Source organism: Microbacterium sp. Root180 (assembly GCF_001428485.1).
Taxonomy (GTDB): domain Bacteria; phylum Actinomycetota; class Actinomycetes; order Actinomycetales; family Microbacteriaceae; genus Microbacterium.
Genome location: NZ_LMHS01000002.1, coordinates 225,993 through 674,656, shown reverse-complemented (window position 1 = coordinate 674,656; position 448,664 = coordinate 225,993). Strand labels below are relative to the sequence as shown.

Below are 448,664 nucleotides of genomic sequence, written 5' to 3'. Positions count from 1 at the left end.
AACCCTGCTCCTGACCGCGGTCAGGAGCAGGGTTTGCCCACCTCGACGGGACCGAAGAGCCAGTGTCGCTCGCCGTCGCACGCCACGTCGCGTGCAGCGGCACGATCCAGCGGGTCACCAGCGACTCGGCGGGACGGATCCGGGCGATCCACACGGTGGACCGGGTCTTCGGCCCCTACCAGCGCAAGGCGATCACCCTCCGAGACGGTGGATGCCTCATCCCCGGCTGTCACGTGCCGGCCGCTTGGTGCGAGATCCACCACGTCCAAGAGCACTCGCGTGGCGGACCGACCCATATCGACAACGGCGTGCTGCTGTGCTGGCACCACCATCGCACCCTCGACACCGGCGGCTGGACGATCCGGATGAGAAACGGCATCCCTGAAGTCCGCGGCCCGTACTGGTGGGACGCGACCATGCGCTGGCGACCCGTCACCTCATCACCCCTGCGCCTACGACAACGCCTCACCACGCGACTCGCAGCCGGCGACGGCTGAACGAGCGAGTGCCGGACCTGCCGTGCGGCTCCGAACCGACGGAGGGTGCGACACTGAGCATGCGTTCACCAGGGGTCGCCGCGGCTTGCCGCGTGACCGAATGAGAGCAGAGGAGCTCCAGTGACGTCCGACATCGATCTGGCCGGCCGGCGCGCACTCGTCACGGGCGGTGCCAGCGGCATCGGGCTCGCGTGCGTGCAGGAGTTCGCCAAGCGCGGCGCGCACGTGACCATCGCGGATCTGAATGCGGATGCCGCGACCGCCGCCGCTGAGGAGGTCGGCGGTGAGGCCTGGGTCGTCGACCTGTCCGACACCGCCGCGCTCGACGACCTGCGGCTCGACGTCGACATCCTCGTCAACAACGCCGGCATCCAGCGCGTGAGTCCCCTCACGGAGTTCGATCCCGATGCGTTTCGTCTCATGCTGCGGCTGATGCTCGAGTCGCCGTTCCTGCTCGTGCGCGCTGCGCTCCCGCGCATGTACGAACGCGGGTGGGGTCGCATCGTCAACATCTCGAGCGCCCACGGACTTCGCGCGAGCGCCTTCAAATCGGCCTACGTCGCCGCCAAGCACGGGCTCGAGGGACTGTCGAAGGTCACGGCGCTGGAGGGCGGTTCCCACGGTGTGACGAGCAACTGCATCAACCCCGCATATGTGCGCACGCCGTTGGTCGAGAAGCAGATCGTCCACCAGGCCAGGGTGCACGGCATCCCCGAAAGCGACGTGGTGGAGAAGATCATGCTCACCGAGACCGTCGTGAAGCGCCTCGTCGAGCCCGACGAGGTCGCATCGCTCGCCGGATGGCTTGTGTCCGACAAGGCCGGCATGGTCACAGGTGCGTCCTACACGATGGACGGCGGGTGGACGGCCCGATGACCAGCCGGACCGCGCGATGAGCCCGACGGACGCCGTGATGCCCCACCGCTACCGCACGATCGACGTGCCGGTCCTCGGCGGCGACCTCCGCGTCGGCGTGTGGGATCCTGATCCGCCGGTCGCCGCCGCCGCTGACGTCCTCCTGATCCACGGGGTGACGGCATCCCACCTCGCGTGGCCCTTCGTCGTCGACCGCCTGCCCGGAGTCCGCGCGATCGCCCCCGATCTGCGGGGGCGCGGCGCGAGCAACGGGGTCGCGGGACCCGCCGGCATGCGCGCCCACGCCGACGACATCGCGGCGGTGCTCGACGCGCTCGGAATCGAGCGCACGGTCGTCGTCGGTCACTCGATGGGCGGATTCGTCGCCGTCGTGTTCGCGCACCTGCACCCGGAACGCGTGTCGCGCCTCGTGCTCATCGACGGCGGACTGCCCCTGGACGTGCCCGCGGGCATCGACACCGACGCGCTCGTCGCAGGCATCCTCGGTCCGACCGCCGCCCGCCTGTCGATGCGATTCTCCGGCCCGGGGGAGTACCTCGACTTCTGGCGGGCGCACCCGGCATTCCGCGAGGACTGGACGCCCGAGCTCGAGGCGTACCTGTCGTACGACCTCGTCGCCGACGACGATGGCGGCTACCGCCCGGCGACGAGCTACCGGACGACGGCGGACGACACCGTCGACCTCACGACGGGGACTGCACTGCCCGACGCCCTCGCCGGTTTGCGGCATCCGACGCGCATGCTCACGGTGCCACGCGGCCTCCAGAACGAGGAGCCCGGCCTCTACGCGCCCGCCCACCTCGCGCGCGTGCTCGCGGCCAACCCGACGGTGTCGCACGAACGAGTCGAAGGCGTCAACCACTACACGATCGTCATGTCGCCGGCGGGAGCGGATGCCGTCGCCGGCGTGATCCACGAGGAACTCGCGGTGTCGCGAACCGCCTGAGTCGCCAAGACACGCCGATGTCGCCGCGAGCGAGCGGCGTGTCTTGGCGACTCGGGGACGGCCTACCTGCTCAGCGCGTCGCGGCGATGCGGGTCGTGAGCTGGTGGGCGTGAGCGAGCAGGGTGCGACCGAGCTCGGGCAGCCGGTCCGGCCCGAAGCGGAACTCCACGCCGGTGAGACTGAGCGCCCACTGCGGATGACCCTCGCGGCTGAACACCGCGGCACCCAGTCCGTACGACCCCTCGACGATCAGCCCCGGGTTGACCGCGTACCCGCGTTCCTGGGTGTCGCGAAGCCGCGCCCGCAGGCGGCCCTCGCCGTGAGGCGCGCCCCACTCGCCCGCGAGGCCCGGATGCCGCTCGAAGTACGCGTCCACATCGTGAGGCGGGAGGAAGGACAGGATGGCGAGCCCCGCCGACGCGACCCCGAGCGGGAAGCGCACGCCCTCTGACAGCACGAACGACCGGATCGGGAAGCTCCCCTCCTCACGAAGGAGGCACACCGTCTCGTCCCCACGCCGCACCGACAGGAACGCGCTCTCCTCGGTGCGCACGGCCAGAGACCGCACGATGTCGCGGGCGATGCCCGTGATGTCGTAGCGGGATGCCGCCACCGACCCCATGAGGTAGAGCTCAGGTCCCGGCATCCAGAGACCCGAGCGCTCGTCCTGGTCGACGAGCCCCTCGTGGCGGAGCGCCGTCAGAAGACGATGGGCGGTCGGCCGCGTGAGCTCGGCCCGCCGCGCGAGCTCGGCCACCGGCATCCCGTCATCGCCCGCCGAAGTCACGAGGCGCAGCAGGCGTGCGGCGCGCGCTACGGACTGCGCACCCGGCACACTCCGTCGGTTCGAGGTCGGTCCGTCCACGATGTGGACACTACGCGCGCACTCCTCCACATGGCAAACGTTACGGCGCGTCCTCGAGCGAACAGGCGCAGGATGGAGGCATCCGCCAGCGAAGGAGTACCGCGTGATCGACAAGACGTGGGGGTCGGCCGCGGAGGCCGTCGCCGACATCCCCGACGGGGCCTCGCTCGCCGTCGGCGGCTTCGGGCTCTCGGGCAATCCCATCGCCCTCATCGAGGCGCTGCTCGCGCAGGGAACCGGCGATCTGAGCATCGTGAGCAACAACTGCGGGGTGGACGACTGGGGCCTCGGCGTCCTGCTGAACGCGAAGCGCATCCGCAAGATGACGTCGTCATACGTCGGCGAGAACAAGGAGTTCGAGCGCCAGTTCCTCTCCGGCGAACTCGAACTGGAGCTCACGCCGCAGGGCACGCTCGCCGAGAAGCTGCGCGCCGGCGGGTCGGGCGTCGCCGCGTTCTACACGCAGACCGGCGTCGGCACCCAGGTGGCGGAGGGAGGCCTGCCGCGCCGCTACGACGGCGCGGGCGGGATCGCGGTGGCATCGCCCGTCAAGGACATCCGCACCTTCGACGTCTCGGGAGCGTCGCGCGAGTACGTGCTCGAGGAGGCCATCGTCACCGACTTCGCGCTCGTCCACGCGCTCAAGGGCGACCGCCACGGCAACCTGATCTTCAACAAGTCGGCGCGCAACTTCAACCCGCTCGCGGCGATGGCCGGGCGCGTCTGCATCGCCCAGGTCGAAGAGCTCGTCGAGCCGGGCGAGCTCGACCCGGATTGCATCCACCTTCCCGGCATCTACGTGCACCGCGTCGTCGAGGTCGGATCCGGCATCGAGAAGCGCATCGAACGCCGCACCGTCCGAGAGGCAGGCCACTGAGATGGCGCTCACCCGCAACGAGATGGCGGCCCGCGCCGCCCGAGAGCTCGCCGACGGCGCGTACGTCAACCTCGGCATCGGCCTGCCGACCCTGGTCCCCAACTTCGTTCCCGATGACGTCACGGTCGTGCTGCAGTCCGAGAACGGCATCCTCGGAGTCGGCCCGTACCCGGCCGACGAGCACGTGGATCCCGACCTCATCAACGCCGGCAAGGAGACGGTGACCACGCTTCCGGGCGCCGCGTTCTTCGACTCGGCGACGAGCTTCGGGATGATCCGCGGCGGCAAGATCGACGCGGCCATCCTCGGCGCGATGCAGGTGTCGGCCGCAGGAGACCTCGCGAACTGGATGATCCCGGGAAAGATGGTCAAGGGTCCCGGCGGCGCGATGGACCTCGTGCACGGCGCCGCCCGGGTGATCGTGCTGATGGAGCACGTCGCCAAGGACGGCTCGCCCAAGATCGTCCACCACTGCAGCCTGCCGCTCACCGGAAGGGGAGTGGTCGACCGCATCATCACCGACCTCGCCGTCATCGACATCACCGCCGACGGGCTCGTGCTCGTCGAGGTCGCCCCCGGTGTCACGGTCGAACAGGTCATCGCCGCGACCGAGCCCCCGCTCGCCGTCGCCCCCGCTCTTCAGGAGGAATCATGAACCACGACGACGTCGTCATCGTCGCCGCCGCCCGCACCCCGCAGGGGCGGCTCAAGGGCCAGCTCGCACCGCTCACCGCCGTGCAGCTGGGCAGCGCCGCGATCCGCGGTGCCCTCGCACAGGGCGGCATCCCCGCCGAGGCCGTCGATGCGGTGCTCGTCGGGCAGGTGCTTCCCGCGGGCGCGGGCCAGAACCCCGCACGTCAGGCGGCGGTGGGCGCGGGCATCGGCTGGGACGTGCACGCCGGCTCCGTCAACAAGGTCTGCCTGTCCGGTCTCACGGCGATCATCGACGGGGCGCGCATGCTCGCCGTGGGCGATGCGTCGGTGGTGGTCGCTGCGGGCATGGAGTCGATGACCCGCGCGCCGCACCTGCTCATGGGCTCGCGCGACGGCTGGACGTACGGCTCGATCGAGGTCCTCGACCACATGGCCGTCGACGGCCTGACCGACGCCTACGACCGCGAGAGCATGGGCGCCTCGACCGAGCGCCACAACGATCGCTTCGAGGTCACGCGCGAAGCGCAGGACGCGGTCGCGGCGCGCTCGCACCAGCGCGCCGCGCAGGCGCAGGCCGACGGCCGCTTCGACGCCGAGATCGTGCCCGTCGAGATCCCCCAGCGCAAGGGCGACCCCGTCGTCGTCACGAAAGACGAGGGCGTACGGCCCGAGACCACGGTCGACACTCTCGCCGGTCTGCGGCCCGCGTTCGCCCAGGGCGGCTCGATCACCGCCGGCAACTCGTCGCAGATCTCCGACGGCGCCTCGGCCGTCGTGCTCACGCGTCGCTCTCACGCCGACGAGAACGGCTGGCCGGTCCTCGCGGTCGTCGGCGCGTCGGGACAGGTCGCCGGCCCCGACAACTCGCTGCACGCGCAGCCCGCCCGTGCGATCGAGAAGGCCGTGGCCAAGCAGGGGATCGCCGTCTCCGACCTGGACCTGGTCGAGATCAACGAGGCGTTCGGCGCCGTCGTCGCCCGCTCGCAGGCCGAGCTCGGTCTCTCCGACGAGATCGTCAACCCGCACGGCGGCGGCATAGCGATCGGCCACCCGATCGGCGCCTCCGGCAACCGCCTGGTGGTGCACGCCGTGCACGAACTCGTCCGCCGCGGCGGCGGCACGGCCGCGGTCGCGCTGTGCGGCGGCGGCGGGCAGGGCGACGCGCTGATCCTCACCCGCTGAGCGGCGGCATCCGCTTCTCGCGCACCGGTGCGCGCGGCGTCTGCCACCGGTGCGCGCGGCGGGATACGGTCGCGGGATGACGACCATCACCCCGATCACGGCGGACGACCGACCGGCCTGGGACGCCCTGTGGCAGGCGTACCTCACGTTCTACGAGTCCGAGGTTCCCGCCGAGGTCACCGAGTCGACGTTCCGGCGGATCCTCGCCGACGAGCACCTCCACGGGGTGCTGGCGCGGGATGCCGACGGCCGGCCGATCGGGCTGGTCCACTGGCTCACCCACCCCGGCACGTGGACCACCGCGGTGTACTGCTACCTCGAAGACCTCTATGTCGATCCTGAGGCGCGCGGTGCGGGAGCGGGGACGGCGCTCATCGAGCACGTCCGCGGATGGGCGGTCCTGTTCGGTGCGGAGAAGGTGTACTGGCTCACGAAGGACGACAACGTCGTCGCGCGATCACTGTACGACCGGGTCGCCACCTCGACCGGCTTCGTGCACTACGAGATCGAGCTCTAGACGCGCTGCCGCCGGGCCCGCTCCTTCATGAGCTTCTTCTCCTGGCCGTGGACAGGGGAGTCGGGATCGATGGTGTGGCCGGTCGACGCACGGCGGATGTCGACGATCGCACCGACGACGAGGGCCACCGAGAGGGCCCAGCTGATCCACCCGAGAGCGCTTCGCCAGGTGAAGGGCGCGTCCTCGCGCATCCCGCGCAGCAGGGTGAGCCCTCCGGTGATCGCGGTCAGCAGGCCGGTGCCGAAGAGGTACTTTCGCATGCGCCCACGCTAGCGCGCGGCATCCGTCACCGTCTGCCCTTGACAGCCGAGACCGCTCGCGTCAAGCGGAAGGAATGCGCTCGCGTCCCGCGATAGCCTGAGGATGCCTCGTCCCCCCGCCACCCGTCAGGAGCCCGAGTGACCCAGGCGCAGCTCGTCGTCGTTGCGAACCGTCTTCCCGTGGACCGCGTGGTCGACGACTCCGGTGAGCCGTCATGGCGCCGGTCGCCCGGAGGTCTCGTGACGGCGCTCGAGCCCGTGATGCGCCGTGCCGACGGCGCGTGGGTCGGGTGGCCCGGCCAGGCCGACGTCGACGTCGACCCCTTCGAGTTCGAGGGCACGCACCTGGTTCCGGTGCGCCTCAGCTCCGACGACGTCGAGAAGTATTACGAGGGCATGTCCAACGACACGTTCTGGCCGCTGTACCACGACGTGATCGCCGAGCCGCGGTACCGGCGCGTGTGGTGGGACGCGTACGTCCGGGTCAATCGGCGTTTCGCCGAGGCCGCGGCAGCCGTCGCCGCCGACGGCGCCGAGGTCTGGGTGCAGGACTACCAGCTGCAGCTCGTGCCCCGGATGCTGCGCGAGATGCGTCCCGATCTCACCATCGGCTACTTCCACCACATTCCCTTCCCGGCATACGGGCTCTACTCGCAGCTTCCGTGGCGCCGTCAGGTGCTCGATGGCCTGCTCGGGGCCGACGTGATCGGCTTCCAACGGGTGGCGGATGCCGGAAACTTCGCTCGCGCGGTGCGCCGGGTGCTCCGCTTCGACACGAGGTCGACGGGAATCAGCGTCCCGAACCCCGACGGCACCACGCGCACCGCTCTCGCCAAGGCGTTCCCGATCTCGATCGACGCCGCGTCCTATGTCGAGCTGGCACAGCGCCCCGACATCCAGGCGCGCGCGGCCGAGATCAGGAGGGAGCTGGGCAACCCTCGGAAGATCCTGCTCGGCGTCGACCGACTCGACTACACGAAGGGCATCCGCCACCGGCTGAAGGCGTTCGGCGAGCTGCTGGCCGACGGCCGGGCCAATGTCGAGGACGTCACACTCGTGCAGGTCGCCAGCCCGAGCCGCGAGCGCGTCCAGGCGTATATGCAGCTGCGCGACGAGATCGAGCTCACGGTCGGCCGGATCAACGGCGACCGCGACACGATGGGGCACACGGCGATCCGATACCTGCATCAGGCGTATCCCCGCGAGGAGATGGTGGCGCTCTTCCTGGCGGCGGACGTCATGCTGGTGACGGCGCTCCGCGACGGCATGAACCTGGTCGCGAAGGAGTACGTGGCCGCACGCGTCGACAACCGCGGGGTGCTGGTGCTCAGCGAGTTCGCGGGCGCCGCCGACGAGCTGCCGAGCGCGGTGCGCATCAACCCCCACGACATCGACGGGATGAAGGACGCGATCATGCGCGCGATCGAGATGCCGCCGGCCGAGCAGGGGCGCCGCATGCGGGCGCTGCGAAAGCGCGTCATGGAGCACGATGTCGCGCGATGGTCCCGCTCGTTCCTGTCGGCGCTCGACGACGCCAAGGCGGCGAAGCGCCGCAGCGATGCGAGGAGGGCCAGCGCGTGACCACGCCATCCCCGGAGGAAGTCCGCACGGCGATCGCGCGGGTGGCGGCATCCGACCGCCTGCTCGTGGCGCTCGACTTCGACGGCACCCTGTCGCCGCTCGAGGACGAGCCCATGGACGCGCGGATGCTGCCTGCCGCACGCAATGCCGTCGACGCGCTCCTCGCGGCACCCGACACGCTGGTCGCTCTGGTGTCGGGTCGCAGCCTGTCCGATCTCCGCGTCATCGCCGAGCACGGCGACGACTCGCCGCTGCTGCTGGCGGGATCTCACGGCGCCGAGTTCTGGATCCCGGGCGAGGGCGCGGTGACCCACGACGAGGACCCGGCCGACGCCGCACTGCGCGATGAGCTGCGGGCACACGCCGAGCAGGCGACAGCGCAGATCGACGGCGTGTGGATCGAGCCCAAGCGCTTCGGCTTCGGCGTGCACACCCGCCGATCGACGGCGGCCGGCGCCGCCGAGGCGAACCGGCTGGTCGACGCGCTCGTCGCGGCCGAGGCGCCGCAGTGGCGCCGCCGCACCGGGCACAACATCATCGAGTACGCGTTCCGCCACGAGGGCAAGGACTCGGCGATCGCGGAACTGCGGGAGCGGACCGCCGCCTCCGCCGTGGTCTTCGCCGGCGACGATGTGACCGATGAGGACGCGCTCGCGAGCCTGGGAGAGGGCGACCTGGGGGTGCACGTGGGGAGCAAGCCGACCGCTGCGACGATCAGCGTGCCCGACATCCCCGCGATGGCCGAGCTGCTCGCCGTCATCGCGGCCGAGCGGTCGGCCGCTCGGGAATAGACTTCCCCCATGCCCCAGCCTGACAACTCCATCGACATCAAGCCGCGCAGCAGGGTCGTGACCGACGGCATCGAGGCCACGACATCGCGCGGCATGCTCCGTGCCGTCGGCATGGGCGACGAGGACTGGGACAAGCCGCAGATCGGCATCGCGTCGAGCTGGAACGAGATCACGCCGTGCAACCTGAGCCTGGACCGGCTCGCGCAGGGTGCGAAGGAGGGCGTGCACGCCGGCGGCGGCTACCCGCTGCAGTTCGGCACCATCTCGGTCTCGGACGGCATCTCGATGGGCCACGAGGGCATGCACTTCTCGCTCGTCTCGCGCGAGGTCATCGCCGACTCCGTCGAGACCGTCATCATGGCCGAGCGCCTCGACGGCTCGGTGCTCCTCGCCGGCTGCGACAAGTCGATCCCGGGCATGCTGATGGCATCCGCCCGCCTCGATCTCTCGAGCGTCTTCCTCTACGCCGGCTCGATCGCGCCCGGCTGGGTCAAGCTCTCGGACGGCACCGAGAAGGACGTCACGATCATCGACTCCTTCGAGGCGGTCGGCGCGTGCCTGGCCGGCAAGATGAGCGAGGCCGACCTGAAGCGCATCGAGTGCGCGATCGCCCCGGGCGAGGGTGCGTGCGGCGGCATGTACACCGCGAACACGATGGCGTCCGTCGCCGAGGCCCTCGGCCTCAGCCTGCCGGGCTCGGCCGCCCCGCCGTCGGCGGACCGTCGCCGCGACTACTTCGCCCACCGCTCGGGCGAGGCCGTCGTCAACCTGCTGCGCCAGGGGATCACGACGCGCGACATCCTCACGAAGGAGGCGTTCGAGAACGCGATCGCGCTGGCGATGGCGCTCGGCGGCTCGACCAACGTCGTGCTGCACCTCCTGGCGATCGCGCGCGAGGCCGATGTGGAGCTGAGCCTGCACGACTTCAACCGCATCGGCGACAAGGTGCCGCACGTGGCCGACATGAAGCCGTTCGGGAAGTACGTCATGAACGACGTCGATCGCCACGGCGGCATCCCGGTGATCATGAAGGCGATGCTCGACGAAGGCCTCCTGCACGGCGACGCCCTCACCGTGACCGGCAAGACGCTGGCCGAGAACCTCGCCGACCTGAACCCCGATCCGGTCGACGGCACCGTGATCCACTCCTTCGACGACCCCATCCACGCGAAGGGCGGCATCACGATCCTGCACGGCTCGATCGCCCCCGAGGGCGCGGTGGTCAAGTCGGCCGGATTCGACGCCGACGTGTTCGAGGGTCCTGCCCGCGTCTTCGAGCGCGAGCGCTCGGCGATGGACGCGCTCGAGGCCGGCGAGATCGCCGCGGGCGACGTCGTCGTGATCCGCTACGAAGGTCCCAAGGGCGGACCGGGCATGCGCGAGATGCTCGCGATCACCGCCGCCATCAAGGGCGCGGGGCTCGGAAAAGATGTACTACTCTTGACGGACGGCAGATTCTCAGGCGGCACAACCGGCCTGTGCATCGGCCACATAGCACCCGAAGCGGTGGACGCTGGTCCGATCGCCTTCGTGCGCGATGGTGATCTGATACGGGTCGATATCGCGGCTCGCACGCTCGACCTACTCGTCGATGATGCAGAGCTCGACTCCCGCCGCTCTGGCTGGGAGCCGCTTCCCCCGCGCTATACCCGTGGCGTCCTGGCCAAGTACTCCCGACTCGTGCGCTCCGCTGCGGAGGGCGCGACCACCGGTTGAGCCTGGCTTCCGACATCCCCTCCGACCGATCGAGGATCATCACCATGCCTGCCGAAACAGCTGCGGCCCTGCCACGGCCCCCCGCTCGCACCGCCACCGCGCCCGTGCTCACGGGCGCGCAGGCGGTCGTCCGCTCGCTCGAGCTGCTCGGCGTCACCGACGTCTTCGGGCTGCCGGGCGGCGCCATCCTCCCCGTCTACGACCCGCTCATGGACTCGAGCGAGCTGCGCCACATCCTCGTGCGGCACGAGCAGGGCGCCGGTCACGCGGCCGAAGGCTACGCCGCCGCATCCAACAAGGTGGGCGTCGCCATCGCGACGTCCGGCCCCGGCGCGACCAACCTCGTGACGGCGATCGCCGACGCGTACATGGACTCCGTGCCGATCGTCTGCATCACCGGCCAGGTCTTCTCGAACCTGATGGGGACGGATGCCTTCCAGGAGGCCGACATCGTGGGCATCACGATGCCGATCACGAAGCACTCCTTCCTCGTGAAGGACCCTTCCGACATCCCCGGAGCGATCGCCGCCGCGTTCGAGATCGCTGGCACCGGTCGTCCCGGCCCGGTACTGGTCGACATCACCAAGGACGCGCAGCAGGCCGAGGCGCCCTTCGTGTGGCCGCCGAAGATCGACCTGCCGGGCTACCGTCCGGTGACCAAGGCGCACGGCAAGCAGATCCAGGCGGCGGCACAGCTGATCGCCGAGGCGAAGAAGCCGGTGCTCTACGTCGGCGGCGGCGTCATCCGTGCGAAGGCATCGGAGGAGCTCCTCACCCTCGCCGAGTCGACCGGCGCTCCCGTCGTGACCACTCTGATGGCGCGCGGCGCGTTCCCCGACTCGCATCAGCAGCACCTGGGCATGCCCGGCATGCACGGCACCGTTCCCGCCGTGCTCGCGCTGCAGGAGGCCGACCTGCTCGTCTCCCTCGGTGCGCGGTTCGACGACCGCGTCACCGGCAAGGCCGCGCTGTTCGCCCCCCACGCGAAGGTCGTGCACGTCGACATCGATCCCGCCGAGATCTCGAAGATCCGCACCGCGGACGTGCCGATCGTGGGCGACCTCAAGGAGGTCCTCGTCGATCTCGACGTCGCCTTCCGTCAGACGGCGGCGGCGGCGGAGGCGAAGCCCGACATCGCCGAGTGGTGGTCGTTCCTCGACGGTCTGCGCGACGAGTTCCCGCTCGGCTACACCCAGCCCAGCGACGGCCTCATGTCGCCCCAGTACGTGATCCAGCGCATCGGCGCGCTGACCGGACCCGAGGGCATCTACGCCGCCGGCGTCGGACAGCACCAGATGTGGGCGGCGCAGTTCATCAAGTACGAGCGTCCGAACGCGTGGCTCAACTCCGGCGGGGCCGGCACGATGGGTTACTCGGTCCCCGCCGCGATGGGCGCGAAGGTCGCCGAGCCCGATCGCCACGTGTGGGCGATCGACGGTGACGGATGCTTCCAGATGACAAATCAGGAGCTCGCCACCTGCGCGATCAACAACATCCCGATCAAGGTCGCGATCATCAACAACTCCTCCCTGGGCATGGTGCGCCAGTGGCAGACGCTCTTCTACGACGGCCGCTACTCGCACACCAGCCTCAACACGGGTCACGGCACCGTGCGCATCCCCGACTTCGTGAAGCTCGCGGAGGCGTACGGCTGCCTCGCGATCCGCGTGGAGAAGGAGGAGGACGTGGATGCCGCGATCCAGACGGCGCTCGAGACCAACGACCGGCCGGTGGTCATCGACTTCGTGGTGAGCGCCGATGCGATGGTGTGGCCGATGGTGCCGCAGGGCGTGAGCAACAGCTACGTCCAGTACGCGCGCGACCACGCGCCTGCGTTCGAGCAGGAGGACTGAGCTCATGACCACTCACGTGCTGAGCCTCCTCGTCGAGGACAAGCCGGGCCTGCTGACCCGCGTCGCCGGCCTGTTCGCGCGCCGCGGCTTCAACATCGAATCGCTCGCGGTGGGCGTGACCGAGATTCCCGGACTTTCGCGCATCACCGTCGTCGTCGACGTCGACGAGCTCCCGCTCGAGCAGGTGACCAAGCAGCTCAACAAGCTGGTCAACGTCATCAAGATCGTCGAGCTCGACCCCGCGGCATCCGTGCAGCGCGAGCACATGCTCGTCAAGGTGCGCGCCGACAACCAGACCCGATCGAACGTGCTCGAGGTCGTGAACCTCTTCCGCGCGTCCGTCGTGGACTATGCCACCGACGCCCTCGTCGTCGAGGTCACCGGCGACAAGGGCAAGGTCGAGGCCTTCCTGCGTGCCATCGAGCCCTTCGGGATCAAGGAGCTCTCACAGTCGGGCCTGCTCGCGATCGGACGCGGCGGCAAGAGCATCACCGAACGCGTCCTGCGCGGCTGACCCTTCGACTCGCTTCGCTCGCTCAGGGCGGGCCACCACCCATCAAGGAGAAACACACACCATGGCTGAACTCTTCTACGACGACGACGCCGACCTGTCGCTCATCCAGGGCAAGAAGGTCGCGATCGTCGGCTACGGCTCGCAGGGCCACGCGCACGCGCAGAACCTGCGCGACTCGGGCGTCGAGGTCGTCATCGCCCTCAAGGAGGGCTCGAAGTCCACGCAGAAGGCCCAGGACGAGGGCTTCGAGGTGAAGACCGTCGCCGACGCCGCCGCATGGGCCGACGTGATCATGATCCTCGCGCCGGACCAGCACCAGCGCGGCATCTACAACAACGAGATCAAGCCGCACCTCGCGCCGGGCAAGACGCTCGCGTTCGCGCACGGCTTCAACATCCGCTTCGGCTACATCCAGGCGCCCGAGGGCGTCGACGTCATCCTCATCGCCCCGAAGGCGCCCGGTCACACCGTGCGTCGCGAGTACGTCGCCGGTCGCGGCATCCCCGACATCATCGCGGTCGAGCAGGATGCCTCGGGCACCGCGTGGGATCTCGCGAAGTCGTACGCGAAGGCGATCGGCGGCACGCGCGCCGGCGTCATCAAGACGACCTTCACCGAGGAGACCGAGACCGATCTCTTCGGTGAGCAGGCTGTCCTGTGCGGCGGCGTGTCGCAGCTCGTCCAGTACGGGTTCGAGACGCTCACCGAGGCGGGCTACCAGCCGCAGATCGCCTACTTCGAGGTGCTGCACGAGCTCAAGCTGATCGTCGACCTCATGTGGGAGGGCGGCATCGCCAAGCAGCGCTGGTCCGTCTCCGACACCGCCGAGTACGGCGACTACGTTTCGGGCCCGCGCGTCATCGACCCGCACGTGAAGGAGAACATGCAGGCCGTTCTCGCCGACATCCAGTCGGGGGCGTTCGCGGAGCGCTTCATCGGCGACCAGGACAACGGCGCGGTGGAGTTCCTCGAGCTGCGCGAGAAGGCCGCTGCCCACCCGATCGAGGAGGTCGGCCGCGACCTCCGCGGCCTGTTCGCGTGGAAGCAGCAGGACGCCGACTACACCGAGGGCAGCGCCGCGCGCTGACGCGGCGGTGCGCGAGGTAGTTCAGGTTGAGTAGCGGCGCAGCCGCGTATCGAAACCAGGGCAGCGCCGCGCGCTGACCTCTCGCTGAGCCAGTCGTACCCACCGGAACGGCTCCACAGGCCCGCAGCGGACCACCCTCGACCAGGGCCGTCCGCTGCGGGTCGCTTCTGTTTCCCCCGCTACGCTGAGGGAGTGCCGACCGGACGCGATGACGAGGCCCTGAGCTGGGGCGATGACGATCCGACGCTCGACGTCGGATCACGCGCCGAGGACACGGTCGCGCAGACGCCCTCGGAGCCCGCCGCACCCGCCGCAATCGTGCTTCCCGACGGTTACACAGCGGTCGGCAAGGGCAGCGAGCCCGTTGCAGACACCGACGTGCCGGACAGCGACGCCGATTCGGGCGACTCCCACGACGACGCCGGGGATTCGGGCGACGCCGGCGATTCCCGCGGCTCCGATGACGACGCCCCGGGGATGGGCAATGCCGAGCTGATCTCGCTCGGCGTGCTCGGCGGATTCTCGGTGCTCTACGCCCTCGGCTGGCTCATCGGCGGCCTGCGGCTGCAGGGCACCGCCGAGTTCCTCGTCGCCCCTCTCGCCTATCAGGTCAGCCTGTGGCTCGCCGTGCTGGCACCGCTCGTGTGGTTCGCCACGGTGCTCCTGCTCACGCGCGGCGGGCGCCGGTGGGTGCGCTTTGTCTGGCTCGTCGGGGGAGTCGTGCTCCTCGTGCCGTGGCCCTTCATCATGGTGGGGGCGATCGGACAATGAGCGACGCGATCACGGATGCCGCGGCATCCGGCCCCGTGCAGCGACGGGCCACGCCGACGTGGATCGTCGTGACGATCTCGGTGCTCTTCGGCCTGTTCTACGCGTACGCCCTGTGGAACGCGCTGGCGTTCCTCATCGCGCAGGCGACCGGGCCTCTCGGCCTCAACGGCTACGGGTGGTTCGTGCTGCTGCTGGCCGTCGTGTTCCCGCTCATCGCGTTCGCCGTCGCGTTCGCGATCGGGTGGCGTCGGGTGTGGTGGCAGTTCGCACTCGCGCTCTTCGCCGGGCTGTGCGTCGTGGCAGTCTTCTGGCTCAACGTGGTCGCGTACGCCGCCGTGTACGGCGCATCGCTCCTCGGCTGACGAGCAGCGTCACACGGTCAAGGACCGCCGGTCTGCCCGGGTAGGCTGAGAGCGGCCTCGCCCCCTATGGCGTGCGGCGTGGCATCCGCTCTGCACCGCGCCTTCGCGCACCGCCCCCGAAGGATAATCCCGTGACGAAGCCTGTCGTGCTGATCGCCGAAGAACTCTCTCCCGCCACGATCGATGCCCTCGGTCCCGACTTCGACGTGCGCAGCGTCGACGGCACCGATCGCCCGGCCTTGCTCTCGGCGATCGCCGAGGCGCATGCCGTGCTGATCCGCTCGGCGACGAAGATCGACGCGGAGGCGATCCAGGCCGCACCGCTCCTGAAGGTGGTCGCGCGCGCGGGCGTCGGACTCGACAACGTCGACATCAAGACCGCGACGACGGCGGGCGTCATGGTCGTCAACGCGCCGACGTCCAACATCATCTCGGCGGCCGAGCTGACGGTCGGGCACATTCTCAGCCTCGCGCGCCGCATCCCCGCCGCGCATGCCTCGCTCGCGCAGGGCCAGTGGAAGCGCAGCTCGTACACGGGCACCGAGCTCTTCGAGAAGACGGTCGGCATCATCGGCCTCGGCCGCATCGGCGCGCTCATCGCCGCGCGCCTGCAGGGCTTCGACATGCGCGTCGTGGCCTACGACCCGTACGTCACCAGCGCCCGGGCCCAGCAGCTCGGCGTGCAGCTGCTCAGCCTCGACGAGCTGCTCGAGCAGAGCGACTTCGTCACCATCCACATGCCCAAGACGCCCGAGACGACCGGCATGATCGGCGCCGAGCAGTTCAAGATCATGAAGCCCACCGCGTTCGTGGTGAACGTCGCACGCGGCGGCCTCATCGACGAGGTGGCCCTCCACGCCGCGCTCACCGCGGGCGAGATCGCCGGCGCCGGGCTCGACGTCTTCACCAGCGAGCCCCCTGCCGAGGGCGGCACGGCTCACGCGCTGCTCGACCTCCCCAACGTCGTCGTCACGCCGCACCTCGGCGCCTCGACCGAGGAGGCCCAGGAGAAGGCCGGCGTCTCCGTCGCCCGCTCCGTGCGCCTCGCGCTCGGCGGCGAGCTCGTCCCCGACGCCGTCAACGTCGCCGGCGGCGTCATCGACCCGTACGTGCGTCCGGGAATCCCGCTGGTCGAGAAGCTCGGCCAGATCTTCGCCGCACTCGCGCACTCGCCGCTCACGTCGCTCGACGTCGAGGTGCACGGCGAGCTCAACTCCTACGACGTGAGCGTGCTCAAGCTCGCCGCGCTCAAGGGCGTCTTCACGAACATCGTCAGCGAGACCGTGTCGTACGTGAACGCGCCGCTGCTCGCCGAGCAGCGCGGTGTCGAGGTGCGACTCCTCGTCGACGACGACAGCCCCGAGTACCGCAACCTCATCACGCTGCGCGGTGCGCTGTCCGACGGCTCGCAGCTGTCGGTCTCGGGAACCCTCACGGGCACGAAGCAGATCGAGAAGCTGGTCGGCATCAACGACTACGCCATCGAGCTGCCGATCGAGAAGCACCACGTCGTCATGGTCTACACCGATCGTCCCGGCATCGTGGCGGTCTACGGCCAGAAGTTCGGCGATGCCGGCATCAACATCGCGGGAATGCAGATCGCGCGGCGCGAGGCCGGCGGTCAGGCGCTGTCGGTGCTCACCGTCGACTCGCCGGTCGCCGACGAGCTCCTCGACGAGGTGCGCTCGGACATCCAGGCCGACCTGTTCCGCCAGATCGAGATCACCGAGTCCTGAGCCGCGGTCAGGGGCGCGTCGAGCGCTCCACGAGATCGACCAGCGCTGCGAGTGCGGCGCCGCGGGGGACCGGTCCGGGGATCGAGCCGCCCGACAGGGCGTTGTTGAAGTACAGGCCGTCGCTCACGAGCATGACGAGGTCGAGCGCCGTCGCATCCTTCGTGTGGGTGCGCAGCGCGTCGGCCCACTGATCGCGGATGTCGCGCAGTGCCTCGCCGGCGGCGGTGTTGCCTCCCTGCGCGAGACGTGAGGTGGCGAGGATCGCGCGGTCGATCGGGTCGTTGGAGTTCACCGACGTGTTCAGGAAGTAGGCGATCGGCCCTTCCGGCGCGGCGGTCATCGCGGCGACGTCCTCGGCGACGAGCCCCGTCAATCGCTCCAGGAGCCCGGCCTCGAGCGCTTCCTTCGAGCCGAAGTGGTAGAGCAGGCCGCCCTTCGACACGCCAGCGGCCCGGGCGGTGGCGTCCATCGTCGCCGCACGCTCGCCCTCGTCGTTGAGGATCGCCTCGAACGCGTCGAGCACCTTCTCTCGGGCGAGCGGAGGGCGACTCATGCGGTCGATCGTATCGACACGGGAGGCGGCATCCTGTTACTATACCGGCTGGACGGTAAAGAAACCGAGGAAGACCATGACCACCCAGACGATGCCCGCGATCCGCCCCGAGGTCGGCGAGCGCGTCGGCTGGCGCGGCTGGGCGGCGCTGATCGTGCTCATGCTGCCCGTGCTCCTCGTCTCGGTCGACAACACCGTGCTGAGCTTCGCGCTTCCGTCGATCGCGCTCGATCTCGCGCCGACGAGCGCGCAGCAGCTGTGGATCGTCGACGCCTATCCGCTCGTGCTCGCCAGCCTGCTGGTGACGATGGGCGTGCTCGGCGACCGGTTCGGGCGGCGGCGGATGCTGCTGATCGGCGCGACCGGATTCGGAATCGTCTCCGCTCTGGCGGCGTTCGCGCCCACCGCCGCTCTGCTCATCGTCGCCCGCGCGGGGATGGGCGTCTTCGGCGCGATGCTGATGCCGTCGACGCTCTCGCTGTTGCGCAGCGTCTTCAGGAACCGTGACCAGCGCCGCCTCGCGATCGCGATCTGGGCGGCGGGCTTCTCAGCCGGAGCCGCGCTCGGCCCGATCGTCGGCGGCGTGCTCCTCGAGCACTTCGCGTGGGGATCGGTGTTCCTCCTCGCGGTGCCGGTGCTGCTTCCTCTGCTCGTCCTCGTGCCGCTCCTCGTGCCCGAGAGCCGCGACCCGCACCCCGGCCGCATCGACCCCGTGAGCATCGGACTGTCACTCGCCGCCCTCGTCCCGATCGTCTACGCGGTGAAGGAACTCGCGGTGCACGGACTGTCGAGTCTGGCGGCGCCGCTGTTCGCCGTGGGACTGGTCTTCGCCGTGCTGTTCGTCCGCCGCCAGCTGCGGCTCGAGACGCCCATGCTCGATATGGCGCTCTTCCGCCGCGGCTCGTTCAGCGGCGCGATCCTCGTGAACCTGCTGAGTGTCGTCGCGCTCGTCGGGTTCCTGTACTTCGTGGCGCAGCACCTGCAGCTCGTCGTCGGGCTTTCGCCCCTGCAGGCGGGACTCGCGCTCGTTCCGGGTCTGCTCGCGATGATCGTCGCGGGGCTCCTCGTCGTCCCGCTGGCCAAGCGGTTCTCGCCGCGCGTGATCGTGCCGTCCGGGCTCGCGATGTCCGTGCTCGCGTACGTCATGATCGCGCTGACCGCGGGCAACGGCCAGGTGTGGCTGCTCGCGGTGGCGTTCAGCGCCCTGGGCATCGGCATCGGCATCGCCGAGACGGTGTCGAACGAGCTCATCCTCTCGAGCGCGCCGCCGGCGAAGGCCGGTGCCGCCAGCGCCGTATCCGAGACCGCGTACGAGCTCGGCGCCGTGCTGGGGACCGCGGTGCTCGGCGGCCTGCTGACCGCGCTGTACCGGGCGAGCCTCGTGCTCCCTGCCGGGATTCCCGCCGACGCCGCGGACGCCGCGCGGGAGACCCTGGCGGGCGCCGTCGCGGCCTCGGACGCTCTCGATCCGGCACTCGCCGAGCAGCTGCGGGATGCCGCGGCCCACGCGTTCGACTCGGGCGTCGGCGTCACGGCGCTCATCGGCGCCGGGCTCATCGTGATCGCGGCCGTCATCGCGGCCATGACCCTGGGACGCTCCGCGCCGCAGGGTCCCCGCTGACCCCGTGCCGAGTGGGACCTGGCCGCCCCACTACGCTGGAAGGATGTCGCGCGTGCAGGACTCAGGTGTCGTGAAGCTGGCCGTCATTCCCGGCGACGGGATCGGACCCGAGGTCATCGCCGAGGCCGAGAAGGTGCTCGACGCGGCGACGGCGGGAAGCGGCATCCGCTTCGAGAAGACCCGCTTCTCGCTCGGAGCCGGGCGGTTCCTCGAGACGGGCGACACGCTGACGGATGCCGACCTCCAGGCGATCGCCGCGCACGACGCGATCCTGCTCGGCGCCGTCGGGGGAGTGCCCGGCGACCCGCGTCTGAAGGACGCGAACATCGAGCGGGGCCTGCTCCTCAAGCTGCGGTTCGAGTTGGATCACTACGTCAACCTGCGTCCCTCGAAGCTCTACCCCGGAGTGCCGGGACCGCTGGCCGAGCCGGGCGACATCGACTTCGTCGTCGTGCGCGAGGGCACGGAGGGCCCGTACGTCGGCAACGGGGGGTCGATCCGGCGCGGAACGCCGCACGAGGTCGCGAACGAGACCTCCGTCAACACCGCCTTCGGCGTCGAGCGCGTCGTGCGCTACGCCTTCGATCTCGCCGAGCGCCGCGGCAAGAAGGTGACCCTCGTGCACAAGACCAACGTGCTCGTGCACGCGGGCGGCATCTGGAAGCGGATCGTCGACGCGGTGGCCACGGAGCACCCCGACGTGGCCGTAGACTACCTCCACGTCGACGCGGCAACCATCTTCCTGGTCACGAGCCCGGGCCGATTCGACGTGATCGTCACCGACAACCTCTTCGGCGACATCCTGACCGACCTGGCCGGCGCCGTCACCGGTGGCATCGGCCTCGCCGCATCGGGCAACATCAACCCCGACGGCGCGTTCCCCTCGATGTTCGAGCCCGTGCACGGATCGGCGCCCGACATCGCAGGCCAGCAGAAGGCCGACCCCACGGCCGCGATCCTCTCCACCGCCCTGCTGCTCGACCATCTCGGGCTGCGCGGCGAGTCCCTCGCCGTCACCCGCGCGGTCGAGGCCGACATCGCGGACCGGGGTGCGGCATCCCGCAGCACGGCGCAGATCGGCGACGCCATCGCCGACCGGCTCCGGGCGTAACCTGGAACCGGCAAGCGCCGCCACCCCAGGAGCACAGCGCTCCTCACGAAAGCACAGGCCCGTCATGACGCTCATCGACACCGATCCCGACACCGGACTCGCCCCCCTCGAGTTCGCCGTCAGTCGCAACCTGCAGGCGAAGTCCGCCGAGCAGCGCGCCGAGATCCTCGCCAACCCCGGCTTCGGCACCAGCTTCACCGACCACATGGTCGACATCTGCTGGTCGGTCGGCGGCGGGTGGCACCGCCCCCGCGTCCAGCCCTACGGTCCGCTCACGCTCGATCCGGCCGCCGCGGTGCTCCACTACGGTCAGGAGATCTTCGAGGGCATCAAGGCCTATCGTCACGCGGACGGCTCGATCCACACGTTCCGGCCCGACCAGAACGGCCGTCGGCTGCAGCGCTCCGCGCGGCGGCTGGCACTGCCGGAGCTGCCGGTGTCGTACTTCATCCAGTCGCTGCGCGAGCTGATCGCGGTCGACGCCGAGTGGGTGCCCTCGGGTGCCGATCAGAGCCTCTACCTGCGTCCCTTCATGTTCGCCAAGGAGGCGTTCCTGGGCGTGCGCCCCGCGCACAAGGTGGGGTACTACGTCATCGCCTCGCCGGCCGGTGCCTACTTCAAGGGCGGCGTGCGGCCGGTGTCGATCTGGCTCAGCGAGGACTACGCCCGAGCCGGCAAGGGCGGGACGGGCGCGGCGAAGACCGGGGGTAACTACGCCGCGAGCCTTCTGCCGCAGTCCGAGGCGTACGAGAACGAGTGCGACCAGGTGGTCTTCCTCGATCAGGATCGCAATGTCGAAGAGCTCGGCGGCATGAACATCGTGTTCGTCTACAAGGACGGCACCATCGTCACGCCCCAGTCCGAGTCCATCCTCGAGGGCATCACGCGCGACTCGATCCTGCAGCTCGCGCGCGACCGCGGCCACAAGATCGAGGGCCGCGCGGTCTCGTTCGACGAGTGGCGGCAGGGCGTGGCATCCGGCGACATCGTCGAGGTGTTCGCGTGCGGCACCGCCGCCGTCGTCACCCCGATCGGCCTGCTCAAGGGCACCGACTTCGTGGACGAGCAGCCCACCGGCGAGCTCGCGCTGTCGCTGCGCGAGGAGCTCACCGACATCCAATACGGACGCCGCGAGGACAAGCACGGCTGGCTCCTGCGCCTCGACGGCTGACTCCCGCGCCTCGATGGCTGACTCCGCGGGCCGTGTCCCGATCTCCCGCCTTCGTGTCCCAGAATCTGTCGCTCACGCACCGATGAACGGCAGATTCTGGGACATGGTCGCTGAGTAGGCTGGTCGGGTGAGGATCGCACGCTTCAGCCACAACGAGTCCATCCGGTTCGGAATCGTCGATGAGGGCGAACTCGTCGTCCTCTCCGGCGACCCGATGTTCGCCGGCTTCGACACCACGGGCGAGCGCGTGCCGCTCGCTGACGTCGCACTGCTGGCACCGGTGATCCCGCGGTCGAAGGTGGTGTGCGTCGGGCGCAACTACCGCGACCACGCCGCCGAGATGGGCAACGACGTGCCGACCGCGCCGATGCTCTTCTTCAAGCCGAACACCTCCGTGATCGGGCCGGGCGACGCCGTGGCGCTGCCGCGGCACTCGGAGTTCGTGAGCTATGAGGGCGAGCTGGCGGCGATCATCGGCCGCATCGCGAAGAACGTGCCCGCCTCGCGCGCGCTCGACCACGTCTTCGGCTACACGATCGCCAACGACCTCACCGCGCGCGACTGGCAGAAATCCGATGGCCAGTGGGCTCGCGCGAAGGGGTTCGACACGTCCTGCCCGCTCGGGCCGGCCATCGAGACCGAGTTCGACGTGAACGGATCCGCGGTCATCACGACCCGGCTCAACGGCGAAGTCCGCCAGCAGGGGCCGATCTCCGACATGATCTTCTCGCTCGCCGAGATCATCGAGTTCGCGTCGGCGGCGTTCACGCTCCTCCCCGGCGACGTGATCCTCACCGGGACTCCCGCAGGCGTCGGGCAGATCACCGCGGGCGACATCGTGGAGGTCGAGATCACCGGCCTCGGGCTGCTGCGCAACACCGCGCGCCCGGCCTAGCTCATGGCGATTCCGCCTTCCGACGCGCCGGGGGCGCGCACAGACGACTCGGATGCCGCGTCCCTCGCGCCCGCCGAGATCGCCCGCGTGCAGCGGCGCAGCGTGTGGGTGCTCTCGATCGGGCAGATCCTCGGCGGTCTCGCGTTCGGTGCGACGCTGTCGCTCGGGGCCGTGCTCGCCGCGGAGATCTCGGGCGACGAGGCGTTCTCCGGTCTGGCCGCCGCGGGTGTGACGCTGGGCACAGCCGCTCTCGCCGTGCCTCTCGCGTCGTTCGCACGCCGCCGCGGCCGGCGGGTGTCGCTCGCGACGGGGATGGCCATCGCACTGGTCGGGGTCGTGCTCGTCATGGTCGCGGTGGCGATGACGTCGTTCCCACTGCTGCTGGCCGCCTTCGCGCTCGTCGGAGCGGGGCAGGCCGCCAACCTGCAGACGCGGTTCGCCGCCGCCGATCTCGCGACGGATGCCACGCGCGGACGGGACCTCTCGATCGTCGTCTGGGCGACGACCATCGGCGCGGTGCTCGGGCCCAATCTCACGGGTCCGGGGGAGGCGCTCGGTCAGGCGGTCGGGATGCCGGCGCTCACCGGTCCGTACCTCATCACGGTGGTCGCACAGCTCCTCGGCATCGCGCTCTACCTCATCGCCCTGCGCCCCGATCCTCTCCTGCTCGCGCAGCGAGTCGTTGCCGCGGCGAAGACCGCGACCACCGCGATCGCGAAGCCCGACGACCCGATCGTCGCCCGCTACGCCATCTTCGCCGTCGCGGCGGCGCACGGCGTGATGGTGTCGGTGATGGCGATGACACCCGTGCACCTGCTGCATCACGGTGCGTCGCTGTCGATCATCGGGCTGACGATCAGCCTGCACATCGCCGGGATGTACGCGCTCTCGCCGGTCTTCGGCATCCTCGCCGACCGCGTCGGGCGTGTTCCGACGATCCTGGTCGGCCAGGCACTGCTCGTCGGCGCGCTCCTCACCGCGTCGTTCGGCGCGGAGTCCTCCGGTGTGGTGACCGTCGCGCTCGTGCTCCTCGGACTGGGGTGGAGCGCGACGACCGTCGCCGGCTCGACGCTGCTCACCGAGGCATCCTCCGAAGAGCAGCGCACGCGCCGCCAAGGTCTCAGCGACCTCATCATGAGTCTCGTCGGCGCGGCCGGGGCGATCCTCGCCGGCCTGGTGCTGGCTTGGATCGGCTACGGCGGGCTCGCGCTGGCCGTGGGGGTCCTCGTGATCGCGACCGTCGTGCTCGCGCCGTTCGGACGCCGCGGTCGGGTCGTGGCGGCCGCCACGCCGGGGTAGCCGCATCCGTCGGGCGGCAATATGCGCGCGGCGGCATGCGGATTTGTGCCGTGCCCACAATGTTCGGCGAGATGCCCCTTCGATGCTCTACCGTCGCCCCATGGGCACGACGGCATCCGCATACCTCACCGGCTTCGGCCGGTATCTGCCGGGGGATCCCGTCGACAACGACGGGATCGTCACGCGCCTCGGCGGCACCGACGCGGTCACCGAGCGCATCCGGCGCCGCATCCTCGAGTCCAACGGCATCCGGCAGCGCCATTACGCGCTCGACGAGAACGGCGAGCCGACCGAGCTGAACGAAGAGCTGGCGGTCAAGGCGCTGCGCGCCGCCCTCGATGATCGCGGCATCCCCGCGTCCGACATCCGGATGCTGGCCACGGCCACCACCATGGGCGACGCCCTGGTGCCGGGGTTCGCCTCGATGGTGCACGGCCGGCTCGGCGGCGGTCCGATGCAGCTGCTCTCGGTTGCGGGCGTGTGCGCGTCGAGCCTGTCCGCCCTCGACGCGGCCGTGAGCAAGGTCCGGCTCGGAGATCACCCGCGCGTGGCAGTGGTCGGCTCCGAGCTCCCGAGCCGCAGCCTGCGCCAGCTCCGCTTCGACGGGATCCGTGCGGGCATGGATTCCCACTTCCTTCGGTGGATGCTCTCCGACGGCGCCGGCGCGGTCGTGGTCGAGTTCCAGCCTCACCCGGACCGTCCGTCGCTGCGGGTCGACTGGGTGCGGCACGTGTCGCTGGCGCACGAGCACGACGTCTGCATGCGCGCCGGCATGGCCGGGACGGACCCCGTCGTCGGGAGCACCTGGCAGGATGTGTCGATCCCTGACGCCGAGGCCGCGGGCATGTTCCTGCTGCGGCAGGACGTGAGTGTGCTGGACGATCTCGCCGACGCCGGCCTTGCGCAGTTCGAGGAGCTCGTCGACATCGGACTCGTGGACGTGCACCATCTCGATCATGTGCTGTGCCACTACAGCACCAACATCTTCCGCGACCTGGCGTTCGAAGGACTGCGGCGTCGCGTCCCCGCGCTCGACACCGACCGCTGGTTCTCCAACCTCGAGACCTGCGGCAACACCGGCGCCGCGAGCATCTTCATCGCTCTCGAAGAGGCGTGGCGCACCGGACGCTTCTCGCCCGGTGAGACGATCCTGCTGGCCGTCCCGGAATCCGGGCGCTTCTCGTTCGCCTTCGCCCATCTCACGGTGGTCGCACCACCCGCTACGCAAGGAGCAACGCCATGACCGACAGCACGCTGACTGCGACGACCGACGCCTCGCTCGACGGGAAGGCGAGCCTCGCCGAGCGTCTCGCCGCTGTCTGGGCGGAGTTCGAGGAGATGCTCTCGCGTGTTCCCGTCCTGCGCCGGCTCGAAGAGGGCGCGGTGACCCTCGAGGACTACCAGCGACTGCTCTACAACCTGCGGCAGCAGGTCGTCGACGGGTCGCCGTGGATCTCGCGGGCCGCGGCGAGCTTCGACATCGATCACTTCGAGCTGCGGGCGGCCGCGATCCGCCACGCCGAGGAGGAGCATCGCGACTACCTCATGCTCGAGCGGGACTACGTCGCGGTGGGCGGTTCGCTCGACCATCTGCGCGCGGGGCGCAAGAACCTCGGCTCCGAGGCGCTGTCCGGCTACATGTTCCACTACGCCGATCAGCCCAATCCCGTCGGGCTCCTGGGGGCGATGTTCATCATCGAGGGTCTCGGCGCGCGGCGCGCGGCGGCATGGGCCGCACGGTTCCAGGAGGTCCTCGGACTCGCCGACAACCAGGTGCACTTCATGCGGTACCACGAGCAGGCCGATGCCGCTCACACCGGCGACATGGACGCGATCCTCTCCTCGGGCATCGTCGACGCCGCTGCCGCCGACCAGGTGGTGAGATGCGCACAGGTGGTCGCGCGCCTCTACGTGCTGCAGCTCGAGGAACTGGATCGCTGACATGCCCGAGTTCGTCAAATCCGATCCGAGCATGTGGGAGGCGGTGTACGCCGACCCCTCGGTGCCGCTCGACCGCGCCCTCGTGCGGCAGATCATCAACGATCAGCGGCGCCCGTCCCGGCGGTGGCTCTACCCGATCGCGCGCATCCTGTCGCGGCTCATCGTCGCGCTCGTCTCGATCGTGAAGCGGGTGCTGCCGTTCCGGTGGATGCCGCTGTCCACGATGGACTTCCTGTGCGTCTGGTTCCTGCGGCACTTCGTCTCGCCGGACGCGGTCGACCTGCTCATCCGCCACTTCGTCGTCGAGACGAACCTCGTGAACTTCATCGTCCGCAACACGGCGATCGACATGGAGCCGGTCACTCTCCGCCCCGAGACGCTCGCCGGCCTCGGCGACCACGCCGTGGTCGAGCACGACGTCAACGTCTACGACCTGCTCATCGCCCTCGACGACGTGCCGCTGACGCGCCCGGAGACGCTCGACTTCGCCCAGCTCGACATCCCGCCGCTCGATGCCGAACGCGGTCGCCGCCGGTTCCTCCGCCTCGACATCCAGACGGCCCTGTGCTTCATGAACATCCCGTTCTCGATGGCGCTGACGGTCGAGGAGTACCGGCGAGCCGTGCACTCGATCCGGTTCGACGATTCGTTCCTCGAGATCCTCGCGCTCGTGACCGACGACGACACCTTCCGCCACTGGAAGAACGCGGGCATGAGCCTGTGGATGGACTCCAACGTCGATGTGCCGCGAATGGTCTACCGGCACGCGCTCGTGTGCGAGTACGCGCACGCCCAGCTCGTGAAGCTCGCCGGCGGCGCCTACCCGCGTCAGACGGCGGCAGACTTCGACTGAGTCAGCGGCCGAGGGCGCTCGCGGCGAGCTCGACGTCTTCCTCGTCGTTGAAGACGTGGAAGGCGACGCGTGCCCGGCCCGCACGGCCGGACGCGACGATCCCTGCGTCGGCGAGACGTGACAGGGCGGCGCCGTCGGGATCGGCCCACGTGACGATCGCACTCGCGCGGTCCGGACGCCCGAGGCCCAGGCGCAGGCGGAAAGCCGCGGCGAGGCCCGTCGCATGCTCGTGCACGGCATGTCCGTCCAGCGAGGCGAACAGGGCGAGTGCGGGCGCGGCGCCGACGAACGCCTGCCACGCCGGCGATGCGTCGAACCGCGTCACGTCGGGGGCGAGCTCGACGTCGCCGCCGTAGCACGAGGACCACGGGTCGCCGCCGGCGTACCAGCCGGCGAAGAGCGGGGGCACCTCTCGTGCGAGGTCGTCCGAGAGGGTGAGGAACGAGACGCCCCGCGGGGCGCAGAGCCACTTGTACGTGTGGCAGACGAGGGCGTCGAAACGGGATGCCTCGACCGGCAGCCAGCCGACGGCCTGAGTGGCGTCGCACAGCGTCCGGGCGCCGTGTGCCGCCGCGGCGGAGACGATGGCATCGGCATCCGCCACTTCTCCGGTGGCCGACTGCACCAGGGAGAAGGCGACGAGTGCGGTCGTCGCCCCGACAGACCCGGCAAGGTCCGCGAGGGGCACGGCGCGCACGCGGAGCGATCGCCCGGCGTGGACGAAGGGCAGCACGACCGATGAGAAGTCGCCCTCGGCCACGAGCACCTCGGCTCCGTGGGGAAGGGATGCCGCCACCAGGGCGACGGCCACCGACACCTGCGATCCGATCGCGACGCTGCGCGATTCGACGCCGACGAGACGGGCGAAGAGCGCACGGGAGCGTTCGACCGCAGCGGAGGCGGCAGAAGGGTCCGGACGGCCGGCGGCCGCGGCATCCAGCTCGGCGATGACCGCCGCGCGTGTGGCCCGCGTCGGAAGGCCCACCGTGCACGCCGCGAGGTAGCCGCGCCCGCCCGTGAACTCTGAGCGCGCGGCGGCGAGGGCGGGGGAGGAAAGCGTCTGCAGGGCCATGCATCCAGACTCGACCTGTGCCATCCATTCGTCTACGGGCGGTGTCTCATGACATTCATCAACTGGAGTTATGTTTGCCGCCGTCCTATGCTGTGCGGTGTGACCGCCTTCGACGACCCCGACCTCGATGCGCATGCCCTCCGTGTGGTGAAGGCCATCGCCGACGAAGGCTCGATCACCGGCGCCGCCGCGGCGCTCGGTTACAGCCAGCCGGCAGTCAGTCAGCAGCTCAAGCGCCTCGAGCAGCGGCTCCAGCTTCCTCTCGTCGAGCGCGTGGGGCGCACCGTGCGCCTGACCGAGGCGGGCAGGGTTCTGGCGCGCCACGCCCCGGCGGTGACGACCGCGCTGGATGCCGCAGCCGGCGAACTCGCCGAGCTGCGGGGTCTTCGCACCGGCCGAGTGCGGCTCGTCGGCTTCCCGTCCGCGTCGCCGACGATCGTGCCCCGGCTGCTCGCCGATCTCGAGGAGCGTCACACCGGCGTCACCCTCACCTACCTCGAGGCCGAGCCGCCTGAGGCCGTCGAGGCCGTGCGGGACGATCGGGCCGACCTCGCCCTCACCTTCAGCTATCCCGGGGACCGTGACGATCCCCACGGTCCGAGCGCTCACGGCCTGTCCGTCCGCGCGATCGGGACCGACGACCTCCTCGTGGTCCTCCCGGAGGGTCACCCTGCCGCCGGCGACGGGTCCGTCGACCTCGCCGCCCTCGCGGACGAGCGCTGGATCGCCGGGTGCCCGCGCTGTCGCGGGCACCTCCTGGAGCTCGCCGCGCGCGCCGGATTCTCTCCGCACATCGCCTTCGAGACCGACAACTTCGTCGCCGTCGAGGGCCTCGTCGCGCGAGGGATCGGCGTGGCGACCCTGCCGCGGCTGGCCGTGGCATCCTTCCCGCGACTTCCGGGGGTCACGACCCTGCCGCTGCCGCCGTCGGAGGCCCGGACCATCCATGTCGTGACGGCACACGGCGCTGATCGGGTCCCCGCGGTCCGCGCGACACTCGACGCGATCGAGCGGCTGGTGGCCGAATGGACCGCCTCGGGCGCGGAGGCGGGCCGCGCCTAGACTGGAGGGCGATGTCTTCTTCACCCGATCCCCGCACCACGACCGCGACCGGCGCCGACGTGCGCGTGCGGTTCTGCCCCTCGCCGACCGGTCTGCCGCACGTCGGACTCATCCGCACCGTGCTCTTCAACTGGGCCTACGCGCGCCACAACGGCGGCACGCTCGTCTTCCGCATCGAGGACACCGACGCCGCGCGCGACAGCGAGGAGAGCTACCAGCAGCTGCTGGACGCTCTGCGCTGGCTCGAGATCGACTGGGACGAGGGCGTCGAGGTGGGCGGTCCCCACGCCCCGTACCGCCAGTCGCAGCGGCACGAGCTCTACCGCGAGGTGCTCGACAAGCTCATCGCGGCGGGCGCCGTGTACGAGAGCTACTCGACCGCCGAGGAGATCGATGCCCGCAACGAGGCGAACGGCCGCGCCAAGCAGCTGGGCTACGACAATCACGACCGCGACCTCTCCGACGAGCAGCGCGCGGCGTTCCGGGCCGAGGGACGCGAGCCCGCGTGGCGTCTGCGCGTGCCCGACGAAGACCTCACCTACGTCGACCTGATCCGCGGCGAAGTGACCTTCCCGGCCGGATCGTTCCCCGATTTCGTGCTCGTGCGCGCCGGCGGAGTGCCGCTCTACCCCTTCGTGAATCCGGTCGACGACGCCCTGATGGGCATCACCGACGTCATCCGCGGCGAGGACCTCATGCCCTCCACCGCCCGCCAGCTCGCGCTCTACCGCGCACTGGTCGACGCCGGCGTCACCACGTTCGTCCCGCGCTTCGCGCACATGCCGCTGGTGCTCGGCGAGGTCGGCAACAAGAAGCTGTCCAAGCGCGACCCGAAGGCCGACCTCTTCCTCCAGCGCGAGAAGGGCTTCATCCACGAGGGCCTGCTCAACTACCTCTCTCTGCTCGGCTGGTCGATCGGGCCCGACCGCGACGTGTTCTCGCTCGACGAGCTCGTCGCCGCCTTCGACATCGTCGACGTGAACCCCAACCCCGCCCGCTTCGACCAGAAGAAGGCCGAGTCGATCAACGGCGACCACATCCGGATGCTCCAGCCCGCTGACTTCGCCCAGCGGCTGGTTCCGTACCTCGCGGCCGCCGGGCTCGTGTCCGAGCCCCCGACGGCTCAGCAGCAGGCGACTCTCGCCGCCGCCGCACCGCTCGTGCAGGAGCGGATGCAGCTGCTCGGTGAGGCGCCGGGGCTGCTGGGTTTCCTGTTCCGTGACGAGGTCGCGTACGACGAGGACGCGCTCTCTTCCCTTCCCGCGAATGCAGGGGAGGTGCTGGTGGCCTCGGTCGGTGCGCTCGAGCTCGTTCCCGAGTCCGAGTTCACGACGGCTGCCGTGCAGGATGCCCTCTCGTCGGCACTGATCGAGGGACTCGGGCTGAAGCCGCGCGTCGCCTACGGCCCGCTGCGCGTCGCGCTCAGCGGTCGCCGGGTGTCGCCGCCCCTGTTCGAGTCGATCGAGCTGCTCGGCAAGGTCGAGACGATCCGCCGGCTCGGCGCTCTCGTCGAGCGCGTGGGCTGACACGCCTCGGTTTGGAGCATGTGCCGGGGTCGGCTAAGCTTGACCCTCGGCACGACTCCGGTCGAACGCCTTGGGGTATGGTGTAATTGGCAACACGGCGGTTTCTGGTACCGTTGTTCTTGGTTCGAGTCCAGGTACCCCAGCCAATGAGAAAACCCCCGCTGAGCGGGGGTTTTTCGTTTCTCGGCCGCCGAGCCGGGCGGGTGCCGAGCGGGGGTGGCGTGCTTCGCATCGCGCCGGTCCGATACCTGCGCGCAATATCCCACTGCGGTTGCGCGTTCTCTCGAGGAACGGCGGCGAGAGGGGACGGACGTGCGGATCGGTGAGCTTGCGGAGCGGTCCGGCGTGACCGAGCGATCCCTGCGCTACTACGAGCAGCAGGGACTCCTCGCGCCTCTCCGCAGCCCGGCGGGTCAGCGGCTCTACACACCTGCGGACGTGGATGCCGTCATCCAGATCCAGGAGCTGTTCGCTGCAGGATTCTGCAGCTCGGGAATCCGTGAACTCCTTCCTTCCCTGAACGGCGCCCGCGGCGGCTCGGCGAGTGATCTGTCGCGTCGGTTCGCCGATGCGGAGCTGCGGCTGGAGGACGAGAGGCGCTCGATCGAGCGAGAGCTGAGCGTCCTCGACGAACTGCGACGGCGCCTCGGACTTGCCCCTCACACGCGTGTCAGGGCGCACCGTAGGGGACATGACACCTCGACCCCGGCAACTTCGTTTGATCATCGAGACCGACGACTTCGATGAGGCTCTGCGGTTCTACCGCGATGTGCTCGGCATGACCGAGCAGCCGGCCTTCGGCTCCGGCGGCGACGACCGTGTCGCCATCCTCCACGCCGGGCTCGCGACGATCGAGCTCGCGAGTCCCACTCACACCCGCAACATCGATGCCATCGAGGGGGCGCCGCACGCGGCGGGATCGAAGCTGCGTCTCGCGCTCGAGGTGGACGACACGGAGGCGACCGTCGCGGCGACCGAGGGCGCCGGCGTGCCGACGATCGCGACGCCGACGATCACACCGTTCCGCTCCCTGAATGCGCGGGTCCAGGGACCGTCCGGGTGGCAGGTGACCTTCTTCGAGGAGCTGGAGCCCCTCGAAGAGCGCGTGCACAGCGAGGGCTTCGCGACCGACGACCAGCGCTGAGACCGCACACACCTTCGGACGGGCGCGGTCAGAGCGACACGATTCGCTCCGGCGCGGCGGCAGAGGGCGCGGACCGGATGCTTCCGCCCCGCGCCGTCCGTCACCTCAGGCGGTCGCGAGCGCGCCCTGCGTCCGCTGACGGTGGCTGATGCGGTGACCGACCCAGAACCCGATCGCCACGAGTCCGCCGAGGGCGGCGATGAGCAGCCACGGCAGGACCATCGGCGTCGCCCCGGCGGCCCCGGTCGCGAGCTGCGCGGAGCCGTCTGCGATCTGCGTGTTGCCGTCGCTCAGCGTCACCGCGCCAGCGGAGAGCTGGGCAGTGCCGTCGGCAAGCGTCTGCGATCCCTCGGCGAGGGTCGTCGTTCCCGCCGAGAGCTCGTCGAGTCCGCTCGACAGATCCTCGGCACCCGTGGAGAGCTTCGAGGTTCCGGCGGCGAGCGACGTGGCCCCGACCGACAGGGACCCTGCGCCCGAGGCCAGGCTCTGCGTGCCGCTGCTGAGGCTGGACGCACCGGCGGCGAGCGAGGCGGTGCCCGCCGCGATCTTGCCGGCTCCCGCGCTCACGTCGGCGACGCCGTCGCTCAGTTCCGCCGCGCCCGCAGCGAGCGCCGGAGCACCCGCCTTCTTGTCGGCCAGTCCGATGGTGCCCGGCCAGCCCTTGGACGGCACGCCCTGCACGAACGCGGTCGCACCGTCGCGCAGCTGCTTCGAGCCGTCGCGCGCAGCGACGAGCCCACCGGCGAGCCGCGGAGCATTCGTCGCGGCGGGTGTCAGGTACGCGACCTCGGTCTTCACGCCCGCCGCGAGTGCGGCGAGATTCGCCATGGTCGCATTGCCGGGATCGGCGGCGGAGAGCTGTGCGAGCGCGCCGGCGAGGGTCGTGGCGTGCGCGGTCGTGTCGGCAGCGAGCTGGTCGAGAGTGGACTGGGACTGCGAGAGCTGCACCACATCGGAGGTGACGCTCGCCGTGAGCTTGTCGTTCAGCGCGACGGTGCCGCTCAGCACGTTCTGCGACAGGTCGCGGTTGGCGACGACCCCGTCGGACAGTCGCTGCGTCTTCGCCGCGAGGGTGTCGGCTCCCGTTGAGGCACGACGGGCACCTGCGGCGAGATCCGCGGCGCCCGCGGCGGCCGTCTGGGCGCCGGTGCTGAGGCTGCTCGCGCCGCTCGCCGCCGAGCCCGCACCGAGGGCGAGCGACTGCGCACCCGTCGAGAGCTGTGCCGCGCCGTCCTCGGCCGACATCGCCCCGGTCGACAGCGTCTGTGCGCCTGCGGCGGCCTCGGATGCGCCCGCATCGAGCTGCGCGGCGCCGTCGTTGAGCTCGGCCGTCCCGTCCGCGACGGTCACCGCACCGGCGGCGAGTTCGGCGGATCCGGCATCGGCCTGCGACGCGCCGGACGCGAGCTCGTCCGCGCCCGCGGCGATCTTCGAGGTCGTGGCGAAGTAGAGGAAGATCATCGCCGCCAGCAGAACGCTGAGGACGATGACGGCGATGCGCATGCCGAGGCCGTGCGCGTGGGCAGTGGTGGTTCTCGTCATCGAGGACTCCTGTGGTGTCGCGCCTGCGCGGGGCAGGCGTGTGGAAGGGCACCGGCATGCTGTCGCCGGGTCGTCGCTCGATCCCTGTGTGGGATCGCCCTCCCGCGCACCATCGTCGGTGCGGCGGGCGTCGGGTGCGCTGGGGGAGCGGTGCGAATGTAACAGCGGCGCGGTCGGAGACGAAGCATCCGACGCCCAGTCTTCAAGGTGGAACCAAGTGTCACAGATGTTGAGACTGAATATCTGTAGAACGTCGACAAGAGACCCGGGCAGTACGGGGTCGCGACGGTCAGACGACGAATCCCGTCCGTTCGGGCCGATCCAGGAGAATAATGGCCACATGGACGCGCCGCCGCTGTCGCCCGAGCGATCGATCGAGCTCGCCGCGTTGCGACGGCGGGCGTATGGACCCGACGCCGACATCGGACTCGACCCGATCGCGCTGCAGCGGCTGAGCGAACTCGAAGAGCTCGCGCGTCCGCCCGTCGAGAGCCGCGGGGATCCGGCCGACCCCGTGGACCCGGCACCCGCGTCGTCGGCAGAAGACGACGCACTCGCTCCTCCTGCACGCCCGGCGCGCGACGCACCTGGGGCGCGGATCGTCGAGCCGGCGCCCGCCGCGGGCACGGAGGTCGCGTCGCCGGTCGTTCCCCCCGACCGACCCTGGTGGCGCCGCATTCCGCTGTGGGGTGCGACAGCGGTCGTCGGCATCGTCCTGGGGGCTGCGATCGGCTTCACCTGGCCGAACGGCGACGGCCCGCCGCCCGACGTCACCCTCGGCGTGGATCCGAACGGCGGCGAGCGAGGCGCCGGATTCACCGAGAATCTCGACTACTGGGGAGTGAACCCGGGAACGGTCGTGCCCCACGAGGGATACGACGTGATCCAGGTATGGACGGCCCTCGGGATCGACGAATCGCGCTGCCTGCTGCTCTCGCACGATGGATCGTTCCTCAGCGCCACCTGCACCGGTGCAGGCCTCGATCCGGTGCTCGACTTCACGATCTACGACGGACTGTCGCTGGACCTGGAGACCCCGCTGCCCGTAGGAACCGTGATCCGCTTCGTCGGCCACGAGGGGTCGGTGGACGTGTGGGTGCGCCCGCCGGGCGGTCAGGTGCCCGAGGCGATCTCGTCGAGCGCGGATCGGCCGAGCGCCTCGTAGTCGGGTTCGTCGTCGCTGTGCACGAGGAACACCGCGGCGACCGCTGCCGCCCAGGCGCGCGCCCTCGTCCAGGTCGAACGGTCGTACCGGTCGCCGGTCGCCTCGAGGAATCGATCCCTGCCCTCTCGATCGAAGGCGAGCCAGGCGACGGCGAGGTCGTAGGCCGGGTCGCCCCCGGTCACATCGCCGAAGTCGATGATCCCGACCAGGCGTGAGCGGTCGGCGACGAGGTTGCCCGGGTGCAGGTCGCCGTGGATCCAGACGGCGGGGCGGTTCCAGGCGGGAGCGGCGATCCCTTCTCTCCAGGCATCCGCGAGAGCCCGCGCCTGCGGAGCGGTCACGGTGCGCAGGGCGCTGAGCGTCTCGAGCCGTTCGGCGAAGACGGCCGCGCGGGTGGCGAGCGGTCGGCCGCGCACCGGATTGACCGGATGATCTGCCGGGGCGGCCGTGTGCAGAGCGGTGAGCGCCGCGGCGAGCTTCTCGGCCCAGCCGGAGCGTTCGCCTCGGGGCACGTCGATGCCGCGGTGGCCGGCGATCCACGGGACGATCGACCAGGCCCAGGGATAGCCGGCATCCGCAGTGCCGCGGACGGCCGGGATCGGCACGCGCACGCCGGTCGCCTCGATGAGCGTCCCGACGACGGCGAGGCTGCGGTGCTCGTGACTGATGAGAGGGGCAGCCAGCGCGCGCCGGGGGAGGCGCACGGCCCACTGCGCGCCGAGCCGCCACACCTCGCAGTCCCACCCCGCGGCGACCCGCGTGAGGGGTGATGTCTCGGCCCCCGCTAGTGCGGCGGCCTGCGAGACGACGAGACGACGCACGAGAGCTTCGTCGATCGCCACCTCGGCCGCGGGCTTGTCGGGCACCACACGAGCGTACCCAAAGAGCTCTGCGTCTTGTTATGTGTGGGAATCTGTTGTAGCGTGTGGGACTCCGATGGAGGATCCCACGTGTACGCAATGGAGCGCCAGGAGGCGATCGAGCGACAGCTCGCCACCGACGGCCGTGTGAGCGTCGTCGAACTCGCCGACAGGTTCGAGGTCACGACCGAGACCGTCCGGCGCGATCTCGCCCAGCTCGAGCTGAGCGGAGCCCTGCGCCGCGTGCACGGCGGAGCGGTGAAGACCGAGCGCGCGAGCACGTCCGAACGGCCGCTCACCGAGCGACTCCAGCGTCACAGCGCCGCGAAGTCGGCGATCGGCGACCGGGCGCTCGACGCCCTCGGTGACGACTTCCGCGGGTCGGTGTTCCTCGACGCCGGCACGACGACCGCCGCGGTCGCCACCGCGCTCTCGCCCCGCCTGGGCGCGGGCGGGATCGAGGTCGTCACGCATGCGCTCACCCTGGCTCACGCGCTCGCGTCCGTCCCCAACGCTGCGTTGACCCTCATCGGCGGACGAGTACGCGGGCTCACCGCCGCTGCCGTCGGAGCCGACACGGTCCGCGCCATCGAGGGAATGCGAGCGGATGTCGCGTTCGTCGGCACCAACGGCGTCTCGGCCGGCTTCGGGCTGAGCACCCCCGACCCCGACGAGGCCGCTGTGAAGCGCGCGATCGTGACCTCGGCGCGGCGGGTCGTGGTCGTCGCCGACGCCGAGAAGCACGACCGGGAGCTCCTCGTGGGCTTCGCTCCGCTGTCGGCGATCGACGTGCTGGTCACCGACGCCACCCCCGGTCCGGAACTCGCCGCGGCGCTTGCCGACGCCGACGTGGAGGTGTGGATCGCATGATCGTGACCCTGACAGCCCACCCGTCGCTCGACCGGACCATCACGCTCGAGGGACCCCTGCGCCCGGGGGACGTGCAGGCGGCGACGAGCGCCCGCGAGGATGCCGGTGGCAAGGGCATCAACGTCTCCCGCGTGGTCGCGACCGCGGGCGTCGAGACGGTGGCGGTGCTGCCGCTCGCCGCGGGCGATCCGTTCGAGTCCGCCCTCGCCACCGCCGGCATCGCCACGCGCGTGGTGCCGGTGCAGGGGCACGCGCGGGCCAACGTCACGATCACCGATCCGGCCGGTGTCACCACGAAGCTCAACCTCCCGGGAGCGCGGTTGACTCCGGCGGATGCCGCGGACGTCGTCGCCGCGGTCGTCGAGGCGGCCCGCGGCGCCCGGTGGCTCGTCCTGGCCGGCTCGCTTCCGCCGGGCGCCCCGGACGATTTCTACGTGCGCGTGATCGAAGCCGTCCGCTCGGCGTGCGGGGACGCGGCGCCGCTCATCGCGGTCGACACCTCCGGTGCGGCGCTGGCGGCGGTGGTGGCGCGCGGACGCCCCGACCTGATCAAGCCGAACGACGACGAGCTCGGCGAGCTCGCCGGCACCACGCTCGCCGAGGGAGATCTCGCCGAGGCCGTCACGGCGCTCGCGCGTTCGCTGGTCCCCGCACGGGTCGCCGCCGCGCTCGTCACACTCGGCGCCGAGGGAGCCGTGCTCGTCACCGCCGACGGAGCGTGGGCCGCGCTTCCGCCCGCGGTCCGCGTCGTCAGCACCGTCGGCGCGGGGGACAGCTCGCTCGCGGGCTACCTGCTCGCCGACGAGTCCGGCGCCGAGCCCGAGGAGCGACTGCGCGGCGCGGTCCGCTACGGGGCGGCTGCGGCATCCCTCCCCGGCACCCAGGCACCCGCCCCCGCCGACCTTCCCACGGGCGACGTGCCCGTCACGTTCCGCGCACCCACCCCCGCCTGATCCTGCTATCACCCTCGACCCTGGAGGTCACCGTGTCCGACACCATCACCCCAGACCTCGTCAGTCTCGACGTCGGTCTCGGCGCCGACAAGGCAGCCGTCATCCGCTCGCTCGCGTCACGCGTGGTCGCGCAGGGACGCGCGACCGACGCCGAGGCGCTCTTCGCCGACGCGTGGGCGCGCGAGGAGAAGGACGAGACCGGACTTCCGGGCGGCATCGCGATCCCGCACGCGAAGAGCGCGGCGGTGACCCAGCCGTCCCTCGCGTTCGCCCGCCTCTCTCCGGGCGTCGACTTCGGAGCGCCCGACGGCCCCGCAGACCTGGTGTTTCTGATCGCCGCGCCCGAGGGTGCGGCGGAGGCTCACCTCGCGGTCCTGTCCAAGCTCGCCCGCAGCCTCATGCAGGACGACTTCACGAGCGGTCTGCGCGCCGCGGCGACCGACGACGAGGTCGTCGCCATCGTGCGCGCGGCGATCGGCGAGGGGGATGCCTCGGCGACGCCGGCGCCCGCAGCCGCGGCAGCCGCCGCCGCCCCGACGGCCGCAGCTCCGGCTGCCGACGCGCCCCGCGTCGACGGCCACCCCGTGCGCATCGTCGCGGTCACCTCGTGCGCCACCGGCATCGCACACACCTTCATGGCAGCCGACGCGCTCACGGCGGCCGGTGTCGTCAGCGGGGTGGAGCTCACCGTCGAGCCCCAGGGATCGAGCGGCTACAAGCCCCTGCCCCCGGAGGTCATCGCGGCAGCCGACGCCGTCATCTTCGCCACGGACGTCGATGTGCGTGAACTCGGCCGATTCGCCGGCAAGCCCGTCGTGCGCTCCGGCGTCAAGCGCGGCATCGAGCAGCCCAAGGAGCTCATCGCCGAGGCCGTCGCCGCCGCGAGCAACCCGAACGCCGCCCGCGTGACCGCCACGGCGACGGCGGGTGCCGCAGCCTCGACCGACAACCTCTCGTGGGGCGCACGCATCCAGCGGATCCTCCTCACGGGCGTGAGCTACATGATTCCGTTCGTCGCGGGCGGCGGCCTGCTCATCGCGTTGAGCTTCCTGCCGTTCCTGGGCGGGGTGAACGTCAACGCCGACGACCAGGCGTTCGACGTCGTCGTGCAGAACGCGCTGTGGGATCTTCCCGCCGGCGGCCTCGGGCAGTACCTCGGCTCGGTCCTGTTCGTGATCGGCGTGACATCCATGGGCTTCCTGGTGTCCGCGCTGGCGGGCTACATCGCCTTCGCGATCGCCGATCGACCGGGCCTCGCTCCCGGCTTCGTCGCGGGTGCCGTGGCTGTGCTCATGAACGCCGGCTTCATCGGCGGCATCGTGGGCGGTCTGCTCGCGGGCTTCACCGCGCTCGCGATCGCACGCCTGAGCGCGCCGCGCTGGCTGCGCGGGCTCATGCCCGTCGTGATCATCCCGCTCCTGGCATCGATCGTCGCCTCGGGTCTCATGATCCTGTTCCTCGGACGCCCGATCGCCAGCCTCATGGAGTGGCTGAACACGTGGCTCACCGACATGTCCACCACCTCCGGCATCATCGTGGTCGGCGTGATCCTGGGCCTCATGATGTGCTTCGACCTGGGCGGCCCGGTCAACAAGGTGGCGTACGCCTTCGCGGTCGCGGGCCTCGCTGCGGCCTCCGCCGAGAACCCCACTCCGTACCTGATCATGGCGGCTGTGATGACCGCCGGCATGGTGCCCCCGCTCGCGATGGCGTTCGCCTCGACCGTGCTCGCACGCCGCCTGTTCACTCCCGTGGAGAGGGAGAACGGCGTCGCGGCGTGGCTGCTGGGCGCGGCGTTCATCAGCGAGGGCGCGATTCCGTTCGCCGCCGCTGACCCCCTCCGGGTCATCCCCGCCTCGATGATCGGCGGAGCTGTCACGGGAGGGCTCAGCATGCTGTTCGGCGTGCAGTCGCTCGCCCCGCACGGCGGCCTCTTCGTCCTGTTCGCGATCAGCCCCGTCTGGGGATTCCTCGTGGCGCTGATCGCGGGAGTGCTGGTCTCGGGCTTCCTGGTGGTCGCGTTCAAGCGGTTCATCGCACCGAAGGAGCTGCAGGTCGCCGAGAACATCCCCGCCGTCGCGGTTCCGGCGTGATCGCTGGCGTCCGCCTCGCTCTTGCGGGAAGCTGACTCTCAGTCCTACGAAAGGAACGATCCCATGGCAGAACGTCAGGCCACCATCGCGAGCAGCTCCGGGCTGCACGCCCGCCCCGCGAAGCTGTTCGTGCAGGCGGTGCAGGAGAAGAGCATCCCGGTGACCATCGCCGTCGAGGGAGGCCCCGACCTCAATGCCGGCAGCATCCTCTCGCTCATGGGCCTCGGCGCCTCACATGGTACGGTCGTGACACTCAAGGCCGAAGGGGACGGCGCTGAGCAGGCCCTCGACGAACTCGTCGAACTGCTCGAGACCGATCTCGACGCGCAGTAGCGCTCGGACAAGACGGACGACGGATGCCGCGGATCGAAGCCGCGCGGCATCCGTCGTCTGTCTGTCCGGCGGAGCGGGCGAGGCTCAGAGGTCGGTCGATTCGCCCGCCTCGAGCAGCAGGAATTCGCCGCCGTCCTGCTCGGTCGCCCACCGCAGGCGCGCGCGTCCCATGTCCTTGCCGATGCGAGAGAGCGTCATGTCGTGCGTGCCGAAGGCCTGACGCGGCGCGACGGCGAGCACGAAATCCATCGCGTCGCCGATCTTCAGCCACGGTGCACCCACCGGCGCCGCGAGGAGGCGCACCGCGCGTCCCTTCGGGACGGCGTACGAGTCGCCCGGGTAGTAGAAGTCGCCGTTGACGAGCACGCCCACGTTGTCGATCACGGGGATCGTCTCGTGGATCACGGCATGCTGTCCGCCGAAGAACTCCAGGTGGAACGGGTCGAGTTCGACGGTGTCGCCGGGACGGACCACGGTCACGTCGTAGCCGGCCGCCGCACGCGCGACGCCCTCCGGCGCGTAGATCGGAGTGCCGGGGAATGCCCTCAGCAGGCGGTCCAGATGCTCCGGCGTCCAGTGGTCGGGATGCTCGTGGGTGAGGACGATGCCCACGACGCCCTCGAGGTCGGCGAGCGGCGCGGTCAGGGATCCCGGATCGATGACGAGGGTGCGTCCGGCCTCGAGAAGGGTCAGGGTGGCGTGCTCGAATTTGGTCACTCGCATGCCCCGAGTCAACTCGTGCGCCGCCGCTCGGGCAAGCGTCGAGGCCGTTCCCGGGTCGATTTGGAGAGGGGGTCGGCGCGTGGCATAATCGAACGGTTGCGAAAACGGCCCCATCGTATAGCGGCCTAGTACGCCGCCCTCTCACGGCGGTAACGCGGGTTCGAATCCCGCTGGGGTCACAACACCGAAAGAGCCCGGTCTTCGACCGGGCTCTTGTCGTTTCGCGGGCGGACGGTTACGGGGAATCGACGGCGTCCTGCGGAGCCGCGGCCGCGGCATCCGCTCGCCGACGGTCGCGTCGCCCGCGCACCCAGCGCACGATCGCCCACACGATCAGCCCGGCGACGGCGGCGACCGCGAGCCAGGGGAGCAGGAAGCCGAGCGCGATCACGATGCCGTTGAGCGTGGCGACGAGTCCGTTCCAGCCGGCGAGCACGCCGTCCGCGAACCCCGCGGGATCGGCCTCGACCGTCTCGACGACGGGCGTCAGCGTCACGGTGAGCGACGACATCGCCACCTGGCCCTCGAGGCTCTCCAGCTGCTGCTGGTAGGACTCCAGGAGTGCCTGCCGCTCGGACAGGGCCGCCTCGGCGGCGAGGAGGTCCGCTGTGGTCGTGGCCTCCGCCATGAGCTCGAGCAGCCGGTCGACGGAGGCCTCAGCCGCCTCGATGCGCGCGCGCAGATCGACCGTCTGCTCGGTGACGTCCTGCCGGTTGATCGTCGACGAGGTGACCGCGCCGAGGTCGGAGAGCTCGTCGACCACGTCCGGGAGGTCCTCCGACGGCACGCGCACGGTGATCCACGCGCCGCCGGGGTACGGGTAGGGGGCGGTGTCGTACGCGATCCCGGTGTCCGCGTCGACGGGCATCGACTCGCCGTCGGTGCCGATGCTCATCGCCTCGACGTACCCGCCGTGCGCGATCGCGGAGTTGCCGACCGTACGGGCGGCGACCGTCACGTCCTCGACGACGACGGTGGCCGAGGCGGTCGTGATGATCTCGCGCTCGCCCTGGCCGGGTTCCGTGAAGGTCGCGCCGCCGCTCTCGTCGGCCTTGCCGCCGCCGAGGTCCTCCTCGGACGTCACGGCACCGTCGGCCCCGTCGACCGCGCCGGAGTCGACCGGGGCGTCCGGGGCGATGCCGGGTTCGATCGCGGAGTCGCTGGTTCCGCCGCCGGGAGTGACGAGCGGGACGATCTGGGGCGCGATGATCGCGGCGACGACGATGACGGCCGCCGCGGCGCCTCCGGCCAGCCACAGCCTTCCGCGTCGTGCGCTGCGCGTGCGGCTCGCCGTGCGCTCGCGCGCGATGTCGGCGAACAGCTCCTGCTCGATCTCGTCGATGCGCCGTGCGCTGAGCTCGGGAAGCTCCGGCGGCGCGCCCGTGGGCTGCTGGGTGCTCATGTGCTCTCCTTCACAACGGTCCGCAGTCGCGTGCGGATGCGGGAGAGACGATTGCGGACGACCCCGTGCGCGACGCCGAGCTCGTCGGCGGCGGCCTGGTAGGCGTACCCCTCGGCGGCGCAGAGCCGGAAGATGTCGCGGTCGAGGGGGCTGAGCCCCGCGACCTCCTGCAGGATGCGGTCGGCCAGGTCGGCTCCGATCACCTGCTCCTCGACATCGACCGTGGCGGGGAGGGTGTCGTCGGCGGCGGCCGCGGTGTGCTCGCGGTCGCGCTTCTGCCGGCGGATGCGGTTGGCCGCCTGGAACCGGCACACGGTCGCGAGCCACGGCAGCAGGGAGTCGCCTGCCAGCTCGAGCCCGGCAAGCTTCCGCCACGCGACCAGGAAGGTCTCCTGCGTCACGTCCTCGGCGTCCGCCGCGTTCCCCACCAGTCCGTGTGCGAGCCAGTAGACGGGGCGCACATAAGCGCGGTACAGCGTGCGGAAGGCATGTTCGCTCCCGCTCGCCGCCTGCGCCACGAGCGCGGCGTCGTCCCGCTCGGTCTCCTGCATTCCCGTCCTCCGGCCCGCGCCGGCGCCCCCGGTGAGGCGTCGTCGCGGAGCCCCATTGTCTCTCACGGTATGAGTGTCGCCGAGGGCCGGATCGTCTCAGTTCGGCGGCTGCGGCATCCGCCGGCCTGTATCCTGGTCGGGCGAGGGGGAGTATCCCGACAGCGCGCATCCGTCATCACGGGTCCCGACAGTGCGACCCCGGGTGCGCGACGCGGCCGGAAGGCCGTGGGGAGAGACTCTCGACGTCCGTCGACCCCCACCTGCATCTTCGAAAGGCCCTCCATGGACCTCGAGCTTCCCCTGTGGTTCGAAATCGGATCCCTCGTGATCCTGACGCTCATCCTCTTGGCCGACCTCCTGCTCATCCTGAAGCGTCCGCACATCCCGTCCACCCGGGAGTCGACTCTCTGGGTGGTCTTCTACGTCACCCTCGCCCTGATCTTCGCCGGGCTGATGTGGGTGTTCGCCGGCCCCGAGTACGCGGGCCAGTTCGTCGCGGGCTGGCTCACCGAGTACAGCCTGTCGATCGACAACCTCTTCGTCTTCGTCCTGATCATGAGCCAGTTCGCCGTGCCGCGCCGCTATCAGCAGGAGGTGCTGATGGTGGGCATCATCATCGCCCTCGTGCTGCGCGGGCTCTTCATCCTCGCCGGCGCCGCGATCATCGAGCAGTTCAGCTGGGTGTTCTACATCTTCGGTGCGTTCCTGGTGTGGACGGCGTGGCGGCAGGCGTTCCCCGGCGGCGACCACGACGAGGACGTCAAGCAGGAGAACTTCGTGGTGCGGATGCTGCGCCGCTTCATCGACATCAGCGACCACTACGACGGCGCGAAGCTTCGCACCGTCGTCGACGGCAAGAAGCTCTGGACGCCGATGATCATCGTCTTCGCGGCGATCGGCGTCACCGACCTGCTCTTCGCGATCGACTCGATCCCGGCCATCTTCGGCATCACCACGAGTCCGTTCATCGTGTTCACGGCGAACATCTTCGCCCTCATGGGACTGCGCCAGCTGTACTTCCTGCTCGGCGACCTGCTCGACCGGCTGCGCTACCTGCACTACGGCATCGCGTTCATCCTCGCCTTCATCGGCGTCAAGCTCGTCTTCCACGCGATGCACGTCAACGAGCTGCCGTTCATCAACGGCGGGGAGCCGATCGAGTGGGCGCCCGAGATCTCGACGTGGATGTCGCTCGGCGTCATCATCGTGTCGATGGCCGTCGCGACGATCGCGAGCCTCATCGCGTCCGCGAAGGACAAGCGCGCCGGAGAGACGGATGCCGCGGCCGCCGTCGCCGCCGTGGAGGCTCCTGCGGGCACCGAGGCGGCCGCCCGCGCGGCGACGATCGTCGCGGAGGAGAAGGGCACGCTCCCCACGGGCGACACCCCGCAGGGCGACGAACACCGCTGAGCGCACCTGGCACCTCGGGCCCCCGCCGGGTCGCACGACTCGAGCGGGGCCCGAGTCGCGTCCAGCCGGTGGTAGCCTGGCGACGTGCGGATCGCTCGCCTTCTCCTTAGCGGCCGCGACGAGTCCTAGTCTCAGGCCTCCCTCGTCGCGGAGTTCGTCGCGGGCCCCATCCCCCAGGGCAGAGTCCCCCCGAGGAGAACAGACACATGAGCACTTCCGACGCCTCCGTCATCCCCGATCGTCCGCGCACCCTCGCCGAGAAGGTGTGGGACGACCACCTCGTCGTCAAGGGCGAGGACGGCCAGCCCGACCTCATCTACATCGACCTCCACCTCCTGCACGAGGTGACCAGCCCGCAGGCGTTCGACGGCCTGCGCGCCGAGGGTCGCCCCGTCCGCCGTCTCGATCTCTCGATCGCCACGGAGGATCACAACACCCCCACGCTCGACATCGACAAGCCGATCGCCGACCTGACCAGCCGCACCCAGATCGAGACCCTGCGCCGCAACGCCGCGGAGTTCGGCGTTCGCCTGCACTCGCTCGGCGACAAGGAGCAGGGGATCGTCCATGTCGTCGGCCCGCAGCTGGGCCTCACGATGCCGGGCATCACCGTGGTGTGCGGCGACAGCCACACCTCGACTCATGGCGCCTTCGGGGCGATGGCCTTCGGGATCGGGACGAGCGAGGTCGAGCACGTGCTGGCCACGCAGACGCTTCCGCTGAAGCCGTTCAAGACCATGGCGATCACCGTCGAGGGCGACCTCAGGCCCGGTGTCACGGCCAAGGACATCGTGCTCGCGATCATCGCGAAGATCGGTGCCAACGGCGGGCAGGGCTACGTCCTGGAGTTCCGCGGAAGCGCCATCCGCGCCCTCTCGATGGAGGGTCGCATGACGATCTGCAACATGTCGATCGAGGCGGGCGCACGCGCCGGAATGGTCGCCCCCGACGAGACGACCTTCGCCTACGTCGAGGGCCGCGATCATGCCCCCACGGGCCAGGACTGGGAGGATGCCGTCGCCTACTGGCGCACCCTGCCCAGCGACGAGGGCGCGGTCTACGACGCCGAGGTCTTCCTCGACGCGAACGAGCTCGAGCCGTTCGTGACCTGGGGCACCAACCCCGGACAGGGCGTGTCGCTCTCGGGCGTCGTGCCCACGCCGTCCGAGATCGCCGACGCCAACGAGCGGGCCGCCGCCGAGCGCGCGATCGAGTACATGGATCTGCAGCCGGGCACGCCGCTCAAGGCCGTTCCCGTCGACGCGGTCTTCATGGGGTCGTGCACCAACAGCCGCATCGAGGACCTGCGCGCGTTCGCATCGGTCATCAAAGGCCGCACGAAGGCCGAGGGTGTGCGGGTGATGGTCGTCCCGGGTTCCGCCCGCGTGCGGCTGGAGGCCGAGGCCGAGGGTCTGGACAAGGTGTTCATCGAGTTCGGCGCCGAGTGGCGGTTCGCCGGCTGCTCGATGTGCCTGGGCATGAACCCCGACCAGCTGGCCCCGGGGGAGCGCTGCGCGTCCACGAGCAACCGCAACTTCGAAGGACGCCAGGGCAAGGGCGGGCGCACGCACCTCGTGTCGCCGCTCGTCGCGGCCGCGACCGCGGTGCGCGGAACCCTTTCCAGCCCCGGCGACCTCGAACCGGTCGCGGCAGATGCGCCGGTCGGCGCGGGAGCGGAGGCCTGACATGGAGAAATTCGCCACGCACACCGGGATCGTCGCACCGCTCAAGCGCTCGGCCGTCGACACCGACCAGATCATCCCCGCGGTCTACCTCAAGCGGGTGACCAAGACCGGATTCGAGGACGCGCTGTTCGCCACCTGGCGTCAGGACCCCGACTTCGTCCTGAATCAGCCCGCATACAGCGGTGCGAGCATCCTCGTCGCCGGCCCCGACTTCGGGACCGGCTCCAGCCGCGAGCACGCGGTGTGGGCGCTGCGGGACTTCGGATTCCAGGTCGTGCTCAGCCCCCGGTTCGCCGACATCTTCCGTGGCAACGCGGGCAAGCAGGGACTGGTCACCGGCGTTATCGCCGAAGCCGATCTCGAGGCGATCTGGGCGGCCGTCGAGGCCGATCCCGGCATCCGGATGACCGTCGATCTCGAGGCGCGACGTGCGACGATCGGAGATCTCGAGGTCGCTTTCGACATCGACGATTACACTAGGTGGCGGCTTCTCGAAGGGCTCGACGACATCGGGCTCACGCTGCGCAACGAAGACAAGATCGCGCAGTTCGAGGCTCGCCGCGAGGCATGGCGGCCGCGGACGCTTCCCGTTCCGTAAGCCAGGACGACGCCCCACCCGGGCATTCGATCCGCCCCTGCCGCCCCTCGAAGACACAAGTGAGGTCCACCGGATGAAGTCCGCTCTCAGCGTTACGCCGAGCACCCAGGCAGCAGAGAAGGAGCCAGCCGGCGAAGTGCTCGCCATCCGCGGCGGTCGTCCGCTGACGGGCCGGGTCGAGGTCAAGGGTGCGAAGAACCTCGTCACGAAGGCGATGGTGGCGGCGCTGCTGGGTGAGACCACGAGCACGCTGCGCGACGTACCCGACATCAGCGATGTGCAGGTCGTCCGCTCGCTCCTCGAGGTGCACGGCGTGCGCGTCATCGACGGCGACGAGGAAGGCACGATCCACCTCGACCCGAGCGGCGCCGTCTCGGCGCACTTCGAGGAGATCGACGCCCATGCCGGCGCATCGCGCATCCCGATCCTGTTCTGCGGCCCACTTCTGCACCTCCTCGGCGAGGCGCTGATCCCCGACCTCGGCGGCTGCCGGATCGGCGACCGCCCGATCAACTTCCACATGGACGCGCTGCGCGCGTTCGGCGCGATCGTCGACAAGAGCTACGAGGGCATCCGCATCACGGCGCCCGACGGGCTCCACGGTGCGAACATCGACCTGCCGTACCCGAGCGTGGGCGCCACCGAGCAGGTGCTGCTGACGGCGGTCAAGGCCAGGGGCACGACCGAGCTGCGCAACGCGGCGATCGAGCCCGAGATCATGGACCTCATCGCGGTGCTGCAGAAGATGGGCGCGATCATCTCGTACGAGCCCAATCGCGTCATCCTCATCGAGGGCGTCGACGAGCTGCGCGGCTACGACCACCGCGCGATCTTCGACCGGAACGAGGCGGCGTCGTGGGCGTGCGCGGCTCTCGCGACCGACGGCGACATCTTCGTCGGCGGCGCGAAGCAGCAGGAGATGCTGACTTTCCTCAACGTCTTCCGCAAGGCGGGCGGCTGGTTCGACGTGCATGAGGACGGCATCCAGTTCCGTCGCGGCGGCCCGCTCAAGCCGGTCGTCGTCGAGACGGACGTGCACCCCGGCTTCATGACCGACTGGCAGCAGCCGCTCATCGTCGCCCTCACGCAGGCCGAGGGCCGTTCCACCGTGCACGAGACCGTGTACGAGAACCGCCTCGGATTCACCAGCGCGCTCAACCAGATGGGCGCCGACATCGTCGTGCACCCGCACGGCATCGAGGCGTCGGACCGCCGCGTCCCCCGGCGCGCGCTCGAGCAGGCCGCCGTCATCACGGGCCCGACTCCGCTGCACTCCGCCGATGTCGAAGTGCCCGACCTGCGCGGCGGCTACAGCTACGTCATCGCGGCCTTGGCGGCCCAGGGGGAGTCGACCGTGCGAAACGTCGGCATCATCCGGCGCGGCTACGAGAAGTTCCTCACCAAGCTCGACACGCTCGGCGCCGACTTCGACGTCATCGGCTGACCCGTGGCGACCGACCGACTGCGTGCTTCGAAGGAGAAGTCGCGGCCCAGCATCTTCTGGCCGCTCGCCGCGATCGTGGTTCCCTTGGCGAGCCTCCTCTTCAAGCTCGAGATCCGCGACGGGCACAAGCTCCCGCGCGAGGGCGCGTATGTTCTCGCCCCGAATCATGCGAGCGAGATCGATCCCATCGTGGTGGCCCTCGCGGTGTGGCGACTGGGCCGCGCGCCCCGTTTCATGGCGAAGGAGAGCCTGTTCCGCGTGCCGGTGCTCGGCTGGGTGCTGCGGGTGACCGGCATGGTGCCGGTCTCGCGCTCCACCTCGGCGACAGCCGCACGTGCGACGCTCGAGGCGTCCGAGACCCTCGTGCGTCACGGACGCGGCGTGATCGTCTATCCCGAGGGCTCGCTCACCCGCGAGCCCGACCTGTGGCCGATGCGGGGCAAGACCGGAGCGGTCCGGCTCGCGCTCGCGGGCGGCATCCCGCTCATCCCGATGGCGCAGTGGGGTGCCCAGCAGGTGCTCCCGCGGTACGGGAAGCTCAAGCTCTGGCCCCTCCGCCGCCGTGTGAGCGTCATCGTGGGCGACCCGGTCGACCTCTCCGCGTTCGCGCAGAACGAGTCGCAGCCCTCCGCACTGATCGCCGCGACCGATATCGTGATGGCCGACGTCTCCGGCCTCCTGTCGGAGCTGCGGGGCGAGCCTGCGCCGGCCGAGCGCTGGAACCCGTCCGACCACGGCCAGAAGGAGACGGGTCGCCTTGAGTCGTAGACAGGATGCCGCTCGCCCGCGCGTCGCCGTCATCGGCGCGGGCAGTTGGGGAACCACGTTCGGGAAGATCCTCGCCGACGGCGGCGCCAACGTGACCATGTGGGCGCGCCGTGCCGAGCTTGCCAGCGAGATCCACGAGGCCAAGCGCAACAGCGAGTACCTCCCGGGCATCAACCTGCCGCGCAGCATGTCCGCGACGCATCACCTCTCCGAGGCGCTCGAGGGCGCGGAGCAGGTGTACCTGTCGATCCCGAGCCAGGCCGTGCGTCAGAACCTCAAAGCCGTGCGTCCGCTCGTCGCGCGCAGCGATGTGCCGATCGTGTCGCTCATGAAGGGCGTCGAGCGCCGCACCGGGCTGCGCATGAGCCAGGTCATCGAGCAGGAGCTCCACTGCGACCCGGCCCGCATCGCCGTCGCGTCCGGGCCGAACCTCGCACTGGAGATCGCCCGCGAGCAGCCGACGGCCGCCGTGATCTCGTCCACGAGTCAGGAGACCGCCGACGCGGTGGCGCGCCGAGCGCGCAACGACTACTTCCGCACGTTCGTCAACACCGACGTCATCGGCACCGAGTTCGGCGGCGTCCTGAAGAACCTCATCGCGGTCGCCATCGGCATCGTCGACGGCGTCGGCTACGGCGAGAACACGAAGGCGTCCATCATCACCCGAGGCCTCGTCGAGATGACGGACTTCGCGGTCGCCTTCGGCGCTCAGCCCGAGACGCTGCAGGGTCTGGCGGGCCTGGGCGACCTCATCGCGACGTGCCAGTCGCCGCTCAGCCGCAACAACACCGCCGGACGCCTCCTCGGCCAGGGCTATCGCTTCGACGACGTCGTCAAGCAGATGAACCAGACGGCGGAGGGGCTGGCCTCGGTCGCCCCCATTCTTCAGCTCGCTCGCGAGGTCGGCGTCGACATGCCGATCGTCGAGCAGGTGAAGATGGTGCTCGACGGAACCATGAACCCGCGCGACATCGCGCCGCATCTCACGACAGACGACGACACTCCGAAGGGCGAGAGGACGCAGAATGGACAGGCCGGCGGTGGCGGTGCTCTTTGGCGGTCGATCCAGCGAGCACTCGATCAGTTCCGCGACGGCGGGCGGGGTGCTGCGGGCGATCGACCGTGATCGCTATCGGGTGATCCCGGTCGGCATCACCCGTGACGGCGTCTTCGTGCTCGAGGACGACGATCCCGACAAGTTCGCCCTCGACGCCGAGCGTCTGCCCGAGGTCCTCGACAACGGCACGCGCGTGCTCTGGCCCGAGGTCGGCGACCGCGAACTGCGTGTGCGCCGCGCCGACGGCACGGTCGACGAGCTGGGCACGCTGGACGTCGTCCTGCCGATCCTGCACGGTGTGCACGGCGAGGACGGCACGATCCAGGGCTTCTTCGACACGCTCGAGATCCCGTATGCGGGCGGCGGTGTGCTGGACTCGGCGCTGTGCATGGACAAGCACTTCATGAAGATCGTGCTCGAGTCCGCCGGCGTACCGGTCGCTCCGTGGGTGACGGTGACGCGGCGGCGCTGGGAGAGCGACCCGGACGGCGTGCGGGCGGATGCCACGGCCCTGGGAGAGCCCACCTTCGTCAAGCCCGCGCGGGCCGGATCCAGCGTCGGGGTCTCGAAGGTGCATGACGCGTCCGAGTTCGCGGCCGCGCTGGAGGTCGCGTTCGCCGAGGACGACAAGGTGCTCATCGAGTCGGCGATCGTCGGCCGCGAGGTGGAGGTGGCGATCCTCGAGGGGCGCGACGGCGGTCCGTCGCGCGCGTCGCTGCCCGGTGAGATCGTGCTCACGACCCGCGAGTTCTACGACTTCGAAGGCAAGTACCTGGGCGGCGACGGCGCGGACGTCGTGTGCCCGGCGGACCTGACGGATGCCGAGATCGCGCAGATCCAGGAGCTCGGCGTGCGCGCGTTCGACGCCGTGGACGGCCGTGGCCTCGCGCGGGTGGACTTCTTCCTCACGACGGACGGGCTCTACGTCAACGAGCTCAACACGATGCCGGGGTTCACCCCGATCTCGATGTTCCCGAAGTGCTGGATCGCGTCCGGCCTGTCGTATCCCGATCTGATCGCGGAGCTCATCGACACGGCGCTCGAGCGCGTCTAGAGGTCAGTCCGAGGTGTCGGCGTCCTCGCGGGCGAGGCACGTCGCGCCGTCGGTCGGCAGCCGCGACACGAGCAGCGAGATGCCGTCGAGCACGTCGGCGCTCGAGACGACGTCGTTGTCGAGGTAGACCTCGACCGCCGGCACGCGGCCGTAGCTGGTGACGCGATACTTCGGCGCATCGGACTCGTCGATGACCCAGTCCACGCCGTTCACCGTCTGACAGGGAAGAGTCGTCGGCCCGATCGGCTCGACCCCGCACGTGAAGAGCACGGCGGCCGGGTCTCCCCAGGCTCCCGTCGCCTGCGCATCGGTCCAGCGCCGCGACTCTCCGGCCAGGTTGCCGGGGAGCAGGGAGGTCACGTCGGCGCAGGCCGGGTCGTTCGCGTCGGCCGCCGGGTCCATCGACACGGTGCTGGAGCATCCGGTCATGCCGATCGCGGCGACGAGGGCGAGGGCCGCGAGGGCGGCGCGGGTCGGTCGGGGCACCCCTCCAGGCTAACCCGCGCGACGGTGCGTCGACCTCGCGGCGGTAGCGTGGACCCGTGAGCGCGCAGCATCCGGATCCCGTGATCGCCGACCTCTCCGAAGGGGCGATCCTGCGGCGGATCCTCGAGCAGCTCGCGGCTTCGCGCGCCGAGGTGGGTCCCGGCGACGACGCAGCGGTGCTGGCCGCGCCCGACGGACGCGTGGTCGCGACGGTGGACACGCTCGTGCACGGTCCGGACTTCCGGCTGGCCTGGTCGAGCGCGTTCGATCTCGGCTGGAAGGGGGCCGCCGTGAACCTCGCCGACGTGGCGGCGATGGGCGCGCGCCCGACGGCGCTGCTCGTCGCGCTGGCGATGCCCGAGGCGACCCGCCTGTCGTTTGTGGAGGGACTCGCCGCCGGACTGCGTGCGGCATGCGACGCATTGGCACCGGGTTGCGCGGTCGAGGGCGGAGACCTCACCGTGTCGGACACGCTCACGATCGCCGTGACCGCGCTGGGGTCGCTCGAGGGCCGTCCCGCCGTGCGGCGCTCCGGCGCCCGGCCGGGCGATGTCGTCGCCGTCGCCGGGGACCTGGGCCGCGCGGCGCGGGGTCTGGGCATCCTGTTCTCTCGATTCACGGATGCCGCGGGCGCGCCGGTGCCCGTCGACGAATCCCTTCTCGATCCCACCGAGCTCGCCGATCTCGCCGTGCAGCTGCGCCCGTCGCCACCGCTCGCGCTCGGGCCCGTCGCGGCCGACGCCGGTGCGACGGCGATGATGGATGTCTCGGACGGTCTCGTGCTCGATGCGTCCCGGCTGGCCGCGGCATCCGGGGTCTGCGTCGCCATCGACTCGGCGAGCCTCGGGCCGGATCCCGCATCGGCGCTGACGGGCGGGGAGGATCACGCGCTGCTCGCGACGTTCCCCGCCGACCTCCCCGAGGGCTTCCGCCGGATCGGGCGGGTGGTGGAGCGCGGAGCGCACCCCGTGCTCGTCGACGGCCGCCCGCACGACGGCCGCGGCGGCTGGGACCCCTACCGCGATTGGGACGCCGGCACCGGCTGACTCAGGCGTCCTCGGCTTCGTCTTCGTCCTCGTTCTGGCCCTCGTCCGTGGCGGCGGACGACCACCACAGCGTGGTGTCGCCGTACTTCTTGGAGCGGTCGGCGACGAGCTCGGCGGGCAGCGTGGGCTCGGGGGAGCGCGATGCGCGCTCGACGACGACGATCGCGCCCGGTCGGAGCGAGGACGCCACGAGTTCGAGTGCCGTGGTGAGCTCGGCTTCGGGGAGTTCGTAGGGCGGGTCGATGAAGACCACGTCGAAGGGTCCGCGCGGGACCTGCAGGTACGCCGACACCGACGAACGATGGACCGTGATCGGGGCATCGCGTGCGATCGCCTTGCTCACCTTCGCGGCGTTGCGCTGGATGACGGATGCCGCCCGCGACGCCTGCTCGACGAGATCGGCGCGTGCCGCTCCGCGACTGACCGCCTCGAGCGCCAGCGCTCCCGAGCCGGCGTACAGGTCGAGTACAGCGGCACCTCGGAGCGCGTCGGCTGATTCCAGTGCGCCGAACAGGGACTCGCGCACACGGTCGCTCGTGGGTCTCGTGCCCGCATCGGGCACCTCAAGGGTGAGCGAGCCGGCCCGGCCGGCGATGATGCGGGTCACACGCCCACGATAGCCGGGCGCTTCAGGGAGCGATCGACGAAGGGTTCTCTTCGCGGAGGCGGGGTTCGGTGCGCCGCTCCGGGCGCAGGCCCGACTTGTCGGCGTAGAACGCACGGATGACGTCCATGTCGGCGGAGACATCGCCGGTCAGCTCGATCGTCGGGCCGAGGCCGGTGGTCATCGTGGTGCGGTCGACGTAGCCGAGCGTGACGCCCAGGCCCGCCTCGCGGGCGATGCGATAGAAGCCGGACTTCCAGTAGGCACCGGCTCCGCGTGTGCCCTCGGGCGTCACGACGAGTCCGAACGACTCGCCCGCGCGCATGCGCTCGACGACGTCCGAGACCACGCGGGAGGGATCGGAGCGGTCGACAGGGATGCCTCCCAGCCGGTGCATGATCGGCCCGCGCCAGCCGCGGAACAGGCTCGACTTGCCGAGCCAGCGCACGGGGATGCCGAGGCGCCACGCGATGCCGAGCATGAGGACGAAGTCCCAGTTGGAGGTGTGGGGCACGCCGAGAAGGACGGTGGGACGGGCCGGCGCCGGCTCGGACTTCAGAGTCCACCGACTGCAGGCCCAGTAGACGCGCGAGAGGAATCGCCGGAGCATGCGAGCAACCGTACGCCACGGGCCTGGGTCGCGTCGTGAGAGAGCGGGGTCGCCGTGCCTCCCTAGACTCGAACCATGTCGTCCTTCACGCTCGAGTCGCGCCTGGACGGCGCGGTCGGCGGCAAGACGGCGGCGGCGCTGGAGCGCGCCTTCGGCATGCGCACCGTCGGCGATCTCCTGTCCCACTACCCGCGGCGATACGCGAAGCGGGGCGAGCTCACCCCCATCTCATCGCTGCCCATCGGCGAGCCGGTGACGATCGTCGCCGAGGTGCGTCGCGCGAGCGAGCGTCGCATGCAGAACCGCAAGGGGTCGATCCTCGAGGTCGTCATCAGCGACGGACAGGGTGAACTCTCGCTGACGTTCTTCAATCAGTCCTGGCGCATCAAGGACCTCGCGCCCGGGCGGCGCGGGATCTTCGCCGGCAAGGTGGGGGAGTACCGAGGCGCGAAGCAGCTCGCCCATCCCGACTACGAGCTGTTCGACGACGAGGCGACGGCGCGCCTCACGGCGCAGGCCAACGCGAATCTGCCCATCCCGATCTATCCCGCCACCAGCACCATCGCGAGCTGGCAGTTCACGAAGATCGTGGATCTGGTGCTCGACGGGCTCGGTCCCGTCCCCGACCCGCTCACCGACGAGCTGCGCGAGCTCGGTGGCCTCCTCGACGCCCGCACCGCGATCGAGCGGATCCATCGCCCCGACTTCGAGGATCAGATCGAGCCCGCGCGGGCGACGCTGCGCATGCATGAGGCGTTCACGCTCCAGGTCGCGCTCCTGCAGCAGCGGGCGTTCGTGCGGGCACTCTCGGCCACGCGCCGCGTGCCCGGTGCTCTGCTCGAGCGGTTCGACGCCATCCTGCCGTTCCCGCGCACACCGGATCAGGTGAGCGTGGGCGACCAGGTCGAGCGCGATCTGCAGGGGGATTGGCCGATGAACCGTCTGGTTCAGGGCGAGGTCGGCTCGGGCAAGACGCTGGTCGCCCTGCGCGCGATGCTGCAGGTCGCCGAGAGCGGCGGGCAGTCCGCGCTGATCGCGCCGACAGAGGTGCTCGCCGCCCAGCATGTGCGCTCCATCGCGCGGATGCTGGGCCCGCAGCTCGCTCCCGAGCTCATGCCCACCCTGCTCACCGGCCAGCTGACAGCGGCCGAGCGGCGAAAGGCCGCACTCCGCGTCGCATCGGGCCAGGCCAGGATCGTCGTGGGGACCCATGCCCTGCTGAGCGAGTCCACGACGTTCGCCGACCTCGGTCTGGTGGTGGTGGACGAGCAGCACCGATTCGGCGTGGAGCAGCGCGAGTCGCTGCGCGCCAAGGGATCCTCGCCGCACGCTCTCGTGCTCACCGCGACGCCGATTCCTCGCACGGTCGCGATGACGGTGTTCGGCGACCTCGATGTGTCCACGATCCGCACGATGCCCGAGGGGCGCGCCGGCATCCAGACGTTCGTCGCGCCGCTGGCGGAGAAGCCCGCCTGGTTCGGGCGCGTCTGGGATCGCCTCGCCGAAGAGGTCGCGCAGGGCCGTCAGGGCTTCGTGGTCTGCGCCGCGATCGATGCCGAGGCCCTCACGAAGGACGACACCGCCGACGAGCCGCCGGGATCGCCCGAAGGGGAGACCGCGCGCACGCGGTGGGGCGTGGTGCAGGTCGGCGACCTGCTGTCGCGGCATCCGGCGTTCGGCGACATCCGCGTGGAGATCCTCCACGGCAAGATGCCGTCCGATGAGAAGGATGCCGTCATGCAGGCCTTCGCCCGCGGCGATGTGCAGGTGCTCGTCGCGACCACGGTGGTCGAGGTCGGGGTCGACGTGCCGAACGCGTCGACCATGGCGATCCTCGAGGCGGATCGGTTCGGCGTCTCGCAGTTGCACCAGCTGCGCGGCCGCGTGGGCCGCGGCGGCGTCCCCGGACTCTGTCTGCTGGTCACCGAGGCGACCGCGGGATCACCGGCCCGCCAGCGCGTCGAGGCCGTCGCGGCGACGCTCGACGGCTTCGAGCTGGCAGAGGTCGATCTCGAGCTGCGCGGGGAGGGCGACGTCCTCGGCGACGCCCAGTCGGGCGCCCGTTCGTCACTGCGCCTGCTGCGGGTGGTCAAGGATGCCGACATCATCGCCGAGGCCCGTACCGCGGCCGAGCACCTGCTCGCCGAAGACCCGGCGCTGCTGCGGCATCCGGGTCTCGTGGCCGCCCTCGAGCGGCGCGTCGGCCTCGAGGAGCGCGCGGCGCTCGCCAAGAACTGACGTCCGAGCGCGCCTTCCTCAGCCGGATAGGCTGAGCCCATGAACAGTCGGATCGCCGTTGTCCCTGGGTCCTTCGACCCGCCGACTCTCGGTCATCTCGACGTCATCCGCCGTGCCGCGTCGCTCTACGACCAGTTGCACGTGCTCGTGGTGCACAACCCGGGCAAGGAGGCGATGCTCCCGATCGCGCAGCGACTGACTCTCCTCGAGCAGTCGATCGCGGAGAGCGAAATCGACGGCGACGTCATCGTCGCGTCGTGGAGCATGGGCCTGCTGGTCGACTACGCCGTCGACGTCGATGCGGGAGTCCTCGTCAAGGGGATCCGCTCGCAGGTCGACGTCGCCTACGAGACCCCGATGGCGATCGTCAATCGGCACCTCGCGCACGTCGAGACCGTCTTCCTCCTGCCCGACCCCGCGCATGCCCTCGTCTCGAGCTCGCTGGTGCGTCAGGTGGCCTCGCTCGGCGGAGACGTGTCGCCGTTCGTCCCGGGCGCCGTGGCGCGCTTCCTCGATACCGGCTCGCGCGACATCTGAGCGCTGTCGGGCGGCGTTCAGCCAGCCGCGACTACGATGAGTGACCGTGGTCAGACAGCATGTGGCGGGTCCGTTCTCGATCCGCGTCCGAGACATCGTGAACCGGCCGGGTGAGATGCGGGAGTTCGAGCTCGACGTCCCCGCTCCGGAGAAGTGGGGCGAGGGGCTCGTGTCGATCGAAGCCCGCTCGCCCGTCGCGCTCGACGTGCGCGTCGAGTCGGTGCACGAGGGGATTCTCGTGTCGGGGACCGCTGATGCGGAGTACACCGGCGTGTGCGGTCGGTGCCTCACCGACATCGCCGAGGGCGTCGAAGTCGAGTTTCAGGAGCTTTTCGCGTATCCTGGAGAGGAAGCAACTGACTTCGAGGTTCAAGACGACCACGTGGATCTTGAAACTCTGGTCAGGGATGCGATCGTCCTGTCGCTTCCGTTTCAGCCGGTGTGTCAGCCGGATTGCCCCGGCCTCGATCCGGCTACGGGTGAGCGAATGACCACGAACACCGGCGCAGAGCAGCGCGAGCCCCTCGATACTCGCTGGGCCGCGCTCCAGGGATACACCACAGACCACGACGACGAAGCACAGCGCCCAGACGTCGAGAACACAGAAGAGAGCTAGCTATGGCAGGCAACCCCCCGAAGCGGAAGGTCTCGCGTTCCAACACGCGCTCGCGTCGCGCGCAGTGGAAGGCGGAGGCCCCCACGCTGGTCAAGACGATCGAGAACGGCAAGGTCGTCTACAGCCGTCCCCACCAGGCGAAGGTCGTCACCGACTCGCAGGGCACGGAGCTGTTCCTCGAGTACAAGGGCCGCAAGGTCGCCGACGTCTGATCGCCCTCCTGGCGACGTGACCGACGTCATCGCTGAGCGCCTCGCGCTCACACAACTCACGCAGAAGCTCGGGGTCGACATCGACCCCGAGCTTCTGTCGCTCGCGCTCACGCATCGTTCGTGGGCGTACGAGAACGGGCAGGTTCCCCACAACGAGCGCCTCGAGTTCCTCGGCGACTCCGTGCTCGGACAGGCCGTGACCGTGCGCCTGTTCACGGGGCATCCCGAGCTCGAGGAGGGTGCGCTGGCCAAGCGTCGCGCCAGCGTGGTGTCGACCGTCGCCCTCGCCGAGATCGCCCGCGGCATCGAGCTCGGCATCCATCTGCGCCTGGGGCGCGGCGAGGACCTCACCGGTGGGCGCGACAAGGATTCGATCCTCGCCGACACGATGGAGGCCGTCATCGGCGCCACCTACCTGTCGGCCGGGCCGGATGCCGCGACCGGCCTGGTGCTGCGGCTCGTCGAGCCGCTGCTCGCCGACCCGGAGCGCTACGGCGCTGCGATGGACCCCAAGACGAGCCTGCAGGAGCTCGCCGCGCGATCCGGTGTGCAGCCGCCGGCCTACTCGGTCTCATCGACGGGTCCCGATCACGATCGCCGGTTCACCGCCACCGTCGCCGTCGGGGACGTCACGGCGCAGGGCGGCGGGTCCAGCAAGAAGGCGGCGGAGATGGCTGCGGCCCTGCGCGCATGGCAGGAGCTCAGCGGGCGTGCCTGAGCTTCCCGAGGTCGAGGTCGTCAGATCCGGCCTCGCGCCGGCCGTGTCGGGCGCGACCGTGCTGGGTGTGACCGTGCTCGACGACCGAGCGCTGACCCGGCATCGCGACGACGGCGCCCATTTCGAGGCGGCGCTCACAGGCCGGGTGATCCGCTCCGCCGCTCGCCGCGGCAAATTCCTGTGGCTCCCTCTCGAGGGTGCGCCGTCGCTCGCGCCGACCGAGGCCGTCGTCGGACACCTCGGCATGAGCGGGCAGCTGCTGCTGCGCGCCCCGGGAGCGGCGCCCGAACGCCACGAGCGCGTGCGCATCGACCTGTCCCACCCCCGTCACGGCGAGGTGGCGGTGGTGTTCGCGGACCAGCGCACGTTCGGATCGCTGGCGATCGACGACCTTGTGCCGACGGCCGACGGCGCGCCCGGCGGATTCGGGAGTGCCGAGGCATCCGTTCCCCGTCAGGTGGCCCACATCGCCCGCGATCCGCTCGACCCGGCGTTCTCCGAAGGGGCGTTCCGGCGAACGCTGGCGACCAAGGCGTCCGCGGTCAAGCGGGTGCTGCTCGACCAGACGGTCGTGAGCGGTGTGGGAAACATCTACGCGGACGAGTCGCTGTGGGCGGCGCGGATCCATCCCGAGACGCCCGCGCGCGACCTGTCGACGCGGGCGGTGAACCGACTGCTCGCCGAGGTGCGTCACGTCCTCGAGAAGGCCCTCGCCGAAGGCGGCACGAGCTTCGACGCGCAGTATGTCAACGTCAACGGCCAGGCCGGCTACTTCGCCCACTCACTCCATGCCTACGGTCGCACGGGCGAGCCCTGTCCGCGCTGCGGCCGGCCGATCGTCAGGGTCTCGTTCACGAACCGGTCGAGCCATTTCTGCCCGCACTGCCAGCGGATGCCGCGGCCCTGATCACGCGTCGAGCGTCTTCTTCCACGCGCCCGCGTACGAGACGGCCACGAAGCCGAGCGCCTCGTTGATGTCGAGCATCGGGCGGTTCTCTTCGGCGTTGAACGTCGTCACCTGCGCGGAGTCGGGCACGAGCTCGCGCCAGGCCAGCAGATTCGCCGCCTTGACGAGCATGCCCAGACGGTGGCCGCGGTGTTCTCGCAGCACGAGCGTCGCGTTCTGCTCGGTGACCCCGGTGCGATCGCCGTCGACGAAGAGCTCGTTGAACGCCACGAGGGTGCCTCTGTCGATGTGCTCGGCCGCCACGATGTGGCCGAATCGACCGGCGTCGAGGACCTCCTTCTCGTAGCGGCGGAGGCGCGCAGCATCCCAGGTCTCCTCGTCCCACACCATTCCCGCCGACGGGGCATCCGTCGACATGCGCGACATCAGCCAGGCGTAGCCGGGCACGAGGTGATCGGGGGTGGGCAGCGTCCAGCTCACCAGCCGGTACCGATCGGATGCCGCGGCCAGCGCCTCGGCGTGCAGTCGCTCGATCGTCGCCCCGCCGCCGTGGAGATCGAGCGCGCTGTTGCGCTCCACCTGCTCGAGCACGTACCCGTGCGCGAGAAAGGCCTGCGCATAGTCGTCGCGGGGGATCGAGCCGAAGCCGGTCGGGGACGCCAGGGCAGGAAGGTCGTCGTCCGGGCGATGGAACGTCCACGTCTGCATGATCCGCCGGCCGTGCGCGCGGGCCGCCTCTTCGACGATGCGGAAGCCCTCATCGACGAGGCCGGGGTCCCAGGCCGCGGCGCGGACGTCGAGCCCCATGTCGGCGACCTCGGATCCGTCCTCCATCGGGCGCTCGAGGTAGAACCGCGCGATCGCCTCCCCGCCGCGGAAGGCGAGCCACGCCTGTCCGGCGCTGTCCTCCTGGTTCTGCCACCCCGGAAGCAGCTCGGCGGGTGCGTAGGCGAGGAGGTCGTGCCCGGTGCGCTCCCGTGCGACGTCATTGCGCAGCTCCGCCATCGCGATGAAGTCGGCAGCATCGGGCGCCGCGATGTCGTCCGGCACGATCACGCGCCGGACGACGACCGGGGCTTCGCTCACGCCAGCACCTTCTTCCAGGCACCCGCGTACGAGGCGGGGACGAACCCGATCGCCTCGTTGATGTCGAGCATGTGCCGATTCTCCTCGGCGTTGAACGTCGATACACGTGGGGACTCGGGCACCAGCTCGCGCCAGTGCAGCAGGTTCGCGCACTTCACGATCGCGCCCAGGCGGTGCCCGCGGTGCTCCTTCACGACGAGCGTTCCGTACTGCTGTGTGGCGCCGGTGTGGTCCTCGGCGATCACGAGCTCGTTGTAGGCAGCGATCTTCCCCGTCGGGAGGTGCTCCACGGCCGCGACCGAGACCGTGAGACCCTGGGCCTGCTGTCGAGCGTCTCGCCGCGCCACGCGATCGGCGTCCCAGTGCTGCTCATCGACGACCATGCCGCCCGATGGTGCATCCGTGGACATGCGCGCGAGCACATGCGCGTAGCCGTCACGGTACTCCGGGGGAGTGGGCGAGCTCCACGCCACCACCCGGTAATCCGGACCCGCGACGGCCACGGCCTCCGCCAGCATCCGCTCGACGACAGCGAAGTCGCCGGTGAGATCGAAGACGCTGTTGCGCTCGACCTGCTCCAGCGCGAAGCCGTTGTCGAGCTGGAACACCGTCTGCCGATCGTCCGCGGGGATCTCGCCCCACCCCGTCGGCGGCGAGAGACGAGGACCCGGGGTGCCCGGCCGGTGCAGCGTCCAGGTCTGGATCGTCGCGATGCCGCGCTCGCGTGCCTCGCGCTCGACCTCGGCGAGGAGAAGCTCCTCCGCGCCCTGGCCCCACCGCGGGGGGTCGACCATGAGGTCGAACTCGACTGTCGAGGCATCCGCCTCGTTCGAGATCATCATCTTCACGACGCCGAGGATGACCCCGCCCCGCTCAGCCGCGAAGCCGAGCTGGGTCCAGTCGGTCTGGTCCTGCCAGAACCCGAGCATCTCCTCGGCCTCCTCGCGGAGGTAGTCGTGTCCCGCGTCGGCGAGACACACGGCGTTCGCGATCCGCACCATCTCGAGGAAGGTTCCCGCGTCGGGAGCGTCCACGGTTGCGGGGGCGACGACGGGTCGGATGACGAGCGTCGCGCCCTCAGCGAGATCGGTCATGACAGCACCTTCTTCCATGCGCCTTCGTAGGCGATCGGCTCGAACCCGATCGCCTCATTGATGTCGAGCATCGGGCGGTTCTCCTCGGCGTTGTAGGTGATGACCCGCGGTGAGTCGGGAGCGACGTCGCGCCAGGCGAGGAGCCCGGCGCACTTCACCAGCGTGCCGAGCTTGTGCCCGCGATGCTCCTTGAGCACGAGCGTGTCCTCCTGGTGGCTGGCCTCGGTCCGGTCCTTGCCGACGACGAGTTCGTTGAACGCGCACAGCTCACCCGTCGCGATGTGCTGCGCGGCGGTCACCTGCATCGTCCGGCCGGCGTACTTCGCGTCGTGTTCGGCGATGCGCGCGGCATCCCACGTCTCCTCGTCGAACTCGAGGGCGGCTGCCGGAGCATCCGTCACCATGCGCGACTTCATCCAGGCGTACCCCTCCGCGAACTCCGGCGGAGTCGGGGCGAACCACTGCACGACGCGATAGTCGACCGCGGCCGCCTCGGCCTCGGCGAGCAGGCGCTCCACGGTGTCGAACGGGGCGGTCAGATCGAAGGCGCTGTTGCGCTCGACCTGCTCGAGGCTGAACCCGTGGCGCAGGTAGAACCGGGCGGCGTGGTCCTCCGGGATCTCGCCGAAGCCCGTCGGGGGAGACAGCCGGGGACCGGGTGCCGCCGGGTGCTCGGCCCATGACTGCAGCACGGTGCGGCCGTTCTCCCGCGCGGTGCGCTCGATGAGTTCGTAGGCGGCGGAGCCGATTCCGCGACCCCACGTCTCCTGAAGGAGCTCGATGAGCCAGAACGCGACCTTGGAGTCGTTCTCGAGCGGCAGATCGCACGCTGCGCGGCCGATCACGGCTCCCTCTTCGACGATGAGCCACATCTGGCGGAGCTCGTACTGATTCGGCGCGAAGTGCGGGAGCAGTTCATCGGCCGCGATGCCATGGTCGTCGTGACCGGAGATCTGACGGTAGATGAGGTTGCGCACGCGCACCATCTCGACGAAGTCGGCGGCGTCGGGCGCATCGATCGCGGCGGGTACCGTCAGCGGGCGGAACTCGATGTGCGTGAGTGTGTTCATGATCGTGGCGTCTTTTCGATGCGTGGTGGAAATCGGGGAGTGGGGTCCGCCGCTCGAGAATTTCGGGCGGCGGACCCCGGTGGCCGTCACGGCCGGGGTGCGAGGAGGGCCTCGCGGAGGTAGCCGTGCGCACGGGCGACGTTCGCCTGATGGGCGCGACGGATGCGAGCGTGACGCTCGCGATCATCCGTGAGCCGCGGAGTCCGTGAGCCCCAGATCAGCAGTCGCAGCCCGATACGGAGGGCGATGCGGTCGACGAGCGAGGTGCGGGTGTCGCGGCTCTGGAGCCGCAGCGTATCGGGGATGCCCGATGGGCGCTGCGGCGCGAGAAGGGTGGTACTCATGATGGTTCTCTTCCGTGTGGAGTGGAGGTGGATGCCCGGACCACGCGCGGTCGGGCGGGGGATGCCGTGCCGCAGCACGACGGGGCGAATGGCAGGATGCGCGCTCAGCACCCGGAAACGGGGCGGCGCAGGAGGTCATGCCCGCAAGCGGACAGAGTTCTCCCCTGCGGGGTCAGCCGGCGGTGTGGAAGCCGCTGTTCTGGAATGCGCCGAAGGAGTGGGTCCGCAGAGCGCACAGACGAATCGTCGCAACGCCAGTGGGAGCGATGACTCCGGTGGTGTTCATGTGCATCATTTCGGACCTCCTTTCTCGACTTCAGACGCGGAGAGTGACACTAGCGCGTCCATCCAGCTCGCGTCAAGCTTTCTCGCAGATTCGAGCGCCCACGGGCGTGTCGCGTCCCGTACGGCGGTGCTTCACGGAACGGTGTGCGTGCTCCGGTAGCGTGGTGGGCGCCCGCACACGGTCGGGCGTCCCCGGGCCGGGGTGGACGTGAGCGCGGAGGCGACGGATGCACCTGAAGAGCGTGACGCTCAAAGGGTTCAAGTCGTTCGCCCAGCCCACGACATTCGCCCTCGAGCCCGGCGTGACCTGCATCGTCGGACCGAACGGGTCCGGCAAGTCGAACGTCGTGGATGCGCTCGCGTGGGTGATGGGCGAGCAGGGGGCCAAGACCCTCCGCGGCGGCAAGATGGAGGACGTCATCTTCGCCGGCACCGCGACGCGCGGCCCGCTCGGGCGAGCGGAGGTGCAGCTCACCATCGACAACACCGACGGCGCGCTGCCGATCGAGTACACCGAGGTGACGATCAGCCGGACGCTGTTCCGCAACGGCGCGAGCGAGTACGCGATCAATGGCGAGGTCTGCCGGCTGCTCGATGTGCAGGAGCTCTTGAGCGACTCGGGGCTCGGACGCGAGATGCACGTGATCGTCGGGCAGGGGCGCCTCGACAGCGTTCTCCAGGCGTCGCCGGAGGATCGCCGCGGCTTCATTGAAGAAGCCGCCGGGATCCTCAAGCACCGTCGGCGCAAGGAGAAGACCCTCCGCAAGCTCGATGCGATGGAGGCGAACCTCACGCGTCTGAGCGACCTCGCCGGAGAGCTCCGCCGGCAGCTGAAGCCGCTCGGACGGCAGGCCGAGATCGCGCGTGAGGCCGCGACGATCGCCGCCGTTGTGCGCGACGCCAAGGCGCGACTGTTCGCGGACGAGATCGTCGGACTTCGCACCGAGCTCGCGTCGCATGCCCAGAGCGAGCAGGAGCGCCACGCCGAGCGGCTCGTGCTGCAGGATCAGCTCGAGAGCGCCCGGGCTCGCATCGAACTGCTCGAGACCGAGCAGCGATCCGAGGCCGTAGATCAGGCGCGCCGCGTCACCTACGGCCTCGAACGCGTACAGGAGCGCCTGCGCGGGCTGTACGCCCTCGCAGGCCAGCGGCTGGCGCTCCTCGGCGAGGCCGAGGACGACGAGCGCATCGAATTGACGACCGTGTCCCAGGCGATGATCGACGAGGCTCGCGCGGAGATCCAGGAGATCGGCGACGGCCTCGGCGGGGCACACGATTCCGCGGCCGAAGCCTCGCGCGACGTGATGCGCGCGCGTGCCGAGCTCGATGCGCTCGACACCGACATCGCGGCCCAGAGCGCTCTGGTCTCCGAGCACGACATGCGGCTCACGGCCCTGCGCGGAACCGCGGAGGCCGCGGCATCCGCTCTCGCCGCCGTCCGCGCGGCCGTCGACCGGCAGCAGCGCGCGCTCGATGCCGCGCTGGCCCGCCGTGCCGAGGCTGCGGAGACCCTCGCCGGCGTCGATCCCGATCTCGTGCCCGACGGGTCGGCGGCCGAGTACGCCACCGCGTACGAGCGAGCGCAGCGCGACGCGACCGATGCGGAGACGGAAGTCGGCACCCTGCGCGAGCGCCTGCACGCTGCGGAGCGCGAGGTCGAGGCGCTCACGGCGCAGACCTCCGCGCTGGGACGCGCGCTGGACGGCAAGAACGCCGCGGCTGAGGTCATCGCTCGCGGCGCCGCCGGCGTGCGCGGAGTGCTGGGCGACTCCGTCAAGATCACCGCGGGGTACGAGGCCGCGATCGCGGCCGCCCTCGGGCCCCTCGTCGAGGGCGTGCTCGTCGGCAGCCGCGAAGAGGCCGCAGCGACGGCGCGGCTGGTGCGCGAGGGCGATCTCGGCACGATCGACATCGCGATCGCCGAGGCGGCATCCGCTCGCCCCCAGTTCCCGGCGATCGCGGGTGTCGTGCCCGCGCGCGATGTCGTCTCGGCACCCGAGGGCGTGCTCGGCATCCTGTCCTTCGTCCTCGTCGCCGATGATCTCGACGCCGCCCTGGCTGCCGGTCCCGCGCTCACGGCCGCAGCGGCCGGGGGGCCGGTGACGGTCGTCACCCGCTCGGGCGAGGTCGTGACCGAGTACACCGTGCGTGCCGGATCGGGGCAGCGCCGTTCCCGCCTCGAGCTGGCGGCGGAGCGGGATGCCGCAGCGGAGCGTCGCGACGAGATCACGGTCGTCGCCGACTCCCTGCGCGAGGCCCTCGCGGATGCCACGCGCGTCCTCGACTCCGCCCGTCAGCGGACCAAGGCCGCGCTCACCACGCTGCGCGAGCACGATGCCGCACTGGCGGCGCACACCGAGCAGGTGAACCGCGCGACGGTGCGGCACGAGGCGGCGGTGGCCGAGTGCGAGCGACTCGCCGCAGGACTCGCTCAGGCCGAGGTCGCCGTGGCCGAGGCCGAGGGATCGGCCCGATCCGCGGACGACCAGCTCACCGCCGCGCTCGAGGCTCCCCGGCCGATTCTCGACGCGTCAGCCCGCGAGGGCATGCTGGCCGCTCTCGAGGGTGCGCGCGACGGCGAGATGCGCGCGCGTCTGGACGTCGAGACGCTGAAGGAGCGCATCCGCGCCGGCGAGGCGCGCGTCATCGCACTGGAACGCCAGCGCGAACGCGAGCGCGAGGCAGCCGCGGAGGCCGCGCGCCGAGCGGTCCTGCGCCGCGCGCAGCGCGACACCGCCGCGGGTGTCGCGGCGCAGCTCCCGGCGGTGCTCGACTCGGTGGAGCGCTCGCTCGTGCAGGCACGCCTCGAACTCGCCCAGGCGGAGTCCGAGCGGAGCGCGCTGACGACGGAGCTCGCCGAACTGCGGCGTCAGGAGTCCGTGGCGCGGGAGCGCCTCGCCGGCCTCACCGAGAGCGTCCACAGCCTGGAGCTTCAGATCCACGAGAAGCGCCTCCACGTGAACGGGATCCTCGAGCGCGTGCAATCGGAGCTCGGTCTGGACGAAGACATTCTCGTTTCGGAATATGGACCCGATCAGGGTGTTCCGGGCGATCCGGTCGCGTCGGAGGCCGCAGAGGATGCCGACGAGAGCGAGGCCGAGGAGGCGGCATCCGTCCCCTTCGATCGCCCGCAGCAGCGCCGGCGCCTGCAGGAGGCCGAACGCAAGCTCACGCAGCTCGGCCGGGTGAACCCGCTCGCGCTCGAGGAGTTCGCCGCGCTCGAGCAGCGCCACAAGTTCCTCACCGAGCAGCTCGCCGACCTGACCCAGACCCGCAAGGACCTCATCACGATCATCGAGGAGCTCGACGAGCGGATGCAGACGATCTTCCTCGCGGCCTTCGAGGACACGAGGACGGCGTTCGGCGAAGTCTTCCCGATCCTCTTCCCCGGCGGCACGGGGAGCATCTCGCTCACGGATCCCGATGCTCCGCTGACCACCGGCATCGAAGTCGCCGTGCGGCCCGTCGGCAAGAAGATCGAGCGGCTCTCGCTGCTGTCGGGCGGAGAGCGGTCGCTCGCGGCCGTGGCACTGCTCACCGCGATCTTCAAGGCGCGCCCGAGCCCGTTCTACATCCTCGACGAGGTCGAGGCAGCACTCGACGATGCGAACCTCGGTCGCCTGCTCGGCGTCCTCGAGCAGCTGCGCGAGTCCAGTCAGCTCATCGTCATCACGCACCAGAAGCGCACGATGGAGATCGCCGACGCGCTGTACGGCGTCTCGATGCGACAGGACGGCGTCTCCGCCGTCGTCGGTCAGCGCCTCGCCGAGCGCGCGGCCTCGTAAGCTCGGCCGGCGTCGAGACGACGAGGACGCGGGGAACGGCGCAGGGTCGGCCGGCCATAGGCTGGTGGCATGGCAGAGAGCTCCTGGTCGCTCGGTCGCGCGCTGCGCGGCATGTTCGTCAAGCCCACGATCGACGAGACGACGTGGGAAGACCTCGAGACGGCGCTCCTGACCGCGGATTTCGGGCCCGACATCACCGAGCGCATCGTCGACGAGCTGCGCGAGAAGGTCGAGCGGTTCCGCACCACCGACCCGCGCGATCTGCAGCGGATGCTGAAGGAGACGCTCGAGGAGCACTTCGCCAAGTTCGACACGACCCTCCGCCTCACGGAGCGCCCCGCCGTCGTGCTGGTGGTCGGCGTGAACGGCGTGGGCAAGACGACCACGATCGGCAAGTTCGCGAAGTTCCTGCAGCGCTACGGACGATCGGTGGTGGTCGGCGCGGCCGACACCTTCCGGGCGGCCGCGGTCGATCAGCTCGCGACCTGGGCGGAGCGCGGGGGAGCCGCGATCGTCCGACCGCAGCAGGAGGGGCAGGATCCGGCATCCGTCGCGTTCCAGACCATCGAGTACGCCAAGAGCACCGGCACCGAGATCGTTCTGGTGGACACCGCCGGCCGTCTGCACACCAAGGGGGGCCTCATGGACGAGCTCACCAAGATCAGGCGCGTGATCGAGAAGCAGGCGCCGATCAGCGAGGTTCTGCTGGTGCTCGATGCGACCACCGGTCAGAACGGCGTCATGCAGGCCCAGGCCTTCCTCGAGCACGCGGGCGTCACCGGACTCGTCCTCACGAAGCTCGACGGCTCGGCCAAGGGCGGGTTCGTCCTCGCCGTGCAGGAGCGCACCGGCATCCCGGTGAAGCTGCTGGGGCAGGGTGAGGGCATCGGTGACCTGACCGGCTTCACGCCGCACGTCTTCGCGGCGTCGCTCGTCGAATGACGGTCCCGCGGATGTCGGCCGCGTAACGGATCTCCGCCACGCGGGTCCAGGACTTCCGCCTCGGCGCGCAGGCTGGTTTCATGGGGACATGGCGATCGAGCACGACTACTTCGGACTCCTCGAATCGGGCCCGGACGGCTCGATCTTCTGGTCCGAGAATGTCGAGCTCGGGGATCAGTCCGTGACGGTCGACCTCACTGCACCCGATCAGGACGACGTCTCGGAGGCGGCACTCGATGTCGCCGCCGGTCTCATCTCGTCGATCGAGGACATCGACCGCAGCGCGCGCAACGCCATGGTGGACGAGCTCAGCGATCGCACGAGCGAAGTGACCGAGTACATCCTCCAGCAGCAGGAGTCCCTCGGCGATGAGCTGGAAGACCTGCTCGTCGACATCTCCGGCGACGTGCACATCGACGTCATCCGATCACTCCAGTTCATGAGCATGACGATCCTCGCCGACGAGCACGGCGGGTCCGACCCGTTCGCGGTGCTCGAGTACGCACTGGACCCCGACGCCACGGACGACGTGCTGCTGGTGAACCTCGACTCCGAGGGCGGCGTCCTCACCGTCACCAGCGCGGAGTAGCGCCCCCGCGGTCCGCTGCCGCCGGCTACACCGCCTGCGCGAACCCGCGTTCGACGTGCACGTCCTCGGCGATGTGCGCCAGGTTCGCGGGGATCTCGCGACCCTGCGAGAGCATCGACTGCGCCCACAGCCGTCCGGCGCGATACGACGAGCGCACGAGCGGGCCGGCCAGCACGCCGAGGAAGCCGATGCGCTCGGCCTCCTCCTTGAACGCGACGAACTCGTCCGGCTTCACCCAGCGAGCGACGGGCAGATGCCGCGGCGACGGGCGCAGGTACTGCGTGATCGTGATGATGTCGGTGCCGGCTTCACGGAGATCCCGCAGTGCCTGGACGACCTCTTCGGGTTCCTCGCCCATCCCGAGGATCAGGTTCGACTTCGTGATGAGCCCGGCCGCGCGTGCCTGCGTGAGCACGTTGAGAGACCGGTCATAGCGGAACGCGGGCCGGATGCGCTTGAAGATCCGGGGAACCGTCTCCACGTTGTGCGCGAAGACCTCCGGACGGCTGTCGAACACCTCGTCGAGCAGCGCGGGATCGCCGTTGAAGTCCGTGGCGAGGATCTCGACGCCCGTGCTCGGATTCAGGGCGTGGATCTGGCGAACGGTCTCGGCGTGCAGCCATGCGCCGCCGTCGGGCAGGTCGTCGCGAGCGACACCCGTGACCGTGGCATAGCGCAGGTTCATGCGCACCACGCTCTCCGCCACGCGCCGGGGTTCGTCCGTGTCGTAGTCGGCCGGCTTGCCGGTGTCGATCTGGCAGAAGTCGCATCGGCGGGTGCACTGGGATCCGCCGATGAGGAAGGTCGCCTCGCGGTCCTCCCAGCACTCGTAGATGTTCGGGCAGCCGGCCTCCTGGCAGACGGTGTGGAGCTCCTCCGTCTTCACGAGCGCGTGAAGGGCCTGGTACTCGGGGCCCATCTTCGCTTTGGTCTTGATCCACTCGGGCTTGCGCTCGATGGGCGTCTGCGCGTTGCGGACCTCGAGCCGCAGCAGCTTGCGCCCGTCCGGTCCGCTGGCGGGGGCGGCCCCCGGGGTTCCGCACGCGCTCATGCGGGCACCGCCGCGAAGTCGGCCTCGAAGACTCGCGACACCGTGGCGATGACGTCGCGGGGCGCGACATCCGCCCCGACGATCTCGCTGATCGTGGTGACCCCTGCGTCGGTGATGCCGCACGGGATGATCCCGCGGAAGCCGGCGAGCGTGTTGTCGCAGTTCAGGGCGAAGCCGTGCATCGTGACGCCGCGCTGGACGCGCACGCCGATCGCTGCGACCTTGTCCTCACCGAGCGGGCGGCGCACCCAGACGCCGCTGCGGCCCTCGACGCGGTAGCCCTCGACCCCGTGCTCCCGGAGCGCCTCGATGAGCAGGTGCTCCAGTCGGCGCACGTGCGCGACGACGTCCACGGGCTCGGCGAGCCGCACGATCGGGTAGCCGACGAGCTGACCGGGTCCATGCCACGTGATCTTGCCGCCGCGATCGACGTCGACCACCGGTGTGCCGTCGGTCGGCCGCTCATGGCGAGCGGTGCGCGCCCCCGCCGTATAGACGGGCTGGTGCTCGAGGAGCAGGAGGGTGTCGGGGCGCGTGCCCTCGACGACGTCCGCGTGGATGCGTCGCTGGAGCTCCCACCCGTCGACGTAGGGGACGTAGTCGGGGGCGAGGCCCACCGTCTGGATGTCCAGCATCGGACTCCTTCGCTCGTGGCGATTTCTGGATTGCGTCCAACATTACGCCATATTCATGCCTCCCTCGCGCCCGCTAGCGTGTCTGCATGAGCAGCACCGGGCGAGTCGGCAGGCCGAAGGCGTCGTCGAGGGAGACGCTCGCCGAAGCCGCGTGCGAGCTCTTCCTGGAGCAGGGATTCGAGGCGACATCGATCGCCGACATCACGACCCGCGCCGGAGTGAGCCGCTCGAGCTTCTTCAACTACTTCGCGTCGAAGTCCGACATCCTCTGGGCCGGCCTCGACGAGCGCCTCGAAGCGCTCGCCGTGCGTCTGGGCGCAGATGACGCAGCGGATGCCGCTTCCGCCGTCCGCGCGGCGGTGCTGGAGCTCGCCCCGGGCTTCGCTCCGGACAGCCTCGCCCTCGCGATCGTGAACTCCACCGCGATGGGCCTGGATTCCGAGCTCGAGCGCGAGGCGTCGCTCCGTCGCGCCCGGATCGCAGGGAGCGTCGCGACCCGGCTCGCGCGCGGCGGCGCCGACCGGCTCCATGCGGAGGTCGGCGGAGCGGCGTGGGGCGGTGCGGTACTCGCCGCGATCGAGGCCTGGGCGCACGACGGGGCCGGTGTGACCTCGCTCGGCCGTTTCCTCGAGCGCGCGGCGGCCGCCGCTTCGACGGTCGCCGCGACTCCGGCGGGAGGCGAGGTGCGTCAGCTGCGCGTGGTGGTGCAGGCGCCTGACTTCGACGCCGCACTCGCCTTCTATCGTGACGTCGTCGGGATGCCGCAGGCCGAGGCGTACGAGGCCGAGGGTGGTGCCCGGGTCGCGATCCTCGACGCGGGCAGGGCGACCCTCGAGCTCGCGAACACCGCGCAGGTCTCGTTCATCGATGGGGTCGAGACGGACGGTGGTGCGCCGAGCGACCGGATCCGCATCGGACTCGAGGTCGATGACACCGCCGAGGCGGTCGCACGCCTGCGCGGCGGGGGAGCGGCGGTCGAGGCATCCGCCCGCCAGACCCCGTGGCGATCGGTGAACGCGCGGCTGCGTGGCCCGGCGGATCTGCAGCTCACCCTGTTCCAGGAGCTCGGGCCGGAGGACTGAGGGTCGCCGCAGACGAAACGCCGGATGCCGGACACGTACGGAGTGAGACCACCCCGACGATGGAGGCACCATGACCCCCGACCTGCTCGACGAACTGCTGGACGGCTCCGCACCCGCGACCCGCGGGCCGAAGGACGCCGATCTCGCCGCGATGATCGCCCAGGCGCGCGTCGAGGTTCCGCGTCCGCGCCGACGTCGGATCGCGATCGCCTCGGGAGCTCTCGCCATCGTCCTCGTCGGAGGCGCCGGTGTCGCCGTCGCGACCGACGGGTTCACGTGGGGGCCCTGGGCGCAGGACCCCGTCGGCGCCGTGTCGTTCACGATGCCCAACGGGTTCGACTGCGAGCTGCGGTTCGCGCCGTACACGGGCGGCTCCGACGCGGGGTTCGTCTCGGAGCTGAACCGCGAACTCGAGGACTGGTACCGGTCGACCGATGTCGTCGCCGCGGCGGGGCCGCTTCTGCCCGCGATGCGCGACCACGTGGCGGCGCTGAGCACGGAGTCGGATGCCGATCCCGACGCGGACATGTCCGGGCTCACCCCGGCGGAGCGCGCCGACGAGATCGAGCATCGCGCGTGGTCGGCCGAGTGGATGGCGTGGGAGTGGGTCGTCAGCGACCTCGAGACGCAGGCGCTGCGTGACGCCGGCTACAGCATCCCGAACGAACGCCTCGTCGGGACGGAACGGGTCAGCGGAATCCAGTGCCTCGACCTCGACGGACAGCCGTACATCCCGGGTGCCGGTTCGTGAGCCGCGACGACCGGCGGCTCACCGCGGCGCTGAGCGCGGCATCTCCTGATCTCCTCGCCTATCTGCAGCGTCGTGTCGGACCCGACGACGCGCCGGACCTGCTCGGCGAGACGATGGTCGTGGCGTGGCGGCGGGTCGCCGACCTGCCGGACGACGCCGAGCGCGTGCGCATGTGGCTGTTCGGCATCGCGCGCGGGACGCTCCTGAACCACGCGCGGGGCGAACGCCGACGGTGGGCGCTGGCCGACCGCATCCGCGTCACGGTGGCGGATGTCACGGCACCGGCGGCCGACGAGGGTGTCGAGGTCCGCGATGCGATCGCCCGCCTCGGTGCCGACGACGCGGAGCTCGTCCGGCTGGTGCACTGGGAGCGGATGACCCTCGTCCAGGCTGCCGAGCTCCTCGGCATCCCCGATTCGACCGCGCGGACGCGCTACGCACGCGTCAAGGAACAGCTGCGCACGGCGCTCGGCGCGCCGGCGGGGGTGTGAGAAGCGGAACGAGCCGGCGTTCGCTCGCGTAAACTCGGGGGATCATGGCGACTTTCGGCACCCTCTCCGACCGGCTCACCGAGACCTTCCGCAACCTCCGCACCAAGGGCAAGCTCACGCCCGCGGACGTCGACGGCACGGTCCGCGAGATCCGGCGCGCCCTGCTCGACGCCGACGTGGCTCTGCCGGTGGTCAAGGAGTTCACCGCCAAGGTGCGCGAGCGCGCCCTCGGGGACGAGGTAAGCCGTGCGCTCAATCCGGCGCAGCAGGTCGTCCAGATCGTCAACGAGGAGCTCGTCGCGATCCTCGGCGGCCAGCAGCGCCGCCTGCAGTTCGTCAAGACGCCGCCGACGGTGATCATGCTCGCGGGCCTGCAGGGCTCGGGCAAGACGACGTTCGCGGGCAAACTCGCGAAGATGCTCGAGAAGGACGGCCACACGCCGCTGCTCATCGCCGCCGACCTTCAGCGTCCGAACGCCGTCAACCAGCTCCAGGTCGTGGCCGAGCGTGCGGGTGCAGCGATCTACGCGCCCGAGCCCGGCAACGGTGTCGGCGACCCCGTCAAGGTCGCCAAGGACGGCGTCGAACTCGCTCGCCGGCAGCAGCACGACATCGTCATCATCGATACGGCCGGCCGGCTCGGCGTCGACGCCGAGCTGATGAAGCAGGCAGCCGACATCCGCGCCGCGACCGACCCCGACGAGGTCCTGTTCGTCATCGACGCGATGATCGGTCAGGATGCCGTCAACACGGCCAAGGCATTCCAGGACGGCGTCGACTTCACCGGCGTCGTGCTGTCGAAGCTCGACGGTGACGCGCGCGGCGGAGCTGCGCTGTCGGTCGCGTCGATCACGGGTCGCCCGATCATCTTCGCGTCCACCGGCGAGGGGCTCGACGACCTCGAGGCGTTCCACCCCGACCGCATGGCGAGCCGCATCCTCGACCTCGGCGACATCCTCACCCTCATCGAGCAGGCCCAGCAGGCCTTCGACGAGGAAGAGGCCATGAAGATGGCCGAGAAGCTCGCGACCGAGAGCTTCACGCTCGAGGACTTCCTCGAGCAGATGCAGCAGATGAAGAAGATGGGCTCCATGAAGAAGATGCTGGGGATGCTCCCCGGCATGGGATCCATGAAGGACCAGCTTGAGAATTTCGACGAGCGCGAGATCGACCGCACCGAGGCCATCATCCGCTCGATGACGCCCGGTGAGCGACGCAACCCCAAGGTCCTCAACGGCTCGCGCCGCCTGCGCATCGCGCGCGGCGCCGGCATGACGGTGACCGACGTGAACCAACTCGTCCAGCGGTTCGACCAGGCCGCCAAGATGATGAAGACCGTCGCGCGCGGCGGCGTGCCCAACATCCCCGGCATGGGGCCGATTCCCGGTGGCGGTCGTCCGGGCGCGTCGGCGAAGCGCGGCAAGCAGCAGAAGGCGAAGGGCTCGCGGTCGGGCAACCCCGCCAAGCGCGCGGCCGAGAACGCCGGTGTCGCCGCCACCACCGCCCCGACGGGCTCCGGCTTCGGCCTGGGAGGCGCGAAGGGCGGCCCGAGCGAGGCCGACCTCGCCGAGCTGCAGAAGATGCTCGGCAAGGGTTGAATCGCGCGTCGTCGGTCGCACCGCCGTGGCGCGTTGACTACGTTGGGAACATGGGCGGCGCACCGCGCCGGATGGTACGAGCGATCTGGGGGGATCGGCAGAGATGAGTGACGACGGCTGAAAGCGTCTTCGCGCGAGACGCGCCCCTGTTCGTGGAGAGCGAATCAGGGCGGATCGAACGATATCCGCGCAACACCTGGCTGCGCTGGGGCGTTCGCCTGCTGGCCGCACTGCCGTTCATCGGAATCGCCGTCTGGTTCCAGATCGCCTCCGGCGGGGACTGGAGCGACACCGCGAACGGCGCGCTCGCGGCACGGGTCGATGGTCTGCCGTGGGGATCGTCCGACGTCGCGGCGCTCGCCGAGCTGTACCCGATCCTGACCAGCGTGCTCGCTCTCGTGATCCCCGGCGGCGCGCTGGGCCTCGCGATCGCAGGCGCTCTCGTGGGCGGCATCCTGATCCAGCTCATCATCCAGTCGATGCAGCGCAAGGAGTTCCCCCAGCCGGTGCGGGTCGTCTTCGTCGCAACACTGGCGCTGACGCCGATGTTCGCATTCGTCATGACCACGAGCTTCGAGGCGGCCCTCGGCCTCACGTTCTTCGGACTCGGCATGGTCGACCTCGTGAGGTTCGTGACGTATGCGAACACGCAGGCGGGGTTCCGGGCGGGGCTGCTGTTCGCGTGCTCCGCACTGTCGGACTCCACGGGACTTTTCGTCGCGATCGTGGCCGCGCTGGCGGCCGCGTTCCTCGTGCGGTCGAGGTCGGCGTCGCGGACGGCGAATGCGATCGTCGTCGTTTTCCCCACTCTCGCGCTGATCGGCTCGCTCGTCCTGCTCGGCGTCGCCTTCCGACTCGGACCGCTCGCGATGATCCGCGGGAACCTCGAGTGGGATCCGGCGCGCGCCGCTGCGGTCGCCGAGCAGCTGCTCAGCCCCTCCGGACTGCTCTACCTCGCGCCCACCATCGTCGTCGTCCTCACCGCGATCGCCCTGCGCTACCCGGGTGTGGGTCTGGTCGCGCCGGTCATGACGGCGATGATCCTGCTCGCCTTCATCCTGGGTCTCACACCTCCGGGGGTCTCCGGGATCAACTACCTGCTCATGCTCCTGGTGGCGGTGGCGGTGGTGCCGAAGCCGACGACGGGGGTCAGCGTGCTGCTGGTGTGCGCGACGTCGGTGATCCTGTGGGGGATCGGCTGGGCGCAGGCATTCGACAACGACACGGTGAGCACGTGGATGCGCATCCTCGCGGGAGGTGCGCCGTGACCGCCTCGATCGACATCGACCGCGACCTTCTCGACCCCGATCTGCGCACGACGTACGCGAAGCAGGGCTGGATCCCGGTCAGGAGGACGGATGCCGCCGTCGAGGTCGCGACGACGGCGCCGCTCACCCCGCGCCGGCGCGCACGCATCGAGGCGATCGTCGGCGCGCCGATCGAGGAACGTCTTGTCGAGCAGTCGGCGATCGTCGCCGCCCTCACCGATCACTTCCGGGCCGAGTACGCGTCGCAGGCGGCGGACGGGCTCTATCGCCTCGACCCCGTGCTGTCGGCGCGCTACGTGCTCTCGACCTCTCAGAAGGTCATCGCGATCGTCCTCGGACTGCTGGTCGTCGCGTGCGCCATCGTGTGGCCGCTCATCACGCTGATGTCGTTGATCGGCATCGCGAGCGTGATCTTCCTGGCGAGCACTCTGTTCAAGTTCTTCATCGCGCTGCGCGGGTCGCGATACGACCTCGTGGCGCATGTGCGGCCCGAGGAGATCGCCGCCCTCCGCGACGACGAGATGCCGATGTACACGGTGCTCGTGCCGGTGTTCCGCGAAGCGCGCATCGTGGGCCGGCTCGTGGAGAATCTCGGCCGGCTCGACTACCCGACCGACAAGCTCGAGGTGATCATCCTCGTCGAGGAGGAGGACGCCGAGACCCGCGAAGCGATCGCCGTCTCGGACCCGCCCGCTCATTTCCTCGTGGTCACGGTGCCCAAGGGCACGCCGCAGACCAAGCCCCGCGCGTGCAACGTCGGACTCGAGGTGGCGCGCGGAGAGTTCCTGGTGATCTACGACGCCGAGGATGCGCCCGAGCCCGATCAGCTCAAGAAGACGGTCGTCGCCTTCTCGCGCGCCGATGAATCGGTGGTCGTCATGCAGGCGGCGCTCAACTACTTCAACGCACGCGAGAACGTGCTCACCCGCATGTTCGCGCTGGAGTACAGCTACTGGTTCGACTACATGCTGACGGGCCTCGACGTCGGCGACCTGCCGATCCCGCTCGGGGGGACCTCCAACCACTTCCGCACCTCGGCGCTGCGAGAGCTGGGCGGATGGGACCCGTACAACGTGACCGAGGACGCCGACCTGGGCATCCGCGCGAGCGCCCTCGGCTACCGGGTCGGCGTCGTCGACTCCACGACGATGGAGGAGGCGACCTCGCGGCTCGGCATCTTCATCGGCCAGCGCAGCCGGTGGATCAAGGGATACATGCAGACGGCGCTCGTGCACGCGCGTCGGCCGTTCCGGCTGATTCGCCGAATCGGCCTTCGGCGGTTCGCGTCGTTCACATTGCTCATCGCGGGAACCCCGCTGACCTTCCTCGGAGTGATCCCGTTCACGGCGCTGACCATCGTGTCGTTCCTGATCCCGTGGGCGAGCGTGACACCGGCGTTCCCTCCCGCGATCCTCTGGATCTGCCTCTTGAACTTCCTCGTCGGCAACGCGCTGATGGTGTACCTGAACATGATGGGGCCGTACAAGCGCGGCGCGTTCTGGCTCGTCGGGTGGGCGATCCTGAACCCCGTGTACTGGCTGCTGCACTCGCTCGCCGCCTACAAGGCGCTGTGGCAGCTCATCACCAAGCCGCACTACTGGCAGAAGACCGAGCACGGCATGTCGCACTTCACCGTCGAAGGCGTCGCGGGACCGGCGCCCGCCGTGTCCTAGACCGTGCCGGCGAGGTGATCGCGGAGGGTGGGTCCCGCGTCGTGACCCGCTCAGCTCAACCAGATGATTCCGTCAGAGTCGGGCAGGACTGTGGAGCCTTGAGCAGTGGTGTCATACACCTCAACCAGATCCAGGATGATGGCAAGGGAGGCCCATTCCTCCATGTCGTCGCCGGCAACCGGGAAGTCGTTCCACCTCTCGTCCCCCACGTGCGCTGGCGTTGCGATCCGGACTCCGAATCGCCCGGCACGAATCTCAGGAACTCCGTCGAACACCACGTGAAGACTCGTATCCTCCTGGGAGACGTCAACCAGCTTCATTCGGAGAAGTCCGGCGCTGGGAAAGTAGTTCCGCACAAACGGTGAAAAGTCCATGCGCGCCACTTCCTCACTTGCTCCGGTGTCATCCTGCGACATCGCGAACCCACTGCGGGCAGAGTACGGGACCGACACAGTGAGCGGTGACCACGCCCTTCGCGAAGTTGTCGGCAGCTCCCACGCGATTCACGCGGCAGCATCCCTGGACATCACAGCTCGCGGTATTTCTGGGCGAGGTGATCGCGCAGCGTCGGCCCCAGCCGGAACTCACGGATGAGATGCTGGACGACCTCGCGCAGGTCGCCGTCGGCGGCATCGGCCACACGCAGCTGACGTGCGTAGCTGGCACCCTCGGTGAGGATCGATTCGACGCCCGCCAATTCACGGGAGCACTTGAGCTCCACCGCGATGTCGGCGACCCGCTCGAGGGTCTCGCGCAGGTGCTCGGTGACGAGCATCTGCGTGCCCGCCCGGTCCACGATGATGCGGGCGTCGAGTCCGTACCGCGCGGCGCGCCACTTGTTCTCGCGGACGAACCACGGCTGGAGGGTCGGCAGGGCCCGTCCCTCGTCGAGCTCGCGCGAGAAGTGCTCGACGAGAACCTGAACGAGGGCCGCGATCGCCGCCAGCTCCGGAAGCGTCGACATGCCGTCGCAGGCCCGCACTTCGATCGTGCCCCAGCGCGGAGCGGGACGGATGTCCCAGCGCACCTCGGTCGAGTCCTCCATCACGCCCGTGCCGACCAGATCGTCGAGGTAGGACTCGAACTGCGCCCAGTCCTCCAGCGGCCAGGGCAGACCGGCGGTGGGCAGCTGCTGGAAGACCAGCGAGCGATTCGACGCGTACCCCGTGCGCTCTCCCGCCCAGAACGGGCTCGATGCGGAGAGCGCCTGCAGGTGGGGGAGGTACACCGCGAGGGCGTTGATGATCGGGAACACCTTGTTCACGTCATCGACGCCGACGTGGACGTGGATGCCCCAGATCATCATGTTGCGGCCCCACCACTGCGTGCGCTCGATGAGCTTGTGGTACCGCGTCTTGTCAGTGACCTGCTGGTCGTACCACTGGGCGAACGGGTGGCTGCCCGCGCACAGGAGCTCGACGCCGAGCGGCGTGGTCTCGGTGCGCACCGCGGCGATCGCATCCGCGATGTCGTCGACGGCCGCAGCGACCGTGTCGCCGATGCCGCTCGTCACCTCGACGGTGTTCGTGAGCAGCTCGCCGGTCACCGTGTACCGCTCGAGGGCGGTGCGCTCTTCGAGATCGGCGAGCACCTCGGGTGCGCGCGGCGCCAGATCGCCGGTCTCGCCATCGGCGAGCATGAGCTCCCACTCGAGCCCGACGGAAGAACGGGCGGATGTCGCGAAGGGCACCGTCATGGCCACATTGTGGCATGCAGGGCACCCGAGACGCGTGGTTCGCGGCATGGTGAGTCATCTGGCAGAATGGAGGGTCGGATCACCCGCTCGACCCTCTATCCAGCGGGGAGGTCCTCCTTAGAGCTTCCGCCGGGTGTGCACCCCACGCTCCAGGCGATCGGTTCGTTCACTTCCCACACATTCAGGAGAATCGTGGCTGTCAAGATCCGTCTCAAGCGCCTCGGAAAGATCCGCGCGCCCTACTACCGCATCGTCGTCGCCGACTCGCGCACCAAGCGCGATGGTCGCGTCATCGAGGAGATCGGCAAGTACCACCCGACCGAGCAGCCCTCGTTCATCGAGGTCGACTCGGAGCGTGCCCAGTACTGGCTGAGCGTCGGCGCGCAGCCGACCGAGCAGGTGCTCGTGCTCCTCAAGCTCACCGGCGACTGGGGCAAGTTCAAGGGCGACAAGAACGCCGTCTCGACCGTGCAGACGCGCGAAGAGAAGGCCGCCTTCGAGATCGACTCCTCCAAGAAGTCGGTCCTCAAGCCCAAGGCCGAGAAGAAGGCCGAGGAGCCCGTTGCGGCTCCCGCCGACGAGGCGACCGACGCGGCCGATGAGGCCGCCGAGTCCGCAGAGTAATCCGTTGCTGGCCGCCGCACTCGAGCACGTCGTCAAGGGGATCGTCGATCACCCCGACGCTGTGCGCATCGACTCGTCCACGTCGCCGCGAGGCGACGTTCTCGAGGTGCACGTCCACCCCGATGACCGGGGTCGCGTGATCGGGCGCGGCGGCCGCACGGCCAAAGCCCTGCGCACCCTCATCAGCGCGCTCGCCGACGGCAGGCGCGTGCGCGTCGACGTCGCGGACGACTGAGGTGGCAGGCGAAACGAACGAGCCCGGTGAGAGCCCGGACACCTCGGCGAAGGCACCCGTCCCGTCCGGCAAGACGCAGTTGCGCGTCGGACGCCTGGTGAAGGCCCACGGACTCAAGGGCGCCATCAAGCTCGAGCTGTACACCGACGACCCCGAGGGTCGGTTCGCCCCCGGTGCCACGTTCACCCTTCAGGTGCCGGAAGCATCGCCGTGGCACGGCAAGCCGCTCACGGTGCGCGAGTTCCGCTGGATGAACAGCCACCCCGTCGCGTTCTTCGAGGGCGTCGACGATCGCGCCGCCGCGGAGGAGCTCATCCGCGCGATCCTCTGGATCGATCAGGACACGCACGCCGCGCCCGCCGAGGACGATGCGTGGTTCGACCACCAGCTCGTCGGCCTCGAGGTCGTCCGCGACGGCGTGACGGTGGGGCGCGTCATCCGCGTCGATCACATGCCTGCGCAGGACCTCCTCATCGTGCGGACGAATCCGGATGCCGCGCACGGCGAGCCCCAGGAGGTCCTGGTGCCCTTCGTTAAGGCGATCGTTCCCGAGGTCGACATCTCCGCGGGCCGAGTCGTCGTGACGCCGCCCGCGGGTCTCTTCGAGGAGATCCCCGGCGACGACGACGCGGAGCCGCGCGACGAGGACCCGGCCGACGCCTGAGGCGCGGCATCCCTCACTCGCCCGCGCTCACTCCCGTGAGGGCCACGTGACCCGCCGGTAACACGCCGCACGACCGCGTGGAACATGGGTCGGCGATCATCGGGGCATGGCCACGATCGCGCGCCCGGCGGAGCCCGCCACCGGCGCGCCCGCGGGCGCGTTGCGCACCGTGTGCTCGTACTGCGGCGTGGGGTGCGGCATATCGGTGACCCCTGCCGACGGGCGCACGCTCGCCAAGGCGGTGGGCGACACGGCACACCCGGCCAACGCCGGGCGGCTGTGCACGAAGGGTGCGACGCACGTCGACCTGATGCACGCCCCCGGGCGTATGACGACGGCGTTCGTGCGGCCAGCGCGGGGAGAGGACGCCGTGCCGGTGCCGCATGACACGGCGATCGCCGAGGCCGGCCGCCGGCTGCGCGCGATCGTCGACGAGCACGGGCCGGATTCCGTCGCCCTGTACGTCTCGGGGCAGATGTCGATCGAGGCGCAGTACCTGTCGAACAAGCTGGTCAAGGGGTATCTGCGGGGACTTCACATCGAGTCGAACTCCCGGCTGTGCATGGCATCGGCGGGCACGGGCTACAAGCAGTCGCTCGGAGCGGACGGCCCGCCGGGATCCTACGAGGACTTCGACGCGGCCGACCTCTTCTTCGTCATCGGCTCGAACATGGCCGACTGCCATCCGATCCTCTTCCTCCGAATGGCGGACCGGCTGAAGAAGGGCGCGAAGCTCATCGTCGTGGATCCGCGACGGACCGCCACCGCCGATCGCGCCGACCTGTACCTGCCGATCCGGCCCGGCACCGATCTCGCGCTCCTGAACGGGCTCCTGCACCTCCTCGTCGAAGGCGGCGGGATCGACGCCGAATTCATTGCGCAGCACACCGAGGGCTGGGAGGCGATGCCCGGATTCCTCGCCGACTACACGCCGGCGAGAGTAGCCGAGACGACCGGCCTCGCCGAGGACGACATCCGCACCGCCGCGGGCTGGATCGCCGAAGCGGGCGAGTGGCTGACGCTGTGGACGATGGGCTTGAACCAATCGACCCAGGGAACATGGCACACTAACGCGATCTGCAACCTGCATCTCGCGACGGGCGCGATCTGCCGGACAGGAAGCGGCCCGTTCTCCCTGACGGGTCAGCCCAACGCGATGGGCGGACGCGAGATGGGCTACATGGGACCGGGGCTCCCCGGTCAGCGCGCGGTCTTCGACGCGGGCGACCGGGCGTTCGTCGAGGGCGTGTGGGGGATCGAGCCGGGATCGATCCGCGCGGAGTCCGGCGCCGGCACGATCGACCTGTTCAGAACGATGGCGGCAGGTGACCTCAAGGCCGCGTGGATCATCTGCACCAACCCGGTGGCGTCGGTAGCGAACCGCAAGACGGTGATCGAGGGGCTCGAGGCGGCCGAGCTGGTCATCGCGCAGGACGTGTTCACCGAGACCGCCACCAACGCGTACGCCGACATCCTGCTGCCCGCCACGCTGTGGGTCGAGTCCGAGGGTGTCATGACGAGCAGCGATCGCACGATGACCCTCGTGCCGCGCGCGCTGGACGCGCCCGGCGATGCGCAGCCGGACTGGCTCACGATCTGCCTCGTCGCGCGGGCGATGGGGTTCGACGAGGGGTTCGGCTTCACCAGCGCCGAAGAGGTCTTCGACGAGATTCGGCGGTTCTGGAATCCGAAGACCGGGTGGGACGTGCGCGGCGTCACCTACGAGCGGCTGCGGCGCGGTCCGGTGCAGTGGCCGGCGCCTCCCGACGACTCGGCGCAGCGGCATCCGATCCGCTACCTCAACGACGGAGTGAGCCAGAGCCTGCATCGCGAGGCCGACGGGACCCCACCGCGCCTGGCGTTCGCGACGCCGTCGCGGCGGGCGCAGTTCTTCGCGCGGCCGCACATCGGGCCGAGCGAGCTGCCGGATGACGACTTCCCCTGGATCCTCAACACCGGCCGGCTGCAGCACCAGTGGCACACGATGACCAAGACCGGCAGAGTCGGAAAGCTGGTGAAGCTCAACCCCGATCCGTTCGTCGAGGTCCATCCGGACGACGCGCAGGCCCAGGGGATCTCCCCGGGCGACCTCGTCGAGGTCTCCTCCCGTCGGGGGAGAGTGGTGCTGCCCGCGGTCGTGTCCGATCGCGTGCGCCCCGGGTGCTGCTTCGCACCCTTCCATTGGAACGACGAGCATGGCGAGTACCTCACCGTCAACGCGGTGACGAGCGACGCGGTGGATCCGGCGTCGCTGCAGCCCGAGTTCAAGTACGCCGCGGTCTCCCTCCGCCGCGTCGGCCCTGCCCCTCGTGACACCGCCGACGAGGCGGACCAGCGGATGCCGCCTCCCGACCGCGCGCGCGAGGTGCTCGCCGGCGTCGGGGTCGGCGCTCCCGCGCCGCCCGTGCTGGACGAGGCGGAGCACGCGTACGTGTCGGGCTTCCTCGCGGCGCTGGAGGCCTCTCCCGTCGAGGCCGGAGCAGTCCCGGTGCTGCCGGCATCCGCGCCCCTGCGCGCCGTCTCGAGGGCATGGCTGGACGGCGTGCTCGCGGGGCTGTACTCGCGGGAACTGCGCGGCGCTGAACCTGCGGCCGATGCGGACGACGAGGTCACGGTTCTCTGGGGATCGCAGACCGGGAACGCCGAGGAGGTCGCCGCCGCGTGCGCGGCGACCCTGACGGCACGAGGCATCCGGTCGCGGATGATCAGCATGGTCGACATGTCGCTGACCGAGCTCGCGGCCGCACGCCGCCTGCTCGTGGTGACGTCGACCTTCGGCGACGGCGGGCCGCCGGACAATGCCGCGGACCTGTGGACCGAGCTCAGCGGCGACGGCGCGCCGACGCTCGCCGACCTCGACTACGCGGTGTTCGCGATCGGCGACCCGAGCTACGACGACTTCTGCGGGCACGGGCGCAGTATCGACGAGCGCCTCGGCGCGCTGGGCGCGACCGCCCTGGTCCCTCGTGTGGACTGCGAGCCGGACTACGCCCAGCCCGCGGCCGCGTGGCTGGACCAGGTGATCTCGACGTTCGCCGAGGGCGAGGCATCCGTCACTGCCGTCGAGCCGGCTCCGCCGCCGACCCGCCGCCTCTTCACTCGCGCGAATCCGGTGCGCGCCGCGCTCGTGACGAACACGCTGCTCAGCGGCGCGGGCTCGGCGAAGGAGGTGCGCCAGTTCGGCTTCGACCTGTCGCACGCCGGGGTCGCGTATGAGGCGGGCGATTCGCTCGGCGTCCTCGCCCCGAATTCTGCGGGCGCGGTGGCCGAGTGGCTCGAGGTCACGGGCCTGGCGCCGCGGGAGATCGTCGATCTCGACGGCGAGGAGCGGTTCCTCGACGACGCCCTCACGAGCGATCTCGACATCACCCGGATCACCCCGGACCTGCTCGCGTTCGTCGCCGAGCACAATGCCGATCCGGACCTGACCACGCTCCTGCGCCGCGAGAACCGGGGGCGCCTCGAGCAGTACCTGTGGAGCATGCACGCGGTGGATCTCCTGCGTGCGTTTCCGCCGCGGGCGAGCGTGGCCGAGTGGATGCCGGTGCTCAAGCGGTTGCAGCCTCGGCAGTACTCGATCTCGTCGAGCCCGAAGACGAGTCCCGATGAGGTGCAGCTGACCGTCTCGGTCGTTCGCTTCGAGACCGAGACGGGGCGCCGGCGTGGGGGCGTCGCCTCGACGTTCCTCGCGGATGTCGCCGCCGATGCCCCCAGTCGCATCTACCTCCAGAAGTCACCGCACTTCCGCGTCCCCGCGGACCCGACCGTTCCGATCATCATGATCGGTCCCGGGACGGGAATCGCCCCCTTCCGCGGCTTCCTGCACGATCGACGGGCGGATGCCCATTCCGGTCGCAACTGGCTGTTCTTCGGCGAGCAGCACGCCGCGAGCGACTTCTACTACCGCGAAGAGCTCGAGGCGATGCACGAGGACGGGTTCCTCACGCGGCTGGACCTCGCGTTCTCGCGAGACCAGCGGCAGAAGATCTACGTGCAGGACCGCATGGAGGAGCACGGGCTCGAACTGTGGCGCTGGCTGCAGGACGGCGCCCACCTCTACGTGTGCGGCGACGCCAGCCGCATGGCGAAGGACGTCGACGACACCCTGGTGACGATCGCGCAACGGCACGGCGGTCTGTCGGCCGAGGCGGCGATCGAGTTCCGCAGGTCTCTCGTCGCGCACAAGCGCTACGTCCGCGACGTTTACTGACCACGGGCGCGTCGAAGATCCAGGAAGCACCGGCGCGTCAGGCGCTTTCCACACACTCCGCGCGGCGTGTCTCCTGCATCTCTGCACGGGGAGCACGACGAATCGGCCGCCCCGAGAGGGGAGCGGCCGATTCGTCGTTGCTCGCGTCAGATGCGCTGCTGAGCGAGCGAGCGGCGGGGGATGACGTACACCAGCACCGTCAGGACCATCAGTCCGACGTAGGCGGCCACGAAGCCGTAGAAGGCCGCCGTGTAGCCCCCGGTCGCCAGCTGCGACGCGTTGAGCACCTGCGGCACGACGAAGCCGCCGTAGGCGCCGATCGCCGAGATCAGCCCGAGCGCCGCTGCAGCCTTGCGCTGGATCTTGATGCCGGCGGGTGTGCCCGGCACCGCGCCGGTGGCGAGCCCGCGAGCGGCGAAGATGCTGGGGATCATGCGATACGTCGAGCCGTTGCCCATCCCGGTCGCCGCGAACAGCACGAGGAAGCAGGCGAGGAAGACCCAGAAGCTCTGCAGCGGCAGTGTCCAGATGAGGGACAGCGCGCCGAGGGCCATGACGGCGAAGGCGCCGACGGTCACTCGGGCGCCGCCGAAGCGGTCGGCGAGCCGGCCGCCGAAGGGCCGTGCGAGGGATCCCACCAGCGCGCCGAGAAAGGCGAGGGAGACCGCGGCCTGGCCGACCTGGAAGGTCGAGAACTCCGGGAACTGGTCGGCGATCAGCTTCGGGAAGACGCTCGCGAAGCCGATGAAGGAGCCGAAGGTGCCGATGTAGAGCAACGCCATCACCCACAGGTGGGGCTCGCGGAGGGCGGCGGCCGACCCGGCGAAGTCGGCCTTCGCGGACGACAGGTTGTCCATGTAGCGCCACGCGCCCCACATCGCGACGAGGATGAGCGGAATCCACATCCAGCCGGCGAGGGCGACGTTCATGGTCGCGCCGGCGCCGATCGTGACGACGATCGGGACGGCGAATTGCGCGACCGACGTGCCGAGGTTGCCGCCCGCCGCGTTGAGGCCGAGCGCCCAGCCCTTCTCCTTCTGCGGGAAGAAGTAGGTGATGTTCGCCATGGAGCTCGCGAAGTTCCCGCCGCCGACGCCGCCGAGCGCGGCCACCAGCAGCAGCACGGCGAACGGGGTCTCCGGGTTGGAGACGACGATGCCCAGCAGCACGGCGGGGATCAGCAGCAGCGCGGCCGAGACGATCGTCCAGTTGCGGCCGCCGAAGATCGCCACCATGAAGGTGTACGGGAATCGCAGCGTGGCGCCGACGAGGCTCGGAACGGAGATCAGCCAGAACAGCTGCGAGCTTGAGAGATCGAAACCGGCTCCCGGAAGCATCACGACCACGATGCTCCACAGCTGCCAGATGATGAAGCCGAGGAACTCCGCGAAGATCGACCAGCGCAGATTGCGCTGGGCGATCCCACGTCCCTCGGCCTGCCAGAATTCGCCGTTCTCGGGGTTCCAGCCATCGATCCAACGGCCTGGACGACGAACGAGTTCGACGGGTGCATCGGCTCGGGGCGGAGCCGCGACGTCCGTCGCGGTCGCGGTGACGGTCGTGGTCATGACGCCTCCTCTGATGAAGTGTGCCTCCACGGTATGAAGAGCGTGTTTCCGGGCCGCGACCCGTCCGGTTACTTCTGGGTCAAGGTTCGATCACCGCCGCCGTCGGGCCGGGTGAGTGGTCGGTCACACGTCGGAAACATGGGCGGATGCCTAGACTCGAATCCATGCGCGTCGACATCGTCACGATCTTCCCGGCGTTCTTCGACGTGCTCGACGTCTCGCTCATCGGCAAGGCCCGCGACCGCGGCATCCTGGACCTGCGCGTCCACGATCTGCGCGACTGGACCCACGACCGTCACCACACCGTCGACGACACCCCGTACGGCGGGGGAGCGGGCATGGTGATGAAGCCCGAGCCCTGGGGCGAGGCCCTCGACGAGGTCCTCACCGACGATGCGGTCCTGCTCGTGCCGTCGCCGGCCGGCGAGCGGTTCACGCAGTCGATGGCGCGCGAGCTCGCGCAGGAGCGGCACCTCGTGTTCGCCTGCGGCCGGTACGAGGGGATCGATCAGCGCGTCGTGGACCACTACGCGACGCGGGGGCGCGTGCGGCTGGTGAGCCTGGGCGACTACGTGCTCAACGGCGGTGAGGTCGCCGCGATGGCCGTCGTCGAGGCGGTGTCGCGGCTCGTCCCCGGCGTGGTGGGCAATCCCGAGAGCCTCGTCGAAGAGTCGCACGAGGACGGGCTGCTCGAGTACCCGAGCTACACGAAGCCCGCCCAGTGGCGCGGGCACGAGGTGCCGGCGATCCTGCTGAGCGGCAACCACGGCGCGATCGCCGCGTGGCGCCGCGAGCAGAGTCTCGAGCGCACGCGGACCCACCGGCCGGACCTGCTGCCCTGATCGGTCAGGCGGATGCCTCGGCGGGATCGAGCACGTCGAGCCGGTAGCCGCGCTTGACGACCGTCTTGATCAGGGCGGGGACCCCGAGCGCTTCGCGCACCCGCGCCACGGCCATCTCGACGGCGTGGGTGTTCTCGCCGGACCGGGGAAGTGCGCCCTGGAGGCGCTGTCGCGATACGACGCCGCCGCCGGCCTCGAACAGAGCGGCGAGCACGTCGGCCCCGGTTCGCGAGAGCGGGACGTGGACGCCGTCGAGCACGGCGCCGGAGCTGCGCAGCTCGAGACGCCCCGCAGTCGTGGGGAGCGAGGCGGCGTGACCCCCTCCGAAGTGCGTCACGACGGCCCGCACGAGCGAGCCGAGGCGCCCGCGCTCCGCGACGAGCGGGGCGATGCCGACGTCGACGAGGGGCCCTGCCGTGATCGGTCCGACCGCGGCCATGAGCACTCGGCCCGTCTGCGTGAGCGCGACGATGTCGTCGAGGATGCCCTCGCGCGATGCGGCGGCCAGCCACTCCGCGGCGCCGGGAGCCGACGTGAACAGGACCGCATCGACCTCGCCCTGAGCCGTCGTGGCGACCGAGCGACGCACCGCCACGGCATCGGGAGGCGGCCCCCACCGGTAGACGGTGAGGCTGACGACATCCGCCCCGGCGGTCTCGAAGAGCTCGTCGAGACCGTCGGCGCCGGAGCCGTGATGCTGCACGGCGATACGGCGGCTGGAGACCCCCTCCGCGAGCAGGTACTCGCCCAGCTCGGCGGACGTCTCCGATTCGGCGACCCAATCGGCCGTCAGCCCCGCCTGCTGGATCGCGCCGCGCGCCTTCGGGCCGCGGGCGACGATCTGCGCACCGGCGAGCGCCGCGTGGAGGTCGTCGAGGAGGCCTGCTTCGTCCGCGGCCTCCATCCAGCCGCGGAATCCGACACCGGTCGTCGCCACCACCACGTCGGGCGGGAGCGCGATCAGCTCGCGCGTGCGCGCGATGAGCGCGTCGTCGTCGATGTGCGGGACGATCGTGAGCGCCGGAGCGTGGCGCACGGTCGCTCCGTGACGCTCGAGGGCGGCCGCGAGCTCGAGGGATCGCCGGTCCACGGCGATCACGATCGTGCAGCCGTCGAGAGCGGCGGAGAGAGCGGGACGCGCGGCCGTCACGGTGATCAGCCGCCGTGTCCGGACTGCGCCGCCAGCAAGTCGGGCACGAGCAGACCCGCGCGTGCCACGTCGCCGACGACGATGACCGCGGGATTGCGCACGCCGATGCGCCCGGCATGGAGCACCACCGATCCGAGGGTGCTGCGGGTCGTGCGCTGGTCGGCGTGGTGACCGCGCTCGACGATCGCCACCGGACGATCTGGCGACACGCCCGCCCGCATCGCATCGGCGACCAGCCGGGGGAGGGCTCCGACCCCCATGAGGATCACCGTCGTGACGGCATCCTCACCGAGTGCCGCGAGGGTCGCCGCCGTGATCTCGGATTGCCCGTTGACGATGTGGACCGCGGATGCGATGCCTCTGTGGGTGACGGGGATGCCTGCCGCCTCAGGAACGGCGACTGCGCTGGTGATGCCCGGCACCACGGCCACGGGGATCCCCGCGGCCGCGCACGCGACCATCTCCTCGCCGCCCCGACCGAAGACGAACGGGTCACCGCCCTTCAAGCGGACCACCCGCTTGCCCACGCGTGCCCGGTCGATGAGGAGCGCGTTGATCTCGTCCTGGGGGACGGGATGGTGCCCCGGAAGCTTCCCGACATCGATGATCTCGACGTCGGGCCCGAGATGCGCTCGGATGTCGGTCGGACCCAGACGGTCCATGACCACGACGTCGGCCTGCGTCAGCAGTCGCCAGGCACGCACCGTCATGAGGTCGATCGGTCCGGGCCCGCCGCCCACCAGATCCACGCGGCCGCTCACGACTCGGCCTCCCAGCGCACCAGGACCTGACCGTCGCTGACCGTCACCGGCCAGACGTGGAGGGCGATGGCGTCCTTTCCCTGCGTATCGAGGCAGGCGCCCGTCCGAAGGTCGAAGACCTGCTTGTACATGGGCGACGCGACGGTGGGAGCATCCTGTCGGGTGCCGACGATGCCGCGCGAGATCACGTGCGCGCGACTGTAGGGGTCGAAGTTCGACACGGCGTGGACCCGGCCGCTGTGCAGCAGGAAGAGCGCGATCTGCGTCCCGCCGAGAAGCGCCGCGCGACCGCGCTCGACTTCGAGGTCGTTCAGCGTGCACACCCGCACCCATCCCTCGGGCGCGTCGGCGGCGGTGGTCTGCGGGTCGACGAGGGTCATCGGCGCACCTCCAGGATCGTTCCGGCGATGAGGACGCCACCGCTCGCGCGCTCCTCATCGGTGGCGGGTCGGGCCTGTCCGCGCTCGGCGGTGTAGGCGAGCGAGGGGTCCGGTGTCGTCGGCGCGTTCACGAACGAGGCGAAGCGACGCACCTTCTCGGGGTCCTCCAGCGTCGCGCGCCATTCGTCCTCGTACGATCCGATGTGCGCCGCCATCGCGGCATCCAGATCCGCGCAGATGCCGAGGCTGTCGTCGAAGATCACCGACCGCAGCTCGTCGATCCCGCCCTCGAGGTCTTCGAACCAGGGGGCCGTGCGCTGGAGGCGGTCCGCGGTGAAGATGTAGTACATCAGGAAGCGGTCGATCGCGGTGAGCAGCCCCGCGTCGTCGAGCCCCTCCGCCAGGAGCACCGCGTGTCGCGGGGTGAAGCCGCCGTTCCCGCCGACGTACATGTTCCACCCGGCTTCGGTCGCGATGACGCCGACGTCCTTTCCTCGCGCCTCCGCGCACTCGCGCGCGCAGCCCGAGACGCCGAGCTTGAGCTTGTGCGGAGAGCGCAGTCCCCGGTAGCGCAGCTCGAGGTTCACCGCCATTCCGACCGAGTCCTGCACGCCGTAGCGGCACCACGTCGAGCCCACACACGACTTCACCGTGCGCAGGGACTTGCCGTACGCGTGCCCCGACTCGAAGCCGGCGTCCACGAGACGCTTCCACACCTCGGGCAGCTGCTCCAGCCGCGCGCCGAACAGGTCGATGCGCTGCCCGCCGGTGATCTTCGTGTAGAGCCCGAAGTCACGTGCGACCTCGCCGATCACGACGAGGCCCTCGGGGGTGATCTCGCCGCCGGGGATCCGAGGCACGACGGAGTAGCTTCCGTCCTTCTGCAGGTTGGCCATGACGTGGTCGTTGGTGTCCTGCAGCGCGGCGTTCTCACCGTCGAGCACGTGATGCCCGACGAGGGTCGACAGGATGCTGGCGAGCGCGGGCTTGCAGATGTCGCAGCCGCGGCCGGTGCCGAATCGGTCGATGACGGCGCTGAACGTCGTGAGTCCGGACACGCGCACGGCGTCGAAGAGCTGGCGTCGGGAGAGGTCGAAGTGCTCGCACAGTGCGTTGCTGATCGCGGCGCCGGTCTTGGCGAGCTCGGCGCCGACGATCTTCTTGACCATCATCACGCATGAGCCGCACGCGGCGCCCGCTTTCGTGCACGACTTCACGGCGGCGACGTCCGTGCAGCCCTCTTCGTGCACCGCTTGACGGATCGTCCCGGCGGTGACGCTGTTGCACGAGCAGACGAGCGCCTCGTCGGGCAGGTCGCCGGTCGGCGCCGCGACGCCGCCCTCAGGCATCAGATAGGCGGCCGGATCCCCGCCGAGCGCACCGCCGACGAGAGGGCGCAGCGCGCCGTACGCCGAAGCGTCGCCCACGAGGATGCCGCCCAGCAGCGTCTTCGCGTCGTCGGAGAGGACCAGCTTCTTGTAGACGCCGCCGACGGGGTCGGCGTAGACGACGTCCAGCGCGCCCGGGGTCTCGCCGAAGGCGTCGCCGAAGCTCGCCACGTCGACGCCTGACAGCTTGAGCTTCGTTGACAGGTCGTAGCCGGGGAAGGACGCCGCGCCACCGAGGAGTCTGGTCGCCGCGACCTCCGCCATGGCATAGCCCGGAGCCACCAGCCCCACGCACATGCCGTCGTAGTTGGCCACCTCGCCGATCGCGAGGATGCGGGCGTCCGAGGTGCGGCATCCGTCGTCGATGAGGACTCCGCCCCGCTCGTGCACGGCGAGTTCCGCGCCGCGGGCCAGCTCGTCGCGCGGCCGGACGCCGACGGTGAACACGACGACGTCCGTGCGCTCGTAGCCGCCGTCGCGGAACTCGAGTCCCGTCACGCGCCCGCCGCGATCCGCGTCGATGCGCGTCGTGACCGCCCCGGTCCTCACCGAGATGCCGCGCGACTGGATCAGCCTGCGCAGCGCGTCGCCCGCCGGGAGATCGAGCTGCGCCGACATCAGCCGGTCGGACGACTGCACGACGGTGCATTCGACGTCGAGCCCCTGCAGTGCTCCGGCTGCCTCGAGCCCGAGGAGTCCGCCGCCGATGACGGTGCCCGTCAGCGCGCGCCCCAGTTCACGCGAGCGGCGCTCGACGAAGGCCCGCAGGCTCTCGACGTCGTCGAGCGTGCGATAGACGAAGCAGCCGTCCCAGCCGAAGCCGTCCACGGCGAGGCGGGCGGCGTACGAACCGGTCGCGAGGACGAGGTGGTCGTACGCCACGCTGAGACCGCGCTTCGTCGTGACGCGCCGGGCAGTTCTGTCGATGCGCGCCACCGCGTCGCCGCGGACGAAGCGCACGCGCTCGTCGTCGAGAACGCTGCGGTCGAGTGTCAGGTCGTCCGGCGTCGAGCCGCCGAAGAACGAGGTGAGGCCGACCCGGTCGTACGGATGCCGGTCCTCCTCGCCGATCACGGTGACACGCCAGCTCTCGCCGGCCCGCGCGAGGAGGCTCTCCACGAAGCGGTGCGCCACCATGCCGGCCCCGACGACGACGGCGTGCGCCGAAGCGGGGACGGTGGAGCTCATGGCGTCACGGTACGCGCGCGATGTTGCGGGCGAGTCAGCGCCATGTTTCGGGCTGTCGACGGGGTCGCGATGAGCCATGGGTTCTCCTCACGGGCGGACATCTCGGTGACGCCGACGGTACGAGCGCGGTGTTTCACCCCTGACCGCGCGTGGTTTCCCCGAGCGAACGTTTCCCTCACAGCCGCCGCGGCCGGGATGTGAGACGCGCCCGTCCCGCGGGACGGATGCTCTTGCCGTGATCGCGGAAGTGGAGGATTCTCTGCTGCATGGGGACCCTCGCTTCGCGCGAGCTCGAGCTGATCCGCTCCCAGTTCGCGTTCGGGCTTCGAGAGCGCATCGTCACGAACAATGCCGCCAGCACCCAGCCTCCGCTCGCGGTCTGGGAACTGCTGCGCGACCTGTCGGAGACCTACGAGAACGTCCACCGCGGGCAGTCGGATGCCTCCATCCGCACCACCGAGGCGTTCGAGGCGTCGTTCGACACCATCGCGTCCTGGATCAACGCGCCCTCACGAGACACCCTCTCGATGCATCGCAGCACCACGGAGGCGATCAATGCGGCCATGTATTCGCTGATGGCCGACTTCCGCGACGGCGACAACGTCGTGACGACCCTCATGGAGCACAACTCGAACTACGTGCCGTGGCACGCGATGTGCCGTGAGATCCTGCCGCGGTTCGGACGTCGGGTCGAACTTCGGCTCGCGCGCTTCGATCACGACTCGGGCGAGCTGGACCTGGCGCACCTCGCTTCGCTGGTCGATGCGCGCACGAAGCTCGTGACCTGCTGCGGCGGGTCGAACTTCCTCGGCACGAAGCCGCCGCTGGACAGGGTGCGGGCGATCGCCGACGCCGGCGCGTATGCGCAGCCCGATGGGAGCACGGGCGCCCTCCTCCTCATCGATGCCGCGCAGCTGTTCGCGAGCTCGCGGCTGGACGTGCAGGCGATGGATGCCGACTTCGTCGCGTTCTCGTTGCACAAGCTGCTCGCTCCCTTCGGCGTGGGCGTGCTGTACGCGAAGAAGTCGCTCCGCGAGACCCTGCCGCCGTTCCTCTACGGCGGGGACATGATCGCGGAGGGCCGGGTCTTCCCCGATCGGGTGGAGTACAACGACCTGCCCTGGAGGTTCTCGGCCGGCACGCCCAACATCCTGGGCGTCATCGCGTCGGCGCAGACCCTGCGACTCCTCGTCGACATGGTCGGCGCGGACCCCGATCGAGCCTGGTTCCGCACGGATGATCCGCTCGACCCGGCAGCGGTGGACGCCGCCATGGGAGCCGTCGCCGACCACGCGGCATCCCTCACTCAGCGGGCGATCGACGGGCTCGCCGCCATCGACGGTCTCCACGTGTATGGCGTGCCCGCGGGGAGAGAGCGCACTCCTCTGGTTGCCTTCAACATCGCCGGCCACTCGCCGTTCGCGATCGCCCGCGCGCTCAACGCGCAGGGCGTCGAGTCGCGGGCGGGATGCCACTGCGCGACGCTCGCGCACCGCGACCTGGAGATCGATCCGGCGGCGAGCTGCCGCGTGAGCTTCACCGTCTACAACTCGCCGGACGACGTCGACCGCGTCATCGCCGCGGTCCGCCGGGCGGTGGACGAACCAGGGCTCTTCGCTTCGGAGACAGCACCGGTCGTGGGCGCGACCCCGGCGAGCGCCTCGAGGGGGTGAGCCCCCTCTCACGTCAAGCCCCGCAGCCCTGATTCCTCCCGCCGCTATCGTGAAGGCGCCCGACGACTTGGAGGTCGCATGCAGATCTGGCCCGGTTCCCCGTATCCGCTCGGTGCGACGTTCGACGGAAGTGGGACGAACTTCGCGATCTTCAGCGAGGGCGCCGAGCGCGTCGAGCTGTGCCTGTTCGACGACGAGGGCGCCGAGACGCGGGTGCCGCTGATCGACGTCGACGCGTTCGTGCATCACGGGTACCTGCCGACGGTGCAGCCGGGTCAGCGCTACGGGTTCCGCGTGCACGGTGAGTTCGACCCGGCCTCCGGCCGGCGCTTCAACGCGAACAAGCTGCTGCTCGATCCGTACGCGAAGGCCGTGGACGGACAGGTCACCTGGGGGCAGCCGGTGTTCGGCTATGACTTCGGGGACCCCGACTCGCGCAACGACGAGGATTCCGCCGCTCACCAGATGCTCGGCGTCGTCGTGAACCCCTACTTCGACTGGAGCGGGGACCGGCTGCCCAAGACCCCCTACGCCGAGAGCTTCATCTACGAGGCGCATGTGCGCGGTCTGACCGAGCTGCACCCCGCCGTTCCCGAGGAGATCCGCGGCACCTACAGCGCGATCGCCCATCCGGCGATCGTCGAGCATCTGCAGAAGCTCGGCGTGACCGCGATCGAGCTCATGCCTGTCCACCAGTTCGTCAACGACTCCGTCCTCGAGGAGAAGGGCCTCTCGAACTACTGGGGCTACAACACCATCGCCTTCTTCGCGCCCCAGAACACCTACGCCTCCAGCGGTCAGCGCGGACAGCAGGTCCAGGAGTTCAAGGCGATGGTGAAGGTCCTCCATGCGGCCGGCATCGAGGTCATCCTCGACGTCGTCTATAACCACACCGCCGAGGGGAACCACCTCGGCCCGACACTCTCGATGCGCGGCATCGACAACGAGGCCTACTACCGGCTCGAAGACGACGACAAGCGCTACTACACCGACTACACCGGCACCGGCAACAGCCTCAATGCCGGCAACCCGCACACGCTGCAGCTGATCATGGACTCCCTGCGTTACTGGGTGCTCGACATGCACGTGGACGGGTTCCGTTTCGACCTCGCCTCGACGCTCGCCCGCGAGTTCTACGAGGTGGACCGCCTCTCGACGTTCTTCGAGCTCGTGCAGCAGGATCCGGTGGTCTCGCAGGTCAAGCTCATCGCCGAGCCATGGGATGTCGGGCCCGGCGGCTACCAGGTCGGCAACTTCCCGCCCCAGTGGACGGAGTGGAACGGCAAGTACCGCGACACCGTCCGCGACTTCTGGCGGGGCGAGCCGCAGGCCCTCGGCGAGTTCGCGTCGCGGCTCACGGGGTCGGCCGATCTGTACGAGCACTCTGGACGCCGGCCCGTCGCATCCATCAACTTCGTCACCGCCCACGACGGTTTCACGCTGCGAGACCTCGTCTCCTACAACGACAAGCACAACGAGGCCAACGGCGAGGACAACCGCGACGGCGCCGACGACAACCGCTCCTGGAACGGCGGCGCCGAGGGGCCGACCGACGACCCCGCAATTCTGGCCTTGCGCGAACGCCAGCAGCGAAACTTCATCGCCACGCTCATGCTGTCGCAGGGGGTGCCGATGCTGCTGCACGGAGACGAGCTGGGGCGCACCCAGGGCGGGAACAACAACGGCTACGCCCAGGACAACGAGATCACGTGGATCGATTGGTCAGCGGTCGATCACCCCCTTCTCGAGTTCACCGCCGCCCTCGCCCGGCTGCGGCGCGAGCATCCCACCTTCCGCCGGCGGCGCTTCTTCGACGGTCGACCCGTGCGGCGCGAGGAGGGAGCGCCGATCCCCGACATCGTGTGGGCGCGTCCGGACGGCACCCAGATGCAGCCGGAGGACTGGGAATCCGGGTTCGGGCGGGCGGTGGGCGTGTTCCTCAACGGGGACGGGATCCGCGAAAGAGATCGAAGGGGCGAGCCGATCTCGGACCACCACTTCATCGTGCTGTTCAACGCCGGCGATGACGTGGTCGACTTCGTCATCCCCGAGGACGAGTTCAGTCCCGAGTGGGACGTGGTGGTCGACACGGCCGGCGAGCATGCCAACACCGAGCCGGTGGAGCCGGGATCGAAGCTGGCGGTGGCGGGGCGGTCGATGATGGTGCTGCGGGAGCACGAACTGCCCGAGCCCGAGCTCGGCCACACCGTCGCCGCCTCCCTGGCCGTGACGTCCGTCGCCGGCGTGGACGAGGTGCCCGGCGCCGCTCCCCGGGCAGAGCTGCGTCGGTAGGGGATCGTCGTGCTCGCCTCCCGTCCGACGTCGACCTATCGACTGCAGATCCGCCCGACGTTCACGCTCGACGATGCGGCATCGCTCGTCGACTACCTGGTCGCGCTCGGAGTGGACTGGGTGTACCTGTCGCCGATTCTGACGGCGACGGAGGGCTCCGACCACGGTTACGACGTCGTCGATCCCACAGCCGTCGATCCCGCGCGGGGTGGGCGCGCGGGCCTCGAACGCGCCTGTCGCGCGTTCCGGACGGCGGGGCTCGGCGTGCTCGTCGACATCGTCCCCAACCATGTCGGGGTGGGGCGCGCGCACGAGAATCCGTGGTGGTGGGACGTCCTGCGCCACGGGCGCGCGTCCGAGCATGCGGCCACGTTCGATATCGACTGGGAGTTCGGCGGCGGCAAGGTGCGCATCCCGGTGCTGGGCGAGGAGCTCGCGGATGCTGCGGCCGACGGGTCGCTTCGGATCGACGGCGACGAGCTGAGGTACCACGAGCACCGCTTCCCTCTCGCCCCGGGCTCGACCGACGACGGCGCCGACGTGCTCACCGTCCACGATCGACAGCACTACTCGCTGATGCACTGGCGTCGGGAGGCGACCGATCTGAACTACCGCCGTTTCTTCGGCGTGTCAGATCTTGCGGCCGTGCGCGTCGAGGAGCCCGACGTGTTCTCCCGCACCCATGCCGAGATCGGCCGGTGGTTCGCCGACGGCCTCGTCGACGGGCTCCGCGTCGATCACCCGGACGGGTTGCGCGCCCCGGTCGACTACCTCGCCCAGCTCGACGCGCTCACCGGCGGCGCCTACGTCCTCGTGGAGAAGATCCTGGAGCACGGCGAGCCGCTGCCGCAGTTCTTGGCCGCAGACGGGACGACCGGCTACGACGCACTCGCCGAGATCGACCGGGTTCTCGTCGATCCGGCCGGCGAGGAGGAGCTCGATCGCCTCGACGCGCAGCTGCGCCGCGACACCGGGCTCGCCGCCGCCTCGCCGTGGCAGGATCTGATCGCGGGCACCAAGCGGGCCGTCGCCGACGGCATCCTGCGGTCGGAGGTGCGCCGGCTCGCGCGAGATCTCGGAGCCGCCGACGACGATCGCGTGGAGGACGCGCTCTCCGAGCTGCTCGTGCACTTCCCCGTATACCGCTCGTACCTCCCCGCGGGTCGTGAGCATCTCGACCTCGCCGCGGACGCCGCGCGCCGCCGTCGACCCGAGCTCGCCGAGACCGTCGACCGAGTGCTTCGGGCACTCGCCGATCCGCGGCATCCCGCTGCCCTGCGGTTTCAGCAGACCAGCGGGATGGTGATGGCCAAGGGCGTCGAGGACACGGCGTTCTACCGGGCGACGCGGCTCGGAACGCTGACCGAGGTCGGCGCCGATCCGTCGCAGTTCGCGCTGACCGTCGAGGAGTTCCACACGGCCCAGGCGCAGCGACAGGCGATGTGGCCGCACACGATGACGACGCTGTCCACGCACGACACGAAGCGCGGCGAGGATGTCCGCGCGCGCCTGTCCGTGCTGGCCGAGATCCCGCAGCGCTGGGTGACGGTGCTGGGCGAGCTGCGGGATGCCGCGACCACCGGCGACGGCCCGTTCGATGCGCTGCTCTGGCAAGCCGTGATCGGAGCGTGGCCGGCATCGCGCGAACGCCTGCACGCGTATGCCGAGAAGGCGGCGCGCGAAGCGGGGGAGTCGACCTCGTGGCTCGCTCCCGAGGCCGACTTCGAGGCGCGGATGCACGCCCTCGTCGACGCCGTGTTCGACGATCCGGACGTCGCCGCGCGCGTGGCGGCGTTCGTCTCGGAGATCGAAGGCGCCGGATGGTCCAACGCACTATCCGCCAAGCTGCTGCAGCTCACGGGGCCGGGGGTGCCGGACGTCTACCAGGGAACCGAGCTGTGGGAGCAGAGCCTCGTCGACCCCGACAACCGCCGCGCCGTCGACTTCGCCGAACGTCGTCGTCTGCTCGAGGCGATCGAGGGCGGTGCACGGCCCCTCGTCGACGCCTCGGGCGCGGCAAAGCTGCTCGTGACCTCGCGCGCTCTGCGTCTGCGGCGCGAACGCCCCGACCTCTTCACCCGCTACACGCCTGCGACGGTCGTCGGCCCTGCGGCCGGTCATGCGATCGCCGTCGACCGCGGCGGCGCGCTGGCGGTCGCGACGAGGCTTCCGGTGGCGCTCGCGCGCCGGGCCGCGGCATCCGGATCCCCGTGGGCAGACACCGTGCTGCTGAGGCATGACGGGCCGACGACGGACGTGCTCACCCGCCGGCGCTTCTCCGGCGGCGCGATCCCGCTGGGCGAGCTGCTCGACACCTACCCCGTCGCGCTGCTCGTCACGGAGGCGGCGTGAACCCCGCAGTCTGGGCGCCCCGCGCCCGGCGCGTCGAGCTGCACGCCCCACGGCTGGGCGGTGACCTGCCGATGACATCCGCCGGCGACGGCTGGTGGCGCGCCGCGACGCAGCTCGCAGAGGGAGACGAGTACGGATTCGTCCTCGACGGCGGAGCCGTGCGGCCCGACCCGCGCTCGCAGCGACAGCCGCGCGGGGTGCACGACCTCAGCGCGGTGTTCGATGCGGGCGCGCACGAGTGGCGCGACGGCGCCTGGAACGGCAGGCAGCTCGCGGGCGGCGTCGTCTACGAGCTCCACATCGGCACCTTCACCGACGAGGGGACCCTGGATGCCGCTGCTCGCCGCCTCGATCACCTCGTCGATCTGGGCGTCGACTTCGTGGAGCTGCTGCCCGTCAACGCGTTCAACGGCACCCACAACTGGGGATACGACGGCGTCCTGTGGTTCGCCGTCCACGAGGCCTACGGCGGTCCCGCGGCCTATCAGCGATTCGTCGACGCCTGTCACGCCGCCGGCCTCGGAGTGATCCAGGACGTCGTGTACAACCACCTCGGTCCGAGCGGGAACTACCTGCCCGAGTTCGGCCCCTACCTCAGGGACACCGAGTCCAACACGTGGGGCTCGTCGGTGGATCTCGACGAGCCCGAAGTGCGTCGCCACATCCTCGACAACGCCGCGATGTGGCTGCGCGACTTCCACGTCGACGGCCTGCGTCTCGACGCGGTGCACGCTCTCAAGGACCGACGCTCGCCGCACATCCTGCAGGAGCTCGGCGAATCCGTTGACGCGTTGAGCGCCCACCTCGGCCGGCCGCTCACGCTCATCGCCGAGAGCGATCTCAACGACGCCCGCCTGATCACCGCGCGCGAGGCGGACGGGTACGGGCTCGCGGCGCAGTGGAGTGACGACTACCACCACGCCCTCCACGTCGCCCTGACCGGGGAGACCTCCGGCTACTACGCGGACTTCGCCCCGCTCTCGGCGCTCGTCAAGGCCTCGACCCGCGGGTTCTTCCACGACGGGACCTTCTCCTCCTTCCGCGGCCGCGTGCACGGTCGTCCGATCGACCCGCGTCTGCCGGCGTGGCGGCTCGTGACGTTCTCGCAGGACCACGACCAGATCGGCAATCGCGCGGCGGGGGATCGCCTGTCCCAGACCCTCGACCCGGGCGGCCTCGCGGTCGCGGCGGTGCTGACGCTGCTCACCCCCTTCACCCCGATGCTGTTCATGGGCGAGGAATGGGGCGCCAGCACTCCCTGGCAGTTCTTCACGTCGCATCCGGAGCCCGAGCTGGGCGAGGCGACCGCACGAGGACGCAAGGCCGAGTTCGCCCGCATGGGCTGGGACGAGTCGCTCGTTCCCGACCCGCAGGACCCGGCGACCTTCCGGCGATCGAAGCTCGACTGGCAGGAACGGGATGCCTCGCCCCACGCGGCGCTCCTGGAGCTCTACCGCGAGCTCATCGCCCTGCGTCGGCGGATTCCGGGGCTCACCGATCCTGACTTCGGTCGCATCGCGGCATCGGCTGACGAGGAGGAGCGGTGGTTCCGGCTCGCCAGGCCCGGCGCGGAGATCCTCGTCGACTTCTCGGCCGACGAGGTGCGCCTTCGCGTGCCCTCCGGCTGGAGCATCGCGCTGACCACGGATGCGTCGGCACGGCTCGCCGACGGGATCGCGATCCTTCCGCCGAGATCGGCGGTCGTGATCGTCCCGTCCGAGGCGTGAGTCAGTCGACCCCGAGCCAGGAGCGGTCGGTCAGCACGATCGGCCCGTCCGCGGTGATCGCGACGGTGTGCTCCGAGTGGGCGCCGCGGGAGCCGTCGACCGATCGGAGCGTCCAGCCGTCGGGGTCGGTGACGAGGCCGTCGGTCGTCTGCAGGAACCAGGGCTCGAGCGCCAATACCAGACCGTCGCGCAGCGGATATCCCCGGCCGGCCTTGCCGTCGTTGGCGACGTGCGGGTCGCCGTGCATCTCGCGGCCGACGCCGTGGCCGCCGAAGTCGGTGTTGATCGAGTAGCCGTCGGCGTGCGCGATCGCCGCGATCGCCGCCGAGATGTCGCCGATGCGGTTCCCCACGTTCGCGGCCCGGATCGCGGCATCCAGCGCGCGCTGAGTCGTGTCGATCAGTGCGAGGTCCTCGTCGCGGGCCGTGCCCACGACGAACGAGACCGCGGAGTCGGCGACCCAGCCGTCGATCGCCACGGCGAAGTCGAGCGACACGAGGTCGCCGTCGCGCAAGGCGTAGTCGAAGGGCAGGCCGTGCAGGACCGCGTCGTTGACCGACGTGCAGATGACCTTGCCGAACGGGCTGGCCCCGAAGGAGGGGTGGTAGTCGATGTAGCAGGACTCGGCGCCGGCGCGCCGGATCAGCTCGTGCGCCCGCCGGTCGATCGCGAGGAGATTCGTGCCCACCTTGGTCTCGTCGCGCAGGGTCGCCAGCGTCTCGGCGACGAATCTGCCCGCAGGCTTCATCGCCTCGATCTCGGCGGGTGTGCGCAGCTCGATCATGTGGTTCCTCTCGGGTTCCCCTCCATTCTCACAGGCGGCGGAGCGCTCGGCTGTGAGGATGCCTCGTGCCGCGCCGAAGGCGTGTCCTGCAGGGCCTTCCCGGGCGTAGCATCGGAGCATGTGGCTTCGACGTGGATTCTTCGGCTGGATGATTCCCGCCGCATTTGTCCTGCCGCTGTGGCTGTTCGTCGGCTGGATCATCGCCGGCGCGAACGGCTGGGCGTTCTTGTGGATGCTGTTCGCGGTGCCGGGAGTGTTCCTCTGGCAGCTGCTGCTGACACTGCTGGTCCGCGCGCGCGGCACCGTGCGGGCGCATCGCGCCGTGTCGTGGTGGGACGTCCTCGGCTTCGCCGTCTGGCACGTTCTGATCATCTCCCTCGGGTTCTTCAACCAGACCTGGTGGGTGCCGGTCATGGTGGCCGCGGTGCTCGTCGGCATCGGCCTGTTCTGGCTGGAGCTCTGGCAGCTGTGGAGCGAGGCGAAGCCGTCGCGCATGGTGCTGCACACCGTCGATGGCGTCGCGTACATCCCGGCGGCGCAGGAAGCGCCGTCCGCGTCCGCATCCGCGTCGATGCCCGAGGTCATCGTGCTGAGCGAGAAGCAGGGGCCGCAGGCGCGCTGACGCCGTTTTGGCCGGTCGCGGCATCCGTGGCAGAATAGATGTTTGTGCCCTGACCAGGTTCTGCCTCAGGGGAATCAGTCGCGCGGCTTCCGGCCGGCGGCCTCGGGCACACGACTTCCTTTCCCATACTTCCCGCGGTCGACCTGTGGCGGCCGCAGAGAGAAAAGATCATGCAGATCCTCGACTCCGTCGACGCAGCATCGCTGCGCTCCGACATCCCCGCCTTCGCCCCCGGCGACACCGTCAAGGTGGGCGTGAACATCACCGAAGGCAACCGCTCCCGCATCCAGGTCTTCCAGGGCGTCGTCATCGGCCGCTCGGGCGACGGCGTGCGCGAGACCTTCACGGTCCGCAAGATCAGCTTCCAGGTCGGCGTCGAGCGCACCTTCCCGGTGCACTCCCCGGTGATCGACCACATCGAGGTCGTCACCCGCGGCGACGTGCGTCGTGCGAAGCTCTACTACCTCCGCAACCTCCGTGGCAAGAAGGCCAAGATCAAGGAGAAGCGCGACCGCTGAGTTCTGCGTACCGAAGCCCCGGACCCGTGTGGTCCGGGGCTTCGTCGTTTCCACGCTGACAACGTCCCGCGAAGTCCGCGTCCCGTCCCATTCGAGGCTCGGGAGTGTGGGAACCTTGAGGGGAGGCTCTCCGATCCGCGGCGCGCCGACGAAGGATCGTGCATGACCACCGAGAAGACGGCCTCCGCCGAACCGGCACCGTCGTCCGGTTCACTGGGCGAGGCGACCATCCGCCGCCGTCGTCGCGGGTGGGTCACATTCCTCCGCGATGTGCTGGTCATCATCCTGATCGCGGTCCTGGTCTCGTTCCTCGTCAAGACCTTCCTGGTCCGGTCCTTCTACATCCCGTCGGGATCGATGGAGGACACCCTTCACATCAACGACCGCATCCTCGTCGACGAGATCACCCCCCGGTTCGGCGGCTACGACCGCGGCGACATCGTCGTCTTCCGTGACCCGGGCGGATGGCTGCCGCCATCGACCGACCCGGCGCGACCGCCTGTCGTCGAGGCCGTGGAGTGGGTGCTCGCGCTCGTGGGGCTCTCCGCCCCCGACAGCGACGACCACCTCGTCAAGCGCATCATCGGCCTGCCCGGCGATCACGTGGTGTGCTGCAACACGCTCGGACAGGTCACGATCAACGGTGTCGCGGTCGATGAGACCGAGTACATCAAGCTGCCGTCGGGGGAGTCGGCCGCGTCGGGCGTCTCGTTCGACGTCGTCGTGCCGGACGAGAGTCTGTGGGTGCTGGGCGACAACCGGTACCGATCGAAAGACTCGCGATACAACCAGGAACAGCCGGGCGAGGGCTTCGTTCCCGTCGAGAACGTCGTCGGACGCGCGTTCCTGGTGACCTGGCCGCTGGACCGGTTCGGACTGCTGGACTTCCATCACGACGATTTCGCCGGCGTGCCCGAGCCGTCCCAGGAGGATTCGGCGCCATGACCGTCGCGGAGCCGCGACTGACGCTCGAGCGCAGGCTCCTGAAGGAGCACGCGATCGTCATCGCGTGCGACGAGGTGGGGCGCGGTGCCCTGGCCGGCCCCGTTGCGGTGGGCGCGGCGGTGATCGACGCTCCGCGGTCTCGCAAGCGCATCCCGCAGGGCCTGCGCGACTCGAAGCTCGTGCCCGAGCCGAAGCGGGCGGATGTCGCCTCCCGCGCCGCCTCGTGGGTCTCGGCCAGCGCCGTGGGCTGGGCGAGCTCCGCGGAGATCGACGAGATCGGCATCATGCGGGCCCTCGGTCTCGCCTCCATCAGGGCGATCGCCGACCTCCGAGCGCAGGGTGTCGTGCCCGAGGACGCCGTGGTGATCCTCGACGGCAACTACGACTACATCACCGCCGCCGGCGCACGCGGTCTTCGTGTGCGTCCGGTGATCAAGGCCGACCGCGACTGCGCGTCGGCGGCTGCGGCATCCGTCATCGCGAAGGTCGCGCGCGATGCGCTGATGACCGATCTCCACGCGGAGCTGCCCGCGTACAACTGGGCGCGCAACAAGGGGTATGCGAGTCCCGACCATCGCGATGCGATCCGCGAGCACGGGATCAGCGCTCACCATCGGGCGTCGTGGTCGATCACCGACGCGCCCACCCTGTTCTGACGGTCTGTCCGCCGTCGGCGGACGCGGGTTCGCGGCATCCAGTCGCGCCCATAGGATGGTGTCACCATGGATGACGAAGTCTTCGAGGACTACGACCGTGAGCTGGAGCTCGCGCTGTACCGCGAGTACCGCGACGTCGTTTCACAGTTCCAGTACGTGATCGAGACCGAGCGGCGGTTCTACCTCGCGAACGAGGTGAACGTCGTGCGTCGCGACACCGAGCACGACTTCTACTTCGAGATCTCGATGTCGGATGTGTGGGTGTGGGACATCTACCGAGCCGACCGTTTCGTCAAGGCCGTGCGCGTGCTGACGTTCAAGGATGTCAACGTGGAGGAGCTGCAGCGCCGCGACTTCCACCTCCCCGAGGAGCTGTCGCTCGACACCTGAGTTGTGACGGCGGATGCCTCACCCTCCGATCGGCGGCGATCGCCAGCCCGCGGGGCCGCGAACAGCCGAGCCCTCGAGCTGCAGAAGTCCGAGCACTGCTTCGACGTGGTCCACCGACATCCCTGTCCGCCGAGCGAGATCGGCCGCTTCGCGCGGCGACCGCGTGCTCAGCGCATCGCGGACGCGCGTCGTGTCGTCGGTGCGCGCGCCCCGGTCGCCGTGGCGGTGCTCCGCGTTCTGGGTGAGGCCGAGGAGCTCCCGCACGTCGGCGGCGCTGGTGATGCATGCGGCGTCGTACTCACGCAGCAGGCGGTGCGTCCCCGCCGAGGCCGCAGAGGTCACCGGACCCGGAACCGCGCCGAGTCGCCGGGAGAGGGAGGCTGCGTGCCCCGCCGTGTTCAGCGACCCGCTGCGCCATCCTGCCTCGACGACGATGGTGGCGTCGCTGAGCGCTGCGATGAGCCGGTTGCGCTGCAGAAACCGCCACTTCGTGGGGGCGGCGCCGCAGGGAACCTCGCTCACGACCGCGCCGGTCATCGCGACGCGTTCGATGAGCCCGGCGTGGCCCACGGGGTAGCTGCGGTCCACACCTCCTGCGAGCAGAGCGACCGTCCGCCCGCCCACGTCGAGCGCTGCGCGATGGGCGGCACCGTCGATCCCGTACGCGCCGCCGGAGATCACGGGGATTCCGCTTCCGGCGAGCTCCGCAGACAGCTCGAGCGCGACGTGGTCGCCGTAGGAGGTGGCCGCTCGCGCTCCGACGATCGCGACCGATGGACGTAGTCGAGCGAGGAGGGCGCGGTCACCGCGGACCCACAGGCAGTGAGGCGCGTGCATCCCGAGGTCATCCAGCTGATCCGGCCAGTCCGCGTCGGCGCGGGTGATGATGGCGGCTGCGGATCGCGTGGCCGAAGCGAGTGCGCGCGAGATCTGCTCTGCGTCGAGCCGCGGCATCCAGCGCTTGCGGCCCTCTTCGAGCTCGCGAGCGGTGACCGCCACCGTGTCGTGGTCGCCGATGACGACCTGCAGCCCGCGCACCGGCCCGTGGGAGCCGACGATGCGTCCGGCCACGGCGTCGCCCGGTTCCACGAGGTGGGACCACACGACAGTGGCGTAGCGGTCGAGGATCTCCGAGTCCGGGGTCGATGCGTCGGCATGGCCGCCCAGAGCGCGCCGCGCCGCCGAAGGGTCGAGTCGGAAGCGGATCATGCGGCGAGTCCCTTCTTGAGGTAGAGCGCCCGGCCGAGCTGTTCGGCGGCCGGTCGGGGGAGTCCCGCGAGGTCGGCGAGGGACCACGCGACCCGCAGCACACGGTCGTAGCCACGCAGGGTGATCGCGCCACGGTGCAGAGCCGCGTCGAGCGGCCGGAGCACGTTCGCCGCAGGGGAGGCCGGGCCCTCGCGGAGCCAGGTGCCGGGCACCTGCGCGTTGAGTCGCCACGGCGTGTCGGCGAGCCGGTGCGCGGTGCGCGCCCGGGCCTCGGCCACCTGGGCGCGCGCGTCGGCGGTCGTGACCGTCGCGCCGGCGTGCGCACGTTGGGCGACCGAGACCCGCGTGAGGGTCAGCTCGATGTCGATGCGATCCAGGAGCGGTCCGGACAGCCGTCCGCGGTAGCGGCGGATCGCCGACGGCGGGCAAGTGCAGGTGCCGCCGCGGATCCCGTGATCGCCGCACGGGCAGGGATTGGTCGCGAGCACGAGCTGGAAGCGCGCGGGGAAGGCGGCGCTCGTTCCGGATCGATGGATGGTGATCGTGCCGTTCTCGAGCGGCTGGCGGAGGGAGTCGAGGGCGGAGGCGGTGAACTCGCCTGCCTCGTCGAGGAAGAGGACGCCCTCCGTGGCGCGGGCGATCGCGCCGGGACGGATGATGCGCGACCCTCCTCCGACGAGCGCGGCCACACTCGCGCTGTGATGCGGAGCCTCGAACGGCGGGGTGCGCGTGAGCTCGACCACCCGCGCACCCGACAGGCTGCGCACGGCAGCGCTCGCGAGTGCCGCGCGATCGTCGAGCGCGGGGAGGATGCCGGTGAGCCGGCGTGCGAGCATCGTCTTCCCGGCGCCGGGCGGACCGCACATCATCAGGTGATGCCCGCCGGCCGCCGCGACCACGAGCGCGTCGACGGCCTCGCGCTGGCCGATGACCTCGGCGAGATCGAGTGGCCGCTCCGCCGGGGCCGGGTCGTCGGGCAGGTCGACTGGTTCGTCGTCGGGGACGTCGACATCCGCGCCGTGCAGCGCCAGCACCTGCGCGAGGTTGACGGCGCCCACGACCTCGATGCCGTCGACGAGCTCCGCCTCCGCGCGGTTGGCCCAGGGGACCACGGCGCGTCGTCGCCCGGCCTTGACTCCCGCGAGGACGGCGGGGAGGACTCCCGGGATCGGTCGCAGCCTGCCGTCGAGGCCGAGTTCGCCGAGGTGCACCGTGGACGCGAGGGAAGCGGCATCCATCGTCGTCTCGGTCGCGAGGCAGGCGAGCGCCACGGCCACGTCGAAACCCGAGCCCTGCTTGGGCAGGCTCGCCGGGGACAGATTCACGGTCAGCCTGCGGCGGGGGAGCGGCGCCCCGCTGTTCGCGCACGCGTTGTGCACTCGCTGCACCGCTTCACCGAGTGCCTTGTCGGGCAGGCCGATGATCTTGAACTCGGGCGTCTGGTTCGAGAGGTCGGCCTCGACCTCGACCAGCTCGCCCTCGACGCCGACGAGGGCCACCGACCAGGTGCGGGCGATGCTCACGACACCTCCATGTCGCGGATGTGCTCGAGCCGCGCGGTGCCGGGGTCGGTGCCGATGATCGCCACGGCATCGATCCGCAGTCGACGATGCCGGACGACGTCGCGGTTGATGGCGACCCAGGCGCACGCGAGACGCCACAGTCGCGTGCGCTTGCGTGCATCGATCGCCTCGAACGGATGCCCGAAGCCCTCGCCTCGCCGCGTCTTCACCTCGGCGATGACCACGTGTTCGGCGTCGACCACCACCAGGTCGATCTCGCCGGCCGTGCAGCGCCAGTTGCGAGCGACCACCTCGTAGCCCGCATCGGTGAAATAGCGCGCCGCGCGCTCTTCTCCCGCGCGGCCGAGTTCGTCCTTGTCTGCCATGAAGAGATCGTCGCGAGTGCGATGAGCGAGGACACGCGTGCGTGACAGCTCGGTGGGGTGGCGGGCGCAGTGGCGGCATGTGGAGGAGGCGCCGGGCGAATGCGCGGTGAGTCGCGCCGCACGGGGGAGCGGGGCGGAGCAAGCTGGTGCCATGAGACTCGAGGCCGCCGCTGACGCGTATGCGCGCGTCCTCGCGGACGTGCGCCGCCTGTCGCCCGCGACGGTGCGCGCGTACCGCGGTGATCTGGCCGACCTGGCAGCGACGGTGGGGGATGCCGACCTCGCGGAAGTCGACCTGGAGACCCTGCGCGAGTGGCTGTGGCGGGCGACCCAGCGCGCCGACGCCCGAGCGACGATCGCGCGGCGCACCTCGACGGCCCGCGGCTTCTTCGCCTGGGCGCTCGAGGAGGGAATCGTCGCCGACGACCCTGCCCTGCGCCTGGTCGCGCCCAAGCGGGGCCGCCCGCTGCCGAAGGTGGCGACCGCGGATGCCCTGAGCGCAGTCCTGGACCGCGCGGGCGCCGCCGCCGCGGAGGGCGACCCGATCGCACTGCGCGACCACGCCGTGCTCGAGTTCCTCTACGGGTCCGGTGTGCGCGTGTCGGAGCTGTGCGGTCTGGACCTCGGGGACATCGACCGCGAACGACGCACGGCGCGGGTGCTCGGCAAGGGGTCGAAAGAGCGGGTCGTTCCCTTCGGGGGAGCCGCGGGACGCGCGCTCGACGCGTATCTGGTGCGCGGGCGGCCGTCATTGCTCGCGCGCCGACCGGCCACGGACGGCGTGCCGGCGGTGTTCCTCGGGGTCCGCGGCGGGCGCCTGGGCACCCGGGCCGCGTACGACGTCGTAGCGCGCGCGCTCGGCCCGGAGGTCGGCGGAGCGGTCGGCCCGCACGCCCTGCGGCACTCCGCGGCGACGCATCTGCTCGACGGCGGTGCCGACCTGCGTGCGGTGCAGGAGATCCTGGGCCACGCGAGCCTGGGCACGACGCAGATCTACACGCACGTCTCGAGCGAACGGCTCACCGCGACCTACCGGCTCGCGCACCCGCGCGCATGAACCTGCTCAGCAGCAGGGCAGCAGCACGGCGCGCGGGACACCGCCGAGCAGCAGCATCGGGTTGACGTACTCGCCGTCCAGACGCACGCCGAAATGCAGCGCGCCCGGGGGAGCGTGGCCGCCGAGCGCGAGTGCGGCGACCTCGTCTCCCCGTCGAACGCTCGCGCCTGCGCCCAGGTCGGACTCGACCGGCTCGAACGTCGTGACGAGACCGCCGCCGTGGTCGATCGTCAGGATGCCGCGTCCGGCGACCGCTCCCGAGAACGCGATCGTCCCTCCGGCGGGTGCCCGTACGGCGTCGCGGGGATCGGCCCGCAGGTCGATGCCCCGGTGACCGCGGCCGTACCGGTGCGCAGGAGCCTCGAAGGCCCTCTCGAGACGGAACCGGGCGAGCGGCCACACCCAGTCGGCGCCCGCCGGTCCGGCGACGGGCTCCGGTTCGGCATCCCTCGTCTCGTCGGCGCGCGAGGGCGCGGCACCCACCACGAGCACGAGTGCGACCGTCCAGGCGACGACGAGGGATCGCGGCAGGGCGCGTGAGGACGGCATGGGATCAGCCTCGGTCCTGATCCGGCGCGGGACGCCGGCGGGCATCGTGCGGTGGACGGATGCCGCCGCCGGCGCCCTGGGGAGGAGGCGGCGACTGGTACACTGGACCCTGCACCCCGCTCGTCGGGGTGACTCCGCGTGCCCAGAGCACCGCGAACGGTCGGAAGACCGGGCGGTGCGGCATCCACTCCCATCGGTCTCGCAGCAGCGAGCGGGCGTGCGCCGGGCACCAGGCCCGCCGACATCGTCGGCGCGAACACAACCGCAAGAGGCGCCCCGCGCCAGAACAGGAGAACGGCCATGGCCGTCGTCACCATCCGCCAGCTGCTCGACAGCGGCGTCCACTTCGGGCACCAGACCCGCCGGTGGAACCCGAAGGTCAAGCGCTTCATCCTCACCGAGCGCAGCGGCATTCACATCATCGACCTGCAGCAGTCGCTGACGTACATCGACAAGGCGTACGAGTTCGTCAAGGAGACCGTCGCACACGGCGGCACGGTCCTCTTCGTCGGCACGAAGAAGCAGGCCCAGGAGATCGTCGCCGAGCAGGCGACCCGCGTCGGCCAGCCCTACGTGAACCAGCGCTGGCTCGGTGGCCTCCTCACCAACTTCCAGACGGTGTCCAAGCGCCTCGCGCGCATGAAGGAGCTCGAGGAGCTCAACTTCGACGACCCGGCTGCGAGCGGCTTCACCAAGAAGGAGCTGCTGATCAAGAAGCGCGAGCTCGACAAGCTCCACAAGTCGCTCGGCGGCATCCGCAACCTGCAGAAGACTCCGTCGGCGATCTGGGTCATCGACGCCAAGCGCGAGCACCTCGCGGTCAACGAGGCCACGAAGCTCGGCATCCCCGTGATCGGCATCCTCGACACGAACGCCGACCCGGACGAGTTCCAGTACCCGATCCCCGGCAACGACGACGCGATCCGCTCGGTGAGCCTGCTCACCCGCATCATCGCCGACGCCGCCGCCGAGGGGCTCATCCAGCGCCACCAGCCCACCGACGAGTCGGCCGACGCCGAGCCCCTCGCCGACTGGGAGCGCGAGCTGCTCGAGCAGAACGCCGCCGACGAGGCCGCCGCGGCTGTCGTCGTCGAGGAGGCCGCTGAGGAGCTCGCCGCTGAGGCCGTCGTCGCCGAGGCCGTCGCCGAGGAGCTGGCTGCTGAGGCCGTCGTGGCCGAGGCCGTCGCCGAGGAGCTGGCCGCTGAGGCCGTTGCCGACATCGAGGCCGCAGAGAAGTAAGCACCCGCCGCAAGGCAACTCGGCGGGGTCGTGTTCCACGGCCCCGCCGAGGCATCCCCCGAGAATTCCCACAATCAAGGAGCCGCCACCCATGGCAAACTTCACGATCGCCGACATCAAGGCGCTGCGCGAGCAGCTCGGCACCGGCATGGTCGACACCAAGAAGGCCCTCGAGGAAGCTGACGGCGACCTCGAGAAGGCCGTCGAGATCCTCCGCCTCAAGGGCGCGAAGGGCAACGCCAAGCGCGCCGACCGCTCCACCAGCGAGGGCCTCGTCGCCGCCAAGGAGATCGGTGGCAAGGTCACCATCCTCGAGCTGAACACCGAGACGGACTTCGTCGCGAAGAACGACCGCTTCATCGCGCTGGCGGACAAGGTTCTCGAGGCCGCTGCGGCGGCAGGCGCCGAGTCGGCCGAGGCCGCTCTGGCAGCGCCCGCCGGCTCGCAGACCGTGGCAGAGCTGATCTCCGACGAGGCCGCCATCATCGGCGAGAAGGTCGAGCTCCGCCGCGTGAGCACCCTCACCGGCGAGAAGTTCGAGATCTACCTCCACAAGACGAGCAAGGACCTGCCGCCGCAGGTCGGCGTGGTGCTCGCCTACACGGGTGACGACGCCGAGACGGCGCGCAGCCTCGCGCAGCACATCTCGTTCGCGAACCCGACCTACCTGTCGCGCGATGAGGTCCCCGAGGCCGAGGTCGAGAAGGAGCGGGAGATCGTCACCGAGATCTCGCGCAACGAGGGCAAGCCCGAGGCCGCCCTTCCGAAGATCGTCGAGGGCCGCGTCAACGCGTTCTTCAAGCAGGTCTCGCTGCTCGACCAGGACTACGCGAAGGACAACAAGCTGTCCGTCGCGCAGGTCGCGAAGGACGCCGGTCTGACCCTCACCGGGTTCGCCCGCTTCAAGGTCGGCGCGTAACACGTCGAGAAGGCCCGCATCGGATGCCGATGCGGGCCTTTTCTCATGCGCTTCGGTAGTTTGTCGTCAACGAGAGGATCCGTCGTGATCAATGAGAACACCGGGCGCCGCCGCGTCCTCCTGAAGCTGTCGGGCGAGGCGTTCGGCGGCGGTCAGCTCGGGGTCAATCCCGACGTCGTGAGCCAGATCGCGCGGGAGATCGCCGCTGCCGTCGATCGCGTCGAGATCGCGATCGTCGTCGGCGGCGGCAACTTCTTCCGCGGCGCCGAGCTCAGCCAGCGCGGTATGGACCGGGGGAGAGCCGACTACATGGGCATGCTCGGCACCGTCATGAACGCGCTGGCGCTGCAGGACTTCCTGGAGCAGGCGGGCGCCGCCACCCGGGTGCAGTCGGCGATCTCGATGACACAGGTGGCAGAGCCCTACATCCCGCGCCGCGCGGAGCGCCACATGGAGAAGGGCCGCGTCGTCATCTTCGGCGCCGGGGCAGGGCTGCCGTACTTCTCCACCGATACGGTCGCCGCGCAGCGCGCGCTCGAGATCGACGCGCAGGAGGTCCTGGTCGCGAAGAACGGCGTCGACGGCGTCTACACGGCGGATCCGCACAAGGACCCCTCGGCGACCCGGATCGATCGCATCACCTACCTCGACGCGCTGCAGCGCGGCCTGAAGGTCGTCGACTCCACGGCCTTCAGCCTGTGCATGGACAACAAGATGGATATGCGGGTGTTCGGCATGGAGCCCGCAGGCAATGTCACCCGCGCACTTCTGGGCGAGCCGATCGGCACTCTGGTCACGGCGTGAAACGCCGCCCTGAGTAGACTGGACCGAGCCCACCCCTTGAAGGAGACACTGTGATCGCGGACGTCTTGGCCGATGCCGGAGCGCGCATGGACCGCGCCGTCGAGGCTGCGAAGGAGGACTTCGCGACTGTTCGCACGGGGCGCGCCAACCCCCAGCTCTTCCAGAAGATCCTCGTCGACTACTACGGCACCCCCACACCCCTGGCCCAGCTCGCCTCGATCAACAACCCCGAGGCGCGCTCGCTCATCATCACGCCTTACGACAAGTCGGCGCTGAAGGGCATCGAGCAGGCCATCCGCGACATCCCGAACCTCGGCGTCAACCCCACCAATGACGGCAACCTGATCCGCGTGACGATGCCCGAGCTCACCGAGGAGCGCCGCAAGGAGTACGTGAAGCTCGTGCGCTCCAAGGGCGAAGACCACAAGGTGCACCTGCGCGGCATCCGTCGCAAGTCCAAGGACGACATCGACGCACTCAAGAGCGAGGTCGGCGAAGACGAACTGACCCGTGCCGAGAAAGAGCTCGATGCCCTCACGCGCGCGCACGTCGATGCCATCGACGAGGCGCTCAAGCGCAAAGAGGCAGAGCTCCTCGAGGTCTGATACCTGGATGGCCGAAGCATCCGATGACGCGTTCGGGAGCGACCAGTCCGCTCCCGATGCGCCGCTGACCCGTCGCGAGGCAGCGGAGGCACGCCGCGCGGAAGCGACGACGCCCGACGAGTCGCCGGTCGCGTCGATCCCGCCGATCCCGCCGTTGCCGAGCACAGCGCCTGCGACCGATGCCGCGGGGGCGCCCGCGATCCAATCCCATCTGCGTGCGGCCCGCTCCGAGTTCGAGAGTCAGGTCGCGCACGCACGGGCCGAGTTCGAGGAGGCCAACGAGCGGATCAAGCAGCGCACCGGACGAGACCTCATCCTGGCGATCGTGATCGGCGTCGCCGCCGGCGCCGTCCTTCTCGGCTCGCTGATCTTCGTCAAGCAGCTGTTCCTGGTCTTCGCGCTGGCGGCTGTCCTCCTCGGCGTCTTCGAGTTCGCGCGCGCGCTCCGTGCGTCGGGCCGACGTGTGGACGTCGTGCCCCAGCTCGTGGTCGGCGCAGCGGTGGTCCTCTCGGGCTACTTCTTCGATGCGTGGCTGCACTGGGTCGTCGTCTTCGTCGCCGTGGCCGTCGTGGTGGTGTGGCGCCTTCTGGTGCAGATGGCGAGCCGGGACGGGCGAACCTACGGCAACGTGCTCGCCGACGTGCTGATCGCCGGGTTCGTGCAGCTCTACGTGCCCTTCTTCGCGAGCCTGTGCGTGCTGCTGCTCGCCCAGGAGGGCGGTGAGTGGTGGGTGCTCTCGTTCATCGCCGTCGTGGTGGCCGCCGACACCGGCGCGTACGCGGCAGGGCTGTCCTTCGGGCGTCATCCGATGGCGCCCCGGATCAGCCCGAAGAAGACGTGGGAGGGCTTCGCCGGCGCGGTGCTGGCCTCCGCGGTGGCGGGTGTGCTGCTCGCGATCTTCCTGCTCGGTCTCGACTGGTGGATGGGCATCGTGATCGGCGTCGTGATCCTGGGGACGGCGACGGTCGGCGACCTGGGCGAGTCGATGATCAAGCGCGATCTCGGCATCAAGGACATGAGCTCGTGGCTGCCCGGGCACGGGGGCGTGCTCGATCGACTTGACTCGATCCTGCCCTCGACCGCCGGGGCGCTCGCTCTCTATTACCTCTTCACCCCCCTGGTGGCATCGTGACGACAGCATCCGCATCCGCGCCGGCAGCGTTCCCCGAGACGCACGGTCGCGAGAAGGGCTACGACAGGGTCTCGGTCGACGCCTTCCTCAGCAGGGCACGCGCCGCGTTCGAGTCCGGCGACGACCCGATGACGGCGGCCGACGTGCGAGAGGCGGCCTTCCCGCTGGTGCGTCGCGGGTACGCGATCGCCTCGGTCGACGCCGCGCTCGGTCGCATCGAGGACGCCTTCGCGGCGAGGGAGCGGGAGTCTGCCCTCTCGGGTCGCGGCGGCGTTCGCGCATGGGTCGGGCAGACCAGGGAGACCGCTCAGGTCGTGCTCGACCGGCTCTCGCGCCCGCGCGGGCGCCGATTCGATCGGGTGTCGTCGCTGCGATACGGATACCGCATCGACGAAGTCGATCTCGTCACCGACAAGATCGCGCGCTTCCTCGAGACGGACGAATCCGTCTCGGTCGAGCAGGTGCGCTCGGTGGCGTTCCGCATGCAGCGCGGCGGGTATCGGGAGGCGCAGGTGGATGCCGTCCTCGACGCGGTCGTCGAGGTCATGCTGGCGGTCTCGTGACCCCCGGCGGCGTGCTCGGATGGCATGCGCGGCGGTCGATCGGTAGACTCGGGACACTGTGACTTCTGGAAACGAACTGATCTCGACCCGGCGCTCGCGCCGACAGGACGTGTCGACCGTCGCAGAGTCGCCCGCCGCAGCGCCTCGTCGAGCCCCCGCTCCGAAGCAGCGATGGTCGCGTCGTCGCGGTGTGCTCGGCGTGTTCGCGGCCTTCGCGGCGGTCGGTTTCGTCGCCGCCTACGTCGGACCGACGGGGATGGCGCTCAGCGATGCGAACGCTGACGAGGGCGCGGCGGTGTCGCTGTACGCGCACTCGGTCGAGGACGTGCAGACCTTCGCATCGGACGAGGAGGCCGCAGGCGACGACGCCCGCGCGCTCGACCGCGGCAACTACTCGGTCTTCGTCAAGCCGAAGCCGAAGCCCAAGCCCGTCGTCGAAACGGCGGAGGGGTCATCGACCTCGAGTGGATGGGCGCCGCCGTTCGTGACACCGGACCCCGGGAGCGCGCAGGCCATCGCCTACCAGATGGTCATGGCGCGCGGGTGGGGCGACAGCGAGTTCGCGTGTCTCGTCGCGCTGTGGAACAAGGAATCCGGCTGGCGCGTCAATGCCTACAACGCCTCGAGCGGCGCCTACGGCATCCCGCAGGCGCTCCCGGGCAACAAGATGGGCAGTGCCGGCGCCGATTGGGAGACCAACCCGGCGACGCAGATCTCGTGGGGCCTCGGATACATCGGCGGCCGGTACGGAACGCCGTGCGGTGCGTGGAGTCACTCGCAGAACGTCGGTTGGTACTGAGTTCGATGCCGCGGTCGAACCGCCGGCGTCCCGACTCGAGCGGCGACGATTCCTTCGAGCGCATGCTCTCAGGATGGAAGCGCACAGAGATGCGTCGCGGCGTCGAATGGACCGTGCAGCCGGTTTCGGCGCGGCAGGCGCAGAAGAGCTACGTGTGCCCCGGATGCGGCCGTGAGATCCCCGTGGGTGTCGCCCATGTCGTCGCGTGGCGCATGGACGGCGTGCTGGGTCCCGCCGCCGACCTCGCCGCCCGACGCCATTGGCATCAGCACTGCTGGAACATGGCCTGACGGCCCTCGCACAGAATCGATCGACATGGAGATCCGCGGACCGCTCCTCCTCCCCGCGCGCCGGGAGGAGATCGAATTCGAGACGATCGACGGGCTCACCCTCGTCGGCGAGCTCGCCCTGCCGCCAGAGCGTGAGCCGGTGGCGACGCTCGTGACGCTGCATCCGCTGCCCACAGCGGGGGGCTTCATGGACTCGCACATCCTCCGCAAGGCCGCGGGAAGGCTCCCGGCTCTCGCCGATCTCGCGGTGCTGCGCTTCAACACCCGCGGCACGACCTCCTCGCGCGGCACGAGCGACGGGGCCTTCGACGGCGGGCTCGCGGAAGCGTTCGACGTCGCTGCGGCGCTGGACTTCGTGCGGGAGCGCGCTCTGCCGCGTCCCTGGCTCGTCGGCTGGTCGTTCGGCACCGAGCTCGCACTCAAGTACGGCCGCGATCATGACATCGAGGGTGCCGTCCTGCTCTCGCCGCCCCTCCACCGCGCGAGCGACGAGGAGGTCGCCGCGTGGGCCGGCGATGCGCGCCGCCTCATCGTCCTGGTGCCGGAGTTCGATGACTACCTGCGACCGGATGCCGCGATCCGGCGCTTCGCGAGCGTGCCCGAGGCGGTTCTCATCCCCGTCGAGGGGGGAAAGCACCTGTGGGTCGGAGAGAATCAGACCCGGCGCGTGCTGACCGAGATCGTCGCGGCGATCAACCCGGACGCGCTGCCCCTTCCGAACGAGTGGAACGGCCCCGTCGTCGAGGACTGACGTCTCGACAGGGAATCGCGCGGCATCCGATCACCGCTCGTTCTGGCGCGGGATCACCACCTGCCGGTAGATGATCAGGATGCTGGCGGCCACCGGGATCGCGACGAGGGCACCGAGGAGCCCGAGGAGCGCGCCGCCGGCGAGGGCCGCGATGACGACGACGGCTCCCGGAACCGACACGGCACGACCCATGATGCGGGGCGAGAGGACGTACGCCTCGATCTGCATGTAGATGAGGTAGTAGATCGCCGCGATGAGAGCGGTGGTGGGGGAGCCGAGACCCAGGCAGAACAGCACGATGATGGTGGAGCCCGTCAGTGTGCCGACGAGCGGGATCAGCGAGAAGAAGAAGGCGATCACCGCGAGCACGGCGGGGAACGGCGCGTTGATGATCGACAGGAAGATGGCGCTGAGCACACCGTTGATCACGCCGAGGCTGAGCTGGCCGATGACGTAGTGGCCGACGGAGTCGGTGATCTGCTCGCCCAGGTCGATGAACCGCGCGCGCTTGGATGCCGGCACGAGCTGGTACACGGCGCGCTTGAGGTTCGGCGTGGACGCGGTGAAGTAGATCGTCAGGATCAGGACGATGAACGCACCGGCGAGTCCGGCCAGGACGGCACCGCCGACCGCGATGATGCCGCCGCCGATCTGCTCGCCGACCGCCCCCACGTCGATCGAGTTGAACCAATCCTCGAGGTACCCGAAGACATCGTCGACGTTGAGGTTGGGGAAGGTGGCGCTCATCCACTCCTTGATCTCGCCGACGGGGTTCCAATCGTCCTGCTCGACCAGGTCCTGGATGTCGGCGACGAGCTGCGAGATCTGCCCCACGATGATCGGGATGATCATCAGGATGATCCCGGCGAAGGCGGCGAGGACGCCCAGGATCGTGATGAGCACGGCGGCCCACCGCGGAAGCTTGCGGCGCTCCAGCCAGGCCACGATCGGGTCGAGGCCGAGCGAGAGGAACAGCGCCGTCCCGACATAGAGGAGGATCGTGGACAGGGTCTGGATGCTGCCGATGAGCACGAGTCCGAGTCCCACCCCGAGTGTCGCGACGAATGCGACCCGGAACGGATTGTGCAGCTTCATGAGACCTCCTGCGATCGTCGGCACGACCGCCGATACGTCTTCCGTCAGGATACGCATTGAGGACGCTCAGCCCGCGGAACGGTCCCTCCCGGTCTGCTTTCAGGTCACTTTCGCTAGTCTGAAATGTCGGATCGAAGACTCGCGGAACCCGTGCGAGTCCTGGAAAGGTGTTTCTTCGTGCGTTTCGTATGGGCCGTGGCGGCATTCGTGCTCGCCGCCGTGATGATCGGTGCGGGCATCGCGCAGCGGACGATCTTCCAAGGACCCGACACCGCGGTCGCCGCGATCGCGGTCGACGAGGACGCTCCGTATCTCGTGATCGACGGCGCGGTGCTCAACGAGGTCGACGGCGCGCAGACGCTGCGCGCACAGGCCGACGGCGACATCTTCGCCGCCTACGGTCGCACCGCCGACATGGAGGCCTGGCTCGCCGAGACCCCGTACAACGTGGCGACCCTCGACGAGCAGGGCGAGATCGTCACCGATCTCGTCGAGCCTGCGGCGCCCGTGGACCCGGCCGGCGACTCCGCCGTCGACGACGCGAAGCCCGACGACGCCGCCACGACGGACGACGAGACCGCTGCCGACGCTGCTGCCGCCGAGGAACCCGCTCTCAGCCCCATCGGCTCCGACCTGTGGCTCGACGAGTTCCAGCAGAGCGACATCCTGATCGCGCCGCTGCAGCTCCCGAGCGGCATGAGCGTGCTCGTCGCCACCGATGGCAGCGACCCCGCTCCCGCGACCGTCTCGGTCTCGTGGCCGATTCCGAACTCCACGCCGTGGGCGGGTCCGCTGATCGTCGGCGGAGGGATCGTCCTCGCCGTCGGGGTGTTCCTGTACATCCTCGGCATCCGCCACGCGCGCCGGTCGCGCGGGCCCCGGCGCAAGGGCCTTCCGCTTGCCGTCACCGAGCCCATCGACATCGCCGTCGAGGGTGCCGACAAGGGCGTGATCAGCTCGACGCCGCCGACGCGCCGCGCCGTGACCGGCGGCCGCCGGTCGTTCGTGGTGCTGCCCGCCGTGGCCGTCTCGGCGCTGCTGTTCACCGGTTGCTCCGCCGAGGCGTGGCCTGACCTCGCATCGACTCCGACCCCTACGGCGTCGGCGACGGTCCTCGTACCGGAAGGACAGCAGGCTCCGGCGGTCACCAAGCCGCAGGCCGAGCGCATCCTGGCGCGCATCGCGGACACCGTCTCCGAAGCCGATGCCGCGATGGACGAGGAGCTCGCCTCGACTCGCCTCGCTGGAGTGGCGCTGGCCGCACGGTCGACCAACTACAAGCTGCGCGAAGCGATCGCCGATTATGCCGTGCCCGCAGCGATCCTCACGAAGCCGCTCGAGATCGTGCTCCCGCAGGCCTACGACGGCTGGCCGCGCTCGGTGATGACCGTCGTCGACGACGACGAGTCCAAGACCTCGAGCATCATGGTCCTCACCCAGGACGACGCGTGGGCGCCCTACAAGCTCTCGTACATCGCGAGCCTCGAGGCCTCCACCACGATGCCCGACCTTCACCCCGTGTACATCGGCGCCGCGCAGCCTGCGCCGAACTCGCCGTTCCTCGCGATCGCGCCCGAGGACCTCGCCGCTGCGTACTCCGACGTCATCAACGAGGGGGAGAAGAGCGAGTTCTTCGACATGTTCGAGGCCGAGGGGGACGAGCTTCGCGAGCGCATCGCCGTCAACAGGCAGGAGCGCCTCGACGAGTTCAACAAGACCGCCTCGAAGACCGGCAGCCTGACATTCGCCTCGACGCCCGGCACCTTCCCGCCGTTCGCGCTGGCCACCGTCGAGAGCGGCGCCATCGTGGCGGTGAACATCAACGAGACCGACACGGTGAAGCCGACCAACGCGGACGCTGTCATCAAGCTCGACAACAACGCCACCGTGAAGGCGCTGGCCGGCGCCGACCAGTCGGCCACCGGTTTCACGACGACGTTCACCGATCAGGTGTTCTTCTACGTCCCGACCCAGGGATCGGCCGAGAAGATCCGCCTGCTCGGCTACGCCTCCGACATCCTCGACGCGAAGGTGATCAAGTGACCGATCCCAGCTCGGGCGCCGCGCTGCGCGGTGCCGTCGACCTCTCGGCCCTGCGCAATCGATCGGCATCCCCGTCCGCAGGCGACGGGCCGGACGCGGCGGGTGCGGCATCCGTGCCGTCGCTCGTGATGGATGTCACCGACGAGACGTTCCCTCAGGTGCTCGAACTGTCACGCACGGTTCCGATCGTGATCGATCTGTGGGCCGAGTGGTGCGGGCCGTGCAAGCAGCTGAGCCCGGTGCTCGAGCGTGTCGTGACGGAACTCGACGGACGCCTCGTGCTCGCGAAGGTCGACGTCGACGCCAACCCCCAGCTCTCACAGGCCTTCCGTGCGCAGTCGATTCCGATGGTCGTCGCTCTCGTGGCCGGCCAGCCGGTCCCGCTGTTCACCGGTGCCGTTCCCGAGCAGCAGGTGCGCGAGGTCTTCGCCCAGCTGCTCCAGGTCGCCGCGCAGAACGGCGTGACGGGCACGGTCACGGCGGACGGGGCGCCGGACACGGATGCTGCGGCCGAAGCCCCCGCGGAGGCGCCCCTCCCGCCGCTCCACGCCGAGGCCTTCGAGGCGATCGAGGCGGGCGACTACCCGCGCGCCGTCGCCGCCTACGAGCAGGCCCTGGTCGAGAACCCCCGCGACGCCGAGGCGCGCGCCGGTCTGGGTCAGGTCCGCCTCCTCGATCGTGTGCAGGGCGCCGACCTGCAGGCCGCGCGTGCCGCTGCGGCCGCGGCGCCGACCGACGTGGACGCACAATTCGCCGTCGCCGACCTCGATCTGGCCGGCGGCCACGTGGAGGACGCCTTCGCACGACTGCTCGACCTGTTCGCGCAGCTTCCCGCGGACGACCGCGCACCGGTGCGCGAGCGCCTGCTCGAGCTCTTCGCCCTGGTGGGTGACAGCGACCCGCGCGTCAGCCGCGCGCGTGGCAGCCTGTCCTCGCTGCTGTTCTGACGAGCCGGTCTCAGCCCCGCGTGGGCGACGGGATGTGCGCCTCCGGGTCGTGCCGGAGCCACAGCACGCCGAGCGGAGGAAGCACCATCTTGGCGCGGCCTCCGTCGCCGGCGTGCACCATTCCGAGGTTGCCGACGCCCGAGCCGCCGTACGCCTGCGCGTCGGAGTTGAGGATCTCGTGCCACACTCCGCGTTCCGGGAGATCCAGCTCGAACGAGCCGATCGGCTCTCCCGAGAAGTTGCAGATCACGGCGACCGCGTTCCCGTGCCAGTCACGGCGCGAGAACGCGATGACGTTCTTGTTCCACTGCGGCGCGCCCAGGCGCGTGAACGCCGCCCCGTCGCTGTCGCGCGCCCACAGTGCGGAGTGGTCGCGGTAGACCCGGTTGAGAGTCGCGACGAAGTCCTGGAGCTGGGCGTGAGAGGGCTGGTCGAGCAGCCACCAGTCGAGTGATCGCCCCTCCGACCACTCCGACAGCTGACCGAACTCCTGACCCATGAACAGCAGCTGCTTGCCCGGGTGGCCCCACATGTACGCGAGGAAGGCGCGCATGTTGGCGAGCTTCTGCCAGTGGTCTCCCGGCATCCGGCCGAGAAGGCTGCCCTTGCCGTGCACCACCTCGTCGTGGCTGATGGGCAGCACGAAGTTCTCGCTGAACGCGTAGACGAACGAGAAGGAGAGTTCGCCCTCGTGGTGGGAGCGGTACATCGGATCGCGCTTGATGTACTGCAGGGAGTCGTTCATCCAGCCCATGTTCCATTTGAAGCCGAAGCCGAGTCCGGCCTGGCTCGTCGGGGCCGTGACCCCCGGGAAGCTGGTGGACTCCTCGGCGATCATCGCGATGCCGGGATAGCGCTTGTACGCCGTCGCGGTGACCTCCTGCAGGAACCCGATGGCTTCGAGGTTCTCCCGGCCGCCGTGCACGTTCGGCGCCCATTCGCCCTCTTCGCGGGAGTAGTCGAGGTACAGCATCGAGGCGACCGCGTCGACCCGCAGCCCGTCGACGTGGAACTCCTCGAACCAGTACAGGGCGTTGGCCACGAGGAAGTTGCGCACCTCGCTGCGGCCGTAGTCGAAGATGTACGTCCCCCAGTCGCGGTGCTCTCCACGGCGCGGGTCGGCGTGTTCGTACAGTGGTTCACCGTCGAAGCGGGCGAGGGCGAACGCGTCTTTGGGGAAGTGGCCGGGAACCCAGTCCATGATCACGCCGATGTCGGCACGGTGAAGCCGGTCGATGAGGTAGCGGAGATCGTCGGGGTGCCCGAAGCGGCTCGTCGGGGCGAAGTAGCCGGTGACCTGGTAGCCCCAGGATCCGCCGAACGGATGCTCCGCCAGCGGCAGGAATTCGATGTGCGTGAATCCCTGGGCGGTCACATAGTCGATGAGCTGGTCCGCGGCGTCCCGGTAGGACAGGCCGGGCCGCCATGAGCCGAAGTGCAGCTCGTAGACCGACATCGGCCGCGACACCGGGGTCTCGTGCGCCCGGCGCGACATCCACTGGTCGTCCTCCCAGCGATAGGAGGACTGCTCGACGACGGATGCCGTGGCAGGCGGGACCTCGGCGAACCTGGCCATCGGGTCGGCCTTGGTGACCCAGGCGCCGTTGCGGCCGAGAAGCTCGAACTTGTAGGTCGTACCCACTCCGATGCCCGGGACGAAGAGCTCCCACACCCCGTTTCCGCCCATCGAGCGCATCGCATGGCTCTGGCCGTCCCAGTCATTGAACGACCCGACCACGCGCACGGCTCGCGCGTTCGGCGCCCAGACCGTGAAGGCAGTGCCGGCGACGCCTTCGTGCTCGCGCAGGTGCGCGCCGAGGACGCGCCAGAGCTCTTCGTGCCTGCCCTCGCCGATCAGGTGCAGATCGAGCGCGCCGATCGTCGGGGCGAATCGGTAGGGATCGTCGGCGACGTAATCCGCGGCATCCGCGTAGGTGGTCACCAGCTCGTAGCGGCGCTCGCTCCCTGACCGGGTTCCTTCCCAGACGCCCGCGCGCACGTGCTCGAGCGGGACGCGCGTGCCGTCGACGAACACCGCCGTCACGCTGCGGGCGAGGGGACGCCGCGCTCGGACGACCCACTCGGCGCCGTCTGCGCCGGCATCCTCTGCGGGATGGATGCCGAGTACGGCATGCGGATCATGGTGTGCTCCGGCGGCAACCGCGTCGAGCACCTGATCTGACGGGGTCATCGCTTCTCCTTGACGTGGAGGATGTGCACGGGATCGGTGAATGCGTCGAGCATCACGAAGTTGTGGTCCGACCAGGTCCAGCGCGCGCCGGTGACGAGGTCCTCGACGTCGAAAGGATCGCCGGGCTCGACGCCCCACACCGCCGTGTCGAGGTGGACCATGGTCTGCCGGACCGAATGCGGGTCGGTGTTGGCGACGACGATGATCGTGTCGGTGCGCCCCGTCGGCGACAGGGCCGCCGGAAGATGCTTCGCGAACACGAGGATCGCGTCGTCGTCGCTCCAGTGGACGGTGAGGTTGCGCAGCTGGCGCAGCGCGGGATGATCCCGCCGGATCTCGTTCAGGCGGCGGAGCCAGGGGGCCAGCGAGTCGCCACGCGCCTCCGCCCCTTCCCAGTCGCGCACCTTGATCTCGTACTTCTCGTTGTCGATGTTCTCTTCCGACCCGGGCCGTGCGACGTTCTCGAAGAGCTCGTACCCGGCGTACACGCCCCACGTCGGAGCTGCCGTCGCGGCGAGCGCCGCGCGGATCGCGTAGGCCGGCCGCCCGCCGAACTGGAGGTACTCGGTGAGGATGTCGTGGGTGTTCACAAACAGGTTCGGCCGCATGAAGTCGGCCGTCTCCGTGGCGATCGAGGTGAAGAACTCCTCGAGCTCCTGCTTGGTGTTGCGCCACGTGTAGTACGAGTAGCTCTGCTGGAATCCGGCCTTCGCGAGCGTCTGCATCACCTCGGGCCGCGAGAAGGCCTCGGCGAGGAAGATCACGTCGGGACGCTCGGCGTTCACCGTCGCGATCAGCCACTCCCAGAACTCCAGCGGCTTCGTGTGGGGGTTGTCGACGCGGAAGATCGTCACGCCCTGTGCGATCCAGTGCCGCACCACGCGCAGCACCTCGGCGTAGGCCCCGGCGGGGTCGGTGTCGAAGTACACCGGATAGATGTCCTGGTACTTCTTCGGCGGATTCTCGGCGTAGGCGATCGAGCCGTCGGGCAGCCTGACGAACCACTCCGGATGCTCGGTGACCCACGGGTGGTCGGGTGAGGCGTTGAGTGCGAGGTCGAGAGCGACCTCCATCCCGTTCTCCGCCGCCGCCCGCACGAACGCCCGGAAGTCGGCCATGGTCCCCAGCTCGGGGCTGACGGCATCGTGCCCGCCGTCGGGCGATCCGATCCCGTACGGCGAACCGGGGTCTCCGGGCTCGGCCGTGAGGGAGTTGTTGCGACCCTTCCGATTCGTGGTGCCGATCGGATGGACCGGCGGGATGTAGAGCACGTCGAAGCCCATGCCGCGGACAGCGGGAATGCGCGAGCGTGCCGTGCGCAGATTGCCCGGCTTGACGCGCCCGTCCTTGAACCTCTTCGCGCCCTCGGATCGCGGGAAGAACTCGTACCACGCGCCGACACCGGCTCTCTCGCGCTCGACGAGGATCTCGAGCTGGGCGCCCTGGGCGGCGATCGACATCAGCGGGCGTTGCGCGAAGAACCGGGTGATCGCGGGATCGCGCACGATCGCCAGGGCGCCGTCGGTTCCCACGTGCGCGTCGCGGAGCGCCGCGGCCGCACCCGCGAGAGTCTTGCGCTCGGCCGCGGGGCGGTCTCTCTCGGCCTGCGCGCGATCGAACAGGAGCGCGCCCATCTCCCGCATGAGATCGATGTCGACGCCCGCCTCGATCTTGACGTCGGCGGCGTGCTGCCACGTGAGGAAGTCGTCGCCGAAGGCCTCGAAGCGGAATGTCCACAGGCCGTCCTCGCGCAGCGCCACCATCGTCGCCCAACGGTCGAGCCCGTTCTCGAGCGGGCTGACCCGGTGCAGCGACTCATCGCCCGAAGGCGAATGCAGGCGCAGATGGACGCCGATGCGGTCGTGACCTTCCCGGAACGCCGTCACCCCGAACGGCACCGCCTCGCCGTTGAAGGCCTTCGGCCGGTACGGCTCGCCGGGGATCGCCGGCGACGGCTTGGTGAGGGGGATGCGACCGGTCGCGGTCGCGAACGGCGATTCCTGCACACGGGCCGGGCGGAGCGGGAGCGCGGAGGCGCTCCGCCACGGACGTTCGGAGTTCGGAGTCCTGGTCGATGCCACGTTCCGAACCTACCGGGCGTGCTGGGCACTCGATAGGAGCTTGCGCGGCGCGCGGCCGCGCGGAATGATCACTCGGCCCGGAAGAGATGCATCGTGGTGCCCGGCACAGGGACCACCTCACCCGGCTCGCGGTCCGGCCGCTCCTCGCCCGGTGCCTCGTCGATGCTCGACCACAGCGGCACGTACCGCTTCACGCCGTCGATCTCGGGGAGGGTCACCGCGGTGTCGTGCTCGGCGCCGTGGACGATCAGGAGGATGCGGTTGAAGTCCTCGTTCTCCGGTGTCGAGGCGGCGACGTACTGGAGCGTTCGGTGCGAGGGGTTGGTCCAGCGTTCGATCGACATCGTCTCGCCGTGCTCGTCGTACCACTCCATCACCGACGCGGACGGGGTGTGCTCGTCGAGCCGCGCGAATCGGATCGGCCGGAGAGCCGGGTTCTCGCGCCGCATCCGCAGGAGGTGCTGCACGTGAGCGAACAGGTCGCGCTGCCAGGGCGCGTGCTCCCAGGTCAGCCAGGTCAGTGGTGAGTCGTGGCAGTAGGCGTTGTTGTTCCCGCGCTGCGTGCGGCCGAACTCGTCGCCCGCGGTCAGCATCGGGATGCCGGCGGACAGGAGCAGGGTTCCGAGCAGATTCCGCATCGCCTTGCGGCGCACCGCCAGGATCGCGGAGTCGTCGGTGGGACCTTCGGCGCCGTGGTTGAACGAGCGGTTCGTGTCGGCGCCGTCGCGGTTCTGCTCGCCGTTGCCCAGGTTGTGCTTCACGTCGTACGACACGAGGTCGCGCAGAGTGAAGCCGTCGTGTGCGGTCACGAAGTTGACGCTCGCGAGCGGGCCCCGCTCGGCCGAGAACGTGTTGGAGGAGCCGGCGAGCCGTGTCGCGAACCCGCCGATGCCGACGGGGGCGGTCGATGCGCGGCGGGCGTAGTCGACGTCGCTCAGCCAGAAGTTGCGGACGCGGTCGCGGTAGCGGTCGTTCCACTCGCTCCAGCCCGAGCCGAAGTTGCCGGTCTGCCATCCGCCCATGCCGACGTCCCATGGCTCGGAGATCTTCTTGACGTCCGCGAGCTGGGGGTCGTCGATGATCGCTCGCAGCAGCGGATGCTCGGGAGTGAACTCGTGCGCGGCGTCGCGGCCGAGTGTCGCAGCGAGGTCGAATCGGAACCCGTCGACCTGCACGTCACGAGCCCAGTAGCGCAGGGAGTCCAGGACGAGGCGGGCTGCCGCGTCGGTCGCCGTGTTCACCGAGTTGCCGCAGCCCGTGACATCGATGTAGGCGCCGTCGTCCTGCTGGCGGTAGTACGCGCGGTTGTCGATGCCGCGCAGGCTCGAACGGGGGCCGCCGATGCCTTCCTCAGACGTGTGGTTGTAGACCACGTCGAGGATCACCTCGAGTCCCGCCTCGTGGAGAAGGCGCACCATGCCCTTGAATTCCCGCAGGACGGCCTCGGGTCCCTCTCGACGCGCCTGCTCGGTGGCATACGCGGCGTGGGGGGTGAAGAAGTTGAGGGTGTTGTAGCCCCAGTAGTTCGCGAGCCCGTGCTGCAGCAGGCGCGGTTCGGTCGCGAAGGCGTGGACCGGGAGCAGTTCGATGCTCGTGACACCGAGGGAGAGGAAGTGCTCCACCATCGCGGGATGCGCCAGCCCGGCATACGTGCCGTGCAGAGCGGGCGGAACGCCGGGGTGGCGCTTCGACATCCCCTTCAGATGGCCCTCGTACAGCACTGTGCGGTCCATCGCGATGCCGGGCTTGCCGACGCCGCCCCAGTCGAATGCGCCGTCGACGACCACCGACCGCCAGTCGTCGTACCCTCCGCGGGCGAGTCCGCGCGCGTAGGGCTCGACCAGCAGCGTGCCGCGGTTGAAGGTGTTGCCTGGTCCGTGCGGGCCGTCGACCCGCAGTGCGTAGCGGGTGCCGGGCCGCAGGAGAGCGGTGGTGACTTCCCACACGCCCCCGCCGACCGGCTGGAGCGCGGTGCTGTCGACCGCCCAGTCGAGATCGACGTCGTCGAACACGACGAGATCGATCCCTTCGGCGGCATCCGACCACACGCGCAGCGTCGCGGCGTCCGAGCCGAGGGTCACGCCGAGGCGGTCCAGGTCGGGGCTGTGCAGACCCGGGGGGAGCGTGAGCGCGGCGGACTGGAGACTGGGCATGCGAACTACAGTAGTAAGCGCGTGAGTCGCGGACGTTACGGAACCCGGTTCCCGCTCGCGCGAGACCCAGACGCACCCTGCGGCGGCCCCGCCGCGCCGAGGCCGGGAGGAGAGGCGATGCAGGTCTACCTCGACCACGCGGCCACCGCCCCGCTGCGCCCGGAAGCACGCGAGGCGTGGCTGGACGTCTCCGGCGAGGTCGGCAACGCGTCGTCGATCCACGGCTATGGGCAGGCTGCCCGCCGGCTCCTCGAGGAGGCGCGCGAGCGTCTCGCCGTGACGCTGGACTGCGACCCGATCGAGGTCGTGTTCACGTCGGGGGGCACGGAGGCCGTCAACCTCGCGGTGAAGGGACTCTGGTGGTCGCGGGCGGAAGGGACGGATGCCGTCGTCCTGCCCGACGGCGAGCATCACGCGACCCTCGACGCAGCCGAGTGGCTGCAGCACTCGGAGGGTGCGGTGGTGCGGACCGTTCCCGTCACGGCGCACGGCGCGATCGATCCGGCACTGTTCGCCGCTCGGCTCCCGGGCGCCGCCCTCGCCACCGCCCTGGTCGCGAACAACGAGGTGGGAACGGTCAACGACGCGATCGCGCTGTCCGCTGCCGCCCAGACGTCGGACGTCGCACTGCATCTCGACGCGGTCGCCGCGTTCGGGCACCTCCCCGTGTCCTTCCGCCTTTGGCGGGCGGATGCCTCCGCACACAGCGGTCTGACCGCGCTCAGCGTGTCCGCGCACAAGGTCGGCGGCCCGGTGGGGGTGGGTGCCCTCGTCGTCTCCCGCCACGCCCGTCTGGCTCCGCTGCTGCACGGCGGCGGCCAGCAGCGGGGACTTCGCGCCGGAACGCAGGACGTCGCCGGCGCGACGGCCTTCGCCGTCGCGGCGGAGCTGGCCGAGGCGGAGCGCGCGGCCGAGGCGCGCCGGCTCGCCGTGCTGCGCGATGAGCTCGTGCGCGGCATCCTCTCCTCCGTTCCGTCTTCGCACCTGCTCGGCGATCCGTCGGAGCGCCTTCCGGGCAACGCGCACCTGCTCTTCCGCGGGGCGAGCGGTGAGACGCTGCTGTTCCTGCTCGACCAGGCGGGAATCGCGGTCTCGACGGGCTCGGCCTGCCAGGCGGGCGTGCCGGAGCCCTCTCACGTGGTCCTGGCGATGGGGAGGACGGATGCCGAGGCCCGCCAGGTGCTGCGCTTCTCCCTCGGCCGGACGTCGACGCCCGAGGATGTCGCCGCCGTCGTGGCGGTGCTGCCCGCACTCGTGGAGCGGGCGCGCGCGGCGTCCGGGTCCCGGTCAGGCACGGGTTCGTAGACTGGACCCATGCGGATCCTTGCGGCCATGAGCGGTGGCGTCGATTCCGCCGTCGCGGCCGCGCGGGCCGTCGAGGCGGGACACGACGTCGTCGGCGTGCACCTCGCACTCTCGCGAGCGGGCGGCACGCTGCGCACCGGCAGCCGCGGCTGCTGCACGATCGAGGACGCCATGGACGCGCGCCGGGCGGCCGACCGGCTGGGCATCCCCTTCTATGTGTGGGATTTCTCGGAGCGCTTCCGCGAGGACGTGATCGAGGACTTCGTGTCCGAGTACCGCGCGGGCCGAACCCCGAATCCCTGCATGCGGTGCAACGAGAAGATCAAGTTCGCGGCGCTCCTGGAGCGCGCGCTCGAACTCGGCTTCGACGCCGTGTGCACCGGGCACTACGCGTCCCTCGTGGAGACCCCCGACGGTCTCGAGCTTCACCGGGCATCGGATGCCGCGAAGGACCAGTCGTATGTGCTCGGGGTGCTCACGGCGCAGCAGCTCGCGCACACCTACTTCCCGCTCGGTTCGACGCCGTCCAAGGCGATCGTCCGAGCCGAGGCGGAGGCGCGCGGCCTCTCGGTCGCGCAGAAGCCCGACAGCCACGACATCTGCTTCATCCCCGACGGCGACACGCGCGGATGGCTGGCCGAGAAGGTCGGCACCGCTACCGGCGATGTCGTCGACCGCGCCGGAGCTGTGGTGGGCAGCCACGAGGGCGCCCACGCGTTCACGGTGGGACAGCGTCGCGGGCTCTCGCTCGGCATCCCCGCGCCCGACGGCAAGCCCCGGTTCGTGCTCGAGGTGCGCCCGGTGTCCAACACCGTGGTCGTCGGGCCGAAGGAGGCGCTGGCGACCGCCGAGATCGCCGGGGAGCGGCACTCCTGGGCAGGGCGCCCTCAGCCCGACGGCGCCTTCGCGTGCGACGTGCAGATCCGCGCCCACGCCGATCCCGTTCCGGCCCGCGCGACGCTCGGCGGGGGAGTGCTGACCGTTGTGCCCGAGACGCCGTTCGAAGGTGTTGCGCCGGGTCAGACCGCGGTGCTGTACGACGGTACGCGGGTGATCGGGCAGTTCACGATCGACCGCACCGTTTCGGCCGTTCCCGTCGACGCCTAGACTCCCTCGTCTGTCGGTGGCGGCTCCTAGACTGGCGGCGTGACGGATGACGATGATCTCGCTACGCCCGCTCCGAGCAGCCGTGACGACGCGACCGCGTTGCCGGCCGATGGCGGGCTCGAGGCATCCCGGGTCGAAGCGCAGGAGCTGACCGAGCGCATCCTCGATGCGCGCGACGCGTACTATGGCCGCAACGCCGAGATCGTCGACGATGCGACCTACGACGGCTGGATGCACCGGCTCGAGGCCATTGAGCGGCTTCATCCCGAGCTGCAGGGGCAGGATTCTCCGACGCAGACGGTCGGCGCAGCGGAGAGCTCGATGTTCGCGCCCGTCGAGCACGCCGAACGCATGCTCAGCCTCGACAACGTGTTCAGCCTCGACGAGCTCCGCGAGTGGTGCCTGAAGGCCGAAGCCGGCGCTGGCCGCGCGGTGCGCTGGCTCACCGAGCTGAAGATCGACGGACTCGCCATCAGCCTCCGGTACGAGCGCGGGGTACTGACCTCGGCGGCGACGCGCGGAGACGGCCGCACCGGCGAAGACGTCACGGTCAACGCCGTGCGCGTGGCGGGCATCCCGCAGCGGCTGGCGGGATCGGGGCACCCGGATCTCGTCGAGGTGCGCGGGGAGGTGTTCATCCCCGTCGCCGCGTTCCAGGCGCTCAACGCCCTTCAGGCCGACATGCGCGACCGCGCGGTCGAAGAGACGCGGGCGCGAGGCCGCTCCTTCGACGAGGACAAGGCGCGCGCGAGCGCGGAGCGGCGGTTCCCCTCCTTCGCGAATCCGCGCAATGCGGCATCCGGCGGACTGCGTCAGCAGCTCGACAAGAAGGACGGACTCGAGCGCGAGGCCGGGCAGGCGCGGATCGACTCGCTGCGACTGTTCGTCCACGGCATCGGCGCATGGAGCCGGCCGCCGGTCGAGTCGCAAAGCGAGATCTACGCGCTCCTGGCCGAGTGGGGGCTGCCGACAAGCCCGTACTACCGCACGTCCGACGACATCGACGGGGTGCTGGAGTTCGTCGCCCACTACGGCGAGCACCGGCACGACGTCGAGCACGAGATCGACGGCGTGGTGGTGAAGGTCGACGAGCTCGCGCTGCACGACGAACTCGGCGCGACCAGCCGCGCGCCCCGCTGGGCGATCGCCTACAAGTACCCGCCAGAGCAGGTGAACACGAAGCTGCTCGACATCGTGGTGTCGGTCGGACGCACCGGGCGTGCCACGCCGTTCGCGGTCATGGCCCCCGCGCGGGTTGCGGGTTCCGTCGTCAGGCAGGCCACGCTGCACAATCAAGACGTCGTCCGCGCGAAGGGCGTGCTCATCGGCGACACGGTCGTTCTGCGCAAGGCCGGCGATGTGATCCCCGAGATCCTCGGACCCGTGGTCGAGCTGCGCGACGGCACCGAGCGGGAGTTCGTGATGCCGGCGGAATGCCCCGAGTGCGGGTCGGCGCTCGCGCCCGCGAAAGAGGGCGACATCGATCTGCGGTGTCCGAACACGCGCGCGTGTCCCGCACAGGTGCGTGGCCGCGTCGAGCACATCGGCTCGCGTGGTGCGCTCGACATCGAGGCGCTCGGTGAGGTGACGGCGGCAGCGCTCACGCAGCCGTCCTTCCCCGCGGTCGCGCCCCTCGAGACCGAAGCCGCGCTCTTCGACCTCACGGTCGAGCAGCTCGTGCCGATCGAGGTGATCGTCCGAGACGCCGACACCGGCGAGCCGCGGGTCGACGAGAAGACCGGCCAGCCGGTGCGGCGCGCGCCGTTCCGTCGCAATCCGAGCGCCGCCGAGAAGAAGGCGGGAATCACCGCACCGCAGCCTTCCGCGCAGGCGCTGACGCTGATCGACCAGCTCGAACGGGCGAAGACGAAGGACCTGTGGCGGTTCCTCGTCGCGCTCAACGTCCGTCATGTCGGTCCGGTCGCGGCGCGCGCGCTCGCGCAGTGGTTCGGATCGGTGGAGGCGATTCGCGCCGCCACCCGCGACGAGCTCGCGGGGGTGGAGGGGGTCGGCGGGATCATCGCCGACTCGCTCACGGACTGGTTCGCGGTCGAGTGGCATGGCGACATCGTCGACCGGTGGGCTGCAGCCGGCGCGCGACTGGAGACGCCCGGACACCCCGGTCCCGGCGCCGCGTCCGTCGAGGGCGGCGTCCTCCACGGACTCACGGTCGTGGCGACCGGGAGTCTTGAGGGCTACTCGCGCGAGGGTGCACAGGAAGCCATCCTCAAGGCCGGCGGCAAGGCCGCATCGAGTGTCTCGAAGAAGACCGACTTCGTCGCAGCGGGCCCCGGCGCCGGCTCCAAGCTCGCCAAGGCCGAAGAGCTCGGCCTGCGCATCCTCGATGCCGCGCAGTTCCACATCCTCGTGACGGAGGGTCCTTCGGCGCTCGATGCCCTCGCGCCCGATGCGGGCTGAGTCGGTGGATGGGTCGGCGCCGCGCCGAGTGTCGTAGGTATGTTCTAATCTCGGAATCCTTCGACGAAGGAGCTTCGAGATGACCATGATCCCCGACCCCGCCATGGTGGCTTGGCTCGACCAGCAGGACAAGCGCACCGCGCAGACGATCCGCAGCCACGGCACGAGCATCGAATACGTCACGGGGGATATGCGCCGCCGTCAGACCCCGTTCGCCTACACCGTCGGACTGTTCGGCATGGGGCATCCGGAGCTGCTCGTGTTCGGACTGGACGCGCGCACAACGGGCCTCCTCCTCAACGATGTCGCCGACCGCGTGCGCGGGGGGCAGGACATCGTTGCGGGGGAGCTCCTCGAGTTCGCCGGTTGGGGCCATCGCGTGACGGTCGAGACGGTTCCGAATCCCGGCGACATCGCCTTCGCCGCCAATCGCTTCTACCAGCGCCCCGACGACTTCTCGGTCGAGGTCCTGCAGCTCACCTACGATGACCGCGACGGTCTCTTTCCGTGGCAGGACGGCTACGCGAACGCGGTGTGGATTCAGCCCCGCCCGGGCGAGTTCACGGCGTGGTGACGTCCGTCGTGCGTCAGTCGCCGGAGTTCAGGGAGAGCAGCTTGTCGCGCACCTGTCGGCGCAGCACCTTGCCGATCAGCGATTTCGGCAGTTCATCGACGACGAAGATCCGGCGGGGCACTTTGTAGGGGGTCAGGATGCCGCGCACCGATGCGCGGATCTCCTCGACATCGAGGTCCGCGCCGGGAGTGACCACCACGGCGGCCACGACCTCCTCGCCGGAGTGCTCGCTCGGCAGACCGACGACCGCCGCGTCCTCGACCCGCGGGTGCTGCCGCAGCGCGTTCTCGACCTCGGTGGGGGCGACGTTGAAACCGCCCGTGATGATCAGCTCCTTGATGCGGTCCACGATGCGCACGAAGCCCGCGTCGTCGATCATCACGATGTCGCCCGTGCGGAACCAGCCGTCCGCGAAGACCGCCTCGGTCTCCTCGGGCTTGCCGTAGTAACCGCCGAAGACCTGCGGACCGCGCACGACGAGCTCGCCACGCTCTCCGCGCGGAACGTCCTGAGTGGGGTCGTCCGGGTCGACGACCCGGCATTCGGTGCCGGGAAGCGGCAGACCGACCGTGCCCGGCACGCGGTTCCCGGCGACGGGATTGGCCATCAGTACAGGCGAGCACTCGCTGAGGCCGTACCCCTCGACCAGGTAGCCGCCGGACGCCTCTTCGAACGGCACGACGAGCTCGTGCGGGAGCGCCATCGCGCCAGAGATCGCGACCTGGGTGCCGGCGAGCGACACGCCCTTCTCCTTCGCGGCCTTGAGCAGACGATCCGCGATGGGGGGCACCAGCGGGAGGAAGGTCGCAGGGTGCTTCCTGGTCACCTCGAGGACCATGTCGGGATCGAACCGGGGGAACAGCACCAGCCGCGCTCCCATCGACATCGCGAAGGTCAGGCAGAGCGTCAGCCCGTAGGCGTGGAACATCGGCAGCACCGCGTACACCACGCAGCCGTCACCGCGCACGATCGACGGCACCCACGCCTTCGCCTGAGCGGCATTCGAGAGCAGGTTGCGGTGCGTCAGCGAAGCGCCCTTGGGTGTGCCGGTGGTACCGCTCGTGTACTGGATCAGTGCGAGATCGTCCGTGGCGGGCTTCGGATGAGAGGCCGGCAGGGGCTCCGTCCCCACGATGTCGCTCCACGCGATGGCGCCGGTGACGCGCTCTGTCAGCGCCGTGCGGGCCTCTCGCGCCTTCGCGATCGGAAGGCGCAGCGCGATCCGGGTCGTCCAGGGCATCGCCGCGGTGATGTCCACCGAGATGAGCGAGGTGACCGAGAGATCCGCCGGGAACTCCTGAACGGTCGCGACGACCTTCGACCACACGATCGCGTGCTTCGCGCCGTGATCCTCGAACTGCTTGCGCAGCTCGCGCGGCGTGTAGAGCGGATTGTGCTCGACCACGACGGCACCCAGGCGCAGGATCGCGTAGAACGCGACGATGTGCTGCGGGCAGTTCGGCAGCACGATGGCCACCGGATCTCCGGGGCGCACGCCCCGCGCTCGCAGTCCGGCCGCGGCGCGATCGATCTGCTCCTGCAGCGAACGGTACGACGTCGTGCGTCCGAAGAACTGCAGGGCAGGGGCATCCGGGTAGTCCCGGGCCGACGCCTCGACGATGTCGATGAGCGAGCCGGTCACCGGTTCGAGATCCTCGGGAACGCCCTCGGCGTAGCTGGCGATCCACGGGCGCGGCGGGTCATAGGTCGTCACGGCGCCCAGCCTACGCCGGGGTCGCGGCGCGGGAGCACCGACGGAGACCCTCCGCCCGCGGGAGGGCCCCGTCGATCCGAATAGACTGTCGGGGTGTCTGAAATCACCCCCGATCTCGTGCGCCATCTCGGTGTGCTCGCCCGGATCCAGCTGAGCGACGAGGAGGTCGACCGCCTCACGGGTCAACTCGACGTCATCGTCGACAACATCGCGAAGGTGTCCGAGGTCGCCACCCCGGACGTCGTGGCGACGAGCCACCCCGTCGCGATGCAGAACGTGTTCCGTCCCGATGTCGTGAGCGGTCAGCTGACACCCGCGCAGGTGCTGCAGAACGCTCCGGATGCCGCGGACGGCCGATTCCGCGTGACGGCGATCCTCGGCGAAGAGCAGTAAGGACCCTCGTGACCGATCTGACGAAGCTGAGCGCCGCTGCGCTCGCCGACAAGCTCGCCGCGCGCGAGGTCTCCAGTGTCGAGGCCACACAGGCGCATCTCGACCGCATCGCGGCGGTGGACGGCGACATCCACGCCTTCCTCCACGTCAGCGACACCGCCCTCGAGGTGGCGGCCGATATCGACCGCCGCCGCGCGGCGGGGGAGCGTCTGGGTCCCGTCGCCGGCGTTCCGCTCGCGATCAAGGACGTGCTCGTCACCACCGACATGCCGTCGACGAGCGGTTCGAAGATCCTCGAGGGCTACATGTCGCCCTACGACGCCACCGTCGTCGCCCGATCTCGCGCGGCGGGGCTCGTGCCGCTGGGCAAGACCAACATGGACGAGTTCGCGATGGGCTCGTCGACAGAGCACTCGGCGTACGGGCCGACGCGCAACCCGTGGGATCTCGACCGCATTCCCGGCGGGTCCGGCGGAGGCTCCGCCGCAGCGGTGGCCGCGTTCGAAGCGCCGCTCGCACTCGGCTCCGACACGGGCGGCTCGATCCGCCAGCCCGCGCACGTCACCGGCACCGTGGGCCTCAAGCCCACCTACGGCGGGGTCAGCCGCTACGGCGCGATCGCGCTGGCGTCGAGCCTCGACCAGGTCGGGCCCGTCACGCGCACCGTGCTCGACGCCGGCCTGCTCCACGACGTCATCGGCGGGCACGACCCGCACGACGCGACGTCGCTGACGGACGCCTGGCCGTCGTTCGCCGACGCCGCACGTGAGGGTGCGCACGGCGATGTCCTCCGGGGACTCAAGGTGGGCGTGATCAAGGAGCTTCCCGACCAGGGATTCCAGCCCGGAGTGTCGGCATCCTTCCGCGGCGCCCTTGCCGCGATGGAGGCACAGGGTGCCGAGATCGTCGAGATCAGCGCGCCCCACTTCGAGTACGGAGTCGCCGCGTACTACTTGATCCTCCCGGCTGAGGCCTCCAGCAACCTCGCGAAGTTCGACTCGGTCCGCTTCGGCCTGCGCGTCGACGTGCCGGGCGGCACGGTCGAAGATGTCATGGCCGCGACCCGTGACCGAGGCTTCGGGGACGAGGTGAAGCGCCGCATCATCCTCGGCACCTACGCCCTCTCCGCGGGGTACTACGACGCGTACTACGGATCTGCGCAGAAGGTGCGCACGCTCATCCAGCGCGACTTCGACGAGGCGTTCGCACGCGTCGACGTCATCGCGACGCCGTCGGCGCCGACGACCGCTTTCCGCCTGGGTGAGAAGATCGATGACCCGATGCAGATGTACCTCAACGACGTGACCACGATCCCGGCCAACCTCGCGGGCGTCCCCGGGATCTCGATCCCGTCGGGTCTCGCGGCGGAGGACGGGCTGCCGGTCGGCATCCAGTTCCTCGCCCCCGCGCGGGAAGACGCGCGTCTCTACCGTGTCGGCGCTGCCCTCGAGGCCGTGCTGCTCGACTCGTGGGGTGCGCCGCTGCTCGATCGCGCCCCGATCCTCGGAGGAGGACGCTGATGGCCAAGGACACCCTGATGGACTTCGACCAGGCCCTCGAACTGTTCGAGCCGGTGCTCGGATTCGAGGTGCACGTCGAGCTCAACACGCGGACCAAGATGTTCTCGGGCGCTGCCAACCCCGCGCACTCCGACAACCACGGCGCCGAGCCCAACACCCTCGTCGCCCCCGTCGACATGGGCCTGCCGGGCTCGCTCCCGACCGTCAATGCCGAGGCCATCCGGTACTCGATCAGCCTCGGACTCGCGCTCGGCTGCTCGATCGCGCCCTCCAGCCGATTCGCGCGGAAGAACTACTTCTACCCCGACCTCGGCAAGAACTACCAGATCTCGCAGTACGACGAGCCGATCGCCTTCGAGGGACAGGTCGACGTCGAGCTCGCCGACGGCTCGGTGGTCACCGTCCCGATCGAACGTGCGCATATGGAAGAGGATGCCGGCAAGCTGACCCATGTCGGTGGCTCGACCGGGCGCATCCAGGGCGCGGAGTACTCGCTCGTCGACTACAACCGCGCCGGCGTGCCGCTCGTGGAGATCGTCACGAAGCCGATCTTCGGCGCCGAGCACCGCGCGCCCGAGATCGCCAAGGCATACGTCCAGACGATCCGCGACATCGTGCTCTCGCTCGGGATCTCGGAGGCGCGCATGGAACGCGGCAATCTGCGCTGCGACGCGAACGTCTCCCTGCGCCCACGCGGGCAGGAGAAGCTCGGCACGCGCACCGAGACGAAGAACGTGAACTCGATGCGCTCCGTGGAGCGCGCCGTGCGGTACGAGATCCAGCGCCAGGCGGCGATTCTCGCCGCCGGGGGAACGATCACGCAGGAGACCCGTCACTGGCACGAGGACACCGGAACCACGTCGCCGGGTCGCCCGAAGTCCGACGCCGACGACTACCGCTATTTCCCCGAGCCGGACCTGCTTCCCGTCGCCCCGGCGGCGGAGCTGATCGAAGAGCTGCGTGCGGCGCTGCCTGAGCCGCCGGCGGCGCGCCGCCGTCGGCTGAAGACCGACTGGGGCTTCACCGACCTGGAGTTCCAGGACGTCGTCAACGGAGGCCTCCTCGCCGAGGTCGAGGCCACGGTCGCCGCGGGCGCCGCGCCGGCAGCCGCGCGCAAGTGGTGGACCGGCGAGCTCACGCGCATCGCGAACGCCGAGGGTCGCGAGGCATCCGACCTCGCCACCGCTGCCGATGTCGCGGCTCTCCAAGGTCTGGTCGACGCCGGTACGCTCACCGACAAGCTCGCACGCCAGGTGCTCGAGGGCGTCGTCGCCGGCGAAGGCACGCCCCAGCAGGTGGTCGATGCTCGCGGTTTGGCCGTCGTCTCGGACGACGGCGCGCTCATCGCCGCGATCGACGAGGCACTGGCCGCCCAGCCCGACGTGCTGGCGAAGATCCGCGACGGGAAGGTCCAGGCCGCCGGCGCGGTGATCGGCGCCGTCATGAAGGCGATGAAGGGGCAGGCCGACGCCGCTCGCGTGCGTGAACTCGTGCTGGAGCGCGCCGCCGCCACCTGATCTGCTGTGTCAGGTCGGAGGTTCCGAGGAGAATCGAGTCATGGGACGCGGTGACGGGACGGGGCGGATGGTCTCGCCCGATGACGCGGACGACAGCGGCACCGGCATCCTCCACGTCGACATGGACGCGTTCTACGCGTCGGTCGAACAGCTCGATGACCCGTCCCTGCGAGGCAAGCCGATCATCGTCGGCGCGCCCGACAGCCGGTCGGTGGTGTCCAGCGCATCCTACGAGGCACGCCGGTTCGGCGTGCGCTCCGCGATGCCGGTCGGCCAGGCGCTGCGCCTGTGTCCGACCGCGATCGTGGTGCTCCCGCACTTCGACCGCTACCTCGAGCTCTCCGCGCAGGTGATGGGCATCTTCCGAGATGTCACACCGCTCGTCGAGCCGCTGTCGATCGACGAGGCCTTTCTCGACGTGCGCGGCGTGCGCCGTCTGTGGGGGAGTCCGGGCGCCATCGCCCGCGCCCTTCGCGTCCGCGTGCGGGAGGAGACGGGCCTCGTCTGCAGCGTCGGCGTCGCCGCGACCAAGCACGTCGCCAAGATGGCGTCCACCGTCAGCAAGCCCGATGGGCTGCTGATCGTCGCCGCGTCGGACACGGAGGCATTCCTCCGGCCGCAGTCGGTGCGGGCACTGTGGGGGGTCGGTCCCAAGGCGGCGGAGTCCCTGCAGGGTCGAGGCATCCACACCATCGCCGACGTGCTCGACACCCCTCGCGAGGTCCTCGACCGAGCACTCGGCCCGGCGATGGGCGAGCGCGTCTGGCACCTCGCGCGGGGCATCGATCATCGCGAGGTGGACACGACACGGGTCGAGAAGAGCATCGGCCACGAGGAGACGTTCCACGACGACATCGCCGACCCTGCCATCCTGCGGGCCGAGCTGCGGCGACTCGCCGACCGGGTGGGAGCGCGACTGCGTGCCGGAGGGTGGGAGGCGTCGACCATCGCGATCAAGGTGCGCTTCGCCGACTTCACCACGATCTCCCGCTCGCAGACCCTTCCGGAGCCGACGGCCGTGGGTCAGCGCATCGGGGATGCCGCACACGAGCTGTTCGATTCCGTCGAGCGTCGCCTCCCGGTGCGCCTGATCGGCGTGCGGGCCGAGAAGCTGCGGCTCTCCGGCTCCGCGCCGCTCGCGCTGTGGGACGACGACCAGGAGTGGCGCCGGATCGAGGACGCCCTCGACGGTGCGGCCGCGCGGTTCGGTCGCGGCGCCGTCACACGCGCGACACTGCTCGGTGCCGCCCGCGGCGGAGGAACCCTGCCGTCGAACCCGCCCGCACCGAAGCCCGATCAGGGCTGACACCGGCGGGCCACGACGGTAGCGTGGTCGCATGCCCAACATCGCACTCGAACTCGGTCAGCAGTCCGCGTCCTTCGGCGTGAAGAGCGCCTATGGCGAGCAGCAGGACGTCGACGGCATTCGGGTGATCCCGGTCGCCCTCACGTGGTCGGGCTTCGGCGGAGGGTCCGACGAGGCGGGCAACGGCGGAGGCGGCGGGGGAGGCTGGTCCATCCCGCTGGGGGCGTACATCCGGCGAGGCGATGACCTTCGCTTCGAGCCGAACGTCGTCTCGATGCTGGCCGTCGCGATTCCGTTCGTCTTGTTCGCCGGTCGCGCGCTCAGCCGTGTCATCCGCGCCCTCAAGAAGTAGCTCCGGTCCGGTCGCGCACGCACTCGACGCCGCGGCGTCGAGTGTCATCGCCGCGATCCGAGAACTCTCGGCCGCCAATCCGGTCGTTCTGATCGATGGCCGCAGCGGTGCCGGCAAGACCTCCCTGGCGACGACGCTCGTCTCCCGCTGGCCCCTGGCTGGGCGCGTCCAGCTCGTCGCTCTCGACTCGATCTACCCCGGCTGGGACGGTCTCGACGCGGGTGTCGCGCTCGCGCGTGAGCAGGTGCTCGCGCCGCATGCGCGGGGATTGATCGGAGTGTGGCGGCGGTGGGACTGGGAGGTCGGTGCGCCCGCCGAGGCGCACGCGGTCGATCCGTCGCTGCCGCTGGTGGTGGAGGGCTCCGGCATCCTCACCGCCGAGACGCGTCAGCTGGGTGACGTGCGGGTCTGGCTGGATTCGCCGATGCGCTCGCGCCGGGACCGGGCGCTCGCCCGCGACGGAGACGCCTATCGGCCGCACTGGGACCGTTGGGCGCGCCAGGAAGCTGTCCACGTCGGCCGCGACGAGCCGGCACGCCTGGCCACCCACGTCTTCGACGTGCCCTGACCGGCTGAGTTCAGCCCGAGCCTTCGATGGCTTTCACCAAGCCATCCAGGCGATACCCCAGCCAGTCGTAGATGCCGAACCGCGGATCGTCGGCATCGTGGTCGTCGATGTCGGTGATGCCCAGGCGTGTGGCGAGCACCAGTCGGATGGCCGCGAGCGTTCGCAGCCACGCTCCGACGGCCGCGGGATCGAGCGGGATGGCGACGGTGTCCCGCAGCGCGCGATCATCGGGATCATCGGAGATCTCGGATGCCGCCGCAAGCGTCGCGATCATGGCTGCGGCGTCGTCTCGCCGTCGGTCGAGGAGGTCGCTCTCGGTCAGCGCGCGGAATTCGCGAGCCGCTTCGGCATCCTCGTAGGCATCGGGGGCGAGGCGCTCGATCGCCGGATCGCCGTCCGCGGTCTCAGCGCCGTCGACCAGGTCGGAGAACTGACCGACCAGGCGCGCGAGATGCGCGGCCTCGAGCCGTGTCACTTCGAGCGCGATGATCCGCCCGTTCACGAGGGGGCCTGACGAACCGTGGCCCACAGCCCGTAGTCGTGCATGGCCTGCGCGTGCAGCTCCATCTGCTCGCGAGCGCCTTCCGCCACGACGGCGTGACCGTCGTGGTGCACCGCCAGCATCAGGCGTTCGGCATCCTCGCGTGCGAGACCGAAGTACTCGCGGAAGACGTGGGCCACGTAGCTCATCAGGTTCACGGGGTCGTCCCACACCACCGTCTGCCAGGGGCGCTGCGGGCTCTGCCGGACATCCGCACCGGTGTGGCGCTCGGTGTCGACGTCGGGAGCGGCGAGCGGCGCCATCACGCCCATCCCAGCTCGTGCAGCCGGTCGTCGTCGATTCCGTAGAAGTGTGCGATCTCGTGGACGAGGGTTGTGTGGAGTTCGTCGCGCAGTTCGTCTTCGGTCTCGCACGCGGCGAGGTGGGACTCGCGATAGACGATGATCCGATCGGGGAGCTCCCCGACGCCGTACCGATCACGCTCGGTGAGGGCCCAGCCGTCGTACAGGCCGAGAAGATCGAGGCTGCCATCCTCCGGACGGTCCTCGACCACGAACACGACGTTGTCGAGCCCCTCGACCATGTCGTCGGGGAGGAGGTCCAGCTCGTCGATCACGAGCTGCTCGAAGGTGGCGGCATCCATCTCCATCATGATGCCTCGATGACCACTGCCGCGGGGCCGCAGCGCCGTCGTGAACGCGCAATCCTCGGGCGAGCACCGGGGCACGAACCTGACACATCCACCCCACGCGCAGAAACCACAGACCCGCAGAAACCCGCGGACTCCGTTCGAACACCGGCTCATGCCGACACGACCACAATAGACCGCAGGCGACGCCGACGTCTGTTTCGTTGTCTCGGTGGCGCCCTACTCCGTCTCTCGCGCGTTCCGTCGCGTGAGAACCAATCCGACGACGTTCACGAGCGCCGCGTACACGACCAGTGCGAGAACCAGCCAACCCGTGACGCTCACCCGTGGTCGACGGATTCGGCGGGTGCCGGCGCGGGGAACACCTCGAACTGGTGCTGGGCGATCACCGCGGCGTCCTCCCAACTCGGGTGATCCCGGGCGATGTCGGCGAGGTTCTGCGCGACCGCCCGCTCGTAGCCGAGGGTCAACCAATACTTCCGGCTGCGTTTCGGGGCTCGCATCGTCACCACGAGGGACCGCCCGCCGATTCTGAAGCGAGATCGCCCATGGTTTCTCTGACGATCGCTGCGGCGCGGTACTCGCGGGCCGTCTGTGGAACTACGCACATGATTGGAAGAGTCCAATCGTGCCCCGATCATGACGTCTCAGGCGGCGCTCGCTCGTCGCCCATGACGAGCACGCGACGTCGCGCCGTCGACGGCGTTCTCAATCGCGCGAAGACGGCCCGGAATGCACTGCCGAGAAGTTGGGGTGAGTAACGGGGCTCGAACCCGCGACATCGGCCACCACAAGGCCGCGCTCTACCAACTGAGCTATACCCACCATGTCTCCCGCGTGAGCGGGCAACCAGAAGATTCTCTCACACGTCCGAGGCGAATGACGACACCGCGGCCGCCGCGGCGGCGCGCGCACCATCGCTGGTGGGGCCCGGTTCGGGGACGAAGACGGCCTGGCGGTAGTACGCGAGCTCGCGAATCGATTCGAGGATGTCGGCGAGCGCCCGATGGCCGCCGTCCTTCGCGGGAGCGTGGATGTACGCGCGCGGATACCAGCGGCGCGAGAGCTCCTTGATGCTCGACACGTCGACATTGCGGTAGTGCAGCCAGTGGTCGATACGCGGCATGTACTTCGCGATGAACATGCGGTCGGTGCCGATGGTGTTCCCGGCGAGTGGAGCCTTGCCCTCGAGAGGAACGAACCGCTGAATGTACTCGAGCGCTTGGAACTCGGCGTCTGCAACGCTGACCCCGTGCGGGATCTCGTCGAGCAGGCCGGACTTCTCGTGCATCTTCGTCACGAACTCGTTCATGTTGGTCAGCGCCGACGCGTCGGGTTTGATGACCACCTGGAACCCCGGATGCATCGGTCGCAGCTCAAAGTCGGTGACGACGACGGCGATCTCGACGAGTTCGTCGACCGCGAGGTCGAGACCGGTCATCTCGCAGTCGATCCAGACAAGTCGATCGTTTTCAGGTGCCCCCACCATGCGCTCCATCCTATTGACGGCCCCGGACGCCGTCTGTTCGGCACGGGCGCCGACGGCGAAAGCCCCTCCGGGAGGATTCGAACCCCCGACCTTGCGGGTAGAAACCGCTCGCTCTGTCCCCTGAGCTACGGAGGGAAAGGTGAGAGATCAGGCTATCGGTTCACACGCCCAGGCGTGAAAGGCCGCTGCGGCGCGTGGGAGGCTGGCGAACGGTGCGAAGGCGGCGTAGCGTCGGCAACGGACGCATCGAAAGGAGTTCGCTCATGAGCACCACGGAGACGCACCACCCCCTGTGGGTCGCCTACGGCCCGTCGGGAGTCGTCGGCAGCATTCGCAAGGACGACGACGGGTACACCGTGACGATGGCCGGCGCCGACGGCTCGGCCGGAAGCTACCCCTCGATGGAGATCGCGAAGAGCGCGCTCCATTCGCGGATGGTTCCCGGGAGCGATTGGCCGCAGTTCCGCGAGCACTGACGCGGGCACCGAGACGAGGCGCCCGCTGCGTCTCAGTCGCCGGGGACGGCGACGTCGACGCGCGCCTTGTCCGCCACGGGCAGACCCCGCCGTGTGTCGAGGAGCGGAAGCGCGATGTGCACGAGTGGGCCGATCAGGAAGGCGAACAGGACCGTCCCGATCCCCACGGTGCCGCCGAGCAGCCAGCCGATCAGGAGCACGCTGAGCTCCACGAGTGCGCGGCAGGTCCAGATCGGCCATCCGAGTCGCTTGTGCATGCCGGTCATCAGTCCGTCGCGCGGCCCGGGGCCGAAGTGCGCGCCGATGTAGAGACCTGAGGCGAGAGCCACGACCAGGATGCCCCCGATCAGGACGGCGAATTGCGCCAGAGGCCCCGACACCGGCGGGAAGATCCACAGGACGACCTGCATGCTCGTTCCGACCAACAGGATGTTCGCGATCGTTCCGATGCCGGGCTTCTGACGCAACGGGATCCACAGCAGCAGCACGAAGAAGCCGAGGATGTTGGCGATCCAGCCGATGCCGATGCCGGTGTGGATCGAGATGCCCTCGGCCAGCACTGTCCAGGGGTCGACGCCGAGTCCCGCCTGCACGGTCATCGCACAGCCCACGCCGTACAGGACGAGGCCGACGAGGAGTTGGATGACGCGACGGACCATGGTGCCATCCAATCGCATGATTGGCCTGTGGTGAACAGGCCAATGTGGGTAATCTGGCCCCATGGACTCTCGGATCTCGGCTCGCGCGCTGGCTGTCGCGATCGGCGGGTGGCGCACGCGGGAACCGGCCTACGAGGCACTTGCTGACAGCATCCGCCTGCTGTGCCTCGACAACAGGCTCGCACCTCGCACCGCCCTGCCCGCCGAGCGCGAACTCGCCAACGCACTCCAGCTCAGTCGGAGCACGGTCGCCGCCGCCTACCGCAGCCTGCGCGAGACCGCGCACATCGCGAGCGTCCGTGGATCGGGGAGCGTCACGCTGCCACTGCAGCGGAGGGATCCCGGGCGCACCGTCGCCACGGAAGGCACGATCGATCTGCAGCAGGCGAGTCCGCCGGCATGGCCGGGCCTCGCCGGGATCATCAGCGAGATCGCCGCCGGTGCCGCCGCGCTCGTCTCGCGCGTGGGCTACGACGTTCTCGGGAGCCTCGAACTCCGCGAGGCGATCGCCGCGCACTACGAGCGGCGAGGGATCCCCACCAGCCCCGCCGAGGTGCTGGTGACGACGGGCGCGCAGAGTGCGATCCACCTGGTCGCATCGGTTCTCCTGGGGCGCGGGGACCGCGTCGTGATCGAGACGCCCACCTACCCGCATGCCGTCGACGCGCTCCGGCGCTCCGGGGCCCGACTGGTGGGAGTTCCGGTGACGACCGATGCCGGATGGGACCTGGACCGTGCCGAGCAGGCCTTCGCACGCACCATGCCGGTGATGGCGTACCTCATGCCCGACTTCCAGAACCCCACCGGCCGTTCGATGGAGCCGGGGGAGCGGAACGCCTTCCTCGTCGCGGCCGAGCGTGCGGGGTCGGTGCTCGTGCTGGACGAGACAACGGCAGATCTGGATATCGATCGCGGGCCGGCGCCCGCGGGCTTCGTCGGTGCGGCCCCCGGCGGAGTGGTGAGGATCGGTTCGCTCGGCAAGACGGTCTGGGGCGGGCTCCGCGTGGGCTGGATCCGGGCAGAGGGCGACCTCGTGCGTCGATTCGTCGCCGCACGCCCTGCGCACGACCTGGGCACACCGGAGTTCGAGCAGGCGGTCGCGGCGGCGCTCTTCGACGACTTCGCGGCGATCTCGGCGCAGCGCTCCGCGCTCCTTCGCCACGGGCGCGACACGCTTACCGCCGCACTTCGGAGACAGCTCCCATCGTGGCGCGTTCCGCACGCGCGCGGGGGAGTCTCGCTCTGGATCGAACTGGATGCGCCGTTGAGCTCGGGCCTGGTGATGGATGTGCGCTCGCGCGGGGTGCTGCTCTCGGCGGGCCCACGATTCTCGGTGGACGGTGGGCACGACCGCCACCTTCGCGTGCCGTTCACGGCCCCTCCCGACGACGCGGTGCGAGCAGTGGCGCTGCTCGCGGAGTCATGGGAGCGGGTCAAGGCCGGAGCGCCGGTCTCGATCGTGGACCGGTTCGAATCGGTCGTCTGATCTCATCGCGCGAAGCGCAGGCAGTCGAGTGCGTCGGACAGGCTCCAGAAATCGCCGAGGTCGAGGAAGGCGCGTGAGGCCGCGTGGAACCGGCGCGCGCGGTACCCGACTGCTCCGCCTTTCGCCAGCGCCTGCAGATGCCCGATCACTCGCCCGCTGCGGTCGACGACGCGCCACAGCGACGGGGCGGCTTCGAGCAGCTGCACGGGGACGCCGGGCGGGATCGTCGGGCGGGGGATGGCCGTTGTGTCGGTGAGGGTCATGAGGTTTCTCCCTTCGCGTTCGAACATATGTGCGACCTCCGACATTCTCGGAAGTCCGATTCCTCCCCAGGTGCGGCCGTGGCGCCCGCATCCTCAGATGTCAGTGCCGCGCATCGAGGGAGTGTTCTCGCACGCCAGGTTTGACCCACCGCCGGCGCTCGACGGGCACTCGAGCGTCGGCGGTGCCGGGGAGGGTCCCCGAAGGCAGGAGGAGGAGAAGTGAACGACACGATCACCATCACGGGGAATCTGGCGAACGACCCCGAACTGAAGCACACACCCGGCGGGGTCGTCATCGCGTCGTTTCGCGTGGGCAGCGGACGACGCAAGTTCGACAAGGCCGCGAACGCGTGGGTCGACGCCGGCACGAACTGGTACGCGGTCTCGGCGTTCCGGAGCCTCGCCGAGCACGCCCACGCCTCACTGCGTCGGGGGGACCGCGTGGTGCTCACCGGCCGCCTGCGGATCCGCAGCTGGGAGAACGACACCGCCCGCGGCACCGCCGTCGAGATCGACGCGGACGCCATCGGCCACGATCTGATGTGGGGGACGAGCGTCTTCACCAAGGCGACGCGCGCGTCCGCGCCCGCCGCCGAGGAGGCCTGGGAGCCCCCGAACGACGGTGCCGATGCCTGGGCGACGCCCGGGAGCCCGCCGCCCTCGGCGGCCCCTGCCTCGAGCGCCGAGGAGCCTCGTCCGATCGCGCTTGCCGGCGTCGAAGGGCCGTTCTGAGTTCACAGCAGCGCTCGGGGTACCGGGACCTATACTCACTGCGTGGCCCGATACCCCGAGCGATTCCCGCCTTCACGCGCCGCTCGCGGATACGCTGCCGGGCTGGTCCTCGCACTGGTCTTCACGGTGGCCGGATGCACGGTCGCTCCGCCGGTCGGGCCGTCGATGAGCGCGGATCCCAGCGACAGTCCTTCGACGACTCCGAGTCCGGACCCGTCGAGTCCCGCCGCAGAACCCGAGCTGGTCCCGGACGGGAACGCGTACGACAATCTGCCGCTGTTCACGGCGGTCACGGAGCGTGTGTGGGCATCGCCCGACCGTGTGGCGGGGCGCGCCTATGTCGATGCGCTCGTGGCAGCAGGGTTCGACAAGTCGGCGATGGAGGTGACGGCCGACCTCACCACGATCGGGAATCCCGTGGAGAGCATCCAGTTCTCGGTGCTGTGGGGACAGCAGTGCCTCGTCGGACAAGTCGGCCCCACGACGGGAGATCCCGTCACCGTGGTCATGCCGGTCGTCCCGGAGGACGGCTGCCTTATCGGTGAGACCCGCGCGATCGACTGGTGAGGCTCGTCCGTCCGTCACGCCGAGGCGGTCGGCGCCTCGTCGCAGCCTCCCGGCCGGTAGGCTGGGACGCTGACGTCGTCACGGTTTAGGAGAACGTTCACTCGAATGGCTGAATACATCTACTCGATGGTCCGCGCCCGCAAGGCGGTCGGAGAAAAGCTCATCCTGGACGACGTCACCATGGCGTTCCTCCCCGGTGCGAAGATCGGCATGGTCGGCCCGAACGGCGCCGGCAAGTCGACGATCCTGAAGATCATGGCCGGGATGGACACGCCCTCCAACGGCGAGGCCAAGCTCAGCCCGGGGTTCAGCGTCGGCATCCTGATGCAGGAGCCCGAGCTCGACGAGTCCAAGACGGTGCTCGAGAACATCCAGGACGGTATCGCGATCAAGGCGAAGGTCGACCGCTTCAACGAGATCTCGGCCCTCATGGCCGATCCCGACGCCGACTTCGACGCGCTGCTCGCCGAGATGGGCGCGCTCCAGGAGGAGATCGACGCCGCCGACGCGTGGGACCTCGACTCGCAGCTGGAGCAGGCGATGGACGCCCTCCGCACGCCGCCGGGGGATGCGGAGATCGGCCCCCTGTCGGGCGGCGAGAAGCGCCGTGTCGCGCTGACGAAGCTGCTGCTCCAGAAGCCCGACCTGCTGCTGCTCGACGAGCCCACGAACCACCTCGACGCCGAGAGCGTGCTGTGGCTGGAGCAGCACCTGCAGAAGTACCCCGGCGCCGTGATCGCCATCACGCACGACCGGTACTTCCTCGACAACGTCGCGGAGTGGATCGCCGAGGTCGACCGAGGCCGCCTCATCGGCTACGAAGGCAACTACTCGACGTACCTCGAGAAGAAGGCCGAGCGACTCGCCGTGCAGGGCAAGAAGGACGCGAAGCTCGCGAAGCGCCTTGCTGACGAGCTGGAGTGGGTGCGTTCGAACGCCAAGGGCCGCCAGGTCAAGTCGAAGGCGCGTCTCGCGCGCTACGAGGAGATGGCGTCAGAGGCCGAGCGCACGCGCAAGCTCGACTTCGACGAGATCCAGATTCCGCCGGGTCCGCGACTGGGCAGCATCGTCATCGAGGCGAAGAAGCTCCAGAAGGGCTTCGACGGGCGCTCGCTCATCGACGGGCTGACCTTCAGCCTCCCGCCGAACGGCATCGTCGGCGTCATCGGCCCCAACGGCGTCGGAAAGACGACCCTCTTCAAGACGATCGTGGGGCTCGAACCGCTCGACGGCGGCGACCTGAAGATCGGCGAGACCGTCAAGATCAGCTACGTCGACCAGTCCCGGTCCAACATCGACCCGAACAAGACGCTGTGGGAGGTCGTGTCCGACGGCCTCGACATCATCACGGTCGGAAAGATCGAGATCCCCTCGCGTGCCTACGTGTCGAAGTTCGGCTTCAAGGGTCCCGATCAGCAGAAGAAGGCCGGCGTGCTCTCCGGCGGCGAGCGCAACCGTCTGAACCTCGCGCTCACGCTCAAGGAGGGCGGCAACCTGCTGCTTCTCGACGAGCCCACCAACGACCTCGACGTCGAGACCCTGCAGTCCCTGGAGAACGCGCTTCTCGAGTTCCCCGGCTGCGCGGTCGTGATCACGCACGACCGGTGGTTCCTCGATCGCATCGCGACCCACATCCTGGCCTACGAGGGCACCGACGAGGATCCCGACAAGTGGTACTGGTTCGAGGGCAACTTCGAGGCGTACGAGGAGAACAAGATCGAGCGCCTCGGCCCCGAGGCGGCCAAGCCGCACCGCTCTGCCTACCGCAAGCTCACGCGCGACTGAGGCTCACGCCGTGACCGACATCGCCGACGACACTGGCCGCGATCGCGGGCGGCGCCTGCACCTCCCCATCCACCTGCGGTGGGGCGACCTCGACGCGTTCAACCACGTCAACAACACCTCGATGCTGAAGCTGCTCGAAGAGGCGCGCGTGCGTGCCTTCTGGCTGCCGCAGCCCGGCGAAGACGCCCCCGACACGGCGGTCCTCGAGTCGAGCATCCACAGCGGAGTGCTCACACTGATCGCACGGCAGGAGATCGAGTACCTCGCCCCGGTGCCGTACCAGCGGCATCCACTCGATGTGCAGATGTGGTTCGGCAAGCTCGGCGGCTCGAGCATCGAAGTCTGCTACGACGTGTGCAGTCCGGTCGAGACCGCCGGCGACAGCGGACAGACCCTCTACGCCCGCGCCACCACAGTCGTCGTCAAGGTGGATGCCGAGTCCGGCCGCCCCCTGCGGCTCTCGGCGACCGAGCGGGACGCCTGGTCGCCCTACCTCGGCGAGCCGATCGAGTACGCGCACCGGCGCTGACGCGTCACGTCGCGGGCGGAGCCGCCTCCGGGACACGGACCATGATCTCCTGGGCCACGCTCGCCAGCAGCGTGCCGTCGTGTGTGTAGATGCGCCCTGTCGCCAGGCCGCGCCCGCCCCGCGCGCTCGGCGACTCCTGGACGTACAGCATCCACTGGTCCACCCGTCCGAAGCGGTGCCACCACATCGCGTGATCCAGGCTCGCCACCTTGAGGCCGCGCATCGCCCACGGGATGCCGTGCGCGCGCAGGATCGACTCCTGGATCGTCAGGTCGCTGAGATACGCGAGCGCGGCACGGTGGATCGCCGGGTCATCGGGGATCGGCCGGCGTACCTTCATCCACACCGCCTGGCTGGGCTCCCTCTCACCCTCGACGGACAGGTAGATCGGCGAGGGCACATGCCGCAGATCGACCGGACGATCGGTGAACAGGCGCTTCGACATCGGATGGAGGCCTTGCAGATGCGCCTCGATGTCCGGCAGCTCTTCGGGGCCGGGCACGCCCGTCGGCATAGACGCCTCGTGCTCGATGCCCGGATCCTCGTCCTGGAACGACGCGATCATCGAGAAGATCGGCACGCCCTCCTGGAAAGCCTGCGTGCGGCGGGTCGAGAACGAACGCCCGTCGTGGATGCGATCCACGGCGAAGGTGATCCCCTTGGCCGAGTCGCCCGGGCGCAGGAAGTATCCGTGCATCGAATGGACGGTGCGGCCCTCCGGGATCGTCCGCTCCGCGGCAACGATCGACTGAGCGAGCACCTGGCCGCCGTAGACCCGCCCGAGCGGCATCGACTGCGAGACACCCGTGAAGATGTCCTCGGTCGTGCGCGCGTCCGAAGCGGCGAGGTCGAGCACCGACAGCATCGAGGCCACCGGGTCGGGATCGGGCTCCCAGTCCGCCTGTTCCACGGCTCTCCCTTCCGGGGGCCGCCCGCCACCCATCGCTCCGCTTGGTAGCTTAGAGGGCGATGTCCCCCCGTCTTCTGCTCGCCGACGCCGAGTCCGCCTCCGACGCGCTGACCTTCGCCGGTCGCGCGGACCGCTTCACGGACGAACCGGTCCGTCTACAGGCGACCGGGGGAGTGCTCGTCATGACGGCCGCTCCGCTGGCTCCCCGCGGCATCGGCGACTCCACCCCGACGGTGCTCGCGATGCGGACCCTGGGTGCCGACCCCGAGCTGGTGTGCGACGTCGTGGTCGAAGCATCCGCCCTCACTGCAGCGCCCGACGATGCGACCGCCGTCCAGCTGCCCGAGACCGCACTCTCGCCTGCGTGGGCCGGCATCGCACCGCCGCGGACGGGCTGGTCTGCGCGCGCCGGCGTCGACGCCTCTCAGCTGGCCGCCAAGGCGCAGCACGGCATCGCTCGCGTCGCCGAGACCGTGCCGACGGATGCCGGTGAAGACGTCGTCCGGGCGATCCGCGCCACCGTATGGGGCGCGCCCGACGAGGAGCTCGGAGGGCTTCCGCTCGGAGCGGCCTTCGCCGCGATGAGCATGGGATTCATCAGCGGCGCCGAGACCGCCCGCGTGTTCACGAGCGGACCCTGGACCCGCGTGAGCCTCGATCGCGGACACGTGATCGTCCGGGGACCGGTCGCCGTCGGTCTCACCGCCGTACGCCGCACCGGGATGTCCTCGCACTGACCTCCGCGTCGCCGGAAAGCGCTCAGACGGCGCCGGCCGCCGCCCGACCGGCCGTCCGGCCTGAGAACAGGCATCCGCCGACGAAGGTGCCCTCGAGCGCGCGATAGCCGTGCACGCCGCCGCCGCCGAAGCCGCTCGCCTCGCCCGCAGCGTACAGACCGGGGATCGGCTCGCCATCCGCGCCGAGCGCACGGCCGGACAGATCGGTCTCGATGCCGCCGAGCGACTTGCGGGTGAGCACGTGGAGCTTCACCGCGATGAGCGGACCCGACTTGGGATCGAGGATGCGATGGGGGGTCGCCGTGCGGATCAGGCGATCGCCGCGGTACGCGCGGGCCGAGCGCAGCATCGCGATCTGCGCGTCCTTGGTGAAGTCGTTGTCGATCTCGCGATCGCGTGCCTCGATCTCGAAGCGCACGCGATCCCCGTCGAGAACGTCACCGCCGGGGAGCGCTTTCATCCCCGTGATCAGCTCGTCCAGGGTGTCGCGCACGATGAAGTCGGCGCCCTTGTCCATGAACGCCTGGACGGGGCCGGCGGCACCCTTGCCCAGTCGGGACTTCGCCAGCAGACGCACGTCCTTACCGGTGAGGTCGGGGTTCTGCTCGCTCCCCGAGAGGGTGAACTCCTTCTCGATGATCTGCTGCGACAGCACGAACCACGAGTGGTCGTGCCCGGTGGCGCGCAGGTGGGCGAGCGTGCCGAGCGTGTCGAACCCGGGGAAGAGCGGTACGGGCAGCCGGGTGCCGGTCGCGTCGAGCCACACGGACGACGGTCCGGGCAGGATCCGGATGCCGTGATCCGGCCAGATCGGATCCCAGTTCTGGATGCCCTCGACGTAGTGCCACATGCGGTCGCCGTTGATGAGCCGCGCGCCCGCGGCCTCGCTCACGCCCTGCATCGAGCCGTCGACGTAGGCGGGTACCCCGGTCACCATGGTGGTCGGCGCCGTGCCGAGCCGCTCCGGCCACCAGCGGCGCACGAGCTCGTGGTTTCCGCCGATGCCGCCCGACGAGACGATCGTGGCTCCCGCCGCGATCGAGAACGACCCCACGACCTCGCGCGAGGATGCCACGCCGCGAGCGGCACCCGACGGCGCGAGGATCTCGCCCTCGGCGCCGGTGACGGTGCCGTCCGCAAGGGTCAGCGCCGTCACGCGGTGGCGCGGCAGGATCGTGATGCGGCCCTTGCCCTCGCCCGCCTCGACGGCGGCCTGGAACGGTGCGACGATGCCGGGGCCGGTGCCCCACGTGATGTGGAATCGGGGCACGGAGTTGCCGGGGCCGGTCGCGGTGTATCCGCCCCGCTCGGCCCATCCCACGACGGGGAAGAATCCCACGCCCTTCTCCTTGAGCCACGCGCGCTTCTCCTGGTGCGCGAACTGCAGATACGCCTCGGCCCAGCGCCGGGGCCAGAGATCCTCTTCCCGGTCGAAGGCGGCATTGCCGAACCAGTCCTGGCGCGCGAGCTCGATCGAGTCCTTGATCCCCATCCGCCGCTGTTCGGGCGAGTCGACGAAGAACAGGCCGCCGAACGACCACCAGGCCTGTCCGCCGAGGTTGGAGCGGGGCTCCTGGTCGACGATCACGACACGCTTTCCCGCGGCGACGGCCTCGGACGCGGCCACGAGACCGGCCAGGCCCCAGCCGATCACGAGGACGTCCGCGGTGTGCGAGGTGGACCCTGCGGGCATGTCGACTCCTTCGTCGAGGTGGGGTGTGTGTCGGGTGGGGGTGGGCGGGAACGGCGGGTCAGTCGGCGGGCGGAACGGCGGTGACTGAGAGAGACGGACCGGATGCCGCATCCCGGCCCTCCGAGGAGGGGCCGATGCCGGTCGGCTCGAACGTGTTCACCATGGCCTGTGCGGCACGCTCCAGATAGTCCCACAGCGTCGCCTCGTGCAGCGGTGACAGGTGAAGCTCATCGACGGCCACGCGCATGTGCGCGAGCCAGCGGTCGCGCGCGTCCGGATTGACGTGGAACGGTGCATGCCGCATGCGCAGCCGAGGATGCCCGCGCTGCTCGCTGTAGGTCGTCGGGCCGCCCCAGTACTGCTCGAGAAAGCCGGTGAGCCTCTCTTTGGCAGGGCCGAGATCCTCTTCGGGGTACATCGGCCGCAGCACGTCATCTCCGGCGACACCGCGGTAGAACGCGTCGACCAGTCGCACGAAGGCGTCATGACCGCCGATCTCGTCGTAGAAGCTCGGAGGGACGGCGCTCACGGCGTGGCCTTCGGGTCGTCGCCTGTCGGCGGTGCCGTCTTGGACGTGCGCTTGGGCTTCCAGACCGGGCGTGATGCCGCGGGCGGTGGAGTGACGGCGGTCGGCTTGGTCTTGGGAGGGTTGGCACCGCGCACTCGCTGGGCGCCCTCGATACCCGACGGCATGATCGTGTTCAGCGCCGGCAGGGTGACGCCGGCCTCGTCGAGCGCCCGCTTCAGTCGCATCCGGAGTTCGCGCGCGACGTCGTCCTTCGCGTTGGCGCGCGTCTTCATCACGAGTCGGATGACCAGCGCGTCGCCCGAGATCGACTCGAGCCCCCACACCTCGGGCTGTTCGAGGATCCGCGTGCGCCACTTCGCGTCCTTCGCGAGAGTGCGCGCGGTGTCGAGCAGGATCTTCTCGACCTCGTCGATGTCGGCATCCACCGGGATCGACAGATCGACGATCACCCGCGACCAGCCCTGCGACAGGTTGCCGATCCGGGTGATCTCGCCGTTGCGCACGTACCAGAGCGTGCCGTTGACGTCGCGCACATGCGTCACGCGCACACTGACGTACTCCACGATTCCCGACGCGAGGCCGAGATCGACGACGTCGCCGATGCCCACCTGGTCCTCGGCCACGATGAAGATGCCGTTGAGCACGTCCTTGACGATGTTCTGTGCTCCGAAGCCCAGACCCGCGCCGATCGCGGCGGTCAGGAGCGTCAGCGATCCGAGTGCGGTGGGCGCGAGGACGTTGATGGTCAGCAGAATGGCGACGATCGCGACCGTGACACCGACGATGTTCTGGAGGATCGATCCCAGGGTGCGCGTGCGCTGGACGAGACGCACCGACGCGAGCGGCGATCGCTCGAGCGCCTGGGTGTCATCGACATTCGCCTTCGACTTCGCCCCCGAGACGATGCGGGCCACGACCCGGTGGATCACGATGCGCAGGATCCACGTGATGATGAGTGCGCCGACGAGGATGCCGGCGACGGTGAGCGCATTCCAGCCCGCCCTGGCCAGGAAGTCCAGGAAGTCGCTCCACAGCGTGGGGGGAGCGGGCTCGGTGGTGGAGAGGGGGATCATCGTGTCGATCCTAACGACGCCAGCCTCGGCCCCGCCTGAGTGCGGGGCCGAGGCATCCGATCCCGGCTACTGCGCGTCGCGCTCCTGCACCGACAGCGCGCGCTCGACGCCGGCGAGGTTCTCGGCGACGAGGCGGCGCAGGGCCGGAGCGGCGTCGGTGTTCGCCTCGAGCCACCCGCGCGTCGCGTCGCGCAGCGCGAGATTCGCGAGCGCGGACGGGTAGAGCCCGAAGATCAGGTACTCGGCGATCTTGTAGCTGCGGGACTCCCAGATCGGCAGGAGCGCGGCGAAGTACGGCTCGACGTATGACGCGAGCTGATCGCGCCCGGCCGGGTGCACGAAACCGAGCGCCGCAGAGCGCACGATCGTGTTCGGCAGGTCGTCGTGATCGACGAGCGACGACCAGGCGACGGCCTTGGCCTCGGCGGTCGGGAGAGCGGCCTTCGCCTGGGCGGCGAACTCACCGCCCTTGGCCGTGTTGTCTGCGGCGAGTGCGGCGTCGATGTCCGCCACCGTGACGACCCCACCGGCGGCGAGGGCCACCAGGAGCTGCCACGACAGGTCTGTGTCGATGTCGAGGCCGGAGAACGAGACCTCCCCGTCGCGCACCTGGCGCACCTTCTCCCACTGCGCCGTCGTCGCGGCAGCGCCGGCGAAGGCGGTGACGAACTGCAGCTGGCTGTCGCTGCCCGCCTCGGCGCCCTCGGCCAGCGCCCACAGGGCATCGGCGACCTTCTGGCGCGTGAGGTCGCGCTTGTCGGGCGCGACATAGGAGTTCGCGGCGAGCTGCAGCTGCGCGAGCGTGGTCCGCACGGTGGTCGACTCGGTCTCGGAGCCGATGTTGCGCAGCACCAGGTCGACGTAGTCGGAGGCGGATGCCTCGGCATCGCGGGTCTGGTCCCATGCGGCACCCCAGACCAGCGAGCGAGCGAGCGGATCGCTGATCTTCGCGAGGTGGCCGATCGCCGTCTGCAGCGAGCGCTCGTCGAGGCGGATCTTCGCGTACGCGAGGTCCTCGTCGTTGAGCAGCACGAGATCGGGGCGCTTCACTCCCTTCAGCTCGGGCACCTCGGTGAGGTCGCCGTCGACATCGAGTTCGACGTGGTGCACGCGCACCAGGGCGTCGCCCTCGAGGGAGTAGAAACCCACGCCGAGGCGGTGCGGGCGGATCGTCGGGTAGTCGGCGGGGGCCGTCTGCACGATGGCGAAGCGGGTGATCGCGCCGTCGACATCGGTCGCGATCTCGGGAGAGAGCGTGTTGACGCCGGCGGTCTCGAGCCACTTCTTCGACCAGGTCGACAGTTCGCGGCCGCTCGTGGTCTCGAGCTCGGACAGCAGGTCGGACAGCTCGGTGTTGGACCACTCGTGCTTCTTGAAGTACGCCGCGACGCCCGCGAAGAACTGCTCGATGCCGACCCACGCGGCGAGCTGCTTGAGCACCGATCCGCCCTTGGCGTAGGTGATGCCGTCGAAGTTGACCTGGACATCCTCAAGGTCGTTGATCTGGGCGACCACGGGGTGGGTGGAGGGGAGCTGGTCCTGGCGGTACGCCCAGGTCTTCTCCATGGCGTTGAACGTGGTCCACGCCTCTGTCCACTCGGTGGCCTCGGCGGTGGCGATCGTCGACGCCCACTCGGCGAACGACTCGTTGAGCCACAGGTCGTTCCACCACTTCATCGTCACGAGGTCGCCGAACCACATGTGCGCGAGCTCGTGGAGGATCGTCACCACGCGGCGCTCCTTGACGGCGTCGGTGACCTTCGAGCGGAAGACGTAGCTCTCGGTGAACGTGACGGCGCCCGCATTCTCCATGGCGCCCGCGTTGAACTCGGGCACGAAGAGCTGGTCGTACTTCTCGAACGGGTACGCGTAGTCGAACTTGTCCTCGAAGTACGTGAAGCCCTGACGCGTCTTCTCGAAGATGTAGTCGGCGTCGAGGTGCTGCCACAGGCTCTTGCGGCCGTAGACGCCGAGAGGGACGACCCGCCCCGAGGAGCTGGTCAGCTCGGAGAACGTGGCCTCGTAGGGGCCGGCGATGAGCGCGGTGATGTACGAGGAGATGCGCGGGGTGACTGGGAACGCCCACGTGGCAGTGCCGTCGCCGTGACCCTGCGGATCGGGCGTGGGGGAGTTGGAGACGACCTTCCACGCCTCGGGCGCGGTCACGGTGAACTGGAACGTCGCCTTCAGATCGGGCTGCTCGAACACCGCGAACATGCGGCGCGAGTCGGGCACCTCGAACTGCGAGTAGAGATAGACCTCGCCGTCGACCGGGTCGACGAACCGGTGGAGCCCCTCGCCGGTGTTGGTGTAGAGGCAGTCGGCGTCGATGACGAGCTCGTTCTCGGCAGCGAGGCCGGTGAGCGCGATGCGCGAGTCGGCGAAGGCGGTCGCCGGGTCGACGGCGCGACCGTTGAGGATGATCTCGCGGACGTCGCGCGCGATGAGGTCGATGAAGGTGTCCGCGCCGGCGGTGGCCGAGAAGCGGACGACGGTGCGCGACGCGAAGACCTCCGCGCCCTTCGTCAGGTCGAGCACGACCTCGTACGAGTGCGTGTCGACGATGGCGCGGCGCTCCTGCGCCTCGATGCGGGTGAGGTTCTCTCCAGGCACTGCAATGCTCCCGTGGGTGTGGGTGGATACGGCGGGCACGGCGTGGATGACACCGGCGGCAACCGGTCCAGCCTATTCCAGCCCCCGGCCGGGAGCGTCGCCTGTGCGATCCCGGTGTCCGTGACGGTGCGAGGATGGAGGGGTGACCTCGGGAGCGCAGAACTTGTCCGACACGTCGTCCGCCGACGGCGCCGTGCCCTTCGCATCGCCGGCCGCGGCATCCGGATCGCCGTTCGTCGAGGTGCCGGTCGCCTATGACGGGATCCTGCTGGCCGGGTTCGGCGGTCCCGAGGGCCAGGACGACGTGATCCCGTTCCTGCGGAATGTCACGCGCGGGCGGGGAATCCCCGACGAGCGACTCGAAGAGGTCGCGCACCACTACCGCCATTTCGACGGCGTGAGCCCCATCAACGCCCAGAACCGCGCCCTCAAGGCGGCGCTGGAGACGGAGCTGGCCCGCCGGGGGATCGCTCTGCCGGTGTTCTGGGGCAACCGGAACTGGGCGCCGTACCTCGAGGAGGCGGTGACGGATGCCGCATCCTCCGGCCGCACGAACCTGCTGGCTCTCGCGACCAGCGCGTACTCCTCGTTCTCGAGCTGCCGCCAGTATCGGGAGGACTTCGCGCGCGTTCTCACCGACACCGGCCTCGCCGGCACCGTCACGATCGACAAGGTGCGCCAGTTCTTCGACCATCCCGGTTTCGTGCAGCCGTTCGTCGACGGGGTGCGCGACGCGGTCGCCGGATTCCTCGCCGACGGGACTGCGCCGGAAGCGATCCGCGTGCTGTTCTCCACGCACAGCATCCCCACAGCCGATGCTGAGCGCTCGGGACCGCGGGAGGGCGACCCCGCACACCGCGACCTCGGCGAAGGCGGCGCCTACGCCGCGCAGCATCTCGCGGTCGCGGAGGTGGTGATGGCAGCCGTCGCCGCCGAGATCCCGTCTGCCGCGCGCATCGGCTGGGAGCTCGTCTACCAGAGCCGCTCCGGCCCGCCGAGCCAGCCCTGGCTCGAGCCCGACGTCAACGACGTGATCGCCGATCTGCCCGGTGCCGGGGTCGCCGCGGTCGCCATCGTTCCGCTGGGCTTCATGAGCGACCACATGGAGGTGCTGTGGGACCTCGATACCGAGGCGATGGATGCCGCGGCCGAGGTCGGCATCCGCGCCGTTCGCACGCAGACGCCCGGCGTCGACCCTGCCTTCGTCTCGGGGCTGGTCGACCTCGTCGAGGAGCGCCTCGCGGGCACGCCCGCTGCCGACCGGCCGCATGCGACGGAGCTCGGACCCTGGTTCGACGTGTGTCGTCCCGCGTGCTGCGAGAACGTGCGTGCGGGCTTCCAGCCGGCCGCCGCCGGCGTCGCGCCCTGACCCCCGTCACCCGCGCCGGGAGCTCCGGCGCCGCTCCCTAGGATGGTGCCCATGCGCATCCATATCGCGACCGACCACGCCGGCCTCGAGTTCTCCACGCAGCTGCAGCACCATCTGGCGGCCGCGGGACACGAGGTGATCGACCACGGCCCGCTCGAGTACGACGCGCTCGATGACTACCCGGCCTTCTGCATCCGCGCGGCGCAGGCCGTCGTGCGAGACCAGGCCGCGGGCATCGAGGCTCTCGGCGTCGTCTTCGGCGGATCGGGCAACGGCGAGCAGATCGCCGCGAACAAGGTCGTGGGCGTGCGGGCTGCGCTCGCCTGGAGCATCGCGACCGCCGAACTCGCACGCGAGCACAATGACGCGAACGTCATCGCGATCGGAGCACGGCAGCACACGTTCGACGAGGCGTCGACCTTCATCGACCGCTTCATCGCGACCCCGTTCTCCGGCGAGGAGCGTCATGCGCGGCGCATCGGTCAGCTCGCGGCGTACGAGGAGGACGGTTCGCTCGAGCCGGACCCGCGCGCGACGACCGGTCGGCCCGACGTGCTCGCCGCCGACGACAGCTCCTTCGACCCCGAGGCGGGCTGACCTCGCGATGCCCGAGGGTCACTCCGTCCACCGGATCGCCCGTCAATTCGACCGGAACTTCGTCGGTCGCGAGGTGTCCGCCTCGAGCCCGCAGGGACGGTTCGTCGAGGGGGCCGCGATGATCGACGGCAGGACCGCGACGGCCGTGCGGGCGGTCGGCAAGCAGATGTTCCTCGAGTTCGACGACGACCTGTGGCTGCGGGTTCATCTGGGGATGTACGGGGCGTGGGACTTCGCCGGTGAGATCCTCGTCGACCCCACGATCGCCTCGGCGAACGGGCGCATGGGGCAGACGAACCAGCGCGGCACCGACATCGCCCCGCCGATCCTCGACTCCGCCGGAGAGAACTCCCTCACCTCGATCGGGGCTCCGCGCAAGGCCCGGGTCCATGTGCGCATGTCGGAGCAGACGACGGGTCTCGCGGACGACGGCGACCAGTGGCCGCCCACTGTCGTCGGACAGGTGCGTCTGCGCCTGCTGACATCGTCGACGGCGGCCGACCTGCGAGGACCCACCGCGTGCGCGCTCCAGACGCCCGACGAGGTCGCCGCGACGATCGCCAAACTCGGACCCGATCCGCTCGTCGACGACGTCGCCGAGGGCGAGGAGCGGTTCACCGCGGTCGTGCGCCGCAAGCCCACGCCGATCGGCCTGCTGCTCATGGACCAGTCCGTCGTGAGCGGGATCGGCAACGTCTACCGCGCCGAGCTGCTCTACCGCGCGCGACTGAACCCGCACACCCCCGGACGCGATGTGCCCGAAGAGATCGTGCGGGAGCTGTGGCGCGACTGGGTGCGGCTGCTCGCGATCGGCGTCGAGACCGGCCAGATGATGACGATGGACGACCTGTCGCCCGACGCGTACCGCCAGGCGATGGCGAGCCGGGACGATCGGCACTGGGTCTATCACCGCGCCGGGCTGCCGTGCCGCGTGTGCGGCACCGAGATCGTCGTCGAGGAGGTCGCCACGCGCAAGCTGTACTGGTGCCCCTCGTGCCAGCGCTGATCGCCGTCTCGCGCGGGTGCCGACCGTAGGCTGGGAGCCATGCGCCAGAACCCGAGCTTCGCGATGACGGATGTCACCGAGCTGCGCCGTCTCATCGATGCGAACCCGTGGATGACCCTCGTCAGCGCGACGGACGAGGGGCTCGTCGCCTCGCACTACGCCGTGCTGCTCGACGAGGACCGGGACGACCTCACGATCGTGGGCCACGTCGGCAAGCCCGACGACCTCATCCACGGACTGGGCGAGCGCGAGCTCCTCGTGGTGGTGCAGGGCCCGCACGGCTACATCTCGCCGAGCTGGTACGGCGACTCCCCGAACGTGCCGACGTGGAACTTCGTCTCCGCGCATCTGACCGGCGTCCCCGAGATCCTCACGCCGGACGAGAACCTGGTCGTGCTCGACCGGCTCGTCGCGCGTTTCGAGAGCGGGATGCCGCAGCCCCGCCTGCTCTGGGAGCGTCCGAACGATCCCGACTACGTCACGCGGCTCGAGCGGGGCACGGTCGGCTTCCGGCTCACTCCGACGAAGGTCGTCGCCAAGCGCAAGCTCAGCCAGAACCGACCGGACGACGTCGTCGAGACGATCATCGCGGAGCTCGGCGCGGGTGGCGATTACGCCGATCCGCGGCTGCCCGCGGAGATGCAGCGCGCTCTCGACGCCCGCAGGGCTGCACGGTGAGCGGGGCACTCGGGGAGAGCCCCGCGGTGCTCGCCGAGGTGCGGCTGACCGGATCGGAGCGCACCGACCCGTTCGACGACGATCTCGTGGACGTGCACCTCGCCGACGGCGTCGTCGTCGACATCGCACCGGCTCGGGCGCTCCCGCGCACGGGTCTCGTGGTCGACGGCGGCGGCGGATGGCTGATTCCCGGACTGTGGGACCACCACGTGCACGTCGTGCAGTGGGCGCTGGCCGCCCAGCGCGAGCCGCTCGGCGGCGCGACGTCGGCCGCTCACGCGGCCGAGATCATGGGCACGGCCGCCGTGCTGCCCGACGGTCGCCGCATCGGAACCGGGTTCCGCGACGCCCTGTGGAGCGACGCCCCCACGCTGGAGGTGCTCGACGCGGCGACGGGGGACGTCCCGACGTACCTCATCAACGCGGACGTTCACAGCGTGTGGCTGAACTCGGCGGCTCTGCGCCGCGAGGGTCACATTCCCGACGGCGTCGGCATGCTCCGCGAAGCGCCCGCCTTCGAGATCTCACGACGCCTCAACGCCGTGGCGCCGGAGATCTCCGACCCTCTCGTGGAGCGGATGGCACGGGACGCCGCCGCGCGCGGCGTGGTGGGCCTCGTGGATCTCGACATGGCGTGGAACGAGGATGCCTGGGCACGGCGGACGAGCGCGGGATTCGATGCCCTGCGGATCGAGTTCGGGATCTATCCGGAGTTCCTCGACCGGGCGATCGCCGACGGACTGCGGACCGGCGACGTCGCGCGCGGCGCGGCATCCGATCTGGCTCGCGTCGGTCCGCTGAAGGTCATCACGGACGGCTCGCTCGGCACGCGCACGGCGGCGTGCTCTCACGCGTATCCGGACGATCCTCACAATCTCGGCGTGCTGACGGTCGAGATCGGGACGCTCGTCGACCTCATGACCCGCGCGACGGGAGCGGGGATCGCGTCGGCGATCCACGCGATCGGCGACGTCGCGAACACGCACGCCCTCGACGCCTTCGCCGCCACGGGCGCGTGGGGCACGATCGAGCACGCGCAGCTGGTGTCGCACGCCGACATCCCGCGGTTCGGACGCCTCGGCGTGGCGGCGAGCGTGCAGCCTGAGCATGCGATCGACGACCGTGACATGACCGACGCGATCTGGGCCGGGCAGACCGCCCAGCCCTATCCGCTGCGCTCGCTCGCCGACACCGGGGCGAATCTGCTGTTCGGCTCGGACGCGCCCGTGTCGCCGCTCGACCCCTGGGCGGCGATGGCGGCGGCGGTCTTCCGCACCCGCGACGGCCGTGCACCGTGGCAGGCGCACCAGCGGCTCGATGCCGCGACGGCGCTCGGCGCATCGACCCACGGCGGATCGGCCACTCCCGCGCGCATCGAGCTCGGCATGCGCGCCGATCTCGCCGTCTGCGCACGGGATCCGCTGCGTGCGAGCGAGGCCGAGCTGCGCGATATGAGTGTGCAGGCGACGCTTCTCGGAGGCAGGCTCACTCACCTGGCCTGATGTCCCGCGCCCGAGGGGGGACAGCCCCCGTACCGATCGGGGTGAGGATCGGATGCCGGCGCGCGGCCTCGCTCACGAGGCTGGAGTCATGGTCCTGCCCGTGCCCTCGCCCGTTCCGGCGGCTCCCGCCGTCCCGCGCCGTCGCCGCCGTCGCGGCCTCGTCGCCGTGCTCATCGCCATTCCGCTCGCGCTGCTGGTTGTCGGCGTCGCCGTGTGGTTCGCATTCAACGCCACGCGTCCGACGCCGCCCGCGGCCGGAACGACGACCTTCGCACAGCCCCTGCGAATCCCCGCGCTCGCTCCCTCGACGGTCGAGGACGGCGTGCGCGTCTTCCGGCTCGAGGCCCGCGAGGGCCGTACCTCGTTCGTCGCGCAGGGCGAGACGCCGACCCTGGGCTACAACGGCGAATACCTCGGCCCGACCCTCGTCGCCGCGCGCGGCGAGCGCGTCCGCGTCGAGGTCCGCAACGCGCTCGACGAGAGCACGACGGTCCACTGGCATGGCATGCACCTGCCGGCCGCGATGGACGGCGGCCCCCACACGCCGATCGCCGCGGGGGAGACGTGGGCGCCGGAGTGGCTCGTCGATCAGCCTGCGGCATCCCTCTGGTATCACCCGCACCTGCACGGCCGCACGCGTGAACAGGTCGACGCGGGCCTGGCCGGGATGTTCCTGCTCACCGATGACGAGGAGGCAGCGCTGACGCTGCCGCGAGAGTACGGCGTCGACGACGTGCCCCTCATCGTGCAGGACCGCTCGTTCAGCGCGGACGGCGCCTTCGGGGGCGGCCTGGGGATGCAGTTCGACGGCGTGCTCGGCGACACGATCCTGGTGAACGGCACGATCGCCCCGTACTTCGAGGCCTCGACCGAGCGTGTCCGGCTGCGCCTGCTCAACGGGTCGAGTGCCCGCATGTACGACTTCGCCTTCGACGACGGACGCCCGTTCGATCTCATCGGCACGGACGGCGGGCTGCTGGCCTCACCCGTCGAGTCCACCAGCATTCCGCTCTCGCCCGGCGAGCGCGCCGAGATCGTGGTGACGCTGACACCCGGGGAGCGGGTCGTGCTCCGGTCGCAGGCGCCCGATCCCGCCCTGCACGCCGGCGGGGCGGCCTTCGACGTCCTCGAGCTGCGCGCCGCGGCATCCCTCGTGGCCTCTCCTGAGGTGCCGCCGACGCTCGCGATTCTTCCCGGGGCGAGGGAGGCGGATGCCGCCGCCCAGCGCTCCTTCGAGATGTCGGGGCACGAGATCAACAACCGCGAGATGGACCTCGGACGCGCCGACTTCACGGCGACCGTCGACACGAGCGAGGTGTGGACGGTGCGCAACGACAATCCGCTGCCGCACTCCTTCCATGTGCACGACACGCAGTTCCGGGTGCTGGCGGTCGACGGAGCCCCGCCTCCGGCGCGGCTCTCGGGCTGGAAGGACACGATCGCCCTCGAGTGGGACCGCGAGTACCGGCTGCTCGTGCGCTTCGAGGATTACGCCGATCCGACGACTCCGTACATGTATCACTGCCACCTGCTGTGGCACGAGGACCAGGGCATGATGGGACAGTTCCTGGTCGTCGAACCGGGCCAGAAGGCCGACCTGCGACGTCCCGAGGGAGATTCCGATGACCACGATGACCACTGACGCCCCCGTGGCGGTGGCAGCGCCCGACGGCTTCTGGGCGTCCTACGGGCGGGCCTGGACCCGCACCCCGGGCAGCGCCGTGTATCTCCTCGCGGTGTTCGTGCTGGCGATGGTGTCCGTGAGCGTGCTCGCCTCGCTCTTCTGGACCGGGGTCGGACTGCTCGTGCTCGTCATCGGCCTGCCGATCGTCGTCGGCACCCTGCTGGTGGCGCGCGGCTTCGGGGTCGCCGATCGCGGGCTGCTGTGGCTCACCGGGTTGCCGCGCATCGAAGAGCCCGAGTGGAACCGCGACCAGCCCGGCACCGGCGGCTTCTGGATGACGCTCACCCGCCCGCTGCGCAACGCGCACTACTGGGTCTACCTCGTGCACGGCATGATCGTGAGCCCGATCATCAGCACCATCTCGTTCGTGCTGACCACCGTGTGGCTGAGCGTCGGGCTCGGCGGCCTCACCTACTGGTTCTGGGGTGTCTTCCTCCCTCGCGGCGACGGCGGCGAGTGGGGCCACTACGTGTCGGACGCGCTGCCGTGGATGTTCGGCGCCTGGCCGTCCTGGACCGTCGAGGTGGTGCTCTACCTGATCGCCGGAGTGCTCTTCACGTTCACGATGCCGTGGGTGCTCGGCGGCCTTGCGCTGGGGCACCACGCGGTCGCCAAGGGCATGCTCGGACGCTGGGAGTCGGACGACCTCGCGGCCGAGGTGCGTGCCGAGGCGGCGGCCCGCACGTCGGCCGTGCAGGCCGAGGACGTCGCTCTGCGCCGTCTCGAGCGCGACATCCACGACGGCCCGCAGCAGCGCCTCGTGCGCCTCCAACTCGATCTCGCCGCTCTCGAACGCCGTGCCGAGTCGGGAGACGCGGATGCCGCGGCCGAGCTCGCGCGCGAGGCCCGCGGTCATGCCAAGGCGGCGCTCGACGAACTTCGCGCGCTCTCCAGCGGCGTAGCACCGCCACTCCTGCAGGACCGCGGGCTGGCCGCCGCCCTCGCGGCCACGGCCGCGGGCGCGCCGCTGACGGTGCACACCGACATCGATCCCGCGATCGACCAGGTGACCAGTCCTGAGGTCGCGCGCACCGTGTACTTCGTCGTCGCCGAGCTTTTCACGAACGTGGTGAAGCACTCCGGCGCCTCCGCCGTCACCCTCAAGGCCGCGCTGCGGCCGTCGCTCAGCGGGGCGCCGTCGATGCTCGATGTCTGGGTCGTCGACAACGGACGCGGGGGAGCGGTGTACGCGGCAGGTCACGGCCTGGAGGGACTGCGAGAGCGCATCGCGGGGTTGCGGGGAATGCTCGTCGTCGACAGTCCCGTGGGCGGCCCGACATCCGTCGGTGCGCACGTCCCGCTCGCGGCAGCGGCATCGTGAGCGATCCCTATGCTGACGGTATGCCAGATGCCGAGGCGGTCCGCGTCGTCCTCGTCGAGGATTCCGTCCTCCTGCGGGAAGGGCTGGTGCGCCTGTTCGACGAGGCCGGCTACGTCACCGCCGGAGCGTGGGGCGACGCCGAGGACATCGTCGCGCGGGTGCGGGCGGCGCGGGCGGATGTCGCGATCCTCGATGTGCGGCTTCCGCCCGGATTCCGGGACGAGGGGATCCGGGCCGCGCTGACGCTGCGCTCGGAGCTTCCCGAGGTCGGCATCCTCGTTCTCAGCCAGTACGTCGAGGGCGTCTATGCGCGGGAGCTCCTCGCCGGCGGGGACGGCGGAGTCGGGTATCTCCTGAAGGATCGTGTGACATCTCTGGAGGAGTTCACGGATGCCGTGCACCGCGTCCGCGAAGGCGGGACGGTGCTCGACCCGCTCGTCGTGCAGGGACTGATCGCCTCGCGCCCGGATCCTCTCTCGAGACTGACGCCGAGGGAGCGCGACGTGCTGACGCTGATGGCCGAGGGCCGCAGCAACGCGAGCATCGCGGCGCGTCTGTTCATCGGCGTCGGCGCCGTGGAGAAGAACATCAGCGCGATCTTCGCGAAGCTCGGGCTCGAGGAGTCGGGGACCGAGCACCGTCGGGTGCTCGCCGTGCTCGCCTTCCTCCAGCGCGGCTGATCATGCAGAACGCCCCCGGCCGCAGCCGGGGGCGTTCTGGCGACTCGATGCCGCGCGGGTCACTCCGCGAGGTGCGCGAAGAGGAACCAGCGGTCCTTCTCGAGCGTCTCCTTGATGCCGATCGCCACGTCCTGGCTCGTGAGGTCGAACTCGTCGAGACCGTCGATGGCGGCCTGGACATCGGCGATCACGAGGTCCATGTCGGTGATGACCGTGCGAATGAGGGCATCCCACTGGGTGAAACCCGCGGGGACCGCGGAGCTGGTCCTCGCGGCGACCGTGCTCGCACGGGCGTCGATCGGCAGCCCCAGTGCGACGATGCGCTCAGCGGCCTGGTCGGCGCCGGCCTGCGCGTTGGCGACGACCGAGTCGAGCAGTTCGTGGATCGCGATGAAGTTGGCACCGCGGACATTCCAGTGGGCCTGCTTGCCGTTGACGGCGAGGGCCTGGAGTCCGAGGACCACGGGGGTGAGGAACTGGGCGCTGGCGGCGGCCACGGTCGGGTCGGCGGCGGTGGCGGGGGTGGTGTTCGTCTTCGTCATGTCTCGTCTCCATCTTCGAGAGGCCGCCTTCTGCGACGTGCGCCCTCCGGTGAATGCAACGCTACTCAGGCACAGTCATTCCGCAAGCAAGTGAAGGCTCCGCTAACCCGGTGTCGCGGACGGCCGACCTGTCGGGACGGATTGTCAGCCGGAAGCGGCTAACGTCGTTGAGTGCCTTCCGCCGATCACGACCTCGGACCCCAGAATCTCGGTCAGCCCGCCACCTCCGTGACGAGCGAGCCGCGCGACCGGTCGCCCGAGCACGCCGAGCCCTCGAGGTTCATCCCCCACGTGCAGGGGCTGCGGGCGATCGCCGTGCTGGCGGTCGTCCTGTACCACTTCTGGCCCGCGCGCTTCTCCGGCGGCTTCGTCGGTGTCGACGTCTTCTTCGTGATCTCGGGCTTCCTCATCACGGCGCACCTGATGCGCGAGCTGACGGCGACCGGAACCGTCCGTCTCGGCCAGTTCTGGGCACGACGTGCGCGACGACTGCTGCCGGCATCCCTCCTGGTCCTGCTCTTCTGCGCGATCGTCGCGATGTCGCCGTACCTCACCCCGACGTCGGCGCTGCCGAACGAGGTGCGCGAGATCCTCGCGTCGACCTTCTACGTCGAGAACTGGTACCTCGCGCTGAACTCGGCCGACTACCTGAACCACTCCGGCGACCCCACCACCGTGCAGCATTACTGGTCGTTGTCGCTCGAGGAGCAGTTCTACGTCATGTGGCCGCTGCTGATGCTGCTGGCGGCATGGATCGGCGTGAAGTGGTTCCGGGGTGCGCGCCGGCGCGCGGTCATCACCGTGCTCGCGGTGGTGTCGGTCGTGTCGTTCGCGTTCTGCGTGGTCTTCACGATCACGAACCCGGCTCCGGCCTACTTCGTGACCTTCGCGCGCATGTGGCAGTTCGGCGTCGGCGCGATGATCGCACTGGTCCCGCTGCTGCGCGTACGCAACGCGGTGGGCAGCTTCCTGCTCGGCTGGGGCGGCATCGCCGTGCTCGTGTACGTCATCTTCCAGTTCGACGGGCAGACGCCGTTCCCCGGCTACATGGCGGTCCTGCCGACTGTCGGCGCGGCCGCCGTCCTCGCTGCGTCGAACACCCGGCGCTGGTGGTACCCCACGCGCGTGCTCGCGATTCGGCCCGCCCAGTTCGTGGGCGACATCTCCTATTCGCTCTACCTGTGGCACTGGCCGCTGATCATCATCGCGCCCTCGGTGCCCTTCTGGGGTCTCACGATCTACCACCGCATCGCGCTGCTCGGGCTGTGCTTCGTGCTCGCGTGGCTCACCAAGAGATTCGTCGAGGACCCGGTGCGGGGGTGGAAGGTCCTCACGTCGCGGCCCGCGCACGCCACGCTGTGGAGCTCGCTCGGCGCGATGATCGTCGTCGCGCTCGTCGCGGGGATGGCCTGGTTCGTCAACGCCCCCGCGTACAGCGCAGGCTTCCGCGCCATCCAGGAGCTGCAGGAGAACCCGCCGCCCTGCTTCGGTGCAGCCTCCGTGCTGGATCCGGCGTGCGCCTCCGCCGACTTCGGCGACCAGATCCTCCCCGCGCCCGGCTTCGCGGGGATCGACCGTCCTCAGATGGGCGACTGCTTCGTGCAGCTCACCGATGCGCGGCCGGTCTCGTGCACGCTCGGCTCGGACGATCCCGATGCACCGCGGGTCGCGCTCATCGGCGACAGCCACGCCTACCAGCTGATCTCCACCTTCGATCGCATCGCCGAGGAGGAGGGCTGGCAGCTCGTCACGTGGCTCAAGGGCGCCTGCCCGTGGAGCACGACGCCGCTCGCGACGCCGGGCGCGTTCGGCGACGCGTGCACCGAGTGGCGCGAAGCCGTCACCGCAGACCTCGCCGAGGCCGACGTGGATGCGGTGTTCACCGCGGCGATCGCGACCACCCCCTACTCATCGGCGGGGTTCGACTCGTCGTACGACGCGGCGGTGGCCGGCTATGTCGATGCGTGGGACGAGATGCTCGATCGGGGCATCCCGGTGATCACCGTGGTCGACAACCCGGTGTGGGAGACCGACCCGAACAAGTGCCTGCGCACGCGCGACCAGTCCGAGTGCGTCGGCGTCCGGTCGGACGTGCTCGTCGCCGACGATCCGCTGCGGGAGGCGGCATCCCAACGCGACGGGGTCACCCTTCTCGACTTCACGGATGTCTTCTGCGATGCCGACACCTGCTCTCCCGTGATCGGCGGAGCGAACGTGTACCGGGATCAGGACCATCTCACGGTGACCTTCGCCGACACGCTCGCCCCGTGGTACACCGCGGCGATCCAGGAGCGACTGGCGACGGCAGCGCCCTAGGCCGGGTGGATAGGGTCGTGCCATGACGATCTCCCCAGACGCCGCCGTTCTCGCCGTCGCAGGACGCACCCCCGACATCCACGCCGAGTCGTTCGTCGCCGCGGGTGCGCGCGTGATCGGCGACGTCTCCCTCGCGGAGGGCGCCAGCGTCTGGTACAACGCGGTGCTGCGCGGCGACAGCGATGCGATCACCGTCGGTGCCGGGAGCAACCTCCAGGACAACGTCTCCGTCCATGTCGATGCGGGGCACCCGGTCGTCATCGGCAGAGACGTCTCCGTGGGTCACAACGCCGTCGTGCACGGCTGCACGATCGGCGACGGCTCGCTCATCGGCATGGGGAGCGTCGTGCTCTCGGGCGCCGTGATCGGCGACGGATGCCTCGTCGCCGCCGGCGCCGTCGTGCTCGAGGGCACCGTCGTGCCTGCGGGATCGCTCGTCGCGGGTGTGCCGGGGAAGGTGCGCCGGGAACTCACCGACGAGGAGCGCGCCGGGATCGTGCGCAACGCCGACACCTACCGGGCGCATCTGAGCGTGCACCGCGGCGCACGGCCCGCGCGAGGCTGAGTCAGTCGGCCGTACCCGCCTTGGGCGCCGGATGGTGCTTGCCGCGGTGGACCTCGTAGAGCCGCGCGTAGCCCGGCCATGACGGATCGGTGACGATGGGCCGATCGTCCATGAAGGCCCGGATGACATGCGCGAGCTGATCGGGATGGCTGAAGTTGATCGCGTGCGCCGCGCCCTCCAGCAGCACGACGAGGACGTGACTGTCGGTCTGGCTCGCGATCTCATCGACGCGGTGCGCATGCGGGAGCAGCGGGTCCCGCTCACCGAGCACGACGAGTGTGGGGATCTTCATCTCGAGCAGGCGCGGCAGGGACGGGTACTGCGTCAGCGCCTTGAACAGGCGCATCGTGCTGGGCACGCCGAAGCGCACGTAGTCGGGCACCGCGACGCGCGCCATTCGGGTGGGCTCCCGCGGGGCGTCCTTCGAGAGCTGACCGATCGCGCGGCGCAGCGGCTGGTTGAAGAGTCCGCCGGCGGGGGAGACGAGGACGGCACGGTCGATCCGCTCGGGGTACGCGTGGGCGAACTCGATGATCACGGGGCAGCCCATCGAGTTGCCGACCAGCGTCGCCTTCTCGACGCCGCGGTCGTCCATGAAATCCCGCGCCGCTTCCGCGAGGTCGGGGATGTCGAGCATGTCCCGGCGCTTTCCGCTGCGGCCGAAGCCCGGAAGGTCGGGCACATAGGTGTGGAACTCGTCCGCGAGGCGCTCGGCCGTCGGCAGCAGGTAGCGGCCGGAGAGACCGAAGCCGTGCACGTGCATCATCACGCGCGGGTCCGCCGGCCGCACGGGCGACTCCCGGTAGAAGACGTCGACGTCGTCCATGCGGGTCCACTTCTCGGCGAGGGTGGATGCCGGGCGGCGCGGCAGCTTCCGCGGCTTCGGCGCAGCTGCCGGCGGTGTCGGCTCGGCCATCGCATTCCCCCTTGTGTCCCGTCCTCTGCCGAATTCTGCCGCGCAGAGGCCGCGTGCGTAAGTAGGAGGCGGCGGAAATCACCCTCGGCGTCGTCCCTCGTGCGCGCTGGGTGGCGCGGGAGGCGAACGGGTACCGTGGCAGGCGAGCCGCACCGGGTGGCGCAGAAGCCGGAGGAATGACCGATGAGCATCGCGAGGGAGATCTTCCGCCGCAAGCCCGTCGAGCCTCCGGAGCCGGAGCCAGGCGGACTCACCCGCGGAATCGGCACGTTCCAGCTCGCAATGCTGGGCGTCGGCGCGACGATCGGCACGGGCGTCTTCTTCGTTATGCACGAAGCCGTGCCTCTCGCGGGGCCTGCCGTCATCGTCGCGTTCGTCGTCGCGGCCATCGCGGCGGGCCTGTCTGCGGTCTGCTACGCCGAGATGGCGTCGGCGGTGCCCGTGTCCGGCTCGACCTACTCGTACGCGTATGCCACCCTCGGTGAGATCGTCGCGATCGGCGTCGCCGCCTGCCTCGTGCTCGAATACGGGGTCTCGACTGCGGCCGTGGCCTCGGGCTGGAGCGGCTACCTGGATCGCCTCGTCGGTGATGTGTTCGGCTGGAGCATCCCCGCCGCGCTCACCGTGGGCCCCCTCGAGGGCGGCATCATCAACCTGCCGTCGGTGGTGCTCGTCGGGCTGTGCGCGCTGCTGCTCATCCGCGGGACCCGGGAGTCGGCCACCGTCAACACGGTGATGGTGCTCATCAAGATCGGCGTGCTGATCATGTTCGGCGCGATCGCCATCACCGCGTTCCAGGCCGACAACTTCGCCGACTTCGCACCCCACGGCGCGGCGGGCGTCACGGCCGCTGCCGGGACCATCTTCTTCACGTTCATCGGACTCGACGCCGTCTCGACGGCCGGAGACGAGGTACGCGATCCGCAGCGGTCGCTTCCGCGCGCGATCCTGATCGCGTTGGCCGTGGTCGTGACGGTCTACCTCTTCGTCGCCCTCGCGGCCGTCGGCGCCCAGCCATGGCAGGACTTCGAGGATCCCGATCAGCAGAGCGCCGGTCTCGCCGTGATCCTCGGCGACGTCCTCGGAGCGCCGTGGCCGGCGACCGTGCTCGCGGCCGGCGCGGTGATCTCGATCTTCTCGGTCACGCTCGTGACGCTGTTCGGCCAGAGCCGCATCCTGCATGCCATCGGGCGGGACGGACTTCTTCCGCGACCTTTCGCTCGCGTCGCGCCGCACACCCACACGCCGGTGTTCTCCACGGTCGTCGCGGCGATCGTGGTCGCCCTGCTCGCGGGGTTCATTCCGCTGTCCAACCTCTGGGACATGGTGTCGATGGGCACGCTCGTCGCCTTCATCGTCGTGTCGCTCGCGGTGATGGTGCTGCGGCGCACGCGGCCGGACCTCCCGCGGGCGTTCCGGGTCCCCGGGTACCCGGTCACTCCGATCCTGTCGATCCTCGCGTGCGGGTACCTGATCTCGGGTCTGGGATGGGAGACCTACGCCTGGTTCGCGGCGTGGGTGATCGTCGTGCTCGCGTTCTACCTGGTGTGGGGTCGCCGTCACAGCGTGCTCGCCGGTGATCGAGAGGCGACGGATGCTGCCTCCGGGTCGGCTCCTCCGACGCCGTAGCGAAGACGCGGCGCCCGTCAACCCACTCCGCGGCCCCCATCGGGCGCGCTAGCGTGGACCGACCGACGGAAGGACTCCCATGGCCCGCATCCTGATCTTCGGCGGACACGGAAAGGTCGCCCTGCTGCTCGAGCCGATGCTCGCCGCCCAGGGTCACACCGTGACAGCGGTCATCCGCAATCCCGATCACGAGGCGGAGGTGGCGCGGGCCGGCGCGCAGCCGCTCGTGGCCGACATCGAGTCGTTCGACACCGGGCAGCTCGCGAATCTGATCAGCGGGAACGACGTCGTGGTCTGGTCCGCCGGAGCCGGTGGCGGCGATCCTGCCCGCACCTACGCCGTCGACCGCGACGCCGCGATCCGCTCGATGGACGCGGCATCGTCTGCCGGGGTCGCGCGGTACGTGATGGTGTCGTGGATCGGATCACGCGCCGACCACGGCGTCGGGACCGACTCGTCGTTCTTCGCCTACGCCGATGCGAAATGGGCCGCTGACGCGCACCTCGCCGGGAGCGATCTGGACTGGACGATCCTCGCGCCGGGCACGCTCACCCTCGATGCGCCGACGGGCCGCGTCGCGCTCGACCCCGAAGGTCGGGGCGAGGTGCCGCGCGCCGACGTCGCCGCCGTGATCGCCGCGACCATCGCCGACGACACCACGATCGGGCGGACGCTGCGGTTCGGCTCGGGGGACGAGCACATCGGTCACGCCGTGGCGGGCTGAGCGCGGTCCCGCCGGATCAGTCGATCAGGGTGAAGCGCGGTCCCCAGCGGCCGTCGTGCTCGACGGTCTCGGTCCACATGTCGACCGGTCGCACCCAGAGGCCCTGCTCGCCGGAGAGCGGCCGGTAGACGACGAGCTCCTGCTCGGTCTCGGAGTGCCGTGCGACGCCGACGACCGTGTAGAGGCCGCCCTTGAAATGGCGGTAGGTGCCGGGCTGGATCGTCATGCGCCCACCCTACGACCGGACCCGCGCCCGCGCGGGTCGGCCTAGGCTCGACACATGCTTGCCACCGTCATCCACGCCGCGCGCGATGTCCGCGTCGAAGAGGTTCCCGATCCCGCGCTCTCCACCGGCGCCGACGCCATCGTGCGGGTGGTCGCCGCCTGCGTCTGCGGATCGGACCTGTGGCCGTACCGGGGCGTGACGCCGACCGACGAGCCGCACCGCATCGGGCACGAGTTCGTCGGCATCGTGGAGGAGGTCGGCCCCGAGGTGCAGGCGGTGCGGCCGGGAGACTTCGTGATCGCGCCGTTCTACGTGTGCGACGGGACCTGCGTCAACTGCCGCAACGGCGTGAGCACGTCCTGCCTCTCCGGCGGCTGGTGGGGGAGCGCGGACCGCTTCGGCGGATTCGCGGACGGCGGCCAGGGAGAGCGTGTGCGCGTGCCGCTCGCGGACGGCACGCTCGCCGTCGTGCCCGGTCCGGTGGGCGACGAGGAGATCCCCGGGCTCCTCACGCTGAGCGACGTCATGGGAACGGGACACCACGCCGCCGTATCCGCGGGAGTCGGCGAGGGAGACGCCGTCGCCGTCGTGGGCGACGGCGCTGTCGGGCTCTGCGCGATCATCGCGGCCAAGAGGCTGGGTGCGACGACGATCATCGCGATGTCGCGGCATCCGCAGCGTCAGGCGCTCGCCCGCGAGTTCGGCGCGACGCACATCGTGGAGGAGCGGGGGGATGCCGGCATCGAGCGCGTACGCGAGCTCACCGGCGGCATCGGCGCCGACCGCGTGCTGGAGTGCGTCGGCACCAAGGAGTCGATGGACCAGGCGCTGCGCTCCGCCCGGCCCGGCGGTCGCGTCGGCTACGTCGGCGTGCCCAACGGCGGACCAGAGCTCCCCATCCGTCAGATGTTCGGCCGGAACGTCGGCGTCGCGGGGGGAGTGGCACCCGTGCGGGGCTACATCGAGGAACTCCTTCCCGACGTGCGCTCGGGAGCCATCCGCCCGGGTCTCGTGTTCGACCTCGAACTGCCGCTCGTGGAGGCGGCCAAGGCGTACGCGGCGATGGACGAGCGGCGGGCGACGAAGGTGCTGCTGCGCCCCTAGCGCCCGCACCGGGAACATCGCGGGCGGCGCCCGCGTTCTGTTAGCATGGAGTGTCACTCGTGTGGCTCTCTCGCCACGCCTCGGCCCAGGCTGCTGTCTGGTGCAGAGTGACATCGCACCACAACAATCCGCTTCGCTTCGGCTCGAGGCATCCGTTCGCCATCGTGCGGCCGGAGGCAACACCTCGGACCGAGCCCGACACCCAACCCAACAAGGACAACCCACTACATGACTACCGCAACGACCGCCCCGGCCACCAAGCAGGTCGCCATCAACGACATCGGATCTGCTGAGGACTTCCTGGCCGCGGTCGAATTGACCCTCAAGTTCTTCAACGACGGCGACCTCATCGAAGGAACCGTCGTGAAGATCGACCGCGACGAGGTCCTCCTCGACGTCGGCTACAAGACCGAGGGTGTCATCCCCTCGCGCGAGCTCTCCATCAAGCACGACGTCGACCCCAACGAGGTCGTCAAGGTCGGCGACGCCGTCGAGGCGCTGGTTCTCCAGAAGGAGGACAAGGAAGGCCGCCTCATCCTGTCGAAGAAGCGCGCTCAGTACGAGCGTGCCTGGGGTGACGTCGAGAAGATCAAGGAGAACGACGGTGTCGTGACCGGTTCGGTCATCGAGGTCGTCAAGGGTGGTCTCATCGTCGACATCGGCCTCCGCGGCTTCCTCCCCGCGTCGCTCATCGAGCTGCGCCGCGTCCGCGACCTCACGCCGTACCTCGGCCAGGAGATCGAGGCCAAGATCCTCGAGCTCGACAAGAACCGCAACAACGTCGTGCTCTCGCGCCGCGCTCTGCTCGAGCAGACGCAGTCGGAGTCGCGCACCACGTTCCTGAACAACCTTCACAAGGGTCAGGTCCGCAAGGGCGTCGTCTCGTCGATCGTCAACTTCGGTGCCTTCGTCGACCTGGGCGGCGTGGACGGGCTCGTGCACGTCTCCGAGCTCTCGTGGAAGCACATCGAGCACGCGTCCGAGGTCGTCGAGGTCGGCCAGGAGGTCACCGTCGAGATCCTCGAGGTCGACCTGGACCGCGAGCGCGTGTCGCTCTCGCTCAAGGCGACCCAGGAGGACCCGTGGCAGGTCTTCGCCCGCACGCACGCGATCGGTCAGGTCGCGCCGGGCAAGGTCACCAAGCTCGTTCCGTTCGGTGCGTTCGTGCGCGTCGCAGACGGCATCGAGGGCCTCGTGCACATCTCGGAGCTCTCGGGCAAGCACGTCGAGCTCGCCGAGCAGGTCGTGTCGGTCGGCGAAGAGGTGTTCGTCAAGATCATCGACATCGACCTCGAGCGTCGCCGCATCTCGCTCTCGCTCAAGCAGGCGAACGAGTCGGTCGACCCCAACGGCACCGAGTTCGACCCGGCCCTCTACGGCATGGTCACGGAGTACGACGAGAACGGCGAGTACAAGTACCCCGAGGGCTTCGACCCCGAGACCAACGCCTGGCTCGAGGGCTTCGACGCTCAGCGCGAGAAGTGGGAGCAGGAGTACGCCGCTGCGCAGGGTCGCTGGGAGGCCCACAAGGCCGCCGTCGCCAAGGCCCTCGAGGCCGAGGCGAACGCACCGGTTGAGACCGGCTCCTCGAGCTTCACCTCGGAGAGCGCCTCGGCCGGCACGCTGGCCGACGACGAGGCCCTCGCCGCTCTGCGCGAGAAGCTGTCGGGCCGCTGATCTCCGGATCGGCGATCGAGTAGCTCAGCACTCATCGAGATCAGAAAGGGCCGGGACCTTCGGGTTCCGGCCCTTTCCGCGTCTCCGGTGATGTCGCAGGCGCTTCGTAGACTGCCATCCGTGCCCGGTCAGTGCCTCGTGGGGAGCGGATGCCGCGGCCCCGTCCCGGCGGAGTCGCCCGTCTCGCTGTGCGAGTGGCACCTCGCGGCGGCATCCGAGTGGGAGCAGAGCCGCCACGGGGTGACCGACGTCCTCCCTTCGCCGTGCGCGGTGTGCGGCTCGCGGCTGGGTGTGCGCTACCCGTCCGGATGGCTGTGCGCGGTGTGCGAGTGGCGTCACGGCGAGCTCGTCGACCACGAGCTGCCTCCACCCCGGGTCGACGTCGTGTACTACCTCCGCTTCGACGATCGGATCAAGATCGGCACGTCGGGCAACCCGCGGCAGCGACTGTCCGCCATCTGGCACGACGAGCTGCTGGCGTTCGAACGAGGCGACCGGGTGCGGGAGCGCCGGCGCCACGCGGAGTTCGCAGCGGACCGCTTCGCGGGCACCGAGTGGTTCCGCCGGTCCCCGGCGCTGTTGGCGCACGTCGAGGGCCTCGCCGCCGGGGTCGATGACCCGTGGGCTCTGCACGCCCGCTGGACCAGCGAGGCGATCGCGCGAACCGGCTGATCCGCGCGGGCATGGCGCGGCGCTGGGCGTGCGGTCACGAGTCCGGCCACGACGACGGGTTCTGATCCGCCTCGCGTGCCCCGCACGCGGAGGGCGCGGCATCCATTAGTTTCACCATATGGTCGGCGCGCCGAACGGCGGACAGCGTCGCGCTCGGCGTCCGCCCGAGGCGCGCAGCACTCGCGCGCGCGCGACCTGGCTGCGGGACGACGTCGCTGATCGCACGCGCGCACGCACGGCGACGCTGAACCAGCTGCTGCTCGCCTCGGTGGTGTTCGCGCTCGGCGCGCTGGTCGCGGTCGGATCCTTCCCCGGCGACCCGGTGCTCTTTTTCGGCGGTGTGGTGATCGTCGTCGTCCTGACGGGGGCGACCCTCGTGGTCCCGTGGAACCGGCTGTCCTACGGATGGGTGGCGATCGTGCCGGCGATCGACATCGTCGCCATCACGCTCATGCAGCTAGCGGCGCCCGGCACAGCGATGGGGCTGCTCTGGATCTTCCCGACGACGTGGCTCGCGGCCGGGTTCGGATTGCTCGGCCTGTTCGCCGTGATCGTCTCCATCACCGTCGTCATCTCCGTCCTCACCCTCGTCAGCGCGCAGCAGGTCACCTACCTCACCTTCCTGCTGCCGCTGGTGCTCTTCGCCGTCGCTGCGACGAGCCATCTCACCGCGCGGCGCTCGGACGCACAGCGCATGCTCCTGGCGAAACAGGCGCAGCTGCTGCGTCGCGTTCTCCAGAGTTCGCGGCGGCAGGAGCAGGTCGTCACCGAAGTTCTCGACGCCGTCGACTTCGGCGTGGTGCGGATCGACGGCGACGGCCACGTGGCCGTCACCAACGAGGCGCACGGGCGGCTCCAGCAGGCGATGGGCGTCGACGACGGCGAGGTCCCCGCCTTCCGCGACGACGGCGTGACCCGTCTCCCTCACGACGAGCTTCCGGTCGAGCGCGCGCTGCGAGGGGAGGCATTCGACGCACAGGTGGTGTGGTTCGGCGAGGAGCCCGGGCCACGCAAGGCTCTGAGCATCACCACACGCCGACTGATCGATCCCGATGGGGACGACGGCGGGGCCGTGGTCATCTCGCGCGACGTGACGAGCGAGCTCGAGGCGCTGCGGGCGCGCGACGAGCTGGTGGCGTCGGTGTCCCACGAGCTGCGGACGCCGTTGACGTCCATCCTGGGGTACCTCGATCTCGCGATCGAGGATCCGGACATCCCCGACCACGTGCGCGCGAATCTCGACATCGCCGAGCGCAACGCCGAGCGTCTGCTGCGCATCGTCGCCGACATCCTCGCGGCGTCGAGCTCGTCCTCCTCCTCGATAGAGGCGACGATGACGGCGCAGGCTCTGGATGCGCGCGACATCGTGCGGGCGTCGGGAGAGGCGCTGCTGCCCCGCGCCTCGTCCCGTGCGGTCACGATCGACACGACCGGCCTCGAGGAAGCCGGAGCATGGGCGGATCCGTTGCGTCTGCGTCAGGTGGTCGACAACCTCGTCTCGAACGCGATCGCGTACAACAAGGACGGCGGCACGGTCTTCCTCGGCACGACGACCGACGGCACCTCGACCTGGATCCTGGTGCGCGACACCGGGATCGGCATCAGCGAAGCGGACCGCTCGCGGTTGTTCCAGCGCTTCTACAAGGCGGGTGCCGAGCGTCGCTCGGGTACCGGCCTCGGCCTCGCCATCACGCGTGACATCGTGCGCGCGCATGGTGGCGAGATCGGTCTCCACAGTGCGCCCGGAGTCGGGTCGACTTTCATCGTCAAGCTCCCCGCAACCGCCCCGGGAGGGACCACATCATGACACTCGACCTCACCACCGTGCTGGTGATGACGGCGCTCGTCGTCAACACCAGCGGTGTTCTGTTCATCGTCGAGACCCTGCTGCGCCGCGACGAGGGCGCCGGCCGCATCTGGGCGCTCGGATTCCTCGCGGGCATGCTCACGACCCTCGCCTACACGATGTGGTCGCAGACCGATGCGGCGTGGTGGGCCGTCGCCGTCGGGAACGGCGCATTCGTCGCGGCGACGGGGTGCATGTGGCTCGGCTGCCGCAGGTTCAACCGGCGTCGCATGGACTGGTCGGGCGGACTCGTCGCGATCGGGGTGCTCGCCACGGCCATCGCGGTGGGCGTCGAGGGGGAGACGGGCGGCGACTGGGCGGGAGCGCTGTGGATGTTCCTCGCTCTCATCGTGTTCGCCGGCGCCGGCGCCGTGGAGTGCCTCCGCGGCGCGCTCCGCGAATCGCGGACGGCCTGGGTGCTCGGCACCGTGCTGGGGATCGAGGCGCTGTACTACGTGTCGCGCACGACGGCGTTCGTGACCGCCGGCCCCGACGCGCCGCTGTTCGAGAACGTCTTCGGCACGATTCCGACGGCTTTCGTCACGGTCGTGCTCACGATCGTCGCGGTCGTCGTGACGTCGGTGCTGCGGGCGTCGCGTGCGCCGATGCGCGGATATCGGCGCCGTTCCACCGCCGTCGCCCGTGACGGGGTGCTCGACCACGAGACGTTCGACGCCGCCCTCGGAGATCTGTGCGAGCGCGCAGCCGTGCGCCGCGAACTCGTCGGCGTGATCGCCGTGCGCATCGAGGATCTCGACCAGATCTCCACGGCATTCGGCAGCGAGGTGGCCCGCGCGGTCACCGAGACGTGGCGGACGGGCGTGCGCCGCCATGCGCCGTCCAACGCGCTCGTGGCGGAGGACGGCCCGACGGGTCTCTGCGTCGGGGTGCTGGTGGATTCCCCCGCCGAGGCGAGGCGGCAGGCCGGCGTCGTGTACCGCGGGCTGTTCGACGATCTCGGCAAGGTGGGCGGCGGGGTGATCCCCGTCGTGGGCGTCGGCATCTCCCTGAGCGATGTCGTCGGGTACGACTCCGAGGCGCTGCAGCGCGTGGCCCGCGATACGGCGATCCTCGCCGCGGAGAGCGTCGAGACGTCGGTGCTCGTCGGCGAGATCGACTAGCGGCGCCTCAGGGAGCGGTCAGCCGGTAGCCCACGCCGCGGACGGTCTCGATCCAGCGCGGGTTCGTCGGGGATTCCCCGAGCTTGCGGCGCAGATTGGCGACGTGCACCTCGATCGCACGCGCATCGCTGTCGCTGACGAACTCGACGCCCGTGAACTGCTCGCCGCGCAGCATGACCGCGAGGTCTGATTTGCCGCGCACGCGGCGTCCGGCGGCCAGAAGGTCTGCGAGGATGTCGAATTCGCTCCGGGTGAGTTCGAGGTCTTCGCCGTCGACCGTGACGATGCGCGTCTCGACGTTCAGGCGGAGGCCCTGGTGCTCGAGCCAGTCTCCGGTGGGCTCGCCCGCGTCGGATGACGCGGCGGCGATGTGGTGCCGGGGCCGGCGCAGCATCGCGTCGATGCGCGCACGCAGTTCGCGCGGCCGGAACGGCTTGGCGACATAGTCGTCGGCACCGGCCTCGAGACCCTGGAGCGCGTCGATCTCCTCGGTGCGGGCGCTGAGCATCACGATGTACGTGGTGCTGACCGCGCGGATGCGCTTGGCCGTCTCGAAACCGTCGATGCCGGGCATGTTCACGTCGAGAGTCGTCACGAGCGGCTGGTGCTCCCGGACGAGTTCGAGTCCGGCGTATCCGTCAGCGGCGCCGTGAACCTCGAATCCCGCCTGCGCGAGGACCGCCGTGAGGAGGGAGCGGATGTCTTCTTCGTCCTCGATCACGACCGCAACGCGAGTTTCGTCCACCGATTCACCCTCCGGTGCCGGGGAGACGACCGCCGGCTCCCGGACGTCGGTCAGGATATCCCAGAACGCGGTCTGGAAGAGGCGTGTCGGGGTAACCGTCACGGCGTGTCCCTCCGACGAGTCCTGCGGAGGAAGGCGGCTGTGCTGGATGAGGTGGCGATCGCCCCCACGATCGCCACCTCCCCGCACCGAAGCCGGTTCCTTGCGTTTCGCCTTGCGACGGTGCGGGAAGAGGTGGTGGGGAGAGCAGTCGACGTCACGCTGTCACGTCGATCCACGTCCCCTCCTCCCCGGATTCCCACGCTCGGACCCGTCTTCAACCGGGTTGATCCCGACGCTAGCCCCGGGCCCTCAGGCCACCCTCAGTGCGACCTCAGGAGCCGCCAAGTGTTGCGCGCACGGGGTCGCCGGGACGTGGCATCCTCGACTCATGCCCCTCGTCGCGCTCACCGGCGGAATAGCCTCCGGCAAGTCCACGATCGCCCGGCGTCTTGCGCAGCACGGCGCCGTCGTCGTCGACGCGGATCGGATCGTCCGCGACGTGCAGCAGCCCGGTTCGCCCGTTCTCGCCGATCTCGCCGATGCGTTCGGCGCCGATGTGGTCCGCGCCGACGGCTCCCTCGATCGCGCTGCCCTCGGCGCCCGCGCCTTCGGCGACCACGAAGCCGTCGCACGCCTGAACGCGATCGTGCATCCGGCGGTGCGGAGAGAGTCGGCACGCCGGTTCGCCGAGGCGTTCGCGACCGATCCGAACGCTGTCGTGGTCTACGACGTGCCGCTGCTCGTCGAGGCGAGGGCCGAGGACCCGTGGGAGCTCATCGTCGTCGCCCACGCCCCGGCCGAGGTGCGTCGTCGTCGACTCGTGGAGCTGAGGGGCATGAGCGAAGAGGATGCCGCCGCGCGTCTCGCCTCGCAGGTGTCCGACGACGAGCGCCTGGCGGTCGCCGACGTCGTGATCGACACCGCCGGCTCGCTCGAGGACACCGTGCGCCAGGTCGACGACCTGTGGGGCTCGCTCCCGGAGCATCTCGCCGCTCGCTCCTAGTCGCGCGCAGTCCCCACCGGTAGCCTGGGGCCGAGCGGGAGGTGTCTTATGGGCATGCTGTCGAGATTCCGGCGCAGGAGACGAGTCGCCGCGCTCACCGACGAGGAGCGCATCGGCCGCTACGTCTATCTGCTCAACACGCTCCCCGCGTCCGTGATCGAGGGGGCGCATGCATCGGCCTTCAAAGATCTGCCGGCCCAGCGGCGCCGGGAGATGTTTGACCAGCTCCGTCCGTTCATGGCGGAATCCGAGCGGAACGCGGCATCCGATGACCCCTCCGTGCTGGCGAAGCTCGTGCGCCGGGCCGAGGAGCGGCGCGCGCAGCGCGAGGCGGGGGCGGATGCTTCGACCGTCGCAACGGCGGTCGGCGAGGCCGACCCCCGGGACGCGGTTGATTCTCGACGTCTCCTGCTGGACAACGGGGTCGCGATCGTCGTCGCGCAGAACTTCCTGCTCTCGGCGGCGGTGATGTCGTACTGGTCCGTCGGCGGCGGGTCGCTCGCGATCGCGGCCGAGCCCGCGTGGGTGGGGGAGACCTACGACACCGGGGGAGGGTTCGACGGCGGACACGGCGGAGGGTTCGACGGCGGCGGGGGATACGGCGGGTTCGACGGGGGAGGATTCGGCGGGTTCGACGGCGGAGGATTCGGCGGAGACGGCGGCGGCGGAGGCGGCGGGGGCTGAGCGACCGATCCGCCCCGCGCGAACGCCGGACCGGGTGTCGGCGGCCCCGCCTACGCTGGAGAGGTGCAAGCCACCCGTTCCGTCCGCCCTTTCGAGGTCATCAGCGAGTTCGAGCCGTCCGGTGACCAGCCGCAGGCGATAGCCGACCTCGCAGCGCGCATCAACGCCGGCGAAACCGACGTCGTCCTGCTGGGCGCCACCGGCACGGGCAAGTCCGCGACGACCGCGTGGCTCGTCGAAGCGGTGCAGCGTCCGACGCTCGTCCTCGCGCACAACAAGACGCTCGCGGCGCAGCTGGCCAACGAGTTCCGCGAGCTCATGCCCCATAACGCGGTGGAGTACTTCGTCAGCTACTACGACTACTACCAGCCCGAGGCGTACGTCCCCCAGACCGATACCTTCATCGAGAAGGACTCCTCGATCAACGCCGAGGTCGAACGCCTGCGCCACTCGACGACCAATTCGCTCCTGTCGCGGCGAGACGTCGTCGTGGTCAGCACGGTCTCGTGCATCTACGGCCTGGGCTCGCCCGAGGAGTATCTGCGCGCGATGGTGGCGCTGCAGGTCGGCGAGCGCTACGACCGCGACGCCCTCATCCGCAAGTTCATCGCGATGCAGTACAACCGCAACGACGTCGACTTCTCGCGCGGAAACTTCCGCGTGCGCGGCGACACCATCGAGATCATCCCGGTCTACGAGGAGTACGCGATCCGCGTCGAGATGTTCGGCGACGAGATCGAAGCGCTCTACATGCTGCACCCGCTCACCGGCGATGTGATCCAGCGGATGGACTCCGTGCCGATCTTCCCCGCCACCCACTACGCCGCAGGCACCGAGACCGTGCAGCGCGCCATCGGCACCATCGAGCACGAACTCGAGGAGCGTCTGAAAGAGCTCGAGTCGCAGAACAAGCTGCTCGAGGCGCAGCGCCTTCGCATGCGCACCACCTTCGATCTCGAGATGCTGCAGCAGCTGGGCTTCTGTTCGGGGATCGAGAACTACTCCCGCCACCTCGACGGCCGGATGGCGGGCGAACCACCCCACACCCTGCTCGACTTCTTCCCCGACGACTTCCTCATGGTGATCGACGAATCGCACGTCACCGTCCCGCAGATCGGGGCGATGTACGAGGGGGATGCCTCGCGCAAGCGCACGCTCGTCGAGCACGGCTTCCGCCTGCCCAGCGCCATGGACAATCGACCGCTGCGGTTCGACGAGTTCAAGAACCGCGTCGGGCAGACCGTGTACCTCTCGGCGACACCCGGCCGCTACGAGATGGGGATCGCCGACGGCGTGGTCGAGCAGATCATCCGCCCCACGGGTCTGGTCGATCCGCAGATCATCGTCAAGCCGTCCAAGGGCCAGATCGACGATCTGCTCGAGGAGATCCGGCTGCGCGCGTCGCGCGATGAGCGTGTGCTCGTGACGACCTTGACGAAGAAGATGGCCGAAGAGCTCACCGACTTCCTGGGCGAGCACGGCGTGCGGGTGCGGTACCTGCACTCCGACGTCGACACGCTGCGCCGGGTCGAGCTGCTGAGCGAGCTGCGCGCGGGGGTCTACGACGTGCTGGTGGGCATCAACCTGCTGCGCGAAGGCCTCGATCTTCCCGAAGTGTCACTGGTGTCGATCCTCGATGCCGACAAGGAAGGCTTCCTGCGCAGCGGCACCTCGCTGATCCAGACCATCGGCCGCGCGGCACGCAACGTGTCCGGCGAGGTGCACATGTACGCCGACAAGGTCACCGACTCGATGCGCAACGCCATCGAGGAGACCGACCGGCGTCGGGAGAAGCAGGTCGCCTACAACACGGCGAACGGAATCGACCCGCAGCCGTTGCGCAAGCGCATCGCCGACATCACCGAGATCCTCGCCCGTGAAGCATCCGACACCCAGACGCTGCTCTCCCGCAAGGGTTCTGACTCACGACTGAAGTCCGGCAAGGGCAAGTCGCCGACCCCGCAGCTGCGGCGCGAGGGCATCGCCGCCGAGGGTGCGAACCAGCTCGAAGCGACGATCGCCGACCTGAGCGGTCAGATGCTCGCCGCGGCGGGTGAGCTCAAGTTCGAGCTTGCGGCGCGTCTGCGTGACGAGGTGCAGGACCTCAAGAAGGAGCTCCGGGCCATGGAGCGAGCCGGACACGCCTAGCGCCGGGCGCGCGGCGCCTGGAACGGTTCCGCTTGAGCTCAGGGGCAGTGCATGAGCGGCTTGACGCCGGATCGATCGAACGTGTGCTCGGTCATGGGCCGCCCGCAGAGCGGGCAGGCCCGTTCCGCACGCTCTGCCGTCGAAGGCGGCGGAGTCGTCTCATAGGGGCCGACCGCGGCCGGACCCGCGAGGCGTATGAGCCGGGTGTTGAGGAAGGCGTACCAGCCGCCGGCGTCACGAACCCGTTGGCGCAGGGGGAGCGGGGCGTCGGGCCCCTCCGTTCGATCCATATTCTTTAGTGTACTAAACATTAGGCCCGGTAGGATGTCGGTGTGGAACCCGACGACCTCCTGAAACTCGAGAATCAGCTCTGCTTCGCACTGGTGACCGCAGCGCGCAACGTCGTGTCGATCTATCGCCCGGTCCTGGAGCCGTTGGGGCTCACGCATCCGCAGTACCTCGTGATGCTGGCCCTGTGGGAGGAGTCGCCGCGTTCGCTGGGAGAGCTGGCCGATGACCTCGCGATGGAGCCGGCGACGCTGTCGCCCCTCGTCAAGCGTCTCGAGTCACAGGGGAGAGTCGCACGAGCGCGACGGGCGGACGACGAGCGAGTCCTCGAGATCCGCCTCACGGATGAGGGTCGCGCGCTTCGCACGCGTGCCCTCGAGGTCCCCGGCCAGATCATGCGCGCCACCGGACTGGACGTCGAGCGCATCGCGGCGCTCCGGGACGGGCTCGTCCCCTTCGCCGGGGGGCGCCACGGGAGCGTTTCCTGACCGATACATGAACTTCTTCTCATCTTCTAGGCAAGGACCGGCGGCTTTTCTAGGCTCGCTCTGAAGCCCCGTCCGGACCCACAGCGAGCCCGACGTCTTTCGGGCTGCTCGTCGTCCAGAAGAGGAACCACCATGCGAATGCGGTCACACCCCGACCACAGCACTGCGTCCCGCCGCCGGATCGCCACCGGCGCCAGTGTCGCCATCGTCGCGCTCGGCGCAGGGCTGCTCGTCGCGAGCCCCGCGGCCCACGCCGCGGAGACGCAGATCCAGATCCTTGCGACCAACGACTTCCACGGCCGCATCCTCGACGAGGGCGCTCAGGCAGGCGCGGCGAAGCTCGCCGGCGCCGTCCAGCAGTTGCGCACTGCGAACCCGAACACGGTGTTCGCCGCCGCGGGCGACCTCATCGGCGCGTCGACGTTCGAGTCGTTCATCCAGCACGACAAGCCCACCATCGATGCGCTCAACGCGGCCGGACTCGAAGTCTCGGCGGTGGGCAACCACGAACTCGATCAGGGCTACGACGACCTGATCAATCGAGTGATGGCGCCCTACGACGCCGTGACGAATCCCTACGGCGGCGCGCAGTGGGAGTACATCGCGTCCAACCTCAAAGTGAAGCTGACCGGCGACGACGCTGTTCCGGCCACCTGGATCAAGGAGCTGAGCGGAGTCCAGGTGGGCTTCGTCGGCGCCGTCACGGAAGAGCTCCCCTCCCTGGTCAGCCCGGGCGGCATCGCCGACATCGAGGTGAAGGGGATCGTGGAATCGGTGAACACCGAGGCCGCGGATCTCGTCGCCAACGGCGCGGATGTCGTGGTGATGCTGGTGCACGAGGGCGCCCCGTCGACGAACTGCCTGACGATGCGCGATTCCGGCAAGTGGGCCGACATCGTCAACACCGTGTCGGCCGACGTGGACGCGATCGTGTCGGGTCACACCCACCTCGCGTACAACTGCTCGTTCCCGGTCGCGGAGTGGGCAGCCGAGGGACGCGCCGTGACGGAGCGCCCGGTGGTCTCCGCCGGTCAGTACGGCACGAGCCTCAACCAGCTCCTCTTCACCGTCGACAGCGAGACAGGCGACGTCACGGCGAAGGCGCAGAACATCCTCGCGATCCAGGGCTACCCCGCCGACGCCGACGTGGCGGCGCTCGTGCTCACGGCGAAGAACGAGGCCGACATCCTCGGGGCCGAGCCGCTCGGCGAGATCGCCGGGGCGCTCAACCGTGCGCAACTGGCCACCATCAACCCGACCACGGGCCTGCCGAACGAGAATCGAGGCGGCGAGTCCACGATCGGCAACCTGGTCGCCGAAGTGCAGCGTTGGGCGACGGAGAAGCCCGAGTCCGGCGGGGCGCAGATCGCGTTCATGAACCCGGGCGGACTGCGCGCCGACATGGTGGGGGTGGACCCGGGCGACGGTTCCTACCCGCGCACGCTGACGTACAAGCAGGCCGCGAACGTGCAGTCGTTCGCCAACACGCTCGTCAACATGACGCTCACCGGCGCTCAGATCAAGACCGTCCTCGAGCAGCAGTGGCAGCGCGATGCCTTCAACGCACTGCCCACGCGGCCGTTCCTGCGACTGGGGGTCTCCGAGGGATTCGAGTACACCTACACGCAGGCTCCGGTTCTCGAGACGCAGCGCGACAACCCGGGCACCGCCGCCAACGAAGAGGGTCTGCAGTACACCGCGCCGCGGGGCACCATCACGGGCATGTGGCTGAACGGCGAGCCGATCGACGCGGGCGCGACCTACTCGGTCACGGTCAACTCGTTCCTCTCGACCGGCGGCGACAACTTCCGGGAGCTGAACACCGGCACGGGAAAGCGTGACACGGGCAAGGTCGACCTCGCCGCGATGGTGGACTACATGGCCGCCTTCGCCTCGACGCAACCCCTTCCCGTCGACGTCGCGCAGCGTGCTGTCGAGGTGGCGTTCCCGGCTTCCGCGCCCGCGACCTACGAACTGGGCACGACGGTCTCCTTCGATGTGAAGTCCTGGTCCATGTCGACGGCCGCCGACGTCAAGGACACGGAGATCGTCGTCTCGCTCGGTGACAAGGTCCTCGGCACGGCCCCCGTGACGACGGTGCTGGCGACGGATCCGTACGACAACCTCGGCACGGCGACGGTCTCGGTGAAGCTGCCGGCGAACGCCCCGATCGGTGCGACGGCGCTGACTCTCACCGGAGCCTCGACGGGCACGTCGATCTCCGTGCCCATCACCACCTTCGACCGTGCCGACAGCGTGACCATCGGCATCCCCAACAAGCTCATCGCGAAGAAGGGGTCGGCCGTGCAGTTCACGACCATCGTGGTGGCCGAGGACGGCGTGCGCCCGACCGGGGAGATCACGATCTTCGACGGCAAGACCGCGATCGCTTCGGCGACGCTCACCGCCAAGGATCGCGGCGTGGTGAAGGTCAAGCTGCCGGCGCTCGGCACAGGGCTCCACAAGCTCTCGGTGTCGTATGCGGGAAGTGACACCGTGCGCGCATCGAAGAGTCCGACGGTGCCCCTGCTGATCTGGTAGGAACCCGTGAAGGCGGGGTCTCCGGCGCTCATGTCGGAGGCCCCGCCTAAACTTGTCTGGTGCCCATCGTCCCCGTCGCCGTGCCTGGAAACACCAGCGGAAAACTCAGTGTCCGCGGTGCCCGTGTCCACAACCTCAAGAACGTCGACCTCGACATCCCGCGTGATTCACTCGTCGTGTTCACCGGGCTCTCGGGCTCCGGCAAGTCGAGCCTCGCGTTCGACACGATCTTCGCCGAGGGCCAGCGCCGCTACGTCGAGTCGCTGAGCGCCTACGCCCGCCAGTTCCTCGGCCAGGTCGACCGTCCGGACGTCGACTTCATCGAGGGCTTGAGCCCTGCGGTGTCGATCGACCAGAAGTCCACGAACCGCAATCCGCGGTCGACGGTCGGCACGATCACCGAGATCCACGACTACATGCGCCTCCTGTGGGCGCGCATCGGCGTGCCGCACTGCCCGGAGTGCGGCGAGGTCATCCAGCGCCAGACGGTGCAGCAGATCGCCGACCAGCTGATGGAGCTGCCCGATCGGACGCGGTACCAGATCGTCGCGCCGGTGGTCACCCAGAAGAAGGGCGAGTTCGTCGACCTCTTCAAGGAGCTCTCGGCCAAGGGATACGCGCGCGCGGTCGTCGACGGCGACCTCATCCAGCTCGCCGAGCCGCCCGCGCTCAAGAAGAGCTACAAGCACGACATCGCCGTCGTCATCGACCGCCTGGTCGCGGCTCCCGACATCCTGAGCCGCGTCACCGACTCGGTCGAGACCGCTCTCGGCCTCGCGGGCGGTGTCATGCAGATCAACTTCGTCGACCTCGAGGGCGACGACGCCTGGCAGTCGTTCTCCGAGAAGCTGGCGTGCCCCAACGGACATCCGCTGCAGCTCACCGAGATCGAGCCGCGCACGTTCTCGTTCAACGCGCCGTTCGGCGCCTGCCCTGCGTGCTCGGGTCTGGGCACGCGCATGTCCGTCGACGTCGACCTGATGGTCGGCGACGACGAGCTCTCGATCCGCGAGGGCGTGCTCATTCCGTGGACGACGCAGGGCAAGGGGCTCTTCCAGTATTACGAGCGACTGCTCGAGGGCCTCGCGAACGACCTCGACTTCTCCCTCGACACGCCGTGGCGGAGGCTGCGCGCCGAAGTCCGCGAGGCCGTGCTGCGCGGCGAGAACTACAAGGTGACCGTGAAGTGGAAGAACCGGTACGGCCGTGAGATGCGGTACTCGTCCGGCTTCGAGGGCGTGGTGCCCTACATCGAGCGTCAGTACCTCCAGGCCGAGACCGACACGCAGCGCCAGCGGTGGTCCGAGTTCCTCCGGGAGGTGCCGTGCCCCGTCTGCGACGGCGCGCGCCTCAAGCCCGAGGTGCTGGCTGTGCTCGTCCACGGTCACTCGATCGCGGATGCCTCGCGCCTGAGCCTCTCGGACGCGCAGGCCTTCTTCGCCGGCCTCGACCTCACCGATCGCGAGGCGAAGATCGGCGCCCAGGTGCTGCGGGAGATCCGCCTGCGGCTGGAGTTCCTGATCCAGGTCGGTCTCACCTATCTGAATCTGAGCCGCTCCGCCGGTTCACTGTCGGGCGGCGAGGCCCAGCGCATCCGATTGGCCACGCAGATCGGCTCCGGGCTCACCGGAGTCCTCTACGTGCTCGACGAGCCCTCGATCGGGCTGCATCAGCGCGACAACCGCCGCCTCATCGAAACGTTGATCACGCTGCGAGACCTCGGGAACACGCTGATCGTCGTCGAGCACGACGAGGAGACCATCCACGCCGCCGACTGGATCGTCGACATCGGGCCGCGCGCCGGCGTCGACGGCGGATCCGTCGTGCACTCCGGCCCCCTCGAGCAGCTGCTCCAGGCGGAGGGCGAATCCATCACCGGCGACTACCTCGCCGGCCGGCGTGAGATCCCGACACCGAAGAAGCGGCGCAAGATCGACAAGAACCGCAAGGTGACCGTCGTCGGCGCCCGCGAGAACAACTTGCAGAACGTCACGGTCGACTTCCCCCTGGGCGTGCTCACCGCCGTCACGGGCGTCAGCGGCTCGGGCAAGTCGTCGCTCGTCAACGACATCCTCTACGAAGTGCTCGCGACGCGTCTCAACGGCGCCCGTCGCGTGGCCGGCAAGCACACCCGGATCACCGGCACCGACGATCTCGACAAGGTCGTCCACGTCGACCAGGGGCCGATCGGCCGCACCCCCCGCTCGAATCCGGCCACGTACACCGGCGTGTTCGATCGCATCCGCACGCTCTTCAGCGAGACGCCGGAGGCGAAGGTCCGCGGCTATCAGCCCGGGCGATTCAGCTTCAACGTCAAGGGCGGTCGCTGCGAGGCGTGCTCGGGTGACGGCACGATCAAGATCGAGATGAACTTCCTCCCCGACGTGTACGTCGACTGCGAGGTGTGCCACGGCAAGCGGTACAACCGCGACACGCTCGCCGTGCACTACAAGGGCAAGAACATCGCCGAGGTGCTCGAGATGCCGATCTCCGATGCGGCGGAGTTCTTCGAGCCGATCCAGGCGATCCATCGCTACCTGCGCACGCTCGTGGATGTCGGACTCGGATACGTCCGCCTCGGCCAGTCCGCGACGACGCTGTCCGGCGGTGAGGCCCAGCGGGTGAAGCTCGCCACCGAACTGCAGCGCCGGTCGAACGGGCGCTCGATCTACGTCCTCGACGAGCCGACCACCGGCCTGCACTTCGAGGATGTGCGCCGACTCCTCGAAGTGCTCGGCGGGCTCGTTGACAAGGGCAACTCGGTCATCGTGATCGAGCACAATCTCGACGTGATCAAGAGCGCCGACTGGATCATCGATCTCGGCCCCGAGGGCGGTTCCGGCGGCGGGCAGGTCGTCGCGACGGGCACACCCGAGCAGGTGGCGCGGGTGGAGGGCAGCTACACCGGCGCGTTCCTGGCCGAGGTCCTCGGCGGCCCGCAGGCGGTCCGCAAGGCCGGCTGACCCCGATGCCACGATCAGCGCCCACGGTCTCGTACAAGCCGAAGCCGGGGGAGATCCCGACAAACCCGGGCGTCTATCGCTTCCGGGACGCCGACGGGCGCGTGCTGTACGTCGGCAAGGCCAAGAACCTGCGCGCCCGCCTCTCGAACTACTTCGCGCCCCTGCGCACGCTCCACGAGCGCACGAGGCGCATGGTCACGACCGCGGCATCCGTGGAGTGGACGGTCGTCGCGAGCGACGTGGACTCCCTGCAGCTCGAGTACATGTGGATCAAGGAGTTCGATCCGCCGTTCAACGTCCGCTACAAGGACGACAAGTCCTACCCGTTCATGGCGATCACACTGGCCGACGAGGCGCCGCGGGTCATCGTGACACGCAACCGCCGGATCAAGGGCGCGAAGTACTTCGGGCCGTACCCGAAGGTCTGGGCGGTGCACGACACGATCGACCTGATGATCAAGGTCTTCCCGATCCGCACCTGCAGCGACTCGTCCTACAAGAAGGCGATGGCCTCCGGTAGGCCCTGCTTCCCGGGTCAGATCGGGCGCTGCGGCGGTCCCTGCTCGATGAAGGTCTCCGTCGAGGAGCACCGCGCGATCGTGGAGGACTTCGTCGCCTTCATGTCCGGGGGCGACCAGCGATTCCGACGAGAGCTGACCGCTCGCATGCGCGAGGCATCCGCTGCAATGGACTACGAGGCGGCTGCCGTCTACCGCGACCGGCTTCAGGCGATCGACGCGGTGCTCAACAAGAGCGCCCTCGTCCTCGCCGCCGACACCGACGCGGATCTGTTCGGCATCGCCGAGGATGAGCTCGCCGCCGCGGTGCAGCACTTCGTGATCCGGGGCGGCCGCGTGCGCGGTGTGCGGGCGACGACGATCGAGAAGGAGCTCGACATCTCGGGGGGCGACCTGGTGGACCAGGTGCTTCAGCGCACCTACGGCAACGCGGACGGCGCCGACATCCCCCGGCAGGTGCTCGTCCCGGCGATGCCGGAGGACGCCGCGGACCTCGAGGAGTGGCTGCGCGGGCGCCGCGGCAAGTCGGTGACGATCCAGATCGCGCAGCGGGGGCGCAAGGCCGAGCTCATGCGAACCGCGTCGCTGAACGCCCAGCAGGCGCTCATGCTGCACAAGACGCGGCGCACGAGCGACTACGTGGCGCGCACGCAGGCGCTCACCGACCTGCAGGAGGCGCTCGACCTCGCCGAGGCGCCCCTGCGCATCGAGTGCTTCGACGTGTCGCACCTCGGCGGGACCAACGTGGTGGCCTCGATGGTCGTCTTCGAGGACGGACTGCCGCGCAAGGACCAGTACCGGTCGTTCAAGGTCGAGGAGACGACCGACGACACCGACTCGCTCCACCAGGTGCTCTCGCGCAGGCTCGCCTACCTCGATCGCCCCGACGAGCCGCAGACCGTGCCCGAGGTCGATGCGACGGGGGACGGCGACGTCGTGACGGAGCGGCGCCGCACGCGTTTCGCCTACCGGCCGCAGCTGCTCGTCGTCGACGGCGGCAAGCCGCAGGTGGAGGCCGCGGCCCGCGCGCTGCGCGACGCCGGACACGAAGAGATCGCGCTGTGCGGCATCGCCAAGCGGCTCGAGGAGGTCTGGCTGCCGGGGGAGGAGTATCCGGTCATCCTGCCGCGCACGTCCGAGGCGCTGTACCTGCTGCAGCGGCTGCGCGACGAGGCGCACCGGTTCGCCATCACGCACCAGCGCAGACGGCGGCGGCGCGACATCCAGAGTGTGCTGGCGGAGATTCCGGGTCTCGGCGACGCGCGGATCAAAGCTCTGCTGCGCCACTTCGGATCCGTGACGTCTCTGCGCGCCGCGACCCCGGAGGAGATCGCCGAACTGCCCGGCGTCGGGCCGAAGCTCGCGGCGTCGATCCATTCGCACCTCTCCGGTGGATAGGGTGGTCTCGATGACGGGGGTGGTCATGGCCGAGGCAGGGCGCCGCGAGACGGGCGAGGTTCTCATCGTGACGGGCATGTCCGGGGCCGGTCGGTCCACCGCGGCCAATGCGCTCGAGGATCTCGACTGGTACGTCGTCGACAACCTCCCTCCGCAGATGCTGCGACCCCTGCTCGATCTGACCGAGCTCGCCGCGGGGGTGCTGCCGCGCGTCGCGGTCGTCGTCGACGTGCGCGGTCGCGACCTGTTCGCGGATCTCCCCGAGGCGATGCGCTCCCTTCGCGAGCGTCGGCAGATCCGCCTGATGTTCCTGGATGCCTCGGACGAGGTTCTCGTCCGGCGGTTCGAGGCCGTGCGCAGGCCGCATCCGCTCCAGGGCGACGGCACGATCCTCGACGGCATCCGTCTCGAGCGCGAGCGCCTGGCCGCCGTGCGCGAGAGCGCGGACGTCATCATCGACACGTCGCGCCACAACATCCACCAGCTCGCGACCCAGATCACCGAGCTGTTCACCGACGCCGATGCCGCGCGTCACACGCTCACGATCCTGAGCTTCGGCTTCAAGTACGGTCTTCCTCCCGACGCCGACCTCGTCGCAGACATGCGATTCCTTCCGAATCCGTTCTGGAACGAGGATCTTCGCGCCCTCACCGGAGAGGACGAGCCCGTGCGGGAGTTCGTCCTGGCGCAGGAGGGCGCGCGAGAGTTCATCGATGCCTACGCGTCGGCGTTGCGACCGGTCCTGGAGGGATATCAGCGCGAGAACAAGCGGCACTCCGTCGTCGCGGTGGGCTGCACCGGGGGCAAGCACCGTTCGGTCGCGATGGTGCGCGAGCTCGCCGATCGACTCGCGTCGGTGCCCGGCGTGGCCGTCCGTGTGAAGCACCGTGACCTCGGCCGGGAATGAGATGCTCCGCATGCGGCCTCGGCCGCGACTAGGCTGGACCGTCGTTCCCCACCGAAATCTGCAAGGAGTCCCGTGTCGCTGACCGCTGATGTGAAGGCCGAGCTGATCACCGTGCGCGATCCGCGCCCGACGGCCCGGGTGGCCGAGCTCACCTCGCTGCTGCGGTTCTCGGGCGGTCTGCATTCGATCGCGAACCGGGTGGCCGTCGAGGCGGAGCTGGACTCCGATGTGCTCGCGCGGCGCACCGCACGCGACCTCGTCGACATCTACGGCGTGCGACCCGAGCTCGTGCACGTGCAGGGTTCCGGCGGCCGCAGTGCGAGCCACTACGCCGTGCGCGTGATCGACGGCGGTGAGACGCTCGCCCGCCAGACGGGACTGCTCGACCAGCGCCGCCGCCCGGTGCGGGGGCTTCCGAACAAGCTCACCACCGGCTCACGCGCCGACCTCGCCGCTGTGTGGCGCGGCGCGTTCCTCGCGGCCGGCTCGCTCTCCGAGCCGGGCCGCTCGGCCGCGCTCGAGATCACGTGCCCGTCGTCGGAGGCCGCCATGGCCCTCGTCGGCGCGGCGCACCGACTCGGCATCCCCGGCAAGGCCCGCGAGGTGCGCGGCATCCCGCGTGTGGTCGTCCGCGAGGGTGAGGCCATTAGAGCGGCTCTCGCGGTCATGGGAGCCGAGAAGGCCGCCGCGGAGTGGGATCAGCTGCGACAGCGCCGCGAGGTGCGCGCCGGAGTGAACCGGCTGGTCAACTTCGACGACGCGAACCTGCGCCGGTCGGCACAGGCGGCCGTCGCCGCGTGCGCACGTGTGGAGCGGGCGATGGAGATTCTCGGCGACGAGATTCCCGAGCACCTGCGCGAGGCCGGCGACCTCCGACTCGCCCACCGCGATGCGAGCCTCGACGAACTCGGCCACCACGCCGACCCGCCGCTCACCAAGGACGCCGTGGCCGGCCGCATCCGTCGCCTCCTCGCGATGGCCGACAAGAAGGCCGAGGCGGACGGGATCCCGGGCACCGAGTCCGCGGTTCCCGCCGGCATGGAGGACTGAGGCTCTCAGTCGATCCGCGCCGCGGAGCCGGTGACGGTGACGCCCCCGGTCGCGGGGATCGTCACCTCGAGGAGTCCCGGCCGCCCGACGTGGCGTCCTTGCGAGATCCGCACCTGCGCCGGCGGCGTCACCGCGCCCGTCTCGCGCAGATACGCTCCTGTGGCCGCGGCGGCGGCACCCGTCGCCGGGTCCTCGGCGAGGGTGCCGACGGGGAACACATTGCGCGCCTCCCACTCCCCGTCGCCGAGGTCGTGGAGCACGATGATCGTCGCGGGCCAGGCCGCGGCATCCATCAACGCCCGCGCCTCGAGGGGATCGAAGGTGAAGGCGTCGAAGACCACGCGCTCGGCGAGGACGATCAGCGGGTGCGGATTTCCCGCAAAGGCCAGGCGGGGCGGATACCGCCGGTCCAGGTCGTCGCGGACCAGCCCGAGGAGCGAGAGCACGGCGTCGAGATCGGGCTCGGCGAGCGTCGAGACCCACGGCTCGACGCTGGTGAACGACGCGCGGCGACCGCCGTGCGACGTCGTGGTGATCTCGACGGGACCGACCGGCGTCTCGAACACGAAGGCGCCGTCGCCGAGCTCCTCGGCCAGTGCCACGGCCGAGGCGACGGTCGCGTGTCCGCAGAAGGGCACCTCGGCGACGGGGGAGAAGTAGCGGATGCCGCGTTCCCGACCGCCTCCGAAGACGAAGGCGGTCTCGGCGTACCCGACATCCGCCGCGATCCGCTGCATCTCGGCGTCGGTGAGAGCATCGGCGCCGAGCACGACGCCCGCCGGATTGCCGCCCGCCGGATCGTCCGAGAAGGCCGCCCATCGCTGGATCGCGGGTCGCATCATCGGCCGATCGTATCGCCGTTGCGCGGGGCCGCGGCGAGGCGACGGTAGATCCTGTCACGGAGGGAAGCAACCCCCTCGCCGCGGTGTTGGTGCTCAGTAGGATGAACCCGTCACCCTCGCTGCGCCGGGGAATTCGGCGCGCGCCGACAGGAAGAAGAGAACATGGCGACTTACTCCTTGCCCGACCTCCCGTACGACTACGCCGCGCTGGAACCGCACATCAGCGGCAAGATCATGGAGCTGCACCACGGCAAGCATCACCAGGCGTACGTGACCGGGGCGAACACCGCGCTGGAGCAGCTCGCCGAGGCCCGTGAGAGCGGCAACCTCGCGAACGTGAACAAGCTCGAGAAGGACCTCGCCTTCAACCTCGGCGGACACGTCAACCACTCGATCTTCTGGACCAACCTGTCGCCGAACGGCGGCGGCGAGCCCGAGGGCGAGCTGCGTGCCGCCGTCGACGAGTTCTTCGGCGGCTTCGACAAGTTCCAGGCGCACTTCACCGCTGCGGCCCTGGGTATCCAGGGCTCGGGCTGGGCCGTGCTCAGCTGGGATCCGATCGGCGAGCAGCTCATCATCCAGCAGCTGTTCGACCAGCAGAGCAACGCCGCGCAGGGGACGATCCCGGTGTTCCAGCTCGACATGTGGGAGCACGCGTTCTACCTCGACTACCTCAACGTCAAGGCCGACTACGTCAAGGCCGCGTGGAACATCGCCAACTGGGAGAACGTCGCGCAGCGCCTCGATGCCGCCCGTCAGAAGACCTCGGGCCTGCTGGTACTGTCATAGCAGGCGAGGCGTCCCGGCGGGACAGCCCGCCGGGACGCCGTTGTCCACTGTCTGAATCGCATCAAACCGCGCACTCGCGCACGACACATCTCAGGAGAAACTCCGTGGCTGTCAAGATCGGCATCAACGGCTTCGGCCGTATCGGACGCAACTACCTCCGCGCGGCGCTCGCGCAGGGCGCGGACCTCGACATCGTGGCGGTGAACGACCTCACCGACAACAAGACCCTCGCGCACCTGCTCAAGTACGACTCCGTGGGCGGCGTGCTGTCCGAGGACGTCTCGTACACCGCGGACTCCATCACCGTCGGCGACAAGACCATCAAGGTCTTCGAGGAGCGCGACCCCGCGAACCTGCCGTGGGGCGAGCTCGGCGTCGACATCGTCATCGAGTCGACCGGCCGGTTCACCAAGGCCGAAGACGCCAAGAAGCACATCGCGGGCGGCGCGAAGAAGGTTCTCATCTCGGCTCCCGCCACCGGAGACGACGTCACCGTCGTGATGGGTGTCAACGAGGGCGACTACGACCCCGCCAACCACGTCATCATCTCGAACGCCTCGTGCACCACGAACTGCCTCGCGCCCCTCGCGCAGGTGTTCAACGACGCATTCGGCATCGAGCGCGGCTTCATGATGACGGCCCACGCCTACACGGCCGACCAGAACCTCCAGGACGGCCCGCACAGCGACCTGCGCCGCGCGCGCGGCGCCGCGATCAACATCGTCCCGGCCTCGACCGGCGCGGCGAAGGCCATCGGCCACGTGCTGCCCGAGCTCAACGGCAAGCTGAGCGGCTCGTCCTACCGCGTGCCGGTTCCCACCGGCTCGATCGTCGACCTCACGATCGTGACGCCCACCGAGGGACTCACGGTCGAGCAGGTCAACGCGGCGTACAAGGCCGCCGCGGCGGACGGCCGTCTCGCGGGTTACCTCCAGTACACGGAGGACCCGATCGTCTCGAGCGACATCCAGGGCAACCCGCACTCGTCGATCTTCGACGCGGAGCTCACCAACGTCAGTGGCAACCTCGTCAAGGTCTCGGCCTGGTACGACAACGAGTGGGGCTACTCGAACCGCCTCGTCGACCTCACCGAGTACGTCGCCGAGAGCCTGTAACCACACCATGGCTCTGCGCACCCTCGATTCGCTGGGTTCGCTGGCCGGCAAGCGCGTCATCGTCCGTGCTGATCTCAATGTTCCTCTCAAGGACGGGATCATCACGGACGATGGCCGTGTGCGGGCCACGCTCCCCACGCTGAACCGCCTGATCAACGACGGCGCCCGCGTCGTCGTCTGCTCCCATCTCGGCCGCCCCGACGGCGCGCCCGACCCGAACTACAGTCTCGAGCCGGTCGCGCAGCGGCTGTCCGAGCTGCTCGGTAAGCCCGTCGCGTTCGCGCTCGACACGGTGGGCGAGTCCGCCCACGAGGCCGTCGCGGCCCTCGAGGACGGCGACGTCGCGATCATCGAGAACCTCCGCTTCAACGCGGGCGAGACGGCGAAGGACGAGGACGAGCGCCGCGCGTTCGCCGAGCAGCTCGCCGGACTCGGCGATGTGCTGGTGTCCGACGGCTTCGGCGTCGTGCACCGGAAGCAGGCGTCGGTCTACGAGCTCGCCCAGCTCCTGCCGTCCGCGGCGGGCACGCTGATCGAGAAGGAGCTCGATGTCCTGGACCGCCTGACCGAGAACCCGGAGCGTCCGTACACGGTGGTGCTCGGCGGCTCGAAGGTCAGCGACAAGCTCGGTGTGATCGATCATCTCCTCCCGCGCGTGGACCGCCTGCTCGTCGGCGGAGGGATGCTGTTCACCTTCCTCGCCGCTCGCGGGCACCGGGTGGGCGCCAGCCTGCTGGAGGCCGACCAGCTCGACACGGTGCGCGAGTACATGCGTCGCGCCGAGGAGTCCGGCGTCGAGCTCGTGCTTCCCACGGACGTGGTCGTCGCCTCGAAGTTCGGTGCCGACGCGGAGCACGTCGTCACGCGCGCCGACGCGATCGAAGACACGGCGTTCGGAGCATCCGGACTCGGACTCGACATCGGACCCGAGACGGCGACGCGGTTCGCCGACCTGGTGCGCGGTTCGAAGACGGTGTTCTGGAACGGTCCGATGGGCGTCTTCGAGATCCCCGCGTTCGCCGCCGGCACGAAGGCCGTCGCTCAGGCGCTGACCGAGGTCGACGGACTCTCTGTCGTCGGTGGCGGCGACTCCGCGGCCGCGGTGCGTCAGCTCGGCTTCTCCGACGACCGATTCGGACACATCTCGACGGGCGGAGGCGCCAGCCTCGAGTTCCTCGAAGGCAAGAAGCTCCCCGGACTGGAGGTCCTCGGATGGCAGTGAACACCCGTACCCCGCTCATCGCCGGCAATTGGAAGATGAACCTCGACCATCTGCAGGCGGTGGCGTTCGTGCAGAAGCTGCACTGGACGCTGAAGGACGCCAAGCACGACGGCGGCTCTGTCGAGGTCGCGCTCTTCCCGCCGTTCACCGATCTGCGCACCGTGCAGACGCTGCTCGACGCCGACAAGATCCCCTTCGCTCTGGGCGCGCAGGACATCTCGTCCCACGACTCGGGCGCCTACACCGGCGAGGTCTCGGGAGCGTTCCTCGCGAAGCTCGACAACCGCTACGTCATCATCGGCCACTCGGAGCGTCGCGAGTACCACGCCGAGACCGACGAGGTCGTCGCCGCGAAGGTGCAGGCCGCGCTCAAGCACGGTCTCGCACCGGTCATCTGCGTGGGCGAGACGCTGGAGCAGCGCGAGGAGTCGGGGCCGACAGCCGTCTCCGTCGCGCAGCTGGAGGTCGCGCTGGAGGGCGTGCCCTCGAATGCCGACATCGTCGTGGCCTATGAGCCCGTGTGGGCGATCGGCACCGGCCAGGTGGCCTCACCCGAGCAGGCGCAGGAGGTGTGCGCCGCGCTGCGCGGCGTGATCACCGACAAGCTGGGCGAGGATGCCGCGGCCCGCACCCGCGTGCTCTACGGCGGATCCGTGAAGGCGGCGAACATCGCGAGCTTCATGCGCGAGCCCGATGTCGACGGCGCGCTCGTCGGCGGAGCGAGCCTCGTCGTGGACGAGTTCGCAGCGATCATCCGCTACCAGAAGCACGTCGGCGTCTGACCGGTATACTCGACCCTTGTGCGATCGGCAGAAGATCGCGGCGAAAGGCTTCAACGACTGTGCAGATCCTCGAGTTCGTCCTGCAGGTGCTCCTCGGAATCACGAGCCTCCTGCTGACCCTCCTCATCCTGCTCCACAAGGGGCGCGGCGGCGGCCTGTCCGACATGTTCGGAGGCGGCATGACGTCGGCGCTCGGCTCGTCGGGTCTCGCTGAGCGCAATCTCAACCGTTTCACGGTGATCCTCGCGCTGGCCTGGTTCGTCTCCATCGTGGCGCTCGGCCTCATCACGAAGTTCCAGAGTCTCTGATGGCCACCGGAGGAAACGCGATCCGCGGCACCCGTGTGGGCGCCGGACCGATGGGCGAACAGGACCACGGGTTCCACGCCGACCGCGTCGCGGTGTCGTACTGGGACGCCCTCGGCAACGAGACCGTCCGCTACTTCGCCGCGGGAATCCCCGAGGAGGAGATTCCCGAGACGATCGACTCTCCCCATTCCGGGCTTCCTGCCGGGCGCGACAAGGCGAATCCGCCGGCCGTCGCGAAGAGCGAGCCGTACAAGACCCACCTCGCGTATGTGAAGGAGCGTCGCACCGAGGAAGAGGCCGATGCCCTCCTCGACGACGCGCTCCAGCAGCTGCGTGAGCGCCGCGGTCAGGACTGACCCCGCTGAACGACGAAGAAGAGCGGATGCCGAGGCATCCGCTCTTCTTCGTGTGGTGAGGTCAGTACTCGCGGTCGATGAGCTCCGGGGGCACCTGAGCGGCGGCATCGAGATCGACGAAGAACACCGTGCGCTTGCGGCCCTTGGCGCCCGCGGCGGGGACGCTCGCGTAGCTCGCGCCGGCGAGGGCCAGGCCGAGCGCGGAGGCCTTGTCGGCGCCCGAGAGCACCATCCATACGCGCTTCGAGCTGTTGATCACCGGACGCGTCATCGATACGCGCTCCGGTGGTGGCTTGGGAGAGTCGCGCACCGGGACCACGGCACGATCGGTGAGAAGGATCTCGGGGCGATCGGGGAACAGCGAGGCGATGTGCGCATCGGGCCCGACGCCGAGGAAGCACACGTCGAACGACGGCCACGGTCCTTCCGAACCGGAGAATGCCGCGAGCTCCGCCGCGTAGGCCTCGGCAGCGGCATCCAGTCCCATGCCCTCATCGCTCGCAGCAGCCGCGTGGATGTTGCCGGCCGGGAGGTCGAGGGCGTCGAGCAGCGCGGCGCGCGCCTGCTTCTCATTGCGGTCCGCGTCGCCGCGGGGGACGAAGCGCTCGTCGCTCCACCAGAAGTGCACGCGCGACCAGTCGATCGTCGTCAGGCGCGGGTTGCGCGCTGCGGCGGCGAGCACGGCCGATCCCATCGAACCGCCGGTGAGGGAGACGTGCGCGAGCTTGCCTTCCTCGACACGTTTCGACACGCGGCTGAGGAACCGCGTGGCGACCGACTCGGCGAGGGACGAAGGATCGTGACTGATGACGACGCGCTTCTCGGCCCAGGCTTCAACCATCGTGGTCACTCACCCGACGACTCGCTCATGCGTCTTGCGTCTCCTTCGTCGCCGGGGGGTCGAGCAGCTGCCATCCCTCCGTGATCACTCGACCATACAGGACGTCCGGGTCGAGCCGGCGGAGCTCCTCGGCCAGGCATTCGCGCAGGGTGCGGCGCGGGAAGGCCAGCTCGTGACTGGGTTGACCGGGCTGGGTGAGGATGGCGGAATCCGAGACCGGGCGTTCGAGCAGCACCTCTCCGCTCTCGCGGACGAGGGCGACCGACTTGATCCCGTGCGGCCACTCCTCGGGGGTGAGGTAGGCCCAGTCCACCGGCACGTCGAGCGCCAGGCGCAGCCACGCGGCCAGCAGCGCGGTCGAGGGGGAGTCGGCGGCCCCGCGCACGCGGACGGCGGTGACGGCCTCGTACGGCGGCTGGTCGAGGATCGCCGCGAGCTGCTCGCGCCAGCGGGTGAGGCGCGTCCAGGCGAGGTCCGTGTCGCCGGGTGCGTACTGCTCGCCGAGCGAGGCGACCCAGGCGGAGGGATCCGACTTGGTCGCGGCATCCGTGATGCGCCGCTGCGCGATGCGCCCGATCGAGGTCTTGGAGATGTTCTCGGGGGTGCGGTTCGGCCACCACACGACGACGGGGGCGTCGGGCAGCAGCAGCCCGGTCACGAGCGACTCGAGGTTGGAGTGGCCCGCCTCACCCGTGATGCGCAGCGTGACGACCTCGCTCGCTCCGGCGTCGCCGCCCACGCGGATCTGGGCGTCCAGGCGCGAGTCCGACTCCTCGGCGTTGCCGATGAGCAGCACCAGGACGCGCATCGGGTGCTCGCGCGACGCGTCGTTGGCTGCCTCGATGACCTCCTCCATCGCCCCCTCGCGCGTGAGGATGATGAGCGTCAGCACGCGACCGAGGGCGACGGCACCGCCCTCCTCGCGCACGCTGACCAGCGCGCGCGAGATCTTGCTGACGGTGGTGTCGGGCAGATCGACGATCACGGGCGCCTCCAGGTGCGGCCATCGCGGGCGAGCATCTCATCCGCGGACGCCGGGCCCCACGACCCGGGCGAATACTGTTCGAGCGGACCGCCCTGCGCCGTCCAGAATTCCTCGATCGGATCGAGGATCTTCCACGAGAGCTCGACCTCCTCATGGCGCGGGAACAGCGGAGGGTCGCCGAGCAGAACATCGAGGATGAGCCGCTCGTACGCCTCGGGGCTCGCCTCGGTGAAGGCGTGGCCGTAGCCGAAGTCCATCGTCACGTCTCGCACCTGCGCGCCGGCGCCGGGAACCTTCGATCCGAACCGGATCGTGACGCCCTCGTCGGGCTGCACGCGGATCACGAGGGCGTTCTGCCCCTGGCCCGAGGTCTGGCTGCGCGAGAAGAGCAGCTCGGGGGCGCGCTTGAACACGACAGCGATCTCGGTGACGCGGCGGCCGAGGCGCTTGCCCGTGCGGAGGTAGAACGGAACGCCCGCCCAGCGCCGCGTGTTGACCTCGAGTGTGATGGCCGCATAGGTCTCGGTGGTCGACTGCGGGTTCATGCCGTCTTCCTCGAGGAAGCCGAGCACCTTCTCGCCGCCCTGCCAGCCGCCCGCATACTGACCGCGCGCGGTCGAGCGCGACAGGTCGTCGGGCAGAGTGACGGCCGCGAGCACCTTCTCCTTCTCGGCGCGGAGGTTCTTCGCGTCGAAGGAGATGGGCTCCTCCATCGCGGTGAGCGCCATGAGCTGCAGCAGATGGTTCTGGATCACGTCGCGGGCGGCGCCGATGCCGTCGTAATACCCGGCACGGCCTCCCACGCCGATGTCCTCGGCCATGGTGATCTGCACGTGGTCGACGTAGTTGGCGTTCCAGATCGGCTCGTACAGCTCGTTCGCGAAGCGCAGCGCCAGGATGTTCTGGACCGTCTCCTTGCCGAGGTAGTGGTCGATGCGGAAGATCGAGTCGGTCGGGAAGGTCGATCGCAGGGCGTCGTTCAGCGCCTGCGCCGATTCCAGGTCGTGGCCGAACGGCTTCTCGATGACCACGCGCCGCCAGCGGTCGGGCTGGTCGGCGGTGTCGTCCACCAGGCCGGAGGCGCGCAGCTGCTCCGCGACGAGCGCGAAGTCCTTGGGCGGGATCGAGAGGTAGTAGGCGTGGTTGCCCATGGTCCCGCGCTCGACGTCCAGCTTCTCGACCGTCTCGCGAAGGCGTCGGAACGCGTCGGGGTCGCCGAACTCGCCCGACACGAACCGGATGCCCTGCAACAGCTGCTGCCACGTCTCGTCGCGGAACTCGGTGCGTGCGTGCTGACGCACCGCATCGTGCACGACCTGCGCGAAGTCCTGATCCTCCCAGTCGCGGCGCGCGAAGCCGACCAGGGCGAACCCCGGAGGGAGCAGTCCGCGGTTGGCGAGGTCGTAGACGGCGGGCATCAGCTTCTTGCGGGAGAGGTCTCCCGTCACCCCGAAGATCACGAGTGCGCTCGGACCGGCGATCCGGTTCAGGCGACGGTCTTCGGGGTCGCGCAGCGGGTTGTGCCCGCGCGAGATCTCGACAGTCATCGAAGGGGGGTTCTCCTACTGGGCCGCCTCGAAGAGCGAGAGCACTTCGATCCGCGGGTCGGTGAGGGTGAGCGTGACGACCGGGCGACCGTGGCCGTCGGCCAGCACGCTGGCGTCGCCGGCAGCCTGCGCCTGGATGAGCTGGCCGAACGTGAACGGACGGCCCGGGATCTCGAGATCGACGTCGGTCTGCTCGAGGATCTGGAGGAACACGCCGTTGGCGGGTCCGCCCTTGTGGAACTGCCCGGTCGAGTGAAGGAACCGGGGCCCCCACCCGAAGGTGGTCGGCCGGCCGGAGTCCGCGGCGACGAGCTCGCGCAGACCCGGGAGCTGGTCGAGCTCGAGTCGGTTCACGTAGGCCTGGATCGAGACGTACCCGTCCTCCGGCAGGCGAGACCACAGGGCGTCGAGCACGCCGGCCACGGTCCCCGAGGCGGCGAGCTCCGGGTCTGACACGCGCACCTCGACGCCGTCCACGGAGAAGGCGGGCTCCGTCGGCTCGGGACGCGCGTCCAGGAGGCCGCGCGCGGCGATCTTCGCCGACTCGACGTCGGGCTGATCGAACGGGTTGATCCCCAGCATCCGTCCCGCGATCGCGGTGGCGTACTCCCACACCACGAGCTGAGCGCCGAGCGATCCGCTGATGAGCACCTCGTCGGTGTGATGCTCGAACAGGTGGAACTTCTTCGCCTCGTCGACGAGCCGCACGATCTGCACGTCGGACGGCTTGTTCTCGACCTCGGGCGACACCGGAAGCAGGACGACGGGCAGGATGCCGGTGCCTTCCTTGCCGGTGGACTCCGCGACGAGCTGCTCGATCCAGTCCGGCAGGCCCACGATGTGCGTGCCGTCTGTCACCAGCCCGAGCTTGTCGCGGCGCGGCTCGCCCCCGGCGATCGCCGCGGCCAGCACGAGAGCGGGATTGTCGGGGCTGTCGATCGCGACCTCGAGGAGGGTCGCGTCGGCCTCGTCGAGAAGCTCGGCGATGTCGACTCCGGCGAGCCCGGTCGGAACCAGGCCGAACGCGGTGAGTGCCGAGTAGCGGCCGCCGACGGTGGGGTCGGCGTTGAACACCGTGTATCCGTCCGCGCGCGCAGCCTGGTCGAGCGGCGAGCCCGGGTCGGTCACGACGACGATGCGCTCGAGCGGGTCGATGCCGAGATCGCGGAAGGCGGCCTCGAACGCGCGCTTGGCCGAATCCGTCTCGACGGTGGATCCCGACTTCGACGACACGACGAGCACCGTCTGGGAGAGGCCGCCCTGCTGGGCGTCGCCGTCGATCGCGGCGAGCACCTGGCCGGGAGCTGTCGAGTCGAGGATCACCAGGGGCACCCCGGCTGTCTGGGCGATGACCTCGGGGGCGAGCGACGAGCCGCCCATGCCCGCGAGGACGACGCGCGTGACGCCCTTGGCTGCCAGCTGCTGACGCAGGGCCTCGATCTGCGGCACGAGCGGGCGCGAGACGCTGACGGCCTCCACCCACCCCAGACGCCGAGAGGCCTCGTCCTCGGCCGCCGGGCCCCAGAGCGTGCCGTCGCCGGCCGTGATGCCCGACGCGACGAGGCTCGACACCAGCCCGGGGAGCGTCTCGTCGACGACGGATTTGACGTGCCCGCTCAGGTGGATGTCGAAGCTCATCGGGCCACCTCGGGGGCGTTCTCGAGGGCGGTCCTGACGGTGCCCTGGAGGTCGTGCCAGGAGGCGATGAACTTGTCGACCCCCTCGTCTTCGAGCACCTGGGTGACGTCGGCGAAGTCCACGCCGGCTGCAGCGAGGTCGGCGAAGATCTTGTGCGCCGCCGCGTAGGTGCCGGTGACCGTGTCGCCGGCGATCTCGCCGTGATCGAAGGTGGCCTCGAGCGTCTTCTCGGGCATGGTGTTCACGGTGCCGGGCGCGATGAGCTCGGTCACGTAGAGCGTGTCGGGGAGGGCGGGGTCCTTGACGCCGGTCGATGCCCACAGCGGACGCTGGGCGTTGGCTCCGGCAGCCGTCAGCGCGGCCGCGCGTTCGCCGGCGAACTCCTTCTCGAACAGCTCGTAGGCCAGACGGGCGTTGGCCACGCCCGCGAGCGAGGTCAGTCCCTCGGCGTGGTCGCCGCCGATGGCGGTGAGGCGCTTGTCGACCTCGGTGTCCACGCGCGACACGAAGAACGACGCGACCGAGTGGATCTGGGAGATGTCGTGGCCGCTCGCCTGCGCCTGCTCGATGCCGGCGAGGTATGCGTCGATGACCTCGGCGTAGCGCTCGAGGCTGAAGATCAGTGTGACGTTGACCGAGATGCCCTCGGCGAGGACCGCGGTGATGGCCGGCAGGCCGGCCTTGGTCGCGGGAATCTTGATGTGCACGTTGGGGCGGCCGACCGTCGCCCATAGCTCCTTCGCCTGCGCGATGGTGGCCTCGGTGTCGTGCGCGAGGTCGGGGGAGACCTCGATCGACACGCGGCCGTCGACGCCGTGGGTGGCGTCGAAGACCGGACGGAAGATGTCGGCCGCGTCGCGGACGTCGTCGGTGGTCGCGGCGAAGATCGCCTCGTCGACCGAGGCGCCCTGGGCCGCCAGCTGCGCGATCTGGTCGGCGTAGGCGTGACCGCCGCCGCCGATCGCGCCCTGGAAGATCGTCGGGTTGGTCGTGACGCCGCTCACGTTGCGCGTGCTGATGAGCTCCGTCAGGTTGCCCGACGTGATCCGGTCGCGTGACAGGTCGTCCAGCCAGATGCTCACGCCGGCGGCGGAGAGCTTTTCGGTGGGGGTGCTCATGCGTTCTCCTGGAGGGTGTCGCGTGCCGCCTGGACGACGGCGTCGGCGGTGATGCCGAACTGCTGGAAGAGGGTCTTGTAGTCGGCGGAGGCGCCGAAGTGGTCGATGGCGACAGAGCGGCCCTTGTCGCCGACGATGGAGCGCCACGTGAGGGACGACCCCGCCTCGACCGACACGCGGGCGGTGACGGCGGCGGGGAACACCGACTCGCGGTACGCGGCATCCTGCTCGTCGAACCACTCGAGCGACGGCGCCGACACGACGCGGGCGTTCACGCCTTCGGCGGCGAGGGTCTCGCGGGCCGCGACGGCCAGCTGCACCTCGGAGCCGGTGGCCACGATGATCACATCGGGAGTGCCTCCGGGCGCCTCGGCGAGCACATACGCGCCCTTGGCGACGAGGTCGGCCGACGCGAAGGTGTCACCGGATGCCGCACCCTCGCCGCGCGCGAACACCGGGATGTTCTGGCGGGTGAGGGCGATGCCGGCCGGGCCCGCGGTGCGGCGCAGCAGCTCCAGCCACGCGACCGCGGTCTCGTTGGCGTCGGCCGGACGCACCACCGTGAAGTTCGGGATGGCGCGCAGCGTCGCGAGCTGCTCGACCGGCTGGTGGGTGGGTCCGTCCTCCCCGAGGGCGACAGAGTCGTGGGTCCACACGAAGATCGACGGGATGTCCATCAGCGCGGCCAGACGCACCGACGGGCGCATGTAGTCGCTGAAGATGAGGAACGTGCCGCCGAACGCGCGAGTCGGGCCGTGCAGCACGATGCCGTTGACGATCGCACCCATCGCGTGCTCGCGGATGCCGAAGTGCAGCACCCGTCCGTAGGGGTCGCCCGACCACTCGTGCGTGGACCACTCCGACGGGATGAAGGACTTCGAGGCCTTGATCGTGGTGAGGTTCGACTCGGCGAGGTCGGCCGATCCGCCCCACAGCTCGGGGAGCTCGGCGGCGAGGGCGTTGATCACGACGCCGGATGCCGCGCGCGTGGAGACCTCCTTGCCGGCTTCGAACGAGGGGAGGGCGCCAGCGATGCCCTCGGGCAGCTGCCGAGCGATGAGGCGGTCGAGCAGCGCCTTGCGCTCGGGATTCGCCGCGGCCCACGCGTCGAACGAGCTCTGCCAGGCGGCGCGCTCCTCGGCGGCGCGCTCTGCGAGCGAGCGGGTGCGCGCGAGCACGTCCTCGGCGACGACGAAGGACTGCTCCGGGTCGAAGCCGAGCACCTTCTTCGTGGCGGCGAGCTCGTCCGCGCCGAGGGCCGAGCCGTGGATCTTGCCCGTGTTCTGCTTGCCGGGCGACGGCCAGCCGATGATCGTGCGCAGGATGATGAGCGACGGCTTGTCGGTCTCGCCCTGGGCGGCCTCGATCGCGGCGTAGAGCTCGGCGACGTCTTCGACGTACTCGCCGGTCCGCTTCCAGTCCACGGTCTGCACGTGCCATCCGTAGGACTCGTAGCGCTTCGCGACATCCTCGGTGAAGGCGACGTTCGTGTCATCCTCGATCGAGATCTGGTTGGAGTCGTAGATCGCGATGAGGTTGCCCAGCTGCTGGTGGCCGGCGAGGGAGGAGGCCTCGCTCGTCACACCCTCCTGCAGGTCCCCGTCGCCCGCGACGACGTAGACGAAATGGTCGAACGGCGAGGTGCCCGCGGGCGCCTCGGGGTCGAACAGCCCGCGCTCGTACCGGGCCGCGTACGCGAACCCGACCGACGACGCGAGACCCTGGCCCAGCGGGCCGGTCGTGATCTCCACGCCCGCCGTGTGGCCGTACTCGGGGTGACCGGGGGTCTTCGAGCCCCACGTGCGCAGCGCCTTCAGGTCGTCGAGCTCGAGACCGAACCCGCCGAGGTAGAGCTGCACGTACTGCGTGAGCGAGGAGTGGCCGGCCGAGAGGATGAACCGGTCGCGGCCCACCCACTGCGTGTCGGCGGGGTCGTGGCGCAGCACGCGCTGGTACAGCAGGTACGCCGCCGGCGCCAGGCTCATCGCGGTGCCGGGGTGGCCGTTGCCCACCTTCTCGACGGCGTCCGCCGCCAGAACGCGAGCGGTGTCCACCGCGCGCCGATCGATCTCATCCCAACGCAGTTCCGACACGGGACCGCCTCTCTCATGAAAGTGCGCCCGACGAGGGCCGTGCCGCAGCCTCGTCCGGAGTCGGAGAAGGGGGATCGGCGCGGGGCGCGCGTGTGGTTTCAGCATAGCGAAGGGGCATGCCGCGTCGGCCATGTCAGCCGCTGTATGACGGAGTCTTGCTGAGGCGTCGGCGCCGCGCGTGTCCTCCCCGTGTCCTCGCGGTGACGATTCGCTCACCGTCGTTCCTGCGACCTTGTGAGCCCTCACGCGCCGGGGCGCGCCGCGCCGATGCCATAGACTCGACAGCAGTTCTGCAGGCGGCGATTGCGGGGGCGATGGACATCACGACGACGGCGCGGGCCGAGGCATCCCCTCGGACACCGCGCGGGACGCGTCAGCCCTTCGGTCGTACCGTCCGCGCGTACATCGCGCTCATGAAGCCGCGCGTGCTCGAGCTGCTGCTGGTCACCACGGTGCCGGTCATGATCCTCGCGCAGGGCGGGTTCCCGAGCCTGTGGCTCGTGGTGGCGACCGTCATCGGCGGCACCGCCAGCGCCGGCTCGGCGGCGGCGTTCAACATGTACCTCGACCGCGATATCGATGCGCATATGCAGCGCACCGTCAACCGCCCTCTCGTGACCGGCGAGGTCTCCCCGCGCGGCGCACTGATCTTCGCGTGGACGCTGGCAGCCTTCTCGACGGTGTGGCTGTGGCTCACGACCAACTGGCTGGCCGCGGTGCTGTCGGCGGGAGCGATCTTCTTCTACGTCGTGATCTACACGATGATCCTCAAGCGCCGCACCGAGCAGAACATCGTGTGGGGCGGCATCGCCGGCTGCTTCCCGGTGCTCATCGGGTGGACGGCCGTGACCGGCTCGCTCGCCTGGCCCCCGGTGATCCTCTTCACCCTCGTCTTCCTCTGGACGCCGCCGCACTACTGGCCGCTGTCGATGAAGTACAAGGAGCAGTACGAAGAGGTCCACGTGCCGATGCTCGGAGCCACGCGCAACGGCTCGCAGGTCGGCCTCCAGGTCATCCTGTACGCGTGGGCGACCGTCGCCTGCTCGCTGCTGCTCATCCCGGTCGCCGACATGGGCCTCGTCTACACGGTCTCGGCACTCGTCTTCGGCGGGTGGTTCATCTACGAGTCGCATCGCCTCTACAACCGCGCCGTCCGCGGCACGGAACCGCGCCCGATGCGGGTGTTCCACGCGTCGATCACGTATCTCACGCTGCTCTTCGTGGCGATCGCGGTCGACCCGCTCCTGCCGTTCTAGTCAGTCCTGCTTGGGGTACTGGGCTTTGAGCGCGGTCTCCTCCGCGTCGATCGCCTGCAGCGCGGCCATGATGGCCGGCTCCTGGTACCGGCCCTCGCGGCGGGCGTCGAGCACTGCGGAGCGCTCCGCGTCGAGCATGGCGCGGCGCAGCCGGAGCTTCGACTCGAGCTGGGGGATCGAGGCATCCGGCCCGTAGATGTCCAGCGTCTCGCCCAGGAAGCCGGCATCCGTGCGGAGCAGTTCGACGATGCGGGCCTCGTCGGCGGGCGTCGCCTCCTCGTCGAGACGGCTGATGCCCGCAGCGCGCGCCTCGGCCATGAGCAGCCGGCGCTCCGTCAGCTCTTGCGTGAGGCTCGGGCGCGGCAGACGCAGGCGCCGGACGATCCACGGCAGGGCGAGGCCGCCGACGAGGCTCGCCACGACCACGACGAATGCGAGGAACTGCAGGTACTCGCGTTCGGGCGTCTCGGGCGGCAGGAGGAATACCGCTGCGAGCGTGACGACGCCGCGCACGCCGGCGGAGGCGACCGCCACGCCGTTTCCCCAGGCCCAGCTGCGCTCGCGCAGACGACGGGGCCCCTTGCGGTACAGGAGCGTCGTGGCCATGACCCAGGCGAAGCGCGAGGCGACCAGTGCGAGGAGGATGCCGGCGCAGATGAGCACCGTCGGCCAGACCCCCGGCCCGGTGGCGATCGCGCCTTCGAGGATTCCGCGCAGATTCAGCCCGATGAACAGGAACACGGCGTTCTCGAGGAGGAACTGGATCGTCTTCCAGTTGACCCGCTCGGCCACCCGGGCCTCGGCTGAGGCGACGGTCGGCGCCCGGTATCCCAGATAGAGTCCCGCGATCACCACGGCGAGCACGCCGGACGCGTGCACGAGCTCCGCCAGGAGGAACGCGGCGAACGGCGTGATGAGTATGAGGCTCGTGTCGAGCACGGGGGAGTGCAGCTGCGCGCGCACGAGGGAGACCACCCAGCCGACGCCGAGGCCGATCGCGACGCCGGCGACGACGGCGATCGCGAACTCGATCCCGATGTCGGCGGGAGTGACCACGCTCACGATCGCCGCGATCGACGCGTTGAGCGCGACCAGCGCGGTGGCGTCGTTGAGCAGGCTCTCGCCCTCGAGGATCGTCACGACGCGCCGGGGGAGGCCGAGGCGCCCCGCGATCGCCGTGACGGCGATCGCGTCGGTCGGCGCGACCACCGCGGCGAACGCGAACGCGGCGGCCAGCGTGAGCGCCGGGACGAGCAGGTAGGTGGCGAAGCCGACGGTCACCACGGTGAACGCGACGAGCCCGACCGAGAGCAGCAGGATGCTGTCACGGCGGGCGCGGACGTCGATGACCGACGTGCGGATGGCTGCGGCGAAGAGCAGCGGAGGAAGGATGCCGTAGAGGATGAGGTCGGGATCGACCGTCACTTCGGGCACGCCGGGCACGAACGAGACGATGCCGCCCACTGCGACGAGGGCGACCGGAGCCGACCATCCCATGCGGCCGACGAGTCCGGTGACCGTGACCGTGGTCAGGACGAAAAGGACGATCCAGGTGATCGATTCGACGGGGTCCACGCCCCCAGTATCGGCCCGCAGATGCCGACGGGGCGCGTCCGCCGGTCACCCGGTCGAACGCGCCCCGAGGACACGGCGGCGATCAGCGCGTGGCGGTGAGTTCCGCTGCGTCGGCCTCGACGGCCTCATCGACCGGCGCATCGTCGACACTGTCGGCCGACCAGTCGATGGGCTCCACGACCTCGACGGGCGCGAGGGGACGCAGGCTCGCGGCGGTCGCCACGGCGAGCGAGATCAGGATGCCGACGATGCCGGCGCCGAGCAGGATCGCGCCGAGACCGGCCACCGACTGGCCGACGTACACCTCGACACCGGTCGCCGAGCCGTCGGTGAGGGTCGTGGTCATGACGCCGAGCTTGTCGACCAGCAGCACGGCACCGCTGACGGCGGTCGCCACGGAGGCGGCCACGAGAGCCCAGAAGGGGATGCTGCGGACCAGGCGGGGACGGGTAGGCATGGCTTTCACTCCTCGATGCGCGACACGGGCGGTCGCGGCATCCGCAAGCCTTTCGTGCCGTCCCGAACAGGTGCTCGGCGTTTCCGATGAACCCGCTATGAATCCTGGGCGGGCCGCTTGAGGTGCAGGACGACGACGGTCATCGTGGCGGCGGCCAGGGCGGCGAGCACCATGTGCACGCCCACGGCGAGCTCGGGGAGACCGTTGCGCGCCTGATATAGGCCGACCGCGATCTGGACGAGTTCGACCGCGAGCAGCACGATCGTCCAGCGCAGCAGCTTCGGCGCGGCGGCGCGCGAGCGCCAGGCGGCCACGACGAGGACGACGGTGAGTGCCAACAGCGCATAGCCGGGCCACGCATGCACGTGCTCGAGCAGCTCCGCGTTGAAGCCGTTGCGGCCGGCATCGGCGTCGCCGGAGTGCGGACCCGCGCCCGTCGTGAGCACGCCGAAGGCGATCGTGAGCGCCATGGCCAGCGTCGTCAGGTGCGTGAGCACCGCCTGCCAGCGCGCCACGGCGAGCACGCGGGGGCCGCCGGGCTGCGACATCCGCACCAGGAACGCCGCAGTGACGCAGACCAGTGCGAGCGAGGCGACGTAGTGGAAGCCGACGATGAAGGGGTTGAGGCCCGTGAGCACCGTGATGCCGCCGACGATCGCCTGGGCTGCGACACCGCCGAGCACGACGACCGCGAGCACATAGAGGTCGCGGCGCTCATGCCGCAGCTTCAGCACCAGCACGACGAGGATGGCGGCGACGATGCCGACGACGCCGGTCATCAGCCGGTTGCCGAACTCGATGATCTGATGGATGCCCTCATCCACACCGGGCACGGGGACGAGGGAATCGGCCGTGCACAGCGGCCACGTCGGGCAGCCCAGGCCCGAGCCGGTGAGGCGGACGGCCCCGCCGGTGCCGATGATCGTCACCTCGGTGAGGAACGACAGCCACGCGAAGACACGGATCCGGCCGTCGACCCGATCGGGGAGCCAGTTCCAGAATCTGCGCCACACGCCCGGGGCCGCCGTCGTCGTCTGCTCGCCGGACATGCTGCTCGTAGCCTCCTGGGGAACGGCCCGGTCGCATGCGGGCAAGACGCGGAGCGTCCGGAGCCGGGCCGGTACCTGTAGAATCGAGGGGTCGGTCGCGTGCAGGAGCCGTGAGGTTCGGGCGCAGCGACTACTGACAGTCTAGGCGCGATGGCCAGCGCCGAATGAGAGGGCCCACGAGCGGCATCCCCCTCCGGTAACTCCACCGGAGGAGCCGGAATGCCGGGGCGGATGACACCGCCAGGACCCGGAGGAGAATGTGACGATGTCTGATGTGCTGATCGACCGCCCGGAGCTCGAAAGCCTGGGTGTCTACGAGTTCGGCTGGCACGATACCGATGCCGCCGGCGCCGTTGCGCAGCGCGGCATCAACGAGAACGTCGTGCGCGGCATCTCGGCCCTCAAGAGCGAGCCGGAATGGATGCTGAAGACCCGCCTCAAGGGCTACCAGCTGTTCGGCCGCAAGCCGATGCCGACGTGGGGCGCCGACCTCAGCGAGATCGACTTCGACAACATCAAGTACTTCGTGCGCTCGACCGAGAAGCAGGCAGGCTCCTGGGAGGAGCTCCCGGAGGACATCCGCAACACGTACGAGCGCCTGGGCATCCCCGAGGCCGAGCGCCAGCGCCTCGTCGCCGGCGTGGCCGCGCAGTACGAGTCCGAGGTCGTCTACCACCAGATCAACGAGCAGCTCGAGGCTCAGGGCGTCATCTTCATGGACACCGACACCGCCTTGCGCGAGCACCCGGAGTTCTTCGAGGAGTACTTCGGCACCGTCATCCCCGCCGGCGACAACAAGTTCGCCGCGCTCAACACCGCCGTCTGGTCGGGCGGATCGTTCGTCTACGTGCCCCCGGGCGTGCATGTCGAGATCCCGCTCCAGGCCTACTTCCGCATCAACACCGAGAACATGGGCCAGTTCGAGCGGACCCTGATCATCGCCGACGAGGGCTCGTACGTGCACTACATCGAGGGCTGCACCGCCCCGATCTACAAGAGCGACTCCCTGCACTCGGCCGTGGTCGAGATCATCGTCAAGAAGAACGCCCGCGTGCGCTACACGACGATCCAGAACTGGTCGAACAACGTCTACAACCTCGTGACCAAGCGCGCGGTCGCGCATGAGGGCGCCACCATGGAGTGGATCGACGGCAACATCGGCTCGAAGGTCACGATGAAGTACCCGTCGATCTTCCTCGTGGGCGAGCACGCCAAGGGCGAGACCCTGTCGGTCGCGTTCGCCGGCCCCGGCCAGCACCAGGACGCCGGCGCGAAGATGATCCACATGGCGCCGTACACGCAGTCCTCCATCGTCTCGAAGTCGATCGCCCGCGGCGGTGGACGAGCCGGCTACCGCGGCGAGGTCCGGGTTGACGCCAACGCGCACCACTCGGCGAACACCGTCCGCTGCGACGCGCTGCTGGTCGACTCGATCTCGCGCTCGGACACGTACCCGGCGATCGACATCCGCGTCGACGACGTGCAGCTCGGCCACGAGGCCACGGTCTCCAAGGTCAGCGAGGAGCAGCTCTTCTACCTGATGAGCCGAGGGATGCCGGAGGACGAGGCGATGGCCATGATCGTCCGCGGCTTCATCGAGCCGATCGCCCGCGAGCTGCCCATGGAGTACGCACTCGAACTGAACAAGCTCATCGAGATGGGCATGGAAGGATCCGTCGGCTAGTGAGTTCCGCTACCCAGGCCCCCGTCACCGTCCCCGGTGCCCAGGGCCACACCGATGGTGCCGGCGCGTTCGTCCCGGTGCAGACGCGCTCCGAGCGGTTCAGCTCGTACGACCCGGCCGCCTTCGCGGCGCCGACGGGTCGCGAGGTGAACTGGAAGCACACGCCGATCGACCGGCTCCAGCCGCTGTTCGCCGATGAGACCGGGCGCCACGGCGTCATCGAGGTCGATGTCGCCGCACCGGAGGGGCTCGTCCAGGAGCGGCTCGCCCACGGCACCGCCCCCCGCGGCGAGGTCTTCCGGCCCGAGGATCTGCCCGCAGCGATCGCCTGGAAGCAGGAGACCGAGGCACCACTGCTGCGGATCCCTGCCGGCGCCGAGTACGCCGAGCCGATCATGGTGAACCTGCGCGGCACGGGCGGACTCGCTCATGCGCACGTCGTCATCGAGGCCGAGCCGAACTCGCACGCGACCATCGTCTTCCGCCACACCGGCACGGCCCAGCACGCGCAGAACCTCGAGATCATCGTGCGGGACGGCGCTCACCTCACCGTGATATCGGTGCAGGAGTGGGACGACGACGCCGTGCACGCGGCATCCCACCAGGCCCGCGTCGAGCGCGACGCCACCCTCCGCCACGTCATCGTCAGCTTCGGCGGCGCCGTCGTGCGCGTGAACCCGAGCGTCGAGCTCGCCGGCACCGGCGCGCGCGGCGAGCTCTACGGCCTCAGCTACGCGGATGCCGGTCAGCACCTCGAGAGCCAGGTGTACCTCCATCACAAGGGCGCCGAGACCGTGGGCGATGTGCTGTACAAGGGCGCCCTGCAGGGGTCCGGCGCGCGCAGCGTCTGGATCGGCGACGTGCTCATCGGACCCGACGCGGTCGGTACGGACTCGTACGAGGCGAACCGCAACCTCGTGCTCACCGACGGCGCGCGCGCCGAGTCGATCCCGAACCTCGAGATCGAGACCGGCGACATCCGGGGAGCCGGCCACGCCAGCGCGACCGGTCGGTTCGACGACGAGCAGCTGTTCTACCTGCAGGCGCGCGGCATCGCCGAAGACGAAGCCCGCCGCCTCGTCGTGCTCGGCTTCCTCGCGGAGATCATCCAGAAGATCGGCGTCCCCGAGATCGAGAGCGAGCTGTACTCGGCCGTCGAGGATGAGCTCGCACGGGAGGTCGCGCGATGACCGCCCAGCGCGCCTGCGCCCTCAGTGAACTCGTGCAGGACGAGGCGCGCCGCGTCGAGCTCGAGGGCGTCGCGATCTCGGTCGTGCTCGACTCGAACGGCGAGGTCCACGCCATCGGCGACACCTGCACCCACGGCGACATTTCGCTCGCCGACGGATTCGTCGACGGCGACACGCTGGAGTGCTGGGCCCACGGCTCGGCCTTCTCGCTGCGCACCGGCAAGCCCCTCAATCTCCCCGCGTACGAGCCGGTCCCGGTCTTCGCGGTCACCATCGACGGCGATGACGTGCTCATCGACCCCACCGTCACGCTCGAAGTGAACTGAAGAAGGTACTGAAACGATGTCTGTCCTCGAGATCCGCGACCTCCACGTGACGGTCGAGACGGATGCCGGCACCACGCCGATCCTCAACGGTGTCACGCTCACCATCCGCACCGGCGAGACCCACGCCATCATGGGCCCGAACGGCTCGGGAAAGTCGACGCTCGCGTACACGATCGCCGGCCACCCGAAGTACACCGTGACGAGCGGCACCATCTCGCTCGACGGCGAGGACGTCCTCGCGATGTCGGTCGACGCGCGCGCCCGCGCGGGCCTCTTCCTCGCGATGCAGTACCCGGTCGAGATCCCGGGGGTGACGGTGACGAACTTCCTGCGCACCGCCAAGACCGCGATCGACGGCGAGGCGCCCGCGATCCGCACGTGGACCAAGGACGTCAAGGCGTCGATGAAGAACCTGCGCATGGACCCGAAGTTCGCGCAGCGCAACGTCAACGAAGGATTCTCCGGTGGTGAGAAGAAGCGCCACGAGATCCTCCAGCTCGAGCTCCTCCGCCCGCAGATCGCGATCCTCGACGAGACCGACTCGGGTCTGGACGTCGACGCGCTCAAGGTCGTCTCGGAGGGCGTGAACCGCGCGAAGGAGCAGACGGACCTCGGTGTGCTGCTCATCACGCACTACACGCGCATCCTGCGCTACATCCGCCCGGACTTCGTGCATGTCATGGTCAGCGGCCGCATCGCCGAGGAGGGCGGTCCCGAGCTGGCCGATCGCCTCGAGGACGAAGGCTACGACCGGTACCTGCCCGCAGGCGAAGAAGAGCCCGCCGAGGCCTCCGTGGCCGGCGAAGCATAGAATCGTTACATGACCGCAACGCTCACACCCGAGAAGTACGACGAGGTCACCGAGGCTCTCAAGGACGTCATGGACCCCGAGCTCGGGATCAACGTCGTCGACCTGGGGCTCATCTACGACCTCGGGTGGGACGACGAGAACGATGCTCTGGTCATCCACATGACACTGACGTCGGCGGGCTGCCCGTTGACCGACGTGCTCGAGGAGCAGACCGCGCAGGCGCTCGATGACGTCGTGGACCGCTTCCGCATCAACTGGGTGTGGATGCCGCCATGGGGACCCGAGCGCATCACCGACGACGGCCGCGACATGATGCGGGCCCTCGGCTTCGCGATCTAGGGTCCCGCCGACATACAACGTCACGCCGGGGCGCGGCATCCGTCGCCCTCGTTACTCTCGTCGGGTGCGCGTGATCACCCCTCTTCAGGCCCTTCGGCTCGACCAGCTGCGTCAGCGGTCGAGCACGAAGTGGCGCAAGTACGGGGACGACGTGCTGCCGCTGTTCGTCGCCGAGACGGACTACCCGCAGGCGCCCGCGATCCACGATGCGCTGACCCGCGCCGTCTCGATCGGCGACACCGGCTACACCCCACCGGAGCCCGGCGTCGCCGCCGCATACGCCGGCTTCGCGGAGCGCCGGTTCGGGTGGACCGTCGATGCCGCGCGCATCCGCACGACCTGCGACGTGATGATGGCCGTCGTCGAGCTGCTGCGCAGGGTGACCGCACCGGGCGACCGGGTCGTCATCTGCCCCCCGGTTTATCCGCCGTTCTTCGACGTGGTGCCCGAAGCGGGCGCCGTGGTGGAGCGCGTGCCGCTGCGCGACGCCGGCACGACCTGGGAACTCGACCTCGCCGGCATCGAGGCCTCGCTGGCCTCGGGAGCGCGTGCCGTGCTGCTGTGCAACCCCCACAATCCGACGGGCACGGTGCACTCGCGGGAGACCCTCGCAGCGCTTGCCGACCTTGCCGAGCGCTACGGCGCCGCCGTCATCAGCGACGAGATCCACGCGCCCCTGATCCATCGGGGTGTGACGTTCACCCCGTTCCTGGACGCATCAGCGGCCGCGGCACGTGTCGGCTACTCCGTCGTCAGCGCGAGCAAGGCGTTCAATCTCGCCGGCCTCAAGTGCGCGCTCCTGGTGACCGCGGACGACGCCACCTCGGCGCTGGTGCAGGGCCTGCCCGACGAGATCGAATGGCGGACCGGCCTGTTCGGCGCGATCTCGGCCGTCGCGGCGTTCTCGCCGGAGAGCGATGTCTGGCTCGACGCCCAGCTCGCAGCGCTAGACGCGAATCGACTGCTCCTGGCCGAGCTGCTCGCCGAGCACGTTCCCGGTGCCCGCTATCGCGTGCCCGACGCGGGCTTCCTCGCATGGGTCGACCTGACGGCCCTGGGCTGGGGCGACGACCCCGCCGCGAAGATCCTCAGCGAGGGACGGGTCGCTCTGCTGCAGGGTCCGTTCTTCGGCGAGGAGGGTCACGGGCACGTGCGCATCAACTTCGGCTGCTCGCCCGACGTTCTCACCGAGGCGGTCCGCAGGGTGGGTAGCCTGGTCCGATGAGCTCCGCACCCGTCGATTCCTCGGCGGGTGTCTGGCAGGCGAGGTACGTCTGGGTCACGGTCGGCGCGGTCGCCCTGATCTTCCTCGCGGCGATGCAGTCACTCGCCGTCACGACGGTCATGCCGATCGTCAGCGCCGATCTCGACGGCGACTCCCTCTATGCCGTGGCGTTCGCGGGCACACTCGCGACGAGTGTGATCGGAATGGTCGCGGTCGGGGCGTGGTGCGATCGCGGGGGAGTGCTGGCGCCGCTCACGACAGCGGTGGTGCTGTTCGTCATCGGCCTGGTGATCGCCGGGCTCGCCCCCAGCATGGAGTGGCTGGTCGCGGGCAGACTCGTCCAGGGCCTGGGGACCGGGGGCCAGACGGTCGCGCTGTACGTGGTCGTCGCGCGGGTCTATCCCACCGAGCTGCACGGCCGGGTCTTCGCGGCGTTCTCGGCGGCCTGGGTCGTGCCGTCCCTCATCGGCCCCTTCCTCGCCGGCGCCGTCACGGAGTTCCTCCACTGGCGCTGGGTGTTCCTCGGGGTCGCCGCGCTCACGGTGGCCGCCTTCATCCTGGTCGTGCTGCGGCTGCACGGACTGCCGCTTCACACCGACGATCCGGCGAGTGGACGCGTCGTGCCGCGGCTGGCCTGCGCGGTCGCCGTCGCCGCCGGTGCGCTCGCGCTGAGTCTTGCGGGCGAGCTCGGGTCGTACGCGTGGGTCGTGGTCGCGGCATCCGTCGCGGTCATCGCCGTCGCGTCGAGGCCGCTCCTGCCGCGCGGCACGCTGCGAGCCATGCGCGGGCTCCCGAGCGTGGTGCTGATGCGGGGCCTCATCGCGGGGTCGCTGTTCGGCGCCGAGATCTACGTGCCGTACCTGTTGATCGATCACTACGGCTTCTCGCCGACCTGGGCCGGCCTGGGGCTCACGACAGCGGCGATCGCCTGGGCGGCCGCCGCCGATGTGCAGGGGCGCTACGGCGATCGAATGGGCAACGCCCGCATCACCGTCATCGGCACGATCCTGCTGGTCTCTGCGACGGCGATCGCGGGCGTCACGGCCGCGCTGGGACTCCATCCAGCGGTGCTCATCGCGGGATGGTCGCTGGCCGGTGCAGGCATGGGACTGATGTACCCCCGCCTCACGGTGCTGACCCTCGCGTACTCGACTCCGCAGAACCAGGGATTCAACTCGTCGGCGCTGTCGATCTCGGATTCCGTGGGCGCGGCGACGGCGATCGCGGCGATGGGGCTGGTCTTCACGGCGCTCGCGGGAACGGATGCCGGGTTCCCGGCCGTGTTCGCGATCGCCGCCGGACTCGCGGCCCTGGCAGTCGTGCCGGGGCTGCGGATGGGCCACGCGCACGAATCGACGGCTCGCCCTTCATGACACCGTCATGACGGACTGATTTGGGCCCACGGGCAAGGTAAGGCTAGCCTTACCGTGTGACTTCTTCGAGTGCCCTGGCGACACGTCCCGCGTACCGTCCGTACGCCGCGACCGTCGCCGACGTCCAGCGGCTGTCGCCCCATTTCCTGCGCGTGACGTTCACCGGCGCGGACTTCGGGGTCTTCGGCACCGCCGGGCTCGACCAGCGCATCAAGCTCATCCTCCCGCTCCCCGACGGGACGATCAGCGACATCGGCCAGCATGACGAGGCGATCATCGACGCGGGGGACTGGTACGCGATATGGCGTGATCTGCCCGCCCGGACGCGCAGTCCGCTGCGCACCTATACCGTCCGACGGGTCGACCCGGCCGCGCGCCGCCTCGTCGTGGACTTCGTCGTGCACCACGATGCCGGTCCCGCCGGGGCGTGGGCAGAGGCGGCGTCGGTCGGCCAGGAGATCGTCGTCGTCGGACCCGACCAGCGCAGCGACGGGTACCGGCTCGGTCTCGACTGGCACCCCGGCACCGCCCGGCGGGTGCTGCTCGCCGGCGACGAGACCGCGGCGCCTGCGATCAGCGGCATCCTCGAGTCCCTCGACGACTCCTTCGACGTCGACGCCTTCATCGAGGTGCCCACCGCCGCCGACCGGCTGACGCTGGATCTTCCCGAGTCCTTCCGCCTCACGTGGGTCGCCCGGGAGTCCCGCGCGCACGGCGCCGCCCTGACCGAGGCCGTATCGGGGTGGAGCTCCCGTTCTGGCGAGGTTCTCGAGCGCGCGGCCGCATCGCGCGTCCAGGAGCTCGCGGACGTCGATGTGGACGTCGATCTGCTGTGGGACAGCCCCGAGGACTCCGACGGCGAGTTCTACGCGTGGATGGCGGGGGAGTCGGCGATGGTCAAGGGCCTGCGCCGTCATCTCGTCCAGGGGTGCGGCGTGGACCGCAAGCGCGTCGCATTCATGGGCTACTGGCGGCTCGGGCAGTCCGAGCGACAGGAATGAGCACGGCTCGCGATCGGCGCGGGCTGCTTCTCCTGATCCTCGCCGTCGCACTGCTCGCCGGGATGGTGGTCGTCAGCCTCATGGTCGGTGCGCGCGCGGTGCCCCCCGGGGTTGTCGTCGAGGCATTCCTGCGCCCCGATCCCGACTCGGCCGACCACATCGTCATCCTGTCGCAGCGAGTGCCGCGCACGGTGATCGCGATCCTCGCCGGCGCCGCCCTCGCGCTGGCGGGCACCCTCATGCAGGGACTCACGCGCAACCCGCTCGCCGATCCGGGACTCCTGGGCATCAACGCCGGCGCCTCGGTGGCCGTGCTCGGGGCGATCACCCTCTGGGGGATCACGGCGCCCTCGGGTTTCGTGTGGTTCGCCTTCGCCGGCGCAGCCGTCGCCGCGGTGATCGTCGCCGTCATCGGCACGCGCGGGCCCGATGGCTCCAGCCCCGCCAAGCTCGCTCTCACCGGGGCGGCGGTCACGGCCGGGCTCACGGCGGTGACCACGCTCATCCTCACGACCTCGATCACCGCGTTCGACGTGTTCCGGTACTGGCAGGTCGGCGGCCTGACCGTTCGCGGGCTCGACACGGTCGCCGTCGTCGCCGTGCCCATCCTCATCGGCGCCGTGATCGCCTTCGCCTCGGCCCGAGGCCTCGACCTCATGGCGCTGGGCGACGACACCGCGACCGGCCTCGGCCACAGCGTGGCGCGCACGCGGGCCCGCGGCATCGTCGCCACCGTCCTGCTGTGCGGTGGCGCGACGTCGATCGCGGGGCCGATCGTCTTCATCGGCCTCGTCGTGCCGCATGCACTGCGCGCGCTGGTCGGCGGCGACTACCGCTGGCTGCTCGCGATCGGCGCCCCGGCGGGAGCGATCCTGCTGCTGGCGGCGGACGTGATCGGGCGTGTCATCGCGCCTCCGGGTGAGGTGCAGGCCGGTCTCGTGGTCGCGTTCGTCGGCGCACCGGTGCTCATCTCGCTCGTCCTGCGACCGGGGAGGGTGTCGCTGTGACCTCGTCGGTGGTGCAGATCCGCTCCCGTGTGGGGCGGCGCCGCGCGCTCGTCGTGGGCGGCGTGCTCGTCGCCGTGGCGATCCTGGCGGTGGTCTCCCTTTCGATGGGGGACTATCCGATCGCGCCCGCCGATGTCTGGCGCACGCTGTGGGGCGGCGGCGATCGCGCCCAGTCCTACGTCGTGCTCCAGGTGCGTCTGCCGCGCCTGACGATGGCGCTGCTGGTCGGCGCCGCGCTCGGTGCCGCGGGTGCCCTGCTGCAGTCGCTCCTGCGCAATCCGCTGGCAGGACCCGACCTGCTCGGCATCAGCGGAGGCGCCGGAGCCGCCGCGGTCTTGGCGCTGCTCACCCTCGGCATCGGCGGCCCGCTCCTCGCGGTGTTCGCGTTCGCCGGCGGCATCGTGGTCGCCGCGTTCCTGCTGCTCGCCGGTCGCCATCGGGCGGACGGCGGCTACCGGCTGATCCTCGCCGGGGTCGGTGTGTCATTCCTGTGCCTCGCGATCACCAGCTACCTGATGGTGCGGGCGCAGGTCGAGCTCGCCCAGGCCGCCCTCATCTGGCTGACGGGCAGTCTCGCGTCGACGCCGTGGTGGAACGTCGCGACGGTCGGCGTGGTCGTGGTGCTCGCCACTCCCGCCGTGGTGGCGTGCGCGCGATGGCTGCCGCTCACGCAGATGGGTGCGCCGACGGCGGCGTCGCTGGGCGTGCGCACCTCGACGGTGCGGACGCTGGCCGTGTTCACGGCAGTGCTCCTCACCGCCGTGACGTGCGCCTTCGTCGGACCGATCTCCTTCATCGCCCTGTGCGCGCCGGCGATCGCACGACCTCTCCTGGGTCACGGCGCGATCGGGATCGGAACCAGCGCCGCGATCGGCGCGGCGCTCCTGGCGGCCTCCGACCTCGTGGCGCAGTTCGCCCTCCCTGGGACCTCGGTGCCGGTCGGCGTCGTCACCGGAGCGGTCGGCGCGCTCTTCCTGCTGTGGCTGCTGGCCACGTCGAAAGGACGGAACCTGTGACTCCCGCATCTGCTCCGCGCTTGAGCGCCCACGGGCTCTCCGCCGGCTACCCCGGGCGCACGGTCATCGAAGGCCTCGATCTCGAGATCGCGCCCGGCCGCATCACGATGATCATCGGGGCCAACGCGTGCGGCAAGTCGACACTCCTCAGTGTGCTCGCGCGGGTGAACGCGCCGCTCGCCGGAACCGTCGAGCTCGACGGCGCGGATGTGTCGACGCTGTCCCGGCGCAGCTTCGCGCAGAGCGTGGGGCTGCTGCCGCAGCATCCGACCGCCCCCGACGGCCTGACCGTCGCCGAGCTCGTCTCGCGCGGACGGCACCCGCACCGCGGCGTGTTCCAGCGCTGGAGCGCCGACGACACCGCGCGCGTCGATGACGCCATGGCGCGCACGGGCGTCGCGGCCCTGGCGGATCGACCCCTCGGCGACCTTTCCGGCGGACAGCGTCAGCGCGTGTGGATCGCGATGGCGCTCGCACAGGAGCCGCGGGTGCTGCTGCTCGACGAGCCGACGACGTTCCTCGATCTCAGCCACCAGATCGAAGTGCTCGATCTGCTGCGCACCCTCAACCGCACCGACGGCACCACGGTGGTCGTCGTGCTCCACGAGCTCAATCTCGCGGCACGCTACGCGGACGAGCTCGTGGTCATGAGCGGCGGGCGCATCGTGGCCCACGGCGCGCCCGCCGACGTCCTCACCCGCGACGTCGTCTCGCAGGCGTTCGACCTCGAGGCTCTCGTCATCCCCGACCCGCTCACCTCAACCCCCCTCGTCATTCCGGTCCCCGGCGGCGCGCACGCCGCCGCGGACGAGGCCTGACGTCATCGAAAGGAAACGCATGTCCCTTCACCTCTCCCGCTTCGGCTCCCTTGCGGCCATGGCTGTCGTGGGCGGCCTCGTGCTGTCCGGCTGCGCCGGCACCGCCGAGCCCGACACCGCGGCATCCGAACCCGCAGGGTCGTCGGATGCCTTCCCGGTCACGTTCGAGCACATGTACGGCGAGACCGTGATCGAAGAGGCCCCCGAGCGCGTGGCGACCTGGGGCTGGGGCGCGACCGACGCCGTCCTGGCGCTGGGCGTCGTCCCCGTCGCGATCCCGTCGTCCGAGTACGGCGGCGGCGACAACCTCATCACGCCGTGGGTCGAGGACGCTCTCGCCGACCTCGGCGCCGAGGATCCGATCCTGCTGGACAACTCTGCGTTCGAGCTGTCGGTCGAGGAGCTCCTCGCGGCCGATCCCGATGTCCTCGTCGCTTCGTACTCCGGCCTCACGCAGGAGGAGTACGACGCGGTCACCGGTGCCGGCATCCCGGTCATCGCACCCGAGGAGGCGCTGTGGGCCACGCCGTGGCGCGACGTCATCACCGACACCGGCCGTGCGCTGGGCCTCGAGACGCAGGCCGACGATCTGCTCGCAGATCTGGACCAGCAGATCGCCGACGCCGCCGCCGAGAACCCGGAATTCGAGGGCACGACGATCGCCTACGCGGACGATGACGTGGACACCTTCTACCTCTACCTGCCCGCCGACCCGCGAGTGGAGATCCTCGAGGACCTCGGCTTCGTGAGCGCACCCGCCGTCACCGAGCTCGACAGTGGCGAGTCGACGTTCTACACGACCGTCAGCAGCGAGAACCTCGACCAGGTCGTGGCCGACGTGATGTTCACCCAGGCGGAGGCGCAGGCCGACCTCGACGCGTTCCTCGAGTCCGACCGTGGCCAGCTCATCCCCGCGGTCGCCGCCGGTGCGGTCGCGCCGATCGTCGGTGAGGAGAACGTCGCCGCCGTCTCGCCGACGGCACTGACGCTGCCGTGGCTGCTGCCCGAGATGGTGAAGCAGCTCGCTGCCGCCACGGCGGTCGCCCAGGGCTGATCGCGCCCTCACACACGCGAAAGCCCCGGCCGTCCGGCCGGGGCTTTCGTCGGTCACGAAGCGCTCAGAGCGGCATCCGATCAGTTCTTGGACGCGTCCGCCTTGCGCACGAGCGCCCATGCGCCCGGGATGATCAACGCGGCCAGGGCGGCCTTGATGAGCCCGCCGACGATGAAGGGGAACAGACCCGCCTCGAGCACCTGCCAGAGCGTGAGCTCCGCGCCGCCGACGACGTTGAGGATGAACCACAGGTACGGGATGCCGAAGACGAACGGCATTGCGGACGCGATCGCGAAGCCGGCGAAGGCGAGCGCGGGACGACGATCCCAGGTGCGCTCCGCGAACCAGCCGGCGACGAACGCCGCGGCGATGAAGCCGATCACGTAGCCGAAGCTCGGCTTGGCCACGGCCGCGATCGTTCCGGTGAAGTCGGCGAAGACCGGAAGCCCGGCGAGTCCGACGAGCATGTACGTCGTGAGGGACACCGCCCCGCGGATCGAGCCCAGCGCTGCGCCGACGATCAGGACGCCGAGCGTCTGGCCGGTGATCGGCACCGGCCACAGCGGGATCGATACCTGGGCGAGCACTGCGACGAGCGCGGCGCCGGCAATGACGAGACCGGCGTCGAGGGCGAATGCGCGCGCCCGCGAGGACGGGCGGGCGATCACGTCGGCGAGGACGCGACGGGACGAGGGGGCTGCGGCGATGGCTGACATGGCTCTCAGCCTAGGGGGAGTGGGCGGGGTGATCTTGGACGGAGTCCACCAATGATCGCGCGATCGTCTGTGCGCAGCCTCCAGCCGGGCCGGAGGCCGGGTGCGACAAGGCAACCTATACTGGGAGGCTGGCCGTTCGGCCACCTCACCCATCCACCGACGGAACGGACGTTTCGCTGTGCTCGCCGTGCACGACCTCGAGATCCGCGTGGGCGCCCGCGTCCTCATGTCCGGAGTGTCGTTCCGCGTGTCCGCGGGCGACAAGATCGGTCTCGTGGGTCGCAACGGCGCCGGCAAGACGACGCTGACCAAGGTGCTCGCCGGTGACCTGATCCCGGCGGATGGCAAGGTCGAGCGCTCCGGCGAGCTGGGCTATCTGCCGCAGGACCCGCGTTCGGGCGACCCGTCGATGCTGGCGCGCACGCGCATCCTCGACGCGCGCGGCCTCGGCACGCTGGCGATCGAGATGCACGAGGCGGCGCTCGCGATGGGCGACGAGGACGAGAAGGTCGCCAGCAAGGCGATGAAGCGCTACGCGCACCTGACCGAGCGCTTCGAGGCGCTCGGCGGCTACACCGCGGAGGCGGAGGCGGCGACGATCTCGCACAACCTCTCGCTGCCCGATCGGCTGCTCGACCAGCCGCTGAGCACGCTCTCGGGCGGTCAGCGCCGACGCATCGAACTCGCTCGCATCCTCTTCTCCAACGCCGACTCGATGATCCTCGACGAGCCGACGAACCACCTTGATGCCGACAGCGTGGTGTGGCTGCGCGAGTTCCTCAAGAACTACCGCGGTGGGCTGATCGTGATCAGTCACGATGTCGAGCTCGTCGGCGAGACCGTGAACCGCGTCTTCTACCTCGATGCGAACCGTCAGGTCATCGACACCTACAACATGAACTGGAAGAACTACCTGCGTCAGCGGGTGGCCGACGAAGAGCGCCGCAAGAAGGAGCGCGTCAACGTCGAGAAGAAGGCCACCCAGCTGCAGATGCAGGCGGCGCGCTTCGGTGCGAAGGCATCCAAGGCCGCCGCCGCGCATCAGATGGTCGCGCGCGCGGAGAAGATGCTGTCGGGCCTCGACGACGTGCGCCAGGAGGACCGCGTCGCGAAGCTGCGGTTCCCCAAGCCCTCGCCCTGCGGCAAGACGCCCCTCATGGCCTCCGGTCTGTCGAAGTCGTACGGATCGCTGGAGATCTTCACGGATGTCGATCTCGCGATCGACCGAGGATCGAAGGTCGTCATCCTCGGCTTCAACGGCGCGGGCAAGACGACCCTGCTGCGGATCCTGGCCGGCGTCGACCAGCCCGACACCGGGAAGCTCGAGCCCGGTCACGGGCTCAAGATCGGCTACTACGCGCAGGAGCACGAGAACCTCGACGTGAACCGCTCGGTGCTCGAGAACATGATGTCCGCGGCGCCCGACATCACGGCGACCGATGCGCGCAAGGTGCTCGGGTCATTCCTGTTCACGGGCGACGACGTCCTCAAGCCCGCAGGCGTGCTCTCGGGCGGCGAGAAGACGCGTCTGTCCCTGGCGACCCTCGTGGTCTCGAGCGCGAACATGCTGCTGCTCGACGAACCCACGAACAACCTCGACCCCGCGTCGCGCGAGGAGATCCTGGGTGCGCTCTCACACTACGAGGGTGCGGTCGTCCTCGTGTCGCACGACGAAGGCGCGGTGGAGGCGCTGAACCCCGAGCGGGTCCTCATCCTCCCCGACGGCGTCGAAGACATCTGGGGCCGCGACTACGCCGAGCTGGTCTCGCTCGCGTGATCGCCGAGACCGGCCGGGCCTGACCCCGGTCAGCGGCCGGCGGCGTCGAGCAGGGCGTCCTCGTCCTCGGCATCGCGGTCCCGACGGGCGGATGCCGAGCGCGGCGCCTCACCGATGATCTCGCGCTGCGCGTCCTCCGCGTCTTCGCGCCGGTGACGGCGCTCGGTGCGGATCACGTAGGTGATGAAGACGAATCCCATGATCGCGAACAGGATCCACTGGATCGCGTACGACAGGTGGGGCCCGGGATCCTGTGACGGGTCTTCCAGCGGCTGCAGCGACGACGCCGGCGCCGGGTCCTCGGACACCAGCACGCCGTACGCGCTCAGTTCGAGCGAGCGCGCCGTCGGGGCCGAGCTCGACTCGGCCACGAAGGGCAGATTGATCGTCGGCACCTGGCCTTCGGGGGCGGACCGGCCCGACGAGGGCAGGGGCTCACCGGGCTTGAGGCGCGCGACGACCGTCACCTGGCCGTCGGGCGGCGCGGGCACGGCGTCGGGCTCGGGCTGGTTCTCACCCGGGGGGACCCACCCTCGGTCGATGAGCAGCACCCGGCCGTCCTCGAGCCGGAACGGCACGAGCACCTCGTACGCGGCCGTGCCGCCGTGGGGACGATTGCGCGCGAGGAGCTGATCGTCAGCGACATACTCGCCCACCAGTTCGACCGGGCGCCACTGGTCGCCGGGAGAGAACTCGCCTCCTGCCGGGATCACCTCTTCGAGCGGCACCGGGTCGGCGTCGTAGTTCGCCTCGACCAGGGCGAGCTGCGCCGACCGCTCCTCGTTGCGCGAGAACTGCCAGTGGGACAGGAACGCGCACGCGATGGCGAACACCACCGCGAGGGCGATGTAGATCGCCCAGCGACCCGCCTTCGGCAGGTTCTGCATGCTGACTTCGCGGCGGCTCATCGCGCCGGCTCCGTGGACGCGGCATCCAGCGGGGCCACTGTCACGGGGAAGCTCCGCGCGACGAGGAACTCGCGGAGATAGTCGCGATGCTCGTCGCACGCGACCCACGTCTTGGTGCGATCCGCGGTGTGGATCTTGGGGTTGCGCCAGTCGATCCGCCAGTGCGCGTCGGCGCGGCAGCCTGCGCGCGAGCAGACGGCGAGGTCGGCCGTCATGCGGGTCCGTCCGCGTCGCGACTGTCGGGCACATGTCCGCCCTCGGCACGTCCGCCCTCGACGGCCCGCGTCTCTTCGATGCGGATCACGTCGCCGTCGGACGGGCGGCTCGGCAGGGGTGCCGAACCGGCGGGCAGCGATCGCTCGGGATCCTCGCGGCGGTTGCGCCGTGCCTCTTCGCCGACATTCGCGAGCACGACTGCGATGTAGGGGAGGAAGATCGCGGCGGCGCCGAGGATCCACGTGTACCACCCGTAGGGAGTGATGAGGACCATGAGCACGAAGCACACGATGCGCACGCCCATGAGCACCAGGTAGCGGGTCGAGCGCGCGTCGACATCGTCACGTGGCGCCCGGGGCAGCGACGTGGCGGACTGGGCCCGGCTCGAACTCTTCACTGTGCTTCCAGCCTACGCCGCGCAGCCTGTCCCGTCGCCGGTTCGGGCGTCGCGGACGGGTTGCGTCTGCGCCCGCGCGCGGGTCAGGAGTAGGGGGACTCCGCGACGCTCGCGACGAAGGCGATGAAGCCGATGAGCGCGATGAGGCCGATGATCGCGAGTCCCAGTCCCACCCAGCCGATGATCGTTCCGGCGAGCGCGAGACCGCGACCTTCCTCACCGTTCGTCTTGAGCTGGCCGAGCGACATGTGCCCCGTGATCACTCCGACGATCGAGCCGATGAACGGGACGATCAGCAGGCCCGCGATCGAAGCCACCAGCGACACGATCGCGAGGGTGTTGGTCTTGGCCGGAGCGCCGTAGCCGTACGGGGCCGCTGCGTACTGGGGCGGCGCACTGTAGGCCTGCGGGGCTGCGTACTGGGGCGGCGTGGGGTACGGCTGCGTGGAGCCGTACGCCGGCGGTGCGCCGTACGCGGGCGGTGCGCTCTGCGCCGGCGGCGGGTACGCACCGGGCGCGGGGGGCGGGTACGCGCCCGGCTGGGGTGCGGCTGCGTCGGGGGTGTTGTCGCTCACGGAGGGCCTCTCGTCGGATGTCGCTCCCAGCGTCCCAGCGCACGTCGCGGGGTGTCAAACGCCGCGCCGGTAGGCTGGGGCGAATCCGTCACACACCCTTGGGGAGCACCACCATGTCCAGCGATCGCGTCGTCCTCGTCACCGGCGGAAACCGCGGCATCGGCCGTGCCATCGCCGAGCGGTTCGTCGCCCAGGGCTACAAGGTCGCCGTAACCGCGCGTTCCGGTGAGGGTCCCGAGGGCACCCTCACCGTGCGCGCGGACGTCACGGACGCTGCTGCCGTCGATGCCGCCTTCACCGAGGTGGAGAACGCCCTCGGTCCGATCGGGATCGTCGTGGCCAACGCCGGTGTCACCAAGGACACCCTCCTCCTGCGCATGACCGAAGAGGACTTCGACAGCGTGGTCGCGACCAACCTCGGCGGGGCTTTCCGTGTCGTCAAGCGCGCCTCGAAGGGGATGCTGCGCGCCAAGTGGGGCCGCGTCATCCTCATCTCGAGTGTCGTGGGACTGTACGGGTCGGCGGGGCAGATCAACTACGCCGCATCCAAGAGCGCGCTCGTCGGGTTCGCACGCTCCCTCACCCGCGAGCTCGGTGCCCGCGGCATCACGGCGAACGTGGTGGCTCCGGGCTTCATCGAGACGGACATGACCTCCGCTCTCGGCGACGACACGCAGGCCGAGTACAAGAAGAACATCCCCGCCGGCCGCTTCGCGACCGCCGACGAGGTGGCCGGCGTGGTCACGTGGATCGCGTCCGATGATGCCGCCTACATCTCCGGGGCCGTGATCCCCGTCGATGGCGGTCTGGGCATGGGGCACTGACCCCCCCGACACCACGGCGTGCTGTGCCGAGCCGCCGAATGGCGGGCTTGCCGAGCAGCGCCTAACGGTCTACAGCATCCAGGATCGCCCGCGCGACGCGATCAGGCTGCGAGAACTGCGGCCAGTGCCCCGATCCCAGGCGGACCACCTCGGCATCCGCGATCGCAGAGAACTCGTCGCCGAACGGACCCCACTGCGAGACGGCGCCGCGGAACTCCGCGTCATCCATGCCGCCCATGAGGATCGTGACCGGGACCGCGTGGCGTCGCGCTCCGTCGAGCACGACCGGATCGGTGGGCACTTTCGCCGGAACGCTGTGCGCGCGTGCCGCCCACTTCGCGCGCACCTCGTCGTCGAGATCAGCGACCTCGGGCTCATCGAAGAAATCCCACCCCGGAAACGGCACGACGCCGTCGACCAGCTCGAACTCCGAGATGCCCTGCCCGCTCGGCGGGGGAACCGTGTCGAGGAAGATCACACGGTCGACCGCATCCGCCCTCGCCTCTGCCGCACCCCACACGACGTTGCCGCCTCCGCTGTGCCCGACCAGCACGACCGGGCCGCCGACGGCGTCGATCTCGGCCACGACGGCGTCGACCCAGTCCTGCATGCCGATCGCGGCGGACTCGCTCGCCGGATCGCCGACTCCGGGAAGGGTGAGGGGACGGGCGGAATGACCGGCCGCCTCCAGGGCGGGGGTCACGTCCTCCCACGACGAGGCGTCGAGCCAGAGACCGGGAACGAGGATGATGTCCATGCCCCGACGTTAGCCGGGGCATCCGACATCCGCGCGGGTCAGGGGAGCAGTGCGACGACCTCGGCGAGGTCGACGGGGCCGACCACCACGTCGGCCTGTGCGCGGACGGCGGGCTTGGCGTTGAACGCGACCCCGAGCCCCGCGACGGCCATCATGCGCAGATCGTTCGCTCCGTCGCCGATCGCGATCGTGCGCGAGAGGGGCACGCCCGCTTCTGCCGCCCACTCCCGCAGGGCGACCGCCTTCCCCTCCGCGTCGACGATGTCGCCGTCCACGAGGCCGCTGAGCGCGTCGCCCGACGTCGCGAGGCGGTTGGCGCGCCAGACGTCCACGCCCAGGCGGGGGGCGACGGTGTCGAGGATCTCGTGGAAGCCGCCCGACACCACTCCCACGCGGCCACCGCGCTCGTGGACGGCGGCGACGAGCTCGTGCACGCCGGGCGTCGGCTCGATACGGCTGAGCACGCGCGCGAACGCGGCCACCGGGACCCCGGCCAGCTCCTTCACGCGCGAGCGCAGGCTCGTGGCGAAGTCGACCTCACCCCGCATCGCGGCCTCGGTCGCCGCCGCGACTTCCTGCCCGCGACCCGCCTCATCGGCGATCAGCTCGATGACCTCGTTGCGGATCAGCGTCGAGTCGGCGTCGAGCACGACCAGGAAGCGCGCGCGGGGGAGAGGCATCCTCCCACGCTATCGGCGGAGGATGCCGTGGTCCCAACCCGCGGGTCACCGTTCGACGCGGACGCCCTTGCCCACGACGGTGATGCCGGTGTCGGTCACGGTGAACCCTCGCGCGAGATCCTTCTCGCGATCCACCCCGACCGTCGCACCCTCCGCGAGGATCACGTGCTTGTCGAGGATGGCCCGGTGGATGCGTGCCCCTGCGCCGACCTGGACGTGATCGAAGAGCACCGAGTCCGTGATCGTCGAACCTCCGCCGGCGAGAGTCCACGGCCCGACGACGCTGCGCTCGAGGTGCGTGCCCGAGAGCACGGACCCGAGCGAGACGATCGAGTCGATCGCGTTGCCGATCCGGCCGACCGAGTCGCGCACGAACTTGGCGGGCGGCGAGTTCACGGCCTGCGAGTGGATCGGCCAGTCGGTGTTGTAGAGGTTGAAGATGGGCAGGGTCGAGATCAGGTCGCGGTGCGCGTCGAAGAACGACTCGATCGTCCCCACGTCACGCCAGTAGTAGCGATCGCGGTCGGTCGAGCCGGGCACGTCGTTGCGGTTCATGTCGTAGACGCCCGCCTCGCCGCGACCGACGAAGTACGGGACGATGTCGCCGCCCATGTCGTGGTTGGAGGTGGGCAGCTCGCCGTCGGACTCGACGGCCTCGATGAGCGCCTCGGTGTTGAAGATGTAGTTGCCCATCGACGCCAGCACCTCACCGGGCGAATCCGCCAGTCCCGTGGGGCTCTGAGGCTTCTCGAGGAAATCGTTGATGCGCGTGGTGTCGCCCTTGGCGACGTCGATGACGCCGAACTGGTTGGCCAGCGAGATGGGCTGTCGGATGCCGGCGACCGTGGCGCGCGCACCGGACTCGATGTGCGCGGCGAGCATCTGGCGGAAGTCCATGCGGTAGACGTGGTCGGCGCCGATGACCACGACGATGTCGGGCTGCTCGTCGTTGATCAGGTTCAGGCTCTGCAGGATCGCGTCGGCCGACCCCGAGAACCAGCGCTTGCCGAGGCGCTGCTGCGCGGGGACGGACGCCACGTACGAATCGAGGAGCGCCGACATGCGCCACGTCTGGGAGATGTGGCGGTCGAGGCTGTGGGACTTGTACTGCGTCAGCACGACGACCTGACGCAGGCCCGAGTTGATGAGGTTCGAGATCGCGAAATCGATCAGCCGGTACTGCCCGCCGAACGGCACGGCAGGTTTCGCTCGATCGGCCGTGAGGGGCATCAATCGCTTGCCCTCGCCGCCGGCGAGGATGATTCCGAAGACCTTCGGCGCTGCAGGCATGCCACCACCCTAGGGGGCGCATCGGAACCCGGGTAGCGGGTTTTCCCGGTGCGTCGCGTGTACTAGGTTTCGTCCCATGCGCGTGGATATCGTGACGAAGGAGTACCCGCCCGAGATCTACGGTGGCGCGGGGGTGCATGTCACCGAGCTCGTCAAGGCGCTGCGCGAATCGCTGGATGTCCGGGTGCGCGCCTTCGGCGCGGATCGCGAAGAGGACGGCACGACCGCGTACGGGGTGCCGACCGAGCTCGCCGCCGCGAATGCGGCCGTGCAGACTCTCGGCACCGACCTGGAGATCGTGCCGGATGTCGCGGGCGCCGACGTCGTCCACAGCCACACCTGGTACGCGAACTTCGCCGGACACCTCGCGTCGCTGCTGCACGGCATCCCGCACATCGTCACCGCGCACAGCCTCGAGCCTCTGCGCCCGTGGAAAGCCGAGCAGCTGGGCGGCGGGTACGCCGTCTCGAGCTGGATCGAGAAGACCGCCTACGAGGGCGCGGCGGCGATCGTCGCGGTGAGCGAGGGCATGCGCCAGGACATCCTGCGCAGCTACCCGTCGCTCGACCCCGACGCTGTGAGGGTCATCTATAACGGCATCGACGTCGAGTCGTGGCATCCGGTCGAAGACCCGTCCCTGCTCGCCGAGCTCGGTGTCGACGCGTCCCGTCCGTCGGTCGTTTTCGTCGGCCGGATCACCCGCCAGAAGGGCCTCCCGTACTTCCTGCGCGCCGCGGAGCGGCTGCCGGCCGACGTGCAGGTCGTGCTGTGCGCGGGCGCCCCCGACACGCCCCAGATCATGGCCGAGGTCGAAGAGCTCGTGCGCGGCCTCCAGCAGACGCGCGAGGGCGTCGTGTGGATCGATCGGATGCTGTCGCGACACGAGCTGTGCACGGTGCTCAGCGCCGCCACGACCTTCGTCTGCCCGTCCGTGTACGAGCCGCTGGGCATCGTCAACCTCGAGGCGATGGCGTGCGGCGCGGCGGTCGTCGGCACCGCGACAGGAGGCATCCCGGAGGTCGTCGTCGACGGCGTCACCGGGCGCCTCGTGCCCATCGACCAGGTGCAGGACGGCACCGGCACGCCGACCGACCCCGAGAAGTTCGTCGCGGATCTCGCCGCCGTACTCACCGAGGTGGTGTCGGATCCGGAGCGCGCTCGGGCATACGGACGGGCCGGTCGCGAGCGGGCGACGAACGACTTCAGCTGGCAGAGCATCGCCGACCAGACGGCCGCGCTGTACGCGGAGGTGACCGCGTCCGGCCGATAGGCTGGACGCATGCCGCAGGTCCTCGAATTCTCCGACGTCGTCGTCCGCAGGAACGCCAGGGACATCGTCGACCACCTCGACTGGAACGTCTCCGACGACGAGCGCTGGGTGATCCTCGGACCCAACGGCGCGGGCAAGACCACGGTGCTGCAGCTCGCCGACACCCTCATGCATCCGACGTCCGGCGCGGTGACGATCCTCGGCGAGCGACTGGGCCGCACCGATGTGTTCGAGCTTCGCCCGCGCATCGGGTTCGCGTCGTCTGCGATGGCCCGGCGCGTCCCGCCTGAGGAGACGGTCCTCAACGTCGTTCTGACGGCCGCGTACTCGGTGCTCGGCCGCTGGCGCGAGGACTACGAGGACCTCGACGAGCGCCGCGCATTGCGGGTGCTGGCCGAATGGAAGCTCGATCACCTCGCGGACCGCACCTTCGGCACGCTCAGCGACGGCGAGCAGAAGCGCGTGCAGATCGCGCGAGCCGTCATGACCGACCCCGAGCTGCTGCTGCTCGACGAGCCGACGGCGAGCCTCGACCTGGGTGCCCGCGAGGAGCTCCTGATCCTCCTCGGCGGCTACGCCCAGGCGCCGACGACCCCCGCGATGATCATGGTCACCCATCACGTCGAGGAGATCCCCGTCGGGTTCACCCACGTCCTGCTGCTCGCCGAAGGCCGTGCGGTGGCATCCGGACCGATTCAGGAGACGCTCACCGCGGAGGCGCTCACCGAGACCTTCGGGGTGCCCATCCAACTGACCGAGCACGACGGCCGTTACGCGGCCCGCGCAGCCCACTGAGCTGCCCCCCGATCGCCGATTCCGCGTGGGGGCCCGAGGCTGATAGAATCGCTCTTTGGTGCAATCGCACCTCAGACTTTGTCCGTCCTGGCAAAATCCAGGGCCCACTTTCAAAGGACTTCCCATGAAGACTGACATCCACCCCGAGTACAAGGCCGTCGTGTTCCGCGACCTCGGCTCCGGCGAGACCTTCCTCACCCGTTCGACGGTGACCAGCGACAAGACGATCGAGCTCGACGGCGTCGAGTACCCCGTCATCGACGTCGAGATCTCGTCGGCTTCGCACCCGTTCTACACGGGCAAGCAGCGCATCATGGACTCGGCCGGTCGCGTCGAGAAGTTCAACCAGCGCTTCAAGAACTTCGGCAAGTAAGCAGCCGCACCGAAGGCCCCGCTCCGGCGGGGCCTTCGTCGTTTCCGCGAGGGCCCCGCGTTCGCCCGACCGTCAGCGAATCGGCCAGCTGCCGTCGAGGCGGTCCTCGGGATCGAGGCGTCCGATCTGGATGAAGTAGTCGGTGAGACTCGCCGCCTGGGCTCGCGCCCACGCGATCTGCCGGGTGTGCAGCTCGTGCGCGGTCTCGGGGAGCCAGGGTGCGAAGCGCTCGGCGAGTGCCTGGGCGACGCGCCCCGCCGCGACCGCATCGGCGGCGGCCTCGTGTGCGCCGTCGAGCCGCACCGCGTAGTGCGCGGCGACGACCGACAGGGTGCGCTTGCCGCGCCGCCAGCGGTCGTACGCCTTGTCGACGACGAGCGGATCGATGACGGGGGAGGGATCGAGAATGGGGTCGATGCCGTGCCGGAGCGCCTCGTACTTGAGCAGGGAGAAGTCATAGGGCGCGTTGTACGCCACGATCGGGATGCCGGCGTCGAGCAGGCCGCGCAGTGCGGCTACCACCTCGCCCACGACGTGAGGCGCCGGCCGGCCGTGGGCGCGGGCATGCGCGGTCGAGATGCCATGGATCGCGGCGGCGCCGTCGGGAATGGCCACACCGGGGTCGGCGAGCCAGTCGCGGGCGTTCAGCACGGCTCCGGAGGCATCGAGCAGGCCCACGTGCGCGGTCACGATGCGGTCGGAAGTCACGTCGACTCCCGTGGTCTCGAGGTCGAAGACGCCGACCACCCGCACCCACTCGGGAACGTCGAACAGCGCGAGAGGTTCGGCCCGCCACTGCTCCATGCCGATCACGGTATGCGCGGCATCCGACACGGCGCCGCAGGCGCACCGCGGTCCCCTCGTAGAATCGGGGGGTGGCCACCGCGAACCCGTACGCTCCCCTCCTCGACGCGATCCCCGTCGAGCGTCACGAGGTCGCCGTCGGCGGGGGCATCACCGCGTACTGGGTGTACGGGCCGGCGGATGCCGCCACCACCGTGATCGCCGTGCACGGCTTCCGCGGCGAGCACCACGGGCTCGAGCCTGTCGTCGCCCATCTGCCCGACGTGCGGATCATCTCACCGGACCTCCCCGGATTCGGCGAGACCGCGCCTCTTCCCGGCATCCGTCACGATCTGAGCGCTTACGCGGAGTGGCTGAAGGAGTTCGCCGCCGCGGTGGCGCCCGGTGCTGTCATCCTCGGCCACTCGTTCGGATCGATCGTCGTCGCGGCCGCGGTCGCAGACGGCCTCGTGACTCCCCGCGTCGTCCTGGTCAATCCGATCGGGGCGCCGGCGCTCGAGGGGCCGCGCGGCCTCCTCACGCGCCTCGCGGTGTTCTACTACTGGGCCGGTGCCCGGCTTCCCGAGCGTGTGGGCGAGGCGCTCCTGCGCAACGGCGTGGTCGTGCGGGTGATGAGCGAGTCGATGGCCAAGACGAAGGATCCCGAGCTGCGCAGCTTCATCCACGACCAGCACGACACCTACTTCTCGCGGTTCGCCGACCGCGACGTGCTGCACGACGCGTTCCTCGCGTCGGTGTCGCACGATGTGCGGGAGTTCGCGCCGCGCATCACGCAGCCCACGCTCCTGGTCGCTGCCGTCCGCGACGACATCACGCCGATCGAGGCGGAGCGCACGCTCGCCACGCTGTTCCCGTCGGCGCAGCTCGTCGAGATCCCCGACGTCGGCCACCTGATCCACTACGAGACGCCCGCCGTCGCGGCGGACGCGATCAGGCCCTTTCTCGAGCCTTCCGCGCCCGGTACGCGATGACGTTCATGCGATTGCCGCAGTTGCCGGTGTCGCAGTACCGCTTGGATCCGTTCTTCGAGTAATCGATGTAGACCGACTCGCAGTCGTCGGCGGCGCAGGTTCGCACCCGGTCGTACTCGTCGGAGCGGATCACGTCGATGAACGCCATCGCCGCCTCGACCATCATGCGTGTGGCGAGGGGCGAATCGTCGGACGTCGCATGGATGTGCCAGTCGTACTCGTCGTGGATGACGAGCCGGGGGAGGGCTTCGCCGTCGGCGAGCATCTCGTTCACCAGCGGAACGGCGCCCTCGCGGTCGACCTGCCACAGTTCGCGCAGTCGGGAGCGCACCGCGCGCACCGCGGCGACCTCCTCGTCGTCGGTGCGGACGACGCCCGTGTAGGGGTTCGTCACGAGGAACCGCGCGAGGTCGTCGGGGGTCTGCAGGGTGTCTTCGCCGTCGAAGCCCGGCAGCGTGTTGACCAGATCCACGACCATCATGAGCGTGCGTCGCGTGTCATGGATGAAAACCATGTTGACTCCTGACATCCTGTTCGATACCGTCACCAGTGTAGACATATTTCACCCCTGACAGCCGGATGCCGCCCATGACCGTTTCGACCGCGTCACTGCCCGTGATCACGCCGATCGCAGCATCCTCTCGGGTGCGCACGACCGGGCTCGTGATGGCCGTCGCCTCCGCGCTCGCGTTCTCGTCCAGCGGCCCGTTCATCAAACCGCTGCTCGAGGCCGGATGGTCGCTCGGCGCCGCCCTCCTCGTGCGGATGGGGGTGGCCGGCCTCATCCTCTCGCCGGCGGTGTTCCGCGCGATCCGGCGCCAGCCCGGCTTCCTCCGCCGGCACTGGAAGCTGATCGCCGGGTTCGGGCTCATGCCGGTGCTCGGCTGCCAGCTCTTCTTCTTCTCGGCCATGCAGCGCATGCCCGTCGCGGTGGCGCTGCTCATCCAGTACCTCGCGCCGGTCATGCTCGTCGCGTTCGTCTGGCTGCGCACCCGCAAGGCGCCGTCGTCCCTCGTGCTCTGGGGCTCGGGCGTCGCTGTGCTCGGGCTCATCCTCGTGGTCGACATCTCGGGTGCCTCGTTCGACCTCATCGGCACGCTCCTCGCGCTCGCGGCGGCCGTCTGCGTGTGCGCGTACTTCGTGATCTCGGAGCGCGCCGGCGATGACCTTCCTCCGCTGGCACTCGCGGCGAGCGGGCTGCTGGTCGGCGCCGCGATCATGGGACTGCTGTGCCTCGTGGGCATCATGCCGTTCCAGGCGCCCGCGGTCTCGGTCGAGCTCGCCGGTGTCGAGGTGCCGTGGTTCGTGCCGCTGCTGTGGGTCGCCGCTGTGGCCACGACCCTCGGGTACGCGCTGGGCGTCATGGCCGTGCCGCGCATCGGCTCGCGCGTGGCCTCGTTCGTCGGACTGTCCGAAGTGCTGTTCGCGCTCGGCTTCGCCTGGATCTTCCTGGCCGAGGTCCCCGCGCCGATCCAGTTCGCCGGGGGTGCGCTGATCCTCGCCGGAGTCGTCCTCGTCAAGGTCGACGACCTCCGATCCGCTCCGGCATCGGCTGCGCCCTCGCCCGCGGCGTCGGTTCCGCTCCCGTAAGGAGCAGGATCAGGGCTCGCGTCGTGCGAGCTCCATGAGCGGCATCACGCGATGGGGGATGACCTCGCCCATCACGAGAGAGGTCTCGGTGCGCTCGACGCCTTCGATCGCAAGAATGCGCGCGTCGGTGTCGAAGAGGTGCTGGGTGTCGCGGCAGGCGACGCGCACCAGGAGGTCGACCTGCCCGGACAGCCCGTGCGCCTGCACGATCTCGGGCACACGCGCCAGCTCCGCCGAGATGCGGGGGAGCTCCGCCTGCCGCACGATGACGCTGATGAACGCCTCGATGGGGTAGCCCAGCGACGAAGACGAGATCGCCCGCTCGTAGGACAGGAAGACGCCGGAGCGCTCGAGCCTGGCCATGCGCGCCTGGACCGTGTTGCGTGACAGCCCGAGGCGTTCGGCGAGCGCGACGACCGTCGCGCGGGGGTCGGCGGAGAGGGCGGCCAGGAGCTCCAGGTCGACGTGATCGAGGGCACTCATAGTGCGAAACGTTAGCACGGTTCGAACGGTCAACAGTTGTCAACATGCTCAAGCAGAACCCAGATGCTTGAGCGAGGTGCGATGCGGACGTAGCCTCGAAGGTGCCGGTGATGATGCCGGCGCCACGACGCCCCTCCTCACGAGGGAGGGTTGCACCGAGGAGTGATGACGATGACGCACACCCTGACCCCGCCCGCCGATCTCGCGACCGACACCGACGACGTCGCACGGCTGGTCACCCCCGACGGCGAGCGCGTCGCCGATCCCGAGCTCGATCGCTGGGTGGCGGACATCGACGGCGCCGCCCTGCGCTCGCTGTACCGCGACATGGTGCTGCTGCGCCGCATCGACACCGAGGGTGTCGCGCTCCAGCGTCAGGGCCAGCTCGCGCTGTGGCCGCCGTGCCGGGGCCAGGAGGCCACGCAGATCGGCACCGCGCGTGGACTCCGTGCCGACGACTTCGCCTTCCCGAGCTACCGCGAGACCGGTATCGCCTTCGTGCGCGGCGCCCAGCCCGCCGACTACGTGCTCGCGTGGCGCGGCGAGGAGCACTCGACGTACAACCCCTACGACATCAACACGGCCACGCAGCAGATCATCATCGGCGCGCAGTCCCTGCATGCCGTGGGCTACGCGATGGGCATCCAGCGCGACGGCACCGATCAGGTCGCGGCCGCCTACTTCGGCGACGGCGCCACGAGCCAGGGCGACGTGAACGAGGCGATGATCTTCGCGTCGTCCTACGGCGCGCCCGTCGTGTTCGTGTGCTCGAACAACCACTGGGCCATCTCGGAGCCCGTCTCGGTGCAGGCGAAGTTCTCGATCGCGGGTCGCGCTCCGGGGTTCGGCATCCCGAGCATGCGCGTCGACGGCAACGACGTGCTCGCGTGCCTCGCGGCGATGCGGTGGGCCGTCGACAACGCCCGCCAGGGGAACGGCCCCGCGTTCATCGAGGCCGTCACCTACCGCATGGGACCGCACACGACCTCCGACGACCCCACCCGCTACCGCGACAAGGAGGAGGTCGAGCGCTGGAAGGGTCGCGACCCCCTCGCTCGCATCGAGGCGCTGCTGCGCGCCCAGGGCGAGTACGACGATGAGTTCGCCGCCCGTGTGGCAGCCGATGCCGACGCACTGGCCGCCGAGGTGCGCGCCGCAGCGCAGGGCGCGGTCACCCGCGAGCCGATCACGGTGTTCGACAACGTCTACGCCGAGCAGCACTCCGGCATCGACGAGCAGCGCGCGTGGTACGGCGCCTACCTCGACGGCTTCATCGCAGACGACGCGGAGGCGGGGCGATGACGCAGCTCACCATGGCGAAGGCCATCAACGAAGGACTCCGTCGCGCGATGGCCGACGACCCGAAGGTGCTCGTCATGGGCGAGGACATCGGCAAGCTCGGCGGTGTGTTCCGCATCACGGATGGCCTGCAGGACGAGTTCGGCGCGCAGCGCGTCGTCGACACCCCGCTCGCCGAGGCAGGCATCATGGGCACGGCCGTGGGACTGGCGTTCCGCGGGTTCCGCCCGGTCGTCGAGATCCAGTTCGACGGATTCATGTACCCGGCCTTCGACCAGATCGTCTGCCAGGTCGCGAAGATGCACTACCGCACGCGCGGCAACGTGCAGATGCCGATCACGATCCGCATTCCGTGGGCGGGCGGCGTCGGCGCCGCCGAGCACCACTCCGAGTCGCCTGAGGCGTACTTCGTGCACACCTCGGGGCTGCGGGTCATCGCCGTCTCGAACCCGCACGACGCCTACGTCATGCTGCGGCAGGCCATCGCGTCCAACGACCCGGTGGTGTACTTCGAGCCGAAGAAGCTCTACCACACGAAGGGCGAGGTGGACCTCGACGTGGACCTGGCCGACGCGCCGCCGATGGGGCTCGCGCGCGTGGCGCGAGAGGGCAGCGACGTCACGCTCCTGACGTACGGATCGCAGGTGCTGACTGCGATGGATGCCGCGACCGCGGCCGAGGACGACGGCGTCTCGATCGAGGTCATCGACCTGCGCTCGATCTCGCCGGTGGACTACCGCACGGTGACGGCATCCGTCCGCAAGACCGGACGCGTGGTCGTCACCCACGAGGCAGCCCGCGAGGCGGGCGTCGGAGCCGAGCTCGTCGCGAGCGTCACCGAGCGCTGCTTCAACTTCCTCGAGGCGCCGCCGCAGCGCGTGACCGGCCACGACACCCCCTATCCGCCGGCCAAGCTCGAGAAGCACCACATCCCTGATCTCGACCGCATCCTCGACGCCGTCGACCGGGTCATGGACCGCCCGAACAGCCTGACGGGGGTCGAACTGTGATGCAGGACTTCCGGCTCCCCGATCTCGGCGAGGGTCTTCCCGAGGCGGAGATCGTCGCGTGGCTCGTCGCCGAAGGCGACACCGTCACGCTGAACCAGACGATCGCGGAGGTCGAGACGGCGAAGGCCGTGGTCGAGCTGCCGTCGCCCTACGCCGGCACGATCTCGACGCTCCACGCCGCCGCCGGCGACGTCGTCGAGGTGGGGTCCGTGCTCATCTCCTACGACCTCGGCGGGGATGACGCCCTCGCGCCCGCCCCGGCCGCCGAATCCCCGCAGGCGAGCGAAGAGCCGGCGAAGGCCGAGCCCAACCTCGTGGGCTACGGCGCCGCCCCCCGCGGAAGCGCCCGCCCGCAGCGTCGGGCTCGCTCGGCGGCCGGCCGGCCGGCGGCATCCGACACCGCTGTCCTCGAGGCGGCGCCGCACGATGCGATCCACGTGACCGAGGTCGACCGGCCGCTCGAGCGCCCGCGCTCCACGCCGCCGGTGCGTCTCTTCGCCAAGCAGCTCGGCGTCGATCTCGCGCTGGTGGAGGCGACGGGAGCGAACGGCGTCATCACCCGAGCGGATGTCGAGGCCTATGCCGCACGCGTGGGCGCGACGCCCGTCGGCACGACGTCCATCGCCGAACCCGAGCTCATGCCCGAGCTGCGACCGGCGCCGTCGTCGGGCGAGCGCACCACCCGCACGCCGATCCGAGGAGTGCGCAAGCACACCGCCGAGGCGATGGTGCGCAGCGCCTTCACGGCCCCGCACGTCACGACGTTCCTGACCGTGGACGTCACGGCGACGACGGAGCTGATCGCCTCACTGAAGGCCGACCGCTCGCTGCAGGACCACAAGATCGGTGTCATGGCGGTCGCCGCGAAGGCCGTGTGCCTCGCGCTCGCGCACCACCCGGGCCTGAACTCGCGCTGGGATGACGCGGCAGGCGAGATCGTCGAGCACCACTACGTGAACCTCGGCATCGCGGCGGCCACCGGGCGCGGGCTCGTCGTGCCGAACATCCGCGACGCGCAGGAGCTCTCGCTCGTTGAGCTGGCGGACGCGATCCGCTCACTCGCCGAGACGGCGCGGGCGGGCAAGACGTCGCCCGCCGACATGATGGGCGGCACCTTCTCGATCACGAACGTCGGCGTCTTCGGCGTCGACGCGGGCACGCCGATCCTCAACCCCGGCGAGGCCGGCATCCTGGCGCTCGGCGCCGTGCGCCGGCAGCCGTGGGAGCACAAGGGCGAGATCGCCCTCCGCGATGTCATGACGCTCGCGCTGTCGTTCGACCATCGCCTGGTCGACGGCGAGCAGGGCTCGCGGTTCATGGTCGATGTCGCGAACGTTCTGCGCGAGCCCGGCCGCGCGATGCTGCTGCGCTGATCCTGCAGGGGAGTGGAGGTGGCCCGGTGCGGTGCGCGCCGGGCCACCTCGCTGTGCGAGGAGCGGTCAGTCGATCTTCGGGTAGAACAGGCCCAGACCGTGCTTGTGGATCGCGTCGTACGCCTGCGTATAGGTCAGCGGCTCGTCCTCGCTTGCGCCGTAGCGGGCGAGAAGCAGGCCGACCAGACCGCGGCCGGGCGGACTGAGCGGCTTGTCCTTGTGGGCGCCGTCCTTGAGGTCGATCGGCTCGTCCTCCTCGGGATTCGCAGGGACGTACATCGGGTGCACGACAGGCCAGGTCGAAGGCTCGCGCGGTGCCGAGAGATTCACGATCGAGAACAGGTCGTTCGCGCTCACGTCGCGGCGCGTGAGCGGTCGCAGGCCGTGCAGCCGCGTCAGGGTCGCGATGACGGCCCCGTGGTGCATCTCGTCGTGCAGGATCGTGTTGCTGCGGGTGTAGGCGGACACGGCGATCGCGGGCACGCGCAGGCCGAGGCGGTCGAAGGAGAATCCCATCTCTCCCGCCATCGCATCCGCCGTCGGGGGCGTCGCGCTCGGGGGCGGCACGTGGTCGTAGGTGCCGCCGTGCTCGTCGAAAGTGATGAGGAGCATCGTGTTCATCGCATTCGATCCGCCCGGCGTCGCCGAGTGCTTGATCGCGTTGTAGACGCTGGCGACGAGCTTCTCGCCGGCCCGCACGTCGGAGACGGCGGAGTCGACGATCATCCGGCCGTCGACCTCGCTCGACTTGTAGACGCCGAACGGCGGGTGGAAGTCGTTGTGGTTGTAGACCATGCGGGGCTCGATGAACGCGTACGCCGGCAGGTTCCCAGTGCGGGCATCCTCGTAGAACTCCCTCATGTGGCCGAATCTGCCGGTGCGCCAGTACTGCTGCAGGACCGGGGCGTGCATCATTCCGGTCAGCGACACGAACTGCATCTCGTCGAAGTAGACCTTCCACGACACGCCCGCCTCCTCGAGGCGGTTGAAGACGGTCGGCGTCTTCGGTGCGTCGAGCCACTTGTCGTAGCCGCCGCCCCCCTTGTTGGTGACGTAGCCGTGCGAGGTCGACGCGTGGAAGAAGGAGCGATTGCAATAGGTCTGCGACGGCACCGCGGCGAACCAGGCGTCGAAGACGGCGAACTCCCTGGCCAGGGTCGAGAGCACGGGAAGCTGCTCGGGTGAGAAGCCGCCCATGATGTGCCTGGCCTCGTCGACGGACGGCGCAGCGCCGCCCCGCAGCCGCTCATAGTTGTTCCAGTAGTCCTGCACGAAGCCCGACATCGAGGGACCCGTGCCTCGCGGCGGAGCGTTGAACGGTGCCTGCATCTGGCCGATCTGGCTCGTCGCGTTGCTCGCGGGATCCACTGTCCCGAACAGCTGCGTGTTCACGTGGGGGAACTCTTCACCGGGGTCGGGGTTGGGCCGGCCCATCACTTCATCGGTGGGCCCGTCGTAGGGATGAGCCGGGATCCGCTCGCCGGTCGGCGCGGTATTGGCGTAGTCGCCGAAGGCGAGTCCGTCGAAGGTCTCGCCCGCGGGCAGGTCGTCGGGCGTGTACAGCCAGCCCAGCATGTTGTCGAAGGAGCGGTTCTCGCCCATCAGCACGACCACGTGGTCGAAACCGGGCTCGGAGCGCGGGGGCACGGCGCCGAAGTCGATCGACGCCTCCTGGACGCCCACGGTGTGGCCGATCGACGCGCCGGCGGCGGCACCGATGCCCCCGCCGACCACGAGTCCGGCCGCCGCGACGCCGCCGAGCTTCAGGAAGTCGCGGCGCGTGCTGGCGTCGCCGCCCGTGTCTGCGGGCACCTCGACGGCCGGGGACGTGACGCTGCCGTCAGCGGCAGCCGCCCCGTCTGCGTCGCTGTTCCGGCCGGAGTCCGGCATCGTCCGTTCAGACTAGGACACCCGGCGAGGGGTCAGGCGATGAGAGCGGCGAGGGCCATGGACTCGAGGATGCCGCGCACGTGGTCTTCGCGCGGTCCTTCCCGCAGCACGCGGACGCTGTGCGGCGTCGAGTTGATCAGGCCGAAGCACGCGTGGGCGCGAACGCGCAGATCATCGCGGGCTCGATCGGGGTGGAGGGCGAGGAGGATGCCGATCCAGACCTCGACGTATTCGCGCTGGAGGCGTCGCACGCTGTGGCGGTCGTCGTCGGACAGGCTGGCGAGGTCGCGATCCTGGACGCGGATGACATCGGCGTCGCTGAGCGCGAAGTCCACGTGGAAGGCGATGAGGGCGCGGAGCTGATCCAAGGGAGCTCCACCGCGATCGACGACGCTGCGACCCCCCGCGAGGAGGCGTTCGCTCACGCCGACCAGGATCGCGCCGAGCAGCGCCTGCTTATTCGCGAAGTGCCGGTAGAGGGCGGGTCCGCTGACGCCGACCGCTGCGCCCAGTTCCTCCAGGCTCACCCCGCTGAAGCCGCGCTCGGCGAAGAGCCTCGCCGCCTCGTGGAGGATCGCCGCCTGGCGATCCGCCTTCGCACGATCGCGCTCGGTGACCCCGCTTGTCATCTCAGTTAATCCTCGCTAACCTGGACTCCAGTTAGTGAACACTAACCAATGCGGTCGCGTCCCGACAACGAACGTGACCCGATCGTGACGTCGACGGAGATGACATGGCTGCACTGACGACCTCGGCCGTCCGTGACGACGCCTTCGCGCGCACGCGCGACGCGCAGGCGGAGCAGGCGGAGCGGCTGCGCGAGCGGCTCGCCACTGCGGCGCTCGGCGGGCCCGAGGCTTCCCGTGCGCGCCACATCGCCCGCGGCAAGCTGCTGCCGCGCGACCGTGTCACGCGCCTCCTCGACGAGGGGAGCCCGTTCATCGAGATCGCGCCGCTCGCGGCGGAGGGGCTGTACGGCGGAGATGCCCCTGCGGCCGGCGTGATCGCCGGGATCGGTCTCGTCCACGGCAGGCACGTGATGGTCGTCTGCAACGACGCGACCGTCAAGGGCGGCACCTACTATCCGCTGACCGTGAAGAAGCACCTCCGCGCGCAGGAGATCGCCGTCGAGAACCGCCTGCCCTGCGTCTACCTGGTCGACTCCGGCGGTGCGTTCCTGCCCATGCAGGACGAGGTGTTCCCCGACCGGGACCACTTCGGGCGCATCTTCTTCAACCAGGCGCGACTGTCGGCTGCCGGCATCCCGCAGATCGCGGCCGTGCTCGGCTCGTGCACGGCGGGCGGGGCCTACGTTCCGGCGATGAGCGACGAGACGGTCATCGTGCGCAACCAGGGCACGATCTTCCTCGGCGGACCACCGCTCGTGAAGGCGGCGATCGGCGAGGTCGTGACGGCCGAGGAACTCGGCGGGGGAGAACTGCATGCCCGCCGCTCGGGTGTGGTCGACCATCTCGCGGAGGATGACGAGCACGCGCTCGAGATCGTGCGCGACATCGTTGCGACGCTGCCGTCGCCGGCGGGGCCCGCCTGGGATGTCGCCGCCGCGGTGGCGCCCGTCGTGGACCCGGCCGACCTCTACGGGGTCGTCCCCGTCGATGTGAACCAGCCCTATGACGTGCGCGAAGTCATCGCACGGCTCGTGGACGCGAGCGAGCTCCACGAGTTCAAGCGCGAGTACGGCGCCACCCTCGTCACCGGTTTCGCGCGCATCCACGGCCACCCCGTCGGAATCGTGGCCAACAACGGCGTGCTGTTCAGCGAGTCCGCGCAGAAGGGCGCCCACTTCATCGAGCTGTGCGACCAGCGCGGCATCCCCCTGCTGTTCCTGCAGAACATCTCCGGCTTCATGGTGGGGACGGATGCCGAGGCCGGCGGCATCGCGAAGGACGGCGCCAAGATGGTCACCGCCGTCGCGACGACCCGTGTGCCCAAGCTCACCGTCGTCATCGGCGGGTCCTTCGGGGCCGGCAACTACTCCATGTGCGGGCGCGCGTACTCGCCGCGCTTCCTGTGGACGTGGCCGGCCAGCCGGATCTCGGTCATGGGCGGCCCGCAGGCAGCATCCGTCCTCTCGACCGTCAAACGCGATCAGCTCGAGGCGCGCGGCGAGGAGTGGCCGGCCGACGAGCAGGCCGCGTTCGAAGCGCCGATCCGTGCGCAGTACGAGGAGCAGGGCAACCCGTACTACGCGACCGCGCGCCTGTGGGACGACGGCATCATCGACCCCGCCGACACACGCGACCTCCTGGGGCTGGCGCTCGACGTCGTCTCTCGGACGCCGCTCCCCGAACCCCGCTTCGGCGTCTTCCGGATGTGAACCCGATGATTTCCCCCGACACCGCTCCCTTCCGCACCGTCCTCGTCGCCAATCGCGGCGAGATCGCGCGTCGGGTGATCCGCACGCTGCGGCGCCTCGGCATCCGCTCCGTCGCCGTCTACAGCGACGCCGACGCCGACGCCCCGCACGTGCGCGAAGCCGACGTCGCCGTGAGGATCGGGCCGGCCGCAGCATCCGCCTCGTACCTCGACATCGACGCGGTGATCGTCGCCGCGCGCGAGAGCGGCGCCGAAGCCGTTCACCCGGGCTACGGGTTCCTGTCCGAGAACGCCGCGTTCGCCCGCGCGTGCGCCGAGGCGGGGATCGTGTTCATCGGACCCGGCGTGCGCGCGCTCGACGTCATGGGCGACAAGATCCGCTCGAAGGAGCACGTGTCGGGGCACGGCGTGCCCACGGCGGCGGGGTTCAGTGCCGCCGGGATGACCGATGCCGAGATCGCGGCGGCGGCCGGTGAGGCGGGCTTCCCGCTGCTCGTCAAGCCCTCGGCGGGAGGCGGCGGGAAGGGCATGCAGGTGGTCCGCGAAGCCGCCGATCTCGCCGACGCACTCGCGACCGCGCGCCGCGTGGCGGCATCGGCGTTCGGCGACGACACCCTGCTGCTCGAACGCCTCATCGAGCGTCCGCGTCACATCGAGGTGCAGGTGCTCGCCGACGAGCACGGCGCCGTGGTCCATCTCGGCGAGCGCGAGTGCACGCTGCAGCGGCGACACCAGAAGGTGATCGAAGAGGCGCCCTCGCCCGTCGTCGATGCGCAGACGCGCGCGCGCCTCGGCGCCGCCGCCTGCGCTGCCGCGGCGAGCGTGGACTACCGGGGCGCCGGCACCGTCGAGTTCCTCGTCGCGGGAGACCGCCCCGACGAGTTCTTCTTCATCGAGATGAACACCCGTCTGCAGGTGGAGCATCCCGTCACCGAACTCGTGACCGGGGTCGACCTGGTCGAGCAGCAGCTGCGCATCGCCGCGGGGGAGCCCCTCGCGTTCGGACAGGCGGACGTGCACCTCGAAGGCCACGCGATCGAAGCGCGCGTGTACGCCGAAAGCCCCGAGCGCGGCTTCCTCCCCGCCACCGGGGAGGTGCTGCTGTGGCAGCCCGCCGCGGACGTGCGCACGGATGCCGCGATCGAGTCCGCCTCGACCGTGACGGCCGACTACGACCCGATGATCGCGAAGGTCATCGCGCACGGCGCGGACCGGTCGGAGGCGCTCGCGCGCCTGGACGCGGCGCTTGCGGACACGGTCCTGCTCGGCGTCGACACCAACATCGGGTTCCTGCGGGAACTGCTGGCCGACGACGCCGTGCAGTCCGGCCGGATGGACACCGGTCTCATCGATCGGATGCCGCCGTTCGCAGCGCCCCGGCCGACGTCGCTCGCGCTGGGCGCGGCCGCGGCGGCGGACGGCGGCCCTTCCGACGCCCGGGAGAGAGCGGATGCCGCATCCCCGCTGTGGCGCGAGCGGTCGGGCTGGCGGGCCGGCGGCCCTGCGGAGCCGGCGACGGTCGCGATCGAGACCGCGGACGCAATCGTGGTCATCCCGAGCCCTGCACCGATGGCGTTCGCGGCCTCGACCCACGCGGACGCGGGGTCGAGCGGTCCCGCCGCCGACGACGGCGTCACGCTCGCCTTCGACGCCGAGGGGTGGGCCTGGGTCCACGCCGACGGCGCCACCCACCGCCTGCGTGCGATCAGCCGCCGCGAGGCGATGGACATCCGGCTGGCAGCGCGCGAGCGCGCCGCCGCCGCGACCGATCCCGAGCTGCGGGCGCCGATGCCCGGTGCCGTCGTCGCCGTGCACGCGGCCGACGGCGCGACCGTCTCGGCGGGCGACCGCATCGTGACGATCGAGGCGATGAAGATGGAGCATCCCGTCGTCGCACCGCACGGCGGCATCGTGCGCCTCGACGTCGCCGTGGGTGACCAGGTGCGCCGCGACCAGGTGCTCGCCCACGTCACCCTGACCGAGCCCTCGCACGACGAGGCATCCGATTCCCCCTCCTGAGACCCGAGGAGCACCCATGGACCACCACAACCTCACCGAGGACGAGCGCGAGCTCGCCCGCATGGTGCGCGACTTCGCCGAGCAGGTCGTCGCACCGCAGGCCTACGAAGCCGACCGCACCAAGACGCTGCCGATGGACGTGGTCGCGCAGATGGGCGAGCTGGGCCTGTTCGGGTTGCCGTTCCCCGAGGAGTACGGCGGGCAGGGCGGCGACTACTTCGCGCTGTGCCTCGCGATCGAGGGGCTCGGCCGCGTCGACCAGTCGATCGCGATCACCCTCGAGGCCGGTGTCAGCCTCGGCGCCATGCCGGTGTTCCGGTTCGGCACCGAGGAGCAGAAGCAGGAACTCCTTCCCGATCTGCTCGCGGGCCGCGCGCTGGCGGGCTTCGGCCTGACCGAGCCCGAGGCGGGCTCCGACGCGGGGGCGACGCGCACGACTGCGAAGCTCGACGGCGGCGAATGGGTCATCAACGGCTCGAAGCAGTTCATCACCAACTCGGGCACCGACATCACCCGGTTCGTGACCGTGACCGCCGTCACCGGCGAGACGGACGGACGCAAGGAGATCTCGACGATCATGGTGCCCTCGGGCACCCCCGGATTCACCGTCGAGCCCGGCTACGACAAGGTCGGCTGGCACGCATCCGACACGCACCCGCTCACATTCCAGGACGTGCGCGTTCCCGAGGGCAATCTCGTGGGGGAGCGGGGCCGCGGCTTCGCGAACTTCCTCCACATCCTCGACGAGGGGCGCATCGCCATCGCGGCACTGTCCACCGGAGCGGCGGAGGGCTGCCTCGAAGCGGCGATCGACTACGCCAAGAAGCGCACCGTCTTCGGCGACGCGCTCTCCACCCGTCAGGGCATCCAGTTCCTCCTCGCACGCATGCAGCTGCGCGTGCACAACGCCCGGCTCGCGTGGCACCACGCCGCGCGCCTGCGCGACGCCGGCAAGTCCTTCAAGACCGAGGCGGCCATCGCCAAGCTGACCGCGAGCGACGCCGCGATGGACAACGCGCGCGACGCGACGCAGATCTTCGGCGGCAACGGGTTCATGAACGAGTACCCCGTCGCCCGCCACTACCGGGACTCCAAGATCCTCGAGATCGGCGAAGGCACGAACGAGGTGCAGCTGCTCGTCATCGCGCGATCCCTGGGAGTAGCGTGACGGACGTGGACGGCACCGGCGAGGCGAAGGCGATCGTGCAGCGCGGGCTCTACTACGACGAGCTCGCGATCGGCGCACGCTATCTGCATCGCCCGGGTCGCACGGCGACCGAGGCGGACAACGTGCTCTTCTCGACGCTCACGATGAACACGCAGGCGCTGCATCTGGACGCCGCGTTCTCGGAGGGCCAGCCCTTCGGCCAGCGACTCATGAACTCGATGTGGACGCTCGCCACGATGGTCGGCGCGTCCGTGTCTCAGATCACGCAGGGCACGCTCGTTGCCCAGCTCGGTCTCACCGACATCTCCTTCCCGGCCCCGCTGCTGCACGGCGACACGCTGTACACCGAGACCGAGATCCTCGACAAGCGGCTCTCGGCCTCACGCCCGGGCCAGGGGATCGTGACCATGCGGCACATCGGACGCAACCAGCAGGGCGAGGTCGTCGCGTCGGCCACGAGGACCGCGCTGATGTGGTGCGCCCCCGAGGAGGACTCATGAGCACGCTCGGCACCGGCCCCGCGATCCTGTTCTGCCCGGCCGACCGCCCTGAGCGATTCCGGAAGGCGCTCGAGCGCTCCGACGCCGTGATCCTCGACCTCGAGGACGCGGTCGCCCCCGCGGCGAAGGCAGCCGCGCGCGGCGCGGTGATCGAGTCCGAGCTGGACCCCGATCGCGTCATCGTGCGTGTGAACCCGCTGGATTCCGAGGACTTCGTGTCCGACCTGGCATCCCTGTCGCAGACGGACTACCGGCGCATCATGGTCGCCAAGGCGGAGTCGCCCAAGCGCCTGGCCAAGCTCGACCGCCGGTTCGACGTCGTCGCCCTGTGCGAGACGGCGAAGGGAATCTCGCAGGCCGACCGGATCGCCGCGCTGCCCAACGTCGTCGCGCTCATGTGGGGCGCCGAAGACCTCGTCGCCAGCATCGGCGGCACGTCCAGCCGCAAGCCCAACGGCCGCTACCGCGACATCGCCCGATATGCGCGTGCTCGGGTGCTGCTCGCCGCCGGGGCCCGCGGGAAGGCCGCGATCGATGCCGTGCATCTCGACATCGGCGACGTGAAGCGCCTGGCCATCGAGGCAGCGGATGCCGCGGCATCCGGATTCTCCGCGACGGCGTGCATCCATCCGAGCCAGGTCGTGGTCATCCGTGACGCCTACCGGCCGGATGAGAAGGCCGTGGCGTGGGCGCGCGGCGTCCTCGAGACCGCCGAGAGCGAGCGCGGCGTCTTCACCTACGACGGGCGCATGGTCGACGAGCCGGTCCTCCGGCACGCGCGCGCGACACTGCGGCGCGCAGAGTCATGATCGACGACGCGCTCACCCCGCGGATCGGCAAGGTCGCGACGCGCGAGCTCGCGCTGCACGGCATCACGCGGTACGCGGATCTGCGTCTACGCAGCGAAGCCCAGCTGCTGGCGATCCACGGCGTCGGGCCGAAGGCCGTGCAGATCCTGGGCGAGGAGCTCGCCCGCCGCGGTCAGTCCTTCGCCGCGACGCGCTGAGCCGCGATCGCGGCGGCGATGCGGCCGACGAGGTCGTAGGGCAGATCGGCCGTGTGGGGGAACACCACCGAGTCCTTCTCCGCGCGGTACGGCGCGACGGCGGAATCCAGCGACTCGTCGAACGCCGGCACCGGGTAGAGGCCGATGTGCTTCTTCCAGCCCGCGAAATGCAGCGCGTACCGGCCGCCGAGCATGACGGCGGCGATGCCGTAGCGGATCTTCTCCTCGGGCGGCCTGCCCGAGGCCGCGGTGACGGCGTCGACGATCTCGGCGCGCACGCGGCGCAGGCGGTCGGCGATCTCGGGGTCGAACCCGGCGATGTACTCGTCGACGGTAGCGGGACTCGGCATGGCGCCGAGCCTAGGCCACCGCTCCCGCGTACGACAGCAGGCGCAGACGGTCGCGCTCGAACAGCACCTCGTGCGCCGACCCGTTCGCGAGCCGCTCGCCGACGGGCGGAAGCTCGCCGCCCGAAGCATGACGGATGACCTCGCGGATGAGCGCACCGTGGGTGACCACGACCAGGCGAGCCTCACCGGGACCGGTGGCCAGGCGGTGATCCCGCACCGCGTGCGCGAGGGCCGACAGGGCGCGGCGGCGCAGCAGGGACGACGGCTCGGCACCGGGGACCTCGGCCGTGTGCCAGTCGCCCCAGCGCTCCTGGAACTCCGCGGCATCGATGCCCTCGGCCTCGCCGTACGACCGCTCACGCAGGCCGGGGTAGACGCGAGGGCCGGGCAGACCCAGTTCGGCGCCGATGATCGCGGCCGTCTCGTACGCGCGGGAGAGGTCGCTCGAGACGATCGCGACAGGCCGTTCACCCAGACCCGCCTGCAGCGCAGCAGCGGCGGCGCGCGCCTGCTCGCGGCCGGTGTCGTTGAGCGGGATATCGGTCGACCCCTGGATGCGCCGGGCGCGATTCCAGTCGGTCTCGCCGTGTCGGATGAGGGTCAGCGCGGTCACGCGACGAGCCTACGACGCGCGGCCTGTCAGAGCGCTGAGGGGAGGGCGCCGGCGAGGGCGCGCAGCACCTCGCTCGTGCCCGCGTCGACTTTGACCGTCGCGCGGGCGTCGGCGCGGGTGACGCCCCGGTTCACGATCACGACGGGCAGTCGGCGTCGCCGCGCGCGCTCCAGCAGGCGGATGCCGGAGTTCACCACGAGCGACGAGCCGGCGATCACGAGCCCGTCGCTCGCCTGGACGAGCTGCTCCGCCTCACGGAACTTCTCGGCGGGGATGAACTCCCCGAAGAAGACGACGTCGGGCTTCAGCATCCCGCCGCACACCGTGCACTGGGGCACGACGAATCCGTCGCTGCTCTCCGGAAGGACGTCGCCGTCGGGGCCGAGCGCGACACTGTCGGGAACGGTGATCCACGGGTTGTCGGCCTCGACGCGCACGGCGAGGTCGCGGCGGTCGAACACCTGCCCGCAGTGCGTGCAGAACACGCGGCGCATTGTCCCGTGCAGCTCGACCACGCGACGGCTCCCCGCTCGCACGTGCAACCCGTCCACGTTCTGCGTGACGACGCCGGTGGCCACCCCGCTCTGCTCGAGTTCAGCGATGGCACGGTGGCCGTCGTTGGGCTCCGCGGCCGCGAACGTGCGCCACCCGAGGTGGCTGCCGACCCAGTACCGCCGGCGCGCGGCCTCGTTCGCGAGGAACTGCTCGGCGGTCATGGGGGTGCGCACCGGGGCGCCTCGGCCGCGGTAGTCGGGGATGCCCGAATCCGTGGAGACGCCCGCGCCCGTGAGGATCGCGATGCGCCGGCCTGCCAGGGCGTCGATCGCGCGCGAGAGCGAGCCCGCCGCTGCGGCATCGAGCTCGGTCACGATCGACACGCGATCACCCCCTTCGGGTCAGAGTGTAGGGCTCGCGGTTTACCGGGATGTTACGCCGCGTGCGAGAGTGGGGCCGTGGGCATCGAGCGGATCGAGACGGCGGACGACGCTCGCCTGGCCGATTACCGGGATCTCACGGATGTCGCGCTCCGCCGCGTCCTCGAACCCGCCGGCGGGCTCTACATCGCCGAGTCGGCGAAGGTGATCGCCCGCGCCGTGGCAGCCGGACACCGCCCGCGCTCCGTGCTCGTGCAGGAGAAGTGGCTGCCGGATGTCGCGGCACTCGCGCTCGCTCCGGACACACCCGTGTACGTGGTCGCCGCCGATGTCACCGAGCAGCTCACCGGCTACGCGGTGCACCGCGGCGCCCTGGCGGCGATGCACCGGCCGGAGCTGCCGTCCGTGGCGGAGGTCCTCGAGGATGCGCGACTGGTCGTCGTGCTGGAGGACATCATCGACCACACCAATGTCGGGGCGATCTTCCGTGCCGCCGCAGGCCTCGGCGCCGACGCCGTCCTCGTGAGCGCACGCTGCGCAGACCCGCTCTACCGGCGCAGCGTGCGGGTGAGCATGGGCACGGTCTTCCAGGTCCCGTGGACGCGCCTCCCGGCGTGGGGCGAGGCGCGCAGCATTCTCCATCGCGAGGGGTTCCATCTCGCAGCCCTCGCCCTGTCGGATGAGGCCGTGCCGCTGGATGCCTTCCGCGCGGCCGGACACGAGCGCGTCGCCCTGATGCTCGGGGCCGAGGGCGACGGCCTGAGCCGGGCCGCCCTGGCGGCCGCGGACAGCGTCGTGACGATCCCCATGGCGGGCGGCGTCGACTCGCTCAATGTCGCAGCCGCGAGCGCCGTGGCGCTGTGGGAGCTGCGGGGGAGCTGACGAGGTCAGGCCTTCTCGTCGCGCTCGAAGCCGGGTGCGGGAGTCAGCGTGGTGACCGGAAGCGCGTCCGGCCGCTTCGCCGTGACCGTGTCGCCGGAGGACTGGTGACGCACGCGTCGCAGCACCCACGGAACGAGGTGCTCGCGCGCCCAGACGAAGTCGACCGCACGTGCCTCGCGCCAGGTGCGCGCCGGGAAGGGGTCGGGCTGCATCGGCTGCAGGTCGTTCGGCACGTTCAGCGAGCGCAGCACCATGCGGGCGACCTCGTGATGGCCGAGGGCGTTGTAGTGCAGCCGGTCGTCGTCGAAGAAGCGCATGTCCTGCACCTCTTTGAGCGCCCACTGATCGGCGACCACGCAGTCGTACTTGTCGGCGATCGCCCGGATGTTCTCGTTGTAGATCGCAACGCGCCCACGGATGCCGCGGAACACCGGCGTGAAGTTGGTGTCGATCCCCGTGAACACCACGACGGTGGCGCCATCGCTCGAGAGCCGCACGACGGCGTCCTCGAAGATCTGAGCCACGGCGTCGGGATCGGCGCCCGGACGGATCACGTCGTTGCCACCGGCCGAGAAGGTCACGAGGTCGGGCTTGAGAGCGATCGCCGGCTCGACCTGCTCCTCGACGATCTGGCCGATCAGACGGCCGCGGATCGCGAGATTGGCATAGGCGAAGTCGTCGACCTGCTGCGACAGCACCTCGGCGACGCGGTCGGCCCAGCCACGGAGGCCGTTCGGCGCCGTCGGCTCGGGGTCACCAACGCCCTCGGTGAAGGAGTCGCCGATGGCGACCCAGCGCCGCCACGGGTGGGGCTGGGGATTGGGAACGTAGGGGGTTCGGTGATCGTCACTCATGGGCACGTCTTCCTCGGCTCGCGGCCGATGCCCAGGCTACCCCGAGCGTGCGACAGGGTCTCCCGGCCGCCGCGCGGGTCGGCGCCGTCGTGTCGTCCGGGTCGTCTATCGTGGTGACTCGTTGTCCGCGGCAGGGGGAGGTGCGATGCACGACGAGTCGGTCCTCGAAGCGCCGCACACCGCACCCGAGCAGACTCCGCCGTCGCCGCACGATGCCCACGATCCCGGCTCGCCGCCGGACGACCCGCACATCGGCAGCTTCCGCGCCGAGCATCTCTCCCCGTCCTTCCCGCAGCGGGCCCCGTGGGGTACGGCCCAGCGGCTGCGCGCCTGGCAGGCCGAGGCGCTCGACCTGTACTTCGGCATGGACGGTCCCGACGGCGTCGGCGGCGGTCCGCGCGACTTCCTGGCCGCCGCGACCCCGGGCGCCGGAAAGACGACGTTCGCCCTCCGGCTCGCGAGTGAGCTGCTGCGCCGTCGCATCATCGACCGCATCGTGGTGGTCGCGCCGACCGAGCACCTCAAGACGCAGTGGGCGGATGCTGCGGCCCGCGTCTCCATCCGCCTCGACCCCGCCTTCAGCAATCGACACAGCGCCCCCGCGCGGCACTACCACGGCGTCGCCGTGACCTACGCGCAGGTCGCGGTGAAGGCATCCGTTCACCAGCGCCTCACGATGGACGCCCGCACTCTGGTGATCCTCGACGAGGTGCACCACGGCGGCGACGCCCTGAGCTGGGGCGACGCGCTGCGCGAAGCGTATGCGCGGGCCGCGCGTCGTCTGCTGCTGTCGGGCACGCCGTTCCGCAGCGACACCGCGCCGATCCCGTTCGTGGAGTACCACCCCGACCAGCACGGCATCCGCCTCTCGCGCACCGACTACGCCTACGGCTACCGGCGCGCGCTCGAGGACGGCGTCGTGCGACCCGTCATCTTCATGGTCTACGCCGGGCAGATGCGCTGGCGCACCAAGACCGGCGACGAGATGGAGGCCCAGCTCGGGCAGGACAACACGAAGGACATCACGTCGCAGGCCTGGCGCACGGCGCTCGATCCTGCGGGGGAGTGGATTCCGGCCGTCCTCCGCTCCGCCGACCGCCGTCTCGGCGAGGTGCGCGAGCAGGTTCCGGATGCCGGTGGCCTGGTGATCGCGACCGATCAGACGGCCGCCCGCGCCTACGCCGACATCCTGCGTGACATCACCGGCGAGGAGCCCACCGTCGTGCTCTCCGATGAAGCCGAGGCCTCGTCGCGCATCGAGACGTTCTCGGCCGGCACCAGTCGGTGGATGGTCGCGGTGCGCATGGTGTCGGAGGGCGTGGACGTGCCGCGCCTGGCCGTCGGGGTCTATGCGACGTCGGCCTCGACTCCGCTGTTCTTCGCGCAGGCGATCGGTCGCTTCGTGCGTGCGCGCCGCCGTGGCGAGACGGCGAGCGTGTTCCTCCCCAACGTGCCGCAGCTGCTCGCCCTCGCGGGCGAGCTCGAGCGCCAGCGCGACCACGCGCTGGACCGTGAGAGCGACGGCGACGAGTGGAACGCCGAGGAAGACCTCATGGATGCGGCGGAGCGGGAGGACTCGGCATCCGATGCGCTCACCGAGGAGTTCACGTACCAGGCGCTCGGCTCCCTCGCCCACTTCGATCGCGTGCTCTTCGACGGCAAGGAGTTCGGTCAGCTCGCGGTGCCCGGGACGCCCGAGGAGGAGGAGTTCCTGGGCCTTCCCGGCCTGCTCGAGCCCGAGCACGTCCACGAGCTGCTCCTGCAGCGCCAGGCGCGTCAGGGTCGGCACCGCCGGGCGCGCGAGGACCGCGAGGCGGACAGCCCCGACGAGGAGCCCGCACTCCCGCAGGCCCTCCACCGCTCGCTCAAGGAGCAGCGGCAGCTGCTCAACAGTCTCGTCGGGCTCTACGCCCGCCAGTCCGGAGAGGCGCACGGCCTCGTGCACGCCGAACTGCGCCGCGTCTGCGGCGGGCCGGCGGTGTCGCACGCGACGGTCGCGCAGCTCCAGGCGCGCATCGACGTGCTCCGCAAGCGGGTGCGCGCCTGATCGAGGTCGCCCGCACGCGGTTCGGATCCCCGAAATGCTGGCAATCCCGGCCCGCGCGGGGTGCGGCATCCGCTCGCGAACTAGCGTGGAGAGGTTCCCCGACGCACCCGGCCTGGAGGCCCCGATGAGCGCGCCCGCCGCCCCGAACGCCCGCGACCGACGTCGCTGGGCCCGCTACCTCGTCAACGAGCGTGCGGAGGCCCGCGTGTACCGCGAGCTCGCGAGCCGCCGCGAGGGGGAGGAGCGCGACATCCTGCTGGCACTGGCCGAGGCCGAAGGCCGGCATGAGGCGCACTGGCTCGCGCTGCTGGGCGGTGAGCCGGCTCGGCTGCCGCGCCCGGACGCGCGGACGGTGCTGCTGGGCTCGATGGCCAAGCGCTTCGGCTCGATCTTCGTGCTCGCTCTCGCGCAGAACGCCGAAGCCCGCTCGCCCTATGACGACGAGCCGTTCGCCGCTCCCGCGATGGCCGCCGACGAGAAGATCCACCACGAAGTCGTCCGTGGTCTGGCGGCCCGCGGACGCCGGCGCCTCTCCGGCACGTTCCGCGCCGCGGTGTTCGGCGCGAACGACGGACTGGTCTCGAACCTCGCCCTCGTGATGGGCATCGGCGCCACCGGCGTGGCACCCCAGTTCGTCCTCTTCAGCGGCATCGCGGGACTCCTCGCCGGCGCGCTCTCGATGGGCGCGGGGGAGTTCGTCTCGGTCCGCTCGCAGCGGGAGCTGCTGGCCGCCACCGAACCCAGCGACTTCGCCGACGGCGCGATCCCGCACCTCGACATCGACGCGAACGAGCTGGCGCTGGTCTACCGCACCCGCGGGATGCCCGAGGACGAGGCAACGACCCGTGCCCGGCGCGCCGTCGAGTCGGCGCGCGCGCTCGGCGAGGGACGCACGCACACGTCGCCCCTGGACATCGTCGACCACAGCGAGGTGATCGGCAGCGACTGGGGCGCGGCGCTGTCGAGCTTCCTGTTCTTCGCCTCCGGCGCGATCATCCCCGTCCTGCCGTGGATCTTCGGGCTGTCGGGTGCCGCGGCAGTCGTGGTCGCCCTCGTCCTCGTCGGGATCGCGCTGCTGTGCACCGGGGCCGCGGTGGGCCTCCTCTCGGGCGCGCCGCCGCTGCGTCGGGCGCTGCGCCAGCTCGGGATCGGCTACGGCGCTGCCGCCGTCACCTACGCCCTCGGACTGCTGTTCGGGGTGTCCGTGGGATGACGCGCGCGGGGTCGCACCGATTCGTTGAACGTCTGGTGACGTGGTAATGTCGGTCCTCGGTTGCGAAACCGAAACCACCTTGCGCGGGTGGCGGAATAGGTAGACGCGCTAGCTTGAGGTGCTAGTGCCCTTTAACGGGCGTGGGGGTTCAAGTCCCCCCTCGCGCACAGTACGAACAAGGCCCCCGAAAGGGGGCCTTCTTCGTCGAGACGATAGGTTGGTCGGCATGCCTTCGTCCCCGCTCGACCTGCCAGAGGTCGCCGCCGTCGCACGGGATCTGATCCGCATCGACACCACCAATCACGGGGGCGGGCGAGCGGTCGGGGAACGGGAGGCGGCCGAGTACGTCGGCGGGTATCTGTCCCGGCTGGGGCTCGTTCCCGAGTTCTACGAGCCGATCCCGCGTCGCACCAACGTCATGGCTCGCGTTCCCGGCCGCAATCGCGACAAGCCCGCGCTCGTGCTCCACGGGCACCTCGACGTCGTGCCGGCGATCGCCTCCGATTGGAGCGTCGACCCGTTCGAGGGGATCGTGCGCGACGGGATGCTGTGGGGCCGCGGCGCCGTCGACATGAAGGACATGGACGCCATGATCCTCACGGCGGTGGCGGACATCCTCCGTGCGGGTGAGCAGCCCGAGCGCGACCTCGTGCTCGCCTTCTTCGCCGACGAGGAGAACGGCGGCGTCGAGGGATCGGCGCTCGTCGTCCAGGATCGGCCGGAGTGGTTCGACGGTGCCACCGAGGCGATCAGCGAGGTCGGCGGCTACTCGATCTCCGTCGGCGACCGCCGCGCCTACCTGCTCCAGGTCGGCGAGAAGGCCCTGGTGTGGATCCGTCTCGTCGCGCGCGGCCGCGCCGCCCATGGATCGAGCTTCCACGGCGACAACGCCGTGACGACCCTCGCGACCGCCGTCGCGGCGCTCGGGCGCGCCGAGTGGCCCGTCACGCTCACCGAGACGACGCGGGAGATGGCGGTCCGGCTCGGCGAGCTCACCGGCGTGGGCTCCGACGATCCCGACGCGGTGGCGGCCGCGACGGGCGCGGCATCCGGATTCCTCCGCTCGACGCTGCGCACGACGACCAATCCCACCGGACTCACCGCCGGCTACAAGCACAACGTGATCCCCGACCGTGCCGAGGCGCTCATCGACGTGCGGGTCCTCCCCGGCACCGAGGAGGCGGCCCTCGCCGACATCCGGCGCATCGTCGGAGACGCCGTCGAGGTCGAGATCGTCCACCAGGACATCGGTCTCGAGGTGCCGTTCTCCGGAGACCTCGTGGATGCGATGGTGTCGGCCCTCGATCGTCACGATCCCGGCATCCCCGTCATCCCGTACCTCATGGGCGGCGGAACCGACAACAAGGCTCTCGCCGCGCTCGGTATCGCCGGCTATGGATTCGCCCCGCTGCGCCTGCCCGCCGACCTCGACTTCACGGGGATGTTCCACGGCGTCGACGAGCGCGTGCCCATCGATTCCCTCGTCTTCGGCCAGCGCGTGCTCGCCGACCTCCTCCGCACCTACTGAACGAACCGCGGGACGCACCCCGGGCATCCCGCAGCGAAAGGCGCCCATGTTCCTCGAGGCGATCATCCTCGGCATCGTCCAGGGACTCACCGAGTTCCTGCCGGTGTCCTCCAGCGCGCACCTGCGCATCCTCGGCGAGCTCCTGCCGTCCGCGCAGGACCCCGGCGCCGCCTTCACCGCGATCACGCAGATCGGCACCGAGGCCGCCGTCGTGCTCTTCTTCTGGCGCGACATCGTGCGGATCATCGGTCACTGGTTCCGGTCGCTGTTCGGAAAGATCCCCCGCAACGACCCCGACGCTCGCATGGGCTGGCTGATCATCGTCGGCAGCATCCCGATCGTCGTGCTCGGCCTGCTCTTCCAGGACCAGATCGAAACCGTGTTCCGGTCGCTGTGGCTGGKGGCGGCGATGCTCATCCTCTTCGGCGTGCTGCTCGGCATCGCCGACCACGTGGGCGCGAAGAAGCGCAAGCTGGAGGACATCACTGTCGGCAACGGCGTCATCTACGGCTTCGCCCAGGCGCTCGCCCTCATCCCGGGCGTCTCGCGCTCCGGCGGCACGATCACCGCGGGGCTCTTCATGGGGTTCGAGCGCGCCGCCGCCGCGCGGTACGCGTTCCTGCTGGCGATCCCGGCGGTGTTCGGCAGCGGCTTCTACCAGCTTTTCAAGAGCTGGGACGAGCCGGGCGTGTTCACTCTCGGAGAGACCGCGGTCGCCACGGTGGTCGCCTTCTTCGTGGCGCTCGGGGTGATCGCGTTCTTCATGAGCTGGATCTCCAAGCACAGCTTCCTGCCGTTCGTCGTCTACCGCGTCGCGGTCGGATCAACCCTGCTGGTGCTGCTGAGCATAGGTGTCATCGAGGCCTACTGATCAGGCCCGCTGACACGCCGGATGCCGCTACCGGCGCGGGTCGTCGCGCCCGGGCTTGGTCGGCCCGTCGCCGCCGCCGCGGCGCAGGTATCGCTCGAACTCCTGCGCGATCGCGTCGCCGGATGCCTCGGGGGAGTCCCACGTGTCGCGCGTGCGCTCGAGCTGGTGGATGTACTCCGTCATCTCCTCGTCGTCTGCCGCGGCGGCATCGATCGACGCCTCCCAGGCGGCTGCCTCGGTCGCGAGGTCGCCGCGCGGGACGGTGGCGCCGGTGAGGTCCTCGAGGCGGTCGAGGAGCGCGAGGGTCGCCTTGGGCGACGGGGTGTGGCCGGCGACGTAGTGGGGCACGCTCGCCCACAGACTCGCCGAGGGGATTCCGGCGGCGTCGGCCGCGTGCCCGAGAACGCTCAGGATGCCGACGGGGCCTTCGTAGGTGCTGCGCTCGAGCTCGAGGGAGGTGCGCAGGGCGTCGTTGTCGCTCCCGGCGAACACCGAGATCGGGCGCGTGTGGGGTACGTCCGACATCATCGAGCCCATCGAGAGGAAGCCGGTGACGTCCTCGCGGAGCGCGATGTCGATGAACTCCGACGCGAAGGCCTGCCACGCACGGGCCGGCTCGACACCCGTCAGAAGCCACAGCTGGGTGCCGCCGCGCGTCGTGCGGGTCGGGCGCAGCAAGGCGGCCTCAGGCCACTTGAGCGTGCGCGTGCCGTCGCCTTCCGTGGCGATCTGCGGGCGGGTGTACTGGTAGTCGAAGTACAGCTCGGGGTCGACGGCGAAGACGGTCTCGTACGTCCCGCCCTCGCGGAGCGCGGTGATGGCGGACGACGCGGCTTCCCCGGCATCGTTCCATCCGTCGAACGCGGCGATGAGCACTCGGCGTCCCAGTCCGTCCACGTGGCCTCCTCCACCCGAGGTGCGGGTTCCTTCCAGGATAGGCCCGGTGCGGCGCAGCGGATCCAGCCATCCCGCGCGCCCCCGTACCGTGTCGTCGTCGCCGGGGAGTCGACGTGGCCGCCGGATACCATGGAGCAGTGAATCCCGCGCCTCTTGCCGCCGTCCTGTGGGATATGGACGGCACCCTCGTCGATACCGAGCCCTATTGGATGGCGGCAGAGACTCCGCTCGTCGAGAGTTTCGGAGGGACGTGGTCGCACGAGCAGGCGCTGAGCCTGGTCGGGATGGGCCTCGAGGACTCCGCGCGGATCTTCCAGGAAGCGGGCGTCCGGATGGGCGTGCAGGACATCATCGACCACCTGACCGACGACGTCATGCGCCAGCTCGCCACCAAGGGCGTGCCGTTCCGCGCGGGCGCGCGCGAGCTCCTCGCCGACCTCCGCGCCGCGGGCATCAAGACCGGCCTCGTCACGATGTCGCTGCGCCGCATGGCCGACACCGTGGTCGACCTCATCGACTTCGACGCCTTCGACGTGGTGGTCGCGGGAGATGAGGCGACGCGCCCCAAGCCCTTCCCCGACCCCTACCTCCAGGCGTGCGAGATCCTCGAAGTCACCCCCGACGAGGTCGTGGCGATCGAGGACTCGCCCAACGGCCTGCGATCGGCCGTGGCGTCCGGCGCTGCCGTGATCGGCGTCCCCCTTATGGTGTCGCTCACGGGCGCCGGCGCCCACGTCCTGTGGCCCACTCTGGAAGGCCGCACCACCGCGGACGTGGCATCCTTCCACGCCGCCCACCGTGCCGAGGAGGCAGCCCGATGACCGAACGACCCAGCGGTCCCTTCCGCTTCGGCGACCGCGTGCAGCTGACCGGCCCCAAGGGCCGCCTGCACACGGTGACCCTCCGCGAGCGCGGCGAACTCCACACGCACCACGGGGTGCTCAAGCACGAGCAGCTCGTCGGCCAGCCCGACGGGTCGGTCGTCGCCAACAGCGGTGGCCACGAGTACCTGGCGCTGCGGCCGCTGCTGCGCGACTTCGTGATGTCGATGCCGCGCGGCGCGGCCATCGTGTACCCGAAGGACGCCGCGCAGATCATCGCCGAGGCCGACGTGTTCCCGGGCTCCGTGGTCGTGGAGGCCGGCGTCGGCTCGGGTGCGCTGTCGCTGTGGCTGCTGCGCGCGATGGGCGCCGAGGGGCGCCTCATCTCCTTCGAGCGGCGTCCGGAGTTCGCCGAGGTCGCGCAGGCGAACGTCGAGACCTACCTGGGGGAGACTCCGGAGAACTGGCAGGTGGTGGTCGGCGACCTCGTCGAGTCGCTGCCGGCTGCGGTGGCTCCGGCATCCGTCGACCGTGTCGTGCTCGACATGCTCGCGCCGTGGGAGTGCATCGACGTCGTGTCCGACGCGCTCACGCCGGGTGGGGTCGTGCTCTGCTACGTCGCCACCGCGACGCAGCTGAGCCGTGTGGCCGAGTACATCCGCAGCACCGGGCTGTTCACGGACCCCGAGGCCAGCGAGACCATGGTCCGCGGCTGGCACGTCGAAGGGCTCGCGGTGCGCCCGGACCATCGGATGGTCGCGCACACCGGCTTCCTGCTGTGGGCGCGCCGCCTCGCGCCGGGCGCCGTTCCGCCGGAGGTGCGGCGACGTGCATCGAAGTCGAGCTACGGCGACGAGGACGTCGAGCTGTGGACGCCCGGAGCCGTCGGCGACCGGCAGATCACCGACAAGAACCTGCGCAAGCGCGTCAGGGAGGCGCAGCGGGCGGCCGACGGCGCTCGCCAGGCGGGGACCGCGGCGGGCGAGCCGGACGCTTCCGCCTAGACTGTTCCGGTGCGCAAGATCCCCGCTGCCCTCGCGATCCTCGGACTCGCGGCCGTCGGCCTGGCCGGCTGCTCGCTTCCCGCCGCCTCCGACTGCCCCCGCCCCGACGGCGGCGGAGACGCGCTCGAGCTCATCGAGGTGACAGGACCGACGGATGCCGCGCCCGAGGTCGACATCTACACCCCGTTCACCGCGTCCGAGACCGAGTTCGCCGACGTCGAGCAGGGCGACGGCGAGGTGCCCATCACCACGGGCGACCAGCTGGTGGTCCTCGATCTGAGCCTGTACGCCGGCGAGACGGGGGATCAGCTCGTCTCCACCGGCTATGACGGCGACCTGTCGCAGCCGCTCCCGCTGGCGCAGTGGACCGAGTCCGTGCCCGCGCTCGATGACGCGCTCCAGTGCGCGTCCGAGGGCTCACGCGTCGTGGTCGCCGTCGGGCCCGACGACATCGAGGAGGCGGCTGCCGCCAGCGTGGGTCTCGCCGAGGGCGATTCGGCTGTCGTCGTCGTCGATGTGCGCAAGGTGTATCGCGCGGCGGCGGACGGCACGCTCCAGTTCAACAGCGGTATGGGCCTCCCCGCGGTGGTGCGTGCACCCGACGGACACCCGGGCGTCGTGATCCCCGACGGCGAAGCCCCCACGGAACTCGTGGTGCAGACCCTCAAGAAGGGCGACGGTCCGGTGGTCGAAGCCGATTCGATCGTGCGCGCGCACATCCTCGCCGTGTCGTGGGACGACAAGGAGCAGCTGAACTCCACCTGGGAGACCGCGCCGCAGTCGATTCCGCTCACCGGGGATCCCGTTCTCGCTGACGTGCTGGTAGGCCAGACCGTCGGCTCCCAGGTGATGGCCGTGGTGCCCGCCGAACTCGGTGGGACCGAGCAGGCGACCGTCTTCGTGTTCGACATCCTGGGCCTCGACGCCGCCGCGCCCGCGCAGTAGTGCCGCGCAGCGGGTCGGCGAGGCTGTCCGCCCGCCCCCCGACCCTAGGATGAGTGGGTGCCTGCGAACGCGCCTGCGAAGAACCCGCCCGAGGAGCGGCTCGTCAATCTCGTCGTCGCGCTCATGGCGACCGACCAGGGCCTGACGAAGGACACCATTCTCACGTCGGTGTCCGGGTACCGCGAGCAGTCCGTCGCGGGGGCGTCGAAGGACGCGCTCGAGAAGATGTTCGAGCGTGACAAGGAGTCCCTCCGCGGCCTCGGAGTCCCCATCGAGACGATCGGCGACTGGGCCGATCCCGACGACCTGCGCGAGGCCCGCTACCGGGTCCCGACGGCCGAGTACGAACTCCCCGAAGACATCGAGTTCACTCCCGCCGAACTCGCCCTGCTCAACCTCGCGGGTGGGGTGTGGAGTGAGAGCTCCATGTCGGACGACGCGCGCAGCGGCCTGCGCAAGATCCGGGCGCTCGGCATCCCCGTCGATGAGCCGATCATCGGCTATTCGCCGCGTATCAGTCTCCACGACCCCTCTTTTCCGCTGTTCCAGCAGGCGATCGAGCAGTCCCGGGTGGTGAAGTTCCCCTACCTCAAGCCCGGGGAGGAGTCGCCGCGCACGCGCCAGGTGCAGCCGCTGGCGCTCGTCGAGTACGAGGCGCGCTGGCACGTCTTCGGCATCGACCTCGGCGCCGGCGGCGACCGCACCTTCCTGCTGCAGCGCATCGTCGGCCCGGTCGTGCTGACGCGTGAGACCTTCGATCCGGCCCTGCGCGAAGGAGCGGGCGACCGCGCGCTGCGCGGACTGGAAGAGGTCGCCGCCCGCAGCACGGCGCTGCTCGAGGTCGATCCCGGCACCGAGGCCGCGCTGCGCCTCGCCCGTCGCGCCACGCCGGCCGATCAGGGCATCCACGTGCGTTACGTCGACGTGCACATCTTCGCGGAGGAGCTCGCCTCCTACGGGCCCGAGGTCCGCGTGGTCGAACCCGAAGAGCTACGCGATCGCGTGATCGAGCGCCTGGCCGCCGCACGCGATCTGAACGGAGCATCCGCGTGACCGCTCGTCGCTCCCTGGTCGCCACCGACCGCGCCGCCCTCATGCTCCAGCTCGTGCCGTACTTGATCGGCAAGGGCGAGGTGTCGATCGCGGAGGCCGCTGACGAGTTCGACGTCGCGCCGGACCAGATGCGGGCGATGGTCGAGAAGCTGACGGTCATCGGGCTCCCCGGCGACGGCGGCTACTGGCAGATGTCGAACGACCTCTTCGATATCGACTGGGATCTGCTCGACCAGCGCGACCTCGTCGTCATCACGAACTCGGTCGGACTCGAGCGCGCGCCGAAGCTGACCGCGCGCGAGGCGGCCGCTCTCCTCGCCGGGCTTCAGCTGGCCCGCACGATCCCGGGGGTCGGCGACACCGACCTGTTCACCGGTCTCCTGGCAAAGCTCGCGCGCGGCGCGTCGGGCACACCCGCCGAGGTCATCGTTGCTCCCGGCCCCGTCGACACGGTGCGCGATGCGGTCGCGACGGCCCTCCGCCAGGGCGTGGCCGTCTCCTTCACGTACAAGGCTCCGGATGCCGCCCCCACGACACGCACCGTCGACCCGGTCAAGGTCCACATCGCCGACGGCCAGTGGTATCTGCAGGGCTGGTGCCACCTGCGCGAGGCGATGCGCACATTCCACCTCGATCGGGTGAGCGACCTGCAGCTGACCGACATCGCCATCACCCACGCGGGGGAGCGCACGCCGGGGTGGTTCGAGTCGGACGAGGACGACCTGGTCGCCCGCATCCGCTTCCCGGAGGCTGTCGCCCGGCTGCTCGGCGACTACCTGGACCGCGCGACCATCCAGACGAGCGGCGGGATGAGCACCGCGACGATGCGTGTCGCCGACGAGTTCAGCCTGCGACGGCTCGCGGTGCGTCACGGTGGCGACGTCGAGGTGCTCGAGCCGGCGGCCGCCCGCCGTGCCGCCGCGGAATGGGCAGAGGCCGGACTCGACCAGTATCGATAGGGTCGCGCAGGTGCCGACCTGCCCGCGCCGGGCGGGTTATCATGGGGTCAGCCCACACGACGAGGAGTAACTCATGGGAAACCTCCAAGGATGGCACCTGCTGATCATCCTCGCCGTCATTCTGCTGCTCTTCGGCGCGGCCAAGCTTCCGGCACTGGCCAAGAGCATGGGGCAGTCCGCCCGGGTCTTCAAGGGTGAGATGAAGGCTATGAAGGACGAGGACAAGCCCGCTGACGGCGTCGCGCCGTCCGTCGCCGCTCCCGTCGAGGCATCGACGCCGTCCGAGCCGGCGACCGGCGGGGCCTCAGAACCGAAGCAGTAGCCGGTCGTGGTCACGACCGACCCACCGCGCACCGACGACGCCCGGCCGCCGCGCAAAGAGAAGCGGATGTCGCTCGGCCAGCACCTGGTCGAACTGCGCAAGCGGCTGATGATCGGAGCCCTCGCGCTCGTCATCGGCATGATCGTCGCGTTCTTCATCACCGATTGGGTGATCTACCTGATCACCGAACCGATCCGGGTGATCGCCGAACAGGATGGTGACTCCGCCCGTGTCGAACTGATGTTCAGCACCGTGACCTCCGCCTTCGATCTCAAGCTGCGCATGTCGTTCGCGATCGGTCTGCTGATCTCGGCGCCCATCTGGCTGTGGCAGATCTGGGCCTTCATCATGCCCGGCCTGACGCGCAAGGAGGTCCGGTACACGATCGGCTTCGTCTCGGCCGCCGTCCCGCTGTTCTTCGCCGGCTGCTACGTGGGTCTGCAGGTGATGCCACACATCGTCGAGATCATGGCGACGTTCGTGCCCGAGGGTGGAGCGTCGTTCTATGACGCGCAGTATTACTACGACTTCGTCTTCAAGCTGCTGATCTTCATCGGCGTCGCCTTCGTGCTCCCTGTTTTCCTCGTCGCGCTGAACCTCGCGGGCGTGATGTCGGGGATGGCGATTCTGAAGGGCTGGCGCGTCGCGGTCCTGGTCGCGACCGTTTTCGCGGGCCTCGCGACACCTGCGGCCGACGTCATCAGCATGCTGATGCTCGCGGGCATCCTTGTCGCGCTCTTCTTCGCCGCGGCAGGACTCTCCCTCCTCTTCGATCGGCGCCGCGCGAAGCGCGAGTCGAACATCCTGCCCGCGGCGGCGGGCGAGTGACCGACCCCGGGCCGGCCGAGCGGTTCGCGCGGGCGCGCGATTCCGCCGAGGCATCCCGGAGCCATCCGGTGACCGCAGACTTCGCGGCATCCCAGCGATTCACCCTCGACGATTTCCAGATCGCCGGATGCCGCGCCCTCGAGGACGGCCGGAGCGTGCTCGTGGCCGCGCCCACCGGCGCGGGGAAGACGATCGTCGGCGAGTTCGCCGTCCACCTGGCGATGCGCGAGTCCGGCGACAAGGCCTTCTACACGACCCCGATCAAGGCGCTGTCGAATCAGAAGTTCCGTGAGCTGCAGGACGTGTACGGAGCCGACCAGGTCGGGCTGCTCACGGGTGACACGAACATCAACGGGAACGCCCGCATCGTGGTCATGACGACCGAGGTGCTGCGCAACATGCTCTACGCCGACTCGCCGGCGCTGCGGGGGCTGCGCTACGTCGTCATGGACGAGGTGCACTACCTCGCCGATCGGTTCCGCGGGGCGGTGTGGGAGGAGATCATCATCCACCTGCCGCAGAACGTGCGGCTGATCTCGCTCTCGGCCACCGTGTCCAACGCCGAAGAGTTCGGCGACTGGCTCGACACGGTGCGCGGCGACACCGAGGTCATCGTGTCCGAGACCCGGCCGGTGCCGCTCGAACAGCACGTGCTCGTGCGGGGCGATCTGCTTCCCCTGTTCGACGATCGCGCCGGCATCGCCACCGCCCAGGTGAATCAGGAGCTCATGCGGATCCGGTCGTTCAAGGGTCCGAACTTCGAGAACAACCGGCGCGTGCAGCAGATGTCCAGCGCGCGCAACGCGGGGTACGAGGCATCCCGCCGCCGTCCGAACCGCGGCGGAAGGCGGCCGGTCCGCTCGGCGAACGTGCAGCGGATAGAACGCCTCGACCGGCCCGACGTCGTCGAGCTGCTCGCGCGCTCGAACCTGCTGCCGGCGATCTTCTTCATCTTCAGCCGCGTCGGGTGCGACGCCGCCGTGCAGCAGGTGCGGCGCGCCGGCGTGCGCCTGACGAACCAGGAGGAGCGGGCCGAGATCCGGGCGATCGTCGAGGAGCGCACCCGCACCCTGCACGACGAGGATCTCGCCGTGCTCGGCTACTGGGAGTGGCTCGAGAATCTCGAGCGCGGCGTCGCCTCGCATCACGCCGGCCTCCTGCCCGCCTTCAAGGAGGTCGTCGAGGAGCTCTTCCAGCGCAAGCTGGTGAAGGTCGTGTTCGCCACGGAGACGCTGGCGCTCGGCATCAACATGCCTGCCCGCACCGTGGTGCTCGAGAAGCTGGAGAAGTTCAACGGCGAGGCGCGGGTCGCGATCACGTCGGGGGAGTACACCCAGCTCACCGGTCGCGCCGGGCGCCGCGGGATCGACGTCGAGGGCCACGCCGTCGTGCAGTGGACCGAGGGCCTTGACCCCCAGGCCGTCGCGGCGCTGGCCTCGCGGCGTACCTATCCGCTGAACTCGAGCTTCCGCCCGACGTACAACATGGCCGTGAATCTGATCGACCAGTTCGGCCGGTCGCGGGCGCGCGAGATCCTGGAGTCCTCGTTCGCACAGTTCCAGGCGGACCGGGCTGTGGTGGGGCTCGCCCGCCAGGTGCGGGAGCAGGAGGAGTCGCTGGCCGGCTACGAGCAGGCGATGACGTGCGATCGGGGCGACTTCGCCGAGTACTCCGGCATCCGCCGGGACCTGAGCGATCTGGAGAAACTCAACCGCAAGGACGCGAACGCATCCCGCGCGACCCGTGACAAGCGGCAGAAGGAGATCGGCGGCCTCCGACGGCGGATGCAGCGGCATCCGTGTCACTCGTGCCCCGAGCGCGAGCATCATGCGCGCTGGGCCGAGCGGTACTGGAAGCTCAAGCGCACGATCGACAAGATGCGTCAGCAGATCGCGACGCGCACCGGCACGGTGGCCCGCATCTTCGACCGGGTCGTCGACGTGCTCGGTGAGCTCGACTACGTGCGCGTCGACGACGGCGCGACCAGCCTCACGCCGGCGGGGCGCACGATGCGGCGCATCTACGGCGAGCGGGATCTCCTCGTCGCCGAGTCCCTCCGGCTCGGGCTGTGGCGCGATCTGGATGCCGCGTCCCTCGCCGCGCTCGCGTGCTGCCTCGTCTACGAGCCCCGTCGTGACGAGGGCGGCCCGAACGAGCGGGCGCTCCCGCGCGGACCTTTCCGCACCGCGTTCGCCGAGACGCTCGACCTGTGGCAGCGCCTCGACGACCTCGAGCGCGAGCACCGCCTTCCGGGGTCGGAGCCGATCGCGGCGGGACTGGCGCAGGCTATGCACGCCTGGGCGCGCGGAGGGATGCTGGACCGCGTCCTCTCCGAGGCGGATATGGCGGCGGGCGACTTCGTGCGCTGGTCCAAGCAGACGATCGACCTGCTCGATCAGCTCTCCATCGTGGCCGACGCCCCGATCGCCACCACGGCCCGCAAGGCCCTCGACGCGGTGCGCCGCGGCATCGTGGCCTACTCGGGCGTCTGACAGCGGCCCCACAGCCCGCGGCGCTTAGGGTTGTCACGTGCCTCTCGCCGCCGCGCCGCGCCCGATCCTGCCGTTGTGGGCGGCCGTGGCGGCATCCGTCGTCTCGGGCCTGCTGCTGACGACGGCGTTCCCTTCGCTGTCGTGGTGGCCCATCGTGTTCGTCTCGGTGCCGCTCGCACTCGTCGGTCTCGTGGGGCGCCGTGCGTGGTCCGCAGTGCTCGTCGGATTCGCGTTCGGCGCCGCCTTCTTCTTCGTGAACCTCTCGTTCACGGCGCGTTATCTCGGCCCCGTGCCGTGGGTGGCGCTGTCCATGCTCGAGGCGACGATCACGGCGGCCTTCGCGGTCCCGATCGCACTGGCGTACCGCTGGACGCCCCGCCTGCTGCCCGGCGCGTGGGGACGGCTCGTCGTGCTGCCCGCCCTCGTCGCGGGGCTGTGGACACTGCGCGAAGAGGTGCTCGGCACCTTTCCGTACGGCGGCTTCCCCTGGGGGCGCCTCGGGATCTCCCAGGCGAACGGGCCGCTCGCCGATGTGGCGTCCTGGGTCGGTGTGTCGGGACTCTCCTTCCTGATCGTGCTCGTGTGCGCCGCCGGTGTGGAGTACGTGCGCCTCGGGCGCTGGCGCGATCTGCGCACGGCGCTCCCCGTCGCTCTCGCGATCGTCGCGCTGGTGCTGCCGCCGCAGTTCCCGACGTCGGCGAACGGCGCGATCCGCGTCGGCGCCGTGCAGGGCAACGGTCCCACCGGCTACTTCGACGAGCGCCGCCCCGACGACGTGCTCAATGCGCAGCTCGAGGCGACTGCTCCGCTTCTCGGGGAGGACATCGACGTCCTGCTGTGGCCCGAGGGCGGCATCGACTCCGATCCGACGCAGGACGACTCGACGGCCGCGGTGCTCGACGCCCTGGCGGAGCGCATCGGCGCGCCGCTCCTCGTGAGCGCTGTGACGCAGCGCGGTGAGGAGTACTTCAACTCGTCGCTGCTGTGGGAGGCCGGCGCCGCCAATCCCGTCGACACCTACGACAAGCGGCATCCGGTGCCGTTCGGCGAGTACGTGCCGGACCGCTGGCTGTATCGGATGTTCGCGCCGGACCTGATCGACCTCATCCAGCGCGAGTACACGCCGGGAACGTCCTCACCGGAGTTCGACGTCGACGGCGTCGGCGTCGGCCTCGCGATCTGCTTCGACGTCATCTACGACGACGTGATCTGGGAGGGCGCGCAGGACGGCGCCGAGGTCTACATGTTCCAGACGAACAACGCCGACTTCCGCGGCACGAACGAGAACCTTCAGCAGCTGGCGTTCGCGCGCATGCGGGCGATCGAGACGGGGCGCTCCGTCGTCAACCTCTCGACGGTGGGCACGAGCCAGGTGATCGCCTCCGACGGCACGACGATCGACGGGCTCGCGGCCGACACGGCGGGGCACATGCTGACCGATGTGCCGCTGCGCACCGGGCTCACGCCGGCCGTGGTCGCGGGCGCCGGGATCAAGGGGTTCCTCGCGTGGGGGAGCCTGACGGCTCTGGCAGCCATCGGCATCGTGCTGGGCGTGCGTACGCGCCGCCACGCGAAGACGCCGGCTCCCGAAGGAACCGGCGTCGAACCGAGCGGGTGAGGCTCAGGCGCTGATCTTGTCGAGGGTGACATCCTCGCCGGCGCCGCGACGGGCGCGAACGTAGGCGAGACGCTCCTCGAGGAGCTCTTCGAGCTCGGGGACCGTGCGGCGCTCGAGCAGCATGTCCCAGTGGCTGCGGGGAATCTTGTCGCCCGAGTGGTCGACGGTCGCGGTGCCGTCACCGACGCGGAGGAGAGCCTCTGCACCACAGGTGCGGCACTCCCACGCCGGGGGAACCTCGGCGTCGGCCGCGAAAGTCAGCTTGGTGTCGCGCCCGCAGGCCGTACACGTGTAGGCGTGCTGTGCACGCTCGTGGAAGACGACGCCCTCTTCGCTCTGTAGGCTCTGGGCGCCGAGCCGGATGCCGCGCAAGCTGCGGTCTGCCATTTTGTGGTCCTCTCGTCGCTGTATAGGTATAACGAAGCGACCTGTGCGGATCATCCGAAAGGGCGTTGGGACGACCCGTTTCACAGTGGATGCACAGCACAGCCGCGAGCGCGCGCGCCGCTGGTCGACGGCCCTCGTCAGTGCAGCTCGCGCAGAGCGAGATCGGCGCGATCCGTGACGATCCCGTCGACCCCCAGGTCCACGAGCCGGGCCATGTCGGCGGGCTCGTTCACGGTCCAGACATGCACCTCGACACCGTTCGCATGCGCGGCCGCGACCAGCCTCGGCGTGACGATGCGGATCCGACCCTGCCGCTCGGGAACCTGCAGCGCGTCGACCCCGTCCAGCGCCCTGCGCACCCCGCGCCGGGAGCGCAGGGCGAGCGCGGCGACGAGCCGCGTGATCGTGGCGCTTCCCGCAGACGTGGCAGGACGGATGCCGCGCCCGGCCGCCTCTGCTGCGGCAAGTGCCGCCCGGCGACGGTCGTCGGAGAAGCTCGTCAGCAGAACACGCGCTCCGTGCGGCGCGACGAGGCGCCCGACCGGTTCGGCCGCGCCGGCGGCCTTGACGTCGAGGTTGAAACGCACCGTGGGAAAGGCGTCGAGTGCCTGAGCGAGCGTGAGGAGTCCGCCGCGCTCCGACATGAGCGACTCCAGCTCGCGCAGGCCGACGGCGGCGACGGGCCGGGGATCGCCGGTCACCCGCGACAGGTCGTCATCGTGGAAGAGCACGACGACGCCGTCCGCGGTGAGGTGGCAGTCGGACTCGACGTACTCGGCTCCGGCCGAGTGCGCGGCCGCGACAGCGGCGAAGGAGTTCTCCACGATCCCGTGCGCTGCTTCCGCAGGGGTGACGAGTCCGCGATGCGCGAGCACGCGCGGCGTCGCCGCACCTGCGAACCAGGGATGCGCGCTCACGGCGCGGGCGGCTGAATGCCCGGCGCCTTCTCGTCACCGCGAGCTCGTGCCCCGGCATCCTGCGCCGCACCGAGGAACGAGCCGCTCAGGCCCTTGAGCGCCTCGGTGAACTCGGTCGGGATGATCCAGAGCTTGCTCGAGGCGCTGTCGGCGATCTTCGGCAGGGTCTGGAGGTACTGGTAGGCGAGGAGCTTGTCGTCGGGGTTGCCCGTGTGGATCGCGTCGAAGACGGTCTGGATGGCCTCGGCTTCACCCTGAGCGCGCAGCACCTGGGCCTGCTTGTCGCCCTCGGCCTTGAGGATCTCCGCCTGCCGCTGGCCCTCGGCCGTCAGGATCGCGGACTGCTTCGTGCCCTCGGCCGTGAGGATGAGCGCGCGGCGGTCGCGCTCCGCGCGCATCTGCTTCTCCATGGAGTCCTGGATCGACAGGGGCGGATCGATCGCCTTGAGCTCCACGCGTCCGACGCGGATGCCCCACTTGCCCGTCGCCTCGTCGAGCACGACGCGCAACTGTCCGTTGATGTTGTCGCGACTCGTCAGCGCCTCTTCGAGGTTGAGGCCGCCGACGACGTTGCGCAGGGTTGTGGTCGTGAGCTGCTCGACGGCCCCGAGGTAGTTCGCGATCTCGTAGGTCGCGGCGCGGGCGTCGGTGACCTGGAAATAGACGACCGTGTCGATCGACACCACGAGGTTGTCCTCGGTGATCACCGGCTGCGGCGGGAAGGAGACCACCTGCTCGCGCATGTCGATCAGCGGCCGCAGGCGGTCGATGAACGGGACGAGCAGGTTCAGGCCCGGCGCGAGCGTCTTGTGGTAGCGCCCGAGCCGCTCGACGATGCCCGCGCTCGCCTGGGGGATGATGCGGATAGACCGCGCGATCACGACCAGGACGAAGATGAAGACCGCGATGGCGAGCAGCCACGCGACGGTCGTGGGGATCAGGGTGTCGAGATCGCTCATGCGGTCGGGTCCTCCGTAGACGTGGGGATCGTGGCGCGGACGACGGCGGTCGCGCCGTCGATGCGGCTGACAGTGACCGGCGTGCCGGGTTGGAGCTCGCCCGCGTCGGAGCGGGCGGTCCACACATCGCCGTTGGACAGGCGCACCTGGCCGCCGTGGGAGTCGACGGTGGAGACGACGCGGCCGCCCAGGTCGATGAGAGCGTCGACGTTCGACGGCGTGGGGTCTTCACCGCGCCGCAGCCTCCGCAGCAGCGGGGGCCGCAGGAACAGCACGAGGACGGCGGCGACGATCGCAGCGATGATGACCTGCAGCCAGATCGGTGCTCCGGCGAGGTCGGCGCCGAGCCCGGCGAGGCCGCCGATGCTCAGCATCAGGAAGGTGAAGTCCAGCGTGAGCATCTCGATCACGAGGAACACCAGGATGAGCACCAGCCACCCGATCCATGCGTACTGTTCGATCGTCTGGATGAGCTCCACTGTGCGCCTCCTTGTCCTTCGAACCTAGCAGGTAGGGTCGAGGGCGTGACTGAGACATCCACACCGCTCCCCGCCGGCTCGCTGAGCGGCAAGACCGCCCTCGTGACCGGCTCGTCGCGGGGTATCGGCGCCGATACCGTGCGCTACCTCGCCGAGGCGGGCGCGAACGTCGTGATCAACTATCGCAACAAGGCCCCGCGTGCCGAGAAGCTCGCCACCGAGCTGCGGGGACTCGGCGTCGAGGCCCTCGTCGTCGGCGCCGACCTGACCGACGCGGAGTCGGTGCAGGCGATGTTCGACGAGGTGCAGCGCACCTTCGGTCACCTCGACATCCTGGTGCTGAACGCGTCGGGCGGCATGGAATCGGGCATGGCCGAGGACTACGCGCTCCAGCTCAACCGCGACGCGCAGGTGCGCGTGCTCGAGACGGCCCTGCCGCTCCTCGGCGACGGCGCGCGCGTCGTGTTCGTCACGAGCCACCAGGCGCACTTCATCCGCACGACGCCCACCATGCCGGAGTACGAGCCGGTGGCGCTGTCCAAGCGCGCCGGCGAGGACGCCCTCCGCGAGCGCATTCCCACCCTCGCCGACCGCGGCGTCGGCTTCGTCGTCGTCTCGGGCGACATGATCGAGGGCACGATCACCGCCACGCTCTTGGAGCGCGCCAACCCTGGAGCCATCGCGGCGCGCCGCGAGGACGCGGGCAAGCTGTACAACGTGTCGGAGTTCGCGGCCGAGGTGGCCGCGGCTGCCCTCGATCCGGTGCCGGCTGACAACACGCGCCTCGTCGGCGACACCGATTCGTTCGACGGGGAGTGACGCGTGCGCGCACACGACATCGAGAAGCTGATCTCGGTCGGGCGCCCCGTGATCGCGCCGGACGCCTCCTTCGCGGTGTTCGCCACGTCGCGTCCCGACCTCGTCGCCAATCGCGCTGTCGGCCAGCTGTGGCGTGTCGACCTGCCTGACGGCACGCCGCGCCGGCTCACGCGCGGGGTCGCCGACGCGGGGCCTCGCCTCTCCTCCGATGGGAGCCGGCTGGCCTTCCTGCGGGGGGACGCGAAGGGCCGACCGCAGGTCTTCGTGATCCCGTCCTCCGGCGGAGAGCCGGTCCAGGCCACCGACGCGACTCTCGGCGTCGAGGGGTTCGCGTGGGCGCCCGACGGTCGCTCGCTCGCCTACGTCTCCCGCGTGCCCGAGCCGGGTCGCTACGGCAGCGTCGAGGGACTGGATGCCTCGGCCGAAGCTCCGCGGCACATCACCGGCATCCGCTGGCACGCCAACGGACTCGGCTACCTCGCCGACCGGCCGGCGCACGTGTTCGTCATCGCGGCGCCGCAGCCGGACTCCGAGCCCTTCTACGAGCCGGCCGCTGCCGTGAGGCCCGAAGGCGAGCAGGCGCCGAAGAAGCCCGTCATCGCCTTCGAAGCACGCCGGCTCACCGAGGGGACCGCGTCTCACGGCGGAGTCGTGTTCTCCGCGGACGGCAGCGAGGTGCTCACGGGCGTCGACGAGATCGAGCCGGCGCGGCGAGATCTGCGCTCCCGCGTGATCGCGCTCGCGACCGACGGCTCCGGCAAGCGCGAAGTGTTGGGCGTGGAGGCCGGCCTGTCGCTGTACGGATTCGACGTCGCCCACGACGGCACGCTCGCGCTGCTCGCACACGAGGTGGGGGAATCGACCGTCGATTTCGTCGCCCCCGGAGTCGGGCTGTGGCTGCTGGAGGGTGGAGCGCCTCGTCGCCTCACCGATGCGGACTCGATCGACCTCGGCGAGGTCGGGAGCCACATCACCGCGACGGGCGACGATTTCCTGGTGCAGGACCGCACGCGCGGTCGCGTGCGCCTCCTGTGCGTCTCCCGCGCGGGAGAAGTGAGCGAGGTGCTGGGCGGAGACCTCGAGGTCGCCGGCCACGCGGCCGCCGACGGGCTCGTCATCGCCGCCGTCGCGTCGCCCGAGTCCGCCGGCGAGCTCGTCGTGCTCGACGACGGTGCGCCGCGCACTCTGACCGCGTTCGGTGCAGGAGCGGCAGCATCCGGAATCTCGACACCGCGCGAGCTCACCGTCGACGGCCGCGACGGCTACCCCGTGCACGGTTGGGTGGCCGTGCCCGAGGGGGAGGGGCCGTTCCCGGTCATCCTGCAGATCCACGGCGGACCCTACGCGTCGTACGGCGTGCACCTCTTCGACGAGACCCAGGTCCTCGTCGATGCGGGGTACGCCGTCGTCTACAGCAACCCCCGCGGCTCCGCCGGCTACGGACGTGCGCACGGGCGCAGCATCCGTCAGGCCATGGGCACGGTCGACTTCTCCGATGTGATCGACTTCCTCGAGGGGGCCGTCACCGACGACCCCCGCCTCGACGGTGCGCGCGTCGGCGTGATGGGCGGTTCCTACGGCGGCTACCTCACCGCGTGGATCATCGCGCACGATCACCGGTTCGCCGGCGCCATCGTCGAGCGCGGGTTCCTCGACCCGGCCACCTTCCAGGGCACGAGCGACATCGGGACGTTCTTCGGCGACGAGTACGTCGGAGTGTCCGCCGCCGACATCGCGCGCCAGAGTCCGATGGCCGTCGTTGACCAGGTGACGACGCCGACGCTCGTGATCCACTCCGAACTGGACTTCCGGTGCCCGCTCGAGCAGGCGACGCGGTATTACGCCGCCCTCAAGCGCAACGGCGCGGAGGCCGAGCTGCTGGTGTTCCCGGGCGAGAACCACGAACTGACGCGAGCCGGGCAGCCCCGTCACCGGGTGCAGCGCTTCGACGCGGTGCTGGACTGGTGGGCGCGCCACCTGCCCACGCACTGACGCACGAGAAAGGGCCCCGGGAGATCCCGGGGCCCTTTGTCGTTGTCAGCGGATCAGAGGTCCTTCTTGCCGAAGGTGAAGGCGCGGACGATGTTGATGATGCCGAGGACCACCAGCGCGATGCCGAGGATCCACCACAGGACCACCGCACCCCACAGCGGGCTGAACACCAGGTAGAGACCGGCGATGATGCTGACGATCGCGAAGAAGATCGACCAGCCCTTCGATGCGGCGTCACCCAGCGTCGACAGTGCCACGATGCCCTCGATGAGCCACATGATGCCGACGAGGATCACCACGAAGATGGCGAGCCACGCGGTCGCCTGCTGGAGGTTGACCAGCGCGACGATGCCCGCGATGACGAACAGGATGCCCAGGGCGATGTGGCCGAGGCGAGCCCAGCCACCCTTGTTGCGCGAGAAGATGCCGAGTCCGGCATACACGAGGCCCGCGGCGATCGCGTAGATCGCGATCACGATGGTGACCACGAACGCGGCGCTCTGAGGCTGGAAGATGATGAACAGGCCGGCGAGTACGGCGAGCACGCCGCCCACGCCGAGAGCGGTGCGGATGCCGTTGACGGCCGACTTCTCGGCCGCAGATTCCGTGGACATGCGAGCTGTCCTTTCTGAGAGTTAGCTGGGAACACCTAGAGCCTAGACCCGAACTCGGGCAACCCCGCATTGAACATCGTGTGTCGCGACACCTGCCGTCATGTCGTGATCAGGCTGTGACCCTCGCGCGGTGGCCCGCCGCAGCGTTACGGTGATCGTGCGCGGTTCGAACGAGGGAGGCACACGATGGCAGTGTTCTCGAGGGGATTCGGCGCCCGGCGCCGCGAGACCGACCCGAATCTGCCTCCGGGGCAGTACCTGACCGAGGACTTCCCGGTTCTCTCGGCCGGTCCCACGCCGCGGATCGATACGGCTGACTGGTCGTTCACCGTCGTCGAGGACGGTCGAGGGCTCGCGCGCTGGAGCTGGGACGACTTCCTTGCGCTTCCGGTGGAGGATGTCGCCACCGACATCCACTGCGTCACGCGTTGGTCCAAGCTCGGCACTTCGTGGCGGGGAGTGTCGGTCGACACGCTCCTCGAGGACATCGACTCCGAGGCGACGCACGTGATGGCCCACTCCTACGGCGGCTACACGACGAACATCCCGCTGGAGGATCTCGTCGACGGCAAGGCGTGGGTGGCCTTCGAATTCGAGGGGGAGCCGCTCGACCCCGAACACGGCGGGCCGGCACGCCTCCTCGTGCCCCACCTGTACTTCTGGAAGAGCGCGAAGTGGGTCAACGGCCTCGAGCTCATGGACGGCGACGCCCCTGGATTCTGGGAGCAGAACGGCTACAACATGCACGGCGATCCGTGGACCGAGGAGCGGTACTGGTGATCGTCGGCGCGTGGCGGCCCGCACGCGTCACTGCCGTGGCCGCTGCGACCTCCACCGCTCGCCTGCTGACACTGGACGTGCCGGGCTGGCCAGGGAGCGACGCCGGTCAGCACGTCGACATCCGTCTCACCGCCGAGGACGGGTACCAGGCGGTGCGGTCGTACTCGCTCGGCTCGTACGGCAGTTCTGAGCGCATCGAGCTCGGTGTCGATGAGATCCCCGACGGCGAGGTCTCGCCCTACCTGGTCCGCGACGTCCGCGTCGGGGACGAACTCGAGGTCAAGGGTCCGCTCGGCGGGTACTTCGTCTGGCGGCCCGGGGGAGAGGCCCCCGTGCAACTCATCGCGGGCGGATCGGGCGTCGTGCCGCTGGTGGCGATGGCCCGGGCCGCGGCGGATGCGTCGGTGGCGGCATCCGTCCGTCTTCTTTACTCGGTGCGCGGACCGGAGGACGCGATATATCGCGATGAGGTCGAGCGGATTGCGCGTGGCGGGGGAGTGGGGCTCACATGGGCCTACACGCGCCGCGCGCCCGAGGGATGGGACGGCGACGTCGGCCGTCTCGACGACGGCCGTCTGCGCTCCGCGGTGTGGGAGGCTGCGCGCGAGCCGCACGTGTTCGTGTGCGGCCCGACGGGATTCGTCGAGCACGTCGCCGACGCGCTGGTGAGGCTCGGACACGCGCCAGAGCGGATCAGGACCGAGCGGTTCGGAGGGGCATGATGCGGGCGGAGAACGCGACCTCGACGGTCGACGGGAATGTGCTGGCCGGGCTGCTGGCGGGAGTGCTCGACGGTGATGTCACGACCCTGGTCGGCGTGTGCGCGGGGTGCGGGGCGGCCGCGGCACTGGCTGAGACGGTCGTCGAGATCGACGAGGCGGGAGCGATCGCGCGCTGCCGATCGTGCACGCACACCCTACTCACGGTGCTGCAGGAGGGGGACGGCGTGCGGGTCGTGCTCGGGATGCTGCGCGAACTGCGACGCGGCTGAGGGCTAGCCGAGCAGCAGGGTGATGCCGATCAGCACAGGCACGCAGCCGATCGTGGTCAGGAACACCGTGTCGCGCGAGATCGTCTCACCGACGTCGTAGCGCTGCGAGTAGTTGAAGACGTTCTGCGCGGTGGGCAGCGCCGCCAGCACGCCGACGATCAGCACGTCGTGCGCATCGAGGCCGAACACGAACTCGGCCACGACCCACGCGAGCACCGGCATCGCGATGAGCTTCAGCACTGTCGCGAGCACGACGTCCTTCCGGCGACCGGACGGCGCGAGCACCCGCTGACCGTGGAGCGAGATGCCGTAGCTGATCAGCAGGATCGGCACACACGCGTTCGCGATGAGTATCGCCGGATCCATGACGACCGCGGGGAGTTCGATGCCGGCCACCGACACCACCGTGCCGAGGACGGATCCGACCACGATCGGGTTCGTCGCCGTGCGCACGATCGACCGCCACAGCGTTGCGCGGCCGAAGGTGACGGCGTCGAGGATGGCCATCGTGATGGGCGTGAACACCAGCAGCTGCAGGAGGATCACGGGGGCCGGATAGGCGGCGCTGCCGAGCAGATACAGCGAGAGAGGGATGCCGATGTTGTTCGAGTTCACCTGCCCGGCGCTCAGGGCGCCGATGACCGTCTCGCCGATGGAGCGCTTCCATGCGAACCGCGCGACGAGCGTGTAGAGCGCGATGATCGTCACCGCGGCGATGGCCGACACCGGGAGCAGCGCAGAGAAGAGCGTGCGCACATCGGCCTGGGCGAGCACCACGAACAGGAGGAAGGGCGACAGGACGAAGAACGTCAACCGTGCGAGGACCGGACGGCCGTGCTCGCCGAGCAGATCGATGCGACCGAGGACCCAGCCGAGCAGGATCGCGACGCCCACCACGACGAACCCGGTGAGCGACTCCAGCATGGTCCGAGCCTACGGGCGCGGGCATGTCCATGAGGGCCGCCACTAGCGTGGTGACATGAGCGCTGCTGCCGAACCCCGGGATCGCGCGGCGAGACGAGCCGACACCCTCGCGATGCTCGCGACCCGGGACATCGATGTGTGGGTGGCCACCGCCTCGCCGGGCGGCGACCCTCACCTCGTGCCGCTCTCGCTGGCATGGATCGAGGGCAGGGCCGTCATCGCGGTGGAGGAGGGCTCGATCACCGCGCGAAACGTCGTGGCGCGGCGCGTGGCGCGGCTCGCTGTCGGACCGACGCGCGACGTGGTGCTGCTCGACGTCGAACTCGAGCGCACGGTCGGCGTCGACGCGGACCCGGGACTCGGTGCCGGGTATGCGGCGCAGGCGGACTGGGATCCGCGCGGCCTCGCCGGCTATGTGTTCCTGGTGCTGAGGCCCGCGCGCGTGCAGGCATGGCGTGAGGCGAACGAGCTGCGCGGCCGGGTTCTCATGCGCGACGGGGAGTGGCTGACGTGAGCGGCGGCCCTGTTTCCGACGAGGTGTTCACCGGGGGGAACTCGACCCCGGTGTTCCGCCGCGGCGACGCGGTTCACCGCGAGGCGGGTGCGTGGACGCCCGCCGTGCACCGGCTGCTGCGCACGCTGCGCGACGCCGGGATCGAGCAGGTGCCCGAACCGCTCGGATTCGACGATCGCGGGCGCGAGATCCTGTCGTTCGTGCCGGGGGAGACGCTGGCGGATGCCGCGCCCGGTGTGCTCTGGTCCGAGGACATCCTCCGTTCTGCGGCGTTCCTGCTGCGCCGCATCCACGACGCGAGCGCTCGGCTGGTGGACGACGGATCGCTCGCGTGGCGGTCCGCGCGCCACGAGCCGGCTCAAGTGATCTGTCATAACGACTTCGCCACCTACAATCTCACCGTGGTCGGGGATACGCTTTCCGGCGCAATCGACTTCGATTTCGCGTCGCCCGGACCGCGCGTGTGGGACCTGGCGTACCTCGCGTACCGGATCGTGCCGTTCGCCGAGGATTCGCCCGACGCAGCCGGGCTCGATCGTGCACAGCGTCTCGACGAGCTCATCGCAGCGTACGGCGACGGCATCGAAGCCGCGGATGTCGTCGCGACGATGGTCCGGCGTCTGGACGATCTGCGCGAGTTCACCCTGGCTCGTGAGGCAGCGACCGGACGCTCAGAGTTCGGCGACCACGCGGCGATGTATGAGAGGGATGCCGCCCGCCTGACCACTTGGGAACCGCGAGAACCGTATAGCCGATAATGCACATTATGTCAGGTTGTTCCCAGGAGCTGCCCAGAGCCGCTCCCCGCGGCACCCGCCCGCTCGCGGAGTCGACACGAGATGTCGGAACCTGGTGGCGGCGGCCGCACAGGCTCACTGCGGCGCCACTCCGTGCGTCGCAGACCGATCGTTTCGGTCCGCGATCATCGGGCGCCCGGCGCTCCCCATGACGAAGCTGGACGTCGAAGGAGGAACCGTGATCGCAGATCTGAACCGCCTCGTCGAGGTCGTCGAAGAAGACCTCGACGACGAGATCGACATCGCAGCCATCGCCCGCACGCTCGGCACGACCGAGTACCACCTGCGACGGATGTTCTCGTCGCTGGCCGGGATGCCGCTTTCCGAGTATGTGCGACGACGACGCATGACCGTGGCAGCCGCGGACGTGCTCGGCGACAGCGACCTGCTCGGAATCGCGGTGCGCTACGGCTACGGCTCGACCGAGGCGTTCACCCGGGCGTTCCGCTCCGTGCACGGCGTCACTCCCGCCGAGGTGCGGCGCGATGGCGGTCCCCTTCGCACACAACCACAGCTCAGGTTCCGCCTGACCGTCGAAGGGAACGCATCCATGGACACCCGTATCGCCGACCGACCCGGCTTCCGCCTGGTCGGCTTCGCCGCTCGAGTTCCGCTCATCCACCGCGGGGTCAACCCGCACATCCAGACGCACATCGCGAGGCTGCCCGTCGAACAGCATGCCCGGCTCAAGGCGCTCAGCAGCACCGAGCCGAGTGGTCTGCTCCAGGTGAGCACCGATGTCGACCCGGACTACACCGAAGGCAGCGAGCTGACGTATCTCCACGGTGTGGCCGTTCCCGCGGATTCGGCGACGCCCGACGATCTCGACGTGATCGACGTGGCGGCCGGTGAGTGGGCCGTGTTCCGCACCGAGGGCCCCTACCCCGCGGCGCTCCAGGAGACCTGGGCGGCGACGGCGAGCGACTGGTTCCCGTCGAACCCCTGGCGCCTGCGGGAAGGCCCCTCGATCGTCGCCGTGATCGACCGCTCCCCCGACTTCAGCACCGCGACCTGTGAGCTGTGGCTTCCGGTCGAACGGGCGTGATGGGCGTGCGGGCGGGACGGATGCTGCCTCCCGCCACTCCCCCGTCGGTTCTGGCAGACTGCCGTGATGTCCACCGAGAAGCTCGTCCGGCTCTGGCCGGCTTCCGGCGTTCGTGTGCGCAGCGGCGACCTCGAACTCCGCTGGATCGATGACGAGCTTCTCGTCCAGCTCGCCGAGACGGCGGGGCGCGGCATCCACTCCCCCGATGTCATGCCGTTCGAGCACCCCTGGACGCGCGGAACTCCCGACGAGGTCGCCCGCAGTGTCGTGGGCTATCAGTGGAACGCGCGCACCCAGGTCTCGCCGCAGCGATTCGTGCTCGAGCTCGGCGTGATCGCCGATGGTGTTCCGGTGGGCGTTCAGGGTCTCGTCGCCGACGACTGGGCGGTGCTGCGACGCGTGCAGACCGGATCGTGGCTCGGCCTGGAGCATCAGGGCCGCGGCATCGGCCGGCGCATGCGCGTGCTCGCGCTCCATCTCGCCTTCGAGGGACTGGGCGCGGTCGAGGCGAAATCCGGCGCCTTCGCCGACAATCCCGCCTCGAATGCGGTGTCGACCCACGTCGGCTACGAGTCCGACGGGGCGGTGCGCGTCGCCCGCGAGGGCGCGGCGGCGCTCCACAACAACTTCCGGATGACGCGCGAGCGGTGGATGGCGCTGCGCGACGCACATGCCGCTCTCCTCGGAGCCCCTGTCGACCTCGACGGCGTCGAGGCGTTCCGAGCGCAGATCGACGCGCCGCTCGCCTAGTGCCGGCCGCCGGACACGAACCGCGGGGCGGGGCCTCTCGGCCCCGCCCCGCTCACCTGGTCTGTGTCAGAGTCCGACGGTGTCGTCTGTCGAGCTCGTGGTGCGGCGGGTGACCTGCTCGCCCGCGGCGGGGTCGACGGCCGTGCGGGTGACGGTCTCGGCGCTGCGGCGGCGTGCCATCAGGACGATGCCGACGACGAAGATGACGGCACCTGCGGCCATCAGGATGTATCCGATCATGTCGAGGTTCACGTACTCGAACTCGACGTTCACCGCGAAGGCGAGTATGGCTCCGATCGCGAAAAGCGCGATTCCTGCTCCGATGCTCATGCGAGGATCCTTTCCGGGGCGCGACGATCGGCCCTCCCCTGGTGCGGGACGTTTTCGTCCCGGCATCCACCCTGGCCGACCGCACAGCCCGCATGCAGGGGCTTGACAAACGGGACAGAACCGCTGGTCGGCGGCCGCTGACGACACCGCGGGTTTGTAGGGTGGCGGTATCCCGACCGGAAGGACGCCCACGTGAGCGCATCCCTCGTCATCGCCCCAGAGGTGCAGGAAGCCGTAGCCGCAGGGGCCGCGGTGCTCGCGCTCGAGTCGACGATCTTCACCCACGGGCTGCCCCGTCCGCGCAACGTCGAGGTGGCGCTCGAAGCCGAGGAGCGGGTGCGCTCGCTCGGGGTGACGCCGGCGACGATCGGCGTGGTCGACGGCCGGCCCACTGTCGGCTTGTCGACGTCCGAGATCGAGCAGCTGTCCGCCACTGACGATGTGGTCAAGGCGAGTCTGCGCGATCTGCCGGTCGTCGCGGCGAAGGGCCTCAGCGCGGGAACGACGGTGGCCGCCACCGCCTATCTCGCGCATCTCGCAGGGGTGCGCGTCTTCTCGACAGGCGGCCTGGGCGGCGTCCACCGCGACGCGCAGCACACGTTCGACGAATCGGCCGACCTCGGCACCCTCGCGACACTGCCCCTGGTCGTGGTGAGCGCCGGAGTGAAGTCGATTCTCGACATCCCACTCACCCTGGAGCGGCTCGAGACGCTCAACCTCGCCGTCGTCGGGTACCGGACCACCGACTACCCCGGCTTCTACATCGCCGATTCCGGTCACGACATCGAGTACGCGGTCGATTCGCCGGCGGAGATCGCACGCATCGCCCAGGCGCGCGACGCCCTGGGCATCGCGTCGACCCTTCTCGTGGCCAATCCCGTCTCGGCGGAGAGCGAGCTGGACCCGCGGTTGCACGACGACGTCCTCACGCGGGCGCTGGCTGCAGCCGAGACGGCGGGCGTGACCGGTCACGACACGACGCCGTTCCTGCTCGATTTCATTCAGCGCGAGACCGGCGGCCGGAGCCTCGACGTCAACGTCGAGGTCTACCGCGGGAACGTGCGCCTCGGCGCGGAGATCGCCGTCGCCCTCGCCGGCCTTCCACGATGATCATCGTCGTCGGCGATCTCGTCGCGGACCTCATCGTGCTGGGCGGAGGATCGCTCGAGCGCGGCACGGACAATCCGGCGGAAGTGCGGCTGACGCGGGGCGGCAGCGCGGCGAACGTCGCTGTCGCGATCGCCCCGCGGCATCCGGTGCGCTTCATCGGCCGCGTCGGCCACGACACGATCGGGCGCGCGCTCGTGGGCGAGCTCGAAGCGGCGGGCGTGGACGCCCGTGTCCAGCGCTCGGGGCGCACCGGGGCGATCGTCGTGCTCGTCGACGCGGTGGGCGAGCGCACGATGATCACCGACCGCGGGGCCGCGGCCGAGCTCGAGGCGATCGACCCGGAATGGCTGACGGGGGCGGAGTGGTTGCACCTTCCGCTCTACGGCTTCGCAGCGCCAGGGTCACGGGCGGTGGTGACGGATGCCGCGACCGCCGTCGCCGGCGCCGGGGGCCGGGTCAGCCTGGATCTGTCGAGCGTCGCGACGATGCGCGCGCTCGGCCGGGACGCGCTGCAAGCGATCGTGAATCGGATCGCGCCGGACGTCGTCCTCGCGAACGCGGACGAGGCTGCCGCGGCCGACTCGCTCGGGCTCGATCTCGGCACGGCTGTCTCGGTGGTGAAGCGAGGCGGTGACCCCGTCCGCGTCGAGGTGGCGGGCGAGCGGTTCGACGTGCCGGTGCGACGAGTCGACGACGTGCTCGATTCGACGGGGGCGGGAGACGCGTTCGCCGCGGGATACATCGTCGCCGCATTGAGTGGCGCAGACCCGCAGGAGAGCGCGAGTGCGGGCAGCGAACTCGCGATGAGCGCGCTGCGCCGCCCGGGCGCTCTCTGAGGACTCAGGCCGTCTGGAGCGACTCCAGGACGCGCTCGATGTCGTCGACGAACGCGTTGTAGCCCGCGATCGTGGCCGCGACCTGCTCATCGCTGAAGTCCGAGCGATCCTGCCGGATCGTCAGCTGCGTGCCGCCGTCGACCTCCTTCAGGTCGAACAGCACGGGCAGTCCCGCGTCGTCGCCGGGCTGATCGGTGAGGGTCATGGCCAGGTGCGACGGCGGATCGACGACCTTGTACTCCCCCGCCCAGTCGATGCGGTTGCCGTCCGGAAGAACCATCACGGCGCGGAACGCGCCGCCCGGGCGCACATCCATGGTCAGGGATTCCTGCGGCACCTCGACGGCGGCCGTGCCGAACCACACCGCGAAGTGCTCCGGCAGGGTGATCGCCTCGAAAACGAGCGCGCGGGGTGCGCGCAGCGTGCGGGTGATGGTGAAGTATTCGGTCATCGATCTTCCTTCGTATCGGTTTCGGTTTCGGTATCTGAGTCGGGGTGGGCGGCGGCAGGGGCCGGGCTGAGCTGCTGAAGGGCGTTGAGGTACTGGTCGAGCGCATCGACGCTGTCGTCCCAGAAACGGGCGTAGTCGCCGATCCAGCGCGATGCCAGGGCGAGCGGGCGCGCATCGAGCTGCGCAGGCCGGTACTGAGCCTGCCTCCCTCGACTGACGAGTCCGGCGGACTCCAGCACGCGAAGGTGCTTCGACACGGCGGCGAACGTCATGTCGAACGGCTCTGCCAGCTCGCCGACGGTGGCCGCTCCCCCGCTGAGACGGGTGAGCATCGCGCGTCGGGTCGGGTCGGCCAGCGCCGCGAAGGTGCGGCTCAGCTGATCGGTGGTCATCGCGTCTCCCTTATTGAACTGATTGGTATAGTACCGCCGGGTTGAATACGAGGTCAAGATGTCGGGAGCAGGCGCTAGCGTGACGGGATGCCGCGCGTGATCTTCTACACCGCCACCACCCTCAACGGGTTCCTCGCCGACGACGCCGATTCGCTCGACTGGCTCTTCGCCGTCCCCGGCGGAGAGGGCGGCGACAGTGGGTTCCAGGAGTTCCTCGCGGGTATCGGCGTTCTGGTGCAGGGATCCTCCACCTACGAGTGGGTCCTGCGTCAGGAGGATCTTCTCGCGCATCCCGAGAAGTGGCCGGCGTACTACGGGGCACGGCCGACGTTCGTGTTCACGCGGCGCGACCTCCCGTCGGTGGCCGGAGCCGACATCCGGTTCGCCCACGGCCACGTGCTCGCCGCGTGGCCGCAGATCCGCGAGGCGGCCGGCGACCGCGACGTCTGGGTCGTCGGCGGCGGCGATCTCGCAGGTCAGTTCGCCGATGCCGGCCTGCTCGACGAGATCCTGGTGTCGGTCGCGCCCGCGACACTCGCGTCGGGGAAACCCCTTCTCCCCCGGCGGATGGGCGCCGACAGACTCACGCTCACTCGGGTGCGTCAGGCGGGCGCCTTCGCCGAGCTCACCTACGCGGTGACGGGCGGCGGCTCACGGGCGAGCGCGGACGACCCGGCCGTCTCAGACGGCTGACGGGCGCACCTCGAACCACTCCGCGTGCTTCGGCTCCCGGCCGTCGCCCGACGAAGTGCCGGTGAGCCGGCGCCGCACCCAGGGTCCGACGTGATCGCGGTAGTACGTCGCGCCGCGGGTCGCAGCGGCGGGGAGCTCCGGGAGCGACCACCACCCCGGGGCCGGCTCCAGACCGAGCGACGTCAGCACCCTTGCGGCGACCCGGTGGTGACCGCGGGAGTTCATGTGCAGGCGATCCTCGGACCAGTATGGAGGGCTCGAGAGCTCTCGATCGGGCCAGTTGAAGGCGCGGACGAGGTCGTTGCGGTCGGCCAGCTTCTTCGAGACCGCCAACGAGAGCAGGTCGCCCCGCCGCTGGATCACTCGGCTGAGCGGAAGCTGCGCCGACGGGTTCGCGCCGGACAGCACGATGAGCGTCACGCCCTCTTCGTCGCAGCGCCGCAGCACGTGGGTGAAGGCCTCCACGACGCGCGACACGCTCGTGCGCGGCCGCAGCATGTCGTTGCCGCCGCCGTTGAAGGAGAGGTGGGTAGGCCCCAGGGCCAGGGCGGGCTCGAGCTGCTGCTCGACGATCGGCCACACGAGCTTGCCTCGGATCGCGAAGTTGGCGTACTCGACCGGCTGGGCCGACGCATCCGCCCAGCCCTGCGCCACCAGGTCGGCCCACCCGCGCACGCGTCCGTCGGGGAGTTCGTCGCCCACGCCTTCGGTGAAGGAGTCGCCGATCGCGACGTACCGCACGGATGCCATGGCCCCCAGCCTAGGCGGGTCAGCGATCGTCGAGTGCCGCGCCCCGGCGGTCCACCAGCCCCCACGCTGCCGCAGCGGCGATCGCGAAGAACACCGCGAACACGATGAAGAGCGTCGCCGCTCCCCCGGCGGAAAGCAGCAGCGGCACGCTCAGCGGCGCGATGATCGAGGCGATGCGACCGGCACCCGCCGCCCAGCCCGAGCCGGTCGCGCGCAGCGACGTCGGATACATCTCCGGCGTGACCGCGTACAGCGCACCCCACGCGCCCAGGTTGAAGAACGAGAGCGCCATCCCGGCGGCGATGACGGCGCCGGCAGTGTCGGCTGTGCCGAAGAACACCGCGGCGACGGCGGAGCCGATGAGGAACACCGAGAGCGTCAGACGCCGCCCCCAGACCTCGATGAGCCATGCCGCGGCGGCGTACCCGGGGAGCTGCGCGAGCGTGATGATGAGGGTGAACCCGAACGATCGCACGAGATCGTATCCCTGGGCGACGAGGATCGACGGGATCCAGATGAACGCCCCGTAGTACGAGAAGTTCACGCAGAACCACACCAGCCACAGGCACGCCGTCCGCGTGCGGAACTCCCGCGCCCACAGCGCGGCCAAGCGCGAGCCGACGCTGGTGGCGACGGGTGGCTCGGCATCCGCGGTCGCCACCGCGGCGGAGGAAGGAGCGGATGCCGCGCCCGCGGCCTCCTCGAACGACCGGACGACGCTCTCCGCCTCGGCGTGGCGCCCCCGGCGCGCGAGCCACCGGGCGGACTCCGGCAGCCCCCATCGCACGAACAGGGCGTACGCCGCGGGAATCGCCCCCAGTGCGAACGCCCAGCGCCAGCCGGCATCGGATGCCGGGATCACGAAGTAGCCGATCAGTGCAGCCGCCGTCCAGCCGATCGCCCAGAAGGCCTCGAGGATCACGATCAGACGGCCCCGCATGCGCGCCGGTGCGAACTCGGAGACGTAGGTCGACGCGACCGGCAGTTCACCGCCGAGCCCGAGGCCCACGAGGAATCGCAGCACGAGCAGGGCCGCGAGACCGCCGACGAGGGCGCTCGCGCCGGTCGCGAGGCCGTACACGAGCAGTGTGATCGCGAAGACGGAGCGACGACCGAATCGATCGGCGAGGAGTCCGCCCACACTCGCGCCGATCGCCATGCCGATGAACCCGACCGATGCGATCCAGGCGGTCTCCTGCGGCTGCAGATTCCACTGCACGGCGAGGGCGGCGATCACGAACGAGATCAGCCCGACATCCATCGCGTCCAGGGCCCAGCCGAGCCCCGAACCCGTCAGCACCCTCAGATGGCGCCGCGTGAAGGGCAGTGCGTCGAGCCGCTCTGAGAGCGAGGCCGCGGTGTGGGGCTCGGCATCCGTCATAGCGTCATGCTACGGATGCCGCGCCGGCTGCGGTGGTCACGACAGCATGTCGCGCACGAGCGGTGCGACCCGGGTGCCGTAGAGCTCGATCGAGTGCATCATGCGCTCGTGCGACATCGTCCCCGTCGAGAACTTCATGTCGAAGCGCTGGACGCCGAGCGTCGAGACGGTGTCCGCGATCTTGCGGGCCACGGTCTCCGGCGATCCGACGTAGAGAGCACCCTCCGGCCCGACGTCGCGCTGGAAGCGCATCCGGCTGTAGGGCGGCCAGCCGCGCTCGCGGCCGATGGTGTTGTTCATGGCCTCGAAGCCCTCGTAGGCCTCTTCCCACGCCTGCTGGTCGGTGTCGGCGACATGACCCGGCGAGTGAACGCCGATCGGCAGCGCGGGCTTCTCGAAGCTCGTCAGCGAACGGCGGTAGAGGTCGGCGAACGGTCGGAACCGATCGGCCGGACCGCCGATGATCGCGAGCATGAGTCCGTACCCGTGGCGTGCGGCTCGAACCACGGACTCCGGCGTGCCGCCGACGCCGACCCACGCACGCAGCCCGTTCTCCGTCTTCGGGTACACGTCGGCGCTCTCCAGCGGCGCGCGCAGGGTGCCCTGCCAGGTGACCGGTTTCTCGTCGAGCAGGCGCGAGAAGAGATCGAGCTTCTCCTCGAAGAGGGTCTCGTAGTCCCGCAGGTCATAGCCGAAGAGCGGGAACGACTCGATGAACGAGCCGCGCCCCAGAATGACCTCCGCGCGCCCGTTCGAGACGGCGTCGAGGGTGGCGAAGCGCTCGTAGACCCGCACCGGGTCATCGCTCGAGAGCACCGTCACCGCCGTGCCCAGATGGATGCTCTGGGTGCGGGCGGCCGCCGCCGCGAGCACGATCTCCGGACTCGACACGGCGAACTCCGGTCGGTGGTGCTCCCCCACGCCGAAGAACGACAGACCTACGCGGTCGGCGAGCACGGCCTGATCGACGACGTTGCGGATCGTCTGCGCATCGCTGAGCAACTGGCCGGACGCGTCGCGCGTCACGTCTCCGAAGGTGTCCAGACCCAGTTCGACGCCGGTGAGATCGGTCATTCGAGCATCCTTTCCATTCGCGTGAATGAATCACGCGTGAGAGGGAACCGTGGACGGCCACACGGCATTCCCGCAGACAGACGGATGCCGCGGGCGTACCGTGACCGCATGGCCATCTTCGCGGACCGGACTGCGGCGGGGGTCGACCTCGCAGCGGAGCTCGCCGCGTGGCGCGGGCAAGACGCCGTCGTCGCCGGAATCCCCCGAGGCGGGATCGTGGTCGCCGCCGAGGTCGCACGAGTGCTCGGTCTGCCGCTGGGAGCGGTGGTCGTGCGCAAGCTCGGGGCCCCCGAACAGGAGGAGTTCGCCCTCGGTGCGATTGCGGAAGACGTCCGCGTGCTCACAGACCGGGGAGGACGCGTCGGCACCGTGACGCCCGAGCAGATGGCCATGGTCGAAGACGCCGAGCGCGAAGAGCTGCGACGGCGCTCGGCCCTGTTCGGGGGCATCGGGAGCGTTGCGGGCCGGACGGTGATCGTCGTGGACGACGGCGTCGCCACGGGCGCTACCGCGACGGCGGCCTGCCGGTCGCTGCGTGGCCGCGGTGTCGCGCACCTGGTTCTGGCGGTGCCCGTCGCGCCAACGGCGTGGATGCCCGACCCTGCCGTCGTCGACGAGTACGTCTGCCCGCATCCCCAGCGGAGATTCTGGGCCGTGGGCGAGTTCTACGACGACTTCACCCAGACGAGCGACGCGGAGGTCCTGGCGCTGCTGCACCACGACCCCCGCGCCTGAATCCGTCCGGCGTCAGCGCGAAAGCGCGCTGCGGAGGGTGTCGAGCCCGACCCCGCCGATGTCGAGCGCGCGCTTGTGGAAGCGCTTGATCGAGAACTCGGCGCCCTCGCGCTCGGCGACGTCGTCGCGCAGCTGCTCCCAGATGCGCTGACCGACCTTGTAGGAGGGTGCCTGCCCGGGCCAGCCGAGGTAGCGGTTGACCTCGAACTTCACGAACTCGTCGGGCATGTTGACGTTGTGGCGCATGAAGTCCAGAGCGAACGCGGCATCCCACGTTCCCTGACCGTCGGGGCGGGGCTTCTCGAGGTGGACGCCGATGTCGAGCACGACGCGGGCGGCGCGCATGCGCTGACCGTCGAGCATGCCCAGCCGGTCGGCCGGGTCGTCGAGGTATCCCAGCTGCTCCATGAGTCGCTCGGCGTACAGCGCCCATCCCTCGGCGTGGCCGGACGTGCCGCCGAGCAGTCGACGGTAGGAGTTCAGCTGCGCGCGGTTGTAGACGGCCTGCGCGATCTGCAGGTGGTGGCCCGGAACGCCCTCGTGGTAGACCGTCGTGAGCTCACGCCACGTGTCGAAGGACTCCACACCCTCGGGTACCGACCACCACATCCGGCCGGGACGTGAGAAGTCGTCGGTCGGACCGGTGTAGTAGATCCCGCCCTCCTGCGTCGGGGCGATCATGCACTCCAGCCGGCGGATCGGCTCCGCGATGTCGAAGTGCGTGCGTCCGAGCTCCTCGACGGCGCGGTCGCTCGTCTCCTGCATCCAGCGCTGGAGAGCGTCGGTGCCGTGCAGCTTGCGGCTGTCATCCTCCTCGAGGAATGCGACGGCCTCCTCGACGGATGCCCCGGCCTTGATCTCGTGCGCGATCGACTCCTGCTCCGCGACCATCCGCGCGAGTTCCTCGATGCCCCATTCATAGGTCTCGTCGAGGTCGACGGTGGCGCCGAGGAACTGTCGCGAGTGCAGCGCGTACAGCTCGCGCCCGACGGCGTCCTTCTCGGTCGAGGCCGGAGCGAGCTCGGTGCTCAGGAACGCGGCGAGCTGGTCGTAGGCCACGCGGGCGGCATTCGCGTTGTCGGCGAGATCCCGGGCGAGGGAGGCAGGGAGCTGCCCCTCCTCGGGAGCGGCCTCGGCCGCGAACGTCGCGAAGAAGCCGCGGTCCTCGGTGTATCGGCCGATCTGCGTCACGACCTCGACGACCTGGCGCCGCGCGGGCACGACGCCCTGCTCGATACCGCTGCGCAGCGACTCGACGTACCCCTCGATCGCGGCGGGGACGGCGCCGAGGCGCGTGGCGATCACCGACCAATCGTCCGCCGTCGCGGTGGGCATGAGGTCGAATGCGGAGCGGATGTTCTGCGGGTGCGACGCGATCACGTTGATGTCGCGCAGGTGCCACTGCGCCTCGTGGAGCTCGATGCCGAGCTCGAGCTCGCGCGCGAGGTCCTCCTTGGTGACGACGTCGATGTCGTCGACCGGAGTCGCTGCGGAGAGCGCGGACAGCGTCTTGCGGCCCTCGGCGGTGAGGCGCTCGTGCCCGGCGGGGCTGTAGTCGCCGAAGCGATCGTTGAACTCCGTGCGGCCGATGTAGGTCGCAAGGGTCGGTTCGAGCTCGGCGAGAGTGTCGACCCAGGCGTCAGCGATCGTGTCGATCGGCGTGGGCGTGCGTGTTTCGTCAGTCATGCCATGAGCCTATGGAGCCGTTGCGCGGCACGCCAAACACGGATCGTCAGTGCCCTGCTTCGTTCCAGTCCTCACCGCGGCCGATCTGCACGTCCAGCGGGACGGAGAGCTGTGCGGCATCGCCCATCCGCTCCTTCACGATCTTCTCTGCGGCGCCCCACTCCCCCGGGGCGATCTCCACGACGAGTTCGTCGTGGATCTGCAGGAGCACGCGCGAGCGAAGGTCCGCGGCGGCGAAGTCGTCGTGGATATGGAAGAGCGCGATCTTCATGATGTCCGCCGCGCTCCCTTGGATGGGAGCGTTGAGCGCGGCCCGCTCGGCGTTCTCGCGCAGCACCCGATTCGGGCTCGCGAGGTCGGGGAACGGACGGCGCCGTCCGAAGATGGTCTCGGTGTAGCCGTCGATGCGCGCCTGCTCGACCGACGAGCGCAGGTAGTCGCGCACCGCGCCGAAGCGGGCGAAGTACTCCATCATCAGCTGCTTCGCCTCGGACTGCTCGATGCGCAGCTGCTTCGACAGCCCGAACGCCGACAGACCGTAGACGAGACCGTACGACATGGCTTTCACCTTCGTGCGCATCTGCGGGGTCACGTCGGCGGGGTCCACCGCGAAGACCCGCGCACCCACGAAGCGGTGGAGGTCCTCGCCGGAGTTGAACGCCTCGATGAGTCCGGGGTCTTCGGACAGGTGCGCCATGATGCGCATCTCGATCTGCGAGTAGTCAGCGGTGAGCAGCGTCTCGTAGCCCTCGCCGACGGTGAAGGCCGAGCGGATGCGCCGGCTCTCCTCGTTTCGGATCGGGATGTTCTGCAGGTTGGGGTCGGTGCTCGACAGACGGCCCGTCTGGCTTCCGGTCTGCACGTAGGTGGTGCGGATGCGTCCATCGGACGCGATCGCGGTGTCGAGCGACTCGATGATCTGACGCAGCTTCGTCGCCTCGCGGTGCTGCAGCAGCAGGTCGAGGAAGGGGTGCGGGTTGGTCTCCTGCAGATCGGCGAGGACAGCGGCATCCGTCGAGTAGCCCGTCTTCGTCTTGCGGGTCTTGGGGAGCTGCAGCTCGTCGAAGAGGACCTCCTGCAGCTGCTTCGGCGAACCGAGGTTGACCTCGCGGCCGATGGCGGCGAACGCCTGCTGCGCGATTGCATCGGCGCGCTCGCCCAGTTCGCCCGAGAACGAGGCCAGCGTGTCGTGCGACACCGCGACACCGGCGAGCTCCATGTCGGCGAGGGCGAGCAGCGTCGGCAGCTCGATGTCGGTGAGCACCGCGGCGACGCTGTCGGCCAGCTCGGCACGGAGGGCCTCGGTCACGCGGACGCCGAACCACGCGAGCTGGCCGGGGGTGGCGCCCTCGGTCTCGGGAACGAGCTGGGTCGGGTCCGCCTCGGGGAGCTTCTCGTCGAGGTAGCGGTCGACGAGGTCGGCGAGTGTCTTGTCGGGGAAGCTCGGCCGCAGCAGCCAGCCGGCCACGATCGTGTCGAACGCGAGTCCGCCGAGCCTCAGGCCCGCGCGCCGCAGGGCCTTCACCTGCGGCTTGGCGTCGCTGAACACCTTCGGCGCGTCGGAGGCGAGCCAGGAACCGAGTGCGGTCGCGACGTCTGGCGTCCAGTCGGCCTCGGCCGCGGCATCCGTCGTCGCGAAGCCCACCCGGCGAGGGAGACCGCCTTCGACGACCACGGTGACCCCGACCTCGCCCTTCGCGGCGTCGAGCCAGGCGAGCAGGTCGCCCGCCGACGGTTCGACCGGCACGGGCATCGGCACCGCGGCGGCGCTGGTGACGGCGGCCATCTGCTGCTCGATGCCGGCCAGCTCGGCCACGCGCGGAATGAGGGTCTTGAACTCCAGCCGCGCGAAGATGTCGCGCACCGCCTGCGCATCCATCGGCTTCACCTCGAGGTCGGCCACCGCCACGGGGAGCTCGACGTCGCGGAGGAGGCGGTTGAGCGCGCGGTTGCGCCGCACGGTGTCGAGGTTGTCGCGCAGGTTGCCGCCGACGACACCGGTGACCTTGTCGGCGTTGTCGAGCAGCTCCTCGAGCGAGCCGAACTGGTTCAGCCACTTCACCGCGGTCTTCTCACCCACCTTCGGCACGCCGGGCAGGTTGTCGCTGGTCTCGCCGACGAGCGCCGCGATGTCGGGATACTGCTCCGGGGGAACCCCGTAGCGATCGATGACGGCCTGACGGTCGTAGCGCTTGAGCTGCGACACGCCCTGCACGTTCGGGTACAGAAGCGTGACGTCGTCGTCGACCAGCTGGATGGTGTCGCGATCACCCGAGCAGACGAGGACGTCGAAGTGCTCTTGCGCCGCCTGCGTCGCGAGCGTCGCGAGGATGTCGTCGGCCTCGATGTCCTCCTTCTGGATGACGGTGATGCTCATCGCGGCGAGGCAGTCCTGCAGGATCGGGATCTGCCCCTTGAACTCGGACGGGGTCTCGGACCGGTTCGCCTTGTACTCCGGATACTCGCGCGTGCGGAACGACTGCCGGGAGGTGTCGAACGCCACGGCCAAGTGCGTCGGACGCTCGGCCTTGATCAGGTTGATGAGCATCGCGAGGAACCCGTAGATGCCGTTGGTGTGCTGGCCGTCCTTCGTCGAGAAGTTGTCGACGGGGAGGGCGTAGAACGCCCGGTAGGCCAGCGAATGGCCGTCCACGACGAGAAGGGTAGGCTTTGCGGAGTCCGTCACCCTGCAACTCTAGCCAGGGTCGGAGACACCCCCTCCCCCGGTCCCGAAGGTGCCCCCATGCCCGACAACTCCCCCGCGAACGCCGACGGCCTCACGTGGGCGGCGAACCGCGGAATGGGTGCTCTCGCCGAGAAGATGGGCCTCGTCTTCACGGAGTTCTCGATCGAGCGCTGCGTCGCGACGATGCCCGTCGAAGGCAACACGCAGCCGGTCGGGCTGCTCCACGGCGGTGCGTACGTCGTGCTCGGCGAGTCCCTCGGATCGATGGCGGCGAACCTGCATGCCGGCCCCGGCCGTCTCGCCGTCGGCGTCGACATCAACGCCACGCACACCCGTTCGGCCACGTCCGGCGTCGTCACGGGAGTGTGCACCCCGGTGCACCTCGGCCGCACCCTCGCGGTCCACGAGATCGTGGTGACCGACGATCAGGGCCGCCGCTGCTCCACGGTGCGCATCACGAACCACATCAAGGACATGCCGGCGTCGATGTAGCCCCGGGGCGACTCGGGCGAACGTGCGAGAGCGGATGCCGCGGCATCCGCTGCGCTACTTCTTCGGTGCGAGCTGCTCGATGATCGCCTTGGCGACGTCCTGCATGGTGAGCCGGCGGTCCATCGAGGCCTTCTGGATCCAGCGGAAGGCCTCGGGCTCGGACAGGCCCATCTTCTCGTTGAGGAGACCCTTCGCGCGGTCGACCAGCTTGCGGGTCTCGAACCGCTCGACCATGTCGGCGACCTCGGCCTCGAGCGTGATGATCTGCTCGTAGCGAGCCAGGGCGATCTCGATCGCGGGCAGCAGGTCGTTGGGAGTGAACGGCTTCACGACGTAGGCCAGCGCGCCGGCCTCGCTCGCGCGCTCCACGAGCTCCTTCTGGCTGAAGGCGGTCAGGAGGACGACCGGCGCGATGTGGTTCTTGCTGAGCTTCTCGGCGGCCGAGATGCCGTCGAGCTGCGGCATCTTGACGTCCATGATGACGAGGTCCGGACGCAGATCGGTCGCGAGCTGCACCGCCGTCTCGCCGTCGCCGGCCTCGCCGACGACGTCGAAGCCGTTGTCGCGGAGGATCTCGACGATGTCGAGTCGGATCAGCGACTCGTCCTCTGCCACCACCACGCGGCGGGGGGTGTTGGACGCCGGCGTTGCGGGGGGTAGCTCCTGCTCAGTCACCATTGAATCCTACGGTATGGTCAAACCCGGAAGCGCGGCATCGGCCGCCTGCCGGTGTGGCGGAATGGCAGACGCGACCGACTCAAACTCGGTTGCCCGAAAGGGCGTGTGGGTTCGACTCCCACCACCGGCACCGAAATCGTCCGTTCGACCACCGACACCCCTCGTCAGAGCCGGTCGGCGATCGTCGCGGCGGCGGTCAGCCAGGCATCCCGTGTCTCCGGCGACAGCGCGTCGAAGTCGATCGGACCGCCGTCGACGAGCGAGGCGTCGAACGGCGCGATGACGACGCCCGACGTCACCTGCTGGAAGTGCCGCGTCAGGCGCGCCTCGAGGCGCTTGTCGGGACGCGACGACGGAGCGGTGAGCACCGTGACCGCGTGGTCGACCTTGTCGCCGAAGCCCTTCTCGCGCAGGCCGTCGAGAAGCCAGGCCGCACTGGCTGCGGTGTCCTCCCGGACCGTCGAGACGATGACGAGCTGATCGGCGGCCGCGACGGAGGCGATCCAGTTGGAGGCGCGCATGTTGTTGCCGGTGTCGATGATCATGAGCCGGTAGTAGCGGCGCAGCAGCGCGTGCAGGCGATCGAACGCCGCAGCGTCGATGGTGGAGGATGCCGCGGCATCCTCATCGGAGGCCAGGACGTCGAAGCGCGCATCGACCTGAGTGCGGACATACGTGTCGAGCGTGGCGAGGCCGGACGCGCTCGGGTCGGAGAACCGGTCGAGATCCTCGAGGAGGTCGACGGCGGTCCGGTGGTGCGGAGCATTCTGCGCGCGCCAGCCGAGCGTTCCGCGGGTCTCGTTGTTGTCCCACGCGAGCGTCGCACCGCCGCGCAGCGTTCCGAAGGTCGCCGCGAGCAGCAGCGTGCTCGTCGTCTTGTGCGCGCCGCCCTTCGGATTGAGCACGACGATCGTGCGCGGCGCATCGAGGCGTCGCTGCACGCGCTTCTCGCGGTCGAGCCGCGACTGCTCTCCGCGGCCGGGCTGCGGGGAGATCAGCCCGCCGGTCGCCCGCCGGACGGCGGCCTGCCAGCCCTCGGTCGCGCGCGGCTTGTCGCCGTCGTCGCGGGAGTCGAGCAGGTCCTGCACCGTCGGCTTGGCGGTCTCGCGCGCAGCCGACGTCGACGAGCGGGTGGGAGCGGGGGCCGGAGCGGGCTCGGCGACGACGGGCGCGGCGACGGGCGCAGCGGAGAGTGGTGACTCGGCCACCGGCGCGTCCGGTGTGACGAGAGGCGCGGCGACGGCCTCGGACACGGACCCGTGCGCCGGCGCGCTGGGCGCATCCGAAGCCGGTTCCGCAGGCTCGAGCGACTCTGCGAACGTTCCGTCGGGATGCACGATCAGGGGCCAGCGCGAAGACCCTTCGACGAGTGTCGCGTGGGCGGGCTCGCCCGCGGATGCCGCCAGCAGGCGGATCTCCTCGACCACGCGGTCGCGCAGCGCTCGGCTGTCGGCGGCGATGACCTCTTCGACCTCGGATCCGACGTGAACCTGTGCAACCGTGCTCGACAGGATGTGCACCGTCGCTTCGGGCGTGCGTGTGGTCATGGGTTTCCTCCCGCGCGGTGGGCTGAGCGCGACACCACGCTAGCCGAGACCTTTCTCGGTGCGTCCGAGGCGTGCCGTGACACCCGGCACGCGCACAGGAGCGGATGCCCCGTGCCGAGGCATCCGCTCCTGTGCGTCGTTCAGGCGCCGAAGTACTGGTTCCCGAGAGCCTTGCTCTTGAGGGCGTCGAACTCACCCTGCGAGATCGACCCGGCGTCGAGGAGAGCCTTCGCCTTCGCGATGTCGTCCGCGGGGCTCGCGGACGCCGACGGCTTGTACTCGTCGACCTCCGGAGCGGACACATACCGTGCCCGCGCGCGCTGGGCCATGCCGGAGCCGCGCGCGATGACGTACACGAGCGCCGTGAGGAACGGGATGAAGACGAGGGCGATGATCCACAGGGCCTTCAGCCAGCCGTTGAGCTTCTCGTCCCGGAACAGGTCGGTGATGACGACGACCACCACGTAGATGTAGGCGGTGAACCAGAAGATCCACAGCAGCCACCAGAAAAAGTCCATGCGAGGTCCTCCAGTCGGGAAACGACAACGGTCGCGCTCAGCATAGTGAGCGCGACCGTCGTGGCGGTGGAACCGGAGGTCAGATTTCGTTCGACTTGTAGATCGGCGCCTTGCCGTGGACGGCGTCGCCGATCTTGTGGATGCGGATGTCGTTCGTCGAGCCGATGATTCCGGGAGGCGAACCCGAGATCACGACGACCTTGTCGCCGACCTTCGCGAGGTCGTTCGCGAGGAAGTAGTCGTCGACCTGGATGAACATGCGATCGGTGTGGGCGACGTGCTCGACGAGGGCCGACTTGACGCCCCAGGTGAGCGCCATGCGACGGCGGATCGCCGGCTCGGGGGTGAACCCGATCATGGGGATGCGCGGACGCAGACGGGACATGCGGCGCGCGGTGTCACCCGACTCGGTGAAGATGCAGAGGAACTTCGCGTCGACGAACTCGGCGACCTCGAGGGCCGCGAGCGTGATGGCGCCGCCCTGGGTGCGGGGCTTCGTGTGGAGCGGCTGGATGCGCTCGAGCCCGTGCTCCTCGGTGGAGTCGATGATGCGCGCCATCGTCTCGACGACCCCGACGGGGTACTTGCCCACGCTGGTCTCGCCCGACAGCATGACCGCGTCGGCGCCGTCGAGCACGGCGTTGGCGACATCGCTCGTCTCGGCGCGCGTGGGCACGGGGTTCTCGATCATGGACTCGAGCATCTGCGTCGCGACGATGACGGGCTTGGCCATGCGGCGGCACAGCTCGACCGCGCGCTTCTGGACGATCGGCACGGCCTCGAGCGGGAGCTCCACGCCGAGGTCGCCGCGGGCGACCATGATGCCGTCGAACGCGTCGATGATCTCCTCGAGGTTGTCGACGGCCTGCGGCTTCTCGATTTTCGCGATGACCGGGAGGTGGCGTCCTTCCTCGGCCATGATGACGTGCACGCGCTGCACGTCCTTCGCGTCGCGGACGAACGAGAGGGCGATGATGTCGGCGCCGGCGCGCAGGCCCCAGCGGAGGTCGGCCTCGTCCTTCTCCGAGAGCGCGGGGACGTTGACCGCCACACCGGGAAGGTTGATCCCCTTGTTGTTGGAGACGGCGCCGCCGACGATGACCTTCGTGGTCACGACGGTGCCGTCGGTCTCGACGACCTCGACGCGCACCTTGCCGTCGTCGATGAGGAGGAAGTCCCCCGCCTTGACGTCGTTGGGGAGGCCCTTGAACGTGGTGCCGACGATCTCCTTCGTTCCGAGGATCTCCTCGGTCGTGATCTTGAAGATGTCGCCGACCGCGAGCTCGTGCGGTCCGTTCTCGAACTTGCCCAGGCGGATCTTCGGTCCCTGGAGGTCGACGAGGACGGCGACGGGGCGACCCGCGTCGTCCGCGGCCTTGCGCACATTGGCGAAGTTGTTGTCGTGAACCGAGTAGTCGCCGTGGCTCAGATTGAAGCGGGCGACATCCACGCCCGCGTCGATGATCGCGCGAACGCTCTCATACGTCGACGTGGCGGGACCAAGGGTTGCGACGATTTTGGCGCGTCTCATCCGTGTGTTTTCTCCGGGTGTTTTCGAGGGCGAATGCCGTGAGCCAGCCTACGCGGGCTGCAGGCCGATCGCGACATCGGTCGGGCGAACGGGGGCGGGCAGCTGCGTCTCCCCCATGAGGTACGCGTCGACGCTCGCGGCGGCCGCACGGCCCTCCGCGATCGCCCACACGATCAGGGACTGGCCACGACCGGCATCGCCGGCCACGAACACGCCCGGCGCAGTGGTCTGGTAGTCGTCCTCGCGCTGCACGCTGCCGGTGCCGGTGAACTGCGCGCCCAGCTGCTCTTCGAGCAGCTGACGCTCCGGTCCGGTGAAGCCCATCGCGATGAGCACGAGGTCCGCGGGGATCTCGCGCTCGGTTCCGCTCTTGGGAACGCGGCGGCCGTCCACGAACTCGGTCTCGGCCACGCGCAGCGCGCGCACCTCGCCGGCGTCGTTCGCGAGGAACTCGACGGTGCTGGCCAGGTATGACCGCTCGCCGCCTTCCTCGTGGGCGGACTGCACCTCGAACACGGTCGGCGACATCGGCCATGGCTGGTGCTCCGGTCGCTCGCCCGGGGGGCGCCGGCCGATGGCGAGGTTGGTCACGCTCAGGGCGCCGTGCCGGTGCGCGGTGCCGATGCAGTCGGCGCCGGTGTCGCCGCCGCCGATGACGATGACGTGCTTGCCCTCGGCCGTGATCTGGTGGGGCACGGAGTCGCCGGCGACCGCCTTGTTCGACTCGATGAGGTACTCCATCGCGAAGTGCACGCCGGCCAGGTCGCGCCCGGGGATCGCGAGTTCGCGGGGCACCGTGGACCCCGTGGCGATGACCACGGCGTCATAGCGCGCGCGCAGGTCGCTCCACGAGATGTCCTTGCCGATCTCGACGCCGGCGCGGAAACGCGTGCCCTCGTCGCGCATCTGGCGAAGGCGCGCCTCGAGATGCTTCTTCTCCATCTTGAAGTCCGGGATGCCGTACCGCAGCAGTCCGCCGATGCGGTCGTCGCGCTCGAAGACGGCGACGGTGTGGCCGGCACGCGTGAGCTGCTGCGCCGCAGCGAGCCCCGAGGGGCCGGAGCCCACGACGGCGACAGTCTTCCCGGTGAGGCGGCCCGGAGGCTCGGCCTCGATCCAGCCGTGTGAGAAGGCCTCGTCGACGATCGAGACCTCGATCTGCTTGATCGTGACCGCGGGCTGGTTGATGCCGAGCACGCACGAGCTCTCGCACGGCGCCGGGCACAGCCGACCTGTGAACTCCGGGAAGTTGTTCGTGGCGTGCAGGCGTTCGCTCGCCGAGCGGCCCTCGCCGCGCCAGGTGAGGTCGTTCCACTCCGGGATGAGGTTGCCGAGGGGGCAGCCCTTGTGGCAGAACGGCACACCGCAGTCCATGCAGCGGCCGGCCTGTCGACGCAGGACGGCGGAGTCGCCCGGCTCATAGACCTCTTTCCAGTCCATGATGCGCACCGGCACCGGCCGCCGCGCGGGCAGCTCTCGCTCGGTGACCTTCAGAAAGCCCTTCGGGTCAGCCACCCGTCACCTCCAGGATGCGGTTCCAGACGACGTCGCCGTCGGGGTCCAGCCCCTCGGCCACGGCATTCTGGCGCGTCTCGAGCACCGCGGCGTAGTCGCGGGGCAGGACACGGACGAAGTTGTCGAGCTCGGCCTCGAAGTCGGCGAGCAGCGCCGCAGCGAGGGTCGAGTCGGTCTCGGCGACATGCTGCTCGAGCAGGTCGCGGAGGATCTCGGCGTCGCCCGACCCGAGCGCACCGAGTTCGAGCTCGCCGGCAGCGAGGGCCTCGCGGTTCACGAGCTTGCGGTCGAGGCGATACACGTAGGCGGTTCCGCCCGACATGCCGGCACCGAGGTTCCGGCCCGTGGCGCCGAGGATCACGGCCAGTCCGCCGGTCATGTACTCGAGTGCGTGGTCGCCCACGCCCTCGACGACCGCGGTGGCGCCGGAGTTGCGCACGAAGAACCGCTCCCCCACGACGCCGCGCAGGAACAGCGTGCCCTGCGTCGCGCCATACCCGATCACGTTGCCCGCGATCACGTTCTGCGACGCATCGAAGGTCGCGCGGCGCGGCGGACGCACCACGATCTGTCCGCCGGACAGACCCTTGCCGACGTAGTCGTTCGAGTCGCCCTCGAGTCGCAGGGTGATGCCGGCGGGCATGAACGCGCCGAAGGACTGACCGGCCGAGCCGGTCAGATTCACCACGATGCTCCCCGAGGGAAGTCCGTTCTCCCCGCGCGCGACGGTCACGTGGTGGCCGAGCAGGGTGCCGACCGCGCGCTCCGTGTTGCGGATCGGCAGATCGATCGTCAGCTGTCCGCCCTGGGCGATGACGTCCTGTGCGCGCTCGATGAGCTGAACGTCGAAGTGGTCCTCGAGCTCGTGCTTCTGCGAGGTCGTGTTGCGACGCGCCTCGTCGTCGGCGAACACCGGGCCATCCAGCACGGGGCTGAGGTCCAGCCCGCTCGCCTTCCAGTGGTCCACGGCGCCGTCGATGTCGAGCAGCTCGCTGCGTCCGATGGCCTCGTCGAGCGACCGGAAGCCGAGTTCCGCGAGGTACTCGCGCACCTCCTCGGCGATGAACTCCATGAAGTTCACAACGAACTCGGGCTTGCCGTTGAAGCGCGCACGCAGCACGGGGTTCTGGGTCGCGACCCCGACGGGGCACGTGTCGAGGTGGCAGACGCGCATCATGATGCAGCCCGAGACGACGAGCGGAGCGGTGGCGAAGCCGAACTCCTCGGCGCCGAGCAGCGCGCCGATGATGACGTCCCGGCCGGTCTTGAGCTGCCCGTCGACCTGCACCACGACGCGGTCGCGCATGCCGTTGAGCATGAGCGTCTGCTGGGTCTCGGCCAGACCCAGCTCCCACGGTGTGCCCGCGTGCTTGAGCGAGTTCAGCGGGCTGGCGCCGGTTCCGCCGTCGTGGCCCGAGACCAGGATGACGTCGGCCAGGGCCTTGGCGGTTCCCGCCGCGACCGCGCCGATGCCCGACTGGCTCACGAGCTTGACGTGCACGCGCGCCTTCGGGTTCGCGCGCTTGAGGTCGAAGATGAGCTGCTTGAGGTCTTCGATCGAGTAGATGTCGTGGTGCGGAGGCGGCGAGATGAGACCCACTCCGGCGGTCGCATGCCTCGTGCGCGCCACCCACGGGTACACCTTGGTCGGCGGCAGCTGGCCGCCCTCGCCCGGCTTGGCACCCTGCGCCAGCTTGATCTGGATGTCCTCGGATTCCGTCAGGTACAGACTCGTCACGCCGAAGCGGCCCGACGCGACCTGCTTGATCGCGCTGCGGCGCTCGGGGTCGAGAAGGCGGTCCACGTCCTCGCCGCCTTCACCGGTGTTGGACTTCGCGCCGAGGCGGTTCATTGCGATCGCGAGGGTCTCGTGGGCCTCCTTCGAGATGGAGCCGTAGCTCATCGCACCCGTCGAGAACCGCTTCACGATCGATGACACCGGCTCGACTTCGTCGATCGGCACCGGCTTGCGACCGTCGCTCTTGAATCGGAAGAGGCCCCGCAGCGTCTTGAGCTCGTTCGCCTGGTCGTCGACGAGCTTCGTGTACTCGCGGAAGATGTCGTACCGGCGCGTGCGCGTCGCGTGCTGCAGCCGGAACACCGTGTCGGGGTTGAACAGGTGCGGCGAGCCGTCACGGCGCCACTGGTACTCGCCGCCGGTCCACAGGCGCTCGTGCGCGCGGACAGCGGCATCCTCGGGGTAGGCGTACGCGTGACGGGCGGCATTCTCGGCCGCGATCACGTCGAGCCCGACGCCGCCGAGCTTGGACTCGGTGCCCGTGAAGTACTTCTCCACGAGCTCCTCGGAGAGACCGACCGCCTCGAACACCTGGGCGCCCGCATACGACGACACCGTCGAGATCCCCATCTTCGACATGATCTTCAGCACGCCCTTGCCGAGCGCGTAGATCAGGTTCTCGACGGCCTTCTCGGGCGCGATGCCGGTGATGTAGCCGGCGCGCACGAGGTATTCGACGGTCTCCATCGCGAGGTAGGGGTTGACGGCGGATGCCCCGTACCCGATGAGCGTCGCGACGTGGTGCACTTCGCGCACGTCACCGGCCTCGACCACGAGACCGCAGGTCATGCGGGTCTCGTTGCGGATGAGGTGGTGGTGCACGGCGGCGAGCATCAGCAGCGACGGGATCGGTGCGAGATCTTTGTTGGAGTCGCGGTCGGACAGCACGATGAACTCGGCGCCGTCCTCGATCGCCTGGTCGACCTCCTGGCACATCTGCGCGAGGCGCTTCTGCATTCCCTTGTGGCCGGCCTCCACGCGGTAGAGGCCCCGGATCGTGACCGACGTGCGGCCGGGGAGCGCGGTGTCGATGTGCTGGATCTTCGCCAGCTCGTCGTTGTCGATGACCGGGAAGTCGAGCGTGACCACGCGGGTGTGGTCGGGGCCCCACTCCAGCAGGTTGCGCTCGGGTCCGAGCCCGAGCGACAGCGAGGTCACGACCTCTTCGCGGATCGAATCCAGCGGCGGATTGGTCACCTGCGCGAACTGCTGCGTGAAGTAGTCGAACAGCAGGCGGGGCCGCTCGCTGAGCACGGCCACGGGCGTGTCCGAGCCCATGGCACCCAACGGCTCCGCGCCGGTCTGGCCCATCGGCGTGAGGAGGATCCTGACCTCTTCCTCGGTGTAGCCGAAGGTGCGCTGACGCCGCGTGATCGACGCGATCGGGTGGACGATGTGCTCGCGCTCGGGCAGATCGGCCAGGCGCACACGGCCGGTGTCGAGCCACTGCTGCCAGGGCTCGAGCTCGGCGAGGTCGCGCTTGATCTCGTCATCCTCCACGATGCGCCCCTGCGCGGTGTCGACCAGGAACATCCGGCCCGGGCGCAGACGGCCGCGGCGCTTGATGCGCTCGGGCTCGAAGTCGAGCACACCGGTCTCACTGCCGATCACGACCAGACCGTCGGTCGTCTCGGTCCAGCGACCCGGACGCAGTCCGTTGCGGTCGAGCGTCGCGCCCACAAGGGTGCCGTCGGTGAAGATGAGCGCGGCGGGACCGTCCCACGGTTCCATCTGCATGGAGTGGAACTCGTAGAACGAGCGCAGCTTGGGGTCGATGTCGGCCTGCTTCTCGTAGGCCTCGGGCACCATCATCATGATCGCGTGCGGCAGGGTGCGCCCCGTCAGGGTGAGCAGCTCCAGGACCTCGTCGAACGACGCCGAGTCGCTGGCGCCGTCGGTGCAGATCGGCAGCAGCGGGCGGATGTCGCCGAGCAGCTCGGACTCGAGCTGCGACTGGCGGGCGCGCATCCAGTTGCGGTTGCCGTTGACCGTGTTGATCTCGCCGTTGTGGGCGAGCATCCGCAGCGGCTGGGCGAGCGGCCACGAAGGGAAGGTGTTGGTCGAGTAGCGCGAGTGCACGACCGCCAGCTCGGACGCGAAGCGCTCGTCCTGCAGATCGGGATAGAAGGGCTCCAGCTGCAGCGTCGTGACCATGCCCTTATAGCCCAGGGTGCGCGCCGACAGCGACACGAAGTAGGCGTCGAGCTCGGTGCGCGCGCGCTTGCGCAGGCGGAACGTGCGACGGTCCAGCGCGATCCCGGACAGAGCGGGCGCATCCCCCTCTGCGGGGCGGGACACGAACAGCTGCTCGAAGACCGGGCGCGCCGCGAAGGCGAGCTTTCCGAGGTTCTCGTCGGCGGTCGGGACCTCGCGCCAGCCGAGCACGGTCAGGTTCTCGGATGCCGCGATCCGCTCGATTCCGGACTTCTGCGCCGCGCGCTCCTCGTCGTCACGGGGCAGGAAGATCATCCCCGCGGCGTACTCCCCCACCGGTGGGAGGTCGAAGCCGACCACCGCGCGCAGGAAGTCGTCGGGCATCTGCGTGAGAATGCCCGCGCCGTCGCCGGTGCCGGCGTCGGAGCCGATGGCCCCGCGGTGCTCGAGGTTGCGCAGCGCCGTCAGCGCCAGATCGATGATGTCGTGTCCGGCTTCTCCCCGGAGCGTGGCGACCATCGCCAGACCGCACGCGTCCTTCTCGAACGCCGGGTTGTACATGCCCTGCTTGCGCGGGAAACCCGACAGGGGGCTCGCAGCCATGCCTACCGTCCTCACGTTGATACTCAAGATGGGACGACGTCGGCCCGTGGGCGCTCGTGGAGCGCGCTATTTCGTGGCGGGAGTGCTTGTGGCGCTGGCCTCGTCGACTTCGGACGTCGGGGGTTCGCTGACGTCGACGAAGTCGTCGGTATTCTGCGATTGTACAGCCTGTCCGGCAGTCCACTCACGTCCGGACACATAGGGCGACGGCTCGAAGCCCGGGTGGCGGCGCTTCTGGACGAAGAAGATGACAAGTCCCACGACGATGCCGACGATCGCCGCCCACACGTTGGTGCGCAGACCCAGGATGATCTCGCTCGGATCGATGCGGATCGACTCCCACACGACGCGGCCGGCGCTGTACCAGACGAGGTAGAGGCCGAACAGTCGACCCCACTGCAGACGGAACTGCTTGCCCGCCCAGAGCAGGAAGACGACGCCGAGCGTGTTCCAGATCACTTCGTAGAGGAACGTGGGGTGGAAGAGCGTGCCTTCGGGCAGGCCGACGGGCCACGCCGGGTTCGGGTAGGCGATCTCCAGACCCCACGGCAGGTCCGTCGGAAGGCCGTAGAGCTCCTGGTTGAACCAGTTCCCGAAGCGCCCGAGTGCCTGCGCGAGCAGGAGCCCGGGGGCGAGGGCATCGGCGAAGGTCCAGAAGCGGATGCCGGTCCACCGGCATCCGAGCCACGCACCGACCGCGCCGCCGATGAGGGCGCCGTAGATCGCGATGCCGCCCTCCCAGATGAACAGCGCCGAGATCGGGTTCGCCCCGGGCCCGAAATAGAAGTCCCAGTGGGTGACCACGTGGAAGATGCGCGCGCCGATGATCGCGAGCGGCACGGCCAGCAGGGCGATGTCGATGACGACCCAGGGCTCGGCGCCGCGCTTGGTGAGACGCTGGTTCGTCAGCAGCGTCGCGACGACGATGCCGAGGATGATGCACAGCGCGTAGAAGTGGATGGTGAGCGGCCCGAGCTGGAACGAGCTCACGGACGGGCTCGGGATGCTGGTGAAGACGCTCGCGGCGGCGGAGATCATGGGCGATCGAATCCTTGGCTGTCGGGGGTGCCGGCGGCGAGCCGACGGATGAAGTCTAGTTCGCGGGGCGGACGGTGCCGGCGGCGAGAGCGGTCGCGGAAGCGGCCAGGCCGTCGATGCCGCCGTCGCGCAGCGCGCGCACCAGCGCGGTGCCCACGATCGCGCCGTCGGCGTACTCGAGCACGCCGGCGACCTGCTCGGCGTTGGAGATGCCGATGCCGACGCACGCGTTCTCGACGCCGTGCTCGCGCAGGCGAGCCACGAGGGTGCGGGCCGCGGCATCCAGCTGCGCCCGCTCTCCCGTGATCCCCATCGTCGAGACCGTGTACACGAAACCGGTCGAGGCTTCCGCGATCAGCGCGAGGCGCTCGTCGGTCGAGGTCGGTGCCGCGAGGAACACGCGGTCCAGACCCGTGCGCTCGCTCGCCGCGATCCACTCGCCGGCCGCGTCGGGCGTGATGTCGGGCGTGATGAGTCCCGCCCCGCCCGCAGCGAGGAGATCGTCGGCGTAGCGGTCGACCCCGTACTGCAGCACGGGGTTCCAGTACGTCATCACCAGGACGGGAACGTCCACGCGCCGCGTGATCTCGGCGACCGCGGTGAACGTGTCGCGCAGCCGGAAGCCGCCCGCGAGGGCGGCCTGCGTGGCCTCCTGAATGACCGTGCCGTCCATCACCGGGTCGGAGTAGGGCGGGCCGAGCTCGAGGATGTCGGCGCCGTTGTCGGCGAGGGCGACGGCGGCGTCGATGCTCCCCTGGAGATCGGGGAACCCGAGAGGCAGGTAGCCGACGAACGCTCCGCGGCCCTCGGCCCGTGCCGCGGCGATCGCGGCGGCGACGCGCGAGGTCACAGCTTCTCCCCCTCGCCGTGCGCGGCTTCGTCGTGCGGTGCTGCGGCGGCGGCCGCGGCTGGGCCCACGCGCCCGGAGGCTCCAGACGACGCGTCAGCGGCGTCTGGAGTGGGCGTGGGGACCCGGCCCTTGTCGTAGAGATCGAAGTAGCGCGCGGCGGTGTCCATGTCCTTGTCGCCGCGGCCGGAGAGGCAGACGGCGAGGATCGCGTCGGGTCCGAGCTCGCGACCGATGCGCAGCGCGCCCGCCAGCGCGTGGGCGGACTCGATGGCCGGGATGATGCCCTCGGTCTCGGACAGCAGGCGCAGCGCCTGCATCGCCTCGTCGTCGGTCGCGGGGATGTACTGCGCACGCCCGATGGACGCGAGCCAGGCGTGCTCGGGGCCGACGCCCGGGTAGTCCAGGCCGGCGGAGATCGAATGGGACTCGATCGTCTGGCCGTCCTCGTCCTGCAGCACGAACGTCTTCGCCCCGTGGAGCACGCCCGGGCGGCCTCGCTCGATCGACGCGGCGTGGCGGGGCGTGTCCACCCCGTCGCCGGCGGCCTCGACGCCGTACAGCTTCACGTCCTCGTCGTCGAGGAAGGCGTCGAACATGCCGATGGCGTTCGAACCGCCGCCGACGCACGCGAGCACGGCGTCGGGAAGGCGACCGGCCTCGTCGAGCAGCTGCGCGCGGGCCTCTTCGCTGATCACCTTCTGGAAGTCGCGGACCATCGCGGGGAACGGATGCGGTCCCGCCGCCGTGCCGAAGATGTAGTTGGTGTTCTCGACGCTCGCGACCCAGTCGCGATAGGCGTCGTTGATCGCGTCCTTGAGCGTGCGCGATCCCGTCGTGACGGGAATCACCTCGGCGCCGAGCAGGCGCATGCGGGCGACGTTGAGCGCCTGTCGCTCCGTGTCGACCTCGCCCATGTAGATGGTGCACTCGAAGCCGAACAGCGCGGCGGCGGTCGCCGTGGCGACGCCGTGCTGCCCCGCGCCGGTCTCGGCGATCACGCGCGTCTTGCCGAGGCGCTGAGTGAGCAGCGCCTGGCCGAGCACGTTGTTGATCTTGTGCGAGCCGGTGTGGTTGAGGTCCTCGCGCTTGAGGAAGATCCGCGCACCGCCCGCGTGCGCGGCGAACCGGGGCACCTCGGTGATCGGCGACGGGCGTCCGGCGTAGGAGTTGAGCAGGCGCACGAACTCGGCCTGGAACGCGGGATCCGCCTTCGCCGCCTCGTACTCCGCGGTGAGCTCGTCGATCGCGGCGATGAGCGACTCGGGCATGTACCGCCCGCCGAAGTCGCCGAAGAAGGGACCGGATGCCTCGCGCAGACTCACTTCTCCGCCTCCAGGAATGATCGAAGGGTCGAGACCGGGTCGTTGGTCACGAGCGCCTCGCCGATCAGTACGACGTCAGCGCCGGCGGCACGGTAGTGCGCGACATCCGCCGGCGAGAGCACCGCGGACTCGGCGACCTTGACGGCGCCGGCGGGGATGCGGTCGGCCACTCGTCCGAACAGGTCCCGGTCGAGTTCGAACGTCGACAGGTCGCGGGCGTTGACCCCGATGAGCCGCGCACCCACATCGGCGGCGCGCTCGACCTCGTCGGCGGAGTGCGCCTCGACGAGGGGTGTCATGCCCAGCTCGAGGATCAGCGTGTGCAGACGCGCGAGCACGTCCTGCTCGAGCGCCGCGACGATGAGGAGCACGAGGTCGGCTCCGGCCGCGCGCGCCTCGAGCACCTGGTACTCGTTCGCGATGAAGTCCTTGCGCAGCACCGGGAGCTCGACCGCGGCCCGGACGGCCACGAGGTCCGCGAGGCTGCCCTTGAAGCGGCGTCCTTCGGTGAGGACGGAGATGGCGGATGCCCCGCCCTCCTCGTACCGGCGGGCCTGCAGAGCGGGGTCGGGGATGGCGGCGAGGTCGCCGCGCGACGGGCTCGCCCGCTTCACCTCGGCGATGATCTTCACGCGGTCGGCGGGTGCCAGGGCGGCGAGGGCGTCGCGGGCGGACGGCTGCGCGAGTGCCGCAGCCTCGACGACCGCGAACGGTCGCTCCGAGGCACGGGCCTCGGCATCCTCCACCGCGCCGGCCGTGAGGTCGGCGAGCACGTCAGTGCTCTTTCGGGGCGTACTTCGGGCCGTTGGCGCCGTAGCCGGCCCTGGCCATCACCCAGCCGACGATCGCGCCGACCACGAGCAGCGCGGCGGATGCCCACACGAGGATGGGCATGTCGAACCAGTAGAACAGCGTGCCGAGCGTGACCGCGACGAGCATGATCACGACGGCTGTCCAGGCGGCGGGCGAGTGTCCGTGGCCGGGGTCGCCGATGTGGTTGCTCATGGGGGTCCTCCAGGTAGTCGCGGGGGTGTGGTCAGTCTAGCGGGCGGGTCGTCGGATCCTCGCCACGCGAGAGGTCGTCCCACGAATCGATCGCGTCGTGCGGGCGCGACCCCGAGGCGGCGGTGGTCGTGGGTCCGTCCTCGGTGCGATAGCGGCGTCCTGAGCCCTTCCAGCGGCGCGCCGTCACGAGGGTGAAGACCCCGGCAGCCAGGAGCACGATCGTCGCGACGAGGGTCACAGCTGGCCAGGCGGTCGCCGTGATGGCGGCGACCAGCTCAGCCACAGCCGCCTCGCCGGTGATCCCGGTCGCCTCGGTGACGGTGGACGCGACGGCGGCGACGGGCTGGGCGAAGACGATCGCGGCCGTGAGCCAGGCGAGCGTCGCCGCGATCAGCACGGTCAGGGCGCCGAAGACGTAGCGCAGCACGAGCCCGGCGATCGACAGCGCCCCGCCTAGCGCCAGGACCGCCAGTCCGAGCGGCGCGAGCACCGGGATCGCGGCGGCGCCGGGAACCTCGAGGGTGTGACCGGCCCCGTCGTCGAGCACGACGGCGAGCCATGTCTGCGTCGCCGAGATGACGATGACCGCGCCGCACGCGACGAGGGCGACGACGGCGATCAGGCGGGCGCGACCGGTCACTCCCGGCGCTCCGGACCGGCGACCGGATCGAGGTCGTCCGCGTCGAAGCACGTGCGCGTGCCGGTGTGGCATGCCGGGCCGACCTGGTCGACCTCGAGCAGGATCGCGTCGCCGTCGCAGTCCAGCCGCGCCCCGCGCACGAGCTGGATGTGACCCGACGTGTCGCCCTTGCGCCAGTACTCCCGGCGCGAGCGCGACCAGAACGTCACGCGGCCTTCGGTCAGCGTGCGACGCAGGGCCTCGGCATCCATCCACCCGAGCATGAGGACTTCGCGGGTGTCCCACTGCTGCACGATGGCAGCAACGAGGCCGTGGGCGTCGAACGAGACGCGCTCGATGCGCTCCTGAACGGTCTCGGTCATGCCGCCACCTCCCGCACGGCGATGCCGTTCGCGGCCATCGCGCTCTTCACGTCGCCCACGGTCAGCTGGCCGGAGTGGAACACGGATGCCGCGAGCACGGCATCGGCCCCTGCTTCGATCGCCGGGCCGAAGTCCTCGGCGCGGCCCGCTCCCCCGGACGCGATGACCGGAACGCTCGAGACCTCGCGCATGAGCGCGACGAGCTCGAGATCGAAGCCTTCGCGCGTGCCGTCGGCATCGATCGAGTTGACCAGGAGCTCTCCCGCGCCGCGCTCGATCGCCTCCCGCGCCCACGCCAGCGCGTCCAGCGTTGTCTCGGTGCGGCCGCCGTGGGTGGTGACGACGAAACCGGACTCCGTGCCGGGCGAGCGCTTCACATCGAGCGAGAGGACGAGCACCTGGGCGCCGAACCGGTCCGCGATCTCGTCGAGCAGCGCGGGACGAGCGATCGCGGCGGAGTTGACGCCGATCTTGTCGGCACCGACCGAGAGCAGCCGCGCGACGTCGTCGGTGGAGCGCACTCCCCCGCCCACCGTGAGCGGGATGAACACCTGCTCGGCGGTGCGGCGCACGACGTCGTAGGTCGTCGAGCGCTCGTCGACGGTCGCGGTCACATCGAGGAAGGTCAGTTCATCGGCGCCCTGTCGGAAGTACTCGCGTGCCAGCTCGACCGGATCGCCCATGTCGCGCAGGTTCTCGAAGTTGACGCCCTTCACCACGCGCCCGCCGGCGACGTCGAGGCAGGGGATGACGCGGCAGACGAGGCTCATCAGAGCCTCGCGTTGTGGATCGCCGTCACCAGGATCGCGCGCGCGCCGATCGCGTACAGGGCGTCCATGACCTGGTTGACACCCGCACGGGGCACCATCACGCGCACGGCCACCCACTCGGGATCGCGCAGCGGGGCGATCGTCGGCGACTCGATGCCCGGAGCGATGGCGACGGCGTCGTCCACGAGGGTCGCGGGAAGGTCGTAGTCGACCATGACGTAGCGTCGCGCCACCATGACGCCCCGCAGGCGCCGCAGCAGCGTCTCGGTGCCGTCCGCGTCGGTCGGCCCGGTGATGAGCACGGCCTCCGACTCGAGGATGACCGGTCCGAAGATCTCGAGCCCTGCCTGGCGCAACGTGGTGCCCGTCGACACGACGTCGGCGACGGCATCCGCCACTCCGAGGCGCACTGCCGACTCGACCGCGCCGTCCAGCGGCACCAGGTCCACGGCGACGCCGTGGTCGTCGAGGAAGCCGTCCACCAGGCCCGGGTAGGCCGTCGCGACCCGCATGCCCTGGAGGTCGCCGACGGTGGCGAAGCGTCCGGGCGGACCGGCGAAGCGGAAGGTCGAGTCGCCGAACGCGAGCGCCTCGATCTCGCGCGCGCCGGGCATGCGCGCGTCCAGGAGCAGGTCACGGCCGGTGATCCCGACATCGAGGGCGCCGGAGCCGACGTAGGTCGCGATGTCCTTCGGGCGCAGGTAGAAGAACTCGACCTCGTTCTGCGGGTCGATGGTGTGGAGGTCCTTGGGATCGCGACGGCCGGTGTACCCCGCCTCCGAGAGCATCTCGGTGGCGGTCTCGGCGAGCGAGCCCTTGTTCGGAACGGCGATGCGCAGCATGGCGGCGGAGGCTTTCGGGTCGAGGGCGGACGGGAGCGCGCGCTCAGAGATGTCGGTAGACGTCTTCGAGGCTCAGGCCCTTCGCGAGCATCAGCACCTGGAGGTGGTACAGCAGCTGCGAGATCTCCTCGGCTGCGGCATCCTTCGACTCGTACTCGGCAGCCATCCAGACCTCGGCGGCCTCTTCGACGATCTTCTTGCCGATCGCGTGGACGCCCGCGTCGAGCTGGGCGACCGTCCCCGATCCGTCGGGGCGCTCGGCCGCCTTGGCGGTGAGCTCGGCGAACAGCGCATCGAACGTCTTCACGGTTCCAGGGTAGCGGCCGGGCGGGATGCCGCGGCGCCGCGTGACGCCGCCGGCCGCGCGGTGTATCTGGCGCGGCGGAGTGCCCTCTGAAGACAGGGGGACCACGAGGACGCCGGTCGCGGAGCCGGCGCGCTGTGCACGGATCGGGGCTGCGTGGACGCGAATCAAGGCGAGTGCTTGACGGGGGCCGCGCCGGGCTCGACCATGAGAGGTGCCGGGCGGACCTGTGGGGGCGTGCGGTGGCGACCGGCGAGAGCCGGCACCGGAGCGCGCCTCGTGGCAGCGAGGGGGCGCGGAGGGTCTGACGACGTGGGCGGAGGGCGCCGGAGCGTCCGTCGGCATCGGCTTCGCAAGAGCCGGGACGGCGGTGGAAGACCGAACAGCCAGGGACTGTGTATTCGGGGACCGCTGATCACCGGATGCCTCGCCCCCGGCGAGGGAAAGGGACGTGATGTCCCGCACTGAGCTGACGTTGAGCCTGCTCGGCGTCCCGAGAGGCTCCGCCTCGGGCGTCGACCTCTCCCCCGGCGCGACGGTGCTGTGCGCGTACCTTGCGCTCGCCCCCGTCGGAGGCAGACCGCGGGCGATCGCTGCCAGCGAGCTGTTCGCCGACTGCACGGAGTCCTCGGCGCGGCGCCGGCTGAGCACCGCCCTGTGGCGCCTGCGATCCGAGCTGCGCGATCTGACCGGGATGGATGCCGTCACCACCGCCGACTCGCGCACGCTCGGCTTCGCCGACGCTCTCGAGGTGTCCACCGACGCGGATCGGTTCGAGCGGCTCGTCTCGCCCGTGCTCTCCAAACCTCCCGCGGACATGACCGACGACGATGCCTCGGTGCTCGACGAGGCCGTCCGGCTCCACACGGGCCGCCTGCTCGAGCCCTACGACGACGAGTGGCTCATGGCGCGCCGCTACCGCATCGAGAACGAGTACGTCGCCGCGCTCGACTATCTGCTGCAGCACGCCGGTGCGCGCGGCGACCTCGCGGCGGTGGACGAATGGGGCGAGGCCGTGCTGGCCATCGAGCCGCTGCGCGAGGACCTGCACCGCCACCTCATGACCGCCTACGGCGCCTTGGGACGCATGGACCTGGTCGAGCGCGAGTTCGAGCGCTGCCGTCGGCTGCTGCTCGCCGAGCTCGGCGCGGACCCGCTCCCCGAGACGATCGCGCTGTACTCGCGGCTCACGCGCGGCGCGGGCCCGCTCTCGCCGGGCGTCGCCGCCCTCGAGGCCGAGCTCGAGGGCGCCCGGCGGGAGATCCGCCGGCTGGGCGAAATGGTCGACCGTGCGCTGGAGCACCTGCGCCGTCTGCCGTGACGCCCTCGTGACACCTTCGTGACGCCGCGGTGAGAGGACGCTGACAGCGTCTGTCGTGAGGAGGATCACGACCCGGTGACGCACGCGTGGAGGAACCGATTCCTGCTCGACGTGTGGGCGGAGCCCCGCGATGTCGAGACGCTTCCCGCCATCGTCCGGGCACGGGTGCGCGACTTGGAGACGGATGTGGAGACGTACGCGGGATCGATCGCCGAGATCGAGCAGATCATCGAGGCACGTCTGGATGAGGGCGGCGTGAAGCCGCGGCGATGGGAGCGGCCGTGATCCGCGAGGTCTCCGATGCCCTGATCGACGTCATCCACACCGCGACCCCCGACCTGGGCGAGTGGGTCGAGATCTCGTCATTGAGCGCGGCGGACCAGGCGCCGACCGCCAACAAGGCCTCGCTCGCGCTCATCGCGGTCGAGCCGCACCCGCACATGCTCAACCGGCCATTGGTCGAAGGCGTCGCGGGCCTGGTTCGCGCGCCGTTGCACCTCAAGCTGCGCTACCTGATCACCTACACCGGACCTCACGACGAGGCGCAGACCCGCATCGCGCGGATCGTGCAGGCGTTCCACTCGACGCCGATCGTCGACGGGACGACGCTGCAGCCCCCGCTGTCGGACGAGGTCGACTCGATAGCGATCCGGATGCTGACACCCACGGCCGATGAGCGCAACCAGGTCTGGGGCGCGCTCGGTCGGCCTGCCCGCCTCGCGCTGTTCTACGAGGTCGACGTCGCGCCGGTCCCCGTGAGGGAGCTCGAGGGGGCCGGACGGATCCGCGCGCACGAAGTCCGATACGTGGGCGCGCCATGACACTGCTCTCGACCTCGACCACGACGCTCGTCCATCACGTGCGGCTCCGGCACGCGGCACTGCTGCGGCCGCTGGGGGCGGCGCGCGGTGCGCTCGCGCCCGACACCTGGGGCTGGCGAGCTCGCGTGTCCGGCGCTGACACGATCGTGACCTCGCGCACCGGAGCAGGCCCCGCCCCCGCTCACGTCGACATCGTCCTGGCGGGCGGCCCGTACTCGGCCGCACTCACACTCCCGGCGCCGGTCTCCGGCCAGCTCGCCGGTTCGGTCCGCGTCGCGCTCACCGCGCCCGAGATCGAGGTGGATCTCGCCCCCGTGCCGATGGCGCTGATCGTGGAGCTCGTCGACCAGGGAACCGGTGCCCCGCGCACCGGCCGGACTGTGCGGGTCGTGCCGCAGGCAGGTCCCGCGGTCCCCCTCGCCGAGACCGCTGTGGCCGGAATGTATCGCAGCGCCGACCGCGTCTGGTCGGCGGGCGAGACGTCCGCCGACCTCGTGGTGGGCGCCACGCAGATCCGCAAGGTCACCGTCGACTTCACCCGCGTCCAGACGCGCATTCGCGTCGCCGATCCCACCTGAAACACGAGCCAAGGAGGCAGTCGTGACGTATCAATCACCAGGGGTGTACATCGAGGAGGTGCCGTCTGGGCCGCAGCCGATCGCCGCCGCCTCGACGAGCGTCGTCGCCATCCTCGGTACGACCCGAAAAGGCCCGGTGCTCACACCCACCCGGGTGACCGGATGGTCGGACTTCGTGCGCACCTTCGGGGAAGCCACCGCGCGCAGCCGCACCGCAGAGTCCGTGTTCGGGTTCTTCGAGAACGGCGGGCCTGCGGCGTGGGTGGTCCGGGTCGATCCCTCCTCGGCCGCCTCGTGGACAGTGCGGGATGCCTCGGGCACGCCCAGCTTCACGATCTCGGCGGACTCGCCCGGCACGTGGGGCAACGCGCTCACCGTGGGCGTCGCCGCCGATCCGGGCGGCGCGGCCGGCACCCTGTACTCCGGCGTGCTCACCGGAGCCGCGACGGTGTCGGCGGGAACCGTGTTCACCGTGCCTCTCGCGTCGACCGCCGGTCTGCGACCGGGTGACCCGGTCGTCGCCGTGGCACGACCTTCCGGGGCCGCCGCGGTCGCCTCGGCGAACGGCACCGTGCAGGCCGTGGGTGCGACATCGGCGACAGTCGACTTCGGCGCGGCGGTGACCTTCCCCGCCGGAAGCGTGCTCGCCGGGCGGGTTCCCGCATCCACGACGGTGTTCCTCCCCACGGCGAAGGGCTTCCGACCCGGTGATGTGATCGTGGTCACCGCGCCCCACGGCGCCCGCACGAGCGCGACCGTCACCGCGGCCGTGGAGACCGGGAGCGGGATGACGCTCACGCTGGCCGCCGCCGCGACAGATGTCGCCGGCACCGCCTACGTGCAGCGTCGCGCCACGATCCCCGTCACCGTCACGGTGCCGCCGGGCACGCCGGCCGGCGCGCCGCCGACCACCAACGTCGGACTGGGCCTGATCGGCCTGCCCGCCGGCGTGGGCGCCGTCGTCGCCGCCGACCTCGCGGCCAGCGCCGCCACCCGCGCTCCGGCGCGCATCGTCTTCGCCGACGGACGCACGGCGACGTGGAGCACCAACACCTTCCCCGTGGTGGGTGCAGACGCGCCGCCGAGCGGACCCGCCGACCTCACGATGGGCGTCTTCGTGTCGCTCTACGCCGAGACCGGGCTGAATCTGGTCGACTTCGGCTCCGCTGAGCTCGCGGGCGCGTTCGGCTGGGTGCCGGAGAACACTGTGCTCTCTCTGACGGGCGCCGGCGCCACCACGCGCACCGCGACTCGCACGGCCAGCTCCGCCGCCGATTCGGCCTTCACGCTCAGCGGCACGCCGAGTGCCGGCATCCCGTACACGACAGCGACCGTGACGCCGGCCGCCGCCGCGACGGCCAGCCTGCTCGTGCGCTGCGCCGTCGCGCCGCGCATCGGAGACGCGCTCACCGTCAATGGGAATGCCACCCCGCTGACCGCGGTGGAGTCCAAAGGCGGCGACGCGTATCTGGTCACCTGGGGCGCCGCCGTCGTGGTCGCCGGCTTCACGAGTCCCGCCCCGCTCATGGCGGTCGAGGCGGCGTCGGTGACCGCCGAGCGATTCGCGATCAGCGTGTCCGTCCCGGGGCTGGGGACCGAGCGCATCGGCGGGCTGTCGCTCAGCCCGTCGCATCCGGCCTACTTCGCCAAGGACGACGTCGTCAACGGCGTGTCCGCCTACGTCACCGTCGCGCCGCGCGCGGGCGGCGCGCCACCGGTGAGTCTGACCAGCGCACCGTTCTACGCCACCTCGGCCGGGATCGGCGGCGACGGCACTGCCGCGGTCGACGACTTCCGCAAGGGGCTCGACGCCCTCGAGGCCGAGACCGAGCCGGCACTGGTGATCTGCCCGGACTCCACCCTGTTCGAGGATCCTGCGCTCCAGGCGGACGTGATCGGGAAGGTCGTCACCCACTGCGAGCGGTTCCGGCGATTCGCGATCGTCGACCCGCCCGATGAGGACGACGACCAGGCACTCCGGACCTGGCGGCTCGCGACCGTCAACTCGACCTATGCGGCGGTCTATGCGCCGCACCTCCAGATCGTGTCGATCGATCCGTCTTCGACGGCGCGCCTGACCACCGTCCCGCCGTCGGGATTCGTCGCCGGGGTGTTCGCGCGGACGGACCGGGAGCGCGGCGTGCACAAGGCGCCGGGCAACGAGCGCGTCGCCGGAGCGGTCGGACTCGCGCAGTCGTACACGCAGCGGCGTCAGGACCTGCTCAACCCCGACGCGGTCAACCTGATCCGGGTCTTCCCAGGGCGCGGGACCCGCATCTGGGGCGCACGCAACGCCACCGACGACGTCAACTGGCGCTACGTCAACGTCCGCCGCCTGTTCAACATGATCGAGACCAGTGTCGAGCGCTCCACCCAGTGGGTGGTGTTCGAGCCCAACACCGCCAGCACCTGGATCCGCATCAAGGTGTCGATCGAGAACTTCCTCGATCAGCAGTGGCGGGCCGGCGCCCTCGCGGGAACGAGACCCGAGGAGGCGTACCGCGTGCGCGTGGGGCTCGGCGAGACCATGACCGAGATCGACATCGCCCTGGGACTCGTCGTCACCGAAGTGGCGATCGCCGCCGCCCGGCCGAGCGAGTTCGTCGTGTTCCGCTTCAGCCACAAGCAGCTGTCCGAATAGTCCGAGGAGTCCGACATGTATCCCATGACCACCCTGCACTTCTCCGTGAGCTGGGGGGATTCGCAGAACACCTCGAGCTTCTCGGAGGTGAGCGGGCTGACGATGGAGGCCGAGGTCGTCGAATACCGCGGCGGCGCCGACCCGCAGCTGACCACGACGAAGCAGCCGGGTCTGAAGAAGTTCTCCAACGTCACGCTCAAGCGCGGCATCGCGCCGGCCGAGGCCGGCAACGGGCTGTTCGACTGGTACAACTCGATCCTCGCCGGAACCGTCCAGCGACGGTCCGTCACCGTCAGCCTCCTCAACGAGGCGCGCGATCCCGTCATGACGTGGAAGATCAAGCAGGCCTGGCCCGTCAAGCTCGAGGGGCCGGGACTCAAGTCCACCGGCACCGACGTCGCGATCGAGTCGGTGGAGTTCGCGTGCGAGGGCATCGAGATCGAGCTGGCCTGACGTGCTGCCCACCGCCGCTCCCCCGCAGCAGCCGTTTCTCACGGCGCACTTCGTGCTGGCCATCGACGGACTCTCGTCGGTGAGCTTCACCAAGTGCGCCGGGCTCGCGGGCGAAGTGGCGGTCGAGGAGTACGCAGAGGGCGGGGAGAACCGGTTCTCGCATCGGTTCCCCTCGCGCGGATCGTTTCCGAACCTCGTCCTCAATCAGGGCGCGGGGCCGACCCGCGAGCTGTGGGACTGGTTCGGCGAGTTCCACGTGACGGGTCTGGTCGCGCCGAGGGACGGCACGGTGTCGCTCATGAGCGTCGTCGACGGCGACCTGTCCCCGGTCAGGGTCTGGGCCTTCACTCGCGGCTGGCCCGCGAAGCTCACCGGACCCGAACTGGACGCGCAGGCCAGCGCGGTCGCCGTGGAGTCCATCGAGATCGCCCATCACGGGCTGATGCTCAAGAAGCTGGCGGTGTGACATGGCGGTCGTGATCGGCGAGATCATCACCGAGACGGTGGTGGCGCCTCCGCCAGAGGCCGGAGCCGCGGCATCCGTCGCCCGCGACGAGGCGGACATCGACGCCATCGTGCGCCGCGCAACGGAGCGCGTGCTCGAGACACTCCGTCGGGAGTGGGACCGATGAGCCTGACCACGAGCCAGCTGACCAAGCTCACGATCGACGCCTACACGGACCTCGAGTTCCGCACCAGCGCGGGTGTGACCTGGACGGCGCTGCTGAACCCGACCGAGCTGTCGTTCAGCCGCAAGAACACGTATCAGCAGACCCAGTCCGCAGGCACCTCGACCCCGCAGCAGTCGTTCGGCGGAGGTGAGCCCGACCAGGTGTCGCTCGATCTGCTGCTGGACGGCACCGGCGTGGTCGGCGAGCCCGGCAGCATCGGACCCTCGCTCGACGTACTGCTCTCGCTGACGTCCTTCCAGGGCGAGACGCACCAGCCGTACTACGTCCACGCACACTGGGGGCGGTTCTCGTTCCGCGGGATCCTCGTGCAGGTCGACGTCACGTACAAGCTGTTCGACCGCACCGGCGAGCCGCTGCGCGCGACGGTGAAGCTCCAGCTCAAGGAGGCGCTCTCCCCCGAGGAGGTCCAGGCCGAGGACCGCCCCGCCTCGCCGGACCTCTACCAGACCTGGCTCGTCAAGGAGGGCGAGACCCTCGACGCGATCGCGGCCAGGGTGTACGGCGACCCGGCCTACTGGCGACCGCTCGCGCACGCCAATGCACTGGTGAACCCGCGCGGACTGCGCACCGGACAGCTGCTCATCCTCCCGCCCCTCGCCGCACGCGAGGGGGTCCGCCGATGAGCGGCGCACAGCCGGACCGGCCGGCCTTCGAGGTCACCGTGGCCGGGCGCGCGCTCGAGCCCCTCGTCGCCGCGGACGTCATCGAGATCGACGTCCACGAGGAAGTGGGACGCCACGGGATGTGCACGCTGCTGGTCCAGAACTGGGATGCCGATCACCGCGCCGTGCGCTACTCCGAGGGGCCGTTCGTTCCCGGTGCCGACCTGTCGGTCGCGCTCGGCTTCCACGCCGAGCTGACGTCGGTGTTCCAGGGAGTGATCGCCGCGGCGACCGCCCATTTCCCGGGCAGCGGCGCGCCGACGCTCCGCGTGGAGGCCCGCGCGAAATCGATCCTCCTGGAGTTCCCGCCGCGCTCGCGCGTCCTCGAAGACGCCACGGACGCGGATGTCGCCGCCGCCGTCGCCGCGGACTACGGGCTCACCGCGGATGCCGCCGCGGGCGTGACGCGCGAGGCGGTCGTGAGCGACCGGGAGTCGGACTGGGACTTCCTCAAGGCTCGCGCCGCGGTGCTCGGCTGGGTGCTGTACGTGCGCGACGACGTGCTCGTGATGAGACCTCCCGCCGCGGCATCCGATCCTCCGGTGCTCGAGTACACCCGCGACCTCGTCGAGCTGCATCTCACCGAGGATCTGACGCTGTCCGTCGACGAGGCGGTGGGCGTCGGCTGGGATGTCGGGACGCTCGAGCCGATCGAGTCCGAGCAGGGCGAGAGCGCTGCGGGCGTGGACACGGGAGACCGCCCGACGCATGCCGCCGCGGTCGGCGACGCCGGCTGGCCGCTGCGCACGGCACGCGACGAGCGCCCCGCGGAGGCCGCGGGCGATGCCGCCGACGCCCGTGCCGTTGCGCGCCAGCGCGATGCGGCGCTGGCGCATGTGCACGGCCGCGGCGCGGTTTCCGGACGCCCCGAGCTGCGGGCCGACGGCTGGGTCGAGCTCACCGGCGTCGGGCCGCGGCTGTCCGGCCCGCACTACCTCACGGCGGTGCGCCATCGCCTCGGACCGGGGTCGTACGAGACCGAGTTCCAGGTCGGCCGCCCGCCGGTGCTCGTGCCGCCGGCCCCCGATCGCGCGCCGGCGGCGCTGACGACCGGCCTGGTCGAGAGCCTGGACGATCCCGCGGGTCTGCACCGGGTGAAAGTGCGCATGCCGTGGCGCGCCGACGCGGGCGGGTCGGTGTGGGCGCGCCTGGCGACGCTGGATGCCGGCGACGGCTACGGCACCGTGTTCGTGCCGGCGGTGGGTCAGGAGGTGCTGATCGGACACCTCGACGGCGACCCGGTCGCCCCGGTCGTCCTCGGCCAGCTGCACAGCGGGGCCGCGGCGCCGCCGGTGACCGTGGATCCCGACAAGAACGTGGTCCGCGCGATCGTGACACCCGGCGGGCACGCGGTCACCTTCGACGACGGGGATCAGCCGCGTGTCGAGATCGCTTCCGGAAAGGGGCACAGCGTCGTCATCGACGACAAGGAGGGCGCGATCGTGCTCACCCACGGCGACTCGGGGAACGCGGTGACCGTGTCACAGGACGGCATCACGCTGGAGGCGGCATCGGGCGACATCGTCCTGAAGGCGTCGGCCGGCACCGTGTCGATCGACGCGCTCAAGATCAGCGGCAAGGCGAGCGGACCCTCGAAGCTCGAGTCGTCCGCCACGTTCGACATCGAGGCGTCAGGGCCCCTCGGGCTCAAAGGCGCGCTCGTCAACATCAACTAGGAGGCGCGATGCCCGGGGCAGCGCGAGTGGGCGACCAGACGGCGCACGGTGGAGTGGTGGTGGGGCCGGGGGTGGCCACCGTGCTCATCGCGGGCATGCCCGCGGCCGTCGCGGGCGACATGCACGCGTGCGTGATCCCGTCCCCTCCCCCGCATCCGCCCTCGACGCCGTTCCCCGTCGGATCGGTGACCGTTCTCGTGCAGGGGCGACCGCTGCTGCGCCAGAACGATGCGTGTGCGTGCGGGGCGACCGTCCTGGTCGGGGCGCCGACGGTGGTGATCGGATGATCGGCGAGGAGTACCCGCAGGTCGGCGACGGCTGGGCGTTCCCGCCGCGATGGCGGTGGGATGCCGCCTCCTCGACCGCCGTCCTCGACGCCAGCGCACCGGATGCCGCCGCGCGCGTGGAGCACGTCCGCCAGGCGCTGGTCATCCTCCTGCGCACCCAGCTCGGCTCGCGGGTCATGCGACCGGCCTTCGGGGCGGGCGTCGATCGTCACGTGTTCGAACCGCGCACGGCCGAACTGTGCCACCGCCTCGCCGAGGACGTGCGCCGTGCGCTCGTGCTCGGCGAACCGCGCGTGATCGTCGACGCCGTCGACGCGACCCCCGCGGGCGACGCCGATGAGCGCGTGGACGTGACCATCGCGTTCCGCATCGACCGGCACCGGCGCCCCGACTCGCTGGTGCTCCCGTTCTACGTGGCGGGTGGAGCATGATCCGCACACAGGAGCAGGTGCTGCGCGCGATGGCGGATGCCGCGAGGCTCGCGCCGTTCGCGGACGGCGACACGTGGCGGGATGCGCTGTTCACGGGTCCGGCCGACACCCCATCGCTCACGCGGCCGTCGGATCCAGACCGGGCACTGCTGGGCGCCATCGCGGACGAATACACCCAGGTGGACCTGCACGTCGCGCAGGCGGCGGCCACGCGCCGGATCGGCTGGCTGCGCGAGGTGCTCGGCATCCGCCCCCTGCCCGCACTCCCCGACCGAGTGATCGCCCACGTCGACGTGGACCCGAAGAAGGCCCCGGCGATTCTGCCGCCGGGCACGATGCTGCGGGGCGGGAAGGACGCGACCGGCGCCGAACGCCGCTATCGCACCCTCGACGCGCTGACGGCCTTCGGAGCGGGTCTGGCGGGTGTGCGGATGACAACCGAGGACGGCACGCAGCCTCTCGCCGCTGCCGGCGCACTGATCGCCGCCGCCCCGCCCTTCCCCCTCCCCGGTGCCGCCGAGGCGGCGCCGCACATCCTGCGCATCCGCTCGTCCGCCCTCGCGTTCACGTCCGGCGCCATGACGATCGCCGTGGAGTTCGAAGAGCCGGCCGCGCTCGCCCAGACCATCGCCGTGGCGCAGTGGCGCTACTGCCGCGCCGACGGGCGGATGTCGCCCGCGGGGACGGGCACACTCACTGGAGGAAGCGTCCACATCGGGCTCACGGGCGGCTGCGTCGATCCCGAGGGCGGCACGCCGTGGATCGAGATGGTCGTCCCTGCGGGGTCGCCGGTCCCCGAGGGCTTCACGTTCTCCGGATGCCGGGTCTCGGTCGTGAAGCGCGAAGGCATCATCCCGGCGGCGGCCTTCGTCGGCGAGGGGCTCGTCGACGTGACGAAGGAGTTCAAGCCCTTCGGGGAGGTGCCACGTCGCGGGCAGGCGTTCTACCTCCGCGTCGACGAGGCGCTCTCCAAGACCGTCCAGACACTCACGGTCACCGTCACGCTGCTGCCCGAGGACCAGGCCGAACTGTCGTCGTCGCCCGGGTACCTCACCCCTTCGCAGTACGCGCACCACACGTACCGCCGCCAGTTCCTGGCCGTCGCGCAGACGCACCTGTTCGACTACACCGACGCGGACTACGAGCGCGACTTCCCGACCCGCGCCCCACGGGCGCCGGAAGTGGTGTGGGAGCGCCGCATCAACGGCGCGTGGCAGCAGTTCGGCAGCACCGCGAATGCGTTCACGACCATCACGGCCTCCATCGGCGATGGACTGAGCGACCCGTACGAGGTGAGCGGTCAGCCCGGCCATTACATCCGCGCGTTCCTGCGCTCCGGCGACTTCGGATGGTCGAACTACCTGCAGGAGGTGGCACAGTTCGCGACGGACGCGGCAGGGGACGGTGCCGCGACGATGCCCGAATTCCCGACCGCTCCCATCGCATCGACGATCACACTGTCGTACACGACGCGTTCCGTGGCGGCCGACCGCGTCGAGGCCCTCAGCGGCTGGCGCCGCCGCGTGTTCGGCACCGGTCCGTTCCAGCCGTTCCGGCGCGCGGTGGACGAGCGGGGCAGCCGAGGGCAGGTCGCCTTCGGACTCGACCTGGGCGACGGGGGTCTCGGATCGACGATGTCGCTGTACCTCGTGGTGGACTCCGCGGCGCCGTGCGGTGCCGTGGACGATCCGGACGCGCGCTGGGAGTGGTGGGGCGGCGGCGTGTGGCACCCGCTCGACGTGGCGGACAGCACACAGCTGCTTCGCGAGTCGGGACTGCTGCGGTTCGTCGCACCTGTGGACTGGGACACGGGCTGCACGGACGTGGATGCCTCGACCGGTCGCTGGATCCGGCTCGTCACGACCGTGCCGTCGAGGCTCGGGATCCTGCGCGACGTGATCGTGGACGCCGTCGTGGCCGAGTTCGACTCCCGTGGGATCGAGAGCGACCCCACGGTGGGCGAGGCGCTGCCGGCCGGCACCATCAAGGGGCTTCTCAGCCCGATCGACGGCGTCAAGAAGGTGACCAACGTCGCCGCGGTGCGCGGGCGCGTGGCGGAGGCGCCCACGGCCTACGCGCGACGGGCCTCGGCCCTGGTCCGGCACCGCGACCGGGCCATCGCCGCGTGGGACTACGAGCAGCTCGCACTGATCGCCTTCCCGGAGATCGTCTCGGCGCGAGCGCTCCCCCATACGTCTCCCGCGTCGACGTTCGCGCCCGGCACCGTGGGGCTCGTCGTGCTCCCCGACAGGCCCGCCGACCCGCAGCCCCGGCCCTCCGTCAGCCTCTCACAGCGACTTGCCGAGGAGCTCGAGCCGCGCATGCCGATGGGTGCGGCGCTCTCGGTGCTGTGCCCGCAGTACGAGCCGGTCACGGTGACGGCCGACGTCGTGCTGCGACGCGGTGTGCCTGCGCTCGTCGGTATCGCCGCGGTGAATGCGGCGCTCGAGGCGGTCCTGCATCCGGGAGCAGCTCGCCCCGTGCGCTGGGGTCGCGACCTGTACGCCTCCGCACTGATCGCGGCGCTCGAGAAGGTGCCGGGAGTCGATTCGGTGGAGGAGTTCGCACTCTTCCTCGGTGCCACGGCGACCGGAACGCCCGTCGACGTCGTCCGCGTCGATGCGTGCCTGGGGCTCTACTGCTCCTCGGGCGCCCATCGCCTCACCTGTCGGGAGCAGCTGTGACCACTGTCGAGCCCATCACCGCGTTCGTCCCTGTCGCACCCGATGCCGACTGGGAGACCGTGCGCGCTCGCCTCATGACGGAAGTCGCGTCGAGGGGGCCGGGCTGGACGGACCACAACGCCGCCGATCCGGGTGTGACCATCGCCGAGGTCCTGGCGTTCGGGATCGCCGACCTTCACTTCCGGACGTCTCGGCCCCCCTTCACCCAGTGGCCGCTCGCCGGCGACGGCTATCGCGCCGCCGCGGACAGGCACTGGCACACCGTTCTGCCCCTGCCCGAGCTGCGGACCTCATCAGACGCACTCGCACCGCTCGCGACGACGCTGGCCGCGACCGCGGACGCTCTGGAACCGATCGTTCGCGCTGCGGCGAGCAGGGCGGATGCCGATGCCGTGCTCGCCGCGGAACCCTGGCGCAGCGCAGTCCCGGCGGGGCAGCGGATCCCCCTGCTGGCGGTGCTCCGGGACGGTCTCGTGCGACGGACCGCGCTGGAGTTCGCTGACCTGGTGTCCGATGTCGTGGACGGCGAGGATCGCCGCGAGGGCACCCCCACCGAGCGCGACGGTCGCGCCGCGCAGCGGCTCGCTCTGTCGCTGCCGCTGTGGCCGGACGAGCTCGCGGCGCTCGTCCGCCGCGAACGCAGGCGTCGGGTGCTCGATATCGCCACGGCGCGGCGCCCCGCGATCCTCGCGGCGACCAGCCCGGCCGATCGCGCGACGGTCATCGCGACGCTGGTCGGCGACGGGCTCGTCGCGGCCGAAGCGGAGATCGCTTCGGCCGCCGCACCCCTGCCGGCGGGGGTCGTCCCCGAGGACCTCGAGCACGCCGGCGGCGCGACCCGGATCTGGCCACCGCACGCCGTGCAGGCACTCACGTGCGAGCCGGTGACGGCCGCCGACTACGCCCGACGGGCACGCACCCACCCGGGGGTGGCGCGGGCGTGGGCGGTCAAGGGGCGGCTGGAGGGCGTCGCGTGGCATGGACTGCCGACGACGGATGCTGCGGCCCTGCCCGTCGGCGATCCTCGACGCCACTGGGCGGTCGATCCGGCGGCTGCCGCGATCACCCTCGTCGTGGAGACCCGAGACCCGGAGGCGGTGGTGGGCGACGAGTTCCTTCGCGAGGTGCTCGCCAGAGCGATCGGCGACCAGGTGCGGCATCCGTTCCTCGCCTACCGTGACGACCTCGACGACGAGACCCCTCGCCGGCTGGTGTGCGACGAGGTCGGCGCGGCGCTGCTGAAGCGGATCGGGGTCGTGGTGCAGGCACGCCTGGTGGTCTCGGCGACGGCCGCCGGCGCCGATGTCGTCGCCGACGCCACCGGCCGGCTCCAGCGGTACTTCCGGGAAGGGCGACCCGAGTCGGCCGTGTCCGAGCGCGCCGCCGAATCGCCGTCCGGACCGTGGCCCGACGCCCCGCAGCCCGCGGGCGGCTGGAATCCCGGCGAGGCGATCCGCTTCACGGAGATCGTCGAGCAGATCGTGGCCGACCCTGCCGTTCTCGGCGTCGAAGCGCTGTATCTCGGGCGCGAAGGAGAGTCGACTCTGACCGCGGCGTCGGAGAGCTTCCTCACCATCCCGCCGGACGCGGTGCCCGTGCTCGCAGAAGGCGACTGCCTCGCGATCGTGTACGCCGGTGAGAAGGGATGCGGACATGCGGAGTCCTGACTACACGCGCCTGGCCCAGCAGCTGCCCTCCCTCTATCAGGAGGAGCCCGGCTCGTTCTCGCAGCTGGACGCCTACCTCGGCCTCGCCGATGAGCTGAACGAGGCGATCGCTGCCGGTCTCGAGGACGCCTCCCTCACGCACGGTCCGGACGCCGCGCTGCGGTGGCCGGCGTCGCTGCCCCTCACCGCAGGTGCCGACGCGCTCACCCGCGAACTGCTCGCACAGTGCGACGACCTCGCGCAGTGGGCGGCCTTCGCGCCGCCGGCATGGTGGGGAGCCGATGAGCCGGCTATCGTCGCGCGACGTCGGTTCCTGGCGCGGTTCGCCCGGCTGTGGCGCCGACGCGGCACGCCCCGCGGCTTCGTGGACTGGTTCAGCGAGTATTTCGGACTCGCCGCCGAGAGCGTCGATCCCGACGACGTCGTGCTGCGTCCCCTCCTGCTCGAGCATTTCACCGTGCCCGGCGGCTCCACGATCAACGTGCCGTTCACCGCCACGCTCTTCGTCCCGGTCGAGGGTCGCGATCCGGCGTCCCTGCCTCCGGGCGCCCGCCCCGAGCCGGGCTTCCGCGACTACGAACGCCGGCTGCGCGCAGCCGAGTTCGCCCGCTGGTACGCGCCCGCGCACATCTGGGTGCGCGTGTGCTTCGTGTCCCGCGGGTTCCTGGCAGGACTCACGCCGTACACGGCGCCGGCGATCCTTCCGACCGGCGCGAGCGCCGCGCAGCTCGCGGCCTATGAAGCGCAGGTGATCTCCCACATGGCCACCCTTCTCGACGTGCTCTGCGACGTCGTTTCGGTCGTCGACCACGCCGGAGCGATCCATGTCTATCGATGCGGCGCCGATGAGGGCGTCACCGACCAACTGGGTGTGGGGCGACTGCCCCACGCCGACGACTGAGGCGGAAGGCAGGACGATGACCGTCAACGACTACCCGGAGTATGCCGAGGGCCAGACCCTCACCGCGGCCGAGCTCAACGCGCTCACCGCGCACGTCCGTCACCGGGACACCCTCGTCGCCCGGATGATCGGATTCGGCGTGAACGCGGGGCTGAGCGGGGCATTCGCCGGCACCACTCTCACGATCCAGCCCGGCCTCGCCCTCGATCAGGGCGGTGAGCCCCTGGTGCTCACGACACCGCAGTCGTTCACCTTCCCGCGCACGCCCGACACCATCGCGTATCCGTTCATCGAGGCGACGGCGGGCGGGTTCAGCGTCGTCGCGGAGGCCACCGACGTCGAGACTGCTCCCGCACCCTGCACCGAGACGGACTGCGCGGGCCACGCGACCACGCACACCGCCGGCGTCGCGCTGCGCGTGGTCGCCGGGCGCGTGAGCGGTGCGCGCTTCGACTTCTCGAGCGAGCCGCTGCTCGCCGTCGAGCCGATGCGGCTGTCCCTCACCTCGCAGCCGCAGGGTTCGTACGTCGCGCTGCGGGATGCGATCGTGACGCGCCTGCGCAATGGGAGCGCACCGTCGTTCGTTTCGGACGCCCTGATCAATCAGCTCGAGGGCACCTCGATCGCAGCATCCGATCTCGCGGGAGTGAAGGGGTACAAGGCGGGCTGGATCAACCTCGTGCTCTTCGCGACTCTGGACCTCCTGCGCGCAGAGGCACTGCTGCGCATCGCCGCATTGCGCGACGCGACCCCGCCCGGCGTGGTGCTCGGGTGGGTGCACCAGGTCTCGGGCGCGTGGGTCTTCGACTGCGCGTACCGCCACGCGTGGGAGCCGCCGCGGGGGTTCACCGAAGCGTTCCTCGGCGGTACGTGCAGCGATCCTCTCGGTGCCTACCGCGACCAGGTCGAGGGCCTGCTGGCCGGATACGCCCCGCCCGACCCGCCGCCCACGCCTCCGTCGGGCGGTGGCGGCGTCGGGCCGCTCGACTTCTGCAAGAAGGGGAAGTACTGGATCGGCTACAAGTGCCTGCTCCCCCTGGATCCTCCCGTGCTGATCCCCGACAAGTGGCGCGACTGGTGGGTGAACATCGATCCCAAGGTCCCGGTGTGGAACCCGCCGCCGATCGACTACGTCGACCTCGTCGAGGACATCTACGGGATCGAGAAGCGCAACGTGTTCGAGGACGGGGTGCTCGGCTTCGGCGGGGTCCTCGGATTCGACAAAGACGCGGTGGCGGTCAAGATCGCCGACGAGATCCTCGTGCGCGGAGGCACGCCCGACATCCTCGTGACGGATGCCGCGGGGCTCAAGGGCCTCGACGGCTACATGCCCGCCGGCGCGGCGAGCCCGAGCGACAAGATCGTCGTCGTCGCGGACGAGACCGGCCGGGTCGTCGCGACCGGCCGCGTCGCCGCCGTGCACACGGCGAAGCAGATCGGGACCATCGTGCCGCAGGCCGAGGCGGCTCTCGGCAAGGCCGACGCCGCCGTCGCGCAGGTGGCCTCTCTGTCGGGCTCCGTCGCGGTGTCGCTCGACGTCATGGACGGCAAGCTCGGTACGTTCGAGCAGTCGCTCGGAGGGCTGCAGGGCGAGTTCCTCGCCTTCCGCGGGGGTGACTTCGACCTCAGCGGCTACGGTGTCCGCCTCGGCTCGCTCGAACAGCGCATCGAGAAGGTCGACAACGTGGGCGAGCGCCTTGCGGTCCTCGAGGGCCGGGTCGGAACGCGCCAGTTCGAGGGGGGCGTCAGGACGATCGACCCCGACATCGCCTCGGGGATCGCCGAGTTCACCCGCACGGCGGTCGACCTCATGAGCACCACCGAGGCACAGAACCCGAACTTCCAGCGGTACATCTCTGCGGTGCAGCGCAGCCAGGCGGACTTCGAGGTGGCGGTCGCCGGCGGCACGCCGGCCGATCTCGGCATGGCGACGGTCGACCTGCTCGACACGATGCGCACGATGGTGAAGGCATCCGGCGTCGAGCCGGAGCTCGGCCGGAAGCTCGACGTGCAGTTCCGCGAGATCAAGGGGCGCTTCGGGTGACGGACGTCGTCGTCGATCGCATCCGTCTGCGCGGTGTCGGGACCGGCCGGCTCGCGCGGATCGCCGCGCGCACGCTGCCCGTCGCGCTCGACCGCGCGCTCGGCGATGTCGACGACGCGGAGATCGACGCGATCGTCGTGTCCATCGACGAGGACGTGCTGGCGCTGGATGACGAGGCGATCGCGGCGGTCTGGGCGGATGCGATCCGCGCCGCCCTGATCGCGGAGGGCGTGCCGACGCGACGGCGTGCGAGCGATGCCGCTCTGCCCGGCCGAACCACGGCGCCCACCGGTCCGCGTTCCGAACGGGACGCGGAAGCCGTGCGGCGGCGCGTCCTCGCGTGGGCGGAGAGCTCCTGGCCGCGCGGGCCGGTGCCGGTGGGTGCGCTGCGCCTGGCGGCCCGCGCGTCATCAGGAGCGGGCGGCGGTGTCGCGGACCCTGGCGACGTCGAACTCGGGGCGCGCATCCGTGAAGCGCTCGAGGACGAGCTGCGCAGACGGCCTCGCCGCGGGGATGCGCCGGCCCCGCGCCGAACGGGTGACACCTCCGCTCCGCGGGTCCCCGTGCCCGAGGTCCGGCCGGCAACCGGCACCCCGCGACCGGACGCACCTCCCCCGCATCCGGATCCCGTCGAGGCGGCCGCCGCCGCGGAGGCAGAGCGCTCCCGCGCCCTCGCCTTTCTCGCCGATGCCCTCGCCGACCTCGTGCGCGACGGGGGCGCCGACGAGTCCGTCGATCTCGACCAGGTGACCCGGGCGGCCGGGCTCGCGCTCCTCTACCCCTGGCTCGCCGACCACTGCCGCGGCGCCGTCGATGCATTCCCTTTCGAGCCCCCCGCGTCGGTGCGCGCCGCCGCACTCGCGGCACTCGTCGACCCGGACGACCCGGATCTGGTGGACGACGTGCTCGTGCGGCACCTGGCGGGGGTGCGTGAGGGCGACCCCGCCGTGTCCGCGCCGAGATACGACACCGCGACGATGCGGGATGCCGCCGACGGCGTGGTGCGCTCGTTCGCGTCGCTGCTGCCCGGCTTCGGGACCTCGAGTGCGGCGTTCATCCGTCGGGAGTGGCTGGAACGACCCGGCCTGCTCGACACCGGCCGTGATCCTGCGCTGCTCCTCGCACACGCGCGGCCGCTGGACGTCGTGCTCGACGCGCTTCCCTATCCGTTCGGGCTGTTCGCGCTGCCGTGGTGCCGCCCCGTGACCGTGAGGTTCCGGCCGTGACCGCGCGGGTCGACGCGCGCACGGCCGTCGCCGAGCTGCGGGCCGCGATCGAGATGCTCGACGGTGTGGTTCAGCTGCGGCTCGAGGAGCGGCGCGGCGGGATCACCGGTCGCCCGCTGTCGATCGAGACCGGCGACGAGGGCATCCCGCCGCTCTCGCGGTACGAGGGAACCGGACCGCTGGCTGCGGCGATCGGCGTGGCAGGGCTGACCGCTCCCGAGGCCCTCGTGCTGCTCGCGGCCATCGCCCCGTCGGTCGACGAGCGCTTCGCCGTCGCGTTCGGCCTGCTCACAGACCGGCCGGGCGTGACGGGCCTCACCGGCGAGGTGGCGCGGACGCTCGTCGCGCGCTCCTTCGCGGGCCGGCTCGACGCGAACGCACTGCTGTCGGAGCACGGCGCGCTGCGGCGAAGCGGCCTGCTGGTCGTCGACGGCGCAGACGGTCTCGACGGCGTGCTGCGGCCCGAGCCCGCCCTGCGCGCGTGGGTGCTCGGTCTCGCTCCCCCGGCGCAGACGGTGACGCCCGACTTCCCGGCGCGGCCCCTCGCCACGGTCCACTCCATGACGGACGTCGTGGTCCCCGCGCGCACCTCCGACCAGCTGCGCGAGCTCGAGGCGCGCATCCGCCTGCGGGAACGGGTGAGCGACGACTGGGGCTTCGCCGCCCATCACGACGGGGCCTCCGGGGTCATCGCGCTCTTCCACGGACCGCCCGGGACCGGCAAGACCATGACGGCGGCCGCCGTCGCCGGCGCCGTCGGCCTGCCCGCGTACATCATCGACCTGTCCGCGCTCGTCTCCAAGTACATCGGCGAGACGGAGAAAGCGCTCGCCAAGGTGTTCGACCGCGCTGCGCGCGAGCACTGCGTGCTGGTCTTCGACGAAGCCGACGCGGTGTTCGGCACTCGCACCGAGGTCTCCGACGCGCACGACAGATACGCGAACCAGGAGGTGTCGTACCTGCTCACCCGCGTCGAGAGCCACCCGGGGGTCGTGATCCTCACCAGCAACCTGCTGGCCAACATCGACCAGGCATTCCAGCGGCGGATCGCCGTGATGATCGAATTCCCTGCGCCCGGACGCGCCGAGCGCGAGCGCATCTGGCGCGGCATCCTGCCGTCGCGGACGCCCGTCTCCGCCGACGTGGCCTTCGACGTGCTGGCGGAGCGCTTCGCGCTGACGGGGGCGCAGATCCGGGATGCCGCGATCGAGGCCGCGTATCTCGCCGCCGCCTCCGATGCCGCCGTGTCCCACGACCTTCTCGTCACCGCGGTGCGGCGCCAGTACGCGAAGGCAGGGAGGACGGTCCCGTCGTGACCCCCGCGACGTCGACCCGCGAGACCACCGAGCGCACCGCGCGCTCGCCCGCGGACGCGGCCCGGGACTCGCCCGCGGCAGCCGAGCCGAGCATTCTGCGCAGTGTCCCCCGCCCGCTCGAGTTGCCCGGCGTGGTCGCGATCGACGGACAGGAGGCGGGCGGATTCGACGCCGTCCAGGCGGAGTGGGGTCCCGGCGGCGGCGAGGTGGTGCTGACGGCGCGGCGGCCCTTCCTCGATCTCACCGCGCGCGCCTCCTTCGACGCACAGGGCGCGTTCGACGGCCGGCTCGCCGTGCGGGCGCGGCTCGGCGTGGTCGGACTCGGACTCGGCGAGACGACGTGGACCATGACGGGCTGGACTCCCGACGACGCGATGATCGCGCCCCGGGCCGCGCTGCGGGGCTCCGATCTCGTGCTCGACGTGTCCGCGCTGCCCGCCGAGACGGTGATCTCGGTGGATCCCTCACTCGCTCTCGCCCGCGGTGCGGGCACCGTCACGATCGGACTCCCCGCGGGCGCCGTATCCGAGGGGAGACCGCTGAGTCCGCGCATCGTCGAGCTCTACCGCGGACTCCTCGGCGTCGACCTCGGCCCGGTCGTCGTGCATCCCGATGCCGAGCTGACGGATGCCCCGGCCTCGACAGCGGGAGCCGACGCCTTCTTCGCCCCCGGCGCATACGGAGAGGAGACCCCTGCCGCTCTCGCATTGCTCGATGCGGTCGTGCGCGCCGTCCTCGCGCAGCGCTCCGGCCCGGTGCACACCGACCCCGCCCCGCCGCCTCCGAGCACCGACAGCGACGGTGGCGGGACGGTGCCCGCCGCGTCGACGGAGCTCGTACCGGCGACTGTGCCCGATGGGGCGCCGGGCCCGACCGCGGCGGCCGAAGCGCAACCGCCCGCCGAGTCCGGTGAAGCCACCGCCGCCACCGACGCAGCGGCAGGCGGCCCCGGCGGCCCCGCGGCGGACGGCGCCCCGACGGGCGGTGCCGCCCCGGAGGGCGAGGCGGCACCACCGCCCGTCGCGGTACTGATGCCCGAGGCTCCGACGGCGCCCGGTCCCGCGGCGGCAGCCCGCGGCGGCGCGGTTGCGGGGGGCGCGGGAGGCGCTGCGCGCTCCGCAACGGACCTGCCGTCGGCAGGTGAGATGACGGATGCCGCGCGCGGCGCTGTCGCCGAGCCGGTGACCGAGACTGCGGCGCGAGCCCGTGAGGACCTCGCCGCCGAGCTCGGTGAGCGGCCCGCCCCGAGCCCGGAGATCGTCGAGCTGTGCGAGCGCATCCGCACGGCGATCCGCGAGAACCGGCCGGAAGACGAGGACGCGCTGCTCGAGGCCGATCCCACCCAGCAGGCGCGCGACGCCGGCGCGACGGTGACTGGATCGGTCGACGGGCAGGTCACGACGGTCAGCGGGGCGTACGACGAGCTGGCGTCTCCGCCCGCGGGGACGCCGGCCCTCACGCCGACACCGGTGACGCCGGCAGAGCCCGCATCGGCAGGAATGGGCGTCGCCGCCGCGTCCGCGGCGCCCGACGCGATCCCGCCGGAGAACACGAACCTCGACGCGGACGTCGCCGCGACGGATCAGCGGATCGCCGATTCCGGTATCGACACGCGGGTCACGCGCGAGATCCCGGACGGCCCTTTCGAGGGGGCGCGGGCCGCGCGCGGGGAGCTCGGCGAGCTCGCCCAGCGCACCCCCGAGGAGATCCACGCCGAGGAGCAGACGGCCATCGACGCCGCCCAGGGCGACATGGCCGCCCTCCAGCAGCAGGCTCTCGCGGCGATGCGCACCGCGCGGGGCGGTGCGGTCACCGACACGGGCGCCGCGTCGGAGGCCGCGACGGGAACCGAGGTGAACACCCGGGACGGGGTGTCGCAGCGGGCGCAGGCCGTGTTCGATGCGGCGCAGCGCCAGGTCGAGACCCTCCTGACTCCGCTCAGCCGCACCGCTCTCGCGCAGTGGGATGCCGGGCTGGCACGGCTCTCGCGCGAGTTCCACGACTCGCTCGACCGGGTGCAGCGCTGGATCGACGAGCGCCACTCCGGTGTCGTCGGAACGATCGTCGCGATCGGCGACTATGTGGCGGGACTTCCGGGGTGGGTCACCGACGAGTACAACCGTGCCGAGCGGACATTCGGCGACGGGGTATGCGATCTCCTGCTCTCGATCTCGAGCGACGTGAATGCGGTGATCGCCGCCGCGCAGACGGTCATCCGCACCGCGCGGGAGGACATCGACGGCCTCTTCAGCCAGATGGAGGCGGAGTTCCCCGAGTGGGCCGCGCAGGAGCGGGCCAGGTTCGCAGGGCGGCTCGACGCGCTCGACGCCCGGGTGACGCAGGCGCAGACGAGCTTCGTGAACGACGTCTCCTCGCGAGCGATCACGGCGGTCAATGAAGCGCATGCCGCGGTGGAAGCCAAGAGGCAGGAGGCCGGCGGTCTCATCGGCCGGGTGGTCGCGGCGATCGAGGAGTTCATCGACGATCCGGTGCGGGCGATCATCAACGGCCTCCTTCGCCTCGTCGGCATCCCTCCCGGAGCATTCTGGTCGCTCCTCGCGCAGATCGAGCAGGTCGCCGCCGACATCGCCGAGGACCCCGAGACGTTCATCAACAACCTCGTCGCCGGCGTCAAGCAGGGCTTCCAGCAGTTCTTCGACAACATCGGCACGCACCTCCTCTCCGGCTTCTGGAACTGGCTCTTCTCCGGCCTCAGGACGCCGATTCCGATGCCGACGAGCTACGACGCGCTGTCTCTCATGACCTTCGCGCTGCAGCTGATGGGCATCACGTGGCCGAATGTGCGGGAGATCCTGGTGCGCCACGTCGGGCCCACCGCGGTGGAGATCCTCGAGGGCGCGTGGCAGATCCTGTCCGTGCTGATCACCCAGGGTCCACAGGGCCTGGTCAACATGATCAAGGAGCAGCTGGCGCCCGAGAACGTCGTCGGGATGATCCTCGACGCGGCGATCGAGTACATCACCGAGACCCTCATCGTCCAGGTCGCGCAGTACATCTTCTCGCTGCTGAACCCCGCCGGCGCCGTCGCCCAGGCGATCAGACTCATCTACCAGGTGTGCGCGTGGATCTTCCGCAACGCGGCACGGATCTTCGCGTTCGTGCAGGCCATCGTGGGCGGGATCGCCAACGTCATGGCCGGCAACATCGCGGGCCTCGCGCAGACCGTCGAGCGGGCACTCGCGTCGATGCTCGTCGTCGCGATCGACTTCCTCGCCGGGATGCTGGGGCTCGGCGACCTTCCCGATCAGGTCGCCGAGGTCATCACCCGGCTGCAGACGTACGTGCTCGGGATCATCGATCGCGTGGTCGGCTTCATCGTCACCCAGGCGCGCGCGCTGCTGCGACGTCTGGGCATCGGCGGCGAGGACGAGCCCGGCGACGACGACAACGACGACGAGGAGCTCGGCACGACGGTGCGATTCAGCGGCGGGGGTGAGAGTCATCGCCTGTGGTTCGACGTCGCCGGATCGGATGCCACGCTCATGGTCGCGTCCGTGCCCGAGCCGATCACGAACAAGATCGCACAGTGGCGGGCGAAGGTGTCCGCCGGGGAGCCGGCGGACGCCGCGCTCCGAGCCGAGGCATCCACGACTCTCGGGAACCTCGAGACCGTCGCGAATGAGGCGAGCGAGGAGGGAGACCGCCTTGCGGCGCTGTTCCTGCAGGCGGCGGCCGACGAGAGCGACGAGAACGAGCCGCCGTCCGACGATGCGCTCGAGAACCGCGAGCGCGCGATCTCCGGCATGCTGACCCGCCTCTTCACGATCTTCGAGGATGTCGATCCGGAGACCTATCTCGCGGATATCGCCGGCGCGCTTCCCGGCCATACGGCGTCCTACCTCGACACGATCCAGGGGCAGTGGGAGCGTCCCATCACCGCGCCGAAGCTGACCTCCGATGGCGTCACACCCATCTGGGACATGTCCGTCGCCACCCGCACGGGTGCCGTGGCGTTCGCCCGCAGCGGCGCCACGCACCGCCAACTGCTCCCCTACTTCCTCGTCGGCAGCCAGAACACCGGGCAGCAGCGATCCGCCTCGACGGGGGCCTTCCGCAACCACGCGCTCGAGACGGACTCCCCCGAGCCCGCTCACCGCGTGCGCGCCGGAGTGCTGCGCGCCTTCGGCGAGGACACCGTCGCTGCGATGAGGACCATGGCGCGCGGCAAGATCTCTGCCGCCGACAACTCGGCGCTGCGCGACCAGATCGAGGGCATGACGTTCACCACCGACGGCGGGCGGTGGGGGGCTTTCGTCGGCATCCCGGGCGACTCCATCAATCCGCTGGTGCGCACCGCCGTCGAACGCGAGGGCGGCATCGTCCCGTTCCTGCGCGCCCTCGTCGACAACTCCGCGCAGATCACATGGTCCCAACTGCTCCAGGTGTGGAGCGCGAGCGACGCGACCAAGGACTATCTCAAAGGGCTCTTCCGCGGTGTCCAGCGCGGAACCCACGAATGGATTCCCACGGGCTACATCCCGCGGGTCATCGAGACGGCCGTCGGCGCCGCCTCGACCGGCGATGTGCGAAACGGACTCCGCTGGATCACGGCGCAGAACACCCTGCGATCCCCCACCCCCCACGTGCTCTTCCCACCGCAGGTGGACACCGTCCCCGCTCGCGGAGTCTCGGGCGGAGTAGCAACGACGACGGAGTTCTCGGGCCACGAAGGAGCGTTCCGGAGCGCGCCTCGTGCGCGGGAGTTCCTCGGCACCGTGCCGTCGCGACCCTTCCACGATTGGCTGCGGGCGGAGTTCACCGCGCAGAACGGCCTCGGCGCGGTCGGCTACCTCCGCCATCTGCAGTCCCTCGTGCCGACGCGAGTCTGGGACGGCAGCACCCATATGTTCCCGGACTCGGTCCTGGATCGACCGATCGGGATGTTCTACCGTTGCGGCGACGGCGTCGACCGCCCGCTGACCGTGGCACAGCTCGCGCTGCGGCAACGACTCAATTGGCAGCGGATCGGCGCAGCGTTCGCGGCGGCGATCGCGGCGACGGAGGCTGAGTGATGCTGAGCGAGGATCTTGAACGGGCCATCGCCGAAATGGTCGCGATCGGGGAAGTGGCACCGGACGCAGATCCTGCCGCGCTCGAGGACCTCGTCGTGATGCATGCCCGGGACCTCGAGGGACTCGAGACGCTGACCTCGTTGCGCACGCTCAGTCTCATCGGGTGCAGTGCCGGCGACTATCGCCGAGTCGGACGGCTTCCTTCCCTCCGTCTGCTTGCGATCGAGCACTCCGATCTCGTGTCGCTCGATGGGGTTCTGCCCGTCGGCGTCCAGGTCGTCGTCGTTCGCAACTGCCGGCTCTCGTCCGTCGCCCCCGCCGATGTCCCCACAGGGCTCCAGGTGATCGACGTGTCGGGGAATCCTCTCGACGACGCGGCAGCGGCGGTCGTCGACGATGGGGTCCTGCGCGGCGCCGTCGTCACGCGGGACGACGACCGTGTCCTGGCGCTGAATGCGCGCCTCGCGCGCGCCGACGGTGCGTTCGTCTGCGCGGGCGCGGCAGACGCCTGCATCCTGACGGTCTCGGGACTCGACATCACACCCCACCCGGAGCGCGTCCACGTCAGCACCACCACAGCCGAGGTCGACATCGCGCTGTCCACGGGCGCGCTGCGGGCTCTCGCCGGGATCGAATGAGGAGGACCCCATGACGGATGGCAGCACGGTACCTGCGCACGGCCCCGGCGTGGAGTGGCTCGCGCAGCGAGCCGGCGTGCCGGCGGACGAACTCCTGCACGACGGCACGGCGCTGACGGGCGCCCTCGAGGCGGCTGCGCGCGACGGCCTCGGCCTCGCTCGCCGGCTCATGTCGGCCGATCCGGAGGAGCGTCGCCGTGCGGAGGTCGAGGCTCGCGCCCTTCGCGCCCGCTTCGCCGCCGACGGGCCCTCGCCCGAGGAGCGGTTCGCCGCGAAGATCGCTGAGGCCGCCCGACTGCTGCGTGAGCGGGCGGAGGACTCCCCCGGTCCTCAGTGAGTGTGCCGGTGCTGTGCGGCCGATGCCCGCAGACCGGCGATCGCTGTGCCGGGGTCGCTCGCGCCGAACACCGCTGAACCGGCGACGAACGTATCGGCTCCGGCTTCGGCGGCCTGCGCGATCGTGGACTCGCCGATGCCGCCGTCCACCTGCAGCCACACCGACGACCCGCGCCGACGGGCCTCGTCGGCCAGCCGTCGCAGCTTCGGCATGGTCTCGGGCATGAACGACTGCCCGCCGAACCCGGGTTCGACGGTCATCACGAGGATCTGGTCGAAGTCATCGAGCAGGTCGAAGAGGCCCTCGACGGGGGTCGCGGGCTTCACGGCGACCCCGGCGCGGGCGCCGATGTCGCGCAACCGCCGTGCGAGAGCGACCGGTTCGGTGGCCGCCTCGAGATGGAAGGTCACCGATGCCGCGCCCAGCTCCGCATACCCCGGAGCCCACCGGTCAGGGTCGGCGATCATCAGGTGCACGTCCAGCGGCACCGGGCTGGTCGCCTGGATGCGCTCCACCATCTGCGGGCCGAAGGTGAGGTTCGGCACGAAATGATTGTCCATCACATCCACGTGCACGAAGTCGGCGGCGGCGATGCGCGCGAGCTCGGACTGCATGTTGACGAAGTCGGCTGCGAGGATGCTCGGATTGATGCGGATGCCGCCATCGCGGCCGTTCTCGTCGCGGAGGGGCACGCGTCCATTATGGTCGAGCCGTGGACCCCATCACGGCGCTGCTCGCCGACGTACTCGAAGAGATCCGGCCCGGCGATGCCGGTGCTCCCGCCGCCTATATCCCGGAACTCGCGACGGCCGACCCGGAGCGACTGGCCTTCGCCGTGGTCGGTCCGCGGGGGCGCGTGCGCTCGGTCGGCGACGACCACGCCGAGTTCACCATCCAGTCCATCTCCAAGCCGTTCGTCCTCGCCCTGGCGCTGGAGGTTCACGGACTCGATGCCGTGCTGCAGCGCGTGGGGGCGGAGCCGAGCGGCGAGCCGTTCAACGCGATCAGCCTCGAACCGGTCACCGGGCGACCGTCGAACCCGATGATCAACGCCGGCGCGATCGCGACCTCCGCGCTCATCCCGGGCGATGATGTCGAAACGCGCACGGCGCGCATCGTCGAGATGCTGTCGGCGTTCGCCGGCCGGTCGCTCTGGATCGACGAATCGGTCTACTCGTCGGAGTCGGCGACGGGCGAGCGCAACCGCGCGCTGGCCCACCTGCTCAAGTCCCACGGCGTGATCGACGGATCCGTCGAGGTCGCGGTCGAGACCTACTTCCGGCAGTGCTCGGTGCTCGTGAGCGTGCGCGATCTCGCGCTCATGGCCGCGACGCTCGCCTTCGGCGGGGTCAATCCGGTGACCGGCCAGCGCGTCGTCGGGGAGCGCGTCGCACGCGATGTGCTGTCGATCATGTCCAGCTGCGGGATGTACGACTTCTCCGGCGAGTGGCTGCTCCGGGTGGGCCTGCCCGCGAAGAGCGGCGTCAGCGGCGGCCTGATGGCCGTCGCGCCCTCGCAGTTCGGCGTGGCCGCCTTCAGCCCTCGACTGGACGCGCACGGCAACAGTGTGCGCGCGGTCGCCCTGGTCGAGGCGGCGTCCGAGCGATTCGGGATGCATCTGCTCGAGCCCCACGAGAGCGTCGCCTCGCCCGCCATGACCCTGCACGGCGACGACGGCGGCCGCATCGTGCGTCTCGGCGGCGAACTCGGCTTCTCCGGCGCCGAGCGGATCGTCGCGGTCCTGCGTGAAGTGGCCTCATCGCTTCCCGACGGCGAGCCGCTCACCGTGGATGCGCGCGAACTCGTACGTACGCACCCGGGCGCACTCATCGCGCTCCGCGGCGAGTTCGACGATCTGCCGGAGTGGATCTGGCTGCTGGAGTGAGCGCCGGGCTAGACCCGTCGCAACAGCGAGATCGACATCGCATCCGTGTTGTGGCGGTGGGGCCACAGCTGCGCGCGACCGGAGCCGTCCGTCTGCGGAGCGAGCGCAGGATCGCTGTCCGCGAGCGCGGTGATCACGTCGCGCGCCGAGAGCTCCTCGAGCGCCGCACCCCATTCGCGGCGCACCTCGGCCACGACGCCTGAGGTCTCCGCCAGGTGCGGTGAGCAGGTCACGTAGGCGACGACGCCCCCACGCTTGAGCGCCGAGACCGCCCCGGTGAGCAGTTCCCGCTGCAGCTCCGTCAGCCCGGGCACGTCGGCGGGCGCCTTCCGCCACCGCGCCTCGGGCCGGCGTCGGAGGGCGCCGAGGCCCGTGCAGGGAGCGTCGACGAGAATCCGGTCGTAGGTCTCGGGCGTCTCGGCGGTGCGCTCTCTGCCGTCCTGCTCCGAGACCGGGACCTCGAGCGGCACGCCTTCGATCGCCCGGCGGACCAGTCCTGCGCGTGCGGGTGAGATCTCATTCGCCTCGAGGCGTGCGCCGTGCGCCAGCGCTTCGGCGGCGAGCATCGCCGTCTTGCCGCCGGGTCCGGCGCACAGGTCGAGCCACCGCTCGCCCTCGCGCACCGGCAGCGCGCGGGTCAAGGCGAGCGCGGCGAGCTGCGATCCCTCGTCCTGCACGCGGACGCGGCCTGACGAGGCGCGGATGATGCCCTCGGGATCGCCGCCCGCCAGGCGGAAACCGACGGGCGAGAACGGCGTGCGGCGGGCGTCGCCGGGAATCTCGGCGAGCCCCGGAAGGGCCGCCATGGTGACCCGGGGCGACGCGTTGTCGGCGGTGAGGAGAGCTTCGAGCTCGTCGGTCCGGCCCTCGGCGGCCAGCGCACGCCGGAATGCGCGGACGACCCACACGGGGTGGGAGAACAGCAGCCCCAGCTGCTCGTCGTCGGAGCGGGCGCCGTCGGCGACGCGGTTCATCCAGTCGCCCGGCGTATCGCGGGAGATACGCCGGAGCACGGCGTTCGCGAATCCGGCGGCGCCGCGTCCGCCGGCAGATCGTGCCAGCTCGACCGACTCGTTGACGGCTGCGTGCGAGGCGACGCGGGTCGAGAGCAGCTGGTGCACGCCGAGTCGGAGCGCGTCGAGCACGGCGGGGTCGATGTCGAGAATGAGTCGGTCGGCGGCGATCGCGATGACAGCGTCGTAGGTGCCCTGCCGTCGCAGCGTGCCGTAGGTGAGCTCGGTCGCCAGCGCGGCGTCCGCCGTGGAGAGGCCCGCCCGCGAGATCAGGGTCGGAAGCAGGAGGTTCGCGTACGCGTCGGATTCGTGAACGGCGCGGATCGTGTCGTACGCGACACGGCGCGATGCCGCGGCGGCGCTCACGATCCGGCCACCGGACCGTCGCTGCGCAGTCCGCGCCACCAGTCCGCGGCGCGCATCGGCCCCTTGCCCGCGGGCTGGACGGAGTCGAGTACGACGGGCCGTGTGCCGGTGCCGACGAGCAGCTCCCGCTGCTGAATGACCATGCGTCCGGGCTCCAGCGCGGGCGCGTCGTCGGCAGCGCGATGCACGGCGAGGATCTTCACGCGGCTGCCGTCGACGGTCGTGTGCGCGCCGGGTTCGGGCGTGACGCCGCGGATGCGGCCCAGTACAGCCGCTCGGGGTTCGGCCCAGTGCACGGCGCCGTCGTCGTCGCCGAGCTTGCCCGCATACGTCGCCTCGCCGGTCTGCGGGCGGGTGACCGCGGTGCCGTCGGCGATCGCATCCACCACGGAGAGCAGCAGGTCGGCGCCGTCCTCCGCCAGTGCGGTGAGCAGCTCCCCCGCCGTGGCGTCGTCGCGGATCGGATGCGCGCGGTCGGCGTACACGTCGCCGGCGTCGAGCTCGGGCACGAGGCGGAAGACGCTCACACCGGTCTCGGCATCGCCCGCGATCAGCGCGTGCTGCACCGGAGCGGCGCCCCGCCACCGTGGAAGGAGCGAGAAGTGCAGGTTGATCCAGCCGTGGACCGGCGTGGAGAGGAGCGGCTCGCGAACCAGACCGCCGTAGGCCACGATCACGCCGAGGTCGGGCCGCAGAGCGGTGATCCGGTCGGTCGCCTCCGCATCGAGACGGTCGGCCTTGATCGCGTGCAGACCGAGGTCGTCCGCCGCGGCGGCCACCGGCGAGGGCGTGAGCACGCGCTTGCGGCCGAGCGGCGCATCGCGTCGCGTGATCACGGCGGCAAGGTCGTGATCGGATGCCGCCAGCCGGCGCAGCGACGGCACCGCCGGCTCCGGCGTACCGGCGAAGACGAGACGCATGGGGTTCCTCACAAGTCCAGATCGGGCACGTCGACCCGAACTTTCAGTGTATTGCGCATGCCCGGGGCGCGCCCCTTCGCGGGCCGTCTCCCCTTGATCGCGTGGTTCACGACGGCGGCTCGCAGGCTCTCCGCCACGCGGGGTCCGAGGGCGTACTCGAAGCGGATCAGCGCGCGCACGCCCTCGTCGCGTGGCAGCGGCCCGAGGACCGCGTCGCGATCGAGCTCGGGCACGGCTGAGCGCAGCGCGGTCAGTGCCGCATCGACGGCGGCGCGGGCGCCGTCGATCGACGCGACCCGCACGGTCGGCGGCATCCTCAGCGGGGCACGGTCTGCGAGTTCTGCGCGTGCATACGCGGCCTGGGTCCAGGTCGCCAGCGCCCGCGCGACCGCGCCTGCGACGCCGACCAGATGCACGGGTGCGCCCGGCGCGGCGAGGGCGGCGGCATTGGACCACCAGCGCAGGCAGGACTCTCCGATCCGCAGCTCGTCGGCGAGCAGCATCCGATCGCCGTCCAGGAGGATGACGGCGCGATAGCCGCCCGCCGCGAGGGGCTCTGCGCCGCGCGTCGCGACGACCAGGGCAGGGCGCGCATCGACCGCCGTCACGGGGTGGTCGCCGTCGGCGATGACCACGCGCACGCCCGGGAACGCACGTCCGAGCTCGTCGGCGGTGCGCTCGCTCCCCGACGAGGCCATGCGCAGCCGCGTCGACGAGCATTCCGAGCACGTCCATGCGGGGGTCGCTCGACCGCACCAGGTGCACGTCGGGACCGCACCCTGGCGGGCGGCGTGGAGCGGTCCGCCGCAGTGGGGACAGCGGGCCGGATGCCGGCATTCGGCGCAGACGAGCACGGGGGCATACCCCGGGCGCGCCACCTGGACGAGCACCGGACCCAGCGTGAGGGCCTCGCGTGCCGCTGCGAAGGCGGCCGACGGCACGCGAGCGCCGCGCGACTCGCCCTCACGCGTCGCGCTCAGGACGACGCGGGGGCTGATGCGACGCGTCGCCGGGCACTCCCGGACCCAGCCCACCGCGACGAGCCGCTCGACGTCGGTGGTGCGGGTGTGACCGGCGAACACGAGGGCGCCGCCCTCGAGCTCCTGCCGGAGCAGCGCCGCGTCGCGGGCGTGCACGCCCGGACTCAGCGGCTCGCCGAGAAGCGGGTCACCGTCGTCCCACACCGCGACCAGCCCGAGCTCGTGCACGGGCGCGTACACCGCCGACCGATTTCCGATCACGACGCAGGGAGAGGCCGCGAGGGTCCGCAGGAAGGCGCCGTACCGGGCGGGCGAGCTCTGCCGGGAGTCGTCGCGCACGAGCGCGGTCACGGGGATCCTCCCCTCGAGCGCGGCTTCGAGCTGGGCGCGGTCCCGATGGTCGGGCACGACGAGCACGGCACTGCGTCCCGCCGCCAGCGTCTGCACGGCGGCGGCCGCGAGCAGAAGTGCCCAGGTGCCGACCGGCGATCCGTCCGCCAGGAGCGCAGGGGCTGGCGTGGGGTCGACGGCGAGGCGCTCCCCCGCGTCGATCGCCGTGGCGAGCCCCGGGAACGCGTCGAGAACGCCGTTCGCCCACGTGAGGTGATCCGAGTCGACGACGGGACTCTCCACATCCCCCGCAGCGAGCCAGGCCTTCTCGGCGCGCACCATCCGCTTCGGAATCGCGAGGCGCAGGATGTCGCTCGCCGACCCGGCGGCGCGGTCGGCGCAGCGACGCGCCAGCGCGTACAGGCGTGCAGGGAGCACCGGAACCGGCGACACGACCGCGTCGAGCTCCGAGAGCGGGCGGTCCGAGGCATCCGGCTCCCCCGACTCCACCAGGTAGCCGTCCACCACCCGGCCGGCCGTGCGCAGCGGCACGCGCACGCGGACGCCCGGGAGCGCCGTGTCCGCGAACTCGGCGGGGATCTCGTAGTCGAAGAGTCGGTCGAGCTGCGGGAGCGGAGAGTCGATCAGCACGCGCGCGACCCTCCGCGCGGTCACCTGCGGCCTCCGCGGAAGCGCCGGGTCACGTCAGAGCCCGGCGGCGGCGCGCAGGTCGTCGGCGCGGTCGGTGCGCTCCCACGTGAACTCGGGGAGCTCGCGGCCGAAGTGACCGTACGCGGCGGTCTTGGCGTAGATCGGGCGCAGCAGGTCGAGCTGGTCGATGATCGCCTTGGGCCGCAGATCGAAGACCTCGAGGATCGCTCGTGTGATCGCCTCTTCGGAGACGCGCCCCGTGCCGAACGTCTCGACGTACAGGCCGACGGGCTTCGCCTTGCCGATGGCGTACGCCACCTGCACCTCGAGGCGCTCGGCGAGCCCGGCCGCGACCGCGTTCTTGGCGACCCAGCGCATGGCGTAGGCCGCCGAGCGGTCGACCTTCGACGGGTCCTTGCCGCTGAACGCGCCACCGCCGTGACGCGAGGCGCCGCCGTAGGTGTCGATGATGATCTTTCGCCCCGTCAGCCCGGCGTCGCCCTTGGGGCCGCCCGTGACGAACGGGCCCGCGGGATTGATGTAGTACTTCACGTCCGGGAGTTCGAGGCCGGTCGACTCGAGCACCGGGTCGATGACCTCGGCGCGCACGGCCGCGCGCAGCGCCTTCTGGGAGATGTCGGGCTGGTGCTGGGTGGAGAGCACGACGGACTCGACGGTGCGGGGCGTGGATCCGTCGTAGCCGAGCGTCACCTGCGTCTTGCCGTCCGGACGGAGGAACGGGAGCTCGCCCGACCGGCGCACCTCGGCGAGGCGCTCCGCGATGCGGTGCGCCGTCCATGCCGCCATCGGCATGAGCTGCGGCGTCTCGGTGGTCGCGTAGCCGAACATGATGCCCTGGTCACCGGCACCCTGGAGGTCGGTCGGGTCCTCGGACCCGTCCTCCCGGCGTTCGAACGCCTTGTCGACGCCCGCCGCGATGTCGGACGACTGCGCGCCGATCGACACGCTGACACCGCAGGAGTCGCCGTCGAAGCCCGTCTCGCTCGAGGTGTAGCCGATGCGGTTCACCACCGAGCGGACGATCGCGGGGATCTCGACGTACGCGGACGTCGACACCTCGCCCGCGACGTGCACGAGCCCGGTCGTGACCAGGGTCTCGACGGCCACCCGGCCGCGCGGGTCTTCGGCGAGGATCGCGTCGAGGATGCTGTCGGAGATCTGGTCGCAGATCTTGTCGGGGTGCCCCTCGGTGACGGATTCGGACGTGAACAGACGCAGTTCGGTCATCGATGCTCCAGGTCGGATGAGTGCAGGCACCAGTATGCCCCCGGAGGCGGACAGCGCCGCGCCGGGGGCATCAGAAGGTCACAGAAGTCAGTCGAGCGCGCGCAGACGCAGCTTGTCCTCGTGGATCTCGTGCATCGCGATCGTGAGCGGCTTGTCCTCGACGGTCGAGTCGACGAGCGGGCCCACGTTGTCGAACAGGTTCCCCTCGTGCAGGTCGGAGTAGTAGTCGTTGATCTGACGTGCGCGCTTGGACGCGAAGATCACGAGCTGGTACTTCGAGTCCACCTTCTGGAGAAGGCTGTCGATGGGGGGCTCGATGATGCCCTGATTCGTTCCTGCCATGGGAATCCTCCTGGATCGTATGACGGGTGGAGAGGTCTGAGAGCCGCGGACGTGCCGAGGCATCCCACCATTCTACGTCAGTGGGCGCGATTCAGCGCGCAAGCCGGGCGACCTCGTCGGCGGCGCGCACCACGTCGTCGTTCACGACGCGATAGTCGAACTCGCCCTGCGAGGCGAGTTCGGTCTTGGCCGTGCGCAGGCGCCGGGTCCGCTCCTCGGCGCCCTCCGTGCCGCGACCGACCAGACGGTGGACGAGCTCGTCCCAGCTCGGCGGCAGCAGGAACACCAGCGTCGCCGAGGGATCCGCCGTGCGCACCTGACGCGCGCCCTGAAGATCGATCTCGAGGAGTGCCGTCCGGCCGTCGGCGAGCACGCGCTCGATCGGCGCCCGGGGCGTGCCGTAACGGTAGGCGTTGTGGACGGTGGCGTGCTCGAGCAGCTCCCCCGCCTCGACCATCCGGTCGAACTCCGCGTCGTCGACGAAGAAGTAGTGCTCGCCGTCGACTTCACCGGGGCGCGGCGCGCGCGTCGTCGCGGAGACCGAGAGGTGGATCTCGGGGTGATGCTCCTTGATGTGCGCGGCGACGGTGCCCTTCCCGACGGCGGTGGGGCCGGCGAGCACGACGAGCCGACTGCGTCCGCCGCGCGGCTCGATCTCGGGCCAGCGCCCGTCGAGGAACCGGCGCAGCTGCGTTCGCTGGCGCGAGCCCAGGCCGCCGAGTCGCTTCACCGGCGAGATCTCGAGATCCTTCAGGATGCGGTCGCGCTTGCCTTCGCCGATCGCCGGGATGCTCGTGAGGAACTCCGTCACGCGCATGGCGCCGGCGGGCGACGCGGGCTCGGCCAGGGCGCGCCGCAGCAGCTCCTGCGGGGTGATGACCCGCATCGACACGTCCTTCTTGAGCGCCGCCCTCTCGCGGCGCGCGGCGACGGCCCGGCGGGATGCGGCGACCCGGTCGACCTCGGGCGGGGTGCGCGACTCAGCCACGGGGGCCTCCGTACAGCGCGGCACGCTCCTCGATGCGCCGCGCCAGCGCGGCAGGGCCGGCCGAGAGGATGCTGCGGCTCTCGCTCGCGATGACGTTCGCGGCCAGCGCGCCGAAGAGCGCGTCGAGCTGCGCCGGTTCGGCACCCTGCGCACCGAAGCCGGGAGCGAGGATGGGCGCACCGCGGAGTGCCTCGTCGGTCAGGCCGATCGCGGCGCGATCGACCGTCGCTCCGACGACCAGGCCGACCGGCCCGAGGCCGCCACCGAACGCGGCCGAGCCATTGACCCACGCGATGTCCCGGGCGACGCGCTCCGCGACGGTCTGGCCGTCGCTCGCGGCGACATCCACGACCTGGGCGCTCTGGAGCGCGAAGGCCTCGGGATTGCTGGTCGCGGCGAGCACGAACGCGCCCTTGCCATGGCGGATCGCCGTCGTGAGGGTCGCCCGCAGCGAGTCGGGGCCGAGGTACGGGCTCAGCGTGACCGCATCGGCCTCGAGCGGCGAGCCGACTTCGAGCCACGCGGCGGCGTACCCGTCCATCGTCGTGCCGATGTCGCCGCGCTTCGCGTCGGCGATCACCACGAGACCGGCGTCGCGCGCGGCGGCGAGCACATCCTCGAGCGCCGCGAAGCCGGCCGAGCCGTAGCGTTCGAAGAACGCGACCTGCGGCTTGACGACGCCGACGCGTCCCGCCGCCGCCTCGACCACGCGCAGGCCGAACTCCCTCGCGGCGCGGGCGGAGGCATCCATCCCCCACTCCTCCAGGAGCGTCACGTGCGGGTCGATTCCGACGCACAGCGGGCCGTGAGTCGCCAGGGCCGTCGCGACCCGTTCGCCGAAGGAGCTCACGCGCGCACCGCCCGATCTGCCGCGTATTCCTGCAGGCTCTTCACAGCGAATCCCTCTCGCAGCACGGGAAGCGCGCTCACCGCGGCGCCGAGAACGGCCATGGTCGTGAACAGCGCCTTGTCACCGGCGACGGCCGCCGCACGGATCTCGTAGCCGTCCGCACGGGCACTCCCGCCCGAGGGCGTGTTCACGACGATGTCGATCTCGCCCGCGTTGATCAGGTCGACGATGTTGGTCGCTCCCGACTCCTGGGTCTCGGAGTACTTGTTCACCACGCGCACGGCGATGCCGTTGCGGGCGAGGATCTCGGCCGTGCCCTCCGTCGCGACGAGGTCGAATCCGAGCTCCTGCAGGCGATGCGCGGGAAGGATCACCGCGCGCTTGTCGCTGTCGGCCACCGAGATGAAGACGGTGCCCTCGAGCGGCATGCCGCCGTAGGCCGCTTCCTGCGACTTGGCGAACGCCGTCGGGAAGTCGCGGTCGATGCCCATGACCTCGCCGGTCGAGCGCATCTCCGGGCCGAGCACCGAGTCCACGGTCTGGCCGTCGGCGGTGCGGAAGCGCTTGAACGGCAGCACGGCCTCCTTGACGGCGACCGGCGCGTCCAGAGGCACACGCGAGCCGTCCTGCACGGGCAGCATCCCCTCGGCCTTGAGTTCGGCGATGCTCGAGCCGGCCATCACGCGCGACGCCGCCTTCGCGAGCGGGATGCCCAGCGCCTTCGACACGAACGGCACCGTGCGGCTCGCACGGGGATTCGCCTCGATCACGTAGAGCACACCCGCCGAGATGGCGAACTGCACGTTGAGCAGTCCACGCACGCCGACCCCCTGGGCGATGGCGTGCGTCGCCACGCGGACGCGGTCGATGTCGGTGCGCCCGAGGCTCACCGGCGGCAGCGTGCACGACGAATCGCCGGAGTGGATGCCCGCCTCCTCGAGGTGCTCCATGACCCCGCCGATGTACAGCTCGTCGCCGTCGAACAGCGCGTCGACGTCGATCTCGATCGCATCGTCGAGGAAGCGGTCGACCAGCAGCGGCATGCCGGGTCCGATGATGGCCTGGTCGGCGATCCGCACGAAATAGTCGTACAGGGCCTCCGTGGAGTAGACGATCTCCATGCCGCGCCCGCCGAGGACGAAACTCGGGCGCACGAGCACCGGATAGCCGATCTCCTCGGCCACCGCGACCGCGCCGTCGGCGTCGATCGCGGTGCCGCTGCGCGGCGCCACGAGTCCGGCCTCGTCGAGGAGGCGCGAGAAGAGCTCGCGCTCCTCGGCGAGGTCGATCGCCGCGGGCTGCGTGCCGAGGATCGGGTAGCCGGCCTCCTCGATGCCCTTCGCGAGCCCGAGGGGGGTCTGGCCCCCCAGTTGGCAGATGACGCCGAGGATCTCGCCCGACTGAGCCTCGGCGTGGAGCACCTCGAGCACGTCCTCGAGCGTCAGCGGCTCGAAGTACAGGCGGTCGGACGTGTCGTAGTCGGTCGAGACCGTCTCGGGATTGCAGTTGACCATGACCGTCTCGTAGCCGACGGCCGCCAGTGCGAACGACGCGTGCACGCACGAGTAGTCGAACTCGACGCCCTGGCCGATCCGGTTCGGACCCGACCCGATGATGACCACCTTCGTCCGCTCGGACGGCGTCACCTCGGTCTCGAGGTCGTAGCTCGAGTAGTGGTACGGAGTGAGGGCCGGGAACTCCCCCGCGCACGTGTCCACCGTCTTGTAGACGGGCCGCAGGCCCAGTGCGTGACGGATGCCGCGCGCCTCCGTCTCCGAGATACCCCGCAGCTGCGCGATCTGGGCGTCGCTGAAGCCGTGCTCCTTCGCGATGCGCAGGGTCGCGGCATCCAGCTCCTCCGCCTTCGCCACGAACTCGGCGACCTCGTTGATGAGCACGATCTGGTCCAGGAACCACGGGTCGATCTTGGTGGCCTCGAAGGCATCCTCGACCGAGGCCCCCCGGCGCAGGGCCTGCTGCAGCACCACGATGCGACCGTCGGTCGGCTTCTTCGCGATCTCGAGCAGCTCCGCCGCCGAGCGCTCCTCGGCGCCCCAGTGGAAGCTGGAGCCGCGCTTCTCGAGCGAGCGCAGCGCCTTCTGCAGCGCCGTCGCGTAGTTGCGTCCGATCGCCATGGCCTCGCCGACCGACTTCATGGTCGTCGTGAGGGTCGTGTCGGCGGCCGGGAACTTCTCGAAGTTGAAGCGCGGAACCTTGACGACGACGTAGTCCAGGGTCGGCTCGAAGCTGGCCGGCGTCACCTTCGTGATGTCGTTCGGGATCTCGTCGAGGCGGTAGCCGATCGCGAGCTTCGCGGCGATCTTGGCGATCGGGAAGCCGGTGGCCTTGGAGGCGAGGGCCGACGAGCGCGAGACGCGCGGGTTCATCTCGATGACGATGATGCGGCCCGTCGCGGGGTCGACCGCGAACTGGATGTTGCAGCCGCCCGTGTCCACGCCCACGGCGCGGATGATGTCGATGCCGATGTCGCGGAGCTTCTGGTACTCGCGGTCGGTGAGTGTCAGCGCGGGGGCGACCGTGATCGAGTCGCCGGTGTGCACGCCGACGGGATCGACGTTCTCGATCGAGCAGACGACGACCGTGTTGTCGGCGGTGTCGCGCATGAGCTCGAGCTCGTACTCCTTCCACCCGAGGATCGACTCCTCGAGGAGCACCTCGTTCGTGGGCGAGTCGTGCAGTCCGGCGCCGCCGATGCGGCGGAGGTCGGTCTCGTCGTATGCGAAGCCCGAGCCGAGGCCTCCCATCGTGAACGACGGTCGCACGACGAGCGGGTAGCCCAGCTGCGCGGCGCCGGCGATCAGCTCGTCCATCGAGTGGCAGATGACGGATGCCGCGACATCCGCCCCCGCGTCGAGGACGAGCTGCTTGAAGATCTGCCGGTCCTCGCCCTTGTTGATGGCCTCGAAATCGGCGCCGATCAGCTCGACGTCGTACTTCTCGAGGATGCCGAGCTGGTGCAGCGCGATCGCGGCGTTCAGGGCGGTCTGCCCGCCCAGGGTGGGCAGGATCGCGTCTGGCTTCTCCTTCGCGATGATCGACTCGATGACCGCGGGCGTGATCGGCTCGATGTAGGTCGCGTCCGCGAAGTCGGGGTCGGTCATGATCGTGGCCGGGTTCGAGTTGACCAGGATGACGCGCACGCCCTCCTCGCGCAGGACCCGGCAGGCCTGGGTGCCCGAGTAGTCGAACTCGCACGCCTGGCCGATGACGATCGGCCCGGAGCCGATGACGAGGACCGAGTTGATGTCGTCGCGCTTAGGCATTCTTTTCCTTCAGGGTCGCGACGACGAGGTCGCGGAAGCGATCGAAGAGGTAGTTGGCGTCGTGCGGGCCGGCGGCCGCCTCGGGGTGGTACTGCACCGAGAAGGCGGGGATGTCGAGCGCACGCAGACCCTCGACGACCTGGTCGTTGAGACCGACGTGGCTCACCTCGATGCGTCCGTAGCCGTGGGGACTGTCGAACTCGCCCTCGATGGGCGCGTCGACCGCGAAGCCGTGGTTGTGCGCCGTGATCTCGACTCGGCCGGTCTCCTTGTCGAGGACCGGCTGATTGATCCCGCGGTGGCCGAAGGGCAGCTTGTAGGTTCCAAGGCCGAGGGCGCGGCCGAGTAGCTGGTTGCCGAAGCAGATGCCGAAGAACGGCAGTCCGTCGTCGAGCACACTGCGGAGCAGATCGACGTGGTCGCCCGACGCGGCGGGATCACCCGGGCCGTTCGAGTAGAAGACGGCGACCGGATCGATCGCGCGGATCTCCTCGATCGTGACGTCCTGCGGGAGGACGTGGACCTCGAAGCCTCGGGCGGCGAGATTGTCGACGGTCGCCTGCTTGACGCCGAGGTCGAGCACCGCGAGGTTCCCGATCCGCTCCCCCGTGGCCGCGGTGACCTCGGCGGCGGAGACCGAGACCTGCGCGGACAGGTTCTGACCCGCCATCTGCGGGGCCTCGCGCACCAGGCGCAGCTGCTCGTCCGCGTCGACGGCTGCGGCTTCACCCGAGAAGATTCCGCCGCGCATGCTGCCGGCCGAGCGGATGTGCCGCGTGACCGCGCGCGTGTCGATCCCGCTGATGCCCACGACGCCGTCGTTCACGAGCGCGTCGTCGAGCGACTCGTCGGCACGCCAGTTCGACACGACGCGGGAGGGGTCGCGCACGATGTAGCCCGACACCCAGATGCGGCGCGACTCGGGGTCCTCGCCGTTCATGCCGGTGTTGCCGATGTGCGGCGCGGTCTGCAGCACGATCTGGCCGGCGTAGGAGGGGTCGGTCAGCGTCTCCTGGTAGCCGGTCATGCCGGTGGAGAACACCACCTCGCCCAGCGTCGTGCCCTCGGCGCCGTAGGCGCGGCCGACGTGGCGTGTGCCGTCCTCGAGGACGAGCACGGCGGGAGCGGTCTGGAACAGGGAGGTCATGCGTCGGTTCCCGTCTGACTGGGGAGGAGGATGCCGCTCACCGCGTCGGCGAGAGCGCGAGCCGAGGCATCCTGCGGGCGGAAGTAGGAGTCGACGACGCTGCCGTCGTCGGTGCGCCACGACAGGCGCGTGAGCCCGTCGCGTTCGACCACTCGATCGATCGCGACCGTGGATTGGGCCACGTCGAGGATGCGGGCGACGTCGACGAAGACGCGCGGCTGGCCGGTCAGATCGATCGCGACGCCGGCGTCGGTCACCGTGACGTCCGCGCGCGAACGGAAGGCGAGGCCTTTCACCGCCAAGCGCTCGAGCGGCTCGCCGTGACGAGTGGTCGCGACGTACAGCGACGCGAACACGGCGAGAACGGCGGCACCGTCGGGCGCCTCGGCCACGGGCGCGACGAAGGCGCTGTCGCGGCGTGCGCGTCGACGCCACGCCCAGACGCCGAGCACGACGAGCGCCAGCGCGGCGATCACCGTGACGATCAGCGCACCCTCGCGCGTCATGCGCGCGCCCCCGGTGCGTCCAGCAGCGCGCCCTCGGCGACGGTCGTGGTGCCGTGATGGAGGGTCCAGCGCACCTCGCCGGGCAGCTCGCGGCCGAGATAGGGCGAGTTCACGCTGCGTCCGCGGAGGTCGCCGGTCGTGAAGGCGCGCACCGGTGACGGGTCGTAGAAGGTCAGCGACGCCGGGTGCCCGGCCGTCAGCGGAGTGCCGTGGTCGGCGAGACGCCCGATGCGTGCGGGTTCGCGCGACATGACGCGGGCGACGTCGGCCCAGGTGAGCAGGCCGGTGTCGACCATCGCCTGCTGCACGACGCGCAGCGCACTCTCCAGGCCGACCATCCCGTTGGCGGCGGCGTGCCACTCGCACGCCTTGGCCTCGGTGGGATGCGGCGCGTGGTCGGTCGCGACGATGTCGATGGTGCCGTCGGCGAGTCCCTCGCGCACGGCGAGCACGTCCTCTTCGCGACGCAGCGGCGGATTCACCTTGTATCGGGCGTCGTAGTCGCGCACGAGCTCGTCGGTGAGCAGCAGATGGTGCGGGGTGACCTCGGCGGTGACGTTCACTCCGCGACGCTTCGCCCACCGGATGATCTCGACCGATCCCGCCGTCGACAGATGGCAGACGTGCAGGCGGGATCCGACGTGCTCGGCGAGCAGCACGTCGCGCGCGATGATCGACTCCTCGGCGACCGCGGGCCATCCGGCGAGGCCGAGTTCGGCCGAGACGGCCCCCTCGTTCATCTGCGCGCCCTCGGTGAGGCGCGGGTCCTGCGCATGCTGCGCGATGACGCCGTCGAACGCCTTCACGTATTCGAGCGCGCGGCGCATGATCAGCGGGTCCCATACGCAGAATCCGTCGTCGCTGAAGACGCGCACGCGGGCGCGCGAGTCCGCCATCGCGCCGAGCTCGGCGAGGCGCTCGCCCTTCTGCCCGACGGTGACCGCCCCGATCGGCTGCACGGTGACGAAGCCGGCAGCCTCCCCCAAGGCGAGCTCCTGCTCGACGACGCCGGCGGTGTCGGCGACAGGCGAGGTGTTCGGCATCGCGAAGACGGCGGTGTAGCCGCCGGCCGCAGCCGCCCGCGATCCGCTGAGAATGGTCTCGGATGCCTCGTACCCGGGCTCACGGAGGTGCGTGTGCAGGTCGACCAGACCGGGAAGGGCGACGAGCCCGGCCGCGTCGACCACCGTCGCCCCCGCGCGGCTCAGGCCGGAGCCGACCTCGGAGATGATCCCGTCCTCGACGAGGATGTCGGAGGAGCCGGAGCCTTCGATCAGCGCTCCGCGGAAGAGAAGGGCCTCGGTCATCGGGTGGTCTCCTTCTCTCGGGTGTCTTCGCTGTGCTCCGCGCCCGCCAGGAGCAGGTAGAGCGCGGCCATGCGCACCGAGACGCCGTTCGCCACCTGCTCGAGGACGGTCGAGCGAGGCGAGTCCGCGGCCTCTGCGGAGATCTCGAGGCCCCGGTTCATGGGACCGGGGTGCATGACAATGCTATCCGCACCGAGCGCGCGCAGACGTCGCGCGTCGAGGCCCCACCGCCGGGAATACTCCCGTTCAGTGGGGAAATACGCCGCATTCATGCGCTCCAGCTGGATCCGCAGCATCATGAGGGCGTCAGGACCGCCGGCGATGGCCTCGTCGAGGTCGTAGACGACGCGAGCCGGCCAGGCCGAGACATCCTGCGGCACCAGGGTGGGCGGCGCGACCAGGGTGACGTCCGCGCCGAGGGTGGCGAGGAGCCACACGTTGGACCGCGCGACGCGCGAGTGCAGGATGTCGCCGACGATCGTGACCTTCACACCCGCGAGATCGCGTCCGCGGCTGTCGGCGCCGTGGCGGCGCTTGCGGATGGTGAAGGCGTCCAGGAGCGCCTGGGTGGGGTGCTCGTGCGTCCCGTCCCCCGCGTTGACGACGCCGGCGGTGATCCACCCGCTCGTGGCGAGGGTGCGCGGAGCGCCGGAGGCCCCGTGGCGGATGACGACGGCATCCGCGCCCATCGCCTGCAGGGTCTGCGCGGTGTCCTGGAGGGACTCGCCCTTCGAGACGCTCGAGCCCTTCGCCGAGAAGTTGATGACGTCGGCGGAGAGTCGCTTGGCCGCAGCCTCGAATGAGATGCGCGTGCGCGTGGAGTCCTCGAAGAAGAGGTTGACGACGGTCTTGCCGCGCAGCGTGGGCAGTTTCTTGACCTCGCGCTGCTGCGTGTCGGCCATGTCCTCGGCGACGTCGAGGATGCGCAGCGCGTCCTCGCGGGAGAGGTGCTTCGTATCGAGCAGGTGCCTCATGACTCGATCGTCACCTCCTCGCGCCCGTCGGTCTCGGCGAGGCGCACGTTCACGCGCTCGTCACGCGAGCTCGGCAGGTTCTTGCCCACGAAGTCCGGCCTGATCGGCAGCTCGCGATGCCCGCGGTCCACGAGGGTCGCCAGCCGAACGGCCGTCGGGCGCCCGATGTCCTGCAGCGCGTCGAGGGCGGCACGGATGCTGCGACCCGAGAAGAGGACGTCATCGACGAGGACGACGACCCGGCCGTCGATGCCGCCCGCCGGGATCTGCGTCGGCTGCGGCGCACGCGTGGGATTGCGGTGCAGGTCGTCGCGGTACATCGTCACGTCGAGCGCGCCGACGGGGACCGGCGCGCCGCCGAACTCCTCGACGAGCGCGGCGATGCGGTGCGCCAGCGTGACGCCTCGAGTGGGGATGCCGAGGAGGACCAGGTCCTGAGGGCCCTTGTTGGACTCGAGGATCTCGTGGGAGATCCGAGTCAGGGCTCGGGCGATGTCGGCCTCGTGCAGCACGGTTCGCGTGCTCATCCGCCGCTCCCTTCTCCGCCTCACGGGACGGGGTTAAAGGTTGCTGTGGTTCTCCGCGATCCTATCAGCGCAATGGCGGCGTCGTCGGCTCGGATGACGCAGATCCGCACCTCGCTCGCGCCGAGGGGCGCTGAGTGAGCCGCGTCAGGCGGCGGGCGCGTCCGCTTCGACCAGGTTCGCGCGGATCGGATGGCCCTGGCTGGTGAGGCACTTGCCGCTGGCGAGGTCCCACTTCCAGTCGTGCAGCGAGCAGGTGAGCACGCCGTCCTCGATCTTGCCGGTCTTGGTGAGGTCCGCACGCAGGTGCGGGCAGCGCCGTTGCACCATCCAGTCGCCGAGCTGCGCGTCCTCCGTCTGGTCGGTCTGCTCGGAGTACCAGTTCTCGACGTACTCGATCCGATCGCGCGAGAGGCATTTGAGGAAGGTCGTCAGGAACTCGTTGAACTTGCCGCTGCGTCCGACCTCGAACTGCATCGAGAGGAAGATCGAGTTCGACCAGTCGATCTCGTGATCGGCGATGTTGGTAGAGACGAGGTCCGCGGGGATCGTGTACCAGTAGATGCACTCCTCGCCCGCGTACTCGCGGACCTTGGCCTTGGGGAAGTCCACGACCATGTCGAGTTCGCCGATGCGGAACCGCACGGCTCCGCCGACGCCGTTGCGGATCGTGCGCGCGCGTCGCAGCAGGGGCTCCCACCACTCCTGGATCGCCGCCAGCATCTCGGCGGGCGGGAGGACGGGCGCGCGGGATGCCTCTTCCGCTGCGATCTCGTCCTGGCGCGTGTCGCGCTGTTCGGCGAGATACGACCACTTGTCATCGAAGATGCGGTCGATCTCGGCATCCGTGTACAGGGTCTGCGTGACCGAGATCTCTCCCCCGCTGAGCTCCACGACGGTGCCGGGGACGAACTCGTAGCCCTTCTGCTCAGGACGCAGCTCTGCCATGTGCGCCAGGAACTGCCGCTGATCGGTGAAGATCGCGTCGCCGTCGAGTCCGTAGCCGTTGTACTTGAACAGCTCCTCGCGCAGGAACATCGGCGGGCCTGCCATCGGGAAGACGTGCGGGGCGTCGACCTTCTCGATGTAGTACATCGCGCGCTTGTTCTGGGCGTCGCGCTTGAGCTTCGCGAAGTTCTGCTTGGCATCCTGGGGCAGGTCGTAGACCATGGGCCACCAGATCGCCCCCGAGACCTGAGTGAAGTACGCCTCGGGCTTCGAGAAGCCGAGGAGCTTCTCGAGATCGAGCGGGTGGGAGTCGTTCTGGTTGAGGATGCTGGCAGTGCCGTCGTCGACACTGAGCGAGGAGTCTCCGATCGGCCCGTCGCTCGGGGCGCGCAGCGGCGTCACCATGAGCTTCAGGTCGCCGAACTCGAGCGGGACCCCGGCCTGCGTGTAGATGATGTTCTCGTAGCCGAGCCTCCGAAGATCCTGCTCGAGCTCGTCGGTCGGATAGTCCGGCAGCAGGACCTTGATGTCCTTCGGCACATGGCGGTTCATGAGCGCCGGGTCGAAGTGATCGCGGTGGCGGTGCGAGACGTAGAGGAAGTCGGCGTTGCCGTAGGTGGCCCAGTCGAGAGCACGGTTGTCGGGGAACGGGAACCATGACCCGAAGAACGTCGGTCCGATGACGGGGTCGCAGAGAATGCTTCCCCCCGCCGTCTCGATGAACATTCCGGCGTGACCGAGGCCCGTGATGCGCATGCTCGCTCCTTCCTCGACAAGTCTACGAGAGGGGTTCGGCACGGCCGAGGACGACCGGGCCGTGGAAAAGCAGATGCACCGCGCACGGGGGCGCGGTGCATCTGGACAGCGTCAGGACGAGCGCGCGATCCGCGCGAGCACGCCGTGGACGAAGGATCCGGAATCGTCGGTCGAGAACTCCTTGGCGAGCTCGACCGCCTCGTCGATCGCCACCGCGGTGGGGACCTCGTCGTTGTAGAGGATCTCCCAGACGCCGATGCGCAGCACGGCGCGGTCGACGGCGGGCATGCGCGCGAGCGACCAGTCCTTCGCGAACGTCGTGATCTGCTCGTCGATCGCATCGCGATTGTCGATGACACCGTCGACGATCTCGCGGGCGTAGAGCCACGACGCCTCGCGCGCCGGCTCATTGGCCGCGCGCTTGGCCTCGACGGCCAGCATCGCCGGAAGGTCCTCCCCCCGCACGTCGGCCTGGAAGAGGATGTCGAGGGCGCGCTTGCGCGCCTTGCTCCGAGCGCTCAACGGTCAGTTGACGCGGCCGAGGTAGTCGCCCGTGCGCGTGTCGACCTTGACCTTGGTGCCGGTCTCGAGGAACAGCGGGACCTGGATCTCGTAGCCCGTCTCGACGGTCGCGGACTTCGTGCCGGCCGACGACCGATCGCCCTGCAGACCGGGCTCGGTGTACGTGATCTCGAGGACGACGGATGCCGGGAGCTCGATGTACAGCGGGTTGCCGTTGTTCAGCGCGATCTGCACCTGCTGGTTCTCGAGCAGGAAGTTCGACGCGTCGCCGACCGTGGCGGCGCCGACGGTGAGCTGGTCGTAGTCGGCGACATCCATGAAGACGTAGCCGTCGCCGTCGTTGTACAGGTACGTGAAGTCGCGGCGGTCGACGTTCTCGGTCTCGATCTTCGCCCCGGCGTTGAAGGTCTTGTCGACGACCTTGCCCGACAGGATGTTCTTGAGCTTGGTGCGGACGAAGGCACCGCCCTTGCCCGGCTTGACGTGCTGGAACTCCACGACGCTCCAGAGCTGCCCGTCGATGTTGAGGACGACGCCGTTCTTGATGTCTGCGGTCGATGCCATGGGGAAGGAGATTCCGTTTCGTGAGGGAGATGGGCCGATCGGGGCCCGACAGTGCATTCTACGGGATGCCGCGCCGCGGCCCCGAAGCAGGTGGCGCTCAGCCGTCCGACTGGCCGGTGATCGCGGCGATCAGCCGATCCACCGCGGTGGCGTAGCCGGCCACGCCCTCGCCGGTCACGTGCACGAGCGCGACGTCGGCGACGTAGGAGTGATGGCGGAAGGGCTCCCGCGCGCGCACGTCCGAGATGTGCACCTCGGCGACCGGGAGTGCGACACCCGACAGCGCATCGCGGAGCACCACCGACGTGTGGCTCAGGCCGCCGGGGTTGATCACGATTCCGGCGCAGTCCTCGCGGGCCGCATGGATCGCGTCGAGGAGGACGCCCTCGTGGTTGCTCTGCACGGCGCGGATCTCGAATCCCCGCGCCGCGGCGGCGGCACGTGCGAGATCCTCCACGTCGGCCAGCGTCGCCGTGCCGTAGATCTCGGGCTCGCGTGCACCGAGCAGGTTCAGGTTCGGGCCGTTGACGAGGAGCAGGCGGCGGGGAACGGTCACGCCGCCACGCTATCAGCGCGCCTCAGCCGGTTCGGGCTCGATGGCCGGCGGGATGATCTGGAACGCGGGCATGCGTGACACGAGCAGCCACGCGGGCAGCACGATGATGCACAGCATCGGCAGCAGCGTGATGTCGTTGGGAATGGCGACGCCGAGGAAGATGGCGAGCCAGCCGTCGCGCGCGACCACCACGATGACGCCGACGATGCCGCAGGCGACCGCGAGTCCGAGCGGGAGACCGGGGATCAGCACGTGGCCGAGCATCCCGAGCGCCACGCCGATGAACGTCGCGGGGAAGATGCGCCCACCGCGGAAGAGGGCACTCGCCGCCACGAGGAGCGCGAGGATCTTGATGCCCGCGATCACCGCGAGCTGGGACGCGTCGTAGGCGCCGGGGTCCTGCAGCAGCTCGCCGATCTGAGTGAGGCCCTTGAACATCGTGATCGGCCCGCCGATGAAACCCAGGATGCCGAGGATGAATCCGCCCACGAGCGGGATGAGGATCGGACTCCTGAGAGCGTGCAGGGCGCGCCAGAAGACCGGGAAGAGGAAGAGCGCGATGAGGCTGAGCCCCGTGGCCGCGCACGCCACGACGATCCCCCAGAGCAGGTCGATGGCCTGCGGGCTGCCGTACGCGGGAAGATCGAAGGCGAGCGGCGGGGCGCCCAGCAGATGCATCGTCACGGCACCCGCGCCGGCCGCCGCCACCGGGAGGAACAGCTTGTCCCACAGCGACCCCCCGCCCTTGACCGCGGCGACGATGCCGGTGAACAGGAGTGCCGCGGCGACGGGCGTGCCGAACAGTGCGCCGACGGTCGCCGCCCCGCCGATCAGGACCGCCATCTGGGCCGGCACCTTCGGGAGCAGACGTGCGAACAGTGCGACGATGATCGCGATGTTGATCGCGATGATCGGGTTCTCGGGGCCGAGGCTGACGCCGCCGGCGAGGCTGAACACGGTGACGACGGCGAGCCCCGGGAGGACCCGGAGCTTGAGCGGGGGCGAGATGAGCTCGGTCGTCGCCGAGTCCGGGCCGCCGTGTCCGGGCAGGAAGCGCAGGCCGAGGCCGACGGCCAGCCCGGTGAGGGTCAGGATCAGGATGATCCACCAGCCGTCGGGGTCGACGCCGAGGGCGCCGGGGAGGGTCGTCCACAGCACGCCGCTCAGCAGATCGGCCAACTGTTCGAGGCTCCACAGCAGCAGGGCGGCGAATGCGCCGAGCACGATCGCCGGGATCGCGAGGATCAGAAGCTGACGCGGCGTCACGCCGCCGTCCGTCGTGGTCGGCGCCAAGCTCATAGCGGCCTCCTCAGATGGGATCCGGTCCGCAGCCGGACCTTCGCTCTCATCCTGCCCGAGCGCTCGTCGCTCGCGGTGGGTGATTTCGCCGGCGCTAGCCCGCGACCTCCTGGTACGCCGCGAACAGCAGCGATTCGTCCGGTGCCTGCAGCACGGTGGGCTTGGCGATGTCGTCGAGGACGATGAAGCGCAGCATGCCGCCGCGGCTCTTCTTGTCGCGCTGCATCGTCGCGAGCAGCTGCGGCCACGCTCCGGCGCGATAGGTGGTCGGCAGCCCGAGGAGGTTCAGGATGTCGCGGTGGCGCTGGGCGGCGGCATCCGGCAGTCGTCCGGCGAGCCGGGACAGCTCGGCCGCGAAGACCATGCCGACCGAGACGGCCGCGCCATGGCGCCAGCGGTAGCGCTCGGCGTGTTCGATCGCGTGACCGAGCGTGTGGCCGTAGTTGAGGATCTCGCGCAGGCCCGCCTCGCGAAGGTCCTCGCCGACGACGCGCGCCTTCATGTCGATCGCGAGCTCGATCGTGCGGCGGAAGGCGTCGCTGCGTGGGTCCGTCGCCGTCTCGGGGTCGGCCTCGACCAGTTCGAGGATCTCGGGCGCCCAGATGAACCCCGCCTTCACGACCTCGGCGTATCCGGCGACGCGTTCGTTGCGCGAGAGCGAGTCGAGCAGGTCGAGGTCGCACAGCACGGCGGTCGGCGTCCAGAACGCCCCGACGAGGTTCTTCCCCTCCGCGGTGTTGACGCCCGTCTTCCCGCCCACGGCGGCGTCCACCATGCCGAGGACGGTCGTCGGCACCTGCACGACGGCGACGCCGCGCAGCCACGTCGCCGCGACGAATCCGGCGAGATCCGTGACAGCCCCGCCGCCGAAGCCCACGACGGCGTCCGTGCGCGTGAAGTCGGCCTTGCCCATGACCTGCCAGCAGAACGCCGCGACTTCGATGCGCTTGCCGGCCTCGGCGTCGGGGATCTCGGCGAGCAGCACCTCCCGGTCGCCCGTCAGCGCCTCCCGCAGGCGCTCGGCCTGCTCGGCGAGGGTGGGCGGGTGGATCACGAGCACCTTGCGCGCGCCGGCCGGCAGCGCTTCGCCGAGGCGGGCCAGGATGCCGCGCCCCACCGTGATCGGGTAGCTCGCGTCGCCGCTCACCGTGATCGTCGTCGTGTCGGTCATGCCTCTCCCTGGTCGTCATCGCCGCGCGTCCAGGCGACGATGCGGTCCACCACGTTCTGCAGCGGACCGTTGGAGGTGTCGAACGAGATGTCCGCCAGGCGCTCGTAGGTCGGTCGGCGCTGCTCGAAGATCGTCGTCCAGCGGGCGAGCGCGTCGTCGTCGCCCTGGAGCAGCGGCCGACTGGTGCCCCGTACGCGGATCGCGACGACGCGCGGCGCGACCGTCAGCAGCACCACACGGTGGCGTGCGAGGTCGGCCTGCGTGGCGGCGTCGAGCACCGCGCCGCCGCCGAGCGAGACGACGCCTCCGGTCGCCAGCCCTTCGGTCACCGCTGCGCGCTCGAGCGCGCGGAAGTACGTCTCCCCGTGGTCGGCGAAAAGCTGATCGATGGGGCCGTGCTCCCGCGAGATCGCCGCGTCGGTGTCGAAGAACGGCACCTCGAGCGCTCGCGCGACGCGTTTGCCGACGCTCGTCTTGCCGGCCCCCATCGGGCCGATCATGACGATCGCTTTAGAGTCCGAGGTCATGCTCGGCCAGCGCGGCGTCGCTCTCGGATGCCGTGCGCAGCGCCGCCGGGATCGCCGCGAGGTAGCCGTCGAGGTTGCGGCGCGTCTCGGCGACGCTGTCGCCGCCGAACTTCTCGAGCACCACCTCGGCGAGCACGATCGCGACCATCGCCTCGGCGACGACGCCTGCCGCGGGGACGGCGCACACATCGGACCGCTGGTGATGCGCGGAGGCGGTGTCGCCGGTTGCGACGTCGATCGTGCGCAGCGCCTTCGGGACGGTGGCGATGGGCTTCATCCCCGCGCGGACGCGGAGCACCGTGCCGGTGGACATGCCGCCCTCGGTGCCTCCCGCCCGATCGCTGGAGCGCGTGATGCCGTCGCCGGTGGCATGCAGCTCGTCGTGCGCCGCGGAGCCGCGGCGCGTCGTCGTGAGGAACCCGTCGCCCACTTCCACGCCCTTGATCGCCTGAATGCTCATGAGCGCCTGTGCCAGCTTGCCGTCGAGGCGGCGATCCCAGTGCACGTGCGAGCCCAGCCCCGGCGGGAGGCCGAACGCGAGCACCTCGACGATGCCGCCGAGGGTGTCGCCGTCCTTGCGCGCGTCGTCGACTTCGGCCACCATGCGCGCGCTCGTGGCGGCGTCGAAGCACCGCAGCGGATCGGCGTCCAGCGCGTCGACGTCGTCGGGCGTGGGCAGCGCAGCATCCTCCGGCACACGGACCGGGCCGATTGAAAGAGTGTGACTGACCAGTCGGATGCCGAGCTCGGCCAGGAACGAACGCGAGATCGCACCGAGCGCGACGCGCGCCGCCGTCTCGCGCGCGCTGGCGCGCTCGAGGATCGGGCGGGCTTCGTCGAAGTCGTACTTCTGCATGCCGACGAGATCCGCGTGGCCGGGGCGCGGGCGGGTGAGGGCTGCGCCGCGACCACGGGATTTCTCGGTCAGCTCGACCGGCTCCGGGCTCATCACCTCGGTCCACTTGGGCCACTCCGTGTTGCCGATGCGCAGGGCGATCGGGCTTCCGAGGGTGAGGCCGTGGCGCACGCCGGCGGAGATGGTGAGCTCGTCCTCTTCGAACTTCATGCGCGAGCCGCGCCCGTACCCGAGCTTGCGGCGCTCGAGATCGGCCTGGATGGCGGCGCGCGAGACCGGGACGCCCGCAGGCAGCCCTTCCATGACGGCGACGAGTTCGGGGCCGTGCGATTCGCCGGCCGTGAGCACGCGGAGCATTGGTCTAGTCTCCCATGCGCGGGCCGGGGGTTACGTCAGGCGTCGGACTCCAGCGCACGACGCATGGCCGCGAGCACCGCCGGCTCGTCGGGCAGCGCGTCCGCGACACCGCCGGTCGTGAATGCACGCACCTGCAGCACGGCCTGGTGCAGCAGCATCCCGAGCCCCGACGTGCTCCGACCGCCCGCGTGATCCCACGCCGCGGACAGGGTCGTCGGCCCGTGCCCGTACACGACGTCGAGCAGGAACCCGCCGTCCGCCGCGAGGGCGGCGGCCACGGCATCCGGGATGCGCGCATCGCCCGGCAGGGTCGCGATCGTGACCGCAACGGCACGGAACGTGCCGGCATCGAACGACGTCGCGCTGACAGCGATCCCCAGTGCCGCGCCGAGCGCCGTCAACGGCTCCACCGCCTCGGGCCGCCGTGCGACGACGTCGACCTCGGACACGCCCAGCTCCGACAGCGCGACGAGAGCCGACGTCGCCGTCGCACCCGCCCCGACGATGCGGGCCCGTGGTGGGTCGACGACGCCCTCCTCAGCCAGCGCGCGGACGATCCCGCCGACGTCGGTGTTAAAGCCCCGCGGTCCGTCGGCGCCCAGAACCAGGGTGTTCACCGCGCCGGTGAGCTCGGCACGGCGGTCGAGCGCACGCGCGGCCGCGTGGGCCACGCCCTTGAGCGGCATGGTGAGCGACAGACCGCGCCAGCTCGCGTCGAGTGACGCGAGCGCCTCGGGGAAACGGATGACGTCGACGCGGCGCCGCTCGTAGGTCCAGTCCAGCCCGAGCACGGCGTAGGCGGCCGCGTGCAGCTGCGGCGACCGGCTGTGAGCAATCGGATCGCCCCACACGGCGAGCCGTGTGCCTGCGGGGATCAGCACCCGGCGTCCGGATTCGCCGAGCACCACTCCTGCCATTGCGCGACCGCTGCATTGTGGTCGGCGAGATTCGTCGTGAACACCGTCTCGCCCGTGTTGAGGTTCACCGTCACGAAGTACAGCCACGGGCCGTCGGCGGGGTTCATGGCGGCATCGATCGCCACGTCGCCCGGGTTCGAGATCGGTCCGACGGGCAGGCCCGTGTTCACGTAGGTGTTCCAGGGATTGTCGTCCTCGAGGGCCTCCTGGGACGAGCTGGCCGTACCGTCGTGCATCTCGCCGTATCCGTACTGCGCCGTCGAGTCCATCTGCAGGAGGCCGAATGTCTCCTGGTTGGCCGGGTCGAGGCGGTTCTGGATGACGCGCGAGACCTTCTGCATGTCGGCCTCGAAGCGGGCCTCCCGCTGGATGATCGACGCGACGGTCAGGATCTCCTGGCGCTGGTCCTCGGGCACGCCCGCCGCGTCGAGCGACTGGACCGTGCGGTCCACGAGCGTCTGGATCACTCCCTGCGCCGTCACGTCCGGATCGAACGTGTACGTCGCGGGGAACAGCCACCCTTCGAGCGAGTCGGCGCCGACACCGTAGACGGACGGGTCGGCGACCGCCGCCTGGAACTCCTCGAGCGGGATGCCGGTGGCTTCGGCCAGCAGCGGGAGGGACTGCTCGACGGTGAGACCCTCGCGCAGCTGCGCGGTGTTCTCCATCTTGTTCGCGGGATCGAGGAGCGCTTCCAGCGCCGCCGCTGACGTCATCTGCTTCTGCAGCTTGAACACGCCCGGTACGAACGGCGGGTTCTCACCCGTCTCGATCAAGTAGTCGTAGAAGGCGTCGGGAGTCTTCGTCACCCCGGCGTCGTAGAGGCTCTGCGAGATCGGCGCGCCCGTGTCGCCGGAGGCGATGGTGACATACGCCTCGCCGTTGGCCATGCCCGCTTCGTAGTCCTTCGGCTCCTCCCAGCCCATGACCTCGCGGATCTTGTCCTCGTAGGTGTTCCAGACATAGGCCACGCCCACGCCGACACCGCCGATGATGAGGAGCACGATGCCGAGGGCGATCCATCCGCCCCTGCGTCGCTTGCGCTTGTCCTTCGGCGGCGGCGGCGCACCGACTTCGTCGGTCGAGGTGGCCCCGGTGAACAGGTCCTGCAGGGTGGCGGTACGGGCGCCGCTGTCGGGCAGCACCTCCGTGGCCCCGCTCTCCGGCGTCGGACGGGTCCTGCTGTAGGCCGGCGCGGCGGCGGGCCCGGTCGCGAAGAGCCAGGCATCGTCGTCCGCCCCCGCATCGATCGTGCGGGACGCCGGAACCTGCGGCTGTGCGATGGGGCCGGATTCGTCGAGAGCGGGATCGGGGCCGCGCGATACCTCGAGGCCGGGCGTCTCGCCGGTCGCCTGCCGTGCCGCCGCCTCGCGCGCCTCGCGTCGCGAGAGCGGCGCTGCGGACGTGTCATCCATCGGGGAATCGGGCATGTCAGGCGGGCTCCTGGGGGACGGGGGTTCCGGGTGGTCGGCCAGTGCTCTTCTCGACATCGAGGGCTTGCTGGAGCAGCACCACCGCGGCGACCTGGTCAACAATGCTACGAGAAGAACGCTGTGATCTGCCCGAATCGCGCAAAGCCGCGTGTGCGGAGACGGTCGACAGACGCTCGTCGACCAGCCGGACGGGGATACCGGATGCCGCGGCCAGCGCCGCCGCGAACTCCCGCGCATCGACCGTCGACGCCGTGTCCTCGCCGCGGAGGTTCAGCGGCAGCCCGACCAGGAGCTCGAAGACCGAGTACTCCTCGACCAGTGCGACGAGGCGGGCGACGGCGGCCTCGTTGCGGGGGACGGTCTCCACCGGCGTGGCGAGCAGCCCGTCCGGGTCGCAGCGGGCGACGCCGACCCGTGCGCGGCCGACGTCGATGCCGAGCCGCACCCCCCGACGGAACTCGCTCACGCGCCGAGAGCGTCCTCGATCGCCGCCAGCGCGGACGGCAGCGCTGCGGCATCCGTTCCGCCACCCTGCGCGACGTCGTCGCGGCCGCCTCCGCCGCCGCCGAGCACGGCTGCGGCGGCCTTGGCGAGCACGCCGGCCTTGGCTCCCGTGGCGCGGGCGGCCTCGTTCGTCGCGACGATGACGACCGGACGGCCGTTCACCTCGGCGCCGAGCGCGACGACGGCCGCCTGCGCTCCGAGGCGCTCGCGCACCTGCAAGGCCAGCGCGCGCACGTCGTCGGCCGAGCCTGCGGCCCCCAGCGACTGGGCGACCACCAGTTGCGCGCCCACGCGCTTCGCCGCGTCGGCGAGAGCCGGCACCCGGTCACCGAGCGCCTTCGTCTCGAACGCGGCGATCTTCTTCTCAGCGGCCTTCAGGCTCGCGGTCAGTTCGGCGATCCGGGCGGGCAGCTGGTCGCGCGGGGTCTTGAGGCTCGACGTGAGCTGGGACACGATCGCGCGCTCCGCCGCGAGCGAACGGAAGGCGTCGAGGCCGACGAGGGCCTCGACGCGGCGGTTGGACGCGCCGACCGAGGACTCCCCCACAAGGTTGATGAGGCCGATCTCGGCGCTCGTGCTCACATGGGTGCCCGCGCACAGCTCGCGCGACCACGGGCCGCCGATGTCGACCATGCGCACGGTGTCGCCGTACTTCTCGCCGAACAGCGCCATGGCGCCGAGCGACTTGGCCTCGTCGAGTGCCATCACCCGGGTGGTGACCTCGAGGTTGTCGCGCACGGCGTTGTTGGCGATCTCCTCGATCTCGCTCTTCGTCGCGTCGGACAGCGACTGCCCCCACGTGAAGTCGAAGCGCATGTAACCGGCCCGGTTGAGCGAGCCCGCCTGCGTCGCGGTCTTGCCGAGCGTGTCGCGCAGGGCGGCGTGCACGAGGTGGGTCGCGGAGTGCGCCTGACGGGCGGCGCGGCGGTTCGCGGCATCCACGATGGTCGTCGCGGGCTGACCGACACCGACCTCTCCCGTCCTCACCTCGACGGTGTGGCTGATCAGTCCGGCGACCGGCTTCTGGACGTCGATGACCTCGAGCTCGTAGCCCGGGCCGACGATGATGCCCTTGTCGGCGACCTGACCACCCGACTCGGCGTAGAGCGCCGTCTCGGCGAGGACGACCTCCGCGATCTGCCCGGCGGAGGCGCGGTCGACCGAGAGCCCGTCCACGAGGATCCCGAGCACGGAGGACTCGGTCTCGAGGTCGGTGTACCCCGTGAACACGGTCTCGCCCACCGCGCGGAAGTCGCGGTAGACACTCGTGTCGGCGAGCTGGCGCTTGCGCGACCGGGCGTCGGCCTTCGCGCGAGCACGCTGCTCCTGCATGAGGGTGTCGAACGCCGCGCGGTCGACGGTGAGCCCGGCCTCCTCGGCGATCTCGAGCGTGAGGTCGATCGGGAACCCGTACGTGTCGTGCAGCAGGAAGGCCTCGGAACCCGCGATGGTGCTGCCGCCGTCCGCCTTCGTCTGCACGAGCGAGTCTTCGAGGATCGACTCTCCCGCCGCGAGCGTGCGCAAGAACGTCGCCTCTTCGGCGAGGGCGTACTGCGAGAGGCGGGCGTAGTCGGCATCGACCTCGGGGTACGCGTCCTTCATCGCATCGCGCGAAGCGGCGAACAGGTCGGCGAACGTCGGTCCGTCGACTCCGAGGAGCCGCATCGACCGGATCGCGCGGCGCATCAGGCGGCGCAGGATGTAGCCGCGGCCGTCGTTGGAGGGCGTGACGCCGTCGGACATGAGCATCAGCGACGAACGCACGTGATCGGCGACCACGCGGAAGCGCACGTCGTCCTCGTGGTCCGCCCCGTAGGTGCGACCGGACAGGGCGACGGCGCGGTCGAGCACCGGGCGCACCTGATCGGTCTCGTACATGTTGTCGACGCCCTGCTTGATGAACGCGATGCGCTCGAGGCCCATGCCGGTGTCGATGTTCTTGGCGGGGAGCTCCCCGACGATGTCGAAGTCGTACTTCGACTGCACGTTGGTGATCTCGTACTGCATGAACACGAGGTTCCAGATCTCGACGTAGCGGTCGTCGTCGGTGGCGGGGCCGCCGTCGATCCCGTACTCGGGGCCGCGGTCGAAGAAGATCTCCGAGCACGGGCCGGCCGGACCGGGAAGCCCGGTGCTCCAGTAGTTGGTGTCCTTTCCGAGGCGCTGGATCCGCTCCTCGGGAAGATCAGTGAGCTGAAGCCAGAGGTCGTGTGCCTCGTCGTCTTCCTCGTAGACGGTGACCCACAGATCCTTCGGATCGAAAGCGAGCCCGCCGTCGGCCTCGGCAGAGGTCAGGAGATCCCACGCGAAGCGGATCGCCCCCTCCTTGAAGTAGTCGCCGAAGGACCAGTTGCCGAGCATCTGGAAGAACGTGCCGTGGCGAGGGGTCTTGCCGACCTCTTCGATGTCGTTGGTGCGGATGCACTTCTGGTTGTCGGCGGCGCGCCGGTACGGCGCGGGGACGTCGCCCGAGAGATACGGGATGAACGGCACCATGCCGGCGACGGTGAACAGCAGTGCCGGGTCGTCGGTCACCAGGGAGGCGGACGGGACGATCGTGTGACCGTTCTTCTCGAAGTAGTCGAGGAAGCGCTGCGCGATCTCGGCGGTCTTCATTCGGGGTCCTCGCAAAATGGCGCGGTCCACTCCCCCGGGTCCGGGGCCGAGCGGCCGCTGGTCAGTCGGTGAGCTTCTTCGCCGCGTCTGCGGCGGAGTCGACGGCATCGGATGCTGCGGCGCGGGCGTTCTCGACGGCGTCGGCGGCGGCACCCTTCACGTCGTCGACCAAGCCCGACATGCGGGCCTCCTGCTCGCGATACGCGTCGCCGATGCGATCGGTGAACTCCGTGATGCGGCCGTCCACCTCCGCGAGGATCTCGTGCCCCCGCGGATCCTTGTTCATGAAATGTGCGACGACGAACCCGCCGGCGATGCCGACCAGGAACCACAGCAGGCTCTTCATGTCACCACTTCCTCGCGGTGCCGCCGGATGCGGCATCTCTCCATCGTAGGCGGAAACGACGAAGGGCGTCGGGAGACCCCGACGCCCTTCACACGAAACGATTCGCGATCAGCGAGCCGCGTAGTACTCGACCACGAGCTGCACATCGCCGACCACGGGGACCTCGGCGCGCTTGGGGCGACGCACGAGGCGCGCCTGCAGCTTGTCGAGCTCGACCTCGAGGTAGGCCGGAACCGGGGGCAGGACGTCGGCGTGACCGCCGGCGGCTGCGACCTGGAAGGGCTCGGTGCCCTCGCTCTTGGCCTTGACGTGGATGAGCTGACCCGGCTTCACGCGGAAGGACGGGCGGTCGACGAGCTGGCCGTCGACGAGGATGTGACGGTGCACGACGAGCTGACGAGCCTGCGCGGTGGTGCGGGCGAGCCCGGCGCGGAGCACGAGGGCGTCGAGACGCATCTCGAGCAGCTCGACGAGGTTCTCACCGGTCAGGCCCTGGGTGCGACGGGCCTCGTTGAACGTGTTGCGCATCTGCTTCTCGCGGATGCCGTACTGCTCGCGCAGACGCTGCTTCTCGCGGAGACGGACGGCGTAGTCGCTGTCCTGCTTGCGCTTGGTGCGGCCGTGCTCGCCCGGAGCGTAGGGACGCTTCTCGAGGTAGCGGGCGGCCTTCGGGGTGAGGGCCACGCCGAGGGCGCGGGAGAGACGGACCTTGCGGCGGTCCTGGGACTTCGTTGCCACGAAGTGTTCCTTTCGATGACGCGGCCGTGTCGATCACGGCCCGCGGACGTATCCCGGCTCCCACCTGTCGGGACGCACGTCGGGGCGTCCTGAAGGCTGTGAAGGGAGGTGGGGATGCCCGAAAACTGTGTTTCGAGCCGGTCAAGTCTATCAGAACGGGGTGCCCGTCCTGCTCTGGCCGCTCCCCCGGCGTCACCGGCCGTCGAGGATGCGCCGGATCTTCTCGAGGCGGGCCTGCACGTCGCGCTCGGCACCCAGGGCCTTGGGCTCGTAGTAGCGGCGGCCGCGGAGCTCGTCGGGCAGGTACTGCTGTGCAGAGACTCCGACCTCGGAGTCATGCGGGTAGATGTATCCCTTGCCGTGTCCGAGGCGCTTGGCCCCCGGATAGTGAGCGTCGCGAAGGTGGATCGGCACGCGGCCGAAGCCGCCTGCCCGCACGTCGGCGATCGCCGCATCGATCGCGAGGTAGGCGGCATTCGACTTCGCCGTCGTCGCCAGATACGCGGTCGCCTCGGCCAGCGGGATCCGGCCCTCGGGCATGCCGATGAACTGCACGGCGTCGGCCGCCGCCACCGCCAGCGGCAGAGCGTGCGGATCGGCCAGACCGATGTCCTCGGCCGCCGAGATGATCAGGCGCCGCGCGATGAACCGGGGATCCTCGCCCGCCTCGATCATGCGGGCGAGGTAGTGCATCGCGGCGTCGACGTCGGAGCCCCGGATCGACTTGATGAAGGCGCTGATCACGTCGTAGTGCTCGTCGCCCTGCCGGTCGTAGCGCAGCAGTGCACGATCGACCGCTTGCGCGACGTGCTCCGCGCTGATCACCGGCGAGCCGCCGTGGTCCGACGGCTCCGCGAGAGACGCCGCCGCTTCGAGGGCGGTGAGCGCCCGCCGGGCATCCCCCGATGAGAGCCTCACGAGCGCGTCGCGTGCGTCATCGCCGAGCGTGACGGATGCCGCGAGCCCCCGGGCATCGGAGACGGCCCGGTCGACCAGCATCCGCAGATCGTCGTCGGTGAGCGGCTTGAGGGTGAGCAGCAGGGAGCGCGAGAGCAGCGGCGAGATCACCGAGAACGACGGATTCTCGGTGGTGGCGGCGATGAGCACGACCCAGCCGTTCTCGACGCCCGGCAGCAGGGCGTCCTGCTGCGCCTTGGTGAAGCGGTGGATCTCGTCGAGGAAGAGGATCGTGGACTGGTCGTAGAGGTCGCGCTGTGTGAGAGCCTCCTGCATGACCTCCCGCACATCGCGCACGCCGGCGGTGACGGCGGAGAGTTCGACGAACCGCCGACCTGAAGAGCGCGCGATCGCCTGGGCCAGCGTCGTCTTGCCGGTGCCCGGGGGGCCCCACAGGATGACGGACGAGGCGGTGCGCGCGGCATCCGGGTCCGCCAGCGTGACCAGCGGCGACCCCGGCCGCAGGAGATGACCCTGACCGGCGACCTCGTCCAGGGAGGTCGGCCGCATGCGCACGGCGAGCGGCGTCTGCCCCTGGAAGAGTGCGGTCTGCGCGCCCACGCCCCCGGCGGCTCCACGTGGCGCGCCGGCGGCACGCGGAGAGGGTGTGGGGATGCTCACCGTTCCAGGCTAATGCGCACCGGCGACGCCGGACGCAGGAGCTTTTGCCGCGCGCGGGCGGGCCCCGTAGGATCAACCCGGCCCGGGCGTCGACCCGGATCGGAGGAGGTCTCGTGGCGAACGGTGGCAAGGACCGCGGCTCGCGGGAGTCGCGCGAGCGTTCGCGGCTCTATCAGGCGCGCCAGGAGTTCCACGCGGGTCAGGCTCGTCGCCGCACGCGCGACAACGTCATCGCCGGCGTCGTCGGCGGTCTGCTGATCCTCGGAGTGGTGGGAGCGCAGACGGCGTATTTCGTCGCCGGTCCCGGCGCGCCGGTGCCCGCCCCGACGACCACCGGAACCCCGAGCCCGACCGTCGCGCCGACTCCCACTCCGACGTCCTCGACGACGCCGACGCCCACCCCGACTCCGTAGCTCGCGCACTCCACGGCATCTGAGAGGAAGCCCCCGCCCGTACTAGGCTGGGGGCCGTCCATCCCCCACAGGCGGCGTACGCCGCGATGAGGTGCATCCCGTGACTGCCGCAGCAGAGTCCACTCCCGAATCCACCGGTCCCGCGACCGAATCCGCCGAGCCCTGGGGCCGCGTCGACGACGACGGCACGGTGTCGGTGCGCGAGGCGGACGGCTGGCGCGTGGTCGGGCAGTACCCCGACGGCTCGGCCGAAGAGGCCCTGGCCTACTTCGAGCGCAAGTACACCGATCTGGCCAGCGAAGTCGCCCTTCTCGAGGTGCGCCACCGCCGCGGCGGGGCCTCGGCATCCGACCTGCGCAGCGCCGCGCGCACCGTGTCGGCCAAGCTCGACGGCGCAGCGGCGGTCGGCGACCTGGCAGGACTCGAGACCCGCGTCTCGGCGCTCACCGAGACGCTGGCGGCGGCATCCGAAACCGAAGCAGCGGCGGCTCGCGAGGCCGTCGACGAGGCGGTACGCAGCCGCACCGAGATCGTCGAGAAGGCCGAGGCCCTCGCCGCGCGGGACCCCCGCACGGTGCAGTGGAAGCAGGCCACCGCCGAGATCACCGACCTCTTCGATCAGTGGCAGTCGCAGCAGCAGAACGGCCCGCGTCTGCCGAAGTCGGCGGCGCAGCAGCTCTGGAAGCGGTTCCGCGACGCGCGGTCGACGATCGACAAGCACCGCCGAGAGTTCTACGCCGAGCTCGACGAGGCCCACAAGGGCGTTCGCGAGAGCAAGACCAAGCTCGTCGAGAAGGCCGAGGCCCTGGCGCCGAAGGGCGAGGACGGCATCCCCGCGTACCGGGAGCTGCTCGACCAGTGGAAGACGGCCGGCCGTGCCGGCAAGAAGGTCGACGATGCCCTGTGGGCTCGATTCAAGGCGGCAGGGGACGCGCTCTACTCCGCACGCGTCGAGCGCGAGACGGCGGATGTCGAGGCCTCCCGCGAGAAGATCGACGCGAAGCGCGCTCTGCTCGAGGAGGCCAAGGCCGTCGGCGATCAGCGCGACATCGCGAAGGCGCGGGCGCTCCTCACCGGCATCCAGCGACAGTGGGACGACATCGGCCGCATCTTCCCGCGCGACGTCGAGCGCGGCCTCGACGACGAGCTGCGCAAGATCGAGCAGGCCCTGCGGACCCGCGAGGACTCGGACTGGAAGCGCAACAACCCCGAGACCAAGGCTCGCGCCAACGACATGACGCGCCAGCTCACCGATGCGATCGACAAGCTGGAGGACGAGCTCGCCGCGGCGAAGAAGTCCGGCGACAAGAAGGCCATTGCGAACGCGACCGAGGCGCTCGAAGCCCGCAAGTCCTGGCTGAAGGCGCTCGGCGGCTGACGCCCGTCACTCCCCCGCCCCGCGTTCGCGCGGTTCTCCACAGGTCAGGCAGGCGACCCCTGCCCATCGACGGAGCTCCGACAGACTGCGGTGATGGCGTCACCGTTCCTCTACTACGTCGATGACCGGCTCTCCCTCGCGGAGCTGACGGCCGCACGTCTCGACGGCCACGTCGTCGAACTCGGCGACGCGTACATTCCCGCGGACGCGGTCGAGACGCGTGCACTCCGTGCCGGCTCGCTGGCCGCGCTCCTCGGCGACACCCTCGCCGCGACGCATCTCACCGCAGCCTGGGTTCACGGCGCGCTCCCGGCACCGCCCGAGCGGCACACGGTGCAGCGGGCCGTGGCGAAGCGTCTGCACCGCGCGCCGTCCCGCCGCATCGTGTACCGCGACCTCGCCGTCGACCCCGACGACCTGGTGCTCGTCGGCGGTGTCCATCTCACCACGCGCCTGCGCACCGTGATCGATCTCGCGCGTGTCGACGACGACGACCACGCGCGGGCGTGCCGGCTGGTCGCCGCAGACGATCCCGAACTCGTCGCCGCCGCGATCGCCCGGCTCGAGCGGGGAGTCCTCCCCCACAAGCGCGCCGCGGTGGCACTTCTGCGCGGGATCGCGGCGGCTCAGGCCGCGGTCAGGACGACGTGACGCGGTAGACGTCGTAGACGGCGTCGATGCGCCGCACGGCGTTGAGCACACGGTCCAGGTGCACGATGTCGCCCATCTCGAACACGAAGCGGCTGAGGGCCAGCCTGTCCCGGGATGTCGACACCGATGCCGAGAGGATGTTCACGTGGTGCTCGCTGAGCACGCGCGTCACATCGCTGAGGAGTCCCGACCGATCGAGCGCCTCGACCTGGATCTGAACGAGGAAGACGCTCTTCGTTGTCGGCGCCCACTCGACATCGATGAGGCGCTCGGCATCGGCCATCAGCGACTTGACGTTCGTGCAGTCGGTGCGGTGCACCGAGACGCCGCTCCCCCGCGTGACGAACCCCATGATCTGATCGCCGGGCACCGGCGTGCAGCACTTGGCGAGCTTGACGAGGATGTCGGGTGCGCCGCGCACGAGCACGCCCGAGTCGCCGTTGCGCGGCGCCCGCGAGCGTCCCACACCCGGCAGCTCGATCGGGCCGGTGCTGGTGTCGCTCGTGCTGACGCGAGCCGTGACCTTCTCGATCACCGACTGCGTCGAGACGTGCCCTTCGCCGACGGCGGCATACAGGGCCGAGACGTCCTCGTAGCGCAGCTGCTGGGCGACCTCGCTGAACGAGTCCTGGCTCATGAGGCGCTGCAGCGGGAGGTTCTGCCGGCGCATCGCCCGGGCGATCGCCTCCTTGCCCTGCTCGATCGCCTCTTCGCGACGCTCCTTCGTGAACCACCCGCGGATCTTGTTGCGCGCCCGGGTGCTGCGCACGAACCCGAGCCAGTCCTGGCTGGGACCGGCATCCGGATTCTTCGAGGTGAACACCTCGACGACGTCGCCGCTCTTGAGCTCCGTCTCCAGCGGCACCAGGCGCCCGTTGACCTTCGCACCCATGGTGCGGTGCCCAACCTCGGTGTGGACCGCGTAGGCGAAGTCGACTGGGGTCGCGCCCGAAGGGAGCCCGATCACACGGCCCTTGGGCGTGAAGACGTAGACCTCCTTCGCGCCGATCTCGAAGCGGAGCGAGTCGAGGAACTCGCCCGGGTCGGCGGTTTCCGCCTGCCAGTCGGAGATGTGCGCGAGCCACGCCATGTCGGCGTCGACCGACTTGGCGTCGGTCTTGCCGCCGTTCATCCGCTCCTTGTACTTCCAGTGCGCCGCGACGCCGTACTCGGCTTGCTGGTGCATCTCGTTGGTGCGGATCTGGATCTCGACCGTGCGACCGCCGGGACCGATCACGGTCGTGTGGAGGGACTGATAGAGATTGAACTTCGGCGTGGCGATGTAGTCCTTGAACCGGCCGGGAAGCGGTGTCCAGCGCGCGTGGATCGCGCCGAGCACCGCGTAGCAGTCACGCACACTGCTCACGAGGATGCGGATGCCGATGAGGTCGTAGATGTCGTCGAACTCGCGGCCGCGCACGACCATCTTCTGGTACACCGAGAACAGCTGCTTCGGCCGGCCCATCACCCGCCCGCGGATGCGGAGCTCGCGCAGGTCGGTGTCGACCGCGTCGATCACGTTCTGCACGTACTGCTCACGCTGCGGGGTGCGCTGCTTGACGAGACTCTCGATCTCGGCGTAGAGCTTCGGGTGGAGCACGGCGAACGAGAGATCCTCGAGCTCGGACTTGATGGCCTGGATGCCGAGCCGGTGCGCGAGCGGCGCGTAGATCTCGAGCGTCTCGGTCGCCTTCTTGCGCGCCTTCTCGGGCGGCACGAAGCCCCATGTGCGCGCGTTGTGGAGGCGGTCGGCGAGCTTGATCAGGAGGACGCGGATGTCGCGCGACATCGCGACGATCATCTTGCGGACCGTCTCGGCCTGGGCGCTCTCTCCGTACTTGACCTTGTCGAGCTTGGTCACGCCGTCGACGAGCATCGCGACCTCGTCGCCGAACTCGGCCGTGAGCGTGTCGAGCGCGTACCCGGTGTCTTCGACCGTGTCGTGCAGCAGCGCCGCAGCGATCGCCTTGGGCCCCAGACCGAGATCGGCGAGGATCTGCGCGACCGCGAGAGGGTGCGTGATGTACGGCTCGCCGCTCTGCCGCGTTTGCCCGGTGTGGGCGGTGTCGGCGACGGCGTACGCCCGCTCGATGATCGACAGATCGCCCTTCGGGTGGTGCGTGCGCACCGTGCGAAGCAGCTGCTCGACGTCGTCGCGACGCGCCGACCGCGAGAAGATCCGCGGAACGAGACGACGAAGCGACGAGGTCTGGGCGGGAGGGACGGTCTCGGTCACCCGATTCCCTCCCCTCCGCTGGAGATCACAATCCTACGCCCGCGTCGATGCGCCTCAGGCCGGGGTGCCCGCGAGCTCTCGCGCCGCGAGCACACGCGTGTCACGCGCCTTGATCGGCGCTTCGTTCTCGCGCAGGAGCGAGTACAGCGGCGCCGCGACGAAGATCGTCGAGTACGCGGCGACGATCGTTCCCACGAAGATCGACAGCGAGAGGTCGGTGAGCGTCTGCGCACCCTGCCAGATGAGTCCGATGAACAGGATCGCACCGGTCGGCAGGATCGCGACGACGGTCGTGTTGATCGACCGCACCAGGGTCTGGTTCACCGCGAGGTTCACGGACTCGCCGAACGTGCGACCCGACACCTCGCCGTCCTCGTCTGTATTCTCCCTGATCTTGTCGAAGACGACCGTGGTGTCGTACAGGGCGTAGGAGAGGATCGTGAGGAATCCGATCACCGCCGCCGGCGAGATCTCGAACCCGAACAGGGCGTAGATGCCGACCGTGATGATGAGCACGTCGACCAGGCCGATGATCGCCGACACCGACATCTTCCACGTGCGGAAGTAGAGGGCGAGGATCAGGAACGTCAGCGCGAGGAAGATGGCCAGACCCCACAGCGACTGGCGCGTGACGTCGGCTCCCCAGCTGGGGCCGATGAACGAGTAGCTGACCTCGCTGGCGGGCACGTCGTACGCCTCGGCCAGAGCCGCCGAGACTTCACGGCTCTCGGCGTCCGTCAGCTGGTCGGTCTGCACGCGGACCGCGTCGTCGCCGATCGTCACGACCTTCGTCGTGGCGTCGGGAACGACCGAGTGCACGGCTTCCGTCGCGATGTCCTGGTCGGGGGTGGCGACGCTGTTGACCGTGAACTGCGATCCCCCGGTGAACTCGATCGAGAACTCGATGGGCCGGAAGAGCGGCACGAGCGCCGAGCCGACCACGAGGATCGCCGCGATCAGGAACCACAGGCGCCGACGCCCGACGAACGGGAACGAGGTCTTGCCGGTGTAGAGGTCGTTTCCGAGCTGATTCATGGAGCGCATCAGTCGTCTCCCTCCTTGGCGGTCGGGCCGGGTTTCGACTTTCCGCCCGCCGAGCCGGCGGCGAGCTCCGCCTGCTTGCGTTCGGCGATCGTCTGGCGGCGCACCGCCTCATTGCGGGACTTTCCGGCGCGCCGGTCCGCGGCCGTCGTCGAGGTCGCAGCCACGGGCGCGCGGAACTGCGCGCGACCGCGGTAGACCGCGCCCAGAGCCGTCGGATCGAGACCCGACAGGGGGTGCCCGCCGCCGAAGAACTTCGTGCGTGCGAGCAGCTGCATCACCGGGTGCGTGAAGAGGATGAAGATGAGCACGTCGATCGCGGTCGTGAGGCCGAGCGTGAACGCGAAGCCCTTGACGGTCGCATCGGCCAGGATGTACAGCACCACGGCGGCGAGGATGTTGATCGACTTCGAGATGTAGATCGTGCGCTTGGCGCGGTTCCAGCCGTCCTCGACGGCGCTCGTGATCGATTTGCCGTCGCGAAGCTCGTCTCGGATGCGTTCGAAGTAGACGATGAACGAGTCGGCCGTGAAACCGATCGTCACGATTAGACCGGCGACGCCGGCGAGCGAGAGCCGGAAGCCCATGCGCCACGCGAGGATGCACAGCGTGAGATAGGTCAGCACGGCCATCACCGCGAGTGACGCGATGATCACGAAGCCGAGCGCGCGGTAGACGATCAGCGAGTAGATCGCGACCAGGGCGAGACCGATGAGACCGGCGATGAGGCCGATCTGCAGCTGCTGCGAACCCAGGGTCGCTGAGATCGAGTTGGAGCTCTCGACCGTGAACGAGAGCGGCAGAGCGCCGTACTTCAGCTGATCGGCGAGGACCTTGGAGGACTCCTGTGTGAAGTTGCCGGTGATGCTCGGGTCACCGCCGAGGATGACCGCGTTCATCGACGGCGCGGACAGCACGTAGCCGTCGAGCACGAAGGCGAACTGGTTGAGCGGCGGGTCGGCACCGTACAGTCGCTGGCTGATCTCGCCGAAGGTCTTGGTGCCCTCTTCGTCGAACTTCAGGTTGACCGCCCACAGTCCGTTCTGCTGCTGAAGGCCGAACGACGCGTCGTCGATGGACGATCCGTCGAGTTCGACCGGCCCGAGGATGTACTTGATCGTGCCGTCGGCGTCGCACGTGATGAGCGGCTCGTCGGCCGGCGCGTTCGCGGGATCGTTCGTCGGGTTCGCGCAGTCGTAGGCCTGGTACTCCGCCTGGAGCTTGGGCGTGACCCACGCGAGGTCGCTGCCGTTCGTCGGCTCCGCCGACGGCGTGGCCGCGAGGGTGGGGTCGGGGGTCGGGTAGGGCGTCTCGTTGCCGTCTTCACCCACGAACGTGGTCGCCGGCGAACCCGCGACGAGCACGGCGCGCAGCTGCAGCTGAGCCGAGGCTTCGATGCGGTTGCGGGTCTCCTCGTCGGCCTGCCCGGGGATCTGGACGACGATCTGGTTGCCAGCCTGCGTGGTGACGTCGGCCTCGCCGACACCCGACGCGTCGACGCGCTGGCGGATGATCGTGACCGCCTGGTTCATCTGCTCCTCGGACGGCGCGGCACCGTCCTCGGTCTGCGCCTCGAGCACGATCTGCGTGCCGCCCTGGAGGTCGAGCGCAAGCGCGGGCGTCCACGAGCTCTGCTGGAACACGTACACGCCGAGTGCATTGATCCCGGCCAGCAGGGCCGTGATCACGAGGAGGCCGGTCAGCGCGCGCCACGCATGCCGGACGGGAGTGGAAGTCGCCACGGATTCCGCTTTCTGGAAGAAGCCCGAAAGGGGCCGGTGGGATCAGGCCTGGGGCTTGGTGCCGGGCTCTGCGTCCGGGTCGGCGGCGTCCGCCGTGTCGTCAGCCGCGCGGATGTCGTCGGCGACGTCGTCGACGGGGGTGACGGGGGTGACGACGGGAGCGGATGCCTCGGGCAGGAAGTCGTCCTCGGTCTGGACGTCGGCGATCGGGTCCACCACACGCAGGATGGCCTGGCTGTGCACCTTGATCTCGACGCCGGGAGCGATCTCGACGATCGCCGGCTGGTCCAGGTTCTCGGGGTCGTACGCCACGATCGTGCCGAACAGCCCGCCCTGCAGCAGAACCTCTGCGCCGGGCACGGTCTGACGCGCGCGCTGCTCCTGCTCGAGCTTCTGCTTCGCCATCCGGCGGCGCGAGCTCCAGAACATGAAGACCAGGAGCACGACCAGCAGAATGATGAGGCCGTAGTTGGTGAAGAACTCGTTCATGAAGGTGACATGACCTTTCGGGTCAGGCGCGCACCATGGCGGCACTGCCTGTGAGAGGAGGGGGGCGAAAGCCTCCAGCGATTATAGGTCATCGAAGTCGAGCACCGATTCGGCGCGGCGCGCACCCATGTGCGCGTACGCCTCGGGAGTCGCCACGCGTCCGCGCGGCGTCCTCCCCATGAATCCGATGCGCACGAGATACGGCTCGACGACGGACTCGATGGTCTCCGCCTCCTCACCGACGGCCACCGCCAGCGTGCCGAGGCCGACGGGCCCGCCGCGGAATCGGCGGACGAGGGCGTCGAGAACCGCTCGGTCGAGGCGATCGAGCCCGATCGCATCGACGTCGTAGAGGTCGAGAGCCCCGTCCACGATCGCCGTGTCGGCTTCTCGCCCATCGCCGTACACGATGAGGTAGTCGCGCACGCGGCGGAGCAGACGGTTCGCGATGCGCGGCGTCCCCCGCGAGCGACGCGCGATCTCGGCGCGCGCCGAGGGAGGCAGCGAGACGCCCAGCATGGCGGCCGACCGCTCGATCACGCGCTCGAGCTCCTCGGGTTCGTAGTACTCGAGGTGCGCGGTGAAGCCGAAGCGGTCGCGCAGCGGGTTGGGCAGGAGCCCTGACCGGGTCGTGGCGCCGACGAGCGTGAACGGCGCGAGATCGAGCGGGATGCTGGTGGCCCCGGCACCCTTGCCGACCATGATGTCGATGCGGAAGTCCTCCATCGCGAGGTAGAGCATCTCCTCGGCGGATCGCGCCATGCGGTGGATCTCGTCGATGAAGAGGACCTCGCCGGAGGTGAGGCTCGACAGCAGCGCTGCGAGGTCGCCCGCGTGCTGGATCGCCGGGCCGCTCGAGAGCCGAAGGGGGCGCTCGCTCTCGTGCGCCACGATCATCGCGAGAGTGGTCTTCCCGAGACCCGGCGGACCCGACAGCAGGATGTGGTCGGGCGGCCGGTGCTGGATGCGCGCGGCATCCAGGAGCAGCTGCAGCTGCCCGCGCACCTTGTGCTGACCGACGAACTCGGCCAGCGACGTGGGGCGCAAGGCGCCCTCGATGGCGAGCTCGGTCTCGTCGGCAGGCTCGGCGGCGTCGCGCAGGTCATCCACCGATGGTCTCCTTGCGCGCGGGGCCGAGCACCGAGAGCGTGAGTCGCAGCAGCGCGGGGACGGAGGCGCGCTCGGACTCCGTCGCCTCCCCCGCGACGGACTCCACGGCTTCGGCCGCGATGCGCTCCGACCACCCGAGGCCCACCAGCGCCTGCACCACCTGAGCGGGGATGGCGGGCGCCGCATCCGCCCGCGCTGTTCCGGTCGTGCGCGTGACCGTGATCTTGCCTGCGAGCTGCACGACGATGAGCTTGGCCGTCTTCGGTCCGATGCCCGAGACTCGGCGGAACGGCGCATCGTCGTCGGCGGCGACCGCGTCGGCGATCTGGGCGACGGTGAGGGTGGACAGCACACCGAGCGCGGACTTGGGCCCGACGCCGGTCACTCCGAGGAGCTGAGTGAAGACGCCGAGCTCTTCGCGCTCTTCGAATCCGAAGAGCGACAGGGCATCTTCTCGGACGATCAGGCTCGTGTGGAGCAGGATCGGCTCGCCCAGATGCGCGCCTCTCGCCACCTGCTGCGTCACCGCGACCGAGAGACCTACTCCGCCGACCTCGACGACGAGGGCGTCCTGCTCGATGTGCACGACGGTGCCGCGAAGGGACGAGATCATGCTCCGAGCCTACGGGCGCCTTCGGACGTTTGTTCGAGCGACACGCTCACCGGCGCGCGAGTCGTTCGGCGTCGTGCCACGCCTTCTGGGCGGGCGTGAGTGGACCGGATGCCGCGGCCGCCGCCCCGCCGCGCCAGGCGTGGCACAGAGCCAGCGCCAGCGCATCCGCGGCGTCGGCCGGCTGCGGCAGGGCGTCCAGACGCAGCACCCGGGCGACCATCGTCTGCACCTGGAGCTTGTCGGCCGATCCGTAGCCGGTCACAGCCGCCTTCACCTCGGAGGGGGTGTGCGTCGCGGCAGGCAGGCCGCGCTCCCCCGCGATCAGGAGCGCGATGCCGCTCGCCTGCGCCGTGCCCATCACCGTGTGCCGGTTGTGCTGTGCGAACACGCGCTCGACGGCGACGACCTGCGGCGAATGCGCATCGACGACGTCGCGCAGACCGGCCGCGATCACCGCGAGGCGCTCCTCGATCGGTGCGCCAGGGTCGGAGCGGACGACGCCGACATGGACCAGCCGCGCGGACCGGTCGGGCGCCACGTCCACGACACCGACGCCGCACCGGGTGAGGCCCGGGTCGATGCCGAGCACCCGGAGGCTGCCGCGTGCGCGTGGGGAAGTCACTCCCTCACGCTAGGCGAGGGCAGCGACCACGTGGCCGAGGCGCTCCGCGCGGGGACCTACTCGTCCTCTTCGAGCTCGGCCTGGACGTCGGCGGACAGGTCGAAGTTGCTGAAGACGCTCTGGACGTCGTCGCTGTCCTCGAGCGCATCGATCAGACGGAAGACCTTGCGGGCCGTGTCGGCATCGATCTCGACCTTGAGGTTGGGCACGAATTCCACGTCGGCCGATTCGTACTCGATGCCGGCATCCTGCAGCGCGGAGCGCACCGGCACGAGATCGGTCGCCTCGGTGATGACCTCGAAGCCCTGGGCATGCGGCTCGACATCCTCCGCACCCGCCTCGAGCGCGGCCAGCATGACGTCGTCCTCGCTGGCCCCCTCGCTCGAAACGACGATCACGCCCTTGCGGGTGAAGTTGTAGGCCACGCTGCCCGGGTCGGCGAGGGTCCCGCCGTTGCGCGTCAGCGCGGTGCGCACCTCGGCGGCGGCGCGGTTCTTGTTGTCGGTGAGGCACTCGATCATGAGCGCGACGCCGTTGGGGCCGTAGCCTTCGTAGACGATCGAGGTGTACTCGACGGACTCGCCGCCGATACCCGCGCCGCGCTTGATGGCGCGGTCGATGTTGTCCTTGGGGACCGAGGTCTTCTTCGCCTTGAGAACGGCGTCGAACAGCGTCGGATTGCCCTGGAGGTCGGGGCCTCCGAGCTTCGCGGCCACTTCGATGTTCTTGATGAGCTTGGCCCACGACTTGGCGCGGCGCGAATCGATCACGGCCTTCTTGTGCTTGGTCGTCGCCCACTTGGAATGCCCGGACATACTTCTCCTGATCAGCTCGTCGGCTGTGCGGGGCCGCTCACGTCGATGCGCCGCGACCCTGCCGCCGGCTGACAAGTCTAATCCCGAGGCCGGGCCCGCGCCGCGGAGGGCCGCGTCAGCCGATGATCCTGCGCAGCGTCCGCAGGTTGCGATTGGTCGTGCGCGCCCGGTAGGCGGACTTCGCCAGGACCTTCGCGAAGGGGGTCGACACCGTCGTGCCCTTCACCGGGTTCCAGTAGACGACGCCCTCGCCCGACGCGACGGGGTCGGCCTCGGCATCCGAGTCCATCGCGGCCTTCACGAGCTCGTCGCGCGTGGCCGCGTCGACGCAGAAGATCACCCACGGCTGGCGGGAGGAGTCGGCGTCGTCGAAGGGGAACGCCTCGGCCGCCGCGGTGAGTTCGCCGAGCGTGACGAGGACGATCCAGGCGTCGTAGTCGAATCGCTCGCGCAGAGCCTTCTCGATCTTCGAGGTCAGCTTCGCGCGATCGGATGCCGCGGCATCCGCCTCGAAGACCACGTTGCCGCTCGCGAGGACCGTGCGCACCGAGCCGAACCCGAGCGCGGTGAACACCTCCGCGAGGTCGGCATTGCGGATGCTGATGCCGCCCACGTTCACGCCCCGGAGGAGGGCGACCCAGGTGGACACGGTTCCCATCATGGCGCGCGCAGGGAGTCGAGGAAGAGCCGATGGAACCGGTGCTCCCCCGAGACCTCGGGATGGAATGCCGTCGCGAGCAGCGCCCCCTGGCGGACGGCCACTACGCGACCGTCCTCCAGCACGGCCATCCGCTCGACCTCGGGACCGGTCTCCTCGACGAGCGGAGCGCGGATGAACACGGCGTGCACCGGCGGGTCTCCGAGCACCGGAACCGCGAGGTCGGTCTCGAAGGAGTCGACCTGGCTGCCGAACGCGTTGCGCCGCACCGTGACGTCGAGGCCGCCGAATGTCTGCTGGCCGTCGATACCGTCGGTGATGCGATCGGCCAGGAGGATCATGCCCGCGCAGGTGCCGTACATCGGCATCCCGGCCGCGATCGCGTCGCGCACGGGCTCACGCATCCCGAACGCGCGCGACAGTTTGTCGATGACGCTCGACTCCCCGCCGGGGATCACGAGTCCGTCGACCGCGGCGAGCTCGACGGGCCGGCGCACGAGGGACACCTCGGCGCCGAGCCCGGTCAGCACTCGCGCGTGCTCGCGGACGTCGCCCTGGAGAGCCAGGACGCCGACGTGCGGACGAGTCCGAGCGGTCACCAACCGCGCTCGGCGAGACGGTGCGGGGCAGCGAGGTCGGTGACGTTGATGCCGACCATCGCCTCGCCGAGTCCGCGGGAGACCTCCGCGATCACCTTGGCGTCGTCGTAGAACGTCGTCGCCTTCACGATCGCCGCCGCGCGCTCGGCCGGGTTGCCCGACTTGAAGATGCCCGAGCCGACGAACACGCCGTCGGCGCCCAGCTGCATCATCATCGCGGCATCCGCGGGGGTTGCCACGCCGCCGGCGACGAAGAGCACGACGGGGAGCTTGCCGGTCTCGGCGATCTCGGCGACGAGCTCGTACGGCGCCTGGAGCTCCTTCGCCGCGACGTACAGCTCGTCCTTCGTCATCGAGCGGAGAACGTTGATCTCGCTCGAGATCTTGCGGATGTGCTTGGTGGCCTCGGAGACGTCTCCCGTGCCCGCCTCGCCCTTGGAGCGGATCATGGCGGCGCCCTCGTTGATGCGGCGCAGCGCCTCACCCAGGTTGGTGGCACCGCAGACGAAGGGCACCGTGAAGCCCCACTTGTCGATGTGGTTCACGTAGTCGGCGGGCGAGAGCACCTCGGACTCGTCGATGTAGTCGACGCCGAGCTCCTGGAGCACCTGCGCCTCGACGAAGTGGCCGATGCGCGCCTTCGCCATGACGGGGATCGAGACGGCCTCGATGATGCCGTCGATCATGTCGGGGTCGCTCATGCGCGAGACGCCGCCCTGGGCGCGGATGTCGGCGGGAACCCGCTCGAGGGCCATGACCGCGACGGCACCGGCGTCCTCGGCGATCTTGGCCTGATCGGCCGTGACGACGTCCATGATGACGCCGCCCTTGAGCATTTCGGCGAGGCCGCGCTTGACGCGTCCGGTTCCCGTGTCGACTGCGCTCACAAGGGTTCCCTTCGGGTGGATCGCACGGCGACGCGCGATCGGATGGAGACGAGGTGGCCGATTGGCCTAGGCCAAAAGATAGCATGTACCGCACCATAGGATCGGCACACGGAAGGCGGTGGCATGGACCTCGAGATCAGCGGGCGCTCGGCAGCGGAGATCTCCGACAGCCTGCGCGCACTCGTGGAGCGGCGGATGCTGCGCCCCGGCGACGCCCTCCCCTCCGTGCGTTCGCTCGCCGACAGCCTGGGCGTCAACCGGAACACCGTGGTCGCCGCCTACCGCCAGCTCACCCAGGCCGGCGTCGTCGTCACCCTCGGCCGCGGCGGCACCCGCGTGGCCGATCGCGCCGTCGTCGCTCAAGAGGGGTTCGCGGCGGACACGGTGCTGCGCGACGTGGGCACGGGCAATCCCGACCCCACCCGTATCCCCGACCTCTCGCGCGCGCTGGCCGGTGTCGCCCGACGGCCGGTGCTCTACGGCGAGCCCGTCATCGACCCCGACCTCGAGCGGTGGGCGCGGTCCTGGATGGGCGATGCGCCTGCCGCCGACTTCAGCCTCACCATCACGAGCGGCGCGGCCGACGCCGTCGAGCGACTCCTCGCCAGCGCACTGACGCGCGACGATGCCGTCGCGCTGGAGGACCCCTGCTTCCTGACGAGCATCCACACCGTGCGCGTCGGCGGCTACCGCGCGGTGGCAATCCCCATGGACGACCAGGGCATGACGGTCGCGGGGCTCCGGGTCGCGCTCGCGGATGGAGTGAGAGCCGTCATCTGCACGCCTCGGGCGCAGAACCCGACGGGAGCGAGCGTCTCGGCGAGACGGGCCGCGGAGCTGCGCGCGGTGCTGGCGGAGCATCCCTACGTGCTCGTCATCGAGGACGACCACTTCTCGATGCTGTCGCGCGAGCCGTTTCACACGATCATCCCCGCCGGGCATCGCCGCTGGGCCCTCGTCCGTTCGGTCTCGAAGTTCCTGGGGCCCGACATGTGCCTCGCCGTGACCGCCTCCGACGACGAGACGGCCGATCGCCTCGCGATGCGACTGACGCCGGGCACCACGTGGGTGAGCCATCTGCTGCAGCGGCTGACCCTCGCCCTCGCCTCGGATCCCGCGGTCTTGGCGGAGATCGATCGCGCGGGTGCGCACTATGCCGCGCGCAATGCGGCCTTCGCCGAGCGCCTCTCCGCTCTCGGCCTCCCGGCGGTGGCCGGCGACGGGCTCAACCTGTGGGTGGCGCTGCCGGTGCCCGCGCGAGCAGTCACCGAGCGGCTCATGCGCCGGGGGTGGCTCGCCCGCAGCGGCGACGACTTCGCACTCGACGACGCCGGCGCCGCCCGGCGACTCCGGCTCACGACCCACGACCTCACCGATACCGAGGCGGACCAGCTGGCGGATGACATCGCCGCAGCCGTGCGGGCGGTGGGCGGCCGAGTGCTTCCTGCCGGGGTGGGATGATCGACCGGTGAAGATCCTCTCGATCCAGTCCGCCGTGGCGTACGGTCACGTCGGCAACTCGGCAGCCGTGTTCCCCCTGCAGCGCATCGGTGTCGAGGTGCTGCCGGTCTACACGGTGAACTTCTCGAACCACACCGGCTACGGCGCCTGGCGCGGCCCCCTGATCAGTCCCGACGATGTGCGCGACGTGATCCTCGGCATCGAAGAGCGCGGAGCGCTCCCCGAGATCGACGTCGTGCTCTCGGGCTATCAGGGCGGCGAGGGCATCGCCGATGTGATCCTCGACGCGGTCGCCCGCGTGAAGGCTGCGAACCCCGCTGCGGTGTACGCCTGCGACCCGGTGATGGGCAACGCGAGGTCCGGGTGCTTCGTCGCGCCGGCGATCCCCGTCCTGCTGCGGGAGCGCGTCGTCCCCGCGGCGGACATCATCACCCCGAACCAGTTCGAGCTCGGCTTCCTCACCGACACCGAGCCCGACACGCTCGCATCGACGCTCGAGTCGGTCGACCGCATCCGCGACACGGGTCCGCGCACGGTGCTCGTGACCAGTGTCGAGCGGCCGGATCGTCCCGAGGGCACGATCGAGATGCTCGCCGTCGACGACGGCGGCGCGTGGATCGTCCAGACGCCCCGCATCCCCATGAAGGCCAACGGGTCGGGCGACGTGACCGCCGCCCTCTTCACGGCGCACTACCGCAGCTCCGGCGACATCGGCGACGCGCTCGCGCGCACCACCTCGAGCGTGTTCGACCTCCTCGAGCGCACGCACGAGTCCGGGGAGCGCGAGCTGCAGCTCGTCGAGTCGCAGGAGTCGTATGCCCACCCCCGCATGCAGTTCGAGGTGCGTCAGGTCCGCTGAGGGAGGACGGATGCCGCGCCCGGCGCCTCGAGAGCGGTGATGGGGCTATGCCTTCCAGGCGTCGGCGATGGCGACCCGCACCTCGCCGAGCAGCTGCGGCAGCGCCTTCGTGCGGGCGATGATCGGGAAGAAGTTCGCGTCGGAACCCCACCGCGGCACGACGTGCTGGTGCAGGTGCTCGTCGACCCCGGCGCCGGCGACACTCCCCTGGTTCATGCCGATGTTGAACCCGTCGCATCGCGACACCGTCCGCAGCACGCGCATCGCCGTCTGAGTGAGTTCGCCGATCTCGGCGACCTCCTCGTCCGTCGCCTGGTCGTACGTCGCGATGTGGCGATACGGGCAGATCAGCAGATGCCCGGAGTTGTACGGGAAGAGGTTGAGCAGCGCGTAGGCGGTGCGGCCGCGCGCGACGATGAGACCATCGGCGTCGCTCTTGTGCGGTGCGGCGCAGAACGGGCACTCCTCGCGCAGCGGATCCGGTCCCGCCTGGATGTACGCCATCCGGTGCGGCGTCCACAGTCGCTGGAACCCGTCGGGCACACCCGGGAGGCTCGCCGCGTCGATGAGTCCGGCGACGTCGGAGGGCGAAGCCTCGGAGACCGAGGCATCCGCTCCCGACGTCGCGTCGCTCACGAACCCTTCGACAGGCTCAGGAACCGAGCCTTCGCGGTCGCGACTTCCCGCAAGCGGGGCGTCGCTCACGCGCCCTTCGACAGGCTCAGGAACCGAGCCTTCGCGGTCGCGACTTCCCGCAAGCGGGGCGTCGCTCACGCGAAGTCCTCCGCAGAGTTCACCAGCGCGTGCGATGCGATCGCTTCATGGATGCGGCGCACGGCGTCGGCGATCGGCACACCGTTCTCCTGCGAGCCGTCACGGAAGCGGAACGAGACCGTTCCGCCTGCGCGATCCTGCTCGCCGGCGATCAGCATGAGCGGCACCTTCTGCGTGGTGTGCGTGCGGATCTTCTTCTGCATGCGGTCATCGCTGTGGTCGAGCTCCGCGCGCACGCCGTCCGCCCGCAGCTGCGACACGACCTCCGACAGGTAGTCGGCGTACTCCTCGGCGACCGGGATGCCGACCACCTGGACGGGCGAGAGCCACACCGGGAACGCGCCGGCGTAGTGCTCGAGGAGGATCGCGAAGAACCGCTCGATCGATCCGAAGAGAGCCCGGTGGATCATGATGGGGCGCTTCTTCTGACCGTCACGGTCGGTGAACTCCAGTTCGAAGCGCTCGGGCAGATTGACGTCGACCTGGACGGTCGACAGCTGCCACGTGCGGCCGATGGCGTCCTTCGTCTTGAGGTCGATCTTCGGTCCGTAAAAGGCGGCTTCGCCGGGCACCTCGGTGACCTTCAGACCGCTCGCGTGCGCGACGTTGCGGAGGGCGTTCGTGGAGTACTCCCAGAACTCGTCGGAGCCGATCCACTTGTCCTTCTCGTCATCGCGCATCGACAGCTCGAGCTCGAAGTCCTCGAGACCGAAGTCACGGAGCATCGAGATCACGAATTCGAGGACGCGAGTGGTCTCGGTCTCGAGCTGCTCGGGGGTGACGAACAGGTGCGAGTCGTCCTGCGTGAACCCCCGCACACGGGTGAGACCGTGGAGGGCGCCGGAGAGCTCGTTGCGGTAGACCGTGCCGTTCTCGGCGAGACGCATCGGCAGGTCCCGGTAGCTGCGCGCGCGCTCCTTGAAGATCAGGATGTGCATGGGGCAGTTCATCGGCTTCAGGTAGTAGTCCTGGCCGTGCTTGGTGATCTCGCCGTGCTCGTCGCGCTCCTCGTCCATCACGATGGGCGGGAACATGCCCTCCTTGTAGGTGACGAGGTGGTTCGACTGGAGGAAGAGATCCTCCTTCGAGATGTGAGGGGTGTACACGTAGGTGTAACCGCCGTCGATGTGCCGACGGCGCGCGTGCTGCTCCATCTCGCCGCGCACGATGCCGCCGCGGGGATGCCACACCGACAGGCCGGAGCCGATCTCGTCCGGGAACGAGAACAGGTCGAGCTCCTTGCCGAGCTTGCGGTGGTCGCGCTTCGCGGCCTCCTCGAGGCGCTGCTGGTAGGCGCGCAGCTCGTCCTTGGTCGGCCAGGCGGTGCCGTAGATGCGCTGCAGCTGCGGGTTCTTCTCACTCCCCCGCCAGTACGCGCCGGCGACGCGCTGGAGAGCCCAGCCGTTGCCGATCATGCGGGTGCTGGGCAGGTGCGGGCCGCGGCAGAGGTCCTTCCAGACCGTCTGCCCGTCGCGGTCCACGTTGTCGTAGATGGTGAGCTCGCCGGCACCGACCTCGACGGACGCCCCCTCGGCTGCCTCCTTGGACCCGCCCTTGAGTCCGATGAGCTCGAGCTTGAACGGCTCGTCGACGAGCTCGACGCGCGCTTCCTCGTCGGTGACGACGCGGCGAACGAAACGCTGGCCCTCGCGGACGATGCGCTGCATCTCCTTGTCGATCGCCTTCACGTCTTCGGGGGTGAACGGATGCTCCACCCCGAAGTCGTAGTAGAAGCCGTCGGTGATCGGCGGGCCGATGCCGAGGTTCGCCTGCGGGTGGATGCGCTGCACCGCCTGCGCGAGGACGTGCGCCGTCGAGTGACGCAGGATCGCGAGCCCATCAGGGCTGTCGATGGTGACCGGCTCGACGGCATCCGTCTCCTCCACCACCGTCGCGAGGTCTTTGAGCTCCCCGTTGACGCGAAGCGCGACGACGGAGCGGTCGGGGAACAGGGCGAACCCGTCTGCAGGGAACGGCACGGCGGGCGGGAGGACGTCGTCAGTCACGGAAACTCTCCTGGAGATGGCTCGGATCAAGGCTACTCAGCTTCGGACGCCGCATGCGTCCTGCCCGCTCAGGCGCCGAGCGTTCGCGTGCCGGTCGGCGCGGCGAAGGCCGCGGTCACCGGTCCGACGAGTTCCATCCCCCGAGTCTATCCGGACCGCCTCGGACCGCGGGGATCGGCAGCCGCCGGTTCAGGCCCCCGCCGTCGTGAGCTCGTAGTCCCCGTCGGCGCATCCGGTGACCGACCAGCCACCGGGGACGACCGTCACCTCGACACCGCTGAGACCCGATGAGGAGACGTCGGGCCGCGCGGAGCCGGGCACCCACACTTCGAGACCGCATCCGTCGCCGCCCGTGCCGGTCAGCCGCAGCCCCGCGCCGTCGGCAGACAGCGACGTCAGGATGCCCGGCGCCGAGCGAGGGTACGCACGGCTGAGGATCTCGAGCAGATCGGTGCGCGGCTCGGCGTCCTCGCCGGTCGTGCAGTCCTGCCGCATGAGCGAGTCCGTGAGGTCGACGAGCCCGCCCTGCGGATCGCCGCACGCCTGCTTCCACACCCAGTACGCACTGCCGAGGATGTGCTCGTCCTCCAGCGCGGCGTAGCGCTCGAGGCGCGCGACGCGGTCGGCGTCGTCGCCCCAATAGCCGTACTCCCCCGACCACAGCGGCATGCCGTACGCGCCGGCCGCGCGCAGCGCGAGATCGAACTGCCGGTCCATCGACACGATCGGCGCGATCCCCAGCGACCGGTCCATCGTGATCGACTCGGCGTAGAGGTGGGGCGAGTAGACGAGGTTCGCGTCGTCGGAGAATCCGGGGCGCGGACCGCTGTCGAAGCCGAGGCCGGACCACAGGATGCTGGGCTCGATGAAGACGATCTGCTCGGCGCCCTCGGCTCGGATCGCGGTGATCGCCCGCTCGTAGAAGCGCCCGAGGAGGTGCGACGTCGTGACCGGCGCCGTCTCGCCGAATCCGGGCTCGTTGAGCAGGTCGTAGCCGGCGATCGCCTCTTCGTCCTTGAACATCGCGGCGAGTTCGGCCCACGTGGACACGAGCGCGGACTGCGCACCCTCGGTGTCGAAGTAGAAGTGCTGGAAGGCGCGATCGCTCGCCGGCGAGATGTCGCGCCCCTGGAACTGGCAGCGCGGCGCGCCGTCGGTGATGGTCGCCCAGCCGGGCGCCCCGTCGTATCCCCACATCGGGTCGGTGCCGGGGCGGCAGGCCGTCCCCTCGGGGGTCCCCTCGTTCCACCAGGAGTCCTGATGCATGTCGAGCACGACGTAGAGGCCGTGCTCCTTCGCCGAGTCCACGGCGGCGACGATCTGCGCGACGTAGTCCTCGTCGAGCTCCCCGCGCTCCGGTTCGAGCGCCGACCACGACATCCCGAGTCTGACCACGTTGAAGCCCTGCTCGGCCATGCCGGCGAAGTCCTCATCGGTGAGCGGGCGTGTGGCCTCGACCTGCCGGTCAGGGCGGTAGAAGTCGACGAGCTGGTTGACGTTCACGCCGCGCAGGAGCACCTGGTTCCCATCGCCGTCGACGATGCGCTCGCCCTCGGCGCGCAGCACCCCCGCCGGGGGTTCTGCGGGCTCGTCGGGGGCACCGAGCGAGACGGGAACGAGCACCGTCACGCCGAGGGCGATGACCGCGACCGAGGCGATCGCCGCCCCCACCACGCGCAGCGCCGTCGCCGACCGGATGCGGTCGACGACAACGGCGGCGACGCCGACCACCCAGCCGACGCACGCGCCGAAGGCGAGGCCGTCCGCGACGGTCACGTATGCGGCCATCAGCGGCCACAGATCGCCCTGCACGCCGTCGATCACGAGTGCGATCAGCGCCTGCACGACGCCCACGAGGGCTCCCGCGACGACCGCGGCGAGCCAGCCACCCAGCACCCCGCGAACCCGCGGGCGCATCCACCGGAGGCACACGTAGGTCGCGCCGGCGAGGAGGGCCATCGCGATGACCACGGACAGGATGCCGCTCTCCGGCCGCGCGATCGGCACGCCCGGCGCGTACACGACCGTCGTCCACCACAGACCCGACACCAGTGGTGCGACCGCGCCGAACAGCAGTGCGGGCAGAAGGACCGCGCCGCGCTCACCCCGCTCACGGCTCACCGGCCCGCCCAGCCAGCGAGCGGCGGCGGCGACGATGAGCGCCGTGGGGACCGCCTTGGCCGTTACGTAGGCCGCGGCCCACGCGGCGATCACGGCATCCCAGGTCATGACGAGGCACGCGGCGGCCTGTGCGAGCAGGATCGCCAGCACGAACCCGACCACGAGGGTCCAGTACCGGTCCCCCGCCCGCAGCGCGACCCACCAGGTGACGCCGAGCAGCACGGGCACGAAGACGAGGTACGGCGCGAGGGTCCACAGTTCCGTCCACCGGGGCGCGGCTCCGGACCAGCCGACGAGGGCGAGGAGCCCGGTCGGGTCCGCGATGGACTGGATCAGGACCAGCACGATCATGCTGATGAGCGCGACGAGAGGACGTCGGTGAGACCGCATTGGCACTCCGTTGTGACAAAGGGGGCGAGGGGATGTTCGCACAGCATCCGTCATCGCCCTCGGCAAGTCAAACCGGGGGCCGGATGCCGCGGGTACGCTCGTGCGCATGAGACGGCGGCCCCTCACATCCGGCGCGATCGCGTCGGCCGGGTACGACCCGGCGCTGGCGGTGCTCGAACTGGAGTTCACCTCGGGCGAGGTCTACCAGTACTACGCCGTGCCGCCCTCCGTTCATCGGGCGCTGCTCGAGGCGGAGAGTGCGGGGCGCTTCTTCCGCGACAGCATCCGCGACGTCTATCCGACCGAGCATCGCCGCTGACGCGGCATCCGTTCAGGCAGGTCCTGACGATGCGCGTGCGCCGCCGACGACGTCCGAGAATCCGGCGCGCGGCGACGGCCGTGAGCCGGTGCGACGGAGCAACGCGACCGAGATCGCGTACGCTGCCGCACCCCCGATGGCGAGCGCTGCGTCCAGCCCCAATTCCATGACGCAGAAGGCGGGAATGAACGCCAGCACGACTCCGACTCCGACGGCGAGCGGTCGCGGTCCCTCTGGCAGCGGCGGGATCGCCTCCCAGCGGCCGACCACCAGCGACAGCGCAAAGAGCAAGCCCATCACGACGAGGAACATCGGAATGCGGCTCCACCACCACGCCGCACTCGCCGGCGCTGGTGCCGCGCCCGGAATGACCAGGGTGAGACCGGTGACGGCGAGGATCACCGGCAGATGCCACAGGTAGATCGTCATGAGGCGGCTCCCCACGACGAATACGACAGCACGCGCGGCACGCAGCCCCATGACGGCTGAGAGCGGTCGCTTGAGCAGGCGCAGCACACACGCCTGCGCCACGGCCAGCACGATCAGCGGCAATGTGGGCGGGTTGAGACTCGCGAGCATGCTCACGCTGTACGGACCGACCGCCGTGAGCGGCCAGAGCGCCAGATAGCAGGCGGCGGCGATCGTGGCGAGCACCACCGGCTTGGCGCGGTCGAAGACGCCGCGGAAGTACCAGATCCCCAGCTGCTGGCAGAAGAGCCAAACGAAAGCCAGGTTGAAAAGTCCGATGTCCTCAAGTCCCGTCGAGTAGCGCAGGGCATCGACGATGACGACCCCCGCCGCGAGGAGGCCGATCGTCAGCCGCGGCGCGGCCTCATCAAGTCGCATCATGAGCGGCACGCAGGTCTGGCAGAGCAGGTACGCCGCGAGGAACCACAGCGGGGACCCAGCGCCGATCGCCGCGGCGGAGACGATGTCGGGCGCGATCTGCAGGATCGTCGCCGCGCCCAGCACGATCGCGAAGAACACGAAGAGGGGAAGCGCCGGCTGGGCGAGCCTGAGGGCGCGTCCGCGCACGAAGGCCGTCGCACCGCCGCCGCGTGCGGTATGCGATCTCCACCCGGCCGCGGATGCGAAGCCACCGACGACGAAGAAGAGCGGCATGATCTGTCCGGCCCATGTCGCCGGCGCGAACCAGTCCTGCATCTCGGCGGGACGCGTCACGACGAACGCACCGGCATCATCCACACCGATGCCGACTTGGAGGAGATGGATCACGACCACCAGCAGCACGCACACCACGCGTGCCAGGTCGAGCGTGAGGTCGCGCGTGGCGAGGTCGACCTCGGGCGCGGCGGAACGTGTCATTCGGTCTCCATCGACGTCGGACCCCGACACTAGCAACCGCCGGCGCGCCTCCCGGGCAACTGTGCCGGGGAAAGCAGAAAACCCCCGGCAAGCCGGGGGTTTCAGTGTGTGCGCGATACTGGGATCGAACCAGTGACCTCTTCCGTGTCAGGGAAGCGCGCTACCGCTGCGCCAATCGCGCCTAAAGAGGCTATTCAGTTGTCGGTGAGGTGGCGACGGGATTCGAACCCGTGTAAACGGCTTTGCAGGCCGGTGCCTAGCCGCTCGGCCACGCCACCGCGTGTGGTTTGACCCCACGTGCCGTGACTTCCCGAAGGGAAATCCCTGCACTCGAGCGGATGACGAGACTCGAACTCGCGACCCCAACCTTGGCAAGGTTGTGCGCTACCAACTGCGCTACATCCGCATTTCATCCCCGGATTCGCACCCGGGCACTTGAACGACTTTAGCCCACGAAACGCGGACTGCAAAACCGGGCACGACCCGCGCGTGTCTCCTCAGCGAGGTCGGAGAGAGCATCCTGGATCGGGTAGTATCGAGTCTCGGCCCCTCGGGGCCACGGGCGATTGGCGCAGTTGGTAGCGCGCTTCCTTCACACGGAAGAGGTCATCAGTTCGAGTCTGGTATCGCCCACCGAAAGCCCCCGCGACAGCGGGGGCTTCGTCGTTCACCGAGGCTGCTCCCCCGCTCCCGCACGCCAGCCGTAGCGATGGTGGAGGGCACCCGCCACCCGCGTGAAACGGTCGAGATCGAGGACGGATGCCTCGCGCCGCATCCCCTCGCGGTGCACGCGGTAGATCTGCTCGACATCCACCCACGACGGCCGCCCCTGGGAGTCCCACGGGCCCGCACCGATGGCGAGGTAGTCGCGATCGCCGTCGTGCGACTTGCTCGTCAGGCGCACGGCCAGCACGTGGTCCGCGTCCTCGCGTGCGATCACGAGCACGGGGCGGTCCTTGCCCCGGCCGTCTCGCTCGTCGTAGGGCACCCACGTCCAGACGATCTCGCCGGTGTCCGGGTCCCCGTCGATGCTCGGCGCGTAGGTGATCGTGAGCCCGTCGGGGCGGGGCGGCTCGATCTCGACGGTCGCCGTGGGGCCCACGGCGCCGGGCTCGCCGTCTCCCGAGATCGCGGGCGCCGGCTGCGGCGACGGGCGGAAGAGCTGCGAGAGGCGGCTGAGCAGCCGCGGCCGGGTCATCACGAGGTCAGACTAGTGCGCACGCGAAAGGGGCGCCGCGGATGATCCGCGACGCCCCTTACGTGCTGTGTGGCGAAGGTCAGGCCCGAGCCTCCTCGAGGACGTAGCCCTCTTCGCCGTGGATGACGGTGTCGATGCCGGCGACCTCGTCCTCGTTCTTGACGCGGAAGCCGATGGTCTTCTCGATCGCGAAGCCGATGATCCAGGCCAGCACGAAGGAGTAGATCAGGACCGAGAAGGCGGCGATCGCCTGAACCAGCAGCTGCGTGCCGTCGCCACCGGTGAACAGGCCGGTGTTGGTGGCGAAGAAGCCGAGGAACAGCGTTCCGATCAGACCGCCCACGAGGTGGATGCCCACCACGTCGAGCGAGTCGTCGAAGCCCCACTTGAACTTGAGCTCGATCGCCAGGGCGCAGACCGCACCGGCGATGAAGCCGAGCAGGATCGCCCAGCCCGGGGTGAGCGACGCGCAGGCCGGGGTGATCGCGACGAGACCAGCGACCGCACCGGAGGCGGCGCCGACCGAGGTCGGCTTGCCGTCCTTGATCTTCTCCACCACGAGCCAGGCGAGCAGCGCAGCGGCAGGAGCGGCGATCGTGTTGACGAACGCCAGCGCGGCGGTGCCGTCGGCGGCGAGCTCGGAGCCCGCGTTGAAGCCGAACCAGCCGAACCACAGCAGGCCGGCGCCGAGGAGCACGAACGGCGGGTTGTGCGGGACGTGGACGCCCTTCTGGAAGCCGACGCGCTTGCCGAGGACCAGCGCGAGGGCGAGCGCCGCGGCACCGGCGTTGATGTGGACCGCAGTACCACCGGCGAAGTCGATCGCGCCGAGGCCGAACCACTCCTGCATGCCGTAGGTGATCCAGCCGCCGTAGGCGAAGCTGCCGTCCTCGGCGAGGCCGAAGTTGAAGACCCAGCTGGCGACCGGGAAGTAGACGATCGTCGCCCAGATCGCGGCGAAGATCAGCCAGGAGCCGAACTTGGCGCGGTCGGCGATGGCGCCGGAGACCAGCGCGACGGTGATGATCGCGAACGTGGCCTGGAAGGCGACGAAGGCGAGCGGCGGGTAGGCGGCGCCCTCAGGAACCTCGATGAGCGCGGTCAGTCCGATGTTGTTCCAGTCGATCGACCACGGCGGCACGAGGCCCTCCGAGCCCGGGAACGCGATGGCGTAGCCGTAGACGACCCACAGGACGCCGATCAGACCCAGTGCGCCGAAGCTGAGCATCATCATGCTGATGACGCTCTTCGCCTTGACGAGTCCGCCGTAGAAGAATGCGAGTCCGGGCGTCATCAGAAGCACGAGCGCTGCGCATATCAGGATGAATGCGGTGTTGCCTTGATCCATCTCAGGGAGAACCTCTCTGCAGGGACGCAGGTATCGCGTCGGGTCCCCCCAGTGTCGCCACCGCCGGTTTCCACCGCGGTTCACCCTGTGTTTCCCGTCGGTTACGTGAGGGGCGCGTGCGTAAACATCGTGTTTCGCCGCGCCTCATCGGCGCCGGGAATCAGGCGAGAGTCGACGCAACGAGACGCGAGATGGCCCGCAGGTACTTCTTGCGGTACCCGCCCGCGAGCATCTCCTCGGGGAAGACGAGGTCCAGCGACGTGCCCGTCGCCCGGATGGGCAGCTCCGCGTCGTAGACCCGGTCGATGAACGCGACGAACCGCAGCGCGGCCGACTGGTCGGCCAAGGGCTCCACGTCGCGCAGACCGACGGCCGAGAGGCCATCGATGAGGCGGATGTAGCGCGACGGATGCACGCGTGCCAGGTGTGCGACCAGATCGGCGAAGGCGTCGTCCGAGACCGCGCCGCGGGCCGAGGCATCCGCGATCGCCGCGTCGTACTGCGGACCAGTGAGCACCGCGGCGTGCCCGTCGACCGCGCGATGCCTGTAGTCGGTGCCGTCGATGCGGATGGTCTGGAAGCTCGACGCCATCGCGTGGATCTCGCGAAGGAAGTCCTGAGCTGCGAAGCGGCCCTCGCCCAGGGCGTTGGGCGGGGTGTTGGATGTCGCGGCCAGGCGGGTGCCGCTCGAGACGAGCTCGCCGAGCAGCCTCGTCATGACCATGGTGTCGCCCGGATCGTCGAGCTCGAACTCGTCGATGCAGAGCAGGTCGGCACCGCGGAACAGCTCGACCGTGTTCTGGTAGCCCAGAGCACCGACGAGGGCGGTGTACTCGATGAACGAGCCGAAGTACTTCCTGCGGGCCGGCATCGCGTGATAGACCGCGGCGAGAAGGTGGGTCTTGCCGACGCCGAAGCCGCCGTCGAGGTAGATGCCCGGCTTGGTCTCCGGTCGCTTGGCCTTGCGGAAGAAACCGCCCTTGGCCGGCTGGGCGGCGCCGGCGAACACCTGGAGGAGGTCCTTGGCCTCCTGCTGCGACGGGAACGCGGCATCCGCGCGATACGTCTCGAAGGTCGCATCGGCGAACTGCGGCGGCGGAACGAGCGCCGCCACCATGTCGGCGCCGGCGAGCTGCGGGGTGCGGTCCGCGAGATGGACGATGCCGGTCGGGGCGGGCGCGCTCATAGGAGATCCTGTGTCGGAGTCTTACGGGAGCCGGATGCGGCGTCCCGCGGGAATCTAAGGTCGAAGTCGACGGTTCAACCCTAGTCGTCACACCCTTTCGCCCCGACCCGAGGAGCAGCCCATGACCGTCGAGACCGACACGTCGTCGCCGAAGTTCGCCGCCTACGCGCACCCGGGACGCCTCGTCACGGGAGACTGGCTCCAGGAGCGGCTGGGCGCACCCGGCCTGGTCGTGGTCGAGTCCGACGAGGACGTGCTGCTGTACGAGACCGGCCACATCCCTGGCGCCGTCAAGGTCGACTGGCACACCGAGCTGAACGACCCTGTGGTCCGCGACTACGTCGACGGGGAGGGCTTCGCGCGGCTCCTGTCCGCCAAGGGCATCTCGCGCGATGACACGATCGTCATCTACGGCGACAAGAACAACTGGTGGGCGGCCTACGCGCTGTGGGTCTTCTCGCTGTTCGGCCACGAGGACGTGCGCCTGCTCGACGGCGGCCGCGACACCTGGATCGCCGAGGGGCGTCCGATCACCACCGACAAGCCCGCGCCCGCGCAGACCCAGTATCCGGTCGTCGAGCGCGACGACGCCAAGCTGCGAGCGTACAAAGACGACGTGCTCGCGCACCTCGGCAGTCCGCTCATCGACGTGCGCTCCCCCGAGGAGTACGACGGCTCACGCACGTCGGCGCCGGCCTACCCCGAGGAGGGCGCCCTGCGCGCCGGGCATATCCCGACCGCCCAGAGCGTGCCGTGGGCGCGCGCTGTGGCCGAGGACGGCGGTTTCAAGAGCCGTGCGGAGCTCGATGCGATCTACCGCGACGAGGCCGGGCTGCAAGACGGCGACGCCGTCGTGGCCTACTGCCGCATCGGCGAGCGATCGAGTCACACGTGGTTCGTGCTCACCCACCTGCTCGGGTTCGAGGATGTGCGCAACTACGACGGTTCGTGGACCGAGTGGGGCAGCGCGGTGCGCGTGCCGATCGCGACGGGCTCCGAGCCCGGCGAGGTCCCCGGGCGCTGAGTCGAGGCATCCGCCCCGCCCTGCGCGCCGCGTGAAAGGATGGCGGGGATGACCGATGCCGCCCTCCCCGAAAGCCTCGCCGCGATTCGCGACGAGTTCCTCGAGCTGCCCGAGTCCGACCGCCTGCAGCTGCTCCTGGAGTACTCGCAGGAGCTCCCCGCGGTGCCGGCGGAGTACGAGAATCACCCCGAGCTGTACGAGCGCGTGGCCGAGTGCCAGTCGCCCGTCTTCATCGTCGTGGACGTCTCGGACGACGACGTCGTCGCCATGCACGCGACCGCTCCGGCCGAGGCGCCCACCACTCGCGGCTTCGCGAGCATCCTGGCGCAGGGCATCACCGGACTGACAGCGGATGAGGTCATCGCCATTCCGGCGGACTTCCCGCAGTCGATCGGGCTCACCAAGGTCGTCTCGCCGCTGCGCATCTCGGGGATGACCGGGATGCTCATGCGCGCGAAGCGTCAGGTGCTCGCCAAGCGCGTCGGCTGACGCCGCCGGCTCACACGTCGGCGCGGACGGATGCCTCCGTCAGACCCTGCTCGACGAGCCACCCCGTGATGCGCTCCGTCCAGCGGTCCTGGTCGTAGTTCCACAGCTTCGTGTGACGTGCGACCTCGAACACCTCGAGCTGCACGAGGTCGGGGCGCGCCACGACGAGATCGTGCGAGGCATCGGACGGCACGAAACCGTCGTCGTCACTGTGCAGGATGAGCATCGGATGCCGCAGCTCCGCCGCGCGCGCCACGACGTCGAGCCGGTCGAACGGGATCGCGCTCCCCGCCCGCGTGATCGGGGCGACCCACTCGTGCTTGAGCGCCTCGATCGCGAGGCCGCTCACGGTCGGAGGAACGTTCATGATGCGTGCCTGGTACTCCAGCACGATGCGCCAGTCCACCACCGGCGACTCGAGGATGAGTCCTGCGATCGATGCGCGGTGAGCGGAGTTGAGCGAGACCTGCAGGGCGATCGCCCCGCCCATCGACCACCCCATGAGGATGATGCGCCGGGCGCCTCGGCGCCGCGCGAAGCCGACCGCGGCGTCGACGTCGCGCCACTCGGTCGCGCCGAGCGTGTAGGTGCCGGCCCGACTGCGCGGCGCTTCGCCGTCGTTGCGGTACGAGACCACCAGTGTCGTGATGCCCAGCCCATGGAACAGCGGCACCGCACGGAGGCATTCGGCGCGGGTCGTGCCGCGGCCGTGCACCTGGATGACCCAGACCTCGCCGTCGCCGGACGGGAACAGCCACGCCGGGCACGGGCCGACCGATGATCCGATGAGCTCGGGCGTGTGCGTCAGCTGAAGCTGCTCGGGACGGTCGTAGTACCAGCCGCTGAACGCCGCGTCGGGAGACAGCCGCGCGTCGGCGCCGACGTGCGTGAGCAGCTTGCGCTTCACGCTCGTCTCGTCTTCGGACAGCACCGACCCGAGCTTGACGTAGCTGGACGTTCCGGTGGTGAACAGCCCGTAGCGACCGGGCAGACCGGTGTCGGGTGTGCGCGAGAGCGTGATCGTCTGCGCCGCCGTGTCCAGCGAGAGGATGCGGGTGTCGGCGCGTCGCAGAGCCGGGGTGACGATCCGCCGAGCCATGTGGATCGACGCCACGGCGGTCGCCGAGAGCACGCCGGCGAGAGCCACGCTGAGGATCGTGAGCGCGGCCCTGACTCCGGTCAGGAGGGCGGGTGATGCGCCGCGGATCGCGGCGCGCCTGGGAGCGGCCATCGAGGCCTCACTCTAGTCTGTCCAAGTGGCTGAGCTTCGTCCTCCGGCGGCTATGACGCCGTTCGCGCATGCTGCCGAGTCCGTGCGGGCCATCCTTTTCCGCGACGACCTCTCGGTGAGCGAGATCGCCGCGCCGTCGGGACTTGCGCCGGATGCCCTCGCCCTCCGAGGCGACGTGCGTCCCGAGGCCGAAGGCGAGGAGTCCGCTTACGGCACCGGGCGGCTGGTGCTCCTTCACGACTCCGACGAGCCGGGGCAGTGGAACGGACCGTGGCGGATCGTGTGCTTCGCTCAGGCGCCCCTCGAACCCGACATCGGGGTCGATCCGATGCTCGCGGATGTGGCGTGGGCCTGGCTGACGGATGCCCTGAGCTCGCGGAGCGCGGGGTACCACTCGGCATCCGGCACCGCCACCAAGACGCTGTCCAAGGGGTTCGGATCGCTGGCCGCCGAGGGTGACGGCGCTCAGATCGAGTTGCGGGCGTCGTGGTCGCCCGAAGGCGAGATCGCGCCGCACGTGGAAGCATGGGCGGAGTTGGTGTGCATGCTCGCGGGTCTTCCGCCGGGCTCGGAAGGGATCGCAATGCTGGGTTCGCGCAAGGCGCCGCGTGACTGAATACGTCGTCATCGATCGTCTCGACGACTTTCGGGACGCCGCGCAGAAACTGGCCCTCGGCCATGGCCCGGTGGCCGTCGACGTCGAACGCGCGTCAGGCTTCCGCTATTCGCAGCGCGCGTACCTGGTCCAGGTCTTCCGCCGCGGTGCGGGAGTGTTCCTCTTCGACCCTCCGCCCATCGGCGACTTCTCTGCCCTGCAGGAGGCGATCGGCGACGAGGAGTGGATCCTGCATGCGGCAAGCCAGGACCTTCCGTCGCTGCGCGAACTCGAACTCGAGCCCACGTCGATGTTCGACACCGAACTCGCCGCACGGCTCCTCGGGCATGAGCGCGTCGGGCTCGGAGCCGTCGTCGAGGACACCCTGGGGATCACGCTCGCGAAAGCCCATTCGGCGTCCGACTGGTCCACGCGCCCGCTTCCGCAGTCGTGGCTGGAGTACGCCGCGCTGGATGTCGAGCATCTCGTCGACGTGCGCGACATCCTCGTGGCCGAGCTGGCCGAGCAGGGGAAGACCGAGTTCGCGGCGGAGGAGTTCCGCGCGGTGCTCGAGCGAGAGCCCAAGCCGCCGCGCGAGGACCCGTGGCGGCGCCTGAGCGGTCTGCACCAGATCCGCGGGCGTCGACCTCTCGCGATCGCTCGCTCGCTGTGGACGGCGCGTGAGGACTTCGCGCGCGCGCAGGATGTCGCCCCCGGCCGGCTCGTGCCCGATCGCGCGCTCGTGGCCGCGGTGCTCGCCGATCCGAAGTCGAAGTCCGAGCTCGCGTCGGTGAAGGAGTTCACGGGCCGGGCGAGCCGTACCCAGCTCGACCGCTGGTGGCTGGCGTTCGAGGACGGACGCGCCGCGACCGATCTTCCGCTCGAGCGCATCCCCGGAGGCGACACCCTCCCCCCACCGCGTGCCTGGCCGGATCGCAACCCCGAGGCCGATGCGCGTCTGAAGGCCGCTCGGCCCGTCGTGGAGGAGATCGCGCAGGAGCTGCGGATGCCGACAGAGAACCTCCTCACCCCCGACCTGCTGCGCCGCGTGGCGTGGGCTCCGCCGGAGCCGGTGACCGCGGCATCCGTCGGCGAATCCCTCGAAGCGCTCGGCGCACGCGGTTGGCAGATTGCGCAGACCTCACAGGGGATCGCCGATGCCTTTGTCGGTTCCGTGCAATCGGCTGCGACGGCGGCCGAGGACGCTTCGTAGGATTCCCCCACCCGATTCCGGCGGGTCCGAGCGCCCTCCTAGGCTGGCGGCATCCCTATTTTTGGAGGCAGAGTGGCCGAGCTTTCGGACGTCTTCTTCGTCGATGGAATGCGCACCCCGTTCGGGCGCGCCGGCGAGAAGGGCATGTACTGGAACACCCGATCGGATGATCTCGCCGTGAAGGCGACGATCGGGCTCATGGAGCGCAACCCGGACGTTCCGAAGGACCGCATCGACGACGTGGCGATCGCCGCGACGTCGCAGACGGGCGACCAGGGGCTCACGCTCGGGCGCAGCGTCGCGATCCTCGCGGGACTCCCCCAGACGGTTCCCGGGTTCGCGATCGATCGCATGTGCGCAGGCGCCATGACGAGCGTCACGACGATGGCCGGATCGATCGGGGTCGGGATGTACGACGTCGCTCTCGCGGGCGGCGTGGAGCACATGGGCCACCACCCCATCGGCGGCAACGCCGACCCGAACCCGCGCTTCGTCTCCGAGCGCATGGTCGACCCCGGGGCGCTCAACATGGGCGTCACCGCCGAGCGCATCTTCGACCGCTTCCCGCACCTCACCAAGGAGCGCTCCGACCGCTACGGCATGCTCAGCCAGCACAAGGCACAGGCCGCGTACGACGCGGGCAAGTTCCAGCCCGACCTCGTCGCGGTGGCGACCAAGGACGCCGAGGGCTCGTGGGGCCTCGCCACCGAGGATGAGGGCCGGCGCCCGCAGACGACGATGGCCGACCTTGCCGCGCTGAAGACCCCGTTCCGTCCCCACGGACGGGTGACCGCCGGCACGTCGTCACCGCTCACCGACGGAGCGACCATGTCGCTCCTCGCCGGGGGCGGCGCCGTCAAGGAGCTCGGGCTCGCCCCGAAGATGAAGCTCGTCTCGTTCGCCTTCGCCGGAGTCCAGCCCGAGATCATGGGCATCGGGCCGATCCCCTCGACCGAGAAGGCGCTCAAGAAGGCCGGGCTCACCATCGCCGACATCGGCCTGTTCGAGCTCAACGAGGCCTTCGCCATCCAGGTGATCTCGCTCCTCGACCACTTCGGCATCGCCGATGACGACCCGCGCGTGAACCAGTGGGGCGGCGCGATCGCCCTCGGCCACCCGCTGGCCGCATCGGGTGTGCGCCTCATGATCCAGCTCGCGGCGCAGTTCGCCGAGCGCCCCGACGTCCGGTACGGCCTCACGGCGATGTGCGTGGGCCTCGGCCAGGGCGGCTCGGTCATCTGGGAGAACCCGCACTACGACGGCAAGAAGAAGAAGTAGGACCGCCTCGCATGACGAACTACGAAGAGATCGACTTCTCCCCGCTGGACGCCCTGGCAGAAGGTGAAGTCGTCACGCACTCGCGCGTGCGCGACGTCCGCCTCCCCTCCGGCAAGGTCCTCGCGCTCGTGACGCTCGACAACGGCCGCGACCACACTCGGCCCAACACGCTCGGTCCGACCACGCTGAAGCAGCTCGGCGCGACACTCGACTCCCTCGCGGCGCGAGCGGCGGCCGGTGAGATCCAGGCGGTCGCCGTCACCGGGAAGCAGTACATCCTCGCGGCCGGTGCCGACCTCTCCGACATCTCGAAGGTCGGGTCCAAGGACAACGCCCGTCTCGTCGCGCAGCTCGGGCACCACGTGTTCGGCAAGCTGTCGGAGCTCGGCGTTCCCGCGTTCGCCTTCGTCAACGGACTCGCCCTCGGCGGCGGGCTCGAGATCGCGCTCAACTCCACGTATCGGACGGTGGATGCCTCGGCCGCGGCGATCGCGCTCCCCGAGGTGTTCCTCGGAATCATCCCGGGATGGGGCGGCACCTACCTGCTGCCGAACCTGATCGGCATCGAGAACGCGCTCGAGGTAGTGATCTCGAACCCGCTCAAGCAGAACCGCATGCTCAAGCCGCAGCAGGCGTTCGACTACGGGATCGTCGATGCGATCTTCCCCGCCGCGAACTTCCTCGAGGATTCGCTCCGCTGGGCCGACGGCGTGCTCGGCGGCTCCGTCAAGGTCGATCGCAAGAACGAGCCCGGCAAGATCGAGCGCCTCACCAAGTGGCCGATCGCCATCAAGGTCGCCCGCGGAATGCTCGAGTCCAAGATCGGCACCGTCCCGAAGTCGCCGTACGCGGCGCTGGAGCTGCTCGACAAGGCGAAGAGCGGCACCAAGGCCGAGGGCTTCGCCCGTGAGGACGAGGCGCTGGCCGATCTCGTCGTCGGCGACCAGTTCGCGGCATCCATGTACGCGTTCGATCTGGTGCAGAAGCGTGCCAAGCGGCCGGTCGGGGCGCCCGACAAGGAGCTCGCCAAGAAGGTGACCAAGGTCGGGATCATCGGCGCGGGTCTCATGGCGAGTCAGTTCGCGCTGCTGTTCGTACGCAAGCTGCAGGTTCCGGTGCTCATCACCGACCTCGATCAGGCGCGCGTCGACAAGGGCGTGGCGTACATCCACGAGGAGATCGGCAAGCTCGAGGCGAAGGGACGCCTCGACGGCGACAGCGCCAACAAGCTCCGCGCCCTCGTGACCGGCACGACCGACAAGAGCCTTTACGCGGACTGCGACTTCGTCATCGAGGCCGTGTTCGAGGAGGTCGGGGTCAAACAGGCCGTCTTCGCCGAGATCGAGCAGTTCGTGGCGGAGGATGCGATCCTCGCCACCAACACCTCATCGCTGTCCGTCGAGGAGATCGGCGCGAAGCTCGCACATCCCGAGCGCCTCGTCGGCTTCCATTTCTTCAACCCGGTCGCGGTCATGCCGCTGATCGAGATCGTGAAGACGGGGCAGACCTCGGATGCCGCGCTCTCGACCGCTTTCGTCGTGGCGAAGAACCTCGGCAAGAACGCGGTGCTCACGGCGGATGCGCCCGGCTTCGTCGTCAACCGGCTGCTCGCCAAGGTGATGGGCGAGGCCGCGCGTGCCGTCTACGAGGGCACGCCCGTGTCGGATGTCGAGAAGGCCTTCGCGCCGCTCGGCCTGCCGATGGGCCCGTTCCAGCTCATCGACCTCGTCGGCTGGAAGGTCGCCGCCCACGTGCAGGACACGATGGTGAAGGCGTTCCCCGACCGGTTCTACGCGAACGAGAACTTCCACGCTCTCGCGGAGCTTCCCGAGGTCGTCGAGAAGGACAAGGGCGGCCGGGTCACCGGCTGGACAAAGGCCGCGGAGAAGCTGCTCAAGCCCGCCGTGGGTTCGTCCCCGGCATCCGCTGCGACGATCCTCGCGCGCGTGCAGGATGGCCTGGCCCAGGAGATCCGCATCATGCTCGACGAGGGCGTCGTCCCCGAGGTCGAGGACATCGACCTGTGCCTCATCCTCGGCGCGGGCTGGCCGTTCATCGACGGCGGCGCGTCGCCGTACCTCGACCGCGAGGGTGCGTCGGAGCGCGTCTTCGGCGACACGTTCCACCAGCCGGCGATCAGGGGCATCGGCGCCTGACTTTCTGACACCTGGTTGACGACCGCCGGGATCCCGCACGACGAGTGACGTGGATCCCGGCGGTTCGCGTTTCCTCCCGCGGGCACGTCGGTGCGAAGCGCTTGGTGGAAGCGGACGCGCCGGATCTCAGCGACGCGCCGGATCTCGACCGGCCGCGTCAGGTCTCGACGGCGCATCGGATCCAACGGTCCGACCGAGGCTAGAACGGTGCGTCGTCGCCGCCTGGTGGACCGGATGGACGGAAGACGGGCACCCCCCTTCGGGTTTGACGAGGTACTGGCGCCCGGTCGGCGACCGCCACAGCAGCGCCCCACCTTCGTCGGGGAGGTGCTCGACAGCCCAGCCACCGTGATGTTTCACCGTGTGATGCCCGACGCATAACGGGGCGTGGTTGTCGAGGGCGGTGTGGCCGCCATGCTCCCACGCGATGTTGTGGTCGATCTCACACCTCGACGCCGGGATCCCGCATCCGGGTGCCATGCACCGGTCTGCGCGCCACCTGATGAGCTTTCGCAGGGCCGGTGGTGGGCGGTACCGGGTGCGACCTACCGACAGCACCAGTCCGGTCTCGGGGTGGGTGAGCACCCGCATCCAGAGCTCGTCTCCACCGCAGAGAGTCTTGGCCACGCTGAGCGGGATCGGTCCGATTCCTTCCACCGTCGCCGGGGCGAGCCCCTGTCGGTGGCGGGCGGTGTCGTCCTCAGCCAGCAGCGCCAGCGCGGGCACAGTCACTGCGACGGTGGCCCGGATCCCCCGTGCCCCGTCGGGATGAGCGGCGGTCGAGCCTTCGATGAGCAGGTCGCACAGCACGTCCGCTCGGGTCTGAGCCAACGACCGGGTCTCCTCCGGCTCAGCGTTGATCACTTTCGCCATCCTCGTGACCCGGTCGTGAATCGCGTGCGCTTCGACCGCGGGCAGGTACGCGTGCAGCCACGCCATCCCCTGCGCTGCGGTCTCGACGACGATCCGACGGTCCGCCAACGCCTGCACGTGTCGCTGCGAGAGCGTGGCGGATTCTTCGGACTCGATCAGTCTCTGCAGCTGCCGGCGGAACGATCCCACCGGCAGTTCCATCGCCAACTCGACCGCTCGGCCCGTCAGCCGCTCGCGCACATCGGCGGATGCACAGTCCATCAGCTGCACGAGGACTGGCGTGTGCCGCTCGGTGATACGTGCCCGTCCCAGCGCTTCCAGCGCGTTCGGGTACCGGTGCACCAACGCCTCGGCCTGCGCGAGCAGCGCCCCGGCCGTGCTCTCGGTCATCCCCAGGGCCGCAGCCAGCTCAAGACGCACCGATCGTTCGACGATCTCCACCCCGCCTCCGCCGTATCCGCCCAGGCCCCCGCCGTACCGACCTGCATCCTCGACCGCGTTGGACCGCAGCCGTTCGACGCGTTCGAACCGCTCGGCCGCGATGACCGACATCATCCGCGCGACCTCGGTGACCAGCTCCACGTCGTCCGGAACGGGAGCGGCCCATCCCGGCACCGCATCATCGGACGCGAAGTCCGGGCCGTCGGGGAGGAATGTCATGCTTCAGACGTTAGAACATACCTCCTACATCGCGAGCGCAGCATCCCGCGATCGCCGCACCTAGCGCTGCTTCTCTTCGCTCCGGGTGATCGAGGCGATCATCGGGATCTCGTTCGTCGCGCCGCGCGCGACGGGGATGCGCGTGCCCAGCACCTGCGACACGACGTCCTGAGCGATCTTCGCGGGAGTGAGGCCGGCGTCCTCGAGGATCTGCTCGCGGCTCGCGTGATCGATGAACTCGTCGGGAAGGCCGAGCTCGTCGACCGCCGTGTCGATTCCCGCCTCGCGCAGAACCTGGCGCACACGCGTGCCGATGCCGCCGACGCGGATGCCGTCCTCGAGGGTGATGACGAGGCGATGGGATGCCGCGAGCTCCACGATCGACGGCTGCACCGGCACCACCCACCGGGGGTCGACGACGGTCGAGCCGATGCCCTGTGCCCGCAGGCGCTCCGCGACCTCGACCGCGATGTGGGCCATCGGCCCGATGCCCACGATGAGCACGTCCTCGGCGTCCGAGCGCGAGAGCACGTCGACCCCGTCGTCGAGACGCTCGATGGCGGTCAGCTCCGGGCTCACCGAGCCCTTGGGGAACCGGATGACCGTCGGCCCGTCCTCGACCGCGACGGCCTCCTGCAGCACCTCGCGAAGTCTCGGCTCGTCACGGGGGACGGCGATGCGGATGTGCGGCACGATCTGCAGCATCGCGAGATCCCAGATGCCGTGGTGACTCGGTCCATCGGGCCCCGTGACGCCGGCGCGATCGAGGACGAACGTCACTCCGGCGCGGTGGAGCGCGACATCCATCAGCACCTGATCGAACGCGCGGTTCATGAAGGTGGCGTAGATGGCCACGACGGGGTGCAGTCCGCCGAAGGCGAGTCCGGCGGCCGACGCGACGGCGTGCTGCTCGGCGATGCCGACGTCGTACACGCGCTCGGGGAATCGCTGGGCGAACGGCAGCAGACCGGTCGGCCGCAGCATCGCCGCGGTCATGGCGATGACGTCGTCGCGCCGCTCCCCCACCGCGACGAGCTCGTCGGCGAAGACGTCGGTCCACGCGGGCGAGCCGCTGGGGCCGCCGACCGTCCGTCCTGTCGCGGGATCGATCTTCCCCACGGCGTGGAAGGCATCGGCCTCGTCGTCGAGAGCGGGCTGGTAGCCGCGGCCCTTCTCCGTGATCGCGTGCACGATGACCGGCGCACCATAGGTCTTCGCGAGCTCGAGCGTCTCGATGAGGGTCGGCAGATCGTGACCGTCCACCGGCCCGAGGTACTTGATGTCGAGGTTCGAGTACAGCGCGGCATTGTTCGTGAAGCGCGAGAGGAAGCCGTGGGTTCCGCCGCGCACGCCGCGATACACCGCGCGTGCGGCCGGTCCCAGCTTGCGGAACAGGCTGTCGGAGCCGCGATGCAGGTTGCGGTATGCGTCGGCCGTGCGCACCCGGTTGAGGTAGCGGGCCATACCGCCGATGGTGGGGGCGTACGAGCGCCCGTTGTCGTTGACGACGATGATCAGGTTGCGGTCGTTGTCGTCGGAGATGTTGTTCAGCGCCTCCCACGTCATGCCGCCCGTGAGCGCGCCGTCACCGACCACCGCGATCACATGGCGATCCTTGCGGCCCGTGCGCGTCAGCGCGCGAGAGACGCCGTCCGCCCAGCTCAGCGAGCTGGATGCGTGGGAGGACTCCACGACGTCGTGCGGGCTCTCGGACCGCTGCGGGTAGCCGGCGAGTCCGCCGCGCGAACGGAGCGCGGAGAAGTCCTGCCGGCCGGTGAGCAGCTTGTGCACGTACGACTGGTGCCCGGTGTCGAAGACGAACGGGTCGGCCGGCGAGTCGAACACGCGGTGGAGCGCGATCGTCAGCTCGACGACGCCCAGGTTCGGCCCGAGGTGACCTCCCGTGCGCGCGACGTTCTCGATGAGGAAGCCGCGGATCTCCGCCGCCAGTTCTTCGAGTTGATCGGCGCTCAGGGCGTCGAGATCTCGGGGTCCGGCGATCGACGACAGCAGCGACATCCGCGCTCCCTTCACGGCCCGGCTGGGCGTTGTCAGTCTACCCGTGACGCACCGGAGGGGCCGGTGCGCTTGCGCGCTCCGGCCCCTCCGGGTATGCGTCAGACGAGCGAGCGCAGCACGTACTGCAGGATGCCGCCATTGCGGTAGTAGTCGGCCTCACCGGGCGTGTCGATGCGCACGACCGCCTCGAAGGTCACTGGCTGCTTGCCCTCGGGCGAGAACTCGCTGGGCTCGGCCGTGACGGTGACGGTCTTCGGCGTGACGCCCTCGTTGAGCTGCTCCAGGCCCGTGATCGAGACGATCTCGGTGCCATCGAGTCCGAGCGACTCCCAGCTCTCCCCGGCCGGGAACTGCAGCGGGACGACACCCATGCCGATCAGGTTCGAGCGGTGGATGCGCTCGAAGCTCTCGGTGATGACGGCCTTGACGCCGAGGAGACTCGTGCCCTTGGCCGCCCAGTCGCGCGACGAGCCGGAGCCGTACTCCTTGCCGCCGAAGATGACGAGCGGGGTGCCCTGGGCCTGGTAGTTCATCGACGCGTCGTAGATGAACGACTGCGGGCCGCCCTCCTGCGTGAAGTCGCGCGTGAAGCCGCCCTCGACGACCGCGCCGTCGTTGACGGCGCTGACGAGCAGGTTCTTCAGGCGGATGTTCGCGAACGTGCCGCGGATCATGACCTCGTGGTTGCCGCGGCGCGAGCCGAAGGAGTTGAAGTCCTTCTGGCGCACACCGTGCTCCTCGAGGTACTTCGCCGCCGGGGTGCCGATCTTGATGTTGCCCGCGGGGCTGATGTGGTCGGTCGTGACCGAGTCGCCGAGCGTCGCCATGACGCGGGCGCGGTGGATGTCGGCGACCGGCGTGAGCTCCATGGTCATGCCATCGAAGTACGGCGCCTTGCGCACGTAGGTCGAGTTCGCGTCCCACTGGAAGACCGAGTCATCCGGCGTGGGAAGGTTCTTCCAGCGCTCGTCGCCCTCGAACACGGTGGCGTACTGCTTGATGAACTGCTCGCGCGAGATCGACGTGTCGATCGTGGCCTGCACCTCTTCGGGCGAGGGCCAGATGTCCTTGAGGAACACGTCGTTGCCCTCGGTGTCCTTGCCGAGCGGGTCGGTCTCGAAGTCGAAGTGCATCGAGCCGGCCAGCGCGTACGCGACGACCAGCGGGGGCGACGCGAGGTAGTTCATCTTCACGTCGGGGCTGATGCGTCCCTCGAAGTTGCGGTTGCCCGAGAGCACGGCGGTCACGGCCAGGTCATGGTCGTTGATCGCGGCGGAGACCTCTTCGATGAGCGGTCCCGAGTTTCCGATGCAGATCGTGCAGCCGTAGCCGACCGTGAAGAAGCCGAGGCCCTCGAGCGCCTTGTCGAGGCCGGACTTCTCGTAGTAGTCCGTGACGACCTTGGAGCCGGGGCCGAGCGTGGTCTTGACCCACGGCTTCTGCTTGAGGCCCTTCTGCAGCGCGTTGCGGGCGAGGAGGCCCGCGGCGAGCATGACCGACGGGTTGGACGTGTTCGTGCACGACGTGATCGCCGCGAGCGTGACGGCGCCGTTGTCGAGGATGTACGAGGTCCCGTCGGGAGCGGTCACCTTGACGGGCTTGGATGCCGCAGCCGGCCCGCCGCTGGAGATGTGCACGACCCGCGTCTCCTCGTGCTCGTCGCCCGGCGCCGCGCCCGGGTCGGAGGCCGGGAAGGAGTGCTTCGACTCGAGGTCGACGATGTCGGCGGACGTGGTCGCGTCGGCGTAGTTGAGGATGTCGATCTCGAACTGCGACTTGGCCTCCGACAGCAGGATGCGGTCCTGCGGGCGCTTCGGGCCCGCGATGCTCGGCACGACAGTCGACAGGTCGAGCTCCATGTACTCGCTGAACGACGGCTCGTGCGACGGGTCGTGCCAGAGCTTCTGCAGCTTCGAGTAGGCCTCGACGAGCGCGACGGACTCGTCGCTCCGGCCGGTGAGGCGCAGGTAGTCGAGCGTGACCTCGTCGATCGGGAACATGGCGGCCGTGGAGCCGAACTCGGGGCTCATGTTGCCGATCGTGGCGCGGTTCGCGAGGGGCACGGAGGCCACGCCGGCTCCGTAGAACTCGACGAACTTGCCGACGACGCCGTGCTTGCGCAGCATGTCGGTGATCGTGAGGACGACGTCCGTCGCGGTGACGCCGGCGGGGATCTCGCCGGTCAGCTTGAAGCCGACGACGCGCGGGATCAGCATCGAGACGGGCTGGCCGAGCATCGCGGCCTCGGCCTCGATGCCGCCCACGCCCCACCCGAGCACGCCGAGGCCGTTGACCATCGTCGTGTGCGAGTCGGTGCCGACGCAGGTGTCGGGGTAGGCGCGCAGGACGCCGTCGACCGAGCGGTCGTAGATGACCTTGGCCAGGTGCTCGATGTTGACCTGGTGCACGATGCCGGTGCCCGGGGGCACGACCTTGAAGTCGTCGAACGCGGTCTGACCCCAGCGGAGGAACTGGTACCGCTCGCCGTTGCGCTCGTACTCGATCTCGACGTTGCGCTCGAGGGCGTTCTCGGTGCCGAAGAGATCGGCGATGACCGAGTGGTCGATGACCATCTCGGCGGGCGAGAGCGGGTTGATCTTGTCGGGGTCGCCGCCGAGGGCGCCGACCGCCTCGCGCATCGTGGCGAGGTCGACGATGCAGGGGACGCCGGTGAAGTCCTGCATCACGACGCGGGCGGGCGTGAACTGGATCTCGGTGTCGGGCTCGGCCGCGGGGTTCCACGAACCGAGGGCCTCGATCTGCGCCTTCGTGACGTTGGCGCCGTCCTCCGTGCGCAGCAGGTTCTCCAGGAGCACCTTCAAGCTGAACGGGAGCTTCTCGTACCCCGCGACGGTGTCGATGCGGAAGATCTCGTAGTCGGTGCTGCCGACCGTCAGGGTGCTCTTCGCACCGAAGCTGTCAACCGTGGACACGTCTGTCTCCTTCGTCGGCGGCGGGAGCGGGATCCAAGCCCGGCACTCCCCATCTTCCCCCGCCCAGGAGCCCTCGGCTAGTGAGGGTGACCTAATCCTCGACGGAGTCGAATTTATCTTGATGTCAAGATAAATGTATCACTCTGCGGCGACGTCGTCTCGCGTCTCGCGGCGCGGGTAGAGCGCGCGAACGGCAAGCCACGTCACCGCCACCAGGGGCGCGAACAACGGCAGGCCCATCACGAGCTTGAAGGTGCCCAGTGCGGTGACGTCGCCCGCGAAGTACAGCGGGACCTGCACCAGCAGTCGTGCCGCGAAGAGCGCAGCCCAGGCGATGGCGAGCCAGAAGAACACGCGACGCTTGCGCTTGTCGGCGCGCCAGGCCGTTCCCTCGGACATCAGGAAGCCGACGGCGAGCCCGATGAGCGACCACCCGATGAGCGCCGACACGAGGAAGGCGGTGCCATAGACCGCGTTGGTGATGAACCCGGGGATGAAGCTGTCCTCGCCCCTGCCCGTCAGCAGCGAGAGCCCGGCGGCGGCCGCGGCGGCCACAAGACCGCCGATCGCGGCGGCGGCGGACTGCTTCTGCACGAGACGCACGAGGGTGAAGATCCCCGCGAGACCGACAGACAGCACGAGGCTCAGGAGAAGATTGCCCGATCGGGTGGCGGGATCGTAGGTCGCCGTCCAGGTGATCAGGAACACGACGCCGGGGAGGACCGACTCGAGCACGCCGCGCCAGCCGCCCATCGCCGCCCAGACGACGTGACCGGTGGAAGCGCCCTCCGCCGGGTCGAGGCCGGCGCGCTTGGCGGCGCTTCCGAGCGCCGCACCCACCAGGTCCGAAGCGGATGCCGCGGCCGGGGGCGGCGGCGTGAGATCGGCGCTGCGCTGCTCGTCCCCCTCGGGCTGGGACGCGTCGCTCACGCGACCCCGGGGGTGGCGGGCATGCGCAGCGGGATGAGGTCGCGCGGGGGCATCGGCGAGCCGCCGCGCACCACGACGATCGAGCGGAAGAGGTCTTCCACCGCGGCCGCGGCCTCGACGTCCGACGTGGCGGCGCCGCCGATCACGCCGCGGAGGAACCACCGCGGGCCGTCCACGCCGATGAACCGTGCCAGACGCTTGCCTGCCGCACTGTCCGGCCCCGCGACGACCGGCACCTCCGCGAGGAGTTCCGGCCCCAGCGGGCCTTCGCGCTCCTCGACACGACCGCCCTGCTGGCGGATCTGCGCGCGGATCTGCTCGCGCGTCTCGGCCCACAGGCCGGCCGTGCGCGGTGCCGCGAACGGCTGGACCTGCAGGGTCGAGTCGGCGTAGTCCAGGCCGACGGCGACGATGCGCTTGGTCTGCTCCTCGACCTCGAGACGGAGGTTCAGGCCCTCGCGCGGAAGGATCTTGATGCCGCCGAGGTCGATGTACGGCCGGACCGGGTTGGCCTCGGACTCGTCGAAGGGACCGGCGATCGCACGATCTTCCGGTCCATCCTTCTGCGGGGCGTCCGCGGGCGTGGGGTCGGTCATGCCAGGACTCCGTCCTTCTTGTAGCCGGTGGAGCCGAAGCCGCCTTCGCCTCGGACGCTCTCGGGCAGAGCCTCCACGGGAATGAATCTGACGCGCGGCACGGGCATCACGATGAGCTGCGCGATCCGATCGCCCACGGCGATGTCGTGCGCCTGCTCGGCATCGGTGTTGAGGAGGATGACCTTGATCTCGCCCCGGTATCCCTCGTCGACGGTGCCGGGGGCGTTGACCACGGTGATGCCGTGCTTGGCCGCGAGTCCACTGCGAGGAACGACGAAGGCGACGTGCCCCTCCGGGAGTGCGATGCGCACGCCCGTGCCCACCATGGCCCGCCGGCCGGGTTCGAGGCGCACCGCCTCGGCCGCGACCAGGTCGGCGCCGGCGTCGCCCGGGTGCGCGTACACCGGGACGTCGGAAGCGATAATGGGGACGTCCACCGTTTCAGTCACCCAATGAGGGTAATGCAGAAGACAACGCTCGATGTCGGGGCCGGCGAGTATCGCGAGAGGCTCGGCCCCTCTTTGTGGATCCTGGTGAGCGCCGCGGTGGCCGGGCCGATGGCCACGGCCGTGTTCGCCCCCATCGACACGACCGCGGCGCTGGTGATCGGCGCGGTCGTCGGGGTGGCGATCGTGGCTCTGCTCGTGGCGGGCTCACCGGTCGTCGCGATCACGAACGGTGAGTTGCGCGCGGGGCGCGCGCACATCGACGTCACTCTGCTGGGCGACCCCATCGCGGTCACGGGTGAAGAGGCGAGGACAGCACGGGGTGCGGGTCTGGACCCGCGATCATGGCACGTGATCCGCGGCGGGATCGACGCGGTGATCGTCGTGCCGGTCATCGACCCCGACGACCCGACCCCGGTGTGGGTGGTCTCCACCCGCACGCCGGATCGGCTCGTCGCGGCGATGCGCCGCGCTCAGGTCAGGCGGCGCACTCCGCGCAGATAGGTCCGTGGGCGGTGTCGTGGTCGAGCTGCGAACGGTGCTTCACGAGGAAGCAGTTCGAGCACGTGAACTCGTCCTCCTGCGGCGGCAGGACGACCACGTCGAGCTCGAGGTCCGACAGATCCGCTCCCGGCAGCTCGAAGCCGGACGGGTTGTCGGCGTCCTCCACATCGACCGCGCCCGAGAGCTTGTCGGGGACGCGTTCCTTCAGCGCCTCGATCGACTCGCTGTCGTCCTCGGTCTTGCGGGGGGCGTCGTAATCGGTGGCCATGCGTAAGCGTCTCAACTTCCGGAGTATCTCGGGTGCGCGCCCCTTCGGGCGGCGATAGTTTGCATGACGGGGCTCGATTTCGCAAATGCGGAAGATCGGATGCCGTGCCCTGCGTCCGCCTGAAACTCGCGCCACGCGCGGGATATTCCCGGCCGTCGACACCGCCTGTGTCAGCATGGGCGGGACACGCAGGATCGGAGGCGCGTTCGCATGGAACAGCTCAAGGTGATCGGAACCGAGGACGACAGTCTCGTTCTGGCGACCGAGTCCGGCGAGAGGTTCGCACTCGCCGTCGACGAGGTGCTGCGCATCGAGCTGCGCAGAGCACGCCGTGAGCGGGACGGAGACGTGCAGGCAGCGCGGCCGAGCCCGCGCGAGATCCAGTCCCACATTCGTGCCGGGCTCTCCGCAGACGAGGTCGCGAGCCTTCTCGGCGCACGTGTCGAAGATGTCATCCGCTTCGAAGGCCCCGTGCTCGCCGAGCGCGAGCACGTCGTCGGTCAGGCGCTCGCCGTGCCCGTGCTGCTCGGCGGCGACTTCGAGTCCGACGCCAACGCGACCTTCGGGACGGCGGTGCGCGCCAAGCTGGCCGAGGCGGGGGCGATCGCCGAGCGCTGGACCAGCTGGAAGGATCACACCGGCTGGATCGTCAAGCTCGAGTTCACTGCGAACGATGTGGACCACGACGCACGCTGGGGCTTCGACCCTCGTCGAAGCACTCTGTCACCTCTGAACGCCGATGCGATCCAGCTGTCGCGCCAGGGTTCGCTGCCGGACGGATTGATCCCGCGCCTGCGGGCTCTCGAGACCGCGCCGGCCAAGGACGACACGCGCTTCGACAGCGGCGCGTTCGGTCCTCGCAAGCTCCCCGATGCCGACCTGGAGTCTCCCGACCTTCCCGCACCCGCGGCGCCGGCCGTGCAGCAGGCGGCGATCAAACGTGCGGACGAGCCGATCGCGACGTCCGCCGAGACCGCCGACCTGCTCGAGGCGCTGCGGCGCCGCCGTGGTCAGCGCGAACCGCTCCCGGGTACCGAGGAGGCGGCGTCGAGTCGCTCGCACTCCCCCGTGGCGCTCTTCGACGCGCTCGAGCCCGGCTACGACGAGGCCGTCGCGGACGAGATCGACGAGATCGAGTTCGAGGTGCCGTCGGCTGTCGCGGAGGCGGGGCGGCGCAAGGGCCGGACGTCCATGCCGTCCTGGGACGAGATCGTCTTCGGCGCCCGCACCGAAGACTGAGCGGTCAGGCGAACGCCCCGAGCCGAAGCAGGGGCACGACGCGCTCCTCCGGGGTGAGCGAGCCGTGCTGCCCGATCATCTTCTGCGGGCTCTTGTCGGCCGCACGGTCGTCGTAGTACACGACGGCGGATCGCGCTGCGACGACCACGTCTCCGATCCTCGGAGCGACCTCGGCGTCCACCGGCCCGAGAAGGCCCGACGCGATCAGCTCTTCGCGAGACAGCACCCAAGATCGCGATGCCTCGGCCACCCGCCAGTTGTGCAGCACCGCCCGCTCCTCTCCGGGCTCGGCGTAGAGGTGCAGCATCCGCGGTTCTCCGCCGATGAGGCGCACGCCCTCGAGCAGCCGGTCTCCCTCGCGCAGAAGGATGTGGCGGTGCCGCGGCACGTCCACCATCCCGTGGTCCGCGGTGACGATCGCGCCGACACCCGGGGCGAGGGCGCCCGCGAGGGCGCGGGCGGCGGCATCCACCTTCTCCAGGCCCACGAGCCACTCGTCGGACTCCCAGCCGCGGCGGTGGCCGAGGCCGTCGAGCTCCGGGGCGTACAGGTAGACGAGTGAGCCGGGGGTGCGCGAGGCCAGGTCGGCGGCCGTCTCGAAGCGCTCGACGAGATCGTCGACACCGTGGAACTCCGCGCCTGCCTGCGTTGCGGCGGTGAAGCCCGTTCCGGCGTACTCGCGCTTCGTGACGACGAAGAAGGGGCGTCCGGAAGACGACGTCAACGGCACGGACCGCTGCCACGACAGCGGCAGGCCGTCGGTGTCCCACCCGCGGAGCTGGTTGATCACGTCATCGGTGCCGGGGACGCGCGCACGATAGCCGACAATCCCATGCTCACCCGGTTCGGTCGCGGTCAGCAGGCTCGTGAGGGCCGACGCCGTCGTCGACGGGAAGACCGTGCGGGCGACGTCCTTCTTCGTGCCCGCCTGAGCGAGGAACCGCGCATGTCCGGCGCGGGCGGCGAGGTTGAGGGAACCGAGCCCGTCGACGACGAGGACCACGGCGCTCTTCGCGGGGGCGAACCAGTCCGAACGGCCATCGAGCGCCGCCGACATCTGCGGCACGACACCGGTGAGGCTCCGGGCTCGCAGCGGGTCCGCGGGTAGGCTGAGGGACATCGGGGTCAGTCTCGCACACACGCGATCGGCCCCCACCGCTCCGCCGTAACCCGAGGCTCAGTCATGCCCGCATCCCGCACCGAATCCGCCCCCATCGACCACGGCCGCATCGAGGACGTCGATGTCTCCACCGAGATGCAGGGGTCCTTCCTCGAGTACGCCTACTCGGTGATCTACTCGCGGGCTCTGCCCGATGCCCGTGACGGCCTCAAGCCCGTCCAGCGCCGCATCCTCTTCCAGATGGCCGACATGGGCCTGCGCCCCGACCGCGGCCACGTCAAGAGCGCCCGCGTCGTCGGCGAGGTGATGGGAAAGCTCCACCCGCACGGCGACGCGCCGATCTACGACGCCCTCGTGCGCCTCGCCCAGCCCTTCTCGCTCCGCGTGCCGCTCGTCGACGGTCACGGCAACTTCGGATCGCTCGATGACGGCCCGGCCGCTCCGCGCTACACGGAGGCGCGCCTCGCCGCCGCCGCTCTCGCGCTGACCGAGAACCTCGATGAAGACGTCGTCGACTTCATCCCCAACTACGACGGGCAGTTCCAGCAGCCCGAGGTGCTCCCGGCTGCCTACCCGAACCTGCTCGTCAACGGCGCCACGGGCATCGCGGTCGGCATGGCGACGAACATGGCGCCGCACAACCTGATCGAGGTCGTCGGCGCCGCGATCCATCTGCTCGACAACCCCGAGGCCACCGTCGAGGAGCTCATGGAGTTCGTCCCCGGGCCCGACCTGCCGTCGGGGGGCATCATCGTCGGCCTGGACGGGATCAAGGACGCCTATGCGAAGGGCCGCGGTTCGTTCCGCACCCGCGCGAAGGTCTCCGTGGAGTCCCTCGGCCCCCGCCGCACCGGCATCGTCGTCACCGAGCTGCCCTACCTCGTCGGTCCGGAGCGGATCATCGAGAAGATCAAGGACGCGGTCACCGCCAAGAAGCTCCAGGGCATCTCCGACGTCACCGATCTCACCGACCGTCATCACGGCCTCCGCCTGGTGATCGGGATCAAGACGGGGTTCGATCCGCAGGCGGTGCTCGATCACCTCTACCGCCTCACCCCGCTCGAGGACTCGTTCAGCATCAACAACGTCGCACTGGTGGACGGCCAGCCCCAGACGCTGGGTCTGCGCGACCTGCTGAGCGTCTATCTCGCCCACCGCCTCAGCGTGGTGACGCGGCGCAGCGCCTACCGGCTGGCACGGCGGAAGGAGCGGCTGCACCTCGTCGAGGGTCTGCTGATCGCGATCCTCGACATCGACGAGGTCATCCAGGTCATCCGCACCTCCGACGACGGCGACGCCGCGCGCACACGCCTCATGGACGTCTTCGATCTGTCGGAGCCGCAGGCGGAGTACATCCTCGAGCTGCGGCTGCGTCGCCTCACGCGGTTCTCCCGCATCGAGCTCGAGGCGGAGCGCGACAAGCTCAAGGCCGAGATCGCCGAGCTCGAGGAGCTTCTGGGCAGCGAGGTGCTGCTGCGCGCGCAGGTCGCTCGCGAGCTGGATGCCGCCGCGGAGACGTACGGCACGCCGCGCCGCACCCTGCTGCTCAACGGCGGGCCGGTCGCTCCACGGTCACGGGCGGCGGCCGCCGCGGCGGACCTGCAGATCGCCGACACGCCGTGCCGCGTCTTCCTTTCCGCGACCGGTCGCATGGTGCGCGCCGAGCTCGCCGCCGACGTGCCCAATGGCGGAGTCGTTCCGCCGTCGCGCCGTGCGAAACACGATGCGATCCGCGCCGCGGTCGACACCACCACGCGCGGCGACGTCGGCGCCGTCACGAGCCATGGCCGCCTCATCCGCTTCTCCCCCGTCGACCTGCCGTCGGTCCCCGGCAATTCCGTACAGCTCGCGGCCGGCACGCGTGCCGATCAGTACCTGGGGCTCGGCTCGGGAGAGCACGTCGTCGCGATCGTGCCGCTCGAGGACGCCCCGCCGATCGCGATCGGCACCCTTCACGGCACCGTCAAGCGCGTCGCCGCATCCGAGCTCGGCACCAAGCACGACATCGAGATCATCGCGCTGCGCGACGGAGACCGGGTCGTCGGCGCAGCGCCGGCCTCGGACGGGGCGGAGCTCGTCTTCGTGGCGAGCGATGCCCAGCTGCTCCGGTTCGACGCCTCTTCGGTGCGACCGCAGGGACGCTCCGCCGGCGGCATGGCGGGGATCCGCCTGACCGACGGCGCCGAGGTCATCGCGTTCACCGTGGTGGGAGCATCCGACTTCGACGCCGTCGTGGTGACCGTCGCAGGCTCGGGAGCTGCTCTGGCAGGAACGGATGCCGGGAGCGCGAAGATCTCGGCGTTCACCGAGTTCCCTGCGAAGGGCCGCGCGACGGGCGGGGTCCGGGCCCAACGGTTCCTCAAGGGCGAGGACGCCCTCACCCACGCGTGGATCGGCTCCGACCCGCGAGCGGTCGGCGCCGACGGCTCGACGCGCGCACTGCCGGAGCCCGGCGCCAAGCGCGACGCCTCGGGCACTCCGCTCGACGGCGTGATCGGCGCGATCGGCACCGGCATCCGCTGAGGACGGCACTCCCGCCGGGCGCGCGCGTCTCAGGCGTCGATGCGCTCGCGCGCCAGCCGGTCGCTCGAATCGATGATGAACTCCTTGCGCGGGGCCACATCGTTGCCCATGAGGAGTTCGAAGACGGATGCCGCGCCCTCGGCATCCTCCATCCGCACGCGCCGCAGGGTCCGGCCGGCGCGATCCATCGTGGTCGTCGCCAGCTGATCGGCGTCCATCTCCCCCAGGCCCTTGTAACGCTGCACGGGCTCCTGCCAGCGCTTGCCCGCCTTCGTGAGCTTGGTGAGCAGTCCGTGGAGCTCCTGCTCGGAGTAGGTGTAGATGGTCTCGTTGGGCTTGGTGCCCGGGTTCATGACCACGACGCGATGCAGCGGCGGCACGGCGGCGTAGACGCGGCCGTCGTCGATGAGCGGACGCATGTAGCGGAAGAACAGCGTCAGCAGCAGGGTGCGGATGTGCGCGCCGTCGACATCGGCGTCGCTCATCAGGATCACCTTGCCGTAGCGCGCCGCTTCGAGGTCGAACGATCGGCCCGAGCCGGCGCCGATCACCTGGATGATCGCGGCGCACTCCGCGTTGGACAGCATGTCGCTGATCGATGCCTTCTGGACGTTCAGGATCTTGCCGCGGATGGGCAGCAGCGCCTGATACTCGCTGTTGCGAGCGAGCTTCGCCGTGCCCAGCGCCGAATCGCCCTCGACGATGAACAGCTCGGAAGCCTCGACGTCGTTCGTGCGGCAGTCGGCGAGCTTCGCCGGCAGCGAAGACGACTCGAGCGCGTTCTTGCGTCGCTGGGTCTCCTTGTGCGCGCGTGCCGAGATGCGGGCCTTCATCTCGGCGACGATCTTGTCGAGCAGAAGCGCCGTCTGCGCCTTGTCGTCACGCTTGGGTGACGTGAACTTCGCCGTGAGCTCGCGGGTGATCACGTTGGCGACGATCTGGCGCACGGCCGGTGTGCCGAGCACCTCCTTCGTCTGGCCCTCGAACTGCGGCTCGGGCAGGCGCACGGTCAGCACGGCCGAGAGCCCGGCCAGGATGTCGTCCTTCTCGAGCTTGTCGGACCCGCTGAACTTCAGTCGGCGGGCATTCTGCTCGACCTGAGTGCGCAGCACCTTCATCAGACCGAGCTCGAACCCGGCCTGGTGCGTGCCGCCCTTCGGCGTCGAGATGATGTTGACGAAGGAGCGCGACGTCGTCTCGTATCCGGTTCCCCACCGCACCGCGACATCGACTTCGCACGTGCGCTCGAGCTCGGTGGGAACCATCGCGCCCGTCGGCTGCAGCACCGGCACCGTCTCGGTGAAGGTGCCTGTGCCGGTGAGGCGCCAGGTATCGGTGATCGGCGCATCTGGGGCGAGGAAGTCGGCGAACTCCGAGATGCCTCCGTCGTAGCGGTAGCTCGTCTCGACCGGCTCTTCGGCGCGCTCGTCGCGGATGACGATCTCGAGCCCGGGAACGAGGAAGGCGGTCTGGCGCGCGCGCTGCTCGAGCTCCTGCGCGCTGAAGGCGGCGTCCTTCGTGAAGATCTGAGGGTCGGCCCAGTACCGGATGCGCGTGCCGGTCACACCGCGCGCCGCCTTGCCTGCGACCCGCAGCTCGCTGCGGTCCTCGAACGGGCTGAACGCGGAGTTCGGTGCTCCGTTGGCGAAGATCCCCGGCTCTCCGCGGTGGAACGACATCGCCCAGGTCTTCCCGCCGCGGTCGACCTCGACGTCCAGTCGCTCCGAGAGCGCATTGACGACGGATGCTCCCACCCCGTGGAGACCGCCCGAAGCGGCGTACGAGCCGCCGCCGAACTTGCCGCCGGCGTGCAGCTTCGTGAAGACGACCTCGACGCCCGACAGGCCGGTGCGGGGCTCGATGTCCACCGGGATGCCGCGCGCCTGGTCGCGGACCTCGACGCTGCCGTCGGCGTGGAGCACGATGTCGATCCGCGAACCGTGACCGGCGAGGGCCTCGTCGACGGAGTTGTCGATGATCTCCCACAGGCAGTGCATGAGCCCACGGGAGTCCGTCGACCCGATGTACATGCCGGGGCGCTTTCTCACCGCCTCGAGCCCCTCCAGCACCTGGAGATGATGGGCGGAGTACTCGGCTGTCACAATCTCCAAGAGTATCCGCCGCGCCTCCGTGAGCGGATCCGACACGCTTCTGGGAGCCTCGCCGTACGCGCTCAGCGAAATGTGACCGGTTCGCGGCATTCTCGAAACAAAGGCGTGGTTGTATTTCATGACCTGCAACGGAGTTCTATCTGAACGAGGAGGTACCGACATGACCACGCTTTCGACACCCACCGAGGCCGGCACCGTCCTCGAGCACCGCCTGACGGCGGCCGACCGCTGCGACTCGTGCGGCGCACAGGCCTACATCGCCGCCGAGGTCAACGGCAGCGAGCTGCTCTTCTGCGCCCACCACGGCCGCAAGTACGAAGAGAAGCTGCGCACGATCGCCACGTCGTGGCACGACGAGACGGCGCGCCTGGCCGAGTCGGTCTGATCCGGTCCGCGCCACCGTCCACCAGCAACGCGAAAGGGCGGGCTCTCGATGAGAGCCCGCCCTTTTCGCGTTGCCGCGGGTCAGACCTGGCGAACGATGCCGAGCGGTGTGGACTCGTGGCCCTGCCCGAGCGGGTTGTCCTTCAAGATGGCGACGAGTCGCTTCTCACCGGCCGAATCCAGCGTGGATCCGAGGATGTTCCCGCCGATGTCGTTGATGTCGACCACGGCCACCTGTGCGGGCACGCCGAGGAGGCTCTGCACGTGCTGCGCGACCTGCTTCGGCTTCGCCGGACCGAGCACGACGGCGGTGTTGTACGGCGGGATGGTGTGCGCGGTCGGACCGTCGATCGAGCGGGCCTTGTAGCCGGCGACCCGGTAGAAGTCTCCGCGACGCCCGAAGAGCTTCGTGACGGCCGAGACGGCCGCCGCGAGCAGGATGCGCAGCGTACCGCACTCGCGCAGCGCCATCTCCATCGTCTCGGGCATGCCGAGGCCGATGCCGTAGCTCGTGCGCGTGACGTACTTCGACAGGAAGCGGGCGAGGCGGCGCGGCTGGATCTCATCCAGCTGATACGACCGGCCCTGCGTGATCGCCACGATCTTCTCGGTGACGAACAGAAGGTCGCCCTCGCGGACCAGCTCACCCGCGTACTCGCGCACGAACGCGTCGAGGTCGTCGCCCGGCATGACGACCCGCGTGCGGATCGGAATGCGGGCGTACGCCGAGTCTTCGACCTTGACGGTGAGCGCCTTGCCGGCGTTCGCCTCGCTCACTCGAGGTAGTCCCGGAGGGACTGCGATCGGGACGGATGCCGCAGCTTGGCCATCGTCTTGGACTCGATCTGACGGATCCGCTCGCGCGTCACGCCGAAGGTGTCGCCGATCTGGTCGAGGGTCTTCGGCTGGCCGTCGCCGAGGCCGAAGCGCATGCGGATCACGCCGGCCTCGCGCTCGGAGAGCGAGTCGAGGAGCGATTCGAGCTGGCGCTGGAGCATCGTGAAGCCCACGGCGTCGGCCGGAACGACCGCCTCGGTGTCCTCGATGAGGTCACCGAACTCGCTGTCGCCGTCTTCGCCGAGCGGGGTGTGCAGCGAGATCGGCTCGCGGCCGTACTTCTGCACCTCGATGACCTTCTCGGGGGTCATGTCGAGTTCGCGGCTGAGCTCTTCGGGCGTGGGCTCGCGGCCCAGGTCCTGGAGCATCTGGCGCTGCACGCGGGCGAGCTTGTTGATGACCTCGACCATGTGGACCGGGATGCGGATCGTGCGGGCCTGGTCGGCCATGGCGCGGGTGATGGCCTGACGGATCCACCACGTGGCGTAGGTCGAGAACTTGAAGCCCTTGGTGTAGTCGAACTTCTCGACCGCACGGATCAGGCCGAGGTTGCCCTCCTGGATGAGGTCGAGGAACTGCATGCCACGACCGGTGTAGCGCTTGGCGAGCGACACGACCAGACGCAGGTTCGCGCCGAGCAGGTGCGACTTCGCGCGCTGGCCGTCGCGTGCGACCCACTGGAGGTCGAGTCCCAGCTGAGAGGACTTCTCGGCCGCAGACATGTGCGACAGCTTCTCTTCGGCGAACAGACCCGCCTCGATGCGCATCGCGAGCTCGACCTCTTCGGCCGCGTTGAGGAGCGGGACCTTGCCGATCTGCTTCAGGTAGTCCTTGACCGGGTCGGCGGTGGCGCCGGTGATCTGCGTCGAGTAGACGGGCACATCGTCCTCGTCGCTCGACGAGATGACGATCGCACCGGTCGGCAGGGGCTCGGTGAACGCCGGCTTCGTGCTCTCCTCGTCGTCGTCCTCCGCATCGGTGTCATCGGATGCGGCGGCCTCGTCGTCAGCCTGGGCCGGGGCGGCCTTCGTGCCGCGACGCGCGGGACGCGTCGGCGCGCTGGTCTCCTCCGAGTCGTCGGAGTCGTCGTCGAGGGCGTCGACGTCGAGCTCGACTTCGTCGATCTCGACGTCGTCCTCCACCTCGTCGTCCTTCGCCGCCTTCTTCGAGGCGGTCTTCGGCGCCGCCTTGGCGCGCGTGGTGGTCTTCTTGGCGGCAGGCTTAGCCGCCGCGGTCTTCGCGGCAGGCTTGGCCGCGGACTTCGCGGGCGCCTTCGTCGCGGTGGTGGTCTCGTCCGCTTCGGTGTCCTTCGCGGCCGAGCGAGCCTTGGTGTTCGTGCCTGAGGTCACGTTTCGCCTTTCACCGGAAGCATGGGCCGCACGCCGCCGGTAGATTTCGGACACTAGTAAGACCCTTGTCAAGTCCTCGCTCCGCCGAGATGACCTCACGGAACCAGTTGACAACGGGTCAGAGCATCCAGTATCTCATACTTGCGATGGGCCGCCAGCACGGGCTGCCGTCGCGCCACATCATTCTCCCCCTGCAACATCGGGGAGTGCTCGCGCATTCCGCGTCAGGAGCCGCGCTTGTCGTCTTCGCCGGTCGGGCGGGTCGCCAGGAAGCGCTCGAGCTCGGCGGCGAGCTCGTCCGCACTCGGGAGATCACCGGTGTGGATCATCGGCGTGGCGAGCGTGGATCCGGCCATGTAGGCGTCGTACCGCTCCTCGAGTCCCTCGACCATGCGCGAGAGCTCCTCGCTGCCGCTCACCTGGTCGCCGACCTTGGTGAGGTAGTCACGGTTCTCCTCGCGGAGCTCCTCTCCCGTGAACACGAGCCCGGTCGCGACGGTGACGCTGTCGAGCGCGGCCAGTGCGGCCGCCGGGTACTCCGTATCCCCCAGATAGTGCGGGACGAGCAGGACGAAGCCGGCCACGTCCGCGCCGGCCTCCGCGAGGCGGTACTCCAGAAGGTGGCCGGCGGTCGCGGGGACCTGGGTGTGCGGCTGCCACACCGAGTGCGCCGCGGTCAGCTCGGTGCGCGTGCCGCTCACCGTGGTGCCGATCGGGCGCGTATGGGGAACCGGCATGGGGATGGCGTGCACCCATGTCACCGTCGACACGCCGAATTCCTCGACGAACGCCACCACGGCGGCCGTGAACGCATCCCACGCGAAGTCGGGCTCGTACCCCGAGAGCACCAGGAACGGCTGACCGAGGGCGTCGTGGGCGAACGACAGCTCGAGGCGCGGCGGACGATAGTCCGTGAGGTGGGTCTGGTCGAAGGAGATCACGGGCCGGCGCGCGCGGTAGTCGAGGAGCACGTCATTGGTGAACACGATCAGCGGCGTCGGGGCGAGATCGTCGCGGACGTAGTCCACGACCTGGCTCACCGCACTGCCCGCGTCGGTGAATCCGGTCAGCGCGATCACCAGCGGCAGGCCCCGCGGCACCGGGGGCGCGGACGCAGAGCGCTCGAACAGCGGGCCGGAGAGGGGCATACCCCCATGCTACGAGCCGCCGCCGACGGTCCGGGTCTCGCCGATCCCGCTCAGAGCGAACACGCGACCTCCCTAGGATGGAGGTCATGTCGTTTCCCGACCTCGCGTACAGCGATGCACAGATCCGAGAGTCCGACGCCGACGCGATCCTGATCGCACTTCCCCCCGTCGAGGGCGATGCCGCCCCCGACCTGAGCGACTGGCCGGGTCTGCTCGATGCCCTGGTCGCCACCGGCTTCACCGGTGCCGCGGGTTCGCTGCAACGGGTCTACGCACCCGAGTCCACCACACGGCCGCTCGCGGTCGTGGGAACCGGAACAGCTCCGGATGCCGCGGCCCTGCGCGACGCGGTCGGTGCGGCGATCCGCAACCTGACGGGGTTCGAGACCGTCGCCGTCAGCGCGCCGTACGCCGATCCGCAGCTGTGGACCGCACTCGCCGAGGGTGCGGCCCTCGGCGGCTACCGTTTCGACGGCTACAAGTCGGAGGCCCCGAAGCCGCGCGCCGCGCGCGTGGTCGTGCACGGCACGGTCGAGGAGGATGCCGGCGCTCTGGCCACCGTCATCGCCACAGCCGACGCCGCCGCGCTCGTCAAGGACCTCGTCTCCATCCCGGCCGAATGGCTCGGTCCCGCCGACTTCGCCGATCGCGCACGCGCGTCGGTGGAGGGCCTCGACGTGACCGTCGACGTCCTCGATGAGGAAGCGCTGCGCGAAGGCGGCTACGGCGGCATCCTCGGCGTCGGCCAGGGATCGGACCGGCCGCCGCGCCTGATCCGCCTGTCGTACGCCCCCGAGGGCGCGACGCGCCACGTCGCGCTCGTCGGCAAGGGGATCACCTTCGACACCGGCGGTCTCTCGCTCAAGCCCGCCGCCGGGATGGTCGGCATGAAGTACGACATGTGCGGAGCCGCGACGGCGCTGGCGGTCCTGCGTGCCGTCGCCACGATCGCCGCCCCGGTCGCGGTGACGGCCTGGCTGTGCGTCGCGGACAACATGCCCTCTGGCCGCGCCACGCGTCCCGGCGACGTGCTGCGAATGCTCGACGGCACCACGGTCGAGGTGCTGAACACCGACGCCGAGGGTCGCCTGGTCCTCGCGGACGGGCTGGTCGCCGCGAGCCGCGAGCATCCGGATGTCATCGTCGATGTGGCCACCCTCACCGGTGCGATCACGATCGCGCTCGGCACCCGTCACACCGGCGTCATGGGTGACGACGATGCGGTCGCGGCCTACCTCGCCGCCGCCGCGGCGGAGTCGGAACCGGCGTGGCGGCTTCCGCTCCCGGCCCACATGGTCGACGAGCTCGACTCCCCCATCGCGGATCTGCAGAACGCCAAGATCGGCGATCCCGCCGGGGGCTCTCTGTTCGCAGGGCTGTTCCTGCGCCACTTCGTCGGCCGGACATCCGACGCCGCCGATGCACCGCGCATCCCGTGGGTGCACCTCGACATCGCCGGAGTCGGCATGAACAAGGGCGGGGGCTACGGGTTCACCGACAAGGGCCCCACGGCAGCCACGGTGCGCAGCCTGATCCGATTCGTCACGACAGAGGAGTCCTGATGACCGACCACACCTTCGACCTCGTCGTCCTGGGCGGTGGCAGCGGCGGCTACGCCGCGGCCCTGCGCGCGGCCGAGCTCGGCAAGTCCGTCGCACTGATCGAGAAGGACAAGGTCGGCGGCACCTGCCTGCACCGCGGCTGCATCCCGACCAAGGCGCTGCTCCACGCCGCCGAGGTCGCCGAGACGGCACGGGATGCCTCGGCCATCGGCATCCGCGCGTCCTTCGACGGCGTCGACCCTGCCGGCGTCCGCGCCTACCGTGAGGGCATCGTCGCGAAGAAGTACAAGGGCCTCGAAGGGCTCGTGAAGGCTCGCGGGATCACCGTCGTCGCCGGTGAAGGACGCCTCGAGGCCGGCCCCGGGGTGCGCGTGGGCGACGATCTCTACCGCGGCACGGACGTCGTGCTCGCGACCGGCTCGTACAGCCGCACACTCCCGGGTCTCGAGATCGGCGGCCGCGTGCTCACCAGTGAGCACGCCCTCGAACTCGACGAGATCCCGTCGCGCGTCGTGATACTCGGCGGCGGCGTCATCGGCGTGGAGTTCGCGAGCGTGTGGCGCTCGTTCGGGGTCGACGTGACGATCGTCGAGGCGCTGGACCACCTCGTGCCGAACGAGGACGTGGCGCTCAGCAAGGCGCTCGAGCGCGCCTTCCGTCGCCGCGGGATAGCGTCGTCGCTCGGTGTGCGCTTCCAGAGCGTGTCGCAGACCGCCGACGGAGTCACCGTGACCCTCGAGGACGGCAAGACCTTCGAGGCGGATTACCTGCTCGTCGCGGTCGGGCGAGGCCCCGCGACGGCCGGACTCGGCTACGAGGAGGCGGGCCTCACGATCGATCGCGGGTTCGTCGTCACCGACGAGCGCCTGCGTACCGGCGTGACCCACATCTGGGCCGTCGGCGACATCGTCCCCGGTCTGCAGCTGGCGCACCGCGGCTTCCAGCAGGGCATCTTCGTGGCCGAGGAGATCGCCGGACTCTCGCCGGTCGTGATCCCGGACACGCAGATCCCCAAGGTGACCTACAGCCACCCGGAGGTCGCGTCCGTCGGTCTCACCGAGGCCCAGGCGGCCGAGGCACACGGCTCCGACGGCATCGCGTCGTACGAGTACAACCTCGCCGGCAACGGCAAGAGCGAGATCCTCGGCACCGGCGGCATCGTCAAGGTCGTCCGCGTCAAGAACGGTCCCGTGGTGGGCGTCCACCTGGTCGGCGATCGCGTCGGCGAGCTGATCACGGAGGGGCAGCTCGCCATCGGCTGGGAAGCCCATCCCGAAGACATCGCGCCGTTCGTCCACGCCCACCCGACCCAGAGCGAAGCCCTGGGCGAAGCGTTCCTCGCGCTGGCGGGCAAACCGCTCCACGCGCTCTGACGCTCGGGCCTCGCGGCATCACTAAGCTAGACCCGATATCCATTCCTAAGGAGACATCGACATGAGCACTTCCGTGGTCCTCCCCGCTCTCGGCGAGAGCGTCACAGAGGGTACGGTCACCCGCTGGCTCAAGCAGGTCGGCGACACTGTCGAGGCGGACGAGGGCCTGCTCGAGATCTCCACGGACAAAGTCGACACCGAGATCCCGTCGCCGGTGAGCGGCGTGATCGAGGAGATCCTCGTCCAGGAGGACGAGACCGTCGAGGTCGGTGCCGTCCTCGCCAAGATCGGCGATGGATCGAGCGCACCCGACGCCGCCCCGCAGCCCGAGGCCGCCCAGGCGGAGCCTGCCGCCGCTGCCGCGCCCGCTGAAGAGGCGCCGGCCGAGCCCGAGCCCGCCGCGCCCGCGCAGGAGGCCCCCGCACAGGAGGCGCCCGCCGAATCCGCTCCGGCGGCGGCTCCCGCCTCCGGTGGCAAGGAGGTCGTGCTCCCCGAACTCGGCGAGAGCGTGACCGAGGGCACCGTGACGCGCTGGCTGAAGAAGGTCGGCGACGACGTCGCCGTCGACGAGCCGCTCCTCGAGATCTCCACCGACAAGGTCGACACCGAGATCCCGTCGCCGTTCGCCGGCACCCTGCAGGAGATCCTCGTCCAGGAGGACGAGACCGTCGGCGTCGGCGCACCCCTCGCCCGCATCGGCGAGGCAGGTGCGGCCGCCGCGCCCGCCGAATCGCCCGCGCCCGCCGAATCGCCCGCGCCCGCCGCATCCGAGGCTCCGGCCCCCGCACCGCAGGCCGAGGCCCCCGCTCCCCAGGCCGAGGCGCCCGCACCGCAGGCGGAGGCGCCCGCACCGCAGGCGGAGGCGCCCGCTCCGGCAGCAGCCCCCGCTCCGCAGGCGGCCCCGCAGGCGGCGCCCGCTCCGGCCGCGTCGGCGGTCACGGACGATTCCGACGTCGTGTCCTACGTCACTCCCCTGGTGCGGCGTCTCGCTCAGCAGCAGGGAGTCGACCTCGCCTCCGTCACCGGCACGGGAGTCGGGGGCCGCATCCGCAAGGAAGACGTCCTCAAGGCCGCGGAGGCGGCGGCGGCCCCGGCCGCCTCGGCCCCTGCTCCCGCACCGGCCGCGCCGGCACCGCTCGAGGTCTCGCCGCTGCGCGGCACGACCCAGCCGATGTCGCGTCTGCGCAAGGTGCTCGCGGAGCGCGCGGTCGCATCGATGCAGTCGACCGCGCAGCTCACGACCGTGGTCGAGGTCGACGTCACCAAGCTCTCGTCGTTCCGCGACAAGGTGAAGGCCGACTTCCAGTCGAAGACCGGCGACAAGCTGTCGTTCCTGCCGTTCTTCGCGCTCGCGGCCGCCGAAGCCCTGCAGGCCTATCCGGTGGTGAACTCGACCGTCGACGGCACGGACATCGTCTACCCGCCGACGGAGAACCTCTCGATCGCCGTCGACACGGAGCGCGGCCTCCTGACGCCCGTGCTCCGCGACGCGGCATCCAAGAATCTGGCGCAGATCGCGCACGAGATCGCCGACCTCGCCGCCCGCACGCGCGACAACAAGCTGAAGCCCGACGAGCTGGCCGGCGGCACCTTCACGCTCACCAACACGGGTTCGCGCGGTGCCCTTTTCGACACGCCCGTCGTGTTCCTGCCCCAGTCGGCCATCCTCGGAACCGGCATCGTCGTCAAGCGCCCCGGCGTGGTGAGCGTCGACGGCAAGGACGCGATCTCGGTTCGGTCCTACGTCTACCTGGCGCTCTCGTACGATCACCGGATCATCGATGGCGCGGACGCCGCCCGCTTCCTGGGCGCCGTCAAGACGCGTCTCGAGGCCGCGGCATTCGAGGGCGACCTCGGCATCTGATCTCTGCGGTCATCATGGCTGCTGCGCGGCGTCCTGGACATCGCGCAGCAGCCATTCGCCGTCTCTGAGCGCGATCACGACAAGCTGGGACGGCATCTCCTTCGCCGAGTCGTCCACACGCAGCACGGCGATCCCACCGAAGTCATCGAGCAGCACGAGCACTCGCCGTTCGGCGGAGACTGCCGCCCCCTGCAGACGCGCGGCTCCGTCCATCGCGATCTCGGCGAGGCAATCGCCGTCCTCGTCGCAGTCGTCGAGTCGCTCGAGCAGAACTGCCGCGACGGCCTCCAGATCTGCGGCCGGGAGCGAGCCGGACCCGGCTTCCGTGCCGGCATCCGGTCGTGCGTCCGCGGTCTCCTCATCCGCCGACGCAGCCACGCGGGGAAGCGCGGTCGGCGTCGTCGCCGCCGTGGGTCCCGCGCCCCCCGCAGTGGCCACGCTCCCCTCCCCGTCCGGCCACATCAGACCCACGCACAGCACGGCTGCGGCGATCCCGGCACCGAGGATCAGTGGTGCACGGCGGCGCTCGCTCCGTGCACCGCGCGCCCGGCGCCACACCGACGTCGTCGCGCGGGAGAAGAGGTCGGCGACGTCCGCGTCGACATGACGGGCGAGTGACTCCCACAGCCCGCGAGGCGACTCACGGACCACCGCACCGACCTGATCACCACGCACCGCCGGCAGCGTCTCGGCACGGGCCACGCTGGGGCCGAGGCCGAGCGGGATCGGATCCGCGATGGCGAACAGACCCAGCTCCGCGCGGTCCAGTTCTGCCGCGGACACGCGCAGCGCCGCGACCGCGGCAGTCGCGTCGTCCCATGCCCTCGGATGCGGCACGGCGCGCGCGAGCGCTTCGAGCACCATGAGGGTGTCGTCGCGGACGGGCGGGGCTGCGGCATCCGTCGCGAAGACCGGCCGCCCCGCGTCGGTGAGCCACCATTGCCCTGCGACCCCCTCGCGCTCGAGGAGCTCGGTTCCTCCGCGCAGAAGGCTCACCCCGATCGTCACTGCCTCGCCCCGTGCGAGCGGGACGGCCGACGCCTGCCTTCGGGTGATGAACGCCTCGAGCGACTCGGGGCACACCGGGAGGATCACCTCGTGACCGCCCGGGATCCGAACGATGTCGAGGGGGCCGAGCACGTGCCCGTCGGGCTCGGCCCGCCACCCTCCCCAGTCGTGTCCGAGCATCTCGGCATCGACGAGCACCCCGCGCTCGCCCGACGGCAGGCTGGTGAGCATGCCCGGCCACGGGCCGTCTCCTGGCGCCGCGATCGGCCGGACGGCACGGAACGGCGACGTCAGGCGGTCTTCGAGGCGAGTCACAGGCCCACCCTCCGCGACTGCAGCGGCCGCCTCGCCGGGGAGAGCACATGCGGTGAGGATCGCCTGCGGCGAACGTCCTGGGGAGGAGCCGTTGGACGCACCCGCGGAAAGGTAGGCTGGACCCCATGGCCGCCCGCAGTTCCGCACCCGAGAAGCGCCCCGGTTTCTTCTCGCAGATCCGCTCCCTCTACACCTTCACGCAGCAGGCGTTCCCCTGGCTGCCGTGGATGCTCGTCGGCATCGTGCTGCTCGGCATCGCCGTGGGTGTCGGCATCGGGTTCTTCATCCCGCCGGTCGCGATCTGGAGCATGATCCTCTGGGGCATCACCGGCCTCATGCTCGGCGTGCTCGGCGGACTCATGCTCATGACGCGTCTCTCGACGAACGCCATGTACAAGAAGATCGATGGGATGCCGGGCGCCGCCGGTCACGTCCTGTCGACGTCGCTCGGCCGCAAGTGGCAGGCCGCCGACATGCCGGTGGGCGTCAACCCGAAGACGCAGGAGGCGGTCTACCGCGCGGTCGGTCGCGGTGGCGTCGTCATCGTCGGCGAAGGCGCCCGCGGGCGACTCACGCGCCTGGTCAACGACGAACGCTCCAAGGTGCAGCGCGTCGCGTCGGGCGTGCCGGTCACCGTCTTCTACATCGGCCACGGCGAGGGCGAGGTGCCGATCTCGAAGCTCTCGTCCTCGATCAAGTCGCTGCCGAACAAGATCGACCGCTCCACGATGGCCGCGGTCATCAAGCGCATCGAGTCGGTTTCCCAGTCGCTCTCGTCGATGCCGATCCCGAAGGGGATCGATCCGACGAAGGTCCGCGCGCCGCGACCGCGCTGACGCGTCGTCAGGCGCGCAGGAGAATCGTCCCGGCTGCCTTGTCGAGTCGCTTCGACGAGAGATCGAGTAGGCCGCGCAGCGCCCGTATCGAGATCCGTGGTGCCGGTGTCAGGCGCGCAGGAGAATCGTGCCGGCGGCCTTGTCGTGAAGGCCGCGCTGGTCGGAGTCCCAGATCACTGCGGGGATGACCACGATCAGCAGCAGCGTTCGGACGATCGGGCGCCAGAGTCCCACCCAGGCACCGTCGATGCGCACGACGCGCAGGCCGAAGATGCGGTGCCCGGGGCTCCCCTGCAGGGTCGGGATGAACACCACCTGGATCGCCGCGAAGATCGCGAGGATCGCCAGCGGATCCCACCCGAAGAAGCCCGAGATCAGATACGCGGCGCCGTAGTCGAGGAACAGCGCCCCGATCCGGCGCCCCAGTCGTCCGATCGATCCGGATCCCTCTCGCGGGAGTCCGAGGCGTTCGCCGGGGTAGCTGTAGGCGCTCTCAGTCACTGTTCCAGCGTAACCAGGCGCATGTAACATCCCCGAAACAATGGTGTCACTGCCGGGCAATGCCTCCCGGGTACCGTGCCACACAAGCGCGCACGCGTGCGGCAGTTCCCGACGCCCTACCTCTGGAGCCTTCATGTTCAAAGATTCATCCGAGGTGCTCAAGTTCATCAAGGACGAGGACGTCAAGTTCCTCGACATCCGTTTCACGGATCTTCCTGGTGTTCAGCAGCACTTCAACATCCCGGCCTCGACCGTCGACGAAGAGTTCTTCACGGTCGGCCAGCTGTTCGACGGCTCCTCGATCCGCGGGTTCGCGAACATCCACGAGTCCGACATGCAGCTCATCCCCGACGTGTCGACGGGGTACCTCGACCAGTTCCGCGAGGCGAAGACCCTCGTGATGGTCTTCGACATCTACAACCCGCGCAACGGCGAGATCTACTCGAAGGACCCGCGTCAGGTCGCGAAGAAGGCAGAGAAGTACCTCGCCTCCACCGGCATCGCCGACACCGCGTTCTTCGCCCCCGAGGCCGAGTTCTACATCTTCGACGACGTGCGCTTCGAGGTGAAGCAGAACTCGAGCTTCTACAGCGTGGACTCCGAAGAGGGCGCCTGGAACTCCGGTCGCGAGGAAGAGGGCGGAAACCTCGCCAACAAGACCCCGTACAAGGGCGGTTACTTCCCGGTCAGCCCGGTCGACAAGACGGCCGACCTGCGCGACGACATCACGCTGAAGCTCATCGAGGCCGGTTTTATCCTCGAGCGCTCGCACCACGAGGTCGGCACCGGTGGTCAGCAGGAGATCAACTACCGCTTCGACACCATGGTGCACGCGGCCGACGACATCCTGAAGTTCAAGTACATCGTCAAGAACACGGCTGACCAGTGGGGCAAGACGGCGACCTTCATGCCGAAGCCCCTCTTCGGTGACAACGGCTCGGGCATGCACACGCACCAGTCGCTGTGGCTCGACGGCAAGCCCCTCTTCTACGACGAGAAGGGCTACGGCGGCCTGTCCGACACCGCCCGCTGGTACATCGGCGGCCTGCTGGCCCACGCGCCGGCCGTGCTGGCGTTCACCAACCCGACGATCAACTCGTACAAGCGACTGGTCAAGGGCTACGAGGCTCCCGTCAACCTGGTCTACTCGGCCGGAAACCGATCGGCGGCCATCCGCATCCCGATCACGGGCTCCAACCCCAAGGCCAAGCGCATCGAGTTCCGCGCGCCGGATGCCTCGGGCAACCCGTACCTCGCCTTCGCGGCGCAGCTGATGGCCGGCCTCGACGGCATCAAGAACCGCATCGAGCCGCACGAGCCCGTCGACAAGGACCTCTATGAGCTCCCGCCCGAGGAGGCCAAGAACATCCCCCAGGTGCCGAACTCGCTGCTCGACTCGCTCGACGCCCTCGCGGCCGACCACGAGTTCCTGCTGGCCGGCGGCGTGTTCACGCCCGAGCTGATCGAGACCTGGATCGAGTACAAGATCGAGAACGAGATCAAGCCGATCGCGGCGCGTCCTCACCCGTTCGAGTACGAGCTGTACTTCGGCGTCTAGCCAAGAGTCGCGGAATCACGCGGCAGAATGGCCTATCAAGGCCGCTCAGTCCGCAGACAGTCCGCAAGAATCCTGTTCCAGCACAGCAGAAGAGCCCCATCGTACAACGCGGCGGGGCTCTTCTCGTGCGGCAAGAGGCCTACTCCCCCACGGCGAGAGGCCGCGTGGCGAACGCTTCGGACACCGCGGCGCGCGTCGAGTCGTCACGGTCTGGCCAGATGTGCCCGTAGGTGTCGAGGGTGGTCTTCGCCGACGAGTGGCGGAGGCGTGTCTGTACGGTCTTCACGTCGAGCCCTGACGCGATCAGCAGCGACGCGAAGTAATGCCGCAGGTCGTGAACGCGGAACCCTTCAGGCAAACCGCCAACGGTCCCTCGCGCTCGACGGAATGCCGTTTCGAACGTGTAGGGCGCGACCGGACGCCCGAAGACACCGACAAAATCAGCGTCGGCGACTTGTACGCCTGCGGCACCCGCGCGAGCTCGAGCGCGAGGTCCGGCGGGATCGGAACTGGCGTGCGGCTCATGTCCGTCTTCAGTGACTCGAGCGGGTCTGGATCGCTGGGGAGATGCTGCCGCGCCTGAAGTCAACGTCACTCGTGCGGAGTGCGACCAGTTCCGCTACCCGCAGACCCGCGAACGCGCCAAGGAGCACACTGGGGCGCATCCCTTCCGGCATCGCGTCATGCAGCGCCCAGATCTGCGCCGTGGTCGCCACGTAGGGACGTTGCTTCCCGACACCCGGGGCTCGTGCGACGTCCGACAGGGTTCCGGACTATGAGTCCGTCGTGGGCGGCGTCGTCGAGGATGTGCTTCAGGCGAGCGTGCAAGGCGTACCGGGTTGATGCGGCCAGCCCTTCAGCGTTCAACTCGCTCATCCATGCGCGCACATCGGAGGGTCGCACGGCGCCGAGCTCGTAGACACCGAAACTGTCGACAATGCGCCGCAGGTGCACTTCCGCCTGTCGCCCGTGGTCTCGGTTCAGCGTGCTACCGCTTCGACTTCCGATATCCCGCAGCGACCGCGGCAGCCTCGGTGCGGAAGCAGTCCTCGGGGTTCGTCGCGTCATAGAACTGTCCATAGGGCATGTGGTAGATCCACTCACCCGACGAGCTCTGATTGCCCTTGATCGGTGCCCAGGACGGGCAGTTCCAAGAGTCGGCGGGCGCCGTCCGTGACGGATAGCCGACAGCAGCAGTCGCACTCGAGGTCTTCGCCGCAGTAAGCCAACCAGTCTTCGAGCCGGTCACCTTGACGCTGATCTTCTTGCCAGCCATGCCGGCGGAGACAGCGAGGTACTTGCCCGATGCGCCAGAGATCGCGGTGCCGTTTGCGTACCAGCGATAGGCGAACGATGTGCCATTGGTCCAGTTGCCCTCGTTCGCGGTCAGCGTGGATGTGACGCGCGGGTTGCCGCTGATCGACGGGGTGCCCACGGTGAGGCATCCGGTGTTCGAGGCGGCTGCGTCGCTGACGACAGCAGCGCCTCCCATGACGATGAGGTTGGACGCGTTGAGGCTGGCGACCGAGTTGTGGACGCCTTCGGGCGTGCACGCCGCCGTGGTGACGTACAACGGTGCGCCGATTCGTCCAGCCATGGCCGCGCCAGCGAGCGCGTCGGGGAAGTTCGTGCCGGTCGCGAGGAACATGGTGCTCGAGGATCCGGACGGGAAGAACGCACTGTTGATCAGAGCAGCGGTGTCGTAGCGTGACGCGCCGCCGAAGCGGGACACGTTGTATCCGAGGTTGTTCAGCTGCGACTGGATGCCGTTGGACACGACACCGGTGCCGCCTGCGATCACCACGTTGGTCGCGCCAAGGTTGGACAGCGAGGCGAGAGCGTCGGCGTCGAGCGTTCCGGCGGTGCCCTTCACAAGCAGAACTGGAGCACTGCGCGCGCCAGCCGCACCTGTGGCCGCGAGGGCATCGGGGAACGATGCGCCGGTAGCCAGGAACACCGTGCTGGACGACGGGAAGATGGACGACACGATGCTCTGCCCGGTCGTGTACCGGTTAGCACCGGCGAAACGCTCGGTGGGCGCGATCGTGGCGAGCACGTTCTTCACGGAATCGGACACGGCACCGGTGCCGCCGATGACGTAGATGTTCTGCGGTGCGAGGCGCTGGATCTCCTGCAGCACCACGGACGGCAGCGACGTCGGCGTCGTCAGGAGCAGCGGGCCACCGACGAGCGCTGCAGCAGCTGCAGCGGAGAGCGCGTCAGGGAAGTTGGTGCCGGTCGCGACGAAGACGGCAGGAACGCCGGGCGCGTACCGCTGTGACACCTGAATCGCGGTCTCGTACCTGCTCGCACCGGCGAGGCGCGTGGTCCCGCCAGGGAAGGGCGCGATGACGGTTTCGCCGCCGGTGCCGGGATCAGCAGGCGTGCCAACGACCGGTGCGAGAGGCGCAGCCACGGCGAGCGTCCCGCAGCCCGCGAGCACGTTCTGGATCGCGGTCTTCTCGGTCGAGTTCACGGCGAGGTTCCAGCGCCACTTCACCGTCACCCAGTCGGTGACGTACTGGCAACGTGCCGAGCTCAACGGCGGGAGCCACGCGGACGGATCCTTGTCCGACTTCGCCGTGTTCACCGCCGCGGTGACCATGACGAGTGTGGCCGGGTAGTCGGTCTCGTTCGAATAGGCGGTGCGCTGTGCTTCGGTCCACGCGTATGCACCGGAAACCCAGGTCTCCTTCATCGCGACGAGGTGATCCATCTCAAGCGCAGTCGACTCGGTGTGCGTCACACCGTCGTAGTACGAGAACCACTCGCCCGTCGTGACCGTGCACGTCCCGGTAACCGTCGCCGGAACCAGAGTCTCCTCGAGCAGAACCTCTTGACGAGTGCGGCAACCGTCCGAGTCAAGATCCTGACCCTCGAAGAACAGATCACGGTTGTACGTCACCGACACCGGCGCCTCAACGCGCAGATCATCGAGCAACGCTGCGACCGTGGTGGAATCACCCGGCGTGATGGTTGCAGCCTGCGCGGGAGTCACCGCGACGAGCGTGGACAGGACAATAGAAGCGCCGGCCACCATGGCCAGGCGCGCACGAATACGCAAAGGAACAGTTCCCCCAGAGAGTGGTTCACGAGTTGGAACAATCACAGGTTACAGAGGACGCCTGGCAAAAGGCCGCGCGCCCGACACTGTCGGCACCCCCGCCCTATCCTGATCGCCTAGGCCGGGAACGGGGATCCGGCTGGGGTGACGAAGAACAAGCGCTACGAGGCGCATTACGACCGCCTGAACGACGAGCGAATGCGCGAAGCCTCCCCATCGCCATGCACGCTCCCCTCGTCCGCCTACGGACCGCAGAGCCTCGAGCGGGTGCCGCGCGGTCAGAGCGAGCCGGCGGTGTGGGCGTGGGTCAACTGGCCGCACAAGCGCGCTGAACGACTCGAGGCGTTCGCTGTCGCGTGGAATGATCGCGCGGTGATCGTCGAGTGGGACGGTGTGGGTGGATCCCGAAACACGGTCGTATGGCGCAACGCCGTGGCGCGGCGAGGCTCATCGTCCGGACCGTCCGATGCGCCTGATTGCGTCCGTCCATGACGCACCCAGAAGCGGAAGTCCCCAGACGTAGCGCCTCGAACCAGCGGATCTTCGAGCAGGCTGCGCGACTCCCCGCCGGGCTTCGTGTGCGGGTCGTGCCAGCTGCTGTTCATCCACAGTGACGCCTGAGCGCGAGCCCCGAATCGGGGTTACCCGGAGAAGCGAGGAACAGTAGTGTCCACACATGACTCTCGCTCAAGGGTTGGCGTTGGCTGGTGGACTACTGGAACTCGTGGCATTGCGCCTCGCGCTCTTCAGCCTCGCCCGAGTATGGCGCGGCAAATGGGGCGAGAACGACAAGCGCTGGACTGAGCAAGACACCGAGTCGCGGAACGAGACTCGGCATGCGCTGGTGTAGGCAGGTGCGTTCGCTGTGGTTGGTCTCGTCCTCCAAGCGTGGGGCGCCGTGATTCCCACCTGACTACCGCTCAGTCCGCGGCCAGTCCGCAAGAGCCTCGACTCCTCGCAATCACCGTCCATCAACCTGAGGCGCGAAACCCGCGGAATCACGCGGATCTCTATCGCCCGCGACTACTTGCAATCATGCCTGTCGAGTACGAGCTGTGCGTCGGCGTCTGAGTCGTTCCAGCACCGCGAAGGGCCCCGGGAGACCGGGGGCCCTTCGTCGTGCTCCGGGAGGAGCGGATGCCGCATCCTGCGGGCCCGCGCCGGGCTCGGTCAGCGGTCGATCGAGACCATGTTGGCCTCGTCGTGGCGCGCACCCGCGGCGGGCTCGAGCGAGGTGAGGCGGTCGATCTGGTCATCGGTGAGCTCGACGGCATCCGCCGCGATGTTCTCCTCCACACGATCGACACGGCGCGTGCCGGGGATCGGGGCGATGTCATCGCCGCGGGTGAGGATCCACGCGAGAGCCGTCTGTGCGGGGGTCGCGCCGATCTCGGAGCCGATCGCACGGACCTCGTCGACGAGGCGGAGGTTGCGATCGAAGTTCTCTCCCACGAAGCGCGGGTTGGTCTTGCGCCAGTCGTCGTCGGGAAGCTCCTCCGCGGAGCGGACCTGTCCGGTGAGAAGGCCGTGTCCGAGCGGCGAGTACGGAACGAAGCCGATACCGAGCTCGCGGAGCACGGGCAGGATCTCCGCTTCGACATCGCGAGTCCACAGCGAGTACTCCGTCTGCAGCGCGGTGACCGGCTGCACGGCATGCGCGCGACGGATCGTCCGCACGGATGCTTCGGAGAGACCGAAGTGCACGACCTTGCCCTCGGCGATCAAGTCGGCGACGGCAGCGGCCGTCTCTTCGATCGGCGTGTGCGGGTCGACCCGGTGCTGGTAGTAGAGGTCGATGTGATCAGTGCCGAGACGCCGCAGCGAACCCTCCACAGCCGCCTTCACATTCGCCGCGCTGCTGTCCCTGACGCCCGGGCCGCCTCCGGAGTGAGAGACAAGACCGAACTTCGTCGCGATCTTGACGTGTTCGCGACGCCCACGGATCGCTTCGCCGACGATCTCCTCGCTGAGGTAGGGGCCGTAGATCTCTGCGGTGTCGATGTGGCTGACGCCGAGCTCCAGCGCCCGGTGGATCGTGCGGATCGACTCGCGGTTGTCGAGAGCGCCGCCGGTCGTGTACGTGCCGGCCATCGTCATCGCTCCGAGACCGATGCGGGAGACCTCGAGGCTTCCGAGGTGTGCGTTCTTCATGCGGGTGTCCTTCTCTGCGGTATCGGCTGATGAGTCCAGTCAACGCCGACCCGCGCGATCTAGCGCGGCCCCACTTATGGGTGCCCCACCGGGGACCCCGTCGGGCCGCGGCATCGGCGTACTTTGGGTCCTATGGACACCCCAGGCGAGATCGGCGCGTTTCTCACGTCGCGTCGAGCAAAGCTCACCCCCGCCGACGTCGGCCTCCCCGATTTCGGCGGACGGCGCCGTGTACCCGGGTTGCGCCGCGAGGAAGTAGCGCTCGTCGCAGGAATGAGCTCCGAATACTACAAGCGCCTCGAGCGGGGGAACGCCATCGGCGTCTCGGCGGCGGTGGTCGACGGCATCAGCCGCGCACTCCAGCTCGACGACGCCGAGCATGCTCACCTGAACGACCTCATCCGCGCCGCGAACGCCGGCGTCAACCCCCAGCGCCGCCCCGTCAGGAAGACGCAACTCACTCCGAGCATCCGACAGACGATCGACGCGATGTCGACGGTTCCCGTGTTCGTGCAGAACGGCCGCCTGGATGCTGTCGCGGTCAATCGTTTGGGCGGTGCCCTGTTCTCGGAGATGCTCGATGACACGCGTCCTCCGGCGAATGCGGCTCGGTTCGTATTCCTCGACGCGCGCGCGCAGACGTTCTACCGCGAGTGGGACGGCCAGACACGGCAACTCGTCGCCGTCCTCCGCGCAGAGGCCGGAAGGTCCCCGTACGACCGTCAGCTCAGCGATCTCATCGGCGAGCTCTCCACCCGCAGCGATCTGTTCCGCAAGCTCTGGGGTGCCCACGACGTGCGAGAGCACCGCACCGGCCTGAAGTCCGTGCATCACCCGATCGTCGGCGATCTCGATCTCACCTTCCAGGCTCTGGACTTCGCGTCCGATCGGGGCCTTCAGATGATCGTCTTCTCCGCCGAACCCGGCTCGGTGACGCTCGAGCGCCTCCAGCTGCTCGCCAACCTCACCGAGACGACGCAGGTCGCGCCGAGCTGACGATCGGGTCGTCGACGTCGCGGCGCGCACGTCTCCTCCCGGGTCCGACAGACCGCCGAACGCCGGATCCGGGGTGTGGATAACTCCGACCCGTCCGACGAAGGCTCGTTAGCGTGGGGCGATGACCTCGCCGACGAAACTCCTCGCCGTCGCGGGCCTCGGCCTCGCCGTGGCTCTGGCGGGCTGCACGCCCGCTCCGACCGATGCCGACCCGACGCCGAGGTTCGCCAGCGAGGCCGAGGCGTTCGCCGCCGCGGAGGCCACGTATCGCGAGTACGTGAAGGCGTTGAACGAGGTCGATCTCAGCGATCCCGAGACGTTCGAGGGCGTCTATGCCTGGACGACGGGTGAGGCAAATGCGGGCGAACGCAAGACGCTTTCACAAATGCACGCGGACGGTTGGACTGTGAGCGGCCATACCGTCATGGCGGACTTCCATGGACTGGCGGCCACGGTCGAACCGGAGGACGAGCCAACCGTCACGGCCGTCGTGTGCAGCGATGTTAGCGAAGTACGGGTTACGGATAGCTCTGGCAAATCGATGGTGGGCCCGGATCGACGGGACACCTACGCGCTCGAGGTGAGATTTGTGCTCAAGGAAGAGACCCCTACACTGCTGATCGACTCAAGCACAGCCATCGAGGACGCTCGATGCGCCTGATAGCCGTTGCGGCCGTTGTTGGGTCGTTACTCGCGGCCGCGCCAGCGAGTTCCGGTTGTCAGGGGTCAAGCACGTGGACGCAGTGCGACGTCTCCAACTCCGGCACCACCGTCGACATCTCCGCGGGCTCATCGAACCCCGGCTCGAACGCACCCTCCACTCCATCACAGGACTCCCCCGGTCGTCAGTCACCGCAACAGCCCGGCACGACTCCCGCACCCGAAGACTGCGGCCCGCTGGGCTGCCGCGGCAACTACAGCGTCGTCGTGATCCCCGACGTCACGCTCGCCGACCTGGCCTCGTTCCGGCCCGCAGCGCCACGTCTCACCGGGCAGCCGACCGGATTCGGGATCGCGGGGATGCCGGCGAATCTGGTGGCTGCGGCATCCGTGCAGTCGATCCCGGGGACCGTCCTGGACTGGGACGTGACCGTGCGCTTCACCCCGGTCGCGTTCGAGTTCACCCACGGCGACGGCACCACCGCCGTCCACACGACCGGCGGCGCGACGTGGGAGCAGCTCGGGCAGCCGCAGTTCTCCCCGACCACCACGAGCCACGTCTACCGTGAGCGCGGCACCTACACCGTCGCGGTCGCGGTGAGCTACGCGGCAGCCGTCGACTTCGGCAACGGGACGTGGCGGCCGGTGCCGGGCTACGTCACCGCGACCAGCGGTGGCTACGAGGTGCAGGTGCTCGAAGCTCGCACGGCCCTCGTCGACAAGACCTGCATCGAGGACCCGAACGGGCCGGGGTGCTGATGCGGCCGAGGCTCTACCCGTAGAAGAGCTTCTCGAACACGCGGCGCGCCCGGCGCGTCGTGCCGAGGTAGTCCTCCTCGACCTGCGTCGCCGAGCGCGGCGGATACTCGAGAAGGCGTCCGATGCCGTCGAGCTTCTTGCGATCGACAGGCAGCACATCACTCGTCTGCCCGGACAGCAGCGTGTTCGCCGAACGCAGCCGACTCGCCAGGCGCCAGGCCTCGGTCAAGCGCTCCGCCGCGACACCCGGCACCAGCCCGGCTTCCCGCGCCGCCGCCAGGGCGTCCAGCGTCGAGGTGGTGCGCATGCCCGGAACGGCATGAGCATGCGTGAGCTGCAGCAGCTGCACGAGCCACTCGACATCGCTCAGCGATCCGGGCCCGAGCTTCAGGTGGCGCGCGGGATCCGCCCCCTGCGGCAGCCGCTCGCTCTCCACGCGCGCCTTGATGCGCTTGATCTCCCGCAGCCCCTGCAGATCAGCCTTCTCCGGGTAGCGCACCTGATCGGCGAGCTGGGTGAACGCCTCGATCAGCTTGACGCTCCCCGCGAAGCCGCGCGCGCGGAGCAGTGCCTGGGCCTCCCACGACAGCGACCACCGGCGGTAGTACTCGGCATATGCGTCGAGCGAGCGGGCGACCGGACCATTGCGACCCTCCGGTCGCAGCCCGGCGTCGAGGTCCAGCGGCACACGGTGATCCTCGGACTGCGTCCGCAGCGCGGCGACGAGCTTCAGCGCCAACTCGTGCGCGCGCTGGTCGTCCACGCCGTTCGGACGGTACACGTACATGACATCGGCATCCGACCCGAAGCCCAGCTCACGGCCGCCGAACCGGCCCATCGCGATCACCGAGAAATCCAGCGCGTCGTCCTCGGGCGGTACGATGCCCGGCCGCACGGCGCGCAGCGTCGCCTGGATCGTCACCTCGGTGATCGTGGTGAGGGCATCGGCGACCTCTTCGATCGTGACGGTGCCGAGGATCGCCCCCATGGCGGTGCGCAGCAGCTCCCTCCGCCGCAGCGCCCGCACCGACCGCATCGACTCATCCACCGAGCCGTGGCGTGCCTGGATCGCCCGGGCCTCCTGCTGCAGAGCGACGCCCGAGCGCGGCTTGAGCAGCTCATCGTCGTCGAGCCACGCGGCGGACTCCGGGATCCACTCCATCAGCTCGCCGATGTAGCGCGAACCCGAGAGCACGCGAGTGAGGCTCTCGGCCGCCGCCGACGAGTCGCGCAGCATCCGGAGGAACCAGGGGGTGTTGCCGAGCCGCTCGCTCAGTCGCCGGAAGGCGAGAAGACCGTAGTCGGGATCCACGCCGTCCGCGAACCACCGGATCATGACCGGCATCAGGTGGCGCTGGATCGTCGCCTTCCGGCTCAGCCCGCTCGTGAGCGCCGCGATGTGCCGGAGTGCGCCCGCGGGATCGGCGAATCCGATCGCGGCCAGACGGTCGTGCGCCTGCTCCGTCGACAGCGCACGCTCCTCGGCCGGCAGCGCCGCCACCGCCGACAGCAGCGGACGATAGAACAGCCGCACGTGGATGTCGCGCACCTCGCGCTTGACCGACTCCCACAGCTGCCATACCCCCGGCCCCGAGTCGCTGAGCCCGCTTGCGCGGGCTAGGACGCGCAGATCCTCCGGCCGCGCGGGCATCAGGTGGGTGCGGCGCAGATTGCGCAGCTGCACACGATGCTCGAGAAGGCGCAGCACGCGATAGTCGCGGGAGAACGCGGATGCCTCGGACCGGCCGATATAGCCCTCGGCCACAAGCGCGTCCAGTGCCTCGAGGGTGCCGCGCTGGCGGATGCGATCGTCGGACAGGCCGTGGACGAGCTGCAGCAGCTGGACGGTGAACTCGATGTCGCGGATCCCGCCCGGCCCCAGCTTGATCTGGAACGGGACGTCCGCGGCCGGGATGTGCTCGGTGACGCGCTCGCGCATCCGCTGCACACTGTCGACGAAGTTCTCGCGCGCCGCGCTCGTCCAGACCTTCGGCTGCACGGCCGCGACGTAGGCCTCGCCGAGTTCGACGTCTCCGGCGATCGGACGGGCCTTGAGCAGCGCCTGGAACTCCCAGCTCTTCGCCCACCGGTCGTAGTACGCCAGGTGCGAGTCCAGCGTGCGCACGAGCGCACCCTGCTTGCCCTCGGGGCGCAGGTTGGCGTCGACTTCCCACAGCGGGGGCTCGATCTCGATGCTCGAGATGCCGCGCATCGTCTGCACAGCGAGGCGCGTGGCGATATCCACCACGCGGCTCTCGCCCAGCTCGTCGATCGCGTCGTCGTCCGCGCCGGCCACGAAGATGACGTCCACGTCGCTGACGTAGTTCAGCTCGCGCGCTCCGGTCTTGCCCATCCCGATGATGGCCAGCTTCGCCCGCGCCACCTGGTCACGCGGGAACAGGCCCGCGCCGGCAGCGCCGCCCGAGACGCGGGTGCGGGCGACGGCGAGGGATGCCTCGAGCGCCGCGCCCGCAGCATCCGCCAACCGTGCCGCCACCGACGGCACATGGTCGACGGGCGAGGCGCTCAGCAGATCGAATGCCGCGATGCGGGCGAGCATGCGCCGGTAGCCCACGCGGAGGGCGACCCACGACGCCTCTCCCCCGTCGGCGGCGAACCCGTCGACCGCGTTCACCGAGTCGAGAAGGGTGTCCCGCAGCTCTCCGCCCGAGGGCAGGGCATCGCCCGCCCCGATCAGCTGTGCGAGTTCACCCGGATGCCGGAGGAAGAAGTCCGCGAACCCGGTCGACGCTCCCAGGAGCGCCCACAGCGCGAGCCAGCCCCGGGGATCGGACTGCAGCGTGCCCACCGCCTCGGGGTCTCGCCGCGCGATGCGGGCCAGCGCGCCGAGCGCCTCGTCGGGATCGGCCGCGACCGCGGCGCCCGCGATCGCGGATTCGCGAGGGATGCCGGCTGCTTCGACCTCCTCGAGGAGTGCGTCAGCGTCGGCGAGACCGCTGAAGCCCAGGCGCGCCAGATGAGTGAGAGAGCTGGACCGTTCGCTCGCAGACATGCGTCGCCGGTCGGGTCAGAGCATCTCGAGGTTGCTCTTGAGCTCGAACTGCGTGACCTGCGAGCGGTACTCCTGCCACTCGCGGCGCTTGTTCAGCAGCACATAGTTGAAGACCTGCTCGCCCAGCGTCTCGGCGACCAGCTCGGACTCCTCCATGTACTCGAGCGCGTGGTCGAGGCTCGCGGGCAGCGGGGCGTAGCCGAGGGCACGACGCTCAGCGTCGGTCAGCGACCACACGTTGTCCTCCGCCTCGGGAGGAAGCTCGTACTCCTCCTCGATGCCCTTGAGCCCGGCCGCCAGCATGAGCGCATAGGCGAGATAGGGGTTGGCGGCGGAGTCCAGGGCGCGGTACTCGACCCGCGACGACTGCCCCTTGCTCGGCTTGTAGAGCGGGACGCGCACGAGCGCGGAGCGGTTGTTGTGGCCCCAGCAGATGAAGCTGGGGGCCTCGTCGCCGCCCCACAGCCGCTTGTAGGAGTTGACGAACTGGTTGGTGACGGCCGAGATCTCATTCGCATGGCGGAGGAGACCGGCGATGAACTGGCGGCCGACTCGCGACAGCTGATACTGCGCGCCCTCCTCGTAGAAGGCGTTGACGTCACCCTCGAACAGCGACATGTGCGTGTGCATGCCACTGCCGGGCTTGCCGCTGAGGGGCTTGGGCATGAACGTCGCGTAGACGCCCTGCTCGATCGCCACCTCCTTGATGACGGTGCGGAACGTCATGATGTTGTCGGCGGTCGCCAGCGCGTCGGCGTATCGCAGGTCGATCTCGTTCTGCCCCGGGCCGCCCTCGTGGTGGCTGAACTCGACCGAGATGCCGAGGTCCTCGAGCATGCGCACCGAGCGGCGGCGGAAGTCGTGCGCCGTGCCGCCGGGCACGTTGTCGAAGTAGCCGGCGGAGTCCACGGGCTCGGGACCGTCTGCGCCGAAGGACGATGACTTGAGGAGGTAGAACTCGATCTCGGGGTGCGTGTAGAACGTGAAGCCGGCATCGGCCGCCTTGGCGAGCGTGCGCTTGAGCACGTGACGCGGGTCGGCCACCGCGGGCTGACCGTCGGGCGTCGTGATGTCGCAGAACATGCGCGCCGTGGGGTCGATCTCCCCGCGCCACGGCAGGATCTGGAACGTGGTCGGATCAGGGTGTGCGAGCAGGTCGGACTCGTACGAGCGAGTGAGGCCCTCGATCGCCGAGCCGTCGAATCCGAGGCCCTCCGTGAAGGCTCCCTCGACCTCGGCGGGCGCGATCGCGACCGACTTCAGCGTGCCGATGACGTCGGTGAACCACAACCGGACGAACTTGACGCCCCGCTCCTCGATCGTCCTCAGAACGAAGTCACGCTGCTTGTCCATCGCATCCTCTCCGGGTGCCCGAACGGGCCGTAGCCAGACTACTGGTCGGCGCCGGGATCACCCGACGACGACGAGCCGTCCTAGGAGTCTTCGCGGGCTTCTTCCTCGGCCCATGCGCGAGAGCGCTCGCGCATGATCTCGGGAGCCTTCGCGGCCTCCTCCGGAGTCTCGAACGGGCCGGCGCGGTCGACCGCGGGCGACTCGTAACCCTTCTCGACCTCACCGGTCTTGAGGTTGTACCAGTACTTCTCGCTGTCGCTCGTCACGGTCTGCTCCTCGGTCGATCCAGGCCCTCGGCGGCCCTGGCTCGATCCTAGTGACAGCCCGCACGCACCCGCCCGCCGCGGCTGGATAGGCTGAGCGCATGGCATCTCAGGCGACGCGCGCCGTGGGCGTGGACATCGGCGGCACCGGAATCAAGGCGGGGCTGGTCGATCTCGAGAAGGGCGAGCTCCTCAGCGACCGGATCAAGGTCTCGACGCCCGCAGGCGCCGAGCCCGAAGACGTGCTGAAGGCCGTGACCGAGGTGCTCGCCACCCTCGACGTCTCGCACGACGCCATCCCGCTCGGGGTCGCGTTCCCGGCGATCGTCAAGCGCGGGCGCACGCTGTCGGCCGCGAACGTGTCCGACAAGTGGATCGACTTCGAAGCCGAGAAGTTCTTCGAGGACGGGCTGGGCCGCGACATCCACTTCGCCAACGACGCCGATGTCGCCGGCGTCGCCGAAGTGCGGTACGGCGCCGCGAAGGACAAGCCCGGGCTCACGATTCTGACGACCCTCGGCACCGGCATCGGCTCGGCGCTGCTCTACAACGGCGTCCTGGTGCCCAACTCGGAGCTCGGTCACGTCCAGCGTGCGAAGCACGGGAAGGACGCCGAGGCCTTCGCCGCCTACTCCGCCATGGAGCGCGAAGACCTGACCTGGGAGCAGTGGGCGAAGCGGCTGCAGTGGTACTACAGCCACATCGAGTTCCTCTTCAGCCCTGACCTCTTCGTCGTCGGCGGCGGGGTGTCCAAGCACGCCGACCAGTTCCTGCACCTGCTGGACCTGCGCACGCCGATCGTCCCGGCGGTGCACCGAAACAACGCGGGCATCATCGGCGCCGCGGCGCTCGCGCTGGGCTGAGCACCGCACGAGAGGGCGAATGGGCCGGCCTGTACGCCGGGTTCTGTCCGGGGGCGTGAGCCCCGTGGACGGTCATCTCTCTCGGCGACACGTTGCCGTGCCGCTCCAGCGGCCTACCCGGGGACTCGGCGAGCCGCGTCTGCATCCCCTGTCTGGCCTTGCTCCGGGCGAGGTTTACCCTGCGGGCCGTGTCACCACGGCCCCGGTGGTCTCTTACACCACCCTTTCACCCTTACCCCGGTCGGAACCGGGGCGGTCTGCTCTCTGTGGCACTGTCTCGCGGATCACTCCGGGTGGGTGTTACCCACCGCCCTGCCCTGTGGAGCCCGGACGTTCCTCGGCGCGGGAGACCCGCGACGCGACCGTCCAGCCGACCCATTCGCGTGGTCGATTCTAGTCGGGCGGCACGGCGCGCCGTTTCGCCGCGACCCTCGTCTCTCACGTCGTTCTCATGTAAGCTGGCGCCACTCGTATCTGGGGATGCGGGTGGCTTGGTCTGGGAACCGAGCCGCAGGTACCACTCGACGCGCCGTCGCGCGCGTCGCATACAGCCATTGGGGAGGCTGAATCATGTTGCGCAAGACTCTTACCGTCATCGCTGTCGCAGCGATCATCGCGGTATCCACGCCTATGGCGGCATCCGCGGTCGAGGAAGACCCGTACACGCCCAACGAGCCGACGGCGGCGACGCTCGCCGGCTCGGTCGCGGTGGGCGAGTGCGTCGCGGATGCGCCGTACATCTCGTACGACATCAGGCTCACGGATCCCGACAAGCAGTCCACCGGGAACACCGCGTCGCTGGTGCTCTCAAGCGGTGCGAATGTCGTCACGATCCCGCTCGGAACACTGGTGAACAATCGCCTCACCGGGACTGTCCTGTGGCCCGGCGCGTCCGCGGACGACGAGGGCAACGCGACCGGCTGGCCGGGATGGGCGCTCAAGGACGGCACCTGGGTCGAGACCTCGGGCAACTTCGCCTGGACCCGCGGAAACATCTCCGCGGTCATCAAGGTGAACCCCGAGATGCCGGTGGCACTGTCGTACCCGGCGGCCTCGCCGAACTGCGCCACGCCTCCGACGGCCCTCTCGCCCGAGACGCCCGGATCGCCCGCCTCCGCCGGTGATCCCGCTCTCGCAGCCACCGGCGGTTCGCTGCCGTACCTCGCCGCAGGTGTGGGCGTCGTGCTCGTCGGTCTCGGCGCGGCTGTCGTCGTCTACCGTCGCCGCTCAGCGCGTCCCTGAAGGTGATGCGGGCGGTAACGCGCCCATCGAGAATCGCCCTCATCGTGGGCGCCGCCATCTTGGTGGCGGCGCTCGCGTGGGTCGCGTGGATCGGTGTGCGCGGCTGGCTGGCGAAGGAACAGCTCGACAGTGCACGCGCACTGACGGCTGACCTCCGCAGCGCCGTGGAATCCGGCGACCTCGACGCCGCGACGGCGACGACGGAGCGGATGCTGGCCCACGCGGATTCCGCGTCGGGGCTGACGTCCGATCCGCTGTGGCGAGCGGCCGAGATCGTGCCCGTCGCGGGCGCGAACCTCGCCGCGGCCCGGGTGATCTCGGCCGAGCTGACAGCGGTCCTCTCGGATGCGGCACTTCCGATGATGGACAGCGCAGGTCTGCTGGTCGATCAGCTCCGCCTTCCCGAGGGCGGCATCGACACCGCGCTGCTCGCGAGTCAGCAGCCGGCGTTCGAGAACGCGCAGGCGACGCTGGCGGCATCCGCCGACCGACTCGGCCAGATCGACCCCGACGCCCTGGCGGCCCCGGTCGGCGATGCGGTCCGGCAGCTCGACCAGGCGATCTCGGACCTGCGGCCGATCGTGGGCGCCCTCGACGACAGCGCCGCCGTGCTGCCGTCGTCGCTCGGCGGGGACGGGCCGCGCACGATCCTCGTCATGCTCCAGAACAATGCCGAGCTTCGCACCGCCGGCGGAATCACCGGGTCCTTCGTCGAGCTCCGAGCGGACGCGGGCAGGCTCACGCTGGTCTCGCAGGCGGATTCATCGGAATTCGAGCGGACGGTCTCGCCCATCATCCCGATCCCGTCCCCGACCCTGGCGCTGTACGGCGATCAGGTCGGCAGGTTCGTGCAGAACGCGACCATGCCCGCCGACTTCGACCTCTCCGCGCGGCTCGTCTCCCAGTGGTGGCAGATCCGCACCGGGCGCACGCCCGACACGATCCTGTCCGTCGATCCGCTGGTGCTTCGATCGCTGCTCAGCGTCACCGGTCCCATTGCGACCGAGCACGGCACGATCACCGCGGACGGACTCGTCGACCAGCTCCTCGTCGAGCCGTACATGTCGCTCGACTCGGCCGCTCAGACCGCCAAGTTCCGCACGACGGCGGCGGCGGTCTTCACGCAGATCGCCGACTTCGACATCGATCCGGTCGCCTTCGCCGCCGCACTCGGCACCCCCGTCGCCGACGGCCGGGTCTCGGTGTGGAGCGCGCATCCGGACGAGCAGGAGGTCCTCGCGCAGACAGCGCTCGCCGGTCCCGCCGCTCGACAGCGGGCGGCAGGCCCCGACGCCTTCGCCGTCTACTTCAATGACGCGACCGGCGGCAAGATGGACAGCATGCTCGACGTGGCGATCACCTCGGGAAGCGCCTCCTGCCGCGCCGACGACCGTCAGGACATCGTCGTGTCGGTGACCCTCACGAACACCGTCGAGCCCAGCGCCGTCGCGACGCTGCCGACGGCGATGACCGGCGGCGGACACTTCGGCGCCCGCGTCGGCGACATCTCGACGAATGTCTCGGTCTCAGCGCCGGAGGGGTCGTTCTTCGGCGGTGTGAGCGTCGCCGGAGAGCCGCTGCTGTCGGTGGACGTCGAAGAAGGGGGCCTGTCGGTGAGCTCCGCGCGGGTGGAAGTCGCCCCCGGCGAATCCCAGACGGTCGAGTTCCGGTTCGTCGCCGCAAGCACGGACCCCATCGAGCCGCACGTGATGCACACCCCGCTCATCGATGACGCGGCGGTGTCCGAGGCCCGGGTCGAGTGCGACTGAGCTAGGCCTTGAGAGCGGTGTCCGAGATGCGGACGTCGAGCAGGAAGTCCAGCGGGAAGTCGCCGAACAGCAGACGCCCGGCTGCGGCCGCGGCATCCGTCACCGCGTCCGCGACCTGATCCGCCAGCGACGCCGGCGTGTGCACGATGACCTCGTCGTGGAGGAAGAAGGCGAGGTGCGGCCGCGCGGCGAACACCGGCCCCGATCGCGGCGCGGAGTGCTCGACGCCGACCGGCGGCAGCGCCTCGAGTCGCCCTCGCAGGTCGGCGAGCCAGGCCAGCGCCCATTCCGCCGCCGTGCCCTGCACCACGAAGTTGCGGGTGAACCGGCCTCGATCACGCGCCCAGCGCTTCGCGCGGGTCTCCTCCGCTCCGGATGCCTCGGCCTCGGTCGCCCGGGACTGCGCCGAGCTCCACTCCTCCGACGGCGGCGGCGAGGTGCGGCCGAGCCAGGTCGAGACCACTCCGCCGTCCTCGCCCTTGCGCGCGGCCTCGTCGACCAGACCCATCGCGCGGGGGTACGCGCGGCGCAGCCGTGGCACGAGACGGCCGGACTCCCCCGTCGTCGCACCGTACATCGCGCCGAGCATCGCGATCTTGGCCTCCTGGCGGGTCGCGACGGCGCCGCTGTCGACGACGCCGGCGTAGAGGTCGCGTCCGCGGGCCGCCTCGGCCAGCGCGGTGTCGCTGGCCATGGCTGCCAGCACGCGGGGTTCGAGCTGTGCGACGTCGGCGACGACGAGCATCCACCCGGGATCGGCGCGCACGGCCTCGCGCAGCTGGCGGGGAAGCTGCAGCGCTCCCCCGCCCGATGACGCCCACCGGCCGGTGACGACCCCGCCGGGCACGTAGACCGGGCGGAATCGCCCATCGTCGACCCACTCGTCGAGCCAGGCCCATCCG

416 protein-coding genes, 10 tRNA genes and 1 other RNA gene (1 of these 427 only partly in view) are annotated in these 448,664 nt (G+C 70.0%); 242 read left to right on the top strand and 185 right to left on the bottom strand.

Annotated elements, in window-relative coordinates; all coding sequences use genetic code 11:
- The first annotated feature begins 62 nt into the window (after positions 1–62).
- The 3 genes from ASD93_RS07495 (at position 63) to ASD93_RS07485 (ending at position 2,319) form a co-directional block, all read left to right on the top strand.
- On the top strand, positions 63–497 hold the full coding sequence (locus ASD93_RS07495) for an HNH endonuclease signature motif containing protein (protein ID WP_056120865.1): 435 nt from the start codon (positions 63–65) through the stop codon (positions 495–497).
- A 120-nt stretch (positions 498–617) separates the two neighbouring features.
- Positions 618–1,373 carry a 3-hydroxybutyrate dehydrogenase gene (locus ASD93_RS07490; protein ID WP_056120863.1) on the top strand — a complete coding sequence of 252 codons (756 nt, stop codon included), beginning with the start codon at positions 618–620 and terminating at the stop codon, positions 1,371–1,373.
- 16 nt (positions 1,374–1,389) lie between these two features.
- Complete coding sequence (locus ASD93_RS07485) at positions 1,390–2,319, top strand: alpha/beta fold hydrolase (RefSeq protein ID WP_082569225.1); 930 nt, start codon at positions 1,390–1,392, stop codon at positions 2,317–2,319.
- A gap of 70 nt (positions 2,320–2,389) precedes the next feature.
- Here ASD93_RS07485 and ASD93_RS07480 read toward each other — a convergent pair whose 3' ends face one another.
- The gene (locus ASD93_RS07480; protein ID WP_056120861.1) at positions 2,390–3,184 is read right to left on the bottom strand and encodes an IclR family transcriptional regulator; all 795 of its coding nucleotides are present in this window, start codon (positions 3,182–3,184) and stop codon (positions 2,390–2,392) included.
- A 103-nt stretch (positions 3,185–3,287) separates the two neighbouring features.
- On the opposite strand from ASD93_RS07480, the gene ASD93_RS07475 reads away from it, so the two are divergent.
- The 4 genes from ASD93_RS07475 to ASD93_RS07460 all read left to right on the top strand — a co-directional run bounded on the left by ASD93_RS07475 (position 3,288) and on the right by ASD93_RS07460 (position 6,414).
- Positions 3,288–4,061, top strand: a complete 774-nt coding sequence (locus ASD93_RS07475; protein WP_056120859.1) for a CoA transferase subunit A — start codon at positions 3,288–3,290, stop codon at positions 4,059–4,061.
- Between the two features lies 1 nt (position 4,062).
- Entirely contained in the window at positions 4,063–4,716 is a 654-nt protein-coding gene (locus ASD93_RS07470) for a CoA transferase subunit B (protein ID WP_200950627.1), read from the top strand.
- Entirely contained in the window at positions 4,713–5,897 is a 1,185-nt protein-coding gene (locus tag ASD93_RS07465) for an acetyl-CoA C-acetyltransferase (protein WP_056120857.1), read from the top strand. Before ASD93_RS07470 ends, ASD93_RS07465 begins: the two co-directional genes overlap by 4 nt.
- A 76-nt stretch (positions 5,898–5,973) precedes the next feature.
- Complete coding sequence (locus tag ASD93_RS07460) at positions 5,974–6,414, top strand: GNAT family N-acetyltransferase (protein WP_056120855.1); 441 nt, start codon at positions 5,974–5,976, stop codon at positions 6,412–6,414.
- Here the strand turns inward: ASD93_RS07460 and ASD93_RS07455 are convergent.
- Positions 6,411–6,674: a hypothetical protein gene (locus tag ASD93_RS07455; protein WP_056120852.1), complete on the bottom strand. Its 264-nt coding sequence runs from the start codon at positions 6,672–6,674 to the stop codon at positions 6,411–6,413. The two genes, ASD93_RS07460 and ASD93_RS07455, sit on opposite strands and share 4 nt — an antisense overlap.
- Before the next feature lie 138 nt (positions 6,675–6,812).
- Between ASD93_RS07455 and ASD93_RS07450 the strand changes: the two genes are divergently transcribed.
- The 9 genes from ASD93_RS07450 to serA all read left to right on the top strand — a co-directional run bounded on the left by ASD93_RS07450 (position 6,813) and on the right by serA (position 17,085).
- Positions 6,813–8,255 (top strand): alpha,alpha-trehalose-phosphate synthase (UDP-forming), encoded by a 1,443-nt coding sequence (locus ASD93_RS07450; protein ID WP_056120848.1) that lies wholly within the window; start codon positions 6,813–6,815, stop codon positions 8,253–8,255.
- On the top strand, positions 8,252–9,046 hold the full coding sequence (gene otsB / locus ASD93_RS07445) for a trehalose-phosphatase (RefSeq protein ID WP_056120847.1): 795 nt from the start codon (positions 8,252–8,254) through the stop codon (positions 9,044–9,046). Before ASD93_RS07450 ends, otsB begins: the two co-directional genes overlap by 4 nt.
- A 9-nt stretch (positions 9,047–9,055) precedes the next feature.
- Positions 9,056–10,762, top strand: coding sequence for a dihydroxy-acid dehydratase (ilvD, locus tag ASD93_RS07440; RefSeq protein WP_056120845.1), 1,707 nt, complete (start codon positions 9,056–9,058; stop codon positions 10,760–10,762).
- 44 nt (positions 10,763–10,806) lie between these two features.
- Positions 10,807–12,615, top strand: coding sequence for an acetolactate synthase large subunit (locus ASD93_RS07435; protein WP_056120843.1), 1,809 nt, complete (start codon positions 10,807–10,809; stop codon positions 12,613–12,615).
- Between the two features lie 4 nt (positions 12,616–12,619).
- Entirely contained in the window at positions 12,620–13,129 is a 510-nt protein-coding gene (gene ilvN / locus ASD93_RS07430; RefSeq protein WP_056120841.1) for an acetolactate synthase small subunit, read from the top strand.
- Between the two features lie 61 nt (positions 13,130–13,190).
- Positions 13,191–14,216: a ketol-acid reductoisomerase gene (gene ilvC / locus ASD93_RS07425; RefSeq protein ID WP_056120839.1), complete on the top strand. Its 1,026-nt coding sequence runs from the start codon at positions 13,191–13,193 to the stop codon at positions 14,214–14,216.
- A gap of 192 nt (positions 14,217–14,408) precedes the next feature.
- Positions 14,409–14,987 carry a hypothetical protein gene (locus ASD93_RS07420; RefSeq protein ID WP_056120838.1) on the top strand — a complete coding sequence of 193 codons (579 nt, stop codon included), beginning with the start codon at positions 14,409–14,411 and terminating at the stop codon, positions 14,985–14,987.
- A complete protein-coding gene (locus tag ASD93_RS07415; protein WP_056120836.1) occupies positions 14,984–15,349 on the top strand; it encodes a hypothetical protein in 366 nt (121 codons plus the stop codon). Before ASD93_RS07420 ends, ASD93_RS07415 begins: the two co-directional genes overlap by 4 nt.
- A 131-nt stretch (positions 15,350–15,480) precedes the next feature.
- Positions 15,481–17,085: a phosphoglycerate dehydrogenase gene (gene serA / locus ASD93_RS07410; protein ID WP_056120834.1), complete on the top strand. Its 1,605-nt coding sequence runs from the start codon at positions 15,481–15,483 to the stop codon at positions 17,083–17,085.
- A gap of 7 nt (positions 17,086–17,092) precedes the next feature.
- Here the strand turns inward: serA and ASD93_RS07405 are convergent, their stop codons facing one another.
- Positions 17,093–17,638, bottom strand: a complete 546-nt coding sequence (locus ASD93_RS07405) for a TetR/AcrR family transcriptional regulator (RefSeq protein ID WP_056120832.1) — start codon at positions 17,636–17,638, stop codon at positions 17,093–17,095.
- 76 nt (positions 17,639–17,714) lie between these two features.
- On the opposite strand from ASD93_RS07405, the gene ASD93_RS07400 reads away from it, so the two are divergent.
- The 8 genes from ASD93_RS07400 to ASD93_RS07365 all read left to right on the top strand — a co-directional run bounded on the left by ASD93_RS07400 (position 17,715) and on the right by ASD93_RS07365 (position 26,529).
- On the top strand, positions 17,715–19,259 hold the full coding sequence (locus ASD93_RS07400) for an MFS transporter (protein ID WP_056120830.1): 1,545 nt from the start codon (positions 17,715–17,717) through the stop codon (positions 19,257–19,259).
- Between the two features lie 43 nt (positions 19,260–19,302).
- Positions 19,303–20,370 carry a 3-isopropylmalate dehydrogenase gene (locus ASD93_RS07395; protein WP_056120828.1) on the top strand — a complete coding sequence of 356 codons (1,068 nt, stop codon included), beginning with the start codon at positions 19,303–19,305 and terminating at the stop codon, positions 20,368–20,370.
- Between the two features lie 64 nt (positions 20,371–20,434).
- Entirely contained in the window at positions 20,435–21,541 is a 1,107-nt protein-coding gene (locus ASD93_RS07390; RefSeq protein WP_056120826.1) for a branched-chain amino acid aminotransferase, read from the top strand.
- Positions 21,542–21,668: 127 nt separating this feature from the next.
- Positions 21,669–22,436, top strand: a complete 768-nt coding sequence (locus ASD93_RS07385; RefSeq protein ID WP_056120824.1) for a fumarylacetoacetate hydrolase family protein — start codon at positions 21,669–21,671, stop codon at positions 22,434–22,436.
- A gap of 3 nt (positions 22,437–22,439) precedes the next feature.
- Positions 22,440–23,735, top strand: a complete 1,296-nt coding sequence (locus ASD93_RS07380; protein WP_056120822.1) for an MFS transporter — start codon at positions 22,440–22,442, stop codon at positions 23,733–23,735.
- A 100-nt stretch (positions 23,736–23,835) separates the two neighbouring features.
- Positions 23,836–24,978 carry a 3-oxoacyl-[acyl-carrier-protein] synthase III C-terminal domain-containing protein gene (locus ASD93_RS07375; protein WP_162253383.1) on the top strand — a complete coding sequence of 381 codons (1,143 nt, stop codon included), beginning with the start codon at positions 23,836–23,838 and terminating at the stop codon, positions 24,976–24,978.
- The gene (locus ASD93_RS07370) at positions 24,975–25,676 is read left to right on the top strand and encodes an iron-containing redox enzyme family protein (protein WP_056120819.1); all 702 of its coding nucleotides are present in this window, start codon (positions 24,975–24,977) and stop codon (positions 25,674–25,676) included. Before ASD93_RS07375 ends, ASD93_RS07370 begins: the two co-directional genes overlap by 4 nt.
- A gap of 1 nt (position 25,677) precedes the next feature.
- The gene (locus tag ASD93_RS07365) at positions 25,678–26,529 is read left to right on the top strand and encodes a DUF6999 family protein (RefSeq protein ID WP_056120816.1); all 852 of its coding nucleotides are present in this window, start codon (positions 25,678–25,680) and stop codon (positions 26,527–26,529) included.
- Position 26,530: 1 nt separating this feature from the next.
- Here the strand turns inward: ASD93_RS07365 and ASD93_RS07360 are convergent, their stop codons facing one another.
- Positions 26,531–27,601: an aminotransferase class V-fold PLP-dependent enzyme gene (locus ASD93_RS07360; RefSeq protein ID WP_056120814.1), complete on the bottom strand. Its 1,071-nt coding sequence runs from the start codon at positions 27,599–27,601 to the stop codon at positions 26,531–26,533.
- 99 nt (positions 27,602–27,700) lie between these two features.
- On the opposite strand from ASD93_RS07360, the gene ASD93_RS07355 reads away from it, so the two are divergent.
- The 5 genes from ASD93_RS07355 to ASD93_RS07340 all read left to right on the top strand — a co-directional run bounded on the left by ASD93_RS07355 (position 27,701) and on the right by ASD93_RS07340 (position 31,333).
- On the top strand, positions 27,701–28,663 hold the full coding sequence (locus ASD93_RS07355) for a LysR family transcriptional regulator (RefSeq protein ID WP_235566904.1): 963 nt from the start codon (positions 27,701–27,703) through the stop codon (positions 28,661–28,663).
- An 11-nt stretch (positions 28,664–28,674) separates the two neighbouring features.
- Positions 28,675–30,189 carry a glutamate--tRNA ligase gene (gene gltX / locus ASD93_RS07350; protein WP_056120811.1) on the top strand — a complete coding sequence of 505 codons (1,515 nt, stop codon included), beginning with the start codon at positions 28,675–28,677 and terminating at the stop codon, positions 30,187–30,189.
- 71 nt (positions 30,190–30,260) lie between these two features.
- Positions 30,261–30,335 (top strand) — tRNA-Gln (locus tag ASD93_RS07345).
- 70 nt (positions 30,336–30,405) lie between these two features.
- Complete coding sequence (locus tag ASD93_RS15715; RefSeq protein ID WP_321163624.1) at positions 30,406–30,936, top strand: MerR family transcriptional regulator; 531 nt, start codon at positions 30,406–30,408, stop codon at positions 30,934–30,936.
- Positions 30,908–31,333: a VOC family protein gene (locus ASD93_RS07340; protein ID WP_082569222.1), complete on the top strand. Its 426-nt coding sequence runs from the start codon at positions 30,908–30,910 to the stop codon at positions 31,331–31,333. The genes ASD93_RS15715 and ASD93_RS07340 overlap by 29 nt, the downstream gene beginning before the upstream one ends.
- Positions 31,334–31,438: 105 nt before the next feature.
- Here the strand turns inward: ASD93_RS07340 and ASD93_RS07335 are convergent, their stop codons facing one another.
- On the bottom strand, positions 31,439–32,875 hold the full coding sequence (locus ASD93_RS07335; RefSeq protein WP_056120806.1) for a hypothetical protein: 1,437 nt from the start codon (positions 32,873–32,875) through the stop codon (positions 31,439–31,441).
- Positions 32,876–33,215: 340 nt separating this feature from the next.
- Between ASD93_RS07335 and ASD93_RS15985 the strand changes: the two genes are divergently transcribed.
- A complete protein-coding gene (locus ASD93_RS15985; protein WP_056120804.1) occupies positions 33,216–34,040 on the top strand; it encodes a hypothetical protein in 825 nt (274 codons plus the stop codon).
- Here the strand turns inward: ASD93_RS15985 and ASD93_RS07325 are convergent.
- Positions 33,989–34,906, bottom strand: a complete 918-nt coding sequence (locus tag ASD93_RS07325) for a phosphotransferase (RefSeq protein ID WP_056120802.1) — start codon at positions 34,904–34,906, stop codon at positions 33,989–33,991. The two genes, ASD93_RS15985 and ASD93_RS07325, sit on opposite strands and share 52 nt — an antisense overlap.
- Before the next feature lie 84 nt (positions 34,907–34,990).
- On the opposite strand from ASD93_RS07325, the gene ASD93_RS07320 reads away from it, so the two are divergent.
- The 4 genes from ASD93_RS07320 (at position 34,991) to ASD93_RS07305 (ending at position 39,149) form a co-directional block, all read left to right on the top strand.
- Positions 34,991–35,770: a DeoR/GlpR family DNA-binding transcription regulator gene (locus ASD93_RS07320; RefSeq protein ID WP_056120801.1), complete on the top strand. Its 780-nt coding sequence runs from the start codon at positions 34,991–34,993 to the stop codon at positions 35,768–35,770.
- Positions 35,767–36,723, top strand: a complete 957-nt coding sequence (pfkB, locus tag ASD93_RS07315; protein ID WP_056120798.1) for a 1-phosphofructokinase — start codon at positions 35,767–35,769, stop codon at positions 36,721–36,723. Before ASD93_RS07320 ends, pfkB begins: the two co-directional genes overlap by 4 nt.
- Before the next feature lie 32 nt (positions 36,724–36,755).
- Positions 36,756–38,816 carry a fructose-specific PTS transporter subunit EIIC gene (locus tag ASD93_RS07310; RefSeq protein ID WP_056120794.1) on the top strand — a complete coding sequence of 687 codons (2,061 nt, stop codon included), beginning with the start codon at positions 36,756–36,758 and terminating at the stop codon, positions 38,814–38,816.
- Between the two features lie 63 nt (positions 38,817–38,879).
- Positions 38,880–39,149, top strand: a complete 270-nt coding sequence (locus ASD93_RS07305) for an HPr family phosphocarrier protein (protein ID WP_056120792.1) — start codon at positions 38,880–38,882, stop codon at positions 39,147–39,149.
- A gap of 84 nt (positions 39,150–39,233) precedes the next feature.
- On the opposite strand, the gene ASD93_RS07300 is transcribed toward ASD93_RS07305, so the two are convergent.
- Positions 39,234–39,872, bottom strand: coding sequence for an MBL fold metallo-hydrolase (locus ASD93_RS07300; protein ID WP_056120790.1), 639 nt, complete (start codon positions 39,870–39,872; stop codon positions 39,234–39,236).
- A gap of 106 nt (positions 39,873–39,978) precedes the next feature.
- Between ASD93_RS07300 and ASD93_RS07295 the strand changes: the two genes are divergently transcribed.
- Positions 39,979–40,051, top strand: a tRNA-Glu gene (locus tag ASD93_RS07295).
- A gap of 56 nt (positions 40,052–40,107) precedes the next feature.
- Here ASD93_RS07295 and ASD93_RS07290 read toward each other — a convergent pair.
- Positions 40,108–41,274, bottom strand: coding sequence for a DUF4349 domain-containing protein (locus ASD93_RS07290; protein ID WP_056120788.1), 1,167 nt, complete (start codon positions 41,272–41,274; stop codon positions 40,108–40,110).
- The gene (locus ASD93_RS07285; protein ID WP_056120785.1) at positions 41,271–41,825 is read right to left on the bottom strand and encodes an RNA polymerase sigma factor; all 555 of its coding nucleotides are present in this window, start codon (positions 41,823–41,825) and stop codon (positions 41,271–41,273) included. The genes ASD93_RS07290 and ASD93_RS07285 overlap by 4 nt, the downstream gene beginning before the upstream one ends.
- Before the next feature lie 282 nt (positions 41,826–42,107).
- Between ASD93_RS07285 and ASD93_RS07280 the strand changes: the two genes are divergently transcribed.
- The 7 genes from ASD93_RS07280 to ASD93_RS07250 all read left to right on the top strand — a co-directional run bounded on the left by ASD93_RS07280 (position 42,108) and on the right by ASD93_RS07250 (position 49,841).
- Positions 42,108–43,235 (top strand): TerC family protein, encoded by a 1,128-nt coding sequence (locus ASD93_RS07280; RefSeq protein WP_056120784.1) that lies wholly within the window; start codon positions 42,108–42,110, stop codon positions 43,233–43,235.
- Between the two features lie 206 nt (positions 43,236–43,441).
- Entirely contained in the window at positions 43,442–44,920 is a 1,479-nt protein-coding gene (gene leuC / locus ASD93_RS07275) for a 3-isopropylmalate dehydratase large subunit (protein ID WP_056120779.1), read from the top strand.
- A gap of 1 nt (position 44,921) precedes the next feature.
- On the top strand, positions 44,922–45,518 hold the full coding sequence (gene leuD, locus ASD93_RS07270) for a 3-isopropylmalate dehydratase small subunit (protein WP_056120775.1): 597 nt from the start codon (positions 44,922–44,924) through the stop codon (positions 45,516–45,518).
- Between the two features lie 73 nt (positions 45,519–45,591).
- Positions 45,592–46,962 (top strand): UDP-N-acetylglucosamine 1-carboxyvinyltransferase, encoded by a 1,371-nt coding sequence (murA, locus tag ASD93_RS07265; protein WP_056120773.1) that lies wholly within the window; start codon positions 45,592–45,594, stop codon positions 46,960–46,962.
- Between the two features lie 3 nt (positions 46,963–46,965).
- The gene (locus tag ASD93_RS07260) at positions 46,966–47,730 is read left to right on the top strand and encodes a lysophospholipid acyltransferase family protein (RefSeq protein WP_056120768.1); all 765 of its coding nucleotides are present in this window, start codon (positions 46,966–46,968) and stop codon (positions 47,728–47,730) included.
- Positions 47,720–48,856, top strand: coding sequence for an NAD(P)H-dependent glycerol-3-phosphate dehydrogenase (locus tag ASD93_RS07255; RefSeq protein ID WP_056120765.1), 1,137 nt, complete (start codon positions 47,720–47,722; stop codon positions 48,854–48,856). The genes ASD93_RS07260 and ASD93_RS07255 overlap by 11 nt, the downstream gene beginning before the upstream one ends.
- Positions 48,756–49,841, top strand: coding sequence for a D-alanine--D-alanine ligase family protein (locus ASD93_RS07250; protein WP_056120762.1), 1,086 nt, complete (start codon positions 48,756–48,758; stop codon positions 49,839–49,841). The genes ASD93_RS07255 and ASD93_RS07250 overlap by 101 nt, the downstream gene beginning before the upstream one ends.
- Before the next feature lie 3 nt (positions 49,842–49,844).
- On the opposite strand, the gene ASD93_RS07245 is transcribed toward ASD93_RS07250, so the two are convergent.
- The gene (locus ASD93_RS07245; RefSeq protein ID WP_056120759.1) at positions 49,845–50,327 is read right to left on the bottom strand and encodes a DUF3515 family protein; all 483 of its coding nucleotides are present in this window, start codon (positions 50,325–50,327) and stop codon (positions 49,845–49,847) included.
- 56 nt (positions 50,328–50,383) lie between these two features.
- Here ASD93_RS07245 and thiL point away from each other — a divergent pair, with 56 nt between their 5' ends.
- Positions 50,384–51,373 (top strand): thiamine-phosphate kinase, encoded by a 990-nt coding sequence (thiL, locus tag ASD93_RS07240; RefSeq protein WP_056120755.1) that lies wholly within the window; start codon positions 50,384–50,386, stop codon positions 51,371–51,373.
- Position 51,374: 1 nt separating this feature from the next.
- On the opposite strand, the gene rsmD is transcribed toward thiL, so the two are convergent.
- Both rsmD and ASD93_RS07230 read right to left on the bottom strand, forming a co-directional pair.
- Entirely contained in the window at positions 51,375–51,980 is a 606-nt protein-coding gene (rsmD, locus tag ASD93_RS07235; RefSeq protein WP_056120752.1) for a 16S rRNA (guanine(966)-N(2))-methyltransferase RsmD, read from the bottom strand.
- Between the two features lie 22 nt (positions 51,981–52,002).
- Entirely contained in the window at positions 52,003–52,587 is a 585-nt protein-coding gene (locus tag ASD93_RS07230; protein WP_056120749.1) for a 1-acyl-sn-glycerol-3-phosphate acyltransferase, read from the bottom strand.
- A gap of 75 nt (positions 52,588–52,662) precedes the next feature.
- On the opposite strand from ASD93_RS07230, the gene ASD93_RS07225 reads away from it, so the two are divergent.
- The 6 genes from ASD93_RS07225 (at position 52,663) to mutM (ending at position 57,815) form a co-directional block, all read left to right on the top strand.
- Complete coding sequence (locus tag ASD93_RS07225) at positions 52,663–54,825, top strand: ATP-dependent DNA helicase RecG (RefSeq protein WP_056120746.1); 2,163 nt, start codon at positions 52,663–52,665, stop codon at positions 54,823–54,825.
- 39 nt (positions 54,826–54,864) lie between these two features.
- Entirely contained in the window at positions 54,865–55,362 is a 498-nt protein-coding gene (coaD, locus tag ASD93_RS07220; protein ID WP_056120743.1) for a pantetheine-phosphate adenylyltransferase, read from the top strand.
- Positions 55,363–55,423: 61 nt separating this feature from the next.
- Positions 55,424–55,978: a YceD family protein gene (locus ASD93_RS07215; RefSeq protein ID WP_056120977.1), complete on the top strand. Its 555-nt coding sequence runs from the start codon at positions 55,424–55,426 to the stop codon at positions 55,976–55,978.
- 2 nt (positions 55,979–55,980) lie between these two features.
- A complete protein-coding gene (gene rpmF / locus ASD93_RS07210; protein WP_019179169.1) occupies positions 55,981–56,190 on the top strand; it encodes a 50S ribosomal protein L32 in 210 nt (69 codons plus the stop codon).
- Positions 56,191–56,206: 16 nt separating this feature from the next.
- Positions 56,207–56,908 carry a ribonuclease III gene (gene rnc / locus ASD93_RS07205; RefSeq protein WP_082569218.1) on the top strand — a complete coding sequence of 234 codons (702 nt, stop codon included), beginning with the start codon at positions 56,207–56,209 and terminating at the stop codon, positions 56,906–56,908.
- Complete coding sequence (gene mutM, locus ASD93_RS07200; RefSeq protein WP_056120740.1) at positions 56,901–57,815, top strand: bifunctional DNA-formamidopyrimidine glycosylase/DNA-(apurinic or apyrimidinic site) lyase; 915 nt, start codon at positions 56,901–56,903, stop codon at positions 57,813–57,815. The genes rnc and mutM overlap by 8 nt, the downstream gene beginning before the upstream one ends.
- Here mutM and ASD93_RS07195 read toward each other — a convergent pair whose 3' ends face one another.
- The 4 genes from ASD93_RS07195 to ASD93_RS07180 all read right to left on the bottom strand — a co-directional run bounded on the left by ASD93_RS07195 (position 57,816) and on the right by ASD93_RS07180 (position 61,409).
- Positions 57,816–58,901 (bottom strand): hypothetical protein, encoded by a 1,086-nt coding sequence (locus tag ASD93_RS07195; RefSeq protein WP_056120737.1) that lies wholly within the window; start codon positions 58,899–58,901, stop codon positions 57,816–57,818.
- Positions 58,898–59,995 carry a GNAT family N-acetyltransferase gene (locus ASD93_RS07190; protein WP_056120733.1) on the bottom strand — a complete coding sequence of 366 codons (1,098 nt, stop codon included), beginning with the start codon at positions 59,993–59,995 and terminating at the stop codon, positions 58,898–58,900. Before ASD93_RS07190 ends, ASD93_RS07195 begins: the two co-directional genes overlap by 4 nt.
- Entirely contained in the window at positions 59,992–61,065 is a 1,074-nt protein-coding gene (locus ASD93_RS07185) for a GNAT family N-acetyltransferase (protein ID WP_056120731.1), read from the bottom strand. Before ASD93_RS07185 ends, ASD93_RS07190 begins: the two co-directional genes overlap by 4 nt.
- An 86-nt stretch (positions 61,066–61,151) precedes the next feature.
- Positions 61,152–61,409, bottom strand: coding sequence for a hypothetical protein (locus ASD93_RS07180; protein ID WP_056120728.1), 258 nt, complete (start codon positions 61,407–61,409; stop codon positions 61,152–61,154).
- A 512-nt stretch (positions 61,410–61,921) separates the two neighbouring features.
- On the opposite strand from ASD93_RS07180, the gene smc reads away from it, so the two are divergent.
- The 3 genes from smc to ASD93_RS07165 all read left to right on the top strand — a co-directional run bounded on the left by smc (position 61,922) and on the right by ASD93_RS07165 (position 67,010).
- Positions 61,922–65,479, top strand: coding sequence for a chromosome segregation protein SMC (gene smc / locus ASD93_RS07175; protein WP_056120725.1), 3,558 nt, complete (start codon positions 61,922–61,924; stop codon positions 65,477–65,479).
- A 69-nt stretch (positions 65,480–65,548) separates the two neighbouring features.
- Positions 65,549–66,421, top strand: coding sequence for a signal recognition particle-docking protein FtsY (gene ftsY, locus ASD93_RS07170; RefSeq protein WP_056120722.1), 873 nt, complete (start codon positions 65,549–65,551; stop codon positions 66,419–66,421).
- A gap of 88 nt (positions 66,422–66,509) precedes the next feature.
- Positions 66,510–67,010 (top strand): DUF2004 domain-containing protein, encoded by a 501-nt coding sequence (locus ASD93_RS07165; RefSeq protein WP_056120719.1) that lies wholly within the window; start codon positions 66,510–66,512, stop codon positions 67,008–67,010.
- Between the two features lie 25 nt (positions 67,011–67,035).
- Here the strand turns inward: ASD93_RS07165 and lipA are convergent, their stop codons facing one another.
- Positions 67,036–68,061, bottom strand: a complete 1,026-nt coding sequence (gene lipA / locus ASD93_RS07160; RefSeq protein WP_056120716.1) for a lipoyl synthase — start codon at positions 68,059–68,061, stop codon at positions 67,036–67,038.
- Positions 68,058–68,696: a lipoyl(octanoyl) transferase LipB gene (gene lipB / locus ASD93_RS07155; RefSeq protein WP_056120714.1), complete on the bottom strand. Its 639-nt coding sequence runs from the start codon at positions 68,694–68,696 to the stop codon at positions 68,058–68,060. The genes lipA and lipB overlap by 4 nt, the downstream gene beginning before the upstream one ends.
- An 86-nt stretch (positions 68,697–68,782) precedes the next feature.
- On the opposite strand from lipB, the gene ASD93_RS07150 reads away from it, so the two are divergent.
- The 6 genes from ASD93_RS07150 (at position 68,783) to ASD93_RS07125 (ending at position 75,559) form a co-directional block, all read left to right on the top strand.
- Entirely contained in the window at positions 68,783–69,778 is a 996-nt protein-coding gene (locus ASD93_RS07150) for a TetR family transcriptional regulator (RefSeq protein ID WP_056120711.1), read from the top strand.
- A gap of 70 nt (positions 69,779–69,848) precedes the next feature.
- Positions 69,849–70,529, top strand: a complete 681-nt coding sequence (locus ASD93_RS07145; protein WP_056120706.1) for a hypothetical protein — start codon at positions 69,849–69,851, stop codon at positions 70,527–70,529.
- Positions 70,526–71,020, top strand: coding sequence for an RNA polymerase sigma factor (locus tag ASD93_RS07140; RefSeq protein WP_056120703.1), 495 nt, complete (start codon positions 70,526–70,528; stop codon positions 71,018–71,020). The genes ASD93_RS07145 and ASD93_RS07140 overlap by 4 nt, the downstream gene beginning before the upstream one ends.
- A 44-nt stretch (positions 71,021–71,064) precedes the next feature.
- Positions 71,065–72,618, top strand: a complete 1,554-nt coding sequence (gene ffh / locus ASD93_RS07135) for a signal recognition particle protein (RefSeq protein ID WP_056120699.1) — start codon at positions 71,065–71,067, stop codon at positions 72,616–72,618.
- 107 nt (positions 72,619–72,725) lie between these two features.
- Positions 72,726–73,886 carry a hypothetical protein gene (locus ASD93_RS07130; RefSeq protein WP_056120696.1) on the top strand — a complete coding sequence of 387 codons (1,161 nt, stop codon included), beginning with the start codon at positions 72,726–72,728 and terminating at the stop codon, positions 73,884–73,886.
- A complete protein-coding gene (locus tag ASD93_RS07125; protein WP_056120694.1) occupies positions 73,883–75,559 on the top strand; it encodes a glycosyltransferase in 1,677 nt (558 codons plus the stop codon). Before ASD93_RS07130 ends, ASD93_RS07125 begins: the two co-directional genes overlap by 4 nt.
- A gap of 50 nt (positions 75,560–75,609) precedes the next feature.
- On the opposite strand, the gene ASD93_RS07120 is transcribed toward ASD93_RS07125, so the two are convergent.
- Both ASD93_RS07120 and ASD93_RS07115 read right to left on the bottom strand, forming a co-directional pair.
- Complete coding sequence (locus ASD93_RS07120) at positions 75,610–75,975, bottom strand: hypothetical protein (RefSeq protein ID WP_157536888.1); 366 nt, start codon at positions 75,973–75,975, stop codon at positions 75,610–75,612.
- A 110-nt stretch (positions 75,976–76,085) separates the two neighbouring features.
- Positions 76,086–77,255 carry a glutamate--cysteine ligase gene (locus ASD93_RS07115; RefSeq protein ID WP_056120688.1) on the bottom strand — a complete coding sequence of 390 codons (1,170 nt, stop codon included), beginning with the start codon at positions 77,253–77,255 and terminating at the stop codon, positions 76,086–76,088.
- A 192-nt stretch (positions 77,256–77,447) separates the two neighbouring features.
- On the opposite strand from ASD93_RS07115, the gene rpsP reads away from it, so the two are divergent.
- The 4 genes from rpsP to ASD93_RS07095 all read left to right on the top strand — a co-directional run bounded on the left by rpsP (position 77,448) and on the right by ASD93_RS07095 (position 82,988).
- Complete coding sequence (gene rpsP, locus ASD93_RS07110) at positions 77,448–77,879, top strand: 30S ribosomal protein S16 (RefSeq protein ID WP_056120684.1); 432 nt, start codon at positions 77,448–77,450, stop codon at positions 77,877–77,879.
- A 4-nt stretch (positions 77,880–77,883) separates the two neighbouring features.
- A complete protein-coding gene (locus tag ASD93_RS07105) occupies positions 77,884–78,114 on the top strand; it encodes an RNA-binding protein (protein ID WP_055965452.1) in 231 nt (76 codons plus the stop codon).
- 79 nt (positions 78,115–78,193) lie between these two features.
- Positions 78,194–78,778: a ribosome maturation factor RimM gene (gene rimM, locus ASD93_RS07100; protein WP_056120972.1), complete on the top strand. Its 585-nt coding sequence runs from the start codon at positions 78,194–78,196 to the stop codon at positions 78,776–78,778.
- A 106-nt stretch (positions 78,779–78,884) separates the two neighbouring features.
- A complete protein-coding gene (locus ASD93_RS07095; RefSeq protein ID WP_056120682.1) occupies positions 78,885–82,988 on the top strand; it encodes a bifunctional nitrate reductase/sulfite reductase flavoprotein subunit alpha in 4,104 nt (1,367 codons plus the stop codon).
- Between the two features lie 146 nt (positions 82,989–83,134).
- On the opposite strand, the gene ASD93_RS07090 is transcribed toward ASD93_RS07095, so the two are convergent.
- Positions 83,135–84,556, bottom strand: a complete 1,422-nt coding sequence (locus ASD93_RS07090) for an MFS transporter (protein ID WP_056120679.1) — start codon at positions 84,554–84,556, stop codon at positions 83,135–83,137.
- 164 nt (positions 84,557–84,720) lie between these two features.
- Here ASD93_RS07090 and trmD point away from each other — a divergent pair, with 164 nt between their 5' ends.
- Positions 84,721–85,398, top strand: coding sequence for a tRNA (guanosine(37)-N1)-methyltransferase TrmD (gene trmD, locus ASD93_RS07085; RefSeq protein WP_056120677.1), 678 nt, complete (start codon positions 84,721–84,723; stop codon positions 85,396–85,398).
- A 4-nt stretch (positions 85,399–85,402) separates the two neighbouring features.
- Here trmD and ASD93_RS07080 read toward each other — a convergent pair whose 3' ends face one another.
- Genes ASD93_RS07080 through nirB form a run of 4 tightly spaced genes read right to left on the bottom strand, consistent with a single transcriptional unit; the run spans position 85,403 to position 90,265 of the window.
- Positions 85,403–86,548 carry a uroporphyrinogen-III synthase gene (locus ASD93_RS07080; protein WP_056120674.1) on the bottom strand — a complete coding sequence of 382 codons (1,146 nt, stop codon included), beginning with the start codon at positions 86,546–86,548 and terminating at the stop codon, positions 85,403–85,405.
- A gap of 5 nt (positions 86,549–86,553) precedes the next feature.
- Positions 86,554–87,309 carry a uroporphyrinogen-III C-methyltransferase gene (cobA, locus tag ASD93_RS07075; RefSeq protein WP_235566903.1) on the bottom strand — a complete coding sequence of 252 codons (756 nt, stop codon included), beginning with the start codon at positions 87,307–87,309 and terminating at the stop codon, positions 86,554–86,556.
- Positions 87,306–87,689, bottom strand: a complete 384-nt coding sequence (gene nirD / locus ASD93_RS07070; RefSeq protein ID WP_056120671.1) for a nitrite reductase small subunit NirD — start codon at positions 87,687–87,689, stop codon at positions 87,306–87,308. The genes cobA and nirD overlap by 4 nt, the downstream gene beginning before the upstream one ends.
- Positions 87,686–90,265 (bottom strand): nitrite reductase large subunit NirB, encoded by a 2,580-nt coding sequence (gene nirB / locus ASD93_RS07065; protein ID WP_056120969.1) that lies wholly within the window; start codon positions 90,263–90,265, stop codon positions 87,686–87,688. The genes nirD and nirB overlap by 4 nt, the downstream gene beginning before the upstream one ends.
- Positions 90,266–90,531: 266 nt before the next feature.
- Here nirB and ASD93_RS07060 point away from each other — a divergent pair, with 266 nt between their 5' ends.
- The 4 genes from ASD93_RS07060 to treZ all read left to right on the top strand — a co-directional run bounded on the left by ASD93_RS07060 (position 90,532) and on the right by treZ (position 98,309).
- Positions 90,532–91,938 carry an aminotransferase class V-fold PLP-dependent enzyme gene (locus tag ASD93_RS07060; RefSeq protein WP_082569216.1) on the top strand — a complete coding sequence of 469 codons (1,407 nt, stop codon included), beginning with the start codon at positions 90,532–90,534 and terminating at the stop codon, positions 91,936–91,938.
- 78 nt (positions 91,939–92,016) lie between these two features.
- Positions 92,017–94,230 (top strand): glycogen debranching protein GlgX, encoded by a 2,214-nt coding sequence (glgX, locus tag ASD93_RS07055; protein WP_056120668.1) that lies wholly within the window; start codon positions 92,017–92,019, stop codon positions 94,228–94,230.
- Positions 94,231–94,239: 9 nt separating this feature from the next.
- A complete protein-coding gene (treY, locus tag ASD93_RS07050) occupies positions 94,240–96,582 on the top strand; it encodes a malto-oligosyltrehalose synthase (protein ID WP_056120662.1) in 2,343 nt (780 codons plus the stop codon).
- Positions 96,579–98,309, top strand: coding sequence for a malto-oligosyltrehalose trehalohydrolase (gene treZ / locus ASD93_RS07045; protein ID WP_056120660.1), 1,731 nt, complete (start codon positions 96,579–96,581; stop codon positions 98,307–98,309). The genes treY and treZ overlap by 4 nt, the downstream gene beginning before the upstream one ends.
- 1 nt (position 98,310) lies before the next feature.
- Here the strand turns inward: treZ and map are convergent, their stop codons facing one another.
- Positions 98,311–99,093, bottom strand: a complete 783-nt coding sequence (gene map, locus ASD93_RS07040; protein ID WP_056120658.1) for a type I methionyl aminopeptidase — start codon at positions 99,091–99,093, stop codon at positions 98,311–98,313.
- Between the two features lie 118 nt (positions 99,094–99,211).
- On the opposite strand from map, the gene ASD93_RS07035 reads away from it, so the two are divergent.
- The 5 genes from ASD93_RS07035 to ASD93_RS07015 all read left to right on the top strand — a co-directional run bounded on the left by ASD93_RS07035 (position 99,212) and on the right by ASD93_RS07015 (position 102,224).
- A complete protein-coding gene (locus tag ASD93_RS07035) occupies positions 99,212–99,715 on the top strand; it encodes a hypothetical protein (protein ID WP_056120655.1) in 504 nt (167 codons plus the stop codon).
- Positions 99,716–99,885: 170 nt separating this feature from the next.
- Positions 99,886–100,233: a 50S ribosomal protein L19 gene (gene rplS, locus ASD93_RS07030; RefSeq protein WP_056120652.1), complete on the top strand. Its 348-nt coding sequence runs from the start codon at positions 99,886–99,888 to the stop codon at positions 100,231–100,233.
- A gap of 162 nt (positions 100,234–100,395) precedes the next feature.
- A complete protein-coding gene (gene lepB, locus ASD93_RS07025) occupies positions 100,396–101,178 on the top strand; it encodes a signal peptidase I (RefSeq protein ID WP_056120649.1) in 783 nt (260 codons plus the stop codon).
- Positions 101,175–101,834: a ribonuclease HII gene (locus tag ASD93_RS07020; RefSeq protein ID WP_056120644.1), complete on the top strand. Its 660-nt coding sequence runs from the start codon at positions 101,175–101,177 to the stop codon at positions 101,832–101,834. The genes lepB and ASD93_RS07020 overlap by 4 nt, the downstream gene beginning before the upstream one ends.
- Before the next feature lie 66 nt (positions 101,835–101,900).
- The gene (locus ASD93_RS07015; RefSeq protein ID WP_056120641.1) at positions 101,901–102,224 is read left to right on the top strand and encodes a DUF2469 family protein; all 324 of its coding nucleotides are present in this window, start codon (positions 101,901–101,903) and stop codon (positions 102,222–102,224) included.
- A gap of 18 nt (positions 102,225–102,242) precedes the next feature.
- Here the strand turns inward: ASD93_RS07015 and dprA are convergent, their stop codons facing one another.
- From dprA to ASD93_RS07000, 3 genes are read right to left on the bottom strand one after another with little or no spacing between them, the layout of a single operon-like run.
- Entirely contained in the window at positions 102,243–103,433 is a 1,191-nt protein-coding gene (gene dprA, locus ASD93_RS07010; RefSeq protein WP_056120638.1) for a DNA-processing protein DprA, read from the bottom strand.
- Positions 103,430–104,956, bottom strand: a complete 1,527-nt coding sequence (locus ASD93_RS07005; protein WP_056120635.1) for a YifB family Mg chelatase-like AAA ATPase — start codon at positions 104,954–104,956, stop codon at positions 103,430–103,432. The genes dprA and ASD93_RS07005 overlap by 4 nt, the downstream gene beginning before the upstream one ends.
- Positions 104,953–105,321, bottom strand: a complete 369-nt coding sequence (locus ASD93_RS07000; protein ID WP_056120633.1) for a YraN family protein — start codon at positions 105,319–105,321, stop codon at positions 104,953–104,955. The genes ASD93_RS07005 and ASD93_RS07000 overlap by 4 nt, the downstream gene beginning before the upstream one ends.
- A 151-nt stretch (positions 105,322–105,472) precedes the next feature.
- Here ASD93_RS07000 and ASD93_RS06995 point away from each other — a divergent pair, with 151 nt between their 5' ends.
- Positions 105,473–106,378, top strand: a complete 906-nt coding sequence (locus ASD93_RS06995; protein ID WP_056120630.1) for a tyrosine recombinase XerC — start codon at positions 105,473–105,475, stop codon at positions 106,376–106,378.
- A gap of 6 nt (positions 106,379–106,384) precedes the next feature.
- Here the strand turns inward: ASD93_RS06995 and ASD93_RS06990 are convergent, their stop codons facing one another.
- A complete protein-coding gene (locus ASD93_RS06990; protein WP_056120625.1) occupies positions 106,385–106,927 on the bottom strand; it encodes a murein hydrolase activator EnvC family protein in 543 nt (180 codons plus the stop codon).
- A 300-nt stretch (positions 106,928–107,227) separates the two neighbouring features.
- On the opposite strand from ASD93_RS06990, the gene rpsB reads away from it, so the two are divergent.
- The 9 genes from rpsB (at position 107,228) to ASD93_RS06945 (ending at position 114,029) form a co-directional block, all read left to right on the top strand.
- A complete protein-coding gene (rpsB, locus tag ASD93_RS06985; RefSeq protein ID WP_056120621.1) occupies positions 107,228–108,166 on the top strand; it encodes a 30S ribosomal protein S2 in 939 nt (312 codons plus the stop codon).
- 91 nt (positions 108,167–108,257) lie between these two features.
- The gene (gene tsf / locus ASD93_RS06980; protein WP_056120618.1) at positions 108,258–109,085 is read left to right on the top strand and encodes a translation elongation factor Ts; all 828 of its coding nucleotides are present in this window, start codon (positions 108,258–108,260) and stop codon (positions 109,083–109,085) included.
- 45 nt (positions 109,086–109,130) lie between these two features.
- On the top strand, positions 109,131–109,889 hold the full coding sequence (gene pyrH, locus ASD93_RS06975) for a UMP kinase (protein ID WP_414843696.1): 759 nt from the start codon (positions 109,131–109,133) through the stop codon (positions 109,887–109,889).
- A gap of 50 nt (positions 109,890–109,939) precedes the next feature.
- On the top strand, positions 109,940–110,494 hold the full coding sequence (gene frr / locus ASD93_RS06970) for a ribosome recycling factor (protein WP_056120613.1): 555 nt from the start codon (positions 109,940–109,942) through the stop codon (positions 110,492–110,494).
- Positions 110,495–110,501: 7 nt separating this feature from the next.
- Positions 110,502–111,626 carry a phosphatidate cytidylyltransferase gene (locus ASD93_RS06965; RefSeq protein ID WP_056120610.1) on the top strand — a complete coding sequence of 375 codons (1,125 nt, stop codon included), beginning with the start codon at positions 110,502–110,504 and terminating at the stop codon, positions 111,624–111,626.
- A complete protein-coding gene (locus ASD93_RS06960; protein ID WP_056120607.1) occupies positions 111,623–112,189 on the top strand; it encodes a DivIVA domain-containing protein in 567 nt (188 codons plus the stop codon). The genes ASD93_RS06965 and ASD93_RS06960 overlap by 4 nt, the downstream gene beginning before the upstream one ends.
- Positions 112,190–112,247: 58 nt before the next feature.
- Positions 112,248–112,988 carry a lytic transglycosylase domain-containing protein gene (locus tag ASD93_RS06955; protein WP_056120604.1) on the top strand — a complete coding sequence of 247 codons (741 nt, stop codon included), beginning with the start codon at positions 112,248–112,250 and terminating at the stop codon, positions 112,986–112,988.
- Between the two features lie 5 nt (positions 112,989–112,993).
- Positions 112,994–113,278 (top strand): hypothetical protein, encoded by a 285-nt coding sequence (locus ASD93_RS06950; protein WP_056120603.1) that lies wholly within the window; start codon positions 112,994–112,996, stop codon positions 113,276–113,278.
- Positions 113,279–113,303: 25 nt separating this feature from the next.
- Complete coding sequence (locus ASD93_RS06945; RefSeq protein ID WP_056120600.1) at positions 113,304–114,029, top strand: alpha/beta hydrolase; 726 nt, start codon at positions 113,304–113,306, stop codon at positions 114,027–114,029.
- 30 nt (positions 114,030–114,059) lie between these two features.
- Here ASD93_RS06945 and ASD93_RS06940 read toward each other — a convergent pair whose 3' ends face one another.
- Entirely contained in the window at positions 114,060–115,124 is a 1,065-nt protein-coding gene (locus ASD93_RS06940) for an AI-2E family transporter (protein WP_056120597.1), read from the bottom strand.
- Positions 115,125–115,301: 177 nt separating this feature from the next.
- Between ASD93_RS06940 and ASD93_RS06935 the strand changes: the two genes are divergently transcribed.
- Together ASD93_RS06935 and ASD93_RS06930 are read left to right on the top strand one after the other, a co-directional pair.
- On the top strand, positions 115,302–117,167 hold the full coding sequence (locus ASD93_RS06935) for a glycosyl transferase (protein WP_200950619.1): 1,866 nt from the start codon (positions 115,302–115,304) through the stop codon (positions 117,165–117,167).
- Entirely contained in the window at positions 117,164–118,114 is a 951-nt protein-coding gene (locus ASD93_RS06930) for a tetratricopeptide repeat protein (RefSeq protein ID WP_056120592.1), read from the top strand. Before ASD93_RS06935 ends, ASD93_RS06930 begins: the two co-directional genes overlap by 4 nt.
- 10 nt (positions 118,115–118,124) lie before the next feature.
- On the opposite strand, the gene glgB is transcribed toward ASD93_RS06930, so the two are convergent.
- From glgB to glgX (ASD93_RS06915), 3 genes are all read right to left on the bottom strand, one after another.
- Positions 118,125–120,305 carry a 1,4-alpha-glucan branching protein GlgB gene (gene glgB, locus ASD93_RS06925; protein ID WP_056120588.1) on the bottom strand — a complete coding sequence of 727 codons (2,181 nt, stop codon included), beginning with the start codon at positions 120,303–120,305 and terminating at the stop codon, positions 118,125–118,127.
- Positions 120,302–122,386: a maltotransferase domain-containing protein gene (locus ASD93_RS06920; RefSeq protein WP_056120586.1), complete on the bottom strand. Its 2,085-nt coding sequence runs from the start codon at positions 122,384–122,386 to the stop codon at positions 120,302–120,304. The genes glgB and ASD93_RS06920 overlap by 4 nt, the downstream gene beginning before the upstream one ends.
- A gap of 68 nt (positions 122,387–122,454) precedes the next feature.
- Entirely contained in the window at positions 122,455–124,539 is a 2,085-nt protein-coding gene (glgX, locus tag ASD93_RS06915) for a glycogen debranching protein GlgX (RefSeq protein WP_056120583.1), read from the bottom strand.
- 117 nt (positions 124,540–124,656) lie between these two features.
- Here glgX (ASD93_RS06915) and ASD93_RS06910 point away from each other — a divergent pair, with 117 nt between their 5' ends.
- The 4 genes from ASD93_RS06910 (at position 124,657) to ASD93_RS06895 (ending at position 129,943) form a co-directional block, all read left to right on the top strand.
- Complete coding sequence (locus ASD93_RS06910) at positions 124,657–125,844, top strand: cysteine desulfurase family protein (protein WP_056120580.1); 1,188 nt, start codon at positions 124,657–124,659, stop codon at positions 125,842–125,844.
- A gap of 9 nt (positions 125,845–125,853) precedes the next feature.
- The gene (mnmA, locus tag ASD93_RS06905) at positions 125,854–126,951 is read left to right on the top strand and encodes a tRNA 2-thiouridine(34) synthase MnmA (RefSeq protein ID WP_082569215.1); all 1,098 of its coding nucleotides are present in this window, start codon (positions 125,854–125,856) and stop codon (positions 126,949–126,951) included.
- A gap of 99 nt (positions 126,952–127,050) precedes the next feature.
- Entirely contained in the window at positions 127,051–129,369 is a 2,319-nt protein-coding gene (ligA, locus tag ASD93_RS06900) for an NAD-dependent DNA ligase LigA (RefSeq protein WP_056120965.1), read from the top strand.
- Positions 129,370–129,448: 79 nt separating this feature from the next.
- Positions 129,449–129,943 carry a DUF4262 domain-containing protein gene (locus ASD93_RS06895; RefSeq protein WP_056120577.1) on the top strand — a complete coding sequence of 165 codons (495 nt, stop codon included), beginning with the start codon at positions 129,449–129,451 and terminating at the stop codon, positions 129,941–129,943.
- A 13-nt stretch (positions 129,944–129,956) separates the two neighbouring features.
- Here ASD93_RS06895 and ASD93_RS06890 read toward each other — a convergent pair whose 3' ends face one another.
- The gene (locus tag ASD93_RS06890; protein ID WP_056120574.1) at positions 129,957–131,657 is read right to left on the bottom strand and encodes a long-chain-fatty-acid--CoA ligase; all 1,701 of its coding nucleotides are present in this window, start codon (positions 131,655–131,657) and stop codon (positions 129,957–129,959) included.
- Between the two features lie 93 nt (positions 131,658–131,750).
- Between ASD93_RS06890 and gatC the strand changes: the two genes are divergently transcribed.
- Genes gatC through ASD93_RS06860 form a run of 6 tightly spaced genes read left to right on the top strand, consistent with a single transcriptional unit; the run spans position 131,751 to position 137,313 of the window.
- A complete protein-coding gene (gene gatC / locus ASD93_RS06885) occupies positions 131,751–132,050 on the top strand; it encodes an Asp-tRNA(Asn)/Glu-tRNA(Gln) amidotransferase subunit GatC (RefSeq protein ID WP_056120571.1) in 300 nt (99 codons plus the stop codon).
- 8 nt (positions 132,051–132,058) lie between these two features.
- Positions 132,059–133,570 carry an Asp-tRNA(Asn)/Glu-tRNA(Gln) amidotransferase subunit GatA gene (gatA, locus tag ASD93_RS06880; protein ID WP_056120568.1) on the top strand — a complete coding sequence of 504 codons (1,512 nt, stop codon included), beginning with the start codon at positions 132,059–132,061 and terminating at the stop codon, positions 133,568–133,570.
- Positions 133,570–135,087, top strand: a complete 1,518-nt coding sequence (gatB, locus tag ASD93_RS06875; RefSeq protein WP_056120566.1) for an Asp-tRNA(Asn)/Glu-tRNA(Gln) amidotransferase subunit GatB — start codon at positions 133,570–133,572, stop codon at positions 135,085–135,087. The genes gatA and gatB overlap by 1 nt, the downstream gene beginning before the upstream one ends.
- A 40-nt stretch (positions 135,088–135,127) precedes the next feature.
- Positions 135,128–136,393 carry a DNA polymerase IV gene (dinB, locus tag ASD93_RS06870; RefSeq protein ID WP_056120564.1) on the top strand — a complete coding sequence of 422 codons (1,266 nt, stop codon included), beginning with the start codon at positions 135,128–135,130 and terminating at the stop codon, positions 136,391–136,393.
- A gap of 31 nt (positions 136,394–136,424) precedes the next feature.
- Entirely contained in the window at positions 136,425–136,745 is a 321-nt protein-coding gene (locus ASD93_RS06865) for a hypothetical protein (protein WP_056120562.1), read from the top strand.
- Entirely contained in the window at positions 136,720–137,313 is a 594-nt protein-coding gene (locus ASD93_RS06860; protein ID WP_235566902.1) for a hypothetical protein, read from the top strand. Before ASD93_RS06865 ends, ASD93_RS06860 begins: the two co-directional genes overlap by 26 nt.
- A 10-nt stretch (positions 137,314–137,323) precedes the next feature.
- On the opposite strand, the gene ASD93_RS06855 is transcribed toward ASD93_RS06860, so the two are convergent.
- The 7 genes from ASD93_RS06855 to ASD93_RS06830 all read right to left on the bottom strand — a co-directional run bounded on the left by ASD93_RS06855 (position 137,324) and on the right by ASD93_RS06830 (position 140,088).
- Entirely contained in the window at positions 137,324–137,815 is a 492-nt protein-coding gene (locus ASD93_RS06855) for a DUF2017 family protein (RefSeq protein WP_235566901.1), read from the bottom strand.
- Positions 137,812–138,126, bottom strand: coding sequence for an ATP-dependent Clp protease adapter ClpS (gene clpS, locus ASD93_RS06850; RefSeq protein WP_056120560.1), 315 nt, complete (start codon positions 138,124–138,126; stop codon positions 137,812–137,814). The genes ASD93_RS06855 and clpS overlap by 4 nt, the downstream gene beginning before the upstream one ends.
- Positions 138,117–138,464: a metallopeptidase family protein gene (locus ASD93_RS06845; protein ID WP_082569211.1), complete on the bottom strand. Its 348-nt coding sequence runs from the start codon at positions 138,462–138,464 to the stop codon at positions 138,117–138,119. Before ASD93_RS06845 ends, clpS begins: the two co-directional genes overlap by 10 nt.
- Positions 138,465–138,784: 320 nt before the next feature.
- Positions 138,785–138,934 (bottom strand): hypothetical protein, encoded by a 150-nt coding sequence (locus ASD93_RS15885; RefSeq protein WP_157536887.1) that lies wholly within the window; start codon positions 138,932–138,934, stop codon positions 138,785–138,787.
- Between the two features lie 279 nt (positions 138,935–139,213).
- Positions 139,214–139,289, bottom strand: a tRNA-His gene (locus tag ASD93_RS06840).
- A 37-nt stretch (positions 139,290–139,326) separates the two neighbouring features.
- On the bottom strand, positions 139,327–139,953 hold the full coding sequence (gene orn / locus ASD93_RS06835; RefSeq protein ID WP_056120554.1) for an oligoribonuclease: 627 nt from the start codon (positions 139,951–139,953) through the stop codon (positions 139,327–139,329).
- A 62-nt stretch (positions 139,954–140,015) separates the two neighbouring features.
- Positions 140,016–140,088 (bottom strand) — tRNA-Arg (locus tag ASD93_RS06830).
- Between the two features lie 128 nt (positions 140,089–140,216).
- Between ASD93_RS06830 and ASD93_RS06825 the strand changes: the two genes are divergently transcribed.
- Positions 140,217–140,429: a hypothetical protein gene (locus ASD93_RS06825; RefSeq protein WP_056120552.1), complete on the top strand. Its 213-nt coding sequence runs from the start codon at positions 140,217–140,219 to the stop codon at positions 140,427–140,429.
- A gap of 32 nt (positions 140,430–140,461) precedes the next feature.
- Here ASD93_RS06825 and ASD93_RS06820 read toward each other — a convergent pair whose 3' ends face one another.
- Positions 140,462–141,088, bottom strand: coding sequence for a YczE/YyaS/YitT family protein (locus tag ASD93_RS06820; RefSeq protein ID WP_056120548.1), 627 nt, complete (start codon positions 141,086–141,088; stop codon positions 140,462–140,464).
- Positions 141,089–141,149: 61 nt separating this feature from the next.
- Here ASD93_RS06820 and ASD93_RS06815 point away from each other — a divergent pair, with 61 nt between their 5' ends.
- On the top strand, positions 141,150–142,574 hold the full coding sequence (locus tag ASD93_RS06815) for a PLP-dependent aminotransferase family protein (RefSeq protein ID WP_056120545.1): 1,425 nt from the start codon (positions 141,150–141,152) through the stop codon (positions 142,572–142,574).
- 2 nt (positions 142,575–142,576) lie between these two features.
- Here the strand turns inward: ASD93_RS06815 and ASD93_RS06810 are convergent, their stop codons facing one another.
- The gene (locus tag ASD93_RS06810; RefSeq protein ID WP_235566900.1) at positions 142,577–142,837 is read right to left on the bottom strand and encodes a hypothetical protein; all 261 of its coding nucleotides are present in this window, start codon (positions 142,835–142,837) and stop codon (positions 142,577–142,579) included.
- 219 nt (positions 142,838–143,056) lie between these two features.
- Between ASD93_RS06810 and ASD93_RS06805 the strand changes: the two genes are divergently transcribed.
- From ASD93_RS06805 to ASD93_RS06790, 4 genes are all read left to right on the top strand, one after another.
- Positions 143,057–143,569 (top strand): single-stranded DNA-binding protein, encoded by a 513-nt coding sequence (locus ASD93_RS06805; protein ID WP_056120540.1) that lies wholly within the window; start codon positions 143,057–143,059, stop codon positions 143,567–143,569.
- 42 nt (positions 143,570–143,611) lie between these two features.
- Positions 143,612–144,136, top strand: coding sequence for a DUF6993 domain-containing protein (locus ASD93_RS16150; RefSeq protein WP_235566899.1), 525 nt, complete (start codon positions 143,612–143,614; stop codon positions 144,134–144,136).
- 105 nt (positions 144,137–144,241) lie between these two features.
- On the top strand, positions 144,242–145,921 hold the full coding sequence (gene ettA / locus ASD93_RS06795; protein ID WP_056120538.1) for an energy-dependent translational throttle protein EttA: 1,680 nt from the start codon (positions 144,242–144,244) through the stop codon (positions 145,919–145,921).
- A 10-nt stretch (positions 145,922–145,931) separates the two neighbouring features.
- Positions 145,932–146,450, top strand: coding sequence for an acyl-CoA thioesterase (locus ASD93_RS06790; RefSeq protein WP_235566898.1), 519 nt, complete (start codon positions 145,932–145,934; stop codon positions 146,448–146,450).
- A gap of 4 nt (positions 146,451–146,454) precedes the next feature.
- On the opposite strand, the gene ASD93_RS06785 is transcribed toward ASD93_RS06790, so the two are convergent.
- Positions 146,455–147,315 carry an acyl-CoA thioesterase gene (locus tag ASD93_RS06785; protein ID WP_056120955.1) on the bottom strand — a complete coding sequence of 287 codons (861 nt, stop codon included), beginning with the start codon at positions 147,313–147,315 and terminating at the stop codon, positions 146,455–146,457.
- Positions 147,316–147,419: 104 nt separating this feature from the next.
- Between ASD93_RS06785 and ASD93_RS06780 the strand changes: the two genes are divergently transcribed.
- Positions 147,420–148,097, top strand: coding sequence for a hypothetical protein (locus ASD93_RS06780; RefSeq protein ID WP_056120534.1), 678 nt, complete (start codon positions 147,420–147,422; stop codon positions 148,095–148,097).
- A gap of 22 nt (positions 148,098–148,119) precedes the next feature.
- Here ASD93_RS06780 and ASD93_RS06775 read toward each other — a convergent pair whose 3' ends face one another.
- From ASD93_RS06775 to pepN, 4 genes are all read right to left on the bottom strand, one after another.
- Positions 148,120–149,790, bottom strand: coding sequence for an FAD-binding dehydrogenase (locus ASD93_RS06775; RefSeq protein WP_056120531.1), 1,671 nt, complete (start codon positions 149,788–149,790; stop codon positions 148,120–148,122).
- Positions 149,791–149,848: 58 nt separating this feature from the next.
- Positions 149,849–150,319 (bottom strand): globin, encoded by a 471-nt coding sequence (locus ASD93_RS06770; RefSeq protein ID WP_056120528.1) that lies wholly within the window; start codon positions 150,317–150,319, stop codon positions 149,849–149,851.
- Positions 150,316–151,392: a mechanosensitive ion channel family protein gene (locus ASD93_RS06765; RefSeq protein ID WP_056120523.1), complete on the bottom strand. Its 1,077-nt coding sequence runs from the start codon at positions 151,390–151,392 to the stop codon at positions 150,316–150,318. The genes ASD93_RS06770 and ASD93_RS06765 overlap by 4 nt, the downstream gene beginning before the upstream one ends.
- 66 nt (positions 151,393–151,458) lie before the next feature.
- Positions 151,459–154,005, bottom strand: a complete 2,547-nt coding sequence (gene pepN, locus ASD93_RS06760; protein ID WP_056120521.1) for an aminopeptidase N — start codon at positions 154,003–154,005, stop codon at positions 151,459–151,461.
- A gap of 142 nt (positions 154,006–154,147) precedes the next feature.
- Between pepN and ASD93_RS06755 the strand changes: the two genes are divergently transcribed.
- The 8 genes from ASD93_RS06755 to ASD93_RS06720 all read left to right on the top strand — a co-directional run bounded on the left by ASD93_RS06755 (position 154,148) and on the right by ASD93_RS06720 (position 162,842).
- Complete coding sequence (locus ASD93_RS06755; RefSeq protein WP_056120518.1) at positions 154,148–155,374, top strand: ferrochelatase; 1,227 nt, start codon at positions 154,148–154,150, stop codon at positions 155,372–155,374.
- Positions 155,375–155,425: 51 nt separating this feature from the next.
- A complete protein-coding gene (locus tag ASD93_RS06750) occupies positions 155,426–155,971 on the top strand; it encodes a ribose-5-phosphate isomerase (protein WP_056120515.1) in 546 nt (181 codons plus the stop codon).
- A gap of 7 nt (positions 155,972–155,978) precedes the next feature.
- On the top strand, positions 155,979–156,977 hold the full coding sequence (locus tag ASD93_RS06745; protein ID WP_056120511.1) for an Fpg/Nei family DNA glycosylase: 999 nt from the start codon (positions 155,979–155,981) through the stop codon (positions 156,975–156,977).
- Positions 156,978–157,016: 39 nt separating this feature from the next.
- Positions 157,017–157,655: an FMN-binding negative transcriptional regulator gene (locus ASD93_RS06740; protein ID WP_056120506.1), complete on the top strand. Its 639-nt coding sequence runs from the start codon at positions 157,017–157,019 to the stop codon at positions 157,653–157,655.
- Complete coding sequence (locus ASD93_RS06735; protein ID WP_056120503.1) at positions 157,652–159,157, top strand: amidohydrolase; 1,506 nt, start codon at positions 157,652–157,654, stop codon at positions 159,155–159,157. The genes ASD93_RS06740 and ASD93_RS06735 overlap by 4 nt, the downstream gene beginning before the upstream one ends.
- An 88-nt stretch (positions 159,158–159,245) precedes the next feature.
- Complete coding sequence (locus ASD93_RS06730) at positions 159,246–160,799, top strand: multicopper oxidase family protein (RefSeq protein ID WP_056120953.1); 1,554 nt, start codon at positions 159,246–159,248, stop codon at positions 160,797–160,799.
- Entirely contained in the window at positions 160,780–162,162 is a 1,383-nt protein-coding gene (locus ASD93_RS06725) for a sensor histidine kinase (RefSeq protein WP_056120501.1), read from the top strand. The genes ASD93_RS06730 and ASD93_RS06725 overlap by 20 nt, the downstream gene beginning before the upstream one ends.
- 20 nt (positions 162,163–162,182) lie before the next feature.
- Positions 162,183–162,842, top strand: a complete 660-nt coding sequence (locus ASD93_RS06720) for a response regulator transcription factor (protein WP_056120497.1) — start codon at positions 162,183–162,185, stop codon at positions 162,840–162,842.
- 59 nt (positions 162,843–162,901) lie between these two features.
- Here the strand turns inward: ASD93_RS06720 and ASD93_RS06715 are convergent, their stop codons facing one another.
- Positions 162,902–163,384: a Dps family protein gene (locus tag ASD93_RS06715; RefSeq protein ID WP_056120493.1), complete on the bottom strand. Its 483-nt coding sequence runs from the start codon at positions 163,382–163,384 to the stop codon at positions 162,902–162,904.
- A 171-nt stretch (positions 163,385–163,555) separates the two neighbouring features.
- Between ASD93_RS06715 and ASD93_RS06710 the strand changes: the two genes are divergently transcribed.
- Together ASD93_RS06710 and ASD93_RS06705 are read left to right on the top strand one after the other, a co-directional pair.
- Entirely contained in the window at positions 163,556–165,700 is a 2,145-nt protein-coding gene (locus tag ASD93_RS06710; protein WP_056120490.1) for an acyltransferase family protein, read from the top strand.
- Positions 165,701–165,722: 22 nt separating this feature from the next.
- The gene (locus ASD93_RS06705) at positions 165,723–166,265 is read left to right on the top strand and encodes a gamma carbonic anhydrase family protein (RefSeq protein ID WP_056120488.1); all 543 of its coding nucleotides are present in this window, start codon (positions 165,723–165,725) and stop codon (positions 166,263–166,265) included.
- Between the two features lies 1 nt (position 166,266).
- Here the strand turns inward: ASD93_RS06705 and ASD93_RS06700 are convergent, their stop codons facing one another.
- Positions 166,267–167,181 (bottom strand): alpha/beta fold hydrolase, encoded by a 915-nt coding sequence (locus ASD93_RS06700; RefSeq protein WP_056120485.1) that lies wholly within the window; start codon positions 167,179–167,181, stop codon positions 166,267–166,269.
- A 183-nt stretch (positions 167,182–167,364) separates the two neighbouring features.
- On the opposite strand from ASD93_RS06700, the gene ASD93_RS06695 reads away from it, so the two are divergent.
- On the top strand, positions 167,365–168,810 hold the full coding sequence (locus ASD93_RS06695) for an APC family permease (protein WP_082569210.1): 1,446 nt from the start codon (positions 167,365–167,367) through the stop codon (positions 168,808–168,810).
- A 79-nt stretch (positions 168,811–168,889) separates the two neighbouring features.
- On the top strand, positions 168,890–169,534 hold the full coding sequence (locus tag ASD93_RS06690) for an SDR family oxidoreductase (protein ID WP_056120482.1): 645 nt from the start codon (positions 168,890–168,892) through the stop codon (positions 169,532–169,534).
- Between the two features lie 16 nt (positions 169,535–169,550).
- Here the strand turns inward: ASD93_RS06690 and ASD93_RS06685 are convergent, their stop codons facing one another.
- Positions 169,551–169,760, bottom strand: coding sequence for a DUF1653 domain-containing protein (locus ASD93_RS06685; RefSeq protein ID WP_056120481.1), 210 nt, complete (start codon positions 169,758–169,760; stop codon positions 169,551–169,553).
- 54 nt (positions 169,761–169,814) lie between these two features.
- Here ASD93_RS06685 and ASD93_RS06680 point away from each other — a divergent pair, with 54 nt between their 5' ends.
- The 5 genes from ASD93_RS06680 to ASD93_RS06660 all read left to right on the top strand — a co-directional run bounded on the left by ASD93_RS06680 (position 169,815) and on the right by ASD93_RS06660 (position 176,180).
- Positions 169,815–170,864: a zinc-dependent alcohol dehydrogenase family protein gene (locus ASD93_RS06680; RefSeq protein ID WP_056120476.1), complete on the top strand. Its 1,050-nt coding sequence runs from the start codon at positions 169,815–169,817 to the stop codon at positions 170,862–170,864.
- Positions 170,865–171,092: 228 nt separating this feature from the next.
- Positions 171,093–172,541, top strand: coding sequence for a 30S ribosomal protein S1 (rpsA, locus tag ASD93_RS06675; protein ID WP_056120473.1), 1,449 nt, complete (start codon positions 171,093–171,095; stop codon positions 172,539–172,541).
- Between the two features lie 120 nt (positions 172,542–172,661).
- A complete protein-coding gene (locus ASD93_RS06670) occupies positions 172,662–173,213 on the top strand; it encodes a GIY-YIG nuclease family protein (protein WP_235566897.1) in 552 nt (183 codons plus the stop codon).
- A gap of 118 nt (positions 173,214–173,331) precedes the next feature.
- Positions 173,332–175,020, top strand: coding sequence for a sensor histidine kinase (locus ASD93_RS06665; protein WP_082569209.1), 1,689 nt, complete (start codon positions 173,332–173,334; stop codon positions 175,018–175,020).
- Complete coding sequence (locus ASD93_RS06660) at positions 175,017–176,180, top strand: hypothetical protein (RefSeq protein WP_056120471.1); 1,164 nt, start codon at positions 175,017–175,019, stop codon at positions 176,178–176,180. Before ASD93_RS06665 ends, ASD93_RS06660 begins: the two co-directional genes overlap by 4 nt.
- Positions 176,181–176,187: 7 nt before the next feature.
- Here the strand turns inward: ASD93_RS06660 and ASD93_RS06655 are convergent, their stop codons facing one another.
- Positions 176,188–176,925: a response regulator transcription factor gene (locus tag ASD93_RS06655; protein WP_056120944.1), complete on the bottom strand. Its 738-nt coding sequence runs from the start codon at positions 176,923–176,925 to the stop codon at positions 176,188–176,190.
- Between the two features lie 430 nt (positions 176,926–177,355).
- On the opposite strand from ASD93_RS06655, the gene coaE reads away from it, so the two are divergent.
- From coaE to uvrB, 3 genes are all read left to right on the top strand, one after another.
- Positions 177,356–177,970, top strand: coding sequence for a dephospho-CoA kinase (gene coaE / locus ASD93_RS06650; protein ID WP_056120467.1), 615 nt, complete (start codon positions 177,356–177,358; stop codon positions 177,968–177,970).
- Positions 177,971–178,024: 54 nt separating this feature from the next.
- Positions 178,025–178,654, top strand: a complete 630-nt coding sequence (locus ASD93_RS06645) for a hypothetical protein (RefSeq protein ID WP_157536885.1) — start codon at positions 178,025–178,027, stop codon at positions 178,652–178,654.
- A gap of 63 nt (positions 178,655–178,717) precedes the next feature.
- On the top strand, positions 178,718–180,802 hold the full coding sequence (gene uvrB, locus ASD93_RS06640) for an excinuclease ABC subunit UvrB (RefSeq protein WP_056120461.1): 2,085 nt from the start codon (positions 178,718–178,720) through the stop codon (positions 180,800–180,802).
- A gap of 38 nt (positions 180,803–180,840) precedes the next feature.
- On the opposite strand, the gene ASD93_RS16145 is transcribed toward uvrB, so the two are convergent.
- Entirely contained in the window at positions 180,841–181,092 is a 252-nt protein-coding gene (locus ASD93_RS16145) for a hypothetical protein (protein WP_157536884.1), read from the bottom strand.
- Positions 181,093–181,134: 42 nt separating this feature from the next.
- On the opposite strand from ASD93_RS16145, the gene ASD93_RS06635 reads away from it, so the two are divergent.
- From ASD93_RS06635 to whiA, 6 genes are all read left to right on the top strand, one after another.
- Positions 181,135–181,578 (top strand): MarR family winged helix-turn-helix transcriptional regulator, encoded by a 444-nt coding sequence (locus tag ASD93_RS06635; protein WP_056120459.1) that lies wholly within the window; start codon positions 181,135–181,137, stop codon positions 181,576–181,578.
- Positions 181,579–181,710: 132 nt separating this feature from the next.
- Entirely contained in the window at positions 181,711–184,119 is a 2,409-nt protein-coding gene (locus ASD93_RS06630; protein ID WP_235566896.1) for a bifunctional metallophosphatase/5'-nucleotidase, read from the top strand.
- A gap of 59 nt (positions 184,120–184,178) precedes the next feature.
- Entirely contained in the window at positions 184,179–187,082 is a 2,904-nt protein-coding gene (gene uvrA, locus ASD93_RS06625) for an excinuclease ABC subunit UvrA (protein ID WP_056120453.1), read from the top strand.
- A gap of 5 nt (positions 187,083–187,087) precedes the next feature.
- Entirely contained in the window at positions 187,088–188,998 is a 1,911-nt protein-coding gene (gene uvrC / locus ASD93_RS06620; RefSeq protein WP_056120450.1) for an excinuclease ABC subunit UvrC, read from the top strand.
- Positions 188,999–189,008: 10 nt separating this feature from the next.
- On the top strand, positions 189,009–189,905 hold the full coding sequence (gene rapZ, locus ASD93_RS06615; protein WP_414843695.1) for an RNase adapter RapZ: 897 nt from the start codon (positions 189,009–189,011) through the stop codon (positions 189,903–189,905).
- A gap of 72 nt (positions 189,906–189,977) precedes the next feature.
- Positions 189,978–190,955, top strand: coding sequence for a DNA-binding protein WhiA (gene whiA / locus ASD93_RS06610; protein WP_056120447.1), 978 nt, complete (start codon positions 189,978–189,980; stop codon positions 190,953–190,955).
- A 5-nt stretch (positions 190,956–190,960) separates the two neighbouring features.
- Here the strand turns inward: whiA and ASD93_RS06605 are convergent, their stop codons facing one another.
- Complete coding sequence (locus ASD93_RS06605; protein WP_056120444.1) at positions 190,961–191,797, bottom strand: PhzF family phenazine biosynthesis protein; 837 nt, start codon at positions 191,795–191,797, stop codon at positions 190,961–190,963.
- A 162-nt stretch (positions 191,798–191,959) separates the two neighbouring features.
- Here ASD93_RS06605 and ASD93_RS06600 point away from each other — a divergent pair, with 162 nt between their 5' ends.
- The 6 genes from ASD93_RS06600 to ASD93_RS06575 all read left to right on the top strand — a co-directional run bounded on the left by ASD93_RS06600 (position 191,960) and on the right by ASD93_RS06575 (position 196,369).
- Positions 191,960–192,586 (top strand): superoxide dismutase, encoded by a 627-nt coding sequence (locus ASD93_RS06600; protein WP_056120440.1) that lies wholly within the window; start codon positions 191,960–191,962, stop codon positions 192,584–192,586.
- A gap of 104 nt (positions 192,587–192,690) precedes the next feature.
- The gene (gene gap, locus ASD93_RS06595; protein ID WP_056120437.1) at positions 192,691–193,701 is read left to right on the top strand and encodes a type I glyceraldehyde-3-phosphate dehydrogenase; all 1,011 of its coding nucleotides are present in this window, start codon (positions 192,691–192,693) and stop codon (positions 193,699–193,701) included.
- A gap of 7 nt (positions 193,702–193,708) precedes the next feature.
- A complete protein-coding gene (locus ASD93_RS06590; protein ID WP_056120434.1) occupies positions 193,709–194,923 on the top strand; it encodes a phosphoglycerate kinase in 1,215 nt (404 codons plus the stop codon).
- Positions 194,914–195,705, top strand: coding sequence for a triose-phosphate isomerase (gene tpiA / locus ASD93_RS06585; RefSeq protein WP_056120431.1), 792 nt, complete (start codon positions 194,914–194,916; stop codon positions 195,703–195,705). Before ASD93_RS06590 ends, tpiA begins: the two co-directional genes overlap by 10 nt.
- A 59-nt stretch (positions 195,706–195,764) precedes the next feature.
- Positions 195,765–196,013: a preprotein translocase subunit SecG gene (secG, locus tag ASD93_RS06580; RefSeq protein ID WP_056120428.1), complete on the top strand. Its 249-nt coding sequence runs from the start codon at positions 195,765–195,767 to the stop codon at positions 196,011–196,013.
- Positions 196,013–196,369 (top strand): RNA polymerase-binding protein RbpA, encoded by a 357-nt coding sequence (locus ASD93_RS06575; RefSeq protein ID WP_056120425.1) that lies wholly within the window; start codon positions 196,013–196,015, stop codon positions 196,367–196,369. The genes secG and ASD93_RS06575 overlap by 1 nt, the downstream gene beginning before the upstream one ends.
- Positions 196,370–196,430: 61 nt before the next feature.
- Here ASD93_RS06575 and pgl read toward each other — a convergent pair whose 3' ends face one another.
- Genes pgl through tkt form a run of 6 tightly spaced genes read right to left on the bottom strand, consistent with a single transcriptional unit; the run spans position 196,431 to position 204,591 of the window.
- A complete protein-coding gene (pgl, locus tag ASD93_RS06570; protein ID WP_056120940.1) occupies positions 196,431–197,210 on the bottom strand; it encodes a 6-phosphogluconolactonase in 780 nt (259 codons plus the stop codon).
- 25 nt (positions 197,211–197,235) lie between these two features.
- Positions 197,236–198,195 carry a glucose-6-phosphate dehydrogenase assembly protein OpcA gene (locus ASD93_RS06565; protein ID WP_056120422.1) on the bottom strand — a complete coding sequence of 320 codons (960 nt, stop codon included), beginning with the start codon at positions 198,193–198,195 and terminating at the stop codon, positions 197,236–197,238.
- On the bottom strand, positions 198,192–199,742 hold the full coding sequence (zwf, locus tag ASD93_RS06560) for a glucose-6-phosphate dehydrogenase (protein ID WP_056120419.1): 1,551 nt from the start codon (positions 199,740–199,742) through the stop codon (positions 198,192–198,194). Before zwf ends, ASD93_RS06565 begins: the two co-directional genes overlap by 4 nt.
- Before the next feature lie 15 nt (positions 199,743–199,757).
- Positions 199,758–201,380 (bottom strand): glucose-6-phosphate isomerase, encoded by a 1,623-nt coding sequence (locus tag ASD93_RS06555; RefSeq protein ID WP_056120416.1) that lies wholly within the window; start codon positions 201,378–201,380, stop codon positions 199,758–199,760.
- Entirely contained in the window at positions 201,377–202,498 is a 1,122-nt protein-coding gene (gene tal, locus ASD93_RS06550) for a transaldolase (RefSeq protein ID WP_056120413.1), read from the bottom strand. Before tal ends, ASD93_RS06555 begins: the two co-directional genes overlap by 4 nt.
- Positions 202,495–204,591 carry a transketolase gene (tkt, locus tag ASD93_RS06545; RefSeq protein WP_056120411.1) on the bottom strand — a complete coding sequence of 699 codons (2,097 nt, stop codon included), beginning with the start codon at positions 204,589–204,591 and terminating at the stop codon, positions 202,495–202,497. Before tkt ends, tal begins: the two co-directional genes overlap by 4 nt.
- A 314-nt stretch (positions 204,592–204,905) precedes the next feature.
- Here tkt and ASD93_RS06540 point away from each other — a divergent pair, with 314 nt between their 5' ends.
- Positions 204,906–205,847, top strand: coding sequence for a heme o synthase (locus ASD93_RS06540; RefSeq protein ID WP_056120408.1), 942 nt, complete (start codon positions 204,906–204,908; stop codon positions 205,845–205,847).
- Here ASD93_RS06540 and ASD93_RS06535 read toward each other — a convergent pair whose 3' ends face one another.
- The 3 genes from ASD93_RS06535 to ASD93_RS06525 all read right to left on the bottom strand — a co-directional run bounded on the left by ASD93_RS06535 (position 205,848) and on the right by ASD93_RS06525 (position 208,928).
- On the bottom strand, positions 205,848–207,422 hold the full coding sequence (locus ASD93_RS06535) for a Na+/H+ antiporter (protein ID WP_056120404.1): 1,575 nt from the start codon (positions 207,420–207,422) through the stop codon (positions 205,848–205,850).
- 82 nt (positions 207,423–207,504) lie between these two features.
- Complete coding sequence (locus tag ASD93_RS06530) at positions 207,505–207,879, bottom strand: hypothetical protein (RefSeq protein WP_056120401.1); 375 nt, start codon at positions 207,877–207,879, stop codon at positions 207,505–207,507.
- Between the two features lie 95 nt (positions 207,880–207,974).
- Positions 207,975–208,928: a COX15/CtaA family protein gene (locus tag ASD93_RS06525; RefSeq protein WP_082569207.1), complete on the bottom strand. Its 954-nt coding sequence runs from the start codon at positions 208,926–208,928 to the stop codon at positions 207,975–207,977.
- Positions 208,929–209,193: 265 nt separating this feature from the next.
- Between ASD93_RS06525 and sufB the strand changes: the two genes are divergently transcribed.
- The 12 genes from sufB to ASD93_RS06465 all read left to right on the top strand — a co-directional run bounded on the left by sufB (position 209,194) and on the right by ASD93_RS06465 (position 220,772).
- Positions 209,194–210,612 carry a Fe-S cluster assembly protein SufB gene (gene sufB / locus ASD93_RS06520; protein ID WP_056120398.1) on the top strand — a complete coding sequence of 473 codons (1,419 nt, stop codon included), beginning with the start codon at positions 209,194–209,196 and terminating at the stop codon, positions 210,610–210,612.
- Positions 210,612–211,802 carry a Fe-S cluster assembly protein SufD gene (sufD, locus tag ASD93_RS06515; RefSeq protein WP_056120395.1) on the top strand — a complete coding sequence of 397 codons (1,191 nt, stop codon included), beginning with the start codon at positions 210,612–210,614 and terminating at the stop codon, positions 211,800–211,802. Before sufB ends, sufD begins: the two co-directional genes overlap by 1 nt.
- Complete coding sequence (locus ASD93_RS06510) at positions 211,799–212,128, top strand: non-heme iron oxygenase ferredoxin subunit (RefSeq protein WP_056120393.1); 330 nt, start codon at positions 211,799–211,801, stop codon at positions 212,126–212,128. The genes sufD and ASD93_RS06510 overlap by 4 nt, the downstream gene beginning before the upstream one ends.
- 16 nt (positions 212,129–212,144) lie before the next feature.
- Positions 212,145–212,939, top strand: a complete 795-nt coding sequence (sufC, locus tag ASD93_RS06505; RefSeq protein WP_056120390.1) for a Fe-S cluster assembly ATPase SufC — start codon at positions 212,145–212,147, stop codon at positions 212,937–212,939.
- A 9-nt stretch (positions 212,940–212,948) separates the two neighbouring features.
- Positions 212,949–213,278 (top strand): metal-sulfur cluster assembly factor, encoded by a 330-nt coding sequence (locus ASD93_RS06500; RefSeq protein WP_056120385.1) that lies wholly within the window; start codon positions 212,949–212,951, stop codon positions 213,276–213,278.
- Positions 213,279–213,351: 73 nt separating this feature from the next.
- Entirely contained in the window at positions 213,352–214,503 is a 1,152-nt protein-coding gene (locus ASD93_RS06495) for a MalY/PatB family protein (protein WP_056120936.1), read from the top strand.
- A complete protein-coding gene (locus ASD93_RS06490; protein WP_056120383.1) occupies positions 214,500–215,876 on the top strand; it encodes an MFS transporter in 1,377 nt (458 codons plus the stop codon). Before ASD93_RS06495 ends, ASD93_RS06490 begins: the two co-directional genes overlap by 4 nt.
- Before the next feature lie 56 nt (positions 215,877–215,932).
- The gene (locus ASD93_RS06485) at positions 215,933–216,877 is read left to right on the top strand and encodes a siderophore-interacting protein (protein WP_056120379.1); all 945 of its coding nucleotides are present in this window, start codon (positions 215,933–215,935) and stop codon (positions 216,875–216,877) included.
- A complete protein-coding gene (locus tag ASD93_RS06480) occupies positions 216,874–217,884 on the top strand; it encodes a FecCD family ABC transporter permease (RefSeq protein WP_056120377.1) in 1,011 nt (336 codons plus the stop codon). The genes ASD93_RS06485 and ASD93_RS06480 overlap by 4 nt, the downstream gene beginning before the upstream one ends.
- Positions 217,881–218,900, top strand: coding sequence for a FecCD family ABC transporter permease (locus ASD93_RS16140; protein WP_056120375.1), 1,020 nt, complete (start codon positions 217,881–217,883; stop codon positions 218,898–218,900). The genes ASD93_RS06480 and ASD93_RS16140 overlap by 4 nt, the downstream gene beginning before the upstream one ends.
- A gap of 20 nt (positions 218,901–218,920) precedes the next feature.
- Positions 218,921–219,718 carry an ABC transporter ATP-binding protein gene (locus tag ASD93_RS06470; protein ID WP_321163621.1) on the top strand — a complete coding sequence of 266 codons (798 nt, stop codon included), beginning with the start codon at positions 218,921–218,923 and terminating at the stop codon, positions 219,716–219,718.
- Between the two features lie 19 nt (positions 219,719–219,737).
- Complete coding sequence (locus tag ASD93_RS06465; RefSeq protein WP_056120369.1) at positions 219,738–220,772, top strand: ABC transporter substrate-binding protein; 1,035 nt, start codon at positions 219,738–219,740, stop codon at positions 220,770–220,772.
- A gap of 80 nt (positions 220,773–220,852) precedes the next feature.
- Here ASD93_RS06465 and ASD93_RS06460 read toward each other — a convergent pair whose 3' ends face one another.
- Positions 220,853–221,488: a biotin transporter BioY gene (locus ASD93_RS06460; protein WP_056120365.1), complete on the bottom strand. Its 636-nt coding sequence runs from the start codon at positions 221,486–221,488 to the stop codon at positions 220,853–220,855.
- Positions 221,489–221,666: 178 nt separating this feature from the next.
- On the opposite strand from ASD93_RS06460, the gene ASD93_RS06455 reads away from it, so the two are divergent.
- Complete coding sequence (locus ASD93_RS06455) at positions 221,667–223,265, top strand: ABC-F family ATP-binding cassette domain-containing protein (RefSeq protein WP_056120362.1); 1,599 nt, start codon at positions 221,667–221,669, stop codon at positions 223,263–223,265.
- A gap of 29 nt (positions 223,266–223,294) precedes the next feature.
- Here the strand turns inward: ASD93_RS06455 and ASD93_RS06450 are convergent, their stop codons facing one another.
- The 4 genes from ASD93_RS06450 to ASD93_RS06435 all read right to left on the bottom strand — a co-directional run bounded on the left by ASD93_RS06450 (position 223,295) and on the right by ASD93_RS06435 (position 225,361).
- Complete coding sequence (locus ASD93_RS06450; protein ID WP_082569205.1) at positions 223,295–224,173, bottom strand: SURF1 family protein; 879 nt, start codon at positions 224,171–224,173, stop codon at positions 223,295–223,297.
- Positions 224,170–224,388 (bottom strand): hypothetical protein, encoded by a 219-nt coding sequence (locus ASD93_RS06445; RefSeq protein WP_056120360.1) that lies wholly within the window; start codon positions 224,386–224,388, stop codon positions 224,170–224,172. The genes ASD93_RS06450 and ASD93_RS06445 overlap by 4 nt, the downstream gene beginning before the upstream one ends.
- On the bottom strand, positions 224,385–224,786 hold the full coding sequence (locus ASD93_RS06440) for a DUF3099 domain-containing protein (protein WP_056120358.1): 402 nt from the start codon (positions 224,784–224,786) through the stop codon (positions 224,385–224,387). Before ASD93_RS06440 ends, ASD93_RS06445 begins: the two co-directional genes overlap by 4 nt.
- 83 nt (positions 224,787–224,869) lie before the next feature.
- A complete protein-coding gene (locus ASD93_RS06435) occupies positions 224,870–225,361 on the bottom strand; it encodes a DUF4190 domain-containing protein (protein WP_056120355.1) in 492 nt (163 codons plus the stop codon).
- Positions 225,362–225,474: 113 nt separating this feature from the next.
- Here ASD93_RS06435 and fabG point away from each other — a divergent pair, with 113 nt between their 5' ends.
- Entirely contained in the window at positions 225,475–226,185 is a 711-nt protein-coding gene (gene fabG / locus ASD93_RS06430) for a 3-oxoacyl-ACP reductase FabG (protein ID WP_056120352.1), read from the top strand.
- Positions 226,186–226,246: 61 nt separating this feature from the next.
- Here the strand turns inward: fabG and ASD93_RS06425 are convergent, their stop codons facing one another.
- The 3 genes from ASD93_RS06425 to ASD93_RS06415 are packed head-to-tail and all read right to left on the bottom strand — an operon-like array spanning position 226,247 to position 228,912.
- On the bottom strand, positions 226,247–226,942 hold the full coding sequence (locus ASD93_RS06425; RefSeq protein ID WP_056120350.1) for an alpha/beta fold hydrolase: 696 nt from the start codon (positions 226,940–226,942) through the stop codon (positions 226,247–226,249).
- 38 nt (positions 226,943–226,980) lie between these two features.
- Positions 226,981–227,622 (bottom strand): phosphoserine phosphatase SerB, encoded by a 642-nt coding sequence (gene serB / locus ASD93_RS06420; protein WP_056120348.1) that lies wholly within the window; start codon positions 227,620–227,622, stop codon positions 226,981–226,983.
- A gap of 45 nt (positions 227,623–227,667) precedes the next feature.
- Positions 227,668–228,912 (bottom strand): glucose-1-phosphate adenylyltransferase, encoded by a 1,245-nt coding sequence (locus ASD93_RS06415; protein WP_056120344.1) that lies wholly within the window; start codon positions 228,910–228,912, stop codon positions 227,668–227,670.
- A gap of 76 nt (positions 228,913–228,988) precedes the next feature.
- On the opposite strand from ASD93_RS06415, the gene glgA reads away from it, so the two are divergent.
- From glgA to ASD93_RS06400, 3 genes are all read left to right on the top strand, one after another.
- On the top strand, positions 228,989–230,182 hold the full coding sequence (gene glgA, locus ASD93_RS06410) for a glycogen synthase (protein WP_056120341.1): 1,194 nt from the start codon (positions 228,989–228,991) through the stop codon (positions 230,180–230,182).
- A gap of 9 nt (positions 230,183–230,191) precedes the next feature.
- Positions 230,192–230,977, top strand: a complete 786-nt coding sequence (locus ASD93_RS06405) for an ABC transporter ATP-binding protein (protein ID WP_056120338.1) — start codon at positions 230,192–230,194, stop codon at positions 230,975–230,977.
- A 124-nt stretch (positions 230,978–231,101) separates the two neighbouring features.
- Positions 231,102–231,350 (top strand): type B 50S ribosomal protein L31, encoded by a 249-nt coding sequence (locus ASD93_RS06400; RefSeq protein WP_056120333.1) that lies wholly within the window; start codon positions 231,102–231,104, stop codon positions 231,348–231,350.
- A gap of 72 nt (positions 231,351–231,422) precedes the next feature.
- On the opposite strand, the gene ASD93_RS06395 is transcribed toward ASD93_RS06400, so the two are convergent.
- A complete protein-coding gene (locus ASD93_RS06395; protein WP_056120932.1) occupies positions 231,423–232,154 on the bottom strand; it encodes an exonuclease domain-containing protein in 732 nt (243 codons plus the stop codon).
- Between the two features lie 71 nt (positions 232,155–232,225).
- Here ASD93_RS06395 and ASD93_RS06390 point away from each other — a divergent pair, with 71 nt between their 5' ends.
- The gene (locus tag ASD93_RS06390) at positions 232,226–233,125 is read left to right on the top strand and encodes an alpha/beta fold hydrolase (protein ID WP_056120331.1); all 900 of its coding nucleotides are present in this window, start codon (positions 232,226–232,228) and stop codon (positions 233,123–233,125) included.
- Here ASD93_RS06390 and ASD93_RS06385 read toward each other — a convergent pair.
- A complete protein-coding gene (locus tag ASD93_RS06385; RefSeq protein WP_056120328.1) occupies positions 233,085–233,639 on the bottom strand; it encodes a CGNR zinc finger domain-containing protein in 555 nt (184 codons plus the stop codon). The two genes, ASD93_RS06390 and ASD93_RS06385, sit on opposite strands and share 41 nt — an antisense overlap.
- A 74-nt stretch (positions 233,640–233,713) precedes the next feature.
- Between ASD93_RS06385 and ASD93_RS06380 the strand changes: the two genes are divergently transcribed.
- Positions 233,714–234,715 (top strand): EamA family transporter, encoded by a 1,002-nt coding sequence (locus tag ASD93_RS06380; protein WP_056120325.1) that lies wholly within the window; start codon positions 233,714–233,716, stop codon positions 234,713–234,715.
- A gap of 9 nt (positions 234,716–234,724) precedes the next feature.
- Here the strand turns inward: ASD93_RS06380 and ASD93_RS06375 are convergent, their stop codons facing one another.
- Positions 234,725–235,198: an Lrp/AsnC family transcriptional regulator gene (locus tag ASD93_RS06375; protein ID WP_056120322.1), complete on the bottom strand. Its 474-nt coding sequence runs from the start codon at positions 235,196–235,198 to the stop codon at positions 234,725–234,727.
- A 165-nt stretch (positions 235,199–235,363) separates the two neighbouring features.
- Here ASD93_RS06375 and pdhA point away from each other — a divergent pair, with 165 nt between their 5' ends.
- Genes pdhA through ASD93_RS06360 form a run of 3 tightly spaced genes read left to right on the top strand, consistent with a single transcriptional unit; the run spans position 235,364 to position 238,880 of the window.
- The gene (gene pdhA / locus ASD93_RS06370; protein ID WP_082569204.1) at positions 235,364–236,500 is read left to right on the top strand and encodes a pyruvate dehydrogenase (acetyl-transferring) E1 component subunit alpha; all 1,137 of its coding nucleotides are present in this window, start codon (positions 235,364–235,366) and stop codon (positions 236,498–236,500) included.
- Complete coding sequence (locus ASD93_RS06365) at positions 236,497–237,507, top strand: alpha-ketoacid dehydrogenase subunit beta (RefSeq protein ID WP_056120318.1); 1,011 nt, start codon at positions 236,497–236,499, stop codon at positions 237,505–237,507. The genes pdhA and ASD93_RS06365 overlap by 4 nt, the downstream gene beginning before the upstream one ends.
- A complete protein-coding gene (locus ASD93_RS06360) occupies positions 237,504–238,880 on the top strand; it encodes a dihydrolipoamide acetyltransferase family protein (protein WP_056120315.1) in 1,377 nt (458 codons plus the stop codon). The genes ASD93_RS06365 and ASD93_RS06360 overlap by 4 nt, the downstream gene beginning before the upstream one ends.
- A 66-nt stretch (positions 238,881–238,946) precedes the next feature.
- Here ASD93_RS06360 and ASD93_RS06355 read toward each other — a convergent pair whose 3' ends face one another.
- Complete coding sequence (locus ASD93_RS06355) at positions 238,947–240,770, bottom strand: alkaline phosphatase family protein (protein WP_082569203.1); 1,824 nt, start codon at positions 240,768–240,770, stop codon at positions 238,947–238,949.
- 32 nt (positions 240,771–240,802) lie between these two features.
- A complete protein-coding gene (locus ASD93_RS06350) occupies positions 240,803–241,399 on the bottom strand; it encodes a TetR/AcrR family transcriptional regulator (protein ID WP_056120312.1) in 597 nt (198 codons plus the stop codon).
- 104 nt (positions 241,400–241,503) lie between these two features.
- On the opposite strand from ASD93_RS06350, the gene ASD93_RS06345 reads away from it, so the two are divergent.
- From ASD93_RS06345 to ASD93_RS06320, 6 genes are read left to right on the top strand one after another with little or no spacing between them, the layout of a single operon-like run.
- Positions 241,504–243,108, top strand: a complete 1,605-nt coding sequence (locus ASD93_RS06345; protein WP_056120309.1) for a carboxyl transferase domain-containing protein — start codon at positions 241,504–241,506, stop codon at positions 243,106–243,108.
- A gap of 5 nt (positions 243,109–243,113) precedes the next feature.
- Positions 243,114–245,126, top strand: a complete 2,013-nt coding sequence (locus ASD93_RS06340; protein ID WP_056120307.1) for a biotin carboxylase N-terminal domain-containing protein — start codon at positions 243,114–243,116, stop codon at positions 245,124–245,126.
- A gap of 16 nt (positions 245,127–245,142) precedes the next feature.
- A complete protein-coding gene (locus ASD93_RS06335; protein ID WP_056120302.1) occupies positions 245,143–246,294 on the top strand; it encodes an acyl-CoA dehydrogenase family protein in 1,152 nt (383 codons plus the stop codon).
- 5 nt (positions 246,295–246,299) lie between these two features.
- Entirely contained in the window at positions 246,300–246,794 is a 495-nt protein-coding gene (locus ASD93_RS06330; RefSeq protein WP_056120299.1) for a MaoC family dehydratase, read from the top strand.
- Positions 246,791–247,603: an HpcH/HpaI aldolase/citrate lyase family protein gene (locus ASD93_RS06325; protein WP_056120295.1), complete on the top strand. Its 813-nt coding sequence runs from the start codon at positions 246,791–246,793 to the stop codon at positions 247,601–247,603. The genes ASD93_RS06330 and ASD93_RS06325 overlap by 4 nt, the downstream gene beginning before the upstream one ends.
- A complete protein-coding gene (locus ASD93_RS06320; RefSeq protein ID WP_056120292.1) occupies positions 247,600–247,800 on the top strand; it encodes a hypothetical protein in 201 nt (66 codons plus the stop codon). Before ASD93_RS06325 ends, ASD93_RS06320 begins: the two co-directional genes overlap by 4 nt.
- On the opposite strand, the gene ASD93_RS06315 is transcribed toward ASD93_RS06320, so the two are convergent.
- Genes ASD93_RS06315 through ASD93_RS06305 form a run of 3 tightly spaced genes read right to left on the bottom strand, consistent with a single transcriptional unit; the run spans position 247,776 to position 249,632 of the window.
- On the bottom strand, positions 247,776–248,150 hold the full coding sequence (locus tag ASD93_RS06315; protein ID WP_056120289.1) for an iron chaperone: 375 nt from the start codon (positions 248,148–248,150) through the stop codon (positions 247,776–247,778). The two genes, ASD93_RS06320 and ASD93_RS06315, sit on opposite strands and share 25 nt — an antisense overlap.
- 10 nt (positions 248,151–248,160) lie before the next feature.
- Positions 248,161–248,763, bottom strand: coding sequence for a histidine phosphatase family protein (locus ASD93_RS06310; protein ID WP_056120287.1), 603 nt, complete (start codon positions 248,761–248,763; stop codon positions 248,161–248,163).
- A 26-nt stretch (positions 248,764–248,789) separates the two neighbouring features.
- Positions 248,790–249,632, bottom strand: a complete 843-nt coding sequence (locus tag ASD93_RS06305; protein WP_414843697.1) for a Sir2 family NAD-dependent protein deacetylase — start codon at positions 249,630–249,632, stop codon at positions 248,790–248,792.
- A gap of 84 nt (positions 249,633–249,716) precedes the next feature.
- On the opposite strand from ASD93_RS06305, the gene ASD93_RS06300 reads away from it, so the two are divergent.
- Positions 249,717–250,520 (top strand): TrmH family RNA methyltransferase, encoded by an 804-nt coding sequence (locus ASD93_RS06300; protein ID WP_056120281.1) that lies wholly within the window; start codon positions 249,717–249,719, stop codon positions 250,518–250,520.
- Positions 250,521–250,525: 5 nt separating this feature from the next.
- On the opposite strand, the gene ASD93_RS06295 is transcribed toward ASD93_RS06300, so the two are convergent.
- Positions 250,526–251,374: an SGNH/GDSL hydrolase family protein gene (locus tag ASD93_RS06295; RefSeq protein ID WP_056120278.1), complete on the bottom strand. Its 849-nt coding sequence runs from the start codon at positions 251,372–251,374 to the stop codon at positions 250,526–250,528.
- A gap of 145 nt (positions 251,375–251,519) precedes the next feature.
- Here ASD93_RS06295 and ASD93_RS06290 point away from each other — a divergent pair, with 145 nt between their 5' ends.
- From ASD93_RS06290 to ASD93_RS06270, 5 genes are all read left to right on the top strand, one after another.
- Entirely contained in the window at positions 251,520–253,421 is a 1,902-nt protein-coding gene (locus ASD93_RS06290) for a DEAD/DEAH box helicase (RefSeq protein WP_235566895.1), read from the top strand.
- 124 nt (positions 253,422–253,545) lie between these two features.
- Entirely contained in the window at positions 253,546–254,634 is a 1,089-nt protein-coding gene (locus ASD93_RS06285) for a VIT1/CCC1 transporter family protein (RefSeq protein WP_056120275.1), read from the top strand.
- A gap of 81 nt (positions 254,635–254,715) precedes the next feature.
- Positions 254,716–254,801, top strand: a tRNA-Leu gene (locus ASD93_RS06280).
- 59 nt (positions 254,802–254,860) lie between these two features.
- On the top strand, positions 254,861–256,162 hold the full coding sequence (locus ASD93_RS06275; RefSeq protein ID WP_056120274.1) for a M20/M25/M40 family metallo-hydrolase: 1,302 nt from the start codon (positions 254,861–254,863) through the stop codon (positions 256,160–256,162).
- A gap of 46 nt (positions 256,163–256,208) precedes the next feature.
- Positions 256,209–257,033: an undecaprenyl-diphosphate phosphatase gene (locus tag ASD93_RS06270; protein ID WP_056120271.1), complete on the top strand. Its 825-nt coding sequence runs from the start codon at positions 256,209–256,211 to the stop codon at positions 257,031–257,033.
- Between the two features lie 27 nt (positions 257,034–257,060).
- Here ASD93_RS06270 and ASD93_RS06265 read toward each other — a convergent pair whose 3' ends face one another.
- Positions 257,061–257,930 carry a PAC2 family protein gene (locus ASD93_RS06265; protein WP_056120267.1) on the bottom strand — a complete coding sequence of 290 codons (870 nt, stop codon included), beginning with the start codon at positions 257,928–257,930 and terminating at the stop codon, positions 257,061–257,063.
- A gap of 173 nt (positions 257,931–258,103) precedes the next feature.
- Here ASD93_RS06265 and ASD93_RS06260 point away from each other — a divergent pair, with 173 nt between their 5' ends.
- From ASD93_RS06260 to lnt, 9 genes are all read left to right on the top strand, one after another.
- Positions 258,104–258,751 (top strand): HAD family hydrolase, encoded by a 648-nt coding sequence (locus ASD93_RS06260; protein ID WP_056120264.1) that lies wholly within the window; start codon positions 258,104–258,106, stop codon positions 258,749–258,751.
- A complete protein-coding gene (locus ASD93_RS06255) occupies positions 258,748–259,755 on the top strand; it encodes a tRNA (adenine-N1)-methyltransferase (protein ID WP_056120262.1) in 1,008 nt (335 codons plus the stop codon). Before ASD93_RS06260 ends, ASD93_RS06255 begins: the two co-directional genes overlap by 4 nt.
- A 9-nt stretch (positions 259,756–259,764) precedes the next feature.
- Positions 259,765–260,700, top strand: a complete 936-nt coding sequence (locus ASD93_RS06250; RefSeq protein ID WP_056120259.1) for an FKBP-type peptidyl-prolyl cis-trans isomerase — start codon at positions 259,765–259,767, stop codon at positions 260,698–260,700.
- Positions 260,701–260,757: 57 nt separating this feature from the next.
- Positions 260,758–261,753 carry a helix-turn-helix transcriptional regulator gene (locus ASD93_RS06245; RefSeq protein ID WP_056120256.1) on the top strand — a complete coding sequence of 332 codons (996 nt, stop codon included), beginning with the start codon at positions 260,758–260,760 and terminating at the stop codon, positions 261,751–261,753.
- Positions 261,750–262,712, top strand: a complete 963-nt coding sequence (locus ASD93_RS06240; protein ID WP_200950599.1) for a helix-turn-helix transcriptional regulator — start codon at positions 261,750–261,752, stop codon at positions 262,710–262,712. The genes ASD93_RS06245 and ASD93_RS06240 overlap by 4 nt, the downstream gene beginning before the upstream one ends.
- A 73-nt stretch (positions 262,713–262,785) precedes the next feature.
- A complete protein-coding gene (gene tatA / locus ASD93_RS06235) occupies positions 262,786–263,034 on the top strand; it encodes a Sec-independent protein translocase subunit TatA (RefSeq protein WP_056120252.1) in 249 nt (82 codons plus the stop codon).
- Between the two features lie 66 nt (positions 263,035–263,100).
- Positions 263,101–263,862, top strand: a complete 762-nt coding sequence (tatC, locus tag ASD93_RS06230) for a twin-arginine translocase subunit TatC (protein ID WP_056120922.1) — start codon at positions 263,101–263,103, stop codon at positions 263,860–263,862.
- Positions 263,859–266,354, top strand: a complete 2,496-nt coding sequence (locus ASD93_RS06225; protein WP_056120249.1) for a DEAD/DEAH box helicase — start codon at positions 263,859–263,861, stop codon at positions 266,352–266,354. Before tatC ends, ASD93_RS06225 begins: the two co-directional genes overlap by 4 nt.
- A 37-nt stretch (positions 266,355–266,391) precedes the next feature.
- Entirely contained in the window at positions 266,392–267,972 is a 1,581-nt protein-coding gene (lnt, locus tag ASD93_RS06220) for an apolipoprotein N-acyltransferase (RefSeq protein ID WP_056120246.1), read from the top strand.
- Between the two features lie 3 nt (positions 267,973–267,975).
- Here lnt and ASD93_RS06215 read toward each other — a convergent pair whose 3' ends face one another.
- From ASD93_RS06215 to ASD93_RS06200, 4 genes are all read right to left on the bottom strand, one after another.
- The gene (locus tag ASD93_RS06215) at positions 267,976–268,359 is read right to left on the bottom strand and encodes an RNA polymerase-binding protein RbpA (protein ID WP_056120244.1); all 384 of its coding nucleotides are present in this window, start codon (positions 268,357–268,359) and stop codon (positions 267,976–267,978) included.
- Positions 268,360–268,496: 137 nt separating this feature from the next.
- A complete protein-coding gene (locus tag ASD93_RS06210) occupies positions 268,497–269,276 on the bottom strand; it encodes a glycerophosphodiester phosphodiesterase family protein (RefSeq protein ID WP_056120241.1) in 780 nt (259 codons plus the stop codon).
- Complete coding sequence (locus ASD93_RS06205; protein ID WP_056120238.1) at positions 269,273–270,235, bottom strand: SPFH domain-containing protein; 963 nt, start codon at positions 270,233–270,235, stop codon at positions 269,273–269,275. Before ASD93_RS06205 ends, ASD93_RS06210 begins: the two co-directional genes overlap by 4 nt.
- Entirely contained in the window at positions 270,232–270,714 is a 483-nt protein-coding gene (locus tag ASD93_RS06200; RefSeq protein ID WP_056120234.1) for an NfeD family protein, read from the bottom strand. The genes ASD93_RS06205 and ASD93_RS06200 overlap by 4 nt, the downstream gene beginning before the upstream one ends.
- Positions 270,715–270,759: 45 nt before the next feature.
- Here ASD93_RS06200 and ASD93_RS06195 point away from each other — a divergent pair, with 45 nt between their 5' ends.
- On the top strand, positions 270,760–271,533 hold the full coding sequence (locus ASD93_RS06195; RefSeq protein WP_056120232.1) for an SDR family oxidoreductase: 774 nt from the start codon (positions 270,760–270,762) through the stop codon (positions 271,531–271,533).
- A gap of 3 nt (positions 271,534–271,536) precedes the next feature.
- The gene (locus ASD93_RS06190) at positions 271,537–273,525 is read left to right on the top strand and encodes a S9 family peptidase (RefSeq protein WP_056120230.1); all 1,989 of its coding nucleotides are present in this window, start codon (positions 271,537–271,539) and stop codon (positions 273,523–273,525) included.
- Between the two features lie 53 nt (positions 273,526–273,578).
- Here ASD93_RS06190 and ASD93_RS06185 read toward each other — a convergent pair whose 3' ends face one another.
- Entirely contained in the window at positions 273,579–274,139 is a 561-nt protein-coding gene (locus ASD93_RS06185) for an HdeD family acid-resistance protein (RefSeq protein WP_056120227.1), read from the bottom strand.
- 186 nt (positions 274,140–274,325) lie between these two features.
- On the opposite strand from ASD93_RS06185, the gene ASD93_RS06180 reads away from it, so the two are divergent.
- From ASD93_RS06180 to ASD93_RS06170, 3 genes are read left to right on the top strand one after another with little or no spacing between them, the layout of a single operon-like run.
- Positions 274,326–274,919, top strand: coding sequence for a sulfite oxidase-like oxidoreductase (locus ASD93_RS06180; protein WP_056120225.1), 594 nt, complete (start codon positions 274,326–274,328; stop codon positions 274,917–274,919).
- On the top strand, positions 274,916–275,641 hold the full coding sequence (locus tag ASD93_RS06175; protein WP_082569202.1) for an FAD-binding oxidoreductase: 726 nt from the start codon (positions 274,916–274,918) through the stop codon (positions 275,639–275,641). Before ASD93_RS06180 ends, ASD93_RS06175 begins: the two co-directional genes overlap by 4 nt.
- A complete protein-coding gene (locus tag ASD93_RS06170) occupies positions 275,638–275,910 on the top strand; it encodes a DUF6510 family protein (protein WP_235566893.1) in 273 nt (90 codons plus the stop codon). The genes ASD93_RS06175 and ASD93_RS06170 overlap by 4 nt, the downstream gene beginning before the upstream one ends.
- A gap of 3 nt (positions 275,911–275,913) precedes the next feature.
- Here the strand turns inward: ASD93_RS06170 and ASD93_RS06165 are convergent, their stop codons facing one another.
- Positions 275,914–276,834 (bottom strand): AEC family transporter, encoded by a 921-nt coding sequence (locus ASD93_RS06165; protein WP_056120216.1) that lies wholly within the window; start codon positions 276,832–276,834, stop codon positions 275,914–275,916.
- 55 nt (positions 276,835–276,889) lie between these two features.
- On the opposite strand from ASD93_RS06165, the gene ASD93_RS06160 reads away from it, so the two are divergent.
- The 4 genes from ASD93_RS06160 to ASD93_RS06145 all read left to right on the top strand — a co-directional run bounded on the left by ASD93_RS06160 (position 276,890) and on the right by ASD93_RS06145 (position 279,940).
- Positions 276,890–277,348: a pyridoxamine 5'-phosphate oxidase family protein gene (locus ASD93_RS06160; RefSeq protein WP_056120214.1), complete on the top strand. Its 459-nt coding sequence runs from the start codon at positions 276,890–276,892 to the stop codon at positions 277,346–277,348.
- Positions 277,345–278,106 (top strand): phosphotransferase, encoded by a 762-nt coding sequence (locus ASD93_RS06155; RefSeq protein WP_056120920.1) that lies wholly within the window; start codon positions 277,345–277,347, stop codon positions 278,104–278,106. The genes ASD93_RS06160 and ASD93_RS06155 overlap by 4 nt, the downstream gene beginning before the upstream one ends.
- 217 nt (positions 278,107–278,323) lie before the next feature.
- Positions 278,324–279,190 carry an AraC family transcriptional regulator gene (locus ASD93_RS06150; protein ID WP_056120918.1) on the top strand — a complete coding sequence of 289 codons (867 nt, stop codon included), beginning with the start codon at positions 278,324–278,326 and terminating at the stop codon, positions 279,188–279,190.
- Between the two features lie 66 nt (positions 279,191–279,256).
- Entirely contained in the window at positions 279,257–279,940 is a 684-nt protein-coding gene (locus tag ASD93_RS06145) for a GNAT family N-acetyltransferase (RefSeq protein ID WP_056120210.1), read from the top strand.
- A gap of 66 nt (positions 279,941–280,006) precedes the next feature.
- Here the strand turns inward: ASD93_RS06145 and ASD93_RS06140 are convergent, their stop codons facing one another.
- Positions 280,007–280,270, bottom strand: coding sequence for a DUF6458 family protein (locus ASD93_RS06140; RefSeq protein ID WP_056120208.1), 264 nt, complete (start codon positions 280,268–280,270; stop codon positions 280,007–280,009).
- Between the two features lie 192 nt (positions 280,271–280,462).
- Here ASD93_RS06140 and ASD93_RS06135 point away from each other — a divergent pair, with 192 nt between their 5' ends.
- Both ASD93_RS06135 and ASD93_RS06130 read left to right on the top strand, forming a co-directional pair.
- Positions 280,463–281,380, top strand: coding sequence for a pseudouridine-5'-phosphate glycosidase (locus ASD93_RS06135; protein WP_056120205.1), 918 nt, complete (start codon positions 280,463–280,465; stop codon positions 281,378–281,380).
- Positions 281,377–282,216 carry a carbohydrate kinase family protein gene (locus tag ASD93_RS06130; RefSeq protein WP_056120202.1) on the top strand — a complete coding sequence of 280 codons (840 nt, stop codon included), beginning with the start codon at positions 281,377–281,379 and terminating at the stop codon, positions 282,214–282,216. The genes ASD93_RS06135 and ASD93_RS06130 overlap by 4 nt, the downstream gene beginning before the upstream one ends.
- 4 nt (positions 282,217–282,220) lie before the next feature.
- On the opposite strand, the gene ASD93_RS06125 is transcribed toward ASD93_RS06130, so the two are convergent.
- Together ASD93_RS06125 and ASD93_RS06120 are read right to left on the bottom strand one after the other, a co-directional pair.
- Positions 282,221–282,667 carry an SRPBCC family protein gene (locus tag ASD93_RS06125; protein ID WP_056120199.1) on the bottom strand — a complete coding sequence of 149 codons (447 nt, stop codon included), beginning with the start codon at positions 282,665–282,667 and terminating at the stop codon, positions 282,221–282,223.
- Positions 282,664–283,059 (bottom strand): ArsR/SmtB family transcription factor, encoded by a 396-nt coding sequence (locus tag ASD93_RS06120; RefSeq protein ID WP_056120196.1) that lies wholly within the window; start codon positions 283,057–283,059, stop codon positions 282,664–282,666. The genes ASD93_RS06125 and ASD93_RS06120 overlap by 4 nt, the downstream gene beginning before the upstream one ends.
- 87 nt (positions 283,060–283,146) lie before the next feature.
- On the opposite strand from ASD93_RS06120, the gene ASD93_RS06115 reads away from it, so the two are divergent.
- Entirely contained in the window at positions 283,147–283,752 is a 606-nt protein-coding gene (locus tag ASD93_RS06115) for a dihydrofolate reductase family protein (protein ID WP_056120193.1), read from the top strand.
- Here the strand turns inward: ASD93_RS06115 and ASD93_RS06110 are convergent.
- From ASD93_RS06110 to ASD93_RS06100, 3 genes are read right to left on the bottom strand one after another with little or no spacing between them, the layout of a single operon-like run.
- Positions 283,741–284,502, bottom strand: a complete 762-nt coding sequence (locus tag ASD93_RS06110; RefSeq protein ID WP_200950598.1) for an SGNH/GDSL hydrolase family protein — start codon at positions 284,500–284,502, stop codon at positions 283,741–283,743. The two genes, ASD93_RS06115 and ASD93_RS06110, sit on opposite strands and share 12 nt — an antisense overlap.
- A 19-nt stretch (positions 284,503–284,521) precedes the next feature.
- Positions 284,522–285,883, bottom strand: a complete 1,362-nt coding sequence (locus ASD93_RS06105) for an MFS transporter (RefSeq protein ID WP_056120190.1) — start codon at positions 285,881–285,883, stop codon at positions 284,522–284,524.
- 36 nt (positions 285,884–285,919) lie between these two features.
- Entirely contained in the window at positions 285,920–286,957 is a 1,038-nt protein-coding gene (locus ASD93_RS06100) for an LLM class flavin-dependent oxidoreductase (RefSeq protein ID WP_056120188.1), read from the bottom strand.
- 108 nt (positions 286,958–287,065) lie between these two features.
- Between ASD93_RS06100 and ASD93_RS06095 the strand changes: the two genes are divergently transcribed.
- The gene (locus ASD93_RS06095) at positions 287,066–287,692 is read left to right on the top strand and encodes a phosphoribosyltransferase (protein WP_056120183.1); all 627 of its coding nucleotides are present in this window, start codon (positions 287,066–287,068) and stop codon (positions 287,690–287,692) included.
- Positions 287,693–287,704: 12 nt separating this feature from the next.
- Here the strand turns inward: ASD93_RS06095 and ASD93_RS06090 are convergent, their stop codons facing one another.
- Together ASD93_RS06090 and polA are read right to left on the bottom strand one after the other, a co-directional pair.
- A complete protein-coding gene (locus ASD93_RS06090; protein ID WP_056120180.1) occupies positions 287,705–289,378 on the bottom strand; it encodes a DUF885 domain-containing protein in 1,674 nt (557 codons plus the stop codon).
- Positions 289,379–289,424: 46 nt separating this feature from the next.
- Positions 289,425–292,064 carry a DNA polymerase I gene (polA, locus tag ASD93_RS06085; protein WP_056120177.1) on the bottom strand — a complete coding sequence of 880 codons (2,640 nt, stop codon included), beginning with the start codon at positions 292,062–292,064 and terminating at the stop codon, positions 289,425–289,427.
- A gap of 57 nt (positions 292,065–292,121) precedes the next feature.
- Here polA and ASD93_RS06080 point away from each other — a divergent pair, with 57 nt between their 5' ends.
- On the top strand, positions 292,122–292,556 hold the full coding sequence (locus ASD93_RS06080) for a hotdog fold thioesterase (RefSeq protein ID WP_056120173.1): 435 nt from the start codon (positions 292,122–292,124) through the stop codon (positions 292,554–292,556).
- Between the two features lie 54 nt (positions 292,557–292,610).
- Here the strand turns inward: ASD93_RS06080 and ASD93_RS06075 are convergent, their stop codons facing one another.
- Positions 292,611–293,234, bottom strand: a complete 624-nt coding sequence (locus ASD93_RS06075; protein ID WP_157536882.1) for an ANTAR domain-containing response regulator — start codon at positions 293,232–293,234, stop codon at positions 292,611–292,613.
- Between the two features lie 47 nt (positions 293,235–293,281).
- Here ASD93_RS06075 and ASD93_RS06070 point away from each other — a divergent pair.
- A tRNA-Leu gene (locus tag ASD93_RS06070) sits at positions 293,282–293,364 on the top strand.
- 34 nt (positions 293,365–293,398) lie between these two features.
- Here ASD93_RS06070 and ASD93_RS06065 read toward each other — a convergent pair.
- From ASD93_RS06065 to ASD93_RS05995, 15 genes are all read right to left on the bottom strand, one after another.
- The gene (locus ASD93_RS06065; RefSeq protein WP_056120171.1) at positions 293,399–294,781 is read right to left on the bottom strand and encodes a MinD/ParA family protein; all 1,383 of its coding nucleotides are present in this window, start codon (positions 294,779–294,781) and stop codon (positions 293,399–293,401) included.
- 140 nt (positions 294,782–294,921) lie between these two features.
- Positions 294,922–295,299 (bottom strand): SHOCT domain-containing protein, encoded by a 378-nt coding sequence (locus ASD93_RS06060; protein ID WP_056120169.1) that lies wholly within the window; start codon positions 295,297–295,299, stop codon positions 294,922–294,924.
- Positions 295,300–295,378: 79 nt separating this feature from the next.
- Positions 295,379–296,830 (bottom strand): pyruvate kinase, encoded by a 1,452-nt coding sequence (gene pyk, locus ASD93_RS06055; RefSeq protein ID WP_056120167.1) that lies wholly within the window; start codon positions 296,828–296,830, stop codon positions 295,379–295,381.
- A 48-nt stretch (positions 296,831–296,878) separates the two neighbouring features.
- The gene (locus ASD93_RS06050) at positions 296,879–298,345 is read right to left on the bottom strand and encodes a glutamate synthase subunit beta (RefSeq protein WP_056120164.1); all 1,467 of its coding nucleotides are present in this window, start codon (positions 298,343–298,345) and stop codon (positions 296,879–296,881) included.
- Complete coding sequence (gene gltB / locus ASD93_RS06045) at positions 298,338–302,900, bottom strand: glutamate synthase large subunit (protein WP_056120161.1); 4,563 nt, start codon at positions 302,898–302,900, stop codon at positions 298,338–298,340. The genes ASD93_RS06050 and gltB overlap by 8 nt, the downstream gene beginning before the upstream one ends.
- 66 nt (positions 302,901–302,966) lie before the next feature.
- A complete protein-coding gene (gene lgt, locus ASD93_RS06040) occupies positions 302,967–303,938 on the bottom strand; it encodes a prolipoprotein diacylglyceryl transferase (protein ID WP_056120159.1) in 972 nt (323 codons plus the stop codon).
- Positions 303,939–303,993: 55 nt separating this feature from the next.
- The gene (gene trpA, locus ASD93_RS06035; RefSeq protein WP_056120154.1) at positions 303,994–304,788 is read right to left on the bottom strand and encodes a tryptophan synthase subunit alpha; all 795 of its coding nucleotides are present in this window, start codon (positions 304,786–304,788) and stop codon (positions 303,994–303,996) included.
- A complete protein-coding gene (gene trpB / locus ASD93_RS06030; RefSeq protein WP_056120152.1) occupies positions 304,785–306,110 on the bottom strand; it encodes a tryptophan synthase subunit beta in 1,326 nt (441 codons plus the stop codon). Before trpB ends, trpA begins: the two co-directional genes overlap by 4 nt.
- Positions 306,107–306,883, bottom strand: coding sequence for an indole-3-glycerol phosphate synthase TrpC (gene trpC, locus ASD93_RS06025; RefSeq protein WP_056120149.1), 777 nt, complete (start codon positions 306,881–306,883; stop codon positions 306,107–306,109). Before trpC ends, trpB begins: the two co-directional genes overlap by 4 nt.
- A 1-nt stretch (position 306,884) precedes the next feature.
- The gene (locus ASD93_RS06020) at positions 306,885–307,115 is read right to left on the bottom strand and encodes a DUF6704 family protein (RefSeq protein WP_056120145.1); all 231 of its coding nucleotides are present in this window, start codon (positions 307,113–307,115) and stop codon (positions 306,885–306,887) included.
- A gap of 31 nt (positions 307,116–307,146) precedes the next feature.
- Complete coding sequence (locus ASD93_RS06015; RefSeq protein ID WP_056120142.1) at positions 307,147–307,755, bottom strand: Trp biosynthesis-associated membrane protein; 609 nt, start codon at positions 307,753–307,755, stop codon at positions 307,147–307,149.
- Positions 307,752–308,117 (bottom strand): phosphoribosyl-AMP cyclohydrolase, encoded by a 366-nt coding sequence (gene hisI, locus ASD93_RS06010; RefSeq protein WP_056120139.1) that lies wholly within the window; start codon positions 308,115–308,117, stop codon positions 307,752–307,754. Before hisI ends, ASD93_RS06015 begins: the two co-directional genes overlap by 4 nt.
- The gene (gene hisF, locus ASD93_RS06005) at positions 308,114–308,887 is read right to left on the bottom strand and encodes an imidazole glycerol phosphate synthase subunit HisF (RefSeq protein ID WP_056120136.1); all 774 of its coding nucleotides are present in this window, start codon (positions 308,885–308,887) and stop codon (positions 308,114–308,116) included. Before hisF ends, hisI begins: the two co-directional genes overlap by 4 nt.
- Positions 308,887–309,729 (bottom strand): ATP phosphoribosyltransferase, encoded by an 843-nt coding sequence (gene hisG / locus ASD93_RS06000; protein ID WP_056120133.1) that lies wholly within the window; start codon positions 309,727–309,729, stop codon positions 308,887–308,889. The genes hisF and hisG overlap by 1 nt, the downstream gene beginning before the upstream one ends.
- Positions 309,730–309,772: 43 nt before the next feature.
- A complete protein-coding gene (locus ASD93_RS05995) occupies positions 309,773–310,036 on the bottom strand; it encodes a phosphoribosyl-ATP diphosphatase (protein WP_056120129.1) in 264 nt (87 codons plus the stop codon).
- 451 nt (positions 310,037–310,487) lie between these two features.
- Here ASD93_RS05995 and ASD93_RS05990 point away from each other — a divergent pair, with 451 nt between their 5' ends.
- From ASD93_RS05990 to ASD93_RS05895, 21 genes are all read left to right on the top strand, one after another.
- A complete protein-coding gene (locus ASD93_RS05990; protein ID WP_056120126.1) occupies positions 310,488–311,354 on the top strand; it encodes an AfsR/SARP family transcriptional regulator in 867 nt (288 codons plus the stop codon).
- Positions 311,355–311,429: 75 nt separating this feature from the next.
- A complete protein-coding gene (locus ASD93_RS05985; RefSeq protein WP_056120123.1) occupies positions 311,430–311,639 on the top strand; it encodes a hypothetical protein in 210 nt (69 codons plus the stop codon).
- Positions 311,636–312,175, top strand: coding sequence for a Pvc16 family protein (locus ASD93_RS05980; protein ID WP_162253382.1), 540 nt, complete (start codon positions 311,636–311,638; stop codon positions 312,173–312,175). The genes ASD93_RS05985 and ASD93_RS05980 overlap by 4 nt, the downstream gene beginning before the upstream one ends.
- Positions 312,172–312,753 (top strand): hypothetical protein, encoded by a 582-nt coding sequence (locus ASD93_RS15980; protein ID WP_056120119.1) that lies wholly within the window; start codon positions 312,172–312,174, stop codon positions 312,751–312,753. The genes ASD93_RS05980 and ASD93_RS15980 overlap by 4 nt, the downstream gene beginning before the upstream one ends.
- 22 nt (positions 312,754–312,775) lie before the next feature.
- On the top strand, positions 312,776–315,394 hold the full coding sequence (locus tag ASD93_RS05970; RefSeq protein WP_162253381.1) for a phage tail sheath subtilisin-like domain-containing protein: 2,619 nt from the start codon (positions 312,776–312,778) through the stop codon (positions 315,392–315,394).
- A gap of 15 nt (positions 315,395–315,409) precedes the next feature.
- Entirely contained in the window at positions 315,410–315,847 is a 438-nt protein-coding gene (locus ASD93_RS05965; protein ID WP_056120113.1) for a phage tail protein, read from the top strand.
- A gap of 1 nt (position 315,848) precedes the next feature.
- A complete protein-coding gene (locus tag ASD93_RS05960; RefSeq protein WP_056120111.1) occupies positions 315,849–316,313 on the top strand; it encodes a phage tail protein in 465 nt (154 codons plus the stop codon).
- A gap of 1 nt (position 316,314) precedes the next feature.
- Positions 316,315–316,479 (top strand): DUF5908 family protein, encoded by a 165-nt coding sequence (locus ASD93_RS15880; protein WP_157536881.1) that lies wholly within the window; start codon positions 316,315–316,317, stop codon positions 316,477–316,479.
- Positions 316,476–317,162, top strand: a complete 687-nt coding sequence (locus tag ASD93_RS05955; RefSeq protein ID WP_157536880.1) for a LysM peptidoglycan-binding domain-containing protein — start codon at positions 316,476–316,478, stop codon at positions 317,160–317,162. The genes ASD93_RS15880 and ASD93_RS05955 overlap by 4 nt, the downstream gene beginning before the upstream one ends.
- A complete protein-coding gene (locus ASD93_RS05950; protein WP_056120105.1) occupies positions 317,159–318,877 on the top strand; it encodes a phage baseplate assembly protein V in 1,719 nt (572 codons plus the stop codon). The genes ASD93_RS05955 and ASD93_RS05950 overlap by 4 nt, the downstream gene beginning before the upstream one ends.
- A gap of 8 nt (positions 318,878–318,885) precedes the next feature.
- Positions 318,886–319,164 (top strand): PAAR domain-containing protein, encoded by a 279-nt coding sequence (locus ASD93_RS05945; RefSeq protein ID WP_056120102.1) that lies wholly within the window; start codon positions 318,886–318,888, stop codon positions 319,162–319,164.
- Positions 319,161–319,595, top strand: a complete 435-nt coding sequence (locus tag ASD93_RS05940) for a GPW/gp25 family protein (RefSeq protein ID WP_056120101.1) — start codon at positions 319,161–319,163, stop codon at positions 319,593–319,595. The genes ASD93_RS05945 and ASD93_RS05940 overlap by 4 nt, the downstream gene beginning before the upstream one ends.
- Positions 319,592–322,279 carry a baseplate J/gp47 family protein gene (locus tag ASD93_RS05935; RefSeq protein WP_056120098.1) on the top strand — a complete coding sequence of 896 codons (2,688 nt, stop codon included), beginning with the start codon at positions 319,592–319,594 and terminating at the stop codon, positions 322,277–322,279. The genes ASD93_RS05940 and ASD93_RS05935 overlap by 4 nt, the downstream gene beginning before the upstream one ends.
- Complete coding sequence (locus ASD93_RS15875) at positions 322,276–323,946, top strand: hypothetical protein (RefSeq protein ID WP_056120095.1); 1,671 nt, start codon at positions 322,276–322,278, stop codon at positions 323,944–323,946. Before ASD93_RS05935 ends, ASD93_RS15875 begins: the two co-directional genes overlap by 4 nt.
- Positions 323,933–324,847, top strand: coding sequence for a hypothetical protein (locus tag ASD93_RS05925; protein ID WP_056120094.1), 915 nt, complete (start codon positions 323,933–323,935; stop codon positions 324,845–324,847). The genes ASD93_RS15875 and ASD93_RS05925 overlap by 14 nt, the downstream gene beginning before the upstream one ends.
- A gap of 16 nt (positions 324,848–324,863) precedes the next feature.
- The gene (locus ASD93_RS05920; RefSeq protein WP_056120091.1) at positions 324,864–326,891 is read left to right on the top strand and encodes a hypothetical protein; all 2,028 of its coding nucleotides are present in this window, start codon (positions 324,864–324,866) and stop codon (positions 326,889–326,891) included.
- Positions 326,888–328,117: a contractile injection system tape measure protein gene (locus ASD93_RS05915; RefSeq protein WP_056120089.1), complete on the top strand. Its 1,230-nt coding sequence runs from the start codon at positions 326,888–326,890 to the stop codon at positions 328,115–328,117. The genes ASD93_RS05920 and ASD93_RS05915 overlap by 4 nt, the downstream gene beginning before the upstream one ends.
- The gene (locus ASD93_RS05910) at positions 328,114–329,433 is read left to right on the top strand and encodes an ATP-binding protein (RefSeq protein WP_056120086.1); all 1,320 of its coding nucleotides are present in this window, start codon (positions 328,114–328,116) and stop codon (positions 329,431–329,433) included. Before ASD93_RS05915 ends, ASD93_RS05910 begins: the two co-directional genes overlap by 4 nt.
- Positions 329,430–334,466: a hypothetical protein gene (locus tag ASD93_RS05905; protein WP_056120084.1), complete on the top strand. Its 5,037-nt coding sequence runs from the start codon at positions 329,430–329,432 to the stop codon at positions 334,464–334,466. Before ASD93_RS05910 ends, ASD93_RS05905 begins: the two co-directional genes overlap by 4 nt.
- Positions 334,466–335,104, top strand: coding sequence for a hypothetical protein (locus tag ASD93_RS05900; RefSeq protein ID WP_157536879.1), 639 nt, complete (start codon positions 334,466–334,468; stop codon positions 335,102–335,104). Before ASD93_RS05905 ends, ASD93_RS05900 begins: the two co-directional genes overlap by 1 nt.
- A 10-nt stretch (positions 335,105–335,114) precedes the next feature.
- Positions 335,115–335,441: a hypothetical protein gene (locus ASD93_RS05895; protein WP_056120076.1), complete on the top strand. Its 327-nt coding sequence runs from the start codon at positions 335,115–335,117 to the stop codon at positions 335,439–335,441.
- Here ASD93_RS05895 and rpe read toward each other — a convergent pair.
- Positions 335,435–336,133 carry a ribulose-phosphate 3-epimerase gene (gene rpe, locus ASD93_RS05890; protein WP_056120073.1) on the bottom strand — a complete coding sequence of 233 codons (699 nt, stop codon included), beginning with the start codon at positions 336,131–336,133 and terminating at the stop codon, positions 335,435–335,437. The two genes, ASD93_RS05895 and rpe, sit on opposite strands and share 7 nt — an antisense overlap.
- 20 nt (positions 336,134–336,153) lie before the next feature.
- Here rpe and glsA point away from each other — a divergent pair, with 20 nt between their 5' ends.
- The gene (gene glsA, locus ASD93_RS05885) at positions 336,154–337,326 is read left to right on the top strand and encodes a glutaminase A (protein ID WP_056120071.1); all 1,173 of its coding nucleotides are present in this window, start codon (positions 336,154–336,156) and stop codon (positions 337,324–337,326) included.
- An 8-nt stretch (positions 337,327–337,334) separates the two neighbouring features.
- Here glsA and ASD93_RS05880 read toward each other — a convergent pair whose 3' ends face one another.
- From ASD93_RS05880 to ASD93_RS05745, 28 genes are all read right to left on the bottom strand, one after another.
- A complete protein-coding gene (locus ASD93_RS05880) occupies positions 337,335–338,705 on the bottom strand; it encodes an RsmB/NOP family class I SAM-dependent RNA methyltransferase (RefSeq protein ID WP_056120067.1) in 1,371 nt (456 codons plus the stop codon).
- Positions 338,702–339,625 (bottom strand): methionyl-tRNA formyltransferase, encoded by a 924-nt coding sequence (gene fmt / locus ASD93_RS05875; protein ID WP_056120060.1) that lies wholly within the window; start codon positions 339,623–339,625, stop codon positions 338,702–338,704. The genes ASD93_RS05880 and fmt overlap by 4 nt, the downstream gene beginning before the upstream one ends.
- 8 nt (positions 339,626–339,633) lie before the next feature.
- Positions 339,634–341,610, bottom strand: a complete 1,977-nt coding sequence (locus ASD93_RS05870; RefSeq protein ID WP_056120057.1) for a hypothetical protein — start codon at positions 341,608–341,610, stop codon at positions 339,634–339,636.
- A 30-nt stretch (positions 341,611–341,640) separates the two neighbouring features.
- The gene (metK, locus tag ASD93_RS05865; protein WP_056120055.1) at positions 341,641–342,834 is read right to left on the bottom strand and encodes a methionine adenosyltransferase; all 1,194 of its coding nucleotides are present in this window, start codon (positions 342,832–342,834) and stop codon (positions 341,641–341,643) included.
- Positions 342,835–342,921: 87 nt separating this feature from the next.
- The gene (rpoZ, locus tag ASD93_RS05860; protein ID WP_056120052.1) at positions 342,922–343,176 is read right to left on the bottom strand and encodes a DNA-directed RNA polymerase subunit omega; all 255 of its coding nucleotides are present in this window, start codon (positions 343,174–343,176) and stop codon (positions 342,922–342,924) included.
- Positions 343,177–343,267: 91 nt separating this feature from the next.
- Complete coding sequence (gene gmk / locus ASD93_RS05855; protein ID WP_056120050.1) at positions 343,268–344,164, bottom strand: guanylate kinase; 897 nt, start codon at positions 344,162–344,164, stop codon at positions 343,268–343,270.
- The gene (pyrF, locus tag ASD93_RS05850) at positions 344,157–345,014 is read right to left on the bottom strand and encodes an orotidine-5'-phosphate decarboxylase (protein WP_056120046.1); all 858 of its coding nucleotides are present in this window, start codon (positions 345,012–345,014) and stop codon (positions 344,157–344,159) included. The genes gmk and pyrF overlap by 8 nt, the downstream gene beginning before the upstream one ends.
- The gene (carB, locus tag ASD93_RS05845; RefSeq protein ID WP_056120043.1) at positions 345,011–348,298 is read right to left on the bottom strand and encodes a carbamoyl-phosphate synthase large subunit; all 3,288 of its coding nucleotides are present in this window, start codon (positions 348,296–348,298) and stop codon (positions 345,011–345,013) included. Before carB ends, pyrF begins: the two co-directional genes overlap by 4 nt.
- Positions 348,291–349,445 (bottom strand): glutamine-hydrolyzing carbamoyl-phosphate synthase small subunit, encoded by a 1,155-nt coding sequence (gene carA, locus ASD93_RS05840; RefSeq protein ID WP_056120041.1) that lies wholly within the window; start codon positions 349,443–349,445, stop codon positions 348,291–348,293. The genes carB and carA overlap by 8 nt, the downstream gene beginning before the upstream one ends.
- Positions 349,442–349,951, bottom strand: coding sequence for a hypothetical protein (locus ASD93_RS05835; RefSeq protein ID WP_056120038.1), 510 nt, complete (start codon positions 349,949–349,951; stop codon positions 349,442–349,444). Before ASD93_RS05835 ends, carA begins: the two co-directional genes overlap by 4 nt.
- Positions 349,948–351,258: a dihydroorotase gene (locus tag ASD93_RS05830; protein ID WP_056120034.1), complete on the bottom strand. Its 1,311-nt coding sequence runs from the start codon at positions 351,256–351,258 to the stop codon at positions 349,948–349,950. The genes ASD93_RS05835 and ASD93_RS05830 overlap by 4 nt, the downstream gene beginning before the upstream one ends.
- Entirely contained in the window at positions 351,255–352,232 is a 978-nt protein-coding gene (locus ASD93_RS05825) for an aspartate carbamoyltransferase catalytic subunit (RefSeq protein ID WP_056120032.1), read from the bottom strand. Before ASD93_RS05825 ends, ASD93_RS05830 begins: the two co-directional genes overlap by 4 nt.
- Positions 352,229–352,759 carry a bifunctional pyr operon transcriptional regulator/uracil phosphoribosyltransferase PyrR gene (pyrR, locus tag ASD93_RS05820; protein ID WP_056120029.1) on the bottom strand — a complete coding sequence of 177 codons (531 nt, stop codon included), beginning with the start codon at positions 352,757–352,759 and terminating at the stop codon, positions 352,229–352,231. The genes ASD93_RS05825 and pyrR overlap by 4 nt, the downstream gene beginning before the upstream one ends.
- A gap of 144 nt (positions 352,760–352,903) precedes the next feature.
- A complete protein-coding gene (locus tag ASD93_RS05815) occupies positions 352,904–354,460 on the bottom strand; it encodes a Rieske 2Fe-2S domain-containing protein (protein ID WP_056120026.1) in 1,557 nt (518 codons plus the stop codon).
- A 111-nt stretch (positions 354,461–354,571) separates the two neighbouring features.
- Positions 354,572–354,982 (bottom strand): transcription antitermination factor NusB, encoded by a 411-nt coding sequence (gene nusB / locus ASD93_RS05810; RefSeq protein WP_056120021.1) that lies wholly within the window; start codon positions 354,980–354,982, stop codon positions 354,572–354,574.
- A 3-nt stretch (positions 354,983–354,985) separates the two neighbouring features.
- Complete coding sequence (efp, locus tag ASD93_RS05805; protein WP_056120017.1) at positions 354,986–355,546, bottom strand: elongation factor P; 561 nt, start codon at positions 355,544–355,546, stop codon at positions 354,986–354,988.
- Between the two features lie 97 nt (positions 355,547–355,643).
- Positions 355,644–356,102 (bottom strand): type II 3-dehydroquinate dehydratase, encoded by a 459-nt coding sequence (locus tag ASD93_RS05800; RefSeq protein WP_056120015.1) that lies wholly within the window; start codon positions 356,100–356,102, stop codon positions 355,644–355,646.
- Between the two features lie 12 nt (positions 356,103–356,114).
- Positions 356,115–357,401: an ion channel protein gene (locus ASD93_RS05795; protein ID WP_056120011.1), complete on the bottom strand. Its 1,287-nt coding sequence runs from the start codon at positions 357,399–357,401 to the stop codon at positions 356,115–356,117.
- A 94-nt stretch (positions 357,402–357,495) separates the two neighbouring features.
- Entirely contained in the window at positions 357,496–358,572 is a 1,077-nt protein-coding gene (gene aroB, locus ASD93_RS05790; protein ID WP_056120007.1) for a 3-dehydroquinate synthase, read from the bottom strand.
- The gene (locus tag ASD93_RS05785; protein ID WP_056120003.1) at positions 358,569–359,099 is read right to left on the bottom strand and encodes a shikimate kinase; all 531 of its coding nucleotides are present in this window, start codon (positions 359,097–359,099) and stop codon (positions 358,569–358,571) included. The genes aroB and ASD93_RS05785 overlap by 4 nt, the downstream gene beginning before the upstream one ends.
- Positions 359,083–360,312 (bottom strand): chorismate synthase, encoded by a 1,230-nt coding sequence (gene aroC, locus ASD93_RS05780; RefSeq protein WP_056120002.1) that lies wholly within the window; start codon positions 360,310–360,312, stop codon positions 359,083–359,085. Before aroC ends, ASD93_RS05785 begins: the two co-directional genes overlap by 17 nt.
- Before the next feature lie 35 nt (positions 360,313–360,347).
- Positions 360,348–361,229: a shikimate dehydrogenase gene (locus ASD93_RS05775; RefSeq protein ID WP_056119999.1), complete on the bottom strand. Its 882-nt coding sequence runs from the start codon at positions 361,227–361,229 to the stop codon at positions 360,348–360,350.
- Positions 361,187–362,659 carry an endolytic transglycosylase MltG gene (mltG, locus tag ASD93_RS05770; RefSeq protein ID WP_056119998.1) on the bottom strand — a complete coding sequence of 491 codons (1,473 nt, stop codon included), beginning with the start codon at positions 362,657–362,659 and terminating at the stop codon, positions 361,187–361,189. Before mltG ends, ASD93_RS05775 begins: the two co-directional genes overlap by 43 nt.
- Position 362,660: 1 nt before the next feature.
- Positions 362,661–363,128, bottom strand: a complete 468-nt coding sequence (ruvX, locus tag ASD93_RS05765) for a Holliday junction resolvase RuvX (RefSeq protein WP_056119995.1) — start codon at positions 363,126–363,128, stop codon at positions 362,661–362,663.
- The gene (gene alaS / locus ASD93_RS05760; protein ID WP_056119991.1) at positions 363,125–365,782 is read right to left on the bottom strand and encodes an alanine--tRNA ligase; all 2,658 of its coding nucleotides are present in this window, start codon (positions 365,780–365,782) and stop codon (positions 363,125–363,127) included. Before alaS ends, ruvX begins: the two co-directional genes overlap by 4 nt.
- Before the next feature lie 61 nt (positions 365,783–365,843).
- Positions 365,844–366,128, bottom strand: a complete 285-nt coding sequence (locus ASD93_RS05755; protein WP_056119990.1) for a hypothetical protein — start codon at positions 366,126–366,128, stop codon at positions 365,844–365,846.
- A 108-nt stretch (positions 366,129–366,236) separates the two neighbouring features.
- Positions 366,237–366,866: a 30S ribosomal protein S4 gene (gene rpsD, locus ASD93_RS05750; protein WP_056119987.1), complete on the bottom strand. Its 630-nt coding sequence runs from the start codon at positions 366,864–366,866 to the stop codon at positions 366,237–366,239.
- Positions 366,867–367,058: 192 nt separating this feature from the next.
- Positions 367,059–368,333 carry a replication-associated recombination protein A gene (locus tag ASD93_RS05745; RefSeq protein ID WP_056120911.1) on the bottom strand — a complete coding sequence of 425 codons (1,275 nt, stop codon included), beginning with the start codon at positions 368,331–368,333 and terminating at the stop codon, positions 367,059–367,061.
- A gap of 224 nt (positions 368,334–368,557) precedes the next feature.
- On the opposite strand from ASD93_RS05745, the gene ASD93_RS05740 reads away from it, so the two are divergent.
- The 3 genes from ASD93_RS05740 to ASD93_RS05730 all read left to right on the top strand — a co-directional run bounded on the left by ASD93_RS05740 (position 368,558) and on the right by ASD93_RS05730 (position 370,886).
- Positions 368,558–368,857, top strand: a complete 300-nt coding sequence (locus tag ASD93_RS05740) for a hypothetical protein (protein WP_056119984.1) — start codon at positions 368,558–368,560, stop codon at positions 368,855–368,857.
- 100 nt (positions 368,858–368,957) lie between these two features.
- Positions 368,958–370,235 carry a DUF349 domain-containing protein gene (locus ASD93_RS05735; protein WP_056119981.1) on the top strand — a complete coding sequence of 426 codons (1,278 nt, stop codon included), beginning with the start codon at positions 368,958–368,960 and terminating at the stop codon, positions 370,233–370,235.
- Positions 370,236–370,328: 93 nt separating this feature from the next.
- Positions 370,329–370,886: a hypothetical protein gene (locus tag ASD93_RS05730; RefSeq protein ID WP_056119977.1), complete on the top strand. Its 558-nt coding sequence runs from the start codon at positions 370,329–370,331 to the stop codon at positions 370,884–370,886.
- Here the strand turns inward: ASD93_RS05730 and ASD93_RS05725 are convergent.
- The 11 genes from ASD93_RS05725 to pdxS all read right to left on the bottom strand — a co-directional run bounded on the left by ASD93_RS05725 (position 370,873) and on the right by pdxS (position 381,698).
- On the bottom strand, positions 370,873–373,122 hold the full coding sequence (locus tag ASD93_RS05725) for a RelA/SpoT family protein (RefSeq protein ID WP_056119974.1): 2,250 nt from the start codon (positions 373,120–373,122) through the stop codon (positions 370,873–370,875). The two genes, ASD93_RS05730 and ASD93_RS05725, sit on opposite strands and share 14 nt — an antisense overlap.
- A 54-nt stretch (positions 373,123–373,176) precedes the next feature.
- Positions 373,177–374,166, bottom strand: coding sequence for a protein translocase subunit SecF (secF, locus tag ASD93_RS05720; RefSeq protein ID WP_056119971.1), 990 nt, complete (start codon positions 374,164–374,166; stop codon positions 373,177–373,179).
- The gene (gene secD / locus ASD93_RS05715) at positions 374,166–375,905 is read right to left on the bottom strand and encodes a protein translocase subunit SecD (RefSeq protein WP_056119969.1); all 1,740 of its coding nucleotides are present in this window, start codon (positions 375,903–375,905) and stop codon (positions 374,166–374,168) included. Before secD ends, secF begins: the two co-directional genes overlap by 1 nt.
- 42 nt (positions 375,906–375,947) lie before the next feature.
- Positions 375,948–376,394: a preprotein translocase subunit YajC gene (locus ASD93_RS05710; protein ID WP_056119966.1), complete on the bottom strand. Its 447-nt coding sequence runs from the start codon at positions 376,392–376,394 to the stop codon at positions 375,948–375,950.
- A gap of 81 nt (positions 376,395–376,475) precedes the next feature.
- The gene (gene ruvB / locus ASD93_RS05705) at positions 376,476–377,504 is read right to left on the bottom strand and encodes a Holliday junction branch migration DNA helicase RuvB (protein ID WP_056119964.1); all 1,029 of its coding nucleotides are present in this window, start codon (positions 377,502–377,504) and stop codon (positions 376,476–376,478) included.
- On the bottom strand, positions 377,497–378,117 hold the full coding sequence (gene ruvA / locus ASD93_RS05700) for a Holliday junction branch migration protein RuvA (protein WP_056119961.1): 621 nt from the start codon (positions 378,115–378,117) through the stop codon (positions 377,497–377,499). The genes ruvB and ruvA overlap by 8 nt, the downstream gene beginning before the upstream one ends.
- 46 nt (positions 378,118–378,163) lie before the next feature.
- Positions 378,164–378,739, bottom strand: a complete 576-nt coding sequence (gene ruvC / locus ASD93_RS05695) for a crossover junction endodeoxyribonuclease RuvC (protein WP_056119958.1) — start codon at positions 378,737–378,739, stop codon at positions 378,164–378,166.
- A gap of 56 nt (positions 378,740–378,795) precedes the next feature.
- A complete protein-coding gene (locus ASD93_RS05690) occupies positions 378,796–379,554 on the bottom strand; it encodes a YebC/PmpR family DNA-binding transcriptional regulator (RefSeq protein WP_056119955.1) in 759 nt (252 codons plus the stop codon).
- A 115-nt stretch (positions 379,555–379,669) separates the two neighbouring features.
- Entirely contained in the window at positions 379,670–380,203 is a 534-nt protein-coding gene (locus ASD93_RS05685) for a DUF1697 domain-containing protein (protein WP_056120909.1), read from the bottom strand.
- Positions 380,204–380,211: 8 nt separating this feature from the next.
- On the bottom strand, positions 380,212–380,811 hold the full coding sequence (gene pdxT / locus ASD93_RS05680) for a pyridoxal 5'-phosphate synthase glutaminase subunit PdxT (protein WP_056119952.1): 600 nt from the start codon (positions 380,809–380,811) through the stop codon (positions 380,212–380,214).
- Positions 380,808–381,698, bottom strand: coding sequence for a pyridoxal 5'-phosphate synthase lyase subunit PdxS (gene pdxS / locus ASD93_RS05675; RefSeq protein WP_056119949.1), 891 nt, complete (start codon positions 381,696–381,698; stop codon positions 380,808–380,810). The genes pdxT and pdxS overlap by 4 nt, the downstream gene beginning before the upstream one ends.
- A gap of 123 nt (positions 381,699–381,821) precedes the next feature.
- Between pdxS and ASD93_RS05670 the strand changes: the two genes are divergently transcribed.
- Together ASD93_RS05670 and pdxY are read left to right on the top strand one after the other, a co-directional pair.
- Positions 381,822–383,159 carry an aminotransferase class I/II-fold pyridoxal phosphate-dependent enzyme gene (locus tag ASD93_RS05670; RefSeq protein ID WP_056119945.1) on the top strand — a complete coding sequence of 446 codons (1,338 nt, stop codon included), beginning with the start codon at positions 381,822–381,824 and terminating at the stop codon, positions 383,157–383,159.
- Positions 383,160–383,166: 7 nt separating this feature from the next.
- The gene (pdxY, locus tag ASD93_RS05665) at positions 383,167–384,018 is read left to right on the top strand and encodes a pyridoxal kinase PdxY (RefSeq protein ID WP_056119942.1); all 852 of its coding nucleotides are present in this window, start codon (positions 383,167–383,169) and stop codon (positions 384,016–384,018) included.
- Between the two features lie 45 nt (positions 384,019–384,063).
- Here pdxY and ASD93_RS05660 read toward each other — a convergent pair whose 3' ends face one another.
- The 3 genes from ASD93_RS05660 to ASD93_RS05650 all read right to left on the bottom strand — a co-directional run bounded on the left by ASD93_RS05660 (position 384,064) and on the right by ASD93_RS05650 (position 389,309).
- Positions 384,064–384,585 carry an HIT family protein gene (locus ASD93_RS05660; protein WP_056120907.1) on the bottom strand — a complete coding sequence of 174 codons (522 nt, stop codon included), beginning with the start codon at positions 384,583–384,585 and terminating at the stop codon, positions 384,064–384,066.
- A gap of 203 nt (positions 384,586–384,788) precedes the next feature.
- Entirely contained in the window at positions 384,789–386,798 is a 2,010-nt protein-coding gene (gene thrS / locus ASD93_RS05655) for a threonine--tRNA ligase (protein WP_056119939.1), read from the bottom strand.
- 189 nt (positions 386,799–386,987) lie between these two features.
- Positions 386,988–389,309 (bottom strand): glycoside hydrolase family 5 protein, encoded by a 2,322-nt coding sequence (locus ASD93_RS05650; protein ID WP_056119935.1) that lies wholly within the window; start codon positions 389,307–389,309, stop codon positions 386,988–386,990.
- A gap of 106 nt (positions 389,310–389,415) precedes the next feature.
- Here ASD93_RS05650 and ASD93_RS05645 point away from each other — a divergent pair, with 106 nt between their 5' ends.
- Positions 389,416–389,628 (top strand): KTSC domain-containing protein, encoded by a 213-nt coding sequence (locus ASD93_RS05645; RefSeq protein WP_056119933.1) that lies wholly within the window; start codon positions 389,416–389,418, stop codon positions 389,626–389,628.
- Between the two features lie 12 nt (positions 389,629–389,640).
- On the opposite strand, the gene ASD93_RS05640 is transcribed toward ASD93_RS05645, so the two are convergent.
- From ASD93_RS05640 to ASD93_RS05625, 4 genes are all read right to left on the bottom strand, one after another.
- Positions 389,641–390,954 (bottom strand): acyltransferase family protein, encoded by a 1,314-nt coding sequence (locus ASD93_RS05640; RefSeq protein WP_056119930.1) that lies wholly within the window; start codon positions 390,952–390,954, stop codon positions 389,641–389,643.
- 109 nt (positions 390,955–391,063) lie between these two features.
- A tRNA-Val gene (locus ASD93_RS05635) sits at positions 391,064–391,135 on the bottom strand.
- Positions 391,136–391,161: 26 nt separating this feature from the next.
- Positions 391,162–391,232 (bottom strand) — tRNA-Cys (locus ASD93_RS05630).
- 55 nt (positions 391,233–391,287) lie between these two features.
- A tRNA-Gly gene (locus ASD93_RS05625) sits at positions 391,288–391,360 on the bottom strand.
- Positions 391,361–391,514: 154 nt separating this feature from the next.
- Between ASD93_RS05625 and ASD93_RS05620 the strand changes: the two genes are divergently transcribed.
- Positions 391,515–391,587, top strand: a tRNA-Val gene (locus ASD93_RS05620).
- Between the two features lie 34 nt (positions 391,588–391,621).
- Here the strand turns inward: ASD93_RS05620 and ASD93_RS05615 are convergent.
- The 3 genes from ASD93_RS05615 to zapE form a co-directional block, all read right to left on the bottom strand.
- The gene (locus ASD93_RS05615) at positions 391,622–392,152 is read right to left on the bottom strand and encodes a type II toxin-antitoxin system PemK/MazF family toxin (RefSeq protein ID WP_082569197.1); all 531 of its coding nucleotides are present in this window, start codon (positions 392,150–392,152) and stop codon (positions 391,622–391,624) included.
- Between the two features lie 79 nt (positions 392,153–392,231).
- Entirely contained in the window at positions 392,232–393,500 is a 1,269-nt protein-coding gene (locus tag ASD93_RS05610) for an ammonium transporter (protein WP_056119928.1), read from the bottom strand.
- 160 nt (positions 393,501–393,660) lie between these two features.
- The gene (zapE, locus tag ASD93_RS05605) at positions 393,661–394,686 is read right to left on the bottom strand and encodes a cell division protein ZapE (RefSeq protein WP_056119924.1); all 1,026 of its coding nucleotides are present in this window, start codon (positions 394,684–394,686) and stop codon (positions 393,661–393,663) included.
- 121 nt (positions 394,687–394,807) lie between these two features.
- On the opposite strand from zapE, the gene ASD93_RS05600 reads away from it, so the two are divergent.
- Entirely contained in the window at positions 394,808–395,710 is a 903-nt protein-coding gene (locus tag ASD93_RS05600; protein ID WP_056119920.1) for a sulfurtransferase, read from the top strand.
- Positions 395,711–395,758: 48 nt separating this feature from the next.
- Positions 395,759–396,199, top strand: a complete 441-nt coding sequence (locus ASD93_RS05595; RefSeq protein ID WP_056119917.1) for a SufE family protein — start codon at positions 395,759–395,761, stop codon at positions 396,197–396,199.
- 10 nt (positions 396,200–396,209) lie between these two features.
- On the opposite strand, the gene ASD93_RS05590 is transcribed toward ASD93_RS05595, so the two are convergent.
- Complete coding sequence (locus ASD93_RS05590; RefSeq protein ID WP_056119913.1) at positions 396,210–397,430, bottom strand: alpha/beta hydrolase family protein; 1,221 nt, start codon at positions 397,428–397,430, stop codon at positions 396,210–396,212.
- A 25-nt stretch (positions 397,431–397,455) separates the two neighbouring features.
- Between ASD93_RS05590 and ASD93_RS05585 the strand changes: the two genes are divergently transcribed.
- From ASD93_RS05585 to ASD93_RS05570, 4 genes are all read left to right on the top strand, one after another.
- Positions 397,456–398,046, top strand: coding sequence for a DUF3000 domain-containing protein (locus tag ASD93_RS05585; protein WP_414843694.1), 591 nt, complete (start codon positions 397,456–397,458; stop codon positions 398,044–398,046).
- Entirely contained in the window at positions 398,039–399,238 is a 1,200-nt protein-coding gene (locus ASD93_RS05580; RefSeq protein ID WP_056119908.1) for a ribonuclease D, read from the top strand. Before ASD93_RS05585 ends, ASD93_RS05580 begins: the two co-directional genes overlap by 8 nt.
- Before the next feature lie 72 nt (positions 399,239–399,310).
- A complete protein-coding gene (locus ASD93_RS05575) occupies positions 399,311–400,516 on the top strand; it encodes a thiolase family protein (protein ID WP_056119904.1) in 1,206 nt (401 codons plus the stop codon).
- A gap of 11 nt (positions 400,517–400,527) precedes the next feature.
- Entirely contained in the window at positions 400,528–402,672 is a 2,145-nt protein-coding gene (locus tag ASD93_RS05570) for a 3-hydroxyacyl-CoA dehydrogenase NAD-binding domain-containing protein (protein ID WP_056119901.1), read from the top strand.
- Positions 402,673–402,798: 126 nt separating this feature from the next.
- Here ASD93_RS05570 and ASD93_RS05565 read toward each other — a convergent pair whose 3' ends face one another.
- The 6 genes from ASD93_RS05565 to dut all read right to left on the bottom strand — a co-directional run bounded on the left by ASD93_RS05565 (position 402,799) and on the right by dut (position 411,132).
- Positions 402,799–404,205, bottom strand: a complete 1,407-nt coding sequence (locus tag ASD93_RS05565) for an HNH endonuclease (RefSeq protein ID WP_157536878.1) — start codon at positions 404,203–404,205, stop codon at positions 402,799–402,801.
- Positions 404,206–404,265: 60 nt separating this feature from the next.
- Positions 404,266–406,224, bottom strand: coding sequence for a 1-deoxy-D-xylulose-5-phosphate synthase (gene dxs, locus ASD93_RS05560; RefSeq protein WP_056119898.1), 1,959 nt, complete (start codon positions 406,222–406,224; stop codon positions 404,266–404,268).
- A 98-nt stretch (positions 406,225–406,322) separates the two neighbouring features.
- Positions 406,323–409,157 carry an aconitate hydratase gene (locus tag ASD93_RS05555; RefSeq protein ID WP_056119895.1) on the bottom strand — a complete coding sequence of 945 codons (2,835 nt, stop codon included), beginning with the start codon at positions 409,155–409,157 and terminating at the stop codon, positions 406,323–406,325.
- A gap of 138 nt (positions 409,158–409,295) precedes the next feature.
- Entirely contained in the window at positions 409,296–410,087 is a 792-nt protein-coding gene (locus ASD93_RS05550) for a DUF3159 domain-containing protein (RefSeq protein WP_056119892.1), read from the bottom strand.
- Positions 410,084–410,683, bottom strand: a complete 600-nt coding sequence (locus tag ASD93_RS05545; protein ID WP_056119890.1) for a DUF3710 domain-containing protein — start codon at positions 410,681–410,683, stop codon at positions 410,084–410,086. Before ASD93_RS05545 ends, ASD93_RS05550 begins: the two co-directional genes overlap by 4 nt.
- A complete protein-coding gene (gene dut, locus ASD93_RS05540; protein WP_200950593.1) occupies positions 410,680–411,132 on the bottom strand; it encodes a dUTP diphosphatase in 453 nt (150 codons plus the stop codon). Before dut ends, ASD93_RS05545 begins: the two co-directional genes overlap by 4 nt.
- A gap of 12 nt (positions 411,133–411,144) precedes the next feature.
- Between dut and ASD93_RS05535 the strand changes: the two genes are divergently transcribed.
- Positions 411,145–411,633 carry a DUF3093 domain-containing protein gene (locus ASD93_RS05535; protein ID WP_056119884.1) on the top strand — a complete coding sequence of 163 codons (489 nt, stop codon included), beginning with the start codon at positions 411,145–411,147 and terminating at the stop codon, positions 411,631–411,633.
- On the opposite strand, the gene ASD93_RS05530 is transcribed toward ASD93_RS05535, so the two are convergent.
- Positions 411,608–411,901, bottom strand: a complete 294-nt coding sequence (locus tag ASD93_RS05530; RefSeq protein ID WP_056119881.1) for a DUF4193 domain-containing protein — start codon at positions 411,899–411,901, stop codon at positions 411,608–411,610. The genes ASD93_RS05535 and ASD93_RS05530 overlap by 26 nt on opposite strands.
- Positions 411,902–412,111: 210 nt before the next feature.
- Between ASD93_RS05530 and sepH the strand changes: the two genes are divergently transcribed.
- Positions 412,112–413,140, top strand: a complete 1,029-nt coding sequence (gene sepH / locus ASD93_RS05525) for a septation protein SepH (RefSeq protein ID WP_056119879.1) — start codon at positions 412,112–412,114, stop codon at positions 413,138–413,140.
- A 4-nt stretch (positions 413,141–413,144) separates the two neighbouring features.
- Here sepH and ASD93_RS05520 read toward each other — a convergent pair whose 3' ends face one another.
- A complete protein-coding gene (locus ASD93_RS05520; RefSeq protein WP_056119877.1) occupies positions 413,145–414,260 on the bottom strand; it encodes an alkaline phosphatase family protein in 1,116 nt (371 codons plus the stop codon).
- A gap of 63 nt (positions 414,261–414,323) precedes the next feature.
- Here ASD93_RS05520 and ASD93_RS05515 point away from each other — a divergent pair, with 63 nt between their 5' ends.
- Complete coding sequence (locus ASD93_RS05515) at positions 414,324–416,783, top strand: DNA topoisomerase (ATP-hydrolyzing) subunit A (RefSeq protein ID WP_056119874.1); 2,460 nt, start codon at positions 414,324–414,326, stop codon at positions 416,781–416,783.
- Positions 416,784–416,812: 29 nt separating this feature from the next.
- Here ASD93_RS05515 and ASD93_RS05510 read toward each other — a convergent pair whose 3' ends face one another.
- Complete coding sequence (locus tag ASD93_RS05510) at positions 416,813–418,885, bottom strand: DNA gyrase/topoisomerase IV subunit B (RefSeq protein WP_056119871.1); 2,073 nt, start codon at positions 418,883–418,885, stop codon at positions 416,813–416,815.
- 169 nt (positions 418,886–419,054) lie between these two features.
- On the opposite strand from ASD93_RS05510, the gene ASD93_RS05505 reads away from it, so the two are divergent.
- Positions 419,055–419,279, top strand: a complete 225-nt coding sequence (locus tag ASD93_RS05505; RefSeq protein ID WP_056119869.1) for a hypothetical protein — start codon at positions 419,055–419,057, stop codon at positions 419,277–419,279.
- A gap of 80 nt (positions 419,280–419,359) precedes the next feature.
- Here ASD93_RS05505 and ASD93_RS05500 read toward each other — a convergent pair whose 3' ends face one another.
- The 3 genes from ASD93_RS05500 to ASD93_RS05490 all read right to left on the bottom strand — a co-directional run bounded on the left by ASD93_RS05500 (position 419,360) and on the right by ASD93_RS05490 (position 422,612).
- Positions 419,360–420,055, bottom strand: coding sequence for a coenzyme F420-0:L-glutamate ligase (locus ASD93_RS05500; protein ID WP_056119866.1), 696 nt, complete (start codon positions 420,053–420,055; stop codon positions 419,360–419,362).
- Positions 420,052–421,464 carry an RNA polymerase sigma factor gene (locus ASD93_RS05495; RefSeq protein ID WP_056119862.1) on the bottom strand — a complete coding sequence of 471 codons (1,413 nt, stop codon included), beginning with the start codon at positions 421,462–421,464 and terminating at the stop codon, positions 420,052–420,054. The genes ASD93_RS05500 and ASD93_RS05495 overlap by 4 nt, the downstream gene beginning before the upstream one ends.
- Before the next feature lie 224 nt (positions 421,465–421,688).
- The gene (locus ASD93_RS05490) at positions 421,689–422,612 is read right to left on the bottom strand and encodes a proteasome assembly chaperone family protein (RefSeq protein WP_056119860.1); all 924 of its coding nucleotides are present in this window, start codon (positions 422,610–422,612) and stop codon (positions 421,689–421,691) included.
- An 86-nt stretch (positions 422,613–422,698) separates the two neighbouring features.
- Between ASD93_RS05490 and ASD93_RS05485 the strand changes: the two genes are divergently transcribed.
- From ASD93_RS05485 to sucB, 3 genes are all read left to right on the top strand, one after another.
- Positions 422,699–424,174, top strand: coding sequence for a leucyl aminopeptidase (locus tag ASD93_RS05485; protein WP_056119857.1), 1,476 nt, complete (start codon positions 422,699–422,701; stop codon positions 424,172–424,174).
- Positions 424,174–425,547, top strand: a complete 1,374-nt coding sequence (gene lpdA / locus ASD93_RS05480; protein WP_056119854.1) for a dihydrolipoyl dehydrogenase — start codon at positions 424,174–424,176, stop codon at positions 425,545–425,547. The genes ASD93_RS05485 and lpdA overlap by 1 nt, the downstream gene beginning before the upstream one ends.
- A gap of 61 nt (positions 425,548–425,608) precedes the next feature.
- Entirely contained in the window at positions 425,609–427,411 is a 1,803-nt protein-coding gene (gene sucB / locus ASD93_RS05475; RefSeq protein ID WP_056119851.1) for a 2-oxoglutarate dehydrogenase, E2 component, dihydrolipoamide succinyltransferase, read from the top strand.
- A 12-nt stretch (positions 427,412–427,423) separates the two neighbouring features.
- Here the strand turns inward: sucB and ASD93_RS05470 are convergent, their stop codons facing one another.
- Complete coding sequence (locus ASD93_RS05470; protein ID WP_056119849.1) at positions 427,424–428,734, bottom strand: hypothetical protein; 1,311 nt, start codon at positions 428,732–428,734, stop codon at positions 427,424–427,426.
- A gap of 125 nt (positions 428,735–428,859) precedes the next feature.
- On the opposite strand from ASD93_RS05470, the gene ASD93_RS05465 reads away from it, so the two are divergent.
- Complete coding sequence (locus ASD93_RS05465; protein ID WP_056119846.1) at positions 428,860–429,570, top strand: DUF4191 family protein; 711 nt, start codon at positions 428,860–428,862, stop codon at positions 429,568–429,570.
- A gap of 108 nt (positions 429,571–429,678) precedes the next feature.
- Here the strand turns inward: ASD93_RS05465 and ASD93_RS05460 are convergent, their stop codons facing one another.
- Complete coding sequence (locus tag ASD93_RS05460) at positions 429,679–430,101, bottom strand: RDD family protein (RefSeq protein ID WP_056119843.1); 423 nt, start codon at positions 430,099–430,101, stop codon at positions 429,679–429,681.
- A 103-nt stretch (positions 430,102–430,204) separates the two neighbouring features.
- On the opposite strand from ASD93_RS05460, the gene glnA (ASD93_RS05455) reads away from it, so the two are divergent.
- On the top strand, positions 430,205–431,629 hold the full coding sequence (glnA, locus tag ASD93_RS05455) for a type I glutamate--ammonia ligase (protein ID WP_056119840.1): 1,425 nt from the start codon (positions 430,205–430,207) through the stop codon (positions 431,627–431,629).
- A 139-nt stretch (positions 431,630–431,768) separates the two neighbouring features.
- Here the strand turns inward: glnA (ASD93_RS05455) and ASD93_RS15695 are convergent, their stop codons facing one another.
- The 3 genes from ASD93_RS15695 to ASD93_RS05430 all read right to left on the bottom strand — a co-directional run bounded on the left by ASD93_RS15695 (position 431,769) and on the right by ASD93_RS05430 (position 436,844).
- Positions 431,769–432,224, bottom strand: coding sequence for a tyrosine-type recombinase/integrase (locus ASD93_RS15695; protein ID WP_082569196.1), 456 nt, complete (start codon positions 432,222–432,224; stop codon positions 431,769–431,771).
- A 393-nt stretch (positions 432,225–432,617) separates the two neighbouring features.
- Positions 432,618–434,627, bottom strand: a complete 2,010-nt coding sequence (locus ASD93_RS05440) for a cell wall-binding repeat-containing protein (RefSeq protein WP_056119831.1) — start codon at positions 434,625–434,627, stop codon at positions 432,618–432,620.
- A gap of 1,236 nt (positions 434,628–435,863) precedes the next feature.
- Positions 435,864–436,844, bottom strand: coding sequence for an aldo/keto reductase (locus ASD93_RS05430; RefSeq protein ID WP_056119825.1), 981 nt, complete (start codon positions 436,842–436,844; stop codon positions 435,864–435,866).
- Between the two features lie 132 nt (positions 436,845–436,976).
- Here ASD93_RS05430 and ASD93_RS05425 point away from each other — a divergent pair, with 132 nt between their 5' ends.
- The 3 genes from ASD93_RS05425 (at position 436,977) to ASD93_RS05415 (ending at position 439,259) form a co-directional block, all read left to right on the top strand.
- Positions 436,977–437,840, top strand: coding sequence for a helix-turn-helix transcriptional regulator (locus ASD93_RS05425; RefSeq protein ID WP_056119822.1), 864 nt, complete (start codon positions 436,977–436,979; stop codon positions 437,838–437,840).
- Between the two features lie 121 nt (positions 437,841–437,961).
- On the top strand, positions 437,962–438,501 hold the full coding sequence (locus ASD93_RS05420; RefSeq protein WP_056119819.1) for a hypothetical protein: 540 nt from the start codon (positions 437,962–437,964) through the stop codon (positions 438,499–438,501).
- 266 nt (positions 438,502–438,767) lie between these two features.
- Complete coding sequence (locus ASD93_RS05415) at positions 438,768–439,259, top strand: hypothetical protein (protein ID WP_056119816.1); 492 nt, start codon at positions 438,768–438,770, stop codon at positions 439,257–439,259.
- 13 nt (positions 439,260–439,272) lie between these two features.
- Here ASD93_RS05415 and ASD93_RS05410 read toward each other — a convergent pair whose 3' ends face one another.
- The 3 genes from ASD93_RS05410 to ASD93_RS05400 all read right to left on the bottom strand — a co-directional run bounded on the left by ASD93_RS05410 (position 439,273) and on the right by ASD93_RS05400 (position 443,891).
- On the bottom strand, positions 439,273–442,272 hold the full coding sequence (locus tag ASD93_RS05410; RefSeq protein ID WP_056119814.1) for a bifunctional [glutamine synthetase] adenylyltransferase/[glutamine synthetase]-adenylyl-L-tyrosine phosphorylase: 3,000 nt from the start codon (positions 442,270–442,272) through the stop codon (positions 439,273–439,275).
- A gap of 15 nt (positions 442,273–442,287) precedes the next feature.
- Complete coding sequence (glnA, locus tag ASD93_RS05405; protein WP_056119811.1) at positions 442,288–443,625, bottom strand: type I glutamate--ammonia ligase; 1,338 nt, start codon at positions 443,623–443,625, stop codon at positions 442,288–442,290.
- Positions 443,626–443,705: 80 nt separating this feature from the next.
- On the bottom strand, positions 443,706–443,891 hold the full coding sequence (locus ASD93_RS05400) for a hypothetical protein (RefSeq protein WP_056119808.1): 186 nt from the start codon (positions 443,889–443,891) through the stop codon (positions 443,706–443,708).
- Between the two features lie 98 nt (positions 443,892–443,989).
- On the opposite strand from ASD93_RS05400, the gene ppgK reads away from it, so the two are divergent.
- On the top strand, positions 443,990–444,751 hold the full coding sequence (ppgK, locus tag ASD93_RS05395; RefSeq protein WP_056119804.1) for a polyphosphate--glucose phosphotransferase: 762 nt from the start codon (positions 443,990–443,992) through the stop codon (positions 444,749–444,751).
- Between the two features lie 16 nt (positions 444,752–444,767).
- Here the strand turns inward: ppgK and rnpB are convergent.
- Positions 444,768–445,129: RNase P RNA component class A (gene rnpB / locus ASD93_RS07500), an RNA gene on the bottom strand.
- A gap of 192 nt (positions 445,130–445,321) precedes the next feature.
- Here rnpB and ASD93_RS05390 point away from each other — a divergent pair.
- Entirely contained in the window at positions 445,322–445,993 is a 672-nt protein-coding gene (locus ASD93_RS05390; RefSeq protein WP_235566891.1) for an LPXTG cell wall anchor domain-containing protein, read from the top strand.
- 44 nt (positions 445,994–446,037) lie between these two features.
- A complete protein-coding gene (locus ASD93_RS05385; protein ID WP_056119800.1) occupies positions 446,038–447,762 on the top strand; it encodes a DUF4012 domain-containing protein in 1,725 nt (574 codons plus the stop codon).
- A 1-nt stretch (position 447,763) separates the two neighbouring features.
- Here ASD93_RS05385 and ASD93_RS05380 read toward each other — a convergent pair whose 3' ends face one another.
- Positions 447,764–448,664 carry the 3' portion of a bifunctional 3'-5' exonuclease/DNA polymerase gene (locus tag ASD93_RS05380; protein ID WP_200950590.1) on the bottom strand. It continues 875 nt past the right edge of the window, so 901 of the gene's 1,776 nt are visible here — the last part of the coding sequence; its start codon lies beyond the right edge, outside the window; its stop codon occupies positions 447,764–447,766.

Coding starts and splice junctions, on each gene's coding strand:
- clpS (WP_056120560.1), bottom strand. CDS start 138,126: ATGGGCGTGATGGCGCCGCTCGCCGCTCCCGACGTCGACACCGAGCGC.
- ASD93_RS06115 (WP_056120193.1), top strand. CDS start 283,147: ATGCCGCGCGTGATCTTCTACACCGCCACCACCCTCAACGGGTTCCTC.
- ASD93_RS06090 (WP_056120180.1), bottom strand. CDS start 289,378: ATGACTGACGAAACACGCACGCCCACGCCGATCGACACGATCGCTGAC.
- ettA (WP_056120538.1), top strand. CDS start 144,242: ATGGCTGAATACATCTACTCGATGGTCCGCGCCCGCAAGGCGGTCGGA.
- pdhA (WP_082569204.1), top strand. CDS start 235,364: ATGACGATGACGCACACCCTGACCCCGCCCGCCGATCTCGCGACCGAC.
- ASD93_RS06965 (WP_056120610.1), top strand. CDS start 110,502: ATGGCCGAAGCATCCGATGACGCGTTCGGGAGCGACCAGTCCGCTCCC.
- ASD93_RS05465 (WP_056119846.1), top strand. CDS start 428,860: ATGGCCGCCCGCAGTTCCGCACCCGAGAAGCGCCCCGGTTTCTTCTCG.
- ASD93_RS07090 (WP_056120679.1), bottom strand. CDS start 84,556: ATGACCACGACCGTCACCGCGACCGCGACGGACGTCGCGGCTCCGCCC.
- ASD93_RS07230 (WP_056120749.1), bottom strand. CDS start 52,587: ATGCTCCGGCGATTCCTCTCGCGCGTCTACTGGGCCTGCAGTCGGTGG.
- ASD93_RS06080 (WP_056120173.1), top strand. CDS start 292,122: ATGCCCGACAACTCCCCCGCGAACGCCGACGGCCTCACGTGGGCGGCG.
- ASD93_RS05955 (WP_157536880.1), top strand. CDS start 316,476: ATGAGCCTGACCACGAGCCAGCTGACCAAGCTCACGATCGACGCCTAC.
- lpdA (WP_056119854.1), top strand. CDS start 424,174: ATGACCGACCACACCTTCGACCTCGTCGTCCTGGGCGGTGGCAGCGGC.
- glgX (WP_056120583.1), bottom strand. CDS start 124,539: ATGCCCAGTCTCCAGTCCGCCGCGCTCACGCTCCCCCCGGGTCTGCAC.
- serB (WP_056120348.1), bottom strand. CDS start 227,622: ATGCCTCTCCCCCGCGCGCGCTTCCTGGTCGTGCTCGACGCCGACTCG.
- sufB (WP_056120398.1), top strand. CDS start 209,194: ATGTCTGATGTGCTGATCGACCGCCCGGAGCTCGAAAGCCTGGGTGTC.
- ASD93_RS05390 (WP_235566891.1), top strand. CDS start 445,322: ATGTTGCGCAAGACTCTTACCGTCATCGCTGTCGCAGCGATCATCGCG.
- ASD93_RS06720 (WP_056120497.1), top strand. CDS start 162,183: ATGCCAGATGCCGAGGCGGTCCGCGTCGTCCTCGTCGAGGATTCCGTC.
- ASD93_RS07180 (WP_056120728.1), bottom strand. CDS start 61,409: ATGAGTACCACCCTTCTCGCGCCGCAGCGCCCATCGGGCATCCCCGAT.
- sufC (WP_056120390.1), top strand. CDS start 212,145: ATGTCTGTCCTCGAGATCCGCGACCTCCACGTGACGGTCGAGACGGAT.
- ASD93_RS06295 (WP_056120278.1), bottom strand. CDS start 251,374: ATGAGTGACGATCACCGAACCCCCTACGTTCCCAATCCCCAGCCCCAC.
- ASD93_RS06255 (WP_056120262.1), top strand. CDS start 258,748: ATGACCGAACGACCCAGCGGTCCCTTCCGCTTCGGCGACCGCGTGCAG.
- ASD93_RS05615 (WP_082569197.1), bottom strand. CDS start 392,152: ATGACCCGGCCGCGGCTGCTCAGCCGCCTCTCGCAGCTCTTCCGCCCG.
- ASD93_RS06510 (WP_056120393.1), top strand. CDS start 211,799: ATGACCGCCCAGCGCGCCTGCGCCCTCAGTGAACTCGTGCAGGACGAG.
- tatC (WP_056120922.1), top strand. CDS start 263,101: ATGTCGCTCGGCCAGCACCTGGTCGAACTGCGCAAGCGGCTGATGATC.
- ASD93_RS05895 (WP_056120076.1), top strand. CDS start 335,115: ATGACGGATGGCAGCACGGTACCTGCGCACGGCCCCGGCGTGGAGTGG.
- glgB (WP_056120588.1), bottom strand. CDS start 120,305: ATGACCCCGTCAGATCAGGTGCTCGACGCGGTTGCCGCCGGAGCACAC.
- leuD (WP_056120775.1), top strand. CDS start 44,922: ATGGAGAAATTCGCCACGCACACCGGGATCGTCGCACCGCTCAAGCGC.
- ASD93_RS07400 (WP_056120830.1), top strand. CDS start 17,715: ATGACCACCCAGACGATGCCCGCGATCCGCCCCGAGGTCGGCGAGCGC.
- rpmF (WP_019179169.1), top strand. CDS start 55,981: ATGGCAGGCAACCCCCCGAAGCGGAAGGTCTCGCGTTCCAACACGCGC.
- glgX (WP_056120668.1), top strand. CDS start 92,017: ATGCAGATCTGGCCCGGTTCCCCGTATCCGCTCGGTGCGACGTTCGAC.
- ASD93_RS07365 (WP_056120816.1), top strand. CDS start 25,678: ATGCCCGAGTTCGTCAAATCCGATCCGAGCATGTGGGAGGCGGTGTAC.
- aroB (WP_056120007.1), bottom strand. CDS start 358,572: ATGACCGACACGACGACGATCACGGTGAGCGGCGACGCGAGCTACCCG.
- ASD93_RS05925 (WP_056120094.1), top strand. CDS start 323,933: ATGCGGAGTCCTGACTACACGCGCCTGGCCCAGCAGCTGCCCTCCCTC.
- ASD93_RS06700 (WP_056120485.1), bottom strand. CDS start 167,181: ATGGCCGAGCCGACACCGCCGGCAGCTGCGCCGAAGCCGCGGAAGCTG.
- coaE (WP_056120467.1), top strand. CDS start 177,356: ATGCCCCTCGTCGCGCTCACCGGCGGAATAGCCTCCGGCAAGTCCACG.
- ASD93_RS05900 (WP_157536879.1), top strand. CDS start 334,466: ATGCTGAGCGAGGATCTTGAACGGGCCATCGCCGAAATGGTCGCGATC.
- ASD93_RS07115 (WP_056120688.1), bottom strand. CDS start 77,255: ATGACGGTGCCCTTCGCGACATCCGCCCGTTCTTCCGTCGGGCTCGAG.
- ASD93_RS05650 (WP_056119935.1), bottom strand. CDS start 389,309: ATGCGGTCTCACCGACGTCCTCTCGTCGCGCTCATCAGCATGATCGTG.
- ASD93_RS07405 (WP_056120832.1), bottom strand. CDS start 17,638: ATGAGTCGCCCTCCGCTCGCCCGAGAGAAGGTGCTCGACGCGTTCGAG.
- ASD93_RS05775 (WP_056119999.1), bottom strand. CDS start 361,229: ATGGCAGGAGTGGTGCTCGGCGAATCCGGACGCCGGGTGCTGATCCCC.
- ASD93_RS07370 (WP_056120819.1), top strand. CDS start 24,975: ATGACCGACAGCACGCTGACTGCGACGACCGACGCCTCGCTCGACGGG.
- ASD93_RS07335 (WP_056120806.1), bottom strand. CDS start 32,875: ATGACGAGAACCACCACTGCCCACGCGCACGGCCTCGGCATGCGCATC.
- zwf (WP_056120419.1), bottom strand. CDS start 199,742: ATGACTGTCGAGATCTCGCGCGGGCACAACCCGCTGCGCGACCCCGAA.
- rpsB (WP_056120621.1), top strand. CDS start 107,228: ATGGCCGTCGTCACCATCCGCCAGCTGCTCGACAGCGGCGTCCACTTC.
- ASD93_RS06140 (WP_056120208.1), bottom strand. CDS start 280,270: ATGAGCATCGGAGCAGGAATCGCGCTTTTCGCGATCGGAGCCATACTC.
- ASD93_RS06205 (WP_056120238.1), bottom strand. CDS start 270,235: ATGAGCGATCTCGACACCCTGATCCCCACGACCGTCGCGTGGCTGCTC.
- ASD93_RS07415 (WP_056120836.1), top strand. CDS start 14,984: ATGAGCGACGCGATCACGGATGCCGCGGCATCCGGCCCCGTGCAGCGA.
- ASD93_RS06180 (WP_056120225.1), top strand. CDS start 274,326: ATGGCAGTGTTCTCGAGGGGATTCGGCGCCCGGCGCCGCGAGACCGAC.
- ASD93_RS06335 (WP_056120302.1), top strand. CDS start 245,143: ATGGACCACCACAACCTCACCGAGGACGAGCGCGAGCTCGCCCGCATG.
- ASD93_RS05425 (WP_056119822.1), top strand. CDS start 436,977: ATGGACACCCCAGGCGAGATCGGCGCGTTTCTCACGTCGCGTCGAGCA.
- gatB (WP_056120566.1), top strand. CDS start 133,570: ATGGCCAAGGACACCCTGATGGACTTCGACCAGGCCCTCGAACTGTTC.
- rapZ (WP_414843695.1), top strand. CDS start 189,009: ATGACGGGGGTGGTCATGGCCGAGGCAGGGCGCCGCGAGACGGGCGAG.
- ASD93_RS06425 (WP_056120350.1), bottom strand. CDS start 226,942: ATGGACATCATCCTCGTTCCCGGTCTCTGGCTCGACGCCTCGTCGTGG.
- ASD93_RS05420 (WP_056119819.1), top strand. CDS start 437,962: ATGACCTCGCCGACGAAACTCCTCGCCGTCGCGGGCCTCGGCCTCGCC.
- glgA (WP_056120341.1), top strand. CDS start 228,989: ATGCGCGTGGATATCGTGACGAAGGAGTACCCGCCCGAGATCTACGGT.
- rpoZ (WP_056120052.1), bottom strand. CDS start 343,176: ATGGCAGGAACGAATCAGGGCATCATCGAGCCCCCCATCGACAGCCTT.
- ASD93_RS06315 (WP_056120289.1), bottom strand. CDS start 248,150: ATGCCGAGTCCCGCTACCGTCGACGAGTACATCGCCGGGTTCGACCCC.
- ASD93_RS06895 (WP_056120577.1), top strand. CDS start 129,449: ATGACCATGATCCCCGACCCCGCCATGGTGGCTTGGCTCGACCAGCAG.
- ASD93_RS05530 (WP_056119881.1), bottom strand. CDS start 411,901: ATGGCCACCGATTACGACGCCCCCCGCAAGACCGAGGACGACAGCGAG.
- ASD93_RS05830 (WP_056120034.1), bottom strand. CDS start 351,258: ATGACCGAGGCCCTTCTCTTCCGCGGAGCGCTGATCGAAGGCTCCGGC.
- ilvD (WP_056120845.1), top strand. CDS start 9,056: ATGCCCCAGCCTGACAACTCCATCGACATCAAGCCGCGCAGCAGGGTC.
- pgl (WP_056120940.1), bottom strand. CDS start 197,210: ATGGTTGAAGCCTGGGCCGAGAAGCGCGTCGTCATCAGTCACGATCCT.
- ASD93_RS07165 (WP_056120719.1), top strand. CDS start 66,510: ATGGCGATCGAGCACGACTACTTCGGACTCCTCGAATCGGGCCCGGAC.
- ppgK (WP_056119804.1), top strand. CDS start 443,990: ATGGCATCTCAGGCGACGCGCGCCGTGGGCGTGGACATCGGCGGCACC.
- ASD93_RS07150 (WP_056120711.1), top strand. CDS start 68,783: ATGAGCAGCACCGGGCGAGTCGGCAGGCCGAAGGCGTCGTCGAGGGAG.
- tsf (WP_056120618.1), top strand. CDS start 108,258: ATGGCAAACTTCACGATCGCCGACATCAAGGCGCTGCGCGAGCAGCTC.
- ASD93_RS07395 (WP_056120828.1), top strand. CDS start 19,303: ATGTCGCGCGTGCAGGACTCAGGTGTCGTGAAGCTGGCCGTCATTCCC.
- nirD (WP_056120671.1), bottom strand. CDS start 87,689: ATGACCCTCGTCGACCCGCAGACCACCGCCGCCGACGCGCCCGAGGGA.
- secF (WP_056119971.1), bottom strand. CDS start 374,166: ATGCGCTCCATGAATCAGCTCGGAAACGACCTCTACACCGGCAAGACC.
- ruvA (WP_056119961.1), bottom strand. CDS start 378,117: ATGATCTCGTCCCTTCGCGGCACCGTCGTGCACATCGAGCAGGACGCC.
- ASD93_RS06105 (WP_056120190.1), bottom strand. CDS start 285,883: ATGACGGATGCCGAGCCCCACACCGCGGCCTCGCTCTCAGAGCGGCTC.
- ASD93_RS06170 (WP_235566893.1), top strand. CDS start 275,638: ATGATGCGGGCGGAGAACGCGACCTCGACGGTCGACGGGAATGTGCTG.
- ASD93_RS07390 (WP_056120826.1), top strand. CDS start 20,435: ATGACGCTCATCGACACCGATCCCGACACCGGACTCGCCCCCCTCGAG.
- ASD93_RS05490 (WP_056119860.1), bottom strand. CDS start 422,612: ATGCCCCTCTCCGGCCCGCTGTTCGAGCGCTCTGCGTCCGCGCCCCCG.
- ASD93_RS06075 (WP_157536882.1), bottom strand. CDS start 293,234: ATGGTGACTGAGCAGGAGCTACCCCCCGCAACGCCGGCGTCCAACACC.
- ASD93_RS06395 (WP_056120932.1), bottom strand. CDS start 232,154: ATGGAGCAGTGGCGGGCCGAACCTCTCGCGCTGTTCGACGTTCCCGAG.
- ASD93_RS06375 (WP_056120322.1), bottom strand. CDS start 235,198: ATGAGTGCCCTCGATCACGTCGACCTGGAGCTCCTGGCCGCCCTCTCC.
- ASD93_RS05785 (WP_056120003.1), bottom strand. CDS start 359,099: ATGACCTCGGACTCTAAAGCGATCGTCATGATCGGCCCGATGGGGGCC.
- orn (WP_056120554.1), bottom strand. CDS start 139,953: ATGGTGGGGGCACCTGAAAACGATCGACTTGTCTGGATCGACTGCGAG.
- trmD (WP_056120677.1), top strand. CDS start 84,721: ATGCGCGTCGACATCGTCACGATCTTCCCGGCGTTCTTCGACGTGCTC.
- ASD93_RS06845 (WP_082569211.1), bottom strand. CDS start 138,464: ATGGAGATGGATGCCGCCACCTTCGAGCAGCTCGTGATCGACGAGCTG.
- ASD93_RS06810 (WP_235566900.1), bottom strand. CDS start 142,837: ATGACCCTCACCGACACAACGGCCATCCCCCGCCCGACGATCCCGCCC.
- ASD93_RS06385 (WP_056120328.1), bottom strand. CDS start 233,639: ATGGTTTTCATCCATGACACGCGACGCACGCTCATGATGGTCGTGGAT.
- ASD93_RS06355 (WP_082569203.1), bottom strand. CDS start 240,770: ATGCCGGACTCCGGCCGGAACAGCGACGCAGACGGGGCGGCTGCCGCT.
- glnA (WP_056119811.1), bottom strand. CDS start 443,625: ATGGACAAGCAGCGTGACTTCGTTCTGAGGACGATCGAGGAGCGGGGC.
- sepH (WP_056119879.1), top strand. CDS start 412,112: ATGGAACAGCTCAAGGTGATCGGAACCGAGGACGACAGTCTCGTTCTG.
- ASD93_RS06750 (WP_056120515.1), top strand. CDS start 155,426: ATGCGCATCCATATCGCGACCGACCACGCCGGCCTCGAGTTCTCCACG.
- ASD93_RS06695 (WP_082569210.1), top strand. CDS start 167,365: ATGAGCATCGCGAGGGAGATCTTCCGCCGCAAGCCCGTCGAGCCTCCG.
- ASD93_RS06275 (WP_056120274.1), top strand. CDS start 254,861: ATGCCTTCGTCCCCGCTCGACCTGCCAGAGGTCGCCGCCGTCGCACGG.
- ASD93_RS05745 (WP_056120911.1), bottom strand. CDS start 368,333: ATGCGGCCGACCTCCCTGGACGAGGTCGCCGGTCAGGGTCATCTCCTG.
- efp (WP_056120017.1), bottom strand. CDS start 355,546: ATGGCATCGACCGCAGACATCAAGAACGGCGTCGTCCTCAACATCGAC.
- ASD93_RS06460 (WP_056120365.1), bottom strand. CDS start 221,488: ATGTCAGCCATCGCCGCAGCCCCCTCGTCCCGTCGCGTCCTCGCCGAC.
- pfkB (WP_056120798.1), top strand. CDS start 35,767: ATGATCGTGACCCTGACAGCCCACCCGTCGCTCGACCGGACCATCACG.
- ASD93_RS06120 (WP_056120196.1), bottom strand. CDS start 283,059: ATGACCACCGATCAGCTGAGCCGCACCTTCGCGGCGCTGGCCGACCCG.
- ASD93_RS05640 (WP_056119930.1), bottom strand. CDS start 390,954: ATGACACGTTCCGCCGCGCCCGAGGTCGACCTCGCCACGCGCGACCTC.
- pyrR (WP_056120029.1), bottom strand. CDS start 352,759: ATGAGCACGCGAACCGTGCTGCACGAGGCCGACATCGCCCGAGCCCTG.
- smc (WP_056120725.1), top strand. CDS start 61,922: ATGCACCTGAAGAGCGTGACGCTCAAAGGGTTCAAGTCGTTCGCCCAG.
- ASD93_RS07470 (WP_200950627.1), top strand. CDS start 4,063: ATGGCGCTCACCCGCAACGAGATGGCGGCCCGCGCCGCCCGAGAGCTC.
- ASD93_RS06380 (WP_056120325.1), top strand. CDS start 233,714: ATGACCGTTTCGACCGCGTCACTGCCCGTGATCACGCCGATCGCAGCA.
- ASD93_RS06530 (WP_056120401.1), bottom strand. CDS start 207,879: ATGCCTACCCGTCCCCGCCTGGTCCGCAGCATCCCCTTCTGGGCTCTC.
- ASD93_RS06260 (WP_056120264.1), top strand. CDS start 258,104: ATGGACGGCACCCTCGTCGATACCGAGCCCTATTGGATGGCGGCAGAG.
- ASD93_RS05965 (WP_056120113.1), top strand. CDS start 315,410: ATGTATCCCATGACCACCCTGCACTTCTCCGTGAGCTGGGGGGATTCG.
- ASD93_RS06345 (WP_056120309.1), top strand. CDS start 241,504: ATGGCTGCACTGACGACCTCGGCCGTCCGTGACGACGCCTTCGCGCGC.
- ASD93_RS06590 (WP_056120434.1), top strand. CDS start 193,709: ATGGCTCTGCGCACCCTCGATTCGCTGGGTTCGCTGGCCGGCAAGCGC.
- ASD93_RS06125 (WP_056120199.1), bottom strand. CDS start 282,667: ATGACCGAATACTTCACCATCACCCGCACGCTGCGCGCACCCCGCGCG.
- ASD93_RS07290 (WP_056120788.1), bottom strand. CDS start 41,274: ATGAGCACCCAGCAGCCCACGGGCGCGCCGCCGGAGCTTCCCGAGCTC.
- ASD93_RS06785 (WP_056120955.1), bottom strand. CDS start 147,315: ATGCTGTCGGTGCTCGACCTCGCCGCTTCGGACGCGCGCACGACCGAG.
- ASD93_RS06645 (WP_157536885.1), top strand. CDS start 178,025: ATGCTGTCGAGATTCCGGCGCAGGAGACGAGTCGCCGCGCTCACCGAC.
- ASD93_RS06990 (WP_056120625.1), bottom strand. CDS start 106,927: ATGCCGTCCTCACGCGCCCTGCCGCGATCCCTCGTCGTCGCCTGGACG.
- ASD93_RS06350 (WP_056120312.1), bottom strand. CDS start 241,399: ATGACAAGCGGGGTCACCGAGCGCGATCGTGCGAAGGCGGATCGCCAG.
- ASD93_RS05940 (WP_056120101.1), top strand. CDS start 319,161: ATGATCGGCGAGGAGTACCCGCAGGTCGGCGACGGCTGGGCGTTCCCG.
- ASD93_RS06060 (WP_056120169.1), bottom strand. CDS start 295,299: ATGGACTTTTTCTGGTGGCTGCTGTGGATCTTCTGGTTCACCGCCTAC.
- coaD (WP_056120743.1), top strand. CDS start 54,865: ATGAACAGTCGGATCGCCGTTGTCCCTGGGTCCTTCGACCCGCCGACT.
- ASD93_RS05545 (WP_056119890.1), bottom strand. CDS start 410,683: ATGACCGACCCCACGCCCGCGGACGCCCCGCAGAAGGATGGACCGGAA.
- ASD93_RS07375 (WP_162253383.1), top strand. CDS start 23,836: ATGGGCACGACGGCATCCGCATACCTCACCGGCTTCGGCCGGTATCTG.
- ASD93_RS06665 (WP_082569209.1), top strand. CDS start 173,332: ATGGTCGGCGCGCCGAACGGCGGACAGCGTCGCGCTCGGCGTCCGCCC.
- ASD93_RS05520 (WP_056119877.1), bottom strand. CDS start 414,260: ATGTCCCTCAGCCTACCCGCGGACCCGCTGCGAGCCCGGAGCCTCACC.
- ASD93_RS06215 (WP_056120244.1), bottom strand. CDS start 268,359: ATGGCAGACCGCAGCTTGCGCGGCATCCGGCTCGGCGCCCAGAGCCTA.
- ASD93_RS07095 (WP_056120682.1), top strand. CDS start 78,885: ATGGCCACGATCGCGCGCCCGGCGGAGCCCGCCACCGGCGCGCCCGCG.
- sucB (WP_056119851.1), top strand. CDS start 425,609: ATGAGCACTTCCGTGGTCCTCCCCGCTCTCGGCGAGAGCGTCACAGAG.
- ASD93_RS06285 (WP_056120275.1), top strand. CDS start 253,546: ATGAGCGCGCCCGCCGCCCCGAACGCCCGCGACCGACGTCGCTGGGCC.
- ASD93_RS06765 (WP_056120523.1), bottom strand. CDS start 151,392: ATGATCCCCCTCTCCACCACCGAGCCCGCTCCCCCCACGCTGTGGAGC.
- ilvN (WP_056120841.1), top strand. CDS start 12,620: ATGACCACTCACGTGCTGAGCCTCCTCGTCGAGGACAAGCCGGGCCTG.
- ASD93_RS05795 (WP_056120011.1), bottom strand. CDS start 357,401: ATGAGCTTGGCGCCGACCACGACGGACGGCGGCGTGACGCCGCGTCAG.
- ASD93_RS07305 (WP_056120792.1), top strand. CDS start 38,880: ATGGCAGAACGTCAGGCCACCATCGCGAGCAGCTCCGGGCTGCACGCC.
- rplS (WP_056120652.1), top strand. CDS start 99,886: ATGCAGATCCTCGACTCCGTCGACGCAGCATCGCTGCGCTCCGACATC.
- ASD93_RS06910 (WP_056120580.1), top strand. CDS start 124,657: ATGCAGGTCTACCTCGACCACGCGGCCACCGCCCCGCTGCGCCCGGAA.
- ASD93_RS06705 (WP_056120488.1), top strand. CDS start 165,723: ATGACGATCTCCCCAGACGCCGCCGTTCTCGCCGTCGCAGGACGCACC.
- carA (WP_056120041.1), bottom strand. CDS start 349,445: ATGACCTCCCTGTTCCAGACCGCTCCCGCCGTGCTCGTCCTCGAGGAC.
- metK (WP_056120055.1), bottom strand. CDS start 342,834: ATGACCGAACTGCGTCTGTTCACGTCCGAATCCGTCACCGAGGGGCAC.
- mltG (WP_056119998.1), bottom strand. CDS start 362,659: ATGCCCGATTCCCCGATGGATGACACGTCCGCAGCGCCGCTCTCGCGA.
- ASD93_RS06525 (WP_082569207.1), bottom strand. CDS start 208,928: ATGTCCGGCGAGCAGACGACGACGGCGGCCCCGGGCGTGTGGCGCAGA.
- ASD93_RS06555 (WP_056120416.1), bottom strand. CDS start 201,380: ATGAGCTTCGACATCCACCTGAGCGGGCACGTCAAATCCGTCGTCGAC.
- mnmA (WP_082569215.1), top strand. CDS start 125,854: ATGCGGATCCTTGCGGCCATGAGCGGTGGCGTCGATTCCGCCGTCGCG.
- ASD93_RS06340 (WP_056120307.1), top strand. CDS start 243,114: ATGATTTCCCCCGACACCGCTCCCTTCCGCACCGTCCTCGTCGCCAAT.
- ASD93_RS07435 (WP_056120843.1), top strand. CDS start 10,807: ATGCCTGCCGAAACAGCTGCGGCCCTGCCACGGCCCCCCGCTCGCACC.
- ASD93_RS05535 (WP_056119884.1), top strand. CDS start 411,145: ATGCAGAAGACAACGCTCGATGTCGGGGCCGGCGAGTATCGCGAGAGG.
- ASD93_RS06725 (WP_056120501.1), top strand. CDS start 160,780: ATGACCACGATGACCACTGACGCCCCCGTGGCGGTGGCAGCGCCCGAC.
- nirB (WP_056120969.1), bottom strand. CDS start 90,265: ATGAGCTCCACCGTCCCCGCTTCGGCGCACGCCGTCGTCGTCGGGGCC.
- ASD93_RS06095 (WP_056120183.1), top strand. CDS start 287,066: ATGGCCATCTTCGCGGACCGGACTGCGGCGGGGGTCGACCTCGCAGCG.
- ASD93_RS15985 (WP_056120804.1), top strand. CDS start 33,216: ATGGACGCGCCGCCGCTGTCGCCCGAGCGATCGATCGAGCTCGCCGCG.
- ASD93_RS06450 (WP_082569205.1), bottom strand. CDS start 224,173: ATGAGCCGCCGCGAAGTCAGCATGCAGAACCTGCCGAAGGCGGGTCGC.
- lgt (WP_056120159.1), bottom strand. CDS start 303,938: ATGATCTCCGCCGCCGCGAGCGTCTTCACCAGCATCCCGAGCCCGTCC.
- ASD93_RS05690 (WP_056119955.1), bottom strand. CDS start 379,554: ATGTCCGGGCATTCCAAGTGGGCGACGACCAAGCACAAGAAGGCCGTG.
- ASD93_RS06405 (WP_056120338.1), top strand. CDS start 230,192: ATGCCGCAGGTCCTCGAATTCTCCGACGTCGTCGTCCGCAGGAACGCC.
- ASD93_RS06950 (WP_056120603.1), top strand. CDS start 112,994: ATGCCGCGGTCGAACCGCCGGCGTCCCGACTCGAGCGGCGACGATTCC.
- ASD93_RS05515 (WP_056119874.1), top strand. CDS start 414,324: ATGCCCGCATCCCGCACCGAATCCGCCCCCATCGACCACGGCCGCATC.
- ASD93_RS06490 (WP_056120383.1), top strand. CDS start 214,500: ATGAGCTCCGCACCCGTCGATTCCTCGGCGGGTGTCTGGCAGGCGAGG.
- ASD93_RS06940 (WP_056120597.1), bottom strand. CDS start 115,124: ATGAAGCTGCACAATCCGTTCCGGGTCGCATTCGTCGCGACACTCGGG.
- ASD93_RS07455 (WP_056120852.1), bottom strand. CDS start 6,674: ATGCGAAAGTACCTCTTCGGCACCGGCCTGCTGACCGCGATCACCGGA.
- ASD93_RS06325 (WP_056120295.1), top strand. CDS start 246,791: ATGAGCACGCTCGGCACCGGCCCCGCGATCCTGTTCTGCCCGGCCGAC.
- ASD93_RS06865 (WP_056120562.1), top strand. CDS start 136,425: ATGCCCAACATCGCACTCGAACTCGGTCAGCAGTCCGCGTCCTTCGGC.
- ASD93_RS06685 (WP_056120481.1), bottom strand. CDS start 169,760: ATGACGATCCAGCCCGGCACCTACCGCCATTTCAAGGGCGGCCTCTAC.
- pyk (WP_056120167.1), bottom strand. CDS start 296,830: ATGAGACGCGCCAAAATCGTCGCAACCCTTGGTCCCGCCACGTCGACG.
- tpiA (WP_056120431.1), top strand. CDS start 194,914: ATGGCAGTGAACACCCGTACCCCGCTCATCGCCGGCAATTGGAAGATG.
- ASD93_RS15880 (WP_157536881.1), top strand. CDS start 316,315: ATGGCGGTCGTGATCGGCGAGATCATCACCGAGACGGTGGTGGCGCCT.
- ilvC (WP_056120839.1), top strand. CDS start 13,191: ATGGCTGAACTCTTCTACGACGACGACGCCGACCTGTCGCTCATCCAG.
- ASD93_RS05565 (WP_157536878.1), bottom strand. CDS start 404,205: ATGACATTCCTCCCCGACGGCCCGGACTTCGCGTCCGATGATGCGGTG.
- ASD93_RS05935 (WP_056120098.1), top strand. CDS start 319,592: ATGATCCGCACACAGGAGCAGGTGCTGCGCGCGATGGCGGATGCCGCG.
- map (WP_056120658.1), bottom strand. CDS start 99,093: ATGATCGAGCTGCGCACACCCGCCGAGATCGAGGCGATGAAGCCTGCG.
- ASD93_RS06825 (WP_056120552.1), top strand. CDS start 140,217: ATGAGCACCACGGAGACGCACCACCCCCTGTGGGTCGCCTACGGCCCG.
- murA (WP_056120773.1), top strand. CDS start 45,592: ATGAAGTCCGCTCTCAGCGTTACGCCGAGCACCCAGGCAGCAGAGAAG.
- ASD93_RS06500 (WP_056120385.1), top strand. CDS start 212,949: ATGACCGCAACGCTCACACCCGAGAAGTACGACGAGGTCACCGAGGCT.
- ASD93_RS06600 (WP_056120440.1), top strand. CDS start 191,960: ATGGCGACTTACTCCTTGCCCGACCTCCCGTACGACTACGCCGCGCTG.
- ASD93_RS05990 (WP_056120126.1), top strand. CDS start 310,488: ATGTCCCGCACTGAGCTGACGTTGAGCCTGCTCGGCGTCCCGAGAGGC.
- ASD93_RS07485 (WP_082569225.1), top strand. CDS start 1,390: ATGAGCCCGACGGACGCCGTGATGCCCCACCGCTACCGCACGATCGAC.
- lepB (WP_056120649.1), top strand. CDS start 100,396: ATGACCACCGAGAAGACGGCCTCCGCCGAACCGGCACCGTCGTCCGGT.
- glnA (WP_056119840.1), top strand. CDS start 430,205: ATGTTCAAAGATTCATCCGAGGTGCTCAAGTTCATCAAGGACGAGGAC.
- ASD93_RS05730 (WP_056119977.1), top strand. CDS start 370,329: ATGGCGTCACCGTTCCTCTACTACGTCGATGACCGGCTCTCCCTCGCG.
- ASD93_RS06110 (WP_200950598.1), bottom strand. CDS start 284,502: ATGGCATCCGTGCGGTACGTCGCGATCGGCGACTCCTTCACCGAAGGC.
- ASD93_RS06165 (WP_056120216.1), bottom strand. CDS start 276,834: ATGCTGGAGTCGCTCACCGGGTTCGTCGTGGTGGGCGTCGCGATCCTG.
- rpsA (WP_056120473.1), top strand. CDS start 171,093: ATGACTACCGCAACGACCGCCCCGGCCACCAAGCAGGTCGCCATCAAC.
- gltX (WP_056120811.1), top strand. CDS start 28,675: ATGTCTTCTTCACCCGATCCCCGCACCACGACCGCGACCGGCGCCGAC.
- ASD93_RS05710 (WP_056119966.1), bottom strand. CDS start 376,394: ATGAACGAGTTCTTCACCAACTACGGCCTCATCATTCTGCTGGTCGTG.
- ASD93_RS06775 (WP_056120531.1), bottom strand. CDS start 149,790: ATGCCCGCAGGGTCCACCTCGCACACCGCGGACGTCCTCGTGATCGGC.
- ffh (WP_056120699.1), top strand. CDS start 71,065: ATGGCGACTTTCGGCACCCTCTCCGACCGGCTCACCGAGACCTTCCGC.
- fmt (WP_056120060.1), bottom strand. CDS start 339,625: ATGCGTCTCGTCTTCGCCGGTACGCCGGAGCCGGCGGTGCCGTCGCTG.
- ASD93_RS06730 (WP_056120953.1), top strand. CDS start 159,246: ATGGTCCTGCCCGTGCCCTCGCCCGTTCCGGCGGCTCCCGCCGTCCCG.
- ASD93_RS05430 (WP_056119825.1), bottom strand. CDS start 436,844: ATGAAGAACGCACACCTCGGAAGCCTCGAGGTCTCCCGCATCGGTCTC.
- carB (WP_056120043.1), bottom strand. CDS start 348,298: ATGCCTAAGCGCGACGACATCAACTCGGTCCTCGTCATCGGCTCCGGG.
- ASD93_RS05670 (WP_056119945.1), top strand. CDS start 381,822: ATGGACCTCGAGATCAGCGGGCGCTCGGCAGCGGAGATCTCCGACAGC.
- ASD93_RS06320 (WP_056120292.1), top strand. CDS start 247,600: ATGATCGACGACGCGCTCACCCCGCGGATCGGCAAGGTCGCGACGCGC.
- ASD93_RS06540 (WP_056120408.1), top strand. CDS start 204,906: ATGGACATCACGACGACGGCGCGGGCCGAGGCATCCCCTCGGACACCG.
- hisG (WP_056120133.1), bottom strand. CDS start 309,729: ATGCTGCGCATCGCCGTTCCGAACAAGGGCTCGCTCGCCGAGACCGCC.
- hisI (WP_056120139.1), bottom strand. CDS start 308,117: ATGACCGAGACCGTTCAGGAGCGCATCGAGCGCGTCTCGTTCGACGCC.
- aroC (WP_056120002.1), bottom strand. CDS start 360,312: ATGCTCCGCGTGCTCACGGCCGGCGAATCGCACGGCCCCGAACTCGTC.
- ASD93_RS07020 (WP_056120644.1), top strand. CDS start 101,175: ATGACCGTCGCGGAGCCGCGACTGACGCTCGAGCGCAGGCTCCTGAAG.
- ASD93_RS05570 (WP_056119901.1), top strand. CDS start 400,528: ATGACGAACTACGAAGAGATCGACTTCTCCCCGCTGGACGCCCTGGCA.
- uvrC (WP_056120450.1), top strand. CDS start 187,088: ATGCCACGATCAGCGCCCACGGTCTCGTACAAGCCGAAGCCGGGGGAG.
- ASD93_RS06400 (WP_056120333.1), top strand. CDS start 231,102: ATGAAGACTGACATCCACCCCGAGTACAAGGCCGTCGTGTTCCGCGAC.
- dxs (WP_056119898.1), bottom strand. CDS start 406,224: ATGTCGCTGCTGTCGTCGATCGCCGGACCCCGAGATCTCGACGCCCTG.
- ASD93_RS06160 (WP_056120214.1), top strand. CDS start 276,890: ATGAGCGCTGCTGCCGAACCCCGGGATCGCGCGGCGAGACGAGCCGAC.
- ASD93_RS06680 (WP_056120476.1), top strand. CDS start 169,815: ATGCTTGCCACCGTCATCCACGCCGCGCGCGATGTCCGCGTCGAAGAG.
- zapE (WP_056119924.1), bottom strand. CDS start 394,686: ATGAGCGCGCCCGCCCCGACCGGCATCGTCCATCTCGCGGACCGCACC.
- ASD93_RS06605 (WP_056120444.1), bottom strand. CDS start 191,797: ATGATGCGACCCGCGATCCAGCGATGGGCGGCCTTCTCGGACGATCCG.
- ASD93_RS05600 (WP_056119920.1), top strand. CDS start 394,808: ATGACCGTCGAGACCGACACGTCGTCGCCGAAGTTCGCCGCCTACGCG.
- ASD93_RS06690 (WP_056120482.1), top strand. CDS start 168,890: ATGGCCCGCATCCTGATCTTCGGCGGACACGGAAAGGTCGCCCTGCTG.
- tatA (WP_056120252.1), top strand. CDS start 262,786: ATGGGAAACCTCCAAGGATGGCACCTGCTGATCATCCTCGCCGTCATT.
- ASD93_RS06715 (WP_056120493.1), bottom strand. CDS start 163,384: ATGACGAAGACGAACACCACCCCCGCCACCGCCGCCGACCCGACCGTG.
- ASD93_RS06995 (WP_056120630.1), top strand. CDS start 105,473: ATGAGACTCGAGGCCGCCGCTGACGCGTATGCGCGCGTCCTCGCGGAC.
- ASD93_RS07035 (WP_056120655.1), top strand. CDS start 99,212: ATGTGGCTTCGACGTGGATTCTTCGGCTGGATGATTCCCGCCGCATTT.
- ASD93_RS05755 (WP_056119990.1), bottom strand. CDS start 366,128: ATGAAGAGCCTGCTGTGGTTCCTGGTCGGCATCGCCGGCGGGTTCGTC.
- ASD93_RS06145 (WP_056120210.1), top strand. CDS start 279,257: ATGTCCACCGAGAAGCTCGTCCGGCTCTGGCCGGCTTCCGGCGTTCGT.
- ASD93_RS05505 (WP_056119869.1), top strand. CDS start 419,055: ATGACCACGCTTTCGACACCCACCGAGGCCGGCACCGTCCTCGAGCAC.
- lipA (WP_056120716.1), bottom strand. CDS start 68,061: ATGAGCGCGTGCGGAACCCCGGGGGCCGCCCCCGCCAGCGGACCGGAC.
- ASD93_RS06630 (WP_235566896.1), top strand. CDS start 181,711: ATGCGAATGCGGTCACACCCCGACCACAGCACTGCGTCCCGCCGCCGG.
- ASD93_RS07285 (WP_056120785.1), bottom strand. CDS start 41,825: ATGCAGGAGACCGAGCGGGACGACGCCGCGCTCGTGGCGCAGGCGGCG.
- ASD93_RS06745 (WP_056120511.1), top strand. CDS start 155,979: ATGCCCGAGGGTCACTCCGTCCACCGGATCGCCCGTCAATTCGACCGG.
- ASD93_RS07185 (WP_056120731.1), bottom strand. CDS start 61,065: ATGAACACACTCACGCACATCGAGTTCCGCCCGCTGACGGTACCCGCC.
- ASD93_RS06185 (WP_056120227.1), bottom strand. CDS start 274,139: ATGTCCACGGAATCTGCGGCCGAGAAGTCGGCCGTCAACGGCATCCGC.
- ASD93_RS05835 (WP_056120038.1), bottom strand. CDS start 349,951: ATGACGCGCGAGGGTGCGCTGATCGTCACGGTGATCGCCGCGCTGGCG.
- ASD93_RS05410 (WP_056119814.1), bottom strand. CDS start 442,272: ATGTCTGCGAGCGAACGGTCCAGCTCTCTCACTCATCTGGCGCGCCTG.
- fabG (WP_056120352.1), top strand. CDS start 225,475: ATGTCCAGCGATCGCGTCGTCCTCGTCACCGGCGGAAACCGCGGCATC.
- ASD93_RS06290 (WP_235566895.1), top strand. CDS start 251,520: ATGCACGACGAGTCGGTCCTCGAAGCGCCGCACACCGCACCCGAGCAG.
- ASD93_RS15980 (WP_056120119.1), top strand. CDS start 312,172: ATGACACTGCTCTCGACCTCGACCACGACGCTCGTCCATCACGTGCGG.
- alaS (WP_056119991.1), bottom strand. CDS start 365,782: ATGAAGACCGCCGAGATCGCGCAGCGCTTCCTCGACTACTTCGAGAAG.
- ASD93_RS06130 (WP_056120202.1), top strand. CDS start 281,377: ATGATCATCGTCGTCGGCGATCTCGTCGCGGACCTCATCGTGCTGGGC.
- ASD93_RS07000 (WP_056120633.1), bottom strand. CDS start 105,321: ATGGCAGACAAGGACGAACTCGGCCGCGCGGGAGAAGAGCGCGCGGCG.
- ASD93_RS07380 (WP_056120822.1), top strand. CDS start 22,440: ATGGCGATTCCGCCTTCCGACGCGCCGGGGGCGCGCACAGACGACTCG.
- ASD93_RS05595 (WP_056119917.1), top strand. CDS start 395,759: ATGACCGATGCCGCCCTCCCCGAAAGCCTCGCCGCGATTCGCGACGAG.
- lipB (WP_056120714.1), bottom strand. CDS start 68,696: ATGCTGGACATCCAGACGGTGGGCCTCGCCCCCGACTACGTCCCCTAC.
- ASD93_RS06480 (WP_056120377.1), top strand. CDS start 216,874: ATGAGCACGGCTCGCGATCGGCGCGGGCTGCTTCTCCTGATCCTCGCC.
- ASD93_RS07250 (WP_056120762.1), top strand. CDS start 48,756: ATGGACAGGCCGGCGGTGGCGGTGCTCTTTGGCGGTCGATCCAGCGAG.
- ASD93_RS05610 (WP_056119928.1), bottom strand. CDS start 393,500: ATGGATCAAGGCAACACCGCATTCATCCTGATATGCGCAGCGCTCGTG.
- tal (WP_056120413.1), bottom strand. CDS start 202,498: ATGAGCACCCCCACCGAAAAGCTCTCCGCCGCCGGCGTGAGCATCTGG.
- ASD93_RS06065 (WP_056120171.1), bottom strand. CDS start 294,781: ATGACCACACGCACGCCCGAAGCGACGGTGCACATCCTGTCGAGCACG.
- ASD93_RS07300 (WP_056120790.1), bottom strand. CDS start 39,872: ATGCGAGTGACCAAATTCGAGCACGCCACCCTGACCCTTCTCGAGGCC.
- ASD93_RS06415 (WP_056120344.1), bottom strand. CDS start 228,912: ATGCCTGCAGCGCCGAAGGTCTTCGGAATCATCCTCGCCGGCGGCGAG.
- ASD93_RS05920 (WP_056120091.1), top strand. CDS start 324,864: ATGACCGTCAACGACTACCCGGAGTATGCCGAGGGCCAGACCCTCACC.
- hisF (WP_056120136.1), bottom strand. CDS start 308,887: ATGAGCCTCGTCTGCCGCGTCATCCCCTGCCTCGACGTCGCCGGCGGG.
- leuC (WP_056120779.1), top strand. CDS start 43,442: ATGAGCACTTCCGACGCCTCCGTCATCCCCGATCGTCCGCGCACCCTC.
- ASD93_RS06100 (WP_056120188.1), bottom strand. CDS start 286,957: ATGACCGATCTCACCGGCGTCGAACTGGGTCTGGACACCTTCGGAGAC.
- ASD93_RS06820 (WP_056120548.1), bottom strand. CDS start 141,088: ATGGTCCGTCGCGTCATCCAACTCCTCGTCGGCCTCGTCCTGTACGGC.
- ASD93_RS06465 (WP_056120369.1), top strand. CDS start 219,738: ATGTCCCTTCACCTCTCCCGCTTCGGCTCCCTTGCGGCCATGGCTGTC.
- dprA (WP_056120638.1), bottom strand. CDS start 103,433: ATGATCCGCTTCCGACTCGACCCTTCGGCGGCGCGGCGCGCTCTGGGC.
- ASD93_RS05825 (WP_056120032.1), bottom strand. CDS start 352,232: ATGAGGCACCTGCTCGATACGAAGCACCTCTCCCGCGAGGACGCGCTG.
- ASD93_RS07190 (WP_056120733.1), bottom strand. CDS start 59,995: ATGACCGATCTCGCTGAGGGCGCGACGCTCGTCATCCGACCCGTCGTC.
- pyrH (WP_414843696.1), top strand. CDS start 109,131: ATGCGCTTCGGTAGTTTGTCGTCAACGAGAGGATCCGTCGTGATCAAT.
- ASD93_RS07465 (WP_056120857.1), top strand. CDS start 4,713: ATGAACCACGACGACGTCGTCATCGTCGCCGCCGCCCGCACCCCGCAG.
- ASD93_RS06365 (WP_056120318.1), top strand. CDS start 236,497: ATGACGCAGCTCACCATGGCGAAGGCCATCAACGAAGGACTCCGTCGC.
- ASD93_RS06445 (WP_056120360.1), bottom strand. CDS start 224,388: ATGACGGCCGACCTCGCCGTCTGCTCGCGCGCAGGCTGCCGCGCCGAC.
- ASD93_RS07015 (WP_056120641.1), top strand. CDS start 101,901: ATGGATGACGAAGTCTTCGAGGACTACGACCGTGAGCTGGAGCTCGCG.
- ASD93_RS05460 (WP_056119843.1), bottom strand. CDS start 430,101: ATGTTACATGCGCCTGGTTACGCTGGAACAGTGACTGAGAGCGCCTAC.
- dinB (WP_056120564.1), top strand. CDS start 135,128: ATGGGACGCGGTGACGGGACGGGGCGGATGGTCTCGCCCGATGACGCG.
- ASD93_RS07225 (WP_056120746.1), top strand. CDS start 52,663: ATGTCGTCCTTCACGCTCGAGTCGCGCCTGGACGGCGCGGTCGGCGGC.
- ASD93_RS06020 (WP_056120145.1), bottom strand. CDS start 307,115: ATGAGCAACCACATCGGCGACCCCGGCCACGGACACTCGCCCGCCGCC.
- gltB (WP_056120161.1), bottom strand. CDS start 302,900: ATGGCTGCGAGCCCCCTGTCGGGTTTCCCGCGCAAGCAGGGCATGTAC.
- ASD93_RS05945 (WP_056120102.1), top strand. CDS start 318,886: ATGCCCGGGGCAGCGCGAGTGGGCGACCAGACGGCGCACGGTGGAGTG.
- ASD93_RS06780 (WP_056120534.1), top strand. CDS start 147,420: ATGTCCCCCCGTCTTCTGCTCGCCGACGCCGAGTCCGCCTCCGACGCG.
- ASD93_RS06660 (WP_056120471.1), top strand. CDS start 175,017: ATGACACTCGACCTCACCACCGTGCTGGTGATGACGGCGCTCGTCGTC.
- ASD93_RS05645 (WP_056119933.1), top strand. CDS start 389,416: ATGAGACGGCGGCCCCTCACATCCGGCGCGATCGCGTCGGCCGGGTAC.
- ASD93_RS16145 (WP_157536884.1), bottom strand. CDS start 181,092: ATGGATCGAACGGAGGGGCCCGACGCCCCGCTCCCCCTGCGCCAACGG.
- ASD93_RS05590 (WP_056119913.1), bottom strand. CDS start 397,430: ATGGCCGCTCCCAGGCGCGCCGCGATCCGCGGCGCATCACCCGCCCTC.
- ASD93_RS06945 (WP_056120600.1), top strand. CDS start 113,304: ATGGAGATCCGCGGACCGCTCCTCCTCCCCGCGCGCCGGGAGGAGATC.
- ASD93_RS05485 (WP_056119857.1), top strand. CDS start 422,699: ATGTCGTTTCCCGACCTCGCGTACAGCGATGCACAGATCCGAGAGTCC.
- ASD93_RS07460 (WP_056120855.1), top strand. CDS start 5,974: ATGACGACCATCACCCCGATCACGGCGGACGACCGACCGGCCTGGGAC.
- ASD93_RS05950 (WP_056120105.1), top strand. CDS start 317,159: ATGAGCGGCGCACAGCCGGACCGGCCGGCCTTCGAGGTCACCGTGGCC.
- ASD93_RS06815 (WP_056120545.1), top strand. CDS start 141,150: ATGGACTCTCGGATCTCGGCTCGCGCGCTGGCTGTCGCGATCGGCGGG.
- ASD93_RS07060 (WP_082569216.1), top strand. CDS start 90,532: ATGGGGACCCTCGCTTCGCGCGAGCTCGAGCTGATCCGCTCCCAGTTC.
- ASD93_RS07360 (WP_056120814.1), bottom strand. CDS start 27,601: ATGGCCCTGCAGACGCTTTCCTCCCCCGCCCTCGCCGCCGCGCGCTCA.
- ftsY (WP_056120722.1), top strand. CDS start 65,549: ATGGCAGAGAGCTCCTGGTCGCTCGGTCGCGCGCTGCGCGGCATGTTC.
- ASD93_RS07120 (WP_157536888.1), bottom strand. CDS start 75,975: ATGTCGCAGGATGACACCGGAGCAAGTGAGGAAGTGGCGCGCATGGAC.
- ASD93_RS06575 (WP_056120425.1), top strand. CDS start 196,013: ATGGCCACCGGAGGAAACGCGATCCGCGGCACCCGTGTGGGCGCCGGA.
- ASD93_RS07280 (WP_056120784.1), top strand. CDS start 42,108: ATGGACCTCGAGCTTCCCCTGTGGTTCGAAATCGGATCCCTCGTGATC.
- ASD93_RS06740 (WP_056120506.1), top strand. CDS start 157,017: ATGCGCCAGAACCCGAGCTTCGCGATGACGGATGTCACCGAGCTGCGC.
- ASD93_RS05815 (WP_056120026.1), bottom strand. CDS start 354,460: ATGCGCATCACGGGCCTCGGTCACGCCGGAATGTTCATCGAGACGGCG.
- ASD93_RS07145 (WP_056120706.1), top strand. CDS start 69,849: ATGACCCCCGACCTGCTCGACGAACTGCTGGACGGCTCCGCACCCGCG.